The 461,373-nt window shown below is 68.1% G+C and carries 422 protein-coding genes, 6 tRNA genes, 1 other RNA gene, 2 pseudogenes and 2 riboswitches (2 of these 433 cut by a window edge); of the genes and pseudogenes, 171 read left to right on the forward strand and 260 right to left on the reverse strand.

From position 1 onward, the window contains the following. The 3 genes in view from BCM27_RS14625 to BCM27_RS14635 are tightly spaced (each overlapping or abutting the next) and all read left to right on the forward strand, a layout consistent with a single transcriptional unit that may run on beyond the window. On the forward strand, nt 1-476 hold the final stretch of the coding sequence (locus tag BCM27_RS14625) for a branched-chain amino acid ABC transporter permease (protein ID WP_004018885.1). It extends 514 nt beyond the left edge of the window; 476 of the gene's 990 nt are visible here — the last part of the coding sequence; its start codon lies off the left edge, out of view; it ends in the stop codon at nt 474-476. Further along, complete coding sequence (locus BCM27_RS14630; RefSeq protein WP_004018886.1) at nt 469-1,518, forward strand: ABC transporter ATP-binding protein; 1,050 nt, start codon at nt 469-471, stop codon at nt 1,516-1,518. The genes BCM27_RS14625 and BCM27_RS14630 overlap by 8 nt, the downstream gene beginning before the upstream one ends. Then, nucleotides 1,515-2,330 (forward strand): ABC transporter ATP-binding protein, encoded by an 816-nt coding sequence (locus BCM27_RS14635; RefSeq protein WP_004018887.1) that lies wholly within the window; start codon nt 1,515-1,517, stop codon nt 2,328-2,330. Before BCM27_RS14630 ends, BCM27_RS14635 begins: the two co-directional genes overlap by 4 nt. Before the next feature lie 123 nt (nt 2,331-2,453). On the opposite strand, the gene BCM27_RS14640 is transcribed toward BCM27_RS14635, so the two are convergent. Then, nucleotides 2,454-3,818 (reverse strand): ABC transporter substrate-binding protein, encoded by a 1,365-nt coding sequence (locus BCM27_RS14640; RefSeq protein ID WP_033205878.1) that lies wholly within the window; start codon nt 3,816-3,818, stop codon nt 2,454-2,456. Between the two features lie 194 nt (nt 3,819-4,012). Beyond that, nucleotides 4,013-4,636, reverse strand: a complete 624-nt coding sequence (locus BCM27_RS14645; protein ID WP_033205903.1) for an ANTAR domain-containing response regulator — start codon at nt 4,634-4,636, stop codon at nt 4,013-4,015. A gap of 112 nt (nt 4,637-4,748) precedes the next feature. Here BCM27_RS14645 and BCM27_RS14650 point away from each other — a divergent pair. The 7 genes from BCM27_RS14650 (at nt 4,749) to leuD (BCM27_RS14680) (ending at nt 11,850) form a co-directional block, all read left to right on the forward strand. After that, nucleotides 4,749-4,822 (forward strand) — tRNA-Leu (locus BCM27_RS14650). A 159-nt stretch (nt 4,823-4,981) separates the two neighbouring features. Beyond that, nucleotides 4,982-5,188, forward strand: a complete 207-nt coding sequence (locus BCM27_RS14655; RefSeq protein ID WP_239450603.1) for a nuclear transport factor 2-like protein — start codon at nt 4,982-4,984, stop codon at nt 5,186-5,188. Between the two features lie 226 nt (nt 5,189-5,414). After that, complete coding sequence (locus BCM27_RS14660) at nt 5,415-7,043, forward strand: sulfatase-like hydrolase/transferase (protein WP_004018893.1); 1,629 nt, start codon at nt 5,415-5,417, stop codon at nt 7,041-7,043. 10 nt (nt 7,044-7,053) lie between these two features. Then, nucleotides 7,054-8,025 carry a formylglycine-generating enzyme family protein gene (locus BCM27_RS14665; protein ID WP_081486957.1) on the forward strand — a complete coding sequence of 324 codons (972 nt, stop codon included), beginning with the start codon at nt 7,054-7,056 and terminating at the stop codon, nt 8,023-8,025. Nucleotides 8,026-8,422: 397 nt separating this feature from the next. Further along, nucleotides 8,423-9,772, forward strand: coding sequence for a 2-hydroxycarboxylate transporter family protein (locus BCM27_RS14670; RefSeq protein WP_004018896.1), 1,350 nt, complete (start codon nt 8,423-8,425; stop codon nt 9,770-9,772). Between the two features lie 59 nt (nt 9,773-9,831). Continuing rightward, nucleotides 9,832-11,229: a 3-isopropylmalate dehydratase large subunit gene (leuC, locus tag BCM27_RS14675; RefSeq protein ID WP_004018897.1), complete on the forward strand. Its 1,398-nt coding sequence runs from the start codon at nt 9,832-9,834 to the stop codon at nt 11,227-11,229. A 21-nt stretch (nt 11,230-11,250) separates the two neighbouring features. After that, nucleotides 11,251-11,850: a 3-isopropylmalate dehydratase small subunit gene (gene leuD, locus BCM27_RS14680; RefSeq protein WP_004018898.1), complete on the forward strand. Its 600-nt coding sequence runs from the start codon at nt 11,251-11,253 to the stop codon at nt 11,848-11,850. A gap of 32 nt (nt 11,851-11,882) precedes the next feature. Here leuD (BCM27_RS14680) and BCM27_RS14685 read toward each other — a convergent pair whose 3' ends face one another. The 4 genes from BCM27_RS14685 to BCM27_RS14700 all read right to left on the reverse strand — a co-directional run bounded on the left by BCM27_RS14685 (nt 11,883) and on the right by BCM27_RS14700 (nt 17,650). Further along, nucleotides 11,883-12,362, reverse strand: coding sequence for an Lrp/AsnC family transcriptional regulator (locus BCM27_RS14685; protein WP_004018899.1), 480 nt, complete (start codon nt 12,360-12,362; stop codon nt 11,883-11,885). 140 nt (nt 12,363-12,502) lie between these two features. Further along, a complete protein-coding gene (locus tag BCM27_RS14690) occupies nt 12,503-13,225 on the reverse strand; it encodes an RraA family protein (protein ID WP_004018900.1) in 723 nt (240 codons plus the stop codon). 12 nt (nt 13,226-13,237) lie between these two features. Then, nucleotides 13,238-16,717, reverse strand: coding sequence for an indolepyruvate ferredoxin oxidoreductase family protein (locus BCM27_RS14695; RefSeq protein WP_004018901.1), 3,480 nt, complete (start codon nt 16,715-16,717; stop codon nt 13,238-13,240). 174 nt (nt 16,718-16,891) lie between these two features. Further along, complete coding sequence (locus BCM27_RS14700) at nt 16,892-17,650, reverse strand: IclR family transcriptional regulator (protein ID WP_004018902.1); 759 nt, start codon at nt 17,648-17,650, stop codon at nt 16,892-16,894. A gap of 82 nt (nt 17,651-17,732) precedes the next feature. Between BCM27_RS14700 and BCM27_RS14705 the strand changes: the two genes are divergently transcribed. The 6 genes from BCM27_RS14705 (at nt 17,733) to BCM27_RS14730 (ending at nt 25,023) form a co-directional block, all read left to right on the forward strand. Then, complete coding sequence (locus BCM27_RS14705) at nt 17,733-18,980, forward strand: CaiB/BaiF CoA transferase family protein (protein ID WP_004018903.1); 1,248 nt, start codon at nt 17,733-17,735, stop codon at nt 18,978-18,980. Further along, on the forward strand, nt 18,977-20,098 hold the full coding sequence (locus tag BCM27_RS14710; protein ID WP_004018904.1) for an ABC transporter ATP-binding protein: 1,122 nt from the start codon (nt 18,977-18,979) through the stop codon (nt 20,096-20,098). Before BCM27_RS14705 ends, BCM27_RS14710 begins: the two co-directional genes overlap by 4 nt. Before the next feature lie 20 nt (nt 20,099-20,118). Further along, nucleotides 20,119-21,225: an ABC transporter substrate-binding protein gene (locus BCM27_RS14715; protein ID WP_004018905.1), complete on the forward strand. Its 1,107-nt coding sequence runs from the start codon at nt 20,119-20,121 to the stop codon at nt 21,223-21,225. Next, nucleotides 21,225-22,943: an ABC transporter permease gene (locus tag BCM27_RS14720; RefSeq protein ID WP_004018906.1), complete on the forward strand. Its 1,719-nt coding sequence runs from the start codon at nt 21,225-21,227 to the stop codon at nt 22,941-22,943. Before BCM27_RS14715 ends, BCM27_RS14720 begins: the two co-directional genes overlap by 1 nt. Nucleotides 22,944-23,005: 62 nt before the next feature. After that, nucleotides 23,006-23,812 carry an enoyl-CoA hydratase/isomerase family protein gene (locus tag BCM27_RS14725; RefSeq protein ID WP_004018907.1) on the forward strand — a complete coding sequence of 269 codons (807 nt, stop codon included), beginning with the start codon at nt 23,006-23,008 and terminating at the stop codon, nt 23,810-23,812. After that, on the forward strand, nt 23,809-25,023 hold the full coding sequence (locus BCM27_RS14730; protein ID WP_004018908.1) for a CaiB/BaiF CoA transferase family protein: 1,215 nt from the start codon (nt 23,809-23,811) through the stop codon (nt 25,021-25,023). The genes BCM27_RS14725 and BCM27_RS14730 overlap by 4 nt, the downstream gene beginning before the upstream one ends. Before the next feature lie 916 nt (nt 25,024-25,939). On the opposite strand, the gene BCM27_RS14735 is transcribed toward BCM27_RS14730, so the two are convergent. Next, on the reverse strand, nt 25,940-26,332 hold the full coding sequence (locus BCM27_RS14735) for a hypothetical protein (protein WP_004018909.1): 393 nt from the start codon (nt 26,330-26,332) through the stop codon (nt 25,940-25,942). A 695-nt stretch (nt 26,333-27,027) separates the two neighbouring features. After that, nucleotides 27,028-27,984, reverse strand: coding sequence for an adenylate/guanylate cyclase domain-containing protein (locus tag BCM27_RS14740; RefSeq protein WP_039865734.1), 957 nt, complete (start codon nt 27,982-27,984; stop codon nt 27,028-27,030). A 1,532-nt stretch (nt 27,985-29,516) separates the two neighbouring features. Between BCM27_RS14740 and BCM27_RS14745 the strand changes: the two genes are divergently transcribed. The 5 genes from BCM27_RS14745 to BCM27_RS14765 all read left to right on the forward strand — a co-directional run bounded on the left by BCM27_RS14745 (nt 29,517) and on the right by BCM27_RS14765 (nt 33,800). Beyond that, on the forward strand, nt 29,517-30,578 hold the full coding sequence (locus tag BCM27_RS14745) for an SAVED domain-containing protein (protein WP_157781281.1): 1,062 nt from the start codon (nt 29,517-29,519) through the stop codon (nt 30,576-30,578). Nucleotides 30,579-30,623: 45 nt separating this feature from the next. Continuing rightward, nucleotides 30,624-31,775 (forward strand): nucleotidyltransferase domain-containing protein, encoded by a 1,152-nt coding sequence (locus tag BCM27_RS14750; RefSeq protein WP_004018914.1) that lies wholly within the window; start codon nt 30,624-30,626, stop codon nt 31,773-31,775. Then, on the forward strand, nt 31,756-32,181 hold the full coding sequence (locus BCM27_RS14755) for a type II CBASS E2 protein (RefSeq protein ID WP_004018915.1): 426 nt from the start codon (nt 31,756-31,758) through the stop codon (nt 32,179-32,181). The genes BCM27_RS14750 and BCM27_RS14755 overlap by 20 nt, the downstream gene beginning before the upstream one ends. 345 nt (nt 32,182-32,526) lie before the next feature. Beyond that, nucleotides 32,527-33,195, forward strand: a complete 669-nt coding sequence (locus BCM27_RS14760; RefSeq protein WP_033206656.1) for a type IV toxin-antitoxin system AbiEi family antitoxin domain-containing protein — start codon at nt 32,527-32,529, stop codon at nt 33,193-33,195. Beyond that, nucleotides 33,195-33,800 (forward strand): nucleotidyl transferase AbiEii/AbiGii toxin family protein, encoded by a 606-nt coding sequence (locus BCM27_RS14765; RefSeq protein WP_004018917.1) that lies wholly within the window; start codon nt 33,195-33,197, stop codon nt 33,798-33,800. The genes BCM27_RS14760 and BCM27_RS14765 overlap by 1 nt, the downstream gene beginning before the upstream one ends. A 242-nt stretch (nt 33,801-34,042) precedes the next feature. Here the strand turns inward: BCM27_RS14765 and BCM27_RS25470 are convergent, their stop codons facing one another. The 17 genes from BCM27_RS25470 to BCM27_RS14840 all read right to left on the reverse strand — a co-directional run bounded on the left by BCM27_RS25470 (nt 34,043) and on the right by BCM27_RS14840 (nt 52,023). Then, nucleotides 34,043-34,444, reverse strand: coding sequence for a tyrosine-type recombinase/integrase (locus BCM27_RS25470; RefSeq protein WP_081486958.1), 402 nt, complete (start codon nt 34,442-34,444; stop codon nt 34,043-34,045). 39 nt (nt 34,445-34,483) lie between these two features. Then, a complete protein-coding gene (locus BCM27_RS14770; protein WP_014928678.1) occupies nt 34,484-35,800 on the reverse strand; it encodes an IS256 family transposase in 1,317 nt (438 codons plus the stop codon). Next, a complete protein-coding gene (locus BCM27_RS26365; RefSeq protein ID WP_476729721.1) occupies nt 35,766-36,452 on the reverse strand; it encodes a phage integrase SAM-like domain-containing protein in 687 nt (228 codons plus the stop codon). The genes BCM27_RS14770 and BCM27_RS26365 overlap by 35 nt, the downstream gene beginning before the upstream one ends. Nucleotides 36,453-36,694: 242 nt before the next feature. Then, on the reverse strand, nt 36,695-38,080 hold the full coding sequence (locus BCM27_RS14775; protein WP_004019896.1) for a glycosyltransferase: 1,386 nt from the start codon (nt 38,078-38,080) through the stop codon (nt 36,695-36,697). Next, on the reverse strand, nt 38,077-39,087 hold the full coding sequence (locus tag BCM27_RS14780; protein ID WP_004019895.1) for a glycosyltransferase family protein: 1,011 nt from the start codon (nt 39,085-39,087) through the stop codon (nt 38,077-38,079). Before BCM27_RS14780 ends, BCM27_RS14775 begins: the two co-directional genes overlap by 4 nt. After that, on the reverse strand, nt 39,084-40,028 hold the full coding sequence (locus BCM27_RS14785) for a WcbI family polysaccharide biosynthesis putative acetyltransferase (RefSeq protein WP_004019894.1): 945 nt from the start codon (nt 40,026-40,028) through the stop codon (nt 39,084-39,086). Before BCM27_RS14785 ends, BCM27_RS14780 begins: the two co-directional genes overlap by 4 nt. Before the next feature lie 217 nt (nt 40,029-40,245). Next, entirely contained in the window at nt 40,246-41,388 is a 1,143-nt protein-coding gene (locus BCM27_RS14790) for an acyl-CoA dehydrogenase family protein (protein ID WP_004019893.1), read from the reverse strand. A 93-nt stretch (nt 41,389-41,481) separates the two neighbouring features. After that, the gene (locus BCM27_RS14795; protein ID WP_004019892.1) at nt 41,482-43,092 is read right to left on the reverse strand and encodes an AMP-binding protein; all 1,611 of its coding nucleotides are present in this window, start codon (nt 43,090-43,092) and stop codon (nt 41,482-41,484) included. Further along, nucleotides 43,082-44,209 carry a glycerol dehydrogenase gene (locus tag BCM27_RS14800; RefSeq protein WP_004019891.1) on the reverse strand — a complete coding sequence of 376 codons (1,128 nt, stop codon included), beginning with the start codon at nt 44,207-44,209 and terminating at the stop codon, nt 43,082-43,084. The genes BCM27_RS14795 and BCM27_RS14800 overlap by 11 nt, the downstream gene beginning before the upstream one ends. Continuing rightward, nucleotides 44,206-45,195 carry a transketolase family protein gene (locus BCM27_RS14805; RefSeq protein ID WP_004019890.1) on the reverse strand — a complete coding sequence of 330 codons (990 nt, stop codon included), beginning with the start codon at nt 45,193-45,195 and terminating at the stop codon, nt 44,206-44,208. The genes BCM27_RS14800 and BCM27_RS14805 overlap by 4 nt, the downstream gene beginning before the upstream one ends. Further along, the gene (locus tag BCM27_RS14810; protein ID WP_004019889.1) at nt 45,188-46,030 is read right to left on the reverse strand and encodes a transketolase; all 843 of its coding nucleotides are present in this window, start codon (nt 46,028-46,030) and stop codon (nt 45,188-45,190) included. Before BCM27_RS14810 ends, BCM27_RS14805 begins: the two co-directional genes overlap by 8 nt. 3 nt (nt 46,031-46,033) lie before the next feature. Further along, complete coding sequence (locus BCM27_RS14815; protein ID WP_004019888.1) at nt 46,034-46,831, reverse strand: SDR family NAD(P)-dependent oxidoreductase; 798 nt, start codon at nt 46,829-46,831, stop codon at nt 46,034-46,036. Next, entirely contained in the window at nt 46,828-48,264 is a 1,437-nt protein-coding gene (locus tag BCM27_RS14820) for an MFS transporter (protein ID WP_004019887.1), read from the reverse strand. The genes BCM27_RS14815 and BCM27_RS14820 overlap by 4 nt, the downstream gene beginning before the upstream one ends. 138 nt (nt 48,265-48,402) lie before the next feature. After that, nucleotides 48,403-49,089 carry an HAD family hydrolase gene (locus tag BCM27_RS14825; RefSeq protein WP_004019886.1) on the reverse strand — a complete coding sequence of 229 codons (687 nt, stop codon included), beginning with the start codon at nt 49,087-49,089 and terminating at the stop codon, nt 48,403-48,405. Further along, a complete protein-coding gene (locus BCM27_RS14830) occupies nt 49,086-50,009 on the reverse strand; it encodes a phosphotriesterase family protein (protein WP_004019885.1) in 924 nt (307 codons plus the stop codon). The genes BCM27_RS14825 and BCM27_RS14830 overlap by 4 nt, the downstream gene beginning before the upstream one ends. A gap of 41 nt (nt 50,010-50,050) precedes the next feature. Then, nucleotides 50,051-51,598 carry an FGGY-family carbohydrate kinase gene (locus tag BCM27_RS14835; RefSeq protein WP_004019884.1) on the reverse strand — a complete coding sequence of 516 codons (1,548 nt, stop codon included), beginning with the start codon at nt 51,596-51,598 and terminating at the stop codon, nt 50,051-50,053. Continuing rightward, nucleotides 51,595-52,023 (reverse strand): hypothetical protein, encoded by a 429-nt coding sequence (locus tag BCM27_RS14840; protein ID WP_141638818.1) that lies wholly within the window; start codon nt 52,021-52,023, stop codon nt 51,595-51,597. The genes BCM27_RS14835 and BCM27_RS14840 overlap by 4 nt, the downstream gene beginning before the upstream one ends. Nucleotides 52,024-52,349: 326 nt before the next feature. Here BCM27_RS14840 and BCM27_RS14845 point away from each other — a divergent pair, with 326 nt between their 5' ends. Then, the gene (locus tag BCM27_RS14845) at nt 52,350-53,138 is read left to right on the forward strand and encodes an IclR family transcriptional regulator (protein ID WP_004019882.1); all 789 of its coding nucleotides are present in this window, start codon (nt 52,350-52,352) and stop codon (nt 53,136-53,138) included. 24 nt (nt 53,139-53,162) lie between these two features. Here BCM27_RS14845 and BCM27_RS14850 read toward each other — a convergent pair whose 3' ends face one another. Genes BCM27_RS14850 through BCM27_RS14865 form a run of 4 tightly spaced genes read right to left on the reverse strand, consistent with a single transcriptional unit; the run spans nt 53,163 to nt 57,030 of the window. After that, nucleotides 53,163-53,912 carry a succinate dehydrogenase/fumarate reductase iron-sulfur subunit gene (locus BCM27_RS14850; RefSeq protein WP_004019881.1) on the reverse strand — a complete coding sequence of 250 codons (750 nt, stop codon included), beginning with the start codon at nt 53,910-53,912 and terminating at the stop codon, nt 53,163-53,165. Nucleotide 53,913: 1 nt separating this feature from the next. Further along, nucleotides 53,914-55,857: a fumarate reductase/succinate dehydrogenase flavoprotein subunit gene (locus tag BCM27_RS14855; protein WP_004019880.1), complete on the reverse strand. Its 1,944-nt coding sequence runs from the start codon at nt 55,855-55,857 to the stop codon at nt 53,914-53,916. A gap of 58 nt (nt 55,858-55,915) precedes the next feature. After that, nucleotides 55,916-56,740 carry a hypothetical protein gene (locus BCM27_RS14860; RefSeq protein WP_004019879.1) on the reverse strand — a complete coding sequence of 275 codons (825 nt, stop codon included), beginning with the start codon at nt 56,738-56,740 and terminating at the stop codon, nt 55,916-55,918. Continuing rightward, complete coding sequence (locus BCM27_RS14865; protein WP_004019878.1) at nt 56,737-57,030, reverse strand: hypothetical protein; 294 nt, start codon at nt 57,028-57,030, stop codon at nt 56,737-56,739. Before BCM27_RS14865 ends, BCM27_RS14860 begins: the two co-directional genes overlap by 4 nt. A 109-nt stretch (nt 57,031-57,139) precedes the next feature. Between BCM27_RS14865 and BCM27_RS14870 the strand changes: the two genes are divergently transcribed. The 3 genes from BCM27_RS14870 to aqpZ all read left to right on the forward strand — a co-directional run bounded on the left by BCM27_RS14870 (nt 57,140) and on the right by aqpZ (nt 59,596). Then, nucleotides 57,140-57,814 carry a DUF1345 domain-containing protein gene (locus tag BCM27_RS14870; protein ID WP_004019877.1) on the forward strand — a complete coding sequence of 225 codons (675 nt, stop codon included), beginning with the start codon at nt 57,140-57,142 and terminating at the stop codon, nt 57,812-57,814. A gap of 82 nt (nt 57,815-57,896) precedes the next feature. Then, nucleotides 57,897-58,658, forward strand: coding sequence for a pirin family protein (locus tag BCM27_RS14875; protein WP_004019876.1), 762 nt, complete (start codon nt 57,897-57,899; stop codon nt 58,656-58,658). Nucleotides 58,659-58,816: 158 nt separating this feature from the next. Further along, nucleotides 58,817-59,596: an aquaporin Z gene (gene aqpZ, locus BCM27_RS14880; protein WP_004019875.1), complete on the forward strand. Its 780-nt coding sequence runs from the start codon at nt 58,817-58,819 to the stop codon at nt 59,594-59,596. A 10-nt stretch (nt 59,597-59,606) separates the two neighbouring features. Here the strand turns inward: aqpZ and BCM27_RS14885 are convergent, their stop codons facing one another. From BCM27_RS14885 to BCM27_RS14925, 9 genes are all read right to left on the reverse strand, one after another. After that, the gene (locus BCM27_RS14885) at nt 59,607-60,578 is read right to left on the reverse strand and encodes a DUF1214 domain-containing protein (protein ID WP_004019874.1); all 972 of its coding nucleotides are present in this window, start codon (nt 60,576-60,578) and stop codon (nt 59,607-59,609) included. 223 nt (nt 60,579-60,801) lie between these two features. Further along, complete coding sequence (locus BCM27_RS14890) at nt 60,802-61,809, reverse strand: 2-hydroxyacid dehydrogenase (RefSeq protein ID WP_004019873.1); 1,008 nt, start codon at nt 61,807-61,809, stop codon at nt 60,802-60,804. Nucleotides 61,810-61,813: 4 nt separating this feature from the next. Further along, entirely contained in the window at nt 61,814-63,172 is a 1,359-nt protein-coding gene (locus BCM27_RS14895) for an enolase C-terminal domain-like protein (protein WP_004019872.1), read from the reverse strand. Between the two features lie 19 nt (nt 63,173-63,191). Next, nucleotides 63,192-63,911 carry a sulfite exporter TauE/SafE family protein gene (locus BCM27_RS14900; RefSeq protein WP_004019871.1) on the reverse strand — a complete coding sequence of 240 codons (720 nt, stop codon included), beginning with the start codon at nt 63,909-63,911 and terminating at the stop codon, nt 63,192-63,194. Between the two features lie 31 nt (nt 63,912-63,942). Continuing rightward, complete coding sequence (locus tag BCM27_RS14905) at nt 63,943-65,025, reverse strand: ABC transporter ATP-binding protein (RefSeq protein WP_004019870.1); 1,083 nt, start codon at nt 65,023-65,025, stop codon at nt 63,943-63,945. Further along, the gene (locus BCM27_RS14910) at nt 65,018-66,037 is read right to left on the reverse strand and encodes an ABC transporter ATP-binding protein (RefSeq protein WP_004019869.1); all 1,020 of its coding nucleotides are present in this window, start codon (nt 66,035-66,037) and stop codon (nt 65,018-65,020) included. The genes BCM27_RS14905 and BCM27_RS14910 overlap by 8 nt, the downstream gene beginning before the upstream one ends. Then, a complete protein-coding gene (locus tag BCM27_RS14915) occupies nt 66,034-67,032 on the reverse strand; it encodes an ABC transporter permease (RefSeq protein WP_004019868.1) in 999 nt (332 codons plus the stop codon). Before BCM27_RS14915 ends, BCM27_RS14910 begins: the two co-directional genes overlap by 4 nt. A gap of 31 nt (nt 67,033-67,063) precedes the next feature. Beyond that, nucleotides 67,064-67,990 carry an ABC transporter permease gene (locus BCM27_RS14920; protein ID WP_004019867.1) on the reverse strand — a complete coding sequence of 309 codons (927 nt, stop codon included), beginning with the start codon at nt 67,988-67,990 and terminating at the stop codon, nt 67,064-67,066. Nucleotides 67,991-68,007: 17 nt separating this feature from the next. Then, nucleotides 68,008-69,579: an ABC transporter substrate-binding protein gene (locus BCM27_RS14925; RefSeq protein WP_004019866.1), complete on the reverse strand. Its 1,572-nt coding sequence runs from the start codon at nt 69,577-69,579 to the stop codon at nt 68,008-68,010. Between the two features lie 437 nt (nt 69,580-70,016). Here BCM27_RS14925 and BCM27_RS14930 point away from each other — a divergent pair, with 437 nt between their 5' ends. Then, nucleotides 70,017-70,991, forward strand: coding sequence for a 2-hydroxyacid dehydrogenase (locus tag BCM27_RS14930; protein WP_004019863.1), 975 nt, complete (start codon nt 70,017-70,019; stop codon nt 70,989-70,991). Beyond that, entirely contained in the window at nt 70,991-71,386 is a 396-nt protein-coding gene (locus BCM27_RS14935) for a universal stress protein (RefSeq protein WP_004019862.1), read from the forward strand. Before BCM27_RS14930 ends, BCM27_RS14935 begins: the two co-directional genes overlap by 1 nt. 81 nt (nt 71,387-71,467) lie before the next feature. Here the strand turns inward: BCM27_RS14935 and BCM27_RS14940 are convergent, their stop codons facing one another. From BCM27_RS14940 to BCM27_RS14955, 4 genes are all read right to left on the reverse strand, one after another. After that, entirely contained in the window at nt 71,468-72,361 is an 894-nt protein-coding gene (locus BCM27_RS14940) for a LysR family transcriptional regulator (protein ID WP_004019861.1), read from the reverse strand. An 85-nt stretch (nt 72,362-72,446) separates the two neighbouring features. Next, on the reverse strand, nt 72,447-73,784 hold the full coding sequence (locus BCM27_RS14945) for a glucarate dehydratase family protein (protein ID WP_004019860.1): 1,338 nt from the start codon (nt 73,782-73,784) through the stop codon (nt 72,447-72,449). Nucleotides 73,785-73,790: 6 nt separating this feature from the next. After that, nucleotides 73,791-74,723 (reverse strand): 5-dehydro-4-deoxyglucarate dehydratase, encoded by a 933-nt coding sequence (locus tag BCM27_RS14950; RefSeq protein ID WP_004019859.1) that lies wholly within the window; start codon nt 74,721-74,723, stop codon nt 73,791-73,793. A gap of 25 nt (nt 74,724-74,748) precedes the next feature. Continuing rightward, nucleotides 74,749-76,359 carry an aldehyde dehydrogenase (NADP(+)) gene (locus BCM27_RS14955; protein WP_004019858.1) on the reverse strand — a complete coding sequence of 537 codons (1,611 nt, stop codon included), beginning with the start codon at nt 76,357-76,359 and terminating at the stop codon, nt 74,749-74,751. 415 nt (nt 76,360-76,774) lie between these two features. Here BCM27_RS14955 and BCM27_RS14960 point away from each other — a divergent pair, with 415 nt between their 5' ends. The 6 genes from BCM27_RS14960 (at nt 76,775) to BCM27_RS14985 (ending at nt 81,017) form a co-directional block, all read left to right on the forward strand. Continuing rightward, nucleotides 76,775-77,374: a DUF8020 domain-containing protein gene (locus BCM27_RS14960; protein ID WP_004019857.1), complete on the forward strand. Its 600-nt coding sequence runs from the start codon at nt 76,775-76,777 to the stop codon at nt 77,372-77,374. Nucleotides 77,375-77,637: 263 nt separating this feature from the next. Continuing rightward, entirely contained in the window at nt 77,638-78,873 is a 1,236-nt protein-coding gene (locus BCM27_RS14965; protein WP_004019855.1) for an alkane 1-monooxygenase, read from the forward strand. After that, nucleotides 78,870-79,040, forward strand: coding sequence for a rubredoxin (locus BCM27_RS14970; protein WP_004019854.1), 171 nt, complete (start codon nt 78,870-78,872; stop codon nt 79,038-79,040). Before BCM27_RS14965 ends, BCM27_RS14970 begins: the two co-directional genes overlap by 4 nt. Beyond that, on the forward strand, nt 79,037-79,216 hold the full coding sequence (locus BCM27_RS14975; protein ID WP_004019853.1) for a rubredoxin: 180 nt from the start codon (nt 79,037-79,039) through the stop codon (nt 79,214-79,216). Before BCM27_RS14970 ends, BCM27_RS14975 begins: the two co-directional genes overlap by 4 nt. Next, nucleotides 79,213-80,418 (forward strand): NAD(P)/FAD-dependent oxidoreductase, encoded by a 1,206-nt coding sequence (locus BCM27_RS14980; RefSeq protein WP_004019852.1) that lies wholly within the window; start codon nt 79,213-79,215, stop codon nt 80,416-80,418. The genes BCM27_RS14975 and BCM27_RS14980 overlap by 4 nt, the downstream gene beginning before the upstream one ends. Next, entirely contained in the window at nt 80,415-81,017 is a 603-nt protein-coding gene (locus tag BCM27_RS14985) for a TetR family transcriptional regulator (RefSeq protein WP_004019851.1), read from the forward strand. Before BCM27_RS14980 ends, BCM27_RS14985 begins: the two co-directional genes overlap by 4 nt. 3 nt (nt 81,018-81,020) lie before the next feature. On the opposite strand, the gene BCM27_RS14990 is transcribed toward BCM27_RS14985, so the two are convergent. After that, nucleotides 81,021-82,505, reverse strand: coding sequence for a phospholipase D-like domain-containing protein (locus BCM27_RS14990; RefSeq protein WP_004019850.1), 1,485 nt, complete (start codon nt 82,503-82,505; stop codon nt 81,021-81,023). Nucleotides 82,506-82,706: 201 nt separating this feature from the next. Between BCM27_RS14990 and BCM27_RS14995 the strand changes: the two genes are divergently transcribed. From BCM27_RS14995 to BCM27_RS15025, 7 genes are all read left to right on the forward strand, one after another. Beyond that, nucleotides 82,707-83,270 (forward strand): CHAP domain-containing protein, encoded by a 564-nt coding sequence (locus tag BCM27_RS14995; RefSeq protein WP_004019849.1) that lies wholly within the window; start codon nt 82,707-82,709, stop codon nt 83,268-83,270. Nucleotides 83,271-83,275: 5 nt separating this feature from the next. Then, entirely contained in the window at nt 83,276-83,908 is a 633-nt protein-coding gene (locus BCM27_RS15000; RefSeq protein ID WP_033204007.1) for a DUF2461 domain-containing protein, read from the forward strand. A 165-nt stretch (nt 83,909-84,073) separates the two neighbouring features. Then, nucleotides 84,074-85,489 (forward strand): FAD-binding oxidoreductase, encoded by a 1,416-nt coding sequence (locus BCM27_RS15005; protein WP_033204010.1) that lies wholly within the window; start codon nt 84,074-84,076, stop codon nt 85,487-85,489. Nucleotides 85,490-85,523: 34 nt separating this feature from the next. Further along, nucleotides 85,524-86,519, forward strand: a complete 996-nt coding sequence (locus BCM27_RS15010) for an antibiotic biosynthesis monooxygenase (RefSeq protein WP_004019846.1) — start codon at nt 85,524-85,526, stop codon at nt 86,517-86,519. Between the two features lie 10 nt (nt 86,520-86,529). Continuing rightward, entirely contained in the window at nt 86,530-87,783 is a 1,254-nt protein-coding gene (locus tag BCM27_RS15015; RefSeq protein WP_004019845.1) for a multidrug effflux MFS transporter, read from the forward strand. Nucleotides 87,784-87,827: 44 nt separating this feature from the next. Further along, nucleotides 87,828-89,225 carry an amidohydrolase family protein gene (locus BCM27_RS15020; protein ID WP_004019844.1) on the forward strand — a complete coding sequence of 466 codons (1,398 nt, stop codon included), beginning with the start codon at nt 87,828-87,830 and terminating at the stop codon, nt 89,223-89,225. A gap of 86 nt (nt 89,226-89,311) precedes the next feature. Beyond that, on the forward strand, nt 89,312-90,244 hold the full coding sequence (locus BCM27_RS15025; protein WP_004019843.1) for a putative antibiotic biosynthesis monooxygenase: 933 nt from the start codon (nt 89,312-89,314) through the stop codon (nt 90,242-90,244). Nucleotides 90,245-90,251: 7 nt separating this feature from the next. Here the strand turns inward: BCM27_RS15025 and BCM27_RS15030 are convergent, their stop codons facing one another. Beyond that, nucleotides 90,252-90,659: a YchJ family protein gene (locus BCM27_RS15030; protein WP_004019842.1), complete on the reverse strand. Its 408-nt coding sequence runs from the start codon at nt 90,657-90,659 to the stop codon at nt 90,252-90,254. A gap of 95 nt (nt 90,660-90,754) precedes the next feature. Here BCM27_RS15030 and BCM27_RS15035 point away from each other — a divergent pair, with 95 nt between their 5' ends. From BCM27_RS15035 to eutC, 3 genes are all read left to right on the forward strand, one after another. After that, on the forward strand, nt 90,755-90,982 hold the full coding sequence (locus BCM27_RS15035) for a dodecin (RefSeq protein WP_033203881.1): 228 nt from the start codon (nt 90,755-90,757) through the stop codon (nt 90,980-90,982). A gap of 212 nt (nt 90,983-91,194) precedes the next feature. Continuing rightward, a complete protein-coding gene (locus BCM27_RS15040) occupies nt 91,195-92,604 on the forward strand; it encodes an ethanolamine ammonia-lyase subunit EutB (protein ID WP_004019840.1) in 1,410 nt (469 codons plus the stop codon). Then, nucleotides 92,601-93,410 (forward strand): ethanolamine ammonia-lyase subunit EutC, encoded by an 810-nt coding sequence (eutC, locus tag BCM27_RS15045; protein ID WP_004019839.1) that lies wholly within the window; start codon nt 92,601-92,603, stop codon nt 93,408-93,410. The genes BCM27_RS15040 and eutC overlap by 4 nt, the downstream gene beginning before the upstream one ends. A 50-nt stretch (nt 93,411-93,460) precedes the next feature. On the opposite strand, the gene BCM27_RS15050 is transcribed toward eutC, so the two are convergent. From BCM27_RS15050 to hisD, 25 genes are all read right to left on the reverse strand, one after another. Next, entirely contained in the window at nt 93,461-93,766 is a 306-nt protein-coding gene (locus BCM27_RS15050) for an SHOCT domain-containing protein (RefSeq protein ID WP_004019838.1), read from the reverse strand. A gap of 42 nt (nt 93,767-93,808) precedes the next feature. Next, nucleotides 93,809-94,279 carry a DUF6325 family protein gene (locus BCM27_RS15055; protein ID WP_004019837.1) on the reverse strand — a complete coding sequence of 157 codons (471 nt, stop codon included), beginning with the start codon at nt 94,277-94,279 and terminating at the stop codon, nt 93,809-93,811. A 49-nt stretch (nt 94,280-94,328) separates the two neighbouring features. Beyond that, nucleotides 94,329-96,158, reverse strand: coding sequence for an AMP-dependent synthetase/ligase (locus tag BCM27_RS15060; RefSeq protein ID WP_004019836.1), 1,830 nt, complete (start codon nt 96,156-96,158; stop codon nt 94,329-94,331). Between the two features lie 108 nt (nt 96,159-96,266). Further along, entirely contained in the window at nt 96,267-98,252 is a 1,986-nt protein-coding gene (locus BCM27_RS15065; RefSeq protein ID WP_004019835.1) for an ABC transporter ATP-binding protein/permease, read from the reverse strand. A gap of 220 nt (nt 98,253-98,472) precedes the next feature. Next, nucleotides 98,473-98,979, reverse strand: coding sequence for a hypothetical protein (locus BCM27_RS15070; protein WP_004019834.1), 507 nt, complete (start codon nt 98,977-98,979; stop codon nt 98,473-98,475). Between the two features lie 24 nt (nt 98,980-99,003). Next, nucleotides 99,004-99,882 carry an acyl-CoA thioesterase gene (locus BCM27_RS15075; protein WP_004019833.1) on the reverse strand — a complete coding sequence of 293 codons (879 nt, stop codon included), beginning with the start codon at nt 99,880-99,882 and terminating at the stop codon, nt 99,004-99,006. Between the two features lie 76 nt (nt 99,883-99,958). After that, nucleotides 99,959-101,383 (reverse strand): pyruvate kinase, encoded by a 1,425-nt coding sequence (pyk, locus tag BCM27_RS15080; RefSeq protein ID WP_004019832.1) that lies wholly within the window; start codon nt 101,381-101,383, stop codon nt 99,959-99,961. A 169-nt stretch (nt 101,384-101,552) separates the two neighbouring features. After that, entirely contained in the window at nt 101,553-103,058 is a 1,506-nt protein-coding gene (locus BCM27_RS15085) for a glutamate synthase subunit beta (RefSeq protein ID WP_004019831.1), read from the reverse strand. Continuing rightward, a complete protein-coding gene (gene gltB, locus BCM27_RS15090; RefSeq protein WP_004019830.1) occupies nt 103,051-107,622 on the reverse strand; it encodes a glutamate synthase large subunit in 4,572 nt (1,523 codons plus the stop codon). The genes BCM27_RS15085 and gltB overlap by 8 nt, the downstream gene beginning before the upstream one ends. 294 nt (nt 107,623-107,916) lie before the next feature. Continuing rightward, nucleotides 107,917-109,539: a prolipoprotein diacylglyceryl transferase gene (gene lgt, locus BCM27_RS15095; protein ID WP_004019829.1), complete on the reverse strand. Its 1,623-nt coding sequence runs from the start codon at nt 109,537-109,539 to the stop codon at nt 107,917-107,919. Between the two features lie 79 nt (nt 109,540-109,618). Beyond that, nucleotides 109,619-110,428 carry a tryptophan synthase subunit alpha gene (trpA, locus tag BCM27_RS15100; protein ID WP_004019828.1) on the reverse strand — a complete coding sequence of 270 codons (810 nt, stop codon included), beginning with the start codon at nt 110,426-110,428 and terminating at the stop codon, nt 109,619-109,621. Next, nucleotides 110,425-111,771 carry a tryptophan synthase subunit beta gene (gene trpB / locus BCM27_RS15105; protein ID WP_004019827.1) on the reverse strand — a complete coding sequence of 449 codons (1,347 nt, stop codon included), beginning with the start codon at nt 111,769-111,771 and terminating at the stop codon, nt 110,425-110,427. The genes trpA and trpB overlap by 4 nt, the downstream gene beginning before the upstream one ends. Before the next feature lie 61 nt (nt 111,772-111,832). After that, on the reverse strand, nt 111,833-112,651 hold the full coding sequence (trpC, locus tag BCM27_RS15110) for an indole-3-glycerol phosphate synthase TrpC (RefSeq protein WP_004019826.1): 819 nt from the start codon (nt 112,649-112,651) through the stop codon (nt 111,833-111,835). A gap of 164 nt (nt 112,652-112,815) precedes the next feature. Next, nucleotides 112,816-113,619 (reverse strand): TIGR02234 family membrane protein, encoded by an 804-nt coding sequence (locus BCM27_RS15115; RefSeq protein ID WP_004019825.1) that lies wholly within the window; start codon nt 113,617-113,619, stop codon nt 112,816-112,818. After that, nucleotides 113,616-115,190: an anthranilate synthase component I gene (locus tag BCM27_RS15120; protein ID WP_033203885.1), complete on the reverse strand. Its 1,575-nt coding sequence runs from the start codon at nt 115,188-115,190 to the stop codon at nt 113,616-113,618. The genes BCM27_RS15115 and BCM27_RS15120 overlap by 4 nt, the downstream gene beginning before the upstream one ends. Continuing rightward, nucleotides 115,187-115,366 carry a tautomerase family protein gene (locus BCM27_RS15125; protein ID WP_004021167.1) on the reverse strand — a complete coding sequence of 60 codons (180 nt, stop codon included), beginning with the start codon at nt 115,364-115,366 and terminating at the stop codon, nt 115,187-115,189. The genes BCM27_RS15120 and BCM27_RS15125 overlap by 4 nt, the downstream gene beginning before the upstream one ends. A 76-nt stretch (nt 115,367-115,442) precedes the next feature. Further along, nucleotides 115,443-115,844 (reverse strand): phosphoribosyl-AMP cyclohydrolase, encoded by a 402-nt coding sequence (gene hisI / locus BCM27_RS15130; protein ID WP_004021168.1) that lies wholly within the window; start codon nt 115,842-115,844, stop codon nt 115,443-115,445. A gap of 40 nt (nt 115,845-115,884) precedes the next feature. Then, nucleotides 115,885-116,658, reverse strand: a complete 774-nt coding sequence (hisF, locus tag BCM27_RS15135; protein ID WP_004021169.1) for an imidazole glycerol phosphate synthase subunit HisF — start codon at nt 116,656-116,658, stop codon at nt 115,885-115,887. Further along, on the reverse strand, nt 116,655-117,566 hold the full coding sequence (locus BCM27_RS15140; RefSeq protein WP_004021170.1) for an inositol monophosphatase family protein: 912 nt from the start codon (nt 117,564-117,566) through the stop codon (nt 116,655-116,657). Before BCM27_RS15140 ends, hisF begins: the two co-directional genes overlap by 4 nt. After that, a complete protein-coding gene (gene priA / locus BCM27_RS15145) occupies nt 117,566-118,309 on the reverse strand; it encodes a bifunctional 1-(5-phosphoribosyl)-5-((5-phosphoribosylamino)methylideneamino)imidazole-4-carboxamide isomerase/phosphoribosylanthranilate isomerase PriA (protein WP_004021171.1) in 744 nt (247 codons plus the stop codon). Before priA ends, BCM27_RS15140 begins: the two co-directional genes overlap by 1 nt. 66 nt (nt 118,310-118,375) lie before the next feature. Next, nucleotides 118,376-118,714, reverse strand: a complete 339-nt coding sequence (locus BCM27_RS15150) for a hypothetical protein (RefSeq protein WP_004021172.1) — start codon at nt 118,712-118,714, stop codon at nt 118,376-118,378. Further along, nucleotides 118,711-119,352 carry an imidazole glycerol phosphate synthase subunit HisH gene (hisH, locus tag BCM27_RS15155; protein WP_004021173.1) on the reverse strand — a complete coding sequence of 214 codons (642 nt, stop codon included), beginning with the start codon at nt 119,350-119,352 and terminating at the stop codon, nt 118,711-118,713. The genes BCM27_RS15150 and hisH overlap by 4 nt, the downstream gene beginning before the upstream one ends. Next, nucleotides 119,349-119,987, reverse strand: coding sequence for an imidazoleglycerol-phosphate dehydratase HisB (gene hisB / locus BCM27_RS15160; RefSeq protein WP_004021174.1), 639 nt, complete (start codon nt 119,985-119,987; stop codon nt 119,349-119,351). Before hisB ends, hisH begins: the two co-directional genes overlap by 4 nt. Further along, the gene (locus BCM27_RS15165; RefSeq protein WP_004021175.1) at nt 119,984-121,135 is read right to left on the reverse strand and encodes a histidinol-phosphate transaminase; all 1,152 of its coding nucleotides are present in this window, start codon (nt 121,133-121,135) and stop codon (nt 119,984-119,986) included. Before BCM27_RS15165 ends, hisB begins: the two co-directional genes overlap by 4 nt. After that, a complete protein-coding gene (gene hisD, locus BCM27_RS15170; protein WP_004021176.1) occupies nt 121,132-122,475 on the reverse strand; it encodes a histidinol dehydrogenase in 1,344 nt (447 codons plus the stop codon). Before hisD ends, BCM27_RS15165 begins: the two co-directional genes overlap by 4 nt. A gap of 158 nt (nt 122,476-122,633) precedes the next feature. Between hisD and BCM27_RS15175 the strand changes: the two genes are divergently transcribed. From BCM27_RS15175 to BCM27_RS15185, 4 genes and pseudogenes are all read left to right on the forward strand, one after another. Continuing rightward, the gene (locus BCM27_RS15175) at nt 122,634-123,089 is read left to right on the forward strand and encodes a hemerythrin domain-containing protein (RefSeq protein ID WP_033203887.1); all 456 of its coding nucleotides are present in this window, start codon (nt 122,634-122,636) and stop codon (nt 123,087-123,089) included. A 206-nt stretch (nt 123,090-123,295) separates the two neighbouring features. After that, nucleotides 123,296-124,936, forward strand: a complete 1,641-nt coding sequence (locus BCM27_RS15180) for an HNH endonuclease signature motif containing protein (protein ID WP_004021178.1) — start codon at nt 123,296-123,298, stop codon at nt 124,934-124,936. A gap of 104 nt (nt 124,937-125,040) precedes the next feature. Further along, nucleotides 125,041-125,148 (forward strand): annotated as a pseudogene (locus BCM27_RS26370) (hypothetical protein); the annotation flags it as partial. Nucleotides 125,149-125,259: 111 nt separating this feature from the next. Next, nucleotides 125,260-125,580: a hypothetical protein gene (locus BCM27_RS15185; RefSeq protein ID WP_033204015.1), complete on the forward strand. Its 321-nt coding sequence runs from the start codon at nt 125,260-125,262 to the stop codon at nt 125,578-125,580. A gap of 4 nt (nt 125,581-125,584) precedes the next feature. Here the strand turns inward: BCM27_RS15185 and nadC are convergent, their stop codons facing one another. From nadC to BCM27_RS15205, 4 genes are all read right to left on the reverse strand, one after another. Beyond that, the gene (gene nadC / locus BCM27_RS15190) at nt 125,585-126,496 is read right to left on the reverse strand and encodes a carboxylating nicotinate-nucleotide diphosphorylase (protein ID WP_033203890.1); all 912 of its coding nucleotides are present in this window, start codon (nt 126,494-126,496) and stop codon (nt 125,585-125,587) included. Then, on the reverse strand, nt 126,493-127,560 hold the full coding sequence (gene nadA / locus BCM27_RS15195; RefSeq protein WP_004021181.1) for a quinolinate synthase NadA: 1,068 nt from the start codon (nt 127,558-127,560) through the stop codon (nt 126,493-126,495). The genes nadC and nadA overlap by 4 nt, the downstream gene beginning before the upstream one ends. 193 nt (nt 127,561-127,753) lie before the next feature. Beyond that, entirely contained in the window at nt 127,754-128,260 is a 507-nt protein-coding gene (locus tag BCM27_RS15200; protein WP_004021182.1) for a DUF1990 family protein, read from the reverse strand. After that, nucleotides 128,257-128,517, reverse strand: coding sequence for a helix-turn-helix domain-containing protein (locus BCM27_RS15205; protein WP_004021183.1), 261 nt, complete (start codon nt 128,515-128,517; stop codon nt 128,257-128,259). Before BCM27_RS15205 ends, BCM27_RS15200 begins: the two co-directional genes overlap by 4 nt. Before the next feature lie 82 nt (nt 128,518-128,599). On the opposite strand from BCM27_RS15205, the gene map reads away from it, so the two are divergent. Together map and BCM27_RS15215 are read left to right on the forward strand one after the other, a co-directional pair. Then, nucleotides 128,600-129,373, forward strand: a complete 774-nt coding sequence (gene map / locus BCM27_RS15210) for a type I methionyl aminopeptidase (protein WP_004021184.1) — start codon at nt 128,600-128,602, stop codon at nt 129,371-129,373. 103 nt (nt 129,374-129,476) lie between these two features. Next, complete coding sequence (locus BCM27_RS15215) at nt 129,477-130,208, forward strand: NUDIX hydrolase (RefSeq protein WP_004021185.1); 732 nt, start codon at nt 129,477-129,479, stop codon at nt 130,206-130,208. Here the strand turns inward: BCM27_RS15215 and BCM27_RS15220 are convergent. From BCM27_RS15220 to BCM27_RS15245, 6 genes are read right to left on the reverse strand one after another with little or no spacing between them, the layout of a single operon-like run. Continuing rightward, nucleotides 130,171-130,767, reverse strand: a complete 597-nt coding sequence (locus BCM27_RS15220; RefSeq protein ID WP_004021186.1) for a DUF2567 domain-containing protein — start codon at nt 130,765-130,767, stop codon at nt 130,171-130,173. The genes BCM27_RS15215 and BCM27_RS15220 overlap by 38 nt on opposite strands. Continuing rightward, the gene (gene bsaP / locus BCM27_RS15225) at nt 130,764-131,003 is read right to left on the reverse strand and encodes a biotin synthase auxiliary protein BsaP (protein WP_004021187.1); all 240 of its coding nucleotides are present in this window, start codon (nt 131,001-131,003) and stop codon (nt 130,764-130,766) included. The genes BCM27_RS15220 and bsaP overlap by 4 nt, the downstream gene beginning before the upstream one ends. 34 nt (nt 131,004-131,037) lie before the next feature. Further along, the gene (gene bioB / locus BCM27_RS15230; RefSeq protein WP_004021188.1) at nt 131,038-132,075 is read right to left on the reverse strand and encodes a biotin synthase BioB; all 1,038 of its coding nucleotides are present in this window, start codon (nt 132,073-132,075) and stop codon (nt 131,038-131,040) included. 41 nt (nt 132,076-132,116) lie between these two features. Continuing rightward, complete coding sequence (gene bioD / locus BCM27_RS15235; protein ID WP_004021189.1) at nt 132,117-132,857, reverse strand: dethiobiotin synthase; 741 nt, start codon at nt 132,855-132,857, stop codon at nt 132,117-132,119. Beyond that, nucleotides 132,854-134,035, reverse strand: a complete 1,182-nt coding sequence (locus BCM27_RS15240) for an 8-amino-7-oxononanoate synthase (protein WP_004021190.1) — start codon at nt 134,033-134,035, stop codon at nt 132,854-132,856. The genes bioD and BCM27_RS15240 overlap by 4 nt, the downstream gene beginning before the upstream one ends. Then, a complete protein-coding gene (locus tag BCM27_RS15245; RefSeq protein WP_004021191.1) occupies nt 134,032-135,354 on the reverse strand; it encodes an adenosylmethionine--8-amino-7-oxononanoate transaminase in 1,323 nt (440 codons plus the stop codon). Before BCM27_RS15245 ends, BCM27_RS15240 begins: the two co-directional genes overlap by 4 nt. Nucleotides 135,355-135,532: 178 nt before the next feature. Here BCM27_RS15245 and BCM27_RS15250 point away from each other — a divergent pair, with 178 nt between their 5' ends. The 4 genes from BCM27_RS15250 to treY all read left to right on the forward strand — a co-directional run bounded on the left by BCM27_RS15250 (nt 135,533) and on the right by treY (nt 143,500). Continuing rightward, nucleotides 135,533-136,090 (forward strand): TetR family transcriptional regulator, encoded by a 558-nt coding sequence (locus BCM27_RS15250; RefSeq protein WP_033203892.1) that lies wholly within the window; start codon nt 135,533-135,535, stop codon nt 136,088-136,090. A gap of 169 nt (nt 136,091-136,259) precedes the next feature. Next, a complete protein-coding gene (locus BCM27_RS15255) occupies nt 136,260-138,437 on the forward strand; it encodes an acyltransferase family protein (protein ID WP_033203894.1) in 2,178 nt (725 codons plus the stop codon). 133 nt (nt 138,438-138,570) lie between these two features. Next, nucleotides 138,571-141,180, forward strand: a complete 2,610-nt coding sequence (gene glgX / locus BCM27_RS15260; protein ID WP_033203896.1) for a glycogen debranching protein GlgX — start codon at nt 138,571-138,573, stop codon at nt 141,178-141,180. Between the two features lie 4 nt (nt 141,181-141,184). Further along, nucleotides 141,185-143,500, forward strand: a complete 2,316-nt coding sequence (treY, locus tag BCM27_RS15265) for a malto-oligosyltrehalose synthase (protein ID WP_004021195.1) — start codon at nt 141,185-141,187, stop codon at nt 143,498-143,500. 10 nt (nt 143,501-143,510) lie between these two features. Here treY and BCM27_RS15270 read toward each other — a convergent pair whose 3' ends face one another. Genes BCM27_RS15270 through BCM27_RS15310 form a run of 9 tightly spaced genes read right to left on the reverse strand, consistent with a single transcriptional unit; the run spans nt 143,511 to nt 153,049 of the window. Further along, nucleotides 143,511-144,422, reverse strand: coding sequence for a hypothetical protein (locus BCM27_RS15270; RefSeq protein ID WP_004021196.1), 912 nt, complete (start codon nt 144,420-144,422; stop codon nt 143,511-143,513). 59 nt (nt 144,423-144,481) lie between these two features. Beyond that, on the reverse strand, nt 144,482-145,654 hold the full coding sequence (locus BCM27_RS15275) for an MlaD family protein (RefSeq protein ID WP_004021197.1): 1,173 nt from the start codon (nt 145,652-145,654) through the stop codon (nt 144,482-144,484). Further along, nucleotides 145,651-146,838: an MlaD family protein gene (locus BCM27_RS15280; protein ID WP_373278286.1), complete on the reverse strand. Its 1,188-nt coding sequence runs from the start codon at nt 146,836-146,838 to the stop codon at nt 145,651-145,653. Before BCM27_RS15280 ends, BCM27_RS15275 begins: the two co-directional genes overlap by 4 nt. After that, entirely contained in the window at nt 146,835-147,935 is a 1,101-nt protein-coding gene (locus tag BCM27_RS15285) for an MCE family protein (RefSeq protein ID WP_004021199.1), read from the reverse strand. The genes BCM27_RS15280 and BCM27_RS15285 overlap by 4 nt, the downstream gene beginning before the upstream one ends. Nucleotides 147,936-147,961: 26 nt before the next feature. Then, nucleotides 147,962-148,951, reverse strand: coding sequence for an MCE family protein (locus tag BCM27_RS15290; RefSeq protein WP_004021200.1), 990 nt, complete (start codon nt 148,949-148,951; stop codon nt 147,962-147,964). Further along, nucleotides 148,948-149,982, reverse strand: a complete 1,035-nt coding sequence (locus BCM27_RS15295; protein WP_004021201.1) for an MCE family protein — start codon at nt 149,980-149,982, stop codon at nt 148,948-148,950. The genes BCM27_RS15290 and BCM27_RS15295 overlap by 4 nt, the downstream gene beginning before the upstream one ends. Next, nucleotides 149,979-151,313 carry an MlaD family protein gene (locus tag BCM27_RS15300; RefSeq protein ID WP_004021202.1) on the reverse strand — a complete coding sequence of 445 codons (1,335 nt, stop codon included), beginning with the start codon at nt 151,311-151,313 and terminating at the stop codon, nt 149,979-149,981. Before BCM27_RS15300 ends, BCM27_RS15295 begins: the two co-directional genes overlap by 4 nt. Nucleotides 151,314-151,323: 10 nt before the next feature. Next, the gene (locus tag BCM27_RS15305) at nt 151,324-152,190 is read right to left on the reverse strand and encodes an MlaE family ABC transporter permease (protein WP_004021203.1); all 867 of its coding nucleotides are present in this window, start codon (nt 152,188-152,190) and stop codon (nt 151,324-151,326) included. 1 nt (nt 152,191) lies between these two features. Then, nucleotides 152,192-153,049, reverse strand: coding sequence for an MlaE family ABC transporter permease (locus BCM27_RS15310; protein ID WP_004021204.1), 858 nt, complete (start codon nt 153,047-153,049; stop codon nt 152,192-152,194). Nucleotides 153,050-153,389: 340 nt separating this feature from the next. Here BCM27_RS15310 and treZ point away from each other — a divergent pair, with 340 nt between their 5' ends. After that, complete coding sequence (gene treZ, locus BCM27_RS15315; RefSeq protein WP_085944162.1) at nt 153,390-155,150, forward strand: malto-oligosyltrehalose trehalohydrolase; 1,761 nt, start codon at nt 153,390-153,392, stop codon at nt 155,148-155,150. 49 nt (nt 155,151-155,199) lie between these two features. On the opposite strand, the gene BCM27_RS15320 is transcribed toward treZ, so the two are convergent. After that, a complete protein-coding gene (locus tag BCM27_RS15320; RefSeq protein ID WP_004021206.1) occupies nt 155,200-155,526 on the reverse strand; it encodes a hypothetical protein in 327 nt (108 codons plus the stop codon). 165 nt (nt 155,527-155,691) lie between these two features. Beyond that, nucleotides 155,692-157,068 (reverse strand): threonine ammonia-lyase IlvA, encoded by a 1,377-nt coding sequence (gene ilvA, locus BCM27_RS15325; protein ID WP_033203900.1) that lies wholly within the window; start codon nt 157,066-157,068, stop codon nt 155,692-155,694. A gap of 222 nt (nt 157,069-157,290) precedes the next feature. Between ilvA and BCM27_RS15330 the strand changes: the two genes are divergently transcribed. After that, nucleotides 157,291-158,277: an SMP-30/gluconolactonase/LRE family protein gene (locus BCM27_RS15330; RefSeq protein ID WP_004021208.1), complete on the forward strand. Its 987-nt coding sequence runs from the start codon at nt 157,291-157,293 to the stop codon at nt 158,275-158,277. On the opposite strand, the gene BCM27_RS15335 is transcribed toward BCM27_RS15330, so the two are convergent. From BCM27_RS15335 to lspA, 5 genes are all read right to left on the reverse strand, one after another. Further along, entirely contained in the window at nt 158,220-158,489 is a 270-nt protein-coding gene (locus BCM27_RS15335) for a hypothetical protein (RefSeq protein WP_004021209.1), read from the reverse strand. The two genes, BCM27_RS15330 and BCM27_RS15335, sit on opposite strands and share 58 nt — an antisense overlap. A 424-nt stretch (nt 158,490-158,913) precedes the next feature. Continuing rightward, nucleotides 158,914-162,456: a DNA polymerase III subunit alpha gene (gene dnaE, locus BCM27_RS15340; protein ID WP_004021210.1), complete on the reverse strand. Its 3,543-nt coding sequence runs from the start codon at nt 162,454-162,456 to the stop codon at nt 158,914-158,916. Between the two features lie 239 nt (nt 162,457-162,695). Next, a complete protein-coding gene (locus BCM27_RS15345; protein WP_004021211.1) occupies nt 162,696-164,252 on the reverse strand; it encodes a serine/threonine-protein kinase in 1,557 nt (518 codons plus the stop codon). 63 nt (nt 164,253-164,315) lie between these two features. After that, nucleotides 164,316-165,242, reverse strand: coding sequence for an RluA family pseudouridine synthase (locus BCM27_RS15350; RefSeq protein ID WP_004021212.1), 927 nt, complete (start codon nt 165,240-165,242; stop codon nt 164,316-164,318). Further along, the gene (gene lspA, locus BCM27_RS15355; RefSeq protein ID WP_110117422.1) at nt 165,235-165,900 is read right to left on the reverse strand and encodes a signal peptidase II; all 666 of its coding nucleotides are present in this window, start codon (nt 165,898-165,900) and stop codon (nt 165,235-165,237) included. The genes BCM27_RS15350 and lspA overlap by 8 nt, the downstream gene beginning before the upstream one ends. A gap of 40 nt (nt 165,901-165,940) precedes the next feature. On the opposite strand from lspA, the gene BCM27_RS15360 reads away from it, so the two are divergent. Beyond that, the gene (locus BCM27_RS15360) at nt 165,941-166,888 is read left to right on the forward strand and encodes a hypothetical protein (protein WP_004021214.1); all 948 of its coding nucleotides are present in this window, start codon (nt 165,941-165,943) and stop codon (nt 166,886-166,888) included. A 125-nt stretch (nt 166,889-167,013) separates the two neighbouring features. Here BCM27_RS15360 and BCM27_RS15365 read toward each other — a convergent pair whose 3' ends face one another. Beyond that, complete coding sequence (locus BCM27_RS15365) at nt 167,014-167,541, reverse strand: WKL family lipoprotein (protein WP_476729722.1); 528 nt, start codon at nt 167,539-167,541, stop codon at nt 167,014-167,016. A gap of 60 nt (nt 167,542-167,601) precedes the next feature. On the opposite strand from BCM27_RS15365, the gene BCM27_RS15370 reads away from it, so the two are divergent. Both BCM27_RS15370 and BCM27_RS15375 read left to right on the forward strand, forming a co-directional pair. Then, the gene (locus BCM27_RS15370; protein WP_004021216.1) at nt 167,602-167,787 is read left to right on the forward strand and encodes a hypothetical protein; all 186 of its coding nucleotides are present in this window, start codon (nt 167,602-167,604) and stop codon (nt 167,785-167,787) included. A gap of 12 nt (nt 167,788-167,799) precedes the next feature. After that, nucleotides 167,800-168,783, forward strand: a complete 984-nt coding sequence (locus BCM27_RS15375) for an asparaginase (protein ID WP_033203904.1) — start codon at nt 167,800-167,802, stop codon at nt 168,781-168,783. A 56-nt stretch (nt 168,784-168,839) separates the two neighbouring features. Here the strand turns inward: BCM27_RS15375 and BCM27_RS15380 are convergent, their stop codons facing one another. Together BCM27_RS15380 and BCM27_RS15385 are read right to left on the reverse strand one after the other, a co-directional pair. Continuing rightward, a complete protein-coding gene (locus BCM27_RS15380) occupies nt 168,840-170,309 on the reverse strand; it encodes a DNA polymerase IV (protein WP_231896040.1) in 1,470 nt (489 codons plus the stop codon). Nucleotides 170,310-170,424: 115 nt separating this feature from the next. Then, nucleotides 170,425-170,880: a nitroreductase/quinone reductase family protein gene (locus BCM27_RS15385; RefSeq protein WP_004021219.1), complete on the reverse strand. Its 456-nt coding sequence runs from the start codon at nt 170,878-170,880 to the stop codon at nt 170,425-170,427. Nucleotides 170,881-170,995: 115 nt separating this feature from the next. On the opposite strand from BCM27_RS15385, the gene BCM27_RS15390 reads away from it, so the two are divergent. Continuing rightward, nucleotides 170,996-171,688 carry a TetR/AcrR family transcriptional regulator gene (locus tag BCM27_RS15390; protein ID WP_004021220.1) on the forward strand — a complete coding sequence of 231 codons (693 nt, stop codon included), beginning with the start codon at nt 170,996-170,998 and terminating at the stop codon, nt 171,686-171,688. Between the two features lie 27 nt (nt 171,689-171,715). Here the strand turns inward: BCM27_RS15390 and BCM27_RS15395 are convergent, their stop codons facing one another. From BCM27_RS15395 to BCM27_RS15505, 23 genes are all read right to left on the reverse strand, one after another. After that, entirely contained in the window at nt 171,716-172,621 is a 906-nt protein-coding gene (locus BCM27_RS15395; RefSeq protein WP_004021221.1) for a sigma-70 family RNA polymerase sigma factor family protein, read from the reverse strand. A 198-nt stretch (nt 172,622-172,819) separates the two neighbouring features. Next, a complete protein-coding gene (gene ileS, locus BCM27_RS15400) occupies nt 172,820-175,963 on the reverse strand; it encodes an isoleucine--tRNA ligase (protein WP_269450258.1) in 3,144 nt (1,047 codons plus the stop codon). Between the two features lie 356 nt (nt 175,964-176,319). Beyond that, nucleotides 176,320-177,180: a hypothetical protein gene (locus BCM27_RS15405; protein ID WP_004021223.1), complete on the reverse strand. Its 861-nt coding sequence runs from the start codon at nt 177,178-177,180 to the stop codon at nt 176,320-176,322. 33 nt (nt 177,181-177,213) lie between these two features. Beyond that, nucleotides 177,214-178,029 carry a DivIVA-like cell division protein Wag31 gene (gene wag31 / locus BCM27_RS15410; protein WP_004021224.1) on the reverse strand — a complete coding sequence of 272 codons (816 nt, stop codon included), beginning with the start codon at nt 178,027-178,029 and terminating at the stop codon, nt 177,214-177,216. A 322-nt stretch (nt 178,030-178,351) separates the two neighbouring features. Further along, nucleotides 178,352-178,693, reverse strand: coding sequence for a YggT family protein (locus BCM27_RS15415; protein WP_004021225.1), 342 nt, complete (start codon nt 178,691-178,693; stop codon nt 178,352-178,354). 56 nt (nt 178,694-178,749) lie between these two features. Then, nucleotides 178,750-179,469 carry a cell division protein SepF gene (locus tag BCM27_RS15420; protein WP_004021226.1) on the reverse strand — a complete coding sequence of 240 codons (720 nt, stop codon included), beginning with the start codon at nt 179,467-179,469 and terminating at the stop codon, nt 178,750-178,752. 113 nt (nt 179,470-179,582) lie between these two features. Further along, nucleotides 179,583-180,350 (reverse strand): YggS family pyridoxal phosphate-dependent enzyme, encoded by a 768-nt coding sequence (locus BCM27_RS15425; protein ID WP_004021227.1) that lies wholly within the window; start codon nt 180,348-180,350, stop codon nt 179,583-179,585. Nucleotides 180,351-180,375: 25 nt separating this feature from the next. After that, nucleotides 180,376-181,137: a peptidoglycan editing factor PgeF gene (pgeF, locus tag BCM27_RS15430; protein ID WP_004021228.1), complete on the reverse strand. Its 762-nt coding sequence runs from the start codon at nt 181,135-181,137 to the stop codon at nt 180,376-180,378. A gap of 8 nt (nt 181,138-181,145) precedes the next feature. Continuing rightward, nucleotides 181,146-182,312, reverse strand: coding sequence for a cell division protein FtsZ (gene ftsZ / locus BCM27_RS15435; protein ID WP_004021229.1), 1,167 nt, complete (start codon nt 182,310-182,312; stop codon nt 181,146-181,148). Nucleotides 182,313-182,642: 330 nt separating this feature from the next. Next, the gene (locus tag BCM27_RS15440) at nt 182,643-183,344 is read right to left on the reverse strand and encodes a cell division protein FtsQ/DivIB (RefSeq protein WP_004021230.1); all 702 of its coding nucleotides are present in this window, start codon (nt 183,342-183,344) and stop codon (nt 182,643-182,645) included. Continuing rightward, complete coding sequence (gene murC, locus BCM27_RS15445) at nt 183,341-184,903, reverse strand: UDP-N-acetylmuramate--L-alanine ligase (RefSeq protein ID WP_051987085.1); 1,563 nt, start codon at nt 184,901-184,903, stop codon at nt 183,341-183,343. Before murC ends, BCM27_RS15440 begins: the two co-directional genes overlap by 4 nt. Before the next feature lie 124 nt (nt 184,904-185,027). Further along, nucleotides 185,028-186,215 carry an undecaprenyldiphospho-muramoylpentapeptide beta-N-acetylglucosaminyltransferase gene (murG, locus tag BCM27_RS15450; protein ID WP_275425826.1) on the reverse strand — a complete coding sequence of 396 codons (1,188 nt, stop codon included), beginning with the start codon at nt 186,213-186,215 and terminating at the stop codon, nt 185,028-185,030. Nucleotides 186,216-186,315: 100 nt separating this feature from the next. Next, nucleotides 186,316-188,289, reverse strand: a complete 1,974-nt coding sequence (gene ftsW / locus BCM27_RS15455; RefSeq protein WP_004021233.1) for a putative lipid II flippase FtsW — start codon at nt 188,287-188,289, stop codon at nt 186,316-186,318. Between the two features lie 5 nt (nt 188,290-188,294). Beyond that, nucleotides 188,295-189,860, reverse strand: coding sequence for a UDP-N-acetylmuramoyl-L-alanine--D-glutamate ligase (gene murD, locus BCM27_RS15460; RefSeq protein WP_239450606.1), 1,566 nt, complete (start codon nt 189,858-189,860; stop codon nt 188,295-188,297). Nucleotides 189,861-189,885: 25 nt separating this feature from the next. Beyond that, the gene (mraY, locus tag BCM27_RS15465) at nt 189,886-190,983 is read right to left on the reverse strand and encodes a phospho-N-acetylmuramoyl-pentapeptide-transferase (RefSeq protein WP_004022875.1); all 1,098 of its coding nucleotides are present in this window, start codon (nt 190,981-190,983) and stop codon (nt 189,886-189,888) included. A 124-nt stretch (nt 190,984-191,107) separates the two neighbouring features. Beyond that, complete coding sequence (locus BCM27_RS15470) at nt 191,108-191,593, reverse strand: UDP-N-acetylmuramoyl-tripeptide--D-alanyl-D-alanine ligase (protein ID WP_004022876.1); 486 nt, start codon at nt 191,591-191,593, stop codon at nt 191,108-191,110. Further along, the gene (locus BCM27_RS15475) at nt 191,590-193,263 is read right to left on the reverse strand and encodes a UDP-N-acetylmuramoyl-L-alanyl-D-glutamate--2,6-diaminopimelate ligase (protein ID WP_033203909.1); all 1,674 of its coding nucleotides are present in this window, start codon (nt 193,261-193,263) and stop codon (nt 191,590-191,592) included. Before BCM27_RS15475 ends, BCM27_RS15470 begins: the two co-directional genes overlap by 4 nt. A gap of 286 nt (nt 193,264-193,549) precedes the next feature. Beyond that, nucleotides 193,550-195,475 carry a peptidoglycan D,D-transpeptidase FtsI family protein gene (locus BCM27_RS15480; RefSeq protein ID WP_004022878.1) on the reverse strand — a complete coding sequence of 642 codons (1,926 nt, stop codon included), beginning with the start codon at nt 195,473-195,475 and terminating at the stop codon, nt 193,550-193,552. Between the two features lie 108 nt (nt 195,476-195,583). Beyond that, nucleotides 195,584-196,453, reverse strand: a complete 870-nt coding sequence (gene ftsL, locus BCM27_RS15485; RefSeq protein ID WP_004022879.1) for a cell division protein FtsL — start codon at nt 196,451-196,453, stop codon at nt 195,584-195,586. Between the two features lie 2 nt (nt 196,454-196,455). Continuing rightward, nucleotides 196,456-197,442 (reverse strand): 16S rRNA (cytosine(1402)-N(4))-methyltransferase RsmH, encoded by a 987-nt coding sequence (gene rsmH, locus BCM27_RS15490; protein ID WP_033203911.1) that lies wholly within the window; start codon nt 197,440-197,442, stop codon nt 196,456-196,458. 246 nt (nt 197,443-197,688) lie between these two features. Further along, nucleotides 197,689-198,129, reverse strand: coding sequence for a division/cell wall cluster transcriptional repressor MraZ (mraZ, locus tag BCM27_RS15495; RefSeq protein WP_004022881.1), 441 nt, complete (start codon nt 198,127-198,129; stop codon nt 197,689-197,691). Between the two features lie 541 nt (nt 198,130-198,670). Further along, entirely contained in the window at nt 198,671-199,075 is a 405-nt protein-coding gene (locus BCM27_RS15500) for a DUF3040 domain-containing protein (RefSeq protein ID WP_004022882.1), read from the reverse strand. Between the two features lie 166 nt (nt 199,076-199,241). Next, on the reverse strand, nt 199,242-199,721 hold the full coding sequence (locus tag BCM27_RS15505) for an SAV_6107 family HEPN domain-containing protein (protein WP_033204021.1): 480 nt from the start codon (nt 199,719-199,721) through the stop codon (nt 199,242-199,244). A 386-nt stretch (nt 199,722-200,107) separates the two neighbouring features. Between BCM27_RS15505 and BCM27_RS15510 the strand changes: the two genes are divergently transcribed. The 3 genes from BCM27_RS15510 to BCM27_RS15520 all read left to right on the forward strand — a co-directional run bounded on the left by BCM27_RS15510 (nt 200,108) and on the right by BCM27_RS15520 (nt 203,561). Continuing rightward, nucleotides 200,108-200,782: a GNAT family N-acetyltransferase gene (locus tag BCM27_RS15510; RefSeq protein ID WP_033204023.1), complete on the forward strand. Its 675-nt coding sequence runs from the start codon at nt 200,108-200,110 to the stop codon at nt 200,780-200,782. A 1-nt stretch (nt 200,783) separates the two neighbouring features. Further along, on the forward strand, nt 200,784-202,403 hold the full coding sequence (locus BCM27_RS15515) for a phytoene desaturase family protein (protein WP_004022885.1): 1,620 nt from the start codon (nt 200,784-200,786) through the stop codon (nt 202,401-202,403). 183 nt (nt 202,404-202,586) lie between these two features. Next, complete coding sequence (locus BCM27_RS15520; RefSeq protein ID WP_004022886.1) at nt 202,587-203,561, forward strand: LppM family (lipo)protein; 975 nt, start codon at nt 202,587-202,589, stop codon at nt 203,559-203,561. Nucleotides 203,562-203,613: 52 nt separating this feature from the next. Here BCM27_RS15520 and BCM27_RS15525 read toward each other — a convergent pair whose 3' ends face one another. Further along, nucleotides 203,614-204,591: a methylenetetrahydrofolate reductase gene (locus BCM27_RS15525; protein WP_033203915.1), complete on the reverse strand. Its 978-nt coding sequence runs from the start codon at nt 204,589-204,591 to the stop codon at nt 203,614-203,616. Between the two features lie 11 nt (nt 204,592-204,602). Between BCM27_RS15525 and BCM27_RS15530 the strand changes: the two genes are divergently transcribed. Together BCM27_RS15530 and BCM27_RS15535 are read left to right on the forward strand one after the other, a co-directional pair. After that, nucleotides 204,603-205,793: a polyprenyl synthetase family protein gene (locus tag BCM27_RS15530; RefSeq protein ID WP_004022888.1), complete on the forward strand. Its 1,191-nt coding sequence runs from the start codon at nt 204,603-204,605 to the stop codon at nt 205,791-205,793. A gap of 8 nt (nt 205,794-205,801) precedes the next feature. After that, nucleotides 205,802-207,436 (forward strand): alpha-(1->6)-mannopyranosyltransferase A, encoded by a 1,635-nt coding sequence (locus BCM27_RS15535; protein ID WP_231895915.1) that lies wholly within the window; start codon nt 205,802-205,804, stop codon nt 207,434-207,436. Here BCM27_RS15535 and BCM27_RS15540 read toward each other — a convergent pair. Further along, on the reverse strand, nt 207,405-207,770 hold the full coding sequence (locus BCM27_RS15540; RefSeq protein WP_004022890.1) for an Rv2175c family DNA-binding protein: 366 nt from the start codon (nt 207,768-207,770) through the stop codon (nt 207,405-207,407). The genes BCM27_RS15535 and BCM27_RS15540 overlap by 32 nt on opposite strands. 153 nt (nt 207,771-207,923) lie before the next feature. On the opposite strand from BCM27_RS15540, the gene BCM27_RS15545 reads away from it, so the two are divergent. Continuing rightward, a complete protein-coding gene (locus tag BCM27_RS15545) occupies nt 207,924-209,138 on the forward strand; it encodes a protein kinase domain-containing protein (RefSeq protein ID WP_004022891.1) in 1,215 nt (404 codons plus the stop codon). Between the two features lie 54 nt (nt 209,139-209,192). Here the strand turns inward: BCM27_RS15545 and BCM27_RS15550 are convergent, their stop codons facing one another. Both BCM27_RS15550 and BCM27_RS15555 read right to left on the reverse strand, forming a co-directional pair. Further along, nucleotides 209,193-210,584, reverse strand: coding sequence for a class II 3-deoxy-7-phosphoheptulonate synthase (locus tag BCM27_RS15550; protein WP_033203917.1), 1,392 nt, complete (start codon nt 210,582-210,584; stop codon nt 209,193-209,195). Nucleotides 210,585-210,627: 43 nt separating this feature from the next. Then, complete coding sequence (locus tag BCM27_RS15555; RefSeq protein ID WP_004022893.1) at nt 210,628-211,110, reverse strand: polyadenylate-specific 3'-exoribonuclease AS; 483 nt, start codon at nt 211,108-211,110, stop codon at nt 210,628-210,630. A 103-nt stretch (nt 211,111-211,213) separates the two neighbouring features. On the opposite strand from BCM27_RS15555, the gene BCM27_RS15560 reads away from it, so the two are divergent. Continuing rightward, entirely contained in the window at nt 211,214-212,785 is a 1,572-nt protein-coding gene (locus tag BCM27_RS15560; protein WP_033203919.1) for a mannosyltransferase, read from the forward strand. Nucleotides 212,786-212,789: 4 nt separating this feature from the next. On the opposite strand, the gene BCM27_RS15565 is transcribed toward BCM27_RS15560, so the two are convergent. The 6 genes from BCM27_RS15565 to BCM27_RS15590 all read right to left on the reverse strand — a co-directional run bounded on the left by BCM27_RS15565 (nt 212,790) and on the right by BCM27_RS15590 (nt 217,533). Then, entirely contained in the window at nt 212,790-213,497 is a 708-nt protein-coding gene (locus BCM27_RS15565) for a lysophospholipid acyltransferase family protein (RefSeq protein ID WP_004022895.1), read from the reverse strand. Nucleotides 213,498-213,649: 152 nt separating this feature from the next. Then, nucleotides 213,650-214,657: an ROK family protein gene (locus BCM27_RS15570; protein ID WP_004022896.1), complete on the reverse strand. Its 1,008-nt coding sequence runs from the start codon at nt 214,655-214,657 to the stop codon at nt 213,650-213,652. Further along, entirely contained in the window at nt 214,657-215,190 is a 534-nt protein-coding gene (locus BCM27_RS15575; RefSeq protein WP_004022897.1) for a hypothetical protein, read from the reverse strand. Before BCM27_RS15575 ends, BCM27_RS15570 begins: the two co-directional genes overlap by 1 nt. A 206-nt stretch (nt 215,191-215,396) precedes the next feature. After that, on the reverse strand, nt 215,397-216,620 hold the full coding sequence (locus BCM27_RS15580) for an ArsA family ATPase (protein WP_004022898.1): 1,224 nt from the start codon (nt 216,618-216,620) through the stop codon (nt 215,397-215,399). A 20-nt stretch (nt 216,621-216,640) separates the two neighbouring features. Then, nucleotides 216,641-217,078 (reverse strand): SRPBCC family protein, encoded by a 438-nt coding sequence (locus BCM27_RS15585; protein WP_004022899.1) that lies wholly within the window; start codon nt 217,076-217,078, stop codon nt 216,641-216,643. Then, complete coding sequence (locus BCM27_RS15590) at nt 217,078-217,533, reverse strand: hypothetical protein (protein ID WP_004022900.1); 456 nt, start codon at nt 217,531-217,533, stop codon at nt 217,078-217,080. Before BCM27_RS15590 ends, BCM27_RS15585 begins: the two co-directional genes overlap by 1 nt. A 108-nt stretch (nt 217,534-217,641) precedes the next feature. Here BCM27_RS15590 and BCM27_RS15595 point away from each other — a divergent pair, with 108 nt between their 5' ends. Then, nucleotides 217,642-219,450, forward strand: a complete 1,809-nt coding sequence (locus tag BCM27_RS15595) for an AMP-dependent synthetase/ligase (RefSeq protein ID WP_004022901.1) — start codon at nt 217,642-217,644, stop codon at nt 219,448-219,450. A 37-nt stretch (nt 219,451-219,487) separates the two neighbouring features. Here BCM27_RS15595 and BCM27_RS15600 read toward each other — a convergent pair whose 3' ends face one another. The 4 genes from BCM27_RS15600 to BCM27_RS15615 all read right to left on the reverse strand — a co-directional run bounded on the left by BCM27_RS15600 (nt 219,488) and on the right by BCM27_RS15615 (nt 223,966). Continuing rightward, complete coding sequence (locus BCM27_RS15600) at nt 219,488-220,612, reverse strand: glycosyltransferase family 4 protein (protein WP_033203921.1); 1,125 nt, start codon at nt 220,610-220,612, stop codon at nt 219,488-219,490. Further along, nucleotides 220,612-222,006 carry a hypothetical protein gene (locus BCM27_RS15605; RefSeq protein ID WP_004022903.1) on the reverse strand — a complete coding sequence of 465 codons (1,395 nt, stop codon included), beginning with the start codon at nt 222,004-222,006 and terminating at the stop codon, nt 220,612-220,614. Before BCM27_RS15605 ends, BCM27_RS15600 begins: the two co-directional genes overlap by 1 nt. 6 nt (nt 222,007-222,012) lie before the next feature. After that, nucleotides 222,013-223,050 carry an NlpC/P60 family protein gene (locus BCM27_RS15610; protein WP_004022904.1) on the reverse strand — a complete coding sequence of 346 codons (1,038 nt, stop codon included), beginning with the start codon at nt 223,048-223,050 and terminating at the stop codon, nt 222,013-222,015. A gap of 232 nt (nt 223,051-223,282) precedes the next feature. Beyond that, nucleotides 223,283-223,966, reverse strand: coding sequence for a C40 family peptidase (locus BCM27_RS15615; protein ID WP_004022905.1), 684 nt, complete (start codon nt 223,964-223,966; stop codon nt 223,283-223,285). A 16-nt stretch (nt 223,967-223,982) separates the two neighbouring features. Next, a riboswitch (cyclic di-AMP (ydaO/yuaA leader) is annotated at nt 223,983-224,214 on the reverse strand. A 612-nt stretch (nt 224,215-224,826) separates the two neighbouring features. Here BCM27_RS15615 and BCM27_RS15620 point away from each other — a divergent pair. Together BCM27_RS15620 and BCM27_RS15625 are read left to right on the forward strand one after the other, a co-directional pair. Further along, entirely contained in the window at nt 224,827-226,629 is a 1,803-nt protein-coding gene (locus BCM27_RS15620; RefSeq protein ID WP_033203923.1) for a DEDD exonuclease domain-containing protein, read from the forward strand. Nucleotides 226,630-226,655: 26 nt separating this feature from the next. After that, nucleotides 226,656-226,934 (forward strand): Lrp/AsnC family transcriptional regulator, encoded by a 279-nt coding sequence (locus BCM27_RS15625; protein ID WP_004022908.1) that lies wholly within the window; start codon nt 226,656-226,658, stop codon nt 226,932-226,934. Nucleotides 226,935-226,971: 37 nt separating this feature from the next. On the opposite strand, the gene trpD is transcribed toward BCM27_RS15625, so the two are convergent. Beyond that, on the reverse strand, nt 226,972-228,042 hold the full coding sequence (gene trpD, locus BCM27_RS15630; protein WP_004022909.1) for an anthranilate phosphoribosyltransferase: 1,071 nt from the start codon (nt 228,040-228,042) through the stop codon (nt 226,972-226,974). A gap of 22 nt (nt 228,043-228,064) precedes the next feature. Continuing rightward, nucleotides 228,065-228,550 (reverse strand): hypothetical protein, encoded by a 486-nt coding sequence (locus BCM27_RS15635; protein ID WP_033203925.1) that lies wholly within the window; start codon nt 228,548-228,550, stop codon nt 228,065-228,067. A 153-nt stretch (nt 228,551-228,703) separates the two neighbouring features. On the opposite strand from BCM27_RS15635, the gene ctaE reads away from it, so the two are divergent. The 5 genes from ctaE (at nt 228,704) to BCM27_RS15660 (ending at nt 234,684) form a co-directional block, all read left to right on the forward strand. Continuing rightward, on the forward strand, nt 228,704-229,315 hold the full coding sequence (ctaE, locus tag BCM27_RS15640) for an aa3-type cytochrome oxidase subunit III (RefSeq protein WP_081487040.1): 612 nt from the start codon (nt 228,704-228,706) through the stop codon (nt 229,313-229,315). Nucleotides 229,316-229,370: 55 nt separating this feature from the next. Continuing rightward, the gene (qcrC, locus tag BCM27_RS15645) at nt 229,371-230,267 is read left to right on the forward strand and encodes a cytochrome bc1 complex diheme cytochrome c subunit (RefSeq protein WP_004022912.1); all 897 of its coding nucleotides are present in this window, start codon (nt 229,371-229,373) and stop codon (nt 230,265-230,267) included. Beyond that, nucleotides 230,264-231,421 (forward strand): cytochrome bc1 complex Rieske iron-sulfur subunit, encoded by a 1,158-nt coding sequence (gene qcrA / locus BCM27_RS15650; protein ID WP_004022913.1) that lies wholly within the window; start codon nt 230,264-230,266, stop codon nt 231,419-231,421. Before qcrC ends, qcrA begins: the two co-directional genes overlap by 4 nt. Continuing rightward, nucleotides 231,418-233,040, forward strand: coding sequence for a cytochrome bc1 complex cytochrome b subunit (qcrB, locus tag BCM27_RS15655; protein ID WP_004022914.1), 1,623 nt, complete (start codon nt 231,418-231,420; stop codon nt 233,038-233,040). The genes qcrA and qcrB overlap by 4 nt, the downstream gene beginning before the upstream one ends. Before the next feature lie 147 nt (nt 233,041-233,187). Next, nucleotides 233,188-234,684 (forward strand): bifunctional phosphatase PAP2/diacylglycerol kinase family protein, encoded by a 1,497-nt coding sequence (locus BCM27_RS15660; protein ID WP_239450608.1) that lies wholly within the window; start codon nt 233,188-233,190, stop codon nt 234,682-234,684. 126 nt (nt 234,685-234,810) lie between these two features. Here the strand turns inward: BCM27_RS15660 and BCM27_RS15665 are convergent, their stop codons facing one another. Together BCM27_RS15665 and ctaC are read right to left on the reverse strand one after the other, a co-directional pair. After that, entirely contained in the window at nt 234,811-235,227 is a 417-nt protein-coding gene (locus BCM27_RS15665) for a cytochrome c oxidase subunit 4 (protein WP_004022916.1), read from the reverse strand. 2 nt (nt 235,228-235,229) lie between these two features. Continuing rightward, nucleotides 235,230-236,327: an aa3-type cytochrome oxidase subunit II gene (gene ctaC, locus BCM27_RS15670; protein ID WP_004022917.1), complete on the reverse strand. Its 1,098-nt coding sequence runs from the start codon at nt 236,325-236,327 to the stop codon at nt 235,230-235,232. A gap of 404 nt (nt 236,328-236,731) precedes the next feature. Here ctaC and asnB point away from each other — a divergent pair, with 404 nt between their 5' ends. Further along, complete coding sequence (gene asnB, locus BCM27_RS15675; protein ID WP_004022918.1) at nt 236,732-238,657, forward strand: asparagine synthase (glutamine-hydrolyzing); 1,926 nt, start codon at nt 236,732-236,734, stop codon at nt 238,655-238,657. A gap of 127 nt (nt 238,658-238,784) precedes the next feature. Here the strand turns inward: asnB and BCM27_RS15680 are convergent, their stop codons facing one another. From BCM27_RS15680 to BCM27_RS15695, 4 genes are all read right to left on the reverse strand, one after another. Then, on the reverse strand, nt 238,785-239,099 hold the full coding sequence (locus BCM27_RS15680; protein WP_004022919.1) for a DMT family transporter: 315 nt from the start codon (nt 239,097-239,099) through the stop codon (nt 238,785-238,787). Nucleotides 239,100-239,109: 10 nt separating this feature from the next. Beyond that, nucleotides 239,110-239,176, reverse strand: a riboswitch (guanidine-III (ykkC-III) riboswitch). A 67-nt stretch (nt 239,177-239,243) separates the two neighbouring features. After that, on the reverse strand, nt 239,244-240,221 hold the full coding sequence (locus BCM27_RS15685; RefSeq protein WP_197505607.1) for a carbohydrate kinase family protein: 978 nt from the start codon (nt 240,219-240,221) through the stop codon (nt 239,244-239,246). 204 nt (nt 240,222-240,425) lie between these two features. After that, entirely contained in the window at nt 240,426-240,785 is a 360-nt protein-coding gene (locus tag BCM27_RS15690; protein ID WP_004022921.1) for a HesB/IscA family protein, read from the reverse strand. Nucleotides 240,786-241,004: 219 nt separating this feature from the next. Continuing rightward, on the reverse strand, nt 241,005-242,081 hold the full coding sequence (locus BCM27_RS15695) for a glycerate kinase family protein (protein WP_004022922.1): 1,077 nt from the start codon (nt 242,079-242,081) through the stop codon (nt 241,005-241,007). Nucleotides 242,082-242,298: 217 nt separating this feature from the next. Here BCM27_RS15695 and BCM27_RS15700 point away from each other — a divergent pair, with 217 nt between their 5' ends. From BCM27_RS15700 to BCM27_RS15710, 3 genes are read left to right on the forward strand one after another with little or no spacing between them, the layout of a single operon-like run. After that, nucleotides 242,299-242,988, forward strand: a complete 690-nt coding sequence (locus tag BCM27_RS15700; protein WP_004022923.1) for a DUF3043 domain-containing protein — start codon at nt 242,299-242,301, stop codon at nt 242,986-242,988. Between the two features lie 3 nt (nt 242,989-242,991). Beyond that, a complete protein-coding gene (gene cobT, locus BCM27_RS15705) occupies nt 242,992-244,845 on the forward strand; it encodes a nicotinate-nucleotide--dimethylbenzimidazole phosphoribosyltransferase (protein ID WP_033203927.1) in 1,854 nt (617 codons plus the stop codon). Nucleotides 244,846-244,862: 17 nt separating this feature from the next. Then, complete coding sequence (locus BCM27_RS15710; RefSeq protein WP_004022925.1) at nt 244,863-245,660, forward strand: adenosylcobinamide-GDP ribazoletransferase; 798 nt, start codon at nt 244,863-244,865, stop codon at nt 245,658-245,660. A 12-nt stretch (nt 245,661-245,672) separates the two neighbouring features. Here BCM27_RS15710 and BCM27_RS15715 read toward each other — a convergent pair whose 3' ends face one another. Next, complete coding sequence (locus BCM27_RS15715) at nt 245,673-246,779, reverse strand: branched-chain amino acid aminotransferase (protein WP_004022926.1); 1,107 nt, start codon at nt 246,777-246,779, stop codon at nt 245,673-245,675. A 91-nt stretch (nt 246,780-246,870) separates the two neighbouring features. Next, on the reverse strand, nt 246,871-247,989 hold the full coding sequence (gcvT, locus tag BCM27_RS15720; RefSeq protein WP_004022927.1) for a glycine cleavage system aminomethyltransferase GcvT: 1,119 nt from the start codon (nt 247,987-247,989) through the stop codon (nt 246,871-246,873). Nucleotides 247,990-248,102: 113 nt separating this feature from the next. On the opposite strand from gcvT, the gene BCM27_RS15725 reads away from it, so the two are divergent. From BCM27_RS15725 to BCM27_RS15750, 6 genes are all read left to right on the forward strand, one after another. Continuing rightward, nucleotides 248,103-249,647, forward strand: a complete 1,545-nt coding sequence (locus BCM27_RS15725) for a leucyl aminopeptidase (protein WP_033203929.1) — start codon at nt 248,103-248,105, stop codon at nt 249,645-249,647. 241 nt (nt 249,648-249,888) lie between these two features. Next, nucleotides 249,889-251,697 carry a 2-oxoglutarate dehydrogenase, E2 component, dihydrolipoamide succinyltransferase gene (gene sucB, locus BCM27_RS15730; protein ID WP_004022929.1) on the forward strand — a complete coding sequence of 603 codons (1,809 nt, stop codon included), beginning with the start codon at nt 249,889-249,891 and terminating at the stop codon, nt 251,695-251,697. A gap of 36 nt (nt 251,698-251,733) precedes the next feature. Beyond that, on the forward strand, nt 251,734-252,633 hold the full coding sequence (locus BCM27_RS15735) for a TIGR01777 family oxidoreductase (protein WP_004022930.1): 900 nt from the start codon (nt 251,734-251,736) through the stop codon (nt 252,631-252,633). Then, a complete protein-coding gene (gene lipB / locus BCM27_RS15740; RefSeq protein WP_004022931.1) occupies nt 252,626-253,363 on the forward strand; it encodes a lipoyl(octanoyl) transferase LipB in 738 nt (245 codons plus the stop codon). Before BCM27_RS15735 ends, lipB begins: the two co-directional genes overlap by 8 nt. After that, nucleotides 253,360-254,448: a lipoyl synthase gene (lipA, locus tag BCM27_RS15745; RefSeq protein WP_004022932.1), complete on the forward strand. Its 1,089-nt coding sequence runs from the start codon at nt 253,360-253,362 to the stop codon at nt 254,446-254,448. Before lipB ends, lipA begins: the two co-directional genes overlap by 4 nt. 30 nt (nt 254,449-254,478) lie before the next feature. After that, entirely contained in the window at nt 254,479-255,219 is a 741-nt protein-coding gene (locus BCM27_RS15750) for a DUF4191 domain-containing protein (protein WP_004022933.1), read from the forward strand. Between the two features lie 174 nt (nt 255,220-255,393). Here BCM27_RS15750 and BCM27_RS15755 read toward each other — a convergent pair whose 3' ends face one another. Further along, complete coding sequence (locus tag BCM27_RS15755) at nt 255,394-255,897, reverse strand: RDD family protein (RefSeq protein ID WP_004022934.1); 504 nt, start codon at nt 255,895-255,897, stop codon at nt 255,394-255,396. A gap of 323 nt (nt 255,898-256,220) precedes the next feature. Between BCM27_RS15755 and glnA (BCM27_RS15760) the strand changes: the two genes are divergently transcribed. After that, the gene (gene glnA, locus BCM27_RS15760; RefSeq protein ID WP_004022935.1) at nt 256,221-257,654 is read left to right on the forward strand and encodes a type I glutamate--ammonia ligase; all 1,434 of its coding nucleotides are present in this window, start codon (nt 256,221-256,223) and stop codon (nt 257,652-257,654) included. A 136-nt stretch (nt 257,655-257,790) separates the two neighbouring features. Next, entirely contained in the window at nt 257,791-258,048 is a 258-nt protein-coding gene (locus BCM27_RS15765) for a hypothetical protein (protein ID WP_004022936.1), read from the forward strand. Nucleotides 258,049-258,094: 46 nt separating this feature from the next. On the opposite strand, the gene BCM27_RS15770 is transcribed toward BCM27_RS15765, so the two are convergent. Next, a complete protein-coding gene (locus BCM27_RS15770) occupies nt 258,095-259,153 on the reverse strand; it encodes a zinc-binding dehydrogenase (protein WP_004022937.1) in 1,059 nt (352 codons plus the stop codon). A 233-nt stretch (nt 259,154-259,386) separates the two neighbouring features. On the opposite strand from BCM27_RS15770, the gene BCM27_RS15775 reads away from it, so the two are divergent. Next, nucleotides 259,387-259,572 (forward strand): hypothetical protein, encoded by a 186-nt coding sequence (locus tag BCM27_RS15775; protein ID WP_004022938.1) that lies wholly within the window; start codon nt 259,387-259,389, stop codon nt 259,570-259,572. Between the two features lie 43 nt (nt 259,573-259,615). On the opposite strand, the gene BCM27_RS15780 is transcribed toward BCM27_RS15775, so the two are convergent. From BCM27_RS15780 to glnA (BCM27_RS15795), 4 genes are all read right to left on the reverse strand, one after another. Continuing rightward, complete coding sequence (locus BCM27_RS15780; RefSeq protein ID WP_004022939.1) at nt 259,616-260,299, reverse strand: biliverdin-producing heme oxygenase; 684 nt, start codon at nt 260,297-260,299, stop codon at nt 259,616-259,618. Beyond that, the gene (locus tag BCM27_RS15785) at nt 260,296-261,246 is read right to left on the reverse strand and encodes an endonuclease/exonuclease/phosphatase family protein (RefSeq protein ID WP_004022940.1); all 951 of its coding nucleotides are present in this window, start codon (nt 261,244-261,246) and stop codon (nt 260,296-260,298) included. The genes BCM27_RS15780 and BCM27_RS15785 overlap by 4 nt, the downstream gene beginning before the upstream one ends. Before the next feature lie 75 nt (nt 261,247-261,321). Continuing rightward, complete coding sequence (locus tag BCM27_RS15790; RefSeq protein WP_081487044.1) at nt 261,322-264,351, reverse strand: bifunctional [glutamine synthetase] adenylyltransferase/[glutamine synthetase]-adenylyl-L-tyrosine phosphorylase; 3,030 nt, start codon at nt 264,349-264,351, stop codon at nt 261,322-261,324. Nucleotides 264,352-264,418: 67 nt separating this feature from the next. Beyond that, nucleotides 264,419-265,759, reverse strand: coding sequence for a type I glutamate--ammonia ligase (gene glnA / locus BCM27_RS15795; RefSeq protein WP_004022942.1), 1,341 nt, complete (start codon nt 265,757-265,759; stop codon nt 264,419-264,421). A gap of 326 nt (nt 265,760-266,085) precedes the next feature. On the opposite strand from glnA (BCM27_RS15795), the gene panB reads away from it, so the two are divergent. The 3 genes from panB to BCM27_RS15810 all read left to right on the forward strand — a co-directional run bounded on the left by panB (nt 266,086) and on the right by BCM27_RS15810 (nt 269,565). Next, nucleotides 266,086-266,931, forward strand: a complete 846-nt coding sequence (panB, locus tag BCM27_RS15800; RefSeq protein WP_004022943.1) for a 3-methyl-2-oxobutanoate hydroxymethyltransferase — start codon at nt 266,086-266,088, stop codon at nt 266,929-266,931. Between the two features lie 87 nt (nt 266,932-267,018). Beyond that, entirely contained in the window at nt 267,019-268,002 is a 984-nt protein-coding gene (gene pip, locus BCM27_RS15805) for a prolyl aminopeptidase (RefSeq protein ID WP_004022944.1), read from the forward strand. A gap of 69 nt (nt 268,003-268,071) precedes the next feature. After that, nucleotides 268,072-269,565, forward strand: a complete 1,494-nt coding sequence (locus tag BCM27_RS15810) for a CYTH and CHAD domain-containing protein (RefSeq protein WP_004022945.1) — start codon at nt 268,072-268,074, stop codon at nt 269,563-269,565. 65 nt (nt 269,566-269,630) lie between these two features. On the opposite strand, the gene BCM27_RS15815 is transcribed toward BCM27_RS15810, so the two are convergent. The 6 genes from BCM27_RS15815 to cobC all read right to left on the reverse strand — a co-directional run bounded on the left by BCM27_RS15815 (nt 269,631) and on the right by cobC (nt 275,466). After that, a complete protein-coding gene (locus tag BCM27_RS15815; RefSeq protein WP_033203932.1) occupies nt 269,631-271,079 on the reverse strand; it encodes an RNB domain-containing ribonuclease in 1,449 nt (482 codons plus the stop codon). 72 nt (nt 271,080-271,151) lie between these two features. Next, an RNA gene (gene rnpB, locus BCM27_RS15820) (RNase P RNA component class A) lies at nt 271,152-271,568 on the reverse strand. A gap of 71 nt (nt 271,569-271,639) precedes the next feature. Continuing rightward, complete coding sequence (locus tag BCM27_RS15825; RefSeq protein WP_033203934.1) at nt 271,640-272,332, reverse strand: histidine phosphatase family protein; 693 nt, start codon at nt 272,330-272,332, stop codon at nt 271,640-271,642. A 4-nt stretch (nt 272,333-272,336) separates the two neighbouring features. Beyond that, nucleotides 272,337-273,074 (reverse strand): zinc ribbon domain-containing protein, encoded by a 738-nt coding sequence (locus tag BCM27_RS15830; RefSeq protein WP_004022948.1) that lies wholly within the window; start codon nt 273,072-273,074, stop codon nt 272,337-272,339. An 81-nt stretch (nt 273,075-273,155) separates the two neighbouring features. Next, a complete protein-coding gene (locus tag BCM27_RS15835; protein ID WP_004022949.1) occupies nt 273,156-274,292 on the reverse strand; it encodes a Nif3-like dinuclear metal center hexameric protein in 1,137 nt (378 codons plus the stop codon). Next, complete coding sequence (gene cobC / locus BCM27_RS15840) at nt 274,270-275,466, reverse strand: Rv2231c family histidinol phosphate aminotransferase CobC (RefSeq protein WP_004022950.1); 1,197 nt, start codon at nt 275,464-275,466, stop codon at nt 274,270-274,272. Before cobC ends, BCM27_RS15835 begins: the two co-directional genes overlap by 23 nt. A gap of 30 nt (nt 275,467-275,496) precedes the next feature. On the opposite strand from cobC, the gene BCM27_RS15845 reads away from it, so the two are divergent. Further along, entirely contained in the window at nt 275,497-276,183 is a 687-nt protein-coding gene (locus BCM27_RS15845) for an HAD hydrolase-like protein (RefSeq protein ID WP_004022951.1), read from the forward strand. A 45-nt stretch (nt 276,184-276,228) separates the two neighbouring features. Next, entirely contained in the window at nt 276,229-276,708 is a 480-nt protein-coding gene (locus BCM27_RS15850; RefSeq protein ID WP_033203936.1) for a low molecular weight protein-tyrosine-phosphatase, read from the forward strand. 17 nt (nt 276,709-276,725) lie between these two features. Here BCM27_RS15850 and BCM27_RS15855 read toward each other — a convergent pair whose 3' ends face one another. Continuing rightward, nucleotides 276,726-277,730, reverse strand: a complete 1,005-nt coding sequence (locus BCM27_RS15855) for a zinc-binding metallopeptidase family protein (RefSeq protein ID WP_004022953.1) — start codon at nt 277,728-277,730, stop codon at nt 276,726-276,728. A 37-nt stretch (nt 277,731-277,767) separates the two neighbouring features. On the opposite strand from BCM27_RS15855, the gene BCM27_RS15860 reads away from it, so the two are divergent. Beyond that, nucleotides 277,768-278,763 carry an SURF1 family cytochrome oxidase biogenesis protein gene (locus BCM27_RS15860; protein ID WP_172622062.1) on the forward strand — a complete coding sequence of 332 codons (996 nt, stop codon included), beginning with the start codon at nt 277,768-277,770 and terminating at the stop codon, nt 278,761-278,763. On the opposite strand, the gene BCM27_RS15865 is transcribed toward BCM27_RS15860, so the two are convergent. Beyond that, the gene (locus BCM27_RS15865; RefSeq protein WP_051987148.1) at nt 278,741-279,745 is read right to left on the reverse strand and encodes a cobalamin biosynthesis protein; all 1,005 of its coding nucleotides are present in this window, start codon (nt 279,743-279,745) and stop codon (nt 278,741-278,743) included. The two genes, BCM27_RS15860 and BCM27_RS15865, sit on opposite strands and share 23 nt — an antisense overlap. Nucleotides 279,746-279,787: 42 nt before the next feature. On the opposite strand from BCM27_RS15865, the gene BCM27_RS15870 reads away from it, so the two are divergent. The 3 genes from BCM27_RS15870 (at nt 279,788) to BCM27_RS15880 (ending at nt 283,725) form a co-directional block, all read left to right on the forward strand. Next, entirely contained in the window at nt 279,788-280,600 is an 813-nt protein-coding gene (locus BCM27_RS15870; RefSeq protein ID WP_033203938.1) for a spermidine synthase, read from the forward strand. 87 nt (nt 280,601-280,687) lie between these two features. Continuing rightward, nucleotides 280,688-282,676 (forward strand): protein kinase domain-containing protein, encoded by a 1,989-nt coding sequence (locus tag BCM27_RS15875; RefSeq protein ID WP_004022957.1) that lies wholly within the window; start codon nt 280,688-280,690, stop codon nt 282,674-282,676. A gap of 161 nt (nt 282,677-282,837) precedes the next feature. After that, nucleotides 282,838-283,725 carry a type IV toxin-antitoxin system AbiEi family antitoxin domain-containing protein gene (locus BCM27_RS15880; RefSeq protein ID WP_033204027.1) on the forward strand — a complete coding sequence of 296 codons (888 nt, stop codon included), beginning with the start codon at nt 282,838-282,840 and terminating at the stop codon, nt 283,723-283,725. A gap of 63 nt (nt 283,726-283,788) precedes the next feature. On the opposite strand, the gene BCM27_RS15885 is transcribed toward BCM27_RS15880, so the two are convergent. Beyond that, nucleotides 283,789-284,613, reverse strand: coding sequence for a maleylpyruvate isomerase family mycothiol-dependent enzyme (locus BCM27_RS15885; RefSeq protein ID WP_004022959.1), 825 nt, complete (start codon nt 284,611-284,613; stop codon nt 283,789-283,791). A 107-nt stretch (nt 284,614-284,720) separates the two neighbouring features. Between BCM27_RS15885 and BCM27_RS15890 the strand changes: the two genes are divergently transcribed. The 5 genes from BCM27_RS15890 (at nt 284,721) to BCM27_RS15910 (ending at nt 289,762) form a co-directional block, all read left to right on the forward strand. Continuing rightward, entirely contained in the window at nt 284,721-286,325 is a 1,605-nt protein-coding gene (locus BCM27_RS15890) for a serine/threonine-protein kinase (RefSeq protein ID WP_004022960.1), read from the forward strand. 74 nt (nt 286,326-286,399) lie between these two features. Next, complete coding sequence (locus BCM27_RS15895; RefSeq protein ID WP_004022961.1) at nt 286,400-287,383, forward strand: helix-turn-helix transcriptional regulator; 984 nt, start codon at nt 286,400-286,402, stop codon at nt 287,381-287,383. Between the two features lie 102 nt (nt 287,384-287,485). Continuing rightward, nucleotides 287,486-288,577, forward strand: a complete 1,092-nt coding sequence (locus tag BCM27_RS15900; protein WP_004022962.1) for an NAD(P)H-binding protein — start codon at nt 287,486-287,488, stop codon at nt 288,575-288,577. A 50-nt stretch (nt 288,578-288,627) separates the two neighbouring features. Then, a complete protein-coding gene (locus BCM27_RS15905; RefSeq protein WP_004022963.1) occupies nt 288,628-289,335 on the forward strand; it encodes a CPBP family intramembrane glutamic endopeptidase in 708 nt (235 codons plus the stop codon). A gap of 352 nt (nt 289,336-289,687) precedes the next feature. Then, nucleotides 289,688-289,762: transfer RNA gene (locus tag BCM27_RS15910), tRNA-Val, on the forward strand. A 53-nt stretch (nt 289,763-289,815) separates the two neighbouring features. Here the strand turns inward: BCM27_RS15910 and BCM27_RS15915 are convergent. Both BCM27_RS15915 and BCM27_RS15920 read right to left on the reverse strand, forming a co-directional pair. Then, nucleotides 289,816-290,292 carry a hypothetical protein gene (locus BCM27_RS15915; protein WP_004022964.1) on the reverse strand — a complete coding sequence of 159 codons (477 nt, stop codon included), beginning with the start codon at nt 290,290-290,292 and terminating at the stop codon, nt 289,816-289,818. Next, nucleotides 290,285-290,938, reverse strand: a complete 654-nt coding sequence (locus BCM27_RS15920) for an RNA polymerase sigma factor (protein WP_004022965.1) — start codon at nt 290,936-290,938, stop codon at nt 290,285-290,287. The genes BCM27_RS15915 and BCM27_RS15920 overlap by 8 nt, the downstream gene beginning before the upstream one ends. A gap of 124 nt (nt 290,939-291,062) precedes the next feature. Between BCM27_RS15920 and BCM27_RS15925 the strand changes: the two genes are divergently transcribed. The 7 genes from BCM27_RS15925 to BCM27_RS15955 all read left to right on the forward strand — a co-directional run bounded on the left by BCM27_RS15925 (nt 291,063) and on the right by BCM27_RS15955 (nt 294,031). Next, a complete protein-coding gene (locus tag BCM27_RS15925) occupies nt 291,063-291,560 on the forward strand; it encodes an Asp23/Gls24 family envelope stress response protein (protein WP_004022966.1) in 498 nt (165 codons plus the stop codon). Continuing rightward, the gene (locus BCM27_RS15930) at nt 291,560-291,898 is read left to right on the forward strand and encodes a hypothetical protein (RefSeq protein WP_004022967.1); all 339 of its coding nucleotides are present in this window, start codon (nt 291,560-291,562) and stop codon (nt 291,896-291,898) included. The genes BCM27_RS15925 and BCM27_RS15930 overlap by 1 nt, the downstream gene beginning before the upstream one ends. Further along, the gene (locus BCM27_RS15935) at nt 291,895-292,074 is read left to right on the forward strand and encodes a hypothetical protein (protein ID WP_004022968.1); all 180 of its coding nucleotides are present in this window, start codon (nt 291,895-291,897) and stop codon (nt 292,072-292,074) included. Before BCM27_RS15930 ends, BCM27_RS15935 begins: the two co-directional genes overlap by 4 nt. After that, nucleotides 292,067-292,621 carry an Asp23/Gls24 family envelope stress response protein gene (locus BCM27_RS15940; RefSeq protein ID WP_004022969.1) on the forward strand — a complete coding sequence of 185 codons (555 nt, stop codon included), beginning with the start codon at nt 292,067-292,069 and terminating at the stop codon, nt 292,619-292,621. The genes BCM27_RS15935 and BCM27_RS15940 overlap by 8 nt, the downstream gene beginning before the upstream one ends. Then, entirely contained in the window at nt 292,618-293,217 is a 600-nt protein-coding gene (locus BCM27_RS15945; RefSeq protein WP_004022970.1) for an Asp23/Gls24 family envelope stress response protein, read from the forward strand. Before BCM27_RS15940 ends, BCM27_RS15945 begins: the two co-directional genes overlap by 4 nt. After that, nucleotides 293,214-293,762: an Asp23/Gls24 family envelope stress response protein gene (locus tag BCM27_RS15950; RefSeq protein ID WP_004022971.1), complete on the forward strand. Its 549-nt coding sequence runs from the start codon at nt 293,214-293,216 to the stop codon at nt 293,760-293,762. Before BCM27_RS15945 ends, BCM27_RS15950 begins: the two co-directional genes overlap by 4 nt. A 71-nt stretch (nt 293,763-293,833) precedes the next feature. Beyond that, entirely contained in the window at nt 293,834-294,031 is a 198-nt protein-coding gene (locus BCM27_RS15955; protein WP_004022972.1) for a CsbD family protein, read from the forward strand. A gap of 105 nt (nt 294,032-294,136) precedes the next feature. Here the strand turns inward: BCM27_RS15955 and BCM27_RS15960 are convergent, their stop codons facing one another. Then, on the reverse strand, nt 294,137-295,342 hold the full coding sequence (locus tag BCM27_RS15960) for an RtcB family protein (protein WP_004022973.1): 1,206 nt from the start codon (nt 295,340-295,342) through the stop codon (nt 294,137-294,139). 229 nt (nt 295,343-295,571) lie between these two features. On the opposite strand from BCM27_RS15960, the pseudogene BCM27_RS26330 reads away from it, so the two are divergent. Next, nucleotides 295,572-297,109 (forward strand): annotated as a pseudogene (locus BCM27_RS26330) (ABC transporter ATP-binding protein); the annotation flags it as partial. A gap of 264 nt (nt 297,110-297,373) precedes the next feature. After that, nucleotides 297,374-297,988 (forward strand): serine/threonine-protein kinase, encoded by a 615-nt coding sequence (locus BCM27_RS26105; protein WP_141638835.1) that lies wholly within the window; start codon nt 297,374-297,376, stop codon nt 297,986-297,988. Here the strand turns inward: BCM27_RS26105 and BCM27_RS15975 are convergent. The 3 genes from BCM27_RS15975 to BCM27_RS15985 all read right to left on the reverse strand — a co-directional run bounded on the left by BCM27_RS15975 (nt 297,978) and on the right by BCM27_RS15985 (nt 299,684). Next, nucleotides 297,978-298,460, reverse strand: a complete 483-nt coding sequence (locus BCM27_RS15975) for a peroxiredoxin (RefSeq protein WP_004022978.1) — start codon at nt 298,458-298,460, stop codon at nt 297,978-297,980. The genes BCM27_RS26105 and BCM27_RS15975 overlap by 11 nt on opposite strands. Then, nucleotides 298,457-298,879, reverse strand: coding sequence for a DUF3052 domain-containing protein (locus BCM27_RS15980; RefSeq protein ID WP_004022979.1), 423 nt, complete (start codon nt 298,877-298,879; stop codon nt 298,457-298,459). The genes BCM27_RS15975 and BCM27_RS15980 overlap by 4 nt, the downstream gene beginning before the upstream one ends. A 187-nt stretch (nt 298,880-299,066) precedes the next feature. Continuing rightward, nucleotides 299,067-299,684 (reverse strand): hypothetical protein, encoded by a 618-nt coding sequence (locus BCM27_RS15985; protein WP_068884398.1) that lies wholly within the window; start codon nt 299,682-299,684, stop codon nt 299,067-299,069. 152 nt (nt 299,685-299,836) lie between these two features. On the opposite strand from BCM27_RS15985, the gene aceE reads away from it, so the two are divergent. The 6 genes from aceE (at nt 299,837) to BCM27_RS16015 (ending at nt 308,364) form a co-directional block, all read left to right on the forward strand. After that, nucleotides 299,837-302,719: a pyruvate dehydrogenase (acetyl-transferring), homodimeric type gene (gene aceE / locus BCM27_RS15990; protein ID WP_373278305.1), complete on the forward strand. Its 2,883-nt coding sequence runs from the start codon at nt 299,837-299,839 to the stop codon at nt 302,717-302,719. A 77-nt stretch (nt 302,720-302,796) separates the two neighbouring features. Continuing rightward, nucleotides 302,797-304,068 carry a PucR family transcriptional regulator gene (locus BCM27_RS15995; protein ID WP_004022982.1) on the forward strand — a complete coding sequence of 424 codons (1,272 nt, stop codon included), beginning with the start codon at nt 302,797-302,799 and terminating at the stop codon, nt 304,066-304,068. Nucleotides 304,069-304,263: 195 nt separating this feature from the next. Continuing rightward, complete coding sequence (locus BCM27_RS16000) at nt 304,264-305,172, forward strand: ACP S-malonyltransferase (RefSeq protein ID WP_033203943.1); 909 nt, start codon at nt 304,264-304,266, stop codon at nt 305,170-305,172. Between the two features lie 132 nt (nt 305,173-305,304). Then, nucleotides 305,305-305,607: a meromycolate extension acyl carrier protein AcpM gene (gene acpM, locus BCM27_RS16005; protein ID WP_004022984.1), complete on the forward strand. Its 303-nt coding sequence runs from the start codon at nt 305,305-305,307 to the stop codon at nt 305,605-305,607. Further along, nucleotides 305,607-306,875, forward strand: coding sequence for a KasA/KasB family beta-ketoacyl-ACP synthase (locus BCM27_RS16010; RefSeq protein ID WP_004022985.1), 1,269 nt, complete (start codon nt 305,607-305,609; stop codon nt 306,873-306,875). Before acpM ends, BCM27_RS16010 begins: the two co-directional genes overlap by 1 nt. A gap of 37 nt (nt 306,876-306,912) precedes the next feature. Next, nucleotides 306,913-308,364 (forward strand): acyl-CoA carboxylase subunit beta, encoded by a 1,452-nt coding sequence (locus BCM27_RS16015; protein WP_004022986.1) that lies wholly within the window; start codon nt 306,913-306,915, stop codon nt 308,362-308,364. Nucleotides 308,365-308,440: 76 nt separating this feature from the next. Here the strand turns inward: BCM27_RS16015 and BCM27_RS16020 are convergent, their stop codons facing one another. The 5 genes from BCM27_RS16020 to BCM27_RS16040 form a co-directional block, all read right to left on the reverse strand. Then, nucleotides 308,441-308,959, reverse strand: coding sequence for a DUF3145 domain-containing protein (locus tag BCM27_RS16020; RefSeq protein ID WP_004022987.1), 519 nt, complete (start codon nt 308,957-308,959; stop codon nt 308,441-308,443). 128 nt (nt 308,960-309,087) lie between these two features. Continuing rightward, the gene (locus BCM27_RS16025; RefSeq protein ID WP_004022988.1) at nt 309,088-309,906 is read right to left on the reverse strand and encodes a serine hydrolase domain-containing protein; all 819 of its coding nucleotides are present in this window, start codon (nt 309,904-309,906) and stop codon (nt 309,088-309,090) included. A gap of 23 nt (nt 309,907-309,929) precedes the next feature. Then, on the reverse strand, nt 309,930-311,060 hold the full coding sequence (locus tag BCM27_RS16030) for an NDMA-dependent alcohol dehydrogenase (RefSeq protein WP_004022989.1): 1,131 nt from the start codon (nt 311,058-311,060) through the stop codon (nt 309,930-309,932). A 230-nt stretch (nt 311,061-311,290) separates the two neighbouring features. Further along, on the reverse strand, nt 311,291-312,895 hold the full coding sequence (gene fadD5 / locus BCM27_RS16035; RefSeq protein ID WP_004022990.1) for a fatty-acid--CoA ligase FadD5: 1,605 nt from the start codon (nt 312,893-312,895) through the stop codon (nt 311,291-311,293). Nucleotides 312,896-312,974: 79 nt separating this feature from the next. Continuing rightward, on the reverse strand, nt 312,975-313,781 hold the full coding sequence (locus tag BCM27_RS16040) for an enoyl-CoA hydratase-related protein (RefSeq protein ID WP_004022991.1): 807 nt from the start codon (nt 313,779-313,781) through the stop codon (nt 312,975-312,977). Nucleotides 313,782-313,981: 200 nt separating this feature from the next. Between BCM27_RS16040 and BCM27_RS16045 the strand changes: the two genes are divergently transcribed. After that, complete coding sequence (locus BCM27_RS16045; protein WP_033203945.1) at nt 313,982-315,169, forward strand: TetR/AcrR family transcriptional regulator; 1,188 nt, start codon at nt 313,982-313,984, stop codon at nt 315,167-315,169. 6 nt (nt 315,170-315,175) lie between these two features. Here the strand turns inward: BCM27_RS16045 and BCM27_RS16050 are convergent, their stop codons facing one another. The 5 genes from BCM27_RS16050 to BCM27_RS16070 form a co-directional block, all read right to left on the reverse strand. Further along, the gene (locus tag BCM27_RS16050; protein ID WP_004022993.1) at nt 315,176-316,117 is read right to left on the reverse strand and encodes a hypothetical protein; all 942 of its coding nucleotides are present in this window, start codon (nt 316,115-316,117) and stop codon (nt 315,176-315,178) included. A 62-nt stretch (nt 316,118-316,179) separates the two neighbouring features. Continuing rightward, nucleotides 316,180-316,605 (reverse strand): pyridoxamine 5'-phosphate oxidase family protein, encoded by a 426-nt coding sequence (locus BCM27_RS16055; RefSeq protein WP_004022994.1) that lies wholly within the window; start codon nt 316,603-316,605, stop codon nt 316,180-316,182. 67 nt (nt 316,606-316,672) lie between these two features. Beyond that, nucleotides 316,673-317,425 (reverse strand): isocitrate lyase/PEP mutase family protein, encoded by a 753-nt coding sequence (locus BCM27_RS16060; protein ID WP_004022995.1) that lies wholly within the window; start codon nt 317,423-317,425, stop codon nt 316,673-316,675. A gap of 119 nt (nt 317,426-317,544) precedes the next feature. Continuing rightward, nucleotides 317,545-318,192: a dihydrofolate reductase family protein gene (locus tag BCM27_RS16065; protein WP_033203947.1), complete on the reverse strand. Its 648-nt coding sequence runs from the start codon at nt 318,190-318,192 to the stop codon at nt 317,545-317,547. A 122-nt stretch (nt 318,193-318,314) separates the two neighbouring features. Next, nucleotides 318,315-319,175 carry an SDR family oxidoreductase gene (locus tag BCM27_RS16070; RefSeq protein WP_004022997.1) on the reverse strand — a complete coding sequence of 287 codons (861 nt, stop codon included), beginning with the start codon at nt 319,173-319,175 and terminating at the stop codon, nt 318,315-318,317. A 106-nt stretch (nt 319,176-319,281) separates the two neighbouring features. Between BCM27_RS16070 and BCM27_RS16075 the strand changes: the two genes are divergently transcribed. The 4 genes from BCM27_RS16075 (at nt 319,282) to BCM27_RS16090 (ending at nt 320,321) form a co-directional block, all read left to right on the forward strand. Continuing rightward, a complete protein-coding gene (locus BCM27_RS16075) occupies nt 319,282-319,674 on the forward strand; it encodes a winged helix-turn-helix transcriptional regulator (RefSeq protein ID WP_004022998.1) in 393 nt (130 codons plus the stop codon). Between the two features lie 59 nt (nt 319,675-319,733). After that, the gene (locus tag BCM27_RS16080) at nt 319,734-319,922 is read left to right on the forward strand and encodes a hypothetical protein (protein WP_004022999.1); all 189 of its coding nucleotides are present in this window, start codon (nt 319,734-319,736) and stop codon (nt 319,920-319,922) included. Between the two features lie 128 nt (nt 319,923-320,050). After that, a tRNA-Asn gene (locus BCM27_RS16085) sits at nt 320,051-320,123 on the forward strand. A gap of 124 nt (nt 320,124-320,247) precedes the next feature. Then, nucleotides 320,248-320,321: transfer RNA gene (locus tag BCM27_RS16090), tRNA-Ile, on the forward strand. An 86-nt stretch (nt 320,322-320,407) separates the two neighbouring features. Here the strand turns inward: BCM27_RS16090 and BCM27_RS16095 are convergent. The 5 genes from BCM27_RS16095 to BCM27_RS16115 form a co-directional block, all read right to left on the reverse strand. Beyond that, a complete protein-coding gene (locus BCM27_RS16095; protein WP_033203949.1) occupies nt 320,408-320,965 on the reverse strand; it encodes a dihydrofolate reductase family protein in 558 nt (185 codons plus the stop codon). Between the two features lie 128 nt (nt 320,966-321,093). Then, entirely contained in the window at nt 321,094-323,016 is a 1,923-nt protein-coding gene (dnaG, locus tag BCM27_RS16100) for a DNA primase (RefSeq protein ID WP_004023001.1), read from the reverse strand. Between the two features lie 66 nt (nt 323,017-323,082). Next, on the reverse strand, nt 323,083-324,399 hold the full coding sequence (locus BCM27_RS16105; protein WP_004023002.1) for a deoxyguanosinetriphosphate triphosphohydrolase: 1,317 nt from the start codon (nt 324,397-324,399) through the stop codon (nt 323,083-323,085). Next, the gene (locus BCM27_RS16110) at nt 324,392-324,877 is read right to left on the reverse strand and encodes a cold-shock protein (RefSeq protein ID WP_004023003.1); all 486 of its coding nucleotides are present in this window, start codon (nt 324,875-324,877) and stop codon (nt 324,392-324,394) included. Before BCM27_RS16110 ends, BCM27_RS16105 begins: the two co-directional genes overlap by 8 nt. Before the next feature lie 136 nt (nt 324,878-325,013). After that, on the reverse strand, nt 325,014-326,399 hold the full coding sequence (locus tag BCM27_RS16115) for a glycine--tRNA ligase (RefSeq protein WP_004023004.1): 1,386 nt from the start codon (nt 326,397-326,399) through the stop codon (nt 325,014-325,016). A gap of 204 nt (nt 326,400-326,603) precedes the next feature. On the opposite strand from BCM27_RS16115, the gene BCM27_RS16120 reads away from it, so the two are divergent. The 3 genes from BCM27_RS16120 to BCM27_RS16130 all read left to right on the forward strand — a co-directional run bounded on the left by BCM27_RS16120 (nt 326,604) and on the right by BCM27_RS16130 (nt 329,021). Further along, complete coding sequence (locus tag BCM27_RS16120) at nt 326,604-328,136, forward strand: M28 family metallopeptidase (protein ID WP_033203952.1); 1,533 nt, start codon at nt 326,604-326,606, stop codon at nt 328,134-328,136. Between the two features lie 85 nt (nt 328,137-328,221). Next, nucleotides 328,222-328,596 (forward strand): ArsR/SmtB family transcription factor, encoded by a 375-nt coding sequence (locus tag BCM27_RS16125; protein WP_004023006.1) that lies wholly within the window; start codon nt 328,222-328,224, stop codon nt 328,594-328,596. Next, complete coding sequence (locus tag BCM27_RS16130; protein ID WP_004023007.1) at nt 328,593-329,021, forward strand: Fur family transcriptional regulator; 429 nt, start codon at nt 328,593-328,595, stop codon at nt 329,019-329,021. The genes BCM27_RS16125 and BCM27_RS16130 overlap by 4 nt, the downstream gene beginning before the upstream one ends. Before the next feature lie 24 nt (nt 329,022-329,045). Here the strand turns inward: BCM27_RS16130 and BCM27_RS16135 are convergent, their stop codons facing one another. The 14 genes from BCM27_RS16135 to hrcA all read right to left on the reverse strand — a co-directional run bounded on the left by BCM27_RS16135 (nt 329,046) and on the right by hrcA (nt 342,980). Then, on the reverse strand, nt 329,046-329,456 hold the full coding sequence (locus BCM27_RS16135; RefSeq protein ID WP_004023008.1) for a hypothetical protein: 411 nt from the start codon (nt 329,454-329,456) through the stop codon (nt 329,046-329,048). Beyond that, nucleotides 329,453-330,274: an isoprenyl transferase gene (locus BCM27_RS16140; RefSeq protein ID WP_004023009.1), complete on the reverse strand. Its 822-nt coding sequence runs from the start codon at nt 330,272-330,274 to the stop codon at nt 329,453-329,455. The genes BCM27_RS16135 and BCM27_RS16140 overlap by 4 nt, the downstream gene beginning before the upstream one ends. After that, a complete protein-coding gene (recO, locus tag BCM27_RS16145; RefSeq protein WP_004023010.1) occupies nt 330,255-331,058 on the reverse strand; it encodes a DNA repair protein RecO in 804 nt (267 codons plus the stop codon). Before recO ends, BCM27_RS16140 begins: the two co-directional genes overlap by 20 nt. A 76-nt stretch (nt 331,059-331,134) precedes the next feature. Then, complete coding sequence (locus BCM27_RS16150; protein ID WP_004023012.1) at nt 331,135-333,018, reverse strand: pyruvate kinase; 1,884 nt, start codon at nt 333,016-333,018, stop codon at nt 331,135-331,137. A 51-nt stretch (nt 333,019-333,069) separates the two neighbouring features. Beyond that, the gene (locus tag BCM27_RS16155; RefSeq protein WP_004023014.1) at nt 333,070-334,482 is read right to left on the reverse strand and encodes a YhgE/Pip domain-containing protein; all 1,413 of its coding nucleotides are present in this window, start codon (nt 334,480-334,482) and stop codon (nt 333,070-333,072) included. Nucleotides 334,483-334,538: 56 nt separating this feature from the next. Further along, nucleotides 334,539-335,450 (reverse strand): GTPase Era, encoded by a 912-nt coding sequence (gene era, locus BCM27_RS16160; protein ID WP_004023015.1) that lies wholly within the window; start codon nt 335,448-335,450, stop codon nt 334,539-334,541. Then, entirely contained in the window at nt 335,443-335,787 is a 345-nt protein-coding gene (locus tag BCM27_RS16165) for a cytidine/deoxycytidylate deaminase family protein (protein WP_004023017.1), read from the reverse strand. Before BCM27_RS16165 ends, era begins: the two co-directional genes overlap by 8 nt. Beyond that, on the reverse strand, nt 335,784-337,253 hold the full coding sequence (locus BCM27_RS16170) for a hemolysin family protein (RefSeq protein WP_004023018.1): 1,470 nt from the start codon (nt 337,251-337,253) through the stop codon (nt 335,784-335,786). The genes BCM27_RS16165 and BCM27_RS16170 overlap by 4 nt, the downstream gene beginning before the upstream one ends. Next, nucleotides 337,250-337,837 (reverse strand): rRNA maturation RNase YbeY, encoded by a 588-nt coding sequence (ybeY, locus tag BCM27_RS16175; protein ID WP_004023019.1) that lies wholly within the window; start codon nt 337,835-337,837, stop codon nt 337,250-337,252. Before ybeY ends, BCM27_RS16170 begins: the two co-directional genes overlap by 4 nt. After that, on the reverse strand, nt 337,834-338,916 hold the full coding sequence (locus tag BCM27_RS16180; RefSeq protein WP_004023020.1) for a PhoH family protein: 1,083 nt from the start codon (nt 338,914-338,916) through the stop codon (nt 337,834-337,836). Before BCM27_RS16180 ends, ybeY begins: the two co-directional genes overlap by 4 nt. 135 nt (nt 338,917-339,051) lie before the next feature. Continuing rightward, nucleotides 339,052-339,831, reverse strand: coding sequence for an alpha/beta hydrolase family protein (locus BCM27_RS16185; protein ID WP_004023022.1), 780 nt, complete (start codon nt 339,829-339,831; stop codon nt 339,052-339,054). After that, complete coding sequence (locus tag BCM27_RS16190; protein WP_033203953.1) at nt 339,828-340,577, reverse strand: 16S rRNA (uracil(1498)-N(3))-methyltransferase; 750 nt, start codon at nt 340,575-340,577, stop codon at nt 339,828-339,830. The genes BCM27_RS16185 and BCM27_RS16190 overlap by 4 nt, the downstream gene beginning before the upstream one ends. 63 nt (nt 340,578-340,640) lie before the next feature. Next, nucleotides 340,641-341,807, reverse strand: a complete 1,167-nt coding sequence (dnaJ, locus tag BCM27_RS16195; protein ID WP_004023024.1) for a molecular chaperone DnaJ — start codon at nt 341,805-341,807, stop codon at nt 340,641-340,643. A 138-nt stretch (nt 341,808-341,945) separates the two neighbouring features. Beyond that, nucleotides 341,946-342,980, reverse strand: coding sequence for a heat-inducible transcriptional repressor HrcA (hrcA, locus tag BCM27_RS16200; RefSeq protein WP_068884466.1), 1,035 nt, complete (start codon nt 342,978-342,980; stop codon nt 341,946-341,948). A gap of 162 nt (nt 342,981-343,142) precedes the next feature. On the opposite strand from hrcA, the gene BCM27_RS16205 reads away from it, so the two are divergent. Beyond that, on the forward strand, nt 343,143-343,601 hold the full coding sequence (locus tag BCM27_RS16205) for a type II toxin-antitoxin system VapB family antitoxin (protein ID WP_004023027.1): 459 nt from the start codon (nt 343,143-343,145) through the stop codon (nt 343,599-343,601). Between the two features lie 18 nt (nt 343,602-343,619). Here BCM27_RS16205 and hemW read toward each other — a convergent pair whose 3' ends face one another. Continuing rightward, nucleotides 343,620-344,786: a radical SAM family heme chaperone HemW gene (gene hemW, locus BCM27_RS16210; protein ID WP_051987151.1), complete on the reverse strand. Its 1,167-nt coding sequence runs from the start codon at nt 344,784-344,786 to the stop codon at nt 343,620-343,622. Between the two features lie 400 nt (nt 344,787-345,186). Between hemW and BCM27_RS16215 the strand changes: the two genes are divergently transcribed. The 5 genes from BCM27_RS16215 to BCM27_RS16235 are packed head-to-tail and all read left to right on the forward strand — an operon-like array spanning nt 345,187 to nt 350,696. Continuing rightward, nucleotides 345,187-346,962 (forward strand): nitrite/sulfite reductase, encoded by a 1,776-nt coding sequence (locus BCM27_RS16215; RefSeq protein WP_004023029.1) that lies wholly within the window; start codon nt 345,187-345,189, stop codon nt 346,960-346,962. Beyond that, a complete protein-coding gene (locus tag BCM27_RS16220) occupies nt 346,959-347,708 on the forward strand; it encodes a phosphoadenylyl-sulfate reductase (RefSeq protein ID WP_004023031.1) in 750 nt (249 codons plus the stop codon). The genes BCM27_RS16215 and BCM27_RS16220 overlap by 4 nt, the downstream gene beginning before the upstream one ends. Beyond that, nucleotides 347,690-348,676, forward strand: coding sequence for a sulfate adenylyltransferase subunit CysD (gene cysD / locus BCM27_RS16225; protein WP_004023032.1), 987 nt, complete (start codon nt 347,690-347,692; stop codon nt 348,674-348,676). The genes BCM27_RS16220 and cysD overlap by 19 nt, the downstream gene beginning before the upstream one ends. Next, nucleotides 348,676-349,971, forward strand: a complete 1,296-nt coding sequence (locus tag BCM27_RS16230) for a sulfate adenylyltransferase subunit 1 (protein WP_004023033.1) — start codon at nt 348,676-348,678, stop codon at nt 349,969-349,971. The genes cysD and BCM27_RS16230 overlap by 1 nt, the downstream gene beginning before the upstream one ends. Next, nucleotides 349,968-350,696, forward strand: coding sequence for a sirohydrochlorin chelatase (locus BCM27_RS16235; RefSeq protein ID WP_004023034.1), 729 nt, complete (start codon nt 349,968-349,970; stop codon nt 350,694-350,696). The genes BCM27_RS16230 and BCM27_RS16235 overlap by 4 nt, the downstream gene beginning before the upstream one ends. Before the next feature lie 377 nt (nt 350,697-351,073). On the opposite strand, the gene BCM27_RS16240 is transcribed toward BCM27_RS16235, so the two are convergent. Then, nucleotides 351,074-351,274 (reverse strand): hypothetical protein, encoded by a 201-nt coding sequence (locus BCM27_RS16240; protein ID WP_004023035.1) that lies wholly within the window; start codon nt 351,272-351,274, stop codon nt 351,074-351,076. Between the two features lie 147 nt (nt 351,275-351,421). On the opposite strand from BCM27_RS16240, the gene BCM27_RS16245 reads away from it, so the two are divergent. After that, on the forward strand, nt 351,422-353,428 hold the full coding sequence (locus BCM27_RS16245; protein ID WP_004023036.1) for a glycoside hydrolase family 15 protein: 2,007 nt from the start codon (nt 351,422-351,424) through the stop codon (nt 353,426-353,428). Nucleotides 353,429-353,495: 67 nt separating this feature from the next. Here the strand turns inward: BCM27_RS16245 and BCM27_RS16250 are convergent, their stop codons facing one another. From BCM27_RS16250 to BCM27_RS16275, 6 genes are all read right to left on the reverse strand, one after another. Next, on the reverse strand, nt 353,496-354,314 hold the full coding sequence (locus BCM27_RS16250; protein ID WP_004023037.1) for an SDR family NAD(P)-dependent oxidoreductase: 819 nt from the start codon (nt 354,312-354,314) through the stop codon (nt 353,496-353,498). Nucleotides 354,315-354,383: 69 nt separating this feature from the next. Then, nucleotides 354,384-355,319, reverse strand: coding sequence for an alpha/beta hydrolase (locus BCM27_RS16255; RefSeq protein WP_004023039.1), 936 nt, complete (start codon nt 355,317-355,319; stop codon nt 354,384-354,386). Further along, nucleotides 355,316-355,840 carry a flavin reductase family protein gene (locus BCM27_RS16260; RefSeq protein ID WP_004023040.1) on the reverse strand — a complete coding sequence of 175 codons (525 nt, stop codon included), beginning with the start codon at nt 355,838-355,840 and terminating at the stop codon, nt 355,316-355,318. The genes BCM27_RS16255 and BCM27_RS16260 overlap by 4 nt, the downstream gene beginning before the upstream one ends. Nucleotides 355,841-355,868: 28 nt before the next feature. Further along, nucleotides 355,869-356,765: an alpha/beta hydrolase gene (locus BCM27_RS16265; RefSeq protein ID WP_004023041.1), complete on the reverse strand. Its 897-nt coding sequence runs from the start codon at nt 356,763-356,765 to the stop codon at nt 355,869-355,871. 71 nt (nt 356,766-356,836) lie between these two features. Continuing rightward, the gene (locus tag BCM27_RS16270) at nt 356,837-358,702 is read right to left on the reverse strand and encodes an acyl-CoA dehydrogenase (protein ID WP_004023042.1); all 1,866 of its coding nucleotides are present in this window, start codon (nt 358,700-358,702) and stop codon (nt 356,837-356,839) included. Between the two features lie 75 nt (nt 358,703-358,777). After that, nucleotides 358,778-359,980, reverse strand: coding sequence for an acyl-CoA dehydrogenase family protein (locus BCM27_RS16275; RefSeq protein ID WP_033204030.1), 1,203 nt, complete (start codon nt 359,978-359,980; stop codon nt 358,778-358,780). A 299-nt stretch (nt 359,981-360,279) separates the two neighbouring features. On the opposite strand from BCM27_RS16275, the gene BCM27_RS16280 reads away from it, so the two are divergent. Further along, nucleotides 360,280-361,320, forward strand: coding sequence for an LLM class F420-dependent oxidoreductase (locus tag BCM27_RS16280; protein ID WP_004023045.1), 1,041 nt, complete (start codon nt 360,280-360,282; stop codon nt 361,318-361,320). Nucleotides 361,321-361,344: 24 nt separating this feature from the next. Continuing rightward, nucleotides 361,345-363,273 carry a flavin-containing monooxygenase gene (locus BCM27_RS16285; RefSeq protein WP_004023046.1) on the forward strand — a complete coding sequence of 643 codons (1,929 nt, stop codon included), beginning with the start codon at nt 361,345-361,347 and terminating at the stop codon, nt 363,271-363,273. 141 nt (nt 363,274-363,414) lie between these two features. Here the strand turns inward: BCM27_RS16285 and BCM27_RS16290 are convergent, their stop codons facing one another. The 7 genes from BCM27_RS16290 to BCM27_RS16320 form a co-directional block, all read right to left on the reverse strand. After that, a complete protein-coding gene (locus tag BCM27_RS16290; protein WP_004023047.1) occupies nt 363,415-363,822 on the reverse strand; it encodes a hypothetical protein in 408 nt (135 codons plus the stop codon). A gap of 3 nt (nt 363,823-363,825) precedes the next feature. Continuing rightward, nucleotides 363,826-364,872, reverse strand: a complete 1,047-nt coding sequence (locus tag BCM27_RS16295) for a phosphotransferase family protein (RefSeq protein ID WP_004023048.1) — start codon at nt 364,870-364,872, stop codon at nt 363,826-363,828. Next, complete coding sequence (locus tag BCM27_RS16300) at nt 364,872-365,330, reverse strand: SDR family NAD(P)-dependent oxidoreductase (protein ID WP_004023049.1); 459 nt, start codon at nt 365,328-365,330, stop codon at nt 364,872-364,874. The genes BCM27_RS16295 and BCM27_RS16300 overlap by 1 nt, the downstream gene beginning before the upstream one ends. A gap of 115 nt (nt 365,331-365,445) precedes the next feature. Next, complete coding sequence (locus BCM27_RS16305; RefSeq protein ID WP_004023050.1) at nt 365,446-367,005, reverse strand: AMP-binding protein; 1,560 nt, start codon at nt 367,003-367,005, stop codon at nt 365,446-365,448. Nucleotides 367,006-367,016: 11 nt separating this feature from the next. Then, complete coding sequence (locus BCM27_RS16310) at nt 367,017-368,006, reverse strand: DUF7065 domain-containing protein (RefSeq protein ID WP_004023051.1); 990 nt, start codon at nt 368,004-368,006, stop codon at nt 367,017-367,019. Nucleotides 368,007-368,033: 27 nt separating this feature from the next. Next, on the reverse strand, nt 368,034-368,873 hold the full coding sequence (locus BCM27_RS16315; RefSeq protein ID WP_033203958.1) for an enoyl-CoA hydratase-related protein: 840 nt from the start codon (nt 368,871-368,873) through the stop codon (nt 368,034-368,036). A gap of 26 nt (nt 368,874-368,899) precedes the next feature. Continuing rightward, nucleotides 368,900-369,724 (reverse strand): SDR family NAD(P)-dependent oxidoreductase, encoded by an 825-nt coding sequence (locus tag BCM27_RS16320; RefSeq protein ID WP_004023053.1) that lies wholly within the window; start codon nt 369,722-369,724, stop codon nt 368,900-368,902. Nucleotides 369,725-369,950: 226 nt separating this feature from the next. Here BCM27_RS16320 and BCM27_RS16325 point away from each other — a divergent pair, with 226 nt between their 5' ends. From BCM27_RS16325 to BCM27_RS16345, 5 genes are read left to right on the forward strand one after another with little or no spacing between them, the layout of a single operon-like run. Next, nucleotides 369,951-371,135: a lipid-transfer protein gene (locus tag BCM27_RS16325; RefSeq protein ID WP_004023054.1), complete on the forward strand. Its 1,185-nt coding sequence runs from the start codon at nt 369,951-369,953 to the stop codon at nt 371,133-371,135. After that, nucleotides 371,135-371,590 (forward strand): MaoC family dehydratase N-terminal domain-containing protein, encoded by a 456-nt coding sequence (locus BCM27_RS16330; protein WP_004023055.1) that lies wholly within the window; start codon nt 371,135-371,137, stop codon nt 371,588-371,590. Before BCM27_RS16325 ends, BCM27_RS16330 begins: the two co-directional genes overlap by 1 nt. Beyond that, on the forward strand, nt 371,587-372,027 hold the full coding sequence (locus tag BCM27_RS16335) for a MaoC/PaaZ C-terminal domain-containing protein (RefSeq protein WP_004023056.1): 441 nt from the start codon (nt 371,587-371,589) through the stop codon (nt 372,025-372,027). Before BCM27_RS16330 ends, BCM27_RS16335 begins: the two co-directional genes overlap by 4 nt. After that, nucleotides 372,024-373,241, forward strand: a complete 1,218-nt coding sequence (locus BCM27_RS16340; protein ID WP_004023057.1) for a TetR/AcrR family transcriptional regulator — start codon at nt 372,024-372,026, stop codon at nt 373,239-373,241. The genes BCM27_RS16335 and BCM27_RS16340 overlap by 4 nt, the downstream gene beginning before the upstream one ends. 28 nt (nt 373,242-373,269) lie before the next feature. Beyond that, nucleotides 373,270-374,046, forward strand: a complete 777-nt coding sequence (locus BCM27_RS16345) for an SDR family NAD(P)-dependent oxidoreductase (protein ID WP_004023058.1) — start codon at nt 373,270-373,272, stop codon at nt 374,044-374,046. Between the two features lie 17 nt (nt 374,047-374,063). On the opposite strand, the gene BCM27_RS16350 is transcribed toward BCM27_RS16345, so the two are convergent. The 3 genes from BCM27_RS16350 to lepA are packed head-to-tail and all read right to left on the reverse strand — an operon-like array spanning nt 374,064 to nt 378,969. After that, the gene (locus BCM27_RS16350) at nt 374,064-374,978 is read right to left on the reverse strand and encodes a cation diffusion facilitator family transporter (protein ID WP_004023059.1); all 915 of its coding nucleotides are present in this window, start codon (nt 374,976-374,978) and stop codon (nt 374,064-374,066) included. An 8-nt stretch (nt 374,979-374,986) separates the two neighbouring features. Next, nucleotides 374,987-377,062: a M3 family metallopeptidase gene (locus BCM27_RS16355; protein WP_004023060.1), complete on the reverse strand. Its 2,076-nt coding sequence runs from the start codon at nt 377,060-377,062 to the stop codon at nt 374,987-374,989. Next, nucleotides 377,062-378,969, reverse strand: a complete 1,908-nt coding sequence (lepA, locus tag BCM27_RS16360) for a translation elongation factor 4 (protein WP_275425840.1) — start codon at nt 378,967-378,969, stop codon at nt 377,062-377,064. The genes BCM27_RS16355 and lepA overlap by 1 nt, the downstream gene beginning before the upstream one ends. Nucleotides 378,970-379,056: 87 nt before the next feature. Here lepA and BCM27_RS16365 point away from each other — a divergent pair, with 87 nt between their 5' ends. Together BCM27_RS16365 and BCM27_RS16370 are read left to right on the forward strand one after the other, a co-directional pair. Continuing rightward, nucleotides 379,057-379,746, forward strand: coding sequence for an alpha/beta hydrolase family protein (locus BCM27_RS16365; RefSeq protein WP_004023062.1), 690 nt, complete (start codon nt 379,057-379,059; stop codon nt 379,744-379,746). Next, a complete protein-coding gene (locus BCM27_RS16370) occupies nt 379,743-380,168 on the forward strand; it encodes a type II toxin-antitoxin system PemK/MazF family toxin (RefSeq protein WP_004023065.1) in 426 nt (141 codons plus the stop codon). The genes BCM27_RS16365 and BCM27_RS16370 overlap by 4 nt, the downstream gene beginning before the upstream one ends. A gap of 13 nt (nt 380,169-380,181) precedes the next feature. On the opposite strand, the gene BCM27_RS16375 is transcribed toward BCM27_RS16370, so the two are convergent. The 4 genes from BCM27_RS16375 to BCM27_RS16390 form a co-directional block, all read right to left on the reverse strand. Next, the gene (locus BCM27_RS16375) at nt 380,182-381,030 is read right to left on the reverse strand and encodes a transglutaminase family protein (RefSeq protein ID WP_004023066.1); all 849 of its coding nucleotides are present in this window, start codon (nt 381,028-381,030) and stop codon (nt 380,182-380,184) included. Then, nucleotides 381,027-382,004, reverse strand: a complete 978-nt coding sequence (locus BCM27_RS16380; RefSeq protein ID WP_004023068.1) for an alpha-E domain-containing protein — start codon at nt 382,002-382,004, stop codon at nt 381,027-381,029. The genes BCM27_RS16375 and BCM27_RS16380 overlap by 4 nt, the downstream gene beginning before the upstream one ends. After that, complete coding sequence (locus BCM27_RS16385) at nt 382,001-383,863, reverse strand: circularly permuted type 2 ATP-grasp protein (RefSeq protein WP_004023070.1); 1,863 nt, start codon at nt 383,861-383,863, stop codon at nt 382,001-382,003. Before BCM27_RS16385 ends, BCM27_RS16380 begins: the two co-directional genes overlap by 4 nt. Before the next feature lie 92 nt (nt 383,864-383,955). Next, nucleotides 383,956-385,113: a hypothetical protein gene (locus BCM27_RS16390; protein WP_004023071.1), complete on the reverse strand. Its 1,158-nt coding sequence runs from the start codon at nt 385,111-385,113 to the stop codon at nt 383,956-383,958. A 239-nt stretch (nt 385,114-385,352) separates the two neighbouring features. Between BCM27_RS16390 and rpsT the strand changes: the two genes are divergently transcribed. Further along, nucleotides 385,353-385,613 carry a 30S ribosomal protein S20 gene (gene rpsT / locus BCM27_RS16395; protein WP_004023072.1) on the forward strand — a complete coding sequence of 87 codons (261 nt, stop codon included), beginning with the start codon at nt 385,353-385,355 and terminating at the stop codon, nt 385,611-385,613. 247 nt (nt 385,614-385,860) lie between these two features. Here the strand turns inward: rpsT and holA are convergent, their stop codons facing one another. Next, entirely contained in the window at nt 385,861-386,829 is a 969-nt protein-coding gene (holA, locus tag BCM27_RS16400) for a DNA polymerase III subunit delta (RefSeq protein WP_033203961.1), read from the reverse strand. 164 nt (nt 386,830-386,993) lie between these two features. Between holA and BCM27_RS16405 the strand changes: the two genes are divergently transcribed. Beyond that, on the forward strand, nt 386,994-388,406 hold the full coding sequence (locus BCM27_RS16405) for an amino acid permease (RefSeq protein ID WP_004023074.1): 1,413 nt from the start codon (nt 386,994-386,996) through the stop codon (nt 388,404-388,406). Nucleotides 388,407-388,418: 12 nt separating this feature from the next. On the opposite strand, the gene BCM27_RS16410 is transcribed toward BCM27_RS16405, so the two are convergent. The 11 genes from BCM27_RS16410 to BCM27_RS16460 all read right to left on the reverse strand — a co-directional run bounded on the left by BCM27_RS16410 (nt 388,419) and on the right by BCM27_RS16460 (nt 398,580). Next, nucleotides 388,419-389,816: a ComEC/Rec2 family competence protein gene (locus BCM27_RS16410; protein WP_004023075.1), complete on the reverse strand. Its 1,398-nt coding sequence runs from the start codon at nt 389,814-389,816 to the stop codon at nt 388,419-388,421. Nucleotides 389,817-389,819: 3 nt separating this feature from the next. Continuing rightward, entirely contained in the window at nt 389,820-390,806 is a 987-nt protein-coding gene (locus BCM27_RS16415) for a ComEA family DNA-binding protein (RefSeq protein ID WP_004023076.1), read from the reverse strand. Between the two features lie 118 nt (nt 390,807-390,924). Continuing rightward, nucleotides 390,925-391,785 (reverse strand): DegV family protein, encoded by an 861-nt coding sequence (locus tag BCM27_RS16420; RefSeq protein ID WP_004023077.1) that lies wholly within the window; start codon nt 391,783-391,785, stop codon nt 390,925-390,927. A 31-nt stretch (nt 391,786-391,816) separates the two neighbouring features. Continuing rightward, on the reverse strand, nt 391,817-392,623 hold the full coding sequence (octT, locus tag BCM27_RS16425; RefSeq protein ID WP_004023078.1) for a diglucosylglycerate octanoyltransferase: 807 nt from the start codon (nt 392,621-392,623) through the stop codon (nt 391,817-391,819). A gap of 13 nt (nt 392,624-392,636) precedes the next feature. Further along, nucleotides 392,637-393,350 (reverse strand): histidine phosphatase family protein, encoded by a 714-nt coding sequence (locus BCM27_RS16430; RefSeq protein ID WP_004023079.1) that lies wholly within the window; start codon nt 393,348-393,350, stop codon nt 392,637-392,639. After that, entirely contained in the window at nt 393,347-393,709 is a 363-nt protein-coding gene (rsfS, locus tag BCM27_RS16435) for a ribosome silencing factor (RefSeq protein ID WP_004023080.1), read from the reverse strand. The genes BCM27_RS16430 and rsfS overlap by 4 nt, the downstream gene beginning before the upstream one ends. A 10-nt stretch (nt 393,710-393,719) precedes the next feature. Continuing rightward, the gene (gene nadD, locus BCM27_RS16440; protein WP_004023081.1) at nt 393,720-394,499 is read right to left on the reverse strand and encodes a nicotinate-nucleotide adenylyltransferase; all 780 of its coding nucleotides are present in this window, start codon (nt 394,497-394,499) and stop codon (nt 393,720-393,722) included. 48 nt (nt 394,500-394,547) lie between these two features. After that, nucleotides 394,548-395,945: a vWA domain-containing protein gene (locus BCM27_RS16445; RefSeq protein WP_004023082.1), complete on the reverse strand. Its 1,398-nt coding sequence runs from the start codon at nt 395,943-395,945 to the stop codon at nt 394,548-394,550. After that, entirely contained in the window at nt 395,945-396,889 is a 945-nt protein-coding gene (locus BCM27_RS16450; RefSeq protein WP_051987154.1) for an AAA family ATPase, read from the reverse strand. The genes BCM27_RS16445 and BCM27_RS16450 overlap by 1 nt, the downstream gene beginning before the upstream one ends. Continuing rightward, a complete protein-coding gene (locus tag BCM27_RS16455) occupies nt 396,889-398,202 on the reverse strand; it encodes a glutamate-5-semialdehyde dehydrogenase (protein WP_004023084.1) in 1,314 nt (437 codons plus the stop codon). The genes BCM27_RS16450 and BCM27_RS16455 overlap by 1 nt, the downstream gene beginning before the upstream one ends. 111 nt (nt 398,203-398,313) lie before the next feature. Beyond that, the gene (locus BCM27_RS16460) at nt 398,314-398,580 is read right to left on the reverse strand and encodes a metal-sensitive transcriptional regulator (RefSeq protein WP_010841296.1); all 267 of its coding nucleotides are present in this window, start codon (nt 398,578-398,580) and stop codon (nt 398,314-398,316) included. Nucleotides 398,581-398,730: 150 nt separating this feature from the next. Between BCM27_RS16460 and BCM27_RS16465 the strand changes: the two genes are divergently transcribed. From BCM27_RS16465 to BCM27_RS16475, 3 genes are read left to right on the forward strand one after another with little or no spacing between them, the layout of a single operon-like run. Continuing rightward, a complete protein-coding gene (locus BCM27_RS16465) occupies nt 398,731-400,890 on the forward strand; it encodes an MMPL family transporter (protein WP_004023086.1) in 2,160 nt (719 codons plus the stop codon). Nucleotides 400,891-400,947: 57 nt separating this feature from the next. Continuing rightward, nucleotides 400,948-401,352, forward strand: coding sequence for a DUF302 domain-containing protein (locus BCM27_RS16470; protein WP_004023087.1), 405 nt, complete (start codon nt 400,948-400,950; stop codon nt 401,350-401,352). A gap of 34 nt (nt 401,353-401,386) precedes the next feature. Continuing rightward, a complete protein-coding gene (locus tag BCM27_RS16475) occupies nt 401,387-401,992 on the forward strand; it encodes a mycothiol-dependent nitroreductase Rv2466c family protein (protein ID WP_004023088.1) in 606 nt (201 codons plus the stop codon). 35 nt (nt 401,993-402,027) lie between these two features. Here the strand turns inward: BCM27_RS16475 and BCM27_RS16480 are convergent, their stop codons facing one another. The 3 genes from BCM27_RS16480 to BCM27_RS16490 all read right to left on the reverse strand — a co-directional run bounded on the left by BCM27_RS16480 (nt 402,028) and on the right by BCM27_RS16490 (nt 406,784). Then, on the reverse strand, nt 402,028-402,816 hold the full coding sequence (locus BCM27_RS16480; protein WP_033203965.1) for an HNH endonuclease family protein: 789 nt from the start codon (nt 402,814-402,816) through the stop codon (nt 402,028-402,030). 75 nt (nt 402,817-402,891) lie between these two features. Further along, nucleotides 402,892-405,138, reverse strand: a complete 2,247-nt coding sequence (gene recG / locus BCM27_RS16485) for an ATP-dependent DNA helicase RecG (protein ID WP_004023090.1) — start codon at nt 405,136-405,138, stop codon at nt 402,892-402,894. Continuing rightward, nucleotides 405,135-406,784, reverse strand: a complete 1,650-nt coding sequence (locus BCM27_RS16490; protein ID WP_004023091.1) for a DAK2 domain-containing protein — start codon at nt 406,782-406,784, stop codon at nt 405,135-405,137. Before BCM27_RS16490 ends, recG begins: the two co-directional genes overlap by 4 nt. A 283-nt stretch (nt 406,785-407,067) precedes the next feature. On the opposite strand from BCM27_RS16490, the gene rpmB reads away from it, so the two are divergent. After that, nucleotides 407,068-407,259, forward strand: coding sequence for a 50S ribosomal protein L28 (rpmB, locus tag BCM27_RS16495; RefSeq protein WP_004023092.1), 192 nt, complete (start codon nt 407,068-407,070; stop codon nt 407,257-407,259). Nucleotides 407,260-407,368: 109 nt separating this feature from the next. Beyond that, the gene (locus tag BCM27_RS16500) at nt 407,369-408,205 is read left to right on the forward strand and encodes an enoyl-CoA hydratase/isomerase family protein (RefSeq protein ID WP_004023093.1); all 837 of its coding nucleotides are present in this window, start codon (nt 407,369-407,371) and stop codon (nt 408,203-408,205) included. Between the two features lie 45 nt (nt 408,206-408,250). Here BCM27_RS16500 and BCM27_RS16505 read toward each other — a convergent pair whose 3' ends face one another. Genes BCM27_RS16505 through BCM27_RS16515 form a run of 3 tightly spaced genes read right to left on the reverse strand, consistent with a single transcriptional unit; the run spans nt 408,251 to nt 410,532 of the window. Beyond that, nucleotides 408,251-408,934 (reverse strand): uracil-DNA glycosylase, encoded by a 684-nt coding sequence (locus tag BCM27_RS16505; protein ID WP_004023094.1) that lies wholly within the window; start codon nt 408,932-408,934, stop codon nt 408,251-408,253. Between the two features lie 26 nt (nt 408,935-408,960). Beyond that, a complete protein-coding gene (locus BCM27_RS16510; protein WP_004023095.1) occupies nt 408,961-409,482 on the reverse strand; it encodes a gamma carbonic anhydrase family protein in 522 nt (173 codons plus the stop codon). Between the two features lie 9 nt (nt 409,483-409,491). Then, on the reverse strand, nt 409,492-410,532 hold the full coding sequence (locus BCM27_RS16515) for a thiamine-phosphate kinase (protein ID WP_004023096.1): 1,041 nt from the start codon (nt 410,530-410,532) through the stop codon (nt 409,492-409,494). A gap of 139 nt (nt 410,533-410,671) precedes the next feature. On the opposite strand from BCM27_RS16515, the gene BCM27_RS16520 reads away from it, so the two are divergent. Continuing rightward, nucleotides 410,672-410,917 (forward strand): Lrp/AsnC ligand binding domain-containing protein, encoded by a 246-nt coding sequence (locus BCM27_RS16520; protein ID WP_033203967.1) that lies wholly within the window; start codon nt 410,672-410,674, stop codon nt 410,915-410,917. An 80-nt stretch (nt 410,918-410,997) separates the two neighbouring features. Further along, nucleotides 410,998-411,606 (forward strand): DUF3515 domain-containing protein, encoded by a 609-nt coding sequence (locus tag BCM27_RS16525; RefSeq protein WP_004023098.1) that lies wholly within the window; start codon nt 410,998-411,000, stop codon nt 411,604-411,606. 14 nt (nt 411,607-411,620) lie between these two features. On the opposite strand, the gene BCM27_RS16530 is transcribed toward BCM27_RS16525, so the two are convergent. After that, complete coding sequence (locus BCM27_RS16530) at nt 411,621-412,628, reverse strand: NAD(P)H-dependent glycerol-3-phosphate dehydrogenase (RefSeq protein ID WP_004023099.1); 1,008 nt, start codon at nt 412,626-412,628, stop codon at nt 411,621-411,623. 142 nt (nt 412,629-412,770) lie between these two features. Here BCM27_RS16530 and cofC point away from each other — a divergent pair, with 142 nt between their 5' ends. The 3 genes from cofC to BCM27_RS16545 all read left to right on the forward strand — a co-directional run bounded on the left by cofC (nt 412,771) and on the right by BCM27_RS16545 (nt 416,780). After that, nucleotides 412,771-413,526, forward strand: a complete 756-nt coding sequence (gene cofC, locus BCM27_RS16535; RefSeq protein ID WP_004023100.1) for a 2-phospho-L-lactate guanylyltransferase — start codon at nt 412,771-412,773, stop codon at nt 413,524-413,526. A gap of 75 nt (nt 413,527-413,601) precedes the next feature. Next, nucleotides 413,602-415,803: an RNA degradosome polyphosphate kinase gene (locus BCM27_RS16540; protein ID WP_033203969.1), complete on the forward strand. Its 2,202-nt coding sequence runs from the start codon at nt 413,602-413,604 to the stop codon at nt 415,801-415,803. Between the two features lie 44 nt (nt 415,804-415,847). After that, nucleotides 415,848-416,780, forward strand: coding sequence for an NUDIX hydrolase (locus BCM27_RS16545; RefSeq protein WP_033203970.1), 933 nt, complete (start codon nt 415,848-415,850; stop codon nt 416,778-416,780). Nucleotides 416,781-416,886: 106 nt separating this feature from the next. On the opposite strand, the gene BCM27_RS16550 is transcribed toward BCM27_RS16545, so the two are convergent. From BCM27_RS16550 to leuC (BCM27_RS16560), 3 genes are all read right to left on the reverse strand, one after another. Continuing rightward, nucleotides 416,887-417,513, reverse strand: a complete 627-nt coding sequence (locus tag BCM27_RS16550; RefSeq protein WP_004023103.1) for an HU family DNA-binding protein — start codon at nt 417,511-417,513, stop codon at nt 416,887-416,889. 173 nt (nt 417,514-417,686) lie between these two features. Next, nucleotides 417,687-418,280, reverse strand: coding sequence for a 3-isopropylmalate dehydratase small subunit (gene leuD, locus BCM27_RS16555; protein ID WP_004023104.1), 594 nt, complete (start codon nt 418,278-418,280; stop codon nt 417,687-417,689). Nucleotides 418,281-418,332: 52 nt separating this feature from the next. Continuing rightward, nucleotides 418,333-419,796, reverse strand: coding sequence for a 3-isopropylmalate dehydratase large subunit (gene leuC, locus BCM27_RS16560; protein WP_004023105.1), 1,464 nt, complete (start codon nt 419,794-419,796; stop codon nt 418,333-418,335). 108 nt (nt 419,797-419,904) lie between these two features. Here leuC (BCM27_RS16560) and BCM27_RS16565 point away from each other — a divergent pair, with 108 nt between their 5' ends. Together BCM27_RS16565 and BCM27_RS16570 are read left to right on the forward strand one after the other, a co-directional pair. Beyond that, nucleotides 419,905-420,639 carry an IclR family transcriptional regulator gene (locus tag BCM27_RS16565; protein WP_004023106.1) on the forward strand — a complete coding sequence of 245 codons (735 nt, stop codon included), beginning with the start codon at nt 419,905-419,907 and terminating at the stop codon, nt 420,637-420,639. 61 nt (nt 420,640-420,700) lie between these two features. Next, nucleotides 420,701-421,198, forward strand: coding sequence for a PPOX class F420-dependent oxidoreductase (locus BCM27_RS16570; protein ID WP_004023107.1), 498 nt, complete (start codon nt 420,701-420,703; stop codon nt 421,196-421,198). A gap of 120 nt (nt 421,199-421,318) precedes the next feature. On the opposite strand, the gene BCM27_RS16575 is transcribed toward BCM27_RS16570, so the two are convergent. The 5 genes from BCM27_RS16575 to BCM27_RS16595 all read right to left on the reverse strand — a co-directional run bounded on the left by BCM27_RS16575 (nt 421,319) and on the right by BCM27_RS16595 (nt 424,720). After that, nucleotides 421,319-421,391 (reverse strand) — tRNA-Glu (locus BCM27_RS16575). A gap of 54 nt (nt 421,392-421,445) precedes the next feature. After that, a tRNA-Gln gene (locus BCM27_RS16580) sits at nt 421,446-421,517 on the reverse strand. 86 nt (nt 421,518-421,603) lie between these two features. Further along, nucleotides 421,604-423,082 carry a glutamate--tRNA ligase gene (gene gltX, locus BCM27_RS16585; protein WP_051987152.1) on the reverse strand — a complete coding sequence of 493 codons (1,479 nt, stop codon included), beginning with the start codon at nt 423,080-423,082 and terminating at the stop codon, nt 421,604-421,606. Between the two features lie 46 nt (nt 423,083-423,128). Further along, the gene (locus BCM27_RS16590) at nt 423,129-423,953 is read right to left on the reverse strand and encodes an alpha/beta fold hydrolase (protein WP_004023109.1); all 825 of its coding nucleotides are present in this window, start codon (nt 423,951-423,953) and stop codon (nt 423,129-423,131) included. Next, nucleotides 423,950-424,720, reverse strand: coding sequence for a fumarylacetoacetate hydrolase family protein (locus BCM27_RS16595; RefSeq protein ID WP_004023110.1), 771 nt, complete (start codon nt 424,718-424,720; stop codon nt 423,950-423,952). Before BCM27_RS16595 ends, BCM27_RS16590 begins: the two co-directional genes overlap by 4 nt. Nucleotides 424,721-424,869: 149 nt before the next feature. On the opposite strand from BCM27_RS16595, the gene BCM27_RS16600 reads away from it, so the two are divergent. Next, nucleotides 424,870-426,102 (forward strand): MFS transporter, encoded by a 1,233-nt coding sequence (locus BCM27_RS16600; protein ID WP_004023111.1) that lies wholly within the window; start codon nt 424,870-424,872, stop codon nt 426,100-426,102. Between the two features lie 100 nt (nt 426,103-426,202). Here BCM27_RS16600 and BCM27_RS16605 read toward each other — a convergent pair whose 3' ends face one another. Both BCM27_RS16605 and serA read right to left on the reverse strand, forming a co-directional pair. Beyond that, entirely contained in the window at nt 426,203-427,210 is a 1,008-nt protein-coding gene (locus BCM27_RS16605; RefSeq protein ID WP_004023112.1) for a 3-isopropylmalate dehydrogenase, read from the reverse strand. After that, on the reverse strand, nt 427,207-428,802 hold the full coding sequence (gene serA, locus BCM27_RS16610) for a phosphoglycerate dehydrogenase (RefSeq protein WP_004023113.1): 1,596 nt from the start codon (nt 428,800-428,802) through the stop codon (nt 427,207-427,209). The genes BCM27_RS16605 and serA overlap by 4 nt, the downstream gene beginning before the upstream one ends. Nucleotides 428,803-429,143: 341 nt before the next feature. Between serA and BCM27_RS16615 the strand changes: the two genes are divergently transcribed. Then, a complete protein-coding gene (locus BCM27_RS16615; protein WP_004023114.1) occupies nt 429,144-429,809 on the forward strand; it encodes a chymotrypsin family serine protease in 666 nt (221 codons plus the stop codon). A 95-nt stretch (nt 429,810-429,904) separates the two neighbouring features. Here BCM27_RS16615 and BCM27_RS16620 read toward each other — a convergent pair whose 3' ends face one another. Continuing rightward, nucleotides 429,905-430,927, reverse strand: a complete 1,023-nt coding sequence (locus BCM27_RS16620) for a LacI family DNA-binding transcriptional regulator (RefSeq protein WP_052369249.1) — start codon at nt 430,925-430,927, stop codon at nt 429,905-429,907. 246 nt (nt 430,928-431,173) lie between these two features. On the opposite strand from BCM27_RS16620, the gene BCM27_RS16625 reads away from it, so the two are divergent. The 6 genes from BCM27_RS16625 to BCM27_RS16650 all read left to right on the forward strand — a co-directional run bounded on the left by BCM27_RS16625 (nt 431,174) and on the right by BCM27_RS16650 (nt 436,404). Beyond that, on the forward strand, nt 431,174-432,271 hold the full coding sequence (locus BCM27_RS16625) for an asparaginase (RefSeq protein WP_004019316.1): 1,098 nt from the start codon (nt 431,174-431,176) through the stop codon (nt 432,269-432,271). Then, nucleotides 432,268-433,146, forward strand: a complete 879-nt coding sequence (locus BCM27_RS16630) for a polysaccharide deacetylase family protein (RefSeq protein WP_004019315.1) — start codon at nt 432,268-432,270, stop codon at nt 433,144-433,146. Before BCM27_RS16625 ends, BCM27_RS16630 begins: the two co-directional genes overlap by 4 nt. 90 nt (nt 433,147-433,236) lie before the next feature. Further along, complete coding sequence (locus tag BCM27_RS16635) at nt 433,237-434,610, forward strand: MFS transporter (protein WP_004019313.1); 1,374 nt, start codon at nt 433,237-433,239, stop codon at nt 434,608-434,610. Continuing rightward, nucleotides 434,607-435,371: an SDR family NAD(P)-dependent oxidoreductase gene (locus BCM27_RS16640; protein WP_004019312.1), complete on the forward strand. Its 765-nt coding sequence runs from the start codon at nt 434,607-434,609 to the stop codon at nt 435,369-435,371. Before BCM27_RS16635 ends, BCM27_RS16640 begins: the two co-directional genes overlap by 4 nt. A gap of 26 nt (nt 435,372-435,397) precedes the next feature. After that, nucleotides 435,398-436,135 carry an SDR family NAD(P)-dependent oxidoreductase gene (locus BCM27_RS16645; RefSeq protein WP_004019308.1) on the forward strand — a complete coding sequence of 246 codons (738 nt, stop codon included), beginning with the start codon at nt 435,398-435,400 and terminating at the stop codon, nt 436,133-436,135. A gap of 47 nt (nt 436,136-436,182) precedes the next feature. Next, nucleotides 436,183-436,404, forward strand: a complete 222-nt coding sequence (locus BCM27_RS16650; protein ID WP_239450610.1) for a hypothetical protein — start codon at nt 436,183-436,185, stop codon at nt 436,402-436,404. Between the two features lie 228 nt (nt 436,405-436,632). On the opposite strand, the gene ilvC is transcribed toward BCM27_RS16650, so the two are convergent. From ilvC to BCM27_RS16665, 3 genes are all read right to left on the reverse strand, one after another. Continuing rightward, the gene (gene ilvC, locus BCM27_RS16655) at nt 436,633-437,646 is read right to left on the reverse strand and encodes a ketol-acid reductoisomerase (RefSeq protein WP_004019306.1); all 1,014 of its coding nucleotides are present in this window, start codon (nt 437,644-437,646) and stop codon (nt 436,633-436,635) included. Nucleotides 437,647-437,762: 116 nt separating this feature from the next. Then, complete coding sequence (ilvN, locus tag BCM27_RS16660; protein ID WP_004019305.1) at nt 437,763-438,266, reverse strand: acetolactate synthase small subunit; 504 nt, start codon at nt 438,264-438,266, stop codon at nt 437,763-437,765. Further along, the gene (locus BCM27_RS16665) at nt 438,263-440,227 is read right to left on the reverse strand and encodes an acetolactate synthase large subunit (protein ID WP_004019304.1); all 1,965 of its coding nucleotides are present in this window, start codon (nt 440,225-440,227) and stop codon (nt 438,263-438,265) included. The genes ilvN and BCM27_RS16665 overlap by 4 nt, the downstream gene beginning before the upstream one ends. A 347-nt stretch (nt 440,228-440,574) precedes the next feature. Between BCM27_RS16665 and BCM27_RS16670 the strand changes: the two genes are divergently transcribed. The 3 genes from BCM27_RS16670 (at nt 440,575) to ilvD (ending at nt 444,564) form a co-directional block, all read left to right on the forward strand. Beyond that, entirely contained in the window at nt 440,575-441,033 is a 459-nt protein-coding gene (locus BCM27_RS16670) for a PH domain-containing protein (RefSeq protein WP_004019303.1), read from the forward strand. An 80-nt stretch (nt 441,034-441,113) separates the two neighbouring features. Beyond that, on the forward strand, nt 441,114-442,460 hold the full coding sequence (gene mgtE / locus BCM27_RS16675; RefSeq protein ID WP_004019302.1) for a magnesium transporter: 1,347 nt from the start codon (nt 441,114-441,116) through the stop codon (nt 442,458-442,460). Nucleotides 442,461-442,719: 259 nt separating this feature from the next. Further along, entirely contained in the window at nt 442,720-444,564 is a 1,845-nt protein-coding gene (gene ilvD, locus BCM27_RS16680) for a dihydroxy-acid dehydratase (RefSeq protein WP_004019301.1), read from the forward strand. Nucleotides 444,565-444,631: 67 nt separating this feature from the next. On the opposite strand, the gene BCM27_RS16685 is transcribed toward ilvD, so the two are convergent. Further along, entirely contained in the window at nt 444,632-445,867 is a 1,236-nt protein-coding gene (locus BCM27_RS16685) for a DoxX family protein (RefSeq protein WP_004019300.1), read from the reverse strand. Nucleotides 445,868-445,974: 107 nt separating this feature from the next. Between BCM27_RS16685 and BCM27_RS16690 the strand changes: the two genes are divergently transcribed. Beyond that, the gene (locus BCM27_RS16690; protein WP_239450611.1) at nt 445,975-447,171 is read left to right on the forward strand and encodes a PQQ-dependent sugar dehydrogenase; all 1,197 of its coding nucleotides are present in this window, start codon (nt 445,975-445,977) and stop codon (nt 447,169-447,171) included. 254 nt (nt 447,172-447,425) lie between these two features. Here BCM27_RS16690 and gatB read toward each other — a convergent pair whose 3' ends face one another. After that, nucleotides 447,426-448,919 carry an Asp-tRNA(Asn)/Glu-tRNA(Gln) amidotransferase subunit GatB gene (gatB, locus tag BCM27_RS16695; RefSeq protein ID WP_004019298.1) on the reverse strand — a complete coding sequence of 498 codons (1,494 nt, stop codon included), beginning with the start codon at nt 448,917-448,919 and terminating at the stop codon, nt 447,426-447,428. 133 nt (nt 448,920-449,052) lie between these two features. On the opposite strand from gatB, the gene BCM27_RS16700 reads away from it, so the two are divergent. Then, entirely contained in the window at nt 449,053-449,286 is a 234-nt protein-coding gene (locus BCM27_RS16700) for a PspC domain-containing protein (RefSeq protein ID WP_033204042.1), read from the forward strand. 13 nt (nt 449,287-449,299) lie between these two features. On the opposite strand, the gene BCM27_RS16705 is transcribed toward BCM27_RS16700, so the two are convergent. From BCM27_RS16705 to BCM27_RS16715, 3 genes are all read right to left on the reverse strand, one after another. Then, nucleotides 449,300-450,334, reverse strand: a complete 1,035-nt coding sequence (locus BCM27_RS16705; RefSeq protein WP_004019296.1) for a 6-phosphofructokinase — start codon at nt 450,332-450,334, stop codon at nt 449,300-449,302. Nucleotides 450,335-450,425: 91 nt separating this feature from the next. After that, nucleotides 450,426-451,076, reverse strand: a complete 651-nt coding sequence (locus tag BCM27_RS16710; RefSeq protein WP_033203972.1) for a response regulator — start codon at nt 451,074-451,076, stop codon at nt 450,426-450,428. Nucleotides 451,077-451,085: 9 nt separating this feature from the next. Further along, a complete protein-coding gene (locus tag BCM27_RS16715; protein WP_004019294.1) occupies nt 451,086-452,378 on the reverse strand; it encodes a sensor histidine kinase in 1,293 nt (430 codons plus the stop codon). Nucleotides 452,379-452,543: 165 nt separating this feature from the next. Between BCM27_RS16715 and BCM27_RS16720 the strand changes: the two genes are divergently transcribed. Both BCM27_RS16720 and BCM27_RS16725 read left to right on the forward strand, forming a co-directional pair. Next, nucleotides 452,544-453,242, forward strand: coding sequence for a hypothetical protein (locus BCM27_RS16720; protein ID WP_239450612.1), 699 nt, complete (start codon nt 452,544-452,546; stop codon nt 453,240-453,242). Continuing rightward, a complete protein-coding gene (locus BCM27_RS16725; RefSeq protein ID WP_004019292.1) occupies nt 453,239-454,483 on the forward strand; it encodes an alpha/beta-hydrolase family protein in 1,245 nt (414 codons plus the stop codon). Before BCM27_RS16720 ends, BCM27_RS16725 begins: the two co-directional genes overlap by 4 nt. Nucleotides 454,484-454,516: 33 nt before the next feature. On the opposite strand, the gene gatA is transcribed toward BCM27_RS16725, so the two are convergent. Together gatA and gatC are read right to left on the reverse strand one after the other, a co-directional pair. Next, a complete protein-coding gene (gene gatA / locus BCM27_RS16730; RefSeq protein WP_004019291.1) occupies nt 454,517-456,037 on the reverse strand; it encodes an Asp-tRNA(Asn)/Glu-tRNA(Gln) amidotransferase subunit GatA in 1,521 nt (506 codons plus the stop codon). Beyond that, nucleotides 456,034-456,345 (reverse strand): Asp-tRNA(Asn)/Glu-tRNA(Gln) amidotransferase subunit GatC, encoded by a 312-nt coding sequence (gatC, locus tag BCM27_RS16735; protein ID WP_004019290.1) that lies wholly within the window; start codon nt 456,343-456,345, stop codon nt 456,034-456,036. Before gatC ends, gatA begins: the two co-directional genes overlap by 4 nt. Nucleotides 456,346-456,515: 170 nt before the next feature. Between gatC and BCM27_RS16740 the strand changes: the two genes are divergently transcribed. Together BCM27_RS16740 and BCM27_RS16745 are read left to right on the forward strand one after the other, a co-directional pair. Next, on the forward strand, nt 456,516-457,184 hold the full coding sequence (locus BCM27_RS16740; protein ID WP_004019289.1) for an ACT domain-containing protein: 669 nt from the start codon (nt 456,516-456,518) through the stop codon (nt 457,182-457,184). A 41-nt stretch (nt 457,185-457,225) separates the two neighbouring features. After that, complete coding sequence (locus BCM27_RS16745) at nt 457,226-457,741, forward strand: O-acetyl-ADP-ribose deacetylase (RefSeq protein ID WP_033203976.1); 516 nt, start codon at nt 457,226-457,228, stop codon at nt 457,739-457,741. A 4-nt stretch (nt 457,742-457,745) separates the two neighbouring features. On the opposite strand, the gene ligA is transcribed toward BCM27_RS16745, so the two are convergent. The 3 genes from ligA to BCM27_RS16760 form a co-directional block, all read right to left on the reverse strand. Continuing rightward, nucleotides 457,746-459,836: an NAD-dependent DNA ligase LigA gene (gene ligA / locus BCM27_RS16750; protein WP_004019287.1), complete on the reverse strand. Its 2,091-nt coding sequence runs from the start codon at nt 459,834-459,836 to the stop codon at nt 457,746-457,748. Nucleotides 459,837-459,973: 137 nt separating this feature from the next. Continuing rightward, a complete protein-coding gene (locus BCM27_RS16755) occupies nt 459,974-460,360 on the reverse strand; it encodes an MmcQ/YjbR family DNA-binding protein (protein ID WP_004019286.1) in 387 nt (128 codons plus the stop codon). Between the two features lie 42 nt (nt 460,361-460,402). Then, nucleotides 460,403-461,373, reverse strand: the 3' portion of a protein-coding gene (locus tag BCM27_RS16760) for a uroporphyrinogen decarboxylase/cobalamine-independent methonine synthase family protein (RefSeq protein WP_004019285.1). 46 nt of this gene lie beyond the right edge of the window; 971 of the gene's 1,017 nt are visible here — the last part of the coding sequence; its start codon lies off the right edge, out of view; it ends in the stop codon at nt 460,403-460,405.

Here is a 461,373-nt window from a genome sequence, read left to right on the forward strand (position 1 = left end):
TGGTCTATCTCCTCGTCCGCAGTCCGTGGGGACGCGTGCTCAAGGCGGTCCGGGAGGACGAGGACGCCGCGCGGTCGCTCGGCAAGAACGCCTACTTCTACAAGATGCAGGCCCTGGTGCTCGGCGGCTGTATCGGTGGGCTGGCGGGAGTGTTCAACGCATTCGCCACCCAATCGATCAATCCCGACTTCTACTCGACGGCACAGACGTTCTTCGCCTACGGCGCACTGATCCTCGGCGGTGCGGCGACGGTGTTCGGCCCGGTGCTCGGCGCGATGTTGTTCTGGTTCCTGCTCGCGATTCCCGACGCGCTGTTGCGTCAGGCCACATCCGGCGACGACCCACTGCTGAATCTGTCGGCGCAGCAGGTCGGCGCATTCCGCTACGTGCTGCTCGGTCTGGCGATCATCCTGATGATGGTGTTCAGACCCCAGGGACTGCTCGGCAACAAGAGGGAGGTGCAGCTCGATGCCTGACGACTCCACGGGTTCGGCTCCCGTCCGGGCGACCCGCCGGGACCTCTCCACGCTCCCGGCCGCGGAGCGGTCTCGGTTGTTCGCCGGGGTCACCGCCGAGCCGGGCTCACCCAAACCCGATCCGATCATCGTGGTGGACAACATCTCTCGGACCTTCGGCGGCATCAAGGCCGTTCAGGTCGATCACCTGGAGGTGCAGCGCGGCGCCATCACCGGTCTCATCGGCCCCAACGGAGCGGGCAAGACCACCTTCTTCAACCTGATCACCGGATTCGACAAGCCCGACTCGGGCACATGGTCACTGAACGGCGACTCCCTGGGCCGGATGGTTCCCCACCAGGTGGCCCGTCGCGGCATGGTGCGCACCTTCCAGCTCACCAAGGCGCTCGCGAAACTCACCGTGCTCGACAACGTCCGGCTCGGGGCCACCGGGCAGCGGGGCGAGCACTTCCTCGCCGCGCTCGCGCCCTGGGTGTGGCGCAAGCAAGAAGCCGAGATCACCGACCGCGCACACGAACTGCTCCGGCGCTTCAAGCTCGACGCCAAGGCCGGCGACTTCGCCGGCTCGCTGTCGGGCGGACAGCGCAAGCTGCTGGAGATGGCACGAGCGTTGATGACCGACCCCGAGATCGTCATGCTCGACGAGCCGATGGCCGGCGTCAACCCGGCGCTGACCCAGAGCCTGCTCGAACACATCAAATCGCTGCGGGACGAAGGGGTCACGGTCGTCTTCGTCGAACACGACATGGACGTCATCCGCGACATCAGCGACTGGGTGGTCGTGATGGCCCAGGGCCAGGTCATCGCCGAATCCCTCCCCGACCGACTGGGCGACAACGAGGCCGTCGTCGACGCGTACCTCGGGGGTCATCACGATCAGGCACTGGAGTTCGACGACCAGGGTCGTCCGGTCGGGGCCACCGCGGTGCTCGCGGAGAAGGTCGAGGCAGCCATCGAGGCGACGCTGGAGGAGGGCGGGGACCTCTCGGAGGTCACCGAACTGCCGCCGTCGGCGCCGGAGACGAAGGAGGGCGGACGATGAGCACCGAGCCCGAACCCGGGCAGTTGACGCCGGCGCAGCTCGCGGCCACTGCCGAGGAGCATCGCAAACTCGCGGGAAACGCACTGATGCGCGCCGACGACATCACCGCCGGTTATCTCCCCGGCATCAACATCCTCGAGGAGTGCAACTTCTACCTCGGTGACGGTGAGATCGTCGGGATCATCGGCCCCAACGGCGCCGGCAAGTCGACTCTGCTGAAGACGCTGTTCGGACTGATTCCCGTGCGCGAGGGTTCGGTCACGCTCCGTGGCGACGACATCACCTCAGCGAAGGCGCACGTCCTCGTCGACAAGGGTGTCGGCTACGTTCCGCAGACACAGAACGTCTTCCCCGCCTTGACGATCGAAGAGAATCTGGAGATGGGCGTCTACCTGCGGCCCAAGACCTTCGCCACGAGGTTCGAGTTCGTCTCGGAGCTCTTCCCGCTGCTCTCCGAGAGGCGAAAGGTGAAGGCGGGCGCACTCTCCGGTGGTGAGCGGCAGATGGTCGCCATGGGACGCGCCCTGATGATGGACCCGGCGGTGCTACTGCTCGACGAGCCGTCGGCGGGCCTGTCCCCGATGTTCCAGGACGAGGTGTTCATCCGCTGCAAGGCGATCAACGCCACCGGTGTCTCGATCATCATGGTCGAGCAGAACGCCCGCCGCTGCCTGCAGATCTGCGACCGCGGCTATGTGCTCGATCAGGGCCGCAACGCCTACACCGACACGGGCCGCAACCTCGCCAACGACCCCAAGATCATCGAGCTCTACCTCGGCACGCTCGCGGGCAGTTCGGAGAAGAAGGCGTGAGCCGTCGGCCTGTGCCGTGACCGCTGCCGCCGACGCGTTGGGCGACAACGGGATACGAGATCAGGACCGCTGACACGACGAGACCCCCGGCCGGAACCGGGGGTCTCGTCGTGTGCGGGGGTTCTACTGCGCTGCGACCGAGACGTATTTGCGCGTCGGGGTGAGCAGGGCGTTGTTGTCGTCGAACTCGAGTACACCGTAGGAGCCGACGCTCGGCTCCCCGGCGGCGTTGAAGGCCAGGTTGCCGGTCTTGCCGACGTAGGCGATCGTCTTGCCGCCGTTCAGCAGTTCCAGGCAGGCCTGGTACGAGTCGCAGTTCTCGTCACCGTTGGTCACGCCGATGATGTTGGCCGCGATCGTCCTACCGTCGGTCGACTTGGCTGCGGTGGCCGCGAGTGCGCTCAGCACGGCGGCGTCGTAGCTCTCGCCCGAGTAGTTGAAGTCGATGAGTTCGCTGTCGAGCTCCTTCAGTGCCGCCTGGAACTCCCCGCTGGTCTGGGTCAGCGGGGTCGTTCCCTTCATGCCCTTGAGGAGACCCGGTCCCACCGATTCACCCAACGCGTTGCCCATGTTGCCGTCGACGCCGTAGACGAGCTTGCCGTCGCTCGGACCGATTCCGACCTCGTGCATGCGCGTGATGATCTTGGCGCTTTCCTCGAATCCGATGACCGCGATGCCGTCCGGGTCGAAGTTCTTCACTTGATCGACCTCGGCGTTGAACGACTGTGCGTTCGGGTCGTAGATGATCTTCTGGATCTGGTCGGCCGGGACGCCGGCCGCCTCGAGATCCCGAACGGTGTTGTCGGCCAGTCCCGTTCCGTACGGATCGTTGAGCGCGAGGATCGACACGCGCTGCACCCCGTCCTCGGCCATGGTCTGCGAGAGCGCCTGCGCCTGGAGGACATCGGCGGGTGCGGTGCGGAAGTACTGACCCTTGTCCTGGTAACAGGTGAACTCGTCGGAGGTGTTCGCCGGCGAGAACATGACCGCGCCCGCGTTTGCGACCTTGTCGATGACCTTCAGCGACACCGAGGACGACGCGGCGCCGATGATGACCTGGGTGCCGGCACTGAGTTCGCGGTCCACGGTGGCGTTGGCGGTGTCGGTGGTGGTATCCCCCGAGTCACCGGTGACGAGCTCGACCGGCTGGTCGAGGACCCCGCCCGCGGCGTTGATGTCCTTGACCGCGAGGTTCACACCCGCTTCCATGGGCGGCCCCAGGAAGGCCAGCGATCCGGTCGCCGGGAGCAGGGTGCCGATCTTCAGCGCGGCGGTGCTGGCCGGGCCTGGGGTGGCCTTCGGCGGGTTGCACGCCAGCTTCTGCGCGAGGCCAAGACCCGGAGGTGCGGGCGTGGACTCCACTGCGGCGCTCGACGACGCCTCGGAACCTCCGTCAGAACCCGAATCAGAGCTGCTGCAGCCGGCGACCACCAGCGCTGCCGCCGCGGTCACGACCACTGCCCCGCTCCTCAAAAAGCGTAAGGACATCGATGCTCTCCTTGCGTCTGGCCTGCGCGTTCGGCGTTCGGCCTGTGCGTTCGGCATTTGTGACGAGGACGGCACCTCTGAGTACAGCGGACCGCGCCTCGCTGGAGAAAAGCTAGCGCGATCTTGTTGCGGCTGCGTAAAGACAGTGAAACTGGCTTGCGCACAGACGCATTGCGTCGGCGAGGCGCTCGTGGTCAGTCGCTCCCGAGGGTCTCCACGACAACCTGCGCAACGGCTTTCATCGTGGTCCTGCGGTCCATCGCCGCGCGCTGGATCCATTTGAACGCGTCGGGCTCGGAGAGGGCCTGCTTCTTCATCAGCAACCCCTTCGCCCGCTCCACGAGCTTGCGGGTCTCCAGCCGCTCGTTCATGGTCGCGACCTCGCGCTCGAGCTGTTTGAGCTCCTGGTAACGGCTCACCGCCACCTCGATGGCCGGGACCAGGTCGGCCTTCGTGAACGGTTTGACCAGGTAGGCCATCGCGCCTGCGTCACGCGCCTTGTCGATGAAGTCCCGCTGACTGAACGCGGTCAGCATGACAACCGGCGCGAGACGCTTCTCGGCGATCTCGGTTGCCGCATCGATGCCGTCACGAACGGGCATCTTGATGTCCATGATGACGAGGTCGGGCGACAGCGACTCGGTCAGTTCCACCGCGACCTGCCCGTTCGGCGCTTCCCCGACGACGTCGTACCCCTCTTCGCGGAGCATCTCGATCAGGTCCATCCGGATCAAGGAATCGTCCTCGGCCACCAGAACCCGATGCGTTGTCGTGGTCTCACCGGCTGCTGTCGTCGCACTGTCGGTCACCGTCACCATCCCCTCCTTCACGTCGCTCACGCCGCGTCCGTGTGCACGCAGAGTACCGGTTGGCAGGCCGCTCGGCCGATCATCTAGAGTTGGACTCCGGCGCGGGGCGACCCGTGTACTGGCCCCCGTAGCCCAATTGGCAGAGGCAACGGATTCAAAACCCGTCCAGTGTCAGTTCGAGTCTGACCGGGGGCACGTAAAAAACCTGCTTGCAGGGTGGTTTGTTCTCTGTTGGCCGTGTCATGCACGTATGACGCATGGCAATTGCATGACAATTGGCCCCCCGCACCTAGTTTCTACCCCGTCGGTCGCCACAGGTCCTGAGCGATCGCGACGATGTGCCACCCGGCCAGCGTGGCGGACGGCATGCGGCACGTGATCCTCGAGGAGTTCACCTCCGACAACGTCACCGCCCTCCGAGTGGAGGTCACCTACACGATGCAGAACGGTGAGCAATTCACCCTCCCGGCGGTCACCCGCACCAAGGTCGAGAACGGTGCGATCACGGAATACCTCATCTTCATGGATGTCAGCCCGGTGGTTGCCGCGACGTCGGGCTAGGGCATCCATCGAGGTTGAGCCGAGTGCCATCCCGCGCATCCCATTCGCGACTTCTCAACGACGAGAGAGTTTTCCTTTGCGACGCACTGTCAGTTCCAGATTGTCCGGTGGTTCCGCGCTGTGCGCGTCTCTGTGCGCTTCAGCGCTTCTAGCGGTTGTCGCCAGTGGCTGCTCGAGTTCGGACCCGACGCCGTCGGCTCAACCCGCCGACAAACCGAACATCCTCATGGTCTTGCTCGACGACCTCGGTTACACCGACCTCGGTCCCTACGGTGGTGATGCAGCGACCCCCAACATCGACTCGCTCGCCCAAGAATCGCTGCAGTTCACGAACTTCCACGCCTACCCGGTCTGCGCGCCCACCCGGGCCGCATTGATGACCGGCCAGGACCCCCACCGGGTCGGGCTGGGTTCGATGGAGGGGTTCACCGCGCCCGGCGTACCGACGACGACTCCGGGATACCAGGGAACACTGGAAGGCGAGTACACCGGTGTGGCCGAGGTCCTCGCAGGAACCGACTACTCGACCTTCCAGGTCGGCAAGTGGCACCTCGGCGAGGAGCCCGGGCAGACTCCTCGCGACCTCGGTTTCGAGCAGAACTTCACCATGTACGACGGGGCCGCTTCGCACTACGCCGACAAGTTGCGGCACGCTCCTCGCGACATACCACCGGTGGACACGGTTGTCTATGAACGCAACGGAGCGCCCATCGAAGAGTTGCCCGACGACTTCTACTCCACCCACGCGTACACCGATGAGATGCTGCGCATGATCGACCAGAACGAGGAGACGGACAAGCCGTTCTTCGGATATCTTGCCTACACCGCGGTCCACGATCCCCTCCACGTGCCCGACGAGGCGCTGATCCAGAAGTACCTCGACGAGTATCTGGACGACAACGACTTCCGAGCGATGCGCACCGAACGCATCAACCGACTCGCCGAACGGGGCCTCATCAACAAGAACGTCGCCACGCGTTGGCCGGTTCAGACACCCGAATGGGACAGTCTAAATCAAGGGCAACGCCGCGACCTCGCCTATCGAATGGCCGTGTACGCAGCCATGATCGACGACGTCGATCAGCAGATCGGACGTCTGACGGATCGTCTGCGCGAGACCGGGGAATACGACAACACCCTGATCGTCCTGACCAGCGACAACGGCGCCGCCAGCGCGTCGCGAACCGTCTACACCGCCAAACCGGGTGCCGCAGAATGGCAGGACGAGCACTATCAGCGCACCGGCGACGTCGAATCCTACGGTGCGCCAGGGTCGTACCCGACTCTCGGACTACCGAACGCACAAGTGTCATCGGGTCCGTATTTCCATTCCAAGACAACCGTTTTCGAAGGCGGTACGCGCGTGCCGACCCTCGTGAAGACACCAGGTGACAGTGGTTCGTCATCGGGTCCCCGCGTGATCGACACCTACACGCACGTGGTGGATCTGTACCCGACCTTCACCGAATACGCGGGCACGGAAACGGTTGCCGGTGAGCCGCTTCTCGGCGACTCGGCCAAGCCCCTGCTAGACGGGACGTCGGACAGTGTCGGCACCGACGAGTTCGGTATGGAGCTCTTCGGGCATCGCGTCTTCCGCGAAGGCGACTGGAAGCTCGTCTACGCACCAGCGGTGGCCGGCGGGACAGGTCGTAACGCGCTCTACGACCTCGCTGCCGACCCCGGTGAGACCGCCGACGTGTCGACCCAGAACCCAGAGGTCGTCCAACGACTCTCGACCAAGTGGGATCAGTACGCGCGCGACAACGGTGTTGTCCCAGCGCCGTTCGAGGCAGTCGAGGCGGCGGCACCCCGGGTCGCATCCCTGATGTACTCCATCGACTGGACGAACTAGGGCGCGCGGTATGAGCGGTGACAACGACACGCCCCCATGCTGTGCACCGTCCTCGGCCCCTTCCGGCCGGGGACGGTCGTCGGCGGTCGCCGCGCCGTCGAAGAGCGCACCGCGACAAGAGCGCTCACGGATACCTCTCCTCGACATCAGAGCGGGCCGCTTCGCCATGGGTGACCACTTCGCGGAGGGATACCCTCAGGACGGCGAGGGGCCGGTCCACGAAGTCGACCTGCCCGCTTTCCGCCTCGCGGCGACGCCCGTGACGAACGCCCAGTTTGCAACCTTCGTCAAGGAGACCGGTCACGTCACCACCGCCGAGCAGTTCGGGGTGTCCGCCGTGTTCCACCTCGCGTTCGCCGGCGACAGCTCGGCGATTCTCCACCGGCTGGAGCAGACCCCCTGGTGGCTCGCGGTAAAAGGCGCCGACTGGAAACACCCGCATGGACCCGGCACGAACATCTCCGACCGACAGAATCACCCCGTCGTGCACGTGTCATGGGCCGATGCGACGGCCTACTGCGACTGGGCGGGCACCCGCCTACCGACCGAGGCCGAGTGGGAGTACGCGGCACGCGGCGGCACGGACGGGCGTCGGTACCCGTGGGGAGATGAGCTCACGCCCCACGGTCAGTGGAGATGCAACATCTGGCAGGGCAGCTTCCCCGTCGAGAACACCGAGGACGACGGCCACCTCACCACCGCGCCGGTCAAGAGCTACCGCTCGAACGGATTCGGCCTCTACCAGATGGCCGGCAACGTCTGGGAGTGGTGCCAGGACTGGTTCGACAACACGTACTACGAACGCTCACAAAGAGTGTCACCAACCGGCCCCACCGATGGTGAGCGTCGGGTCATGCGCGGCGGCTCATACCTCTGCCACGACTCGTACTGCAACCGCTATCGGATCTCCGCACGGTCGTCGAACACTCCCGAGTCGACGGCCGCGAACATCGGTTTCCGGTGTGCACGGTCAGCCCTCTAGTCGCGCTTACGAACCACTTGGTACTTGGGCTGCGCGTGTGAGCCTTCAGCGATTGTGGGTACACCCGTGCCGTCGGCGGAGGTCAATGCGCTTCCCCACCCCATGAAGCTGCTTCCCCACCCCACGAAGCTCTTGTAGGTGCCCATAGTCGTCCTCGCCTGCGCGCCAGGGCGGCGCGCGAACGCTGCGAGCGCTTGCCGAGACGAGGGCGCTTCAGACAGGGCCTCGTACCCCATCGTCCCGCAACAGCCGGGATGAATAGACCATTGGTACCATTATTCACTCATATGTGGATCTTTCGGCAATTGGGGCGCTAGCGTCGCTGACCAGTGATCGGCGTCACTTCCAGACCCACCAGGTGACGCCCGCCCCAGGCCACCGATCCAGGAGAAGAATCGTGACGACCAAAGAACCAACGCACGACGCGCCGCCGGAAACGGGTTCCACCGACGAACCCGGCCGCGCGCGCATCCTCGGCCTGCCCTGGCCGTGGTACGCCGCACTGGCGGTGATCGGGCTCGCGGCCGTCTACACGGGAACGCTGCCGGACAACATCTTCGGCGGTCTCGCGATCAGCATGATCATCGGGTGTGGGCTGTTCGCCATCGGTGATCGCACGCCGGCACTCTCGGCCATCGGCGGTGGACCGCTCCTCTGTGTCTTCGGTCCCGCGCTGGCGGTGTACTTCGGTCTCGTACCCGACAGCTTCTCGACGATCATCAAGGACTGGTTCAGTGGCTACGGGTTCGTCGAGATCCTCGTGGCGTCCATCATCGCGGGCAGCATCCTCGGCATGGACCGCCGGTTCCTCATCAAGGCCGGCGGCCGCTTCTGCGCCGTCATCGTCATCGCGTTCGCAGTCGTCGTCGCCATCATCGGCGGAATCGCGGCCGCCACCGGATTCGGGTTCCGCACCGCGATTTTGGAGGTCACCACGCCCATCATGGCTGGCGGCATCTCCGGAGGCGCGATCCCGCTCTCCCAGATGTACGCCGACGCCATGGGCGGTAGCGCCGAGCACTACATGTCGACGATCGTCCCGCCGATCATCTGCGCCAATCTCCTGTGCATCTGCCTGGCCTCGATGTACGCCGCGCTGACCCGGCGCCGCACCCAGCTCTTCGTCGGATTCAACGGGCACGGACAGATGCTGCGCATCCGGGCGACCAAGGAAGAGGTCGCGGCCGTCACCCGCAAACGCCCGATGACGGTCAGCACCCTGGGCACCGGCCTGTTGTTCACCGGTGCGATCTATCTGACCGGGGCGATGCTCGAGGCGGCCGTTCCGTCCATCCATCTGTACGCCTGGGTGATCGTGCTGACCGCGGCGCTCAAGCTCAGCAGCATCGTGCCCGCGGAGGTCGAGGAGAGCACGACCCAGTGGTATGAGTTCGTCGTCAAGCTGTGGGTTCCGGCCGCCCTCGTCGGCATCGGTGTCTCGTTGATCGACATCGACAAGATCGCCGAACTGGCCTCGCGACCGTCGTTCCTCGCCTTCACCGTCGCCACCGTGCTGGTCACGGCCGTCGTCGCCGGGACCGTGGGCTGGCTCCTCAAGCTGTACTTCGTCGAATCGTCGATCACCGCGGGTCTGTGCATGACCGACCTCGGTGGTTCCGGCGACATCGCGACTCTCGGAACGACCCGCCGTATGCATCTGCTGCCGTTCGCCCAGATCACCTCGCGCCTCGGCGGCGGAATGGTGCTCCTCGCGGCGTCGGGCTTCCTCGCCTTCTTCTACGGATGACACGCCGATTCAACTCGGATCACCCCAGACCACCCCAGGAAAAGGAAACGAACGAACACATGTGCAAGACACTGGCCGACAAGGTGTGGGATGCGCACGTCGTGCGGCGACGCGCGGGTGAACCCGACCTGCTCTACATCGACATGCACCTCCTCCACGAGGTCAACACCCCGCAGGCGTTCGACGGCCTCCGGGCCGCGGGCCGCACCGTGCGTCGTCCCGATCTGACCCTGGGCACCGAGGACCACAACACCCCCACCGTGGCGGTCGACAAGGAGATCGTCGATCCGGCTGCGCGCGAGCAAGTCTCGCTCATGCGCAAGAACTGCGCGGAGTTCGGGATCGAGCTCTACCGGCTCGGTGAGGACCATCAGGGCATCGTCCACGTCATCGGGCCGGAGCTCGGCCTGTCGCATCCGGGTTCGACGATCGTCTGCTGCGATTCGCACACCGCGACCCAGGGCGCGTTCGGTGCGTTGGCCTTCGGCATCGGCACCAGTCAGGTCGAACATGCCCTGGCGACCCAGACGCTGCCGATGAACCCGCTCAAGAACATGTCCGTCACCGTCGACGGATCGCTACCCCCGGGCGTGACCGCGAAAGACGTGATCCTGGCGATCATCTCGAAGGTCGGCACCGCGGGCGGCCAGGGCCACATCATCGAGTACCGGGGTCAGGCCATCCGGGAGATGTCGATGGAAGGCCGGATGACGGTGTGCAACATGTCCGTCGAAGCCGGTTCGCGGGCCGGGATGATCGCGCCCGACGAGAAGACCTTCGAGTACCTCCGCGGCCGGCCCGCCGCCCCGACCGGCGCGGCGTGGGATCGGGAGGTCGGATACTGGAAGACGCTGCACACCGACGCCGACGCCCGGTTCGACAAAGAGGTGCGCATCGACGGCTTCACGCTCTCGCCGTTCGTCTCCTGGGGTACGACGCCGGCACAGTGCGCGCCGCTCGGCGACCCCATCCCGCTGCCCGAGCACTTCGACGACCCGGTCGAGCGGGCCGCGGTCGAGCGCGCGCAGGCCTACATGGACGTCGCGCCGGGCCGACCGGTACGGGGGCTGCCGATCGACGTCGTCTTCGTCGGTTCCTGCACCAACAGCCGAATCGAGGACCTCCGTGAGGTCGCCACCGTGCTCGACGGCCGCCGGGTCGCGCCCGGTGTCGAGCTGATGATCGTCCCCGGCTCGATGAAGGTGCGCCAGCAGGCCATCGACGAAGGTCTGGACGATGTCTTCCGTGCCGCCGGAGCCGGTCTGCGTTTCGCCGGATGCTCCATGTGTGCCGCGCTCAACGAGGACCGGCTCCGTCCGGGCCAGCGCGCGGCGTCGACCAACAACCGCAACTTCGAGGGCAGGCAGGGCAAGGGTTCGCGGACCCACATCGTGTCCCCGGCCGTGGCTGCGGCGACCGCCGTCGCCGGACGGCTCGTCGCCCCCGCCGACCTCTGATCACCCCGACTGGAGCCTCCCATGGAACCGTTCACCGTCCACTCCGGCGTTGCGATGCCGTTGCGTCGCACCGATGTCGACACCGACCAGATCATCCCCGTGCGCTTCTTGACGCACAGTTCACGAACCGGCTTCGCGGACAAGCTCTTCCATGACTGGCGTGAAGAGTCCGACTTCGTCTTCAACGACCCGGCGTATGCCGGCGCGACCGTGTTGGTGGCCGGCCGCGACTTCGGCACCGGGTCGTCCCGTGAGTACGCCGTGTGGGCCCTGCAGAACTACGGTTTCCGCGCGGTGCTCGCGCCCCGGTTCGGCGACATCTTTCGCGGCAACGCCCTCACCAACGGGTTGGTGGCGGTGACCCTGCCGGCACCGGACATCGAGACCATCTGGGCTCTCGTCGAGGAGGAGCAGGCGCGGACGGTGACCGTCGACCTCGTCGCCCGCCAGGTACGGGTGGCCGACCTGACGGTGCCGTTCGATCTCGACGAGAACACCCGCTGGCGGCTCCTGGAGGGGCTTGACCACATCGATCTCACGCTGCGGGAACAGGATCTGATCGCCGGGTACGAGAGCGAACGACGTGACGCTCTGCCCGCGATCAGCCGACTGAATCTCTGACCCGTCCGATCCACCCGGTCCGGGGTCCGCACCTAGCGGACCTCGGACCTCTTCTTTTCCAGCAGCGGCACGATCCGCGGCGCGATCCGGCGGCTGAGGACGAGTTCCGAACGCGACCGCAGGACTCCCTCGGTCGCGATCATCGCCTGCAGGATCCGTTCGAAGTCCGCGTGGTCGACCGCCACGACACGGCAGAGCAGGTCGCCCTCGCCGGCCACCGAATTGACCTCCAGCACTTCGGGAATGGTCGCCAGGTGCGCGACCGTGGCGTCCATGATCGATTGCGCGATGTGCAGATGGACGAAGGCGAGGATGGAGTAGCCGAGTGCCGTGGGCTGCATCTGCGGCCGGTAGCTCGTGATCACGCCGTCGCGCGCGAACTTGTCGAGGCGTGCCTGGACGGTTCCACGTGCCACGTTCAGCCGCCGCGCGTACTCGCGGACACCCGCCTTCGGTTCCTCGACGATCAGTTTGAGGATGTCGAGATCGAGTTTGTCGAGCCGTTCGGACATCTGGGGATCACCTCCGCATCGGGTCAGTCGAAGCACGCGGTAGTCGTGCAGGCGAAGTTGCGCACCGGGATCGGACCGTTGGCCGTCGCGAGGGGCAATTTATCAGACCGATGGACCGAGGATGTCTGATCGGCGGGGAGTCACCTGTCGATGCTCGACGCGTCGGCGCCCGCACGGGCGAGCCGAGCGTGCAGATCTGCCGGCGAGTCACTCTCGGCCATCGTGCGCAGGAGGGTGCGTTCGACGGCGTCGGCGCGCACGCAGAGGTCGACGACCTCGGCGAGCGCCGCCGGCGGCACCACGCAGAGGCCGTCGTCATCGGCGATCACGATGTCGCCGGGCGTGACCAGCATCCCGCCGATCCGCACCGGGACCCCGGTCGCATCGGTCGTGTACCGGTGGCGGGCCGCGCGGGCGACGCGGGCCGAGCTCCACACCGGCAGACCGCTGTCGATGATCGACGCGGAGTCCCGGATCGCACCGTCGACGATGCATCCCGCGACCCCCGCGAGGCGGGCCCATCGTGCCGAGATCGCCCCCACGACAGCGGTGTCCGCGGGTGGAGGGCATTCGAATACGGCCACGGCACCAGGCCGAGCGGACTCATAGAGGTCACGGTCTCCCAGTACACCGAGTCCGTCCCGCCGACTGTCGGCCACCGACCCGTCCAGTCGTCGATACCGCAGGGTGATCGCGGGACCGCAGATCCGGGTGCCGGGGGTCAGCGGCACGAGGATCCTCGTCCCTGTGCTGTCTCCACAGCCGAGATGATCCAGCGCATCCGCGACCGCGGACGACACATCGGGGATGCGGTACAGAACGGACAACGCTGTGTCCGCGGCCGCCTGCTGGGTGGGGTGCACGTCGGGTACCTCTCAGTTCGTCAGGATGCCGGCGGTGTCGATGCCGAGGCTCCGGAGTCGGCCCAGGTACTGATCGACGTTGCGCAACTTGACATCCTCGTAGCCACGCACCAGGTCGGCGGCCTCGGCGACCGCGAGCGCGGTGGCGTGGGTGTCGGCGGTGAGGTCCGCGATCAGCCGACGCACCGTCGCCTCGAAGTGCTCCACCAGGCGACGTTCGATGCGCCGCACCTTGGTGTACCCGAAGGGGTCGAAGCGGGTCCCCCGCAGCCGCTTCCCCTTCGCCAGCAGACGCAGCGCGCCGTGCGAGCGGGGACCGAGCCCGATCTTCTCCGACCGCCCCAGCGCCTTCAGGGTCGGCGGGTGCAGCTTGTAGGTGAGGTTGCCCGCGCCGGGTACCTCGGCCCGCAGTGCGTCGAGGAAGGCGGGATCGACCAGCATCCGGGCCACCTCGTACTCGTCCTTGTAGGCGAGCAGCTTGTGGTGGGCGTGGGCGACCGCCGTCGTGAGCTCATCTCCGTCGCCCAGGGCCTGCTCGGCCACCCACGTCGCCTGCACGAGGTCGAGGTACCGTGCCGCGAGCTCGTTCCCCTGGTACGAGATCAGCTGCGACGCGCGGCGTTCCACCATCTCGCGGCAGTCACCTCCGACGGTGAGGCCGGCGAGCAGGTCAGACGGCACCGGAAGGTCGTCACTCCGATGGCTCCGTGTCCCCGCGGTCGTGGCGGCGCGGAAGACATCCGGCTGATCCACCGCGACCCGGCCCCAGGTGAAGGCCGCCTGATTCACCGAGACCGCCACGCCGTTCAGCTCGATCGCGGCATGGATCGCGTCGGCGTCGATGGGTAGGGCGCCCGCCTGATACGCGGCCCCGACCAGGAGGAAGTTCGCGGCCGCGGTCGTGCCGAACAACATCTCGGCCGCCGACATTGCGTCGAAGCTGACGAACTGCTTGCTCCGTGCCTCGAGTCGTCCGGTCAGATCGGCGTCGTCGGGGTAGGCGACCGAGGCGTCGTAGACCATGTCGCCGGTCGGCGTTTTGCTGGTGGAGGCGACGGTGACCGTGCGGTCGCTGCTGCCGTAGCCTGCGTTGCGGCTGTCCGCAGCGGTGAGCATGTCGAACGCGAGGATGCAATCGGCGGTGGCCGGGGTGATGCGGTTGGACCGTTCGGCCGGGTCACGACTGAGCCGCAGATGCGAGGTCACCGGCCCCGCCTTTTGGCTCAGGCCCGTCTGGTCGAGCCCTTCGACGTGCAGGCCGGCCCGTAGGGCAGCGACCCCCAGCACCTGGTTGACCGTGACGATGCCCGTTCCGCCGACACCCGCGAGGAAGACGTTGTGGGTGCCCGACAGCTCGACCGTCGCCGGTGTACCGACGGCCGGCGGCGTCGGGGTCTCGCGCCGGCTGCGCTCCGGATTCTCCGGGAGTTCGACGGTGACGAAGGACGGGCACTCGCCGTCGAGGCAGGTGTAGTCGGTGTTGCAGCTCGTCTGGTCGATGCGCGTCTTCCGGCCGAACTCGGTCTCGACGGGTTGCACCGACAGACAGTTCGACTTGACGCCACAGTCGCCGCAGCCCTCGCAGACCGCCTCGTTGATGACGACCCGGGTGCGCCGGGTGGGCAGGGTGCCCCGCTTGCGCTTTCGTCGAGCCTCGGCGGCACATTGCTGGTCGTAGATGAGGACGGTGACCCCGGGGGTGTCCCGCAGGAGGCGTTGGGCCTCGTCGAGCCGACTCCGGTCCCAGACCGAGACACCGGCCGCGAAGTCCGCGCCGCGGTGCCGCTCGGGTTCCTCCGCGCAGACGATGATCGTGCCGACGCCCTCGGCGGCGAGCTTGTGGGTCAACTGCGGCACCGTCAGCGCGGCCTCCGCGTCCTGGGCCCCGGTCATCGCGACCGCCGAGTTGTAGAGGATCTTGTAGGTGATGTTGACACCCGCTGCGACGCATGCCTGCACAGCGAGCTGACCCGAGTGGAAATACGTTCCGTCGCCGACATTCTGGAAGATGTGATCGACATCGGTGAAGGGCGCCTGGCCGATCCACTGGGCACCCTCCCCACCCATCTGGGTGAGTCCGGTGACCTGGGAGTCGGTGCGCGAGGACATCGTCACCAGTGTGTGGCAGCCGATGCCGCCACCGGCGAGCGAACCGTCGGGTACCGCGGTGGACCGATTGTGCGGGCAACCGGAGCAGAAGTACGCGGTGCGCTTGGTCGGCAGCACCGTCAGCTGCAACTGCGGTGGCGGCGGCGCCGGTAGATCGATGTGTCCGCGCAACACCTTTCGCAGCGGCGCCGTCAACCGCGCCGCGGTGAGCTCACCATCGGCCGGCACGAGTGGGCGCCGGTCCGCGTCCAGCTTGCCGACGATCGTCGGTGCATTCGCGGTGCTGTAGAGCGCGTCGACGACCTGTGACTCGACGAAGCCGGTCTTGTCCTCCACCACCAGCACCGTCTCGACGCCGCGCGCGAGGCTGCGCACGCGACCTTCGTCGAGCGGATAGGGCATTCCGACCCGCAGGATGCGGATCCCGCTGCGCTCCAGGTCGGCATCGGAGATCTCGAGATCCCGAAGTGATTGGCGCAGTGAGTCATACGCCGTGCCGACGGCGACGATACCGAGCCAGGCCCGTGCGGGGTCGACCTCGATCTCGTCGATGGGGTTGGCAGAACCGAAGGCGCGTACCATCGCCCACCGCGGTCCGTACAGGTCGGCTTCGGCCAGCACGCTGTCCGGCGGCGCGGCGAGCACCCGCTGGCGGTAGGTCCACGGTCGTCCCTCCCACTCGATACTCGGCGTGACGATCTCGAAGTCGCCGAAGTCGCGGTCGAGCGTCCACAACCCGTCGGCGACGTCGGCGACGAGTTTCAGAGCCGGCCAACAACCCGACAGGCGCGACAGTGCGATGCCGTACATGCCGAAGGCCACGATCTCTTCGGCGTTGCGCGGGAACAGGATCGGCATGGACAGCGCGGCCAGGGAGCGCTCGCTGGCGGCGGGCACCGAGGAGGACTTCGCGGCGGGGTCGTCGCCGACGAGCGCGAGCGCACCACCCGCGGGATGCGCCCCGTACATCGCGGCGTGCCGCAGTGCGTCGCTGGCCCGGTCGAGTCCCGGGCCCTTGCCGTACCACATGCCGATCACACCGTCGTGGGTACGAGCGCCCTTGGGGAGTTCGAGCTGACTGCCCCACACCGCGGTCGCGGCCAGCTCCTCGTTCATCCCCGGGACGAGCCGCACATCGTGATCGCCCGCGAGCTCCGGGATTCCCGCCAGCAGGGTGTCGAGTCCGGCCAGCGGGCTCCCCTGGTACCCGGAGACGAAGGTGGCGACACGTCGGCCACTCCGAACCTCCCGGGTGTGCTGTTCGACCATCATGCGGGCGATCGCCTGGACACCGGTCATCAGAACCGGCCCCGACGACGGCCGATACCGGTCGGCGAGGTCGCCTGCGGTCGAAGTGCGCTCTGTTCGCTGCACGTGAGTCATGGTTCGCCTCCTGGTCCACCGGGCTGGGTGGACGAGTATGGACACTTGGACCACTGATTTTTCGTACAGATAAGCCGTTGATCAATAGAACGCCAGATTTAGGCACCATTGGCACAACTGTGATCTGGAGCACTCACAAGGGTTGGGCCGATGGGTCAGCATCGGCCGCTTTCGTCAGGTTGCTCGTTCGTAGTTGTACACCCCTGAACAGCGACGGGCCGCCTTGCGGACCTGCTCGCCCACCTCGGCGTGCACCGACTCCGGCAGGCGTGCCGACGGCGCCGAGACGCTGATCGCGGCGAACGGGTCACCGCCCCGGTCGAGGACGGCCGCGCCGATCGCCGAGATCCCCTCGTGGCGGGTGCCCTCGGTCACCGCGTATCCCGACGTACGAGCCGTGGCCACCCGCTGCTCGATCGACGCGAGGTCAGTCGGCGTCGCCGCGGTGAGCTGCTCGAGCGGCTGACCCGCGTCCAACGACTCCCGGATCGCCGAGGCGCGCATGTCGGCCAGCATCGCGATACCGGATGCCGTGGCGTGCAGTGGAAATCGGTCACCGATACGCGTGTGGGTACGCACCGGCGCGGTCGTCTCCAGCAGCTCCACGACAACGAGGTGGCGCCCGTCCAGGATCGACAGGTGGACGGTCTCGCCGAACGCGTCGAAGAGTTCGCCCATCGCCGTCCGGGTCAGCTCACGAACACTGGTCGCCCCGGCGTGCCGGCTGCCGAGCGCGAAGGCCTTGGTGGTGATGACCCATTTCGTCGAGTCGTTGTGGGAGGGCTCTATCCAGCCCTCGTCGGCCAGGGCGCGCAGTGCCCGCTGAGTGGTGGATTTGCTCATGACCAGGGACGACGCGACGGCTGATACGCCGATCGGCTGCCACTGCGCCACCGCCTCGAACACGCGAAATGCATGCGAAACCGCACTCACAGTTGACCTCCATTGTGATTGGTGCCATAGTTCCGTATCGGAATACGAACTACCGTACCGTATAACGGCACAGGAGGCAAGCATGAACGCTCCAGAAGGAGCCCTATCCGGGGTCCGGGTCCTCGACGTCACACAGGTCATGGCGGGCGCCTACTGCTCGCTCCTCCTCGCCGACATGGGCGCGGACGTCATCAAGATCGAGCGCCCCGTGACCGGCGACGACACCCGCCGGATGTCGGCGTCCACCGACGTCGAGGCATCCCCGGCGTTCGTGGCGATGAACCGGAACAAGCGCGGACTCGCCCTCGACCTCAAGTCGGCGGAGGGCGCCGACGTGCTGCGGCGACTGGTCGCCGACGCCGACATCCTGGTGGAGAACTTCCGGCCGGGCGCGATGGACCGGCTCGGACTCGGCTACGACGACCTCAAGAAGATCAACCCCGCGCTGGTGTACTGCTCCATCTCCGGCTTCGGCGCGACCGGCCCGTACCGCGACCTCGGTGGCTTCGACCTGGTGGCCCAGGCGATGTCCGGGCTGTTGAGCGTCACCGGCACCGCCGCCGGGGACCCGGTCAAGGTCGGCGTACCGATCTGCGACCTCAACGCCGGCCTCTTCGGCGCCTTCGGTGTACTCAACGCCTACATCCACCGGTTGACCACCGGGCAGGGACAGCACGTCGACACCTCGCTTCTCGAGGCCGGTGTCGCGGCCACGGTCTGGGAGTCCAACGAGTACTTCACCTCCGGCCGGGCACCGCAGCCGACCGGTTCGTCGCATCGCCTGTGCGCCCCCTACCAGGCGCTGCCCACCGCGGACGGCCACATCGCGGTCGGCGCCGCGAACCAGCGGGTCTGGGAGAAGCTGTGCACCGCCATCGGCCGCACCGACCTGCTCGACGTCGACCGGTACTCGAGCAACGCGAAGCGGATGCTCAATCAGCACGACCTCGCCGAGGAACTGGGCAGGCACCTGAGCACCCGGACCACGGCCGAGTGGGTCGAATTGATGCGATCCGAGGGCGTCCCCTGCGGCCCCATCTACGACATGGCCCAGGTGCATTCCGACCCCCACATGGCCGAGCGCGGGATCACCGTGCGCACCGAACACCCGGTCCTCGGCGAGGTCGCGCACCTCACCGTTCCCGTGCGGATGTCCGAAACACCCACCCGCGTCGCCCGCACCGCCCCCCTTCTCGGACAGCATAGCCGGGAAGTGCTGGCGGACAACGGATTCGACGACACCGAAATCGAAACCCTTTTCACCGCCGGCATCGTCGGCGAAACCGTGACCACCGATGACCACACCGACTCAGTGAGGGCTGCACTATGACACACCTCGTACTCGACGACATCCAGAAGACCTACGGGTCCGTCACCGTCGTCAACGGGATCAACCTGTCGATCGACCAGGGGGAGTCCATCGTCCTCCTCGGTCCCTCGGGATGCGGGAAGACCACCTGCCTACGTATGGTCGCCGGTTTCGAGCGTCCCGACCACGGTGAGATCCGGCTCGGCGACCGGGTTCTCGCCGGCTCGTCGACCTTCGTGTCCACCGAGAAGCGGAAGATGTCCGTGGTCTTCCAGAGCTATGCCCTCTGGCCGCATATGAGCGTCTTCGACAACGTCGCCTACGGACCGCGGACCGCGCGGGCCAAACGTCCCGACGTGCAACGACGCGTCGGCGAGGCGCTCGAGATGGTGCAGCTTCCCCATATCGCCGACCGGTTCATCCATCAGCTCTCCGGCGGCCAGCAGCAACGCGTCGCGTTGGCACGAGCACTCGTCAACGAGCCCAGCGTGCTGCTGCTCGACGAGCCGCTGTCGAACCTGGACACGCGCCTGCGCGAGGAGATGCGGACCGAGATCAAGAAGATCCAGCGGTCCCTCGGGGTCACGATGATCTACGTCACCCACGATCAGGCCGAGGCGCTGTCGCTGGCCGACCGGGTCGTGGTGATGAACGCCGGGAAGATCGAGCAGATCGACACCCCCGAGAACGTGTACCGGCGTCCCGTCTCGAGTTATGTGGCCAAGGCCCTCGGTGGCACCAACATCCTCGACGCCGAGGTGCTCGATGCCCGCGGAAGTCTGGCGACCCTGCGGCTGTTCGGTGACGTCATCACGACCGGTCAGGCACCCTCCCCCGACGCCGTCACCGCAGGAACCGCGGTCCGGGTGTCGATCCGGCCCGCGCAACTCAACGTCTGCGCCGAGGGAACCGAACCGTTCAACGCCGTCGTCGTCGAAGCCGCGTTCTTCGGTGATCACATCGCCTACGTCGTCGCGCCCGACACCGGCGGCGACGCGATCAAGGTCATCGGGACACCGGACGCGCGACTGTCGGCGGGGCAACGCTGCCGCCTGTCGGTGCACGACGGCGACACCGCCATCCTCACCGACGCACCGACGAGCAGGGCCGGCTCCGACCGGCTCCTCAAGACGGCCTGACGAGCGAACAGGGTCAGCAGATGTCGCACTCATCAGAGGATCTACCCACCGTCCCGGAAGCCCGGGCCCGCCTGGTGGGCAGAGCCGTCACCCTCCTGGTCACCGTCGCGATGTTCGCGATGCTCGCCGGATGCGCCAAGTCGGTCACCCCGAGCGCGGGTACCGAACCGATCCCCGGGATCAGCCCGGACCTGATCGCCGCCGCACAGCGCGAAGGCCAGGTGGTCCTGGCCGGGGGCGGACACACCCGGACGCAACTCGAACAGCTCAAGGTCAACTTCGAGGAACGCTTCGGGGTCGAATTGTCCTACGTGCGAGCCGATTCCGGTAGCACCGTCAACGCCGTCAACTCCGAACTCGCGAGCGGCCGGGTGAACTCCGACGTCGTGAGTCTCGCCGACCCGATCTCGATGAAGAAGTGGGACGACGAGGGGATCCTGAAGCCGGTCGCCATCAGCAATCAGGACCAGATCATCGACGGACTCGACGCCCCGGACTCGGCGGCCGTCCCGTTCGCCGTCGTCCCCATGGGCATCATGTACAACGAGGCGGCCATACCCGGCGCCGACGTACCGGTCACTTGGGAACAGTTCGTCCAACCCTCCGACCGTCTGACGATCAGCGCCGACCCGCGCGCATCCGGATCAGCACTCGCCTTCTACACCGCTATGGTCGCCGATCACGGGCAGCAGTGGCTCAGATCGTTCGGCGCCACGCACCCCCTCGTCACCGACAGCACCCTCGGGCTCAACCAGCTCGTACTCACCGGCGAAGCCGACTACGGCATACCGGCATTGGAGTCCGGGGTGCTGACCTCCGCCAAGGAGGGCGAGCCGTTGCGGATCGCGTACCCGGACGGTCCGATCCCCGCGACGACGCTGATCATGTCCGCACTGGCCGCCGCCCCGCATCCCGCCGCCGCCGAACTGCTCATGCGGTACAGCCTCAGCGACGAGTTCCAGGGAATCCTCGGCGACGGCGGCACGCGCGGCGTCCTCCGGGATCTGCCGCCACCCCCGAACGCACCCCAGATCGACCCCGCGCGACTGCGTCCGGTGACCGTCGACGAACTCGCCGACGCCGCGCAACCCGTCCGCGCCGAATTCCGTCAGGAGGTGGCTGAGTAATGGCCACGACACTTCAACCGGCACCGCCGGATCGTCCCGCCGCCGCTAAGCGCCGCCCCTTCCGGGACGTCACCGGACCGGCCACCGTGTCGCGCTGGGTCTGGGCGGCCCTGATGATCGCCCTGGTCGGCTACCCGGTCGTCCGCATCATCTGGGAGAGCCTGCGGACCGACGGCGGACTCGGACTGTCGAACTACTCGATCCTGTTCGAGGACAGTCTCATCGGCGAGGCGATCTTCAACTCACTGTGGGTTGCGATCGGCTCGTCCGTGGGTTCCCTGCTGATCGCCCTGCCGATGGCCTGGCTGCTCGTCCGCACCGACGTACCAGGGCGGCGGATCTTCCGTAGCGTCGCCGTCCTCACCTTCGCCGCACCGAGCTTCATCGCCGCTCTCGGCTGGGTTCTGCTCCTCGGACCGCGCAATGGTGTGCTGAACAACGCCATCGCCGGCCTGTTCGGCCTCGAGTCCAACCCCTTCGACATCTTCGGGCCGTGGGGCATCATCTTCGTGCTCTCACTGTTCCTGTACCCGCTGATCCTGATGCCGGTCTCCGCGGCGCTCGAGGGAATCGATCCCGCGCTCGAGCATGCGGCGTCCAGCCTGGGCGGTGGACGCGCGAGGGTGCTCCGGACCATCACCTTCCCGATCGTGATGCCCTCGGTGGTCGCCGGCACGATCCTCGTGTTCGTCACCTCGGTGGTCGTCTTCGGACCTGTTGCGGTACTGGGCAGTCCGGCCGGATTCGACACCATCCCGACCGTGCTGTTGCAGTTGCTCAAGTTCCCCCCGCGCATCGAGCTCGCAGCGGTCATCGCCGTCCCGATCGTCGTCATGATCGCCGGTCTGCTGTTGATCCAGCGCCGGATCGTCGGGTCCAAGAAGTTCGTCGTCATCGGCGGGAAGCCGGGCCGGCAGGCGCCGATGCGACTGGGGCTGTGGAAGCTTCCCGCGTTCGCCTTCGCCATGCTCGTGGCGACGCTGAGCCTGATCCTGCCTTTCGGGATGCTGCTCGTGATGAGCTTCCGCAAGGCGGTGGGCATACCGATCGGCGGCGACAACTGGACCTGGACCGGGAACTACGAGAAGATCTTCTCCTCGCCGGGCATCGTCTCCGCCTTCTTCAACAGCATCTTCCTCGCGTTGACGGCGACCGTTGCGGCCATGGTCGTCGCGGTCCTGGCCGCCTGGCTCCGGCACCGCACCACCAACAAGAGCAACGGGATCATCCCGGGCGTCATGGCCTCGCCGCTGGCCTTCCCCGGTGCGATCTTCGCCATCGGCATCATCATCGCGTACGCCGGTGTCCCATTCGGGCTCGCCGGCACCCTGATGATCCTCGGGATCGCCTACACCGCACACGCACTCCCGATGACGTTCTCATATGTCGATGCGGGAATGGGACAGATCGGCGCCGAGATGGAGGAGGCGTCGCGGAGTCTGGGCGCCGGGTGGTTCAAGACGGTCGGCCGGGTGACGATTCCGCTCCTCAAGCCGTCGCTGCTGGCCGCCGGACTGCTCAACTTCGTCATCCTGCTCCGTGAGCTGGAGATGTCGATCTTCTTGTACACGGGCTCCAACCCCACGATCGCCACCACTCTGTACGGCCTCGCCAACGACTCTCTCTACCAACAGGTCGGCGCCCTGTCCGTCGTCGTGCTCGCCATCAACCTCGTCGTCGCGCTCCTCGCCCTGCGGATGATGCGGCAACGCGACTGACCGACCCCACCGCCGTTGAGAAACCGATCCCCTCACCCAGATCCGACAACACAGGAGTACACGTGAGCATCAACACCGAACCGTCCGTCGTCAACACCGTCGCGGCACCGGTCGCGACCCTGGCCAAGGACGGACCGCACGTCGCCGTCATCACGATGAACAATCCACCGGCGAATGTGCTGACTGTCGACCTCCGCCGGGCCCTCCACGAGATCTTCGACGAACTCGAGCGGGATCTCGACGTCCGTGCCGTGGTCATCGCGAGTGACCAACCGCAGTACACCGCGGGCGGCGACCTCAAGGAGGACCAGTCGCTCACCAACGACGATGTGCGGCACTACATCGAGGAGTTCTTCTCCGTCCTCGAGCGCATCGAACGGTTCCGGACACCGGTGATCGCCGCCATCAACGGGGGTTCGATCGGTGGCGGGCTCGAGTTCGTCCTCGCCTGCGACGTGCGGATCGCCTCCACCGAGGCGTTCTTCGTCGCCGCCGGGGTTAACGTGGGCCTCATCGTCTCCTTCTGGCGCCTGCCCCGGGTCGTCGGACTCGGTGCGGCGAAGGAGATCCTGCTGACGGGGTCCCGGTACACAGCGGCACAGGCACTCAACTGGGGCCTGGTGACCGAGGTCCACGAACCCGATGCGCTGCTGGGCGCCGCGCTGGCGAAGGCGCATCGGATCGCGAGTCGCGCACCGTTGTCGGTGGAGCTGACGAAGAAGTCGGCCTCCGAAGCCCTCGACCTCACCGCACAGCAGGGCGACGAGTTGCAGATCGAGCGGTTCCTGCAGATGTTCCGGACCCGCGACCACCAGGAAGCCCTCGATGCGTTCTTCGGTCGACGTGAAGGGAACTACGAGCGCCGATGAATCCCGCGTCCATCCCCACCCCGCAGAGCGGGCTCCTCGACGGAGTCCTCGTCGTGGACCTGACCCGCGCCTTGGCGGGCCCCCACGCGACGATGATGCTGGCCGACCTCGGGGCACGAGTCGTCAAGGTCGAACCGCCGAACGGTGACGAAAGCCGGAGCTGGGGACCACCGTTCGTCGGTGACGAGCAGATCTCCACCTACTTCCTCTCCTGCAATCGCAACAAGGAGTCGGTCACCGCCGACCTCAAGACGGACGAGGGCACCGACTTCCTCGCGGACCTCATCGCCGTCGCCGATGTGTTGGTCGAGAACTTCCGGCCGGGGGTCCTGGCCCGCCTGGGCTTCGACGACGAGCGCCTGCGCGCCCTGAACCCCCGCCTGGTGGTGTGCTCGCTAAGCGGATTCGGACACGACGGTCCGGAAGCACAGCGGCCCGGTTACGACCAGATCGTCCAGGGCGAGGCCGGACTCATGAGCATCACCGGCCCGGACGAGGCACACCCCACGAAGGTGGGCGTGCCGATCGCCGACCTCCTCACCGGGATGAACGGGGCCTTCGCCATCGTCGCGGCCCTGTTCGACGTCCGGCGCAACCCTCGAGGACCCGGCCGGACCGTTCGGACGAGTCTGCTGGCAGGCGTGGTCGGCATCCACGCCTACCAAGGGACCCGCTACACGGTCGGCGGTGAAACCCCGGTCGCGCAGGGAAATCGGCACCCATCGATCGCACCGTACGGCATGTTCCACGCCGCCGACGGAGCTGTGCAGATCTCCGTGGGCAACGAAGCCACGTGGCGGAGGTTCGCGAATGCGCTCGGACTCGATGCCGAGGTGGAGCGGTTCCGGACCAATCGCGATCGGGTCGGGCATCGTGCCGAGCTGGAGGCGGAGATCAATTCCGTTCTCGGCGAGTCGAATACCGAACACTGGCTCCGCGCTCTGACCGCCGCCGGCGTACCGGCCGGACGGGTCCGCGATCTCGAGCAGGTCTACTCATGGGACCAGACACGCTCGCAGGGTCTCGTCGTCGAGGTCGACCACCCGGACCTCGGCACGGTCGAGTTGCCCGGCCCGCCCATTCGAGTCGATGATCGCGAGTACGCCGGAACCCGGGAGACACACCGTCCTCCTCCGCGTCTCGGCGAACACGACGAATCGGTCCGGGCGTGGCTACGAGAGCAGGCACGCCCCACCGCTGCCGCGATGTGATGCGGCACCCCGGCACCCCGCACGCCCGACGCTCACCCGGGCGTGCGGGGTGCCGTCGGTGTGGCAAGTGCGCTAGATGAACGACTGAGGTCGCAGGGTGCGCAGGTCGGGTCTTGAACCAGGGTGTCTAAGTCCCATGAGTCAGCTGAGTGTGTGGGCACGAGTGGTCTGTACATGACAGCTACAGCACGATCAGCCCAGCACACCGCGAACAGCGTCCCACTGGGACTCACCCGCCTATGCATACCGCTGGGTGACGAGGACTGAGGAGCGCCCTGTGAACTTCGAAGAGGTCCAGCGGGACACCATTCTGGACAAGCCGACTCGCGTAGCTGTGTCATAGATCGTGGGGTCTTACATTGCCAACACGCTTGCGGTTGACACCTGTACCAGTGGTGCCCTTCGCGGCCGCTGTCGGCCCGCCGGCGAATGAAGTCCCGTTCGGGGGCGCACCCCGCGGTGGTGCGTAAGACAACAGGGTAAAAAGAGGTCGTGAACCGCCCCGATAGTCAACCTTCGGGGGCTCACCAAGTCCGTACCGACCTAGCCGTTCGCGCAGGTGAGCTGTGAGCTTGTCCCGATGGGAACGACCCTTATTCGACCCGTCTTTGGCGCCTTAGAGTAGTCCCACGACCTCACCAAACGGATTCGAAACCCGCCTAGTGTCGGTTCGAGTCTGACCAGGGCCACATAAACTAGATGCTAACCGGTGGTTCTCGGTTGTAGTTCTGCCATACACCCCTGGACGCATGGCAATTGCATGACATCGCATCTTCCCGCTCGGCATTTCTCCTGCTCCCCCGGCGTCCACTTTCACGGATTCGGCGCGTACTCGACCCGAAAGATGGGCTGGCGGTCTGGATGCTGGTGGTGATCAGGCCGTGCGGGGTGCCGATCGTCGACGTGCGGGGTGGGTTCATCCCACCGCGGCGAACTGGCGGGCAGCGTTGAGTACCTGGGGGCCGACGTCGGCGAGCTCGCCGTCGCGCAACAGCAACGCCGGCGCCCGGTCGTCGAGGACCGGGTTGAGGCCCTGGAACCACGCTTGTGCGACGGCGGGGGTGTCGCGTTCGGTGATCAGGCGGGCGGCGCGGTAGGCGATCCGGAGCCGTTCGACGTCGTCGGGGTTGGCGATGGTGCGGGTGCCCTCCGCCCACTGCCGCACCGCCCGGGTCTCGCTCACCCGCCCCAGGTAGGCCACGAGTTTCGCGCCGAGCAGATCACGCAACGCGGCCACGAGTTCGGGCTGCGACATTCGTGCCGCTTCGGCGTAGGCGGCCAGATCGGGCCGGGGATGCGCTGCTCTCATCGCGATCACCTCTCGATCACCCCTTGACCACAGCATAGATCCCTGGCTCGATGACGCCTAGACACCAAAACGGGGCGACGGCACCAACCTTCACAGTTATGACCGAGAAGCGTCCGTGTGGGTGGTCGACCGGTCGCAGCAGCGCGCACACTATGACGGCCAGAATAGGATCCGCTTCAACGGCATCCGCCCAACCCATGCCAAGACGGCCCTCACCCGAGGTCATTCGACGACGAAGACTTCGACACCGCACTCACCGCATCATCCCTCAAGCGGTGGGGCGAGGTCGACGACCTCTCCAGACTCGGCATCTTTCTCGCATCCGATGACCCGAGCTACATCTACGGCGACCTGACCGGGATCGACGACGGCGAAACGCTCTGCCGCTATTCCGCGTATCACCAGCTGGCCGGGTGGCGATGCCCCAAATATCCGCCATCCAGCCAGCTCTCACGCTTTCTACACGCAGTTCCATAGTGAGTTGGCCATCGGTGTTTCTCTTCGCGTCGTGATCCCGAAGCCGTCGGGTTCCGAAACAGGCTTCTGGGAGAGATTACCAGCGATAATTCCATACTATCTATTGTCGGCACCTCGATGAGGCTGGGGGAGAACGGTTCTCGGCGCTGTCTGACGTAAGGCTTGCTGGTCGCGATCTAAGGATTCGACTGTCGGACCTTCATGAGGTCGGGGATCGATCAGTCGGAGTAGCGGGGTACGACGGCGAACACCTCGATGTCGCGCGGTACCCCCTTGGCGCGGAATCGCCGGCGACGAGTGGCGTACCGATCGGCGCCGGCGGCCTCGACCGTCGCTCCGCTGACCAACAGCTCACCGGCTCCCGCGGCTGCCGCGACCCGAGCGGCGACGTTCACATCGACACCGAGGAAATCGTCACCGACCGCCCGCGGTTCACCGGTGTGGAGACCGGCTCGCAGCTGTGGCCGGTAGTCCCCGATCGTCAGGGCACTCACGGCGACGATCACCGCGTGACCGGCCTCGATCGCCTCGACACCGTCGATGAACACGGCCATCGTCCCGTCGCCGAGATGTTTGACGATGCGTCCGCCGCGGCTGCGCACGATGTTCTCGGTGACGTCGTTGACGTCGCGCAGGAGTTGGAGGACCTGGTCGTCTCCGGCATGCAGGGCCCACGTCGAGAATCCGACGAGATCGGTGAACAAGATGGTGGCGGGGACTGGGGTGCGATCGGATCGACGACGTCGTGTGGTCACCAACGCCTGCCACACCTGGATCGATGCGAGGCCGAGCTCTCGTATGGCACTGGGTTTCTCGGGCCGGGACTCGCTGATGAGGCGTGCCACGCGGTCGGATGCACGCGGCCCGGTGATCGGGTTCTCGTTGTGCGGGATCAGATCTCGTGCGGCGCGAGCCGCCTTGACGACCCCGGCGCTGGAGTCGGTGCGGGCCAGCAGGTCGGCCATCCGGCGCCCGGGTCCGGGACGGTCGGGATCGTCGCGTCGGACGGGAAGCCGGTCGCCCCGACGACGGGTCGACCCACCGGTCCTATCGTTCGCTGCGGAGGGTTCGTCCGGGCCGTCCGCGGCGGATGTCGCATCGTCGTCGGTCGGGCCGGGAACATCCGGGAGACCGTCGCGGTCGCGGTCACGTGTCGAGTCGTCGGCTCCGGTCACGCGTCGAGTTTAGTGGCCCCGCTCATCGCGAGACCGACACCGCGGCGTCCTCGGTGACACCGTTCCGCAAACGCTGATGTACGGCCTTTGTACCGTGCTGTCATCGGCAAGACGCTCGCCCGAACGGTGTTCGTACTTCACGCCTGGCCGAGTATGTTGTCACCCCTGTGCCTACGACAGCCATGACCAGCCCACGTCAGGGTCCAGTACCACAACAGTGACGTGACAGCGGTGGTGATCGCCGCAGTGTTCCGCGAGTCAAGCATGGTTGTACGGGAGTTGGTGTTCCGGGCACAAAGCCGCCGACCGCTGGTGGGTCGAACGCAACGGCGACGTCGTGCATGTCTCAGCGACCACCGCCGAGGACGTGCCGGTGGCCCGGATCGACGGTCAAATGGTCTATCAGCGCGCCGCGACGTTGCAACCTGCATCTTGAGCTAGAAGAAACAACGACGGCGGCCGAGAGCACTCCGCGCATTCGGCCGACGTTGACCAATGTCGGCGACAGAGTGTGCCATAACATCGCGGACGACTACCCGAGTGTGTACATCTGGGATCTCGACAGCAACGTAGACCCCATCGCAAGTTCTGCTTACAGACTCTGGACTCCGCCAGCTCACACGTTGCCGGACCTGCAGCCCGGGGAGACTATTGAGCTTGATGACATCGAATCATCACCGACCCTATGATCGAGACGTTCACGGAGGGCACCTACCAGGTCGTCGGGGTGCTACAGGACATCGAACTGCGTTCTGAACCCGGCATACTCCATGTCAGGTAGACCAAGTCGGGGCCGCGCTGCCTTGGCCCGCCGAGGTGAACGTCGCTTTTGGCACGAGCAGGACAATCCTGTTGTGGGGTGCGCAGTAGGGGTGTGACGACGCGGACGATCCGTGGGGACGAAAGCCTGAGACGCTCGTCGTCGCCGGCGAGACTTTCGTGGTGCGACCGAGACCAGACGGTGGGTACGCCTACGACTGGACCACCGGGCCGAACCCTGGCTACGGGTTTAGCGTAAGCCGGCGGTCCGTCGCCGGCGATGACAGAGAAGCAGTCGCCGCCGCTGATGCCGCCGAACGTGCTTCACCGACACCGAAAACGACCGAAGAGCATCTGCATTCGATCAGGGAGTTCTTAGAAGACGTCGACCCGGATACGGGCTACATCGAGTAAGTCCTCCGGACCTAGTCGGCGGCCGCTGCCCTCGAGACCCACGAAGAAGACGGTTCGTGTCGTTCTTCTCGATGTCGAGCCCCGTGGCCTGTCGGGGGTCGCAGGTATGATAATGACAGCTGTGTAAGACACATGGCCGTCGGCCCCAGGTCCGACCCACCCAGTACGCGCACACGTCTTCTAGGACCCTTTCGATGCCCACGACCGCGACGCACGAGCCAAGCTCGACCGACCCTGTGGATCGACCCGAACTGATTGGTGCTTTCGACCGCCGGGGTAGGCGTGTGAACGTCAATGACCTCGACGCCAGGAGGGTGTGGGTCGCCGCTGGTGGGCGGTGCACGTTCTGTAAGGAGTTCTTGGCCGAGGATGAAACGACCGGTCAGGCGGTTTTCACGGGACAGCTGGCCCACATCGTCGGCGCTACCACCGAGAAGGGATCGCCGCGGGGCGAGAGCGCAATGCCGCTGCCGCAGCGAGCCCTGCCGCAGAACCTGATGTTGCTCTGCCCAGGTGAGCACAAGGTCATCGACACATTCGAGCACTGGCACACCTACGGCGCGGATGAGCTACGTGCGTTCAAAGAGCAGCACGAGCGGGACATCCGCGAGCTGACCGGGCTGCTGCGCAAACCAAAGAGCACCGTCATCCGCGTGGCGGGCGATGTACGCGGGCGCGCAGTCGATTTCAGTAAGCAGGCCGTGATCCGGGCTCTGCTGGAGGAACAGCGATTCCCCGACTTCAGCCTGCATGACGACAGCCGAAACTGCGAGGTTGATCTTCGATCCTACGAAGGGGAGGACGACAGCGACCCCACCTACTGGGAGGCAACTTCCCTCGCCCTCAAGCGACGTCTTCGGCCTCTGAGTAACCACCTCAAGACCAAGCAGATCGACCACATCTCGGTTTTCGCGCTCGCGCGGATTCCGATTCTCGTGCAGCTCGGCGTGCTGCTCGACGACGTCACCAACGTGACCGTCCACAACCGTCGACGCGGCACCAGCGAGGGCTGGGGCTGGTACTCCCACTCCCGTAGCGACAACTTGCAGTTCCGTGTGACCGCCGTGGCGGGTTCCGGAGATCCGGTTGTGACGGTCAGCGTCAGCGGGCCGGTCGACCTCGAAGCGCTTCCCGACGCCCTGCGCGGAGCACCGCGCTATGACATTCGCGCAGAGGGTGTTCCGTTGAGTCCCACGATCCTGCAAAGCCCCGAGGATCTACAGGCGCTCATCGACACCTGGCGCGAAGTCCTCGCGACACTCGAGGCCGACCACCGCAATCAACCCATCAGTCTCGTACTCGCGGTGCCCGCTGCCGCCGCGGTCGAGATCGGTCGCGCGCACATGGCCGCAGCTCACGCTCAGCTCCGCGTGTTCGACCGCATAGACAACACCTACGTCCTCGCGCTGGAAACAAGCTGACGACCCCCTCACGTCCACTATCACCACCACCGGAAGCAATCAAGCATGACAATTCTCGCCGACACCAAAGAAGAACAGATCTCTCAGCTCCTCGGAGCCACCATTGCTCAGCTCGACATCAACGAGGCGGCTTTCCGGACCGCCGAATCCTGCTACCAAGATCTTGGTTACCACCTCTCGGAAGCTGGCGCGCAGGTGTACGTCCAAGGCAGCTTCATGCTCGGCACAGTCGTACGTCCTTATCATCGCGCCGGCGAATACGACCTCGACCTGGTGTCCCTCCTTGACATCGCGAAAACGTCCATCACCCAGGAAGAGCTCAAGAAACGAGTTGGACGACTGCTCGCGGACTACAACCGCGATCACAACAGCACCGCCTGTGAAAGCCCCGGCCACGTGTCCGAGGGCCGGCGTTCCTGGTGCCTGCACTACGAGCACTTTCACATGGACGTGCTGCCGGCCATTCCCGACGCCGAGTCACCATCGGCGACCGCAATTGAACTCACCGACCTCAACCTGCGGAACTGGCAGAAGTCCGACCCACTGGCCTACGTCGAATGGTTCCGCAGCCAGTGCGCCACACAGTTCGACTCGGAGCGGGCAGCGCTCGCCAAGTCTTACGGCTCAGTCGACGCCGTGCCCAAGCACCGAGTTCGCACGCCGCTTCATCGCGTGGTCCAGATCCTCAAGCGACACCGAGACATCTTCTTCGCCAACGACCTCGACGACCGGCCGCCGTCCAGCCTCATCACGACACTCGCCGGCCTGGCGTACCAGGGTGAGACCGATCTCATCGACGCGACCGTCAGCGCCGTGCAGCGCATGCACGATCACATCGAAAACCGCGGTGGACGCTACTGGGTAGAAAATCCGGCGTGCAAGGGCGAGAACTTCGCGGACAAGTGGAACGACTACGAGATCCGCCGACTGAAGTTCGACCAGTGGCGCGCAGCGGTCGAGCACGATCTCACCAGTTTCGTCCTGGAAACTTCCGGCACAACCGCACTGCATCGGCGAGTCGCGAGTGCCTTCGGCAGTGATCCGGTTGAGAAAGCCCTGCAACAGATCGGCGCAACCACCAACCGCGCCCGGGTGGGCGGACAAGTTAACCTCACACCCGGCGGGCGCCTCACGACCTCTACGACCGCCACCACAGTCGCTGCTCACAGGTTCTACGGTGGCCAGACCACGCGGTAAGCAGCTAACCGTCATCCAGCAAGCCGTCGGCCTCCAACAACGATTCCCCGAAGAGCGAAGGCCGTTGGTCAAGGCGGGCTTGCTGATCTGGTCTGTCACTCTGCAACCAACACCGATGAGCGTTCTCTACAAGGTGGGCATTCGCTACGTGCACCGGCGGCGGCCCAACGTGACCGTGTTGACCCCGACTCTCGAGACACGCCCCCACGAACCGCTACCCCACGTATACCCGGGCAATGAGCTCTGCCTGTATTACGGCAACGAGTTTGACGGATCTAAGCACTTCATCGCGACCACCATCGTTCCCTGGGCCAGTGAGTGGCTCTACTTCTACGAACATTGGATATCCACCGGACAATGGCTCGGGAGCGAAGCGCCACACCCGCCGGGCTTTGAAAAGGGCTGAGCCGCGGACTCACGTACCTCAGCTGTCGAGCAAGTGTGCTGAGTCGGGATGATGCTGAAATCGGCCGACGGCATGTGGGCCGAACACGACGCGCACGCCGGCCAAGACGTCGCCCGGGACGATCCCGGGATTGGCGGCACCGCGAATGGACGGGTTCGATTGCGCGGGCCCGTCGAAAGATCCCACTCGCTACCTTCACGACGCCAACTGGCATCGGACGTGGTCAACCGGTGATGGCATGACCAGCACATCGAGTGCTCGTTGTCCGTGGGCGTGGTTGTCTTCTGGCGGCTTCGTGGTGCTCTCGTGCAGATCACCCACCACACCGATTGCTATTATTGCTGCATGATCGACGCTGGCCGGTGGGCCGCGATCCGCGACCTGGCGGATCGCCAGTTCGGCCTGTTCACCACCGCCCAAGCCCGCCACCTCGGCATCGCACCCTACGCACTGGCCCGGCTCGCCGAGCGCGAGGCCATCGTCCGGGTGCACCACGGCGTCTACGAACTCCCCGAATCCTCGGCCTGGACCACGGTCGGCGACTGGGCGGCGCAGTGGTTGGCGCTACACCCCACCGCCGACATCGACGACCGCCGCGCCCACCCCGACAGCGTGGTGAGCCACGCCGCCGCCGCCCAAGTGCTGCGGCTGGGCACGATCACCGCCTCCGGGCTCGAACTGAGCAGCCCGCACCGGATCAACGTTCGTGATCCCTCGGTGCGCACCTGGCGCCGGCCGATCGGTACCCGCGGCCTTGATTGGGATCTCGTCGACGGACTGCCGGTGACCACACCCGCCCGTACCGTGGCTGATCTGCTGTTCACCCACGGCGACGGCGGACACATCGGGACCGCGCTGCACACCTGCCTGAGCGAGTCACTGGTCGACGCCGACGAACTGATCGCAGTCTGTGACCGGGCCGCGCCGCGCTGGAACTACGCCTCGGGCGCCAAGCTGTTCGCCTCGCTGCTCGATCAGGCCCAGATGCCGGCCGAACCGGCGCTGGTCGGCTGATGCCGTATGCGTCCGAAGAGGCCTTCCGCGCCGGACTGAGAGCCCGCCTGTCCGCCGAAGCTCGCACGAACAGGTTCAGCCGCGACGAGCTCGCCCAAACCGTCACCCTCCAGTTGTTCCTGGCCCGGCTGTTCCGCTCCCCCGACGCCGACCAATGGATCCTCACCGGCGGCACCGCCCTGCACTTCCGGGCACCGACCCAAGCCCGCCCGACCGCCGACGCCGACCTGGCCACCCGCCTCGACGCCGAACACATGCAACGATCGCTGCGCCAGGCCGCCCAACCCGGCCCCGGCGACTTCGGCGAGTTCGACGTCAGGATCACCACGACCCGTAACCCAGGCTTGTTCGCCGGACGTATCCACTACAACATTGCCGGGCAACGGTTCTCCAACGCCAAACTCGACATCGCCACCCACCGGGAGATGCTGCTACCGCCCGAGACGGTGAGCCCGCACCCCGTGCTCGCGCTCGACGAACTCGACCCCATGCCCGTGATCCGGATGCAAGCCGCCGCCGAAGCGGTCGCCGACAAGGTCGCCGCGCTCTACGAGCTACACGGCACCCACGGCGACACCCCCTCAACCCGCGCCCATTACGTCTGACTTAAGAGATCGTCGCGCTGCGGCGCAGCTTTATTGTGCTCACGCGATCAGTGGACGCTGGCCGGTGACAGAGAAAATTCGACCTGAGTGCAACCTGGTCTCCGTCGCTAACCCGGAGGTGGTCCCCGAGCGACCGGCCCTTGTTGACCTGATCTCGCCGCCAAATGTGCCGCGGCAAGCACAGTGCATCGGCCTGGGGGACCGCTACCGATTCTCGTCTCGCCCCAACAGCTAAAGCACGATCAGCCCAGCACACCTCGAACCGCATCCCACTGAGACTCACCCGCCGATGCGTACCGCTGGGTGACGAGGACTGACGAATGCCCCATCAGCTTCGAAACCGTGTCCAGCGGAACACCACTCTGGACGAGCCGACTCGCGTAGCTATGTCGCAGATCGTGGGGTCTCACATTGCCAACACGCTTTCGGTTGACGCCTGTACCAGTGAATGCCGCGTTGCCGGCCGCTGTCAGCCCGTGGGCAAATGAAGTCCCATTCGGGGGCGTACCCGCGTTGGTGCGTAAGACAACACCGTAGAGAGGTCGTGAACCGCCCCGATAGTCCACTCTTGGGGGCTCACCAAGTCCATCCCGATCCAGCCGTTCGGTCAATAAAGCTACGAGCTTTTCACCGATGGGGACGATCCGGGAGTATCAGATTAACGGTGTAAGTGGCGTTTTCGGTTAGTTGTCCTCGCTGGCCGGCATGCGGTCGGCGAAGGTGATGGCGAATGCGTTGAGTGCTGGTTTCCACCGCATTGTCCATCGTTTCTGTCCGGTGCCGGTCGGGTCGAGCGACCGGGTCACCAGGTACAGGCACTTTAGCGCCGATTGCTCGTTCGGGAAATGCCCACGAGCCCGCACTGCGCGCCGGTAGCGGGCGTTGAGTGACTCGATCGCATTTGTCGAGCAGATCACCTTACGGACCTCGATGTCGTAGTCGAGAAACGGTATGAATTCTTGCCATGCGTTGCGCCACAACCGGATAGCTGCCGGGTACCGGTGCCCCCACTCGGCGTCGAACGCATCCAGCGCCTCGGCCGCGGCTGCAGCGGTGGGGGCGGTGTAGATCGGTTTGATCGCCTTGGCGATAGCATCGCGGTGCTGGCGGCCGGCATAGCGGAATGTGCCCCGGATCAGATGGATGACACACGTCTGCACCACCGTGTCGGGAAAGACCGCCCCGACCGATTGCGGCAGGCCTTTTAGCCCGTCGCAGACGAGGAAGAAGATGTCGGCTACACCCCGGTTCTTCAGCTCGGTAAGCACCGCCAGCCAGTACTTTGCCGACTCACCATCGCCTTCACCTGCCCACATCCCGAGCACGTCACGATGCCCGGCCAGATCCACCCCGATCGCGGCGTAGATCGGCCGGGGCCCTACCTGCCCATCGCGGATTTTGACATGGATGGCGTCGATGAACACCGCGGCGTAGACGCGTTCGAGCGGACGGGCATGCCAGGTGGCCATCTCTTCGAGCACCCGGTCGGTGATCCGGCTGATCGTGTCTTTGGAGACCGCAGCACCGTAGATGTCGGCGAAATGGGCGCTGATTTCACCGGTGGTGAGCCCACGGGCATACAGCGACAGCACCACCTCATCCACATCAGTCAAGCGGCGTTGGCGCTTCTTCACGATCTGCGGCTCGAAGGTGCCCGCCCGGTCCCGGGGGACATCGATCTCGACCTGCCCACACGCATCAGTCAGCACGGTCTTCGACCGAGACCCGTTGCGCGAGTTGCCACTCCCACGACCACGCTGGTCGTGCTTGTCGTAACCGAGATGCTCAGACATCTCTTCATCGAGCGCCGTCTCGAGCACCGTTTTGGTCATCGCTTTGAGCAACCCATCCGGACCGGTCAGGCGGACCCCGGCCTCCCGGGCCTGGCGGACCAGCTCGCGGGCTACCTCAAGTTCATCGACGCTGCGGTCCGCAGGCACCTCGACGATCCCGTCATCGTGTTCATCAGATGGCTCCACAGCCACCAGAGTGTCGGTCATGATGCGACCTTCCTGCCCCCGACACACCGAGGGCGGTAAGGCCACTTACACCGTTCTCACGACAGTCCCGGACGTCTCGGAGAGCGCCTGTCTCTGCGGTTGAGAGCCAACGTTCTGGCGATGGTGGGATTGCTGGGTATTCCAGTGTGGTGCAGGGGTTTGCGTCAATCAAACCCTCGCGCATCGCAGCCTTCAAAGACGCGGAGAAGACACCTACCGTCTTGCGGACGGTGGACGGCGACAGGCCGGCCCCGCCCTCAGACTTGGGACGTGAGAGGTGTCGTACCCACGCTTGAACCGCTGGCCGGGCGATGTCGTCCAGCCTGGTCGCGTCCCATTGAGGGGCTACGTGTTTGGTGATCCGTATGTTGTCTCGACTAATGGTGGAAGCTTCGACGTTGCGTGTCTTGACCCACCGCTGGCGCCATTCAGCCCAGGTAAGGGATTTTCGGGGTTTGCGGGTTCGGGCGTCGTCCTCGGCTGCCTGTGCCTTCCCCAGGGCGATCTTCTCCCGGTCGAAGGTTCCGGCGCTGCGACGTCTGCCGTATTCGTCTCTGAACATGCCCCTGTAAGTGCCCGAACGATTCTGCTCAGTCCACGCCACGGCGCCCGACCCCCTCCAAAGTTCCGGTCCGAGACTCACGAGACGCATGACAACCGTCAGTACGTTGCGTGGCAGCGCATGGCAAAATGAGCCCACTCCTGTCACCTAGTGGGGTCCCAGATACCCGTCCGAACAAGCCTCGGCACCCTCACCAGCATAAACCGCCCTCTTGACCTGCGCATAATCCGCGTGATAGCGGGTCTAGGGAAATGGTTTCAAAACCCGTCCAGTGTCAGTTCGAGTCTGACCGGGGGCACTCGCGCCACATGACCTGATAGGGTTCTCGACACTTACCAGGACAGCGAGGGTTCGCTGCCGAGCACCGCGATCCCGACATCGCTGTGGTCCACCGTCCGAAACCCGAACAGCCGGTCGAGAAGCTCGTCGGCCGCCAGGTCGGTGTGCGCCTCCCAGCGTCGGACCCGGTGGCGTGCGCGCGACGACGCCATCGTCACCGACGATGATGCGCCGAAGTGCACCGTAACCTGGCCGCACTCCCCCGGTGCAACCTGCGCTGTGAGCAGGGCCAGCGAATGATCCGAGAAGACCACCGGCCCGGTGATCTCGAGGACTAATCTGCACCGCGACAGCGTCGACGCGTCCGGGCTGCCGGTCCGGATTCGCGAATCGTGCACGCCCAGTTGGGCGAGCAGAGTGTCGGCACGTGCGCCGACGAGCCAGATGGCCGCATCCACGCTGCGACCGTCCGCCCCACGCAGCACGCTGCCGACCGTTCGCATCAGCGATGCCGCGGTGTGTCCCTCGACCGACAGCGCCACGACGATGTCGGGGATGCAATACAAGAGCCCGGCGGTCCGGGCCGCCGGATCGGTGACGAGTGGCGCGAGCGCCAGGGCTTCGGCGTTCTTCTCCGAGATCCGTTCTGACACCGGACGCTCGGCCCAGTCGGGACCGTCGTGCCACGCGACCGCTTCGGGTTCGTGCGCGAACACCGCGCCCATCATGAACGCCCGGTTCGCGAACTCCCAGTCCTCTCCCCCGTACCGGACGAACGACGGATCGAACCCACCGATGTCGTCGAACAGCTCACGGCTGCAGGTCATCACCGCGCTGATCATGTACTTGTAACCATCCCAGCCAGGGGCCAGGAGATCGGCCGTGCGATCGTACGCGTCGACCAGCCACCCGGGTTCGTACTCATGCGAACGTTCGAGATGCCCCTGTGCGCACAACCATTCGTGCACCCCATCCGGGCTGACCTCGCCGAGATCAGCATGTTTGCGCCGACCGACGACGAGCGCGTCGGGTGCCGCGGCCGGCAACCTGACCGCGTGGCGGATGTATCCGGTTGTCGGAATCGTGTCCGCGTCGAGGAAACACAGGATCGTGCCGTTCGATGCCGCGACTCCCAGGTTGCGGGCGGCCGCCGCCCGAAAGCCCTTGTCCTCCTGCGACACCACCGTGATCGTCAACCGGGACTTCCACGCGCTGACGTCCGGCGAACTAGACGAACCGTCGTCGGCCACGACCACCTCCAGGCGATCAGCCGGGTAGGTCTGGGCCGTCAACGCCTCCAGGGCCAGCGCCAGTTGACGAGGTTGGTTGTAGTACGGGATGACGACACTCACCAGGGGCGTCGGCGCGGCATCGCCGATCAGGTCCCACCGGTTGTCGGGCACGACGGTCCGACCATCACCGAGCCCGACGACCGTCACGCGCTCCACCGCCGCAGCAGTCGCTCGTGCTCCAGCCCGACATCGACGGCCGAGGGCGACGGAACCACGGACGGATCGATCCAGGTGTCTGCAGGATGCGCGAACGCATGCTCGATGGCGGCCTGCAGCGCATCGTCGTCGTTCGCGTGCATCGTCAGCACGCCCGGGGACCGCGCGGCGAGCTCCTCGGTGTAGGTGGTGCGCGGGACCAGTGGCCTGCGCCCGGCGGAGATCCAGGAGTTGATCGAGCCGGATGCCGACATGTGCCGGTGATAGGCGACGGGGACCGTGACCTCGGCCGACGCCCGCCGGAGTTCGTCGTCGGTCAGGTAGCCGGTGATCTCACACCGCCTACCCATGTCCGCCGCCAGCTTGGCCAGGTCGTCGGCCAGATCGTCGTGTCCGGGTGACGGGGTGCCGAGTGCCACGAAGCCGATCGACGGATCGAGACCGGACATCGCCCGGAGGGTCTCGAGATGCCCCTTCCCGGGATACAGGTAGCCGAGCACGCCCACCGTCGATTCCGCTGTCGCCGAGGGTTTGTCGACGCGTCGGGAGTCGATCATCAGCGGAACGACCTCGACATCGATCGTCGGGTCGACGAATTCGGAGAACAGCGACGCCTCGTGACGGCTCGACACGATCACGCCGGTCGCCGATCGGGCCACCGACCGGAAGAACTCGATGCGTGCCTGCATCGACCGCCCGTCCGATGGCTGGGGCAGGTCGTGCAGCGTCACCGAGACCGGTCGGTGCATACCCGCGATCATCGCGAGCAGATTGTCGCGCGCCTGCAGGGGCGTGCGCCCGAACAGACGATCAGTCACATGCAGGTGCACGAGCGCACAGTCGGCCAGTCCCGCCGGCAGGCCGGCGCAGAGTGTGCGCATATGCGCCAACCGATGATGGCCGCCCCCGGCGGTCACCGCGTCGTACACCGACTGCGCATACCGCACCACACCGTGCGACCGGGGCCCGACGAGGAGGTGTCCCAGGGGTCTCGTCATGCCAACCCCAGGATGTCGATGAGCTCGACGTAGCGGTCCAGCACGGCATCGATGAACTCGGGATGATCGGCGTACCACTGCATCTGGCTACGGTGGACGACCTCCTCGGTCATCACCGCACCGTCGACGTCCCAGGCGATCCGCGCGGAGGCGTCGATACCGAGCGCATCGATCACGCGTTGTTCCAGCGGCGCGCGAATGTTGCCGAGCAGCTCCCGCGTCGGTGGGATCGGCGCCGACGCCCCGAGTGCATCGAGGATTCGACGACCGAGCGTCACCAGCACCCGGTTGCCGGGATGGTTGATCGTGTGGGCGGCGTCCGCCCCGGCGTCGAGCAGGATGTCGGAAATCGCGATGTCGCACTGGCGGCGTTCGCGCATCGCGAGCTGTTCCACACTCCAGCGCGCCGCTTCTCGGAGGTGTTCGCCCGTGACGTCGACATCCCGCTCGGCGAACGATCTACGTCCGTCCCGCACCGCCAGGACCGTTCGCAGATCGTGATACGGCACAGCAGCGGGTACCGCGGACGGCTGCGCGGGATGTCGCGCGATGACCTGAAACGGATACAACCCGCCATAGCGGACGACCGGCCACACGATGACCGTCGCCGACGGCGCCAGGTCGACCAGGTCCGGTCCACCGATCGGGAGTCCCCGGTAACCGGCGCGCACCGGCTGGGAGACGATCACCGCTGCTCGACGGACGAGGCGTTCGACGTGGTCGACGTCGGAGGACTCGAGTTCGTGCACCGGTGGGACGCGAACGGTGCGGAACTGGAGGTCCGCGGAACTGGACAGCACTATCCGCAACGCTTCGGCCTGGCAGTTCCCCCACACCAGCAGTAGCTGCCTGTCGTTGGCCAGCGGGGTCTCGGTGACGCCGTAGAAGTCGCCGTAGTGCCTGGTTCGACCGTCGACCGGCACGTCGTCATGCGGAGTCATGGTTGCTCTGAAGTGGTCGAGAGACGCGATGGTCGCTGTGACATCGTCAGTTCTGGCTCCCCTCTGGAAACGCTTCGGCCGTACCCAAGGCTCCCCGTATAACCGTTCAGCCCGCTAATGAATCATCGACTTGATCACTCCAGGGGCCACCGGGACGGCGACGGCCCCGGTGAGCGGGGTCACCGGGGCCGTCGCCGAGTCGGGAATCGTCACATCGTCACAGTGTCCGCGCGATGATCTCCTTCATGATCTCGTTGGTGCCGGCGTAGATCTTCTGCACACGATTGTCGGCCCACAGGCGAGCGATCGGGTATTCGTTCATGTAGCCGTAGCCGCCGAACAGCTGGAGGCATTCGTCGGCGACCACCATGGCGCGGTCGCTGGTCCACCACTTGGCCATCGCGACGGTCGGGATGTCGAGTTCGCCCTTGATGTGCTTGGTGATGCAGTCGTCGACGAAAACCCGGCCGATCCGGGTCTCGGTGGCTGCCTCCGCGAGTTTGAACTTGGTGTTCTGGAAGCTGAAGATCGGCCGCCCGAAGGCCGTGCGGTCCTTGGTGTAGGCGATGGTCTCCGAGACCGCCTTCTCCATTCCCGCCACCGACGCGACGGCGATGATCAGACGTTCCTGCGGGAGCTGCTGCATCAGCTGGATGAAGCCCTGCCCCTCCTCGGTGCCGAGCAGGTTCGAGGTGGGAACACGCACACCGTCGAAGAACAGCTCCGAGGTGTCCTGCCCGCGCTGGCCGACCTTGTCGAGCACCCGGCCACGACGGAAGCCCTCACGGTCCGCCTCGACGAGGATGAGCGAGATGCCCTTCGCGCCCTCGGACACGTCGGTCTTGGCGACGACGATGATGATGTCGGCCTGACTTCCGTTGGTGATGAACGTCTTCGAGCCGTCGATGACGTACTCGTCACCCTGCTTGATCGCCTTGGTCTTGACGCTCTGCAGGTCCGATCCCGTACCGGGCTCGGTCATCGCGATGGCGCCGACGGCCTCGCCGCTGGCCATCTTGGGCAGCCACGTGGTCTTCTGCTCCTCCGAGCCGTACTCGAGGATGTAATGCGCGACGATGCCGTTGTGCAGGCTGACGCCCCACGAGCTGTCGGCGACGCGCGCCTGCTCCTCGATCAAGACGGCCTCGTGCGCAAAGTTGCCGCCCCCGCCCCCGTACTCCTCCGGGATCGACATGCAGAGAAGACCCAGCTCGCCGGCCTTGTTCCACAGGTCGCGGTCGACGTGGTGCTGCTCGATGAACTTATCGGCGTTCGGCTTGATCTCCTTCTCGCAGAAGCTGCGAGCCAGATCGCGCAGGGCGCTGAGATCGTCGTTTTCCCAAGAAGACCGTTCGGCCATGGTGCGAGTACCTATCCACGATTGACAATGTCAATGGCGAGCGTAACAGTGCTCGTTGGCAACGTTACGTTGGGATGACCGGAACGCTTTGTGTCAGCCGGACGCCCCACCACCGCGGAGCACGTTCTTCTGGATCTTGCCCGTCGACGTCTTCGGCAGTTCCGCGAACACGACTTCTTTCGGCACCTTGAACCGGGCGAGCGTCTTGCGTGCGAACTCAACGAGACCCTCAGCGGTCAGGCTCGCCCCGGCGCGCACGCTGACATAGGCGATCGGCACCTCGCCCCATCGTTCATCCGGACGGCCGACGACCGCCGATTCGACGACGTCGGGATGGCTGTCGAGCACCCGCTCCACCTCGACCGACGCGATGTTCTCGCCGCCGGAGATGATGACGTCCTTGCTGCGGTCCCGGATCTCGACGTACCCGTCCGGATGCATCACCGCGAGATCACCGGTCCGCAGCCAACCATCCAGGGTTGCCGCGGCAGTGGCATCGGGATCGCGGTAGTAGCCGAGCATGACGTTGTTGCCGCGCACCACCAGCTCGCCGATCGTCGCCGAATCGGGTGGCACGTCGACACCATCGGCCGTCACCACACGAACCCGGCCGGCCGCGATGTTCCCGATGCCCTGTCGCGCTTTGCGTTCGGCTCGCTCGGCATCGGTGGCGTCGTCCCATTCCGGTTGCCATTCGTTGACGACGATCGGACCGAACGTCTCGGTCATGCCGTACAGATGCGTCACCTCGATGCCCAGGCGAGCCATCCGGGCGAGCAAAGCTGGTGACGGGGGCGCCCCGCCGGTTCCGGCCTGCACCGTCGTCGAGAGCCGGGTGGCGGCCGGGTCCTCGGCGATCATCGTGAGCACCGTCGGCGCTGCACTGAAGTGAGTGACACCGTCAGCCACGAGGTGATGCCAGATCTGAGCGGTGTCGATGCCCCGAAGGCACACACTCGTGCCACCGGCGGCGATGACCGCCCACGTGAAACACCAACCGTCGCAATGGAACATCGGCAGTGTCCACAGGTACTTCGAGCCCGGTCCGAGGCCGGAGTGGTACGCCATCGCCACCGACTGCAGATACGCGCCCCGATGGTGGTACATCACGCCTTTCGGGCGACCGGTGGTGCCCGAGGTGTAGTTGATCGCGAGCAGTCCACGCTCGTCGGTGTCCCGACGAACCGGGGCGCCCGCGTCTGCGAGCAGTCGCTCGTACTCGTCCGAGCCGTCCGCCGACCCACCGATCACCACCCGGAGTCCGACCGCTTCGCCGACTGCTCGCGCGCGGCCGGCGAACTCGACCGTCGAGACGAGAACCGACGCGCCACTGTGTTCGAGGATGTAGGTCAGCTCCGGTTCGGAGAGCCGGACGTTCAGCGGCACGAGTACAGATCCGTGAGCGGGCGCAGCACTGTGTAGTTCGAGCATCACGTGCGAGTTCGCACACAACGCGGCGACACGGTCACCGGGGCCGACACCGAGCTGTTCGATCACCGCGGTCAACCGCTGGACCCGATCGTGGAACTCGGTGTAGGTGAAGCGACGTGACCCGTCGATCACCGCGATCCGTCCGGCGAATGCCGCAGCGGCTCGATCCAGGAACGTTGCCGGACTGAGCGCGGAGAAGGTGAACTCGGCCGCGGGCGGCACCGGACTCCGGGCGCTGTCGATGTCCGGGTCCGGGCCGTGTTCAGTCACCATCGATCGCCGCCTCTTTCTCCACCTGTTCGATGGCCGCGATGATACTGGGGACCGATGCGTCGACCCAGGTGTTGGCCACGTGCGGTGCCGACGCGGCGGCGACTGCCAGTGCCTCGATCTCGGCGTTCGACGGTTCGCCCATATCCAGATCGGCCAGTGAGGTCGGGAGACCGAGGGCACGGAGGAAGCTGCGGATCTCGTCGCGGTCGACCTCGGGATCGTCCTCGAGCGCCAGATGGACGAGCAACCCGTAGGCGACGTGGTAGCCGTGCAGGTGCGCCGACGACCCACGACCGACCTGCAGTCCTCGCGTCATACAGTGCGCGATCGACAGGCCGCCGTTCTCGTAACCGATGCCCGACAACAGGATCACCGCCTCGACGACCGCCTCCAGCTCGGGGGTGACCTGGTGCGCGAGCGCATCGCGCACTGCAGCCTCACTGTCGCGCAACAGGATTCGAGAACATCCGTCGGCGACCACCTCGCCGATGATCAGCGGACGGGTGCCCTGCGTGGTGACACCGCGCCCCCGCGCACACGAGTGGGCCTCGTATTTCTTGGCGAGCGCGTCCCCGATGCCCGATACCAGAAATCGGATCGGCGCCTTCGCGATCACCTCGGTGTCGACGACAACCGCAGCCGGATTCGCGGGCAGACGACCGAGTTCGGACAGCCGTCCGAACTCGTCGTAGAGCGCGAACACACTGGCGGTGGGGCCGTCGTTCGACGCGACCGTGGGGACCGAGACCATCGGCCGTCCGACGGCCTCGGCCACACCCTTGGCGATGTCGATCGCCTTGCCTCCCCCGATGCCGACCACCACGTCGCCCTGCCCGGCTGACACACGCGTCAGGGTGTCGGCGATGACGCCGCGCGTCACCGGTCCGGTCACCGGGATCACCTGGGCCCGTAGTTCGGCGGCGGCGAGCGACGCCTCGATACGCGCCCCGAACAGTTCCGAGATGTCGACGTCGATGACGACGATCGGCGCTCCCCCGATCTCGGCCACCACCCCACCGACGTCATCGAGAACCCCTGGGCCCTGCAGATACTGTTGCGGTGCCGCGAACCGACGGGCGGCTCGGGCGACACCGATCCCGTCCAGCAGCGCGCTCATGCGTGCGGCCAGTTCCCGGTGATCACCGCGCGCGTGATCGCCGGCTCGTCGAGCCCGAACAGCGCCTCGTTGTAGCCCTGAGAACCGCAGGGGTGAAAGCGATCCCCGAGACCGATCCTGGTGACCGGTAGCGAGATCCCGCGATCGGCGAGGGTCTCCACAACCGCGGTGCCGAGACCGCCGGCGCGCAGCCCGTTCTCGACGGTCACGATCCGACCGACGTCTGCGGCGACGGCGGCGATCGCGTCGGTGTCGAGGGGCTTGATGGTCGGGACGTGCAAGACCGCCGCCGACACCCCGGCCGCTTCGGCGGCCTCGGCGGCCTTCAGCGCCCGCGCCGTCATGAATCCGGTGCCGATCACCGCGACGTCGAAGCCCGGCCGCAGCATCCGTGCGCGGCCGATCTCGAACTCGAAGTCGTCCTCGTCGAACACGACGGGCACCTTGCCGCGCAAGTTGCGGATGTAGAAGGTACCCGGCGTGGCCGCGGCAGCGCGGATGACGTGACGGAGTTCCACCGCATCGCACGGATCGATGACCGTCAGATCGGGGATGGACCGCATCACGACCAGGTCCTCGAGGGACTGGTGTGTTGCTCCATAGGGATTTACGAGCCCCGGCGAACCGGCGACGATCTTCACGTCGGCCTTGCTGTGTGCGCATGACACGGCGATGAAGTCGAGGGCCCGGCGGGTGAGGAATGCCGCGTAGGTCGCGCAGAAAGCGATCTTGCCGACCTTCGCCAATCCCGCGGCCATCATCACCGCGTTCTGCTCGGCCATGCCGGCGTTGAAGTAGCGCTCCGGGAAGCGATCCCGGAACGGGATGATGTCGGAATACTTCGACATGTCGGCACTCAGTCCGACGATCCGCTCGTCGCGGGCACCGAGTTCGGCGAGTTCGGTACCGAAAGGCGCCCGCTCGTAGGGTCCCTCGACGTCGGCGATCTCACCCATGCCGCCGGCACGGTTCTTGAGCTCAGCCACGATTCTCCTCCAGTTCGGCGATGAGTCCGGTCCACTCGGTGTCGTGGACGCGGACGAAATGTGCCCGTTCCCGCGCGACCAGCGTGGGCACGCCGGTGCCGGGAGTCGTTCGGGCGATCAGCACGCGCGGGACGTCTGCCGGGGCGGCTGCCAGCGCGTCGAACGCCCGGACGAGGGCCTCGATGTCGTTGCCGTCGACCTCCTCGACCGCCCACCCGAAGGCGGCCCATTTGGCCGCGATCGGTTCCATGTCGAGCACGATCGGACCGTCGGCCTGGATTCCGTTGCAGTCCACCACCGCGGTGAGGGAGCCGAGACCGAAGCTGGCGGCCGACATCGCCGACTCCCAGGTCGACCCCTCCTGCAGCTCACCGTCGGAGAGTTCGACGATGATCTTCTGATCCCCACCGTCGAGGCGGAGCCCGAGCGCCATCCCTACGCCCTGCCCGAGACCGTGTCCCAGTGAGCCACCGGTGATCTCGACCCCGGGCGTCTCGTCGAAGGTGCTCATGGGCAGCTCGCTGCCGTTGAGCCCGTAGTCGGCGATCTGCTCCTCGGTCAGGATGCCCAGCTCGGCGAGCACCGCATAGAGCGCGATCGAGTAGTGCCCGGTCGACATGAGGAACCGGTCACGGGAGGGCGAGTCCGGGTCAGTGGCGTCGAAACGCAACTGCCGGAGGTAGATGACCGCGAGCAGGTCGGCGATCCCGAGCCCCTGAGCGATGTATCCCTCGCCTTTGTCCGCTGCCATTCGCATCATCGCCGACCTCAGCCGGAACGCGGTGTCGGCCAGTTGCGCGGTCGACGGGCGATCGATGTCGTTGTCTACGAGCATGTGTCAGGTGCCCTCTCTGGTCATCTCGGCGTCGGCCGAGTGGAATGTGCCGTCGATGGTGATCCCGCCGTCGACCCGGAGCACGGTGCCGGTGACGAACGACGCGTCCGTCGACGCGAGGAAGGAGGTGGCTGCAGCCACCTCGTCGGGAGAACCGAACCGGCGCATCGGTGTTCGATCTATCAGTCGCTTCTCATCGAGGGTTCCGGTGTCGAGACCCGTTCGCATCATCCCGGTGTCGATGTATCCGGGGGCCACCGCGTTGACCCGGATCCCGTGCGGTCCCCATTCGGCCGCGAGTGTGCGTGTGACACCCAGGACGCCGGACTTCGCTGCGGTGTACGCCAATCGTCCGGGTAGACCGAATGTCGAACCCACCGAGGCGAGATTGATGATCGACGCGTTGGGCGCCTCGCGGAGGAGGACGAAGGCCTCCCGGCTGCACCGCATGGTGCCGCCGAGGTGGACGTCGAGTTCGGCCTGCCACCGGCCGGAATCGATTGCCTCGGCCTGGGTCCGCGAGATGATTCCCGCATTGTTGATCAGGGCGTCGAGCCGTCCGAACCGTTCTCGCACGGCCTCGATCGCGCGGCTGACCGACTCGTCGTCGGTGACGTCGACGACCAACGCGGACCCGCTGACGTCGGCGGCCGCCTGATCAGCACGTCCGGCGTCGATGTCGGCGATCACCACCTGGTGTCCGTCGGCTCGCAACCGTCGCGCCATGGCAAGGCCCAGACCCTGCCCGCCACCGGTGATCAGCGCCACCGAGCCGGGGATCGTCACACGTGACCCGGTCATCGTCCGTACACCTCCCGGACCGCCATGTCGCCCTCGGCGGCGGCGATCTCGTTGGCGTCGTGAGTGGTGTCGAACGGCTCCCAGCGGATCAGCATGCAGATGGCCGCACCGATCAACGGCACCGCGACGAAGATCGTGATGGTCGTCGACAACCCGAGCGCCTCCGACATCCGCGGGAACGCATACAGACCGACGATGCCGCCGATGCTCTGGGAAATGGTGGCCAGCTGTCCGCCGCGACCGCGCAGATCCGACGGGTACGCCATCGCCGCCATGGTCAGACCGGATGCGCCGGGTCCGGCGGAGTGGAAGAAGATGAACATGGCCGGGACGATGAACGCCAGGAGGATCGGGAGCGAGTCGAAGAAGACGCCGAGGACCAGGATCATCGCGGCGACCGCCAGGAATCCGTACTTCGCAGCGCCGTTCGCACCGAGTTTGGATGCCACCCAGATCGAGGCGACACCGCCGACGATGCCGAAGACGTTGAACACGATGGAGCCGAAGGTCGCCTCGCCGAAGTTCTCACCGAACAGGCTCAGCGCGATGACCGGCAGGTAGTACGCCACGGCGTAGTACTGCAGGGCCTGCATCATGGTGACGACGTTGGCCAGGATCGTCCGCGCACGGAAGCGGACGCTGAAGAGTTCGGTGAAACGGCGCTCCTTCCGTGGTTCCTCGATGGCCGCGTCGAGATGCCCGGTGGGATATGTGGCGTCGATTCCGTACATGGCTTTTAGCGACTTGGTCAGCTCGGGGAGCCTGCCCTTCTTCGCAAGCCAGCGCGGGCTGTCGGGCATCAGGGCCCACTGTGCGACTGCGACGACGAAGGCGAAGATCGCGGCGGTGACGAGGCCCCAGCGCCAGATGCTCAGTCCCACGTCGAGGTGGTAGAGACCCAGGACGATCGCCAGGGCGACGACCGTGGAGATGTACCACTGTGCCTGCCAGAAGTTGAGCAGGTACTGGCGCTTCTTCGGCAGGTTCTCCGACAGGTATGCCATCGCAACGCCGAGGTCGACGCCGTAGGCCGCGCCCGCGATGCACCGGGCCAAGACGAGCATCGCGAAACTCGGTGCGGCGGCCATCATCAGGGCGGCGATCACCGCCACGATCTTGGCGACGACCATGATCTTCACCCGACCGTATCGGTCGGCGAGCAGGCCGCAGGTCGCCGCGGCTATCAGGGTGGCGACGTAGCCGTATGCGCTGACCAGCCCGACGCCGTTCGCGTCGAGGTTGAGCTGTTCGCTCATCGGGGCCGTGCCCGAACTCAAGACCGCCAGGAAGTACGCCTCGAAGGCGATGCCGGCGAGACCGAGAACAAGCATGAGTTTGTGCCTGCGGGTCCTTATGTCCTCGGAGTCGACGAGGTCATCGACCTCGGCGACAGTGGTCAGCGCCCGATTTCGGGCAGGGAGTAGTTGGGTCATGACGACATCCGTTCGTGAGAGTGCCCACTCTCCAGGGGTGGGCGAATCGATGGAAGGTTCTGCGCCGGAGGAAGCTCGGGGCAGCGAGTGGTACCGCGCCACCGGGTGTGGTGCGGGACCGTATGTGTGGTCGGTTCGCTAGATGTGGTGCAGGAGTTCGCTCAGCGTGTCGAGGAGATGGTCGGGGCGGTGACCGGCGAGGGTGTCGGTTCCGTAGTAGCCGTAGGCGGCGCCCATCGTGCGGGTGCCGGCGGCGGCGCCGGAGCGGATGTCCTGCGGGCCGTCCCCGACGTACCAGGTACGCGCCGGGTCGAGTCCGGCCCGCTCGAGTCCGAGCAGCACCGGGGCGGGGTGCGGTTTGCGTTCGGTGGTGTCGTCGGCGGTCACGATGGTCGCGAACGACTTCTCGTCGATGCCGAGATGGTGGAAATCTTTGTGCACGCGGCTCATTCGCTTGTTGGTGACGATGCCCACGGTGATGCCGCGCTCGGTGAGAGCGGCGAGGGTCTCACGCAGCTCCGGGTAGGCCGCCACGCGGCGGAAGGCGCCCGAGGTGTAATGCGTGCCGTACGCGCGTTCGAGTTCCAGCGGATCGCGGTCAGAGAATCGCGCGAAGATCTCGGGGGGCCGGGGTGCCATGATGGCGCTCGGATCCTCGAGTTCGTCGGGCAGCGGTTGTCCGAGTTCGTTCTCGAATGTTGCGCGGTAGGCCTCGATGATGGCGTACCGGGAGTCGATGAGGGTCCCGTCCAGGTCGAAGAGCACGCCGTGTGTCGTCACCGGGGCTTCGACGCCGCCCGCGGAAGCCGGTGCGGTGGAGGTCATGCCACCCCCTCGCGCGGTGTGAACGCGAAGAACGTCCGCGGGTTCTGCACGAAGACACGCTCGGCGATGTCGGCGGGGAGCCGGTCGCGAATCTGCTTGAGCAGTCCCGCGAAGCCCGGCGTGCCGCCATGGTGGGGTTGATACGACGGCCGGCCCAGATCACCGGACACCATGATCTTGGTGAAGCCCTCGTCGGCCAGGCGCCGGATGTGGTCGACCCGGAGGTCGTCGGACGGGTATTTGGGTTTGGTCCAATGGTCGAATCCGAGCCACACCCCGGTCTTCGCGACCTTGCGGAGGTAGTCGTAGTCGAGGTTGCGGTCGAGGTGACCGATCAGGACGTGATCGGGATCGACGCCGAGGTCGGCGAAACCGTTCGCCTGCAGGTCACCCAGCGTTCCGGCCTGACAGTGGGTGGAAATCGGCGCGCCTGTCTCGAGATGTGCTCGCGCAACGGCCTTCTGGACCTTGCGCTCGTCCGCGCGGATCTCATCGGTGCGACAGGTCCCGAACTTGATCACGCCGGCCCGCGCCGACGTGCCGTCGACACCGGCCGTCACGTCGGCCGCGAACCGGGCGGCGATCTCCTCCACCGACTCGGTGGCGACCGACTCGGGATAGTAGATGCCCTTCTGATAGCCGCTGGCGCTGATGATGTGGACGGGCGTCGCCCGGGCGACGGCCAGCAGGCCGTCGCCGCGTCGTCCGTAGTCGGCGGTGGTCATCTCGACGAGTGCGCCCCCGCCCAGGCTGTCGAAGTCGGTCACCTCACCGATCGCCGCGTCGACACGGTCGAGCACCATGTCGGGGTCCTTGTCCTGCGCCCACTTCGGCGGGTTGGTGAAGAGGTGCTCATGACACAGGGTCACTCCCAGGCTTTCGGGGGCGATATCGCCGAGCACGGTTCTGATGACGGGCACGAGTTCTCCGTTTCGCGTGTGTCGTGCGGTGGGTCGGCCGGTCAGGCCGTGATGAGGCGCTCGGTCTCGGCCGTCGCGGCCCAGACGTCACGCAGGGGTTCGAGGACTGCCCGGTAGATGGCGAAGGCCTCGTCGTAGGTACTCGCTGTCTCGGGGTCGGGTTCGTGGACGCGCCCCGGCCGTACCAGTTGCGCGGTTGCGGCGTCGAGGTCGGCGTACTGCCCGGTGGCAACCGCGGCGAGCATCGCCGCCCCCAGCGCCCCCGACTCGGGGACATCGGGTGCCACGATGGTCTTCTGCAGCACATCGGCGATGATCTGGCTCCACTCGACACTGCGGGCCCCACCGCCGGTCAGGCGGATCTCGTCGATGCGTACGGGCATGGCGTCGTAACAGTCCCGCACCGAGAGCGCCGTGCCCTCCATGACGGCCCGGACGAGTTCTGCCGACGACGTGTCCGGGCGGAAGTCGACAAAGCTGCCGCGCGCGTTGACATCGAGGAACGGAGCTGTCGCGCCCGCGGTGTTGAGATACGGATGAAACACGAGCCCACCACTTCCCGGCTCGGTCTGGCGGGCGAAGCCGCGCACCACATCGCCGAGCGTGGTGGCGCCGCGCGCCATGCGCTCCACCTCTGCCGGACAGAAGGTGTTGATCACCCAGTCGAGGCACAGGGTTCCGCCGCCGGAATTGGTGATCTGACGCTGCCAGCGGTTCTCCGGCATGAGGAAGCCGAATCCGACTCCTGCCGGCTCGAGAAGCGGGTGGTCGGTGGACGTCCCGTTCATCAGGCTCGTGCCGATGGTCGTGACTGCTTGACCGTCGTGAGCGGCACCGATGCCGATCATGTTGGCCGTCGCATCTCCGGTGCCCGCAGACACCGGGGTCCCCACCGGGAGCCCGGTCTCGGCCGACGCCGCGGCGGTCACGGTCCCCAGGAGGTCGGTGCTGACGCCGACCTCGGGCAGTCGCGGAGACATCTCCTCGATGCCGAATGCGGTGAAGAACTCCTCCGCCTTGCGGCGATTGCGGAAGTCGCAGGGTGCGAACGACAGGTCGGATTCCTCGGTCGCCACGACTCCGGTGAGCCGGTAGTTCACGTAGTCCTTGGCCATGAAGAAGTGCCGAATCCTCGCGTACCGTTCCGGCTCGGCGCGCTTCATCCACGCCAGCAAGGGGTATGGCGTTCCCGGAATGAGAGCGTTCCCGCTGATCTCGAACAAGGCGTCGAGGTGGCCGCGGTCGTGTACTGCGTCGAGAACGCCGGTCGCGCGGGCGTCGGGCCAGCAGATCGCGTGGCCGACGGGCGCGCCGTCATGGCCGACGGTCCATAGTCCACCCATATGACCGGTCACCCCGACGCCTGCGATGGACGTCCCCACGCCGAGCGCGTCGACGACCGCCCGGATCGTGCCTGCGACTGTCGCCCAGGTCTGTTCGGGGTCCTCCTCGTGCCGGCCCGCGGTCGGGTAGACGCTCGGGGTCCGAGCACCGCACTCCGCGACAAGCTCTCCGGTGGCGAGGTCGACGGCGATCGTCTTGAGCGAACTGGTCCCTTTGTCGATACCGATCACCACCGAACGGGTCACCGGGACACCTCCCGTGCGGTGTCCGCAACGGCGCGGACGAGTGCGTCGATGCGCACCCGGTCTTCCGCGTCGACGGGTGTGCGGACGCCCTGGACACGAACTCCCAAGCGACTCAGGCGGTCGGCCAATACGTCGGCGCCCGGATGACCCGACTCGAGCCGGACCGGGCCGTCGACACCGTTGTCTCGCAGCGTGCGCGCGAGCGACACACACAATCCGCGCCAGACAGCGGCGAGCACTTCTTCCGGCGAGGTCTGATAGGACAGCCCGACCAAGACATCTCGGCCCCCGACGACGCCGTAGGTGACCCTGGTGGGGTTGGCTTCCCACTCGGCAATTGTCGCGGCGAACCGGGTGGACAGGTCGACCGAGACATCAGGGGCGAATCGATCGACGAAAGTCCGTAGGACGTCCCACCCCGGCATCTCGAAAGTCGACTCCGGGCCTCCGCCTACACACAGGACCCGGGCCGGGCCGTCCATCGGCATGATCACCCGTGCGACAGAGGAAGCGGGGTCGGTGCCCGCGAGTTTCGGGGCTTGACCCGGTGTCCGGAATCCGGATAACGTGTGCGCCATACGGAACGATTGCATGTCCGGTGATCTGTGTCAACCATCACATCATGGCCTCAGTGTGTTCGGACACCCAGATCGAAGACATGCACCGGGTTGGCGTGAACCGTCCGGCGGACATGTCGTTCTGGAGTGAGATATCAAGGCTTGCAACGAATCACAGAAGGAGACCGGCAGCCATGACACCCGCGCGATCGATAGAGCTCGACCCGAAGAACCACATCGCGTCGATCGTGAAGGCGATCGATGTCCTCGAAGCTTTCAAAGGCGATCGCGCCGAGCTGTCCCTGGCGGAGCTGATGACGAAGTGCGGGCACAGTCGCACAACGATGTACCGGATTCTCAACACCCTCGAGGTCGCCGGCTGGGTCGAGCGCACCCGCTCCGCCGACTACCGACTCACGTTGCGCGTCTTCGAGCTCGCTTCCGCCGTGCTGGGCAGCTTCGACCTGCGCACCGAGGCCAGTCACGTGATGTCCGAACTCGCAGCCCGATTCGATGAGCACGTGTATCTGCTGGTCCCGGACGGCGCGCGGGCGGTCTGCCTCGACATGATCGAGAGCAGCCAACCCATCCGGGTGATGGTTCTCTCGGTCGGGCGGTCGTTACCGCTCTATCTCGGCGGAGCACCGGTGGCCCTGTTGGCCGAACTCGAGGAGACCGCCCTCCCCCAGGTTCTCGAGTCGCGACCGATGCTCACCCCGGCCGGCGACGAGATCACCGAAGAGGAGTTGCGGGCGACGCTCGCCGAAACACGCAGACGCGGCTACTCCATCAGTGTCGGCGACGTGACACCCGGTGTCGCCGCACTGGGCGCGTGCATCCGAGACCGCAAGGGAAATGTGGTGGCGGCGTTGAGCATCGGCGGGTTGTCTGCGGATCTGTCCGATGAACGCCAGGACGAGATGGCCGCCGCGCTGGTGGATGGCGCGCTCACCGTATCCCGTCGCCTGGGGTACGCCGGCTGAGGCGCACAACGTCCCGGCGCACAGTCAGTGCCGTCGAAACAGCTTGTTACCCAACCACACCAGCGGATCATAGTGTCGGTCGGCGACGCGTTCCTTCATCGGGATCAGCGCGTTGTCGGTGATCTTGATCTGCTCGGGACAGACATCGGTGCAGCATTTGGTGATGTTGCAGAGGCCCAGTCCGTGCTCGGTTCGGGCCGTGTCGCGGCGCTCGGCGACGTCGAGGGGATGCATGTCGAGTTCGGCGACGCGCATGAGGAAGCGCGGACCGGCGAAGTTCTGCTTGTTCTCCTCGTGATCGCGCACGACGTGGCAGGTGTCCTGACACAGGAAACACTCGATGCACTTGCGGAACTCCTGCGAGCGCTGCACGTCGACCTGCTTCATCCGATACTCCCCCGGCCCGAGACCCTCAGGGGGCGTGAACGACTGGATCTCCCGCGCTTTCGCGTAGTTGAACGAGACATCGGTGACCAGGTCGCGGATGACGGGGAAGGTCCGCATCGGGGTCACCGTGACGACCTCGTCTTCGGTGAAGGTGGACATCCGGGTCATACACAGCAACTTCGGGCGACCGTTGACCTCGGCCGAGCACGAACCGCATTTGCCCGCTTTGCAGTTCCACCGCACCGCCAGGTCGGGTGCCTGCGTCGCCTGCAGTCGATGGATGATGTCGAGCACCACCTCACCCTCGTTGACAACCACCGTGTAGTCCTCGAGACCACCGGCGTCGGTGTCCCCGCGCCAGATCCGGAACTTCGCGTCGTATCCCATGTCAGTCCTCCGAGTGCCCTTCGGCTCGCTCGCCCCCGGCGCCGGGGTGCCCGGCGATCTCGGCTGCGGTGTAGTACTTCTCTATCTCCGGGAACTCGAACAGCTCCAACAGGTCCGGACGCATGGGGGTCTGTTCCGTCCGCACCACGCTCACCTCCGGCACCGGGCCGTCCCCGTCGAGCTCGGCGGTGCAGACCAACAGAGCGTTACGCCAGTTCGAGTCCATCGACGGGTGATCGTCGCGGGTGTGCCCGCCACGGCTCTCCGTGCGCATGAGCGCGGCCTTAGCGACGCATTCACAGACCAGCAGCATGTTGCGCAGGTCGATGGCGAGATGCCAGCCCGGGTTGAACTGCCGGTGCCCTTCGACCTGCATGCCGCCCAGTCGGTTTCGCAGATCTGCCAGGACGTCGAGCGCCTCCTGCATCTCGGCCTCCTTCCGGATGATCCCGACCAGATCGTTCATGGCCTGTTGGAGGTCGGTGTGCAGGGTGTACGGGTTCTCCGGTTTGCCCTCGGCCGGCGGATCGAAGGGCGCCAGAGCCGATGTCGCCGCCCGCTCGATGTCGGCAGCGGAGACGGTGGGCCGCGTCGTCAGCGATTCGACGTACGCCGCCGCACCGAGTCCGGCCCGTCGCCCGAAGACCAGCAGGTCGGAGAGTGAGTTGCCGCCCAATCGGTTGGAGCCGTGCATCCCTCCCGAGCACTCACCCGCCGCGAACAGCCCCGGGACCCGCGAGGCGGCCGTGTCCGGGTCGACCTCGATTCCGCCCATCACGTAGTGACACGTGGGCCCGACCTCCATCGGCTCGGCCGTGATGTCGACGTCGGCGAGTTCTTTGAACTGATGATGCATCGACGGCAGCCGGCGCATGATCTCCTCGGCGGGCATCCGCGACGCGATGTCGAGGTAGACACCGCCGTGTTCGGTGCCGCGTCCGGCCTTGACCTCCTCGTTGATCGCCCGGGCGACCTCGTCGCGGGGCAACAGGTCCGGGGTCCGACGCGCACTGTCGTTGTCGGCCAGCCACTCGTCGGCCTCCTCCTCGGTCTCGGCGTACTGACCTTTGAAAACCGGTGGGATGTAGTCGAACATGAAACGCTTGCCGTCGGTGTTCTTGAGGACGCCGCCATCGCCGCGGACACCCTCGGTCACCAGGATGCCCTTGACGCTGGGCGGCCAGACCATCCCGGTCGGATGGAACTGGACGAACTCCATGTTGATCAGGCTCGCTCCGGCCCGGAGGGCGAGCGCGTGGCCGTCGCCGGTGTACTCCCACGAATTGGAGGTCACTTTGAACGACTTGCCGATGCCTCCCGTCGCCACGACCACCGCAGGCGCCTCGAACAGGATGAAGCGACCGGACTCACGCCAGTACCCGAACGCGCCGGCGATGGCGTCGCCGTCCTTCAGCAGATCGGTGATGGTGCATTCGGCGAATACCTTGATGCGTGACTCGTAGTCGCCGGTGGCGGCGAAGTCCTCCTGCTGAAGCGAGACGATCTTCTGTTGCATCGTCCGGATCAGTTCCAACCCGGTGCGGTCGCCGACATGCGCGAGCCGCGGATAGGTGTGACCGCCGAAGTTTCGCTGCGATATCCGGCCGTCCTCGGTGCGATCGAACAGGGCGCCGTAGGTTTCGAGTTCCCAGACCCGATCCGGGGCCTCCTTCGCATGCAACTCGGCCATACGCCAGTTGTTCAGGAACTTGCCGCCACGCATGGTGTCCTGAAAATGCGTCTGCCAGTTGTCCTTCGAGTTGGCGTTGCCCATCGACGCGGCGCACCCACCCTCCGCCATGACCGTGTGGGCCTTGCCGAAGAGTGACTTGCACACCACGGCGACCGAGTAACCCCGTTCGCGGGCCTCGATGACCGCACGCAACCCGGCACCGCCCGCACCGATGACAACGACGTCGTACTCGTAGCGTTCCGGCTCGGTCATCTAGCGCGACTCCCAACGTTGAAAACGGCTGCACAACAGACGTTGTGCCGTCAAACGGTCAACCCACGAACCTCAGATCCGAGATGGTGTTGCTGGCAACGAGCATGATGTAGAAGTCGGTGAGCACCAACGTACCGAGCGTGATCCAGGCGAATTGCATGTGCCGGGTGTTCAGCTTCGAGACCCGGGTCCAGATCCAGTACCGCACCGGATGCTTCGAGAAGTGCTTGAGACGGCCGCCGGTCACGTGGCGACACGAGTGGCACGACACCGTGTACGTCCAGAGCAGCAGCACGTTCACGACGAGGATGACATTGCCCAGGCCGAAGCCGAAACCACCGTCGGCGCCGTGGAACGCGATGACGGCGTCGTAGGTGTTGATCACCGAGATGATCACGGCTGCATAGAAGAAGTACCGGTGCGAATTCTGGATGATGAGCGGCAGTCGCGTCTCGCCGGTGTACCTGCTGTGCGGTTCGGCGACAGCGCACGCCGGCGGCGACAACCACACCGACCGGTAGTAGGCCTTGCGGTAGTAGTAGCAGGTCAACCGGAACCCGAGCAGAAACGGTAGCGACAAGAACGCCAGCGGAATCCACATCGGGAGTTCGGGGAAGGGCGTACCGAAGTGACTCGCACCGGGCACACACGACTCACTGAGACACGGCGAGTAGAACGGTGACAGGTAGTGATACTCGGTCGAGTAATAGGCGGTCCTCACAAAGGACCGCACGGTCGCATAGATGACGAAGGCCGCGAGACCGATGACGGTCAGCAGGGGCGACAGCCACCACCTGTCCTGACGGAGTGTGCGCGCCAGGATCCGCGCGCGACCGGGAGAGAAGACCCCGACTGCGTCCCGCTCAGTCGCGGGGGCGCTCACTTCGTGCGCTCACGCGAATGAAAGCCCAGCCCTTCGTCTTGCGCGCCCAGCCAGGCAGATTCGTCTGACTTGCTGTCGGGCACATAGATCACCTGGTCTCGTCCGAGCTTCGCCTGCAGAAGCGGCGGCGGCGCGTGCTCGAAGTCATGGAGGTCGATCTCCAGACGGTCCAGGTCGTTGGACATCCGCCGAACGGCGTCGACATCGCCGTACTGTGTCTGCAGCGTCGTCATGTGATGGCGTAAGGCCCCGATGCTGCGATGCAGATCCCTGATCTCGGTCGGTATCATGGCACATCCCTTCCTGCCTATGTGATGAAGAACACAGTACCGGCCGGGCACGCCGAGTCAACGGTCTTGACCGAACGTGTCGGGGCCCCGGACCGGAGGAGGCCGCCGGATGAACGACGACGACCACCGCCCGGGAGAGAACCTGCCCCGCGCCGAGCAGCGATGGACCGCATCGGCGTTCGTGCTGGTCGCGATGGCGATCCCGTTCCTGCTCCCGGCGCGTTACGCCGCCGGGACCGCATGGTTGCTGCCCGCGATCGAGGGGATGGTGCTGCTGACGCTCGTCGTCGTGGATCCCGGCCGGATCGACCGCCCCGGCCGGTGGGTCCGCGCCCTCTCCGTGTGTCTCGTCGTCGCCATCGCGGCCGGAGCAGCATGGGGTGCGGGACGACTCGTATGGGATCTTCTCCATGGCAATCCGCAGACCGAGGCGGCGAACCAGTTGCTGGTCGCCGGCGCCCTCGTCTGGCTACAGACCGTCATCGCCTTCGCGTTTCTCTACTGGGAACTCGACGGCGGCGGGCCGGTGAACCGGCACCTGCACCCCGCCGAGCACCCGGATCTCGCGTTTCCCCAGCAACTCGAGCCGCGGTTGGCAGCCTCCGGTTGGCGACCGGTGTTCTTCGACTACCTCTACCTGGCCCTGACCAATGCGACGGCCTTCAGTCCGACCGATGTGATGCCGCTGGCGCGGCGCGCGAAACTCGCGATGGCCTCGCAGTCATTGCTGTCGATCGTCATCCTGAGCCTGGTGGTGGCCAACGCGGTGAACCTGCTGGACTAGCGAGGCGCCGCCACGGACCGGAATAGCGCCTGTGCGGCGACGGTTGAGTCGGCCGAGTTCCCGGACCAGATCGGAGTCGACGATGAGCGAAGCACGAGCCGCGGCCGTCACCACACGGCAGGTCATCCGAGCCGCCGGCCGACATGGCTTCCGGAGCGAGTGGCTCGATTCCCGCCAGTCCTTCCCGGTCACCGGCAACTTCGATCTGACCGCGAACGCCCACGGGGTCCTGCTCGTGCACAACGATGATCGCGTCGACGCGGGCGAAGGCTTCGACGCACATTTTCACCGCGACGCCGAGATCATCACGTGGGTGCTCGAAGGAGCTGTCGCTCATCGTGATTCGTTCGGCAACACGGGCGTGATCACCCCCGGCGTCGCGCAGCGGATGAGCGCGGGCCGCGGTATCACCCATACCGAGGCGAATGCTTCTCGACGGAGCGAGGACCGGGACCTTCGCGTCATCCAGATGTGGGTTGCGCCCGAACACGCCGGAGGTGAACCCGGCTATGCCGAGCGCGATTTCACCACCGACCTCGCAGCCGGCGGCCTGGTCACCGTCGCCTCCGGAATGCCCGAGCACACCGACACCACGGCGATCTCGATCAAGAATCCCCATGCGGCACTGCATGTCGCGCGTCTCGGGTCCGGGCAGTCGGTCATTCTCCCCCCGGCGCCCTTCGGACACCTGTACGTGGCGCGGGGCGGTGTCGAGTTGGACGACGGCATACAGCTCGCCGAGGGTGATGCCCTGCGCACCACCGATCACGGCGACGTCACCGTCTCCGCGACGATGGACACCGAGATTCTGTTCTGGGAGATGCACTCGACGTTTCGCCGTTGATCCCAAGGGACAACTCTCGTCCACCCCATCTTCACTGACGTGTACAGGATTTGCCGTAACGCTGCCGATTCACGGTGGCACCGCTACTGTGTGAGCCATTCGAAGGATGAGGCACTTCGCGCGCCTCGACGGTCAGGTCACCGAGCGAAAGGACGTCCATGCCTTCCCCGTCACCCGCAGCACGACTCGCCGCTGAGTTCTTCGGCACATTCTGGTTGGTCTTCGGCGGATGCGGCAGCGCGATCTACGCCGCCAAGCAGATAGCGCAATCCGACGACGGTCAGGACACCTTCCAGGTGGGGATCGGATTCCTCGGCGTCTCGCTGGCTTTCGGCCTCACCGTGGTGACCATGGCCTACGCGGTCGGACACGTCTCGGGAGCACACTTCAATCCCGCGATCACGTTGGGCGCCGCCATCAGCGGACGGATGTCCTGGAAGGAGCTGCCCACCTACTGGATCGCACAGGTCGTGGGTGGCCTGCTGGCCGGCCTGATGCTCTTCCTCATCGCGAAGGGTCGACCCGGGTTCGTGGCGGAGGGCAACATGGCTGCCAACGGATACGGCGAACACTCCCCCGGCAACTACTCCCTCACCGCGGTTCTCATCGCAGAGGTCCTGTTGACGGCGTTCTTCCTCATCGTGGTCCTGGGCGCGACCGACGGGCGCGCCCCCGCGGGCTTCGGGCCGCTGGCGATCGGTTTGTGCCTCACCCTCATCCATCTGATCTCGATCCCGATCAGCAACACCTCGGTCAACCCGGCCCGCTCGACCGCGGTCGCCTTCTTCAACGGCAACGGCGCGCCCGGTCAGCTGTGGGCCTTCTGGCTCGCCCCGTTGATCGGTGGTCTCATCGGCGGTCTCCTCTACCCGTTGCTGTTCCAGAACGGGAAGCGTGCAGCGCCCGAGCCGGCCCGAACCGAGACCGCCGACGCCTGAGCGGGTCCGGTCAGGCGTCGGATCGCTCCATCAGTTCCGGCGGAGTCCAGGTGCCGTCAAGAATTTCCGGACGCGGACGATAGAGCCGGATGAGATAGTTCCATCCGCGCGGTGTGACGATCGCATTTGCCGGAAGCTCCCCGTCCGCGGTGGGCACGAAACGCACGGTGACCGAACCGTCTTCGTTCCGCTCGCCGGTGACGCTGTTGACCGTGTACAGGTTCCTCGCATTCGGTTCGAAGAACCCCGCGGCGTTGTACACCGACACCGACCAGAAGGCGTCGACCGGGACCTCGTCGAAAGTCAGCTCGTACAAACCCGGCTCACGTTCCGGGTCGACCCCGATGTACGTCGCCTCGGAGGTGGGGAGGCCACCCCAGCCCGCCGCGCAGCCGATCAGGTGGCGAACTGGATCGACGTCGCCGCGCGTTCCGAAGGTTCGGTCGAACGACTCCAGCCCTCTGGCCAGGGCGAGCAGGGCTGCTCGGGTGTCGTCGAGAGTCGCAGTGTCGTAGTCCGGCGATACGAACGGTTCCGACGAACCGGGTTCGACGGACACCTGGTCCTGCAGGGTGACGACCTTCGCGACGTCGTCGGGGTCCACAGGGTCGACGAGGATACGTACGGCAACGAGGACGTACCGCGAACCGAACCGCTCTGCGGTGAGTTCGTGACGGCCCTCCGCATGCAGAACCCCGCCCACGTAATGGTCCTCGTTCACTATCATCGCCGAGACGTAGCGTCCCTGCGCGTCAGGCAGCGTCAGGACAGCCGGCCGGGCGAGGTCGACCACCGCGAAGCTGTACAGCGTGTCCCGGTTGAGCCGGATGACCGTCTGTTCCTCGATCGAGGCGGGTTCCCGGTTGTGACGGAAAACGCCTACTCCTCCTGCCGCCCGCTGGATGTCGGCGAACATCCGGTGCGTCTCCGCACGGACGAAGTTGTCGGCGTTCACGCGAACAGGCTCTTGCTGAACCGGCATCTGTCGCTCCCTCTCGATGGTCGCGGAAATTCTAACCGGACCCTTCGAGGCTCGTCGCTAACGCTCCTCGCACCTCAGGGAGCAGGATGGGACTGTCGCTTTCGCTCCTCACACCTCAGGGAGCAGGGTGGGACCGTCGCCAACGCTCCTCGCACCTCAGTATCTGCGGCCTGGCGGCCGTCGTTGCCTACGAAAGAACACCGGCGCTGCCGCTCAGCATGTATCAGGACGGAGTGACGACGCGCAGGATGTCCCGTCCCGCGAGCAGCCGGGAGATGTTGTCGGTGATGTCGTGAACCCGGCCGACGAAGGTGTCGCGGGTGACCCCCGAGATGTGCGGGGTCATCAGGACATTGGGCAGCTCGGCGAACGGCAGGTCCGACGGAGCCGCCTCGTCACCGGCCGTCGGATAGCGATACCAGACATCGACCGCGGCCCCGCCGATCACCCCGTCCTGCAACGCCTCGAACAGATCCTGCTCGACCACGAGCGGACCGCGGCCCACGTTCACCAGCACACCCGAGGGCCCGAGCCGGCGGAGATGCGCGGCATCGATCATCCCGGTGGTACTCGAGGTCAGCGGTGCGGAGACGACCACGACGTCGGATTCCGTCATCAGTCGGCCGAGATCGGTGGTGTCGCCGTGCCACTCGAGTCCGGAATCGTCGGCGACCCGGCCGGACCCCGTCACCGCGCAGGCCCGCGCGCCGAAAGCACCCAGCAGATCCGCGGTTCGCCGCCCGATGTGGCCGAAGCCGACGTAACCGACCATGGCCCCGCGGAGGGTCTGCGGTTGCGGCACACCGTCTCGATAGACCGCCGACGCCCAGACACCCTGCCGAAGCGCCGCATCCTGGACGAGCAGGTCTCGGCGCACGGTCACCGCCGCGGCGGCGATGTATTCGGCGATCGAGTCCTCGTGGTGAAACGTGTTGGCCACCAGAGTGTGCGCGGGAAGGTCGTCGAAACTCACCTTGTCGGTGCCGGCACCGCCGGTGAGCACCAGCCGCAGCCGCGAACCCGCGCGAGCCATCGACGGAGTCACCCGGCCGCCGATATAGACATCGGCATCGGCCAGATCCGTCACGAGCGCCGCCTCGTCGAAGGCCGCGTGCCAGGAGGTGTCCACCCCGACGGGCAGCAAACTCTCGAACAGGTCGCGGTGTGGCGCGAAGTTCCGTTCGCCCACCACGACTTTGAGACCACCACCACCGCTGTGCGATTCCGCCACGACGTCAGCTCCGCACGAGAGCGGGCCGTTTGCTGTCGAAGGTCCAGTCCGGGATCAGGAACTGCATCCCGATCGAGTCGTCCCGGGCGCCGAGCCCTTCGGTGAGATACAGATGGTGGGCGGCGTCCACCTGTTCCATGTCGAGTTCGACACCGAGTCCCGGGCGGTCGGGAACCGTGAGGTGACCGTCGACGATCTCGTACGGCTCGGTGGTGAGGCGCTGTCCGTCCTGCCAGATCCAATGCGTGTCGATCGCGGTGATCTCACCGGGTGCGGCGGCGGCCACATGCGTGAACATGGCCAGCGACACGTCGAAGTGATTGTTGGAGTGCGAACCCCAGGTCAGCCCCCACGCATCACACAGTTGCGCGACGCGGACCGAGCCGGCCATGGTCCAGAAATGCGGGTCCGCCAGAGGGATGTCGACCGCATTCGTCCGGATCGTGTGCCCCAACTCGCGCCAGTCGGTGGCGATCATGTTGGTCGCCGTCGGCAGTCCGGTCGCGCGTTTGAACTCGGCCATCACCTCACGGCCGGAGAACCGGCCCTCCGGCCCCACCGGGTCCTCGGCGTAGGCGACCACGTCGCGGAGACGACCACCGATTCGGATCGCCTCCTCGAGCAGCCAGCCACCGTTGGGGTCGAGGGTCACCCGCGCCGCCGGGAAGCGTTCGGCGAGTGCGGTGACGACATCGGCCTCCTCCTCGGGCGACAGGACCCCGCCCTTCAACTTGAAATCGGCGAAGCCGTAGCGCTTCTGGGCTGCCTCGGCGAGGGCGACCACACCGTCGGCGTCGAGAGCCTCCTGATGGCGCAGGCGCATCCACTCGTCGGTCTCGTCGGCACCGTCGGCGTAGTCCAGCGTTGTCTTGGTGCGGTCCCCCACGAAGAACAGGTAGCCGAGCGCCGCGACCCGGTCGCGTTGCTGTCCCTCGCCGAGCAGCGCCGCCACCGGAACACGGAGGTGCTGGCCGAGGAGATCCAACAGAGCTGATTCGACGGCGGTCACCGCGTGAATCGTGATGCGCTGGTCGAAGGTCTGATCTCCCCGTCCGCCCCGGTCGCGGTCGGCGAAAGTTCGCCGGATGTCCTGCAGGACGGCGTTGTACTCCCCGATCCCGCGCCCTTCGACGATCGGCCGGGCGTCGTCGAGCGTGGTGCGGATCGGTTCGCCACCCGGGACCTCGCCGACACCCTGGTTGCCCTCGGAGTCGGTGAGGACCACCAGATTGCGCGTGAAGAACGGAGCGTGCGCGCCGGAGAGGTTGAGCAGCATGCTGTCCCGGCCGGCGACGGGGATCACCCGCATCTCGGTGACGACCGGGGTCGTCGTGGCGGCCGGCGTCGGAGTCGCTGTCGTCATGGTTGGTCCTTTCGAGAATTCAGAAGAAGAGCTGCTGGCCGATGAGCAGGACCGCGCCGATGCCCGACACCGTGATCGACACCATGCGCAACCGGTTCCGGTCGAGCAGCCGGTTGACGAGACGGGACGCGACGAAGCCGAGGACGACGACCGGTGTCAGTGCGACGAATGCCCAGAGGATCTCTGCGCGCAGGCTGCCGGTCGCGGCCAGGGCGGCCAGCGACATCAGACTGCCGGCGAGGAAGAACGCACTCATGTTGCTGCGAACATGTGCGCTCTCCTTGCCGGAGTACACCAGGGCCATGGGTGGGCCGCCGATCGACGTTGCCGTGCCCAGCAGTCCGGAGGCGGCTCCCGCGGTCGCCAGGTTGCGGCGCCCGGGGGCGGGCCGCCACCCGACCGATGCGACCGCCACCCCGCCGAGGACGACCGCGGCCAGCAGCAGCGACAGCCCGCGGGTCGGTAACCACACCAGCAGCAGGGCGCCGGCGATGGTTCCGGGCACTCGACCGATCAGCGCCCACCCGGTACCGCGCAGGTCCAGGCTCCCCCGCTCGCGGATCACGACCAGCAACGTCACGGTCGTCGCGGACGCGATCAGCATGCCGGGGAGCAGCGTCGGCGCCACCAGGGCGACCACCGGAGCGGCGAGCATGCCCATCCCGAACCCGATCGACGCCTGCATGCAGGACGCCAGGAACACGGCGACGGCGATGATCACGCATGCCACGACACTCACGTGGGCTGGGCATTCGTGCTGTCCGGCGCGGTCATGCTGCCGGCGCGGGCATACCCAGTCCGACCCGCCCGCGGGGGTGGTAGCACTCGGCGACGTGCCCGATCTCGCCGTGATCGGTGACGGCCGGCGGGAGCGCGGTCGCACAGAGGTCGGTGGCATGGGCACAGCGCGTGCGGAACCGGCACCCTGACGGCGGGTTGAGCGGCGAGGGCACCTCACCGCTGAGAAGGATTCGCTCACGACGGTTCTCGGCGTCGAGCGTGGGTGCCGCAGACATCAGCGCCTCGGTGTATGGATGCGCGGGATGGTCGAACACGGCCTCGGTGCTGCCCGTCTCGACGATCCGACCGAGGTACATCACCGCGACCCGGTCGGCCACGTGGCGGACCACGGACAGATCGTGCGAGATGAAGATGTAGGAGATGTCGAGTTCCTGCTGGAGTTCGTTGAGCAGATTCAACACCTGCGCCTGGACCGAGAGATCCAACGCGGAGACCGGTTCATCACAGATGATCACCTCGGGATCGAGAGCGAGCGCCCGGGCGATCCCCAGCCGCTGGCGCTGACCGCCGGAGAACTCCTGCGGACTGCGGTGTTCGTCGCTCGGTCGCAGCCCGACGAGGTGCAGCAACTCGCGCACCCGAGCGGCCCGATCTCGCTTGCGCGGGTACAGATCCCGGTGGGTGCGCCACGGTTCGCCGATGATCTCGGCCGCCGTCATGCGGTTGTTCAGCGAGGCGTAGGGATCCTGGAACACCATCTGCACCTTACGACGCAGAGCGAGCAGGTCCTTGCCCTTGAGCCGGTAGGGATCGGTACCGTCCCAGCGCACGGTGCCGGTGTCGGGGCGCTCGAGCATCATCAGCGTGCGCGCGAGAGTGGATTTGCCACAACCGGATTCGCCGACGAGTCCGAGCGTCTCACCGCGACGGAGCTCGAGGTCGATACCGTCGAGCGCCCGCAGTTGCTTGCGGCCGCCCTTCCCGGACACGGCGAACGTCTTGCCGACGTCGCGCACCTCGAGGACCCGGCTGGTGCCGTGTGACGTCTCGCCGCGCGGTGCACCGCCGTCCGCGGTCGAGGCCTTGGCGAACCTCGTCGTCGTCTCAGACATTGTCGATCTCCTCCGAGAAGTGGCAGGCGGCGGCACGGTTGGTGCCGGTTGCGGTCAGCGTCGGACGTTCCTGGACGCACTGCGCCCGAGCCAGCGGGCACCGCGCCTGATACACGCACCCCGTCGGGATGGAGTGCAGGTCGGGCGGGGTTCCACCGATCGACTTGAGGTCGGCGCCGCGTTCGGCACTGACGGGCACCGAATCGAGAAGTCCCTTGGTGTACGGGTGTTTCGGACTTCCGAAGACCTCGGCCACCGGTCCGGTCTCGACGACGTTGCCGGCGTACATGATCGCGACACGGTCGGCTTGTTCGGCGACGAGCGCGAGATCGTGGGTGATCAGGACGACCGCCATGTCGTGCTCGGCACGGAGCCGGCCCAGCAGGGCCATGATCTGGGCCTGCACGGTCACGTCGAGCGCGGTGGTCGGCTCGTCGGCGAGCAGCACCTTGGGGCTCAGCGCGACCGCCATCGCGATCAGCAGACGCTGGCGCATGCCGCCCGAGAACTGGTGGGGGTAGGAGTCGACCCGGGACTCCGGTTCCGGGATGCCCACGTGACGCATCAGCTCGATCGCCTCGAGACGGGCCTTCTTCTTCGACATCCGACGATGGATCCGGAACGGTTCGGCGAGTTGGGTGCCGACCGGATACACGGGGTTGAGGGCGGTCAGCGCGTCCTGGAACACGATGGCGAGCTCGGTGCCGGCCACGTCACGCCGCTTCGACGGCGACGCGGAGACGAGATCGACGGAATCGAGCGTGATCGACCCGTCGGAGACCGAGGCGATCGGGTCGAGCAGGCCGACGAGCGCCTGAGCGGTCATCGACTTGCCGCACCCCGATTCGCCGAGAAGCGCCAGGGTCTCGCCGCGACGGGCACGGAAGGAGACGTGATCGACGGCGCGGACAGTGCCGGTGGGGGTCCGCAGATCGACGGTCAGGTCGACGACGTCGAGTGCGACCCGGTCGTCGGTGCCGGCATCAGGCCGGTCGAGGGCGGGAGCACTCATCGCAGCGCCTTTCGTGAGGAGAAGAACCGCTTGCGCGCGTTCGGGGTGGTCAGTCGCCACCGCTGACCGGGGTCGGTCGCGATGCGCGCCCATGCCGCCAGCATCGTGGCCGACACGGTCGTGATGACGATCGCCAGACCCGGGAAGAACGACAGCCACCATGCCGTCTGCAGATAGGTCCGACCCTGCGACACCATCAATCCCCAGCTGATGTCGGGCGGCTGGATGCCGATGCCGAGGAACGACAGCGACGACTCGGCGAGCATCACGTAACAGAAGTCGAGAGTGGCGACCGTGAGCAGCGTCGGGAGCAGGATCGGCAACACGTGACCGCGGAGGATCGCACCGCTGCTCGCACCGAATGTCCGTGCCGCGTCGACGAACACACGGCTCTGCAGTTCGGCGGATTCGGCGCGTGCCGTACGCAGGTAGATCGGGATGCGGGTGATCGCGAGCACCGCGATGATGTTGGCGGCGCTCGGCGAGAACACATACAGGATCACGACGGCGAGCAGCAGGGACGGGAAGCTCATGATGACATCGGCGATGCGCATCGCGGTGGTCTCCCGCCAGCCGCGGTGGTAACCCGCCCACATGCCGATCGCCGATCCGACGACGCACGAGATGATCACGGCAGGCAGGGAGACCATCAGTGTGGTCTGACACGCGACGATGAGCCGGGCGAGCATGCTGCGGCCGAGCGGGTCGGTGCCCAGGATGTTCATCCAGCCCGTGTCCAGGTTGAACGGCGGGAGATTCGACTCGTCGAGGTTCTGGTCGGTGGCGGCGTCGCCGACGAGCCACGGACCGAAGACCGCGGTGAGCAGGACGAGGGTCAGGATGCCTGCCGCGACGGTCGCGAACTTGTCGCGGAACAGCAACCGCCACAACGGCAACTGCCCGGCGGGCACCTTCTTGGTGGCGACGGAGTCGCCGGTGATGTCGGTCGAGGCGACGGGACTCGTCGAGTCGACGGGATCGGTGACGATGGACATGGTGTCAGTACTCCTCGATGGTCGCCGGCGACTAGACCGTGGCCTTGTCACGAACGCGTGGGTCCAGCAGCGCGAGGCCCGCGTCGATGACGATGTTCAGGATGAAGATGCTGATGGCGGTGAGGAGCACCGCTGCCTGCAGGACTGCGAAGTCACGCTGCAGGATCGAGTCGATCATCAGCTTGCCGATGCCGGGCCATCCGAAGATGGCCTCGACGATGACCGCACCGTTGATGAGGCCGACCGCGAGATCGCCTGCCACGGTGAGGGCGGGGGCAGCCGCATTGCGGAGGGCATGGTGGGTGACGATCCGCAGATCCCCGGCCCCCTTGCTCCGCGCCACCTTGACGTAGGGAGCCGACAGCGCGGAGACCATGGCGCCGCGCACGACCTGGGTGAGCACGCCGAGTGGCCGGATCATCAGGGTCGCGATGGGTAGGACCCAGGCCAGCATCCCGCCGGTGCCCGACGTCGGCAGCCAGCCGGCGACGACCGCGAAGATCCAGATCCCGGTGATCGCGAACCAGAAGTCGGGGACGCTGGCCGCGGTCATCGACAGCAGGCTGGAGAACCGGTCGGCCAGCGAGTTCGGGCGGTAGGCCGCCCAGCAGCCGATGATGATCGAGCCGAGGATCGACAGCACCAACGTGACGAATGCGAGCTGCAGCGTGGCCGGGAAAGCCCGCAGGGCCATGCCTGCCGCCTCCTGGCCCGTCTTGAGTGATTCACCGAAATCGAGGTGGACGACACCGGCGAGGTAGTCGGTCATCTGTTGCCAGACCGGCTTGTCGAGACCGTTCGCCGCCGCGAACTCGGCACGCTGGTCGGGGGTCGCGGAGACGGGCAGGTAGAGATTGGTGGGGTCGCCGGTCAGCCGAGCCATGAAGAACACGCCGAACAAGACGATGATCAGCGGGATCAGGCTGGTGAACATCCGGCGCCGGAGGAAGGTGAGCATCGGTCATCGCCTCTGTTTCAGTCGTTCTGGGCTGGCGCGTGGGTCATCTCGGCGAGACGCATTTCGTCGCCGGTTGCCGAATTGGGCTGGTAGGCAACACGGCTCGACTTCGCGAGGACGGCCTGCATGTGTGCGATGTAGGCGTACTGGCGGATCTCGCGTGGCTCGGCGGCCAGGACGTCGGCGAGCGCGTTCTGGCGTGCGGCTCCGGTCAGGGCCTCGGCCGCGCGGATCTGCTCGTCGTAGGCCGGAGTGCCGTATGTGCTCTGGTAACCGTCGGACAGCATGTACTGGTCCAGGGTGAACTGGGTGTCACCAGCCTGGTTGCCGTGCATGATCATCAGCAGCACCGGACCGGAGCCGGGAACGAAAGGCCTTGTCTGATATTGCATCTGACCGGAGGTGTCCATCATCTCGATCTTGACGTCCAGGCCGATCTCGCTGAGCGTGAACTGGAGGTTCTCGATGGTCTCGTTGATCTTGGGGAACTGGCCGGTGCGTCCGATGAGCCGGATGGTCCGGTCCACCGGTACCCCGTCCGCACGAGCTTCGTCGACCAGTTCTCGCGCCCGGTCGAGGTCGTAGGGCGTCGGGGTGAGCCGATCGTTGTATCCGACGATGCCCTTGCCGACCAGCTGGGCCGCGGGGATGCCCAGGCCCTGGAACAGCGCGTCGACGATGCCGTCGCGATTGATGGAGTGGTCGATGGCCTCGCGCACCCGATAGTCGTTCAGCGGCGCGTCGGTGGCTTGCATACGCAGGGCCGTCGTCTCGTTGTTGGTGTAGGCGATCCCGAGGTCACCGGCTCCGTCTTCGGGGCCGAGCGATGTGGCGACGTCCGCCTCGTCGTTGGTGACCATCGCGGCACGGACGCTGCCCTCGCTGCGCCACTGATACACCGCGCGGGTGAACTCGGGCGCCTCGCCGTGGTAGTTCGGGTTCGCCTTGAGCGCGACCCGCTGACCGGAGTCCCAGAAGTCGACCATGTAGGGACCGGTCCCGATCGGGACCCGCACCTTGTCATCGGCGACGGTGGTGCGCGGGACAATCTCGATGAAGGACAGGCGCAGCGGGAGGATCGGGTCGGGGGTCGCCGTGCGGACCTCGACGGTGTTCGGGTCGACCACGGTCACCTCACGGGTGCTGTCGTCGAAGACGTAGCCGTTGACGTCGCAGCCGATCGCCCCGTTGAACGTGCGGCGGATGGAGAATGCGGCATCCTCGGCGTCGAATGGTTGCCCGTTGCTGAATCGGATGCCCGACGCCGTGGTGAAGCGCCAGACATTCGGTTCCACCTGGGTCCACTCGGTCGCGAGACTCGGCTCGAGCGCACCGCTGTTCGGGTCTCGTTCGATCAGCGGCTCGGTGATGTTGGACCGGACGACGACGCCGGTCGCCGTGAGCGAGGCGTCGCAGGGCTCCAGGGTGGGCGGCTCCTGGGGCAGGACGATGCGCAGGGTGTCCGGGGAAGCGCTCTCGCCGGCGGTCGTGTTGGCGACGCTGCAGCCGGTGGCCGCGAGCACGGCCACCGCGGACAGGGCCAGCAGCCCGGCGGGGCGCTTCCGGGATCGCAGGACTGCGATCTGCATGGGGACCTCCGTTGAAAGAAAGACTGCGAGTGATCTCGCGGTGGGCTCGACCGCGTTTGTGACGGTAGACACACGCTATGAGCGTCGGATTGACGGCGTCAACAGCACAAAAGCCCAGGAAACGGGCGTTTCGGTGGGTTTTGGCCGCCCCCGGAAAGCGCCCGAGCCGACGTCCGGATCGCCAGAAAAGGCCGCTGACCTGACAGTTCTCCGCTAAGGCGTTCCGCCTTCCGAATCGACGGCGTCACATCTATACAGTTTCAGTATCGATCCATGTTATTTGCGTGTTGGACAGGTATCCGTGAGCGCTTCTAGCGTGGAACGCATCCACCGAAGGACCGGTCTGTGTCCTGCACTCCTGGAGGTCAAGCATGACGAGCAGTTCGGCCGGCACCACAACAGCCTCGGAAACCGTTGCCACGAACGGTTTCTCACCCATGCACGGCACGATTCTGCGAGTGGGCCCCCTCAAGCCCTCCCTGGAAGAGCGTCTCGCCGAGACCTACGGCGCCGAGCGGCTGCCGGACGATGACGAGGAGCGGACCTCTTTCCTCGCGCGGAACGCCGACGCGGTGACCGCGGTCGTGACCTCGGGACGGACCGGGGTGGACGCCGGCCTGATGGCCGCGCTGCCGAACCTCGGCGCCATCGTCCACTTCGGCGTCGGATACGACACCACCGACGTCGATCGAGCCACCGAGCTCGGTATCGGGGTCAGCAACACCCCCGACGTCCTCACCGACTGTGTCGCCGACACCGCTGTCGGGCTGCTGCTCGACACGATGCGCGGGCTCTCGGCGGCCGACCGCTTCGTCCGCGCCGGACGCTGGCCCGACGAGGGCAACGTTCCCCTCACGCGGAAGGTCTCCGGCACCGACGTCGGCATCCTCGGCCTGGGCCGCATCGGCTCCGCCATCGCTCACCGTCTCGATGCCTTCGGCTGCCGCATCGCCTATCACAATCGCCACCGCGTGGCCGACTCCCCGTACCGCTACGCGGCCTCGCCGGCCGAGCTCGCCGCGCAGGTAGACGTGCTGATCGTGGCCGCCGCCGGTGGCGCGAACACACGTCATCTCGTCGACCGGCACGTCCTCGAGGCGCTGCGCCCCGACGGTTTCCTGATCAACGTGGCCCGCGGCAGCGTCGTCGACGAGACCGCGCTCGTCGACCTGCTGCAGCACGGACGACTGGCGGGCGCCGGCCTGGACGTGTTCGCGCACGAGCCGGAGGTGCCCGAAGCGTTGCTCTCCATGGACAACGTCGTGCTGCTCCCCCATCTCGCGAGCGGCACCGTCGAGACACGCGCCGCCATGGAAGAACTCACCCTTGCCAACCTCGACTCGTTCCTGCGGACCGGCGACCTGTCGACCCCGGTTGTCGCACCGAATCCCGCACTGCGAAAGGACATCTGATGTCTGTCGTGCTCAGCTATCTTCCGACACCCGAAGGTCGCGGCGCCCTTCCGTTCGGCTTCGCCGAGGCTCGCATGCGCGGTACCGACGTCGTGGTCGTGGCGGATGGCGACAACGCCTCGTCGCCGGAGTTCCTGGTCGACCTCGAGAACGCGCGTGACCTGGCCCAGGCCGGCGAGGTGGATTACCGTGTCGCCGAGAACGATCCCGGTCTGTCGCATGCCGATCAGCTCATCGACGCGTCGTACGACGACGCGGCCGAACTCCTGGTGATCGGTCAGCGCAGGCGTTCGCCGGTCGGCAAACTGCTGACCGGCAGTGTGGTCCAGCGCGTCCTGCTCGACGCGCAGTGTCCGGTGGTCGCGGTCAAGCCACCCGTACGCGCCGCAGTCTGACCGGGTTCTCCCCCGCGCCTACTGCCGGTCGAGCAGCGTCGAACGAGCGAAGCGAATCCGCCGCGTCCGTCGAGGCCGCCGTCAGATCCACTCTCGTTCGGGGAGAACGTCTCTCATCAACCGGGCGAGAGCCGGGTTGGAGTTGTCGGCCCGCCACGCGATGTTCATCTGTACCGGACGATCGCGGATCGCGGTCACCTCTTTGAACACCACCCCATCGGGGTGCATGGTCATCGCCGATTCGGGCACCAGGGCCATCCCCAGCCCGGAATGCACCAGTACGAGCATCGTGTGCACCTGGGTGACGTACTGGACATAGCGGGGTGAGGCCCCCACCGCGGTGAAGGTGCTGATCAACAGCTCGTTGAAGTACCGCGCGTCCGTGGGCGAGTACATGATGACCGCCTGACCGTCGAAGTCCTCGATCGCCAGGTGCTCGACATCGGCGAACTCGTGGTCGGCGGGGAGCGCGGCGACCAGCCGTTCATGGTGCAGCGGACGAGAATTCACACCCGGTCGAGAAATCGGCGGACGAACGATGCCGAGGTCCAGATCCCCGCGGACCAGGGCCTCGACCTGCGCGACGGTCACCATCTCGCGCAGCACCAACCGCACATCCGGCAGCTTCTCGCGCGCCGTCTGCATGAGCCGGGGCAACACCGCCCGTGCCGAGGCCCCGGTGAAACCGATGTTCACGGTCCCCAGATCGCCGGCCGGCACCCGTCGGACGGTCAGGGCCGCACCCTCGGCGAGCGCGACGATCCGCCGCGCGTCGGGCAGAAAGGCCGCGCCGGCCGCGGTGAGCGACACGGCCCGGCTGCTGCGTTCGATCAACTGGACGCCGAGTTCGTGCTCCAGCTGTTGGATCTGCCTGCTGAGCGGGGGCTGCGTCATGTGCAACCGCTCGGCCGCCCGGCCGAAATGCAGCTCCTCGGCGACCGCGATGAAGCAGGACAGGCGCGACAGAGAGAACATCGATCCACTTTCGGCATCGTCAGCCCGCAATCTGCGGGCCGGTGTGGATGACGCTAGCCCACCGCGGCGACGCTCGTGGGCGCGTTCACCACCGCGGGCTCGAGTTGACGAAGCCCGGATCGATGGACTGCATGTAACCGGTGTCGTCCCGATCCCGGATCCCGCAGTCGAGGTACTGCTGGTGCAGCGCCTCCAGCGACTCCTCGTCGAGTTCGACACCCAGCCCCGGACCGGTCGGGACGGGCACCGCGCCGTCGACGATGCGGAGGGCACCCGGCTTGACCACGTCCTCGGTCTTCCACGGCCAGTGGGTGTCACAGGCGTAGGTGAGGTTGGGCGTCGCAGACGCGAGATGCACCATCGCGGCCAGGCTGATGCCCAGGTGCGAGTTCGAGTGCATCGACAGACCGAGTCCGAAGGTCTCGCAGATACCGCCGAGGAGGCGTGACCGCTGTAGACCACCCCAGTAGTGATGGTCGGACAGCACGACGGACACCGACCGCTTGCGCACCGCGGGTTCGAGGTGATCGAAGGCGACGACGCACATGTTGGTCGCGAGCGGCATGGTCGCCTGCTCGGCGACCCGGGCCATCCCCTCGAGTCCGGGGGTCGGATCCTCCAGATACTCGACGATGCCGTCCAGCTCGGCCGCGACGCGCAACGAGGTCTCCACGGTCCACGCCGCATTGGGGTCCAGGCGCAGGGGCACACCGGGGAACTCGGCGTGCAGCGCCTTGATCGCGGCGATCTCCTCGTCGGGGTCGAACACCCCGCCCTTGAGTTTGATCGCGGTGAACCCGTAGCGGTCGATCATCCGGTGCGCCTGCCGGATCAGGCCGCTCGGGTCGATCGCCTCGCCCCATTCGTCCGGGAGACCGTTGGTGCCGGCGGCACCGGGATGCGCCGCCCACTTGTAGAACAGATACGCGCTGAACGGCACCTGGTCCCGGACACGCCCACCCAGCAAGTCGCTCACCGGACGTCCGAGGGTCTTGCCCTGGATGTCCAGACACGCGACCTCGAACGGCGAGAACACGCGGTCGGTGGTGCTGGCCGTGGTGATCATCCCGGCCACCCCGTCGCCACCGGTGACCGCCAGCGTCGAGACCCGGGCGTCGATCGCGTCCCGGAGACGGTGCAGCGCGAAGGCGTCGAGGCCGGTGATCGCGTCGGCAGCGGCCTCCATCCGGGTGAGATGTGCGGTGTCCGCGTATGTCTCGCCGAGTCCGCGCACGCCGCCCGCCGTCTCGATCACGATGATCGCCCGGAGTGCGTAGGGCTGGTGGACACCCACCGTGTTGAGCAACGGCGGGTCGACGAAGGCGACCGGGGTGACGGTCACCTTCGTGATCGTGGTGTCCGTCCGCGGACCGGTGAGGGGGCTCAGCGCGACCGCGGCCGCGTCGATCGTGTTCGTCGACATGGCTTCCTAGACCGCGGCCGGGGTGGCGAGAGCGGTCGCCAGCACCGCCCGGCCGGCGGCGGTGATCCGCTCGAGCTCGGCCTTGTGCTCGGGAGTCGGCTGGACCAGCGGCGCACGGACGGGACCCGCCTCGATACCTTCCATCGTCACGCCGTGCTTCACGAGTGCGACGGCGTACCCGGGGACGGTGTTGCGCAGCCGGACCAGGGGGTGGAAGAACTCGCGCAGCAACGCCTCGGTCAACTCGACGTCGCCGGTCTCCAGCGAGTTGTAGAAGGCCAGGGCGAGCTCCGGCGCGAAGGCAAACGTCGCCGACGAGTACAGGGTGACCCCGATCGCGCGGTAGGCCTGCTGCGTGATCTCGGCGGTGGGCAGGCCGTTGAAGAACAGGAACTCCTTCGTGTCGCCCAACGCCTCCTTGACCGCGATCACGATGCGCGACACATTGTCGAGATCACCCGTGCCGTCCTTGAACCCGATGACCGTGGGCAGCTGGGCGACCTCGATCGCCGACGCCTCGTCGAACACGGCGTTGCCGCGGTTGTAGACGATCAGCGGCAGATCGGTGGCCGCGGCGACAGCTCGCGTGTACTCCGCGAGGCCGGCGGGCGGCATCGTCACCAGGTACGGCGGAAGCAGCAGGATGCCGTCGGCGCCATTGGCTTTCGCACTCACCGCGAACTCCTTGGACTGGACGAGCGAGCCGCCGGCGCCGGCGAACACCGGGACGCGCCCGGCGACGGTCTCGACCGCGCACCGGACGATCCGGCCGAACTCCTCGAGACCGAGCGCGTGGAACTCGCCGGTGCCGCAGGCGACGAACACGCCCCCGGGGCCGGCCGCCACCCCGCGGTCGATGTGTTCGGCGAGGCGGCGGTAGTCCACCTCACCACTGCTGTCGAAAGGTGTGACGGGAAAGAACAGGACGCCGTTGAGCATTGGGACTCCTTGGATGGGGTGTGGTTCAGTCGCGGATGAGTTCGCCGTCGACACGGCGCCAGATGTGTTCGGGGTTGCCGTCGGCGATCGGCCGCGGCAGCAGTGACGCCGGCACGTCCTGATAGGCCACCGGTCGCAGGAATCGCTCGATGGCGAGCGATCCGACGCTGGTGGTTCGGCTGTCGGAGGTGGATGGATACGGTCCGCCGTGCACCATCGCGTGTCCGACCTCGACACCGGTCGGCCATCCGTTGAACAGGATCCGGCCGGCCTTGAGTTCCAGCGCCTCGAGCAGGTCGCGGGCATCCTCGTGGTCGGAGTCCGCGGCGTGGACGGTCGCGGTGAGCTGACCTTCGAGCTCCGCGGCCACCTCCCGCACCTGCTGCAGGTCTCGACAGCGCACAACGAGGCTCGACGACCCGAAGATCTCCTGCTGCAACGTCGTCGACGCGAGGAAGGTCTCGGCGTCGGTGCCGAAGAGCGCGGCCCGACAGGTGTTCGGCCCGGTCGACTCCTCGGACCGGGCGAGAACGTCTGCGGCGGAGACGAACTCGTCAACTCCGGACGCATAGCTCGCGGCGATGCCCGGGGTCAGCATCGGCGTCGGCGTCGACGACGAGATCGCTTCGGCGGCCGCGGCGACGAAGGCGTCGAGGCCGGGGCCGTCCACGGCGATCACGAGACCGGGGTTGGTGCAGAACTGTCCCGATCCCATCGTCAGCGAAGCCACGAACGCACGGCCCAGGCCCGCCGCGTCGTCGCGCAATGCACCGTCGAGCGGGAAGACGGGGTTGATCGAACTCATCTCCGCATACACCGGGATGGGTTCGGGGCGCGAGGCGGCAGCGGCGACGAGAGCCGTTCCGCCCGAACGTGATCCGGTGAAGCCCACCGCCTTGATGTGCGGGTCGGTGACGAGTGCGATACCGAGTTCACGGCCGGTGCCGTACAGCAGCGAGAACGTGCCCGCGGGCATACCGGTGGCGGCAACCGCATCGGTGATCAACCGTCCGACCAGTTCCGAGGTACCGGGGTGGGCATCGTGCGCCTTGACCACGACCGGACATCCGGCCGCGAGCGCCGACGCGGTGTCGCCGCCGGCGACCGAGAACGCCAGCGGGAAGTTGCTGGCGCCGAACACCGCCACGGGACCGAGCGGGATCTTCCGCTGCCGGATGTCCGCACGCGGCAGCGGCGTGCGGTCCGGTTGCGCGGGGTCGATCCGCGCGCCGTGCCAGCTGCCCTCCCGCAGCACCGAGGCGAACAGACGCAGCTGACCCGACGTGCGTCCGACCTCGCCGGTGATCCGCGCCGGCGGGAGGCCGGTCTCGGCGACGGCGCGCTCGACCAGGACCTCGGACGCGGCGTCGAGGTTGTCGGCGATCGTCGAGAGGAAGTGCGCCCGTTCCTCGGAGGAGGTGGCCCGATACGGCCCGAAGGCATCCGCCGCGGCTGCGGTGGCCCGAGCGACGTCGGCCTCGGTGCCGTGTGCGTACGCCGGCAACAATCGCCCATCGGTGGCCGGGTCGATGCCATGGACGGCGCTCCCGGAGCCGGTCACCCGCTCACCGGCGATGATGAGCTGACCGGTCAGGTCGTGCGTGGTCAACGGTGCGGGTCGGTGCGCAATGGTCATCGTGGTCCCATCCCTTGTGAGTTGGCGTCTGCCGAGATCGCCGCGCCGTGGTCACGCCCCGAGCGATGTCGTCTGCTCTCGATCGGCCGCCGCGGTCGGCGTCGGCCTCGCCCTGAGTTCGGCCTTGTCACGACCGTAGGTCCGGCCATTCATTCATGTCCAAGTCAATTACTGACGCCATCAATGCGGGTGGTGCATCGATCCAGGTGAGTGATTCACGAGGGGACGAGACGATGCGCATCTTCGGTGTCATCCGGCCGGCCCACGCCGGGGCTCAAGCCCGCCCTGCGACGACGGGCAATGAGACAATCACAGCGCCGAACCCGACATAACGCACATGCGCCGAGCCACGGCGGATGTGCCGATCATCGGACCGGGCACACCACCCACTCGACGAAAGCGGAATCCAGAACCGATGAAGCGCATTCGCCTCCTCGCCATCATGGCCCTGGCCATCGCGGCACTGACCATCTCCTTCGGCACCGCCAACGGCGCCCCCGCGCCTGCCGCGCCGTCCCACCACTCGAGCGCCTCCGCCGACGGAACCTCCATCATTTCCCAGCTGCGCAACGCGACGTTCGTCGCGGGCGAGCAGGAACTCCGGGTCGTCGACGCCCGCGGACAGACCATCGAACGGATCGGACTCGTGCTGCCGTTCGACGGGGCCGCGGTCCCGATGCGCGCGCAGGTCTCCGCCGATCGCACCCAGGCGACGGTCACGCCGATCCTCTCCCCCGAGGCGCGTGCGGCCATCGCGGCCGGCGTCCACCCGGCATCCGCCAAGAAGGACCGGGCCTACCAGCAGATGATCTGGCACATCACCAACGGCTGGAATCGCGGCGGCAACGTCACCACCGCGATCGGCGCGCTCGCCGGACTCGTCATCGGCTGCATCGTCATCGTCGGCTGCGTCTGGGGCGCGGGCGTCGGCGCTGCCATCGGCGCGGTCATCGGCATCAACAACGGCGACCCGCGTGCGGGACAGTCGATCCTGAACTGGATCAACACCCCGTAGCAGCACCGAAGCCCGACACGCGTGGGCATCGACACGAATCCTCGACCCTGATCTCCAGGGTCGGGGATTTCTCTTCTGGCCCGGTCCCATCGGCAGCGATCCGCGCACAGTCAACGCATATCGACGCACAGTCGACGGGAGCTGCGACTCCGGAACCCTCCCGGCGTTTGCTTTACAAATTGCCCCGATTGTCTAGACAACGGACATTGTCTCGGTTAATGTCCAGTGCTGTACATCACAGCCCCGTCCAGACAGGAGTGCGCATGAGTACCGCACCGACCCCGCCCACCGCGGACGACTCGCCCGTCGAGTGGAAGGACCGGAAGCGCCATCTGTGGCTTCTCGGCCTGATCCCACCGACATCGGTCTTTCTCGCGATGCTTCTCGTCGCCGGGTTCAATGCCATCGGCCACGGCCTCGATGTCGTGTCACCGGTGTGGTGGTGGATCGGGCCGATACTGGTCTACGTCCTGCTCCCCATCCTCGACGTGTTCTTCGGGCCCGACGGTTCGAACCCGCCCGAGGAGCTGATGGAGCAGCTGGAGAACGACAAGTACTACCGCTACTGCACCTACATCTACATCCCGTTCCAGATCGCGAGCCTCGTGATGGCCTGCTACCTGTGGACGGCCGACGACCTCGGCTGGCTCGGCATCGACGGCGGATTGGGCCTGGCGTCGAAGATCGGGTTGGCCCTGTCGATCGGCGCGATGGGCGGGATCGGGATCAACACCGCCCACGAACTGGGCCACAAGAAAGACGACCTCGAGCGCTGGCTGTCGAAGATCACGCTCGCCCAGACCTTTTACGGTCACTTCTTCATCGAGCACAACCGCGGCCACCACGTGCGGGTCGCGACGCCCGAGGACCCGGCCAGCTCGCGGTTCGGAGAATCGTTCTGGCGCTTCCTTCCCCGCAGCGTCTGGGGAAGTCTGAAGTCCTCGGTCGAACTCGAACGCAAGCGACTCGAGCGTGCGGACAAGCCGTTCTGGCACCCGAGCAACGACGTCCTCAACGCCTGGGCGATGTCGATCGTGTTGTGGGGTGCGCTCACGGCGATCTTCGGCTGGGAGATCCTGCCGTTCCTGGTGATCCAGGCCGTGTACGGCTTCTCGCTGCTGGAGACCGTGAACTATCTCGAGCACTACGGTCTGCTCCGCCAGAAGACCGCGACCGGTCGCTACGAACGATGCACTCCGGAGCACAGCTGGAATTCCGATCACATCTGCACGAACATCTTCCTGTACCACCTCCAACGGCACAGCGATCATCACGCGAATCCCACCCGGCGGTACCAGACCCTGCGCAGCTTCGACGGTGCCCCGAACCTGCCGAGCGGGTACGCGAGCATGATCACGCTCGCCTACTTCCCCCCGGTCTGGCGGCGCGTGATGGATCGGCGGGTGCTCGACCATTACGACGGTGACGTCGAACGCGTCAACATCGCACCGCACCGCCGCGAACGCGTCCTCGCCGAGCACGGGGTGTCGCCGCGATGAGCACATTCCGTTGTCCGGTCTGCGATTACGTCTACGACGAGGCCGCCGGCGCGCCCCGTGAGGGCTTCCCGCCCGGCACCGCGTGGGCCACCATCCCCGACGAGTGGCCCTGCCCCGACTGCGGGGTTCGCGAGAAGATCGACTTCGAAGGAGTGGCGGTACGATGAATTTCAAGCTTTTCCGTTGCGAGGTATGCGGTTTCGAGTACGACGAGGAACTCGGCTGGCCGGAGGACGGCATCGAACCCGGCACACGCTGGGCCGACATCCCCGACGACTGGAGCTGCCCGGACTGCGGGGCGGCGAAGACCGACTTCGAGATGGTCGAAGTGGCGCGTCCATGAGCGCCGTTCGCGTCGGTGACTCCGGGAGAGACGTGTCGGTGGTGATCGTCGGCACCGGTGTCGCCGGCATCACCGCCGCGGAGACACTGCGTGGCAACGGTTTCGACGGGACGATCACCGTCTTCGGGGAGGAGCCACATCTCCCCTATCGTCGAACGGCGTTGAGCAAGAACCTCGTCGTCGGCGACCTGTCGGACGCCAAGATCACGCTTCGTCCGCCCGGGTACTGGTCGGAGCGGAGCATCGACATCGTGACCTCGACGCGAGTCGTCGACGTCGACACCTCGTCCCGCCTGGTCCGCCTCGCCGACGCCACCGAGGCCGGTTATGACGCGCTGGTCCTGGCCACCGGCGGACGTGCCCGGCAATTGCCCGGCGGGTCGTCGTCCCCATTTTCGTTGCGCACCCGGCGCGACGCGGAGGGACTGCGGGAGGCGATCGCGGACGGACCGGTGGTCATCGTCGGCGGCGGACTGATCGGTCTGGAGATCGCCGCGGCCGTGGCGACCGCGGGTGAGGGGTCGCAGGTGACCGTGGTCGAGCGCGGATCGTCGTTGCTGTCCCGGGTCGTCCCGGCGTCGGTGGCCGAGGCGGTGGCGACCCTGCACCGTGAACGCGGTGTACGGATCCTCACCGGCGCGGAGCCCATCGCACTCGGCGCACAGACGGTGACACTCGCCGACGGGCAGACGCTGACGGGGACGGTGATCAGTGCGGTCGGAATGGAACCCGAGCTCGACTTGGCGCGCAGTGCCGGACTTTTCGTCGATTCGGCCGGTGTCGTCGTCGACGATGCGCTCCGCACGGGGGTGCCCGGTGTCTATGCGGCCGGAGATGTCGCGGCGCGTCCGCATCCGTTGACGGGGGCACCCATGCGTGCCGAGCAGTGGCTCACGGCGACCGAGCACGGCAGACTGGTCGCCATGACGATCGCCGCCGACCTCGGATCGGGCGCCGACACCTCGGTTCCGGTGCCGCGAGTGCCACTGGCCTGGACGATGCAGTACTCCACCAACATCCAGGTCGTCGGGTGGCCGACCTCCGGGGACCGAGTCGACGTCGAACTCGTCGACTCCAGCTCGGTCGTCCGGACCTTCGCGGGTGATCGACTGGTCGGGGCGGTCTGTATCGGACGGGGCGCGTCCGGGCGCGCCCTGCGCGCCGAGATCGAGTCCTCGCTCCAGCCGGCCGGCGTCGGATGACGACACGCAACTTCGCCCAGGACAGCAGGGCCCTCCTCCGCAACTCCCTGCTCGACGGGCTACACGACCTGCTGCTGGACCGGGATTGGGCGGCGGTGCGCATGTCCGACGTCGCCGCCGCCACCGGAGTCAGTCGTCAGACCGTCTACAACGAGTTCGGGTCACGCTATGGCCTCGCCCAGGGCTACGCGGTCCGGTTGGCCGGTCGTTTCGCCGGCCACGTCGCGGACTCGCTGGCCGGTTCCGTCGACGACGTCACCGAAGCCCTGCACAAGGGTTTCGGTGAGTTCTTCGCCGGGGTCGCCACCGATCCGCTGATCGCGTCGCTGCTGTCCGGCGAGGCCAAACCCGATCTGATGAAGCTGATCACCACCGATGCCGCACCGATCATCACCACCGCGGCCGACCGGCTGGCCGATGCCTTCCGCCAGTCCACCTGGCTGACGATGGCGGAGTCCGACGTCGTGCGTATCTCACGCGCGATCACCAGGATGGCCCTGAGCTACATCGCCATGCCGCCGGAGGGCGATCGGGATGTCGCCTCCGACCTCGCCGCCATCATCGCCCCGGCCATCGAGGTGGCCCGCGCACGGGTCTGACGGTCAGCCGCGCAGGAGGCTCCGCGTGCCGCGCCGGATGACCGCGCGATAGATCCGGTCGATGGTGCCGACCCGTGCGTCCTCGGGGTCCACGAGTTCGTTTTCCGCGATGACCGATTCTTCGCCGTCGATCGTCTCGCGATCGAAGGCCTCGAGTGTCCGGCCGGGGCCGGTCAGCCCGTCGATCGCCCTCACGAGCGAATCCGCCTGAGCCACGGCGTCGTCGAATACCCGGTGCTCGACGCCCAGATGCTCGGACAGCAAGCGCGTACGCATGGACAGGATCGTCGACCGCAGGGTCCGGTCCGCCGGATCACGCGGATCGGCTTCGATCGCGACGTCACATTCACTGTCGAATCCCAACGACCGGTTGTTGAGGTTCGACGACCCGATGCGCAGGAGGACGTCGTCGACGATCAGCACCTTGGCGTGCACGTAGATCGGGTCGCCGTCGGCGGTGACCGGATAGTAGGCGCGGAATCGGTCGTACTTGTCGGCGCGCCACAGCAGTTGCAGGAGTTTGTGCCGCGCACCATCCATCGCGAGTCGCTCGACCGGGCTGTCCGCATGCCGAGGCAGCACCACGACGATCTCGGGACCGTCGGGCTCGGCGAGGCGTTCGGCCAGCGCATCCGCGACCTCCCGGGCCGCCAGGTACTGACTCTCCACGTAGATGGTCCGTTGCGCCGCGGCGAAGGCCGCGCGATAGAGGCGACGGATCTCCTCGACCTGGGGCCGCGCGTCGTACTGCGGAATCGTCCGCGCCACCGCGACGTCGCAGTCGGTGAACGTGACGTCGAGATCCGCCGGCCAGATGTCGGGGCCGTCGGTGTCGACCAGGGGCTTGAGACACTCGCCGGTGGCTGCTTCCCAGCGGTCGAGGGCGACGGACGCGACCACGCGCGCGGCGTCGCCGTCGAGCGCAACGGTGACGTCGTGCCACGGCCCGTGCGGCCGGCCGTCGGGATCTCGGCGAAAGTCGTTCTGCGACAGATGCTCCGAGGTATCCCAGCGGTCCACGGTCATGTCGATGCCGCCACAGAAGGCGAACTGGTCGTCGATCACCGCGATCTTCTGGTGGTGGGCGGCCGAGACCGGGTGCGCGGCGTCGATCCGGTAGTGCAGACGACGACCGGTGAGCAGGTCCTGGACGAACGGCGGTGCGACCCCGCGCAGGATTCCGGTGAACGCTCCGGTGCTCCAGCGCAGGACGTGGATCTCCAGCTCCGGACGGGTGTCGATCAGCCACCGCAAGAAGTCGCCGAGCACATCGGGGACCTCATCGTCGGTGGTCGTCGGGTCGAGTCTGATGCGGGTGTCCACATCCCACCCGATGAGCACGATTCGTCGCCGGGCCTGCAACAACGCCGACTTCGCATGCAGAAAGTAGTCCGCCGCATCGACGATGCAGGCCACGCGGTCCGCGGTCGCGATCTCGCGGCACGTGTCCCCGGCACGCAGGATCGGCTCGTGAGCTGACTCGTCCACCGCGTTCACTCCTCGCATCGCCTCGGGCCCCGACCGGCGCCCATTGTGCCAAGGCACCGTAGCGCCCGCGAGGGCGAGGCGGGTCGCCGCCGGGCTGCGCGTCGGATGCCTACACTCGTCGAGGTGACCGCCGACCCGACTGCCGATCGACCAGAGGACGCTGCCGAGCGCGCGCGCCCGACGCGTCAGAGCGGCCGGCGCATGGCGATCGCCGCGGCGCTGGTCGTGGTCGTTCTCGCCGGCGTCGGCCTCGTCGCCTGGCGGACCGTGCCCGAGCGGTGGTTGCCCTGGGACACCGCCGAGTTCCCCGAGGTCGACGCATCCGAGCTCACGCCGGGGCAGGTGCGGGTCGTCGAAGCGGTGCGGCGCGAACACGCCGCCCAGCGCCCGGGGACGTTCTTCTCCGAGGGCGCCGACGAGCCGTGGTGCGCGAACTTCGTCAGCTGGATCATGCGGGCGGCGGGCAGTCCGCTGGCCAACCCGCATTCCGGCCACTGGCGCATCCCCGGCGTGTACACGCTCCAGGAGTACTACGCGGCCGAGAACCGGTTCGAGGCCGTCGGCGGTTACGTACCCCGGGTCGGGGACGTCGTACTGTACGACCGGTCGTCGGGATTCGGTCAGCACACCAACATCGTCGTGGCGGTCGACGGTGAGACCGCCGTCACGGTGGGCGGCAACGAGATGGGGCGCATCCGGATTCACTCGCTGGACTGGCGGTCCGACGGTGGTGTCGTCGGTTTCGGACGTGGCCTCCCCGGATGACGGCGATGGACTTCACCGGTTTCCCCGAGGCCGCACTCGACTTCTACGACGACCTGGAGATAGACAACTCCAAGGTGTTCTGGGAGGACCACAAGGACGTCTACCGCTCGGCGGTCGCCGAGCCCATGAGGGCCCTGACCGACGCGTTGGCCGACGAGTTCGGTCCGGCCAAGATCTTCCGGCCACATCGCGATGTCCGATTCTCGAAGGACAAGACACCGTTCAAGACCCATCAGGGCGCGTTCGTCGCCGTGGCCCCGGCCACCGGGTACTACGTCCAGATCGGTGCTCCGGGTGTCCGGGTCGGCGCCGGCTTCTACGAGGCGTCCCCGGCCCGGCTCGCCGAGCTGCGGAAGTCCATCGACCACGACCGCAGCGGACCGGAGCTCGAGAGGATTCTCCGGCGGCTCACGAAGGACGGCTGGGAGATCGCCGGGGACCGGCTCAAGACCGCGCCACGTGGATACGACGTCTCCCATCCGCGGATCGAACTGCTTCGCCACCGGTCGTTGTCGGTCGGCCGGGACTACGGATTCGACGAGATCATCCACTCGCCGGAACTCGTGGATCGCATACGCCGTGACTGGCGGGCGACTGTCCCCTTCGTCGAGTGGACAGCGATCCGCATGAACAGCTGACGCCGTACCGCTCGGGCGGTTCGTGCTGGTCCACCCGGACCAATTCACGACGAGTTCTCCGGTTTGGCGCGCGCATGCGGATGCGGCGGGGTGATACTTGCGCCGACCGCGTCCGAGATCACACCCAGCGTCTCGGACGATCACGAGTACCGGGGCGGACGGCCGATGACGACCCTTTCCGACGGCATCGCCGCCGAGCTCGACGCCGCGCTGGCGGGGCGCGTGCATCGACCCGGGTCCGCCGGATATCGAGAGTCACTGTCGCGCATCTTCTTTCCCGACGCGTCCCGACGCACTCCGCCATGTGTGGTGCACCCCCGGGACACCTCGGACGTGGCCACGGCCATGCGGATCGTCTCGGCCGGCGGTGGTCGCGTCACCGCCCGTGGGGGCGGACTCAGCTCCACCTGCGTCGACGACTCCGCCGTGCTGATGGACCTGTCGGTTCATCTCACCCGGATCGACGCCCACGACGGCCGCGTCCGGGTCCAGGGCGGCGCCACCGTCGGCGCGGTGCTCGAGGCACTGACCGGGTCCGGGCGGGTCATCCCGGTGGGCATCGTCGGTCTGGCCGGGTTCGGCCTCGCCACGCGCGGCGGCATCGGATACCTCACGCGGAGCGCCGGACTCACCCTCGACCATCTCGTCGAGGTCGAACTCGTCCGGCCCGACGGCGAGGTGGTCCGGCTCGACGCGGACAGCACGGGCACCGAGGCCGACCTGTGGTGGGCGGTGCGCGGATGTGCCCCGAGCTTCGGCGTGGTCACCGCGGCGGAACTGCGCACGGTGGCGCAGGGCCCGGTGCACATCGACCGTGCGGTGGTCGAACTCGATGCGCTGGCCGACTACTTCGCGGTCGCGCCCACACTCCCCCGACACACGACGATGGGCGCGGTCCTCGGGTACGGCGCCGACGACGACGAGCCCGCGCTTCTGGTCTACACCGCGTGCCGTGGTTCCCGGGCGGCCGACCTCGCCGAGGCACGCGAAGCCACCGACGCCGTCGTGGCCGGTTCCACCCGTCCGCCCCGCTTCCGGTCGCAGACCACGGGTCGCTATCTGAGCGGGTTGCCCGAATTCGCGCACCCCGGTCCGGGCGGCACCGACCCGCCGCCCATCCGGGCACCCGGCCCCGGCACGTCGTCGGAACGCGGGCACTTCTTCGGGAAGTCGGTGTTCGTCGGCCCGACGCTCGGGGACGACGTCGCCGACGGATTGCGGAACGCGATCACCGCCGCCCCGACCCGGGCGTGCCGTATCGATTTCCAGCACACCGGCGGCGCCCTCACCGACGTCGACGACGCGAGCACCGCCTTCTGGGGCCGTGGCGCCGAGTGGAACGTCCCGCTGAACGCCATCTGGTCCGACGACGCCGCCACCGATCGGTGCGAGGCCTGGGCCCGCGCCGCCCTCGATGTGCTGGCCGCGGACACCATCGGCGTCTACAGCGTCGAGCTCCGGCCCGGATTCGCCGAGACCGAGCGGGAGACCGAAGCGGCATTCGGCGGCAATCTCGCGCGACTCCGACGACTGCGGGACCACATCGACCCCGGTCGGGCACTGGGGGTTCTGCCGCTCTGATCGCCCACCCGCCCGAGACCACGCCGGAGGACCCATGACCAACGAGATCTCCCGCCCCGAGACGGGGCGGAAGTCCGGAGCCCCCGAGGGCGCCGCGACCCTCATCATCGGCCAACGCGTCCATCCGGGTATGGATGATCGCTACCGGGAGTGGTTCGGGAAGATCGAGACCGCGGCGGCCCGGTTTCCCGGCTTCGTCGGCTCGAAGCTGCGGGCGCCGGATCCCAGCCAACCGGACTGGACGGCGATCTACGGATTCGACTCGGTCGGCCACCTCCAGGACTGGCTCAACAGCGCCACCCGGCTCGACCTCGTCGACGAGGGCAAACCCCTCTTCGACGGTCCGGCCACCGCCCAGGTCCTGGCGCCGGGCACCGCCGAGCCGGAGACCCTCGTCACCGTCGTGGTGTCGCACCGGGTCGCCGAGTCCAAGGTCGACGACTTCCTGACGTGGCAGCGACAGGTCGACGCCGCCGAGCACCGATTCCCCGGCTTCCGCGGCACGGAATTGTTCCGGCCGATCCCCGGCGTTCAAGAGGACTGGACGATCTCGTACCGCTTCGACACCGCCGAGCACCTCGACGCCTGGCTGACATCCGGAGAGCGTGCCCAACTCCTCGCCGAGGCCGAGTACTTCGGCGACTTCACCCTTCGCCGGATCGACCACTCCTTCGGCAACTGGTTCTCCCACGGCGGGGATGACGCTCCACCACCGTCGAATGTCAAGACCTCCGTGGCGGTCTGGGTCGGCCTCTACCCCACGGTGGTGTTCCTCACCCTGATGACGGCGCCGCTGGGAATGCCGTTGTGGCTGGGCATGTTGATCGGAAACCTGTTGTCCAGCTTCGCGATGAGTTATCTCACGATGCCGTACTACGTGAACCGGGTGCTCGGCTGGTGGCTGCAACCGAAGTCGACGGCGCCTCAACCCCGGACCAACCTCCGGGGCGCGTTGCTCATCATCGCACTGAACGCGGCCTGGGTCGCGATCTTCTACCTGATCACGGTCCAGTTCTGGACACTCCCGTGAGTGCGTCGCCGTGACAACCGGTGTCGCCGGGCCTCGCCCCGGTCGGATCGTGGGCATCCTCCTGTGCGTTGTCCCGCTCAGCCAGATCCCCCTCGACATCTACACGCCGGCGATGCCCGACATGGTGACCGACCTGTCGTCCACCTCGACGGCAGTCCAGGCCACCGTCACCGCCTACATGGTCGGTCTCGCAGTGGGTTTCGTACCCGTCGGGGTGCTGGCCGACACGTGGGGACGGAAGCGGGTTCTGACAGCCTGCATGGGCGTGACGATCGTCGCCGGCCTCGTCTGTGCGGCGGCGACGACAGTGCCGATGCTGCTCGGTGCCCGCTTCGTCCAAGGGCTGGGCGCATGCGCGTGCATGGTCCTGGGTTACGCCGTTGCCGCCGACTGTTTCCGCGGCAGGAAACTGACCTCGGTCGCCGGATTGCTGGGTGCCGCCTGGGGTCTCGCACCGGTCGTCGCGCCAGCCGTCGGCGGTGTGCTGGCCCAGTTCCTGACCTGGCGACTCATCTTCGTCCTGACCGCGGCGATGACCCTCCTGGTCGGCATCGTGGTCGTGATGGCCCTGCCCGAGACGCTCGCCCCGGGCGACCGTGTCCCCGTCGATGTGCGCGCCACGTCCCGGACCTCCGTCTCGATCATCACCCACCCCGTCTTCGCCTGCTTCGTCGTCGTTTTCGGGTTGATGGCGGCGGCCCAACTCGCCTTCGGCGTCGCGGGCCCGTTCCTCTATCAGTCCGAGCTCGGATTCACGCCGGCCGCATACGGTCTGATCGCCCTGTGTGTGGGCGCGGCGAATCTCGTCGGCGAACTGGGGTGCAGCTACTTCGCCACCCGGACGTCGACGCGTCGGCTCGCGTACGGCGCCTTCGCCCTGTTCGGCGCCGGCACCGCGGTGATCCTGACATCGGCACTCACCGTCGGTTCCGATGCGTGGGCCCTGACGATCGGCGCCGCGCTCGCCCTGGCCGGATGCGGCATACTGTGCCCGCAGATGTACGGCCTCGCTCTGGGACTGTTCACCAGGAACCTGGGGCTGGTCGGCGGGATCGCCACCGCCGCCTCGTATCTGATCGTCTCGGCGGCGCTGACCCTCGTGGGCGTCCTCCCTGAGACCTCTCCCGCTCCGCTGGGCTGGCTGTACGCCGGCTGCGGACTGGCCGGGGTCCTCCTCCTCGGGTGGGCGACGTCGGCCCGACACCGAACCGAACACCCTACCTTCCCTCAGACGCCGAGACTCACCGACCCACAACGCCTCTGACCTCCCGAACGCAACGACCGCACCACATCAACCGAGGAGCACCGATGACCGACACCGTCCACTACGGGCACATCTTCCATCTGGCCGGCAGTCCTGCCGTCACCGAGGCGGTCGACGCACTCGTCTCGATACCCGACGGGGCGCTGGTCGTCGGCGACGACGGCACGGTCAAGTTCGCCGGCGAGAAAGCCGATGTCCCGGACGAATTCGCATCGGCGGAGTCCCACGACCACCCCGGCGGGTACCTCATCCCGGGTTTCGTCGACACCCACATCCACTTCCCGCAGACCTACGCCGGCGACTCCTACGGCGGCGGGCAGCTGCTCGAATGGCTCAATCTCTGCATCTTCCCGTCCGAATCCAAGTTCGCCGACCCTGAATTCGCCCAGGCCGCCGCGGTCGAGTTCACCAGCCGTCGGGTCGCCGCGGGGACGACCGCCATGATGGTGTTCGGTTCCGCCTTCCCCCACGCCCAGGACTCCCTGTTCACCGAGACCCAGAAGGCCGGACTGCGTATCGTGGCCGGCCGCGGAATCCAGACCGTCGGTGGTGACACCGCCAAGCCGCTGCTGACCTCGGAGGAAGAGGCGATCCGCCTCACCAGGGCCGAGATCGACAAGTGGCACGCCGCCGACACCGGCGACTACCGCACCGCGTTGCTGCACGTCGCGATCGTGCCGCGGTTCTCCCTGTCGGTGACCACCGAGACGCTGAAGAACCTCGGCGACCTGTACGACGAATACCGGGACCGAGGCGTCTACGTCCACAGCCACCTCAACGAGAACAACCGACCCGGAACCGGGGAGGTCGACACCACCAAGGAGGTCTACCAGGTCGACTCCTACCTCGACACCTACGACGGCAAGTTCCTGCCCGGATCGCAGGTCGGCGGCAAGAGCCTGCTCGGTCCGCGGACCATCCTCGCGCACTGCGTGCACTGCCAGGATGCGGAGCTGGCGCGCATGGCCGAGACCGGCACCTCGATCTCGCACTGTCCGGTGTCCCAGTTGTTCCTCGGGTCGGGCACGATGCCGTGGAAGCGCACGGTTGCGGCGGGTGTGAACATCTCCGCCGGAACCGATTTCGGCGGCGGCGACGAATGGCTGATCCCGCGCGTCCTCGGCGACGCGTTCAAGCAGCACATCACCGAACCCGGAGACGCCGGGGTGTCGATGCACCCGGCCGAGATGCTGTTCATCGGAACCGTCGGGGGCGCCCGCGCGCTCGACATGGAGGACCGCTTCGGCAACTTCGATCAGGGCAAGGAGGCCGATTTCCTCGTCATCGAACCCGTGGACGCCCTGAAGTCGACGCTGGACAACGCCGTCCGTTCCGACGATGCCGATCTCGCTCGCGACCAGACCCTGTTCGGCCTGTTGATGGGCCTCCGCGAATCATCCATCGCCGAGGTCTACGTCCAGGGGCGTCGGGTCACCGTCTGACCGGCCACCGGAACACTCGCCGGCAGGAGACGATCGTCACCACACACGACGCCACCGACACCGCAGGCACCACCGCGATCATCGCGGTGTCGGTCTTCCACGCCGGCACCAACGGCGATTTCGCGGAGTGGGCCGCGACGCTGGCCGCCTCGGCAACCGATTCCGCCGGCTGCCTGGGCGTCGCGATATCGGCGGTGACCGACGGACATTTCGATCCGGCGGTCGCGGCCACGTTCGTCGACGAGGACGCCTTGGACCGGTGGCTCGCCGGTCCGGGACACCGGTCTGCGCTCGAGGCCGGACGAGCGCGCGGTTGGCTACCGGCGACGCCCGTCCTCGAGCTCGTCGACGGACAGTCGCCGCCGCCCGGAGTCGGCGCGTTCCGGCACGACATCGTCGCCGGCGCGGTCGGCGACTTCGTCGCGGCGCAACACGTGTTGACCGATGCGGCAAGCGGCTTCGGCGGCTACGAGGGCACCGCCCTGTTCGTCGACGACGAACGCGAGACGTCGCTGTCGGTGTTGCGGTTTCGCACGGACCGTCAGCTGGCGGCCTGGGTGTCGTCGAGCCGACGCAGCGAAGCCCTCGCCGGGCTGCGTTCGAGTCTCACCCACGATTTCGAGACGATGGCCAGCACGACGGCCTTCGGCACCACCGTGCGCACCGACCGCGGCCGGATACTGCAGACGCCGAACTGGAAGTCGGCGATGATGGTGCTGCTGGTGCTGTACCCGACGGTGATGACACTCTCGAGGTTCCTCGGCCCGACCCTCGATCGCCTCGGCGCGGAACCGTGGCTGGCGCTGTGGCTGAGTCAGGTGGTCAGCGTCTCGCTCATGCAGTGGTGGCTGATGCCGTGGGCGTCCCGCCCCTTCCGGCGGTTCCTCGATCCGGTCGACGGGAACAACTGGCGCAGCAACATCGCCGGAGCGGGCACGATCCTGGCGCTCTACCTGATATGCCTGACGGTCTTCGCCAGCGTGACGTGGCTGCAGTTCTGGGATTTCGCCGACGCCTGAGTGTTCGTCAGTCGACGATCCCGTCCAGGTAGACCCATCGACCATCGAGTCGCGTGAAACGACTGCGCTCGTGCAGCGATCCCGGTTCCGGTCCTCGTCGGTAATACGCGGTGAAGGTCACCTCGCCCTCGACGTCGAAGGGTGATCCGGCAGCTGTCGACTCGATGTCGAGGCGATACCAGCGCGTCGACTCGTCCAGATCCAGCGTGTCGGGGCGGGTGTCGGGATGCCAGCTGACCAGCAGATGGTTCCGATCTCCGAGCGCGAAAGCGGTGAAACGCGAACGCATCAAGGCCTCGGCGGTCGGTGCGGGGCGCTCACCGGCGAGAACGGGTCCGCAACAGTCGCCGAGGACCAGACCCGACAGACACGGGCACCTCGCGGAGACGTTCCGGTTTACCGATTCACTGGTCACCTCTCGATCTTAGGGGTAGACAGGAGGAGCGGCCGTCCGCGCTGCGGACCCACCGCACCCCACGCCCGAAGGTTCTCATGATTGGAGCGGTTCCCTTGTCGGACAACGTGTATCGAGTCATCGAAGTCGTCGGGTCCTCGGCCTCCGGCACCGATGACGCCATCCGGAATGCGATCACCCGCGCCTCGTCGACCGTCAACCATCTCGATTGGTTCGAGGTCACCGAGACCCGCGGCCACATCGAAGACGGTCAGATCGCCCACTTCCAGGTGACGCTGAAGGTCGGCTTCAAGATCGAAGGCTCCGGCGACGCGACACCGTGATCGCCACGGCGCGTTCCACACGGCGGATCTCACAGCGTGAGGAACGCGCCGGGCCCGGAGGCCAACCGGTCCGTCATCGCCGTCCCCGACCCGCTGCGGCGGTCGAGGCGCGCCGACGGCCCCGTCCGCGTTCGGCGTGCGCCTCTTCGACACCGAACCTAGACTTCGGGGACCATGATGCGCGACCACGTCCCTGGGGGCCGGAGTATTCGATGAGGTACCACCAGACCATCGCCGGCACCACCCATGAGTTCGACGGCCTCGTCGAGCTGATGGCGAAGGCGACGCCGCGCCGGTCGGGAGACGAGCTCGCCGGTTGCGCCGCGGAGTCCGATGCCGAACGAGCAGCTGCCGCATGGCAACTCGCTGACGTACCGCTGAGCCGGTTCCTTGACGAACCCCTGGTGCCGTATGAATCCGACGAGGTGACCCGACTCATCGTGGACACCCATGACCGGGCCGCGTTCGCCGAGATCGCCCACCTGACTGTCGGCGGGTTCCGGGACTGGCTGTTGGAGATCGCCCCACGCGCCGACGCCGCCGATCGGCTCTCCCGGATCGCCCCCGGACTGACGCCGGAGATGGTCGCAGCAGCGTCGAAGATCATGCGGAACCAGGACCTGATCCTGGTGGCCGCCGCGGCGAGGGTGACGTCGGCCTTCCGCACCACCATCGGACTGCCCGGCCGGATCGCCACGCGCCTGCAACCCAACCACCCCACCGACGATCCCCGGGGTATCGCCGCGGCCACCCTCGACGGGCTCTTGATGGGATGTGGCGACGCGGTCATCGGGATCAACCCGGCGTCGGACTCACCGCGAGCGACCGCGGACCTGCTCCACATGCTCGACGACATCCGGCAGCGTTTCGAGATCCCGATGCAATCGTGTGTGCTCTCCCATGTCACGACCACCGTCGACCTCATCGAGCAGGGTGTACCCGTCGACCTCGTGTTCCAGTCGATCGCGGGTACCGAGGGCGCCAACAAGGGATTCGGGGTGACGCTGGACATCCTGCGCGACGCCGACGAGGCGGCACGGTCACTGCGTCGCGGAACCGTGGGCGACAACGTGATGTACCTGGAAACCGGTCAGGGATCGGCACTCTCGGCCGGCGCGCACCTCGGCGTCGGCGGCAAACCGGTCGACCAGCAGACCCTGGAGAGCCGCGCGTACGCGGTGGCGCGCGTGCTGAAACCACTGCTGATCAACACCGTCGTCGGGTTCATCGGTCCCGAATACCTGTACGACGGCAAACAGATCATCCGTGCCGGACTCGAAGATCACTTCTGCGGCAAGCTGCTCGGGCTCCCGATGGGCGTCGACGTCTGCTACACCAACCATGCCGAAGCCGACCAGGACGACATGGACACGCTCCTCACGTTGCTCGGCGTCGCCGGGGCCGCGTTCGTCATCGCCGTGCCCGGGGCGGATGATGTGATGCTCGGCTATCAGAGCCTGTCGTTTCACGACGCTCTCTACGTGCGTGAGGCACTGCACCTTCGGCCCGCTCCCGAGTTCGAGTCGTGGCTGGCCCGACTCGGCATGACCGATGGCGACGGTCGGGTTCTACCGGTGGACCCCGGCGAGTCTCCCCTGCTACCACTGACGGCCGGGCGATGACCGCGGACCGGCCCGCATCCGCCGACGAGGCGCAGCACCCCGACCCGTGGGCCGAGCTGCGCCGGACGACCCAAGCTCGTATCGGACTCGGCCGCGCGGGCAATTCGCTTCCGTCGCGGCGGGTCCTCGAATTCCAGGCCGCCCATGCACTTGCGCGCGACGCCGTGCACGAACCGCTCGACGTCGACGAGTTCGCCCGTGGCATCGGCGAACTCGATCTCGATCTCGATGCCCCGATCGTGGTCACCAGTCGGGCGGCGACACGCAGCGAGTACCTGCGCCGGCCGGATCTGGGCCGGGTACCCGACGACCTCTCGCAGGTGCCGCGCGCCGACACCGAGATCGGGATCGTGCTGGCCGACGGACTGTCGCCGCGGGCTCTCGCCGACCACGGCCACGGCCTCGTCGCGGCCCTGCTGCGACAGTTCGACGGCCGCTACTCCATCGCGCCGCCGGTCATCGCGACCGAGGCACGCGTCGCCCTCGGCGACCACATCGGCGAGGCCCTCGGCGTCACCACCCTCATCGTGATCATCGGCGAACGTCCCGGCCTGTCGGTCGCTGACAGCCTGGGAATCTACCTCACCCATCTCCCCCGGCCGGGGCGGGCCGACTCGGATCGCAACTGCATCTCCAACATCCACCCACCCGACGGCCTGCAGTACGACGTCGCCGCACGGACGACGGCCGCACTCATCGACGGCGCCCGCCGACTCGGACGATCCGGGGTCGCACTGAAAGACATGTCGCGCACGGACGCCCTCGAGCAGATCGACGACGCGGAGGCACTCACGCACGAGTCGTGAGTGCCCCTGCGGTGGCCGCGAACCTGCTTCCCACTGGGCAGCGGCGAACTTCAGGTCCCCAGGATCTTCGCCTTCTGCGCGGCGAACTCGGCCTCGGTGAGGATGCCCTGCTGGTAGAGCGCGCCGAGCTCCTTGAGCGCCGAGATCGTGTCCGTCGGGCTCGGCGTGGGCGCTTGCTGGGGCGGTTGTTGAGGCGGCTGGGAGTACTGGGGCTGGGCATACTGCTGCTGCGGGTCCTGTGCGGCACCTTGTTGTGCCCACCGGCTGGCCTGGCGACGGGACACCCGGTTGCTCACCGCTGTCGCGGTGCCGGAGATGACCGCGGTGCGGGCGACACCGCGAAGAAGTCCTGGCATGTTCTGTCCTCTCGAGATTCAGGTCGGTTGTCGAGGTGGCGGCTACGCGGTCGGCGCGGCCGGGGTCGCCGCGTCGGCGGCATCGAGTTGGGCGAGCAAGGCGTTCACCGGTATCCGTCCCGAAGCGACGAGCTGTCCACCCCCTTTTCGGACGGCCGTGGCGAACGGAGCAGCCCATGCGTTCTCCCACACGAGGACCGCCGCGCTCGACCCCGGATCGATCACCGTGGCCGCCTCCGCGAGGTCGGAATCGTCGAGCAAGGAGGTCGCCGCGCCGTCGAAGATCGCGAAATCCGCGCCGAGGGAGTTGATCTCGAGCCGGGCGACTGTTCCGTCGGCGTCCTTGGTGATGAAGACGATGTCGATCAGCCGCACGATCCCGCGGTCGATCAGATCGATCAGATGTGGAAGTGCCTCACCAGTCGGCTGCTTGCCCGTCCACTCGACCACGATGTAGTCGATGGGTCCGAGTTCGCGATCGGCCGTCTGGTCGACACCTGCTTGGTCGTCCAATTCCTTCTCCCTGTCTCATGCCGGCGATGTGACCTCATCGAGGCCCCGATCACGACCGCAGGTCGACCACCGACCGTCCGGGTTGCACCTGATACAGCTCACCGATCTCGTTCGCGTACTTTATCGCAATCGGCTTGCGGCGCAACTTCATCGTCGGGGTGAGCTCGTCGCCGCCGGGGTCCCAGGCGGTCGGCACGATCGTAAAACGCTTGACCTGCTCCACGCGGGACAGTGACTGATTCCCGGCACGAATTGCCACCGCAACCTCGTCCACCACCTCAGGATGTGAGGACAACTCGGTCAGATCGGCGCCGGAGAGATCGAGCTTCTTGGCACGCGCGGCGGCGGCATCCGGATCGAGCACCACGAGTGCCGACACATAGGGCCGGGCGTCGCCGATCGCGGCCACCTGACCGATGAGCGACGACGCCGCCTTCATCGCGTTCTCGATATTGGTGGGCGACATGTTCTTTCCGGACTCGTTGATCATGAGTTCTTTCTTGCGGTCCACGATGGTGACATTCCCGTCGTCGTCGATCGTCGCGATGTCACCCGTCGACAGCCATCCGTCGGCATCGATGGTCTCGGCGGTCTTGTCGGGCTGTTTGCGATAACCGCGCATCACCACCGGCCCCCGGACGAGGAGTTCACCGTCGTCGGCGAGTTTCACCTCCATGCCGCGTACCGGAGTGCCCACGGTACCGATCCGGAGATTGTCGCTGGTCGTCATCGTCGAGACGCCGGTTGTCTCCGACATCCCCCAGACCTCGAGCACCGGGATACCGAGTCCCAGGAAGAATTTCAGGACCTCGGGCGGAATCGCGGCGGCACCCGAGCCGGCGAAGGAGACCTGATCCAGCCCCAGTGCCGTGCGGACCTTGTGCAACACCAGACGGTCCGCGAGGCCGTGCGCGAGGCCACCCGATTTCTTGCCCTCGACCCGAGCCTGCGCCGTCGACGCCCCGACTCCGAACGCCCAGCCCGCGAGCGCCTTCTTCACCGGACTGGACTCCTCGGCCAGCTTGGCCTCGATGCCCGCGCGGATCTTCTGCCACACCCTCGGCACGCCGAAGAAGAAGGTCGGGTGAACGTCGGGAAGTGCGGCGGCGATCTCGCGGGGATCGGGCACAGTGGTGATCTGGATACCGCGCATCATGTTGGCCGCGTGCGACGACACGCGGTCGGCGATGTGCGCCGCGGGCAGGTACGAGATGGCACGGTCGTCGAAACCCGCCTGCACGATCTCGGCGAGCGCAGCCATCTCGGCGACGATGTTGCGATGGGTGATCTCGACACCCTTGGGCGGACCTGTGGTACCCGAGGTGTAGATCAGGGTGGCCAGGTCGTCGGGCTGCACCGCCTGCCACGACGCGGTGAAGTCGAAACCCTCCGGCGCCGGCGTCTGTTCGACGTCGGCGAGTGAGACGGCACCCGTGGCCACTCCGTCGACGACGACCGTCCTGGACACCGCGGTGTTCGCTGCGGTGAGCACTGGGAGGAACACCTGCTCGGTGACGACGACGGAGTTCTCCGCGTTCCCGAAGAGATACTCGATCTGTTCCGGCGAACTCGTGTTGTAGATCGAGAACGGAATCGCGCCGAGGTGGAGCGCGGCGGCGTCCACCAGATGGAACTCCGGACGGTTGGTCAGCATGATCCCGACGGTGTCGCCGCGCTTGACGCCCAACGCCGCGAGACCCCCGGCGATGGCCTCCACCCGGCGCGCGTACTCGGCCCAGGTGATCTCCTGCGACCCGCCGACGGTGCGGAGCGCGATGGCGTCGGGGCGCACGGTGATCGTCTGCTGGAACGCGGCGGGAAGCGTCGCGACGGCGACGCCGGTCTGGTGGGGAAACGTGATGGTCTCTGCAGCGGTCATGAGAGTCCTCGACTTGCCGGAGTGATGTGTCGTACGTCACAGTAGCGAGTGAGGACGGGTGTCACGACCGGTTCCGCCGAACGGTAACCGGTTGGCAAAAATCCCAGATCAGAACTGTTTGTCGAGCGAAGGACCGTGTGTCAGCGACTCGAGGTTCCAGCCTCCGCCGCCAGTCAGTTCGAGCAGGTCCGTGTGATGCTGATCGGTCGTGCTGCGGTGACTGACCGAGACCAGAATCGTCTCCGGCAGCTCCGTGCGGATCAGCGAGTACAGCGAGAACTCCAGACCCTCGTCGACCGCCGAGGTCGCCTCGTCCATGAACACGGCCTGCGGACGGGTGAGGAGGATACGAGCGAACGCTACGCGCTGCTGCTCGCCCGGCGAGAGCACCTTGACCCAGTCCTCCTCATCGTGGAGCCGGCCGACGAGGTGCGGGAGGAACACCTTCTCCAGCGCCGCCTTGATGGCCTCGTCCCCGACGTCGTCGGGTAGCGCCGGGTAGGCGACCGCGGTCCGCAGGTCCCCCAGCGGGATGTAGGGCATCTGCGACAGGAACAGGGTGTGTTCGCCTGGCGGCCGGGCGAACTCGCCATCGATGAACGGCCACAATCCGGCCAGGCCGCGAAGCAACGTGGTCTTGCCCGACCCCGACCGTCCCTTGACGACGAGGGCTGCGCCGGGAGCGAGTGACAGGGTGAGCGCACTGATGAGATCGTCGCCCGTCGGAGTCTTGACGTCGATGTCCGACAACGCTACGGCGCGTTCCCGATCCACGGTCGTCACCTCGGGCAGGTCACGCGAGCGCGAATCGGCGTCGGCGAGTCCGTCGAGACGGATGATCGACGCGCGCAGGACAGTGAAATCGTCATAGGCGTTCCGGAAGAACGAGAGCGCGTCGTGCATCTCGGCGAAAGCCGACGACGTCTGCGATACGTCGCCGAGTTTGATCTGCCCGTCGAAGAAGCGCGGCGCCTGCACAAGGTACGGGAAGACAACCGACAGTTGGGTGATACTGAAGTTCCAGCCGACAAAGGCCAGCTGGACGTAGATGATCTGCCAGAAGTTTTTGACGACGGCACGAAAGCGGGTCATCAAGTTGTTGTGTTCGACGCGCTCGCCACTGTAGAAGGCGACGTTCTCGGCGCCATCGCGAACCCGGACCAGTGCGTAACGGAAGTTCGCGGTCAGGCGTTCGCGCCAGAAATTCAGTCGGATCAGCGGTCGGCCGATCGCGAAGGCGACCACGCTGGCGATGAGAACGTAGACCAGCACAAGCCACATCATCATTCGCGGGATCTCGACACCGAAAACTGTCAGCGGGCCGGACAGGCCCCAGAGCACGATCGCAAACGACACGATCGACGCACACGCCGGAAGGACACCGTTTGTCGACGACCCACCACCGCCCCAGAACAACGACGAACCCGATGACACAACAGTGGTGATGTCGGCCTCGATACGTTGGTCGGGGTTGTCCACACCCGGGTGGATGTCGACCGACTTGCGATGCGGATCAGATTTTCCACGCCCGAACCGCCTGCGGCGCAGCAACCCTGCGCTCAGGTCCACGAAACGATTCCGGTAGAACGCGCGGCCTGCCATCCAGTCCGCGGTGGCTCCTTCGGTGAGCCAGTAGCGTAACCGGATCTCGAACGCAGCACCGACGTAGATCTCGACCATCGTGCGAACCACATGGATGGTCGCGAGAATGCCGAACACAGCCATCGAATGCCAAAAGGCCTGCTCCCCTACCTCGAGCATCTCTGCCCCTTGGGGCCCGCCGGCGGCTAAACCCTCACCTGCTGTCTGGAGAGAGGTGAACAAATCGTTGCTGAAGTACGAGAACAACACTGTGACACGCACACCGAGCAGTGCCAGCAGAGTGAGCACGACGGCGAGACCCCAGGCCGCAACCCGCGTATCGCGTCCGGTGAAGAACCCGCCTATGACCCGCCACAGCGGGCGACCCCATCTGCTGAACCGGACCAGCAGATAACCGATCACGAGGACCGCCACGGCGGAGATCGCGAACGCGATGGCCAACCATTTCAGACTGGCCCACACCTCGTTGCCCCAGTCGATGCTGTACTCCACGCACTCTCCTCGCTACGGACGCCACGACGGGCATCCCGGTTCACCATCGCCGATCGGTGTCATCGAGGTTCCGGCCGCCGCAACGGGTTCGGGAACTCCGATGATGATCCGGCGCAGTTTAACCCGCCGTTCACCCGGTGTCCGGACAACCGCACGGGCGTCTCGCGGAGCGGTGTCGGCGGACGCGTGGATTGTCGGGTTTCGTCCGCGATCCGGTGTCTCAGCCCAGTGGCCGGAGGACCGCGCCCTGCTGGAGGGCGGCGGTCGAGATCGATTCCGAGAAACGATCGTCGGCGTCCCCGACGGTCACCACATAACCGGCGTCGGTGTACTCGACACCGCTCACCTCGAAGGTGAGCCGGCAACCGTCGTCGGCCCGGAGGAACACCGACAGCGTGGTCGTGGCCACCTGGCCGCCGGCGGCGTCGTAGAGGAGGACCGGCGCGCCGCGGGCCAGCGTGCCCCCACCCGGCACCGCGGCGACCTCGGTCGAACAGTCCGCGACCACCCCGCCCTTGGCCGTGAACACCGGCGTCGTCAGGAGGCCGGCGATGACTGCGACTCCCACGATGACCGCGAAGACGATCATCGCGATCGAGGTCGTGACGATGACCGGAACCCGCGTGCGCCGCTGCCACGTCCGCCGCGGCAGCGCCGGACCGGGGTCGAGCCACATCTCGTGGGCGGCTCGGTGTGGCGGTTCGGCGGTGGTTCTCCCCTGGTCCATCAGCTCCCCCTCAGACCTGCAGGGTCACTTCTTGGGCGGGAAGTACTTGATGAGCGCCTCCTGCACGACCGATGTCGCGAGAGTGCCGTCGCGCATCCAGAATCGACCCGAGCCCATTCCGCGTGACCCGGTGGCGACCGGCGACCGGGTCGCGTAGAGCAGCCAGTCGTCGAACCGGAACTCGCGGTGGAACCACATCGAGTGATTGACGGTCGCGGCGAACAACCGATCCATGCCCCAGGAGAGGCCGTGGGTGGTGATGATCGAGTCGAGCACCGTGGTGTCCGAGGCGTAACACATTGCGGCGACGTGCATCACGGGGTCGTCGGGCATCGTGCCGTCGGCCTTCATCCACACCCGGTTGTCGGTCAGCTTCTCCCCCGCGTCCTTCGCCTTCCAGCTCGGATCGTTCGCGAAGCGGATGTCGATGGGGTGCAACGCATTCACAAAGGTGGCGATGCGGTCTTCGTAACCCTTGAAATGCTCACCGAGAGTGGGCAATTCCTCCGGGTAGGGCACGTTCGGGATCTCCACCGCGTGTTCGAGCCCGGACGTGTTGTCCTGGAAGGCGACCAGCATCGTGAAGATCTCTTCGCCGTCCTGCTTCGCCGTCACCTGGCGATTGGCGAACGACCTCCCGTCGCGGAACCGATCAACGTGATACTCCATCGGTTTGGTGACGTCACCGCCGCGGATGAAGTGCGCGTGCAGGGCGTGGATGGGCGGGTTGCCGCGGCTCAGGCTGCGCGCCGCCGCGACAACCCCCTGTCCGAGCAACTGCCCGCCGAACGTCCTGGCGGTGACCTGTTCGGGATGGTGCCCGATGAACAGGTCCTCGCCCTGACGTTCGACGTCGAGCAACGCGAGCAGCTTGCCGAGATCGCCGGCCTGTTCCACGGTCATGCCTCACACCCTAATGGTGTGTCTCGAACCCGGCCGCGACGGCGTCGTGCACCGCCCCGAGCCGGAGCGGACGACCTCAGTGGTCCTGCTCGCCGATCCGGTGCACGTGGATGAGGTTGGTCGAACCGACCGTCCCGGGCGGTGCGCCGGCGACGATCACCACGACGTCGCCCTCGCTGAGGCGGCCGATACGCAGCAGCTGATGGTCGACCTGGTCGATCATGTGGTCGGTCGTGTCGACGTGGTCGACGATGAACGTCTCGGTGCCCCAGCTCAGGGCGAGCTGGCTGCGTACCGCCTGTGTGGGGGTGAATGCCAGCAGCGGCAGTCGCGAGTGCAGACGTGCCAGCCGGCGAACGGTGTCGCCGGACTGCGTGAACGCCACCAGCGCCTTCACCTCGAGGCGTTCGCCGATGTCGCGCGCAGCGTAGGAGATGACGCCGCGCTTGGTGCGCGGCACGTGGGACAGCGGCGGAACGTCGCGGGGGCCGGTCTCGACCGCGCGGCAGATGCGGTCCATGGTGCGCACCGTCTCGAGCGGATGCTTGCCCACCGAGGTCTCCCCCGACAGCATGACCGCGTCGGCGCCGTCGAGGACCGCGTTGGCGACGTCGGATGCCTCGGCGCGGGTCGGGCGCGAGTTCTCGATCATGGAGTCGAGCATCTGCGTGGCGACGATGACCGGCTTGGCGTTCTCGCGGGCCATCTGGATGGCCCGCTTCTGCACCAGCGGTACCTGCTCGAGCGGTAGCTCGACGCCCAGGTCGCCACGGGCGACCATGATCGCGTCGAAGGCGAGGACGATGGCCTCGAGGTTCTCGATGGCCTCGGGCTTCTCGAGTTTCGCGATGACCGGGACCCGGCGGCCCACGCGATCCATCACCTCGTGGACCAGTTCGATGTCGGACGGACTGCGCACGAAGGACAGCGCGACCATGTCCACGCCGAGCCCAAGCGCGAATTCGAGGTCGGCGATGTCCTTCTCCGACATCGCGGGCACCGAGACACTCATCCCGGGAAGCGAGAGTCCCTTGTTGTTGCTGACCGGTCCACCCTCGGTCACGGTGCACACGACGTCGTTGCCCTCGACCGCGGACACCGCGAGGCCGACCTTGCCGTCGTCGACGAGCAGCCGATCTCCGGGGCTCGCGTCCTCGGCGAGTTGTTTGTAGGTGGTCGAGACCCGATCGTGGTCACCCACGACGTCGTCGATGGTGATGCGTACCTGTTCGCCGGTCTCCCAGACGGTCGAGCCGTCGCAGCCGTCGAAACGGCCGAGCCGGATCTTGGGTCCCTGGAGATCGGCGAGGACGCCGACGGCCTTCTCGGTGGTGTCCGACGCCTTGCGGACGCGCGCATAGACGGCCGCATGGTCCTCATGCGTACCGTGGCTGAAGTTCATTCGGGCCACGTCCATGCCGCTTTCGACGAGCTCTTTCAGACGCTCGTCGCTCGCGGTGGCCGGGCCCAGGGTGCAAACGATCTTGGTTCGGCGTGTCACAAGAACACCTTAGTCCTCCTCGAGGGTGCATCTCCATGTCGCCGTCGACTCCTCATCGGCCCGCCACCAACTGTTACCGCTGGTGGCGGGCCGCTACCGCCGAGTATGAAATTTACTTAACTTGTTGCGGCCGCGCGTGTTCGGCGGAGACCGCGGGGCGCCAGGGCGATCAGCGGACGGACAGCGGCAGGGATGCCGGCCGGACCGGTGAGGGCAGATCCGATTCGCCGACGAGGAACTCGTCCACCGCACGCGCGGTCGACCGGCCCTCCGCGATCGCCCACACCACCAGCGAGGCGCCGCGGTGGGCGTCACCGCAGACGAAGACGCCCGGTGCGTCGGTCTGCCAGTCACTCCCGCACGAGATGACGCCGCGACGGTTCGGTTCGATCTCCAGTCCGGTCAGCAGCGGGCCGCCGCGCACGCCGGCGAAGCCGATCGCGAACAACGCCAGCTCACAAGGGATCTCGAATTCCTCACTCACCGGCGTGATCTCCCGGCGACCGTCGGCGTCCCGGATCACCTCCACCTCGGCGAGCACCATGGTCGTGACGTTGCCTGCGTCGTCACCCTCGAACCGTTGCACCGCGACCTGGTGCAACCGATCTCCGCCCTCGTCGTGCGCGCTGGAGGTCCGCATGATGAGCGGCCACGTAGGCCACGGCGACCGTTCGTCGTCGCGCTCCCCGGGCAGTTCTGGGTTGTAATCGAGTTGCACGACCGAGGCCGCACCCTGGCGGTGCGCCGTACCCAGACAGTCGGCTCCGGTGTCGCCGCCGCCGATGATCACGACGTGCTTGCCCGCCGCGGTGATGGCCGCCGGGCCGTCGCCCTCGCACTCCTTGTTGGCGGGCACGAGATGCTCCATGGCGAGGTGGATGCCGTTCAGTTCCCGACCCGGCACCGGGTTGTCGCGCGCCTCCATCGCACCGATGGCCAGCACCACCGCGTCGTGGGTCGCGCGCAGGTCGGCGACCGACAGGTCCGTCCCCACGTCGCAGTTGGTCACGAACGTCGTTCCCTCCGCGCGCATCTGGGCGATGCGCCGGTCGATGTCGGACTTCTGCAGCTTGTACTCCGGGATGCCGTAACGCAGCAACCCACCGAGACGGTCGTCGCGCTCGTAGACGGTGACATCGTGGCCGGCCCGGGTGAGCTGTTGTGCCGCAGCGAGTCCCGCCGGGCCGGACCCGACGACCCCCACCGACTTGCCGGTGGTGGACTCGGGACGCTCGGGCCCGATAATGCCCTCGGCCCACGATTCGTAGGCGATCGTCTTCTCGATGCGCTTGATGGTCACGCTGCCGCCGGTGGCCGGTTCGGAGATCGACAGCACGCATGCGGCCTCGCACGGCGCGGGGCACACCATCCCGGTGAACTCCGGGAAGTTGTTGGTCGCGTGGAGCCTGCTGCTCGCCGCATCCCACCGGCCGCGCCGGACCAGGTCGTTCCACTCCGGGATGAGGTTGCCGAGCGGGCACCCGGCGGTGCCGGAGTGGCAGAACGGGATACCGCAGTCCATACAGCGGCGGGCCTGCCCGCTGACCTCGTCGAGAACCTTGATCGGGTTGTCGGCGTGCTCGTAGACGTCGTCCCAGTCGTGGACCCGTTCGGCGACGGGCCGGTACTTCGCCTCTTTCTTCGGGACTTCCAGGAATCCGCGCGGATCAGCCACGTGCCGCCTCCATGATCGCTGAATCGACGTCGCGTCCTTCGGCTTCGGCCATCCGGGCCGCGTCGAGGACACGCTTGTAATCGGTGGGCATCACCTTGGTGAACGCGAGGCAGCGTCGGGGCCAGTCGGCCAGGATCGACGCGCCGATCGCGGAACCGGTCAGTTCGGTGTGCGTCGCGACGGTGCGCTTGAGCCAGGCCAGGTCCTCCGGGTCGGGACGCAGGAGTTCGACCATGGCCATGTTCACCTTCGCCTGATCGAGATCGTGCACGAACGCGATACCACCGGACATGCCCGCCGCGAGGTTCCGTCCGGTCGGCCCGAGGACGACCACCCGGCCGCCGGTCATGTACTCGCAGGCGTGATCGCCCACCCCTTCGACGATGGCCGTCGCGCCGGAGTTGCGTACCGAGAACCGTTCACCCACACGGCCTCTGAGATACACCTCACCCGATGTCGCGCCGTAGAGGATCGTGTTGCCGGCGATGACCTGGTCTTCGGCGACGAACAGCGCATCGGGGTTGGGGGCGACGATGATCTTGCCGCCGCACAGCCCCTTTCCGACGTAGTCGTTGGTGTCACCGGTCAACCGGATCGTGACGCCGGGCGGCAGGAATGCACCCAGCGACTGTCCGGCCGAGCCATGGAGCCGAACCGTGATCGTGTCATCGGCGAGGCCGTCGGCCCCGTACCGACGCGTCACCTCCGAACCGAGGAGCGTGCCGACCGTCCGGTTCACGTTGCGCACCGGTAGTTCCAGGGTCACCGGGTGCGCGTCCTCGAGTGCGCCCTCGGCGAGCTGGATCAGGGTTTGGTCGAGCGCACGGTCGAGGCCGTGTTCCTGGCCCCGCACCCGGCGACTCGGGCCCTTGTCCGCCACCTTGCGGAAGATCGGGCTCAAGTCGAGGCCCGCGGACTTCCAATGCGCCACCGCGGTGTCGGTATGCAGTCGCTGTGACTGCCCGATCGCATCGTCGAGAGTGCGATAGCCCAACCGCGCCAGGTACTCCCGGACGTCTTCGGCGATGAACCGGAAAAAGTTCACCAGGTGGTCCACCTGTCCGGTGAACCGCGACCGGAGCTGCGGATTCTGTGTCGCGACGCCGACGGGGCACGTGTCCAGGTGGCACACACGCATCATGATGCACCCCGCGACGATCAGGGGCGCGGTGGAGAAGCCGTACTCCTCGGCTCCGAGCAGGGCCGCGGTGATGACGTCGCGGCCGGTGCGCAGCGCACCGTCGCACTGCACCGTGATGCGGTCGCGCAGGCCGTTGAGCATCAACGTCTGCTGGGCGTCGGCGAGGCCGATCTCCCACGGCGTACCGGCGTGCTTCAGGGAGGTGAGGGGCGATGCGCCGGTCCCGCCGTCGTGCCCGGAGATCAGGACCACGTCGGCGTGCGCCTTCGACACCCCGGTCGCGACCGTCCCCACACCGACCGCGCTGACGAGCTTCACGTGGATGCGCGCCTGCGAGTTCGCGTTCTTCAGGTCGTGGATCAGTTGTGCGAGATCCTCGATCGAGTAGATGTCGTGGTGCGGCGGTGGCGAGATCAACGCCACACCCGGCGTCGAGTGCCGGGTCTTGGCGATCCACGGATACACCTTGTAGGCCGGGAGTTGGCCGCCTTCACCGGGTTTGGCTCCCTGCGCCATCTTGATCTGGATGTCGGTGGCGTTGATCAGATAGTCACTCGTCACGCCGAACCGGCCGGATGCGACCTGTTTGACCGCACTGCGTCGTTCGGGATCGTAGAGACGATCCACGTCCTCGCCGCCCTCCCCCGAGTTCGAGCGGCCGCCGATCCTGTTCATCGCCATCGCGATGGTCTCGTGCGCCTCCGCGGAGATCGAACCGTAGCTCATCGCGCCGGTGTTGAAGCGCTTCATGATCTCCTCGACCGGTTCCACCTCGTCGAGCGGGATCGGTTCGCGCGCATCGAGATCGAACTCGAACAGTCCGCGGAGGGTGCCACCCTCGCGCGAGAGCCGGTCGACCTCGTCGGAGTACTTCCGGAAGATCTCGGCCCGGCCGGTCTTGGTGGCGTGCTGCAGCAGGAAGATGGTCTCGGGCGAGAAGAGGTGGAGCTCGCCCTCACGGCGGTACTGGTATTCGCCGCCGACCTCCAGCCGACGGTAGACCTGCTCGGTGGGATTCTCCGGGAAGGCCCGGTGGTGGCGGATACGCACCTCCTCGGCCAGTTCGTCGAGTCCGACGCCCTCGATGCGCGAGACCGTCCGGGTGAAGTACTCCCGCACCACCTCCGACGACAATCCCACGGCCTCGAAAGCCTGTGCGGCGGTGTAGGAGCTGATGGTGGAGATGCCCATCTTGCTCATCACCTTCAACACTCCCTTGCCGAGCGCCTCGAGATAGTTGCCGATCGCCTTGGCGCGTGTCACGCCGGTCAGCTCGCCCTCGGCGATCAGGTCCTCGATCGTCTCCAGCGCGAGGTAGGGGTTGACCGCGGCCGCACCGAACCCGATGAGGGTGGCGATGTGGTGGACCTCGCGGGCGTCGCCCGACTCCACCACCAGCGCGACCCTGGTCCGCTCCTTGGTACGCACCAGGTGGTGGTGCACGGCCGAGGTGGCCAGCAGCGACGGGATGGGGGCGTGCTCGGAGTCGGTCAGCCGATCCGAGATCACCAGGGTCGTGTGTCCCTCGGCGATCGCCTGACTGGCCCGCCGGCGCAGATCCTCGAGGGCCGCCGCGAGACCCGCGCCTCCTTCGGACACCTCGTACAGTGCGCGGAGCACCTTCGCCGACAGACCGGGATTGTCGCCGTCGTCGTCGATGTGCACGAGCTTGGCCAGTTCGGCGTTGTCCAGCACCGGCCAGTGCACCATGATCTGGCGGCACGACGCCGCGGTCGGCCGGAGCAGGTTCTGCTCCGGACCCATGACGCGACTCATCGACGTGACGATCTCCTCGCGGATCGCATCCAGCGGCGGGTTGGTGACCTGGGCGAACAGCTCGACGAAGTAGTCGTAGAGCAGCCGGGACCGCTGCGACAGGACCGCGACCGGGGTGTCGGTGCCCATCGACCCGAGCGGTTCGTAACCCGACGCCGCCATCGGGGTCAGGAGCACGCGCAGGTCTTCCTCGGTGTAGCCGAAGGAGATCTGACGGCGGACGACGGTGTCGTGGTTGGGCTGGAAGACGGGCCGATCGGGCAGCGTCGCGATGTCGAGGAGCCCGGCGTGCAACCACTCGTCGTAGGCCTCGGCGTTCATCAGCTCACTCTTGAGCTCCTCATCGGGGATGATCCGGCCCTGCGCGGTGTCGACGAGGAACATGCGACCGGGTTCGAGGCGGCCCTTGCTGATCACCTCGTCCACCGGGACGTCCAGGACACCGGATTCGGACGCGAGGATGACGCGGCCGTCGCGTGTCTGCCACCACCGGCCGGGGCGCAGGCCGTTGCGGTCGAGCACCGCGCCGACGACCGTGCCGTCGGTGAAGGTGACGCACGCCGGTCCGTCCCACGCCTCCATCAGCGATGCGTTGAACTGCAGGAACGCCCGACGACGGGGGTCCATGTCCGGCACATTCTCCCACGCTTCGGGAACCATCATCATCACCGCGTGGTGGACGTCGCGGCCGCCGAGGTGCAGCAGTTCCAGGACCTCGTCCAACGATGCCGAGTCGGAGGCCTCGGGGGTGCAGATCGGGAACGCGCGCTTGAGATCTCCCGGGATCAGATCGGTCTCGAGGAGGGCCTCGCGGGCCCGCATCCGGTTCCGGTTGCCGCGCACGGTGTTGATCTCGCCGTTGTGCGCCACGAACCGGAAGGGATGCGCGAGCGGCCACGACGGGAAGGTGTTGGTGGAGAAACGCGAGTGGACGATGGCGATCGCGCTGAGGCAGCGGTCATCTCGCAGATCCTCGTAATACAGCGGCAGCTGCATCGTGGTGAGCATGCCCTTGTAGACCATCGTGCGACTCGACAGCGACGGGAAGTACAGGCCGGTACCCGCCTCCTCGATGTCCGCGGTCACCCGTTCGGCCTGCTTGCGGAACGGGTAGATGTATCGATCGAGGGCCAGCCCGGCGATCCGTTCGGCACCGGGGGCCGGGTCGACGGTGACGAACAGCTGCATCATGTACGGCATGCATGCGACGGCGGTCCCGCCGACGTCGGCGTGTTCGTGGTCCACGGGGAGATCACGCCAGCCCAGGACGGTGATGCCCTCGTCGGCGGCGAGGGTCTCGACCCGATCGATCGCGGCCCGGCGGAGGTCGGGGTCCATCGGCAGGAAGCACGTTCCCGCGGCGTAGGCGTTCGACCCGTCCGCGGCGGGCTCGGGGAGGTCGAAGTCGACGGTGGCGCGCAGCAGCTCGTCGGGAAGCTGGATCAGGATTCCCGCACCGTCACCGCTGTTGGTCTCCGCCCCGGCGGCACCGCGGTGCTCGAGGTTCTCCAGTGCGAGCAGACCATCGGCGACGATCGAATGCGAACGGCGACCGTGGATGTCGGTGACCATGGCGACGCCACACGAGTCGACCTCGGCCTCCGGGTCGTACAAACCCTGCTTGGCCGGGAGCGCAGAAAACAGCATCACTACCTCCACTCGAACCGGAGATCGGTTCGCTGCTGAGTGTCCATTGGGACAGCACTGGCCCGTGGAGCATTGCGCGGCGTACGAACGACCGTGCCGAGATCGGTACCGGGCTGAGTCAGAACCGTTGAGCTGATCGCGTGCTCTGGAACGGTCGGTACCGGGCGGAGGGATCGCGCACCGTGAGATTCCGATCCTAGCCGAACACCCCGGGAGGAGTCGTCGGCCGAGACCTGTGATGAAGGCGACCACGGCCACGAGGTCCCCGGATCGGACCGTGGCAGGGTCCAGGGTTCAGGACCTGCCCCCGCCGGTGGTGCCGGGATCCGCGTCGTCCCAGGGGTCCACCGGGTCGACGGAATCCGGACCGTCCGGCACGTTCGTGTCGGAGTCGGCGCCGGCCTCGTCGACGGTGTCGGGCTCCGGGGCCGGCGTGTCATCGCCGACCGGGTCGTCATCGCCGGCCGGGTCATCGTCGCCGGCCGGGTCGTCATCGCTTGCCGGGTCGTCGGCCACGGCGGCGTCGGTGGCGGTGTTGTCGGGTGCGTCGGCGTTGTCGGTGGCGGTGTTGTCGGGCGCGTCGGCGTTGTCGGTGGCGTCGTCGTCGGTGGCGGTGGCCTCGGCAGCATCGGATCCATCGGTATCCGATTCGTCCACCGCGGTATCCGGCGAGGTCGCGGTGTCCGACACCTCGGTCTCCGGCTCCGCTGCGTCCGCAGCCGGTGCGGATTCCTCGGGCTCCGACTCGGTCGCGCCCGGCCCTGCCGCATCGGACGCGGCTTCAGCGGACACGGTGTCATCGCTGTCGTCGCTGCCGTCGGCGGTGCCGCCCGCGACGGCCTCGTCGTCGACCACCGGGGTTCCGGCGGATCGGTCCGGACCGTCGGCCTCGAACAGCGACGACCCCGACGCACTCGTCGCGACCCCGCCGGCAACGACCGTCGACGTGGTCTCCGGTTCGGCGTCCTCGTCGTACCAGTCGTCGACGTAGCCGGCCACGCCCTGTTCCGCGAGTTCGGCGGCACGGTCGTCGTGGTACATCTCCAGTCCCTGTTCGCGTCCCTTGGGCGCGACCACGAAGTAGATGACGGCGGCGAGGAACACCAGCGCCGCGGTGAACAGGTTCGGCCGGATGCCCGCGATGTCGTTGGCGACGGCGGCTCGGTCGTCGCGGAGCAGTTCCACGAAGAACCGGCCGAGGCAGTAGCCCGCGACGTACAGCGCGAACAGCCGGCCGTGTCCGATGCGGAAGTATCGGTCGACGACCACGAGGAGGACGACGATGAGAACGTTCCACAGCAGCTCGTAGAGGAAGGTCGGGTGGACGACGGCGACCACGACCCCGTTGGAGACGCCGTCGATCAGCCCGGGGTCGGAGTACCCGGCGGCGTTCTGACGTTCGTAGATCTCGAGACCCCACGGCAGGGTGGTCTCGCGACCGTAGAGCTCCTGATTGAAGTAGTTGCCGACTCGACCGATGGCCTGCGCCAACAGGATCGGCGGTGCGATGGCGTCGCCGAAGGCGGGCAGGCGGATTCCGCGTCGACGAGCGCCGATCCACGCACCGACCGCACCGAGCGCGACCGCGCCCCAGATACCGAGACCGCCGTCCCAGATCTTCAGGGCGTCGATCGGTTCCTTGAGGGCGTCGGCGCCGAAATACGTCTTCCAGTCGGTGATGAGGTGATAGAGCCGGCCACCGACGAGACCGAACGGCACGGCCCAGATCGCGACGTCGAGAACCTCGCCGTCCTGGCCACCGCGCGCCATCCACCGGCGGTTGCCCCACCAGACCGCGACGACGATGCCGACGATGATGCAGAGCGCATACGCGCGGAGCGGAAAGGGGCCGATGTCCCACACGCCCTGGGGCGGACTGGGGAGGTAGGCCAGCATCGTCGAGGTCGGCGCGATCACGCTGCCACCCTAGCCGACCGGCAGCACCGCTCCCCTCGTCGACCGGACCCGCCGGGCCGATCAGGAACGAGAGCTCGGATCAGACCGTCGCGCGACGCGAGCGGACGCCCTCGGCCAGCTCGGCGACCAGGGAGGCCAGCCGGTCCTGGCCGGCGTTCGCCGCGGTCACCAACGCCGACCCGACGATCACACCGTCGGCGTAGGATGCGATCTGCGCCGCCTGCTCACGGTTGCGCACGCCGAGTCCGACGCCGATCGGGATGTCGGAGTACTCGCGAACCCGGGCACACAGCTCGGGGGCCATGTCCGACACCGCATCCCGCGCGCCGGTCACGCCCATCGTGGACGCCGCGTAGACGAAACCGCGAGATGCGTCGACGGTGAGGGCGATGCGCTCGGTCGTCGACGACGGCGCGACCAGATAGATGCGATCGAGACCGTGCCGATCGGCGGCCTCGTGCCACTGCGCACCCTCTTCGGGGATCAGGTTCGGGGTGATCAGCCCCGCGCCGCCGGCCGCTGCCAGATCGCGGGCGAAGTTCTCGACGCCATACTTGAGGACCGGGTTCCAGTAGCTCATCACCACTGCGTTGCCACCTGCGGAGGTGATGGCCTCGACCGCGGTGAACACGTCGCGGACGCGCACGCCGTTGGTCAGCGCCTGGTCGGCGGCATCCTGGATGGTCGGGCCGTCCATCACCGGGTCGGAGTAGGGCACCCCGACCTCGATGATGTCGCAACCGGCGTCGACCATGGTCCGGAACGAGATCAGCGACTCCTCGACCGTCGGGAAACCGACCGGGAGATAGCCGATCAGCGCACTGCGACCCTCCTCGCGGCATCGGTCGAACACGGGGCCGAGCTTCGACGGGATCGACTGGGTGCTCATGCCTGCTCTCCGGGTTTCTGGACGTCCGACGACTCCGACAGGGTGGCCTCGTCCTGCGACGGCGGGGCGTCGAACAATCCGAACCAGCGTGCGGCGGTGTCCACGTCCTTGTCGCCGCGGCCGGAGAGGCTGACGACGATGATCGCGCCCTCCCCCAGCTCCTGCCCGAGTTTCAGTGCGCCGGCGACCGCATGGGCCGATTCCACCGCGGGGATGATGCCCTCGCGGCGGCTGAGCAGCGCGAGCGCGTCCATCGCCTCGGTGTCGGTGATCGGCCGGTACTCCGCGCGTCCGGTGTCCTTGAGGTAAGCGTGCTCCGGACCGACGCCCGGATAGTCCAGACCCGCCGAGATCGAATGGGATTCGATGGTCTGTCCGTCCTCGTCCTGCAACAGATACGAGTAGGCGCCCTGGAAAGCGCCGGGGGTTCCGCCGGTGAATGTCGCAGCGTGACGGCCGGTCTCGACGCCGTCGCCGGCCGCCTCGAAACCGACGAGCCGGACACTCTGGTCGTCGATGAACGGATGGAAGATGCCGATCGCGTTGGAACCGCCACCGACACAAGCGGTCACCGCGTCGGGCAGGCGTCCGGCCTTCTCCAGGATCTGAACACGGGCCTCGAGCCCGACGATGCGCTGCAGATCGCGCACCATGACCGGGAACGGGTGCGGCCCGGCTGCGGTGCCGAAGCAGTAATACGTGTTGTGCGCGTTGGTGACCCAGTCACGCATGGCCTCGTTGATCGCGTCCTTCAGGGTCGCCGAGCCGTTGTCGACGGCGATCACCTCGGCGCCGAGGAGACGCATGCGGGCGACGTTGAGCGCCTGCCGGTCCGTGTCGACCCGGCCCATGTAGATCACGCACTCGAGGCCGAGGAGCGCGCACGCGGTGGCGGTGGCGACCCCGTGCTGGCCCGCACCGGTCTCGGCGATGATGCGGTGTTTGCCCATCCGCTGGGCCAGGAGTGCTTGTCCGAGAACGTTGTTGATCTTGTGTGAACCGGTGTGGTTCAGGTCCTCGCGCTTGAGGAAGATGCGCGCCCCGCCCGCGAACTCGGACAACCGCTGCGCCTCGTACAGCGGAGACGGACGTCCGGCGTAATCGCGCTGCAAACGGTCGAGTTCGGCGAGGAAATCGTCGTCGGCGCGGACCTTCTGGAACGTGGTGGTGACCTCGTCGATGACGGCCATCAACGCCTCGGGGACATGGCGACCGCCGTACACACCGAAGTGCCCGTGCTCGTCGGGTTCGATGGAGCTCCGGGTCGTCAGTCCCACGCTCGCGGTGGGCAGCGGCGCGGCCCCGGCGGCATCGGTACGGGCGGAATCAGGATGAGCGGTCACTTCAACTCACAGACGATCGGGCCGACAGATCACGCGGACCGACTTCGGCCCGGACGAATTGTCAGCGAACAGGTTTCGGGCACGAGGGGTGAGTGCCCGCGGTGACGAGCTCACGGACCGCGGCACGCGGGTCACCACTCGTGACGAGACCTTCACCGACGAGTACCGCATCCGCGCCGGCACCGGCGTACGCCAGCAGATCGGCGGTGCCGCGCACACCCGACTCGGCGATGCGGATGGTCTCGGTCGGCAGACCGGGCGCGATACGCGAGAACGTGTCGCGCTCGACCTGCAGGGTCTTGAGATTGCGGGCATTGACGCCGACGACCGAGGCCCCGGCTTCGAGAGCACGGCTGGCCTCTTCCTCGGTGTGCACCTCGACGAGTGCGGTCATACCCAGGCTCTCGGTGCGGTCGAGGAGCGAGGCGAGCACGTTCTGCTCGAGGGCGGCGACGATCAGCAGGATGACATCGGCTCCGTGGGCGCGGGCCTCGTGGATCTGATAGGTGCCGACGATGAAGTCCTTGCGCAGGACCGGGATGTCCACGGCCGCACGAACCGCGTCGAGGTCGGCGAGCGAACCGCGGAACCGGCGCTCCTCGGTGAGCACGCTGATGATGCGTGCACCACCCTCTTCGTATGCGCGGGCGAGTTCGGCTGGGTCGCCGATGCTGGCGAGCTCGCCCTTCGACGGGCTCGCGCGCTTGACCTCGGCGATGACGCCGATGCCGGGCTGGCGCAGCGCCGCCAGCGCATCCTTGGGTGCGGGAGCCTTGGCCGAGGCCGCCTTGACCGACGCGAAGTCGACCACGGCCTCACGAGCCGCGACGTCGGCTTTCACTCCCTCGATGATCGATTCGAGAACGTTGGGCACGCTCACAGCGACTTGCTCCCTTCTCTCTCGACGTGTGATCTCAGGGTAGACGGGCGGTCCGGGCCGGGTGCGGCCGGGTTGGCCCATCTGTGACCTCGCCCCGCCGGTGGGTACTCCGCCGGCCCCGGTGTCGGAGGAGTGATCCCGCGCACCCGGTCTCCGGGCACGGGTCAGCGACGGTCGGGATCGGTGGGGTCGGTCGGATCGATTCCGGTGTCGAGCGCGTCCCACATCATGCGTTCGTTGGCGCCCGGCGGCGTCGGATCCGCCGTCGGTTCCGCCGAGTCGGCGTCGTCCCCGGACCCCGGTTTCCCGGACCCGGCGGCTCCGGTCCCGGCCGTCCCGGTCGGCGTCGTCCCGGAGTGTGCCTCGGTGGCCTTGCGACGCTCGTAGTCGGCGAAGATCTCGGTCTCGATCTCCTCGCGCCGCGCGGCCGGGGTGGTGTACTTCGACGATCGGGTGGCGCCCTTCGCGACACGCATCAGGGCCACCGCCGCGCCGACGGCACAGAGGGTGCCGGCGAGGACGAGGAGGGCCGCCAGGGTGTTGGTGTCGACGTAGAGCACCACGTAGCGATCGGGAATGCTGCCCGCGTCCGCCGCATAGTCCGAGTCGGCGCCGCCGGTGATCAGCGAGATCGCCGGGAAGGCGGCCAGGACGCCGCCCACCGCGACCAGGATCGCGACGACTCGAAGGGCCCACCCGCGCACCGACAGCGCCGCGAGGATGCCCGCCAGGTAGACCAGTGCCAGCGGGGTGAGCCAGGGACTCCAGTCCCCGCCGTTGACCTCGAACGCGCGCTGCGGGGACAACCCGTCCTCGGCCGAGACGGTGGCCCAGGTCATCCGGCTCGCCCCCCAGAAGGCGGCCGCGGCGGCCGCCATCAGCAGCGCCGCGATGACCTGCAGGCGGCGGACGGACCTGCGGCGCGTCGTCTCGGCGTCGGGCCCGGTTCCTGGTTCGGCAGAGGTCATGAGGTCTCACCCACCCGTCGCATCGTCGAGGCGGCGGCGACGGCGTTGAGCACCGCGGTCGCCTTGTTACGCGCCTCGTTGTATTCGTACTCGGGCTCACTGTCGGCGACCACGCCGCCGCCGGCCTGCACGAACGCCTTGCCGCGTGCGAGCAGCGCGGTGCGGATCGCGATGGCGGTGTCGGCGTTGCCGGCGAAGTCGATGTAGCCCACGATCCCGCCGTACAGACCCCGGCGGGTCATCTCGTGTTCGTCGATGAGTTCCATCGCCCGCACCTTCGGGGCCCCGGTGAGCGTTCCGGCCGGGAAACAGGCCGTCACGGCGTCGAGGGCGTGCTTGTCGTCGCGGAGGGTTCCCGACACGGTCGAGACGAGATGCATGACGTGGCTGTAGCGCTCGATGTGCCGGTAGTCGCTGACCTTGACCGTGCCGGGCACGCACACGCGGCCGAGGTCGTTGCGGCCGAGGTCGACCAGCATCAGGTGTTCGGCGTTCTCCTTCTCGTCCTCGATCAGCCCCTTGCCGAGCAGGTGGTCTTCTTCCTCGGTCGCGCCGCGCCAGCGTGTACCCGCGATCGGATGCGTGGTCGCGACCCCGTCGGCCACGGTGACGAGTGCCTCGGGGCTGCTGCCGACGATGGTGAACGGCTTGCGCGCGATCGCGTCGGGCGAGCCGGTGTCGCTGTGCTCCTCGGTGCCGGGCATCCGCAGCAGATACATGTACGGACTCGGGTTCGAGGCGCGCAGTACCCGGTACACGTCGAGGGGGTCGGCGTCGGAGTCCATCTCGAAGCGCATCGACGGCACGACCTGGAAGGCCTCGCCCGCCTCGATCTCACCGACCAGGTCGGTGACGATCTCGCTGTACTCCGCGAGGGAGCGTTGCGCGGTGAACTCGGGCCGCGGGCGGTCGAAGGTCGACACCGTCGACGGCGCTGGTGCGGCGAGCGCCTCGGTCATCCGATCGAGCCGGGCGAGGGCGTCGGCGTAGGCGTGCTCCACCCGGTCGTCGGAGCCGTCCCAGTTCACCGCGTTCGCGATGAGCGTGATCGTGCCCTCGTGATGGTCGACCGCGGCGAGGTCGGTGGCCAGGACCATCATCATGTCGGGGAGGCCGAGGTCGTCGACCGTGGTCTCGGGCAGACGTTCCAGCCTGCGGACCATGTCGTAGGCCATGAAGCCGACGAATCCTCCGGTCAGCGGCGGCATCCCGGGCAGCGGGTCGGTCTGCAGGACGCGCAGCGACTCCGCCAGCACCTCGAGCGCGTCACCGCCCTCGGGTGCGCCGACCGGCACCGACCCCCACCAGTGCGCCTGCCCGTCGACGACGGTCAGGGCCGACGGCGCACCGGCGCCGATGAACGACCACCGGGACCAGGATCGCCCGTTCTCGGCGGATTCCAGCAGGAAGGTCCCCGGACGGTCACCCGCGAGCTTCCGGTACGCCGACAGCGGCGTCTCGGAGTCGGCGAGGACCTTGCGCGTCACCGGCACCACGCGGTGATCGCGCGCGAGATCCAGGAACTCCGCGAGAGTCGTCGTGGCGGCCGCTGCGCCGGTACCGGACGTCATCCGAGCGGCTCGCCGCCGACGCCCCACTGATTACGCGGAACCTCCGTGATCGTCACCCAGACCGAATCGGGGTTCTTGCCGGTCGCCTTGGCGTAGGCCTCGGTGACCGCGGCGATCGTCTCGCGTTTCACGCGATCGGACAGTCCCGGCGTCTGCGAGATCTGGATGAGGGGCATGGACGCACCGCCTTTCGAAGGTCTCGAGTTGTGACGAGTTCCCGGGCGGTCTGTCCCGGGACTCGTGTCTGGGGCTCTATTCTGCTGGGTCCGGCGAGCCCGGCCCGGCGTCGGCCCCGGAATCGGGTCCCGCGTCGATCCCGAACGTCAGCGACTCGGTGTCGAAGCAACTGTGATTGCCGGTGTGGCAGGCCGCGCCGACCTGGTCGACGACCAGCAGCACGGTGTCCCCGTCGCAGTCGATCCGGGCGTCGTGCACGTACTGCGTGTGCCCGCTGGTCTCCCCCTTGACCCAGTACTCCTGGCGCGACCGCGAGTAGTAGGTGCCCTTCCGCGTGGCCAGCGTGCGCTCGAGCGCGACGTCGTCCATCCAGGCGACCATCAGCACCGTCCCGGTGCTGCGTTCCTGGGCCACCGCGGTGAACAGGCCGTCGGAGTTTCGTTTCAGGCGTGCGGCGAGATCGGGATCGAGGGCCATCAGCGTCCTTCCTGGTCGGTTCGGGAGCACATGGGACTCCTCATCGGACGGTGATCCCGGCGTCGCGCATGGCCGTCTTCACCTCGGCCACGGTGAGTTCACCGAAGTGGAAGACCGAGGCCGCGAGAACGGCGTCGGCGCCCGCCTCCACGGCCGGTGCGAAGTCCTCGATGCGGCCGGCGCCGCCGCTGGCGATGACCGGCACCGACACCGCGGCGCGCACGGCCGTCAGCATGCGCAGATCGAAGCCCTGCTTGGTGCCGTCGGCGTCCATCGAGTTCAGCAGGATCTCCCCCACGCCGAGATCTTGGCCGCGGCGTGCCCATTCGACGGCGTCGATTCCGGTGCCCTTGCGGCCGCCGTGGGTCGTGACCTCCCAGCCCGACGGCGTGGGCTCCGACCCCGCCGGCACGGTCCGCGCATCCACCGACAACACGATGCACTGCGAGCCGAAACGACGGCTCATCTCGGCGAGCACATCGGGCCGGGCGATGGCCGCCGTATTGACGCTGACCTTGTCGGCCCCGGCGCGCAGCATGGTGTCGACGTCGTCGACGGTCCGGATGCCGCCGCCGACGGTGAGCGGGATGAAGACCTGATCGGCAGTGCGCTTGACGACGTCGATCATCGTCGACCGTCCCGAGCTCGACGCGGTGACGTCGAGGAAGGTCAGCTCGTCCGCACCCTCGCGGTCGTAGCGCTCGGCCAGTTCGACCGGGTCGCCTGCATCGCGCAGGTTGGCGAAGTTGACGCCCTTGACCACACGGCCGTCGTCGACGTCGAGGCACGGGATGACCCGGGTCGCCAGCGTCATCGTCGGGTCTCCTTCGGGGTGGTGAAATCTGGGTTGATGGAGTCTGGGGTGATGGAGTCTGGGGTGATGGGGTCTGGGGTGATGGAGTTTGGGGCCCATTCCGGGACCGTCTCGGCGATGACACCCATCAGCTCGGCGTGCACGGTCGGTGTGCCCGCGACCAGGGACGGCGAGGCCACCGTCCACGGCCGGCCGGCGATGTCGGTCGCCACGCCGCCTGCGGCACGGACCAGTGCGGCGCCCGCGGCGTTGTCCCAGGGGTGCCGGCCGAAGGCGATCGCCCCGCCGAACACGCCGGCTGCGGTGAAGGCCATGTCGACCCCCGTCGACCCGGTCATGCGGATCCGGGCGGCACGCGTGCTCAGTTCGCGCAGGAGGTCGGCGCGGCGCGAGCCGGGGTACCTGCCGCCACCGCGGGCATCGAAGGGTCCGAAGGCGATGGCCGCCTCGGCGAGGACGGGGTCGGGGGCCGGCGGAGCGGGCTCGCCGTCGATGAGCAGCGGGCCGTCGACGTGTGCGGCATACCGGCGCCCCACGAGCGGGAGCCAGGTCATCCCGAGGGTGGCCTCGCCGTCGACCACGAGACCGAGCAGGATTCCGGTGAGCGGCAGCCCCGCCGAGTAGTTGAACGTGCCGTCGATCGGGTCGAGCACCCACACCGGCCCGTCGACGACGTCGGCACCGCCGAACTCCTCACCGTGCACCGGGATCTGCGTGCGATCGGCGAGCTCGGCCCCGATGTGCCGTTCGAGATCCAGGTCGATCTGCGTGGCGAAGTCGGTGCCGCCCTTGTTGATCGCGCTCGGTGCGCCCTGCCCGTCGACGAATCGGTCGACCGCGGCGTCGAGGATCGACCCGGCGGTGTCGAGCAACCGGGGCAGGTCGAGAGAGGTGTCGGACGAGCTCATCAGACCCCGGCGACCGCGCTCAGCGCCTCCGGCAACGTGAAGCGGCCCGCGTAGAGCGCCTTGCCGACGATGGCGCCCTCGACACCCTGTCCGGTGAGGCCGGCGATCGCGACCAGATCCTCGATGGCCGAGACTCCGCCCGAGGCCACGATCGGGGCGTCGGTGGCCGCCGCGACCTCGGCGAGCAGGTCGAGGTTCGGACCCTGCAGGGTGCCGTCCTTCGACACGTCGGTGACCACGTAGCGGGCGCATCCGTCGCGGTTGAGCCGCTCAAGGACCTCCCACAGATCGCCACCGTCGGTCACCCAGCCACGACCGCGAAGGCGGTAGGAGTCACCGTCACGGATCACGTCGAGACCGACCGCGATGCGGTCGCCGTGTTCGGCGATCGCGCGGGCACACCATTCCGGGTTCTCCAGCGCGGCGGTGCCGAGGTTCACGCGGGTGCAGCCGGTCGCGAGGGCGGCCGCCAGCGAATCGTCGTCGCGGATGCCGCCGGACAACTCGACCTTCACGTCGAGTTCGCCGACGACGCCGGCCAGCAGGTCGCGGTTGTCGCCCCGGCCGAAAGCCGCGTCGAGGTCGACGAGGTGGATCCACTCCGCGCCGTCCCGCTGCCACGCCAGCGCGGCATCGCGCGGCGAGCCGTAGGAGGTCTCGGTGCCGGCCGCGCCCTGGACGAGGCGGACCGCCTGCCCGTCGGCGACGTCGACGGCGGGAAGGAGTTCGAGGGTGCTACCCATGGGTGAATCTGTCCTGTCTGTTCTGGATCGAGGGATTCGGCTGTCGGGACGTGCTCGGGTGTCGGGTCAGGCCGGGTGGTGACCGTCGCGCGCCGCGATCAGGTCCGCCCGGGCGCGGTCGACCATGCGGTTGGCAACGGTACCGATCGCGGCGATCATCGCCGCCACCGCCACCAGCGCGGCGACGAGTCCGGCGACCGGCGACCAGCGCGCACAGAGCGCGATGATCGGGATGGAGACGATCAGGACCAGCACACCCGCACCGAGAGCGTAGAAGGCGAGTTTCGCGATCGAGAAACCGGCGGGCGCCGATGCGGCGTCGGCCGGCCCGGACTCGATCGGTGAGCCGCGGTGTCCGTCGCCGTGCCCGGGGTCGTCGTCCGGGCGCGGCGTGCCGCCGGTCACGAGAGTCCCCGAACCCAGTTCTCCAGCAGGTGGGCGCCGGCGTCACCGGATTTCTCGGGGTGGAACTGGGTGGCCGACAGCGGCCCGTTCTCGACCGCGGCGAGGAAGCGCCCGCCGTGTTCGGCCCAGGTCAGTCTGGGTGCACGCAGCCGAGAGCCGTCGCTGTCCATCTCCCACGCCTGTGCGGCGTAGGAGTGCACGAAGTAGAAGCGGGTGTCGGCGTCGAGCCCGTCGAACAGGACCGACCCCTCGGGCGCGTCGACCGTGTTCCACCCCATGTGCGGCAACACCGGCGCGGGCAGCTGCGTCACGCTGCCCGGCCACTCCCCGCACCCGTCCGCCTCGACGCCGAACTCGACGCCGCGTTCGAAGAGGATCTGCATGCCGACGCAGATGCCCAGGACCGGCCGGCCCCCGGCGAGCCGGCGACCGACGATCCGGTCGCCCTTCACGGCGCGCAGACCTTCCATGCAGGCGGCGAAGGCGCCGACGCCGGGCACGACGAGGCCGGTGGCGTTCAGGGCGGTGTCGAAGTCGGAGGTGACGGTCACCTGTGCCCCGGTGCGTTCCAGCGCGCGCTGCGCCGACCGCAGGTTGCCCGACCCGTAGTCGAGGATGGTGACATCGACGGCGCTCACAGCGCACCCTTCGTCGAGGGCACACCCGTGACGCGCGCGTCGTATTCGGTGGCGGCGCGCAGCGCACGGGCCACGGCCTTGAACTCGGCTTCGGTGATGTGGTGCTGGTCGCGGCCGTAGAGCACACGGACGTGCAGGGCGATCCGAGCGTTGAGAGCGATCGATTCGAAGACGTGCCGGTTGATGACCGTCGAATACGGCACGCCGGGGTAGCCGCCGATCACCGCGGTCAGCATGTGCTCGGGCTCCCCGGTGTGCACGCAGTACGGACGGCCGGAGACGTCGACCACCGCCTGGGCGAGGGTCTCGTCCATCGGGATCCACGAGTCGCCGAAGCGGCGGATGCCCTTCTTGTCGCCCAGCGCCTGACCCAGCGCCTGGCCGAGCACGATCGCGGTGTCCTCGATGGTGTGGTGGCCTTCGACCTCGATGTCGCCCTTCGCCTCGACGGTCAGGTCGAAGCTGCCGTGCTGACCGAACGCGGTGAGCATGTGGTCGAAGAAGGCGATGCCCGTCGAGATGTTCGTCACGCCGGTGCCGTCGAGGTTCAGTTCGACGGTGATCGAGGACTCCCGGGTGGCCCGTTCTACCTTCGCGATGCGGGGTGCCCGGCTCTCGGATGCGGGGTTGGTCACTGGGTGTTCTCCAGATCTGTGGTGGCAAGGGTGCGGCTGACGTCGAGGAAGGCGTCGTTCTCGTGGGCGAGTCCGACGGTCACCCGCAGGTGGCCGGCGATCCCGACGTCGCGGATGAGGACGCCCTGGTCGAGGTAACGCTGCCACGACGTCGCTGCATCCCGGAAACCGCCGAAGAGCACGAAGTTGGAATCGGAGTCGACGACGCGATATCCGAGACCGCTCAGTTCCGCGACCACACGGTCGCGTTCGGTGATGATCGCCGCGACACCGGCGAGGGTGTCGTCGCTGTGCCGAAGGGCCGCGCGCGCCGCAGCCTGGGTCAGCACGGACAGGTGGTACGGCAGCCGGACGAGCTGGATCGCGTCGACGACGGCCGGTGCCGCCGCGAGATACCCGAGGCGCCCGCCGGCGAAGGCGAACGCCTTGCTCATGGTGCGGCTGACGACGACCTTCGCCGGGAACTCGTCGATGAGCTCGACAGCGCTCGGCGCCGCGGAGAACTCCGCGTACGCCTCGTCGACGATCACGATGCCCGGTGCGGCCTCGACGATCCGGCGGAGATCGGCGAGCGGGATGGAACCGCCGGTCGGGTTGTTGGGCGAGGTCACGAAGACGACGTCGGGTTCGCGGTTGGCGACTTCGGCGACGGCGTACTCGGTGTCGAGGGAGAAGTCGCCTGCGCGCGCGGCGACCAGCCAGGTGGTGTCCGTGCCGTCGGCGATGATCGGGTGCATCGAGTACGACGGGACGAAGCCCAGCGCGCTGCGGCCCGGTCCGCCGAAGGCCTGCAGCAGCTGCTGCAGGACCTCGTTCGAACCGTTTGCCGCCCAGAGGTTCTCGACGCCCAGCCGGACACCGGTGGCCCGGGTCAGGTAAGCGGCGAGGTCGGTACGAAGGGCGACGGCATCGCGGTCGGGATAGCGGTGCAGCTCGGCGGCCGCTTCGCGCACCGACGCGGTGACGTCGTCGATCAGGGCCGCTGACGGCGCGTGCGGGTTCTCGTTGGTGTTCAGGATCACCGGAACCTTGAGTTGCGGTGCGCCGTAGGCACTCTTGCCGCGGAGGTTGGCGCGCAGCGGCAGGTCGTCGACGCTGATCGAGCCACCCGGCACGACTGCACCCACCACCGCATCGGACGCGGTCACCGGGCGGCACTCTTCACGAAGCGCTGCTTGACCGCGTCGCCGTGACCGGGCAGGTCCTCGGCGTCGGCCAGGGTCACCACCTTGTCGGCGACCTCACGCAGCGCGGCTTCGTCGTAGTCGATGACGTGGACGCCCTTGAGGAACGTCTGCACCGAGAGACCCGAGGCGAAGCGCGCCGAACCCGACGTCGGCAGAACATGATTGGAGCCGGCGCAGTAGTCACCGAGACTCACCGGGGCATACGGGCCGACGAAGATCGCGCCCGCGTTGTGCACGCGGTCGGCGACCGCGGCGGCATCGCGCGTCTGGATCTCGAGGTGTTCGGCCGCATAGGCGTCCACGACCGCGAGCCCGGCGTCGAGGTCGTCGACGAGAACGACGCCCGACTGCTCCCCCGACAGTGCGGTGAGCACACGCTCACGGTGTTTGGTGGCCGCGACCTGGGTGTCGAGCGCGGCGTCGACGGCGTCGGCGAGTTCGGCGCTGTCCGTAACGAGCACCGAGGCCGCCAGCACGTCGTGTTCGGCCTGGCTGATGAGGTCCGAGGCGAGGATGCCGGGATCGGCCGAGTCGTCGGCGAGGATCGCGATCTCGGTCGGTCCGGCTTCGGAGTCGATGCCCACCACGCTGCGGCACAGTCGCTTGGCCGCGGTGACGTAGATGTTGCCCGGGCCGGTGATGAGGTCGACCGGGTCGAGGACGGAGTTCGGCGCGTCGGCGGCGTCGGTGTCGTGACCGCCGTAGGCGAGCAGGGCCACCCCCTGGGCACCACCGACGGCCCACACCTCGTCGACGTCGAGGAGCGCGCAGGCGGCGAGGATCGTCGGGTGCGGCCAGCCGCCGAAGTCCTTCTGCGGCGGCGAGGCGACGACCAGCGAGCCGACCCCGGCCTCCTGGGCGGGCACGACGTTCATGATGACCGACGACGGGTACACGGCGTTGCCGCCGGGAACGTACAGACCGACGCGACGGACCGGGATCCACTTCTCGCTCACGACGCCGCCGTCGACGACCTGCGTGCGCGTGGTCTCGCGACGCTGGTCGGCGTGGACCGTGCGCGCGCGCCGGATGGATTCGCGCAACGCGTCGGCGATCTGCGGGTCGAGTTCGGCGAGGGCGTCGGCGATGACCTGGGCGGGCACCCGGACCGATGCGGGGCGGACGCCGTCGAACTTCTCGCCGAAGTCGAGTGCGGACTCGGTGCCGTTCTCGGCCACCGCATGCACCACCGGCGTCACCGTGTCGAGGACGGCATTGACATCGGTACCCCCGCGGGGCAGAGCACGACGCAACTCGGCGAGTGTCGGCGTGCTACCGCGCAGGTCAATTCGGGCGAGCATGATCTCTCCTGGTGGCTGCGGATTTACCCGACAAGGATACGTGTCGGATGCCAGTGGGTTTCTGGTGCGGGTGGTGCGACGGTTCTTCTACGGTGGACAACGGAATCGCCCACGACCGTGAGGACGCGAAAGTGTGCCAATACTGCGGGTGCCGGGACATGCCGTTGCTCCGCGACTACACCGCCGAACACGAACGGGCCGTGAACCTCGGCGGCGACGCGGTGCGGGCGCTCGATGCCGACGACCGCGACACCGCCCGCCGGCTCGCGGACCGGCTCGTGATCGAACTGCGGTCACACTGGCGCGGCGAGGAAGACGGATTGTTCGCCCAGTTGCTCGACACCGACCGGGACCTCTTCGCCGGGTACATCGACCCGCTCATCGCCGAGCACCGGGAGCTCAATGCGTTCCTGACGTCGATGGACCTGTCCGATCCCGCCGACCGCGACCGGTTCCGACGCGAGGTCGACGGGCTGCACCGGCACATCGCGAAAGAGGAGGACGCACTGTTCCCCGCGTCGGTGACGACTCTCGACGGGGATCAGTGGGATGCCGCGATCGCCGCCTGGGAGCACGCGCATCCCGGGGAGAAGCTGCTCGACCACGGCGTGTAGGCGTCGGGAGGGTGCCCACACGCCTGCCTGAGCTGGGTCGCCGGGCTGACCAGATGGCGCCTACCACACGACACCGACAGTTCCCACCGCCCGCAGATTGCATCAATAGGTTTGCGCGACAACATATCTCGAATCCTCCGCTGCCCGATTCTCGTGTACACTCGAACGTACATTCGCATCAACGGTTCTCGGGGGAGGTGACCGTCATGGCCGACACCACACACGTCGACGACGATTCGGCTGCGCCCCAACCGCGTGCCGTCGAGCTGGTGGCCGAGCTGCATGCGATCCTCGACGAACTGCAGACCGTCAATCTGTCTCCGTGCACCGACGAAGAATTGATCGAGGTCGCCGCCGCGACCGAACGCGCCATTGCCCGAACCACGTACGCCGGTGACCGGCAAGTCGCCGAAGTCGAGGGTCGTGACCTGCCACGCAAGACCGGGTACCGCACCCTCATCCAGTTCATGAACCACCGACTCCGCGTCTCCAACCCGGTTCGGCGGCGCAAGCACCTCAACGCCACCGCCACGCTCACGTGCCTCAGCGGCGACCGCCTCGAACCGGAACACCCCACCCTGGCCGCAGCATTCGCCGCAGGAACGGTCGGGACCGCCCACGTCCAGGCCGCCCTCGATGTCCTCGACCAGATCCCCCACGCTGTCGACCACGATGTGAAAGTCGCTGCGGAACGGCAGATGGCCGAGATCGCCGCCGATTGCACGCCTGCCGACATCACGCAACTCGGTGCGCGGTTGCTCGCCCACCTCGACCCCGACGGCACCCTGGCCCACGACACCGACCAGAAACGACGCCGCGGCCTGTGGATCGGACGCCAACGAGCCGACGGTACCGCCACCATCTCCGGCACCCTCACTCCCGCACTCCACGCCCGGTTGACGATGATGTTCGCCGTCTGGGGCAAACCCGGACTCAACAACCCCGACGACCCCGCCTCACCCCAGGGTCCGGCCGGCACCGCCGACCCCGACGCCCTCGCGCTCGCAGCCGATCGTGACGGCCGCACCCTCGCCCAGACGAATCACGATGCGCTCGACGCCGCACTCACCGCTGGCTTCGCCGACGGGATTCTCGGAACGTCGCACCGCGGCCTGCCCGCCCATCTGATCATCAAAGCCGATCTGGGCGACCTGATCCGCGAAGCCGGGCTCGCCACCACCGCCACCGGCACCCTGCTGCCCATCCCCGACCTGATCGCGATGGCCGGCGACTTTCAACCATGGTTGGCAGTATTCAAGGACGCCACCGCGGTGCCGCTGCATTTCGGTAGGGGGAAGCGTCTGGCCACCCGCGAACAACGCCTCGTCTCCTTCGCCCGCCCCGACGGCGAGGTGTGCTCGGCTCCCGGCTGCAATCAACCCGCCACCCAGGTCGAACTCCATCACGCCCAGAAGGATTGGGCCAAGGGCGGTCTCACCAATATCGGCGACCTCGCCCCGGCCTGCCCACGACACAACCGAATGGTCGGCGACCAGCCCGGCCAGTACACCACCCACATTGTCCGCTCCGGACCCGACGAAGGCCGCTGCGTCTGGCGACTCAACGCCGAACCCGGAGCACCACCCAACCCCGAACACATCAACCGCCGACCCGACATACCCCGGCGGTTCACCCACCACCTGAAAACAGTGCGCAACGAGATCCACGGACCACCAACCCGGCCTGGCGATCAAGCACGCCCCGAGGCGCCACACTTCCACGACGTGCGCCGGTCATGGTTGAACATCAGCCACGTCATCGACGTCCGACCACCCCGACCCGGACCACCCCCACCCCGGCCCTCCCTCGTCGAAGCACACCTCGTGGAGCTCCTCGCCACCCACTGACCGCGCCCGAGAGGTCGCAAACCTGCTGGCAGAGGATTCCCGACGCTCTCGGGTTCGTCGACCACAGGGTCCGGGACCGGTCAGGTGGCACCATCAACAGCGCCATGGGAACAGTTCCTGACGTTGCCGCCGACTTCTTCTCGGGCTCGCCGACGGGCCTGGCGATCTTCCTCGCCACCGAGCGGGCGGTCCGGACCCTTGGTGATGACGTGACCATTCGAGTCACGAAGAGCCAGATCACTTTCCGGCGAAGGTCCAGATTCGCGTATGTCTGGCGTCCAGGCCGCTACGTGCGATCCGAGGTGCATCGATATCCTCCGGTCGTGCCCAACCCGCGATCGCCGCTACACCTCTGCTGCCTGCTCTGGGCGCACGACGACGCGGCCGGTGACCTCACCCGATACGAGGACACCGTCCTCGATCTGCTCCCTGAGCACGGCGGTGCGGTGCTCAACCGGGTGGTCGGCGACGGACAGGGCGGTACGCCGCATGAGGTGCAGATCCTGCGTCTCGCCGACCGCAGTGCACTCGACGCCTATCTCGCCGATCCGCGCCGCACGGCGCTCGCCGACGAACGGGACCGGGTCATCGCCCGTACCGAGGTGTTCGAGGTCGATGTTCGGACCGGCGACCCGGGCAACTGATCCCTCAGGGCGCGGGGATGTCCAACCCGAGGTCGAGCACGGTGACCGAATGGGTCAGCGCACCGACCGCGAGATAGTCGACGCCGGTGCGGGCGTAGTCGATGGCGACGTCGAGCGACAGACCACCGGAGCTCTCCAATTTCGTCTCCGGCGAGCGCGTGTTGCGTCGCTGGACGGCCATCTGCGTTTCCCACGGCTCGAAATTGTCCAGCAGGACGAGCTGCGGCCTCAGTTCGAGGACCTCGTCGAGCTGCGCCAGCGAGTCCACCTCCACCTCGACCGGCAGCCCGGGAGCCGCGTCCCGCACCGCTCGCAGTGCGGCCGCGACCGAACCGGCTGCGGCGACGTGGTTGTCCTTGATGAGTGCCGCATCGCCGAGACCCATGCGATGGTTGACTCCCCCGCCGGCCCGCACCGCGTACTTCTGCAGGTGGCGCATTCCGGGCAGAGTCTTGCGGGAATCCCGGATCTTCGCGCCCGTCTCCTCGACGGCCGAGACCCAGGCCTCGGTGGCCGTCGCGATCCCCGACATGTGCGAGATCAGGTTCAGCGCAGTGCGTTCCGCGGTCAGCAGCGCGCGCGTCGGGGCGTGCACCGACAATACGACGGTGCCCGGTTCGACGCGGCTGCCGTCCTCGACCCGGGCTCCTATCGTGTACTCGCCCGCGCCGATCACCTCGTCGAAGACCGCCTCGACCACGGGCACACCGGCGATGACGCCGTGCGCGCGACTGACGATCGCCGCGTCGACGACCGCGTCGGCGGGCACCGTGGACGCGGTCGTGACGTCGGGTCCGTACCGCAGATCCTCGTCGAGGGCGGTCCGGATCAACGCGCGGACCTCGTCGGTGACCGCGACGCCGAGTTCGCCGCCCGCGGCCTGACCGACGAAATCGTCGCTCACGCCAGCGCTCATTCGCCCGATCCGGGGTTGCCGATCGCGATCATCCGCTCGACACTCTTGCGCGCCTTCTCGGCGACATCGGCGTCGACGAACACCTCGTCGCGACCCTCCCGCAGGCACCGGAGCATGGCGGCGGGCGTGATCATCTTCATGTAGGGGCACGAGGCGCGGTCGTTGACGGCCTGGAAGTCGACACCCGGGGCGGCCTTGCGCAACTGGTGCAGCATCCCGACCTCGGTGGCGACCAGGACCTGCTTCGCACCCGTCTCGCGGGCCGCGTCGAGCATCCCTCCGGTCGAGAGGATCTTCACCTTCTCCTCGGGCACGAAGCCCTCGCCCGCCAGGTACAGCGCCGACGTCGCGCACCCGCATTCGGGGTGGATGAACAGGTCGGCATCGGGGTGCGCGTTCGCCTGCGCGGTCAGCTCGTCACCGTTGATGCCGGCGTGGACGTGGCATTCGCCCGCCCAGATGTGGATGTTGTCGCGGCCGGTCTCACGCTTGACGTGTGCGCCGAGGAACTGGTCGGGCAGGAACAGCACGTCCCGGTCGGGATCGATCGAGGCCACCACGTCGACGGCGTTCGACGACGTGCAGCAGATGTCGGTCAGACCCTTCACCTCGGCGGTCGTGTTGACGTAGGACACCACGAGCGCGTCGGGGAACTCGGCCTTCCAGGCACGCAGTTCGTCGGCGGTGATCGAGTCGGCCAGCGAACACCCGGCGCGCTCGTCGGGGATCAGGACCCGCTTCTCCGGGCTCAGGATCTTGGCCGTCTCGGCCATGAAGTGGACGCCGCAGAAGATGATCTCGTCGGAGTCGACCTCGGCGGCGATCCGCGACAGGGCCAGCGAGTCGCCGACATGGTCGGCGACGTCCTGGATGGCCGGGAGCTGGTAATTGTGTGCGAGCAGGGTCGCGTTGCGCGCCTTGGCGAGACGGCGGACCTCGTCTGCCCATTCCTGGGTCGGCTCGATACCGGTGTATCCGCCGGGCGCGTCGTACCACTGCGCATCGATGAGCGCCGACACTGCAGGCGCGGTCACGGCCGCGGGGCGATCGCTGGTGATGCTCATTGCCACTCCTCTGGCTGCCCGGCGACGAGTTCCGTCTCCGGGACGCTGGTTCCCCAGATCACGGGCCGTGTGTCCGAGGCAGGTTTTCGACTCATGGTCGAAAACGCTATGCATCGTAACATTCGCCACACCCGGAGCATTCCCGCGACCTGGCCGGGCCGTGGCGCCGGCCCCGGCCACGATCCGGTTCAGCTCATCGGCACATCAGAGCATCGAGATAGCGCTCGCTGATTCGCGACTGGGCGAGGCGCCCGACCGGCCCGCCCAGCCGGGTGAACCACCGCCCCGGGCGCGAGAAGGCGACGACATGCCCGACCACCGTGTCGTCGGCGAGCCATTCCACCCAGAAGCGTTCCTCGCCGACCTCTGGATGCCCGGGGAGCGTTCCATAGGCGAAACCCTGTTCACGAGGGGCGTCGAGCACCTCGACGACCCGGCACCGCGCGACGATCCCGAGTGGACCGACCCCGACCCGCAGGTCGACGTCAGCGCCGACCGTCGCCGCGGGGGTGGACGCGTCGACGCCGAAGCCGGCATGACGATGCATGTCCCAGTTCAGAATTCGCTGACCCGCCGTGGCGAAGCACGCAGCCCCCGAACCGATGACCCGCGACCGGCGTAAGTGGTGATAACCGGGCGGCAGCGTGCCCGATGTCGCGCCGACCTCCGGATAGGTGAGTGCCGATCGGTCGCCGCTCACCCCGCCCGCGCCACTTCGGCGTCGAGGACGAGAGCCAGATCGTCGAGCGAGGCGCCGAGCGCGCGGGCGAGCGCCGCGATGGTCGCGAAGGCGGGGGTCGGCATGCGTCCGGTCTCGATCTTGCGCAGGGTCTCCGGCGAGATGCCCGCGCCGAGCGCGACGTCGCCGAGCGGGCGGTCGCCGCGCAGCTCGCGGATACGAGCACCGAGACGACGACCTGCCGCGATCTGTTCCGGGGTCAGCGGGTTACGCACCATGAGGCGATAGTAGCGGCTCCGGTATACAAATACCGACGATGGTGGTATTTCTATACCGCACATCGAATTCGAGAGGACGAGAATGGTCGAACTGAAGTCACCCGCCGAGGTTGCCGCCATGGGGGTGACGGGCGCCTTCATCGCAGATCTGCTGGACGACGTCGCCGGCCGCGCCGACGTCGGGGTCAACCTCCTCGACCTCGAGGAGCGTGCGCGGGAACTCATCGCCGCGCGCGGCGCGCTGTCGTGCTACTGGGACTACTCGCCGTCGTTCGGCCGCGGGCCCTTCCGCAACGTGATCTGCCTGTCGGTGAACGATGCTGTGCTGCATGGCCTCCCGCATGACTACGTCCTCGCCGACGGCGACCTGCTGTCGATGGACATCGCCGTCGCGATCGACGGCTGGGTGGCCGACTCCGCGCGCAGTGTCATCGTCGGAACCCCGCGGGCCGAGGACCAGCGCCTCGTCGCGGCCACCGAAGAGGCACTGACAGCGGCCATCGACGCGGCACGCCCGGGCGGACGGATCGGTGACATCTCGGCGGCGATCGGCGCGGTCGCCGCCGCGCACGGATATCGGGTCAACACCGAGTTCGGCGGACACGGCCTCGGTCGAACCATGCACGAGGACCCGCACGTCGCGAATGTGGGCCGGGCCGGTCGGGGCATGAAGCTGCGCCCGGGACTCACCCTCGCGCTCGAGCCCTGGTTCACCCTCGGTTCCGAACGGATCAAGTTCGACGCCGACGGCTGGACCATCAGGTCTTTCGACGGTTCCCGCGGCGCCCACAGCGAGCACACGATCGCCGTCACCGAGGGCGAGGCGCTGATCCTGACCACGAACCGGGGCGGGTAGTCGAGGTCACCGGGTGGCTTCGACACGGCGCCTCGCTCGCGCTCGGAGCCGGCTCAACCAGCAGCGGTCACCGGCGGAGGGTACGCACCCTACAATCGTGCGCATGCCAGCCGCCGGGTCCGAGCCACCCATCGCCGACGGTACGACCCTCCGGGTGGAAGTCCTGACCGTGGTGTTCCAGATCCGGGTCGCGCCGGATTCCGGATCCGGTTCGGACATCGACAGCCCGTCGCTGTGCGTCCTGCTGTCGCGGTCGGTCGATGACGTCTGGACCCTCCCCGGCGGCGGGGTCGGTGCCGCGGAGACACTGTCGGCGAGCGCACGTCGACTCGTCGCGGATTCTCTCGACGTCCGGGAGATCGCACACCTGGAACAGCTGTCGGTCTTCTCCGATCCGCGCCGGGTGCCCGCGGTCCGCACCATCGCGTCGACCTACATGGGCCTCGTGCCCTCCGACGCGGCCGCGACGCCGCCCGAGGCCGCGGGTTGGTTCGCCGTCGACGCGCTCCCCCCGCTCGCGTTCGACCACACCGAGATCGTCGACGCCGCCCGGCATCGGCTCGCCGCGAAACTCTCGTACACCAACATCGCCTTCGCGCTGGCGCCGGCGCGGTTCCCGATGTCGGCGTTGTCGGAGATCTACTGCGCCGCACTGGGTTATCCAGTGGACACGACCAACCTGCTCCGCATCCTGAGCCGGCGCGCCGTGGTGGTCGCCACCGGTACCGTCGGCAAGACCGGCCGGAGCGGCGGACGCCCGCCCGCCCTCTACGCCTTCGCCGAGAAGGAGTTACGCGTCACGGATGAGTTCGCGACGCTGCGCCCGCCGATGTGAGCACCTCCGCTGACGAGGCGTCGTCCGCGAGGTCGCCGACGCCGAGATCAGCGGTCCGCGAAGACAACACGCACACCAGGTAGACGACTGCGAATGCGAACGGAGCGCAGATGAGGAGTGTCCACGGCTCGCTCGACCCCGACCGTGTGGCGCCGTCGAACCAGAGCTCCGGCGCGATCCGGTAGGTCGCGTCGACCGGCAGCGCGGTCGGATCGTCGTCGAATCGCAGTCCCGCGACCCACATCCCGACCGTCGCCGCGAGCGCCGAGCCGGCCGTGACAGCCAGTGCCGGCCACACGAAACCGCTGACACCCCGCCACGAACGGGCCGCGAACCACACCACGAGGACGGCGACGGCGCCGTAGCCGAACATCGTCACGGCGAAGGCCCCCACCCCGCCGAAATCGGCGGGGATGTCGTCGCGGCGGAGTCCGTCGAACACGACCCCGGTGGTGGGCGGGGTGAGAAGGGCCCAGATCACCCCGGCGACCGCACCCAGCAGAGCCACACCGACGGAGACGACGGCCAACCGGGGGACGGTGCGGACCGGCGGGTTCACCGGCGCCCCAGCTCCGTCGAGTCGACGGTGCCGTGCCGCGAGCAGCGCGCATCCCACCCGTCGGGTCGCACCTGGACCACCATCCGGCGTCCGCACTGCCCACAGAAGCGAGGGGGTTCGAGACCCAACCGAGCGGCGGGCGGAACGGCGTCGGGGGCCTGCAGTTCCACTTCGAGTCCGGTGAAGACGCCGAACCGGCACGGTTCGGCGAGTGGACCCGGGACGGTGTCGATCATGAGAACACGCTACCCATCGCTGCGGACGTACCCGTCAGATCGTGTCGTTCAGCGACTTGATCGGCATCGACAGGTCGCTGAGGAGGTCGAGGTCGTCCTCGGCGGGCCGACCGAGGGTCGTCAGGTAGTTACCGACGATGACGGCGTTGATGCCGCCGAGGATGCCCTGCTTGGCGCCGAGATCGCCGAGGGTGATCTCGCGCCCACCCGCGAAGCGCAGGATGGTGCGCGGCAGCGCGAGGCGGAAGGCGGCGACCGACTTCAGGGCCTCGGCGGCGGGCAGCACGTCGAGGTCGCCGAACGGGGTGCCGGGCCGCGGGTTCAGGAAGTTCAGCGGCACCTCGTCGGGCTCGAGGGTGGCCAGCTCGGCGGCGAACTCGGCCCGCTGTTCCAGGGACTCGCCCATGCCGAGGATGCCACCGCAGCAGACCTCCATACCCGCTTCGCGGACCATGCGCAGGGTGTCCCACCGCTCCTCCCAGGTGTGCGTCGTCACCACGTTCGGGAAGTGGCTCCGCGCGGTCTCGAGGTTGTGGTTGTAGCGGTGCACGCCCATGTCGCGCAGCTGGTCGACCTGGTCCTGGGTGAGCATGCCCAGGCTGCAGGCGATCTGGATGTCGACCTCGTTGCGGATCGCCTCGATACCCGCCGCGACCTGGCTGAGCAGGCGTTTGTCGGGACCGCGTACCGCGGCGACGATGCAGAACTCGGTCGCGCCGGTCTTGGCGGTCTGCTTGGCCGCCTCGACCAGCGAGGGGATGTCGATCCAGGCACTGCGCACCGGCGAGGCGAAAAGGCCGGACTGCGAACAGAAGTGGCAATCCTCCGGACACCCGCCGGTCTTCAGCGAGATGATCCCCTCGACCTCGACCTCCGGTCCGCACCAGCGCATCCGCACGTCGTGGGCGAGCTGCAGCAGTTCGGTGAGCCGATCGTCCGGCAGTCGCAGAACCTGCAGGACCTGCTCCTGATCGAGGGGCTCGCCGCGGTCGAGCACCTGCGTGCGGGCGATGGCGAGGATGTCGTCCGACGCCGGGGCCGAGGTGGCGGCGTCGACTGTTGCCTGGGTCACTGGTGATACTCCTTGGATGGATGTTCCGCTGCGGGAACGGTTCAGGGCGTCCGGACGAGCTGTTCCGGGCACGTGGGTGACAGAGTCGTGAGCCACTCGTCGTCGAACCAGGACGATGCGCGGCTCCGGAAGTCGGCGGGTGCGAGACTCGCCGCGCCCGCGGGCAGTACGCCGACCACCGGTACCCCGGTCACCCGCGGGAGATCGGTGCGGTTGCAGCGCATCGCGAGGTCGGGATCGTCCGGCCACCAACCGATCACGAGACCGGCCGGGCGCAGGCCGCGCGCCCGCACCGCGCCCACGGTGAGCTCGGCGTGATTGAGCGCGCCGAGTCCGGGCGCCACGACGATCAGAAGACCGTCGGCGGTGTCGGGAGCGAGTGTGGCCGCGGCGATGTCGAGGATCGTGGCCGACTCCCCCAGTCGCACGAGCACACCGCCCGCCCCTTCGACGAGGGTGAGGTCGTGTGACACCGCCAGATCGTCCACCCCCCGGACGATGACCGTCGGATCGGCCAGTGGCATCCCGGCGCGCCGCGCGGCGGTGTCGGGGGCGAGGGGCTCGGGATAGCGGTACAGCTCGACGGCCGTGACGTCGCCCGCGAGGCGTCGTACCTCGGCGAGGTCGCCGGGCTCGTCGTGGCCGATCCCGGTCTGGACCGGTTTGCAGACGGCCGTCGAACCGCGTGCAGCCGCGGCGAGTGCCGCTGTCGCGACGGTCTTCCCGACGTCGGTCGACGTCCCGGTGACGGCGAGGACGGTGCCTCGTGTTCTGGTGCTCACCGTGCACCGACTTCGCGCAGGGCCGCGTCGACGACGGCGGCCACCCGGTCGAGGGTGTCGGTGTCGAGATCCGCGCGCACGGTGATCCGTAGCCTCGAGGTCCCGACCGGAACCGAGGGCGGGCGAAAGCATCCGACGAGCACGCCGCGGTCGCGGCACGCCGTCGCGGCCGCCACCGCACGCTGCGGATCCCCGACGACGATCGAGATCACGGCGGCGGCCGGTTCGTCGACGCCGCAGGCGGATGCCAGCCGACGGGCGTTGGCGCGCAACCGGTCCGGCAGACCGGGTTCGGCGCGCAGGATCGTCAGGGCGGCATGCGCGGCACCCACCGCGGCCGGATTGAGGCCGGTGTCGAAGATGAAGGTGCGAGCGCAGTCGATCAGGTGCGACCGCAGCACCGCCGATCCGAGGACAACACCGCCCTGCGCCCCGAGCGACTTCGACAGCACGGTCGTGACGACGAGGTCGGGCGCCCCCGAAAGGCCCTGCTCGGCAACGAGTCCCCGTCCGCCCGGACCGCGCACACCGAGGGCGTGGGCCTCGTCGACGAGCAGGGCTGCGCCGTGCGCGCGGGCCGCGGCATACAGATCCGCGACCGGCGCCGGCTGACCGTCGATGCTGTACACCGAATCGGTGACCACCAGCGCGCGGCTCTCGGTGCGCTCGGCCAGCACCCGCCGCACGGCCTCGTGGTCGCCGCGATCGACGACCACGACTCGGGCGCGGGACAACCGGCAGCCGTCGATCAGTGATGCATGGGTACCGGTGTCACTGACGATGAGGTCGCCGCGTGTCGCGAGCGCGGTGACGGCGCCGACATTGGCGAGGTAACCCGACGAGAAGGTCAGCGCGGCCGAAAAGCCGAGGAAGTCGGCGAGATCGTCTTCGAGGTCGATGTGCGCCTGGGTGGTGCCGACCACCAGACGGGAGGCCGTCGATCCCCCGCCCCACCGATCCGCGGCGGCACGGGCCCCGGCGACGACCGCGGGGTGCGTCGACAACCCGAGGTAGTCGTTGGAGCCGAGGTTGATCTCCCCGGCACCGGCACGCCGGACATGCGGACGGCGATGCAATCCGGCGTCGGCGCGCCGCCGCGCGGCGCCGGCGAGCCACGCCAGCCCGACCTCCGCGCCGGTGACGACCGTCGAGTCCCGTTGTGCCTGAGCCGAGGTCATGACCGGACCCCGACCAGAGCGCGATCGCCCACCGTCGCGTGGACGGCCGCGGAGATCCCGCGGACGATCACCGCGATGTCCTCGGACGTGCTGATGAACGGTGGCATCGTGTAGACGAGGGTGCGGAACGGCCGCAGCCAGGCGCCCGCGTCGACCGCGGCGTCGGTCGCCGCGACCATGTCGACCGGTCGATCGAGTTCGACGACGCCGATCGCGCCGAGGACCCGCACATCGACGACGCCGTCGAGTTCCCGGAGCGGTTCCAGCCCCTCGGCGAGTCCGCGCTCGATCGCCGACACCCGCTCGGCCCAGGGCGTTTCCAGCAGGAGCTCGATCGCCGCGACCGCCACCGCACACGCCAGCGGGTTGGCCATGAAGGTCGGACCGTGTGCGAGGCCGCCCGCCTCCCCTGCGCTGATCACCTCGGCGATCTCCGTCGTACACAGGGTCGCGGCGAGGGTCAGGTAGCCGCCCGTCAGCGCCTTGCCGACACACATGATGTCCGGCGACACACCCGTCCCGCCGTCGGCAGCGGGAGCGGCGTCGGCCGCGAACAGCGTTCCGGTACGGCCGAATCCGGTGGCGATCTCGTCGAACACGAGCAGGACGTCGTGGCGGTCGCAGATCTCGCGGAGTGCACGTAGATACGCCGCATCGTGGAATCGCATTCCGCCTGCGCCCTGGACGACGGGTTCGACGATGATCGCGGCGAGTTCGTCGCGGTGCGCGAGCACGGTCCGCTCCAGTTCGGCGACATAGTCGGCCCGGAAGTCGGCCGGCGGCGCGTCGACGAAGATCTGCCGCGCGAGCACGCCCGACCACATCGCGTGCATGCCGCCGTCGGGATCACACACGCTCATCGGGGCGAAGGTGTCGCCGTGGTAGCCGCCGCGCCAGGTGAGCAGACGGGTACGCCCCGTCTGCCCGCGGCTGCGCCAGTACTGCAGCGCCATCTTGACCGCCACCTCGACCGACACCGATCCCGAATCGCAGAAGAACACCTTCTGCAGCCCCGCCGGGGTGATCTCGACGAGGAGTTCCGCCAGCCGGGCGGCCGGCTCGTGGGTGAGCCCGCCGAACATGACGTGTGACATCCGGCCGAGCTGCGCCGCGGCGGCGGCATCGAGGCGCGGGTGGCGATACCCGTGGATCGCCGCCCACCAGGAGCTCATGCCGTCGACCACCGAGCGCCCGTCGGCGAGTTCGAGGCGGACCCCGGACGCCGAGGTCACCACGAGCGGCCGAGTGGTCGCGGGCAGAGCGCCGTACGGATGCCAGATGTGGTCGGCGTCGACGCGACTGACGACTTCGGAATCCACGCTGTTCCTCCCCTGGTTGCCATGGCTCGATGTGATGTCCGTGGTGGCTGTGAGTGCGCCGGGCTGCGGCGGCCGTCCTGGACACCGTCCAGTATTCCTGAACACCGTACAGGCAGTCCTGAACGGTGTACAGGGGCGGGTCGGATGCCCGATTCGGGAGATCACTACGCTGACGCGGGTGAGCAACAGTCGCACCGACGTCCTGCGCGCCGCCCGCGACATCCTGGGCGAGCACAGCCTGGCCGACCTGTCGATGCGACGGCTCGCCACCGAGCTCGGCGTGCGCCCCAACGCGCTCTACTGGCATTTCCCCAACAAACAGACTCTGCTGGCCGCGCTCGCCGACGACATCCTGGACGCGGTCGCGATCCCCGACACCGGGCTGGCATGGGACGAACGCCTCGATCGGCTCGCGTCCGGGATGCGCGGCGCACTGCTCGCGGTGCCCGACAGCGCGGAGGTGGTGTCGTCGAGCTGGGCCAGCGGGCTGTCGTCGAAGGCGATCACCGCCGACATCATCGCCGCCGGGTCGGCCGGCGGGTTGTCGCTGCGCGACGCCGAGGCGGTCAGCACGGCTCTGTGCCAGCTCGTGATCGGCCTCACCATCGAAGAACAGACGCGCGCACAGATGGAGCGCCTCGGCGTCACCGGACCATCGGGACGGAACTTCGCCGGCGAGTTCCGCGACGGGCTGGCCATCATCCTCGACGGGGCCCGGACACGCGGCTCCCGGTGATCCCACCGCGACGGCCGATGCCCGGTTCCGCGCGAGTGTCACAGTTGCCGGAATCGGTATTTCACAGCTTCGGCGAGTACATTGCTAGCCGGTCATCGCGGCCCGGCCCTCGAGACCGATCTGTCCCCCACCGGAAAGAACACGCCCTGTGGCATCGACGACGCGAGTAGTGGCGCCGGAGTCGTCCCCCTCGACGCCGACGACGCCCGCATACCGCACCGACCTCGACGGCCTGCGCGGCATCGCGATCGCCCTCGTCGCCTGTTTCCACGTGTGGTTCGGGAAGGTCTCCGGCGGCGTCGACGTCTTCCTCACGCTCTCGGGGTACTTCTTCGTCGGGTCGCTGCTGCGCCACGCGATCTCCAGTCAGGCGCCGCATGTCACCTTCCGCGACACGCTGAACCCGTGGCCGCGGCTCAAGCGGCTCCTCAAACGCCTGCTGCCGGCACTGTTCACGGTGCTCATCGCGGTCACCGTGCTGACGCTGCTGATCCTGCCGCAGACCCGCTGGGCCAACGTCGGGCGTGAGGTCATCGCAAGCGCGCTGTATTACCAGAACTGGTATCTGGCACAGAACTCGCAGGACTACCTCGCCGCCAGCTCGGCGAACAGCCCGCTGCAGCACATCTGGTCGATGTCCGTGCAGGGCCAGTTCTTCGTCGTGACACTGCTCGTCGCCCTCGCGTTCGCGGCGCTTCTCAAACTCGGCGCCCGGATCGCGCGGCCGTTCGCCGATCCCCGGGTCATCAGGTTCCTGGTCGGCGGCGCGGTCTTCGCCGTCGCCCTCGTCTCCTTCTACTGGGCCCACCGCGGCCTGGCGATCAACCAGCCGTACAACTACTACGACACGCTGTCGCGGCTGTGGGAGCCGCTCGCCGGCGGCCTGCTGGCGATCTGGTTGCCGTCGCTCCGAGTCCCCAACTGGCTTCGCAACGTCGCGACCGTCGCCGCGTTGGCACTGATCGTCAGCTGCGGATTCTGGATCGACGGCGTGAACGCCTACCCCGGTCCGATGGCGCTCGTACCGGTCGGTGCGACGCTGCTGATCATCTGGGCGGGCGCGACCGCCCTGCAGAAGCCGCCGCGCGGCACCCATGCCGCCGCCACCGAGATGCCTGTCACCAACCGATGGCTGGCGAGCCGGTGGCCGGTGTGGCTCGGGACCATCGCGTACTCGCTCTATCTGTGGCACTGGCCACTGCTGATCTTCTACCTGACCTGGCGGGACAAGAACCACGCGAACTTCTTCGAGGGTGTGGTCATCCTCGGGGTGTCGGTCGGCCTCGCATGGCTCACCAAGCGCTACATCGAGGACCCACTGCGCGGAGGCGACCGGTCGGCACTGACCCGCGGCACCCGCGACGGACGTTCGCGGTGGCTGTCGTACACGTCGGTCGTGACGTCGATCCTGGTGGTCGGCACCCTCGTCACCGGCGTCGGCATCACCGTGTGGGAACGGCACGTCGCCAACATCGTCGTCGACACGAAGAATCTCGATCCGAGGTCGTATCCGGGCGCCCGCGCGCTGCTCGACGGCTGGCCGGTTCCCGCACTCGACCCGCAGCCGTCGGCCCTGGAGGTCATCAAGGACTTCCCCGAGACCTCGACCGACGGGTACATGAGCGACTTCACCGACAACGAGATCCACGTCGGCGTCTACGGTGACCCCACCGCGACGCGCACCATCGCGCTCGCGGGCGGTTCACACGCCGAGATGTGGATCTCGGCACTCGACACCCTCGGCAAGCGCAACGGCTTCAAGGTGAAGACCTACCTCAAGATGGGGTGCCCGCTGTCGACGAACAAGATCCCCAAGCAGCGCGGCGTGCCCTACCCGGAGTGCTACGACTGGGGGCAGCGCGTCATCGACCGCGTCATCGCGGACAAACCGGATGCCGTCCTGACGAACTCGACCCGACCGCGGGACTACGAACCCGGCGACTGGGTCCCGCCGGACTACGTGCCCATCTTCGATCGCTTCCTCGACGCGGGGGTACCGGTACTCGGCATGCGCGACACCCCGTGGCCGAAGAACGCGAAGGGGACCATCGACACGCCGATCTGCCTCGCCGACGGCGGCGACGCGGAGAGCTGCGGATCGAATCGCGCCGCCGTGCTCGAGCCCGAGGATCCCGCCGCAGCGTTGGCCTCGACGCGACCGGACTTCCACCCGCTCGACATGTCCGACGGCATCTGCACCCCCGACCGCTGCCCGGCCATCGTCGGCAACATCACGGTCTACAAGGATCCCCATCACCTGAGTGCGACCTACGTCCGCAGCCTGACCGACGAACTCGGCCGACAGATGGCGGAACAGCTGCCGTGGACCGGCCCCGGGGTCCCGTGACGACGCCGGCCGACGCCGACTGATCGCCCGCTGCCCGGGGTCGGCGACCGCCCACCGGTGGGACATCCCACATCCGGGCCGACCGACCGCGTCCGGAGATGACCACCCGCGACAACGCGACTAGGGTCGACCCATGACGTCGCCGAAGGCGGGTAAGACCGAACCGCCAGCCCCCGGTGCCCAGCCGGGCGATCCCGGCTCCACCGCCGATCCTCACTCTTCTGCCGATCCCAGCTCTTCCGGTGGGCCCCGCGAACCAGGTCTCGACACCACCTCGACGACAGCAGCGCCACCGAGCGGCGACCTCACCTCCGAGCCGGTTCCGATGCCGTCCGACCCTATCCAGGCCGAGGCGCTCGTCCACCCCGAGCCGGCGCCGATCCCGGTGTGGCCCGGTACCCCGTACCCCCTCGGCGCCACGTACGACGGTGTGGGAACGAACTTCTCGCTGTTCTCGGAGGTCGCCGAAGCCGTCGAGCTGTGCCTGATCGACCGCGAGGGCCACGAACGCCGCATCCGGCTCGAAGAGGTCGACGGATACTGCTGGCACTGCTATCTGCCCAACGTCGGTCCGGGACAGTTCTACGGCTTCCGCGTCTACGGACCCTATGACCCGTCGCAGGGACTGCGTTGCGACCCGAGCAAGTTGCTGCTCGACCCGTACGGCAAGGCGTTCCACGGCGACTTCGACGGCGACGCATCGCTGTTCTCCTACCCGCTCCCGTCGCCTCCCGAGGCCGACGACGAACCCGCGGCCGACGGCAGCGGCGACGAGGCTTCCGCCACCGTGACCGACGCGGCCGGTGACACCGGGCCCGAGGCGGACGGCGCCGGCGACGCGGACGCATCCGCGCCCGACGATGCGGCCGACCCCGACGCCGACAACACCGACGAGGCCCCACCCGCCGAGACCGGGCAGGACGACAACGGAGCCGCACCGAGCGCGGAGGACAACGCCCAGACCGCCGGCGCCGAACCGGTCAACGAGATGCCGCAACTGGACTCGCTCGGGCACACCATGGTCTCGGTGGTGATCAACCCCTACTTCGACTGGCAGAACGATCGGTCGCCCAATCGCCCGTATCACCAGACGGTGATCTACGAAGCGCACGTCAAGGGTATGACCGCGACCCACCCCGACATCCCGGAATACCTTCGCGGTACCTATGCGGGGCTGTGCCATCCGGTGATCATCGACCATCTCAAGGAACTGGGGATCACGGCCATCGAGCTGATGCCCGTCCACCAGTTCATGCAGGACTTCGTGCTGCGCGATCAGGGTCTCCGGAACTACTGGGGCTACAACACCTTCGGCTTCCTGGCGCCGCACATCGAGTACTCGTCGAACCCCGACCAGCCGGCCAGCGCGGTGACCGAGTTCAAGGCGATGGTCCGCGAATTCCACAACGCGGGCATCGAGGTCATCCTCGACGTCGTCTACAACCACACCGCCGAGGGCAATCATCTCGGTCCGACCGTGTCGTTCCGCGGCATCGACAACGCCGCCTACTACCGGCTCGTCGACGGCGAGCCCGAGATGTACATGGACTACACCGGAACCGGCAACAGTCTCAACGGCCGTCATCCGCACACGCTGCAGCTCATCATGGACTCGCTGCGCTACTGGATCCTCGAGATGCACGTCGACGGTTTCCGTTTCGACCTCGCGTCCACGCTGGCCCGCGAACTCCACGACGTGGACCGCCTGTCGGCGTTCTTCGATCTCGTGCAGCAAGACCCGGTCGTCAGCCAGGTGAAGCTCATCGCCGAACCGTGGGACATCGGCGAGGGCGGCTACCAGGTGGGCAACTTCCCACCGCTGTGGACCGAATGGAACGGCAAATACCGCGACACCGTGCGCGACTACTGGCGCGGCGAGCCATCCACCCTGGGCGAGTTCGCCTCCCGGTTGACCGGGTCCTCGGATCTGTACGAGGCGACCGGCCGACGCCCGCTGGCGAGCATCAACTTCGTCATCGCCCACGACGGTTTCACGCTGCGGGACCTGGTGTCCTACAACGAGAAACACAACATGGCCAACGGCGAGGACAATCGCGACGGCGAGAGCCACAACCGATCGTGGAACTGCGGCGTCGAAGGTCCGACCGACGATCCCGAGATCAACGCACTGCGCGCACGGCAGCAGCGGAACATCCTGGCCACGCTGTTCCTGTCGCAGGGCACGCCGATGCTCGCGCACGGCGACGAGATCGGACGCACCCAGCAGGGCAACAACAACGTCTACTGCCAGGACTCCGAATTGTCCTGGATGGACTGGACACTCGCCGAGGAGAACGCCGACCTGCTGGAGTTCACCCGCAAGGCCATCGCCTTGCGCACCCGACATCCGGTGTTCCGGCGTCGGAAGTTCTTCGGCGGGAAGCCGATCCGATGGGGTGACCAGGCGCTCGACATCGCCTGGCTCACACCCGCCGGCCAGGAGATGACCGCCGAGGACTGGGACAGCGGGTTCGGCAAGAGCCTTGCCGTGTTCCTCAACGGAAACGGCCTGGGCGAGAAGGACGAACGCGGCGAACTGGTGGTCGACGACTCGTTCTTCATCTGCTTCAACGCACACTACGAGGACCTGGACTACACTCTTCCGCCGAACTGGTACGGCAACGAGTGGGTCGGTGAACTGGACACGACCCACCCCGTCGGGGAGACCGAACTGACGGCCGCTTCCGGCGAGTCGGTGACGGTCGGCGCCCGCTCGGTCCTGGTCCTGCGGAAGACCGCCTGAACCCATGAGCAATCGTCCGACCCCGCACGCGACGTATCGGCTCCAGCTGCACGGCGACTTCGGGTTCGCCGACGCCGCAAGCATCCTCGACCACCTCGTCGAGTTGGGGATCAGTCACGTCTACCTCTCCCCGATCGGCACGGCGTCGGCCGGCTCGACGCACGGCTACGACTGGCTACCGCCACCGGCGGTGGCGGATGTGCTCGGCGGTCTCGAGGGTCTGCGCGCATTACGTTCGGCGGCAGCCGAACGCGGGCTGGGTCTGATCATCGACATCGTCCCGAACCACACCGGGGTGGCCGACGCGCTCGCCAATCCATGGTTCGCCGACCTGCTCCGCCACGGGTCGGGGTCGGCGTACGCGAGCTATTTCGATGCCGACTTCGGAGTCGACAACGGGGCCGACGGGAAGCTGGCGCTGCCGATCGTCGCCGCCGACGGCGACCTGAGTCCACTCGAGATCGACGAGCACGGAAACCTGCGGTACTACGATCATGCATTCCCGATCGCCCCCGGCACCGGCGACGGAGCTCCGGGTGAGGTCCACTCCCGCCAGCACTATCGGCTCGTCCCCTGGAACAGCGGGCTCATCGGGTACCGGCGGTTCTTCACCGTCGACGAGCTCGCCGGTCTGCGCCAGGAGGATCCCGAGGTCTACGACGCCACGCACCAGTGGCTGCGTGAGTTGCTCGACGCCGACCTCATCGACGGTGTGCGCGTGGATCATCCCGACGGCCTGTGGGATCCGCAGGACTACCTGCGTCGCCTCCGCGCCGACGTGGGCGACGATCGGTTGCTCTACATCGAGAAGATCCTGGCTCCCGACGAGCCGCTCGAGCCGACCCTGCCGGTCGAGGGCACCACCGGGTACGACCACATGCGCGTCATCGACGCGGTGTTCGTGGCACCGGCCGGGGTCGCCCAGCTCACCGAAGTGCACGAACGGATCACCGGCGAGACGGGAGACGCACGGTGGGTGGAGACCGCCGAGCACGATCGGAAACTCCGCACGCTGCGCGAGTCCTTCCCGGCCGAGCTGCGACGCCTCGTGCGCGCGATCAACGCCGTCGGCGGCGGTGCGCCCGCCGCCGACACGGACCTCATCGCCGCTGCCTGTGCCGAACTCATCGCCGCTCTCGGGGTCTATCGGGCCGACTACCCGTCGCTGCGTCCACGCCTCCTCGCGGTGGCCGCCGGCATCGGCGACGCGAAGCCGGAACTGCGTCCGGCACTCGAGGTCATCGTGCGCGAGACGGCGGAGCCCGGCGAGGTGACGTCGCGACTGGCCCAGACCTGCGGCGCGGTGACCGCGAAGAGCGTCGAGGACAGCCTGTTCTACCGCACGGCCAGGCTCGTGTCCGCCCAGGAGGTCGGCGGCGACCCCGCGAACCCGGTGTTGTCGCTCACCGAGTTCCACCGGCACAACGCCGAGCGTGCGACGACCTGGCCGCTGGCGATGACGGCGACATCGACGCACGACACCAAACGCGGCGAGGACGTGCGCGCACGCATCGCGGTGCTCGCCCAGGTCCCCGCCCGCTGGTCCCAGCTGGTCGACAGAGTCTGGCGTGACACCGACGTGCCGGATGACCTGACCGGATACTTCCTGCTGCAGAACATCTTCGGAGTCTGGCCGATCGACGGCCGGATCACCGACGAGCTACGCGAGCGACTGATCGAGTACGCCCGGAAGGCGACTCGGGAGGCTGGACTCCGCACCACGTGGACGGAGATCGACGAGGAGTTCGAGGCGGCAGTCGAGGCCTGGATCGGCCAGGTCACCACCGGCGACATCGCGGCCGCGGTCACCGAACTCGTCGACCGGATCGCATCGGCGTGGGAGCAGGAAGCACTCGCCCGCAAGGCGATTGCGATCCTGGGCCCCGGGGTGCCCGACATCTACCAGGGCACCGAATGGTGGGAGGACTCGCTCGTCGACCCCGACAATCGGCGACCTGTCGACTTCGGCCGCTCGACCGAGCATCCCAAGACCGAACTCGTACGGGATGCCCTGCGGGCCCGGGCCCGTCACGCCGATGCGTTCGGTGCGTCCGGTACCTACCAGCGGTTGACCGCCGACGGGCCGGCCGCCGATCACACCATCGCGTTCGCGCGCGGTACCGACGACGGCCCCTCGGTCGTCGTAGTCACCGCGCGGTTCACCCACAGCCTCGACGACGAGGCGGCGGCCGCCACGTCGATCACATTGCCCCCGGGGTCGCGATGGCGTGACGAGCGGACGGGCACCGTGCACGACGGGGCGGTCGATCTCCGCACCGCGCGCAGCCGGCACCCGGTGGCGATTCTCGTGCGGGACTGACCGCTTCGGGTCAGCCTGCGGGCGCGGGAGCCGGGGCCGCCGGTTGCGGGGATGGCTGCGGTGCCGGTGCTCCGCCCGCGCCCGGCAGCGACTGCGACGGGTCGATCTGGCCGCTCGGGCTGCCCGGCGGGCCGTCGACCTTCGACACCAGCCACTTGCCGTCTTCCTTGCTCAGATCAAGACGGAAGACCATCAGGCTGGTGCCGCCGTTGGGCAGCTTCACGCTTCGGCCGGTCACCTCCGCCATCACCACCGTCTGCGCGGAGTCGGCGTCGACGGTCTCGACGGCCACCACGTTGATCGTGGAGGACACCTCGATGTTCAGCGACTCCACGTTCGCCTCGGTGTCGGCGCGCTCCTGCTCGAGGCGCGTGCGCAGCTCACCGGTCGACAGCGGACCGAGCAGTTCCTTCGAATTGCCGGCATTGGCCGCGTTGAGGGTGGTGACGAGCTTGGTCACGAAGTCCGCCGAGGCCGTCTTGGAGTCGGCGAAGGCGTCGGCCTCTCGCTGGAGGTCGTAGGCACGCCAGCCCAGGAACGCGACGAGTGCGACGAGGGCGACCGCCACGACGGCGGCGAGGACCTTCTTGATCCCACCGCCCGTCACCGTGAAGGAGATCTCCCGCCGGTCCGACGAGTCCTTCGCGGACTCGGTCGGAGAGTCGGCCGTTTCGGTCGTCGGGGTCGCTGCCGTGCCCGGCTTCGACGGCGTCGCCGACGAGCCGCCGCGGCGGGCGGACTTCCCTCGCGGCGCCGACGCCGTGGCGGGCGTCGTCGTCTCGGTCGTCGTCTCGGTCGCCGACTCCTCGTCGTGCGTCACCGCATCGGTGCCGGCGGGTTCGACCGCGTCGGCCTCTGGTGAGGCGGCGCCCGCCTCGTTCTCGGTCTCCGGGGTCACGTCGGGGTCATTCCGGTCAGTCATCTACAGGTCACGCAACTTGTCTGTCGTCGTCGAGTGGCCGTCAGTCGTCGAGCGGCCCATCACTTGTCGAGCGGAACGGTACGGGCGTTCGGGTCGTAACCCGGCGGCGGTCCCGCGGTGTCATCGCCCGGCGGCCGCGGCGCGTTGGCCGAGCCTCGGATCTGCTGACGCGGATCCTCGGTCACACAGTACAGATTGGTCGGGATGGTCAGCTCGAGGATCTGCGTCGGCCGACGTGGGGTCACCGGGTAGTTGCAACTCGGGCGCGGATAGACCGAGCCGAAGGCCCACCAGGCTCCGTCGTGGAACATGGTGAGGCTCTTGACACTGGCGTCCCGGATGGCGGGGAACAGCGTCGCCAGAGCCGGCGCCCGCAGCGCACCCTGTTCGGCGATGTCGACGAACTGCTTCGTCACGTCAGTGATCGGATCGGTCAGCTGATTGATCGAACCGGCCAGACTCGTGAACTGCGATGGACCCCGATCGAGGAGCTCACGGAGTTCCTTGTCGGAGGACGCCGCCGCGTTCACCAGCGAACTGAGTCCGGCCACCGTCGTGCCGAAGTCGGGCTGGATCTGCGCGGTCGTCTTGAAGATGGTGCCCGCGTTCTGGATGAACTTGGTCGTCTCCGGCAACGCCGTGTACAGCTTCGCGAAGATGGTGCCGCCCGAGTCGAAGATCACCGACAGGTCGTTCGGGCCGTCCTCGTCGTACAGCGCGATCTTCAGATTGTCCACGGCGGAACGGAGTTTCGCGGGGTCGATCTGGTTGATCAGTTCCAGCGAGGACTCGAGCAGCTGCGAGAACGGAACGGTGACCTCGGTCTGGTCTGCCCGGATGACATCGCCGTCCTCGAGATAGGGCCCGTCGGAGGTGGCCGGCTGGAAGTCGACGTACTGCTCACCCGCCGCCGACAGTCCCAGCGCCGCGACCTTGGAATCGCGGTTGATCTTGTACCGGTCGTCCACAGTGACCACGACCTCGACCGAATCCGGTTGCACCCGAACGGTGTCCACATCACCGATGCTGGCACCTCGCAGCGTGACCCCCGAGGTCTCCTGCAGACCGCCGGAGATGGGGAACTCGATTGTGAGCGAGTACTTGTCGGCGAGGGGTTGCCACCGCAGGACCCCCAGGGTGAGGTAGCCGAGTCCGACGACCATCACGAGCACCAGGGCGATGTTGCCCACGAGTACCGAATTCCGGCGCAGGACTCCGAACACGCCGCTCATCCGCAACACCCCTTGGTCCCGGTGATCCGCGCCAGCAGGCGGGTCAGTGTCTGCTGCAGCGCAGCCGAACCCTCGTCGACGTCCTCGATCTCGGGCAGCCTGCTCGCCGCGTCGAATCCGACACCAGGGCTGAGCCAGTAGACCTTCGATGACACCGCGGCCGCGCTGCCCGGCGTGGACTTGACCCACTTCGGAGTCAGCGTGTGCAGGTTGTCGGCCAGCGATCCGAGCGGGCCGGCGGCCTGCCGGAGGCCGGCCAGCACCGTCGACAGATGGCCGAGCATCTCGACGAGGTTGTCCTGGTCGGTGTCGAGGAAGTCGTTGGTCGCCGCGGTGACCTGCTGGGTCTTGTCCAGCGTGGTCAGGATCGTGGCGATCTGCCCGTTCAGCGACTCGAGCGCCGGACCCAGCTTGTTGATCGACGCCATGATCTGTGCGCGCCCGTCCGCGAGTTGCCCGGTCAGGACGCGTGTGGTGGCCAGCGACCGGTCGACCGCCGCAGAACTCTGGTTCAGCTTCCGGATACCGGTCGTCAGGCCGCGGATGGCGCCGTTGAGGTCCGTCGGGTTCGTCGCGACGGCGCTGCTCAGTTCGGTGAGAATGACGGTCAGCGAGTTGAGGGACCCGCTGTCCACGACCCCGCTCATGCTGATCAGGAGATCCTCGACCGTCGCCGCGGCCGACGTCGGACCGGTGAGGGTGTCCCCGTCGACCATGAGCCCGTCACGCGCCTCGATCGGCGGCAGCAGCGCGACGAACACATCGCCCAGCGGCGTGGCCTGGCGCAGCTCGGCGCCGGTGCCCACCGGGAGTTTGGTCTTCTTGCTGACCTCCATGGTCACGAGGGCGGTGTAGTCCTTGGCGACGAGGTCGGTGACCTGCCCGACGTCGGTTCCGTTGAGCTTCACCTTCGCCCGCGCCGGCAGGTTCAGCGCGTTGTCGAACTTCGCGTTCAGCGTGATCGAGTCCCCGATACCACCCGGTGCCGGCAGCGGGATCTGCTCGACCGTGAGACTCGGGAGCAGACCGCACCCGGTCAGTCCCATCAGCGCGGCGAGCAACACCGCGAGCACGCCACCTCGGCGAAGCCCGTTCCGGCGATCGGGCCAGCGGCGTGACCGCGCCGGTGACGGACGTCCGCCCGGCCCCGGACGGTCCAGCGAGTCCATTGTCGCCGTTCTCATTTCGTCAGCTCCAGCATCGCCGAGTAGATCCCGAGATCGGGACCGAAGTCCTTGAGCTTGCCCGTCCGGCAACCGTCCTTCTGCAGGTTGATCGCCTCACAGAACTTGGCGAGCAGTTCGTTGTCGACGAGGGACTTGTCGAGGAGCACCTGTGCGCGCCACGCGCCCTGTTCGGCCGAGATGGAGTTGCTCAGATTCTGGAAGAGCAGCGGTCCGACGTCGATGGTCTCCACCACCTGCCGCGAGTAGTCGCTGAGGTTGGCGGTCAACGCGGCGAGCCGGTCGAACGACACCGACATCGTGTTGGTGTTGTTCTGCAGGAACACGGTCGTGTTCTGCAAGGTCTGGTTCAGGTTCCCGAGCGTCGCGAGCAGACCCGGCGCCTGGTCGCCCAACAGCTCCGACACTTCGTTGACCGACTTCGAGAAGGCCGTCATCTTCGGATAGTTCTGTACCAGGGTGGTAGTCAGTCCCTCGATGGTCTCGATGATGTCGACGAGGGCATCGCTGTTGCCCGCCACCACATCTGACGCCCCGCCGAGTTCGTCGAGTGCCGCGCGGATCTCCTCGCCGTTGCCGGTCGCGATGCCGGAGGTGATGTCGATCATCTCCGCGAGCGGCCCGGGGCCTCGACCTTCGCCCTTGAGTGCGACGACCAGACCGTCAATGGCGTCGAACAATTCGCCGACCGAGACCGGCGCCTTCGTCTCCTTCAGGACCGATCCGTCCTGGAGCTTCGGTCCGCCGTCGTAGGCCGGTGAGAGCTCGACGTGCCGGGTGGTGACGATCGAGGTGTTGACGATCGCCGCGGTCGCGTCGGCGGGGACCGGGACGTCGTTGTCGATCGTCATGGTCACCTTCACCCGGTCACCCTGTGGCTCGACCGCGGTGACCTGACCGACCGGCATGCCGAGGACGGCGACGTCGTTGCTGACGTACAGCCCGGCGACGTTGTCGAAGTAGGCGGTGACCTCGATGGCCTGTCCGACCGCCGCTTTCCAGCTCCCGGGGATCATCGAGCAGCCCGAGAGCCCGAGGATGCCCAGCAGCGCGATCCCGATCAGCAGGATCGGGCGGCGGGATCGGTTGGCGTGCATCGTCGTACCTGTCGTCCTGTCCGTGGTCAGCATCCGTCCACCACCCGCGCCAGGCACAGCCAGTTGTCCGGGAAGATGCCCCACGGCAGGTAGCCGTTGGCGTAGGGCCCGTCACCGATGACGTTGTTGGTCAGGCGCGCGGTGACCGGCAGGATCTCCAGCAGCTTGCGGAGGTTGTTGCGGTTCTTCTCCAGCCCCTGCGTGATCGTGTTCAGGTTCGCCATGATCGGCGCGAACTGGTTGGCGTTCTCGCCGGCCACCGCGGTCGCCTGCTCGGTGAGTTCGGCGATGCCGTCGAGCATGCGGGTGACCAGTTCCTCACGCGCGACGATCTTCTGGGTGAGATCGCGTCCCTGCCCGACGATCACGGCGAGCTGGGCCTGATTGTCGTTGACGATGGTCGTGATCGTCTTGGTGTCGGCGATCAGCTGATTGATCTGGTCCTTGCGGTTGGTGATGACCTTCGACATCTGGGTGAGCGCCTCGAAGGTCGGCTCGGTGATCGCCGGCACGCCGGCGAGCTGCCGGTTGAGGGTCCGGATGCTCTCGGAGAGCGTCTTGTCGTCGATACCGGTCAGGATCGGCGCCCCCGCCTCGATGGTGCGCTGCAGGTCGTAGGGCACCGCGGTCTTCGCGATGTGTCCATCGGGCGCGTCCTCGGGCGAATCCCCTAGCGACACATCGATGTAGCGCTGACCGAGCAGCGTCGACATCTTGATCTCCGCCGAGCCGTTGGACGTCACCCGGACGTCGTTGTCGACCTTCATGGTGATCGCCACGTGCTGCCCGGCGAGTTCGGTCTCGGTGACCTCGCCGACGTCGATGCCTGCGACGCGGACCTTGTCCCCCGGCCGGATACCGCCGGCCTGAGCGAAGTCGCCGGTGAGCGTCTGCTTGCCCAGATGCGCGGTGGCGAGGGCCGTCACGCCCAGCAGGAGGGCGACGATGACCACGGCACCGATCACACCGGCCCACACCCGCCGGTTGTTGCGGAAACTCTTACGGAACCAGCTCATCGGCACACCACCGAGTGATTCGTGCCGCCGATCTTGTTGAAGATGCCGGGCGGCAGCAGGACGTCACCGATCGCGACGTCGAGATCGCACGCATAGATGTTCAAGTAGGCGCCCTCACCGAGCACGAGCGGGAAATGACCGAGGAAGACCGGGGCGTCGACCGCCATCCGATCGAGTTTGGCGCCGTTGCTGATCAGCGTGTTGGTCGCGATTCGACCGTCCGTCGCGGCGTTCGCCAGACTCTGCCGGCTCTCGCTCAGCACATCGGCGAAACCGCTTGCGGTACGGCCGATGTCGGTGACCGCGCTACCGAAGGCCGCCGAGTTGGAGTTGAGATTGGCGATCAGCGCCGACATCGACTCGATGACGGTGCCCAGCTGGCCGCCCTGCCGCGACAGGTCACGCATCACCACGCTCAGGTTGTTGATGATCGCCCCGAGCACGACGTCGCGGTTGGCGGTGTCCTCCGCGAGCCGACCGACCTCGGCGACCGTGTAGCTCAGCGACACCGAATTGCCCTGGAACGCTTGGATCAACCCTTCGGACAGGGCATTGACCTGCTCCGGGGTGAGGGTTTCGAAGACCGGCTGGAACCCGGCCAGCAGCGTGGTGACGTCGAACGAGTCCTCGGAGGGCAGCTCGAGCGTCGACCCCGGGTCGAGTGGCCGGCTGTCCCGATCGGGGACGAGGGTCAGGTTCAGATACCGCTGGCCGATGAGGTTCTGGTAGCGGATCGCCGCACGGGTGTTGGTGTACACCTGCTGGTTGTTCTGCACCTCGAAGGTGACCCGCGCGCGGCCGTCGGCGAGTTCGATCTGGTCCACCCGGCCGACGCGGACGCCGGCCATGCGGACGTCGTCGCCCGTGGCGAGACCCGACGCGTCCTTGAAGTAGGTGGTGTAACTGTTGGTCGTGCCCGGCACCGAACGTTCCAGCGTCGAGAAGATCACGTAGGTGACCAGCAACGCGGCGATGCCGAAGATCGTGAACCCGATCAGCGGTTTGCGGATCGACTCCGAGGCCGCGCTCATCGTCCTCCTCCTTGGCCGTCGCCGCCCGCGGGACCGGTGGCGTTCCGCACGTCGAGCGACTGGACCAGTGGTCCGAGCATGATCGTGTCGGCCGCCGACGGGGTGCGGCGCAACACGGTGCCGAGGGTCTTGTTGTCGGCGTCGGTGGTCACGTTGCCCACCGGCTTGTTCCGGCGCATGCCGTCGGAGGGGTAGATCGACAGCGGACCGGACATGGTCGGCCCCGTCCCCGTTCCGGGCCCGACACAACCCGGGCCGCGCAGGGTGCCGTACGGACCGCCGTCGTAGACCGGACAGTTCTGCCGGGTGTAGCGCTGGAAGGCACCGAAGCTGACGCCGATGTTGAGCTGGACGTGCCCGTTCGTGCCGGTGAACACCGTCAGCACCCGGGCAGCGAGATTGTTCAGTGCGATCACGCCCTGGGGCAACGAGTTCGGTTCCAGGACCAGCGCACCCAGCATCCGGTTCAGATCGGTCACGAGGCGCTGACCGCCGTCGCCGTTGCGCGCGAACAGCAACTGGGTCTGATCGAGCAGCCCCTGGCTGGCCGTCAGCACCGCGGTCAGGTCGCGCTGCTTCTCCGCGATCGTCACCGCCGGGATCACGCTGCGTCCCAGGGTGTCGAGAAGCTGCGGCGCCGACTGCGACAGTCCGGTGAGCGCGGCGTCGAAGTTGTCGAAACCGGGCGGGGCTCCCGGCGGGAACTGGGCGTTGATCGAGTCGAAGTAGGTCCGCAGCACGCCGACGAACGACCCGAACACCGATCCGCCGCCCTTGAGGGCGTCGGCGATGGTGCCGAGCACCTGCGCGAGTTCCTCGGGCGGAACGGCGTCGAGGATCTGCTTCAGCTCGTTCTGGGCGTCCTGCAGTTTGATCGTCTCGAGTGACTTGTCGGCCGGGATCACGGCACCGGCGGCCAGCCGGTCGCCGCCCACCTCGGCGGGCGGGACCAACTCGACGGAGTTGACGCCGAAGAGGTTCGACGGAACCGTCCGCGCGGTCACCGACGCGGGGATCCCCTCGGCCTGGGCCGGCTCGATGTCGATGCCGACGTTCTTGATCAGCCGGGCGGCATCGGTCTGCGAGTCGTCGTCGACGGCGATGGACTTGACCGTGCCGACGATCAGCCCGTTGTACCGGACGTCGGCGCCGTTGGAGAGGCCGTCACCGACATCGACGAGGTCGGCGGTCACGGCCACCGTCTTGCTGAACGTCCCCTGGTAGCGCATGAAGAGCAGCACGAAGATGACCAGCAGGACGAGCAGGAAGGCGACGCCGCGCAGTACGTACTGCAGCAGGGAGGGATTGCGCCCGTCGGTCGCGATGTTCACGGTCTCCCCCTCAACCCGAGATCTTGATTCCGGGCGAGGTGCCCCAGAACACGAGTGTCATGACCAGGTTCGCGAACACGATGACGATGATCGCGAGGCGGATGGCATGTCCGGCAGCAACTCCCACTCCTTCGGGTCCCCCTGAGGCGAAGTAGCCGTAGTAGCACTGGATGAAGGTTGTCAGCAGGACGAAGACGATCACCTTGATGAACGAGAACAACATGTCCCACGAGACGAGGAACTGGTTGAAGTAGTACAGGTAGGTGCCCCCGCCCTGACCGCTCTGCACCATGAACATGAACTGGCAGGCGAGGTAGTTCGCGGCCAGCGACACCGAGTAGAGCGGGACGATCGCGAGGACCGCCGCACACATTCGGGTGGTGACGAGGTACGGCAGCGGCCGGATCGCGATCGCCTCGAGGGCGTCGATCTCCTCCGCGATGCGCATCGAACCCAGCTGTGCAGTGAACCGGCAGCCCGACTGGGCGGTGAACGCGGTCGCGGCGAGCAGGGGCGCGATCTCACGGGTGGTCGCGAAGGCGGACAGACCGCCGGTCACCGGCGACATGCCGAGCAGATTGAGGGCGGTGTAGCCCTCGATCCCGACCGTCGCACCGCCCATGACCCCGAGGATCACCATGACGCCCACGGTTCCACCGCCGACCACGATGGCACCGTTGCCCCACGCCACATCGGCCAGGAGGCGCCACACCTCTTTGCTGTAGTGGCGGAACGCCAGTGGGACCGCACCGATGGACCGGACCAGGAACGTGATCAGGTGGCCCATGGCGGCGAGCGCATCGCGCGGACCGCGATACACCGCCTTGGCGGCCTCGAGCGGCCGCAGGGCCGGTGGCACGTACCGTGACGCGGTCATCTCACACCACCTTCGCCGGGAACAGGATCGTGAACAGCTGCGTCAGGATCACGTTCACCGTGAACAGCAGCAGGACCGAGTTGACGACGGCGGCGTTGACCGAGTTGGCCACGCCGGCGGGTCCGCCCTTCGTCGAGAGGCCGCGATCGCAGGCGACGATCGCCACGATCGCGCCGAATATGACGGCTTTTGCCAGGGCGAACATCAGGTCCGCGGTGGTCGCGAAGGACGCGAAGGTCCCGGTGTAGCTGCCCGGTGTGCCGCCCTGGAAGTAGACGTTGAAGACGTAACCCGTGATGAACCCGACGAAGCAGACGAACCCGCAGAGCAGGAAGCTGACCACCATGGTCGCGAGGAGTCGCGGTGAGATGAGCCGTTCGATCGGGTTGACACCCATGACGCGCATGGCGTCGATCTCGTCGCGGATCGTGCGCGAGCCGAGGTCGGCGGCGATGGCCGAGCCGACCGCGCCGGCCAGGAGCAACGACGTGACCAGCGGGGCGCCCTGCCGGATCACGCCCAGGCCCGTCGCGGCACCGGAGAACGAGGTCGCACCGACCTGACCGGCGATGTTGGACACCTGGATCGACACGATGACGCCGATCGGGATCGCGACCAGGAGCGTCGGGAAGACCGAGGTGCTGGCCATGAAGGCGCACTGTCGGACGAACTCGCCGAACGGGAACCGCCGCTTGAAGAGGTCGACGAAGAGGGTCCGGAACACCTCGACGAACATGCCGAGCTGACGTCCGAAGGTGTCGAACGAGGCGACGATGTGGCCGTCATACCACGACCGAACCGCCCCCGGCCTCTTGCGGCCCACCTCCTCGTCATCCGAGGTGACTGCGTTAGTGCTCAATCCCTACCCTTGCGTCTCGGCTTACCCGTTCACCGGCCGTCAGGTCGCGATCGCGTGCGTCGTGATGGACGCGCGTCCTCGTTTCCGCAGAACCTCTCCGCGTGCCCCCCGTGGGCAGAAGCGCCGCGGGTAACATACCTTATTCTCGTGGTCCGAATGTGTCCGGCCTCACAGTAGCCCGCGACTGCACCTGTCCGGGGTCCGACATACCTTGCATGATGTGACGAATCCCCCGACCGTTCCTGCTGTTGCCCAGAGCACAATAACTTGGTCGGCCGACCAACGGGAACAAAACCTACCACTTCGTTCCATTGGGGGCCCGTTCCGATCACCGAGGTCGCTGGACGAGATCCGTGTCTGGGCGCCGAACGCGCAGGTCGTCGACCTCGTGACGACGAGCGCGACCGGTTCGACGCAGGTGCGCACGCCCATGTCGACCGCGGCGGACGGTTGGTGGCAGGTCGACGCCGTCCCGGCCGGCGGCACCGATGGCGATCTCCGCTACGGCTTCTCGATCGACGGCGGACCACCGCGTCCGGACCCGCGCGCCGTCCGTCTGCCGGGCGGGGTGCACGAACTCTCCGCGCTGTTCACCGTCGACGCCGAGGCCTGGACCGACGACGCGTGGGCCGGCCGGGACATCCGGGGTGCGGTGGTCTACGAGCTACATCTGGGGACGTTCACACCCGAGGGCACGCTCGACTCCGCGGTCGACCGACTCGATCATCTCGTCGAGTTGGGAGTCGACTTCGTCGAGCTGATGCCGGTCAACGCGTTCAACGGTGAGCACAACTGGGGTTACGACGGCGTCGGCTGGTACGCGGTCCAGGAGAGTTATGGCGGGCCCGCGGCGCTGGCCCGGTTCGTGGACGCCTGTCACGCGGCGGGACTGGGCGTCGTCCTCGACGTCGTGTACAACCACCTCGGCCCCTCCGGCAACTACCTACCCGACTTCGGGCCCTACCTCAGCGCGGGGACCACATCGTGGGGGTCGTCGGTCAATCTGTCCGATCCGGACTCCGACGAGGTGCGCGCGTTCATCCTCGGCACCGCGCTGCGGTGGTTCCGCGAGTTCCACGTGGACGCGCTGCGTCTCGACGCCGTGCACGCGCTGACCGATCACCGCGCCGTTCACCTCCTGGAGGAGCTCGCCGCCGCCACCGACGACCTCGCCGCCCGACTCGGGCGCCCACTGTCGCTGATCGCCGAGAGCGATCTCAACGATCCCCGGATGATCCTGCCGCGCACGGTCAACGGACTCGGGCTCGCGGCACAGTGGGACGACGACATCCACCACGCGATCCACACGCTGGTGTCCGGCGAACGGCAGGGCTACTACGGCGACTTCGGCAGCTACGAGTGCCTGGCGAAGGTCCTCACCGGCGGCTTCTTCCACGACGGCACCTATTCGTCGTTCCGCAGGCGGCACCACGGACGGCCGATCCCGACCGATACCGTGCCCGCATCGGCGCTGCTCGCCTACACCTGCAACCACGACCAGATCGGCAACCGGGCGATCGGCGACCGTCCGAGCGCCTATCTCGACGGCGGGCAATTGGCGATCAAGGCGGCGTTGGTCCTGCTGTCCCCCTTCACCCCGATGCTGTTCATGGGTGAGGAATGGGCTGCCGCGACGCCATTCCAGTTCTTCACCTCTCACCCGGAACCCGAACTGGGCCGAGCCACCGCCGAGGGGCGTAAGGCGGAGTTCGCCGAACACGGCTGGGACAGCGACGATGTGCCGGACCCGCAGGATCCGGCGACGTTCGAGCGGTCGAAGCTGGATTGGACCGAACTCGACGATCCCGACCACGCCCGCATGCTCGACTTCTACCGAACGCTGATCGCGTTACGGAAAGCCGAAGCGGCGCTGCACGATCCGACCTTCGCGTCGGTGTCCGTCGACTTCGACGAGGCGTCCGGATGGTTCGCGATGCACCGCGGGGACTGGTCCGTGGTGTGCGTGCCCGGGGACGAACCGGTCACCGTGCCCCTCGTACTCGACGTCGAGATGGCATGGGAGCCGGCCCGTTCCGACAGCGCCGGGTTCACCTCGCCGGGCCACAACGTGATCATCGGCCGCCGCGGCAACGTCTCCTAGCCCGAAGCCGCGTGTACCGCAGCTTCGGGCCATGGATCGGAAGGTGGGGTCAGACGGCGTCGCCGCCGTCGATGCTGCCGAAGTCGCCGACCTCGACGTTGCCCTCGTCGTCGACGGCGGTGTCGAAGGTGCCGTCACCGTCGGTGTCGGCCACCGCGATGTCGGTGAGACCGTCGGCGTCGGTGTCGGCTTCGATGACGTCGATCTCGCCGTCGGCATCGGTGTCGTAGGCGATGGAGTCGGCCTGGCCATCGCCGTCGGTGTCGAGGATGGCGTCGGTGGTGCCGTCACCGTCGACATCGGTGAGTGCGGCGTCGACGGCCCCGTCGCCATCGGTGTCGATCAGAACGGCGTCGGCGGGGATCTCGGTGCTCATGGTGGGTCCTTCCAAGTGGTGACGCGCTGGTGTGGAGTGCTTCTGGGCGGTTCAAGTACTTGGAGGCGACCCAGGTCGGGAATGTTCCCGGATTGTCGGGAGTCGTTCGCGTGTCGGACATCGGGGCTCCGGGAATGCGCATCGGCCCACGAAGCACCCGACGTCCTAGGTGAGATAGGCGTACGCCGGGGAACCCGGTTCGAGCCGCTCACAGTGCAACCGCGAGCGGTCCATCCGGTCCATGAGGCCGCCGAGTCCGTCGCGGTGCCCGAGCTCGATGCCCACGAGCGCGGCACCGGTCTCGCGGTTGTTGCGCTTGACGTATTCGAACATCGTGACGTCGTCGTCGGGCCCGAGGACCTCGTCGAGAAAGCGGCGCAACGCACCGGGCTCCTGCGGGAAGTCGACCAGAAAGTAGTGCTTGAGCCCCCGGTGGACCAGCGAGCGTTCGATGATCTCGCCGTATCGGGACACGTCGTTGTTGCCGCCGGACACGAGGCACACCACGGCGGCGTCCGCCGGCAGCTGCAATTTGTCGAGGATCGCGACCGCGAGCGCCCCCGCGGGTTCGGCGATGATGCCCTCGTTCTGGTAGAGCTCGAGCATCGCCGAACAGATGGCACCCTCATCGACATGAGTGACGTGCGCGGTTCCCGGCGCAGGCGCGAAACGCTCGTCGGGCATCACCCGCACGGCCGGTGTCGCGGTGATCTGGGCGAGCACCGGATGATCGGTGACCGTCGCACCGAGCTCCGACAGCACCCGGTGCCCGATCGCGCCGATGCGCTTGACCGCCGCGCCGTCGACGAACGGATCGATCTCGGCGAGCGTCACCGGTCCCCCGTTGACGAGGGCGGCACTCAACGACACCGCACCGGTCGGCTCGACGCCGACGATCGTCACGTCATCGGACAGACCCCGGAAGTACGTCGCCATCCCGGCCAGACATCCCCCGCCGCCGACCGGTGCGATGACGACGTCGGGTACACGACCGAGCTGCTCGACGATCTCGTGGGCGATGGTCCCCTGCCCCGCGGCGGTCCGCGGGTCGTCGAACGCGTGGATCCACGCCGACCCGGTGCGCATCACATCGTCCTGGGCGGCCGCCGCAGCGGCGTCGTAGGTTTCCCCGACGGCCCGGAGTTCCACGAAGTCCCCACCGTGCCAACGGATTCGGTCCCGCTTCTGTTTGGGCGTGGTGGTCGGGACGTAGATCCGACCGGGCACCCCCATGCTGCGGCACGCGAACGCCACACCCTGGGCGTGGTTGCCGGCACTGGCCGCGACGACACCGCGTGACAGCTCGTCGGCCGACAACTGCGCCATCACGTTGTAGGCGCCGCGCAACTTGTAGGAGCGGACGGCCTGCAGGTCCTCCCGCTTGAGGTAGATCTCGGCCCCGGCGTCGGCCGACAGGCGCGGACAGGGCTCGAGCGGGGTACGCGCCACCGCGTCGGCGATGCGAATCGACGCGGCTTCGATCGCGTCTACCGACAAAGCCTGCTGATGGACCGGGACGTGGTGCGTACTCACGACAGCCATGTTCTCACTGTCGATGGGTGATCCGGTCCTGCGGGTTCCGGTCCTGCCGGTTGCGGCTTCGCCGTCTCGACACCCGCCCGAATCGCGATCACGGCACATTCGCCCGCACGGTGGCGTAACACTGGACGGTGGGTGTGAGAGCCGGCCGGGCGGGGAACCTCCCCATGGCCGCCTCATCGTGACCACCGACGGTGACCCAGCCCCACCCACCAGGGAGCAGCCATGACCGTTCGTCGAACCTTCCCATCCCGCGCTCGTCGTCTGTCGCGGCTGGCCGCTCTCGGTGCGGCTGCCGCGCTGGCCCTCGGACTCGGCGCAGCGGTCGAACCGGCGCAAGCTGTCGCCGCGCCGGTGTGCGCCGGAGCCGGCCAGCCTGCTCGACTCGTCGGCGCGGTACCGGGCGCGGCGCTCGAGGGCCTGACCGTCGACGCCGGCGGTCGCCTCTACACCACCGATCTGATCACGGGTCGCGTGTATCGCCTCGCCGGACCGGGCGCACCGGCTGTTCCGATCGCACGCGTGCCGGGCGGGAGCGGCGCGGGCGCGCTGGCCTGGACCCCCGATGGCACCTTGCTGGTCGGATACGGTGCCGATCCTCGTGTGTTCGTCGGCGACGCGCTGCGACATGCGTCCATCGCGCGCCTCGATGTCACCACCCGCGCGCTGCGCCCCTGGGTGTCGGGACTCTCGGCGGCCAACGGGATGGACGTGTCCGCGCGCGGAAATGTGTACGCCACCAACGATTTCGGCAATCTCATCGGCCGGGTGGGTCCCACCGGTGCCGTGCAGGCGGCCTGGGGAGCGCTGCCTAGCGCCAACGGGGCAGTACTCGGACGCGGCGACGGGTGGCTCTACGTGTCGCGGACGTTCGTGAACCCCGGCGTCAGCCGGATCTCCACCGCGAATCCGCGAGTCGTACAGAATCTGCTCAACGTGGGCGCGCCGTCGACTCCCGACGGATTGACGCTGGATTCGCGCGACCGACCGATCGTGCCGTTCAACGCAACCGGTGAGATCGTGCGGGTCACCACGCCGGGCAGCTACTGCGTGCTGGCAACAGGTCTGCCGACCTCGAGCGTGGTGTCGTACGGACGCGGGAACCGCGGATTCTCGGCAGGACGACTGTTCCGTGCCGGGTTCGACGGCCGGATCTACGAGATCCCGGGCGGATTCGACGCCGGGGCGTCGGCGGCGGTCCCCGGCAGGTAACGCTCGCCCCACCACACCGCGAGAAGGGCCAGTCCGCTCACCCAGGCCGTGATCTCGAGCGACCCGACGAGCAGGAGGCTCACCAGCGCGACCGCCGCGGCCGCCACGACTGCGTGGATCTTGTGCGCAGGCCACTGCACACCGAAGACGTCGACGGTGCGGGCCGCCCGTGGCTCTCGATGGCTCGGGTCGACGTCGATCAGTGTCGTCATCTCGAATCACTCCCTCGCTGCCGCATGCACCAGACGTGTCGTCGAGTGTAGCGGAAGGCGAAGGAAAATGTTCGGCGACCCGAAACCTTGCTGATGGGCTACCTGCGAACGCTTTGTCGGGTGGCCCGACACGACTGGTCGTCGTTTCCGACCAGGGGTCGGAGGTGAGCGCCCATTCTGCTGGCCGAGCAGCGACGACCGAGCGAAGCGAGGCCGCCGCCCATTCTGCTGGCCGAGCAGCGACGACCGAGCGAAGCGAGGCCGCCGCGTGTCGAGGTCACCAAGTGGCTTCGACACGGTTCCTCGCTGCGCTCGTCACCTGCTCAACCAGCGGAGGGGGCCAACTCTCACTGCGCTCGTCACCTGGTCAACCAGCGGAGAGGAACGGCTCAACAACAGGGCGACGGCTCGACCGGCAGGACAGTCAGCTCAGACAGCTGGGCCCGAGTAGCGCCTTGAGGTCACCCATCAACGCCGAACTGGGTGCCACCCGGAGCGACTCGGTCAGTTTCAGTTGGGTCTGACGCTTGTCGCTGACCAGGGTGACGTGCACGTCGGCCATACCGGGATGCCGGGTCAGCACCTGCTTGAGCGCGGCGACGCGGTCGGGGGTGCACAACCGGGCCGAGAGCGTCAACGCAACGGGTTTCGTCGCGCCGGCTGTCTCCAGGTCCGGTACTGCGAGGTCGTTCGCGCTGATCATCATGCTGTCGTCTCGCAGGTTCACCCGCGCCTTGATCAGGACGATGTTGTCGGCGACGATGTCCATCCCGTACGCGACATAGGCCCGCGGGAAGAAGTAGACCTCGACACCACCGACCATGTCCTCGAGCGTGACCGCGGCCCAGGGCTCACCCTTCTTGTTCACCCGCCGGGTCACCGAGGAGATGATGCCGCCGATCGTGATCTGGGCGCCGTCGGCGACGTTCCCCTCGAGGAGCGTCGTGATGGAGGTGTCGGTGTGCGCGGCGATCGCGTGTTCGACACCGCTCAGCGGGTGGCCGGACACGTAGAGCCCCAGCATCTCTCGTTCGATGGCGAGCTTGTGCTTGGTGTCCCACTCTTCTTCGGGCACCTTGACCGCGAACACCTCGGCCATCGAGTCGTCGGCACCGCCGGCGTCGCCGAAGAGGTCGAACTGGCCGATCGCCTCGGCCTTCTTGGTACCGATGACCGATTCGACGGCCTCCCCGTGCACGAGGAACAGGCCCTTGCGCGGGTGACCCAGTGAGTCGAACGCCCCGGCCTTGATCAGTGACTCGGTCACCTTCTTGCTGCACGCGGTGACGTCGATCTTGCCGAGGTAGTCGGAGAAGTTGGTGAACTTCCCCTTCTCCTCACGCGCCGAGATGATCGACCCGACGACCCCGGACCCGACGTTGCGGATCGCGGCCAGGCCGAACCGGATGTCCTTGCCGACCGCGGCGAAGTTCCGCTGGGATTCGTTGACATCGGGCGGTAGCACGGTGATACCGAGCTTGCGACAGTCGGCCAGGTAGATCGCGGCCTTGTCCTTGTCGTCGCCGACCGAGGTCAGCAGACCGGCCATGTACTCGGCGGGATAGTTCGCTTTGAGGTAGGCGGTCCAGAAGGACACCAGTCCGTAGCCCGCGGCGTGCGACTTGTTGAACGCGTACCCGGCGAACGGCAGGACGGTGTCCCACAGTGCGGTGATCGCGGCCTGGGAGAACCCGTTGTTGCGCATGCCCTCCGCGAAGCCGTCATAGGCCTCGTCGAGGATCTCCTTCTTCTTCTTGCCCATCGCGCGTCGGAGCAGGTCGGCCTGTCCGAGCGAGTACCCGGCGACCTTCTGCGCGATCTGCATGATCTGCTCTTGGTAGACGATCAGGCCGTAGGTCTCCGACAGGATCTCCTTGAGCGGCTCCTCCAGCTCCGGATGGATCGGCCGGATGTCCTGCAGACCGTTCTTCCGCTTGGCGTAGTCGGTGTGCGCGTTCACACCCATGGGACCCGGCCGGTACAGCGCGAGGACGGCGACGATGTCCTCGAACCCGGTGGGCTGCATCATCTTCAGGAGTTCACGCATCGCCGCGCCGTCGAGCTGGAACACGCCGAGGGTGTCGCCGCGGGCGAGGAGCTCGTAGGTCTTGGGATCTTCGAGGGGCAGCGCGTCGAGGTCGAGGTCGATGCCCCGGTTCAGCTTGATGTTCTCGAGGGCGTCACCGATGACGGTGAGGTTGCGCAGCCCGAGGAAGTCCATCTTCAGCAGGCCGATGGCCTCACATGACGGATAGTCCCATCCGGTGATGATCGCGCCGTCCTGTGCGCGCTTCCACACCGGGATGGCATCGGTCAGCGGCTCCGACGACATGATGACCGCGCAGGCGTGCACGCCCGCGTTGCGGATCAGGCCTTCCAGACCGATGGCGGTGTCGTAGATCTTCTTGACGTCCGGGTCGGTCTCGATGAGCGTGCGGACCTCGGTGGCCTCGTTGTACCGCTCGTGCTCGGGGTTGGTGATGCCCCAGACCGGGATGTCCTTGGCCATGATGGGTGGCGGCAGCGCCTTGGTGATGCGGTCGGCGATGGCGAAACCCGGCTGACCGAACTGGACGCGGGCCGAGTCCTTGATCGCGGCCTTCGTCTTGATGGTGCCGAAGGTGATGACCTGGGCCACCTTGTCGCTGCCCCACCGGTCGGTCGCGTACCGCACCATCTCGCCTCGACGACGGTCGTCGAAGTCGATGTCGATGTCGGGCATCGACACACGCTCGGGGTTGAGGAATCGCTCGAAGAGCAGTCCGTGCGGGATGGGGTCGATGTTTGTGATGCCCAAGGCCCAGGCCACCAGGGAGCCGGCCGCCGAGCCACGACCCGGACCCACCCGGATGCCGACCTCGAGAGCGTGCCGGATGAGGTCGCCGACGACCAGGAAGTACGCCGGGAACCCCATCTGGATGATGACGTCGAGTTCGTAGTTGGCGCGCTGCAGGTACTCCTCGGGCACCTCGGTGCCGGCGAACCGACGCTCGGCGAGTCCCTTGGCGACCTCCTTGCGGAGGAAGGTCTGCTGCGTCTCGCCGTCGGGCACCGGGAAGACCGGCATGCGGTCGCGATGGGTGAAGACCTCTTTGTAGGACTCGACGCGTTCGCCGATCTCGAGGGTGTTGTCGCAGGCGCCCGGGACGATCGAATCCCACTGCTCGCGCATCTCGGCCGCGGACTTCAGGTAGTACCCGTCGCCGTCGAACTTGAACCGGGTCGGATCGGAGAGGGTCTTGCCGGTCTGCACACAGAGCAGCGCCTCGTGCGCCGCGGCGTGCTCCTTGGTGACGTAGTGGCAGTCGTTGGTGACGATGGGCTTGATGCCGAGCTTGCGACCGATCTCGAGCAGACCGTCGCGCACGCGCCGCTCGATCTCGAGGCCGTGCTCCATCAACTCGAGGTAGAAGTTGTCCTTGCCGAAGATCTCCTGCCACTTCGCCGCGGCCTCGAGAGCCTCGCGATCGTGACCGAGCCGGAGCCGCGTCTGCACCTCACCGGACGGGCAGCCCGTGGTGGCGATGATCCCCTCGGCGTGCGCGGCGATCAGATCCTCGTCCATCCGCGACCACTTGCCGAGCTGTCCCTCGATGGATGCCAGCGACGACAGCTTGAACAGGTTGCGCAGGCCGGCCGCGTTCTCGGCGACCATGGTCATGTGCGTGTACGCACCCGAGCCGGAGACGTCGTCGCTCTTCTGCTCGCGGGTGCCCCATTGGATGCGTTTGGTGTCGAACCGCGATCCGGGGGCGATGTAGGCCTCGATGCCGATGATCGGCTTGATGTCGTTCTTGACCGCGGTGTTGTAGAACTCGCTGGCGCCGAACATGTTTCCGTGGTCGGTCATACCGATCGCGGTCATCCCCAGCCGCTTGGCCTCGGCGAACAACGGGGACACCTTCGCCGCACCGTCGAGCATGGAGTACTCGGTGTGGTTGTGCAGGTGTACAAACGAGTCCGTCACGGCGCCTCTTCTGTCCAGATCGGTCGGTAGATGTCGGTTCAGTCGTCAGATGTCGGTTCGATCGGCGTGTGTCGGCGCCCGAGAGTGCCCCCGATGGCGCTCGGTGTGCCGGGTCCGATTCCGGGTCCACTCTAGGCGCGTGTACCGACACCTCCGGGGTGCCACTCCGGGGCGTGACGCATGGGACAACTGTGGTACCACGGCGGCGCCGGCCACCGGGTAGACGACGCTCCTGCCCCTCACAGGGCGAGGAACACCACGACGATCGCGATCAGCAACAGACCGGCGACGATCGCGAGGACGACGGGCAGCCGGTTGGGCCCGGCGGGCCGTACCGATCCGGACGACACGGCAGGATTCCGCGGCGCCGGGCCACGTCCGACACCCGGCGGGCCGGCACGGAGCGGATCATGCGGCGGACCGGCGTGGTCGGGCCGCGAGCCGTCGGGTCGTAGGTGGTCGTTGCTCTGGCGGAAGGGGTTCGACGGCGGGTGCTGCCACACCGCCGGATCGGCGCCGGTCGTCGGCCTCGAACCCTCTCCCGGACGGGCCACCGGGCGCGGCCGGTGAACCGGTCGAGGCCCCGCATCCCGTCGCGGTCCCGCATCCGGGCGATGCGTACGGGCCGGCCCCCGCTCGGGCGGCCGGTTGGCTTCGCGTGCCCCGCCCGCCCGCTGCGTCGCCTCCAGGGCCGGGTCCGGAGGCGCGGGGTGTCCGGGCCGGGGCGGGCGACGATCCGTGGGCATCCGGTCGGCGGCCGGGGGACGCCCGGCAGGCGGCGGTGTCGGTCGCCCGGGGCGTACCGGCATCTCCGGCGGCGGGGCGGCCGCGGCGCGGCCGACCGGGTGAACGCCGGGGACCCCGCGGATCGTTTCCGCATCGAGGTCGGCGACAGATCTCGGCCGGACATTCCGCAGGCTCGTGGCCAGGGCGTCGGCGAACTCCCGGCAACTGGCGAATCGGTCGCCGGGCGTCTTCGCCATCGCCCGGGCGAGGACGGTGTCTGCCTCGGGCGTGAGGCCGGGTACGAGTTCGGACACCCGCGGCACCGGCTCTTTCAGATGCGCTCCGATGACCGCGCCGTTGTCGCGATCGTCGAAGGGCACGCGTCCGGTGAGCAGGTGGAAGGTGGTGGCCGCCAGCGAGTACTGATCGGTCCGGCCGTCGAGTCGGCCGCCCGTCAACTGTTCGGGTGAGGCATAGGACAGGGTGGCCAGGACCGTACCGACCGAGGTGAGCGCCTCGGTCTCGTCGGACAGTTTGGCGACCCCGAAGTCCGTCAGCAGGACCCGCTGCTCGTCGAACGACGAGTCCTCGTCGACCTCGGCGAGCAGGATGTTGGCGGGTTTCACGTCGCGATGGAGCAGCCCGCGCCGGTTGGCGTGATCGATCCCCCGGGCCACCTCCGAGACGATGTGCACCACGCGCCGCGGGGCGAACCGGCCGCGGGCGGCGAGTTCCCGCGCACAGTCGGTTCCGGGAACGTACTGCATGGCGATCCACAGCAAGTCGGCCTCGGCCGATCTGTCCGGTCTCGACGCCACTGGCACACTCGCGCGTCCGCGGTTGAAGACGGTGACGATGTTGGGGTGGTCGAGCGTGGCCGCGACCTCGGCCTCGCGTAGGAACCGGCGTCGGAAATTGCTGTCGGTGAGTCCGGCCGAGTCCTTGAGTACCTTCAGGGCGTCGTATCGCGGCAGTTCAGGATGCCGGGCGAGGAAGACCGCACCCATGCCTCCGCTCCCGAGTACCCGGTCGACGCGGTACCCGGCGACGAGGGTTCCCGGCTCGAGCACCCCCTCAATCTAGCCGTGCCAGGCGGGGATGTCGCCCACAAGCCGTCGATCGAACGCCCCCGGTCAGGTCGCCCGCAGGACGTCGAGCGCGTGCTGCAGGTCGTCCGGATACGACGAGGTGAACTCCACCTGCCGACCGTCGGCGGGATGGGCGAATCCCAACGACCGCGCGTGCAGCCATTGGCGTTCGAGACCCAGCTTCTTCGCCAGGACCGGGTCGGCGCCGTAGGTCGGATCACCGCAACACGGATGATGCAGGGCCGAGAAGTGAACGCGGATCTGATGTGTACGACCGGTTTCGAGGTGCACGTCGAGCAGCGACGCCGCCGCGAACATCTCCAGGGTGTCGTAGTGGGTGACGCTCGGTTTGCCGTTCGCGGTGACCGCGAATTTCCAGTCGTTGCCCCGATGACGACCGATGGGAGCATCGATGGTCCCCGAGGGCGGATCCAGGTGGCCCTGGACGAGGGCGTGGTACCCTTTGTGCACGGTCCGCTGCTTGAAGGCCCGTTTCAGCAGCGTGTACGCGCGCTCGGAGACGGCGACCACCATGACCCCGGAAGTACCGACGTCGAGACGGTGAACGATTCCCTGACGCTCGTGCGCGCCCGAGGTCGAGATCCGGAAACCAGCGGCGGCCAGGGCCCCGATGACAGTGGGTCCGCTCCAGCCGACGGACGGATGCGCGGCCACTCCCACCGGCTTGTCGACGACCACGATGTCGGAATCGTGATAGATGACCTCGAGGTCCTCGACCGGCGTCGGTTCGACGCGCAGCGGTTCCTCGGGTTCGGGCAGGGTCACGTGCAGCATGGTGCCGGCGGCGAGTTTGTGGGACTTCCCCACCGCCACCCCGTCGACGACCACGTCGCCGTCTTCGGCGAGGGTGGCGACAACGGTGCGCGAGAGCCCGAGCATCCGCGAGACGCCGGCGTCCACGCGCATCCCGTCCAGGCCGTCGGGCACCGGCAGGAATCGCGACTCACGCATGGGCGCCGCCCTCGGTACCCGCGGTGTCCTGCTCGTCGCGCCGGTCGCGCCGCGCCGCCCAGCCCGTGCGGGTGCCGTCGTAGTCGAAGCCGAGCGCCGACAGGACGACCAGCAGGATCGCGCCGCACACGACGGCGGAGTCGGCGACGTTGAACACCGGCCACCATCCCACCGACACGAAGTCGACCACGTGACCCTGAAGTGGTTGCGGTGACCGGAAGATCCGGTCCATCAGGTTCCCGATGGCCCCACCGAGCACGAGCGCCAGACCGGCCACCCACCACCACGACCGCAGACGGCTGCTGTAGCGGATGATCACCAGGACGACCACCAGGGCGATGATCGAGAGCACCCAGGTGTATCCGGTCGCGAGCGAGAAGGCCGCCCCGCTGTTGCGGATGAGACGCAGGGTCACGAAGTCGCCGATGATCTCCACCGGGCGTGCCGGATCCAACGTGGCGACCGCGATCGTCTTCGTCAGCTGATCGAGGCCGAGGATGACCAGTGCGACACCGAGCACCGCGAGGGTGACCTTCGGGAGCCGGCGGCCGCGCTCGCGTACGGACGTGTCGGTGTCGTCGGGTCCGCGGTCGGCCCCGGGTTCGACACTTCCGTGCGGGTCCACGTGCTCTCGATCCGTCAGGGGTTGGTCATCCACAGCATCATTGTCCACGACCCGTCGAATACCCTGGCTACCCGTGTCCCCGCATCCCCGTCGCCTCCGGTCCGTCGTCTCGTCGATCGCAGCGGCGACCGCGCTGTCGGTCCTGGTCGCGGGATGCTCGTCGGATGCCGACGAGACGTCCGGCGATGCGCGGCCGAGCACGTCGGCGGGCTGCAGCGCGGACTCACCGTCCCGTGCCGCCGGTGCGGCACCGGTGCCGATCGCACCGGCGACGGTGACGATCGTCGACCCGGGCAACGGCGAGCGCCGCGTGCCCACCACCGCACCGGATGTCGCGACCGCCCAGTCGGTGACCCTCGTGACGACGTCGGAGGTCGCGTCGCCGGGCAGCGCGGACGCCCAGACCGTCGAGATGCCCCTCACGGCACGCTTCGGCTGTGCCGATCTCGCCGACCTCGAACTCGACCTCGGCTCGGTCACGTCCCCCGACACCACGTTGAACGACGCGATGGCGGCGATGGCCGGTGCGACGGCCGGGCTCACCCTCGGTCCGGGATACGCGCCGGTGTCGCTGCGTATCGCGCCGCCGAAGCAGGCGGGCGGCGAGGCGCGGCTCGCGGTCGAGCAGGCGCTGGTCTCGGCGTTCAACACCGCCGTGGTACTGCCGACCGAACCCGTCGCGGTCGGCGCGACGTGGCGCAGCGAACGGGTCATCGCGGCGGCCGCGACCGTCACCCAGACCATCGAGGCGCGACTCACCTCCTGGGACGGCAACCGGCTGACCATCGACTACACGGCCGACGAGACCCCGGTGAACTCGGTGTTCGCGATCCCCGGCGGTGGTGACAGCCTCACCATCAGCCGCTACAGCTACGCCGGCGAGGGCACGGTCACCGTCGATCTGACGCGCGGGCTCCCGGTCTCCGGTGAGGCCACCTATCGCGGGGCCCGAGAGCTGGTCGGCGCGGACCCGGGCCGCCCGCTGCTCCAGCAGACCGGCCTGTCCGTCACCTGGCGCTGAATGCCGACGGCCCCGGCTCGCCGACATTGGTCGGCGATCCGGGGCCGCGGATCATTGTCGGCGAGAGACGCGCCGGAAGGCACCGTCGGGGACGCCACCCCACTCGGTGGCGAGGCGGACGGAAGTCAGCTCGCGGGGGCGCACATGGCGCTCTCGACCTGATAGAGGCCGAGGAGGTTGCACACGGTCTCGTTCGAGAGCTTCCAGCGTCCGTCGTCGAAGACGATGGTCGACTCGGCGTTGGTCGGCGGGTTGCCTGCGGTCTCGATCCGGACCTTGACGCGGGCCTTGTTGGGGCCGGCGCTGATCACGGGGTTGACGAGCACCCAGTCGACGTCGGAGTTCTCGGCACGCGCCTTGACCAGCTCGTCGAAGATCGCCGGGTCCTTCTCCGATCCCTCGACGAGCTCGACCTTCTCGGCGCGCGGGATGTCCGGGTCGACCGCCTTGTCGACCAGCTCGTTGAGGGCCGCGATCGACGGCGGGTTGCTGCCGTCGGTGATCTCGGAGCCATCGCCGCCGGCGGCTGCGGTGTCGGTGCTGGTGAGCGTCGGTGCTGGTGGTGCGTCGGCGTCGTCACTCCCGCAGGCCGCGACGGTGGTCATCAACGCTGCCGCGATCATGGTCGCGCCCAGAAATTTCCGATACTTCAACGATCTCCCTCACTGTGTTCTCGGGCATGGGGTGCGCCGGTGGGCGCTACTCGTACCGCGATGCCGGACGTGTCTGCCGGGTACGACCCGGCCGATCATCGTGCCGGGTACGACCCGGCGGGCCCACACCACTATGCCAAACGACGAGCACTGTGGGTCCCCGGTACCGACGACACCCCCGACGATCCGGCAGTCCGGGGCGGCGCCGAGCAGGCAACGCTTGACGGGCCGGTCGGGTTCCGGTGACCCTTGGGCACCATGACAGGCACCCGTCCCACCGGCACCCCCGCGATCGTGCTGATCAGCACCGGAGGCACCATCGCCGCCCACCGCACCGCCGACGGCGCGGTCCCCGCCCTCGGTTCCGCCGAACTCCTGTCCGTCACCGGCACAACCGACACGGGACCCGCGATCCGCACCGTCGATCTGATGTCGGTGGACAGCTCGGCGATGACGGTCGCCGACCAGTTCGCGGTGGTCCGCGCGATCGCCGACGCGCTCACCGACCCGGCGGTCCGCGGTGTGGTGGTCACACACGGAACCGACACGATGGAGGAGACGGCGTTCCTCGCCGACCTGTATGCCGCCGACGACCGGCCGGTCGTGTTCACCGGCGCGATGCTGCCGTCCGACTCCCCGGAGGCCGACGGTCCGGCGAACCTCGGCGCCGCGCTGGCCGCGGTCGTCGATCCGGCCGCGCGCGGTCGGGGCGTCCTCGTGGCCCTGGGCGGTCGGCTGCTACCCGCACGCGGTCTGTTCAAGGTGTCCACCACCGCCCTCGCTGCCTTCGACACCGTGCAGGCCGCCGGTCCTGCGAACGACCCGCCGCTCCCGCGACGGGTGCTGACGGAACCGGTGCCGGTGGGGCGGACGGCGCGGGTCGACGCCTTCACCCTCTACCCGGGCGTGTCGCCGGGTCTGATCGCCGCGTCCGTCGCCCAGAACGCCGCGGGGCTGGTCCTGGCGGCCACCGGGGCGGGCAACACCCACCCGGACATCACCGCGGAGGTGGCCCTCGCCGTGCAGCGCGGGGTGATCGTCGTCGTGACGAGCCGGGTCCCCTACGGCGAGGTGTCGGCGACCTACGGCGGGGGCGGCGGTGCCGTCGATCTGTGTCGGGCCGGCGCGATCGTGTCGCCATGGTTGCGCGCCCCGCAGGCTCGCATGGCCCTGATCGCCCTGGTGACCGCGGGCCACGATCGCGATGCGATCGCGGATTTCTTCGTCGGCCGACACCCCTGAGGAGCGCCGCCGGCATCGGTTCACAGCGGGTGCCACCCGTCGCCCGTACGCGCGGGTCAGTCGTCGTGCGGGAGATCCCACTCGAGGCTGTCGAGTGGGTTCGCCGGACGGAGCTCGGGGTCGTCGACGCCGAAGGTGCGGGTGCGTCCCGGCCCGCTCGTCCGCGTCTCGAACCGCACGGTGACGACTCCGTGTCCACTGCCCTGGACCCAGCCGTGTCCATGATCGGGATGGGTCACATCGGCGCCCGGCCCGAATCGTCCGACCGGCATCGAACTGCCACCCGGCGCGAATCGTGTGGGTGCGGACAGCGAGTCCGTCACCGGTGCGGCGAGCGCCGCGCCGACACCGTCGACCACCGGGTCGGCCGTCTCGGCGCCGACCTCCGGCAGAGGCACTGCAATCCGGTCCGCATCCGCGGCGTCGCCCTCGGCCGTGTCGTGGTGGGTGGTCTCGACATCGCCCGCCCCCTCCGCGAACACATCGTCGAACAAGGCATACTGCTGGACCGCGGTGAGGCCCGAGAAGCTCACGCCGACAAGACGAATGGCGCCGACCGACCGGGGGTCGAGGGCGAGTCGCTGCGCCGAGCGCTCGAGATCGTCGAAGTCGGTGGTGGCCGTGGCGGTGGTCGCCGAGCGCGTCAGTATCGACATGTCGGATCTCTTGAGCTTCAGCACCACGGTGCGCGCGCCCCGTCCGTCGGCGCGCAATCGGCGGTGTGCGTCGACGGCGGCCTTGCGGATGGCGGGACGGAGCGCATCCAGTTCGACGATGTCCTCGGCAAAGGTCGACTCGGCGCTGATCTGTTTCGCGGACGCACGTTCGGCGACGGGCCGGTCGTCGATGCCGTGCGCGAGACGATGCAGGGCGGGCCCGACGGTACCGCCGAGGACGGAGGCGACCTCGACCGGCGACATCGCCGCGAGGTCCCCGATGGTCACGATGCCCAGGCGCGCCAGGCGATCACCCGACACCGGCCCGATGCCCCACAACTTGCGCACCGGGAGCGAATGCAGGAAGTCGAGCTGCCCCGACGGCGGGATCACCATCACCCCATCGGGTTTGGCCATACCCGAGGCGATCTTCGCCAGCTGCTTGCCACTCCCGAGTCCGACCGACGCGGCGAGTCCCACCTCGGACCGGATCCGGGCCCGGAGCAACTCGGCGAAATCGCGGGCCTCGTCGACCGTCGCCCCCACGAGCTCGGCCGGCTCGCCGAACGCCTCGTCGAACGACAATGTCTCGATGATCGGAACCGCTTCGCGCACAATGCCGAAGACCCGTTTGCTGACCGTGCTGTACACCGAGCCGCGCGGCGGGATGACCACACCGGTCGGACCGATGAGCCGACGCGCCTGGTGCATCGGCATCGCCGACCCGGCACCGAACACGCGGGCCTCGTAGCTGGCCCCGGCGACCACCCCGCGTCCGCCGGACCCGCCGACGAGGACCGGCCGGCCGCGCAGAGTCGGCCGGGTGAGCTGTTCGACGGAGGCGAAGAACGCGTCCATGTCGAGGTGCATCACCCAGCGCGAGCTGCGTTCGGCCCCCTGTCCGCCCGCCCGGGTCCCGGGGTGCTCCGACACCACACCGCGCCGTTGTGGCGGTTCGGACTCGGGACGTGACACCTCACCGAGTCTAGTGAGCAGCGATGACGGTGAAGACGGGGATCAGTTCGGCGTGCGCGGCCAGTTCGTCGTCCGACGACGAGACCTCGAGACCCGCGGGCAGGAAGCGCGCGACCTCCCACCCCCAGCGCCGCAGATAGTCACGGATGACCGGCGGACGGAGCGCGGGGTCGACTTCGGTGAGGGCCACGACGGTCCGCTGCCGGCCGCGGCGCAGTTCGGCGGTCCCGGCCGCCCGCGCATTCCGCACCCACTGGGTGTCGCCGCGGACCGCGACCAGGTACTCCGCCCCGTCGAGTCGCAGCACGTTGACGGGCACCCGCTGCGGCGTGCCGGTTCGCCGGCCGACGACGGTGAGCGTCTGCGCCCCGGCCAGATCGACCCCGCGGTCGGCGAGCCAGCGGACAGCGCGGTTGACGACGGCGTCGAAGCCGCTCGGGGCCTTGTAGTGGGCAGTCGCGGTCATGTTCGGCCTTTCGTCGAGGTGTCAGGTTTCGAGAGCAGTGCTCTCGCTTTCAGTATGCAGACGCCACGCCCACAAATCAAGAGCACCGCTCTCGATTTGTGGCAGGATCATCGCCATGGCCACCGGACGAAGCCGCGCGGAGAACCGCGCGATGATGACCGACGAGATCCGTCGGTTGGGACGCGAACACCTGACCACCTACGGGGCCGCCGGGCTCTCCTTGCGCGCCATCGCCCGCGACATGGGCGTCGTCTCCTCCGCGGTGTACCGGTACGTCCCTAGCCGCGACGAGTTGCTGACCATGCTGCTGGTCGAGGCGTACACCGACGTCGCCGACGCGGTCGATGCCGCGGCCGACTCCGTCGATGCCGCCGACCGGCGCGCACGGCTCGCGGCCGCGGCCGCGGCGGCGAGAAGGTGGGCGCTCGCCGACCCCGCCCGATGGGCGCTGATCTACGGAAGTCCGGTGCCCGGTTACTCCGCCCCCGGTGATCAGACCATCGGTCCGGGTACTCGAATCCCCGTCCGGCTTCTCCGCGAGTGCGTCGCCGCCCATCACGAAGGCCTACTGCGTCCCGACCTTCCTTCTCCGACAACAGACATCGCTGCCGACATGGACGCCATCCGCGACGAGTTCGACCTCGACACGCCGGCCGCGGTCCTGGCCGCGGCCACCACGCTGTGGGCGGTGCTCGTCGGCGCGATCAGCCTCGAGACGTTCGGCCAGTACGGAGCCGACACCTTCGCACACCCCGAACAGCTGTTCCGGTTCCAGATCGAGCAGACGCTGTCCGGACTGTTCGCCTGACGTGTCATTCCTCGAGCCGACGGAAGGTCACCGGGTCACGGACCGAGGATGCTCGACCCCACCGAGCTTGTCGGGGTTGCGCATCACGTAGATGTCGGCGATCAGACCGTCGACGACGCGGAGGGTCAGGACGGTCTGCAACCGGCCGTCGAAGTGCAGGATCATCCCCGGCTGACTGTTGAACATCGCGAACTCCGCGCGATAGTCGTCGAGCACCGCACCGATCCGGGCGAATCCGGACAGGACCTGCATGACCGCGGGCGCACCACACATGGGCCGGCGGACCGCCGTGGTCTTGCCGTCGCTGTCCGAGGTGAGCACCACGTCGGGTGTCATGAGGGTCAACAGGGTCTCGGCGTCACCAGATTCAGCCGCCGACAGGAATGCATCGACGATCTCCGCGGCGCGGGCACGGTCCACCGGATCGAACCGGGGGCGCCGACGTTCGACGAGGGATCGGGCCCGTTCCGCGATCCGCCCCACGTCCCCCACCGTCGGGGACAGGATCGTGGCGATCGCGTCGGCGCCGAATCCGAACACCTCGCCCAGGACGTACACCGCGCGGGCCTCGGGCTCGAGTTCTTCGAGGACCACGAGCAGCGCGGTCGACACCGCCTCGGCGAGGACCCCATCGGCCATGGGGTCATCGTCCAACCGGATGGGCTCGGGCAGCCACGGCCCGACGTAGCCGTCCGCGGCGCGTCGACGGACAGCCAGCGCCTCCACCGCTCGCGGCACGACCAGCGCGGTGACATGCGTCCGGGCGTCCCCGGACCCGACCTCCCCCGGGCCGGGCGGGCTCTGACACAAGCATTGCCGCACAACGTGTTCCGCATCGACGGCCGAGCCGAGGATCTCGTAGGCCACGGTGAACAGCAGCGGTCCGAGCGCAGCGTGGTGCGTCGTGCGGGGATCCACATCTGTGCCGGTCATCGTGTCGGCCCTCCTGCATGGGTCGAGCGGTGACGTCGGAAGGAGGTTCCGATGCCGCCGGGTCCGCGCCTTCCCCGGCCGCGGAAGTGACCACACGGTACGTGACGTTGCACCCCCTCGAAGGAAGTGCAGCAATCCCGTCCCGGATCACTCCGGCCGCCGGACCGAATCCAGCGGGCGCGGTTCACCCGGCTCGCATCAACCCGCCTTCGCCACGTCGGCGGTCACGCCGTCACCGAGCTCGATGCTGCCTGCGTCGCCGTCGCCCGTGACGTCGAACCGCACCGCGAGCACTTCGCCCGCGATCAGATCGGCATGCGTCCGCGCCCAGTCCAGTCGCTCGGCGGGCACGACGAGCCGCACGGTGATCCGGTCGGAGACGTCGAGACCCAGGGTGCGCCGGGCATCCTGCAACTCGCGGACGCGGTCCTTCGCCCATCCCTCGGCCTCGAGTTCGGGCGTGACGGCGGTGTCCAGGACGACCAGACCGTTCCCGCCCGGCAGCTCCGCGGTCGAATCGGGCTCGACGGCCACGAGCCGGCGGCTGAACTCGCCCTCGCGCAGTTCGATGCCGTCGGCGACGACCACCTCGGAGCCGTCGGCACCCTCACTCACCGTCCAGTTGCCCGACTTCACCGCCTTGATCGCGCGCTGGACGTCCTTGCCCAGACGCGGACCCGCGGCCCGGGCGTTCACCGCGATCTCGTACCGGCCGTATGCGCTGGCATCGGTGGCGAGCGTGACCGTCTTGACGTTCATCTCGTCCTTGATCAGGTCGACGAACGGTTCGAGTGCTTCCGCGGTGGACGAGGCCACCGTGAGTCCCGACAGCGGCAGGCGGACACGCAGTTTGTTGGCCTTGCGCACACTCGACGCCGTCGAACACACCGCCTGGACCTGATCCATCGCCGTCACCAGGTCGGCGTCGGCCGGGAGTTCGTCGCCCGTCGGCCAATCCGTCAGGTGCACCGACCGCTCGCCGGTGAGACCCCGCCAGATCGCCTCGGTGGCCAGCGGGAGCAGCGGCGAGGCGAGCCGGCAGGCCACCTCGAGCACGGTGTAGAGCGTGTCGAAGGCGTCGGTGTCCTCGTCCTGGCCCGCCCAGAAGCGTGCACGGGACCGCCGCACGTACCAGTTGGTGAGCGACTCGACGAACTCGCGGAACGCATCACACGCCCCCGCGATGTCGTAGATGTCGAGGGCCTCGGTCATCGAGTCGCGGGTCGTCGCCAGCTTCGCGAGGATGTAGCGGTCCAGGACATGCTGTGAGTCCGTGCGCCACACCGCGGGTCGCTCGGCATAGAGCTGCAGGAAGCTGTAGGCGTTCCACAGTGGCAGCAGAGCCTGCCGGACGCCCTCGCGGATTCCCCGCTCCGTGACGACGAGGTTGCCGCCGCGCAGGATCGGTGAGGCCATCAGGAACCACCGCATCGCATCCGAGCCGTCGCGGTCGAAGACCTCGTTCACGTCGGGATAGTTGCGCTTCGACTTCGACATCTTCTGGCCGTCGTCCCCGAGCACGATCCCGTGCGCGGCAACCGTCTTGAACGCCGGGCGGTCGAACAGGGCGGTGGCCAGCACGTGGAGCGTGTAGAACCAGCCGCGGGTCTGGCCGTTGTACTCGACGATGAAGTCGCCCGGATTGTGTGCCGGCGCATTCGCGGAATCACCACCGTCGAACCAGTCCCGGTTCTCGAACGGGTAGTGCACCTGCGCGAAGGGCATCGAGCCCGACTCGAACCAGCAGTCGAGGACCTCGGGCACCCGCCGCATCGTCGACTTCCCGCTCGGGTCATCGGGATTCGGGCGCGTGAGGTCGTCGATGAACGGACGGTGCAGATTGTCCGGCCGCACCCCGAAGTCGCGTTCGAGGTCGTCGAGCGAACCGTAGACGTCGATCCGCGGGAACTCGGCGTCGTCGGACACCCAGACCGGTAGTGGCGCACCCCAATACCGGTTGCGGCTGATGTTCCAGTCGCGAGCACCCTCGAGCCACTTGCCGAACTGGCCGTCTCGGATGTGTTCGGGCACCCACGTGATCTGCTTGTTCAGCTCCACCATTCGGTCGCGGAACTGCGTGACCGCCACGAACCACGAGGGCACCGCCATGTAGATGAGCGGCTGCCCCGACCGCCACGAGTGCGGGTAGGAGTGCTCGATGGTCTCGTGCCGCAGGATCCGCCCGGTGGACTTGAGGTCCTTGATGATCACCGGGTTGGCGTCGAACACCATGAGGCCCTCGTACGGCGGGACCTGCGAGGTGAAACGGCCACCTGGGTCGAGAGGCTGGACCACCTCGATGCCGTTGGCCGTCGCGAGGTCCATGTCCTCCTCACCGAACGCCGGGGCGAGATGCACGACGCCGGTACCGCTCTCGGTGGTGACGTAGTCGCCGAGCAACACCCGATGCGCATTCGGATGCCCGGCGAAGAAGTCGAACGGCGGTGTGTACGAAAGGTTCTCGAGTTCGGCCCCCCGATGCGTACCGACCACCTCGGGATCGGCCAGCTCTTTCCCGTACGCACCGAGCAACGCCTCAGCGAGCAGGTACTCCTGACCATCCGCGGCCCGGACGTGCACATAGGTGACATCGGGATTGACCGCGATCGCCAGGTTCGACGGCAGCGTCCACGGCGTCGTCGTCCAGATCAGCGCATTGACACCGTCGAGCGACGCGAGCGGACCGTCGGGTACCGAGAGCGGCATCGTGACGGTGACCGCCGGGTCCTGCCGCATGCGGTAGGCGTCGTCGAGCTTGGACTCCTGGTTCGACAGCGGCGTCTGCTCGTACCAGCTGTACGGCAGCACGCGGTAGCCCTGGTAGATGAGCCCCTTGTCGTAGAGGGCCTTGAATGCCCACATCACCGACTCCATGAAGTCGAGATCGAGGGTCTTGTAGTCGTTGTCGAAGTCGACCCAGCGCGCCTGGCGGGTCACGTAGTCCCGCCACTCCCCCGTGTAGCGCAGCACCGAGTCGCGGCAGTACTCGTTGAACTTGGCCATGCCCATCTTCTCGATCTCCGACTTGTCGGTGATCCCGAGCTGGCGTTCGGCTTCGAGTTCGGCGGGCAGACCGTGTGTGTCCCAGCCGAATCGGCGGTCCACCTTCTTGCCGCGCATGGTCTGGTACCGCGGTACCAGATCCTTGACGTAACCCGTCAGCAGGTGGCCGTAGTGAGGCAGCCCGTTGGCGAAGGGCGGACCGTCGTAGAAGACGAACTCCTCGGCGTCGGCTCGATTGTCGATCGACGCGGCGAAGGTGGAATCGGTGTCCCAGTACTGCAGCACCCGCTCTTCCACGAACGGGAAGTCCGGGGCGCTGCGCCCGGTGCCCCCGGTCATGTCGACCTTCGGGTACACCCGAGCGTTCTGGGCGGGGTCGGTCGCGTCGCTCACGGCTGGTCTCCTCGTGCCTGGTGATGTCTCATCGGCACGGGGACGCATTCCGGAGGTCTGCGCGGTACCACCCCGCTTGCACCGGGGACCCGGCGCCACTCGTCGAACCGCCACGGCGAGTCGCCGGGGTGATCCTGCGGCTGTGACGGGCCACACCCGCCCGGTTCTACTGAGGACCCGAGGGTCCTGTTCTTCCGGGTGCTCCCCGGTGATGGCCGGATCGACGCGAGACCCAGTGTAGCGACGACCTGCACGGTCGGGCCAACGGGTTCGACGGCATCCGCTACGCGCCCGCCACCGGGTCAGTCAGCAGGCGGATGCCAGTTCGGATCGAGCGGGTCGAAATCCGGGCGCCGACGGCGAGACGCCGAATCGTCGGGGCGTTCGGGAGGCGTCGACGAGTCGTCCGGTCCGGCGGTGTCGCCGCCCGGCACGTTGTCGGGGACCCACCCCGACTGCGCTGGATCCAACGGCCGCCGGCCCGATGGAGGTGACGTCGGGGGGCGCCCCCATCCCTGCGGCTGCCCGGGCTGAGGAGGCGATTGCGGTGGCGCGGACGGCGGCGGTCCGAACCGACCGGACTGCTGGGCAGGCGAGACCGTGCCCGGAGGCGGCGACGCGTAGCGCGGTGGAGCCGGCGGCCGCTGGAGGCCAGGAGATCCCCCCGCGGCGCGCGCGTCGTCGGGTGCTGCGCTCGGTACGGGATTGTCCGCGCTCGGCGCGTCGGCGCCGACCGACCGCAGGTAGTCCGCCAGATTTCCCTCGCGACGTTCCGGCGCGGGGCGACCGGGGGGCACGGAACCCTCCGGAGCGGCCATCCCGGGTTCGAACGACCCCGGCCGGTAGGCGTCCGGACCGTCATCGACCGAATCCACGGCACCGGACACGGGATACCGACGGGTGGGCGCATCCGCGGCCACATCGTCTGTCGGCTCGCGCTCGACATCGGAGTCGGCCGGGTCGCGACCAGCACCCGGGACCATGTCCTCGAGCGACCGACCCGCCTCGCCCTCGCGGCCGGCGAACACGTCCACCAGCAGGAATCCGAGGCCGACGAGACAGACCACGATGCAGGCCACGGCCAGCCACACGGTCCCGGTGATGAGGCCGAGGATGAGCAGCACGAACCCGAGAAGGGTCGCGGCCAGGGCCAAGGTCAGCACATCACCAGCCTAGTGCGCACCGAATGGTCCAGATCAGCTGGGCGAGTAGCTGCTGAATCCACCGTTACCCGGATCGTTCGAGAACGACTGATCGGGCCGACCACCCTCGACGGGAGCCGCACTGCCACGCTGCTGGAGTTCCTCGAGCTGCGATTCCAGGTAGGTCTTGAGACGCGTCCGGTACTCGCGCTCGAAGGTCTTGAGCTGTTCGATCCGACCCTCGAGAACACCGCGCTGCTGGTTGATCGTGCCCATGATCTCGCTGTGCTTGCGCTCGGCATCGCTCTGCAGCGCGTCCGCACGCTCCTGCGCCTGGCGCAGCTGCGCCTCCGATCGCGTCTGCGCGTCGGCCAGGATGGCCTCCGACCGCTGGCGGGCGTCGGCGAGCATGGCGTCGGACTTCGTCTGCGCCTCGGACACCATTGTGTCGGCCCGTGTCTGGGCGTCGGACAGCATCGCGTCGGCATCCGCGCGAGCGCTCCCGGTCAGACGGTCCGCGGTGTCCTGGGCCAGTGCGAGCACGCGGGCGGCGCGCACGTTGGCGTCGTCGTTGGTCGCCTGCGGGGCCGGCGTCGGCGCCGGGGCGGGAGGCTCGGGAGCCGCAGCGGGCTTGGCGAACATCTGGGTCCGGTCGTCTGCCGAGGAGCCGGCACCGGAGCGGGCATCGGCGAGCTCTCCCTCGAGCTCCTCGACGCGCTGCTTCAGGTCGGTGTTCTCCTCGATCAGCCGGGCGAGCTCGGCTTCGACGAAGTCGAGAAACTGATCGACCTCATCCTCGTTGTAACCGCGCTTACCGATGGGCGGTTTGCTGAACGCGACGTTGTGCACATCAGCTGGAGTCAGCCGCATGTCGGTTCCCCTCGTGTCTGGTGGTGAACTTGTGTTCAGTTGGCGGGCCGTCCAACCCGGGTCGCGCGACGATGGGTCGTTCGACCAATCCAGGTTGTCACTAACTATTCATACCAGTCAAAAATCGTAACTGGCGTCCAATCCTGTCACACGCGAACCGTTGGTCGCATCTCTTCGATGCACTGTCGAAATGAAACAGTCATCCGAAGATGACTTACAACGGTAGACCATTCCCCTATCGCGGGGTACCCGCGCGTCGCGGCGCGCGTGTCGACGAATGACGCTCCGCCGGGTGCGCGCCCGTTCGCGGGCGGGGCGGAGATCACGGACGGACGAGATGAGCGGCGATCGCCAGCGAGTCGGCCAGGGCGTCGGCACGCAGACCGTTCACGATGTTCATTCCGATGATCACGACGAGCATGACGATCATGAGCGACAGGTCGAGCCGGATGGGGCCGAGCGGGATCGGCGGGAGGACACGTCGCAGGGCCTTGATCGGGGGGTCGGTCACGGTGAAGACCATCTCGATCACGACCACCGCGACGCCGGTCGGACGCCACTCGCGGGCGAAGGTTCGGACCAGTTCGACGACCAGGCGGCCCAAGAGGAGCAACCAGAAGATCAGCAGGATGTAATACAAGACGCTCAACAGAATCGCAGCCACGCGTCAAGAGTGCCTGAACATGGCGCGCGGCGACGAACCGAGGTCCCCGACGCCGGTCAGGAGTGGTTGTAGAAACCCGTCTCGGCGATCTTGCGGCGGTCCTCCGGCGACACGTCGACGTCGGCGGGCGACAGCAGGAACACCTTCGTCGCGACCTTGTCGAACGACCCGCGGAGGGCGAACGCGAGACCCGCGGCGAAATCAACGAGTCGCTTGGCGTCGTCGTTGCTCATGTCGACGAGGTCCATGATGACCGGGTTGCCGTCACGGAACCGCTCACCGATGGTGCGCGCCTCGCTGTAGTCCGACGGCCGCAGGGTGGTGATCTTCTGCAGCGGGCTGTCGGCGAAGACGCGTTCCAGTTCGACGCGCGGGTCCGCGCCCATCGACCGCGGTGCAGCGGCGGCGCGCAGCGCGGCGCTCGACGAGCGCTGGAGGGGTTCGAGGCGCGCCGGCGCCCGCATCGGGCCGTCGCCGGATGCGCGGGGCGCGGCGTAGGCGAACTCCGCCGCATATTCCGGGGCGAGTTCGTAGCCGGCGTCGTAATGGCGGTCGGCCAGTTCGTCCCGGTAGGCCATCTCCTCGCGGTAACCCGCATCGCGGAACGAGGGCTCGTATCCGGGGTCGAAAGACGAGTCGCCGTAGTAGTCGTCACGGTAGGCACGCTCACGCGACCGCTCACGCAGCGGCGGGGCCGACTCCTCGAGGTAGTCGTCCTCGTACTCGCTGGGCGGCACCATGCCGAAGTAAGCCTTGAACTTCTGCATCGTGGTCATTGACGGCCTCTCTGGTAGTGCGACGCCGGTTGCTGCCGTGCCGGGTGGTGCATCTGTTGTCAGTGAGTTCTTTGCGCTTCTTGTGTCACTTGGTTCTGGTGTTACCAATGTGATTACTGAGAGACTAGCGGCCGCTCACCCATGATCGCGGTTCCGACACGCACGCATGTCGAGCCCGCGGCAACCGCCGCTTCCATGTCTCCGGACATGCCTGCCGACAGTTCCGCGGCGTCGTCGAACCGCACCCGGAACGCCTCGTGGACACGTGCCGTCTCGGCCATCCAGTGCGCGGGGTCGCCATGCAGCGGAGCGATGACCATCAGCCCGCGCAAGCGCAGCGAGTGCGCGGCGACGACCTGCTCGGCCAGACTCGTCAGGTCGGCTTCGACGACACCGCCGCGCTGCGGATCGCCGTCGAGGCTGACCTGGAGCAGGATGCCGAGTCGGTCGGCGCGTTCGCCGTCGTCGAGCGCCGCGGCAGCGGCACGTTCGAGTGCGTCGACGACCTTCGGACGGTCGACGGAGTGCACCGCGCGCGCCCACCGTGCGACCGAGCGCGCCTTCTTGGACTGCACCGAGCCGATCATGTCGAACACCGGGACGTCGTCGGGGTCGGGCGACTCCCAGTCGCCCAGCTCCCAGTCCCGGAGCACACTGGCGACCTTCCGTCCGGCTTCGGGTTCGCGCGACTCCCCGAACGCACGCTCGCCCAGCTGCAACAACCTGCGGACGTCGTCCGCCGGAAAGAACTTCGTCACCACGAGCAGTTCGCACGAGCCCGCCGGGCGACCGGCGGACTCCACCGCCGCGTCGAGGCGACGACGCACTGCCGCCAGCCGGTCCCCCAGTTCGACGGTGCGCGCATCAGATGACCCGGTCATGTCCCCATCCTTCTCGCCACCGGGTTCATTCCCCGAGCGGCCCGCCGGCTCCGCTCCCGGGAGTCTCGTGGGTCTCGTCGGTGTCCGGGTCCATCCAGATGACCGAGGCGAGCCGTCCTGTGGGCGCCCCGCGTCGGTGGCTGAACAGGCTCGGATCGGAGATCGTGCATCGCGGATCGACCGCGACACCGGCCACTCCCGCGTCCAACAACTGCCGCCGGAGACCGGCGCGCAGATCGAGGCCCGCGGTGCCCTTCTTGGTGCGCACGGCGCTGCCCGGCAGGTGCTTCTCGACATCGGCCTGCATCGCGGCGGGCACCTCGTAGTGGTCGCCGCTCGCGGCCGGACCGAGAAAAGCACCGATCGACCCGATCCGGGCCCCGAGGTCGACCATGGCACGCAGCGTGGCCGGCACGATGCCGATCCGGGCGCCGACACGTCCCGCGTGGACCCCCGCGATCACACCGGCCTCGTCGTCGCTCAGGAGTACCGGGACGCAGTCGGCGGACAGCACCGCGAGGGCGAGCCCGGGTGTGGTGGTGACCAGCGCGTCGGTGACCGGCACCGGCTCAGTGACCGGTCCGTCGACCACGTTGACGTTGCGGCTGTGGATCTGCTCCATCCACACCACCGACCCGGCCGGGACGCCGATCTGCTCGGCCAGCCGGATCCTGTTGGCCGCCACCGCTTCCGGATCGTCCCCTACGTGATCACCGAGATTGAACGAATCGTACGGAGACACCGAGACCCCGCCGGCACGGGTGGTGATGACACGACGCACCCGCATCCGGGGGCTCAGCGCTTCATGAACGACGGCACATCGACGTCGTCGTCATCGAGCCGCACGGTGTTCCGACGAGGCGGTTCCTGCTCCTGCTCGAACGGATCACCCGCACCCTTCGGCATGTCGCCGAACAGCGGATCGTTCTTCGGCGGCGAGTTCACGGCACCGGCCTGGCCCTGACCGACCGCGGAGCGTCCCGCGGCGGCGGGCACGTCGGCCCGCTTCTTCGGCGAACCGCCGTCGAAGCCGGCCGCGATGACCGTGACCCGCACCTCGTCGCCGAGGTTGTCGTCGATCACCGTGCCGAAGATGATGTTGGCGTCCTCGTGCGCAGCCTCCTGCACCTGGGTCGCGGCGTTGTGGATCTCGAACAGACCCAGGTCGCTGCCACCTGCGATCGAGATCAGCACACCACGGGCGCCCTCCATCGAGGCCTCGAGCAGCGGTGAGTTGATCGCGGACTCCGCGGCCTTGCGCGCCCGCTCCTCGCCACGAGCCGAACCGATGCCCATCAGCGCACTGCCGGCATCGCTCATGACGCCCTTGACGTCGGCGAAGTCGACGTTGATCAGGCCCGGCGTCGTGATGAGGTCGGTGATGCCCTGCACACCGTTGAGGAGTACCTCGTCGGCGCTGCGGAACGCGTCCATCAGGCTGACCTGCGCGTCGCCGAGCTGCAGCAGACGGTCGTTCGGGATGACGATGAGGGTGTCGCAGGACTCGCGCAGGGCGGTGATGCCCGCCTCGGCCTGTCCGCCGCGACGCTTGCCCTCGAAGGCGAACGGGCGGGTGACCACACCGACGGTGAGCGCGCCGAGCTTGCGCGCGATCGATGCGACCACGGGTGCGCCACCGGTGCCGGTGCCGCCTCCCTCGCCCGCGGTCACGAAGACCATGTCGGCGCCCTTGAGGAGTTCCTCGATCTCGTCGCGTGCATCCTCGGCGGCACGGCGACCGACCTCGGGGTCGGCGCCCGCGCCGAGACCTCGGGTCGAGTCACGCCCGACGTCGAGCTTGACGTCGGCGTCGCTCATCAACAGCGCCTGGGCGTCGGTGTTGATCGCGATGAACTCGACTCCCTTGAGTCCCTGCTCGATCATCCGGTTGACGGCATTCACGCCGCCACCGCCGATGCCGACGACCTTGATGACGGCCAGGTAGTTGTGCGGTGGCGTCATGCGCTCGCCTTCCTTGTGTGGATCGACCTCGTGGTGAGTCGCGATCTCGTCGTGATGTGTCTGTGTGGACCGGCCGGTCCGCGTCCCGCTGGCGACAAACCCTAAACCTGAACCATAGATTTAGAGTTATGTCAAGTAACTCGTTGTGGTCATGACGCTAGGCATCGAGGGCGCCGGTATCCAGATCCGCCCTCGGCGTGTCGGGAAGTCGCACCCGAATTGCCCCGGAATCCGCGGCTTTTCACTCGTGCTCGGGGGTGACCGCGCCGTCAGCGGCGGGTTCGCACGGCCACGCCGGCGAACCCGGGAACGCCCGGACCCGCCGGGCGGTCACCGATAGGCCGGGAATTCGGGGCTCGCCACGTTGTACATCGTCGCCTTGCGGGTGAGCAGGTGCGTGAGCGTGCGGGCCTTCTCGGCGCCCCGGTCGCTGTCACCCCACACGACGGTGCGCTTCTCGGACAGGGTGAACTCGATGTCGACGGGTGAGGTCGCGGTCACCCGGATGACCTGCCGCGCCAGCGATTCGGGCAGTCCCGCCACCGCCGCGATGGTCTCCCGGGTGGTCGGGTCCGCCGGTCCCGGATTGGGGGTGACGAGTACCGGGAGCTTGAGCACCTCGGGCGGGACCCCCTGCGTGCGGTCGTAGTCGAGGAACGCGACGCCGGATTTGTCGAGGACGTGGACGTCGTCGCCGTTGTTCACGATCACGACCGGCACCCGCTCGACGACGGTGATGGTCAGCGACGACGGATAGCTCCGTTGCACCCGTGCCGACTCGACCGACGGGATCGTGGCGACGCGCTGCGCCACCGCCCGGGTGTCGACCTGCAGCAGCGGGGTGCCCGACGGCACCGCGGCGACCCGCAAGATCTCGTCCGCGGGAATCGATCCGTTGTCCCGGACATCGGTGCCGCGCACCGACATCAGCGGGGTGAGATAGGCGATCAAGACCAGGCCGACCCCCATCGCGACGACCATGAGCGTGCCGAGCAGCACGCGGGACCGGCGGCGCTCCGGCCACCGGATCACGACACCCGCCCCGTCCGGTCGCCGGACTCCCCGGGTGCGTCGGCCGGAGATCCGGCCGGATCCGCGCCGTTGGCGGCGTCGCCGGTCGTCGACGCCGAGGCGAGCGCGGCGAGGATCTCCGGCCCCTGCATGGTGATGTCGCCCGCTCCCAGGGTGAGGACGACGTCGCCGGACCGCGCCAGCCGGGCGACCTGCGCGGCCAGCCGAGAGAGGTCCGGGGCGAAGATGCCCGGCACCGTCAGCTTGTCCGAGATCGTGCGCCCGCTGACCCCGGGAATCGGGGCCTCGCGGGCCCCGTACACGTCGGCAACCACGACCGTGTCGGCGAGGTCCAGGGCGGCGGCGAAGTCGTCGGCGAATTCGACGGTGCGCGAATAGAGATGCGGCTGGAACACGGCGATGACCCGACCGCGCTCCGCGCCCGGCCCGCCGCGTGCGGAGACCATGTCCTGTGCCGCCGACAGCACGGCACGCACCTCGGTCGGATGATGGGCGTAGTCGTCGATGACCTCGACGCCGCCGCGCTGTCCCCGGAACTCGAAGCGCCGGTGGACGCCACCGAACGAACCGATCCCGGCCACGATGCCGTCGAACCGGTCCGAGATGTCGGTGGCCACCGCGCCGGCCGGCGTGCCGGTCCGAGCCGCACCGATGACCGCGGCGATCGCGTTGAGCGCCATGTGCTCTCCGGGGAGCGGAAGGATCAGCTGACGGTCCTCCACGTCCGGGCACAACGGTGCGGTGAACCGGACCGTGGCCGCTCCGCCGACGCCGCGCGGCTCCCACGACAGCATGGTGGCGACGTTCGGGACGGTCGGCGCCAGCGCGGCGTGCGTCCCGCGTCCGTACCCGAGGACCTCGACCCCCCGCGCGGTGAGCGGCTCGGCGACGCGGCCGGCCAGCGCTGCCGACCCCGGGTCGTCGAGACACACGACGAGTGACCCGCCGGTCGTGATCCGCGCGGCGAACCGGTCGAACACCTCGACATAGGCCTCGATCGAACCGAAGAAGTCGAGATGGTCGGCGTCGATGTTGGTGACCACGACGACGTCGGGTGTGTACTCCAGCAACGAGCCGTCACTCTCGTCGGCCTCGGCGACGAAGATGGGGTCGCCGCCGTGGTGTGCGTTCGTCCCCGACTCGTTCAGCTCGCCGCCGATCGCGAACGACGGGTCGGTTCCGGCATGTTGCAGTGCAACGACGGCCATCGAGGTCGTCGACGTCTTGCCATGGGTCCCCGCGATCAGCAGGCTGCGATAGCCCGCCATCAGCTGGGCCAGCACACGAGGGCGCAGGAGCACGGGGATGCCGCGTGAGCGTGCCGCGACGAGTTCGGGGTTGGTCTTGGGAATGGCGGCGTGGGTGGTCACCACGACCGACGGGCCGCCGGGGATCTGGTCGAGCGCTGACGGATCGTGCCCGACCTGGACGCGGGCGCCACGGGTGCGGAGTTCGAGGATGCCACGGCTGTTCTTGGCGTCCGACCCGGAGACCTGACCACCGCGGGCCAGCAGGATCCGAGCGAGTCCCGACATCCCGGCGCCGCCGATGCCGACCATGTGCACGCGACTCAACTGGTCGGGCAGCGCCCCCTGGGCCGACGCCGACACGTCGCTCTCCGTCGTGTGGTCCACCGTCTCGTCGCTCACCGTCTCGTGGCTCACCGTCTCGTGGCTCACCGTCTCATCGCTCACGCCGTGACCTCCCGCCCCGGCGCCCGGCACGGAATTCCTGCGCGAGTTCGATCGCCGCGGTGGCCACCGCCGAGGCGGCGTCCCGGTGTCCGGTGCCCGCTGCGGCGACCGACATCTCGTTCAGCCGCACCGAATCCGTCAGCAATGCCGGCACTTCGCGGGCAACCCACTCGGCGTCGACCGTCGAATCATCGACGAGCAGTCCCCCGCCCGCCTCCACGACGGGCAAGGCGTTCAACCGCTGCTCGCCGTTTCCGTGCGGCAACGGGACGTAGATCGCGGGTAGTCCGGTCGCCGACACCTCGGCGACGGTCATCGCACCCGAGCGGCACATCACCAGATCGGCGGCCGCGTACGCGAGATCCATTCGCTTGAGGTATCCGACCGCACGGTACGGCGGCGCGCCGTCGACGACGGCGGGATCGATCGAGTTCTTGGGGCCGTAGGCATGCAACACGCCGATACCGGACCTGCCCAACGTCTCCGCCGCGCCCGACACCGCGTCGTTGAGTCGCTGCGCACCCTGCGAGCCGCCGAAGACGAGCAGCGTCGGCGCGTCGTCGTCGAGTCCGAAGTAGTGGCGCGCCTTCGCTCGCAGGGCCGGACGGTCGAGTTCGGCGAGCACACCGCGGACGGGGATGCCGACGACCGTCGCGTCGAGCCCGGAGCCGTCGACGGCCGCCAGGACGCGGTCGGCGAACCGGGCACCGACCTTGTTGGCGATGCCCGCCGAGGCATTGGCCTCGTGGATGACGATCGGGATCCTGTTGCGCCGCCGCAGGTGCATCTGTGCCGCCAGGTATGCGGGCACCGACACGTACCCACCGAAGCCGATGACCACGTCGGCATCCACGTCGTCGAGCACCCTGCGGGTGGCGGCCACCGAACCGAGCAGACGACCGGGGGTACGCGCCAGATCGAGGCCGGGCTTGCGCGGCAACGGCACCGGCGGGATCAGCTGCAGGTCGTATCCGCGTTCCGGGACCAGATCGACCTCGAGGCCCCGCCTGGTGCCCAGGGCGGTGATGCGGGCGGTCGGATCGATGCGGCTGACCGCGTCGGCGACGGCGAGGGCGGGCTCGATGTGACCGGCCGTACCGCCACCGGCGACGACCACCGACAACGGACGGCCCGTCGGCCGCCCGGTCGAATCAGCGTGTACTGCACCCGAACTCACCGGCGTCGTCACTCCATTTCAGCGTCTGGTCATGTCAGCCGGGCACCCATGCCCGACGGGTCGGGGCGGTCGCACTCCGGCACCTCGGGGACCCCACCGGTCACCGGCGACCCGCGCCACGGGCATTCGCTCCGCTCCCCGCGCCGCGCACATACGGTCCGCTCGCTCCGCCCCCGGCGCCGCGCGGATGTGGCCCGCTCGCTCCGCTCCCGGCGCCGCGGACATACGGCCCGCTCGCTCCGCTCCCGGCGCCGCGGACATTCGGCCCGCTCGCTCCGCTCCCGGCGCCGCGCGCACTCCGCCCGCTCCCCCGATACCCGACACCGTAGTCGACGCCGCCGCGCGGAGTCGGCCCAGGTCGGGCCCGCCCCGTCGGACCGCCGGCACGGCCGGTGGCCGTCGATCGGGCGCCCCAGGTCGTCGTGCCGCCTCGAGGAGCCGACCGGCGCGCTCGCCCATCGTCATGCGGGGCCTGCGTCGTCGTCGCGGCGCGCTTCCACGGCAGCGGGAACCGCCGGCGGGCTCGACCCGCGTCGGCCGACGGCGCACGTCCACTCGGCGGCCGGCGACGCGACGCCGGCCCTCGACCACCGTGGGCCGCGGCGGCCACGCGCGGCCCCCCGGCGCGACGCTGGTCCAGTCGGTCGCGCAGCGATTCAGCCCGCGTCTGCCGGTAGGCCACCGGCGTCGGGAGTCGCAACCACCGCGCGACGCGGCTCGGCGATCCGCCGGTGAGCGTCGCCACCGCTTCGGGTTCGTGTCTGGCCGCGTTGGCGAGCAACCCCAGCATCGCGAGCACGGTCAGTGTCGACGTGCCGCCCGCCGAGACCAGCGGCAACTGGATTCCGGTCACCGGCAGCAGTCCGATGACGTAGCCGATGTTGATGAAGGCCTGCGCGATGATCAGCACCGTGATGGTCGCCGACATCAGGCGCAGGAACGGATCGGTCGAACGGTGCGCGATCCGGAACCCGATGTAGGCGAGGACGACGAAGAGGAACACGACCATGAGGCCGCCGAGAAGCCCGAGCTCTTCGCCGATGATCGCGAAGATGAAGTCGTTGTGTGCGTTCGGCAGATAGTTCCACTTGGCGCTGGACTGGCCGAGACCCACGCCGAAGACCCCGCCGTTAGCCAGTGCGTAGGTCGCCTGGCGGGCCTGGTAGCCGGCGCCCTGCGGGTCGTCGACGTTGCCGAGGAAGCTCATCACACGCTGGGACCGGTACCCCTCGGCGAGGGCGAGGATCACGGCCAGCACGATGCCGGACACCGCGAACGAGGCGAAGACCTTGATCGGCAGACCCGCGAACCACAGCAGCGCACCGACGATGATCGCGATGGTGATGGTCGTCGAGAGGTTCGGTTCGAGGATGATCAGCAGGCAGACGACCATGGCCACCGGGACGAGCGGCACCAGCAGCTCGCGCAGCGAGGCGTTGTCGCGCCGGCGCGAGGCGAGCAGATGCGCGCCCCAGATGCACAGCGCGACCTTGACCAGCTCGGACGGCTGCACCGACAGGCCGTAGATGACGAACCAGCGTCGTGCGCCCTGACTGAGCGTGCCGACGCCGGGAATGAGGACCAGCGCCAGCAGCACGACCGCGACGAACATCGCGGGGGCGGCGAACCGGCGGAGCAGCCGTACCGGCACGCGCAGCATCAGATAGAACACCACGAGGCCGAGCAGGGCGAAGATCACCTGGGTGGTGAACAGTCCATACGCCGACCCCTCTTTGGAGTAGCCCTCGACCGACGATGCCGAGAGAACCATCACCAGTCCGAATGCGGTGAGCAGGAACGACATCGTGAGGATGAGCTGATACGACGCGAGAGGCCGGGCCAGCAGGTTGCGGATAGCGTCGAGGACGATAGCCGGGATCGACGCGGCGGTCGCGGCCGCCGCACCCGTGGACCGGCCCCGCGCCCCGCTCGTCGCCGAACTGCTGCCTGCCGCGCGCCCGGTACCCGGTCGATCGGCCTTGTCACCCGTGCCGGGGTCGACGTCCTCGACGCCGGCGGCACCGGATGTGTCGTCGGCGGGTTCGTCGTCCGGGGCCGGGGTCCGGCTGCCCATCGGACTCACCGTCCGGCGCGGGGCGAGCCGGCGATCCGGCGTGCGGCAGCGGCGAAGGCGTCCCCGCGCGCACCGTAACCGGCGAACATGTCCAACGAGGCCGCCGCGGGGGCGAGCAGCACGGCGTCGGGGGCGGGTGAGCTCGCGACGGCGAACGCCCAGGCCTCCTCGACGGCCCGGTCCATGACCGCGACCGACGCCGAGGAGCCCGAACCCGGGCGATCGGATGCTGAGGCTTGGGGACCAGCCTGTCCCGGACGATGCACGTTCACCGTGTCATCGTCTCCTGTGAATACTGTGACTGTTGGGACTTCTGGGGCGTGTCGCGCGATCGCCTCGATCACAAGGTCGCGGTCGCGCCCGATCGCGACCACGCCGACGAGCCGAGCTCGCACCGCGGTCAGCATCTCGTCCATCGACGCGCCCTTGAGCAGACCGCCCGCGATCAGCACGACTCGCTCGAAGGCGGCCACCGCGGCCTGCGCGGCATGCGGATTGGTCGCCTTCGAGTCGTCGACGAAGGCCACCCCGTCCCGGGACGCGACGACCTCACCGCGATGACCGGCCGGACGGAACGCCGCCAGCCCGGCCCGGATCGCGTCGGGTCCGATGCCGGCCGCGAGCGCCAGGGCCGAGGCGGCCAGAGCGTCGGCAACACCCGACGGCCCGGCCGGTCGCACCGCGTCGGCGTCGAACAGCCGGCCGGCGTCGAAGGCGCGATCGGTCAACCGGCCGTTCTCGACACCGAGCTGCCCGGGCTGCGGCTCGGACAGGGTGAAGCCGATGCGCCGGCCCGCGGCGGGCAGCCCGGACGCGACCGGATCGTCGAGGCCGACGACACCCACCGCACCGCGCAGGGCTCCCGCCTTGGCGAGCGCGTACGCGTCGAATGTTCCGTGCCAGTCGAGGTGGTCGTCGGCGACGTTGAGCACCACCCCGGCATCCGGACGGACCGAGGGCGCCCAGTGCAGCTGGAACGACGACAACTCGGCGCAGAGCACATCCACTCGCGGATCGGCCTGCATCGCATCGAGCACCGGGAGACCGATGTTGCCGCAGGCAGCGCCCGCGCGACCCGCGGCCTCGACGATCCCGGCGAGCATCGAGGTGGTCGTCGTCTTGCCGTTTGTGCCGGTCACCACGAGCCAGGTGCGAGGTTCGCCGAGGAGTCCTGCCGCGTCGACGCGCCAGGCGAGTTCGACCTCGCCCCAGACCGGTACGCCGCTGTCGGTCGCCGCCCGCACCAGATGGTGGGTGGGCGCGAAGCCGGGCGAGACGATGACCACCGCGGCGGTCGCCATCCGTGCGGGGTCGGCGAGCAGATCCGCGACGGCAATCGGCTCGACCCCCCGCGAGGCCAGTTCCGCGACCCCGGGGACCGCACCGGCCGCGGTCTCTCGATCGGCCGGGGACGCATCGCGGCCGGCGAAGCGATCGTCGGCCAGAAGCACATCGGCGCCGAGCGTGACGAGGAATCGGGTGGCGGACAGACCGGCGGTCCCCGCGCCGCCGACCACCACGATCCGGCCGGCCAGCTCGCGCGGGTCGGGTCCCGAAGGCTCCGAGCTCATCGGTTCCGGATCCCGCACCGGGCGATCAGCCATTGGTGGTGAGGAACTCGCCGTAGAACAGCGACAGACCGAGGGCGCACGCGATGGCGGTGAGCAACCAGAACCTGATGATCACCGTGGTCTCGGCCCAGCCGCCGAGTTCGAAGTGATGGTGGAAGGGCGCCATCCGGAACACGCGTCGTCCGGTCGTCCGGAAGAAGGCGATCTGGATCACCACCGACATGATCTCGGCTACGAACAGTGCGCCGATGACGACCGCGAGCAGCTCGGTCCGCGTGGTGATGGACAGGCCGGCGAGCATTCCGCCGAGGGCCAGCGAGCCGGTGTCCCCCATGAAGATCTTGGCCGGAGCCGCGTTCCACCAGAGGAAGCCCAGGCATGCGCCGCCGCCGGCCACCGCGATCAGCGCGAGGTCCAGCGGGTCGCGCACCTGGTAGCACCCCGTGGGGATCTCGCTGGGCGGCTTGGCGCCACCCGCACAGGCGTTGACGAACTGGAAGAACGTGACCAGGACGTAGGAGCCCAGGACCATCGCCATCGAGCCGGCCGCCAGGCCGTCGAGTCCGTCGGTGAAGTTCACCGCGTTCGACCACGCCGCGACGACGAGCCAGCAGAAGACCACGAACACCACCGAACCGAGCGTGATCGCGTCGATGTCGCGGACGTAGGACAGGTTCGTGCTCGCCGGCGTGTACCCGTAGTCGTTGCGGAACTGCAGCACCAGGATGCCGAAGAGGATGGCGGCGATGAACTGGCCGATCGACTTCGCGGTCTTGTTCAGACCGAGGTTGCGATGCTTGCGGATCTTGATGATGTCGTCGAGGAACCCGACGACGCCCAGCGCGGTCGCCAGGCCGAGGACGAGCAGGCCGGACGCGGTGGGCCCGTTCCCGGCGTCGGTGAACACCCCGATGAGATGGGCACCGAAGTAACCCGCCCACAGCGCGGCGAGGATCGCGACACCACCCATCGACGGGGTACCGCGTTTGGTCTGGTGACTCTGCGGACCCTCGACCCGGATCTCCTGCCCGAATCCCTGCCGGGAGAAGACCTTGATCAGGATCGGCGTCAACAGGATCGACACCGCGATCGCGATCGCGCCCGCGAGGAGTATCTGTGTCACCGCGTTGCCCCCGCATCCTCTCCGTACCCGACCGGAATTCTGTCCTCGACCACGATCGTTCCCCCGAACCCGTCCTGTGCCCCGCGCCGGTACGGCATCGCCGTCCCGATGGTTGTCCCGCCGTTCATGGCGCCGACTCCTCGCCGGTCGCCGCAACGACGACCTGCCATCCCCCGTGCTCCGACCACGCGGAGACCACCGCGTCGAGATCGGCGGTGGCCGTCGCCAGCAGGATCACGTCGCCGGCGGCGGGACGCCAGTCCGGGTCGGTGTCGGCAAGACCGGCGGCCTCGTCGGCCGATGCGACGATGCGGGCCTCGTCGCCCCAGGAACCCTCCATGACAGCGCCCTGATGCAGTGCGTGCACGGACCGCGAGTCGCCTACGCAGAGAGTCTTGTCGACGGCCAGCCGGACCGCCAGACGACCCAGCAGATCGTGTTCGACGACGCGCTGGTTCTCGGTCAGCCCCGCCGGCGAGGCGAGTTCGGCGATCACCGCCCAGGTGCGGCCCGCCCCGGCGGATTCGGCGAGGCGCCGGAGCAGCAGACGGGCGTCGTCGACCGACACCGGCGGGTTCCCACGGATCACCGTGACCGACGGCGTCGTCATGACCGGTCCCCGGTTGCCGAATCCGGGGTCCCGGGGGTCGACTCCTGTGCCCGGGACTCCTGCACACGGGACTCCAACGCATGGGCGACGACCTCGCGGTCGTCGAAGGGATGCTTCACGCCGTCGATCTCCTGACCTGCCTCGTGTCCCTTGCCCGCGACCAGCACGATGTCACCGGGCTTCGCCCAGCCGATCGCCGCCTCGATCGCCGCGGCCCGGTCGCCGATCTCCCGGATCGGTTCGGCACCCCGGGGGCGTTGCGTCTCCGGCACCGCGCGGGCCCCGGCGAGCACCTCGGCGCGGATCGCACCGGGGTCCTCGGTACGCGGGTTGTCGTCGGTGACGACGACGAGCTCGGCGCCGCGCGCGGCGGCCTCCCCCATCAGCGGACGCTTCCCGGTGTCGCGGTCGCCGCCGGCGCCGATGACGATGGCGACCCGTCCGGTCGACTGGCCGCGCAGGGTTGTCAGCACGGCATCGACCGCGCCCGGTTTGTGGGCATAGTCGACGAGCGCCAGGAAGGGCTGCCCGCGGTCGATGCGCTGCAGGCGTCCCGGCACGCTCACCGACGCGACCGCCTCGAGCGCGGTCGGCACCGGCACCCCCGCGGCGTGCGCGACGGCGACGGCGAGGAGCCCGTTGGCCACGTTGTACCGGCCGGGCAGCGGGATGCGGAGCTCGTGGTCGCCGTCCGGCTCGGCGAACGGTGTACGCGACGAACCGTCGGCCTCGAGCGACGACTCACCCGCGTGCCAGTGGGCCGGCGTCGGCCCGGTGGACACCAGGACCGGCTGCAGATGGGCGGCCTCGCCCGGCCGCCGGGCGAGCTCGGCCATCCGCCGACCCCACTCGTCGTCGACGCACACGACCGCCCGGACCGCATGGGTCGGGGCGGACGGGACGAACAGCTGCGCCTTCGCATCGAAGTAGGCGCGCATCGTCTGGTGGAAATCGAGGTGGTCCTGCGAGAGGTTGGTGAAGGCGCCGATCGCGAAATGCGCACCGTCGACGCGACCGAGGGCCAGCGCGTGACTCGACACCTCCATCACCACGATGTCGACGCCGTCCTCGAGCATCGCCGCGAGCAGGGCCTGGAGGGTCGGTGCCTCCGGCGTGGTCAGCGAACTCGGTTGTGCGATGCCGTTCACCCGCGTCTCGACGGTGCCGATCAGGCCGACGGAGTGGCCGGCGGCCAGCAGGGCGGCTTCGATCAGGTAGGACGTCGTGGTCTTGCCCGACGTGCCGGTGATGCCGATCAGCTTGAGCCGTTGTGACGGGTTGCCGTAGACGCGCGCACTGACATTGCCGAGGACCGTGCGCGGAGTGGGATGGATGAGGACCGCCACGGCGGTCTCCGGCGGCAGCACGCGAGCGAGTTCGGCCCGGCCGGCCGGATCGGTGAGGATCGCCGACGCACCGGCCGCCACGGCCTGGTCGGCGAACCGGGCGCCATGGGTGCTCGACCCGGGCAGCGCGGCGAACAGATCACCGGGCCGCACCTCCTGTGCACGCAGGGTGACGCCGGTGACGTCCGTCTCGGCGTCTGCGCCACCGACGAGGTCGAGTCTGGCGCCGGTGGCGGTGGACAGCACCGACACGGGTGTCGGTGTGACCTGCCGGGGACGGATCGGTCCACCACTGCGGTCCGGTGATCGTCGACGAGACGCCATCGGTGCTCCTCGCCTCCTCGGTCTTCTCTCGGGGTTTCTGGTCTCGGGGTTTCTGGTCTCGGGCGGGCGGTCCGCCTGCGCGGGCAAGTACTGGTCGTGCGGGGCGGATCCGTGCGGGGTCGGATCGGACGTCGGATCGGGGCGGGCCGCTGGGCGCGTCGACCCCTCTCCGGGCGGCGCAGAATCGCACTCACGATACCGGCCCGCCCGGACAGGTCCGGCACACGGTGCGCCACGGCGACACCTGCCGGATCGAGCGACCGGCCGGCGGGCGACGCCGTACGGCCTACCGCGCGGTCAGGGTCAGTCGCGGCGTCGGAGCCGACAGCGGCACCTGGGCGCGCTGGAGCATCCACGAGGTGATGGTCGAGAACAGCGGTGCCGCCGACTGACCGCCCGATCCGTCAGAACTGCGACGCGGGTTGTCGAGCATGATCCCGACGACGTAGCGCGGGTTGTCGGCGGGCGCGATCCCCGCGAAGGTGATGTTGTACCGCGAGTTCGAGTAGCACCCACACGCCGGATCGACCTGCTGGGCGGTGCCGGTCTTCCCGCTCACCTGATAGCCGTCGACCGCCGCCTTGGTCCCGGTGCCCTGCTGTTCACCCGTCGGATCGTCCTGGACCACCGACCGGAACATGTCCCGGACGGTGCGGGCGGTCGACTCGCTCACGACGCGGACCGGCTGGGGTCGCGCCCGGTCGTCGGGTGCCGACCCGTCGCGCTGTTCGGAGGACAGAATCCGTGGCGGGATGCGCAGTCCGTCGTTGGCGATCGCCTGGTACATCGCGGTCATCTGCAACAGGGACATCGAAAGCCCCTGTCCGATGGGCAGGTTGGCGAACGAGCCACCCGACCACTGGCTCAGCGCGGGCACCTCGCCCGCGCTCTCCGCGGGCAGGCCCACCCCGGTTCGCTGACCGAGACCGAACTTCTTCACCATGTCGGCGAAGCGCTCCTCGCCGATGCGCTGCGCGAGCATCAGGGTGCCGACGTTCGAGGACTTACCGAAGATGCCGGTGGTGGTGTACGGCTCGACACCGTGTGGCCACGCATCACGCACGGTCACGCCGGCCATCCGGATGCTCCCGGGAACCTGGTGGACGGTGTCGGGCTTGGTGATCCCATACTCGACGGCGGCCGCGGCCGCGATGAGCTTGTTGACCGAACCCGGCTCGAACGGCGAGGTGACGGCCGGGTTGCCCAGGTCGGCGTCCGGCTGCTCGGACAGCGGGACCGACGCGTTGAAGGTCCCGTCGTTCGCCATCGCCAGCACCTCGCCGGTCCGCGCGTCCAGCACGACCGCGGAGGCCCCCTGCGCGCCGGAAGCCTGCTTGGCCTTCATGATCTGGCTCTGGACGAACCACTGGATGTCGGAGTCGAGGGTGAGGCGCACCGTGGCGCCGTTGAGCGCCGGGTGCACGTTGCGCATGCTGCCGGGGATGACCGCGCCGTCCGACCCGCGGTCATAGGTCCGCGAACCGTCGGTTCCGGACAGGATCGAGTCCAGCGACGCCTCCAGTCCGATGAGGCCGTTGCCGTCGTAGTTGACGTCGCCGACCACGTTCGCGGCCAGTGACCCGCCCGGGTAGAGGCGGATGCTCTGCGGGTCGGCGCCGACCTCGGGGAACTCCTCGGTGATCCGCGACGCGACGTCGGGGCTCACCGACCGGGCGAGGTACACGAAGGTGTCCTCGCCGGTGACCTTGGCGAGCAGATCCTCTTCGCTGATCGAACCGCCGAGGGCCACCGACACGCCCTTGGCGATCTCCTTCAGCCTCGTGTCGACGTCGGGCAGGGCCGGATTCTTGCGATGCTCCTCGTCGATCGTCTTGCGAACGGCCTTGGGCAAGAACGTCAACGACCTGGCTTCGTCGGTGTAGGCGAGCGGGCGCCCGTTGCGATCGAGGATCGCTCCGCGCTTGGCGGTCAGGACCTGGGTGTACTCGCGCTGCTGCGCGGCCTCGGCGGAGATCGACCCCGCCTGCACCGTGTGCACGACGATCATCTTGACCGCGACGGCGAGAACGACGAGCAGCACCAGCACGCCGGCCGCGCGCGCACGGAAGACGAAGCTCTGCGGGCCCCGGCCGTTCCGCTTGCCGGTCCCCGGCCGCTTCGGCCCTCCCGACCCCGCGGCCGGCCCTCCACCGGGGCGACGTCCCGGTCGTGACGGCCCGGCGCCGAGCCGCTCGAAGGTCGCACGTGTCATGGTCGTCAATTGTTCACCGCTTCAACGTCGTTACACCGGATTTGATCCCGGCGGGTTGGAGATGACGCCGGAGACCCAGCCCACGTTGTGGGCCGGGACACCGATGACTCACGGGCTTGGCACCACATTCGGCGCCGGGGTCGGTGTCGACGGTGCGGCCGGCGGAACCGCACTCGTTCCGGACGGCACCGGATTCGTCCCGGACGGCAGCGGATTCGCACCCGGCGGGGCGGTCTGCGACGGGGCGGATTGCGAGGGTGTGGATTGCGAGGGTGTGGTCGGTTGACCGGCAGCCGATGGCGACGGAGTGGGCTGGGGGGTGGTCGTGCGGTCCGCCTCGGAGCCCGCCGACCCCGACCGCCCACCCAGCCCGATCGAGTCGTCGACCTGGCTCGGGTCGACCGAGTCCGCGGGATCCGGTGCGGTGTCCGGATTCAGACTCCCCATCGGACGGCCGGAGGCAGGCTCCGGCTTGCCCACCACTCGGGGACGACGCGGGTCGTCGACGATCATGCGAGCCGGGTTGTCGGCCGGGATCATACCGAGACGTGCTGCCTTGTCGGACAATTCGGGCGCCGAGTTGCCGGATTCGTAGGCGCGCTTGAGTGCGTCCCGCTGATCGATGAGGGACTGGTTCTGTGTCCGCTCGATGCCCAGCTTGTAGGAATCCTGTGCCGCTTTGGTCGACAGCCACAGGCTGAGCCCCAGCCCGAGTACCAGCAGCGCGATGACCGGCACGACGAACGGGGTGTGCTGCAATCGTTCTCGCAGGGACACCCCGGTCATCGACAGTCCACCGCCGGTGCGACGCGTCGGCGCGGCACGACCTGCTGCGGTCCGGCGATGGCGCCGGTCGAGTGCGCGCTGGGCGGCGCGCGACCGTGTCGCCCGTTCGGACTCGATGCGGGTCCGGCGGGACCGTCGAGAGTCGCGGTCGTCGTCGGCGGCACGCGACGGGGCCTCGTGCAGGATGGTCATGCTCAGCCCTTCTTCTCGACTCGTTCGATCGCGCGGACACGAACCGGCGCCGAGCGCGGGTTGGTGGCCAGTTCGGTGTCGTCCGGACGCTCGGCCCCGCGGGTGATGAGACGGAAATCCGGTGCAGTGCCGGGCAATTCGACGGGAAGCCCGGGAGGCGAGGTCGACGTCGTGCGCGTGGCGAACTCGCGCTTGACGATCCGGTCCTCCAACGATTGATAACTCATCACCGCGACCCGGCCACCGACCACGAGTGACTCCAGCGCCGCGGGCAATGCCTCACGCAGGACGTCCAATTCGTGATTGACCTCGATGCGCAGCGCCTGAAAGGTCCGCTTCGCCGGGTGCCCGCCGGTCCGCCTGGTGGCCGCGGGGATCGCGTCGTAAAGCAGTTCGACGAGACGTGCGCTGGTCGTGAACGGCTGCTTGTCCCGCTCGCGGAGAACCGCCGACGCGATCCGCCCGGCGAATCGTTCCTCACCGTAATCGGAGAGCACGCGGGCCAGTTCACCGTGCGAGTACGTGTTGAGCACGTCAGCGGCGGTGAGCGGATCGTCGGCATTCATCCGCATGTCCAGCGGCGCGTCCACCGCGTAGGCGAACCCGCGCCCCGCCTGATCCAGCTGCATCGAGGACACACCGAGATCGAACAGCGCGGCGTCGAGCGCCGATTCGCCCGCCGCGTCCATCACCTCACGGATCTGGTGAAACGTGGCCTGGTGCAGGGAGATCCGGTCGGCGTACGAAGCCAGGCGTGCGCGGGCGATCTCGAGGGCGGACGCATCTCGATCGATGCCGACCACCCTGGCGTTCGGGAACGACTCGAGGATGAGTTGGCTGTGCCCGCCGGCGCCGAGCGTGGCGTCGAGGAAGACCCGTGGTTCATCGGAATCCAGTGCGGGGGCGAGTAGTTCGACGATCCGAGCACCCATCACCGGTACGTGTCCGTACTCGCCGGAACGGCGAGGTTCGTCACCTGCATCGACCATGATGAAGACCCCCCATCGGCATGTGTGCGGTATCGGCGGTGGGCGGTTGCTTCGGGTCGGCGAGAGCAGGCGGTCGGATGGAGCGGGGTCCCGACCCGATCACGCACCTGGCGTTGGGGAAGTACGCCAGGGTCGCGACCGGGCCGAGGCCTCGTGCCACCCGAAGCCTCTGGGCACCGAACTCGCCCATCGGTTGCTGTCTCTTCGGTCTGTCTCTTGGTCGGTCGCCGGGTCTGGGTGGCCCGGCTACAGCACCGCGTTCAGGGCCGCGGAGTTGGCGGCCGAGAAGTTCTCCTCGTGGCTGGTCTGGTACTCGTTCCACGCGGCCGAGTCCCAGATCTCGAGGTGGTCGAAACTGCCGAACACCACGCACTCTTTCGTCAGCCCCGCGTAGACACGATGGTCGACGGACAGGCTGATCCTGCCCTGACCATCTGGTCGTTGTTCTTCCGAACCGGCGAAGAAGGTTCGCTGAAAGGCACGCAGATCGGGATCGTTTCGGGATGCCTCGACGATCCGAGCGGCGATCGCATCGAACTCCTCGGTCCGGTACACCGACAAGCTGTGATCTTGGCCTTTGGTGACCACTACCCCTCCTGCCAGTGCGTCGCGGAACTTGGCGGGCAGCGTGAGCCGCCCCTTGTCGTCCAACTTGGGCGTGTAGGTACCGACGAATCGCACGGACACGTCGACACCTCCTGCCCACCGGATTCCGCGCCGTCCTGCGCCTCACCCGGTGATGCCACAGTACCCCACTTTCCACCACTTTCCACCCCACACGCCCCCTGATTCACCCCACCTCAGCAAATATGCAGTTCAGAGACGTTGATTCGAGTGTGGCGAAGCCTGCCTCGGCGCGTCGCGAGAAGAAATCTCGACGCGAGCGGCGTGACAAGAGGTGCTTTGTGTTGCCAGAGAGGCTTGAATGACCGGGCGAAACCGATGGGTGGGGCGTAGTGGGGCGCCCAGGTGGGGGGAAGTGGGGATCGCCGGTGGGGTGAAGTGGGGACACCGTCGACTGGGCGTCCAATCTCGTCGACTGGGCGTCCGATCCCGTCGACCGTGCGTCCGATCCCGTCGACTGTGCGTCACGCAGTGTTTCAGAACTCACAGGAGGCGAACGGCAGCACGAAAAGAGCCGCGTGCCCGAAGGCACGCGGCTCTCTCTATGCAGTTGTGTCGCGGGGTCGGTCAGCCGATCGACGAACGCGGGGTCGCGATCAGCAGATCACTCTTGCTCGAACCGCCGATTGAATCGCTCCTCCATACGTTCGGACAGCTTGCGCTTGCCGCCGGACGACCCGGATTGCTTCTTGCCGGCCCTGGGGGCCGACGAACCGGACTCGGCGGTGCCGCTGCTGTCTCCCCAGAGAGCGAAGAGACCGGCCCCGAACATCACCAGGAAGCCCAGCAGGCTCACTATCGGGAATCCGCCGATGCTGATGTCGACGATGAGTCCGCCGACCAGCATCACCAGGCCGACGACGAAGATCGCCGCCGCCTGCAAGCGACGACGACCGCTCGACCTCCCCAGACGTCGACGCTTGACACTGGACGCAAACTTGGGGTCTTCCGCGTACAGCGCGCTCTCGATTTGTTCGAGCATGCGTTGCTCGTGCTCCGAAAGTGGCACCGACCCTCCTTCTCACTGATCCGCGACGCCGACGAAGGTCACCCGCGACCGGAAAGGCGTCTGCGCCTATATCGTCCCATGATACGAGGTGAAACCGACCGCGACCACCATTACTCGCCGTTGCGGATGACCGGCCGGTGCGAGATACGGCAAAGTGTGGCCCGATTCACGCTGTCGCGCCGATCTGCGGGGCCTCGAAACCGAGTTTTCCTTGCTCGTAGGCGATGACCATCGTCTCGACCTGGCGCAGGAAGTCGAGGACGAGCAGACGCATTCCGGCCACGCTGTCGGGGTCGACCGTGCGGATGATGCCGGACTCGATCTTCATCCGCACCGGCGAGAGCGCCGCGAACCGGGCTGCGATCGGCGCCAGCTCAGGTGCGACCATGCCGATGCGCGTCCACGCGTTCGATGTCGACGTCCTGCGCCGGACCGTGCCGATCGGCTCGTGGACGGCCAGGGCCGCACCCGATGCGCGGAGGGCGACCAGATACAGCTGACGAAAACGTTCGGCACCGTCGTCGACGCCGTCAGCGTTGTCGAGGAGCAGGTGTGCGCGCTCGAGGAGATCGCGGGCGCGGCCGACCATCACCGGATCGACGGGTGCCCCGTGGGTGAGAGCTGTGGCGCTGCGACTCCTGGCCATGCCGTCCTCCTCCTCGTGCGTGTGGTCGTTGTGTCCGGCGGCAGACGCTTCCCTCGTCCGCCGCCGGACCGTGTCGTGGATGAACGCGAACAGCTTGCGGAGGCACATTCATCGAACATCCGTTCGACACGTTCAATATAGCTAGCCCGGCGTCGGTGTTCAAGACATCTGTGACCCGAAAACACCGCCGGCCTGTACAACGCCACCACCCGCGACCCGATTCCTGCCGAGTGTGCATCATCGATAGGACAATTCCCGGAAGTGTCCGGCGCCGGTATCCACCCCAGAGGGCGGTGCCCGTCGGTGATGCCGGGCGACTCATACGCGCCGACGACGACGCAGAGACCGACGACGTTGAGAACGACGACGAGGAGAACGGGAGTCCGTTGACGATCCGCCTGGTGAGCCTGACCGGCCAGGACGCCCGGGCCTGGCTCGAGCCCGCATTGGAGATCTACGTGACCGCGATGAACTATCCGCGCGGTACCGAGATCCACCGCGCCGGGCTCTGGCGTGAGCACATCGGCCGGCCCGGATGGCGCGCGGTGGGTGCGGTCGAGACCGTGAGTCCCCACGAGGCGCGGACCATGCCTGCCGCGCGCCGTCGGGTGGGTCCGCCGGTCGGCATCGGGCCCGACGACCTGCTGGTCGGCATCGCCTACGGATACACCGGCGCGACCGACCAGTGGTGGAATCAGCAGCTGCGACTCGGACTCCGTCAGACCGGCCGCCGGCCCGGGACGATCGAGGCGATCGCCCGCGACTACTTCGAACTCACCGAATTGCACGTGCACCCCACCGCCCAGGGACGAGGAATCGGCCAGTGGCTGCTCGCGCGACTCCTCGCCGACCGGCCCGAACGTCACGTACTCCTCTCGACCCCGGAGATCCCTGCCGAGGACAACCGGGCGTGGTCGTTGTACCGGCGGATGGGCTTCACCGACGTCCTGCGTCATTTCACCTTCACCGGCGACCCCCGTCCGTTCGCCTTCCTCGGACGGCCGCTCCCCCTCGAACTACAACCGCCGACCACGGCCCGGCGCGCCGAAGCCGGGAGCTGACGTGAACGGAACCCGGCGCGACGCCGTCATCATCGGCGGGGGCCACAACGGGCTGATCGCCGCGGCCTATCTGGCACAGGCCGGACGGGAGGTGGAGGTCCTCGAGCGGGACGAGATCCCCGGCGGCGCCGTCTCGACCGTCGAACGGTTCCCCGGGCACCGGGTCGACCGCGGGTCGTCGTCGCACCTGATGATCCGTCACTCCCCCGTCCTCGACGACCTCGAGCTGGCCGCACACGGTCTGCGGTACGTCGACTGCGATCCGTGGGCGTTCGTCCCGGCGACCGAGACGGCCCCGCCGATCGTCTTCCGCACCGACCTCGACGCGACCTGCACGTCGATCGAAAATGCCTGTGGTGCAGCCGATGCCGCCGCCTACCGCCGATTCGTCGCCACGTGGACACCACGTGCCCGCGCGGTCATGGACGCGTTCTACCAACCCGCGACGATGGCTCGGTTCGGCCGGGCCTTCGGCGGGCTCGGCGACACCGCGACCACGGCGCGCACCGGATTCCTCGGCCGGCGGGGCGGCCGGGTGCTGAACCTCACCGCCGAGTTGATGGCCTCGGGCGACTCGCTTCTCGACGAGTACTTCGACTCCGAACAGCTCAAGGCCGGACTCGCGTGGTTCGGCGCGCAGTCCGGGCCGCCGATGAGTGCACCGGGGACCGCACCGATGATCGGCTTCGCCGCACTCATGCACCGGATTCCACCCGGCCGCGCGATCGGGGGCAGCGGTGCCCTCACCGACGCACTCGTACACCGGATCGCCCACGACGGCGGCATCGTCTCGTGCGGCGACCCCGCGGTCTCCATCGCGCGCTGCGGCGACCACTGGCAAGTACTCACCCGCAGCGGCGAAACACGCTGTGCCGGCACCATCATCAGCGCCTGCCACGTGCTGACGACGCTGGATCTCCTTGCCGCCGGCGGCTACGACGCCGGCACCATCGACCGGTGGCGACGCGCCATCGTCGTCGGCAGCGGGATCGGTATGGCGGTACGGCTGGGGACGACGAGCCTGCCCGCCTACCGGGATCTGCCGGACGACCTGCCCGAGCACGGTGTCCATTCGGCTCTCGGACTGCTCGTCACCGACCGCGCCCACCTCACCCGGGCCCACGCCGCGGCGTCGGTGGGCGAGCTCCCGCCGCGTCCCGCGGTGGTCGCGATGAGCTACTCGGCGATCGATCCGACACTCGCTCCGCCGGGCCGTTCCGTCATCAACCTGTGGGCGCAGTGGCATCCGTACCGGCTGGCCGAGGGCGACTGGCCCGCCGCGGCCGACCGGGCCGCGAAGGCCGTCTGCGACGAGGTCGACCGCCATGCACCCGGATTCGCCGAGTCGATCGCACACCGGTACATCCAGACACCGCGGGATCTCGCCGACGAGCTGGGCCTGATCGGCGGCAACATCATGCACGTCGAGATGTCCATCGACCAGATGTTCATGTGGCGCCCGACCCCCGACCTCGCGGGTCACCGGGTGCCCGGCGCCGACGGGCTGCTCCTCGCCGGCGCGTCGACACACCCCGGTGGGGGTGTCACCGGCGCCAGCGGGTACATCGCCGCCCAGTCGGCTCTGCGGCGCGGGCGCCGGGGGTTCGGCCGCCGATCCTGACTCGCCGACCGTCCGACCCGAGAAGCGCCCTGGACAAGGACCCTCGAGCGACCGCCGCCCGCGATCTGCCGCTGGGCCGCGGTGGGCGGTGTCCGGGCCGGGTGGTTCGACATCGGGGTGGCCGGGAGACCCGACGCGGCGCGGCACGATGGGTGCCCCGCGCTTCCGCCGAGGTCTGGCACGATGAGCACCGTGCGTTCGTCGAATCCCGTACCGGGTGCGCCCGAGTCCCGCCGAGCCCGGCGCCTGCTGCCGTCCGCGGTGGCCGTCGCCCTCGTCGCCCTGTCCCCGTTGATGGCCGGTTGTCTCGAGCGGTCGACGACGGTCGGTGATCGCTACTCGGGGAGCGTGGTCGTCGCGACCACCCCGGACAATCCGCGCGGGACACCGCAGTTCGATCTCCCCGAGTCGATGGCCGGACAGGTCTCGGTGACCGACTACCGACAGGTGCCCGAGCGACCCGACGCGCCGTCGGCGACTCCCGGCGCCGGACCCGAGAGCCCGGCCGAATCCGAATCCTCTTCCCCCTCCGAGACCGCCGGGAACGATGACGCGGGTGCGGAGGGGAATCCCGACGAGGACGATCCCGCCACCCGGGTGGGCTCGCGAGCGACGTTCAGTGATCTGACGGCAGGTCAGTTCGCCCAACTCGGCGACATCGTGGCCGACGCCTACGGCGACACCTCGCTGACGATGGACCTCACCGCCAAGCGCAGCGGCGAGGTCGTGCGATTCCGCGGTGACACCGACCTGACCGAGCTCGTCCCGGAACGCGACTACGTCCAGCTGACCGTCACCTTCGGCGGTCCGGTGACGGCGACGAACGGTGAACAGGTCGGGGAATCGACCGTGACCTGGACGCCCGCACCCGGTGAACCATCGGACTTCAGCGCCGACGCCACCTACCCGGACCCGGCGACCGCCGCGGTCAGCAGCTGGTCGTGGTTCGTCGCCCTGCTGTGCGTCGTGGTGGTCCTGGTGATCGTCCGGATCGCCTACAGCAAGCGATACCGCGGACCACGCCCCGGACGGCCGGCACCGACGAAGTCCGCACCGTCGACGATCTCGGGCGAGGGACTCGCCGCAGCCGCCGATCCCGCGGCAGGTGCGTCACCGGCACCGCCCGCCACGGACCGGAAGCCCTCCGCCGGGACGTGATTCGGCAGCCGGTCCGGCGTCGAAACCGGTCCGGCGTACCGGGTCTCCCCGCTCAGGCCGGAACGTGCAGCGCGGCGTCGACGTCCACGCCGAGACGGCCCAGGACCTCGGTCGTGGCCTTGGCGAAGTTGAGGCTGCAGAAATGCAGGCACGGCGCGCCCTCGGCGACGAGGCGCTGCGCCATCTCGGTGGCGAAGTCGATGCCGACGGCACGGACCGACGCGCGATCCTCCTCGGCACCGTTGCCGGCCGCCTTGGCGAAGCGTTCCTCGACGTCGGGCGGGATCACCGAACCCGACAGCTCGACCATCCGCCGTGCGGTGGCCAGTGAGGTCACCGGCATGATGCCCGGGATGATCGGTTTGAGTCCCTGCTCGGGGTCGGCGGCGGCGACCCGATCGCGCAGCCGCAGGTAGTGCTCGACGTCGAAGAACATCTGGGTGATGGAGTACTCGGCACCGGCGCGCAACTTGTCGACCAGCGTGCGGGTGTCGTGATCGATGTCGGGCGACCGGTGATGGGTCTCCGGGAACGACGCCACTCCCACGTGGAAGTCGCCCAGGGTGTCGATGAGCCGGACCAGTTGTTCGGCGTACTCGACCCCGTCGGGATGGGCGACCCACTCGCCGAGCGGATCGCCCGGCGGATCGCCGCGCAGCGCGAGGATGTTGGTGATGCCCTGGTCGGCGTAGGCGCCGACCAGTGCCCGCAGTTCCGCGACGCTGTGGTTGACCGCGGTCAGGTGGGCCACCGGCAACAGTGTGGTCTGTGCGGCCAGCTCGCCGGTGATGCGCACGGTGCGGTCCCGGGTGGAACCGCCGGCGCCGTAGGTCATCGAGACGAATGCCGGGGACAACCGCTCGAAGATGCGCACCGCCCGCCAGAGCCGGGACTCGGCCTCGGCGTCACGCGGTGGGAAGAACTCGACGGAGAACGGGACCGGGCCGCGGTGCGGAGCGGCCAGACGTTCGACGATCGAGGGTGCGGGAGCGGTTGGGGTCACTCGCACAGTGTACGGAGCTGGTCGCATAGCCTGGCAGGGTGACCTCCACGATCCCCACGCCCACCTCGCTCGATGCGGTCCCGGGCGCCGTCGAGGCCGAGTTGCGGGCCTTCTTCGCCGACGCGGTGCCCGCCACCGCCGCGATCGCGCCGGTGGTCGGCGAGGCCGCCGAACTGATCCGGGATTTCGTCCTGCGGGGCGGCAAGCGCATCCGGCCGGTCTTCGCCTTTGCCGGCTGGCGCTGCGGGACATCGTCGTCGGACCGCACGGTCGCGGGAGACGACGCACCCGGCCCGCGGGACGCACTGCGGGTCTGCGCCGCACTCGAGCTCGTGCAGGCCTGCGCCCTCATCCACGACGACATCATCGATCGGTCCGACACCCGTCGCGGGTTTCCGACGGTGCATCGCGAATTCGAGTCGCGCCACGAGAGCGCGAAGTGGGCCGGGGACCCCGGCGCGCACGGTGTCGCCGCTGCGATCCTCGCCGGCGACTTCGCGCTCGCCTGGGCAGACGACCTGGTTCACGGTCATCGGCCGGGGGTTTCGACAAGCTCAACCGGCAGCAGGGTCGGCTCAACCGGCAGGGACGGATCGACCGTCGAGGACGGCGGCCGCCCATTGCCCGCCGCGGTGGGCGCGACGTGGGCGGCGATGCGGACCGAGGTCCTCGGCGGGCAGTTCCTCGACATCGTCAACGAGGCCGGCGGCGACGACTCGACCGAGGCCGCTTACCGCGTCATGGAGTTCAAGACCGCCGCCTACACCGTGGCGCGGCCCCTCGAACTGGGCGCGCGGCTGGCCGGTGCGTCCGACGATCTCGTGTCGGGCCTGCGGTCCATCGGCCACGATCTCGGCGTCGCATTCCAGCTCCGCGATGACCTGCTCGGTGTGTTCGGTGATCCGGAACGGACCGGGAAGCCGTCGGGTGACGATCTGGTCTCCGGTAAACGCACGGCACTGCTCGCGATCGCCCTGCAACGAGCCGACGCGGCCGACCCGGCGCTCGGCGCGCGTCTGCGCTCCCACCTCGGGCGCGCCCTGGACGATGACGAGTTGAACTCCGCGCGTGGCATTTTCGTCGAGGTGGGCGCGGTGGCCGAAGTCGAGAACTCGATCGACGAGCTGCTGGGGTCGGCGCTGGCCGCACTCGACGCCGCCGACATCGGCGCCGACATCCGCACCGAGCTGATCGCGGTCGCACATCGCGTCGCGCACCGCGAGGCGTGAACGCTCCCGTGACACGGGCCGCGCGCGGCTCGACCGGCCGGTTCGATCTGATCCTCGGCGCCATCGGTTCCGTGCTCGTCTGCCTCGGCAGCTTCGGGGTCGGCGACCCGCCGCGGAACTCGACCGTCCTGTCCGATCTGGGTCTGAGCTGGATCACCTACGGACACGGGAAGAACGTCTTCGGCACGCTGTTCTGGCTGGGCGTTTTCCTCATGGTGTTCGGCTGGGTCCGACTGGGGCGTCGGATCTTCTCCGGCTCTGCTCACACCCCATCGACCCGGACGTTGAGTCGGTGGGTACTGGTGTGGGCCGCCCCACTCCTCGTGGCGGTGCCGGTGTACTCCCGCGACGTCTACGCCTACCTGGCGCAGGGCGCCGTGTTCGGCGCAGGCTTCGATCCGTACGCGGACGGTCCCGCCCACCTACCGGGCCCACTCGTGGACAGCATGGCGCAGGTGTGGGCGACCACGACGGCTCCCTACGGCCCCTTCTTCATGGGCATGCTGCGCGTGGTCACCGAGATCACCGGCGATCACGCGATCATCGGCGTGCTGGCCATCCGGCTCGTGCTGTTGCCCGGACTGTTTCTGGCGCTCTGGGCGATCCCGCGGCTGGCCGAACGGTTCGGGGCCTCACCCCAGGCCGGGCTGTGGCTGGCCCTGTTCAATCCGATGGTCCTGATCCACCTCGTGGCGGGCCCGCACGTCGAGTTGCTCATGATGGGCGTGCTCGTGACCGGGATCGTCCTGGTGGTCGACGGCCGGCATGTGTGGGGTACGTCGGTCCTGGCGCTTGCCGTGTCGATCAAGATCACCGCCGGGATCGCGCTGCCGTTCGTCTTGTGGATCTGGTTGTCGCACATCCGATCTCGTCGACCGGTGACATCCCGCGACGTGGTGACGGTGTTCGCGTCGATCGTCGGCATCGCGGTCGCGGTGTTCGGGGTGTGGACCCTGGCGATCGGTCTGGGACTCGGTTGGCTCACCGGTCTGGGGTGGGCCGACGTCATCATCAACTGGTTCACCGTCCCCACCCTCGCCGCCCATCTCGTCACCCTGATCGCGGCGCCCTTCGTCGCGCTCAACCTGCAACCGGTCCTGGAGGTCACCCGGGCGATCGGTTCGGTCGTTCTCGCGGTGACACTCGTCGCGGTGTGGTGGCGACATCGACACGACGCACGGGATGCGGTGGCCGGGATGGCCTGGGCGATGCTGGCCGTGCTGCTGCTCGAACCGTCGACGCTGCCCTGGTACTACACCTGGGTGCTGGTGATCGCGGTCGCCTTCGACCTGCCGATGTGGGTGCGGGCGACGGTCGTCGGCGCGTCGACCTTCCTGCTGATCGTCTTCCAGCCCGACGACGCGATCGTCTTCTACAAGCCCGTCGAGGTGGCGCTGGCCGCGGCACTCGCGGGCCTGGCGGCGTGGTCGCTGTCCCATCGGGACCCGTTGCGGCTGGGCCGGTTCGGGAGGTGGGCGTGGGGTGCGACCCCGGCCGGCGAGAGCGCTCCTGCGTCGGATGCCATCGCGGAGTCCGGGGTCGAGAAGTCGGCGCGCGCCGACGCCGAACCCGGGGAATTCGGGGCCGGGGAATTCGGGGCCGGGGCGCCGGTCAGAAAGCCTGGGCCTGCGCCCGGCGGATGATCTCGCGGGCGAAATCCGTGTGCAACGCAGCTGCCGGGTGGAGACCGAGATCTTCCTGCTCGGTGAACAGCCACTCCATCACTTCGTCGCGCGTGTAACCGCCGTCGATCAGGACCGCCACGAGTCCGTAGAAATGCTTGGCGACGCCGTCCTCGTCCACGAACAGTGCCGGAATCGCCGGGTGGCCATCGTGGCTGACCGCGAGCAGATGATGGTCACGGATGAGTGTGCGCACTCGGTTGGTCGACACCCCGAGACGGTCGGCGACATCGTCGATCGACAGGAACTCGGTGTCGGACGGCAGAGTGTCAGGCGACAACGGTAGGGAACCCACGTCGAAAGGGTAACCGGTCGTCGGAAGCGGGAGAAACCGTCGGGTCGAGACAACCGGCCGAACGAGACCCGCGAAGGCCCGGCGGCAACACAGTCGGTCTCGGCATCGTGCCGATGCTCTCGACCGGCCCGGGCGGCAGGTAGATTCGGCAGCGTGAACTCCCCCGTCGACACGATGCTCGGGACCGTCCTGGAGGACCGATACCGGATCGACGCGCCCATCGCGCGCGGCGGGATGTCGGCGGTGTATCTCGCGGTCGACCTGCGGCTGGGGCGCGACGTCGCGGTGAAGGTGATGGACTCCCGCTATTCCGGTGACCCACAGTTCCTGCGCCGCTTCGAGTTCGAGGCGCGTGCGGTCGCCGGCCTGAAGCACCCCGGGCTGGTCGCCGTCTACGACCAGGGCATCGACAACGGCATCGCCTTCCTGGTGATGGAACTGGTCGACGGGGGCAGTCTGCGAGAACTGTTGCGCGAACGCGGCCCGATGCCGCCCCATGCCGTCGTCGCGGTGGCCGCGCCGGTACTGGGCGGACTCGGCACCGCACATGCCGCGGGCCTGGTCCATCGCGATGTGAAACCCGAGAACGTGCTCATCTCGGACGAGGGCGAGGTCAAGGTCGCCGACTTCGGGCTCGTGCGCGCCGTCGCCGAGGCGGGGGTGACCTCGGCGAGCGTGATCCTCGGGACCGCCGCCTACCTCTCCCCCGAGCAGGTCGAGTCCACCCACGCCGATGCGCGCAGCGACGTCTATTCCATGGGTGTGATGATGTTCGAACTCCTCACGGGCAGAACACCTTTCTCCGGCGACTCGCCCCTCGCGCTCGCCTATCAGCGACTCAGCTTCGATGTGCCGGCGCCCGGTGACGTGATCGCGGGGGTGCCCGAGGAGTTCGACGAGATCGTGCTGCGCGCGACCGAACGCAACCCCGCCGACCGGTATGTGGACGGCTTCGACATGCAGCGGGCGCTCCTCGGCGTCGCCGACGAACTCGATCTCCCGCCGTTCACGGTGCCGGCGCCCCGCCGGTCGGCCGAGCGACAGACGGTGTCCCGCTACCGGAGTCCGGATCCCGGCGGGCACGGCACGCGGGTGCAGTCGGTGCCGGGTCCGCACACCCCGGCGTCCGAGCCGGTACGGCAGGCGAACGACACCCCGGTCGAGCAACCGGCGGCCGAACGCGAGGACCTCGCACCGTCGCCGCGTCCCGTGACCCGCCGCACGGCTCGGCCCGAGGCCGTGGAGCCCGAACTCATCGGCGGCAGCCGCCTGGGCGCCCTGATGTGGATCGTCGTCGTGCTGCTGCTCACCGCGGGACTCGGCGCCCTCGGCTTCTGGGTCGGCAGCACGTTCCTCGCGATCGGCTGACTCCCTCCCCCGAAGGTGCGAGCGCAGCACCCTCCGGGGGCAGGGAGCAGAGTGTCAGCCGCGCAGCATCTCCGCGACGAGGAAGGCGAGCTCGAGCGACTGCTGGGTGTTGAGACGAGGATCGCAGGCGGTCTCGTAGCGCCCGCCGAGATCGAGGTCCGAGATCTCCTGTGCGCCACCGAGACACTCGGTGACGTCCTCACCGGTCAGTTCGACGTGGACGCCGCCGGGATGGCTGCCCAGCGCGCGATGGACCTCGAAGAAGCCCTGCACCTCGTCGACGATGCGATCGAAGTGCCGGGTCTTGAAACCGGTCGACGCCTCGTGGGTGTTGCCGTGCATCGGATCGCACTGCCAGATGACCTTGTGTCCGGTCGCCTCGACGGCGCCGACGATCGCCGGCAGCACGTCGCGGACCTTGCCGTTGCCCATCCGCGCGACGAGCGTGAGCCGCCCCGGCACGTTGTGCGGATCGAGCCGCTCGACGTATTCGACGGCCTGCTCCGGGGTCGTCGTGGGCCCGATCTTCACCCCGATCGGGTTGTTCACGAGTTCGGCGAAGGCGATGTGCGCACCGTCGAGCTGGCGGGTCCGCTCGCCGATCCACAGGAAGTGGGCCGACAGGTCGTAGAGGACCTTGCCCGGCCCGTCGGGGTCGTCGGCGAGACGCAGCATGGCGCGCTCGTAGTCGAGGACGAGCGCTTCGTGCGACGCGAAGATGGAGGCGGAGTTCAGATTCGAGTCGGTGACGCCACATGCGTCCATGAACCGCAGACCGCGGTCGATCTCCGACGCGAGCGCCTCGTAGCGCGCGCCGGCCGGTGACGTGCGGACGAACTCACGGTTCCAGTCGTGCACCCGCGTCAGGTCCGCCTCGGCCTGCGTGAGAGCCCGGACGAGGTTCATCGCGGCGGCCGCGTTGGCGTACGCCCGCACCAGACGGGACGGATCGTGTGCCCGCACCGCCGCGTCGGCGGGGAACCCGTTGACCATGTCGCCGCGGTAGGAGGGCAGACCCAGGGCGTCGGTGTCGGACGATCGCGGTTTGGCGTACTGGCCCGCGATCCGCGCGACCTTCACGACCGGCATGCTGGCGCCGTAGGTCAGCACGACGGCCATCTGCAGCAGCGTGCGGATGTTGCCCTTGATGTGCGGTTCGGTGTTGTCGGCGAAGGTCTCCGCGCAGTCGCCGCCCTGAAGCAGGAACGCGCGCCCCTCGGCGACGTCGGCCAGTTGCGCGGCGAGCGTCTGGACCTCGGCGGGCATGCAGATCGGCGGAACCGACTCGAGGACGGTACGCATCTTGCGCGCCTCGTCGGCCGGCCAGCTCGGCTGTTGCACGGCCGGGCGGCTGAGCGCGTCGTCGAAACGCGTCTGGAGATCACCCGGTAGCGGAGGGAGCTCGGGGAGCTCGTCGATCGGCACGTCTACGGTCCAGTTCACCACCCGTCCAGGGTAAAGGAGACGCGGCCGACGACCCGTCCGCGGGTCAGACGCGAGCCTTCTCGATGGCCTCCCAGCGGCGCAGGTTGTGGCGGGCGTCGCTCAGCGCGTCGTGCGCATCCGACGGTGTGGGCGGAAGCGCCGGACGACCAGCGGCCTCCCAGTGCTGTCGCAACTCGCGGGTGAAGCGCGGGATCTCCCGCGGCAGCGCGGTCATCGGACCCCACAGCTGGCAGAGCACCACGTGGTCGTAGGCACCCACCCAGGCCCACAGCTCGATGTCGGTGCCGTCCGCGGTGAGGAACTCGAGCAGATCCTCGCGGATGCGGCGGCGGTCCCGCCATGCGGAGGACGACGGCGACGGCAGCTTCGGCAACACGTTGGCCCGCACCCAGTCCCCCGCCCGGCCGGGATCGAAATCGGTCGACACCGCATAGAACTCGCGGCCGTCCTCACCGACGACCCCGATCGAGACCAACTCGATGGTGGTGCCGTCCTCGATGAACTCCGAGTCGTAGAAGAAGCGCATGGGTCAAGTATTCACACACCCGCGCACCGACCCGCGCACCACGCACCGTTTCGCCATACCGCCCTCTGCCTGTCTACCCTGGTATTTCGTGCGCTCCAGGTCTGTGCTGGCGACCGCTCTCCTGGCGGCGTCGATCATCGCGCGGCTCGTCTGGGACACGCTGACCGTGAACGGCAGGAACTTCGTGGACCTGCACGTTTACCGCGACGGTTCGGCGGGTCTCGCCGACGGGTCGCTCTATGTCTTCACCTACGCCGGTGAGACCGACTTCGCGCTGCCCTTCACCTATCCGCCGTTCGCGGCCGTCGTGCTGTACCCGCTGTCCCTCGTACCGTGGGATCTGGTGGCGATCGGCTGGCAGCTGGCGACCTTCGGCGCGTTGTATGCGTGCGTGGTACTCGCCCTGCGCCTGTGCGGGTCGACCACCGACGTCTACGCCGTGGCCGCCCTGTGGACCGCGCCCGCGATCTGGTGTGAGCCCGTGCGGGTCACCCTCGACTACGGCCAGATCAACGTCTTCCTGATGCTGGGCACCCTGCTGGCGGTGACCTGGGCGCGCAGCGACCGGGGGGTACTGGCCGGCGGTGCGCTCATCGGTCTGATGGCGGGTATCAAGCTGACCCCGGCCATCTCGGGTCTCTGGTATCTGGCAGCCCGCAAGCCCCTGGGTGCGGTGGCCGCCGCGGCTGCCTTCGTGTTCACGGTCCTCGGCTGCCTGCTGCTCTTCCCGGACGTCACCCGGACCTACTACGGCACCCTGTTCGGCGACGCCGAGCGCATCGGCCCGGTCGAGGCGGTGATCAACCAGAGCCTGCGTGGCACCCTGTCCCGCTTCGTCGGCTTCGACGTCGGGACGGGCTGGATCTGGATGATCGGCGTCCTGGTCGCGGTCCTGGTGGCCGTCTTCGCCTGGCGGGCGGTCTGCGACGCACTGGGCATCCTCCTCGTGGTGCAGTTCTTCGGGCTCCTGATCTCGCCGATCTCGTGGGTCCATCACTGGGTGTGGGTCATCCCGCTGGCGATCTGGCTCGTCCACGGCGCCGGGTCAAGGCGTCGGGGCGCACGAGTCGTACTCGCGATGTGGGTGGCGGTCGCCGGGCTCGGCATCCCGTGGCTTCTGCGGATCACCATCGAGTACGGTCCCGAGCCCCCGGCGGCACTCGAGGCGATCTTCGGAGCCGCGTGGCCGGTCGCCACCTTCGTCACCTTCGCCTGGATGATCGCGACCCGCGCCGCACGCGACGACCCCCGCGACTCCCGACCGCCCGATGTGGTCGCCGCCGCAATCATCGTCGACGGTCGGTTGCTTCTCGCCCAGCGGTCACGTCCGGCCGAACTCGCCGGCCGGTGGGAACTGCCCGGTGGCCGCGTCGAATCCGGGGAAACGCATGCGGCCGCGCTGGTCCGGGAGATCCGCGAGGAACTCGGCGCCGAGGTCGAACCGCTGGGGGCCGTGGGCTCCCCCGTCGCGCTGCCGGGTGGATTGACCCTGCACGCCTACCTCGCCCGCCTGCGGTCCGGGACCCCGACCGCACTCGAGCACCTGGACGTGCGATGGTTCTCCGCCGACGAACTACGGCTCTTCGACACCGCCGAGATCGTGCCGGCGGATCGCGACTGGATTCCCGACCTGTGCGCCGTCCTCGACGGCACCCGGGTGGGCGACGCCGGCTGAGCAGTCAGGCGGCGTCGGCAGCGGGCGGCTCGACCGACGGCGCCTGGTTCTTGAGACTCGCGGCGTAGACGTCGACGTACTGCTGACCCGAGAGCTGCATCAGCTCGTACATGATCTCGTCGGTGACCGCGCGTTCGATGTAGCGGTTGCCCTCCATGCCCTCGTAGCGCGAGAAGTCCAAGGGCTTGCCGATGCGCACCGCGACCCGGGTCGGCCGCGGGAGAATGCTGCCGGGCGGGTTGAACTTGTGGGTGTCGATCATCGCGACGGGGATCACCGGCACCCCGGTGTCCATGGCCAGCCGGGCGAGGCCGGTCTTTCCCTTGTAGAGGCGTCCATCCGGCGACCGGGTGCCCTCGGGGTACATCCCCATCAGCTTGCCCTTGTCGAGCTGGCGGCGCGCGGCGGTGAGTGCGCCCTCCGCCGCCTGGGCGCCGGACCGGTCGATGGGGATCTGACCGACGGCGGTGAAGAACCAGCGCTGGAATCCGCCCTTGAGGCCGGTGCCCGTGAAGTACTCGCTCTTGGCGAGGAAGTAGATCCGGCGGTCCACCATCAGTGGCAGGAAGAAGCTGTCCATCACCGCGAGGTGGTTGCTGGCCAGGATCGCCGGGCCGTCGGTCGGGATGTTCTCGTGACCTTCGATGGTCGGCCGGCCGAGGACCCGCAGGATCGGGCCGAGAAAGATGTACTTGAATGCCCAGTACCACATGAGATTCTCCTCGCCGCGCACACCGACCCGATGATTTCCCGCCGGCCGATCGCCCCGCGGAGACCGCGGAACGCACCGGGTGCCCCGACGCCAAGACCTTACCCGCGTCGAACTCTACCGTCCGGCCAGGATCGGCAGGCCGTGCGAAGCACTCAGAGTCCGGAGGCCGGACGCGACTCGGGCCCGGGTTCGGTCAGGGTGCGGTCGGTCGATCGGATCGCCTGGCGCGCAACCTCTGCCGCGCCGACGACGCCTGCGGTCTCGCCGAGTTGGGTACCGCGGATGCGAGCGAGCTGGCGGTGTCCGGCGCCGGTGACCTGCCGGGCATAGTGTTCCCGGGCCTCGTCGAGGAACAGGCCCGACGCCGCGCCGACGCCGCCGGCCAGCACGATGAGGTCGGGGTCGAAGATGTCGGCGATCATCGCGAGCCCCTGGCCCAGCGACGTCGCGAACCGCCCGAACGCCGCCAACGCCACGGCGTCACCGTCCGCGGCGGCGCGGGCGACGCGACGGCCGGTCAACGACCCGGGATCGGCCGCGACGTCGGCCGCCAGCTGGCTTCGTCCCCAGTCGCCGTCGGCGAGCAACTCCACGACGGTGTCCACCAGGGCGGTGCCGCTGCAGTACCGCTCCCAGCAGCCGCGCTTGCCGCAGGCGCAGGCACGCCCGTCCGGGACGATCGTGAGATGTCCGAGTTCCGGTGCGACACCGTAACTTCCGCGGTAGATCTCCCCATCGATGACGAATCCCGCGCCGATTCCGGTACCGATCGCCAGCACGACGGTGTTGTGTCCGCGCGCGGCGGCCCCGAACCGCCATTCGGCCACCGCCGCGGCGTTGGCGTCGTGTTCGGCGAAGACCGGGATGCCGACGCGCCTGGTCATCTCCTCGGCCACCGGCGCCTCACGCCAGGGCAGGTGCGGCGCGAACCGGACGATCCGGCGGTCGGTGGTGAGGAAACCGGCGATCGCGAGCCCGACGGCCTTGGCGTCCCACCGCGATGTCAACTCGCCGACGAGCCGGTCCAGGCAGTGCTCGAGCGCGTCCGCGGTGGGCGGGGTCTGCGCGCGGAGCGTGTCGAGCATCGTCCCCCGGTCGTCGACGACCGACGCACGCACGCTGGTGCCGCCGATGTCGATGCCGATCGTCAAGTCGCCCATCAGATCTCCTGCCCGGGGCCGGATGCGGGGGGCGGTGCGGTCGGGCGCGGTGCGGTCGGGCGCGGTGCGGTCGGGCGCGGTGCGGTCGGGCGCGGCGACCCGGCGTCGCGATCGGTTGCCGCCACGTTGACCCGCACCGCGATCGGCTCGTACTGGCGCGGGGTCGCGGATGAGGTCGGCGAGGAGCGCAGCGCCTCGGCGATGGCCTCGAGCACGGCGATGACGGCCGCTATCAGCCGGGCGACGAGGTCACCGATCTCCGCGAGCAGCGAGGTGATCTCCCCCGATGCCCCGGAGAGCGCATGTCCGAGCGGACCACCGTCGACGAGGGCCGCGAACCCCGGCCGGGCGCCTCCCACATCCCCACCATCGGGAGTGGCCGACTGCGGAGCCGGCGCGAAGAGAGCGGCCAGGTGGTCGATCTGGGCGGCCAGCCCGAGCAGCAGGTCACGGACCGGGTCGGCGGGCCCGTCTCGACGCTCGTGCGCGGACCCGTCACCGGCCTGCCGGAACGTCTCGTCGTCCGTGCCCATCGCGAACTCACCCCTTCTCCTGGCCCCGCGCGTACACCCACCCGCGTGTCTGTCGTCGGGGTCATCGGCACCGTACCCTGCCGGGTCGAACAGTGCGGTCTCCGAACGTACCCCGAGCGGGTCGGATCATTCCACCATCGCCGTTCCCGCTGGTCGTCGGAGCGACTCGCGGTGTCGACGATGCATGCGGGCTGATCGGATCGGTTCTACGACCGGGGCCAGACCGACGGATCGGGGACGAACCCGATCCCCAGCCTCGCTCCGTCCCAGTCGGCGTCGACCACCGTGCATCGCCGCAGGACCGAGGGCAACCGCACCGGATGACGGAATCCCGCGATCGTCACCAGCAGGTCGTCTCCGCTGCGCCCCAGGGCCAGCGAGTCCGGATCCGGCAGGCGCTGCGGCCAGGACAACCGGTACACCGGGCCCGCCGGCCTCCCGTCCACGCGGCCCTGACCCGCCTCGACCTCGGCCGCGGCAGACCCCCGCGGGACGCCGTGCGGCTCGGGCAACGTCACCGACAGCTTGCGCAGCCGGGCCATGCGATCGATCGTGTCGGCCGATTTCTCGACCACCTGGACGTGCACGGATCGGGAGCCGACGGCGTCCGCGAGTTCGGCCTGCACCATGTCGGCGATCTCGGCCGCCGACTCGGCACCGACACCCGCGTTGACCTGGACCGAGGCCAACGGCAATCCCATGAGGTCGGCGGCGGCGAGGTGATACCCGGTCAGCCGCCGGCTCCGGTCGTCGGCGGCGAGCACGAGATGTACCGCGACCGCGTGTGGGTCGGCGAACAGCTCGGCGATGTCGAGGCAGTCCCGGTCGATGGCGTCGACCGCGGCCGTCAGCTGGGCGGCCATCGGACGTTCGGCGGCCATCGCGAGACGCCGGTGCCGAGGCCAGAACCGGTTGAGCGCCTGGCTGAGAACCGCTCCGCCACGCAGGAATTGGAGCGGGTCACCACACCCGGAGCAGTCGACGACGATCCGCTGCCACCGGCCGCTGACCGCCTCGTCGCGGATACGCCGCAGGAGCAGGAAGTCGTCGATCCCGGGCAGTGCGGTGAGCTCGGCGGCATCGATGCCCGCGAGTACGCCGACCCCGGGAAGCATCGTCTTGCTGCGGCTCACCGTCTGCTCGAGCACCTCCGCGAACGCCGACCACGTGCGTTCGGTGAGGTCCAGCCGATCGAGGCTCAGCAGGTGCAGGTACTTGGACACCACGATGGGTTCACCCGGCCGGCGATACACCCGCGCCCAGTCGTGCACCGGCGACCAGCGGTCGACGGTGATGAGAAGCGTGTCGGGTTCGGCGACGGCGAGGCCCGATCGGGGCGTCGCGCGGGCCGCCCGGTTGGCGGCGGGACGCCGGGTCGCGCCGGCGGCTGCGATCGCGGAGACACCAGAACCCCCCGGACCGAGCACCACGTGGATGGGTGTGAGATCGATCAGCCTTCGACCCTCTTCTTGAGGTCGTTCAGTGCGGCGTCGGTGATGGCCTTCTCGGCGCGTCGCTTCAGCTGTCCGATCATCGGCACCTGGAGATCGACCATGAGTTCATAGGTCACCTTCGTCGATCCCGGAACCTGCTGGGTGAGTATGTAGCGGCCGCGTTGATCCTTCTGCAGATCACTCGACACGAGGCGCCAGGAGACCGATGTGGTGTTCGGATCCCATTCGTAGGCAAGCACATACGTGTCCTGCAGGACACCGGCGTCGAGGACGAAGCGAACCTCCAGGGCGCGGCCGGACTCATCGGCGCGCAGCACCTCGACCTCGCGGGCGGCGGTCACCCACTCGGGGTAGTGCTCGAAGTCGGCGATGACGGCGAGGATGGCGTCGGCATCGGCGCCGATCACGATGTCGCGTTCGGTGTGGTCGGCCATCACCGTGCCCCCGTCGCGGTCGTGTGCGGTCCGGGAGCCCGGTCGTGGCCCGCAGCGGGGCCGCCGACGACACGGCCGTCCTCGAGTAGTCGTTTGACCTCGAAGGAGACCTCTTTGCCCGTCACCCGACGCTGCTTGTTGGCCTCGGCCAGCACGTCGGCCCGGGCTCGCGGATCCTCGGGCAGCGGGGCGGTGGGCTCGGCATGGAGGAAGTAGTGCAGCACGAAGCCGTCGAGCACCGCCTCGTTCCAGATCTCCATCGTCCCCGACACCGGACCCTCGACCCGCCAGCGCACGCCCTGCTCGCCCCGGTCCTCGGTGACCGCCAGCCGGAGGTCCGGCCACCACTTGCGCCAGTTGGCGGGGTCGCCGATCACGGCGGCTGCCGACGGCGGTGCCGCGGCGACGAAGACCTCGTCGGCCACCTGGATGCTCGTCACGCCCACTAGCTTCACATACTCGCGTCGGCGCAGGGTAGTGCACCCGAAACCGACGTCGCGATCAGTCCGATTCAGCAGCGGGGATACGATTCGGTGACTGATGTCTACTGGAGGGTAACCACGATGGGTGAGTACAGCGTGCCCGCGAAGTTCTCGATCGCCGACGACGAGAACTGCACGAACATCATCTTCGGCCTGGCGGAGCGATCACCGCAGCACATCGTGTTCCGCCACAAGCAGGACGACCGGTGGGAGCCGGTCACCGCCGCCGACGCCGCGTCCCGGATCTCCGCGATCGCCAAGGGCCTGATCGCCTCCGGCGTCAATCCCGGCGACCGCGTGGCACTGCTGTCGCGCACCCGCCTCGAATGGAACCTCTTCGACTTCGCGATCTGGTCGGCCGGCGCGATCACCGTCCCGATCTACGATTCGTCCTCCGCAGGTCAGATCGAGTGGATCATGCAGGATTCCGGCGCGGTGGCGATCGTCCTCGAAGACGACGGTCATCGCGCCGAGTTCGAGTCCATCGACTCCCTCGCCACGCCGGTCACCGTCTTCCAGATCGACCGCACCGACGCGCCGGGTGCCGTCGACGAACTCGTCGCGGCGGGCGCCGACGTCCACGACGACGAGGTCGCAGCCCGCCGGGCCACCGTCAAGGCCGCCGATCCGGCGACCCTGATCTACACCTCGGGGACCACCGGACGCCCGAAGGGTTGTGAACTGACCCACGCCAACATGCTCTCCGAGGTGCGGGCGGTCCTCGCCGGCGACATCCTCGACAAGGTCATCGCGCGCGACGAGAAGCGTCTGCTGATGTTCCTCCCCCTCGCCCACGTGCTCGCCCGCGCCATCACGCTCGTCGCCATCGAGGCCGGCGCGGAGGTCGGACACACCAGCGACATCCCGAACCTGGTCGACGAATTCGCCGTCTTCAAACCGTCACTCATCCTGTCGGTGCCGCGCGTGTTCGAAAAGGTCTACAACACCGCCCGGCAGAAGGCGCACGACGGCGGCAAGGGCAAGATCTTCGACGCCGCGTCCGACACCGCGATCGCCTACTCGCAGGCGACGGAGAAGGGGCAGGTCGGTCTGGCGCTGAAGGTCAAGCACGGCGTCTTCGACGCCCTCGTCTACAAGAAGCTCCGCGCCGCTCTCGGCGGCGAGTGTCAGATGGCGATCTCCGGCGGCGCTCCGCTCGGCGCCCGCCTGGGACACTTCTTCTCCGGCGTCGGCGTGCCCGTCTTCGAGGGGTACGGCCTGACCGAGACCACCGCCGCCTTCAGCGTGAACACCCCGTCGGCGTCGAAGATCGGCAGTGTCGGGAAGCCGTTGTCGGGCAACGCTGTCCGAATCGGCGACGACGGTGAGGTGCTGCTGCGCGGCGGTGTCGTCTTCACCGAGTACTGGCAGAACCCGGAAGCCACCGCGTCCGCGGTGGTCGACGGCTGGTTCCACACCGGCGACCTCGGCACCGTGGATGCCGACGGATTCATCACGATCACCGGGCGCAAGAAGGAACTGATCGTGACCGCCGGCGGCAAGAACGTCTCCCCCGCCGGACTCGAGGACGTCATCCGCGCGAACGCCCTGATCTCGCAGGCAACCGTCGTCGGTGACGCGAAACCTTTTGTGGCCGCACTGATCACGATCGATCCCGAGGCGTTCCCGGCGTGGAAGGAACGCACCGGGAAGCCCGCGTCCGCGACGGTCGCCGATCTCGCCGACGACGCCGACCTGCGCGCCGAGGTCCAGTCGGCCGTCGACCTCGCCAACAAGACGGTGTCGCATTCCGAGGCCATCAAGAAGTTCCGGATCCTGCCGACCGATTTCACCGAGGAGACCGGCGAGATGACACCGACCCTCAAGGTCAAGCGCAACGTCGTCGTGGAGAAGTTCGCCGGCGACATCGAGGCGATCTACCAGCGGTGAGCTCGCCGCCGGCGTGGTCCGCCGGCGCCGGTTGCCCTCAGAGCAACTGGCGCAGGCGGGCCGCCATCTGGCTCCACTGCCAGTTCTCGACGACGTAACGCCGTCCGGCCCGGCCCATCTCGGCCGCCGCCGCACGATCGGAGAGGATCGACAGGATGGCCAGGGCGACGGCGTCGACGTCGGTGCCGTCGACGGCGGTCCCGGTGACCCCCTCGTCGATGGTCTCCGGCGCACCACCGGACAGACCCGCGACCACGGGCACGCCGGACGCCGACGCCTCCAGGTAGACGATGCCCAGCCCCTCGACGTCCAGTCCACGACCCCGCGTCCGGGACGGCATCGCGAACACATCGGCGATGTTGTGGTAGGCCGCGAGTTCGTCGGCGGGCACCGAACCGGTGAAGACGACATCACCCGCCACCCCCGTGTCGGCGGCGAGGTCGCGCAGGGTCTTCGCGTAGGGACCTCCACCGACGATGACGAGCGCGGCGTCGGGAATCGTGCGCCGGATCAGCGGCAACGCACGGATCAGGACGTCCTGTCCCTTGCGTGGCACGAGACGCGACAGACAGAGGATCGTCGGTCGCTCCCCCAGATCGAGACGGTCGCGAAACTGCTGACGCAGCACCGGGTCCGGGGCGAAGCGCTCGGTGTCGACACCCGGGGGCAGATGTTCCAGCGCCGCCCGCGCACCGAAGGCCGACGCGAACCGGCCGCGGGTGTAGCGGCTGACGAAGGTGATCACGTCGGAGTGGCGACCGATGTGACCGAGAACCTGGCGCGCGCCCGGGAGCATCGACCACCCGACCTCGTGGCCGTGCGTGCTCGCGATGATCCGCTGCGCGCCCGCACGGCGCATCGCCGGCGCCAGCACGGCCAGCGGCGCGGCCGCCCCGAACCACACCGTCGAGATCTGTTCCCGGCGCACGATCTCGGCGGCGCGGCGGGCGACGAACGGCGTGGGCAACATGAGGGTCGTCGGGTGCCGGTACACCCGGTAGGCCGCGGCTGCATCGAACTTCTCGTGCGAGTCGCCCCGCCAGCGAGGCGCATAGACGACGACGTCCTCCGGCGGCAGCAGATCCACCAGGTTCTGCAGGTAGGACTGTATACCACCGGGCCGGGGCGGAAAATCGTTGGTGAGCAACAACGTCCGGGTCATCAGCCGACCTGCCGGACGAGCCAGCGCTGCCAGCCGGTGATCAGTTCGGCGCGCGTCAGCCCGAGGGTCGAGGTGATCGCCGCGTCTTGGGCCGCGGGCACGGCCGACGCCGCGACACCCATGTACATCTTCTTCAGGTGGGCCTCGTCGAATCGATCGGCGACGTAGGCGGCCAACGACCACGCACTCTGATAAGCCACCAGTGAAGTCTGCCCGTCCATCGCGAAGTCGGCATCGGCGGGTGTGCCCGCCGGGAGCGCACCGGTGCGCACGGCCGCAGTCAGATCGGGCGCGGCGTCGGCGAACCGCGTGTATGTGCCCTTGCGGCCGACGTATTCGGCGACGCCCTCGGTGATCCACAACGGCGCGTCGAGAGCGGTGGAGGTGCGGGCGGCGACGTGCGTCAGCTCGTGCCGGAGCACGACGGCGAGAGTGGGAGGCGCGAGCTCCCGCGCCGTCGGGGTCAGGATGATCCGCTGACCGGTCGCGGTGCGCTGCACCAGGTCCACGGTGCTGTGCACCGTGGCGGCGGCTGCCGCGCCGGTGGCCGCGCGCCCGTCGGGCACCAGGGCGGTGAACTGGTCGTCGGTCGCGGTCGCCACGACGACGGCACGACGATCCCAGGACTCACCCCAGAACGCGGTGACGGCGTCGACCGCCCCGGGCAGTTCACGTCGCAGCGTCGCCACCGTCGGCGCTGTCCGGAGGTACGACGCGACCACCGATGTACCGCCGGCCGTGGCGGTGTCGGCGACCTGGAGTCCGGGCAGCTCCCACATCTGCGTCGGGGGCGGCTCGCGCCCCAGGGCCTCGGCGTCGCCGACGAGGCGCCACTCGTCGCCGTGACGGGCGACCACGAACTGCGTACCGACCACCACCTCGGACTCCGCGATACCCGGGGCGGTCTCGCCGCCGAGCGCGTAGCGCAGCTCCACCGGCGCCACCCAGGAGTCCGAACTGCCCGCGGCGTCGAGGAGCTCCTGGAGCTCGCCGGGGACGAGCACCTCCGCCTCTTCGGTGGGCGCCAGCTGATACGTGAACGTGGCGAACCGCAGGATCCCGGAACGACCGTCCCGCGGCATGAACCGGCGGGGCGCGAATGTGCCGGTCGCGGTGACGAATCTGTTCCGGAACGCCGGCGTCGCGGCGGTGTCGAACAGGGCGCCGATCGCCCGGACATCGCCGGAGCGCACGGTCTCGGTGAGCGAGTCGAGCAGTCGGGTCACCCCCGCGGCACGATCACGCTCGTAGACGTTGACCTCGGTGGTCGACGACGCGGGTGCGGTGGACGAGCCCCCTCCCGGAATTCCGACCGTGCCGCATCCGGTGGCCACGACAACGGTCAGGACGACGGCGGCAAAGGCCGGGCCGGCACGTCTGCGCCGTGGGGTCACCGGGGACTAGAACCGGCGGGCGGAGTTGTACGGGCCGGCCTCGTCGATCGGCACCACCTTCACCGGGACGCCGAAGGTCGACGCATGGATGACATAGCCGTCGCCGACGTACATGCCGACGTGGTGCGCGTCGGGGTAGTAGATGATCAGGTCACCCGGCTTGAGATCGTTGCGGCCGACGGATTGCCCGCCACCCATCTGCGCCTCGCTCGAGCGCGGGATGGTCTTGCCCGCCTGCTTGAACGCCCAGACCATGAGACCCGAGCAGTCGAACGAGTTGGGTCCGGTGGCGCCCCACACGTACGGATCACCGATCCGGGTCAGGGCGGCCTGGACCGCGACGAGTCCGGCAGCGGTGCCCCTGGGCACCAGGCGCGGATCGAAGTCGAAGGTGGGTCCGCGGAGCGCGGCGAGCTGCTTGCCGGTCATGGACTTGTAGATCGCCCGGATCTGGATCGCCTGGAGCTGCAGGTCGGCCTGCTTCGTCTGCAGATCACCGCGCACGCGCTCGGCGCGGGAGACCGCCTCGGAGGCCGCCACTGCCGTCTGCTCGGCGTCTTTCTTTGCGACCGCCGTCTGAGCACGGACCTTCTTGATGGCGGTGAGATCCGCCGACGCCTGACGGGAGATCATGTCCAGGCCCGACATCTGGTCGAGCAATGCCTGGGGGGAGTCGCTGATCATCACCGCGTAGAGGCCGCTCACGCGGGCACCCTGGTAGCTGGCGCGCACGATCGCGTCGACCCGGTTCTGATGCACCGCGAGCTGGGCACGGCTCGTGTCGAGCTTCTGCTGCGCCTCTGCCGCCGCTGTCTTGGCCGCCGTCACGATGCCGCGCTGCTTGTCGTACTCGATCTTCGCGTTGTGCATCGCCTCGGTGGTCTTCTCCGCGTCGACGCCGAGCTGCTTGTAACGGTCGAGCAGTTGATCCGCCGAACGTGCGGGCACCGCGCGGGCGGCACCGCCCCCGCCACCGACCGTCGGTACGAGCACGGCGAGCGCCGACAGGACGCAGACCGCAAGCATCAGCGGACCCGAACGCATACGTGGCCGCGTTGCGCGAGCCCGTCCCTCCCCGATCAGCACGGTCCTACTCACTCCCTCGTGTGTGCTCGTCGCTCCCTGAGCAACCCGGGTCGTCGTCACCCGTGCCCCACGTCCCGTCGACCACCCTAGGCCGCCGACAGGCCCCCGGGACTGGTTCGGGCGGATCGCGATCCACGCGACCCGCCCGTCCAGAGACCCTCGTGCTCAGTCTGTTCGTGTTCGGTTGTGGTCAGTACCGACGGATGCCCGTCAGCGTCCATTCCTTGACGGCGTCGCGCTTGACCGGCGTGCCGTAGTTGGACGAGTGGACGAACTGGCCGTTGCCGACGTAGATGCCGGCGTGGCCGCCACCGTTGAAGATCATCACGTCGCCGGGCTTGGCGTCGGAGTAGGACACCGCGCGTCCGCCACCGAGCTGGCCGTAGCTGTCACGCGGGATGTTCTTGCCGGCCTGCTTGTAGGACCAGTAGACGAGGCCCGAGCAGTCGAAGGCGTTGGGGCCGGCGGAGCCGTAGGAGTACGGGGAGCCGATCTTGCTCTCCGCGGCCTTGACGGCCTTCTCACCTGCGGTCAGCTGCGGCTGGCCCAGCGGGGCGCCGCCCTGCGGGCGGAACTGCTGCGGAATCTGGTCCGGCGCGATACCCGGCACGGTGAACTGTCCCAGGTTGGGGATCTCGACCGTGGCCGCGGGCGACTTCTTCACGGGTGTGGCCTGAGGTGCGGGCTTGGCCTCCGGGGCCTTCGCACCGGGCAGAGCCGGGATCTCGAAAGTGCCCAGCGGGGTGTGGACCGGGGCGGCGAGAGCAGGGCCTGCGGCGGCGGCGAGCGAACCGAGCGTGATCGATCCGGCGATCACCGCCTTCTTGGCGACCGTGCTGCCACGATTGGGCTGTTCCAAACGATGTTTGGCCACGAAGCGAGTTCTCCTTCAGATCTTCCTGTACCGCCGACCGAGTTAGCTGTCGGGTTCGGGCCGGAAGAGTGGCCCTACGCGTGTTTCGCGCATGAGGTATCCACTGGACACTCATGCGTGGCAACGCGATTCACCCCGATTCGGAACGGTTTCGCGAGAAGCGCATCGATGGTGATGCGCTCCGACGAGCCCGCCCGAAGGTTGTGGTTCCCCGGTTCGCCGCGAGGGCGATTGAGCGGTGACTACTGCGGACCACTTCTGTTGAAGCGGGACGCTCCGCAAGGTCTCAGAAAGGTTACGAAATCGGATGCGCCCTGTCCACTAGGCGACGGACAGCCAAACCTGGGCCGATTCTCAGCCCGCCCTGAGGACCGTCACAGAGGCGTGCCGATCTGGCCCCTGAACTGCTTCTTTGGCGGATCTTGCAGATCGTGCAGCACCACTCGTCACCATTGCAGCAGCCTGCAGAACGTCGATGGCGAGGTCGATCTCGGCGTCCGCCTCGACCGTTGCCACCGTTACCGAAACTCCACCTTGGTCCGCCATATCGTCCCAGCTCGGACCGCCAAACAGCACCGTCATCATGCACCCGTCACAGGCGACGGGACGGGCGGGGCAGCGCGCGCAGTCGACGTACATAGTGTGATCTCCATCTCATCCGGTGAGGCGGGGCCGTGTCGGCCCTCGTAGGGGTCGTGGTCGCCGTGAGAGCACCGCATTTCTCACGTCCAGGTGGAGAGTAGGAGCGACCACCGACAAGTCCGTCGAACAGCGATCGACACAGCAGTCACAGCAGTCACATGAGCGACGCTCGGTGCGCCGCCGCCGCGCTGTCGGTGGATCGAACTAGTGTTCGCCGGGTGACGCAGACCAGCGTGGCCGGCTCCCCCGCCGGGCAGCTCACCTTCGCCGACCTGGAGGCCGCCGATCAGGTGGCCACGGGTGACTCGTCGAACGAGTTCAGCGACCGCTCCCTCTTCGACACGACTCTCGTCGTGGTCGACCTGGAGACCACCGGCTCCGATCCGGCACGCGACCGGATCACCGAGATCGGCGCGGTCAAGATCCGCGGCGGCGAGATCATCGGCGAGTTCGCCACCCTCGTCGATCCCGGCCGGCCCATCCCGCCGCAGATCGTCACCCTGACCGGCATCACCACGGCCATGCTGACCGACGCACCGCGGATCGAGTCGGTCCTGCCCTCGTTTTTCGAGTTCGCCCGCGGCTCCATCCTGGTGGCGCACAACGCTCGATTCGACATGGGCTTCCTGCGCCAGAACGCGATCCGGCTCCAGCTCCCGTGGACGTTCGGCCTGACCCTGTGCACGGTGACCATGGCCCGGCGCATCCTCACCCGCGACGAGGCACCGACCGTCAAGCTCAGCGCCCTCGCCGACCTGTTCGACGTCGCGGTGCGACCCACCCACCGGGCACTCGACGACGCGCGCGCCACGGTGGAGGTCTTCCACCGACTCCTCGAACGCGTCGGCAACCAGGGCATCGCGACCGTCGGTGACCTGACGTCCTACCTTCCACGGACCGACCCGCGGCTACGGGCCAAGCGCACGCTGGCCGACCACGTTCCCTCCCGTCCCGGTGTCTACCTCTTCCGCGGACCGTCGGACGAGGTCCTCTATGTGGGTACCGCGGTGGACCTCCGCCGTCGGGTCCGGTCGTATTTCAGCGGGAGCGACCCGCGTCGCCGCATCGCCGAGATGGTGCTCCTCGCCCAACGGGTCGACTTCGTGGAGTGCTCCCATCCCCTGGAGGCCGCGGTTCGCGAACTACGGCTGCTGGGCGCACACGCACCCGCGTACAACCGTCGTTCGACGCAGCCGCACAAGGGATGGTGGGTGACCCTGACCGAAGAACGCTTCCCGCGCCTGAAGGTCAGTCGCACGCCCACCGACGAATCCGTCGGCCCGGTCGGCAACCGCACCAACGCGGCGACCGTCGCCGATGTGATCTCGGCGGCCGCGGGCCTGCGGACGTGCACCCAGCGGCTCGGCGCCAACGGCTACCACTGGTGCCCCGACGCCGACGGGCACCGACGCCCGGGCTCGTGCCGGGCCGCCACCACGCAACCACAGACGGTCCCCGACTACTCCCCGCGCGTCACCGCGGCTCGACGGCTCATGCGGGGTGAGGCCGACGAACTCCTCGACGGCCTCACCGCACGCCTCGCCGACCTCGCGCAGGCCCACATGTTCGAGACCGCGGCGCGACACCGGGACCGGCTCGCGCTGACAATAGACACCCTCGCCCGCTGTCAGCGGCTGGCGGCGCTCTGCGCGATCGCCGAGATCGTCGTCGCGCGACCCGACGGCGAACGGGGATGGCAGCTCGCGGTGATCCGGCACGGACGCCTCGCGGCAGCCGGACGGGCACGACGCGGCGTCTCCCCCATGCCCGTCGTCGACGCGCTGGTCGCCGCGGCCGAGACCGTGCTGCCCGGCGACGGACCGCTGCGCGGCGCGCCGGCCGAGGAGGTCGGTCTCGTCTACCGCTGGATGACCGAGCCGGGCGCGCGCATCGTCTCGACGAGCGAGCCGGTCGCACTACCGGCCGGCTCCGCCGAACGCCGGCTCGGCTGGTCGCAGTCGGCGCACGACGCACGTGCGGCCAGGCCCGTCACCGACCCTCGCGTGCGGCGGGCGAGCTGACCGGGACACACCACTAGGCTGACGGCATGATCACTGCCATCGTCCTCATCCAGGCCGACATCCACCGCATCCCGGAGACGGCACAGGCCGTCGCCGACATCCCCGGGGTCGAAGAGGTGTACTCCTGCGCGGGCGACGTCGACCTCATCGCGAAGATCCGGGTGCGCGACCACGAGCAGATCGCGACGGTCGTCACCGGCGAGATCAACCGGCTCCCGGGCGTGCTCAAGAGCGCCACCCACATCGCCTTCCGCAGCTACTCCAGCTCCGACGTCGAGGGCGGATTCTCCATCGGCGAGAACTGACTCACCAGGACGTCAAGTGATGAGGGCCCTGTAGTCGTCAGGCGTGTGCCGCGAGCTGACCGCTGAGATCGGCCCACCGCTGCAGCAGGTCCGCGGCGGCACCGTTGTCGATCGCCTCCGCGGCGCGGCCCTTCGCCGCGCCCAGCGCGTCGGTCAGTTCCGCCGAGGTCATGGGTGCGTCTTGTTCGAAGGCGACGATGGCCCCGGCCGAATTCAGCAGCACCGCGTCGCGGACCGGACCGGTGGTCCCGGCCAGGAGCTCGCGCGCGATCGCGGCATTGACCGTCGCGTCACCGCCCTGCAGAGACGACAGCTCAACGCGCGCGATGCCCAGATCGGTGGGATCCACGCTGAGTTCGTTGACCTGCCCCGCGATGACCTGCCACACCGTCGACGTGGTGGTGGTCGTCAGTTCGTCGAGACCGTCGTCGCCGCGGACCACCAGCGCGGAGCCGCCACGCTCGGCGAAGGCCCGGGCCAGGACCGGGGCCAGGTCGGCGAATGCGCATCCGATGAGCCCGCGCGACGGTGTCGCGGGGTTGGTCAGCGGCCCCAGCACGTTGAAGACGGTCGGGATGCCGATCTCCTTGCGCGGGGGGCCGGTGAACCGGAACGCGGGATGGAACACGGGCGCGAAGCAGAACCCGATCCCCAGTTCGTCGACGCATCGGGCGACCGCCGCGGCGTCGAGGGAGATGTTCACGCCCAGCGCCTCGAGCACGTCGGCACCGCCGCTCTTCGACGACGCCGCCCGGTTGCCGTGCTTGACCACAGCGACCCCCGAGGCGGCGATGACGATCGACGTCATCGTCGAGATGTTCACCGTGTGCGACCGGTCACCGCCGGTGCCGACCACGTCGACCGCCGGCCGGCTGACGTCCACGAGCGTGGCGTGATCGAGCATCGCCCGCGACAATCCGAGGAGCTCCGCGGGCGCCGCCCCCTTCATCTTCACGCCGACGCCGAAGGCGGCGACCTGAGCGCCGGTCGCGCTGTCGGTCATGATCTCGTTCATCGCCCACGCGGCCTCGTCCGCGCTCAGGTCGAGGCGATCGACGATCTTGCCGAGGATCTGCGGCCAGCTGAAGTCGGACTGTGCGGTACTCACGAGGAGAAAGCCTAGTGTCTGCTCAGCCGGACGGACGCTGGAGGACGGCCCACTCGCGCACGAATCCGCCGTGCCGCGAGCCGAGGCTGGCCATGCGGGATCGTTCTTGCGACAGATGCATGGCGTCGAGCAACTGGACCCGCGCCAGGACAAGGACGACCAGTCCGTCCTCGCGCGCCGCCGGTCTCGGTCCCCAGCGCTCGTCCTCGACCGACTCGTAGCCGTCTAAGGCGGCGACGGCCGCCGCCTCGGACCGCCGCTCGGGCGGCACCTCGACGTGATGGCGCAGGATGACCTCCTCGGCCGCCCGCCACGACGACGCGTCGAGGGCGACCGAACTCGCGATCGCATCGTCATCGGAACTCGCCACCACCTCCACCCGTTGGTCCAGTGTCAGCGGTCCCGCCTCGGCACGCGGGCGAAGGCGCGCACGGAGACGGGCCAAGCGGCTCTGCTCGACCACACGGCCGTTGAGATCGCGGGGGCCGGGTGAGGCCGAACTCGACATGAACACACGGTAGCGAGCCGGGCCCGCGCCAGGCGCCTCCAGGACACGCCGACGGCCGGCCGATACCGGCGCGGACCTGCACCGGGAGAATTACTCGGAGGCAATTTCCGACCCGGGTGGCCACCGCTTACTACGAACCGTCATACTTCACTTGTGACAAGCGCTGTAGGTACCTCAGGAACAGCCATCACCTCGCGCGTGCACTCGCTGAACCGGCCCAACATGGTCAGCGTCGGCACGATTGTGTGGCTGTCCAGTGAGCTCATGTTCTTCGCTGGCCTCTTCGCGATGTATTTCGTCGCCCGTGCCAACTCGGCGGTCGGCTGGCCGCCGCCGCCGACCGAGCTGAATCTCGCCCTCGCCATCCCGGTGACGACGGTGCTGATCCTCTCCTCGGTGACCTGCCAGATGGGCGTCTTCGCTGCCGAACGCGGTGACGTCTTCGGCCTCCGCCGCTGGTACGTCATCACCCTGGCAATGGGCACGTTCTTCGTCTGCGGTCAGGCGTACGAGTACTACCACCTGGTCGAGCACGGCACGACCCTCGCGTCAGACGCCTATGGCTCGGTCTTCTACATGACGACCGGCTTCCACGGCCTCCACGTCATCGGTGGTCTGATCGCGTTCGTCTACCTGCTCATCCGGACCAAGCTGTCGAAGTTCACGCCGGCGCAGGCAACCGCCGCAATCGTTGTCTCTTACTACTGGCACTTCGTCGACATCGTGTGGATCGGACTCTTCGTCACGATCTACTTCATCCGATGACATCGGCGACCTCGCTCTAGAACAACAGCCCGTCCCGCTTAGTAGAGAGTCACAGATGAGTTCATCTCCACCGCGTCCGTCGGATAGCGGCACCGAGGTCGGACCCGATGCCTCGGCCCGACGCTCCTCTGCACGCGACGCCGGCCGCCGCGCCAAGACACGACGCAAGCTCCGTCGGCGCGCCACCGGCACCATCGTGCTGCTGGCCGGTCTCGTCATGGCAGGCGTCCTCGCCTCGGTCCTGACCCCCGACCCCCAGGTCGCGGTCGCCGACGAGAGCAACGCCGCGATGATCGACGACGGTCAGAAGCTCTACGAGACCTCGTGCATCACCTGCCACGGCGCCAACCTCCAGGGTGTGCCCGATCGTGGTCCCGCGCTGCTCGGCGTCGGTGACGCCGCCGTCTACTTCCAGGTCTCGACCGGACGTATGCCAGCGGCTCGCGGCGAGGCGCAGGCCCAGCGCAAGCCCGCGAAGTTCACGACCGAGCAGATCGACCAGCTCGGCGCCTTCATCCAGGCCGAGGGCGGCGGTCCGCAGGTCCCGCGCAACGCCGACGGCTCGGTCGCGCAGGAGTCCCTGCGCGGCGACAGCATCGGCCGGGGCAGCGAACTGTTCCGCCTGAACTGCGCGTCGTGCCACAACTTCACCGGGCGCGGCGGAGCGCTGTCCTCGGGCAAGTTCGCACCGAACCTCGACGGGGTCAACGAGGCACAGATCTACACCGCGATGCTGACCGGTCCGCAGAACATGCCCAAGTTCTCGAACCGTCAGTTGGATCCGGAAGAGAAAAGGGACGTGATCGCCTACGTCAAGTATGCGACCGAGGCGAAGCCCAGCGGTGGACTCGGACTCGGCGGTTTCGGCCCGGTCAGTGAAGGCATGGTCATGTGGTTCGTCGGCGTCATCGCCATCGTCGCAGGCGCCATGTGGATGGGATCTCGAGCATGAGCGCGAACGACAAGGATGTCCCGTCGCGGGACGAACTCGACCAGATGAGCACCGACGAGCTCGTCAAACTCGGCACCAATCTCGACGGCGTCGAGATCATCCACCGGTCCGAGCGGTACACCGTGCCCGGCACCCGGGTCGAGAAGCGCGCCGAGCGTCAGGTGGCCATCTGGTTCACCATCGCCGGCGTCTCCGCCCTGGCCTGCCTCGGCATCTTCCTGTTCAACCACTGGGAGTTCGCGCTCCCCGATGACCCGAACTACTGGTGGTACACGTTCAACACGCCGCTCCTCGGTGTGACGTTCGGCCTCTCGGTGTTCGCCATCGGCGTCGCGATGATCCTCATCACCAAGAAGTTCATCCCGGCGGAGATCTCGGTCCAGGACCGTCACGACGGTGGATCGGCCGAGGTCGACAAGAAGACGATCGTCGGCCTGCTGCAGGACACCGGCACCACCTCGACCCTCGGTCGCCGCAAGATGATCATCGGCTCGGCCGGGTTCGGTCTCGGTGCGTTCGCGCTCACCGGACTGGTCGCCTTCCTCGGCGGATTCATCAAGAACCCGTGGGCCGAGGGTGCCGACTCGCCGCTGTGGCACTCGGGATGGTCGCCGATCTACAACCCGCCGGAAGCTCCCAACGAGACCATCTACCTGCGGCGCGACACCGGCAACCCGTTCCAGGTCGCCCTGGTCCGGCCGGAAGATCTCGACGCAGGCGGTATGGAGACCGTGTTCCCCTGGCGTCGTTCGGACGGGTTCGGCGAGTCCGAGCACTCCCGCCACCTGCTGGAGGAGGGCCTGCACCAGGTCCGCAACCCCGTCATGCTCATCCGTCTGCGTCCCGAGGACGCGGCCCGTGCCGTCAAGCGCAAGGGTCAGGAGAGCTTCAACTACGGTGACTACTTCGCCTACACCAAGGTGTGCAGCCACCTCGGCTGCCCCGCCTCGCTCTACGAGCAGCGGAGCAACCGCATCCTGTGTCCCTGCCATCAGTCGCAGTTCGACGCACTCGAGTACGCCAAGCCCATCTTCGGACCGGCCGCCCGTGCCCTGGCACAGCTGCCGATCACGGTGAACAATGAGGGTTACCTCGTTGCCGCAGGCGACTTCATCGAGCCCGTAGGACCGGCATTCTGGGAGCGTAAGTCATGAGCATCGCCGAACGCCTCGGCACTCAAGCCGAAGAAGTCGACTCGCGGTATCACCTGGCCGCGGGTATGCGTCGCCAGATCAACAAGGTCTTCCCCACCCACTGGTCGTTCATGCTGGGTGAGATCGCGCTGTACAGCTTCATCATCCTGCTGGTCTCCGGCGTCTACCTGTCGCTGTTCTTCGATCCGTCGATGACGCGCGTGGTCTACGACGGCGCCTACCAGCCGCTCAACGGCGTGATGATGACCAAGGCGTACGAGACCACGCTGAACATCTCGTTCGAGGTGCGCGGTGGCCTGTTCGTCCGTCAGATCCACCACTGGGCCGCACTGCTGTTCGCGGCGTCGATCATCGTGCACATGCTGCGCATCTTCTTCACCGGTGCGTTCCGCCGTCCGCGTGAGGCCAACTGGATCATCGGCTGCCTCCTGCTGATCCTGGCGATGTTCGAGGGCTTCTTCGGCTACTCGCTCCCCGACGACCTGCTCTCGGGCACCGGCGTCCGCGCCGCGATGAGTGGCATCGTCCTCGGTATCCCGGTGGTCGGCACCTGGATTCACTGGGCGCTGTTCGGCGGCGACTTCCCCGGCGTGATCATCATCCCGCGCCTCTACGTGCTGCACATCCTGCTCTTCCCGGGCATCATCCTGGCGCTGATCGGTGCGCACCTCGCGCTCGTCTGGTACCAGAAGCACACGCAGTTCCCCGGTCCCGGCCGCACCGAGAAGAACGTCGTCGGTGTCCGCATCATGCCGGTGTTCGCGGCCAAGGCCGGCGCGATGTTCGCCTTCGTCACCGGCGTGCTCGCGATCATGTCGGGCATCTTCCAGATCAACCCGGTCTGGAACATCGGTCCGTACAACCCGGCACAGGTCTCCGCGGGTTCGCAGCCCGACATCTACATGATGTGGACCGACGGCCTGATACGTCTGTTCCCGGCGTGGGAGCTCTACCTGGGCAATTACACGGTGCCGATGTCGAACTGGGTCGTGCTGATCATGACGATCATCTTCGGCCTGATGTTCGCCTACCCGTGGATCGAGAAGAAGCTCACCGGCGACGATGCGCACCACAACCTGCTGCAGCGTCCTCGTGACGCACCGGTGCGGACTGCGATCGGCGCCATGGCGGTCTCGTTCTACATCCTGCTGACGATCGCGTGTATGAACGACATCATCGCGTTCAAGTTCCACATCTCGCTCAACGCGACGACCTGGATCGGACGCATCGGCCTGATCATCCTGCCGCCGCTGGTGTACTTCATCACCTACCGTTGGGCGCTCTCGTTGCAGCGCAGCGACCGCGAGGTCCTGGCACACGGCATCGAGACCGGCATCATCAAGCGTCTCCCGCAGGGTGAGTACATCGAGGTCCACCAGCCGCTCGGCCCGGTCGACAGCCACGGACACCCGATCCCGCTCCCCTACGAGGGTGCGGCGCTGCCGAAGCGGATGAACAAGCTCGGTTCCGCGGGCGCACCGGGTACCGGTTCGATCCTCACGGCCGATCCGCTGGAGGAGCAGCTGCGCAACGTCGAACTCGAGCACGAGATCGAGGCAGGCGAACGCAAGGCTCTCCGCGAGCTACAGGCCAAGGGCGGCAACCCCTTCGGCGAGTAGCCACGCGAGAAGTCCTACGCACGACCCACCGCGGGCCGTCGAGCACCATCGGGTGCACGACGGCCCGCGCTGCGTTTCCGGGTCGAACCACTCCCCTCCCCCGCGTCAGGGCCCGGCACCGTTCGCCGGTGTGGCACGGTGGACCCCATGCACCGACCGCCCCGAAGTTCCGGTCTGTCCCAGATCACCCGTGGGATGGGCACTCTCGACGCCGAGATCTACGATTCGATCGCCCGCTCACCGAGCCCACTGCTCGACGTGACGATGCCGGCGCTCACCCGGGCGGCCGACCACTCCAAGCTGTGGATGGCCATCGCGGCCGGGCTCGCCGTGTCCGGACGTCCGTCGCTGCAGCGCGGTGCCGCGCGCGGCATCGTCTCGCTCGCCGTGACAAGCCTGGTGACCAACCAGGGCGCCAAACGTGTGCGTCGCCGCTCGCGTCCGGCCCACGGGCTCATCCCGGTGCCACGACGCGGCCGCCGGCGCACGACGTCGAATTCCCTGCCCTCGGGTCACTCGGCCAGCGCTGCGGCGTTCGCCGTCGGCGTTGCCGTCGAGAACCCGCCGGCGGGTCTCCTGCTGTCCGCACTGGCCGGGCTGGTCGGCTTGTCCCGGGTGGCCACCGGGGCCCACTACCCCGGTGATGTGGTCGCCGGGCTCGGCATCGGCGCCGCGATCGCGACCATCGGTGCGCGCGTCGTACCGCCCATCACCGAACCGTCGCTGTCCCTGGCCGCCCCGTCGGTCGTCGACGCGGACCGCAACCCGGACGGCGTGGGTCTGGTCGTCGTCGTGAATCCGGGTTCCGCGGATGGCCGTGGGCGTCGGGTCCTCGAGGAGATCCGCCGCCGACTGCCGGCCGCCGAGATCATCGAGCTCGGAGAGACCGACGACATGGCGGCCGTGTTCGCCGACGTCGCGACGCGCGCGACGATCCTCGGGGTGGCCGGTGGCGACGGCACCGTGGCGTGCGCCGCCGGGCCGGCACTCGCCGCCGACATCGCCCTCGCGGTGTTCCCCGCGGGCACCTTCAACCACTTCGCCCGCGACATCGGTTGCGGCACGGTGGAGGCCACCATCGAGGCGATCCGTTCCGGGTCGGCGTCACGTGTCGATGCGGTGTGGCTCAACGATTCCCGACTGATCCTGAACACGGCGAGCATCGGCGCGCACCCCGACTTCGTCCGGGTCCGCCGGCGCCTACAGCGTCGGATCAGCCGTCCTCTCGCGACCGCGGCCGCCGTACTCCATGTCCTCCGCAAGGATCCGCACGTACGCATCGAGGTGGAGGGACGGGTGCTCGACGCGTCCCTGTTCCTCGTCGGCAACTCCATCTACCAGCCGACCGGATTCCTGCCTACCCGTCGTGTCCGACTCGACGACGGTCTCCTCGACGTGCGCATCCTCGAGACCGGTCACCGCTGGGCGACCCTACGGCTGCTCGGCTCACTCGCCGTCGGACGCCTCGAACGTTCGCACCTCTACCACGAGATGCAGGTGCCCGAGTTCCGGTTCACCGCGGTCGACGGTCCCGTCGCCGTGTCGCATGACGGCGAGGTCGAGGATTCGTACTCCCACGCCGACTTCCGGGTCGACTACCGCGCCCTCAAGGTGTTCCGGCCCGTAGCCCCCAGGCGGCTCTGAGCCCCGATCCGGGTGGCCCGCCCGAGCGTTGCGGGGGACGGGACATACCGGCGACACGAGAGCGCCCCACCGGAATCCGGTGGGGCGCTCACGTACGTGTTCGTCGACCGCGTATACCGCGGCGGCTCAGTGCTTCTCGGGACCGACGTGGTACTCGAAGACGAGTCCGGCAGCCGTACCCATGATGACCACCGCCGCGAAGATCGACAGCCAGAAGTTGCCGGTGGCGAAGCCGACCGCGAAGGTCGAGGCGCCGAGCGCGATGAGGATGGGCCACCACGAGTGCGGGCTGAAGAAGCCCAGCTCGCCGGCGCCGTCCTCGATCTCGGCGTCTTCGTAGTCCTCCGGGCGGATCTCGACGCGTCGGGCGACGAAGCGGAAGAAGGTGCCCGCGATGAGCGTCAGGCCGGCCGCGAAGAACAGGCCGACGACGCCGACCCACTCGATGCCCTTGCTGGTGAAAGCGGTGAACAGGGTGTACGCGACGCCCGTCAGAAAGAAGAAGGCGGTCAGCATCTCGAAGAGGCGTGCCTCGATCTTCATCGTCAGCTCACTTTCTTGGTGCAGTTGGCGAGGGTCGGGTTGTCCGGGTCACCGGTTGCGCCGACGGTTCCGTCGGTGGCCCGGCGGGTGTCGAACGGCACCGTGGTGACCGATTCCGGGGCCTGGCAGATCGCTGCGAGAGCCTCGGCGTTGGTGGCACCGGGATTCGCCTCACGGAAGCGGATGTAGCTGTCGAAGTCCTCGGGGGCGACCGCGCGGACCTCGAAGTTCATCATCGAGTGGTACGTGCCGCACATCTCGGCGCAGCGGCCGACGAAGGCGCCGGTCCGGTCGATCGACTTGATCTGGAAGACCGGGTCGGTCGCGTTCTGCTCCGGGAACGGGAAGACGTCGCGCTTGAACAGGAACTCCGGCACCCAGAACGAGTGGATGACGTCGGCCGAGGCGATGTTGAACTCGATGCGCTTACCGGTCGGCAGGACCAGCACCGGGATCTCCGACGACGAGCCGACCGTCTCGATCTTGTCGAACTTCAGGTAATCGCGGATGTCGTCGTCACGGCCACCGGCGGGACCCGGGAGCTCGCCGTGCTCGCCACCCTCGTCGCTGCCGGCGTGTTCGGTCTCGGCGCCACTACCGGTCTGGGCCTGGACCTCGAACGGGTTGCCGTTCTGCTCGAAACCGTTGTAGGTCGTGCCGTCGGAGAACTCGACCTGGTTGTAGCCGAACTTCCAGTTCCACTGGAACGCGGTCACATCGACGACGACCTTCGAGTCGTCGTTCTTGCTCTCGACGTTGTTCTGCACGATGACCGTGAAGTAGAAGAGCACCGCGATGATGACGAACGGGATCGCCGTGTAGGTGAGCTCGAGCGGCACGTTGTACGCGGTCTGGCGCGGGAACACGCCCTTCTTCGCGTCGTTCGCACGGTGGAAGGTGATCGTCCAGAAGATCAGCGCCCACACCAGGATGCCCATGACGAGCGCTGCGATGACCGACCAGGTCCACAGATCGACCATCTCTTTGCCGTCGGGCGTGACGCCCTCGGGCCAACCGAAACGCATCGCCTCACTGGCGTCGCAACCCGACATCAGCAGTGCGCCGAGGCCGAGAGTGGCGACGAATGCCAGTCGCTTCATCGTCCGCGACGCTGATGAGACACGCCTCGCTCGGGGCCGTCCACCGTGTGCCAATTTCACGCCTTCCTGCTCGCTCACCGGCGCCCTCGCGCCGAGGTGAGTGCATGCCACATGACCTGCACGGGGCAAGGTCTTGCCGTGGACACACAGCAATTCTTGCACCTAGTACTACGCAGCGTAGACCAACCCGCGGAAGCTGTCGGAATCGGGGCGCGATCCGGTCGTGTCCCCGTGGTTTCCGCCTCGTACCGATGTCGGCGACCGGGTGGCGACGTCCCCGCCACGCGCGTCACCCGACCCCGCCGTGTCGGAACACGACCGGCCGCTTCAGGCATACTCGGACGCGGTCCGACGCCGCGTCGGAACCCGCGCCTGGACTGGCTACCGAATGGAGAGAACGAGACGTGTGTGGTCTGCTCGGCCTGCTGACATCCGACGGAACGGCCGCCGAGGTCGTCGATCCGGTGGCGGTGGCCTCGCACTGCATGCGGCATCGCGGACCCGATGAACCCGGCACCTGGCACGACGACGACATCGTGTTCGGCTTCAACCGGCTCTCGATCATCGACATCGAGCACTCGCATCAGCCCCTGCGCTGGGGTCCGCCGGAGAATCCCGATCGGTATGCGCTGGTGTTCAACGGGGAGATCTACAACTACCTCGAGATCCGGGCCGAGCTCGCCCGGGACGAGGGCGCGCTGTTCCGCACCGAGGGCGACAGCGAGGCGATCGTCGCGGCCTTCCATCACTGGGGACCCGACGCGGTCCGGCGGCTGCGCGGCATGTTCGCGTTCGCGATCTGGGACACCGAGAACCGCTCGCTCTTCCTCGCCCGTGACCCCTTCGGCATCAAGCCTCTGTTCGTGGCATCGGGCCCCGGCGGGCTCGTCTTCGGCAGCGAGAAGAAGAGTCTGCTCGAACTGATCGAACGCATCGGGTTGTCGACGGAACTCGATCCCCGCGCGATCGAGCACTACACGGTGCTGCAGTACGTCCCGGAACCCGAGACGATCCACGCCTCGATCCGGCGACTGGAGTCGGGCTGCCATGCCACCGCGACACCGGGCAGTCCCCTGTCGATCCGGCGCTATTTCACTCCCCAGTTCGGCGTCCGCCCGGTCACCGACGCCACCCGGCAGAAGCGCTACGACGAGATCGCCGACGTACTCGCCGACTCGGTCGCCAAGCACATGCGGGCCGATGTGACGGTCGGGTCGTTCCTGTCCGGCGGTATCGACTCGACGGCGATCGCCGCGCTGGCGATCCGGCACAACCCAGACCTCATCACCTTCACCACCGGCTTCGAGCGCGAGGGTTATTCGGAGGTCGACGTCGCCGCCGAGTCGGCGGCGGCGATCGGCGCTCGCCACGTGGTGAAGGTCGTCGGACCGTCGGAGTTCATCGAGGCGATCCCCTCGATCGTCTGGTACCTCGACGACCCGGTCGCCGACCCCGCGCTCGTCCCGCTGTACTTCGTGGCAGCCGAGGCACGTAAGCACGTCAAGGTCGTGCTCTCCGGCGAGGGCGCCGACGAATTGTTCGGCGGATACACGATCTACAAGGAGCCGTTGTCCCTGGCCGCCTTCGATCGGCTGCCGCGGCCGCTGCGTCGCGCGGCGGGGAAGATCTCCGACCGGATCCCGGAGGGAACGCGCGGCAAGAGCCTGCTGCACCGCGGTTCGCTCACACTCGAGGAGCGCTATTACGGCAACGCCCGCAGCTTCGACGACGCGCGACTACGCGCGGTCCTGCGCGACTACCGCCCCGAATGGACCCACACCGACGTCACCGCCCCGATCTACGCGATGAGCGAGGGGTGGGATCCGGTGGCCCGCATGCAGCATCTGGATCTGTTCACCTGGCTGCGCGGCGACATCCTCGTCAAGGCGGACAAGATCACGATGGCCAACTCCCTCGAGTTGCGGGTGCCGTTCCTCGACCCGGAGGTGTTCGCGATCGCCGAGGGCCTCCCCCATGACGAGAAGATCGCCCACGGCACAACGAAATACGCGCTGCGCAAGGCACTGGAGCAGATCGTCCCGGCGCATGTCCTGCACCGCAAGAAGCTCGGCTTCCCGGTTCCGATCCGGCATTGGCTTGCCGGCACCGAGATGTACGACTGGGCGCACGAGACCATCACGCACTCCCAGACCGATCACATCTTCGCCAAGGACGCGGTGATCGCGATGCTCGACGAGCATCGAGAAGGCGTGGTGGACAACAGCCGTCGGCTCTGGACGGTCCTGATGTTCATGGTCTGGCACGGCATCTTCGTCGAGGGCACGATCGTCCCGGAGATCATCGACCACACCTATCCGGTGCGGGTCTAGTCCGAGAGTCGTTCTCCGGCAACACAACCCGCCCCGGAAATCGCCGGCCACAGCGCAGTCGACCACGATACGTCACCGACTTCGCCACGCAGGGCCCATTTCCGGGGCGGCTTCGACGGTCGTGCACTCAGTTCGCGAGCTTCAGACCGATGACCCCGCCGACGATCATCAGCAGGAAAAACACCCGCAACACCGACACCGGCTGCCCACCGGTGAGCATGGCGTAGACCACGGTGAGCGAAGCCCCGATGCCCACCCACACGGCGTAGGCGGTGCCCACGGGCAAGTCGCGCATCGCATAGGCCAGTCCGGCCATGCTGATGGCGAGCGCGACGAGGAACAAGCCCGTCGGCCCCGGTTTCGTGAAGCCCTCCGACCGACCCAACGCGGTGGCCCACACTGCTTCGAACACACCCGACACGACGAGAACGAGCCATGACATGACGACCTCCCACGGGCCGTCTTGTCGCACACCGGGTACAGCACCCCTCGTCCGGGAGTCCTCGATCGGGACTCCGTTCCAACGTCTCACGCCGGGGCGGGGGTGGCAACGTCAGACGCGTCACCACCCCGGGCAGACAGGACTTCAGCCGGCGAACGCCGCCTTGATCTCCGCGGCGGCCTCGGCGCCGTACGCGCCTTCGATCCGGGCGAGAGCCGAGTCCGAGTCCCAGGCCCAGTCCTGTGTCGAGACGGTCTCGAGCACGAGCACCGCGACCATCGACCCGACCTGCGCGGCGCGCTCGAAACCGAGTCCCTTGGACAGCGCGGACAGGAACCCGGCCCGGAATCCGTCGCCGACGCCGGTCGGGTCGACCTTCGCGGTCTCCGGCACGACGGACACATGGATGCGGGTGCCGTCGCGGTCGACGATCTCCACGCCGTCCTTGCCGAGCGTCGTGACCCGGACCCCGACCATCTCGGCGACCTGCGCCTCGGACAACCCGGCCTTCTGACGGAGGAGACCCCACTCGTATTCGTTGGTGAACAGGTAGGCGGCGCCGTCGATGAGGGTGCGCGTCTGCTCGCCGTCGAGGCGGGCCAGCTGCTGCGACGGGTCCGCGGCGAACGGGATACCCGCTGTTCGGCACTCCTCGGTGTGGCGGATCATCCCGGCCGGGTCGTCGGCACCGATGAGGACGAGGTCGGGCGTGCCGACCTCGGCGATCACCTCGGCGAGGGCGATGTCGCGGCTCTCGCTCATCGCACCGGCGTAGAAGGTGGCCAGCTGGGCCATCGTCTCGTCGGTCGTGCACATGAACCGCGCGGTGTGATGGGACTCCGACACGCGGACACCGCGGCAGTCGACTCCGTTGGACTCGAGCCACTGGCGATACTCGGTGAAGTCGGACCCGACGGCCCCGACCAGGACCGGGGCGCCGCCGAGCTGACCCATCGCGTAGCAGATGTTGCCGCCGACCCCACCGCGCCGGACGACGAGGTCCTCCACGAGGAAGCTGAGGGAGATGTGTTCGAGGTGGTCGCCGAGCAGCTGCTCGGAGAACTTGCCCGGGAACTTCATCAGATGATCGGTTGCGATGGAGCCGCACACAACGATTGCCACTGGAGATCTCAGCCCTTCATGTGGTTGCCCGACAGATAGTGCCCAGCAGGTGGTGACCGCCAGGTGATGACCCGAATGGGTGATGACCCGGGTAGGTGATGACACAGACAGGTGTCCACGCTACTCACCCCACGACATACGACACCGGCCGCACCCCCATGGGATGCGGCCGGTGCCGGAAAGCGTCTGACGTGTGTCGACGTGTCAGTTGAACGAGTCGCCGCAGGCACAGCTGCCGGTGGCGTTCGGGTTGTCGATGGTGAAACCCTGCTTCTCGATGGTGTCGACGAAGTCGATGGTCGCGCCCTGCACGTAGGGCGCGCTCATCCGGTCGACGGCCAGTGTGACGCCGCCGAAGTCGGTGGTGATGTCACCGTCGAGGGTGCGATCGTCGAAGAAGAGCTGGTACCGCAGGCCCGCGCAACCACCCGGCTGGACGGCGATACGCAGCGCGAGGTCGTCGCGGCCCTCTTGGTCGAGCAGCGCCTTGGCCTTGGACGCGGCAGCGTCGCTGAGGACGACGCCGGTGCTCGTGGCTGTGCTCGTTTCGTTCTGCACGGTCATGGATGCTCCTGTAAGTGGTGTGGTCCCGGTGGAATGTGGCCCGATGCCGTCGTGGTGGGTTGCGCCCCGCACGGTCGTTCGGGATTCACCCCGCTCGCCGAGAGGTCGACCGGTTGTGCCCGTGCGTACAACCGTACTCCTCCCCGTGGTATTCCCGTCCAGTCGGACGGGCGTTTCCCCGAGGTCCGGCCGGGTTCTCGGCTCGACACATCGGCGCGATCAGCGGTGCGCGTCATCGAGATCGGACGCCACCGTTTCGGCGAGCGCGACGAGCTGGTTCTCCGCATCGGCCATCGCGACCTCGACCGAGCCCGCGACGTCGACGATCGCGTGCGCTGCCGCCACACCGGCCTCGGCGATCTCGTCGGGGCTCAGGGCGACCTGTCCCGCGAGGACGATCGTCGCCGCTCCGGCACCGTGAGCGCCGAGCGACGAGGCAGCGGAGTGCAGTGCGGAGACGACCTTGCCGCGGAGCGTCTGCGCATCGAACCTGCCCTCCCCGGTGACGACGACGTCGGCCGCGGCGACCTCGGCAGCCAGGCCGGTCGCGTCGGCGACGACGGTGGCGCCGGAGACGCGGACGCCTCCGAGCGCGAGGAGCGCCGCACCCAGACCACCTGCGGCACCGGCACCCGGCTCGTCGGCGATGTCCCGACCTGCGAGGTCACCGAGGACGCGCGAGAAGTCGTCGAGCCGCCTGGCGAGCAGGGCGACGGTGTCCGGGTCGGCGCCCTTCTGCGGACCGAACACCGCCGCCGCGCCCAGCGGGCCCAGGAGCGGGTTCTCCACATCGGATGCCGCGATCAGCTCCACGCCGCGAAGTCGCCGCCGGGCGTGATCGCCGCCGCCCAGGGCCTCCAGCAGGCCGGCACCGCCGTCGGTCGTCGCACTGCCGCCGAGTCCGATCACGATCCGGTCCACCCCGCGCGCCAGTGCCGCCACGACGAGCTCACCGACACCTCGGGTGTCGGCCCCCACCGCCGTGCGCGGCGTCGGCGTACCGCCCAGCTGATGTAGACCGCACGCCTGCGCGCACTCGATGTAGGCGGTCGACGGTTCGTCGAGAAGCCACCGGGCACTCACGCCCGCGCCGAGCGGGCCGGACACCGATTCGGTGATCACGGTCCCGAATCGCGACGCCAGGACGTCGACGAAGCCCGGTCCGCCGTCGGACTGCGGGGCCACGACGAGTTCGTCATCCGGCCGCGCGGCAGTCCACCCGCGGGCGATCGCGTGCGCGGCGACCACCGCGGACATGGTGTCGCCGAACGAGTCCGGCGCGATCAGGATGCGCACCGGAATCCCGTCGCCGGTCCCGTGGGTGCCGCACCGCGCGTCGCATCGTTCCCGGTCATGAGCACGGAGTATAGGGAGCGGACCCGATCCCGGCAGTGCGACTCCGGACGCCGCGTCCGCGATGGGCACGCCCCTCGGGACGACATCGGGCGACGACCACCGAATAGCGACGACCGCGCGTTTGTCTCGCAACACCGATCACCTAGGCTCTACAGGCGTGAAGCTGCCATGGAAGAAGGACGACACCCAGGCGGATTCCGGCGACAGCTCGGTCTCCACCTACACCGCCGACGACGAGTCCGGCACCGACGTCGCGCCCTCCGCCAAGGGCAGCAAATACACTCCGGGCAAGGGGCGTCCGACGCCGTCTCGCCGCCAGGCCGAGAACCGGCGGCGCGGTCCCGTCGCGCCACCCCCGACGAACCGTTCCGAGGCGCGCGCCCGCAAGAAGGAGCTCAAGTCCACGCTCTCCAAGGAGGAGAAGCGCGCACTCTCCACCGAGCGACGCGAGAAGCGGCTCCAGCAGCGGGAACGGATGATGGCCGGCGACGAGGCCTATCTGATGCCGCGCGACAAGGGCCCCGCGCGGCGCTACACCCGCGACATCGTCGACGCCCGGCGCAATTTCGCCGGGCTATTCATGCCGTTCGCCATCCTGCTGATCGTCCTGATGTTCCTGGTCCCGCAGGCCGCCGCGCTGACGAACCTCATCCTGGTCGCGTTCGTCGTACTGATGGCCGTCGACGGTGTGATCCTCGGCCGCATGGTCAACCGCCGCGTCGCCGAACGTTTCCCGGAGTCCGGCGACGGGGGCTTCAAGCTCGGCTGGTACGCGTTCACCCGCGCGATGCAGCTGCGCAAGATGCGGGCCCCCAAGCCGATGGTCTCGCCGGGCGACGAAGTCTGATCGATGACCGATCGCGCAGTGCGCACCCTTGTCCTCGGAGGCGTGCGCTCGGGTAAGTCCGCGCACGGCGAGTCCCTGCTCGGCGAGCACCGGCAGATCCGATACCTGGCCACCGGCCCGCTCACGTCCTCCGACGGCGACTGGATGGACCGCGTGCGGATCCACCGCGAACGCCGCGACGCCCGGTACACGACGATCGAGACGACCGACCTCGGGCACGCCCTGCGCTCCGCACCGGACATCCCGGCCCTCGTCGACGATCTGGGCAACTGGCTCACCGCGCAGATCGACGCCGTCCACGGTTGGACCTCGGGGTCGGAGATCGATCTCGACGGTCCGATCGACGACCTCTGCGACGCGTTGGGCGCCATGACCGCCGATGTGGTGGTCATCAGCCCGGAAGCCGGGCTCTCGCTCGTACCTCCCACCCCCGCCGGACGGGTCTTCCAGGACCTGCTCGGCACCCTCAACGCCCGGGTGGCGCAGGTGTGCGAGCGTGTCGACCTCGTCGTCGCCGGGCGGGTCCTCAACCTTCCCGCCACGCCGGGATCGCCGATCACCCGGACGACAACCGGCAGTGCGGATTCGGCGTCGGACACTCCGCTGCCCTCGGCGACGTCCTCCGATCACGACGAGCCTGCTCCGAAGACGTCGGTCGCCACCGCGACCCCCACGCCCGACTCCTCCGCGCCCGACTCCTCCGCGCCCGAACCGATTGCGGGCGTGGGATTCTCCACGGGCCCCCGGCCCGACCCCACCGATGCCGAGGTGTTCGCGCCGATCACGCCGCCGGACGAGGCGATCGCCCAGGACGCCCGCAAGCGGCAGGCGACCCTCACCAAGCCACCGGGGTCGCTGGGCCGCGTCGAGGAGATCGGCGTCTGGATCGCCGCCTGCCAGGGCCAGTGCCCGCCCGCACCTCTCACCTCCCCCACCGTCGTCGTCTTCGCCGGCGACCACGGCGTCGCCCGCGGTGGGGTCTCGGCGTTCCCGCCCGAGGTGACCGCACAGATGGTCGCCAACATCTCCGCGGGCGGCGCGGCGGTGAACGTCATGGCGGGCCGCGTCGGCGCGACGGTGAAGGTCGTCGACATGTCCGTCGACGCCGACACCGCTCCGGAGCTGTCGCGGTACAAGGTCCGGCGCAGCAGCGACGACCTGCGCACCACCGACGCGATCACTCTCGCCGAGGCGCGCGAGGCACTCGCCGCCGGCCGCGCCATCGCCGACGACCTCGTCGACTCGGGCACCGATCTGCTGATCGCCGGCGAGATGGGTATCGGCAACACCACCCCGGCCACCGTCCTCATCGGCGCGCTGACCCGGCGCGAACCGGTCGAGATCGTCGGCCGGGGAACCGGCGTCGACGACGCCGGGTGGATGCGCAAGACCGCCGCGATCCGCGACGGTATGCGCCGCGCGCGCAAGGTGATCCACGACCCGCTCGCGTTGCTCGCCGCCGTCGGCGGGGCCGACCTGGCCGCCACCGTCGGTTTCCTCGCCCAGGCGGCCCTGCGCCGGACGCCGGTCATCCTCGACGGCGTGGTGATCACCGCTGCGGCGATGGTCGCCAACGAGCTCGCGCCGGGGGCGATGCGCTGGTGGATCGCCGGTCACCGGTCGGTCGAACCCGCCCACCAGATCGCCCTCGAGCACCTCGACCTGGTTCCGGTTCTCGATCTCTCGATGCGGCTCGGCGAGGGCAGCGGAGCCGTCCTGGCCCTGCCGATCGTGCAGTCGGCCGCCGATCTGCTCGTGTCCATGGCCACCTTCGACGAGGCCGGGGTGACCGACAACAGCACCCCAGATGGGGACCCCGCAGACGGGACCATCGCCGCCGACGCCGAGACATCCTGACGCCGAACGGATTCGCCGTGATTCCGCCGACCCGGGCGCTCCGTACCGCGTTCAGTTGGATGACGATCGCGCCCGTCGGAGGTCACGAGGCGTCAGCCGCGCCGGATCGATCGCTGGGGGCGGCGGTGATGGCGTCGGTCCCGGTGGTGGGCGCGGTACTGGGTGCCGGATCGGCGATCGCGGCCCTCGGACTCTCGCACACCGGACTCCCGACGCTGCTGATCGGTGTTCTCGTCGTCGTCCTGCTCGCCACGCTGACCCGTGGCATGCATCTCGACGGGCTCGCCGACACCGCCGACGGACTCGGGTGTTACGGCGCGCCCGAACGCGTCACCGAGGTGATGCGCAGCGGCACCGTCGGACCGTTCGGCGTGGCGACGCTGGTCTTGGTCCTGGCGGTGCAGTCGACCGGATTCGCCGCACTGGCCGATGAGTCCCGATGGTACGACCTCGCGTTCGCCATCGCGCTCGGCCGGCTCGGCGCGGTCATCGGCACCCGGCGATCACTGGATCCGGCCCACCGCAACGGCTTCGGCGCGCTCGTCGCGGGCACCCAGCACACCTCCATCGCGGTCTGGCTGCTTGTCGCGCTCATCGCGACCGTCCCACTCGGATTGTCTGCCAACGGATTCGACGGCGGCCACCTCGAGGTGGCCGCCGTCGTCCGGGGATTTGCGGTCGTGCTCGGCGTCGCGGCCGTGGCCTGGTGGTTCACCCGGCACTGCGCGCGGCGGATGGGCGGGATGACCGGCGACGTGCTGGGCGCGACCATCGAACTCGGGGTCGCACTCGCCGTCGTCGGCCTCTTGCTCTGACCGCGGCGCCGGTCAGCGGCGGTAGAGCTCGGTCATCCAGCCGTGGGTGTCGGCGAACGTCCCGCGCTGGATGCCGGTGAGGGTGTCCCGCAACGCCTGGGTCACCTCGCCGGTCTCGCCGTTGTTGATGGTGTAGTCCTCGCCCTCACCCTTGACCCGGCCGACCGGGGTGATGACGGCGGCGGTGCCGCAGGCGAACACCTCGGTGATGTCGCCCGACGCCACGCCCTTGCGCAGCTCCTCGGTGGTGATCTTGCGTTCCTCGACCTCGAAGCCGGCATCGGTGGCCAGCGTCAGCAACGACGAACGGGTGATCCCCGGCAGCAGCGACCCGGACAGTTCGGGGGTCACCAGGCGGGCGTCGGCACCGGAGCCGAACACGAAGAACAGGTTCATGCCGCCCATCTCCTCGATGAACCGGCGCTCGATCGCGTCGAGCCACACGACCTGGTCGCACCCCTGCTCGGTCGCCTGCCGTTGCGCGAGGAACGCGGCGGCATAATTGCCACCGCACTTGGCGAACCCGGTACCGCCCGGTGCTGCGCGAACGTATTCGGTGGAGAGCCAGACGCTCACCGGCTTGATGCCGCCGGCGAAGTAGGCGCCGGCCGGCGACGCGATGACCGAGTAGATGTACTTCGTGGACGGGGCGTTCACGCCGAGACTCGCCTGCGAGGCGAACATGAACGGGCGCAGATACAGCGACTCCTCGCCGCCGGCGGCAGGCACCCACTCGTTGTCCGCATCCAGCAGTGCCTTGAGGGAGGCGATGAAATCCTCGACCGGCAGTGCCGGCATGGCGAGTCGTTCGGCACTGCGCTGCAGCCGGGCCGCGTTGGCCTCGGGCCGGAACGCGGCAATCGAACCGTCGGGCTGGCGATAGGCCTTCAGCCCCTCGAACACCTCTTGGCCGTAGTGCAGAACCGTGGCCGCCGGGTCCAGCGCGATCGGACCGTACGGCTTCACCGTGGCGCTGTGCCAACCCACCTCGGCGTCGTAGTCGATCATCACCATGTTGTCGGTGAAATGGCGCCCGAATCCCGGGGCGGACAGGATCTCCGCGCGCCGGCCCTCAGACACCGGATGCGGGTGCTCGGTACGGTTGAACTCCAAGGTCATGGCGCCATCGTACCGCCGGGTCCAAAAGCATTTCCGCGCCCGGTGGGGTCACCCCCGGGCCCCGGTGCGGCCCCATGCGAGTGCTCGCAGGTCACACGTGCGACGGCACGAACGGCGGGATCACGACCTCACACGTCAGGTCGCGGCCGCGGACATCGACGACGACCTCGTCACCCTTGCGCACCCCCGACGCCGTGTCCAGCAGCGCGAGTGCGATGCCCTGTTTGAGCGTGGGCGAGAACGTGCCCGACGTACAGGTCCCGATCGCCGCTCCGCCCGCTGCGTCGCCTGCCTGCCGAACCGCGCAGCCGGCCCGCGGGACTCCGCGTCCGGTCGCCCGCAACCCGTAAAGGCGACGCGCCGGCCCAGCCTCTTTCTCGGCCAGCAGGGCGTCGCGCCCGAAGAACGACGGCTTGTCCCAACCGACCGCCCAGCTCGACCGCGCCTGCACCGGCGAGATGTCCGGGCCGAGTTCGTGTCCGTGCAGCGCGTAGCCCATCTCGGTGCGCAGGGTGTCCCGCGCACCCAGGCCGGCGGGCAACCCGCCGGCCGCGGTGATCGCCTCGAGCAGGGCGTCGAAGACCGCACCGGCGTCGTCCCAGCGCGGCACGATCTCGTAACCCCGTTCGCCGGTGTATCCGGTCCGGCAGACCCGCACGCGAGCCGTCCCGCCCGCCGTCGGGAGCTCGGCGTCGCCGAAGGCCATGTACTCCATGTCGGCGGGGAGTCCGAGTCCGGTCAGGATGTCGGGAGACCTCGGCCCCTGCACCGCCAGGACGGCCAGGTCACGATGCTGGTCGATGATCGAAATGCCTTCCGGCGCAACCGCTTGCAGTCGGGCCACGACGTCCGCGGTGTTCGCCGCGTTGGGCACCAGGAAGACCTCGTCGTCACCGACGAGATAGGCGATCAGGTCATCGACGACACCGCCGGACTCATTGCAGCACAACGTGTACTGCGCCTTGCCGGGCACGATCTTGCCGAGGTCGTTGGTGAGCGTCGAGTTGACGAACGCCGCCGCGCCCGCCCCGGACACCAGCGCCTTGCCGAGGTGACTGACGTCGAAGATGCCCACGTTGTCCCGCACCGCGGCGTGCTCGGCCACCGTGCCCGAGTACGACACCGGCATGTTCCATCCGCCGAACTCGGCGAAGGTGGCCCCCAGTGCGGCGTGACGGTCGGCGATCGGCCCGGCGAGGAGTTCACTCATGCCGTCCACGCTATCGGGCGACCCGCGCCGCCGGGCGCACCCGTGGCGGCACGCCCGGCGGGATGGGCGTTCGCGGCAGCCCGCCGCGGCGCCGCTGTGGCAGAGTTGAGCGGGTGAGCAAGAACGACACCGTCGACCGCGCACGCGGCCCCGAACTCGAACTGTCCACCTCGATCGGCAAGGGTGATTCCGCCCTGGTCATCGGCCTGATCAGCGCGTCGTCGTCCGACGGCGATGCCGACGGCCCCGGCGCCGAGCCGACCCTCGCCATCGGTGACGGCATCCTCGACGACGCTCAGGCCGCCGCCATCAGCGCCGCCCTCACGGCACTCGGGGCCACCGGCTCGCACGGCGAGGTCACCCGGACCGCGGCTCCGGAGTCCCTGCCGGTCGGTGTCGTCGTCGCGGTCGGTCTCGGCGACGCCGACAACCTCGACGACGCCGACCAGGTCCGGCAGGCCGCCGGGATCGTCGCGCGCGAGCTCGACGGGCACGAGTCGGTGGCCACCACGCTCGCCGCGATCGATCTTCTCGCCGCGGCCGAAGGGCTGTTCCTCGGCGCGTACCGGTTCGACGAGTTCCGCTCGTCCAGTTCGAAGCCGAAGAAGACTCCGCCGCAACGCATCACACTGCTCGTCGAATCGAAGTCCAAGGAGGCCAAGGCCGGCCTGGAGCGGGCGGTCGCGATCGCCGACTCCGTCGCCATCGCCCGTGACTTCGTCAACACCCCGCCGAGTCACCTCTATCCCGAGGAGTTCGCGGCCCGCGCCCGCACGCTCGGGAGCAAGGCCGGGCTCAAGGTCGAGATCCTCGACGACAAGCAGCTCGAGGCGCAGGGCTACGGAGGGATCATCGGCGTCGGCAAGGGTTCCTCGCGACTGCCGCGCCTCGTCCGGCTGACCCACACCGCGAAGAAGTCCCCCACGACGGTCGCTCTCGTCGGCAAGGGCATCACCTTCGACACCGGCGGCATCTCCATCAAGCCCGCCGCGAACATGGACGCGATGACCTCGGACATGGGCGGCGCCGCCGCCGTCATCGCCGCGACCATCCTGGCCGCCCGCCTCGACATCGACGTCACGGTCACCGCGACCGTGCCGATGGCCGAGAACATGCCCTCGTCGACCGCCCAGCGCCCCGGCGACGTGCTCACCCAGTACGGCGGACGCACGGTCGAGGTCCTCAACACCGACGCCGAGGGCCGTCTCATCCTCGCCGATGCGATCGTGCGGGCCTGCGAGGACGATCCCGACTACCTCATCGACACCGCAACGCTGACCGGTGCGCAGATGGTGGCGCTCGGCACCCGCACACCCGGCGTCATGGGTACCGACGAGTTCCGCGACCGCGTTGCGGCCCGCTCGGCTGATGTCGGCGAGAACGCCTGGGCCATGCCGCTGCCCGCGGAACTCCGCGCCGACCTGAAGTCCCGCGTCGCGGACCTGGCGAACGTGACCCCGCACCGCTGGGGCGGGATGCTCGCCGCCGGCATCTTCCTGAAGGAGTTCGTACCGGAGGATGTGCAGTGGGCCCACATCGACATCGCCGGACCCGCCTTCAACACCGGCAGCCCGTGGGGTTACACCACGAAAGGCGGTACGGGCGTACCCGTCCGGACCATCGCCGCGGTGCTCGAGGACATCGCTGCGAACGGCTGAGAAGACAGCCGACCGACAGCCGCCGACACCCGCGTGCCGCACCGATGAGAATCGTTACCGACGAGTACGAGCCGAACCGAGTCGGCGGCGCACCGTGCGGGTAGGGTTGGCCGCGGGGATGAGCGGCTGATCCGCCACTCATCTGCGCGGTCGTCGTACCGCCCCCGACCCCGTGCCCACGGCGCACACACCATTGGGCATCACCTACAGACCACCACGTCGAGTTCAGGAGTTCACAACGATGGCCTTCTCCGTCCAGATGCCCGCCCTTGGTGAAAGTGTCACCGAGGGGACAGTCACCCGGTGGCTGAAGGAGGAGGGCGACACCGTCGAGGCCGACGAGCCCTTGCTCGAGGTGTCGACCGACAAGGTGGACACCGAGATCCCGGCGCCCACTTCGGGTGTGCTGACCAAGATCATCGCGCAGGAGGACGACGTCGTCGAGGTCGGCGGCGACCTCGCCCTGATCGGTGACGCCGACGAGGCCGACTCCGGTTCCGACGACTCCGGTTCCGACGACTCCGGTTCGGAGTCCGCCGGAGGCGACGAGCCCACCGAGGCTGCCCCCGAGCCCGAGCCCGAGCAGGCGGCCGAGGAGCCCTCCACCGAGGAGGACGCCCCCGCCGAGAAGCCCACGGCCGACACCGGTTCCGGCTCGGCCGAGGGCACCGATGTGCTCATGCCCGAGCTCGGTGAGTCGGTCACCGAGGGCACGGTCACCAACTGGCTGAAGTCCGTGGGCGACGAGGTGGCGGCCGACGAACCGCTGCTCGAGGTCTCGACCGACAAGGTCGACACCGAGATCCCCTCCCCGGTCGCGGGCACGCTCCTCGAGATCCTCGCGCAAGAGGACGACGTGATCGAGGTCGGCGGCAAGCTCGCCGTCATCGGTGACGCGTCGGCGGCTCCGTCGAAGAAGGAGCCCGAGCCGGAACCCGAACCCGAGCAGAAGTCGGAGCCCGAACAGAAGTCTGAGCCCGAACAGAAGCCCGAACCCGAGCAGGCACCCGCTCCCGAGGAGGAGCAGAAGCCGCAGCCCAAGGCCGAGTCCAAGGCCCCCGAGAAGTCCGACCCGCCGACCGTCGAGTCGACGCCGTACGTCACCCCGCTGGTGCGCAAACTGGCCGCGGAGAACAACATCGACCTCAACGCGATCAAGGGCACCGGTGTCGGCGGCCGGATCCGTAAGCAGGACGTGCTCGCGGCGGCCGAGGAGGCCAAGGCGCCCGCTCCCGAGCAGAAGCCCGCGGCGGCTGCTGCTCCGTCGGCACCCGCGGCATCGGCCGGGAAGTCCGCATCGCCGGAGATCCGTCCCGAGCTGGCCGAGCTGCGCGGCACCACCCAGAAGATCAACCGCATCCGGCAGATCACGGCGAAGAAGACCCGCGAGTCCCTGCAGCAGAGCGCCCAGCTGACGCAGGTCTTCGAGGTCGACATGACCCGCATCGCCGGACTGCGCAAGGCCGCCAAGGAGAGCTTCAAGGCGTCCGAGGGCGTCAACCTCACGTTCCTGCCGTTCATCGCGAAGGCCGTCGTCGAGGCGCTGAAGGCGCACCCGAACGTCAACGCGTCGATCGACGAGGACAAGAAGGAGATCACCTACTACGACAAGGTGCATCTGGGGATCGCCGTCGACACCCCGCAGGGTCTGCTGTCGCCGGTCATCCACAACGCGGACGACCTGTCGATCGCCGGCCTCGCCCGGGCCATCGCCGACATCGCGTCGCGCGCTCGGTCCAACGGCCTGAAGCCCGACGAGCTCGCCGGCGGCACCTTCACCATCACCAACATCGGCAGCCAGGGCGCCCTGTTCGACACCCCGATCCTGGTCCCGCCGCAGGCGGCGATGCTCGGTACCGGTGCCATCGTCAAGCGTCCGGTCGTCATCACCGGCGAGGACGGCTCGGAATCGATCGCGGTGCGCTCGATGTCCTACCTGCCGCTGACCTACGATCACCGTCTCATCGACGGCGCCGACGCCGGCCGCTTCCTCACCACGGTGAAGAAGCGTCTCGAAGAGGCTGCCTTCGCCGCGGACCTGGGCCTCTAGCCCGGATTCCCGGAGACGGCACACCGAGGACACGCGATGCGGATCGCCGTCGCAGGGTCACAGGGGCTGATCGGCAACGCCCTGGTCAACTCGCTGCGCGCGGCGGGCCACACGGTCACACGTCTGGTCCGCCGCGAGGCACGCGCCGATGACGAGTTCAGTTGGGATCCCGAGACCATCGGCGTCCCGCCCGAGAGCCTCGACGGCGTCGAGGCGGTGGTGTCACTCGGTGGTGTCGGCGTCGGCAACGGCCGGTGGACCGGCCGGTTCAAACAGGAATTGCGGGACTCGCGGATCACCCCGACCGAGATCCTCGCCGAGGCGGTCCGGGATCTCGGTATCCCGACCTTCGTCAGTGCGAGCGCGACGGGCTACTACGGCGACACCGGTTCACGCCCGGCGACGGAGTCCGACGGTCCGGGCGAGGGTTTTCTCGCCGACCTGGTCGTGGACTGGGAACGCGCGGCAACCGCCAACGCGGGAGACGGCACCCGTCTCGTCCTGCTGCGCACCGCGCCCGTCCTGAGTGCGCAGGGTGGTCTGCTCGGGAAGCTCCGTCCGCTGTTCAAGCTGGGGCTCGGCGGGCCCATCGGCGACGGGAAGCAGTACTTCTCCTGGATCAGCCTCATCGACGAGGTGCGGGCCATCGAGTTCCTCCTCGCCTCCGACGTGTCGGGACCGGTGAACCTGAGCGCACCGGGCGCCGTTCCGTTCGGCGAGTTCGCGTCGGCTCTGGGCCGTGCCGTACACCGTCCGACCGTGCTGCAGGTCCCCGCTTTCGCGGCACGCCGGGTCGGCGGCGAGATGGCCGAGGAAATGATTCTGTTCAGTCAACGCGTTGCACCTGAGGTGCTGACCGATCACGGATTCACCTTCACCCATCCCGGTGTCGACGAGGCCCTGGCCTACGCCACCGGTTCCCGACGCCATGACTGATCGACCGATCCGCGCGAGTACAGATCCGGTCGAGATCCGCCGGCTCGGAGTCCTCGACTATCAGTCGGCCTACGACATGCAGCACGGGCTGGCCACCGACCGCGCGGACGGCATCCTCGACCACGACGTACTGCTGTTGCTGGAACACCCCTCCGTCTACACCGCGGGCAAACGCACCGAGGACTCCGACCGGCCCACGAACGGCGCGCCTGTAGTCGATGTCGACCGCGGCGGTCGGATCACCTGGCACGGCCCGGGGCAGCTCGTCGGCTACCCGATCGTGAAGCTCGCCGAGCCGCTGGACGTCGTCGAGTACGTGCGTCGCCTCGAGGCGGCGCTGATCACGGTCTGCGCTGGGCTCGGCGTATCCACAGGCCGTGTCGACGGCCGATCAGGCGTGTGGATCACCGACGACGCCGGGGAACGCAAACTCGGACAGATCGGTATCCGCGTCGCACGCGGGGTGGCGTTGCACGGCTTCGCGCTCAACGTGGACCCCGACATGTCGGCGTTCGAGGCGATCGTCCCCTGCGGAATCGCCGACGCCGGGGTGACCTCCCTCGCCCGCGAACTGAACCGCCCACTCTCGGTGGAGTCGATGCTCGACGACACCGTCGACGCGGTGTGCTCCGCGCTCGACGCCCCCGACTTCGACCCCACCGCCAACCCGGTGCCTGCCACCACACAGTCCGAAACACCCACTAGTGCAAGCGTAGGATCGATTCAGTGACCGCGTCCCCCCTCACCCCCGGACCCGGTGCCCCCGACGCCACACCCACGGCATCGGCACCCGCACCCCAGACTCCGAGCCCCGCCCCCGAAGGCCGCAAACTCCTGCGCCTCGAGGTGCGCAACGCCCAGACCCCCATCGAACGCAAACCGGAGTGGATCCGGACCCGCGCGACGATGGGCCCGGAGTTCACCGAACTCAAGGGCCTGGTCAAGCGTGAAGGCCTGCACACCGTCTGCGAAGAAGCCGGCTGCCCCAACATCTACGAGTGCTGGGAAGACCGCGAGGCGACCTTCCTCATCGGCGGCGAGCAGTGCACCCGCCGCTGCGACTTCTGCCAGATCGACACCGGCAAGCCGTCGGCCCTCGACCGCGACGAACCCCGTCGTGTCGCCGAGAGCGTGCAGGCGATGGGTCTGCGCTACTCCACCATCACCGGCGTCGCCCGCGACGACCTGCCCGACGAGGGCGCCTGGCTCTATGCCGAGACCGTCCGCGCGATCCACCGCCTCAACCCCGGCACCGGTGTGGAGAACCTGATCCCGGACTTCCACGCCAAGCCCGACCTGCTGGCGGAGGTCTTCGACGCCCGCCCCGAGGTGCTCGCGCACAACCTCGAGACCGTGCCGCGCATCTTCAAGCGCATCCGGCCGGCGTTCCGCTACGAGCGGTCTCTCGAAGTGCTCACCGCTGCACGCGATTTCGGTCTGGTGACGAAATCGAACCTCATCCTGGGCATGGGCGAGACCCCGCAGGAGGTGCAGTCGGCGATCGTGGATCTGCACGAGGCCGGCTGCGACATCCTGACCATCACGCAGTACCTACGGCCCTCGCCGCGGCATCATCCGGTCGAGCGCTGGGTCAAGCCCGAGGAGTTCGTCGACCACTCGGAGTTCGCGCAGGAAGTCGGTTTCGCCGGCGTCATGGCGGGTCCGCTGGTGCGTTCGTCGTACCGGGCCGGGCGTCTGTACGCGCAGGCGATGGCCCACCACGGCCGCGAGATCTCGCCGGCACTGGCCCACCTGGCAGCCGAGGGATCGGCCAGCCAGGAGGCCTCCAGCCTGATGGCCCGCCTCGCCCGCTGACTCCTCGGCGCGCGGACGTAAACTGGGCTCATGGCAAAGGCGCAGGTGAGCAAAGAGGTCAAGGCCGAGAAGAAGAAGGCCCGTAAGGCGGCATCGAAGGAACGGCGCCAACAGCTGTGGCAGGCCTTCCAGATGCAGCGCAAGGAAGACAAACGACTCATCCCCTACATGGTGGGCGTGATCGTCCTGTCGATCGCTGTCTTCACCGCGCTCGGGTTCGTCCTTGGCTCGCCGTGGCTGCTGATCCCGCTCGGCGTGGTGCTGGGCATATTGGGTGCGTTCATCCTGTTCGGCCGCCGGGTCCAGAAGAACGTCTACACCAAGGCCGAGGGACAGCCGGGCGCCGCGGGGTGGGCCCTGGGTAACATGCGCGGGCAGTGGCGGGTCAAGCAGGCCGTCGCCGGGACGTCTCAGCTCGACGCCGTGCACCGCGTCATCGGCAAGCCGGGTGTGATCCTCGTCGGCGAGGGCTCGCCCACGCGCATCAAGTCGCTGCTCGGCCAGGAGAAGAAGAAGGTCGCGCGCGTCGTCGGCGACACCCCGATCTACGAGATCATGGTGGGCAACGACGACGGTCAGATCCCGCTGTCGAAGCTCGAACGGCATCTCAACAAGCTGCCCAGCAACATCGACCGCAAGCGGATGGAGACCCTCGAGGGTCGGCTGTCCGCCCTCGGCAGCAAGGCTCCCGGCCCCGGCATGCCGAAGGGGCCGCTCCCCGCGAACGCCAAGATGCGCAGCATGCAACGGACGGCGCGCCGCCGCGGCTGACGCTTCCGCCCCACCCCGTCGACTGTGCACCGAATTGCGTCGACTGTGCACCCGATTCCGCCGACTGTGCGCCGGGGTGAGTTCGACGGGCGACGACCTACGACAAAACCCACCACCGATTCGATTCGGTGGTGGGTTTGTCGATGAGTGGCTCGTGCGGCGGATGGTCCGCCGTCAGCGGGTCCGGACGAGCGCGGTTCCGGTGGCGCGGTCGTGCAGGGCGCGCCCGTTGTAGTCGTTGATCAGCGCCGGCACCAGGAAGATCATCAGCAGCTGACGGAAGAAGGCGCGGACGATCCCGACCGCCGCCGGGCTCTGCTCGCCGGCCGCCTCGGCGGTGTTGCGCTCGGAACCGAAATCCACTCGCGCGACCCGCATCCCGATGACGAGTTGGCCCGGGGTGAACCCGAACAGAGTCACCGCGAAGATGCCCATCACGAACCACACGCCGAGCTGTGTGGTGGCGAGGTGCGGCGAGTAGAACCCGACGAACAGCAGCGCGAGTCCGGCGGCTATCAGCCAGTCGACGAGCAGACCCGCGACGCGCGGCCAGCCGGTCGCCAGCGACCCGGGCCCGTTCTCCGGGAGGCCCAGATCTTGCCCTCGGTACTCGTTCTCCACGCCGGACGCGGGACCGATCTGCGGTCCCGACAGCCAGGAACCCGTGACTCGTCCCATCGGTGATGACTCCTCTCACGCGACCGCGCGACCACCTCGGTCCGCGTCGCCGCCGCACTCGTGAACCATCGTAGTCGCTGGTTGTCGCGACCCGTCCCGCCCATTCGGGCCTGCCGCTAGGGTTGGGGTGCGCCGAGTGCGTCGCGCCCCGAACACGCTGTGTAGCGAACACCACTGCGCGTGTAACACGGGGGAAACACGGACTTAGCGCATGGGCAACTTCGCCTCCATACGGTTGCCGCTGAGATCCGCTGCTGTTTCTCAGTGGCGGATGTGGCGTGTCCCCATACACGGACCACCGATCACGAAGGAGTCACCGCACGGTGTACAGCAGTAAAGAAGAACTACTCGAGGGCATCAAGAAGGAAGGTGTCGAGTACGTCGACATCCGATTCTGCGACCTGCCCGGTGTCATGCAGCACTTCTCGATCCCCGCGTCGGCCTTCGACGAGGACGTCTTCGAGGAGGGTCTGGCATTCGACGGCTCGTCGGTGCGTGGCTTCCAGTCGATCAACGAGTCGGACATGATGCTGCTGCCCGACCCGGCCACCGCGCGGATCGATCCGTTCCGCAAGGCCAAGACGATGAACCTCAGCTTCTTCGTCCACGACCCGTTCACGCGCGAGGCCTACAGCCGCGACCCGCGCAACGTCGCCCGCAAGGCCGAGGACTACCTCGCCTCGACCGGCGTCGCCGACACCTGCTTCTTCGGCGCCGAGGCCGAGTTCTACATCTTCGACTCGGTGTCCTTCGGCTCCGAGATGAACGGCACCTTCTACGAGGTCGAGTCCGAGTCCGGCTGGTGGAACACCGCCTCGCCGACCGACCCGGACGGCAGCCCGAACCTCGGCTACAAGGTCCGCCCGAAGGGTGGCTACTTCCCCGTCGCACCGTACGACCACTACGTCGACCTGCGCGACGAGATGTCGACTAACCTGACCAACTCGGGCTTCGAGCTCGAGCGCGGCCACCACGAGGTCGGCACCGCGGGCCAGGCCGAGATCAACTACAAGTTCAACACGCTGCTCCACGCAGCCGATGACGTGCAGCTGTTCAAGTACATCATCAAGAACACCGCGTGGCAGAACGGCAAGTCGGTCACCTTCATGCCGAAGCCGCTCTTCGGTGACAACGGCTCGGGCATGCACGCCCACCAGTCCCTGTGGAAGGACGGCAAGCCGCTGTTCCACGACGAGGCCGGCTACGCGGGCCTGTCGGACCTGGCGCGCTACTACATCGGCGGCATCCTGCACCACGCGCCGTCGCTGCTGGCCTTCACCAACCCGACGGTCAACTCCTACAAGCGTCTGGTGCCGGGCTACGAGGCCCCGATCAACCTGGTCTACAGCCAGCGCAACCGGTCGGCCTGCGTGCGTATCCCGATCACCGGCAACAACCCGAAGGCCAAGCGCCTCGAGTTCCGTTGCCCGGACAGCTCGGGCAACCCGTACCTGGCGTTCGCCGCGATGATGATGGCCGGCCTGGACGGCATCAAGAACAAGATCGAGCCGCACGAGCCCGTCGACAAGGACCTCTACGAGCTCCCGCCGGAGGAGGCGAAGAGCATCCCGCAGGCTCCGACCTCGCTGGCCGCGGTCATCGACCGCCTCGAAGAGGATCACGAATACCTCACCGCCGGTGGCGTGTTCACCGAGGACCTCATCGAGACCTGGATCGCGCTCAAGCGCGAGAACGAGATCGAGCCGGTGCAGATCCGTCCGCACCCGTACGAGTTCTCGCTGTACTACGACTGCTGAGCCACGCTCCAGCCGACTCGGCCCGCTCCGCGATCGTTCTCCGATCGCCGAGCGGGCCGTTTCGTTGCCGGGCTACCAGCACGCAATCCGCGCGAGGCGCCCTACCCGCCCGTCCCATCGTGCGACGATGAGCCGCATGGGCACACTCCTGACGTCCGACGAGTTCGAGATCCGGCTGCTGTTCGCGGAGTCCGTCCCGGAGGTGATGCAGTTCGTCCGCGACATGGTCCGGCAACGCGAACCGATCGCCCTCGAACTGGAGGGGTCCGCGCACATCGTGAACCTCGCCAACGTCCGGCACTTCTCGCTGGTCGACCACACGGCCGACGACGAGACGCTGGACTCCGACGAGCGCACCACGGTCGTGCTGTCCATCGCCGAGGCCAGAGAGTAGCGACGCCACGCAGATCGGGGCGTACGTCGCCGTGAGGGGGCGTCCCTCAGTCGCCGGCGGCGATGATCACCTTGAGCGCGTGCTCGTCGGCAGCGTTGCCGAACGTGTCGTACGCTTCGTCGAATTGATCGAACGTGAACCGGTGGGTGATGAACTTCTCCGGGGCGATGTCGCCGCGTTCGATGCTCTCCAGGAGTTCGGGCGCCGTGGTGGCATTGACCAGGCCCGTGGTGATCGTGAGGTTGTTGATCCAGTCCCGCTCGATCGGGAACGTCACGCTCTCGCCGTGCACGCCCACGTTGGCGACGTGACCGCCGGGACGCACCGAGTCGAGCGCGACGCCGAACGTCGCGGGTACTCCGACAGCTTCGATCGCGACGTCCACACCGAGTCCGCCCCGGCTGAGTTCTCGGAGCTGGGCGACGACGTCGCCGCCGGCATTCACGTCGATGGTGTCGGTCGCGCCGAACTCCCGGGACTGCTCGAGCCGGAACTTGTTGCCGTCCACGGCGATCACCTTGGAGGCACCGGCGGCCGAGGCCGTCATCACGGCGGCCAGACCCACCGGCCCCACCCCGACGACGGCGACGACGTCGCCCTCCGCGACCGCGCCGTAGAGCACCCCGATCTCGTAACCCGTCGGCAGGATGTCACTGAGCATCGTCCCCTGCTCCGGCGTCACCTTCTCCGGAAGCGGGATGAGTCCGTTGTCGGCGAACGGAACCCGGACGAATTCGGCCTGCGTCCCGTCGATGAGGTGGCCGAAGATCCAGCCGATGCCACCCACCGTCTGGCAATGCGACGTCAGACCCGCTCGGCAGAACTCGCACGTACCGCACTTGCTCACGCACGACACGATCACGCGATCCCCGACCCGAACCCGTTCGCAGCCCGGACCGACCTCGGTGACCACGCCGACGCCTTCGTGACCGAGAATCCGACCCGGCGTGACCGCCGGTACGTCGCCCTTGAGTATGTGCAGATCCGTCCCGCAGATGGTGGTCACCTCCATCCGGACGATCGCATCCGTCGGTTCCTGCAGAACAGGATTCGGAACGTCCTCCCAGGATTTGCGGCCGGGACCGTGATACACGAGAGCTTTCATCGACGACTCCTCACGTCTGCGGGTCTCGCCCGCAGCGTAAGCACGGACCGGTGAGCGGTTCGTCTCAGATTGAGACGCCCCGGCTCCCTTGTCGAGAGACCGTCCACCTCGTCACCCGGCCACCGCCCGATCCCGCAATTCGTGGACCAGGAGGCCGGGGCGGTCTGTGATCCGTACCACTTTCGGGACTTGTTACCCTGCCGACTCACCAGGTACGACCGTAGTTTGGACGAATGACCCGCGATGTATATGTCGAAGACCTCGTACCCGGCGACCGGATCAGCCTCGAAGGCACTCCTCGCGTCGTTCGCACCACCAGCCGACTCGACGGCAATCAGCTACGGATCGAGCTCGTGAAGGGTCATGACGACCTGAGCGAGGTCGTGCTGGACCGGACGGTCAAGCTGCAGGTCAACTGAGCCGGAGCTCGCCAGATCCCGACCGCGCGGACGGACCTATGGGTCAGGCCGCCCGGGCGCCGTCGAGTTCGCCGAACACCGCTTGGTTGTGATCGAATGCCGCGATCGCCTCGTCGACGAGGCGATCGATTCCGTCCGCGTCGAGGGGTAGTGCGTCGAGCCGTGCCCGGTAGGCGTCCTTGTAGCGCTTGAGCTTGTCGATCTCGTCGAACGAGTAGAAGCTCAGTGCCGCGTCGTCGACGCCGTAGTGCTCCCGCATGCGGTGGGCCACCACCTGACCGCCGCTGAGGTCGCCGAGATAGCGCGTGTAGTGGTGGGCCACATACCGCGCCGGGTCGGTGCGGGTGGACTCGATCGCGGCCACATACCGCGCCACCGCGGGCAACGGCGTCGTGTCGGACGGGTCGATGCCGAAGGACGCGAGATCGGCACCGAGTCGTTGCAGGCGCAGCAATCTCGGGTCGAGCACGGCATCGGCGACGGGATCTCCCGCCAGGTCGGCTCCGACACGTTCGAGGGCCTCGTAGACGAAGTAGAGCTGGATCGCGAGGCGCTGGTACTCGCCGGTGTCCAGCCGGCCCGACATCAGGTCGTCGATGAACGGAGCGTGTTCGGCGCGCTCGTGCGCCACCGCGGTCGCCGACCGCAATCGCTCGGAGATACTCCGACGCTCCGGCGCACTCGGGCGGTCGGCGTCCTGGGGCCCGGCGTTCTGCAGATCCGTCATGATGCCACCAGTGATACCACCAGAGTCCGGTGATCGGAACCCGGCAGGTAGTGGGTGTCCATCGACGTCGCCACGAAGCCGCGCAGGATGACGCGGTCGATGGCGACCAGCGGCCGGTTACCGATCTGCTTGTCGGTGGGATAGCTGGGCAGGAACCCGGCACCCGCCACATCGGTGCCGTCGACGAGCCCGTTGGTCAACAGACTGCGGTATTTCGCGTGATTCCACGTGGAGTTGTAGTCCCCGATCGCGATCACCCGGCCTGGCGGGAGCTGCTCGAAATGCTCGGCGAGGGTGTCCATGTCGGCGAGCCAGTCCCAGTTGCGGCCCCACAACGGTGCGGCCGGATGGATGGCCAGCACCTGGGTGCCCGCCGCCCCCGGCAGGTCGGTCCGGGCCTGCAGGTTGTGCAGCACGGTCCCCGGGATGTTGTAGCGCTCGTCGAGCGGCATCTTGCTGAACATCGCGGTACCGGCCGCGTAGCTGTACGGGATCGCGAACTCGTGCGGCAGCGCGCGCCCGATCTCGCTGCGCCGCAGGCGTTCCAGCGCCTCGGGGGTGACCTCCTGCAGGGACACGAGGTCGGGATCGGCGTCGGCCACGATCTTCTCGAGCGCAGCGATGTCACCACCGCCGAAGAGCAGGTTCGCCGAGACCACGGTGAACCGCTTGCCGGCGGGCGCGGCCTCGGCGACGACGAGAGGCACCTGGGTGTAGGCCAGAGCGCCGGCCGCCACGACGGCGAGCGCCAGCATGAACCAGCGTCGCAGAACCCCGAAGACGATGATCGCGATCAACCCCGGGATGAGCGCGAACTGGACCGCGCTCGTGAGGTACAGCGTGACGTCACCGCGTGACGGGTAGTAGTGCAGGAACACACCCAGCACCACACCGGCGAGCATCGCCCACCCCAGGACGTACGCAGCCGCCCACAGAAATCTCGTCATCGCTCCCCCATGTGACCCGGTGTTCCCCCGCCGGATTCATCTGTGCCCTCGGGCCTCGTCTGTACCGCCGGTGTGTCAGGCCCCGAAGACCTTCAGCACCACGGCCTTCGCTCGACGCGTCACCCGGAGATAGTTCTCCAGGAACTCGTTGGCCTGATCCTCCGGCCACCCCGCGGCGAACGCGATCTGGCGCAGTTGCGCGCCCGGTCCGGGCAGCTGGTCGATCGGTTTGCCGCGGACCAGGACCAGCGCATTGCGCGCCTTCGTCGCGGTCGTCCAGGCGTCCTTCAGCAGCGTGACGTCGTTCTCCGACAGCAACTCCGCGGCGCCGATGGCATCCAGCGAGTCGAGCGTCGACGTGTTGTGCAGGCTGCGGTAGCGGTGCGCGTACTTGAGCTGGAGCAGTTGCACCGTCCACTCGATGTCGGCGAGGCCGCCGCGACCGAGTTTGGTGTGGGTGGCCGGATCGGCACCGCGCGGCAGGCGTTCGGCATCGACCCGGGCCTTGATCCGGCGGATCTCCTTCACGGCGTCGTTGCTGACCCCACCGGCCGGGTACCGCACATGATCGATCATGTGCAGGAAGTCGATGCCGAGGGCTTCGTCGCCGGCGACCTGGTGCGCGCGCAGCAGGGCCTGGACCTCCCACGGTTGCGCCCATTGCGCGTAGTAGGCGGCATAGGACGCCAGGGTCCGCACGATGGGGCCGTTCCGGCCCTCCGGGCGCAATCCGGTGTCGACCTCCAGCGGCGGGTCCGCGCTGGGGCTGCCCAGCATCGACCGCACGTTCTCGGCGATCGTCTGCGCCCACTTGAGCGCCTCGGACTCCTCGGCGGCCCGGTCGGGCTGACACACGAACATCACGTCGGCATCCGAGCCGTAGCCGAGTTCGCCGCCGCCGAGCCGACCCATTCCGATCACCGCGATTCGGGCCGGCGCACGGCTCCCCCGCTCGCGCTCGGAGATGTTGATCGCCACGGTCAGCGCGGCATTCAGCACCGCCGCCCACACACCGGACAGCGCCTTGCAGACGGCCGGCACGTCCAGCAGCCCCAGGACGTCGGCGGACGCGATGCGTACCAACTCCGCACGCCGATGCGAACGCGCAACGGCCACGGCTCGTTTCATGTCCTGCTGGCGAACGGTCGACGCGATGAGCCCCTTGGCCACGTCCTCGGGCCGGACGTTGCACAGCTTGGGACCGTCCGGTCCGTCGGAGTACTGGTGGATCACCTCGGGTGAGCGCATCAGCATGTTCGCGATGTACTCCGACGTCCCGAGGACCTTCATCAGCCGCGCCGCGACGACGCCGTCGTCGCGCAACAGACGCAGGAACCAGTCGGTGTCCTCCATGACATCGCAGAGGCGGCGGTAGTTCAGCAGACCCGCGTCGGGGTCGGGGGTGTCCCCGATGTGCTCGAGCAGCTGGGGCAGGATGAGGAGCTGGATCTGGCCGCGTCGTCCCGGCGCGTTCGACAGGGCACGGATGTGGCTCAGCGCGCGGTCGGGTTTCGCGTAACCCAGTGCGGCCAGCCGTCTTTCGGCCGAGGTGTCGGTCAGGGTCAGCTCGTCGGTCTTGAAGCGGGTGACCGCCTCGAGCAGCGGCCGGTAGAACAGCTTCTGGTGCAGGCGCCGAACCCGCAGACTCTGGTGACGGATCTGTTCGCGCAGCACCCCTGTCGCGTCGAGTTCGCCCTCACGACGGATGTGTGCGGCGCGGGCGAGCCAGCGCAGTGCCTCGTGGTCGTCGGGCTGGGGCAGGAGGTGCGTCCGCGACATCCGCTGCATCTGCAGACGGTGTTCCAGCAACCGCAAGAACTGGTATGACGCACTGAGATTGGCGGCGTCGTCGCGTCCGACGTAGCCGCCCGCGGTGAGCGCGGCCAGCGCGTCGACGGTCGGCATGACACGCAGCTTCTCGTCGACCCGGCCGTGCACCATCTGCAGGAGCTGGACCGCGAACTCGACGTCACGCAGACTGCCGCGTCCGAGCTTGAGGTTGCGTTCCCGCTCGTCCTCGGGGAGCAAGGATTCGACGCGGCGCCGCATCTTCTGCACCTCGGGCACGAAGTCGGGTCGCTCGGCGGCCTTCCACACCATCGGTTTGACGGCGGCGATGTACTCGTCGGCGAGCTGCATGTCGCCGGTCATCGCCCGTGCCTTGAGGAGTGCCTGGAACTCCCAGGTCTTGGCCCACCGCTCGTAATAGGCCACATGCGATTCGAGTGTCCGCGTCAACGCGCCGGACTTGCCCTCGGGCCGGAGTGCGGCGTCGACCTCGAAGAACGCGAGCGAACCGATGCGCATCATCTCGCCTGCGATGCGGGCCGCGGTGCCGTCGGCCGGGTCGCTGACGAAGATGACGTCAACGTCGCTGACGTAATTGAGCTCGCGCGCACCGCATTTGCCCATCGCGACGACGGCGATCCGCACCGCGATGGGATCGTCGCCGCACACCTCGGTGAACGCGACGGCGAGCGCCGCGGTCAGGGCGGCGTCGGCCAGGTCGGACAGGTACGCGCCGACCTCGGGCAGCCACATCACCGGCTCGTCCTCGACGGTCGAGGCGACATCGTGCGCGGCGAGTTGCAGGATCAGGTTGCGGTAGGCCAGGCGCAGCGCGACGACGGCCTTCGGGCCGGCCAGTCGGGCCCGGTAGACCCGATTGCCCTTCTCGACCTCACCCGGCACGGCCTGCGCGTCGACGGCGGCGAGCATCAGACGGTCGACCTCGGCGCGGTCGGGCAGCTCGTCGGCGAGCAGCAATCGCCAGCTCGAGGGTTCGGCGACGAGGTGATCGGCGAGTGCGTCCGAGGAGCCGATGACCGCGAACAGGCGGCCGCGGAACGAGCGCTCCGCCCGTACCAGGGCGTCGATCTCGGACCACTCGTCACCGACGGCTCCGCGCAGCCGCACGAGGGTTCGCAGCGCGAGGTCGGCGTCGGGTGATCGCGACAGCGCCCACAACACATCGACCGATTCGGGCGTGTTCCAGCCGAGGTCGGCCAGGTTCCGGGGTGCGGAGTCGTCGAGGAGACCCAGGCGTCCCGCGCTGGGGACCGTGCTGCGTCCGGCTCGCCCAGCGGGTCCCGATCGTGTTGTCACATCACAAAAGTAGCGACCGAGTCCGCCGAACACGACATCGCGGTGCCGGACCGGGTCGGACCGGGCTCTACAGCGGCAGGTAGTTCTGCAGCTCGAACGGGGTCACGAGGCTGCGGTAGTTCGTCCATTCCGTCCACTTGTTGCGGAGGAAGTAGTCGAAAACGTGCTCGCCGAGCGCCTCGGCGACCAGCTCCGAGTTCTCCATCTCCTTCAACGCGTCGGCCAGGCTGCCGGGGAGTTCCTTGTAGCCCATCGCACGACGCTCGGCGGAGGTGAGGGCCCAGACGTCGTCCTCGGCCTCGTCGGGCAGCTCGTAATCTTCGTTGATGCCCTTGAGGCCCGCGGCCAGCAGTACCGCGAAGGTGAGATACGGGTTGCAGGCCGAGTCTGGGCTGCGCACCTCGACGCGCCGCGAGGACGCCTTGTTCGGCGTGTAGAGCGGGAGCCGGATCAGCGCAGAACGATTCGCGCCACCCCAGGTCGCCGCAGTGGGCGCCTCGCCGCCGTGGATGAGCCGCTTGTAGCTGTTGACCCACTGGTTGGTGACCGCACTGATCTCCGAGGCGTGGTGCAGGATGCCGGCGATGAACTTCTTGCCCGTTGCGGAGAGCTGCATCGGGTCGTCGGGGTTGTGGAAGGCGTTGATGTCGCCCTCGAAGAGACTCAGGTGGGTGTGCATCGCCGACCCGGGATGCTCGCTGAACGGCTTGGGCATGAAGGTCGCCCAGACGCCCTCGTTGATCGCCACCTCCTTGATGAGGTAGCGGAAGGTCATGACGTTGTCGGCCATCGACAGCGCGTCGGCGTAGCGCAGGTCGATCTCCTGCTGCCCGGGCGCACCCTCGTGGTGGGAGAACTCGACCGAGATCCCCATCGACTCGAGCGCCTCGATGGCGTGCCGCCGGAAGTTCGGTGCGGCGTCGTGGACGGCTTGGTCGAAGTAGCCGCCGGAGTCCGCCGGGGTCGGCACCGATCCGTCGAGCGGCGCCTCCTTCAGCAGGAAGAACTCGATCTCGGGATGGACGTAGCAGCTGAAGCCGAGGTCGGCGGCCTTGTTCAGCTGCCGGCGCAGGACGTGGCGCGAGTCGGCCCAGCTGGGGGTGCCGTCGGGCATCGCGATGTCGCAGAACATGCGGGCCGAGTGGTGCCGGCCGGCCGAGGTGGTCCACGGCAGCACCTGGAAAGTCGACGGATCGGGTTTCGCGACCGTGTCGGCTTCCGAGACCCGTGAGAAGCCCTCGATGGCCGAGCCGTCGAAGCCGATCCCCTCCGCGAACGCGCCTTCGAGTTCGGCCGGGGCGATCGCCACGGATTTCAGATAACCGAGGACGTCGGTGAACCACAGACGTACGAAACGGATGTCGCGCTCTTCGAGGGTCCGCAGCACGAATTCCTTTTGGCGATCCATGGTCGCCGACCTTAGAAGTACGCTGTTAAATCCGTGTTACACGCGCGAATCCAACTCGCTGTGCAGCGGTTTTGCAGCCGTCATCCCACATCGTGGGAAGCTGCGGCGAGCACCCGGGACGCGAGACGTGTCGTCGTCGCGGGCCGGCCGGTCTCCAGGGTCCCACATCGCCCGAGCCCGATCGGTCGGCGCGTGTGATCAATCGCATACAGACGGCCGGTCACAACGGGCCGCGCCGGTGAAACAATGGGCTACGTCCGTGTTCAACCCGGGTACCCGCCGCGCCGCTCCGGCCAGTCGGGACTCGAGGCAGAAAAGAGACAACGATGTCCGATTCCTCGGTATACGGCGCGTCCGCCTCCGGTCAGTCCGCCAAGCGGCGCGTGACCCGCATCCACCACCTGGCCCAGATGAAGGCCGAAGGCGAGAAGTGGTCGATGCTCACCGCGTACGACTATTCCTCCGCCCGCATCTTCGACGCTGCAGAGATCCCGGTCCTCCTCGTCGGCGACTCCGCCGCGAACGTGGTCCTGGGCTACGACACCACCATCCCGGTCACCGTCGACGAGATGATCCCGCTCATCCGCGCCGTCGTTCGCGGCGCACCGCACGCGTTGGTCGTCGCCGACATGCCGTTCGGCAGTTATGAGATCGGGCCGCAGCACGCCCTCGAGAACGCGTTCCGGATCTTCAAGGAGACCGGCGCACACGCGGTCAAGCTCGAGGGTGGCGAGCGCGTGGCACCGCAGATCGCCGCTCTGTCCGCCGCCGGCGTCCCCGTCATGGCGCACATCGGTTTCACCCCGCAGAGCGTCAACGGGCTGGGCGGGTTCCGCGTCCAGGGTCGCGGCGACGGTGCCGATCAGCTCATCGCCGACGCCATCGCCGTCCAGGAGGCGGGTGCCTTCGCCGTGGTGATGGAGATGGTCCCGGCAGACCTCGCCGGCCAGATCACGCGCAAGCTCACCATCCCGACCGTCGGCATCGGCGCGGGCAACGAGACCGACGCCCAGGTCCTCGTCTGGCAGGACATGGCCGGCCTCACCCACGGCAAGACCGCCCGATTCGTCAAGCGCTTCGCCGATGTCGGGGGCGAGTTGCGTTCGGCCGCCGAACAATACGCCGACGAGGTACGCCGCGGGATCTTCCCGGGCCCCGAGCACAGCTACTGACCCGCGGGTCCGCCGTCCCGGCGCAGCACGCCTGTCGCCGGGACGTCCCACCGGCCGAGCGTGGCGCAGACGCCTACGCTGACGTCCATGCGGAACTTCTACCCGGAGATCGAGCCCTACGCCGCCGGCCACCTCGATGTCGGTGACGCCCAGCAGATCTACTGGGAGACGTCGGGCAACCCGGACGGGAAGCCCGCGGTGTTCGTACACGGCGGACCCGGGGGCGGGACCGCTCCGACGCAACGCCGGTTCTTCGACCCGGCGAAGTACCGCATCGTGCTGTTCGACCAGCGCGGCTGCGGCCGGTCGCGTCCGCACATCGCCGACGGCGCCGACCTGAGCGTCAACACCACGCCACACCTCATCGCCGACATGGAGCGACTCCGTGCCCATCTCGGCATCGAACGCTGGCAGGTCTTTGGCGGCTCCTGGGGTTCGACACTGGGCCTCGCCTACGCGCAGGCCCATCCCGATCGGGTCACCGAACTCGTGCTCCGCGGCATCTTCCTGCTGCGACGCAGCGAGATCGACTGGTACTACAACGGCGGCGCCGCCCACATCTACCCCGATCTGTGGGAGAGCTACCTCGAACCCATACCGGTCGACGAGCGCGACGGTGACCTGGTCGAGGCGTATCACCGGTTGCTCACCTCCGACGACGCCGAGACAGCTCGCGCCGCCGCCCGCGCCTGGACGGGCTGGGAACAGGCGACCAGCTATCTCCTCCCCCGCCCCGAGGAGGACACGGCCGACGCATCGGAGGACACACCGCACGGCACGGACGCCGACCGGTTCGACCTCGCCTTCGCGTCGATCGAGAACCACTACTTCGTCAACCACGGATTCCTCCGCGACGGCCAGCTCCTCGAGAACATCGACGCGATCGCCTCCATCCCCGGCGTGATCGTCCAGGGCCGTTACGACGTGGTGTGCCCGACGCGCAGTGCGTGGGACCTGCACCGCGCATGGCCGGCGGCCGATCTGCACATCGTCGCCGACGCCGGGCACGCATCCTACGAACCGGGCATCCGGCATCACCTCATCGAGGCGACCGACCGGTTCGCGCGGTAGCCGACGCCGCGCGCCGAGGCACACCACTAAACTCGACGGACAGCCGTCGACGACTTCAGGAGGATCCAGGTGGCCGCATCCGAGCAGGTCGAGGTGGAGCTCAAATTCGATGTGGACGCCGGTCACGTGGCCCCCGACCTGCGAGCCTTGCCGGGCGTCGTCTCGGCGACGCCCCCGGAGACCTTCTCCCTCGACGCCACCTACTTCGACACCGAGAATCTCGACCTCGCGGGCAACAAGATCACCATGCGCCGGCGTACCGGCGGAACCGACGAGGGCTGGCATCTCAAGCGTCCCAGCCACATTCCCGGCGCGCGGCGTGAACTGCAGGTGGGATTCGACGAGGCACCCGCCGACGGTGAGGTGCCGGAGGCGCTGTCGGCCCCGGTCCTGGCCCACATCCGCGCACGCACACTCATCCCGGTCGCGGTGATCTCGACGACGCGCACCGTCACCCGACTGCTCGGTGCCGACGAGGAGCCGCTCGCCGAGCTCGCCGAGGATCTGGTGACGGCACAGTCGCTCCTGCCGGGCGGCCACTGCCAGCAGTGGGCGGAGTGGGAGTTCGAACTGCTCTCCGGCGGCACGACCAAGCTGCTCAAGGCCGCCGACAAGGCGTTGCGCGCCGGGGGCGGCCGAGAGGCGTCGAGCGCGTCGAAGCTCGCCCGTGCGATCGGTGCGACGCCGACGGTCCACGAGCCGCGACTCTCCAAGCGACCCACCGCACTCGAACTCGTCGTGACCGACATCGCGCTACACCGCAATTCGCTGGTCGCCTACGACCCGCTCGTGCGTGTCGACGCCCCCGACGCCGTACACCAGATGCGGGTGGCCTGCCGCCGTCTGCGCAGCGTGCTGTCGGGCTTTCCCACCGTCCTCGATGCCGAGCGCACCGCACACATCGGCGCCGAGCTGAAGCTGCTGGCTCAGATCCTCGGCGACGCCCGCGATTCCGAGGTGCAGCTCGAGCTGAGCGAATCACTTCTGCGTGGCGAGAACGCCTCGCCCGAGCTGCGCGCCGAACTCGCCGGCACCGAGGTCACCGTGCATGACCGCGCACTGCGAGCGGCGCACGCCGCGATGTCGTCGAAGCGGTATTTCACCCTGCTCGACAGCATCGACGGCCTGATCGCCTCACCGCCTCCGGGTCCCGACGCCGACCTCCCGGCGACGACGGTCGTCGACAAGGCGATCGCCCGCAGCCGCAAGCACATTCATCGAGCCCAGGCCCGCCTGGCGAGCTTCGCCGAGGGGTCGGACGAATGGGAGGAGCAGATGCACACCGTCCGCAAGCGCGCGAAGCGTCTGCGCTACAGCATCGACGCGACCGAACCGCTCGGCAAGAAGAAGTACCGTGCCGTCGGCTCGGCCGCCAAGAAGATCCAGTCCGCGCTCGGCGATTTCAACGACACCCGGATCAACCGGACGCGACTCGCGCAGATTGCGTCGGCCGGAAACCTCGGTGGCCCCGACATGTTCGTCCTCGGCCGGATCGACGCCCGGCTCGAGGCCGACGGTCATCGCGCGATCGCCGCATACCGCAGGGTCGCCAAGGACCTCTGACACCGCTGCTGGTCGAGCCACCCACCGCCGGCGAGCCGAGTCGAAACCACCTCCCCCGCCACGACTCAGACCCGGCGGAACTCCACCGTCCGGCTCATCTCGTCGGCCTTGGTGAGTTCGACGACCACGCGGTCGCCGGGGCGCAGATCACCCGTGCTGCGCGCGATCACCGGCGGATCGGACAGGAAGATCTGCGCCGGACGACGTTCGGTGGCGGCAGACATCACCACGGCGTCGAACCGCTCGCCCACCCGCTCGCGCAGGATGACGGCTTCCGCGAGGTCGATGCTCGCGCGATCCGCGGTGGCTCCGAGCGTGTCGGCCGACCGCAGGATCTTCGGCAGCGTCGGCAACGCCCGCTGCACCCAGTCGGGTACCGGCGTACCGGCGGTGACCGCGAGGCACACCTCGGTGGCGAAGCGATCGCCGAGCCGACGCAGCGGCGCGGTGACATGGGCGTAGAGCCCGCCGATCGCCGAATGCCGCATCCGTGCGTCGTCGACGGCCTCGGTCTCGTCGCCCCCGGGAAGCGCGAGATAGTTGGCGCCGCGCATCAGACCGCCCGCGGCTGACTGCAACGCCAGGGTGCTCGGCTCGTCCCCCGGCAGACCCGCCAGGAACCGTCCCACCGACACTCCGTCCGGCCAGTCCACGCCGAGCGCCCGGGCCGCGGCGCGCAGATCCTCGACCGCATCCTCCTCAGCCGGCGGCAGCGTGCGCAGCAACCCCACACCGGCCTCGGCCATGAGCGTGCCCGCGCACGTCCCGGCGAGCAGCGACACCTGGGAGTTCCACATGTCGGCGGGTGTGTGCGCCTCGAGGTCGAGCCGCCACCCGCCGTCTGTGCGGACGACCGTTTGATCGGGCAGGTCGAGTTCGACCGCACCGCGCGCCAACGCGACCTCGCGCCGGAGCTCGCCGAACGCGGGCAGAGCCGCGATGGACGGGTGCAACCGACCGGTGGCCGCGTCCGCCGAGACACCGGCGTAGTCGAGGCGGGCGACGGAAGAGATGCGGGATCGTCGCACTCGTACATCGGTCACCGACCCGTCTCCGGCCACGCGGATGGTCCACAGCACGCAGAGTCTGACCTGTTCGGGCAGAAGGGAACCCGCGCCCTCGGACAGCTCGCGAGGGTGCAGCGGAACCGAGCCGTCCGGGAAGTACACGGTGGTGCCGCGTCGACGGCTCTCCTGGTCGAGGGCGCCCTCCGGGGTGATCAGGGCCGCGACATCGGCGATCGCGTAGTCGACGACGAACCCGTCACCGTCGGCCGCGATGTGTACCGCCTGGTCGAGATCGCGGGAGGTCGGTGGGTCGATGGTGACGAAGGGGACGCCGGTGTGGTCCTCGCGGACCTCGGCGTACAGATCTGCACCCGGGGCGTCGGACTCGATCCGTTCCGCGGTGGCCCGTGCCTCGGCGAGCGCGTCCGCGCCGTACTCCTCGTCGACGCCCAGTTCGGTGCGTATACCGGCGAAGTCGATGTCCGGGGCCGAGAGAATGCGTTTCACTCCCCCAACCCTAGAGAGCACGCGGGCCCCTACGGCGCACGACGCGCGATCGCGGCGTCGATCGAGAAAGGGCGAACGAGTCGGCACATAAGCCGGATCCTGTACCCGCACGGTCAGTGAGACCGGTGCGGGTGGCGACCATCCATCTGGGCACACCGTCGCCGGGTACCTCGAGCGGCCCACCCGCGGGCTGGGGCGAGCAGCCCTCGTGACGCCCGCGCACACGCACCGTGAGGTGCGTGCTTCGGCCTTGCTCCGGGTGGGGTTTACCGAGCCGGCACGGTCACCCGTGCCGCTGGTGCGCTCTTACCGCACCGTTTCACCCTTACCGACCTCGCGGCCGGCGGTCTGTTCTCTGTGGCACTGTCCCGCGGGTCACCCCGGGTTGCCGTTGACAACCACCCTGCTCTGCGGAGTCCGGACTTTCCTCGATGCGCGGCGTGGCGGGAGACCGCCCGTTCCGCGTACCGCGGCCGCCCGGCCGACTCGTTCGCGCACCCAGGATACGCAGGCAACCGCGCACGTCGACAGCCGGGCGGCGACCGGGATCGCCGAACGCGTCAGTCGCGCCAGTGCGCCGCGTCGTTGACGAGCCGGACCACGGAGCCGCCGTCGTCGAAGAACTCGGCGATCGACACCGACGCGAGGTCGAGGTGCAGCCGGAACAACAGCTCGGGTCCGACGCCGAGTGCGCCCTGTAACAGCGTCTTGATCGGCGTGACATGCGAGACCAGCACCACGGTCTGACCCGAATACTTATCCAGCAGTTCGGCTTTCGTCTCCGCGATGCGCTCGGCGACCTGCGCGAAGCTCTCCCCGCCCGGCGCCGGCACGGTGATGTCGGACAGCCAGGTGCGGTGCAGCTCCGGGTCGCGCATGGACGCCTCGGTGAACGTCAGGCCCTCCCAGTCGCCGAAGTCGTTCTCGATCAACCCGGGGTGTTCGATGACGTCGATTCCGGTCAGCGCACCGACCTCCTCGGCCGTCGCTCGTGCACGACGCAGCGGCGAGGTCACGATTGCGGTGATCCCGTCCTCGCGGACGACGCGCTGCGCGGCCGCGCGTGCCTGGCGCCGGCCCTCGTCGGTGAGTTCGGGATTGCCACGGCCGGAATAGCGCCGCTCCACCGACAGCGCGGTCTGTCCGTGCCGGAGCAGGATGAACCGGGTCGGTTCGCCCCGCCGGCCCTGCCACGACGGCGCCTTCGTCGTCGAATCGCCCTCGGGCGCGGACTCTTCGGCAGTGGCCGTCACGAATCTAGATCCCGGATTCGGCGGTACGCACGAGGACTGCACCGCACTCCTCGCATCGGATCACCTCGTCGGACTGCGCCGCACTGATGGTTGCGATCGTCCCGCGGTCGAGTTCCATCCGGCATGCTCCGCAGCGGCGGGCGCGCAGCAGGCCGGCACCGATACGTCCGCCGGCCCGCTGCTTGTCGTACACCGCGAGCAGCGGCGCATCGATCTCGGCCTCCACGGACTCCCGGCGCTCTCGCGCACGCGACAGGTCCTCGTCGATGGTCGCCAGCGACTTGTCCCGCCGGACCTGCGCCTCGGCGACCTTCTCCTCGAGGTGGCTGATGGTTGCCGCGGCACGGGTGCGTTCGGATTCGACGGCCTCCTGCTGCTCCATCAACGACAGCATCTCGTCCTCGAGCACGGCGCGCCGACGACCCAACCCGGCCAGCTCATGTTGCAACTCCGACAACGCCTTCGGCGCCAGACCACCGGCGGTCAGCAGGGCCGAGTCCTTGGCCTCGCGGTTGGCCATACCGGTCACCTCGGAGTCGATCCGACGGTACTCGCGACCCAGGTCCTCCGCGGCGATCTCCGCGCGCACCAGATCGTCACGCGCAGCATCGATCGCGGAGTTGTGTTCGGCGATCTCGGCGTCCTCCGGCAGGGTCTTGCGGCGATGGACGAGACGGTTGATCTCGGCATCGGAGTCCGCGAGATCGAGCAGCAGTCGCTGCACGGCGGCGTCGACTTTCATTGCGGTCTCCTCTTCGGCGAAAGTCCCCCCACCGTACGCGGGAGGTGTCCACGAGCCGGCGGCGGCTCGGTTTCTCCGGACTCAGCCCGCGCTGTGCAGCGCGAACGGATCGGTCGGCGCGTCGAAGACTCGCACCGGCGCCCCCAGTTCGGTCTCCAGCAGCGTCCCGACCTGCGCACACCACGGGAACTCGGTCGCCCAGTGTCCGGCGTCGACCAGAGCCGGCCCCCCATCGCGCAGACTCTCGTCGACCGGATGATGACGGAGATCACCGGTCAGATAGACGTCGACGCCGAGACCGCGGACACGATCGAGCAGGGAGTCCCCGGCCCCGCCGCACACCGCGACGGTCTGCACGAGCGCGTCCGGGTCACCCGCGGCGCGAACGCCGGTCGGGGTGCGCAGCACCCGGGCGGCCTCGGTGACGAAGTCGCGCAGTGTCATCGGCTCGGCGAGGGACCCGACCCGACCGAGTCCGACCTCGCTGCCCAGGTCGGCCAGCTCGAACACGTCGAAGGCCGGTTCCTCGTAGGGATGGGCGTTGCGCAGAGCACGCAGGATCCCGGCGCGCAGGCCACGGGTGGCGACCATCTCGACCCGCGCCTCGTCGACGTGGGTGCGCATCCCGATCTCGCCGATGGTCGGCGACGCGTCCTCGCCGGCCTCGAACTGTCCCGTTCCGACGACGGTCCAGGAGCAGTCCCGGTAGTCACCGATCGCTCCCGCGCCCGCGGCAAACATGGCCTCGCTCACCTGCTCGACGTTGCCCTCCGGCACCATCACGACCCATTTGTCCATGGCTGCAATCGGTTTCGGATCGATCGGAACCGTGCCGCGGAGTCCGAGCACAGAGGCGAGCGCGTCGGAGACACCGGGCCGGGCACTGTCGGCGTTGGTGTGTGCGCACAGCAGTGCGATCCCGCTGCGGATGAGCCGATGCACGATCCGTCCTTTGGGGGTGTCGGCGGCCACCGAGGTGACGCCCCGCAGCAGCAGCGGATGGTGGGCGACGACGATCCCGGCGCCGGCCTCGACCGCGGCGTCGACCACCGCGTCGGTCACGTCCACACACACCAGGACGTCGCGCGCGGAATCGGCCGGGTCGCCGCACACCAGACCGACCGCATCCCACGATTCGGCGAGGACGGGCGGATAGGCACGTTCGACCACGGCGACGACGTCACCGACCGTCACCTCAGAACGGGTCTCCGACGTCACGGCCGATCTCCTCTCGTACCAACTCGATCGCGCGCGTGAGCGCCCGAACCTGCGGAAGTCCACGGACGGCGAGACGAAGGTGCGAGTCGCCGAGGCCGACGAAGTTCGCGCAGCTCCGCACCGCGAAACCGTGGCGGACCAGACGCTGTTTCACCTCGGTGGCGTCGGGCATCTCGACCAGGACGAAGGGCGCGGCGGGAGCGGCCGCCACCCGGAGTCCGACGCGCGTGAGTTCGTCGACCATGTCGGCACGCTCCGCGGCGACCAGGTGCGCGGTCTCGGCGCAGTAGCGCTGCCCCTGCTCCTCGACGCAGGCGGTCAGCGCTGCGAGGGCGGGGGTCGACACCGCCCACGGCCGACGCCCCGCCCGCAACCGGTCGAGCAGGTCCGCCGGTCCGAGCAGGTACCCCGCACGCAGGCCTGCGAGACCGAACGTCTTTGTCACACTGCGGATCACGAGGAGGTCATGCCAGTCGGCGGAGGCGAGTGACTGCGGTTCGGGCGATCCGTCGGCGCCGAGGGTGAGGTCGGCGAAGGCCTCGTCGACCACGAGAATCCGCCCCGGCCGGCGCAGCGCGGCGATGGCCTCGACCGGGTGCAGCACCGAGGTCGGATTGGTGGGGTTGCCCAGGATGACGAGGTCGGCATCGTCCGGCACCGTGGCGGTGGTCTCGACGCCGGCCGGCGCGGCCAGGTTCCAGGGCGCCCTCAGCGTGACGTGGGTGATCGGGATGCCGGCGGCCCGGAGCACGATCTCGGGTTCGGTGAACGACGGCTGGATCAGGGCCGCATGCCGGGCACCCAGTCGTGGGAGCATCTCGAATCCATCGGCGGCGCCGGAGAGCAGCAGCACCTCCTCGGGGCGACGATCGTGTGCCGCGGCGATGGCGTCGACGGCGCGTCGCTCCTGCGCTCCGGTCGGATACCGCGCGAGATCGTCGAGTCCCGCCCGGATCGCGTCGAGCACGAATGCGGGCGGCGTGCCGCGGACGTTGACCGCGAAGTCGACGAGCCCTGGGACGGCGTCCTGGTCGCCATGGCGTTCCGGGTCGGTGAGATCGGCGCGCGGCGGCTGCGTCTCGGTGATCCCCGTGCCGGTGCGGGCCCGCGCAGGAGACACGGACGGACGCGAGGGCCCGGTCTCGACATCGAGCGCGTCGTACCCAGCTGTCATGTGTTCAGACCTTACGTGCACGATGGAGACGTGACGACGACGCCGGATCCCCGCCATCCCGAGACCGTCCTACTCGTCGACCTCGACGGCACGGTCACCGACAGTTTCGCAGGTATCGAGAACAGCTTTCGGCATGCTCTCGCCGTGGTCGGGGCGCCCGACCCCGACCCGCGCATCGTGGCCGGCATCGCCGGACCGCCGATGATCGACACGCTCAACGCACTGGGACTCTCGCCCGAGGTGGCCGAGAAGGCGATGCGCGCGTATCGAGAGCGGTACACCGAGGTCGGCTGGTTGGAGAACTCGGTCTTCGACGGCATGGGCGAGCTGCTCGCCGATCTGGCCGCCGGGGGACGAACCGTGGCGATCGCGACGTCGAAGAACCAGACCACCGCCCGCCGGATTCTCGACCATTTCGGTCTCGCCGATCACTTCCGCTTCATCGCCGGGGCGAGCGACGACGGCACCCGCCGCGAGAAGGCCGATGTGATCGCCTCCGCGCTCGACGAGCTCGGGATCGCCACCGACCCGCAGACCGGGCACGTCACCAGTCCGGTCGTGATGATCGGCGACCGCAGCCACGATGTGCAGGGCGCAGCGGCCTTCGGCATCCCGGCGATCCTCGTGCGTTGGGGTTACGCTCTGGGCGGGGAGGAACAGGGCGCGACCTGGGCGGTCGGGTCCGTGGCCGAACTGCGCGACGTGCTGGGTGTGTGACCCCCACCCCGACAGCGGACGGCGAATCGACTTGTTGAGGTAGCAGTGGCTGACGAACTTCACATCTGCTTCGTGTGTACGGGCAACATCTGCCGGTCACCGATGGCGCAGAACATCTTCCGGACCGCACTCGACGACGCCGGCCTCGGCGGCAAGGTGCGGGTGTCGAGCTGCGGGACGAGCGGCTACCACGTCGGCGAACCGGCGGACAATCGCGCGCGGACCGAACTGGTTGCGCACGGTTACTCCGACGCCCACGTCGCCGCTCTGCTCGGACCCGAGCACTTCGACGCCGACCTCCTGCTCGCGATGGACGAGGGCCACGTCCGCGAACTCGAACGCAAGCGTCTCGGCGACCGCACGCGGCTGCTGCGCTCGTTCGATCCCGCGGCCCCGGCCGACGATCTCGACCTCGCCGACCCGTACTACGGCACCCCCGACGACTTCGTACTGACGCGCGAGCAGATCGAGGGCTCGATGCCGGGGCTCATCGACTGGGTACGAGCCGAGCTCGGGGTGTCCTGAGCTCGACCGGCGCGAACTCAGGCCGCCGGGGCCACGAGGTTGTGCACGAAGCGGATCTTGGTCAGGACCTTCTCGGGCAGCACGAACGGATAGAGGTCGGGGTGCCCCATCGACCGGTTGATCTGGTTGAGCGCCCAGGTCAGCGGTAACCACTCGCCGAGGATTCGATCGAAGCCGACATCACCGGGCGGGACCCCTTCGAAGGTCGAGCCGGCGGGCGCCATCGCGAACGCCGCCGCGGTGTCGAGGGTGTCGCGAATGTGCAGGTAGTGCGCAAATGTCTCGGCGAAATCCTCGGCCGGATGCATCGTCGCGTACGACGACACGAAGTCCTGCTGCCAGCCCTCCGGCGCGCCCTCGCTGTAGTGGCGGTCCAGTGCTGCCTGGTAGTCCTCGTCGGGATCGCCGAACAATTCCTCGAAGCCCGGGCGTCGATCGTCGGTGATGAGGACGAGCTGGTAGTAGTGCCCGATCTCGTGTCGGAAGTGGCCGAGGACGGTCCGATACGGCTCGGCGAGCTCGACGCGCATCTGTTCGCGGTGAACGTCGTCCCCCTCGGCCAGGTCGAGCGTGATGACCCCGTTCGCATGACCGGTGATGACCGACTGCTGCGCGCTGGAAAGTAGGTCGAAGGCGAGACCGGACTGCGGATTCTCCTCCCGCGTCTCGATCGGCAGCTTGAGTTCGTCGAGTTCCAGGATGAGGCGCCGCTTGGCGGTCTCGGTCTGTCCGAAGATGACCAACGCCTCGGTGTCATCGTCGCCGGGCCGGGTGCGAGTGAGCCGACACGACTCGCACATCGTCGGCTTGCCACTCCACTTCACCAGCCAGTTGCATTGCGCGACTTTGGTGTTGGCGCAACGTTCGAGCAGCACGCCGTCGACCTCCGCGCGCGCCTTGTCGTCGAGGACATGGATCGACCGGGTCTTCAGCCAGAAGCCGAGCGGGCTCCGGCAGTTGAGGCACAGACTGTTTTCGAAGGAGAGACGCTGACCGCACTTCAAGCAGAGGAAGTCTCGCATTTCGATCAGGCTACCCCCGCTCGGTAGCCTGGGCGGTGTGCACGTACTGCGAACGATCCTCCGGCCCGGGTGGATTGCGCTCGGTCTCGTGGTCGCGGCGTTCGCGGTGGCCTGCTTCACCCTGCTCGCACCCTGGCAGCTGGGCAAGAACTCCGACACCGAACGCCGCAACGACCTGATCCGTACCGCCACGTCGATCGAGACGGCCCCGCTGGCCGAGGTCGCGCCGTCGTCGGCCTTCGTGCCGTCCTCGGAGTGGCGGTCCGTCGCGGTGACCGGCCGTTATCTGACGGACCGGCAGGCCCTGGTCCGGCTCCGCAACATCGACCAGCGACCCGCCGTGGAGGTGCTCACCCCGTTCGCGGTCACCGGGTCGGACCGGGTGATCCTCGTCAACCGCGGGTACGTACGGCCGGTCGAGGGTGCAGTACCCGACATCCCCGCACCACCGGCGGGCGAACAGACCGTCGACGGCCGGATCCGGGCAGCCGAGAGCGTGAGTACCGAGCGCGGCACGCGCGTCGAGAACGGCGCGCTGACCGTCGCGACGATCAACCCGGGCCTGGTGTCCGCCGCGACCTCGACCCCGATGGACGACTTCTACCTGCAGCTCTCCCCTGACCAGCCGGGTTCACTCGGTGAGATCTCGCTGCCGCAGCTCGACACCGGACCGTACCTGTCCTACGGCCTGCAATGGCTGGCGTTCGGTGTGATGGCCCCCCTGGGCGTCGGCTACTTCCTGTACTCCGAGATCCGCGCCCGACGCCGGGCCGCCGCCGAGGCGTCGGCGGCGGCGCAACCGGCCGCGGCCACCCCGGCCGGACCCGACTCCGAGGCCTCGTCCGAACCGGACGCGACTCCCGGTCCGGCGGCCGAGTCGCGCGCCCAGCGGCGGCAGCACCGTCGTGACGAGCTCCGGGCGGCCGCCGGAACCACGATGACCCATCAGGTCGGCGACATCGGCCACGGCCGGCGGAACGTCGACGAGTCGCGCGACGTCCGCGACAAGCTCACCCGGCGATACGGCGGCTGAGCCAGCGCGCCGCGGCCGTGGCGCCCGGACGCGCGACGGCGACGGCCGCACAGGTCAGGACCGTCGCGCGCTGCACGCGTCGGGACAGCGCCACGGCGGCACGGAGATCCGCCGGTCCCGGCGCCGGTCCGGAGCCGAGGGTCGGACGCACCTCGACTCCGTGCGGGTAGACCGTCCGTCCGCCGAGTTGCACGCCCAGCGCACCCGCGAACCCGGCTTCGACGACCCCGGCATTCGGGCTCGGATGGGCGCCGCTGTCCCGCCGCCAGGCCTCGACGGTCCGACGCGGCGCGCCGCCGAGCACCACCAGCAACGAACCGGCGAGCCGCGCCGGCAGCAGGTTGGCGAGGTCGTCCAGGCGCGCGGCCGCCCAACCGAAGTCCTGGTAGCGCGGATTCCGGTAGCCGACCATCGCATCGAGCGTGTTCACGGCCCGGTACCCCAGCACGCCGGGGACACCGGCGACGGCGCCCCACACCAGCGGCCCGACCGTCGCATCCGACGTGTTCTCCGCGATCGACTCGAGGGCGGCGCGGCACAGTCCGGCCTCGTCGAGCGACTCCGGGTCCCGGCCGCACAGGCTCGGGATGAGCGCCCGCGCGGCGTCGATGTCGTGCGTCTCCAGTGCCTCCGCCACCGCGTCGCCGACCCGGCACAGCGAGGTGCCGCCCAGGGCGATCCACGTCGACGCGGCGGTCATCGCGACACCGGCGATGCCCGTCGCGCGTCGATCCGCCGCAACCGCCAGGACCACCGTCGATCCCACCATCACCCCGACCAGACCCACACCCGCACGCCGCGAATCCCGGTAGATGCGACGCTCCACGGCGCCGGTCAGCCGGCCGAACCCGGCCACCGGGTGGCCGCGTGCCGGATCGCCGAACAGATCGTCGAGCACGAAACCGACCAGCATCCCGGCCGCGGTGACGGCACCCCGTCGACGATCGGGGTGGGGACGGTGAACGCGAGGCGGTCTGGGCACCGCGCGATCGTATCGACCCGTGCCGTGCCAGACTTGGCCCCCGTGGCCCGGACAACCGCACACCCGACGCCCGGTCGGTACGACATCGACACCGGCGTTGCCGAGCTGAGCCCGGACACGATCGCGGGCGGGTGGCTGCTCACGATCAACGGAGCCCACAGCTCGCACATCCACCCCGACGACCCCACTGCGCTCGACTTCGAATACCTGCGCCAGATGGCCGCCGTCATCGACGAGCGTCACCCCGACACCACCGATCGCCTCCGGGTTCTGCACCTCGGCGGCGCAGCCTGCGCACTGGCACGTCACCTCGACCACCGCTACCCGGACGCCCGTCAAGTGGCCGTCGAGATCGACGCCGAACTCGCACGCCTCGTCCGGGAATGGTTCGACCTCCCCCGCGCGCCGAAGCTGCGTATCCGCGTCGGCGATGCACGGCAGGTCGTCGAGTCGCTCCTGCCCGGCACGCGCGATGTGGTCGTGCGCGACGCCTTTGCCGGCGACCGCACCCCGCGGCATCTGACGACCACCCAGTTCACCGAGCGTGTGCGCGATGTCCTCACCCCCGGTGGCCTGTACCTGGCCAACTGCGGCGACAGCCGCGACCTCGCCGGCGCCCGGGCCGAAGCCGCGACCGTCGGAGCCGCGTTCGACCATCTGGCGCTCATCGCCGATGCCGCGATGTTCAAGGGCAGGCGCACCGGCAACATCGTGATCGCAGGCAGCGACGCACCGCTCGAACCCTCGGCGACACTCATCCGCACTCTGCTCAGTGACCCACTACCGGCTCAGATCCTCTCCGGGGACCGCGCTCGGGAGTTCGCCCGCGGTGAGGCCCTCACCGACAAGGCGTGACGATGGCGTCACGAAGCACGCTGCACGTCGATCACGGTCGATTGGATAGGGTTGTCTCGATTCCGACGCCGAGGAACCGAGGATGACGTGAGCGATCCATCGTCGCGTGCGGGTACGACGCTGGGCCCGTACCGCATCGACAGACTTCTGGGTCGTGGCGGCATGGGTGAGGTGTACGAGGCCTACGACACCGTGCGCGAACGCCGGGTCGCGTTGAAACTCCTGCCCCCACATCTCGTACACGACAAGGACTTCCGCGAGCGATTCGAGCGTGAGTCGAAGACCGCGGCGAAGCTCTCCGACCCGCACGTCATCCCGATCCACGACTGGGGCGAGAAGGACGGCGTGCTGTTCATCGACATGCGGCTCGTCGACGGGCAGGACCTGCGCAAGCTCCTCGCCGATGGCCCGCTGCCGGCCGCCCGGGCCGTGGCGATCCTCGGCCAGGTCGCGTCCGCACTCGACGCCGCGCACCGTGGCGGCCTGGTGCATCGCGACATCAAGCCGGACAACATCCTCGTCGACGCCGACGACTTCGCCTACCTCGTCGACTTCGGGATCGCCCAGGGCACCGCGGACAGCCGGCTCACCCAGATCGGAACCGCCCTCGGGACGCTCGCGTACATGGCGCCGGAGCGCTTCGGCGACGACCCAGCCGGGCCCAGCTCGGACAACTACGCACTCGCCTGCGTGCTCTACGAATGCGTCACGGGTCAGACGCCGTACCCGGCGAAGACCGACCAGGGTCTGATGACCGCGCACATCACGAAGGAGCCACCGACCATGGGTGGCCCGCTCGACCCGGTGATCGCACGCGGACTCGCCAAGGATCCGGCACACCGCTATCCGACGGCCCGAGAACTGCTCCGCGCGGCGTCGACCGCGCTCACCGACCCTCCCCCGTCGTCGGCGCCGCCGACGGTGACACCCCGCATCGTGACACCACCCCCGATGGCCCCACCCCCGACGGCCCCACCCACGTACGCACCGGGCGGGAGCGGCTCGGACGCGTTCGGAAAGCCCGGCGGACCGGTTCCGTCGGATCGCACCATCATCTCGCCCGGCACGCCCCCGGCCGGCCAGCCCGGCGCGCGCGGGTTCGCTTCTCCCCCTGAGCATTCCGGCCCGCAGAGACACTCGTCGCACTCGGGTCCCCCGCAGCATTCGGGCCCTCGGCAGCACTCCGGTTCCCAGCGGTTCTCGGGTCCCCAGCAGTACTCCGGTCCCCAGCAGTTCTCGGGTCCCCAGCAAAACTCCGGTCCCCAGCAGTTCTCCGGCCCGACCCAGTGGGGCGGCGCACCGACGCCTGCGCCGCGGAAGTCGAACACCGGGCGGAACGTCGCCATCGCGGTGGGAGTCGGGCTGGTGGTCATCGCGCTGGCGGTGACCGGCATCGTGGTCGTCCTGTCGGGCTCCGGCGGCGACGATTCCCCCACGCCGAGCACGTCGACGAGTGCGATCCCGGCGGGCACCGTGACGTGCGACTACCCTCAGCGCACAGCAGTCGGCGGCATCACCGAGCCCGCACCGGCCGCGAGCCAGCCGAACACCGGAACGGTGGAGGCGCAGATCCCGATCGCGGGCCAGGGCACGATCGATCTGACGCTCGACCGCGCGGAGGCGCCCTGCAACGTCGGGGCGATGGTGTCGCTGATCAAGTCCGGCTTCTACGACAACAGCAAGTGTCACCGCGCGTCGCGGCAGTACCTCATCTGCGGTTCGTCGGGTGGCCGGGAGGGCACCAATCCGGGCTGGACCAGCCCGGACGAGCTCCCCGAGAACCTGCCGTCGGCGGGCACCGACGACGGGGTACCGCAGGTCACCTATCCCCGCGGCACCGTCGGCATCCTCGACCTGCCCGACGACGAGGGCGCGACCGGATCGACCACGTTCTTCCTGCTCGCCGACGACACCCGACTCCCGCTGACCTACTCGATCGCCGGCACCATCGACCCATCCGGACTGGCCGTCCTCGACAAGGTCCTGGCCGGCGGGTTCACCCCGACCCGCCCCGGGGCGGCGTCGGGTCCGCCGAATCAGAACCTGCTGATCCAGAAGGCCACCGTCAGCGAGTAGGGCGACGAGTCCCCCGGATCCGGTTACTCACTCCGCTCCCTGAGGAGCGCCCGGAGCTTGCGGAGGGCGCGTCACGAAGGGTCCCGGCTTCCGGGACAAACCGCAACCGGAACCTCAGGCTTGTTGGTTGCTACCCCGGCATGCAACCGGAACGGCCGCTGATGCGTCCAAAGCCCGTGGACGATCTTCATCAACTGATCAGCAGGCAGGACGGCGTGGTCTCGGCATCGCAGGCGATCGCAACCGGGTTGAGCCGATCCGCGATCGGCCGACGACGCGCCTCCGGTGAATGGGTGGCAGTCGCTCGAGCGGTGTACCTCGTGGCCGGCCATCACCGATCGGCGCGCGCTCAAGCGCGCATCGCCGTGCTCTCGGTGGGCACCGATGCTGCACTCGGAGGGCTCGCCGCCGCGTGGTGGCTCGGTCTGCATCCCACCGAGCCACGAAAACACCTCGTCTTCACAGCTTCTCGCGGAGCCCATGGACGGTCGTCGGCGACCGCGGTGATCCGGCACCGACACCTCGACGAGGTCGACGTCACCACGCACGCCGACCTACGTGTCACTGCGACAGCGCTCACCGTCCTCGACGCCGCCGCCGAACTGGGAATCGCTGTTCTCGATTCGGCACTCCTGTCCGGCACCGTGAAGCTCGCCGACCTCGAGGCCGCACACTCCCGGTACCCCAGGCGGCACGGTTCCCCGACCATCACCCGCTACTTGCGGCTCCTCGGCGATGGCGCGCGGTCGGAGGCCGAGCGGATCGTGGCCACGCTGTTTCACGAGTCGGGCACGGTGGGCTGGACACCGAACATGAGTGCCGAGGGGTATGTCATCGACGTGGCCTTCACCCGCGAGAAGCTGGCCGTGGAAATCGACGGTTTCGCCCATCACCGCGACGTCACGACATTTCAGCGGGATCGGACCAAACGCAATGCGTTGATCGCCGCGGGCTGGACAGTGCTGAATTTCACCTGGGCCGACATCGTCGAACGGGGCGATCAGGTGGTGACCACGGTGCGCGGTGCCTTGAGCCGCTCGGTCGCCTGATCCGGTTGCGTTTTGTCCCGGCTTCCGGGACAAAACGCAACCGGAACGCGACCGCCCGGCCGATCAGATCACGTAGTTCATCCGCTTCAGGATCGCTTGTCCCAGAGCATGATCGCCATGCAACTCCACCGCGGACGGATCCGCGTCACGCCGCCCTCCGGCGAACCGCGCCAAGTTGGTGGCGTCCAGCCGGATGCGTACGTCGGCAGCATCGTCACCGCCGTCGAACTCGTCGACGATGCCCGCCCGGTCCCCGACCGCGATCCGCACGGTTCGCGGGGACACCCCGGTGATGTCGAACAGCACGGTACTGCCCTTGGGCGCGTCGGCCCGCTTGCCGACGACGAACGGGAGCGACGCACCGATCTCATCGAGGGCCAGGGACGCCGGGCCGGGCTCCGCGACCGCGGAACGGTCGGTGCCGTCACGCAGGTCGATCTCGTGCACCCAGCAGTCGAAGATGCGGATCCGCATGAATCGGCCGTAGGTGTCGGGCCCGGCGGGCGTCATCGCCTCGGCGTCGAAGTCGGCCTGCGACATGGCTTTCAGCGCCGCGGTGCGGACGCCGATGATCTCGTCGAGGGCGGCGACCACCTCGGCACGCGGCTTCGGCCGGTAGTGGTCGACCCACTTCTCGTTGAGTTCACCGATCGGATTGCGGACGTGATCGAGGGCGCTGATCGTGCGGGTGGCCTCGACGTCGCGACCGTCGAGCATGCTCTCGGTGCCGACGACATGGGCGACGATGTCGGCGTTGGTCCAGCCGGGGAGAACCGACGGAGCCGACCACGCGTCGTCGTCGAGCGTCCGGGCCAGCTCACCGATCACGCCCCACTGGGCGATCAGCGCCTCGGTCACCTCGTCGATCGGCAGGATCGTCGTCGCCATCGTCACTCCCTCGGGTCGGTGCCGGTGTCGGGGTCGCCGGCGGATCACTCGGGTCAACCGTATCGAGGACCGTTCCGTGAATCCCGGGACCCGCCGAACGGGCGACAATGCGTGGTGTCGACGTCCGCAGACGACTATGGCCCCCTACTCTTGTCCGCGTGTCAGAATCCGTACGCCCCGGCGATCGACTCGGCCCCTACCTCATCGAGGGGTTGATCGGCCGGGGCGGGATGGGCGAGGTCTACCGCGCCACCGACACCCGCAAGGATCGGGTCGTCGCCCTGAAGGTGCTCGGACCGCAGGTCGCCGACGATCCTGCGTTCCGTGACCGGTTCCACCGCGAGTCGCGCGTCGCCGCCCGCCTCAACGACCCGCACGTCATCCCGATCCACGACTGGGGCGAGATCGACGGTCGCCTGTTCATCGACATGCGTCTCGTCGATGGCCGTGACCTGCGTACCCTGCTCCTCGAAGACGGGCCCCTGCCGCCCGACCGCGCGCTGCGGATCATCGGCCAGATCGGCGACGCGCTCGATGCGGCGCATCGTTCCGGGCTCGTACACCGCGACGTCAAGCCCGACAACATCCTCGTCGACGATCGCGACTTCGCATACCTCGTGGATTTCGGTCTCGCGCAGGCGGACACGGATACGCGGTTCACGAGCACCGGCACCGCGGTCGGTTCCTTCGGTTACATGGCGCCCGAACGGTTCGGGGACGACGCCGTCGGACCGCCCGCAGACGTCTACGCGCTGGCGTGCGTGCTCTTCGAATGTCTCGCCGGCACACACCCGTTCGCTTCGGCGACGACAATCGAACGGCTGATCGCCGCTCACCTGACCGCCCCGCCGCCGCGCCTGGGTGCCGCCGTCGATCACGTCATCGCCCGCGGGATGGCGAAAGATCCGGCGCAGCGTCAGCATTCGTCCGCCGAATTGGTCGCCGACGCCGGGGCGGCCCTGCGCTCGGAGCCTCTCGGTGGCACCCCTACGATCATTCCGGCCGGCCCGCCGACCGTCGTGCCCGCGACTCGATACGCGTCCGGTCCGAACGGCACCCCTGGTCCGGTCGGACCATGGGACGCCACCCGGGCCGCGGCCTGGACTTCGCCGACGCGCCGCCGTTCGCCTCTGGTCCCGATCATCGTCGCCACGGTCGTCGTGCTGCTCCTCTGCGCCGGGATCGTCGCCTGGGCCATCGTCACCACCCAGCGGGACAGCCCCGCGACGGCGGGTGACCTCTCGGCGCCACCGACCACCGTGACCACGCCTTCATCGACTTCGGCGCCGACGGCGCCCGGACCGACATCACAACCGGGCCCCACCTCCCGGCCAGGTCCATCGTCGCTGCCCTCGACGAGTTCACCGCGCGCAATCGTCCCGGGCGACCTCGGTCTCACCGTGCCGATGACCCGACCGGCGTGCGACGGCACGGGAATCGTCGTGGTTGCCAACGCGATCGCGCCCGGCAATTACCCCGGAGAAGTGCAGTCATATCTGAATCAGTTCCCGGGAGCGAGCTACCTGCGCACCGATCAGTCGTGTCCGTCGCTGAAACAGGTGAGCCGGGTGGGCACTCCGATCTACGCGGTCTACTACGTTGCCGGCCGAACTCTGGGTGACATCTGCTCGATGCGCAACCAGATCGGCGGACCGTCGTACGGCCGATGGCTCGACTACACCAGCGACCCGGAATCGCAGATCACCTGCTGACCCCCGCCGACAGAATGTGACGTCGCACCGAACAAGGACCGAATCTGTCCGCGTCATCGGGCACGATGAGACGCATGTTGGAAACCTCGGCTCGGTTGCTGGCGCTGTTGTCGCTGCTGCAGACACGACGCGAGTGGTCGGGTCGAGAGCTCGCCGAACGCCTCGACATCACCACTCGCACCGTACGTCGCGATGTCGACAAGCTGCGCGAGTTGGGTTATCCGGTGGATGCCAACGTCGGCTCGCGTGGTGGCTACCGGCTGGGCGCGGGCGCCGAGATGCCGCCGCTGCTGCTCGACGACCAGGAGGTCCTCGCGGTCGCCCTGGGACTCGACGCGGTGACCACCGGCGCGGTCGCCGACATGGCGGAGGCGTCGGCGGGCGCACTGGCGAAGCTGCGTCAGGTCATGCCGTCGAGACTGCGCCACCGGCTCGATGCACTGCGGATCGAGGCCGTGCCCCGCACGGCACCGGCGAGCGCCGTGTCGGCCGACCGGCTCACCGAGATCGCAACCGCATGCCACCGGAACGAGCGCCTGCGATTCGACTACCGGCGCAACGACGGCGAGGAGAGTCGGCGCGAGATCGAGCCCTATCGTCTCGTCCGCAACGGGAACCGCTGGTATCTGGTCGGTTTCGACATCCAGCGGATGGACTGGCGGTCGTTTCGCGTCGACCGGATGGAACCGAAAGTGCCGACCGGGCCGCGGTTCACCCCGCGCGAGCCACCCGAGGGCGGCGCGGCGGCGTTCGTGCTGCGCGGCCTCGGTTCGGTCTATCGGCGCGCGACCGCGCGAGTACGCATCCACGCCTCGCTCGATGAGGTCTCGGCGATGGTTCACGAATCCTGGGGGGCGCTCGAGTCCGGCGACGAGCACAGTTGCGAGGTCACCCTGTACAGCACGTCGCTGGCATCGATAGCGCGCTGGATGTACGCGTTCGGAGCGGACTTCACCATCATCGAACCAGCCGAACTTCGCGCCGAGATGGCGGCGGCGGCGGAGTACCACGACCAGGTCGCAGAGCGGTACCGCAGAGCGGTCGACGCCCAACCGTGATCGCCGTCACGGCTGTTATCTCGCCGTGACATCGGCACCGTGTCCGTCACACCCCGGGCGCGAGCCCGACCGACTCCGCCGAATGTCTCTACCGTCGGTGTCATGCGACTTCTCATCACTGGCGCCACGGGGTACGTCGGGTCCCGATTGGTGTGCGCACTGCTCAAACAGGGACACGACGTGGTCGTCACGTCGCGGGACACGCGAAAGCTCGCCAAATTCGGCTGGTCGTCGCAGGTCAGCATGGTGACCATGGATGCCGATGACCCGGCTTCGGTGACGAAGGCGATGTCGGACGCGGGTCAGATCGACGCGATCTACTACCTCGTCCATGCGATCGGCCAGGCCGACTTCGCCAACGGCGACCGGGATGCTGCGCGCAACGTCGCCGAGGCCGCCCGCGACAGCGGAGTCGATCGCATCATCTACCTCGGCGGTTTCGTGCCATCGGACGACAAGCTGTCCACCCACCTGCAGAGCCGCGCCGACGTGGCCGAGGGTCTCGCGATCGACGGCGGGCCAGAACTCGTGTGGCTACGCGCAGCAGTGGTCATCGGCGCCGGTTCGACGTCGTTCGAGATCATCCGGTACATGGCCGATCGGCTGCCGGTGATCCCCGAGCCCGACTGGATCACCAACGAGATGGATCCCATCTCCATCCGCGACGCGGTTCACTACCTGGCTGCGGCGTGCGACTCGTCGGTCCTGCCCGCAGGGCACTACGACATCTCCGGCCCCGACAGCGCACGCTACATCTCGATCCTGCACGAATACGTGTCGGCGATCCGGATGCCGAGACTGCGGCTGCCGGTCTTCGGGATCTCGACCCGGCTCGCGGGGCGGGTCGGCGGCATGCTCGTGCCGGTGCCGGCGTCTCTCACCGAAGAACTCGTCACCTCGCTCGACCATCCGATGACGGCGTCCGAGCACCGCATCCGCGATCTCGTCCCGCCACCGGAAGGCGGTCTGACGCCGATGCGCGAGGCCGTCCATGCCTCGGTGCGGTCGCCGTACCCCCGCTCGGTGTGCGATCTCGACGACCTGCATCATCTCGCCGACACCGATCCGGCCTGGGCCGGCGGTGACTGGCTCCGTGTGAAGCGGAGTGTCGTCGAGACGATCGGCACGTCCATCGGGGTCGCGTCGAAGGTCGTCGGAGTTCTCCGTCCCACACGCACCGATGTAGCGTCGTGACCGTAACCGTTGATCGACCGATTCTCTGACCGATCGAACGAGGTGGTGATGTGCTGGTGACCTCACTGGCGCGCGACCTGTACGACTCCGTCGCCGCGGACCGTGACCCCGACCCCGGCGCCCACTACATCCGACGACGCTGGCTGGTCGGCGTCTTCCTCGTCATCGGCGCAGTGGTTCTCGGCGTCTCCCTGCGGGTGGAGCCGGGAGATGCGGCCTTCTATCCGCTGACCATCGGTCTGGCTGCGGTGTGGATCGTCGGCGCATTCGTCTCCGGACCGCTGCGGCTCGGTGCCTTCAGCCCCACCCCGTCACGCCCACCCGACCGCATCGGCGCCATCGGACTCGGCGTCGTCGTCGGCCTGGCGGTGGGCGGCGCGTTCGTGGTCGGCGGCCTGGTCGCACGGATGATCCCGGGCGTCAGCGACCTCGCCAACCAGGTGCTCGCCTTCGCCGACTTCGGCAGCCTCGCCGTGGTCACCGCGATCACCATGGTCAACGGCCTCGCCGAAGAGTTGTTCTTCCGCGGCTCGGTTTATTCGGCGGCGCGCCCGCACAACCCGATCCTCGTGTCGACGGTGATCTATGTGCTGGTCACCATGGCCAGCGGCAATGTGATGCTCGGCTTCGCCGGCGCCGTCCTCGGCACCGTCTGCGCGATCCTCCGTCGCAGCACCGCCGGCGTCCTCGCACCCGCGATCACCCACGTGATCTGGGGCGCCGTCATGGTCCTGGCGCTACCGCCCGTCTTCGCCTGACAGCCAGACCTCGACTCGACTGCCAGACTTCGATCGAAGTCTGGCAGTCGAGTTGAAGTCTGCCGGTCCCGCTCCCTACTCTCCGGGGCATCGACACCCTTCGCCCCTGCGCTGAGAGGAGCGCAAGCACCCCTCTGATCCCTGAGGTGCGAGGAGCGCAAGCACCCCTCTGATCCCTGAGGTGCGAGGAGCGCAAGCACCCCTCTGATCCCTGAGGTGCGAGGAGCGATAGCGACGAGCCTCGAAGGGCCGGCGACCCGACCACTCAGCCCCCCGGTCAGACCCGGTTTGGGCGACAGGCATCGGAGCGACTAAATTCGTGTGCGCAGCGCCACGTATGTGGCTGCGGCGCGCGCGTATAGCTCAGCGGTAGAGCTCTGGTCTTACACACCAGCGGTCAGGGGTTCGAATCCCTTTGCGCGCACCACCCCGATCCCACAGCCCCCAACACTTGCCGCGCGGCGTCGGGCTGTCACATCGCTAGCGAGTCAGCCACTCTCGCGTGTACACATCCTGCCAGCGCACCGAGATGTTTCGGCGGGCGACGGCACTGCTGTCGCCGCCGAGGGTCTCGACCAGAACCTCGTCGACGATGTCGCGCACGTCGTCGGAGAGTGCGGGCAGGTCGTCGGCGTAGCGGGCGATGAGACCGACACGTACGCCGTCGACGGTCTCGCCGTCGCCGTCGACCGACACGAAGACGGTCAGACGGCCGAGTTCGCGTCGGGTCCGGATCGCGATCAATTGTTTGACGACGCGGTCGCTGGTGTTGATGCGCAGGCCGTCGGTCGCCAGCGTTCGCGCGGGACGCCGGATCCGCTGCAGGCTCCCCGAGATCGAGGAGATCAACCGGTCGACGTCGCTCGCGGGTTCGTCGGCGATCTGCCGCGTGGCCTCGACCAGCCAGGCGTCGGCGACGTCGGTGGCGTCGGAGTCGCGCGCGTGGTTGTCAGGCACCGACCTCGCCTCCCTCCGCGTCGTCGACGCTCGTCGTGGCCGTCGGTGTGGTTCTCGGTTTACCAGGGTTCCAGGGCTCCAAACGGGTCAACAGGAACTTCCGGCTGCGCTGGAGATGACCGCGCACCGACCCGGTTGTGATGCGTAACACCTGTCCGATTTCCTCGAGCGTAAGCCCCTCGACCTCCTTGAGCCACCACGCGGCGCGCGAATTGGCGGGGAGATTGTCCAGTTCGGCGCGCAGGGCATCGATGAGCAGACTCCGCTCGGCCATGTCGGCCGGCAGCGGTCCGGCCGCTTCGAGCTCGGCGAACCGCTCGTCGTCGAACGGTACATCGCGTCGGCGACGGTGGTAGTCGACTGCCTTCCGGTGCGCGATGGTGAACATCCAGGTGCGGAAGCTGCTCCGGAACGCGAAGTCGGGCAACCCTTTCCATGCATCCAGCAAGGTCTCCTGGGTGAGGTCCTCGGCGGTCTGCCTGCCGTCGACCATCCGCGACATGTACCGCAGCAGACCGGGTGTCACGCGTCGGACGAGCACGTCGAATGCCTCGGTGTCGCCGACCGACGCGGCGCCCGCGAGCTCGTCGTCGCCGAGCTCGGACAGGTCGAGCGATTGCCTGTGAGCCGAATCACTGGGTTTCATCCGTGCAACTCCCCCCGTCCGTCCCGACAGACCTTACAGACGGATCGTGAACAGCCTTTGCGATAACGCATCATCCGAACGCGGTCCGTCTACGAAGAAGACACGACGACCGAAGGAGTTCGACATGTCCGCAAGCGCCACCACCACCAAGGACGCCACACACGAGGACGCCGCTGTCGACGCGTCGCGTACCGACGCTGCTGCAGGGCGTGCACTCGCCCGCCGTGAGTCGACCGGCGACCGCGGACGCACCTCCATCGCCGACATCGTCGTCGCGAAGGTCGCCGGGATCGCAGCTCGGGAGATCGACGGGGTCCACGACCTGGGCGGCACCACCGAGCGCGTGGTCGGCCGGGTCCGCGACGTCCTGCCGGGCACGACGGTGAGCACAACCCAGGGAATCGAGGTCGAGGTCGGTGAGCGTCAGGCCGCCGTCGACGTCTCGATCGTGGCCGAGTACGGCGTGGCGATCCATCAGCTCGCAGCAGCCATCCGACGCAACGTGATCAGCGCGATCGAGCAGATGACCGGCCTCGAGGTGACCGAGGTCAACGTGACCGTCCACGACATCGCGTTCGGCGACGACGAGCAGGAGTCGAACACCACCCCGCGGGTCCAGTGATGACGTCGGACCTCCCGGACGCGCGGACGGAGGAGGGCGGCGCACTGGCAGATCGCCTCGCTGCCGCCGTACTCGCGGTCCCGGGTGTGCACGACCTACACAGTGGACTGTTCGGCGAGATCGCCACTTATCTTCCCGGACATCGGGTCCCGGGTGTGTCCCTGGCCGAGGACAGCGGTGAGGTCCACATCGTCGTCGATGCGGCGCACGACCTCCAGAGCGTGGCCGCGAAGGTGCGCGACACCGCCGAGACGGTTGCTGCGAGACCGGTCTCGGTGACCGTGGCGGACATCAGCGTGAGCTCGAAGCCGAGTCCGAACGAAGGGGAAGCGGAATGAACAACGCAGTCGTGGGCCTGTTCGTGGGGCTCCTCCTGGCTCTGGCCGCCGTCGCCGGTGGGTTGGCGGGCTTCCTGCTGGCCGTCGTGCTCGGAGCCGCGGGACTGGTGCTGGGTCTCAACCGGGACGGCGCCATCGACCTGGGTGCGCTCCTGCGGAGCCGGGGTCGTGGCTGAGCAGCACACCGGCGGGCCCGTGCCGGGCGGCGGCCCGTCCGGGGACGTCTCGCCACCCGGGACGCTCACCATCGCCGACCGCGTCCTGGAAAAGGTCGCGGCCCGTGCGGCTCTCGACATCCCGGGCGTCGTCCGCCATCGCGGCGGAGTCGGCTCGGTCCTGGGGCCGGTCGGCGAGCGGTCCACCCTGCCCACGGCGAGCATTCATGCCGGCGGCACCCGGATCACGCTCTCCCTCGCACTCGAGTGGCCGTGCGCAGTAGCCGAGGTGTCGCGCCGCACCCGCGATCACGTCGCCGCCGAGGTCGAGCGCCTCACCGGGGTCGTCCCACTGCGCGTCGACGTGACGGTGTCCAAGTTCGAGCCACGGCAGGCCATCCGACGCCGGCAACGGGGGTACGTCGACCTGCCGCCGGTCCGCGAGGACACGCAGCCCGATGTGCCGCAGGCGAACCCGCCGTCGGACGCACCGGACGCGGCAGATCCGCCGCACGACACCGCGGCCTTCACTCCGACCATCAGCACCGAGACGGGGGCACGACGATGACAACTCACGCCGAAGTCGCACCCGATCGCGCCACGCTCGACAGCGAGCGGACCGGCGAACCCGGGCACGTCTTTCCGCCCGCGGCCCTGCCCGGCGCCGCGATCGCCGGCGCCGCACTGGGGCTCGCGTTCATCGCACTGGGCGCGGTGGCCGTGCGAGACATCGCCGTCAACGCCAACTGGCTGGACGGTCGCGCGTGGTCGGTCACCGCCGCCGAGTGGATCGCCGACCTGCAGTGGCAGAACTGGATGTGGCCCGCCGCCGTCGGGGCCATCCTCCTGGGCCTGATCCTGGTGTGGATCGCGATCAAGCCACGACGCCGGACACATCTCGAACTCGCCGGCGGAGACGGGATGTGGACGCGTCCCGGTGATGTCGCGAGACGGTGCAGCGCCGCTGTCTCCGACCTTCCCGGCGTACTCGACGCCGACACGGTGGTGACCCGTCGCAAGATGACCTGCACGGTCGGCGTGCGGACACAGGTCGCCGACCGCGCACTCATCGAGACCACGGCCGACTCGGTGGCCGCTGATCTGCAATCGCCGCCGCGAGTCGTCGTACGCCTGCGTGAGCGCGGAACGAGGAGCGTCCGATGAACCGTCTTCCCGCAACCGCACACCGACTGTCGGTCGGGCTCGTCGCCCTGCTGCTCATCGTCGTCGGCGCCGGGGCCGTGGCCTGGCGGGTCGACGCCGAGCCGGTGGCCGGGTGGGTCGACCGTCTCGACGAGCGCGCCGCTCTCGATGCAACCCAGGCGTCCTGGTGGATCTGGGTGCTGGTCGGGGTCACCGTGATCACCCTCGGCTGGGGTCTGCTGTTGCTGGCCACCAACATACGACCCCGAGCGGTCGACGACGCCCTGCTCGACGGCTCCGACCAGACCGGAACCCTCACCGTCGCACCGAAGCTGATCGCCAACGCGGCCGCAGAGGAACTCGCAGGCAACCCGTTGTTCCAGAAGGTGACAGCAAAGGCGATCGACGACCGGTCACGCAGCATCATCCGACTCGAGGTCTCGGCGAAGCCCAACCGGGGCTTCGACGAGGTCACCGCACCCGTCGCCGACGCCGTCGCCGCGATCCGGAGGGCTCTCGGCGAGTCCGGCGTGCACGTCCAGGCTTTCGTCCATCTCGATCGGTGACCCTGGACCCGCGAACTCGACGGACGGCTCATCGGGGGCCGCCGTCTCAAATGAGAAGAAGGAGCATAGAAATGGGATTCAGCGACAAGGTCGGCAACAAGGCCGAAGATCTCTCGGGCAAGGCCAAGGAGGCAGCGGGGGACGTCACCGGTGACGAGCAGCTCAAGAGCGAGGGCAAGGGCGATCAGCTCTCCGCTGCTGTCAAGGACGGCGTGGAGAACGTGAAGGACGCCGCGTCGAACATCAAGGACAAGCTGACCGGCAAGTGAGCAACACCGCCGGCCACCGAACCTCCTCGCCGGCGGTGTCAGGCGAATCCCGAAGGCGCTCGGCGCCTTCGGGATTCGTCCTGTTCGTGGTCCGGCGCCGGCCGGTCACGTCCCCTTGACGTTGAGGATCTGCCGCAGGGTGTGCTCGATGTCCACGAGATCGGCGGCGTCGGCCATCACCTGATCGATGTCCTTGTACGCATCGGGGATCTCGTCGACCCACTCGTCACCGTGCCGGTACTCGATCCCCGCCATCCGGGTGGCGAGATCGTCGGCGGTGAAACGCCGTCGCGCCTCACTCCGAGAGTACCGGCGGCCGGCACCGTGCGGCGCCGAGCACAACCCGGCCGGATTGCCCTTGCCCCGCACCACATACGATCGGGTTCCCATCGAACCCGGGATGACACCACGGACGCCCTCGTGGGCGTCGATCGCTCCCTTCCGGGTGAGCCACACGTCCTTGCCCGCGTGCGTTTCCCGCACGGTGTAGTTGTGGTGGCAGTTGATCCGGTCCACCTCCAGCGACTCAGACCGGTCGTCGAGTCCACCGGAGACGTTGTCGCCGAACCACTCCGCGAACACCGCGACGAAACGATCCATCATCTCGGCCCGATTCTCGAACGCGAACCGCTGGGCCCAGGACAGATCCCGCAGGTACGCCGTCAGTTCCGGGGCCCCCTGCGGCAGGTAGGCGAGGTCGGCGTTCGGCAGCTTGATCCACCACTGGCGGCACAACCGCTGAGCGATCTTGATGTGCTTCTGCGCGATCTTGTTGCCGACACCCCGGGAACCCGAATGCAGGAACAGCCACACCACGTCCCCCTCGTCGAGGCACGTTTCGATGAAGTGGTTGCCTCCGCCGAGCGAGCCCAGCTGTTCCCGCCACTTCGGCGAATGCGACAGGTCCACACCGTCGTTCGTCGCCTGCTCGTCGAGCGAGTCGATCCGTGCCCGGGTGAACGCGAAACGGTCGATCCCACGGTTGTAGTTGCCGGGCGACAGTGGGATCGCGTCCTCGATCTTCGCCCGCAGTCGGCCGAGATCCATCCCGTCGATGTCCTCGGCGCGCAGTCGCGTCTGCACCGCGATCATTCCGCAGCCGATGTCGACGCCGACGGCGGCCGGGATCACCGCACCGGTCGTCGGGATGACCGTGCCCACCGCAGAACCCTTCCCGAAGTGTGCGTCGGGCATCAGGGCGATGTGCGGATGTACGAACGGCATCCGGGCGGTCTGGGCCGCCTGGGTCAGGGTGTTGTCGTCCACGTGCGATGCGTAATTGAGCACCTTGGGCGACGCCATGGTCGGCATGGGGTTTCCTTTCGTGAGCGCCCGGGTCGCGGGCTCTCACATCAAAGCGTCGAATGCTCACGGCGGCAACCGGGTTTCCGCCTCCACGATGCCACTCGACATTCCCGGACGACACCCACAGACGTCGATGAAAGATCTCTCATGTGCTGCTCACGGAGACCTCATCGACGCCCATGAGAGTGAGAACCGTTCCGCTCGGGACCACCGGCGGAACGGTCACGACACACGGATGGATGTCTCCCGTCATGGCCTCGCGACCATCGCTCTCCGCGCTGTTGCGCCCCCGCACCATGACCGACCGCTCGTGGAACACTCCGCGACTCTGACTGTGCTGCAAGTCTTTCGCACGTTCGCGCCACGGCTTCGTCCCGTCCGGTGGTGGCTGCTCGCCGGCCTCACGCTGTCGGTGATCCCCGCGCTGATCGCCGTCGCCAAGATCGCACTGTTCGAGAGACTCGTCGACGATGTGCTGGTGCCGGCCGATCTCGGCCCATTCGCCTCCATCGCGGGGATCTACATCGCGCTCAACCTGCTGGCCGCGGTGATCGACGGAGCCGACGACTATCTGGGCACCTGGATCTCCCAGCGGTTTCTCACCACACTCCGGCGCGATGCATTCGCACATGTGCTGGCGCTGCCCTCCCACCGCCTCGACCATCTGCGCCTCGGCGATGTGATGAGTCGTCTCACCTCTGACATCGGTACGGTCGAGTCGTTCATGGTCCGTCACCTGACGTGGGGTTTCCGACAATCGGCCACGCTTGTCGTCTATGTCATCGCCCTCATGTGGATGGATCTGTGGCTGGCGCTGGCATCCATGGTCGTCGTGCCGCTGTTCTCCTGGGCGGCAATTCGATTCGCCGACTTCACCAAGTCCGCGTCGCGCGAGCGGCGGCGGGCCGGGTCACTCGGCGCGATCACCGAGGAGCACCTCGCCAATGCCGCCCTCGTGCAGGGCCTCAACCAGGAGCCGACCGCGATCGAGCGGTACGAGCGACAGAATCTCGCGATCATGGACGCCGAGCTGGTGGCCAGTCGGGTCCGCGCTTTGTTCCTGCCGTTGGTGGGCCTGTTCGAACTCCTCGGTGTGCTCGTGGTCATCGGTCTCGGTGTGTGGGCGCTCGCCGCCGGGCGCATGACCCTGGGCGAGGTGCTTGCGTTCCTCGCGCTCCTGGGGAGTTGCTTTCGGCCGGTACGCGATCTCGGGAATCTGCTGCCCTCGCTGTTCGCCGCCACCGCAGGCATCGAACGGGTACAGGAACTGCTGGACGAGCCCGCCCTGACCGACCCGCCTCATGCGCTGGACCTCCCGGCGGACGCCGCGGGGGCCTCCCTCCGCCAGGTCCACGCGCGGTACCCCGGCCGGGACTCCGACGCCGTGCGTGATCTGGAACTCACAATCGCACCCGGCGAACGCGTCGCAGTCACCGGCGGCAGCGGTGCGGGCAAGACGACGCTCACCCGCCTGCTGGACGGCTCGCTACAACCGCGCTCGGATCAGTTCTGTTGGACGACAACGATCTTGCCTTCGCCACACGCCGCTCCGTCCGCGCCGCGGTCACCGTCGTCGCCCAGGAGATGTTGCTGTCCGACGCGACCGTCGCGGAGAACATCGCGTTCGCCAGACCCGACGCCACCGCGGCCGAGATCGCCGAAGCCGCTCGACGCGCCGATGCCCACGACTTCATCAGTCGGCTCCCGGACGGTTACGACACACGCATCGGACAGCGTGGCCGCACCCTCTCCGGTGGACAACGCCAACGACTCAACGTGGCCCGTGGACTCCTCCGCGGCGGCGGGCTCCTCATCCTCGACGAGCCGACCACCGGCCTCGACCGAACCTCTCGCCCCGCTGGCGTTCGGCAAGCGGACCGCCACCTGGGACGCCTTCGACACCGGACGTCGCACACGGTGCATCCTCAAGGTCATCCGCAGGCATCGGTGTCACGACGAGGAGGTCGCGGAGTCCGTCCGTCGCGAGGGACACGTGCTCGCCGATCTCGCTCACCGCATCTGGTGCGCGGCTACGGGATGCTGCCGCCGGACAAATCGAGCCTGGTGGGTTTCACGATGCAGACCATCCCCGGCGCCACCCTCGACGCAGCGATCGAGAACGGTCCGCTCAGCACCCACGATGTGCTGCAGTTGGGTGTGCAGTTGTCGGCGGCACTTCACCATCTGCACAGTCACAACTGGATCCACCTGGATGTGAAACCGTCGAACGTCATCATCCACGGCGGGCAGGCGATCCTGATCGACCTCGGGATCCTCGGCCGCCCCGGCGAGCGACGGGACGGCTCCGGAACGCGCGGGTATCTACCGCCCGAGCAGGCCGTCGGCGTCGCTCTGGGTCCCGCCGCGGACGTCTTCGCCCTCGGCGTCACGCTCTTCGAGGTGTTGACGTCGCGGCGACCGTACGGCGCGATCCCGCCGTGGTCGGAGCGGGGCATCGGGCGACTCCGCACTCGCGGTCGCCCGACGTCGATCAGACCGATGTCGCCCGGTGTCGGTGCGCGCGGCCATGTGCCCGACGAACTCGTCGAGTTGCTCGGTCACATGCTCGATCTCGATCCCGACAGACGACCGGAGATGGGGGCCGTCTGGCAACGGCTCGCGTGGATGACCGAGGGCCCGGTCAGGCGATGACGCCGAGAGCCTTGTCCCAGACGGCGTTCTCGCGCACCTCGCCCGGACCGACCATGTCGGCGAAGACGATCACGCCGTCTCGGTCGACGAGAAAGGTTCCACGATTGGCGTAACCACGATCCTCGTTGAAGACGCCGTAGGCACGCGCGGTGTCACCGTGCGGCCAGAAGTCCGACAGCAGCGGGAACAGGAATCCCTGCGCTGCGGACCACACCTTGTGGGTGGGCGAGGGACCGACCGACACCGTCACCGTCGTCACGTCGTCGTTCTCGAAGCGCGGTTGCTGGTCGCGAATGTAGCCCAACTCGCCCTGGCAGGTGCCGGTGAACGCGAGCGGGAAGAACACCACGAGCACATTGCGTTCGGCTCGCAGTGCCGAGAGCGACACGAGCTGATTGTTCTGGTCGCGAAGGGCGAAGTCCGGTGCCCGGTCGCCGACGGTCAGGGGCGCAGAAGGCAGAGCACCGCTCATGCTTTCTTGCCCGCGCGGGCCTTGGGCTGGACCAACCGGGCCGCCGACCAGTCGCCGAGACTGATGGCCGAGGTCTGCGTGAGCCCCGCGGTCGGGGCCGCTTCGGCGATCTCGCTCGGATCGACGTAGCCGGGTTGGCCCGTCTTCGGCGAGAGCACCCACACGAAACCGTCTTCGGCGAGCGGACCGATGGCGTCCATCAGGGCGTCGACGAGGTCACCGTCGCCGTCGCGCCACCAGAGGACCACGACGTCGACCACGTCGTCGGCATCCTCGTCGACCATCTCGGCGTCGATCGCGTCCTCGATGTCAGCGCGCAGTTCGTCGTCGGTGTCCTCGTCCCAGCCGAGTTCCTGCACGACCAAGCCTGCGGTCAAGCCCAGTTTCTGGGCGTTGCTACCGTCTGTGGCGGCTACCACCGCGCGTGACCTCCTGAAGATGTGTGGATCGTTGTGTGTGTCGTCTGTGCCGAATCCGCGTACGCTTCCGCACGCCGTTCGCCTGTCAGCATAGGCAACAGCCTAAAGCCTCACATTGCAAGCCGAACGCCGTCAGGGATTTCGGGCGTTTCGCGATCGGCCTGTGCCTACCCCGAGCGGGGCGACGCTAACCGCCCGGGCGAGCCGACGTCGTCGAGGGGGCGGACGAGCGCGGGGTGGCCGACGATGTTGCCGGCAGCGGCGTGTAGCCGCCGCACACGTCGAGCAGCCGCTGCTTGTCACGGGACCACTGCCCCGACACCGGATTCAGGCCGGCACTCAGTTCACGACGGATGGCATTCTCCAGCTTCGCGGTCGACTCGAGGAAGGTCCGCGCCGGCGTCGAGACGTCGACCGGGGCGGTCGCGGTGATCTTGGGTCGGATCTGATCGGCACCGGCGATCAGACTGGCCCGTGCCTTCTCGTCGAGGTCGCCGACGCCGGGATACGACTGTGCGACGTTCAGCCGGGCGACGAAGGCGTTGAACCCGCGGACCATCACGACCATCGACGCCATCGATTCGCGGCACAGCTCGACCCCCTCGGCCCGCACCTCGGCGGCCGCCGAGGCCGACAGCTCGGACCGGTAGCCGGCGACCTCGCCCGGTGCAGGGGTGCCCGCGCCGCCGACCGTGGTGGCGCATGCACCCGTCAGCGCGGCCCCGAGGGCGATGGTGGCTGCGATCGTCGACCGGACGACACGGCCGCGGTGGCTCGCGGCCGCCACCGCTCCTCGATCCGGCATTCACTCCCCCTACTGGTCAGTAACCGTTTCTGGACGCTACCGCATCCCGGCGATCGCGACACCCGACAAGGATCCACCCGGTGCCAAGCCACCCCACATGGGGCACGATGAAGGGAGGCACCGCACAACATCGGAGCGCGGTGCCCGACGCCATGCAGTCGGACCACCACCCCGAGTCCGGCCTGTCAGAGGGAGTAGGCATCACCGTGACCAACCAGATGGACCATGCGACACAGGACGTCCCGCCGAGCGAACAAGCCGGGAACACCGGCCCCCGCTCGAACGGACGCGCCGCCGGACAACGAGTCCGGGTCATCCGCGAAGGAGTCGCGTCCTATCTGCCCGACATCGATCCCGACGAGACCGACGAATGGCTCGACTCGTTCGACGCGCTCCTCGATGCCGCCGGCCCCGGTCGCGCCCGGTACCTGATGCTGCGACTCCTCGAACGCGCCGGCGAGAAGCGCGTGTCGATCCCCGCGCTCACCTCCACCGACTACGTCAACACCATTCCCACCGAGGCCGAGCCCTGGTTCCCCGGCGACGAGGACGTCGAGCGCCGATTCCGCCAGATGATCCGCTGGAACGCCGCGATCATGGTGCACCGGGCGCAGCGCCCGGGCGTCGGCGTCGGCGGTCACATCTCCACCTACGCCTCGTCGGCATCGCTGTACGAGGTCGGCTTCAACCACTTCTTCCGCGGCAAGGATCACTCCGGCGGCGGCGACCACATCTTCATCCAGGGCCACGCCTCCCCGGGCATCTACGCCCGCGCCTACCTCGAAGGCCGGATCGACGAGGCCCGCATGGACGGCTTCCGGCAGGAACACAGCCACGCGGGTGAGGGCGGCGGCCTGCCGTCGTACCCCCACCCGCGCCTGATGCCCGACTTCTGGGAGTTCCCCACTGTCTCCATGGGCCTCGGCCCGATGAACGCGGTCTACCAGGCACGTTTCAACCATTACCTGCATGACCGCGGCATCAAGGACACCTCCGACCAGCACGTGTGGGCATTCCTCGGCGACGGCGAGATGGACGAGCCGGAATCGCGCGGCTTCGCCAGCTTCGCGGCCACCGAGGGCCTCGACAACCTGACCTTCGTCATCAACTGCAACCTGCAGCGTCTCGATGGTCCGGTGCGCGGCAACGGCAAGATCATCCAGGAACTCGAATCCTTCTTCCGCGGTGCCGGATGGAACGTCATCAAGGTCATCTGGGGACGTGAGTGGGACTCGCTGCTGCACGCCGACCGCGATGGTGCGCTGGTCAATCTGATGAACACCACCCCCGACGGCGATTTCCAGACCTACAAGGCCAACGACGGAGCCTTCGTCCGCGAGCACTTCTTCAACCGTGACCCGCGCACCAAGGAACTCGTCAAGGACCTCTCCGACGCCGACATCTGGAACCTCAAGCGCGGCGGTCACGACTACCGCAAGATCCACGCGGCCTACGCCTCGGCGATGACCCACAAGGGCCAACCGACGGTGATCCTGGCCCACACCATCAAGGGCTACACGCTGGGCAAGCACTTCGAGGGTCGCAACGCGACGCACCAGATGAAGAAGCTGACGCTCGATGACCTGAAGGCCTTCCGCGACAGCACGCGAATCCCGATCACCGACGAGCAGCTCGAGAAGGATCCGTATCTGCCGCCGTACTACAACCCCGGCAAGGACTCACCGGAACTCCAGTACATGCTCGACCGGCGCAAGACCCTCGGCGGCTTCCTGCCGAGCCGGCGCACGAAGTCCAAAGTCCTGAAGGCGGACATGAGTTCGGCGCTGAAGGCCACCTCGAAGGGCTCGGGCAAGCAGCAGGTCGCCACCACCATGGCGCTCGTACGTGTCTTCAAGGATCTGTTGCGCGACAAGGAGATCGGCAAGCGCATCGTCCCGATCATCCCCGACGAGGCGCGCACGTTCGGGATGGACTCGTGGTTCCCGACCCTCAAGATCTACAACCGCAACGGGCAGCTCTACACCTCGGTCGATGCCGAACTGATGCTCGCCTACAAGGAGAGCTCGGAGGGCCAGATCCTCCACGAGGGCATCAACGAGGCCGGGTCGGCCGCCAGCTTCGCCGCGGTCGGCACGTCGTACTCGACCCACGACGAGCCGATGATCCCGCTGTACATCTTCTACTCCATGTTCGGCTTCCAGCGCACCGGCGACAGCTTCTGGGCGGCGGCCGATCAGATGGCGCGCGGCTTCGTCATCGGCGCGACCGCGGGCCGCACCACGCTGACCGGCGAGGGACTCCAGCACGCCGACGGGCACTCCCCGCTGCTGGCGGCCACCAATCCTGCCGTCGTCGCCTACGATCCGGCCTTCGCCTACGAGCTCGGCCACATCGTCGAGCGCGGCATCGAGCGCATGTACGGCGACGACCCGGAGAACGTCTTCTACTACCTGACCGTCTACAACGAGCCGATAAGTCAACCGGCCAAGCCCGAGGGGCTCGATCCGGCCGGCATCGTCAAGGGCGCGTACCGGTTCCAGAAGGCTGCCGAGGGCAAGCAGCATCCGGCCAACATCCTCGTCTCCGGCGTGACCATGCCCGACGCGCTGCGCGCCGCCGACCTGCTCGCGGAGGAATGGAACGTCGGCGCCGACGTCTACTCGGTCACCTCGTGGAGCGAACTCGCCCGCGACGGCATCCGCGCCGACCGCGAGGCGGTGCGCGATCCGGGGGCCGAACCGGCCCCGGCCTACCTGACCGAGTTGCTCGCCGACGCCGCCGGCCCGTTCGTCGGTGTCAGCGACTACATGCGTGGCGTGCAAGAGCAGATCCGCGCCTACCTCCCGGGCACCTACCTCACGCTCGGCACGGACGGCTTCGGGTTCTCCGACACCCGTCCGGCGGCGCGCCGGTTCTTCAACGTCGACGCCGAGTCGATCGTGGTCGCCGTGCTCGTCGCGCTCGCCCGGGACGGCAACATCGAGATGTCGGTCGCCAAGCAGGCCGCCGACAAGTACCGGATCGACGATGTCTCGGCCGCACCCGAGCAGACCAGCGATCCGGGCGTCGCCTGAGCATCGCGTCGACAGACGCGGCCTCGTCTCGCCCACGGCCGGGGACTCCTCCCGACCCGAAGGTCTAGATTGAGGTCGTGTCCGATGCCCGCGTGAACAGGAAGTCACCACCCGCGGACGTGTTCGGTGAGCGGGGTGCCCATGTACCGGCCCCCGCCACCGTGCACGACGCGCTCCCCGACACGCTGCTGCGGCGGGTCAAGCAGTACAGCGGCCGCCTCGCCACCGAGGCGGTCCACTCCATGCAGGACCAGCTGCCGTATTTCTCCGATCTCGATGCCGCACAGCGCGCGAGCGTGCAGCTCGTCGTACAGACCGCGGTGGTGAACTTCGTCGAGTGGATTCAGGACCCCGAGGGCAACGTGAAGTTCACGGTTCAGGCCTTCCAGGTCGTTCCCCAGGATCTCGCCCGCCGGATCACCCTCCTGCAGACCGTCGAGATGGTCCGCGTGGCGATGGAGTTCTTCGAGAAGTGGCTCCCGCTCCTGGCCCGCAACGATGCCCAGCTCCGCGCGCTCACCGAGTCGGTGCTGCGGTACGGACGGGAGATCGGCTTCGCCGCGGCATCCATCTACGCCTCGGCCGCGGAGTCGCGGGGTGCGTGGGATTCCCGGCTCGAGGCCCTGGTCGTCGACGCGGTCGTCCGCGGGGACACCGGAGCCCAGTTGCTGTCTCGCGCAGCAGCACTCAACTGGGAATCGGATGCACCCGCCACGGTCATCGTCGGGACCCCGCCGCCGGAACAGAACGTCTCGGTGCCGCTGGCGATCCACAACACGGCCAAGTCCTTCGACCGGTCTGCCCTCTCGGTGGTGCAGGGTTCGGTACTGGTGGCCATCGTGAGCGGTCCGGCCCGTCCGACCGAGAAGTTCGTCGGCGCGCTGCTGTCCCACTTCGCCGATGCCCCGGTCGTCATCGGACCGACGATGCCGAACCTCGGCAGTGCGCACACGAGTGCGACCGAGGCGATGGCCGGAATAGAGGCGGTGGCGGGCTGGCCGAATGCCCCGCGCCCGGTCCACAGCCTCGAACTGCTCCCCGAACGCGCGCTCAACGGCGACGAGTCAGCGATGACCGCTTTGGTGGAATCCCTTGTCCTACCGCTGGCCGAGGGCGGCTCGACGTTGACGACGACGCTCGACGCCTACCTCGACTCCGGCGGCTCGGTAGAATCGTGCGCTCGGATTCTGTACATACATCCAAATACGGTCCGCTACCGGTTGAAGAAAATTTCGGAAATCACAGGACGTGACCCAACTAACCCTCGCGACGCTTACGTTCTGAGGGTCGCGTCGACGGTGGGTCGACTGACACACTTCCGGCACAAATCGCATTCATCAGCCACATGAGTCACACCGGTTTCATGTCCGATTCACCGTTTGTGCTGATAGAAGCCTTAAGAACACGGTTCGGTAACAAATCTCGGACTGGTGACGAACCAGGTGACCTGTAGGTCACCTTTGTGGGAACCCCACAAAAGGCGGCGACAAGGTTCATGCTTCTCCACACCCACATCCCACGGGCAAAGGGTGTTCTCTGGTCACGTGCTTTCGATGCTTGCCCCCGGACAGGGCTCACAGACACCCGGAATGCTCGTGCCCTGGCTCGAACTGCCGGGCGCGCGTGACCAGCTCGCCACCTGGTCCAAGCTCATCCAGCTGGACCTCGAAGGACTCGGCACCACCGCCACGGCGGAGGAGATCACCGACACCGCGGTGACCCAACCGCTCGTCGTGGTCGCGGCGCTGCTGGCCTACGACGAGGTCCGCAAGAACGGCGAGCTTGCTGCCGACGCCGTCGTGGCCGGACATTCGGTGGGTGAACTGGCCGCTGCGGCCATCACCGGTGTGATCTCGGCCGACGAAGCGGTCACGCTCGCCGCGATCCGAGGTGCCGAGATGGCCAAGGCCTGCGCGCTCGAGCCCACGACCATGGCTGCCGTTCTCGGTGGCGACGAGGCCGCGGTGCTCGCGCGCCTCGACGAACTCGACCTCGTCCCCGCCAATCGCAACGCGGCGGGTCAGATCGTCGCCGCCGGCGCGGTCGCCCAGATCGACGAACTCATCGCGTCGCCGCCGGAGAAGGCTCGCATCCGCAAGCTCGCCGTCGCCGGCGCGTTCCACACGCACTTCATGGCTCCGGCCCAGGAGGCCGTCGCCGCTGCCGCAGCACAGATCACCCCGTCCGACCCCGTCCGCACACTGCTGTCGAACTCCGACGGCCAGCCTGTAACGAACGGCGCCGATGCGCTGACAAAACTGGTGGGACAGGTGACCAAGCCGGTCCGCTGGGATCTCTGCTCGGCGTACCTGCGGGACCACTCGGCCGACGCCGTGGTGGAACTGCCCCCGGCGGGGACGCTGGTGGGTATCGCCAAGCGCGAACTCAAGGGCACTCCCGCGCTGGCGCTCAAGGAGCCCGGCGACATCACGAAGATCACCGAACTTGGATAGCGGTCGCGGGTAGTCCGCGACCCCCGGAACGCCGGCTCTGATGCCGGCGTGTCCAAGCGCGCGGACCGCTCGGTCCGTGCTGCGCTCCGGAAATCTCACATCCACGTAGGAAAACGGAAAGGGAACCACACAGTGGCTGCCACCCAGGAACAACTCATTGCCGGCATCGCCGAGATCATCGAGGAAGTCACCGGCATCGAGCCGTCCGAGGTGACCCTCGAGAAGTCGTTCGTCGACGACCTCGACATCGACTCGCTGTCCATGGTCGAGATCGCGGTGCAGACCGAGGACAAGTACGGCGTGAAGATCCCCGATGAGGATCTGGCCGGCCTGCGCACCGTCGGCGACGCGGTCGCCTACATCCAGAAGCTCGAGAACGAGAACCCCGAGGCCGCAGCTGCCATCAAGGCGCAGGTCGAGGCAGACGAGGCCTGATGACCCCCTCTTCCCTCCGCGAGTACTCCACGCTGGGTGGGAACTTCCCGAGTGTGGTGGTCACCTCCATGGTGGCCACCACCTCGTTGGGTGGGGATCTCGACTCGACCTGGAAGAACCTGCTGGCCGGCGAATCGGGCATCCGTGAGCTGACCGACGACTTCATCACCAAGTACAACCTCCCGGTGCGCATCGGCGGTCGTCTGCTCCAGGATCCCGCCGAAGAGGTCACGCGCATCGAATCCCGGCGGATGGCCTACGTCGAGCGCATCTCCCACGTCATGAGCAAGCGCCTCTGGGCGCAGGCCGGTGAACCCGACGTCGACAAGGACCGCCTCGCGGTCGTCATCGGCACCGGCCAGGGCGGCGCCGACGCAATGGTCGACGCGGTCCAGGCCATGGAGGGCACCGGCAATTACCGCAAGGTCTCCCCCCTCGCCGTCTCGATGGCGATGCCGAACGGACCGGCGGCCGTCGCGGGACTCAACGTCGGCGCACGCGCCGGCGTGATCACCCCGGTCTCGGCCTGCTCGTCCGGTGCCGAGGCCATCGCGCACGCCTGGCGCCACATCGTCATGGGTGACGCCGACATGGTCGTCACCGGCGGCGTCGAGGGACACATCGACGCGGTGCCGATCGCCGCGTTCTCGATGATGCGTGCGATGAGCACGCGCAACGAGGACCCCGCGGCCGCCTCGCGACCGTTCGACAAGGATCGCGACGGCTTCGTCTTCGGTGAGGGTTCGGCGATGCTGATCCTCGAACGCGAAGAACACGCTCGAGCACGCGGTGCACACATCCACGCCCGCCTGCTGGGCACGGGCATCACCTCCGACGGTTTCCACCTGGTCGCTCCCGACCCGAGTGGACAGGGCAACGCGCGGGCCATGACCCGGGCATTGCAGACAGCCGGTCTGCAGCGCTCCGACATCAGCCACATCAACGCACACGCGACGTCGACCCCCATCGGCGACACCGCCGAGGCAGCGGGCATCCTCGCCGCCATCGGCCAGCACGCCGCGGTGTACGCGCCAAAGTCCGCCCTCGGACACTCCATCGGTGCCGTCGGCGCGCTCGAATCGGTCCTGACCATCAAGAGCATCGAGGAAGGCGTCATCCCGCCGACCCTCAACCTCGAGAACCTGGACCCGGAATGCGACATCGACGTCGTGCACGGTGAACCCCGCTACGGGCAGATCGACTACGCGATCAACAACTCGTTCGGTTTCGGTGGGCACAACGTGGCGCTCGCCTTCGGTCGCTACTGAGCACTCCCGCCACACCCCCGACACCCAGGAGACATCGATGACGACCTTGGCTCCCGTTGCCGGCCGCGAAGAAGCTGCCGATCCCCGCGACCCCCTGTTGCGGCTCACCAACTTCTTCGACGAAGGCACGATGTCGCTGCTCCATCCGCGCGACAAGTCGGGCGTCCAGGCCGCCGTCGGTCTGGTCCACGGGGTCCGAACGGTCTCCTATTGCACCGACGGCACCGTCATGGGCGGCGCCATGGGTGTCGTGGGGTGTGCGCACATCGTCAACGCCATCGACACCGCCATCACCGAGCAGGCGCCGGTCATCGGCATCTGGCACTCGGGTGGCGCTCGCCTCGCCGAGGGTGTCGAGGCGTTGCACGCTGTCGGCCAGGTCTTCGAGGCCATGGTGCGCGCCTCCGGCTACATCCCGCAGATCTCGGTTGTCGTGGGTTTCGCCGCAGGCGGCGCCGCCTACGGACCGGCCCTGACCGATGTCGTGATCATGGCGCCGGCCGGCCGGGTCTTCGTGACCGGGCCCGACGTCGTCAAGAGCGTCACCGGCGAAGAGGTCGACATGGAGTCGCTGGGCGGGCCGAACACCCACGGCAAGAAGTCCGGCGTCTGTCACATCGTCGCCGACTCCGAGCCCGACGCCCTGTGGCGCGCACGGCGTCTCGTGTCGACGTTCACCCAGCAGGGACACTTCGACCGCGAACACGCCCAGGCCGGTGACACCGACCTCAAGGCCCTGCTGCCCGAGTCGAATCGGCGCGCCTACGACGTCCACCCCGTCGTCGAGCAGTTGCTCGACTCGGGCGTGGCTGCCGACGGCGAGACCGAGATCTCGAGTTTCGAAGAGCTGCAAGCCAAGTGGGCGCCGAACATCGTCGTCGGTTTCGGTCGCCTGTCCGGCCGCAGCGTAGGCGTCATCGCGAACAACCCGCTGCGCATGGGCGGTTGCCTCAACTCGGAGAGTGCCGAGAAGGCCTCCCGGTTCGTGCGCCTCTGCGACGCCTTCGGCATCCCGCTCATCGTCATCACCGACGTGCCGGGCTACCTGCCCGGTGTCGGCCAGGAGTGGAACGGCGTCGTCCGACGCGGCGCCAAGCTCCTCCACGCGTTCGCCGAGTGCTCGGTCCCCCGGGTCACCCTCGTGACACGAAAGATCTACGGCGGCGCCTACATCGCGATGAACTCGCGCGCGCTCGGCGCCACCGCTGTGTTCGCCTGGCCCGGTTCCGAGGTGGCCGTGATGGGCGCCAAGGCCGCGGTGGGCATCCTGCACAAGAAGGCGCTCGCGGCGGCACCCGACGACGAGCGTGAGGCTCTGCACGATCGCCTCGCCGCCGAGCACGAGGCGATCGCCGGCGGTGTCGGCCGGGCCCAGTCCATCGGCGTCGTCGACGAGATCATCGACCCGGCGCAGACACGCAGCATCATCGCCGAAGCGCTCGCGGCCGCACCCGCACGTCGCGGACGCCACAAGAACATCCCCCTCTGACGCATCGTCGCAGACGACGAGAAGTGCCCCGGTCCACGAGGACCGGGGCACTTCTCGTCGTCTTGTCTGCTCTCCGCTAGCCCACCCGCTGCTGCAGCCAGGTCACCTCGGCGCCCGCACCGCCCATGCGGTACTGCTCGAGCGCGTTGTCCCATGCGGTTCCGAGTGCGCCTTCGAGCTCGCCGGCGAGACCGGCGCTGTCAGGCTGTGATTCGATCATCGAGCGCAACTGGTTCTCGCCGATGATGACGTCACCGTTGGCGCTCGTGGAGCCGCGCCAGAGGCCGAGACCCGGGACGTAGCAGAACCGTTCGCCGTCGACGCCCTCGCTCGCGTTCTCGGTCACCTCGAAGCGAAGCGCCGACCACTCACGCAGAGCCGTCACCAGACGTGCCGCGGTGCCGACCGGCCCTGCCCAGTCGACAGTGGCGCGCTGCATGCCCGGCTCGGCATCCTGTGCCGACCATTTCAGGTTGGCGCGCGCATTCAGGGTCGACGACAGAGCCCACTCCACATGCGGGCACAGCGCCACCGGCGCCGAGTGGATGTACACCACTCCTGTTGTCATGTCCGCAAACTGATTCAGATTGCGCACCTTGTTCACCTCCGTTGTCGACGAGGAACGTCTTCCCCAACACACCTCGCGACAGCGGATATCACATTCGTAAGCTCGATTGTGCCCCATGATGCACGTGTTGCGCTAGTTTCTGGTGCGAGAAAAATTCAGTTCTGTGACGAGAGTTCATCAACGACACGATCGTTGAACTCGCTCCACAGCGGCTTGGCCCACGCCCCGAAGGCCCGATCGGTCAACACCACGCACGCCGCGTCGAGCGCCGGGTCCACCCAGAGAAACGTCCCGGCCTGTCCGAAGTGCCCGAACGTGCGCGGAGAATTTCTCGTCCCGGTCCAGTGCGGCGACTTCTCCGAACGGATCTCGAAGCCGATACCCCAGTCGTTGGGGCGATGCTTGCCGTAGCCCGGTACGAAACCGTCGAGCCCGGGAAACTGCACCGACGTCACGGCCGAGAACGTCTCCGGAGCCAGCAGACGGGCGTTCATGAGCTCCCCGGCGAATGCGCTCAGATCCGCGACGCTCGACCGGGCCGCGTGCCCGGCCGAGCCCTGCAGAGTCGTCGACGACATCCCCAGCGGCGCGCACACGGCTTCCGAGAGGTATCGGTCGAACTGTATGCCGGTGGCCTCGGCCACCGCGTCTGCGGCGACCTCGAAGCCCGAACTCGAGTAGATCCGCTGCTCCCCTGCCGGCGCCTGGACCTCATGGGTGTCGTAGGCGAGACCGGAGGCGTGTGACAGGAGATGGGCGAGCGTGGACCCGGGCGGGCCGACGGGATCGTCGAGCTCGACGGCCCCCTCCTCGACGGCCACGAGAACCGCGTAGGCCACCAGCGGCTTGGTGACCGAGGCGAGTTCGTAGACACGACCGGGGTCGCCGAACTGCTCGGCGACCCCGTCGCGGGTGATGATCGCCGCCGACACGTGGTCGACGGGCCATTCCGTCAGAGAATCAAGGACAGACACATCGGGTCACGTTACCCGGGTGCTCACCAGTCCTCTTCGGTGTAGCGGATGACACCGCGGATGTTCTTGCCGTCCAACATGTCCTGGTAACCCTCGTTGATCTGGTCCAGGCGGTACTGCCGGGTGATCATGTCGGCGATGTTGAGCTTCCCGATCTTGTACATCGACAGCAGCTGCGGGATGTCGAGCTTCGGGTTGGCACCACCGAAGATGGACCCCTGCAGGTTCTTCTGCAGCAGGGTCAGCATCGCGAGGTTGAGGTTCACGTCGCTCTCGAGCATGTTGCCCATACCCGTCAGCACACAGGTGCCACCCTTGGCGGTGATCCCCATCCACAGGTCGACATCCTTGCCGTGGACCTCGCCGACGGTGACGATCACCTTCTGGCACATGCCGCCGTGCGTGGTCTCCGCGATGGCCATGGCGGCCTCCTCGACCGACGCGAACGCCGCCGTGGCCCCGAACTTGAGCGCCTGCTCGCGCTTCCACTCGACCGGGTCGATCGCGAACAGGTTGCGGGCGCCGGAGATCACCGCGCCCTGGAGCGCCGCGGTACCGACGCCGCCGACACCGACGATGGCGACATCTTCACCCGGCCGGACGTCGCCGCTGCGGGTCGACGAGCCGTAACCGGTGGGGATGCCGCACCCACACAGTGCGGCGACCTCGAACGGGATGTCCTTGTCGATCTTCACCGCCGACGCCTCGTGCACCACCATGTAGGGCGAGAACGTACCGAGCAGCGTCATCGGGTAGACGTTCTCGCCGTCCGCGGTGTGGATGCGGAAGGTGTTGTCCGAGACGGCTTCGCCCTGCAGCAGCATGGCGCCGAAGTCGCACAGGTTGGCCATGCCCGACTGACACGACGGACACTTGCCGCACGACGGGATGAACGACAGCACGACGTGGTCGCCGACCTCGAAGTCGGTGACCCCCTCGCCGATTTCGGCGACGACGCCGGCACCCTCGTGGCCACCCAGGATCGGGAACCCGGCCATCGGGATGCCACCGGTCATCAGGTGATGATCGGAGTGGCACATGCCCGCGGCTTCCATCTTGATCTTGATCTCGTGGGCCTTGGGATCGCCGATCTCGATCTCTTCGATCGCCCACGGCTTGTTGTGCTCCCGCAGCAGCGCACCTTTTGTCTTCACTGAACTCCTCCGTTCGAACCCGGCGACGTCTCACACCGGGAGGACCTACTCACTCCGACGGTTGCCGCCATGACGTGACAGTAGTCACTCAACCACAAAATTGGAACGTGTTCTAGTGGGTGTTTCTTGCTCCCGTGAATGTCCGACGCGTCGCGCACCGACCAGCACACAACGACCTGGGCGCGAGTGCTCGCGCCCAGGTCGGAGGGTGTTGCCGTCGGGAAGACGCGTCAGTCGGCCAGGCCGGCGTCCTTGCTGCCGTAGCTCTGGCGAAGAGTCGGCTTGACGACCTTGCCACCGGCGTTGCGCGGCAGTTCGTCGACGATGACGAGGTCCTTCGGGTGCTTGAAGCGCGCGAGGTTCTCGTTGAGGTACGGCTCGAGGTCGGCGAGGGTCAGATCCTCCACACCTTCGGCGAGAACGACGACCGCGACGGGCACCTCGCCCCACTTCTCGTGTGCGCGACCGATGATCGCCGCCTCGGTGATGCTCGGGTGACCGAAGAGCGCGTTCTCCACCTCGGCGCAGTAGATGTTCTCGCCACCCGAGATGATCATGTCCTTGGCGCGGTCGACGACATAGAGGAAGCCCTCCTCGTCCGCGCGGACCAGGTCGCCGGAGTGGAACCAGCCACCCGCGAACGCATCCGCCGTGCCCTGCTCGTTCTGCCAGTACCCCTTCATCATGTTCGGGCCCCGGTAGACGATCTCGCCGACCTCACCCTGCGCGACGTCGTTCCCCTCGGGATCGACGATGCGCGCGGTGACCGCGGGGACGACCTTGCCGATGGAGCCGATCTTGCGCAGGGCGTCCTTGCCCTCGAGCACACAGGTGATGGGCGACATCTCGCTCTGCCCGAAGACGGCGACGTTCAGGGCGTCGGGGAAGGTCTCGTTCATCGCATTCAGGACGGTGTCCGACGCCGGGGCGGCACCCCAGCTGATCACCCGGAGCTTGAGGTCGCGCGGTTTGGCCTGCTGCGCGGCGCAGACGGCCTGCCACTGCGCGGGTACCAGGAAGATCGAGGTGGTGCCCTCTTTCTCGATGGTGTCGAGCATGTCGTTGGGGTCGAACGCACCGAGCGGATGGATCACCGAGAGCGCACCCATGTAGAACAGCGGCGCCATCGCGCCGAGGCCGGCGATGTGGAACATGGGCGCGACGCAGGAGCCGATGTCGTCGGACCGCGTCTGCAGAGCCTGCAGACAGGTGACGGCCTGCGCCTGCATGTTCGTGTGGGTGAGCATGGCGCCCTTGGGCTTTCCGGTCGTGCCCGAGGTGTACATGATCAGCGCGACGGTCTCCTCGGGAACGTCGATCTCCTCGAGATCCGAGGAGTCCTCGGCAACGAGCGACTCGTAGTCGAGGTGGTTCTCCTTGTCCGACCCACCGACCACGATGGTGTGCTCGATCGCGCCGGTGGAGGCGGCCGCGGCGTCGGCCAGCGGTGCCAGCAGGGTCTCGGTGACGATCACCTTGGCACCGCTGTCGTCGACGAGGAAGGCGACCTCGGCCGGGCTCATCCGGATGTTCACCGGCACCGGGATGGCGCCGATCAGGTTGGCGCCGAGGACCGCTTCGACGTACTCCGAACGATTGAGCAGGACGATCAGGACGCGATCGCCGAACTGCACACCGCGCCGGCTCAGTGCGGCGGCGAAGGCCCGGCTGCGCTCGTCGAGTTCCTTCCAGGTGGTGACATTGCCCAAGAACTTCAGGGCCGGCTTGTCCGGGGTCATGAAGGCGTGCCGGCGGATCTGGTTGTTCCAGTGGTTGCGGCGCGAGCGCAGTGGCTCGGTGGCCAGGTCGCTGAAGGTGTCGACGGTCGCGGTCATACGATCGGTCTCCTCGTTGTCTTTCTGATGGTGGGGTCGGGAACGGTTGTGGTGCAGTGCGTCCGGTGCGACGCAGCGCTCACTTGGAGGCGCCGGCGAACGCGGTGATCGCCGCCTGGAACTCCGGGGACTGGAGCAGTTCGGTCTGGCCGTCGAGTTCTCGCTCGATCGCGGCGTCGAACCCGGCCATCGTGTGGGCATCGAGCGCGGCTTTCGTGAGCCGTAGCGCGGCGGGGCTCTTGCTCGCAAGCTTGTGCGCCACCGTGCCGACCACCTCGTCGAGCGCGGCGCGGTCGTCGACGACCCCGTTGACGAGTCCGGCGTCGAGAGCCTCCGACGCTCGGAGCTTCTCGCCGAGCAGCGCCAACTCGTTGGCACGTACTCGACCGACCGCCGTGGCGAACGACATCGACGCGGCGCCGTCGGGCATCAGACCGATGTTGACGAAGGCGAGCAGGAAGTACGACCGTGCCGTCGTGTAGATGAGATCGGCACCGAGCGCGAGCGATGCGCCGATTCCGGCGGCTGCGCCGTCGACGGAGGCGATCACCGGGACCGGGACCGATCGCACGGCGCGCAGGAGATCGGAGCCCCCGGAGATGATCTGCCGGGCCTGGTCGCGGGTGAACCCGGACGCGCCGCCCTCGGTCGACCTCTCGGCGAAGCCCCGGACGTCGGCACCGGCGCTGAAACTGCCGCCCGCGCCGTCGATCACGACCACGCGGACGTCGTCCCGAGACGACCACTCCGCCAACGTGTCCTCGATCGCCTGATGTGCCACGCCGTCGAGGGCGTTCATCCGTTCGGGTCGCGAGATCGTCAGCCGCCCGATCCCGGAATCGTCCACGGACGTCACCACTCCGCCGTGCGTGCTCTCGTCGCTCACTACCTCTCCCCACTCATGCCGGTTTCGATAGACACAGCTCCCCACATCTGTGCCATCGCTAAGATTACTATCACAGTGCGACGCAGATCACGAGAATTCTCGTTAACTTATCAGCTGCGCTTGAGCGCTTCTACTGCTGTTTTGGTCCGAGCGGCCGAAATGTGTCACGAGAACGTGGTCTCCGGTTAGGCTGTGTCGTCATGACCGCCCGCCCGCAGACGTCGCGTCCCGAATCGGACGCCCGGCGTCGCCGTCCAGCCGATCGGCGACGCATGATCGTCGACTCTGCGGCGAAGGCGTTCAGCGACGGCGGATATCACGCGGTGCGTCTCGACGACATCGCCGAGGCCGTCGGCATCTCCACGCCTGCGCTGTACCGGCACTTCCCGAACAAATACGCACTGTTCGCCGAGACCACCGCCGAACTCGCCACCGGTCTGCGCGACGTCCTCGACACCGTTCCCGAGGGGACGCCGGAGGAGTTGCACGCGCTCCTCGAGGCGATCACCGCCACGTCGTTCGACAACCGGCGCCGCGGGGGGCTGTATCGCTGGGAATCGCGGTATCTCGAACCGGCCGACGCCGCGATCGTCCGCGACGTCGTCGTCCATCAGCACCGACGCGTACGCGCGGCCGCCCGTCGGCTGCGGCCGTCGCTCGGCGAGGTCGACGCCAACCTCATGGCGGCCGCGATGATCAGCGTCGCGGCGAGTCCGACGACGCACCGCGCCGCATTGCCGGCCCGCGACGCGACGGCACTGATGAGCTGCGCCGCGGCCGGCCTGCTCGACGTCGACCTCCCCGAGTCCACCGAACCGGAGCCGCCGACGGTCGCCGGCCTCGCGCCCGCAGCCAAGCGCGAGGTCATCCTCACCGAGGCGATCGAACTCTTCGCCGCTCGCGGGTTCCGGGACGTGACGATCGAGGACATCGCGCATGCGGCCGAGTTGCCCGCTTCGGGTGTGTATCGCTACTTCCCCAGCAAGGTCGCAATCCTCGAGGCATCGTTCTGGCGCGCCACCGACCGGGTCACGTCGGCGATCGCCGACGCCCTCGCCGCGTCGACGACGCCCCGGGAGGCGATCGTCGCAATCCTCGCCGCCTACATCCGGTTGAGTTCCAGCACAACAGATCTGATCGCGATCTACGAAACCGAGATCGGGCACACGACCCCGGAGGTACGCGCGGAACTCCGCAACCAGCAGCGGATCACCGTCGACGAGTTCGCCACCTGGCTCACCCGCGACCGCGACGAACTGTCGCTCTCCCAGGCCCGGTTCCTCGTGCATGCGGCGCTCAACGTGGTCACCGACCTGTCCCGCCAGTCCCCACCGCCCTCACCGGAGCGGATCGAGGCACTCGCGATGCGCATCCTGCTGCACGGCTGAGCTCCCTCACAGCACGGCGAAGTCGTCCATCAGCCACCGGCCGTCCTGCTCGACGAGAGTGACCTTGACCCGTGACTGGTACGGGAATCCGTCGGGGAACTCCTGGGCGGTCTGCGGGGACTTCAGGGTCTGGTCGAGCGTCACCAGCACCACCGCCTTGCCGTCGTCCAATGACATGATGCCCGCGTTGTCGGCCTGTGCCGTCGAGACCGATTCCGCCGCAGTCGATCCGCGTCGGGCGTCCTGCGAGGACTCGATGTACGTCTGGGTGAAGGCGGGCGTCGAGATCTCTCGGATTCGCCGATCGAGGTCGGCATAGTCGGCGGAGTTGTAGGTGGAGATCTCGGCCGCGTACCGACGCGCGGTCTCGAGAAGCGATGTGGAGGCGCCGGCCGACGCGCTGGTCCCGGCCCGCTCGTCGGCGTCGACATAGGCCACCGCGAGTACTGCGGTCGACGCCGCGAGGACGACGACAGCCACGATCAGCCCGATCACGGCCCAGGGCCGGGCACCGACCGCCGCTGTCCATCCGGTCCACCGCGAGCCACGGCGGCGGTCCGCGGCGGGATCGATCTTGCGTGGGGTCCGGTCCGCGACGGGCTCGGCGGACGGCGACGCCGCGTCCGGGCTCGGGACCTCCGAGTCCGTCAGACCCGTGCCGGTCGAGTCGGGTGCCGAGTCGCCGCCGGAACCGGAACCTGTTGTGCCACTCCTACGCTCGGCCTTTCGGGCTGCTTTCGCCGCCTTGGCCTCGGCCTCCGCGCGGTACTTGTCGCGGTTGCTGCGGTTGGCCTCGAGGAACTCGTTGCCGTCGAGGGGGGTCACCTCCTCGACGTCGCTAGATGACGTCGCCTGCCGCGATCCGGCGTCGACGGGCTGATCGGACTCGACGCCGGATTCGGCGGACGCGGGGTCGGGCTGATCGGACGTGGAACGCGACTTCGGCATGCGTTCAATGTAGCGAGACGTTCGCGGCCGGTTCGTCTCGCTGCCGGATCAGCCACCCTCGGTCACAGGCTGCCGAGGTCCAGCGACACCCACTGCGTCGGCTCGAGGAACAGTTTCGTCTGCGGACCGTGGTCCTTCTCGGCCATCTCCACGTAGGGTTCGACCGCCTGGGGCGGAAGATAGCGCGACGCCATCTCCTGCAGGTCGACGCGGGTGCCGGCGACCAGGTCGACCGCATCCCCCGACACCGCCACGTACATCAGCCGCGGCGACACCTCGTCGACCATGAGCGTGAACCGCCCGGCCGCCCGGATGAGCTGCAGTTTGCGCGACTCGGTTCCGGTGAGCAGCCAGGGCCGACCGCCCGGCTCGTAGTGGTACCAGATCGGGACGGTCAGGGGCGCCCGGCCGGGCTCGGCCTCCACCGACAGCGCCGCGACGTGGGGTTCGGACAGAAACGCTTCTCGTTCGGATCTCGTGAGTGCCATGTGCCGACGGTAGACCGGACCGCCGACATCCCGTCCGGGTTCGACGACCCCGGACGGGATGCCCTCGCTACTTCCAGGGCTCGAGGACCTCGGCGGCGCGTTCGGCGAGCACCATCTGGAAGATCGGCCCGAAACTGACGCGAGCGACGCCGAGTTCAGCGAATGCCGACTTCGAGTTCTTGGTCGGATGTCCGATCGCGTTGACCGGCAACGGCAGCTCCGCGGTGAGTCGCTTCTGTGTGGCGTCGTCGTGGAAACCGACCGGGTACAGCACGTCCGCACCGGCTCGGGCGGCCAGCTTCAGTCGCTCGATGGCGCGCTCGACGCGGTCGGATTCGTCCCCGACCTGCTTCACGAAGAGGTCGGTGCGCGCGTTGATCACCACGTGCACGTCGGTGGCGTCGGACGCCGCCCGCAACGCGCCCACGAAGTCGGCGTGCTCCTGGGCCTCGCGAAGCCGTCCGCCCTCGCTGTGCACGGTGTCCTCGATGTTCAGACCGACGGCACCCGCCGCGATCAGTCCGTCGATGAGCGTCTTCGGGTCTTCCCCGTATCCGGATTCGATGTCGACGGAGATCGGGACGTCGACGGCGGCAGTGATCTGCCGGATGCGGGTGGTCAGTTCGTCGAACGTGATGCCCTCGTTGTCGGGCTTGCCGATGGAATCCGACACCGGATGACTGCCGACCGTCAGCGCCGTGAATCCCGCCGAGACCGCGAGGTTCGCCGACCAGGCATCCCACACGGTGGGCAGGATGACCGGGTTACCGGGCTGGTGGAGTTCGAGCAGAGTCGTGGCCTTGCTGGAGAGTTCCGTCATGGTCCCTACAACTACGCCGATCGGCGGGCGCATTCCACCGACGCCGCGATCCGGTTGTGGTTTGTCCCGGCTACCGGGACAAACCGCAACCGGATCGAGGTGCGGTCGACGGGCCGGCGCTACTTGCGCCAGAACAGGTGATGCGTGACCCCGCTGGAGCTGGGGACCGACTCGTGATGGTACCGGTCGTCGAGTTCCTCGGGCGTCTCCCAGAGCTTCAGCCCGGTTCCGATCGTGACGGGCGCGACCGCGATGTGCAGGGTATCGATCAGACCGGCGTCGAGGAATTCCCGCACGGTGCTGACACCCCCGCCGACGCGAACATCGCGACCGTCGGCCGCGGCCTTCGCCTGCTCGGCGGCCTCGGCCGGTGTGGCGTCGAGAAAGTGGAATGTGGTGTCGCTCAGTGTGAACGACGGTCGCACATGGTGCGTCAGCACGAAGACGGGTGTGTGAAAAGGCGGTTCGTCGCCCCACCACCCCTGCCACTCATGGTCCGTCCACGGACCGCGTTGGTAGCCGAACTTGTTGCGGCCCATGATCTCCGCGCCGATGTTGTGGGCGAAGTCGCGAGTGAAGTAGTCGTCGAGGCCGCGGGTGCCACCCGGGTCGGTCCGGTTGGGCCAGCTCGCGGTGGCACCCGCCCACGACATCAGTTCCCACGGCTCGACCCGGTCACCGAAGGGGCGGTCGAACGTCTGGTTCTCCCCCGCCCCCACCCCGTCCTGCGAGATGGAGAAGTTCTGGACTCTCAGTAGCTGCGGCATGGTTTTCCGTTCCCGTCGTCTGTCGGCACGAGCAATCTATGCGGACAGACCCGGTGGCGCCGGAAAACTCATCGTTGCGACTCGGACCGGACCACATCGGGCGACCATCGTGAGACGGAGGTTCAGCCGAGCGCCTGCGCGATGACGTCCGCGACGGGAGTCGACGACCGGCCGGTGAGCGACTTGAGATCGCCGGAGTCGGTGTCCAGCTCTCCGCGGCTGATACCGGCGTCGGAGCTCGCCAGCATCGTGGCGACCGGTTCGGGCAGACCTGCGCTGACGAGGGTGGCCTGGTACTCGGCTTCGGGGAGGTCGCGGTACTCGACTGTCGCACCGGAGGCCGCACCGATCGCGCGGGCGAACTCGCCGTAGGTCAGCCGCTCGTCACCGCCGAGCTCGTAGACCTTGCCTGCCTGATCGGAACCGGCGGTGAGTACGGCTGCGGCCGCGGCCGCGTAATCGGCGCGTGCCGCAGCCGCGAGGCGTCCGTCGCCGGCAGCACCGAAAAGCACCCCGGTCGACACCGCCTGCGGAATGGCCCCCAGGTAGTTCTCCCAGTACCAGCCGTTGCGCAGGATCACGGCGGGAACCGACGACTCGCGCAGCCTGGCTTCGGTGGCGACGTGCTCGGGAGCCAGACTCAGACCGCTCGTATCCGCGTGTAGCAGGCTGGTGTACGCGATGAGCGCGACGCCGTTGGCCTCGGCGGCCTCGATCACGTTGGTGTGCTGGGCGAGACGTCGCCCGACCTCCGACCCGGAGATCAGCAGCAACTTGTCGACTCCGGCGAGCGCGTTCCGCAGCGAGTCCGGATCGTCGTAGTCGGCGACCCGGACCGTGATGCCCTGTGACGCGAGTTTCGACGCCTTCGACTCATCGCGGACGATCGCGACGATGTCGCCGGCGACGACGCCGCGACCGAGCAACTCCTCGATCACCAGGCCGCCAAGATGTCCTGTCGCGCCGGTCACTGCTGTGGTCATTGTGTCCTCTTCTCTTCGGGGTTGGTGACCACAGTATGCACTAACTTTTCGTAAGTGCAATACTAACTGTTAGCAAGATCTCGACCCTTGGGCTACCGTTGAACCCGTGACCGAGATCAGCGACCAGTCCCTCGAGGCGGACGTCTTCGCCCGGGACTGCTCGTCGCGGACGACGCTGCAGACCGTCACCGGACGCTGGGGCAGCCTCGTGCTGATCGCCTTGGGCGAGAGCAACTATCGGTTTAGCGCGCTCCGTCGGCGGGTCGACGGCGTGAGTGAGCGGATGCTGTCGCAGACCCTGCAGAACCTCGAGCGCGACGGCATGATCGTCCGCACCGTCCTCGAGGCCATCCCGCCGAAGGTCGAGTATCACCTCACCCCGCTGGGCCGGCAGGTGGCCGACCAGCTGAGCGGGCTGATCGAACTCGTGCAGGACAACATGCCCGTCGTCCGGGACGCCCAGGCCCGCTATGAGGAGCGACGCGGCGTCGGAGACTGAAATCCACCTCGTCGGGTACACGTGGATACGTAGGAGTTCGACGACGAGAGGAGCGACCGATGACGTCACCGGAAACCGACCTGCCGATCGAGGCCAGCGAGGCCGATGCGATCGAGCAAGCCCAGCCGACGGACCCCGAACCCGGCTCCGGACCGGCCCCGACGGTGCCATTCGACGCCGATGAGGCGGATGTCGCCGAGCAGCACACCGAGGTCGAGGCCGAGTCCGAGGATTATCCCCGCGAGTAGCGACGCGGCGTCGGACCGACGACCGCGTGCGGCTGACCGCGCGTTTTGTCGTCCGGCGCGACCATGCGCTAAAGTCTGTCCTCGGTCCTGGTGACGCACTCGATGAGCGCCGAACAGGTCCGAGGCAGTCCCCCATAGCTCAATTGGCAGAGCATTCGACTGTTAATCGAACGGTTACTGGTTCGAGTCCAGTTGGGGGAGCAGATGAGCCCGTCACCCGCTCCGGCAGGTGACGGGCTTTCTTCTGTTCGGCGGCCCTGTCGGTCCGCATTCATACCGCAGTCGACGTTGCGGTAATGTCCTGCACCGGGCTTTCGGGCCCCACGGGGCGGTAGCTCAGTCGGTTAGAGCCGCGGACTCATAATCCGTAGGTCGCGGGTTCGAGCCCCGCCCGCCCCACCGAAGTGGCTGTGCCGCAGCGCGATCCGCAACGCTGTCGGCTTTCTACCCGCGTTCCCGACGGACCGGGACACTCCGGTCGGAGGTCATCTCTCCACACGACACCAGTACTCGGTCTCACCCGGGATCGGTGTCAGCCGGACCTCACCCCCATCGGGCCGGTCGAACAACCGCACACCCCCGCCGAGGAACACCGGGACGAAGAACACCAGCACCTCGTCGAGCACGCCGACGTCGATCATCTGGCGCGCGACATCGGCACCGATCACGGTGACATAGGCATCTCCCGCGATCGCGCCGGCGACCTCGACCGCTTCGTGCAGATCGGAGACGAACGTGACCCCCTCGACGGCGTCGGTGGGCGGGTTGTGCGTGAGAACCACCGCGGCTCCGTCGTATTCACCGCCGAACGCACCTTCCCGGTCGGTGCCCTTGTTGGGATCATCGCCGCGGAACGAGCGATTGCCGACCAGCAGCGCGCCAGTGCCGCGCATCAACCGGGCGGCGGCGTCGTCGGCTGCGGTGGACGTGGGGTGCCCGCCGGTCGGGGCGTCGAAGAACCGGGTCAGCCAGGACATGTCACCACCAGGTCCGGCGATGAATCCGTCGAGTGATGCCGTCGCCGAATAGATCGTGGTCGCCATGGGTTCCTGCCTTCGTCGGTCATCGCGGGGGTGCCGACGGGGTAGACCTCGGCGGGGGCGGGAACTCATCGCCGCGGGGGCTGCGCTCGTCGCCGGGTCGACCCGCGAGGACGGCTCCACCTGCGGGATCAGCCCGCGCCGACGATGGGGTCGACGGCCTGTTCCAGCAGGCTCCGACGATAGGCCTCGAGAGCGACGAGATCGCCGAAGACCGCGTTGTAGCCGTCGGGATCGTCGCTGGGCGCCATCCGGCGCAGTCGCGACTTGATGTCGGCGATCTGCGTGCCCACCCACACCTCCTGCAGCCGCGCCAGCACGCTGGAGATGTAGCGGGCGATGTTGTCCTCGTCGACCGGCATCGATTCGACGGCGAGCTCGGTCACGAGCGGGTCGATGATCGGATCGTCCACGGCATTGCGAACGGCGTCGACCCACGCGGCGCCACCGAGACCGGCCGATGTCCCGCCGAGGCCGGTCATCGCCTGGCGGATGATCGCGTACGCCGGCTCGTTGAAGCACTCGACGGGCAGCGAGTCGAACACCGTGCCGGCGATCGCCGGATACTGCAGCGCCGCCTTCAGCGCCTCCCGCTGCGGCCACAGCCGCGGGTCATTGGGCTGGGGGCGGGCCGACGTCGGCGCGGACTCCGCCTCCGGCCGGTTGCGAGCACCGCGACCGCTCCCCCGACTGCTGGAGTTGCTGACGCCCTGCGCCTTCCGGATTCTGGCGCCCTCCTCGCGCACGCGCCCGAGAACCTGGGAGACCTCTTCCCACCCGACCCAGCCCGCGAGCTGCCGCGCGTACTCGTCGCGCAGTGCGATGTCCTTGATCCGGGCGACCACCGGCACGGTGTCGCGCAAGGCGTGCACGCGACCTTCGGCGGTGTCGAGGTCATGTCCGGCGAGCAGCGCCTTGATCGCGAACTCGAACATCGGCACCCGGCGCGCGATCAGGTCGCGGACGGCCGCGTCCCCCTTCTCCTGGCGCAGTTCGCAGGGGTCCATGCCGTCGGGTGCGATCGCCACGAAGGTCTGTCCCGAGATCGACTGTTCCCCCTCGAATGCCTTGAGGGCAGCCGCTTTTCCGGCGTCGTCGCCGTCGAAGGTGTAGATGACCTCGCCGCGGAAGTACGAGTCGTCCATCATCAGACGCCGGATCAGTGCCAGGTGATCCTCACCGAAGGCGGTGCCGCACGACGCGACCGCGGTGGTCACGCCGGCCAGATGCATCGCCATCACGTCGGTGTAGCCCTCGACGACCACGACCTGATGCCCCTTGGCGATGCTCTTCTTCGCGTGATCGAGACCGAACAGCACCTGAGACTTCTTGTACAGCATGGTCTCCGGCGTGTTCATGTACTTGCCGAGGTTGTCGTCGTCGAAGAGCTTGCGGGCACCGAAGCCGATGATGTCGCCGGCGAGATTGCGGATCGGCCACAGCAGGCGGCGGTGGAACCGGTCGATCGGACCCTTGCGTCCCTGCTTCGACAGCCCGGCCGCCTCGAGCTCGCTGAACTCGAACCCCTGCGACAGCAGCGCCTTGGTCATCGTGTCCCAGCCGGCAGGCGCGTAGCCACAACCGAATTGGACGGCCGCCACCGCGTCGAAGTCGCGTTCCTTCAGATAGTCGCGCGCCGGTTGCGCCTCCGGTGACTGCAGCGCGGCGGCATAGAACTTCGCGGCAGCCGCGTTGGCCGCCACCAGACGGGCGCGTGTCCCGCGGTCGCGCTTGATGGCGGTGCCGCCGCCCTCGTAGTTGATCTGGTAACCGATCCGGTCGGCGAGCTGCTCGACCGCCTCCACGAAGCTGATGTGTTCCTGCTTCTGCAAGAAGCTGTAGACGTCGCCGCCCTCACCGCAGCCGAAGCAGTGGAAGTGGCCGTGGTTGGGCCGGACGTGGAACGACGGCGATTTCTCGTCGTGGAACGGACACAGCCCCTTGAGGCTGTCGGCACCGGCCCGACGCAGCGCGACGTAATCGCCGACGATGTCCTCGATCCTCGTCTGCTCACGGATCGCCGTGATGTCGCGATCGGGAATTCGGCCTGCCACGCGACCAGTGTAGTGACGCCGGAGAGGCCGCCCGGCCGGGTGCTTCGACGACCCGCTCCCCCGGCGCTAACCCAGGTGCGCTTGCGCCCCCGAATTGTGCTTGTCGGTGCGCTCGAGCCGGCCTTCGGTCATCGACGCGATCTGGTCGACGATGACGCGCATGCGGGCGGCGTCGTCGGACGCGGCGTTCCACCACGGCACGAAAATCGGGTCCAGACCCCCGGGCGCCGCCTCGACGAACCAGTTCGCCACGCGGTGGATGCGTTCCCGCTGACGACGTTGGGTCGCCTTGTGGCGCTCGTTGGAGAAGATGAACCGCAGTGCCAGGGTCTTGAGCATCGACACCTCGGCGGCGATGAGTTCCGGTACCTCGAGGTCGGCGTCGTAGCGCGACACCGGCCGGCCCCCGACCACCTCGCGGGTCCCGGTGATCGCCGCCGACGCGAAGCGCCCGATGAATTCACTGGTCAACCGTTTGAGTGCGACATAGGAGTCGAGAGTTCCGTCGAAGACACCCACCGAACGCACGATGTCCATCCGGTGCAACCGCGCGGCGGCGTCGACGAGCGCCTCGGGATCGAGACCGGGGAACTCCTTGGCGCCGATGTCGGCCAGCGCCCGCTGATCCTGCGGGTCACCGAGCGTCCGCAGATCGATGCGGCCGCCGATCACGCCGTCCTCGAGGTCGTGCACGGAGTACGCGACGTCGTCGGACCAGTCCATGATCTGGGCTTCGACGCATTGCCGGGTCCCGGGCGCATCCCGACGGATCCAGGCGAGCATCCCGGCATCGTCGTCGTAGGCCCCGAACTTCCCGCCCGGGGTACGCCGGGTCCACGGATACTTCAGGGTCGCGTCCAACGAGGCACGGGTGAGATTCAGGCCGGCACTGTGCCCGTCGGCGTCGAGCAGCTTGGGTTCCAGCCTCGTCAGGATTCGGAGGTTCTGGGCGTTGCCCTCGAAACCACCGTGATCCGCGGCCACCTCGTCGAGCGCGCGTTCGCCGTTGTGTCCGTACGGCGGATGCCCGATGTCGTGGGCGAGTCCGGCGAGTTCGACGAGGTCGGGTTCGGCGCCGAGGCCGATGGCGATGCCCCGGCCGATCTGCCCGACCTCGAGCGAATGCGTGAGCCGGGTGCGGGGCGTGTCACCTTCTCGCGGACCGACGACCTGTGTCTTGTCGGCCAGCCGGCGAAGCGCCGCGGAGTGCAGGACCCGCGCCCGATCTCGGGCGAAGTCGCTCCGATGATCGGTCCGCGTGCCGGGCAGGCTCGCGACCTTGGCTCCCTCGGGAACGAATCGCTCGACGGCTTCGTCGCCGTACGCGGCCACCGCCGGGAGAACATGACCGACGGTCTCGGGCCCCTGGCGGGTGTCAGTCAAGCACCCAGCCCCGGGCGACGGCGAAGTCGGTGACGCGCTGCCGGATCGCCACGATCTGGCGTGCGGTGAGGGCGCCGTCGGCGTCGAGCAGCAGTTCGGTCAGCTCCTCGGTGAACGCGGCGGAGTCCAGCGAGCCGCCACCGCGCGGCCGACGGCTGCCGCGGTCGTCGTGGCGTCCGCGGTCGCCCCGATCACCGCGGTCGCCCCGATCTCGGCCGTGATGCTCGTCTCGGCGGTGAGCCCGGGCGCCCGCGGCGTCGTCGGCGGGTGCGGCCTCGGTCACCGCGACGTTGATCGCCTTGGAACCCCGATCGGTCTCCTCGACGTCGAAAGACACCTTCGCGCCGGGCTTCAACGAGTTCTCATCGATGTCGATGTCGTTGATGTGGAGGAACACATCGGCGCCGCCCGACTCCGGCGCCAAGAACCCGAATCCCCGATTCGCGTCGTAATGAACGACTTTCCCGCTGACAGACACGACTCCACTCACTCTCTCGTCACGCGCACGACGGACCCCATGCCCTACTCCACGCGACAACTCGCCATCAAGTGTGACAGACATCCGCAGGTCAGGCGGAATCGTGGGCGTACGTCCCGAGGCGCCGCGACAGTTCTCAGGCGCCGAGCAGCTTGCCACCGAGATACTCGGCGACCTTGTCGAGCGCGACCCGCTCCTGACTCATGGTGTCCCGTTCGCGCACCGTGACGGCCTGGTCGTCGAGGGTGTCGAAGTCGACGGTCACGCAGAACGGGGTGCCGATCTCGTCCTGTCGGCGGTAGCGCTTGCCGATGCCCTGCGCGTCGTCGAACTCGACGTTCCAGTGCTTGCGGAGTTCGGCGGCGAGGTCGCGGGCCTTCGGCGAGAGCTTCTCGTTGCGCGACAGCGGCAGCACGGCGACCTTGATCGGTGCCAGCCGCCGGTCGAGCCGCAGGACGGTGCGAGTGTCGGTGCCGCCCTTCGCGTTCGGCACCTCTTCCTCGGTGTAGGCGTCGCACAGGAACGCCATCAGCGAGCGGGTCAGGCCGGCAGCCGGTTCGATGACGAACGGGGTGTAGCGCTCGCCCGATGCCTGATCGAAGAACGACAGGTCCTCGCCCGAGTGCTTGCTGTGCGTCGACAGGTCGTAGTCGGTGCGGTTGGCGACACCTTCGAGTTCGCCCCACGGGTTACCGGTGAAGCCGAACTTGTACTCGACGTCCACGGTCCGCTTGGAGTAGTGCGACAACTTCTCCTTGGGGTGGTCGTAGAGCCGCAGGTTCTCCGGATCGATGCCCAGGTTCACGTACCAGTCGAACCGCTGGTCGATCCAGTACTGGTGCCATTCCTCGTCCTCGCCCGGCTTGACGAAGAACTCCATCTCCATCTGCTCGAACTCGCGGGTCCGGAAGATGAAGTTGCCGGGGGTGATCTCGTTGCGGAAGCTCTTGCCGATCTGCGCGATGCCGAACGGCGGCTTCTTGCGCGCGGTGGTCATCACGTTCTTGAAGTTCACGAAGATGCCCTGGGCGGTTTCGGGACGCAGGTAGTGCAGGCCCTCCTCGTCGTCGACGGGACCGAGGAACGTCTTCATCAGACCGCTGAAGGCCTTGGGCTCGGTCCAGTTGCCGGGCTGCCCGGTCTCCGGGTCGTTGATGTCGGCCAGGCCGTTGGCCGGCGGATGCCCGTGCTTGGCCTCGTAGGCCTCGATGAGGTGGTCGGCGCGGTAGCGCTTGTGGGTGTGCAGCGACTCGACGAGGGGGTCGGTGAACACCTCGACGTGGCCGGAGGCCTCCCAGACCTGGCGCGGCAGGATGACCGACGAATCGAGACCCACGACGTCCTCGCGGCTGATAACCATCGTGCGCCACCACTGCCGCTTGATGTTCTCCTTGAGTTCGACGCCGAGCGGGCCGTAATCCCAGGCCGACTTGGTACCGCCGTAGATCTCACCGCACTGGTAGACCAGGCCCCGACGCTTGGCGAGGTTGACGACGGATTCCACATTGGACTGGGCGGCCACGGTTAACTGCTCTCCACGGGTTGAGGTGTTCGGCTGGGACGGTCGTGCTGATGCTCGGTGCTCGGCGTGCATCCACGAGATGCAGGCGGCAACCCGTACAGACTACCGAGCAGGTGTCCTGTTTCCCGAAAGCACCGGCAACTCCGGTCGTCGCCGCGAACCGTTGGGCGCACGCCGGCGTTCCGGAACTGCCACAGTGGCAGGGTGATCGTTCGAGTACGACGACGCGTCGGCGTCCCTGTTCCGGCGCGGCATGGCCGGCCGACGTTCCTGGCAGCGGCACTGGCACTGGTACTCGTCGCGGGGTGCGCGGACGAACAGCCCACAGAGGTCGATCGGCCCTCCTCGGCGCCGGTGTCGACCCCCTCGCCCGCACCCCCGGTCGCCGAGGTCACCCCGAACGCGCTGGGCGAGGCGGTCACCATCGAGAACGTGATGGCCCACGTCCGCGCCTTCCAGCAGATCGCCGACAACAACGGCGGCAACCGCGCAGCCGGCACATCCGGGTATGACGCATCGCTCGACTACGTCGCCGGGCTGCTCCACACGGCGGGCTTCGACGTGACCACGACGCCGGTCGACTACGAGCGCTTCGACGCCGGGCCGGTGAGCCTGACGGCCGACGACCTGAAGGTCGCGACGCGCATCGTCGAGTACTCGGCAGGCACGGGTGACACCCCGGTCACCGCCGCGCCCGTGACCGTCGACGGGCTCGGATGCGCGAGCACCGACTTCCCGGGGGCGGTGCGCGGGTCGGTCGCCGTGATCTCGCGCGGCACCTGCACCTTCGCCGACAAGGCACGTAACGCGCAGTCCGCCGGTGCGGTCGGGGCGATCATGGTCAACAACGAACCCGGCCCGCTCACGGGCGCCACGCTCGGGCCGGATGACCGCCCCACGATCCCCGTCCTCGGCGTCTCCGCCGACGACGCCGAGCGGGTGCGGTCGGCTGGATCGGTGACGCTCTCGGTCGAGGCGGAGACCACCGGCATCCGCACGCGCAACCTGATCGCCGAGACCCGGACGGGCACCGCCGACGACGTCGTGATGGCCGGCGCGCACCTCGACAGCGTCGTCGAAGGGCCCGGCATCAACGACAACGCGAGCGGCAGCGCGGCTGTCCTCGAGACCGCGCTGCGGCTCGGCTCGTCCCCACGCGTTGCGCACCGGGTGCGGTTCGCGTTCTGGGGCGCCGAAGAGGACGGCCTGGTGGGTTCCTCGGAGTACGTCCGGGGACTCGACCCGGCCGGCCGCGCGGCGGTCGCCCTGTACTTGAACTTCGACATGCTCGCGTCGCCCAACGGCGGTTACTTCACCTACGACGGGGACGATTCCGAACGCGAGGGAGCCGGCCCCGGCCCGGACGGCTCCGGGGGCATCGAGCGGACCTTCGAGAAGTTCTACGCCGATCGGGGCATCCCCCTCGCACCCGACGACTTCGACGGCCGCTCCGACTACGGTCCGTTCATCGCGGTGGGCATCCCCTCCGGCGGGGTGTTCACCGGCGCGGAGACCGAGAAGAACGAGGCGCAGGCCGAGCTGTGGGGCGGCCGCGCGGGAGAGCCCTTCGACCCCGACTATCACACGGCGCGCGACACCCTCGACAACATCGACACCGACCTCCTGGCCGTCAACTCCTCCGCGGTCGCGTTCGCGGTGGCGACGTACGCGCTGTCGACCGCGGGCGCGGACGGGGTTCCCCCCGTCGCCGACCGCCGTCGCGCGAACGGCGGCTGACCAGCCACGCGACCCGGGCATGGATTGAAAACCATTTCCGTTAGAATGGTCGGATCAGTGGCGCGAGCCAGGCGAGAGGAGCGCGATGTCGACCCAACCGTTGGACGGGCCCGACCCCGTCGAGGCGGCCGATGCCGCGGCCCGGGAAGCCGCCGCCGACCTCCTGCGTGCCCTCGCCTCCCCCACCCGCGTCGCGATCGTGCTGTCCCTGCGCGAGCGGGTGCAGTGCGTCCATGAACTCGTCGGGCACCTGGGTCTGAGTCAGCCGCTGGTCAGTCAGCACCTGCGTGTCCTCAAGGACGCCGGCGTGGTCCGCGGCCAGCGCAACGGCCGCGAGATCACCTACGAACTGCTCGACGATCACGTCGCCCACATCGTCGGCGACGCCCTGATCCACGCGAACGAGACCCACGACGGCCGCGCAGTGCCGACCGACGCCTCCCGGGCGGTGAACGAATGAGCGGGGTCGCCTCCGGACCGCAGCCGGTCACCGGCATCCGGTCGACGCGCCAGCGGGCCGCGATCGCCGACGCCCTGGCCGGCACCGAGGACTTCTGTTCCGCCCAGGAGTTGCACGAGATACTCAAGGCCCGCGGTGAATCGATCGGCCTGACGACGGTCTACCGCAATCTCCAGGCGCTGAGCCAGGCCGGCCAGATCGATGTGCTGTGGGACGGTTCCGGTGAGACGCGCTACCGCCATTGTTCGTCGGGACACCACCATCACCTCGTGTGCCGCGAATGCGGAACCACCGTCGAGGTCCAGGCCGAGCCGGTCGAGCGATGGGCCGCGAAGATCGCTGCGCAGCACGGCTTCACCGACATCAACCACACCGTCGAGGTCTTCGGCCGCTGCGGTGATTGCCGGGTCGCCGAGAGCGACTGAGCAGGGAGCGGAGGGGCGGTCGCGTCAGGCGGAAGCCGGACCCATCAGCCGCTCGGCGGCGTCGACCCCGGCGGCGAGCACGATGTGCAACACCGTCAGCAGTGGTACGTCGTCGAGCTGGCTTGCCGGAAACGTGTAGTACTGCAACACATCCGTGGTGACCCCGGCACGATCGGAGCGTCGGAGGCTGCCGAAACTGAGCTGGGCTGCGCACGCCTCGACATCGTCGCGCAGGCTCGGCGTGTTGGGCAGGTCCATCGCGACCATCTGAGTCATGGCCAGCACGTCGAGGCCGTCGGCCAGCGTGAGTACGCGGATCGATGCGCGCGTCGGACCGACCTGTACCACCAGCGAATCGGCGTCGGGACGGTCGACGGGCCCGAGTTCGGCGACGATCTCGGCCGTCCGGTCGAGGAGCGTGGCGGCATCGGTCACGACGGCTTCACCCCGCCGAAACGCCGGTCGCGCGAAGCATATTCGAGGCAGGCGGCCCACAGGTCACGGCGGTCGAAGTCCGGAAAGAGCTTCTCCTGGTAGACCATCTCCGCGTACGCCGACTGCCACAGCAGGAAATTCGAGATGCGCTGCTCCCCCGAGGGACGCAGGAAGAGGTCGACGTCGGGCATGTCCGGCTCGTCGAGGTATCGCGCGAACGTCGACTCCGAGATCCGCTCGGGATCGATCTCTCCCCGGGCCGCCCGGCGGGCGATCTCCCGTGCGGCGTCGGCGATCTCGGCGCGGCCGCCGTAGTTGACGCACATCGTCAGCGTCATCGCGGTGTTGTCCCTGGTCATCTCCTCGGCGATCTCGAGTTCACGGATCACGCTGCGCCACAAGCGCGGCCGGCGTCCGGCCCACCGCACGCGGACACCCATCTCGTGCATCTCGTCGCGCCGCCGACGGATGACGTCGCGATTGAAGCCCATGAGGAACCGCACCTCGTCGGGGCTGCGGGACCAGTTCTCGGTGGAGAAGGCGTAGGCCGACAACCAGCCCACACCCAATTCGATACAGCCGCACACGGTGTCCATCAGCACGGCCTCGCCGCGCTTGTGTCCTTCGGTGCGCGGGAGTCCGCGATCGGTGGCCCAGCGGCCGTTGCCGTCCATCACCAGTGCCACGTGCTTGGGTACGAACTCGGCGGGGATGGCCGGCGGGCGCGCGCCGCTCGGGTGCGGGTCGGGCGGCCGAACGTCGCCACGGGGGCTCGCGGACTTCCGCCCTCTCGCGGAACTACCCGGCCGCAACGCCATCGTCGACTCTCCTCACACCCACGTCCACACCTGTGTCCATCAGCCTATGAGGCGCGGTGCGCTCGATCAGAGGCAGGGTTCGGAGCTGCCGTTCGAGATGCCACTGCAGGTGCGCGGCGGTGAGCCCGCTGGCCTGACGGCGCAGCGACGGCGTCGAGTCGGTCACGTGATCCCACTGACCGCGGAACAACGCGTCCATGAGGTCGAGCACGCCGGGCGACGGTGTCGCCGAACCCGGCGGGCGACAGGGCAGGCACACTGCACCACCCGCGGCGACGTGGAAGGCGCGATGCGGCCCCGGCGTCGCGCATCGTGCGCACTCCTCCAGGGCCGGCATCCAGCCCGCGCTGTACATGGCGCGCAGCAGATAGGCATCGAGGATCAGTTCACGCGGTCGTCGGTCGTCGGCCAGCGCCTCCAGCGCCCCCACCGTCAGCCGGTGCAGCTGGCGGGTGGGAGCGCGCTCTTCGCCCGCCAGACGCTCCGCGGTCTCGAGGACCGCGCAGGCCGTCGTGTAGCGCCCGTAATCGGCGACGATGCGATCGGCGAAGGCGTGCAGGCTGTGCACCTGGGTGACCACGTCGAGGCTGCGCCCCGGATACAGATGTACATCGATGTGGGCGAAGGGTTCGAGCCGGGCGCCGAACTTCGAGCGGGTCCGCCGGACGCCCTTGGCGACCGCGCGCACGAGGCCGTGTTCGGCGGTGAGCAGCGTGATGATGCGGTCGGCTTCGCCCAGCTTGTGCTGGCGCAACACGACGGCCTCATCCCGGTAGAACCTCACCCGGGCATTCTCCCACCGGGCACCGACACGCGCGCCCCCGACATGCCACAAACAGATGGTCGAGGAGACTGCAGTCCTACCCCGGATCGATGTCGAAGGAGTTCAGCGGCCGGAGCAGCGACCGCTTCTTCTCCACGTGACCGCCCATCCGGTCCAGGATGGACGTCAGTGCCTCGATCGCCTCGACGATGTACGGCCCCTTGTTGAGCATCACGCCCTCCGCGCGGCGGCTCATCGCCGCATCGGTGACCTCCGCACGAGACGGAACGCCCGTCTTCGCCAGCCCGTCGAGCACCTGCGTCGCCCAGATGACCGGGACATGTGCGGCCTCGCACAGCCACAGGATCTCCTCCTGTACCTCGGCGAGCCGACCGAACCCGACCTCGACGGCCAGGTCGCCGCGGGCGATCATCACCCCGACCGCATCCCAGCGCATCGCCTCGAGCAGCATCTGCGGCAGCGACTCGAAGGCCGCCCGGGTCTCGATCTTCAGCACGATCCCCACGTCCGGTGCGCCCCGACGACCCAGCTCGTCGATCAGGTCGGCCACGTCCTCCGGCGACCGGACAAAGGAGCAGTTCACCATGTCGGCGCGCGCTGCCACGAACTCCAGGTCTCGCCGGTCGGCCGCCGTGAGCGCCGGGATGTGCAGCGTCGTGTCCGGTAGGTTGATCCCCTTCTCGGCCCGGAGTTTGGTTCCACCCGGACCGGCGCGCTCGACGTCGACCACGATCTCGTCGCCGAGCTTCTCCCGGACGCGCCCGGCGATCTTGCCGTCGTCGAACAGCACCCGATGGCCCGGCATCACATCGTCGAAGGCCTCCCCGAGTTCGCAACCGATCCGATGGGGCCCGGTGCGAGTCGCCGGAGCCGGGGTGAGGTCGCGCTGTAACCGGATCTCGTCGCCGGTGCGCACCAGCAGGTGCTGGCGCTTCTCCGGCAGTTCGTCGACGACGAGACTGCGCCGGGAGCGGGCCGCATCCCGACTGGCGTCCTCGGAACCCGCCACGCCGATCGGCATGCCCGTCTCGTAGTAGACGGTCCGATCGGTCTCTGCGTCGATACCCGCCTCGGAGACCGAGACCACCTCGAGACGTCGCCGGCGACCGCGGGCGTCACGCAGGACCAGCTGGTCTCTCTGGACGGCGTCGACGAGTGCGCGCACCGGGATGACCGCGTCGATCCCGTCGGGCAATCGTGCCCCGGGGTCGAGCGGCGTCGTACCGAGCCGCACCCGTGACCGTCGTTCGACCGTGCCGTTGTCGGCGCGGACGGGTTTCACCTTGATCACCTTCGGCCCCGGTTCGAGCGGTCCGGTGCGCAATTTCGGTCCGGCGAGGTCCATGGCCACCCGCACCCGGCCCGGCAGGGACCGGACGGACTCGATCATCCGTGACCACTCGGTCGGACCGTCGTGCGCGCAGTTCACCCGCGCGACGTCCATCCCGGCTGCACCCATGGCGCGGACCAGGTCCGGATCGTCGGCGGCCTGGGTCGGCATCGTGACCATCACGCGGGTGGCCCGCTCGCCGTGCTCGTCCCGGGGTCCGTCGGCGGTCGCGTCGTCGCCACCACCGGGGTGTACGCGCCCGAGGAGCCGATCGCGATTGCGGGTCAGGGTTCGCACACCCCCGGCGAGATCACCCCAGATCGGATGCCGGGTACGGCCCTCGGCGAGCGCGTCCACGGTCTCGATGACCGTCTCGATCCACGAGTAGACGATCGACTCCATCCGGCCGAGACTCGACAGACCGTGCGCGGACATCGATTCCTGCAGCGGACGAAGGTCGCGGCGTCGGACCGCGACGTAGTGCACGAGGTTGCGGGCGCTGTGCCGGTGCTGATCGGCCACGGCGGCGATGAGCGACTCGGCCTGTAGCTCCGCGCGGTCGAGGTCGTCCCGCAGCTCGTGCAGAGCCGTGGACAGTTCGGGGATCGACATGACGACGGGGATACCCATCCCGCCACGGTGTCAGACCCAGGTGAACGGTCGGGGCGGCGCGACCACGTCTCAGCCGGCGTTGACGATCTTGTCGAGCTTCGGCGGGAGAGTCATCCCACCCGGATACCGGTGCCAGCCCTTCCGGTCGTAGTACTTGGTGCCGAGCAGACCGAGAAGCACACCGACGAGCAGACCGATGAAACACTGGATGATCGACCGGCCGAGGCCTGCCGACAAGTCGGCGTCGAAGTACAAGACCGCGCGCACACCCAGATAGATCACATGCATCGGCTCGATCGCGGCGACCCATTCGAAGAATCGCGGACTCGCCTCGAGTGGGAGGGTGCCGCCGGACGACGGCAATCCGAACACCACGAAGAACAGCAGGTTGAACAGCAGACCGGCGTTGCCGAACACCGCCATCATCGCGCTCGCACTCACCCCGACCGCGAAGATGCCGAGCACCGACAGCATCCAGAGCACGAATCCGTTCGGAATCGATGTCCCGACCATCGCGCCGACGGCGATGAACAATGTCGACAGCACCACCGCGACGAGGAACATGATCGTCCACTTCGCCGCGAGGGTCGCCCACCGGCTGATCGCGAGCCGCTCGCGCAGCTGATAGAACGGCCCGTATTCGACGGGCGTCTGGCCGAGCATGCCGTCGACGACGATGCTGACCATCATCGCCCCGGTGAACCCCGCCAGGACGAGGAGCAGGGTCAGATAGAACGCCGACAGACCGTTGCCCGCGCCGTTGGGAAGCGGCGTCGGTTCGGAGACCTCGACGGCCACCGGGCTCGCGAGCGCGAGCTGTGCCGCACCGGTGAAGGTGATGTCGTTGCGGTCGAGCTGGGTGCGGACCTGCTCGGTCAGCTGTGCACCGACCTGATCGTTGACGCGCGTCCGCACCTGGTCGGCGAGGGTCGTGGTGATCGACGACGCGAACGCACCGGAACCCCGGTTGATGAAGATGTCGATGGTCGGTTTCGCCGGTTCGGCGGTGAGGACCGTGGACCGGCCCAGTGCGACAGCCCGATTGGTGAAGTTCGACCCGACGACGATGACGCCGTAGACCTTGCCGCTGTTCAGCTCGGAGAGGGCGGTCGACCGGTCGGTTCGGCGCACGACGATCCCGTTCTCCGCCGCCGAGGAGATGATGCCCTCGGCGACCTGCTCGCCGAAGTTCTGCTTCGTGGACTGTCCGTCGGCATCCTGCACCTCACCGCCGGCGTCCTCCTGCACCAGCGCGACCGGGAAGTCGTGGAGGTGGCGCTGCGGATCGACGACCGCCGCCATGTACAGCGCGGCCATCAGCGAGAACATCACCGCCACCAGCGCGAGCGGTGCGAGCCAGAATCGGGGCGACCCGAGCACTCCCGCGATCGTGCGTCCCGTCGGCTGGTCGGCATCCGGCGCTTCGTGCGCGCCCTTGCCGAGTGCGTCTCCCGGCTGCTCCGGCGACTCGTGCGTTCCCATCGGCGTACCTCCCCGCAGGCCGCCCCCGTCGGCGTCAGGCCGCCGGGAACACGCTGCTAGAAACCCAATCGACGCAGCTGTTTGGGGTCGCGTTGCCAGTCCTTGGCGACCTTCACATGCAGATCCAGGTACACCTTGGTCCCCAGCAGCCGCTCGATCTGTGCGCGGGCAACTGTACCCACCTCTTTCAGACGCGCGCCCTTGCGTCCGATGATGATGCCCTTCTGGCTGTCACGCTCGACGAACAGCACGGCGTGGACGTCGACCATCGGCGGCAGCTCGGGATCCCGGTCCTCCCGGTCGATGACCTCTTCGATAACGACGGCCAGCGAGTGCGGCAGCTCGTCGTGCACCCCCTCGAGTGCGGCTTCGCGGATGAACTCCGCCATCAGCACCTGCTCGGGTTCGTCGGTGAGTTCACCGTCCGGATAGAAGGCGGGCCCCTCCTCCATGAGGCCGACGAGCACGTCGGACAGCACGTCGAGCTGCTTGCCCGACTTCGCCGACACCGGGACCACCTCCGACTCCGGTCCGAGGACCTCGGAGAGCGCGAGAAGCTGTTTGGCCACCTGCTCCGGACCGACCCGGTCGATCTTGGTGACCACGCCGACGATCGTCGTGCGGGGTGCCATCTCACGGACCTGCGAGATGATCCAGCGGTCGCCCGGCCCGATCGCCTCGTCGGCGGGAATGCAGACACCGATCACGTCGACCTCGGAGTAGGTGTCGCGGACGAGGTCGTTCAGTCGCTGACCCAGCAGCGTGCGCGGTCGGTGCAGACCCGGGGTGTCGACGAGGATCAACTGGGCGTCCGGCCGGTTGACGATCCCGCGGATGGTGTGGCGGGTGGTCTGCGGACGATTCGAGGTGATCGCGATCTTCTCGCCGACGAGGGCATTGGTGAGCGTGGACTTACCGGTGTTGGGCCGGCCGACGAAACAGACGAAGCCCGAACGGAACTCAGGCATCCGCGCGCCCGATGCGCCGTTGCGGTGCACCCGCGGTGTCGGTCAGGACCGCGTACGCCTCGGGGCTGAGCTCGTGCAGGGTCGCCAGGCCCGGGTCGTCGGACTCACCGTTCACGACGACCGCCGCCTCGAAGGAGCGGGCCCCACTCGAGATCGCGGACGCCACCGCAACCTGCAGCCCGGTGAGGGTCAGGGTGCGGGTGCGCACATCGGCTCCGGCATAGGTGCGGCCGTCGCCGTCCCGGACCGCGGCACCCGACGGCGCCTCGGCGCGCGCCAGCGCGCCCCGGGCGAGCACCACGAGCTTGCGATCCTCGTCGGTGAGGGTCTCGGTCACTGATTCATCCTTGCTCTCGGGTCGTCTGCACTGTCGCGATCGGCGGCGTCGCCCTCCGGGGCGTCGTCGCCGGTGTCTCTCGCCGCTCGCTCGGCCCGCCGTTCGTCCTCGTGGTCACGGCCCGCGGCCCGTTCAGAACGCCCCGCCGAGCGGCTCGAGTGGCCGCGGTGCTCGTCGCGCCGAGACTCCTCCTCCGCGCCGGGGACCCGGGTGACCAGCACCGTGATGATGCGTTGGCGGCCTTGGCGATTGGGTCCGCCCTCGGCCACCAGCTGCAGTCCGTGCGATTCGACCCGGGCGCCCGGCAACGGCACACGGCCCAATTCCAGGCCGACGAGTCCGCCGACCGTCTCGACCTCCTCCTCGGCGATCTCGACGTCGAACAGCTCGCCGAGGTCTTCGACGGGCAGTCGTGCCGACACCCGATAGGACCCGTCGCCGAGGTCGTCGACCGGGGCGAGCTCGTCGGTGTCGTACTCATCGGTGATCTCGCCGACGATCTCCTCGAGAACGTCCTCGATGGTCACCAATCCGGCGATGCCGCCGTACTCGTCGACGAGCATCGCCATGTGGTTGCGCTCGCGCTGCATGTCGGCGAGGACCCGGTCGAGCGGTTTGGAATCGGGGATGAACTCGGCGTCACGCATCACGTCCACGACTCGGAGCGTCGAGGGGTCGATGCGCTGGGCGACCGTACGGGCCACCAGGTCCTTGAGATACACGATGCCCAGGACGTCGTCGGTGTTCTCACCGATCACCGGGATCCGCGAATGTCCGGACCGCGTCGCGAGACTCGTGGCCTGCAGCGCAGTCTTGTCGGCCTCGATCCACACCATCTCCGGGCGCGGGACCATCACCTCGCGGGCGCTGGTGTCACCGAGGTCGAACACCGACTGGATCATGCGGCGCTCGTCGGCAGCGACCACACCCGACGCCTCGGCGAGGTCGACGACCTCACGCAGCTCGACCTCGGTCGCGAACGGACCGTTGCGGAACCCGCGACCCGGGGTCAGGGCGTTGCCGATCAGGATCAGCAGACGGGTCAGCGGTTTGAGCAGCACTCCCAGCGCGAACAGCAGGTACGACGATGCCAGCGCGATCGTGTAGGCGTGTTGCCGGCCCAGGGTGCGGGGGCCGACGCCGACCGCGACATACGAGACGACGGTCATCGCGGCGATGGCGACCGCCAATCCTCCGCCGACGCCGATGAGTTGGGTCGCGGCGACCGCGACGAGCGCGACGGCCGCGGTCTCGCAGACCACGCGGAGCAGCACCACGAGGCCGAGATAGGTCGCGCGTGCGCCCAAGATGTCCGCCAGGCGGCGCGCACCCGCGCGCCCCTCGCGGACCATGTCGTCGACCCGGGCGTTCGACACGGTCGACACCGCGGTGTCCACCGCCGCGAAGATCCCACCGACCCCGATCAACACGACTGCGGCCACGATGAACCAGTAGTCAGAGGTCACCCTCGGTCCTCCTCGGACCGCGTCGGGGCACCGGGGGCCGGCGTTCCGCCCTCGACACCGGTGAATCCGATGTTCGACAGCAGCCGCGAATCACGGTCGGTCTGTCGTTGCTCCTGCGCGCGGCGGTGACGTTCGGCGTAGAACGCGTCGAGGATGCGGTTCTGCAGCCCGAACATCTCGCGCTCCTCCTCCGGTTCGGCGTGGTCGTAGCCGAGCAGGTGGAGTACACCGTGGATGGTCAGCATCGCCAGCTCGTGCTCGAAGGACCGTTTCGCCTCGCGCGCCTGCTTCCGGGCGAAGTCGGGACACAGCACGATGTCACCCAGGATCGCCGGACCCGGGTCGGTGGCGTCCGGCCGTCCGCCGGGCACGAGTTCGTCCATCGGGAAACTCATCACGTCGGTCGGACCGGGCAGGTCCATCCACTGCACGTGCATGTCCGCCATGGTGTCCTCGTCGACGCACAGCACCGACAGCAGCGCCGCGGGATTGACGTCCATCGCGTTCACCGCGAAGCGCGCGGCGTCGATGATCAGCTCGGCGGGAACCTCCACCCCGGATTCGTTCGCGAGTTCGATGCTCATGAGCGACGTCCCTGAGACGCGGCCCGCCGCGCGGCGCGGTTGCCGCCGAGCGCGGTGTTGGGCAGACCTCGCTGCGCCTCCTCGGCCCGTCCGTAGGCGTCGACGATGTCGGCGACCAACCGGTGCCGGACCACGTCCTGGCTGGTGAGCCGCGCGAAGTGGATGTCGTCGATGCCCTCGAGGATCTCCGTCGCCGCCAGCAGCCCGCTCCGGGCACCGCCGGGCAGGTCCATCTGGGTGACGTCGCCGGTGACGACGACCTTGGAACCGAAGCCGAGCCGGGTCAGGAACATCTTCATCTGTTCGCTCGTCGTGTTCTGGGCCTCGTCGAGGATGATGAACGCGTCATTCAGGGTGCGGCCGCGCATGTAGGCCAACGGTGCCACCTCGATGACCCCGGCGGCCATCAGCTTCGGGATCGCGTCCGGGTCCATCATGTCGTGCAGCGCGTCGTACAGCGGACGCAGATACGGGTCGATCTTCTCGCTCAGCGTGCCGGGCAGGAAGCCGAGGCGCTCGCCCGCCTCGACCGCAGGCCGCGTCAAGATGATGCGGTTGACCGACTTGGACTGCAGCGCCTGGACGGCCTTGGCCATCGCGAGGTAGGTCTTGCCGGTACCGGCCGGGCCGACACCGAACACGATGGTGTGGTCGTCGATGGCATCGACGTAGTGCTTCTGGTTGAGCGTCTTCGGCCGGATCGTCTTACCGCGTCGCGACAGGATGTCGAGCGACAGCACGTCGGCAGGCGATTCCTCGGTGCCGTCGGACAACATGGACACGCTGTGCCGGACGAGATCGGGTGTCAGCGGGGTACCCCGGCCGACGAGGTCGACGAGTTCGGCTATGACGCGCTCGGACGCCGCGACCTCGGCGGGTTCACCGGTGAGCGTGACCTGATTGCCGCGAACGTGGATGTCGGCGGGCAGCAGCTGCTCGAGCGTACGCAGGTTGACGTCACTGGCGCCGAGCAGCCCGAACACGACTCCGGGAGAGACTTCGACAGTGGATGTGACCCCAGACCGGCGCGGCTGCGTACGGCTGGATTGCCCGCTCTGGTCGGGGTTGTCGTCACTCACGTATGAAATCACTCCTGGTGTTCTGTTCTGGATGCTGTTCTGTTCTGGCTCGACCCCGGCCCACCGCTACCGCGGCCCGCAGAGGTGTGGTCAGTCTATCGCGGTGCAACAGCCGATCAGCAGGCAATATTTCCGTCAGATCCCCAGCACCCGGATCGTCTGCCGCGTGCACGCGCTTCGCGGGTCGACGAAGGCGTCGTGCCCTTCGCCGGGGACCGCGACGAACTCCGCGGACTGTCCGCGGGCGATCGCGGCGTCGACGTACCGGCGGCTGGACTCGATCGGGATGAGATCGTCGGTGTCGCCGTGTATCGCCACGACGTGGGCGTCGACGACCGGCGCCAGCAGGGGCGAGGCATCTGCGTACCGCCGCGGCGACTCACTGAACGGCCGACCCATGAACGCCCGCACCGACTCTCGGTCGGCGGCTTCGACGGTGTCGAGTACGGCCGCCTGCGCGACGACCGTGGTGATGGTGGTCGTGGCGGTACGTGCGCCGAGTTGTCCGACCGCCCAGACTGCGAGCTGGCCACCGGCCGAGTGCCCGACGACCGCCGTCGAGGAGAAGTCGACGCCGCCCGCCGGGAGCAGGTCACGGACGGACCCGTCGAGGGCGCCGAGTGCATCGATGACATCCCGGCCGGTGTTCGGCCATCCGCCGCCCTCTTCACCGACCCGGCGGTACTCGATGTTCCACACCGCCGCCCCGCGCTCGGCGAGCATGCGGGCGATCGCGGTCTGCGTCGTCGAGCCGAATTCGACCGACCAGGAGCCGCCGTGCACCAAGACCACGAGCCGCGCGGGCGCCGCGGCGTCGAAACCGTCGGCGGGCACGTACAGGTGCCCGAACTGCGAGGGCGCGGAGCCGTATTCGACCTTCGTACGACGCACCGAGCGGCGTCCGACGACACTCATCGCGTCCACCGGCGGGTGAGCACCCCGATCGCGCCGAGCGCCACCGCGGCCGCCGTCGACGTGCGCAGGACCTCGGGACCGAGCACGACCGACTGCGCCCCGAGCGCGGTCAGATCGGCGACCTCACCGGCGTCGAGACCACCCTCCGGCCCGACCACGAGCAGGATCTCGGTGGCGTCGGCGAGTGGCAGCTGCGCGAGTGGCTGCGCGGCCTCCTCGTGCAAGACGGCGACGACCCCGCCCGCGGCCACGACGTCCGCGCAGCGGGCACGGACGTCGATGGTGGTCGCGAGGTCGGTGACCTCCGGGATCCACGGACGCCGGCTCTGCTTCGCGGCCGCCGACGCCGCGGCCCGCCATTTGCCGACGCCCTTGTCCGCCTTGCCCGTCCATCGCGACACGCACCGCAGTGCCTGCCAGGGCACGATGACATCGACGCCTGCCTCGGTGGCGAGGTCGACCGCGAGCTCGGACCGTTCGGATTTCGGCAACGCCTGCACCAGGGTCACCTGCGGGGTGGGGCGCGCCTCGAACGAGAGGTCGTGGACGGTCGCCACCAGCGTGTCCTTGGCGGTGATCTCCCGGATCTCGCAACCGCCCACCGAACCGGCGCCGTCACCGACCAGGATCCGCTCGCCCACACCGAGCCTGGCGACGGTGACCGCGTGCCGGCCCTCGGGCCCACTCAGGGTCACCTCGGCCCCGGGTGCGGGCACGGAGTCCGCCCAGAACAGCGGTGGACTCACCGCGCACCCGCCGCCCGGGAGGGGCACACCCGCCGAGACCTCATCGCCACGGACACGCCGGGTCTACTTCCCGGCGAACGCGTTGCGCAGCCGCGAGAAGAGGCCACCCGGCGCCGCGGCGGCCGAGGTGTTGACCACCTCGATCTCGTCGGCGGCGACCTTGCGGTACTTCTTGAGCGCCTCGGTCTGCGCCGCGTCGAGTCGGGTAGGTACGACGACGTCGAGGTGGACGTGCATGGTGCCGCGCACTCCGGAACTGACGTGCGGCATGCCCTGACCCCGCAGCTTCACGATCTGCCCGGGTTGGGTTCCGGGTGCGACCGTCACCGTGACCGGGTCCCCGAGAATGGTCTCCACCTCGAACTCGGCGCCGAGCGCCGCGTCGGCCATCGGGACCTTGACCGTGCAGTGCAGGTCGTCCTTGTCGCGCAGGAACACCTCGTGGGGACGCTCGGAGACCTCGACGTACAGGTCGCCCGCGGGACCACCGCCCAGACCGACCTCGCCCTGACCGGTGAGACGCACGCGCATGCCGTTCTCGATTCCGGCCGGGATGCGCACGGTCATCGTGCGGCGCGAACGGTAGCGTCCGTCGCCGCCGCACTTGTGGCACGGGTCCGGGATGACCTCGCCGACGCCGTGGCAGGTCGGGCACTCCCGGACGGTCATGACCTGACCGAGGAACGAGCGCTGCACCGACTGGATCTCGCCGGCGCCCTTACAGATGTCGCAGGTCACCGGCTTGCTGTCACCGTTGGTGCCCGAGCCGGTACACACATCGCACAGGATCGCCGTGTCGACGGTGATCTCCTTGGCGACGCCCTTCGCACATTCGGCGAGGTCGAGGGTGAGGTTCACCAGAGCGGGCTCACCCGGCTGCACCCGCGACTTGGGCCCGCGACCCGAACCGAAGCCGCCACCACCGCCGAAGGCGCCGCCGTTGCCGAAGAACGCCTCGAAGACGTCGCCGAATCCCCCGCCACCGCCGCCGAAACCGCCGAAGCCGCCGGCACCCGCGCCGGCCAGCGGGTCGCCGCCGGCGTCGACGATGCGTCGCTTCTCCGGATCGGTCAGCACCTCGTAGGCCGTGCTGACCTCTTTGAACTCGTCTTCCTTGCCCGGGTTGACGTCCGGGTGCAGTTCGCGGGCCTTCTTGCGGTAGGCGCGCTTGAGCTCCTGGTCGCTGGCGCCCTTGGCCACACCCAGGATTTGGTAGTAGTCACGTGCCACGGTCGTAGTGATCCTTCGGTCTCAGTTGGTGCCGGGCGGTGTGCGCTCGCACGACCGCGCAGTACGCGTATGGGGAACCATTCCGCACCGCCGACGACCGGCCGGGTCCTTGCGAGGCCGGCGTCGTCGACGCGGGCGTCATCGTTCGGCGAGCACCTCACCGATGTACTTGGCAACGGCTGCGACCGATGCAATGGTTCCCGGATAGTCCATCCGTGTGGGGCCGAGCACACCGACGCCGCCGAACACGGTTCCCGATGCACCGTACCCCGTCGACACCACCGAGGTACCACGCAGGTTCTCCGTCCGGGTCTCCTCGCCGATCTGCACCGTGACCTGGCCCATGTCCTGCGTCGTCGCGAGGATCTTGAGCACCACCACCTGCTCCTCCAGGGCCTCCAGGACGGTGTCCATGCCGCCGACGACCGGGGTGAAGTCGGCTGCCGAGCGCGCGAGATTCGACGTTCCGCCCAGCACCAGTCGGTCGTCACCGCGTTCGACGAGGGTCTCGACCAAGACGGTCGCGATGTTGAGGACCGCCCCGCGCAGATCCTCGGGCGCAGAGTTGGCGAGTTCGGCGACCGCCGCCGAGGCGGCTTCGAGCCGTTTGCCGTGGAGAGCGGCGGAGAACAGATCGCGCAACCGGGCGATCTCGTCCTCGTCGTGGTCCTCGTTCAGTGCCACCATGCGCTGTTCGACCCGGCCGTTGTCGACGATGACGACCAGCAGCAGACGCGACGGCGAGAGGGTGACGACCTCGAGGTGACGCACGGTCGCGGCCGAGAGCACCGGGTACTGGATGACCGCGACCTGCCGGGTCAGCTGGGCGAGGAGTCGGACCGACCGCCGCAGCACGTCGTCGAGGTCGACGCCGGAGTCGAGCACCGACAGGATGGCGCGACGCTCGGCGGCCGACAGCGGCTTGATCTCGCTGATCCGGTCGACGAACATCCGGTAACCCTTGTCGGTGGGCACCCGGCCGGAGCTGGTGTGCGGCTGGGTGATGTAGCCCTCCGCCTCCAACACCGCCATGTCGTTGCGGACGGTGGCGCTCGACACTCCCAGCTGGTGGCGCTCGACGAGCGCCTTCGAGCCGGTCGGTTCCTGCGTGTCGACGTAGTCGGTCACGATCGCACGCAAGATCTCGAAGCGACGATCATCGGTGGTAGACACGCGGTACACCTCCTGACTCGGATCCCTGCCATACAGTTGGGTGCGTTCCATAGTACGAAATGGGATCGCGATCACCGTGCCACGGCGTGGTGTCGTGCACTGACGGTCGACGCATCGTCGAAGGGCAGCAATCGTCGAGGCAGAGGCGTCGGAGGAGTTCGCATGATCTTCAAAGGGGTGCGGGAGGGCAAGCCCTACCCCGACCACGGGTTGTCGACGCGCGGCTGGGCCAAGATCCCGCCGCGACAGTTGCGGCTCGACCAGTTGACGCCGATCACCAAGGTCCTCGCCCTGGACAAACTCCTCAGCGAGGACTCCACGTTCTACGGCGACCTCTTCGCCCACGTCGTGCGGTGGGAGGGCGAGCTCTACCTGGAGGACGGACTGCATCGCGCCGTTCGCTCGGCGTTGCGCAACCGCCACATCATCCACGCGCGCACCCTCGACCTCGACGCCCTGGACCTGGCCGACACGGCCAAGCCGTTGGACGAGCAGCTCGAGGACACCGCCGAGATCCCCGCGCGTCGGCCCCCGAGCGCACCCGACGGGGCGGGCGCGCACCGTCGTGGTCCGCGATCGACGGGCTGGACGAGTCCGCCCCGCCCCGACCAGACCTGGTGACAATCGGCGTGATCCGGGTCAGCCCCAGAGCACGCGACGGATCACCCCGTCGGCGAGCAGCCTTCCCGCATCGGTGAGCACGTAGGCCCCGCTGGTGGCGGTCAACAGACCGTCCGCGCAGAGCTGTTCGGCGTTCGCGGTCTCGGCCTCGTCGAGGAGGTCGCGCGGCAGTCCGCTGCGGCACCTGGTGGTCAACATGACGGCCTCGAGGTGTCGGTCCGCGGGACTCAACTGCTCGGCCGATGCGATCGGCAACACCCCGTCCGCCAACGACTTCGAGTAGCGCGCAGGGTGTTTGGCATTCAGCCAGCGAACGCCGGCGGCGTGGGAATGCGCGCCCGGACCGATGCCCCACCAGTCGTGACTGTGCCAGTAGGCGATGTTGTGGCGGCACACCGAATCGTCGCCGCGCGCCCAGTTGGACACCTCGTACCAGTCGAGGCCGTCGGCACGCAGGCGCTGGTCGAGGATCTGATACCGGTCGGCGAGGACGTCGTCGTCGGGCGCCGGCATCTCCCCGCGGCGGATTCGACGCGCGAGCGCGGTGCCGTCCTCGACGATCAGCGCGTAGGCCGACACGTGGTCCACCCCGGCCTCCAGGACGGCGTCGACGGTGGCGTGCAGGTCCGCATCGGTCTCGCCGGGCGTGCCGTAGATCAGGTCGAGGTTGACGTGGTCGAATCCGGCGGCCCGTGCCTCCCGGGCGGCAGCGACGGCCCGGCCCGGGGTGTGGGTGCGGTCGAGCAGCCTCAGCACGTGCTCGGCCGCCGACTGCATGCCGAGCGAGATCCGGGTGAATCCGGCTGACCGGAGGTCCGCGAAGAACCCGGGCGAGGTCGACTCCGGGTTCGACTCGGTGGTGATCTCCACATCGTCGGCCAGGTCGAAGTTCGTCCGCACGGAATCGAGGAGCCGCGTGAGACCGGCGCCGCCGAGGAGCGACGGCGTGCCTCCGCCGACGAAGATCGTCGAGACCGGGCGGGCCGGCGTCAGCAATCGTGCCGCGACCTCCAGTTCGCGGGCGACCGCCTCCTGCCACGAGTCCGGCGAGGACGAGGAACCCAGTTCGCCCGCGGTGTAGGTGTTGAAGTCGCAGTAGCCGCACCGGGTCGCGCAGAACGGGACGTGCAGGTAGAGCGCGAGGGGCACGTCGGGGTCGACGCCGCGGCAGGCATCCGCGACCATCCCGGCCGCGGGCGTTGCTGTCTCGACGTTCACCCCTCCATCATGCCGATCGTGGCGGCAAGGGCGGAAATCGTCGACCCCGCCGGGAACAGCGTCGTCGTCCTCGGCGTTGTGCCGCGCAGGCGAGGACCTCCCCCGCCCGGTTTTCATCATCATGATGGAAAATAACCCCAAGTAGACGAGCCGATGCGGAGCGTGGCACTATGGACCGCGTGATTTTCCCCGGGGTGTGGCTCGCCGCTCGACGCCACATTGATCTCAAGCGCGTCAACAGCGCTTTCTGTCGCATCTAGCGACGTCTCGGCCCCGATTTGTCCCCATTTCTCGGGGGATGCCGGCACGTTTCAGCCCGCAATTCGTGCAACGAACGCCGGCCCTGTGTGCCGGCACAGGAGAGTTCATGACGTCCACCACCGACGCCCCCGCCGCTTCCGCCTCGGGTGCACCGAACGACGCTGCCGCCGAATCGGCCACCGCAGCACCGGCCGCCGAGAAGCCCGCGCGGCCGGCTCGCAAGGCCCGTCCGACCAAGCGCCGCGCCGAAGGACAGTGGAAGCTCGGTTACCGTGAGCCGCTGAACCCGAACGAGCAGGTCAAGAAGGACGACAACCCGCTCAACGTCCGCGCCCGCATCGAGAACATCTACTCCAAGCAGGGCTTCGACTCGATCGACAAGCAGGATCTGCGCGGCCGGATGCGCTGGTGGGGTCTCTACACCCAGCGCGCCGAGGGGTACGACGGCACGTGGACCGGCGACGAGAACATCGACATCCTCGAAGACAGCCACTTCATGATGCGCGTGCGCTGCGACGCCGGCGCGCTCAACGTCGAGCAGCTGCGCACCCTCGGTGAGATCTCCACCGAGTTCGCCCGCGACACCGCGGACCTCTCCGACCGTGAGAACGTCCAGTACCACTGGATCCGCATCGAGGACGTCCCGACGATCTGGGAGCGCCTCGAAGGTGTCGGACTCAAGACCACCGAGGCCTGCGGCGACTGCCCGCGCGTCGTGCTCGGCTCGCCGCTCGCCGGCGAATCCCTCGACGAGGTCCTCGACCCCACCCCCGCCATCGACGAGATCGTCCGCCGCTACATCGGCGACCCGAAGTACTCGAACCTGCCGCGCAAGTTCAAGACCGCGATCTCGGGCCAGCAGGACGTGGTGCACGAGATCAACGACGTCGCCTTCGTCGGCGTCGTCCATCCCGAGCACGGCCCCGGCCTCGACCTCTGGGTCGGCGGCGGACTCTCCACAAACCCGATGCTCGCCCAGCGCGTGGGCGCCTGGGTCCCGCTCGACGAGGTGCCCGACGTGTGGGAGGCCGTGGTCTCGATCTTCCGCGACTACGGCTACCGACGGCTGCGCGCCAAGGCCCGGCTGAAGTTCCTCATCAAGGACTGGGGCATCGAGAAGTTCCGTCAGGTACTCGAGGACGAGTACCTGGGCCGCAAGCTGATCGACGGCCCGGCCCCGGAGCAGCCCGAGCGGCCGATCGACCACATCGGTGTGCAGAAGCTGCGCAACGGACTCAACGCGATCGGCTTCTCCCCCATCGCCGGACGCGTCTCGGGCACGGTCCTGACCAAGGCCGCGGCGGCCGTCGCGGCGGCGGGGTCCGACCGCGTCCGGTTCACCCCGTACCAGAAGCTCATCGTCCTCGACGTCCCCGACGACAAGGTCGACTGGCTGATCGACGAGCTCAAGCCGCTCGGCCTGCACGGCCGGCCCACGCGGTGGCGCCGGAATCTCCTGGCGTGCAGTGGTATCGAGTTCTGCAAGCTCTCGTTCACCGAGACCCGCAAGCGGTCGCAGGTCCTCGCGCCGGAGCTCGACGAGCGGCTCGCGGACATCAACTCGAAGCTCGACGTGCCGATCACGGTGAACATCAACGGGTGCCCCAACTCGTGCGGACGGTCCCAGATCGCCGACATCGGTTTCAAGGGACAGCTCGTCGAGGACGCCGACGGCAATCAGACCGACGGCTTCCAGGTCCACCTGGGCGGCAGCCTCGGACTGGATTCGGGTTTCGGTCGCAAGTTGCGCCAGCACAAGGTGCTGGGCACCGAATTGGGCGATTACATCGAGCGCGTGGTCCGCAACTTCGTCGACCAGCGCACCGAAGGTGAACGGTTCGCGCAGTGGGCCGTTCGTGCCGACGAGGAGGCACTGCGATGACCATCGAGACGACCCCCCGGACCGGGCGGCGCTTCAGCGAGGAACAACTGCGCGACATCGCCGAGAAGGGCGCCGCGGACCTCGGTTCCGACGCCACTCCCGAAGAGCTGATCCGCTGGACCGCGCAGACCTTCGGCACCAATTTCGTCGTCGCGTCGAACATGCAGGACGCGGCGCTCGTCGATCTCTCGGTGAAGCACATCGATCGCGATCTCCTCGACGGCGACCCGGTCAAGGTGCTGTTCCTCGACACCGGATATCACTTCGCCGAGACCATCGGCACCCGTGACGCCGTCGAGCAGGTGTACGGCGTGGAGATGGTGAACCTGACTCCCGAGCACAGCGTTGCCGAGCAGGATGAGCTGTTGGGGCGCAATCTCTTCGCGCGCGACCCGGGCGAATGCTGCCGGCTGCGGAAGGTCGTGCCGCTCAAGGCCGGACTCGCCGGCTACGACGCGTGGATCACGGGCATCCGTCGCGTGGAGGCACCGACACGGGCGAACGCCCCGCTCATCTCCTTCGACGAGGGCTTCGGGCTGGTCAAGATCAATCCGATCGCGGCCTGGTCCGACGAGACGATGCAGGACTACATCGACACCAACGGCGTGCTCGTGAATCCGCTCGTCGACGAGGGCTACCCCTCCATCGGGTGCGCACCGTGCACCGCCAAACCCGAACCCGGATCCGATCCGCGCAGCGGCCGCTGGGCCGGACGCGCCAAGACAGAATGTGGGCTGCACGCATGACCGTGACCGAAACACCGTCCGTTCCGGAGACGCCCGGCGTCGCCGCGGCCCAGACGAGCGGCGCCGCAGAGGCCGACGAGTTCACCACACTCGACGCCCTGGAGTCCGAGGCGATCCACATCTTCCGGGAGGTCGCGGGCGAGTTCGAACGTCCGGTGATCCTGTTCTCCGGCGGCAAGGACTCCACCGTCCTCCTGCACGTCGCACTGAAGGCGTTCTGGCCTGCGCCGCTGCCCTTCTCGCTGCTGCATGTCGACACCGGGCACAACCTGCCCGAGGTGCTCGAGTTCCGCGATCAGGTCGTCGAGCGGCACAACCTGCGGCTGCACGTTGCCAAGGTCGAGGACTACCTGGCCGACGGCCGCCTCACCGAGCGTCCCGACGGTGTGCGCAACCCGCTGCAGACCATTCCCCTGCTCGACGCCATCACCGAGAACCGTTTCGACGCGGTGTTCGGCGGCGGTCGCCGCGACGAGGAGCGGTCGCGCGCCAAGGAGCGGATCTTCTCGCTGCGCAATGCCTTCGGCCAGTGGGACCCGAAGCGTCAGCGTCCCGAGCTGTGGAACCTCTACAACGGTCGCCACGCCCCGGGCGAACACGTGCGGGTGTTCCCGCTGTCGAACTGGACCGAACTCGACATCTGGCGCTACATCGCCCGCGAGCAGGTCCTCCTCCCGTCGATCTACTACGCACACGAGCGCGAGGTCTACCAGCGTGACGGCATGTGGATGACCTCGGGAGTCTGGGGCGGCCCGCGCGAAGGTGAAGAGCTCCAACGCCTGTCGGTGCGCTACCGCACCGTCGGGGACGGCTCGTCGACCGGTGCGGTGCTCTCCGACGCCGCCGACAACGAGGCCGTACTCGCCGAGGTCGCCGCATCGCGGCTGACCGAGCGCGGCGCCACCCGTGGCGACGACCGGGTCTCCGAGGCCGCCATGGAAGACCGTAAGCGCGAAGGATATTTCTGATGAAACACGCCCCTGATCTCCTCCGCATCGCGACCGCGGGCAGCGTCGACGACGGCAAGTCGACGCTTGTCGGCCGACTGCTGTACGACACCAAATCCGTTCTGGCCGACCAGATCGACGCGGTCACCAAGGCCTCGGTGGACCGCGGACTCGACACCCCCGACCTGTCGCTGCTCGTCGACGGGCTGCGCGCCGAGCGCGAGCAGGGCATCACCATCGATGTCGCCTACCGCTACTTCGCCACGCCCGCGCGCTCGTTCGTGCTCGCCGACACCCCGGGCCATGTGCAGTACACCCGCAACACCGTGTCCGGGGCCTCCACCGCGCAGCTGGTGATCCTGCTCGTCGACGCCCGCACCGGCGTCGTCGCCCAGACCCGCCGCCACGCCGCGGTGATGGCTCTCCTCGGTGTCCCGCAGCTGGTGCTGGCCGTGAACAAGATCGATCTCGTCGCCGATCAGGCGTCGGTGTTCGCCGAGATCTCCGCCGAGTTCGCCGAACTCACCCGGTCGCTGGGCTGGTCGGACGAGCAGGTCACCGCGATCCCGGTGTCGGCGTTGCACGGCGACAACGTCGCGAACCGTTCCGAGACCACCAGCTTCTACGACGGGCCGACCCTCATCGAGCACCTCGAGACCGTGCCCAACCTGGTGGAGCGCAACGAGGTGGGCCTGCGCTTCCCCGTGCAGTACGTCATCCGTCCGCGCACGCCGGAGCACCCCGACTATCGCGGCTACGCGGGCCAGATCGCCGCCGGCCGGGTCTCCGTCGGCGACGAGGTGGTCGTCCTGCCGTCGGGGCAGCGGACCACCGTCAGCCAGATCGACACCGCCGACGGCGAACTGCCCACCGCACACACCGGACGCAGCGTCACGATCCTGCTGGCAGACGACGTCGACATCTCCCGCGGCGATGTGATCGCAGCCGCCGCCGATGCCCCGGAACCGTTGCAACAGTTCACCGCAACGGTGTGCTGGCTCGCCGAGAAGCCGTTGCGTCCGGGCGCGCGCCTGCTCCTCAAGCACGGCACCAAGACCACCCAGGCCATCGTCGGCGCACTCGACGCGCTGTTCGACGAGCAGAACCTGGCCCTGGTGGAGGCTCCGGAATCGGTGGAGCTGAACCAGATCGTGCGGATCTCGGTGCAGACCGCCGAGCCGATCCCGGCCGACGACTACCAGGTGAACCGCGAGTCGGGGAGCTTCCTGCTCATCGACCCGCAGGGCGGCAACACGCTGGCCGCCGGGCTCGTCGGCGACGCATTGGCTCCGTTGCATCTCAAAGAGCTGGTGTGACACCGAGTCTCGTCCTCGTCGCACACGGCAGTCGCGACCCGCGCTTCGGCGCGACCGCGCGCCGTGTGCGCGACGCCGTCGCCTCGAGCCTGCCCGGCGTCGACGTGGTGCTCTCCTACCTCGACCTCGACGAGCCACCGGTCGGGGATGTGCTCAGCCACATTGCCGCCGATCCGGTCGTCGTGCCGATGCTGCTCGCGGCGGGATACCACCACAAGGTCGACCTCCCGTCGATCATCGCGTCGTGCCGCCCGACGGCGCGACAGACCGACGTCATGGGCACCCGCTCGTTGACGGGCGCGCTGACCGATCGTCTGCTCGAGGCCGGCCTGGGACCGCGCGACGGGGTCATCCTGTCCGCGGTCGGGTCGTCTGACCCCGACGCCGATCGGTCGGTGCGTCTGCGCGCGATCGAGCTCTCGACACGACTGCACCGGCCCGTCGAGGTGGTCTTCGCGACCAAACTGGGCGCGGGACAGCGTGCGGTGTCCACGGCTGTGCGACGGTTGCGCGCCGGCGGCGCCGACCGAATCGCCCTCAGTCCGTATTTTCTGTCGGCCGGACTGCTCACCGAGCGGGTCGAGTCGGCGCTCGACGCACTGGTCGACGACTCACTCGTCGCCGGCCCGCTCGGCACTCACCCAGAAGTCGTCGACGCGATCAGCTCGCTCTACCGCGCGGCCGTCGACCGACGCGCGGTGCCCGCCGGTCACGCGGCTTCCTGACTCGGCGATCACCGCTCTGCCCCCTGGTCCGAAAGAACCGCATAACCCCTGGTCCCTAATCCGAGAACGCATAACCCCTGGTCCCTAATCCGAAAGAACCGCATAACCCCTGCTCCCTGAGGTGCGAGGAGCGCAAGCGACGAGCCTCGAAGGGCCTGGTGAGACACGTTCGAAACCCTTCGAGGCTCGCTTCGCTCGCACCTCAGGGAGCAGAGGGGGTCTTTCGTGGTCCACGACGGCCGCCAGGCCGCAGATACTGAGGTCCGGCGAGGTAGGTTGCAGGCCCGGCGAGGATCAGCCCGTGATGAGCCAGGCGATCACGACGAGGATCAGCAATGCCAGCAGCGCGAAGGTGACCGGCGAACGCAGTATCTTCTTCACAATCCGGTCCCATCGTCGTCGGCGAAGCGGCGTCGGTCAACCAGCGTGGCAGCGGCGTCGACCAGCAGGCTGAGTACATAGGCGATGAGGATCGCCACCGGGATGACGACGGCGACCGTCACGAGCAACTGGGGCACGAAGGACAGGCCTGTGAGCCATTCCTCCACGCTGTCCCACCAGGCGAAGAACGCCGACACCTCATCACCCCGTCATCCGAGTTCTCGATCGCGAACAGCAATCCGCCTGCCCGCTGCGCTGCGGTTTCGCGGTCCGTGATCACTGCCACCGCCCGGCTGCCGTGAGCCGAGTGGCGTCGGCGATCGCCCGTCGCAATGATAGGACCCATGTCTGTCGCAGATGACTCCACCGTAACGTCCCTGCCGACCGCGTCGCCGCGGGCATCCGGCACTGCGGCCGACGCCCACGTCACGCCGGCGACTCCCCCGACGCCGTCGCACACGAGCGCGTTCCCACCCATCGGCGACTACGCGTTCCTCTCCGACACCGAGACGAACTGTCTCATCGCCCGCAACGGCTCGGTGGAGTGGATGTGCGTTCCCCGTCCCGATTCGCCCAGCGTCTTCGGTGCGATCCTCGACCGCAGCGCAGGTCACTTCCGCCTCGCGCCCTACGGGGTGAACGTCCCGGTGGATCGGCGCTATCTGCCCGGCAGCCTGATGGTCGAGACGACCTGGCAGACCGACACCGGTTGGATCATCATCCGTGACGCGTTGGTCATGGGTCCGTGGCACGACAACGAACGTCGCTCGAAGACGCACCGCCGGACGCCCACCGATTGGGACGCCGAGCACATCCTGTTGCGCACCGTGCGCTGCGTGTCCGGCACCGTCGAACTGCACATGAGTTGCGAACCGGCCTTCGACTACCACCGTGGGACCACGAAGTGGGAGTACTCCGGCCCGGCCTACGGCGAGGCGATCGCGACCGCCAAGGACACCGATGCCGACACGCCCACCCTCAAACTCACCACGGACCTCCGCCTGGGTCTGGAGGGTCGCGAAGCGCGGGCACGCACCCGGCTCGTCGAGGGCGACAACCGCTTCGTCGCGCTCAGCTGGTCCCGGCAGCCGGCGCCGCGGAACTTCGAAGAAGCCGCCCAGAAGATGTGGGCGACAAGCGAGTCGTGGCGCCAATGGATCAACATCGGCAGCTTCCCCGATCACCCGTGGCGCTCCCATCTGCAGCGTTCGGCGCTCACGCTGAAGGGACTCACCTACTCCCCGACCGGCGCGCTGCTGGCCGCCGCGACCACGTCGCTGCCGGAAACGCCTCAGGGCGAACGCAACTGGGACTACCGCTACGCGTGGGTGCGCGACTCCACCTTCGCCTTGTGGGGCTTGTACACGCTCGGCCTCGATCGGGAGGCCGACGACTTCTTCTCGTTCATCGCCGACGTCTCGGGCATCACCAACGGCGAACGCCATCCGCTGCAGGTGATGTACGGCGTCGGCGGCGAGCGCACCCTCGAAGAGGAAGAGCTGACCCATCTCTCCGGATACGACGGCGCCCGGCCGGTCCGCATCGGCAACGGCGCGTATAACCAGGCGCAGCATGACATCTGGGGCACGATGCTCGACTCGGTGTACCTGAACATCAAGTCACACGAGGCGGTGCCGGAGACGCTGTGGCCGGTGTTGAAGGCACAGGTCGAGGAGGCCATCGAGCACTGGAAGGAACCCGACCGCGGAATCTGGGAGGTGCGCGGGGAGCCGCAGCACTTCACGTCGTCGAAGGTGATGTGCTGGGTCGCCCTCGATCGCGGGTCGCGTCTGGCGACCATGCACGGCGAGCAGGCCCACGCGAATAAGTGGGCGGCGATCGCGGAGGAGATCCGTGCCGACATCCTCGAACACGGCGTCAACGAACGCGGGGTGTTCACCCAGCGCTACGGCGACGACGCGCTCGACGCCTCGTTGCTGCTCGTCCCGCTCCTGCGGTTCCTCCCGCCTGACGACCATCGGGTGCGCGCAACGGTTCTCGCGATCGCCGACGAACTGACCGAGAACGAACTGGTGTTGCGCTACCGGGTCGAGGAGACCGACGACGGTCTCAGCGGCGAGGAGGGCACGTTCACGATCTGTTCGTTCTGGCTGGTCTCGGCGCTCGTCGAGATCGGCGAACTCCCACGGGCGAAGACGCTGTGCGAGCGCCTGCTCTCCTACTCGAGTCCGCTGAAGTTGTACGCCGAGGAGATCGACGCAAAGACGGGACAACACCTGGGCAACTTCCCCCAGGCGTTCACCCACCTCGCACTGATCAATGCGGTGATGCACGTGATCCGCGCCGAGGAGGCGGCCCACCAGGCCACCTTCCAGCCGGCGAATCACTGAACGAGGCCACGTTCCGTCGTCCTGTCGGCTCGAGCCGGCAGGGACGTCTGTGCTTCGGTTGCCCAAGTCAGACTGTCGTGGCGCCCAATGCGAGCATGTCGGCGACCATGGGCTGATGGGACAGCAGGCCCGCGTCGACCTTGACCTCCTGGCCGTTGATGCCGGCGGCGTCATCGGAGGCGAGGAATGCGAATACCTTCGCCTGTTGCTCAGGGGTGGGCATCTCGGGGTTCAGGTTCTGACGGCGGAAGATGTTCTTGATCGCCTCGGGAAGCTGCTGGGCAGGGGGTGAGGACGTGGTTCCCGGGCTGACTGCGTTGCAGCGCACGCCTTCTCGGCCGTACTGGGTGGCGAGGAACTTGGTGAGCGCGATGACACCGGCCTTCGAGGCACCATATCCGCTGAGACTCGTGTCGCCTGCAGACCCGTGCGTGGATGCCGTGTTGACAATCGCTCCACCGGCTTTGCGCAGGTACGGCAGGGTGTGCTTGCTCAACAGCATCACACTTCGCAGATTCACGGCGAGGACGTCGTCCCAGGCTTCCACCGTCATCGTGGCGACGTCGCCGTCCTCAGCCGGAAAGATGCCCGCGATGTTGATGACGATCGTGGGTTCGCCGAGCTGCTCGACAGTGGCATCCACCAACCGCTTGACCTGTGATTCGTGGCGCACATCGGTTTCGATCGCGATTGCCACCTGCCTCCCGTGGCGTTGATTGAGCTGGTCGGCCAGCGCCTGCGCCCCGGCGATGTTGATGTCGGCCAGCGCGACGAGTGCTCCCCCTGCGGCCAGTTCGGTGGCTGTCGCGCCACCGATGTTGAGGCCGCCGGGCTCGACAGTCGTCGCGCCGGTCACGATGGCCACTTTGTTCTCGAAGTCGGGCATCTCTGTGTCTTCCTTTTTCAGATCATCATCGGGTTGGTCGCAGTGTCGTCTTGTCAACGTGCCGTCGGCTCACGGCGGCCGCGATGTCGAAGGCGCCGCTTCCGCGCGCCGCAGCACGTCGCCGATGAACACCCCGATCTCGGCCACCCCTTCGCGAGCGCGCGGCAGGATGTCGGTGGAGAGCGTCCAGGCGTGGAAGGTCTCGGAGTACATCGAGAGCACGCTGGACCCGTTGCTCGCCTGTACATTTCGATGAAGGCGCACCGCGTCGTCGAGCAGGATCTCGGATTCGCTGGCGAGGACGAGGATCGGTGGTAACCCCCGCAAGTCGGCGAATACCGGAGAGGCAAGCGGGTTCTCGGCGTCGGCGTCACGGAGGTACGCGGCCCTCAGGTCGCGCAGCGAACGCTCGGTGATGACCGGGTCGGTGTGTCTGTTGCTCGCGATGCTCTCGCCGGAGGCGGTGAAATCGGCGAGCGGGGACACGACCGCGGCCGCCGCCGGCAGTTCGGCACCGCGATCCCGCGCGTGGATCAGCACCGCCACCGTGAGTCCACCGCCCGCCGAATCGCCACCGATCACCGTCCGCTCGGCGCCGAACTCGGCGATCACCGCATCGACGACCGACGCCGCATCGTCGACCGCGGCGGGAAACGGGTGTTCGGGCGCAAGTCGATAGTCGGGGACGACGACCGGCGCCCCGGTCGACCTCGACAGCGCCGCGGCGACGTGCTGATACCCACGCGCACTGCCCATCACGTATCCGCCACCGTGGAACCACACGAGCACACGGTTGTCGGCCACAGCCCCGGCTCGCACCCGCACTGCCGGCACGCCGCCGACGATGACGTCGGTCACCGAGACATCGTCATCCAGAACGGCGTCGAGCATCATCGTGTCGAGGTCGCGCCGCAGATCGTCGAGTCGAGCCCGCCGGTTTCCCAGCACCGCGGCCAGGCGATCGCGGGCTCGGACGAGAAGGTCGTCGTCCCCTGCCCCGGTCATGCGCGCTTGACGCCGTTCGTCGTACCGGCCGGCGGCAAGGCCGCGTGGGTACCGAAACTGCGCGCGTGATAGGTCAGCGGTGCGATCGTCTCGCTGGCCACGTCGACGACCCGGCCGAACACGACGATGTGGTCGGCGACCTCCGCTGTGTGCATGACCTCGGCGGCAAGCCAATGCGGCACGTCGGCGATGCGCGGTACGCCCGCATCGACTCGCCACGACACCCCGTCGAACTTGTCCGCGCCCTTCCGGGCGAACTGTCCGGCGAGCCTCGACTGCGTGCTGCCCAGGACGTTCATCCCGAAGACCCCGGCGTCCAGCACCAGACCGAGCAGTTCAGACCCTCGATCGAGTGAGACCAGAAGCGACGGAGGCGTCATCGACAACGATGCGAAGGCACTCACTGTCGTGCCGTGTGGACGCTGTCCGTCCATGGCCGTCACCACCGCCACCGGCGTACACACCGTGGCCATGGCGTCGCGGAATCTGGCGGTCAGGTCATCGACCTGCTGAGCGATCATCCCTGGGTCCTTTCTCGTCGTGCAGCGGTCACACCGAGAGGTTCTTCCGAAGGAACGCGCCGGCTTCGTCAGCTGCCTGGATTCCTTCGGGCAGAATCGACGAGAAGAGGGGCCACACGTGAACCATGTCGTCGTACAGCGACACCGACGCCGATCCACCGGCTTCGACGATCTTTGCCGCCGCTCGGCGCGAATCATCGCGCAGAACCTCACCTGATCCGACCATGAACAAGGCCGGGGGCAGGTCCTTCAGCTCCGCGAACAGCGGAGATGCCTGCGGGTCGGCGGGATCGTGACCCTGCAGATACGCCGCGCTCACATTGCCGATCGAACCCCGGGACACAGCGATGTCCTTGCCGTCGAATTCGTCGATACTGTCGCCGCTTGCTGTCAGGTCGAGCAGCGGCGAGATGAACACCGCAGCGGCGGGCAGGTTTTCACCCTTGTCACGGAGGGCGACCAGCGCGCCGAGCACCAGCCCGCCGCCGGCCGAATCGCCGCCGACCGCGACATTGTGCGCACCATGACGTTCGACGAGCGCGCTGATCACCGCAACCGTGTCGTCCGAGGCTGCCGGGAACGGATGCTCGGGCGCCCGCCGGAAGTCGGCGAGTATCGCCGTCACCCCCGAGGCCCGCGACAGGTTGTGTCCGAGCTCCTGGAAGCCGCGGGCGCTGCCCATGATGTTGCCGCCACCATGGAACCAGACGAGGACCTTGTCCTCCGCCGCCCCCTCCGCCGCGACGCGCAGCACGGGAACTCCGCCGACCTCGTCCTCGGACGGTTCGACACCCTCGGGCAGTGCGAATTGCAGGAACAGTCGATCGTAGGCCTCGCGTAGGTCGTCGACCGTCGCTGTCGCGGGGTCGGGGAAGCCCTCGAGGTACATCTTCTCAACGCGTTCGAGCGCAGGTGTCCTGGCCATGATTCCTCCGAATGAAATTGGTTCCGAATGAGATTGGGTCCGAATGAGATTGGTTGACATCGCGGCGGGGGTCACAAGGCGTCGACGGAGAGGTCCATCACCGAATCGTCGACGTCGCGGGCGATTGCGGATTCGGCGATCACCACGGGCAACACGTTGCGAGCGAAGAACTCGGCGGCGGCCACCTTGCCCTCGTAGAACGCGCGGTCTCGGCTGCGCCCCGCCTGCGCCGTCGCGAGTGCATCTCGCGCGACGTCGGCGCCGCGGAGAAGCAACCAGGCCACCACGAGGTCACCGAGCATGAACATGAGGGGCGTGGCATTCAATCCGACGCGGTAGACGTTGGTCGCGCGGCCACCTTCGGACCGCGGATCAGAGGCCGTCAGGTCGGCGACCATTCCGATCACCACGTCGCGGACGGCCCGGGCAGCCTCCGCCAGCAAGGCGCTCTCCCCCGCCGGCCCCTGTTGTCCGTCCCGACCGGCGAAGCTGCTGATCTCGCCGAAAAGATGATCGACGGCGACACACTTGTTCCTCGCGATCTTGCGGAAGAACAGGTCTTGCGCCTGCATCGCCGTCGTGCCCTCGTACAGGGTGTCGATCTTCGCGTCGCGCACGTATTGCTCGATCGGGTGGTCCTGCAGGTAACCCGAACCTCCCAGGGTTTGCAGCGATTCGGTACCGAGGACTGTCCACGACCGTTCGGAGCCATAGCCCTTGACGATCGGGAGAAGGAGATCGTTCACCGCCTCGGCCAGTCGGGTGTCGGAGCCGTCGGCGGCACCGATCGCGATCTCGTCCTGCCACGAAGCCGCGTACAGAACCAATGACCTGAGACCCTCGGCATAGGCCTTCTGCGTGAGCAGGGAGCGTCGGATGTCCGGATGGGCGGTGATGGGAACCCGTGGGGCGCCGGGATTCGAACCCTGAGCGAGGTCTGCACCCTGCACCCTGTCCTTGGCGTACTCCAGGGCGTTGAGGTATCCCGTCGAGAGTGTCGCAATCGCTTTGCAGCCCACCATCATCCGTGTGTCCTCGAGTACGTCGAACATCTGGTTGATCCCGTCATGGACCTCACCGAGGAGCCACCCGCGCGCCGGCCCGTCCGCGCCGAGCGTCATCTCGCAGGTCGCCGACACCTTGACCCCCATCTTCTTCTCGATCCTGGTCGCATACACCCCATTGCGCTCACCCGTGAGTTCGCCGGTCGCGACGTCGAAGTGATACTTCGGCACCAGGAACAGGCTGAGGCCCTTGGTTCCGGGTCCACCCGCTCCCTCGACCCCGACCGGACGGGCGAGCACGAGGTGGAGGATGTTGTCGGCCAGATCGTGCTCGCCGGCGGTGATGAACCGCTTCACCCCGACGAGGCTCCACGTACCGTCGTCGTTGCGCGTTGCGGTTGTCTTCCCGGCGCCGACGTCCGAACCCGCATCCGGTTCGGTGAGCATCATGGTCACACCCCAGTGTCGCGAGGCGACGATCTCCGCGATCCGCTTGTCGCGCTCCGTTCCGCGTCGCCAGACCACCCGGCTCCCGGTCGGGAAGGCCAGGTAGGTCCAGAGGGTCGGATGAGCCCCGAGGACGAACTCCGCCAGCGCCCAGTTGAGCGAACTCGGTGCGGCGGTGCCGCCGAGCTCGGGAAGCACGCGAAACCGCCACCACTCGGCGTCGAGCCACGTCTTGTAGGTGGACGCGTAGGACGCCGGTACCGCAACTGTTCCCGCGGCGGGATCGAAAGTGGTCTCCGCGCGGTCGGAGTCGGCAAAGGAGTCGGCGAGGCGCTCTCGTGCCAGCTGCTCCACTTCCCGCAGAGCCATCCGCGCGGTCTCACCGTCGACTTCCCGGAACGGTCCGACGCCGAAAACCTGGTCGCGACCGAACAACTCGAACAAATTGAACTCGACGTCGCGCAAGTTACTCCGGTAGTGCCCCACTGTCGATCACCTCTCCCTCCACCGACGCGCTCACCGGGATTCCCGTGTCAGCGGCGCCGACGCCCTCTGGTTCTGTCAGTCCTCGGCCCGTGCGTAGATCGGCAGGAGTACCGCCGCGGAGTCGACGAGCATCTTGGGATCGACCAGCAGGTGCTGTGTCGCGACGTGCATGTCCCGCACGTAGCGGCCGAGTGTGCTGGTGGAACCGATGCTCTTGCTCCCACCCCAGCGATGGGCGAACTCCACCGCGTCCAGGGCGACCTCGTGCACCCACGACAGCATCTGGGTGACGCGGGCGACGTGCTCGGGAGTGATCGGCTCACCCGCGGCCACAGTATTCTCTGCCGTCGTCGTGACGTCGTAGACGTAGAGTCGGGCAGCGCGGAGATTGGCTTCCTTCCGGGCGAAGTCGATTCGGAAGAAGTCGGCTTCGCCCACTGGGATCGTGTAGTTGGGACGCATCTTTCCCGTCGTCAGGTCGGCGACCAGTTCCAGTGCACGAGTGGCGATGCCGAGTGCGATCGAGGCGTGCGGCAGTCCACCGGCCAGTTCGTTGGTCAGTTGGTACATGACATCCGGCCGCGTCGCCGTGCCGCCGAAGGTCGGTGTCGTGTACTCGGCCGGTACGAACTGTTTGGTCACCCGGTAGTCATGGCTGCCGGTGCCCGCGAGACCCCAGACGTCCCAGTTCTTCGTGAACTCGACCTGGTCTTTGGGCATCAGAGCGATGCGTGCCTGTGGCTGACCGTTCTCACCCAGAATCGGAGCACCGTTCTCGTCGGCGACGATGAAGCCGGCTCCGATCCAGGTCGCATGGTCCGAACCGCTGGCGAAGGAATAGTCGCCGTCGATGATGTAGCCGCCGTCGACCTGGATGCCCATGTGCCGGGGCAGGAGCTGACCGGCCGCGATGAAGGGACGATCGGCGCTGAACACGGTCGCCGCGACCTCCGGTGCAAGGTAGCCCACGACGCCGGCAGTACCCCACTCGCTGGCCATCCAGGCCCAGCCCACCGAGGCGTCGGCCTTGGTCACCTCCTCGAAGACGCGCATACCCTCGCTGGGCAGCAGACCCCCACCCCCCAGGTCCTCGGGGATCAACATTCCGTGCAAACCCAACTCGACCAATGCATCGGCCACGGGCTTGGTGATGGTGCGCTCCCGTTCGATCGCCTCGGCCTCGTCGCGGATCAGCGACGCGATCGAGCGAGCACGCTCGAGGTAGTCCGCCTCCCTCGAGGACGCTTGGGTGGCTTCGGGGCTCAGAACTTCGGTCATGACGATGCCTTCCGTGCAGAGATGTCCGTCCGCCGTGGCCGCTTCGATCCAGCGGGACACGACCGGCGTCGGGTGAACTCTCGGTGTTCGACGTTCCCCCGCCGAATCACCGGATGTGAGTAAGCTAACATAGTAAGTACTAATGTCAATACCTGATTTTGCAGGTAGCACGGTTGTTGACCATCCGCACCAGGCATAGTAATCATTAACCAACGTTCCCAGCCTCGCGGCGAACCGAGTTTCACGGCCGCACCGAATTCGCGGTCGGGCGAATACATCGAGGAAGCAGGATTCCCGCCATGCGCATCGGCACAGTTCTCGGCCACGGCCGAGATTTCGATCAGATCGCCTCCGAGACAGTGGATTACGAGTCAGTCGGGCTCGATTCGGCAACTCTCGGCGAGGCCTACACCTTCGACGCGGTGTCCCAGCTCGGATTCCTGGCCGCGCGGACCACGTCGATCGAGCTCGCCACGGGGATTCTCGCGCTCGACGCACGAACTCCCGCAACGCTGGCGATGACCGCGGCCGGGCTCGACTACGTGTCGAAGGGGCGGTTCCGGCTCGGGATCGGCGCCTCGGGACCCCAGGTCGTGGAAGGATTCCACGGCGTCGCGTTCGAGCACGCCGTCGGGAAGACCCGCGAGACCATCGAGATCTGCCGCACGGTGTGGCGACGGGAACCGCTGCGCCACCAGGGCCGCCGATTCCAGATCCCCGTTCCGCCCGATCGTGGAACCGGTGTGGGCATACCCCTCAAACTGATCAATCATCCGGTGCGGCCGGATATCCCCATCTCCGTGGCCGCACTTGGTGAGACCATGGTCGCGCTGAGCGCCGAACTGGCACAGGGGTGGGAACCGATCTTCTTCTATCCCGGGAAGATGCAGGATGTCTGGGGCGATGCCCTGCGTCGCGGCAAGGCCAGACGCGATCCGGCCCTGGGAGATCTCGACATCATCGTCCGGTTGCCGTTCGCCATCGTCGACGATGATTCCGCGTGGCTGGATCGTGCCCGCCCCCAGCTGGCGCTCTACATCGGAGGAATGGGGTCGCGCGAGAAGAATTTCTACAACTCGTTGGCGCGACGGTACGGGTTCGACGCGGAAGCCGCCTCGATCCAAGACCTGTTCCTGTCGGGCCGTCACGCGGAAGCTGCGGCGGCGGTACCCGATGAACTGGTTCGCGCCACATCGCTGATCGGGTCGGCCTCCTACGTTGCCGAACGTGTAGCCATGCTCGCCGAACTCGGCGTCGGGTTGCTCAACGTCGTTCCGATGGCCGACACCCACACCGAACGCCTTGCCGCCGTCGAGTCGCTTCGAGCACTCGTCGACTGACCACACCCCCGGAAAGCAGGAGTTATGACCCCCACGCCGAAACCCAACCCGCACCTCGACCGCGAGACTGTGCACCGCGCAGTCTCCGCGGGCAACGTCGGCTGCCTGCTGCCGGTTCTCTATCAGCTGACCGGCGAGGAGAAGTGGCTGTCGGCCCCGTACACCCCGAAGTCGCCCAGGGGTTTCGAGGAGCTGAACGACGGCGGTCTGCCGCCGGAGATCCTCGCCGAGATCCACGACGCGGTGACCGACGCGGTCCTGGACTGGTGCCACGGGAAGCCGCCGGCCGGCCCCACCCCTGCCGGTGCTGAACTCGCCCGGCTGATGAGCGTCTCCATGGGTGAGCCGATCGGGGAGGATCACGCGCCGATGATCGCCGAGCAACTCGGCTTCGCCCCGTACCAGCCATCCGGCATCAGGGGCCGTATCCGGGACTCCCGCACCGACTTCGGTGTCGTGATCGTCGGTGCCGGGATCTCCGGTCTGCTGTGCGCGATCAATCTCGAGAAGGCCGGCGTCCCGTACACCGTCTTCGACCGCAATGCCCATCTCGGTGGCACTTGGTGGGCCAATCGGTACCCCGGCGCTCGTGTTGACATCCCGAGTGATCTCTACTCGTTCTCGTTCCACCCCAAGAACTGGTCGGAGTACTTCGCACGACGCGACGAGATCTTCGAGTACGTGTCGGACGTGGCGCGCACGCACGGGATCATCGAGCGAATCTGCCTGCAGCACAGCGTCGACTCAGCGGTGTGGGACGACGCGGACCAGCGGTGGGTTCTCGCGGTCACCGGACCCGACGGCACCCAGCAGGAGATCAGCGCGACGGCGTTGGTGACCGCCGCTGGTCTCCACAGCACGCCGAACATCCCCGCATATCCCGGTACCGCGGAATTCACCGGGCAGATCGTCCATTCCGCGGAATGGCCCGCCGATCTGGACCTGACCGGCAAACGGGTCGCCGTGGTCGGTAGCGGAGCGAGTGCGATGCAGCTCGTCGTGGCCATCTCCGAGCAGGTCGAGTCGATGGCGATCGTTCAGCGACAACCGCAGTGGATCACACCGAACGAGCATTACTTCGCACCGTCGGATCCGATCAAGCACTGGTTGTTCGACAACATCCCGTTCTACCGCGGCTGGTACCGATTCCGTCTCTACTGGCTCTACACCGAACGTACCTTCGCCGCGCTGCCCGTCGATCCGGACCGCGCCGCGAAGGGCAAGCTGGTCAGCTCGCTGAACGACGCGTTTCGCGCACACTTCACGGCCTACCTCGAGCGGCAACTCGACGGCAACGCCGATCTGATCCGCCGCACGACACCCGACTACCCACCGTTCGGCAAGCGTTTGCTCATCGACAACGGCTGGTTCGCCACCCTGCGCAAGGACCATGTCGAGCTGCTCACCGACCGCGTCGACCGGCTCACCGCGACCGGGATCGTGACCGCCGACGGCGAGGCACGGGAGATCGACGTGCTGATCCTGTGCACCGGGTTCCAACAACAGCGGTTCCTGTTCCCGATGGAGATCCGTGGCCGTGAGGAAACGTTGTTGCGCGACAGTTGGTCCGACGACGACGGCCGGGCCTACCTGGGTATCACGACGCCGGGCTTCCCGAATCTGTTCTTCCTGTACGGCCCCAACACCAATCCGCCCGGGGGCAGCTACATCACCATTGCCGAGGCCCAGGTCCGTTATGTCGTGGAGTCGATTTCGCGGTTGGTCACCGAAGACCTGGCCTCGATCGAATGCCGGCCGGAACCGTATGAGCGGTACAACCAGGAACTTGATGCGGCCAACGATGCGATGGTCTACGCCATGGACGGGGTCGACAGTTACTATCGCAACACCAGCGGCCGCGTGGTGACCAACTCGCCGTGGCCGGTCCACGAATACTGGTCCCGCACAGCATATCCGGACCCGATCGACTTCGTGACCACCGCGCGCACCTGATCCGGCAGATCGCCTGTCCAGGCAATTCGCCACCTCACCCCGCAGACGCGCCGGCCACTGCGCGCGTCTGCGGGGTGAGGTGGCAGGTTGGTGAAATACGACCGACTCCCCTGCTCGACCGTTCTGCGACGGTCGACGAGGTCAGTCCGGCAAACCGTTTCGCAAGGCGGTCGAGATCTGCTCGCGGACATCGACTTCGGTGAATCGGAGCACGGCGTCGACCGTCTTCGCCGATGCGCCGTCGTTCCGATAGGTCGACGCGAGCGCGGTCGAGATCGCACGACGCCGCTGCCGCAGGCCCTCGACCCCGGCTCCTGACACATCATGACCGAGTCCCAATTGCCGGGCCAGGTCGTTCGTCTCGGCGATGCACCGCGACAGCCGTTCGGTATCCCAATCGATGCGATCGGCAAGGTTGTCGAGGGCCTCGATGACCGCGGCCAGCTCGAGCCGTGCGGTCGTGTCGGTCAGGTGGCCGGCAACGCGGTGTACCAGAGTGTCCCGGATCGTGGCGAAGAGCTGCCCCGGCTCGGTGGAGTAGACGGTCATGGCTCAGTATCCCCATTCTCTGTCCCGCAGCATCTTCGACAGCCAGCCGATGCTGTAGTAGACGCTGTGCGCCATGTTCGAGTAGCGCAGTTCATCGCGCTCACCGCACGAGTAGATGTCGACCGCCTGCAGGCATCCGACGGCCGTCTTGGTCAGCGACTGCACGGCCCACCAGGTGAGCGCTTCGGGTTGTGGGCGCCAGCCTCCCGCCGTCTCGTACTCGTCGAGGAAGGGCTCGAGATCGATCAGCTTGCACAGCAACGGCGAGCGCCCCCTCGAAGTCCGCTGCGCGAACCAGGCGATGTCGGCGGTCGGATCGGAGAAGTGGGCGGTCTCCCAGTCGAGCACACCGGTGATGGCGCCGTCGGCGATCACCACATTGCCGACACGGAAGTCGTTGTGGACGAGCGAGACCCGTCCCGACACCGCGTCTCGGCGATGATCGAGCCAGGCGAAGGCGAGATCAAGAATCGGAATGGGGATGTCGACGACGTCGCGATAGACCTGCGCCCACTTGTCGTTCTCGTCTTTCCCGGTGTCTTCCGGCGCCGGGACCGGACCGAGCACGGTCAACCCCAGGGTCTGCGGATCGGCGGCATGGAGACGCGCCATCTCGCGGGCGACATCGCGACCGAGTTGTTCCCGCTCCGCCGGGTCCGGGACCATCCGAGAGATCGTGGGTGGCATCGGGATCTGCCCGTGCACCTTCTCCATCGCGAACCATCCGCGCGCCCCGGCGGTGGGGACAACGGAGGCGACCACCTTCGGGACGCGCATACCGATGGCGCCGGCGGCACCGAGCAGCGCGACCTCGCGGGACACGTCGTAGTCACCGGCGATGCCGCTGACGGGTTGCCGCTTCACGGCATAGGTGTCCCCCTCCGGACCTCTCGGACCATCCCATGCGACGGTCACGAGGTAGGTCTCCCACGAGTTGCCCTCCCCACGCTTGTCGACATCGGTGAGGCGCAGGGTCCCGGCCGCGTCGAGCGCGCGATCGAGTTCGGCGGTCAGCTCGCCGAGAAAGCTCTCGGCGGTGGTGGTGGCCATCAGAAGATCGCCGCCTTCGGCCCGCCACCGTCGACCACGAGACGTTGTCCTGTCATGTATTCCGAGTCGGCCGACACCAGGAAGGCCACGGCACCGGCGACGTCCTCCGGCCGACACACCCGCCCGGACGGCGACGAGGCGTCGAGGTCGTCGATGTCGGTACCGCGGCTGGCCGAACCGGCGTTGCTGACCAGCAGATCGACGGCGCCGAGATCGCTCGCGATGGTGTCCACCATCGACTCGACGGCCCTCACGTCGTCGATCGACACCTGATAGGCCCGAGCTCTTCCGCCGAAGGCGCCGATCTCGTCGACGACCTCGGCGGCGGCTTGGGCCTCACGGCGGTAGGTGATCGCGACGGTTGCGCCGTCCCGGGCAAGTCTCGACGCGACCGATCGGCCGACTCCTCGCGATCCGCCGGTGACGAGAGCGACGCGACCGGTCAATGGCCCCGTCACGTTGTCCCCTCGACACGGCCGGCGGGATCGTTCATCACTTCGTTCGCTCCTTCGTAGGTCTGCGGGTCCGCCTCACGCCGGATGGAGTGGGCGACACATCGCGGATCGCCGCTGCTCACGCGTGCGCGCCCGCGCGAGTCGGCCAGTACGCGTCCCGTAGCGGCTTCTTGTAGAGCTTTCCGGTCGGCAGCCGTGGCATCTCGGCAATGAAATCGAACGACCTCGGGCACTTGAACTTCGCCAGTTCCGCACGGCAGAACTCGGCCAGACGGAGCGCGAGCAGACCTTGATCGGCGTCGGGGTCGACCGGTTGGATCACTGCCTTGACCGCCTCGCCGAAGTCCTCGTCGGGCACGCCGAAGACCGCGGCATCGAGCACCTCGGGATGGGTGACGAGGAGATTTTCCACCTCCTGCGGGTAGATGTTCACCCCGCCGGAGATGATGACAAACGCCTGACGGTCGGTGAGGTACAGGAATCCGTCCTCGTCCAGGTAGCCGATGTCCCCGATCTTCGACATCGTGCCGTCGGCGTCCCGAGCTTCGGCGGTCTTGCCCGGATCGTTGAAGTACTCGAACGTTGCACCGACGCCCCGGAACCAGATGGTTCCTGGTACTCGCGGCGGGCATGGGTTCCCGTCATCGTCGAGGATCACCGGCTCACCCATGAACGGACGGCCGACGGTTCCCTTGTGCGCCAGCCACTCCTCGGGTGTACAGCCGCAGATGCCGTTCGCCTCGGTGCCGCCGTAGTACTCGTAGATGACCGGGCCGAACCAGTCGATCATCGCCTCCTTCACCGCCACCGGGCACGGTGCGGCACCGTGCACCACCACCTCCAACGACGAGAGGTCCTGCTGCCGTTCTCCTTCCGGGAGTTTGAGCATGCGCGAGAACATGGTGGGAACAACCATGGAATGCGTGATCCGGTGTTCCTCGATGAGGTCGAGGTAGTCACGGGCATCGAACCGCTTCATCACGACGATCGTCGCGCCGAGACGGATGCCGATGGCCACCGACGACTGAGGCCCGGAGTGATACAGCGGAGCGGGCGAGAGAAAACGCATGCCCTCCCGGAGGTGGAAGACCTTCCGACCGAAGTCCTCGATGTCCAGGATCTGTCCCGGGTGCGCGTCGGGCAGATTGCGCTTGATGGCCTTGGGCCGGCCGGTGGTGCCCGACGAGTAGAACATCGGAGTTCCCAGTCGCTCGTTCTCGCCTGGGGCGTCGCCGAACCCGGCGACAGCCTCGGCGAACGACTCGAATGGTCCGGGCAAGGATGCGAGCTGGTCGGCGTCGACGAGGAGCCAACGACCCACCGCTGGGCACAACTGCGGTAAGTCTTGTGCAACAACGAGTTTCGCCACTGTTGTGATGACCAGCTTCGACTGCGAGTCGTTGATGATGTACGCGGCCTCGCCGGCCGACAGAAACGAGTTGACCGGCGTGTAGAACAGTCCGCTGCGTTCGGCTGCGGACATCGCCACGATCATCTCGACGTGATTCTCCATGAACAGGGCGATGTGGTCGCCCGGCTCACATCCGTTCGCACGGAAGAGCGCGGCGAGTCTGTTGGCGCGCGAGTCGAGGTCCCCATAGGTGAGAATCGCATCGCTGCCCGCCATGATCACGGCCGGGCGGTCGGGGTGTTCGGCGGCGTGACGTCCGGGATACATGGGAACTCCTTCTACGGGCGGATCGGTCGCAGGAACTCGGCGACGGCCCAGCCGCCGACGCCTTCGGCGAGATCGACGGTCATCTGCCCCATCCGCACCGCGCGGTCCTCGGTGCGCTGGGTGACCGGGACGAAGTGGCGGATCGTCCCGTCGACCACGATCGTCGGCAACCCCTCTGCCTGGACGACGCCGACGTGGCGCCCTGAGTAGGTGGATTCGCCGGCGTAATCGGTGAGGACGCGGTAGTCGGTGATCGGGTGGGCGACTCCGTCGGTGGTCAGCACGGCCCCAGCCGACACCCTGATCCCTGACTTCTCGTATTCGCCGTAGGCACTGAATGCGGTCCCGTCGGCGAGCCAGCCGGCCACCCATTCCCCGGTGTAGGAATCCCATTCACGCGGACCCCACGAATGGTCCCGAAACGACGTCACCTTCTCGAGCACCCAGGTCCGCGTCCCGACCCGGATGGTCCCCGAGAGATGACCGAACTGCTCGTAATGGTCGCTGGCGAAGGTCGACTCGCCGGGCGTGCAGTCGCCGCCACCGTCGCTGTTGATCACGAACATCGGACTCGATGCCTCGTAGGTGAGCGAGATCTCGCAGTCCTCGGCGGGCGCGTTCTTGAGAGCGATTCGTCCGTTCTCTGCCATCAGGGACGGATGCGTCACGCGCGCAACCGAGTTGCGGTAGGTGATCGTCGCCTTTCGAGTGGGCTCGGTGAACACGATCTCGAGGCCTTGACCGGCGAACCCGTCGTTGGTGTCCCGGGGTGTCCGACCCGCACGAAATGCGATCGCGCCGCCCGGCAGCGTCAGTTGCACCGAAGTCTCGCTGTAGCCGAGATTCGGACGGTTGCCGATGCGCACGAGACCGCCCAATTGCGAGACGGGGTCGACGAAGTTGAAGTAGACGCTTTCGTTGAAGTTGTGGACGTCGGCGGGGTCGTGCGTCCCTTCGGCGTCGGCGCCGTACTTGCACACGGTGAACGGCTGGTTGGTCATTGTGCTCCTCTGTCTGCGGCGATCAGCTCAGAAACGCTGCGCCGGCGAAGGATCGAGTGGGGGGAAGACAGCAGGTCGGCGCTCCAGAAAGGACATGACGCCCTCCCGAGCATCATCGGAGTCGACTCGACCGGCGTAGATTCGGGACTCCTGGGCCGCAGCCGGACCCGGGTGGGAGTGGAGCCACGCGCTCGAGAGCAACCTCTTGGACAATGCCACGGACGTAGGCGAGGTGTCCCGGGCGAACAATCGCGCGTACTCATGGGCGACCGACATCACCTGATCGGCTGGGACCACCTTCGTGAGGAAGCCCGCTTCGTAAGCCTCAGCTGCATCGAAGACTCGGCCCGTCAGCAACCAATCGGCAGCACGACCCAACCCGACCAGTCGCGGGAGGAACCAGGACGACGCACCTTCGGGGACGACACCCCGCTGAGTGAACACGAACCCGAACCGGGCGTTCTCACTCGCGATGCGGATGTCCATCGCTGCGGCGATCGTCGCCCCGCCGCCGATGGCATGCCCGTTCAACGCTGCGATGACCGGCTTGCACATCGAGAACAACCGCTCGCTGATCCGGCCCGCCGGCTCACGGTAACCCGTCGGGGTGTGACCGTCGACGTCCTCGACCAGCGCTCGCGACAGCGTCTCGGGCCCGTCGAGATCGGCTCCCACGGAGAAGGATTCGCCGGCTCCGGTGACGATCACCGCGCGGACATCAGGATCGCGGTCGGCACGATCCAAGGCATGGAGGGCATCCACGAGCATCTGGACCCGCATGCCGTTGCGGCGCTGCGGAGCATCGAGTGTGATGACGGCGACGCCATCCGCGATCTCGTAATCCACCTCGTCGTACGATCTGTTCACAGCGCGTTGTGCTGCAGACGAACCCGTCACAGCCCGCCACCGCAGACCAGGACCTGTCCGGTGATGTAACTCGACTCCGGGCTGCACAACAGATAGACGGCCCCGGCCGCCTCCTCGACCGTTCCGGCACGTCCGAGGGCGATCCCCTTCGTCGCCGCTTCCATCACCGCCGGATCCATCCCGACCCTGATGTCGCGGTCCTCGACCTTGATCGTCTTCGCCTCAGTGGTCACCGACGTCAGACGCGTGCTGATCACGCCGTAGGCCACCGCGTTGGAGGTCACGTTGTAGCGTCCCCACTCCTTGGCGATGGTCTTGGTGAGGCCGACCATTCCGGCTTTGGCCGACGAATAGTTCGCCTGGCCGGGGTTGCCGAGCAGACCCGAGGTCGAGGAGATGTTGACGACCTTGCGGCAGGGAACCGAACCCTGCTCGCGCTCCCGTTTGACCGCTGCGCTGATGACCGGTTGAGCGGCGCGCAGGATTCGGAACGGCGCGGTCAGATGCACATCGAGGATGTCGGCCCACTGCTTGTCGGTCATCTTCTGGATCACACTGTCCCAGGTGTAGCCGGCGTTGTTCACGATGATGTCGACACCGCCGAAGTTGTCCACCGCGGTCGTCACGAAACGGTCGGCGAATTCGGGGTCGGTGACGCTGCCGATGCAGGCGACCGCCTGCCCTCCTGCTGACTCGATCTCGGCCACAACCTCTTTCGCCGGCTCTGGATCGAGGTCGTTGACCACCACCCGAGCTCCCTCGGAAGCGAGCTTCACGGCAACCGCACGGCCGATTCCTCGGCCCGAACCCGATACCAGCGCGACTTTGTCCTGCAGTTTCTGCACGCTCACGTGCTGCCTCCCAAGGCGTCTCGGCGTTCGTGGGGTCCGCGCGATTGCCGCGCCGCCCCACCGGTGTGGAATCTTGTGATCGTAGTCACTGGGGTGAATGCTAACTTCGGCCTATATGAAGAGTCAATAGCCCACTGACTGGTGAAATGAGCGTGTTGTTAGTGACGACTTTATGTGATTTGGTGATGTCACCAGCCTCGAGAACACACCGAACGAAAGATGGACCATGACGAATGTCTGCATCAGCGGTGTAGGGATAATGCCCTTCACCAAGCCGGGCAAGAGCCAGACCTATGACCAGATGGGCGCAACCGCCGCGCGCGCGGCGCTCGCCGACGCGGGACTGGACTACTCCGACGTGCAACAGGCCTATGTGGGCTATGTCTACGGCGATTCGACATCCGGGCAGAACGCGCTGTACGAGATCGGCATGAGCGGCATCCCGGTCGTCAACGTCAACAACAACTGCTCGACCGGTTCGAGCGCCCTGTGGTTGGCTCGCCAGGCCGTCGCCGCCGGCACCGCCGACTGCGTGCTCGCTCTGGGGTTCGAGCAGATGCAGCCCGGAGCGCTGGTCAACGCCTACGGCGATCGCCCCAGCCCCACCGAGCGTGGCGAGAAGATCGCGCAGTCGCGGCCCGACGGCGACGCGCCCGCACCCATGGCTGCCAAGATGTTCGGTGGCGCAGGCATCGAGTACATGGACCGTCACGGAGTCACGGCAGAGGTCTTCGGCCGTGTCTCGGTGAAGGCACGGACCCACGCCGGCCGGAATCCGCTGGCGGTGTTCCGCGATCCGATCGACCTCGACACTGTGATGACGTCGAAGCAGATCTGGGGACCCTTGACCCTGCTGATGTGCTGCCCGCCGACCAACGGCGCAGCCGCAGCCATCGTCTGCAGCGAGGAGTTCGCCCGCGCCCGGGGCATCGACGCCAGCGTCCGCCTCCGCGCGCAATCGATGGTGACCGACGTCCCCGGGACCTTCGACACCACCGACATGATGCGTGTAGCCGGCTACGACATGACCGCCAAAGCTGCGGCCGAAGTCTACGAGCTGTCCGGCGTCGATCCGCTCGACATCCCCGTCGTCGAACTGCACGACTGCTTCTCCACCAATGAGGTCATCACCTACGAAGGTCTCGGACTCACCCCAGAGGGCACCGCGGAGAAGTTCGTCCTCGACGGCGACAACACCTACGGCGGTCGCGTCGTGACCAACCCGTCCGGCGGCCTGTTGTCCAAGGGGCATCCACTCGGAGCCACGGGCCTCGCCCAGTGCGCCGAGTTGGTGTGGCAGTTGCGCGGCCAGGCCGGCGATCGCCAGGTCGAGGGCGCTCGTCTCGCCCTGCAGCACAATCTCGGACTGGGCGGTGCATGCGTCGTGAGTCTGTACGAGAAGGTGTCATGATGCCTCTCGACCGAGCGATTCTCGACGTCGAGTCCCCTACCGTCGTCGCCGACATAGAACGCGGCCGTATCCGCCAGTTCGCCACCGCCATCGGCGAATGCGATCCGATCCATCACGACCGTGACGCCGCGGTCGCCGCCGGCCATCCCGACGTCCTCGCGCCGCCGACCTTCCTCTTCGGTCTCGAGCTGGAGAACTCCGACGTATTCGGCGACCTCGCGGCACACGGGGTCGACCTGGGTACGGTTCTCCACGGCGAACAGCGGTTCAGATACTTCGCCGACGTGCACGCAGGCGACACCGTCGGCTTCGCCACCCGTTACGTCGACGCCTACTCGAAAGCCGGGGGCGCCCTGGACTTCCTGGTGCGACGTACGACGGTGAGCCGCGGCGACGAGGTGGTCGCAGAACTCGAGAGCGTCAGCGTGATCAGAAATCCACAGGAACCGACATGAGCGCACCAGCCCCCGGCGACGTGGTCGCCGAATTGAGACCCGGCGCGGTGACCCGCACCACGCTCGCGCTCTTCGCCGGAGCATCAGGCGATCACAACCCCATCCACATCGACATCGATTCGGCCCGCGCCTCGGGCATGGACGACGTGTTCGCCCACGGGATGCTGTCCATGGCTTACCTGGGACGCCTGTTGACCCAGCGCTTTCCGCAGAGCAGTATCCGGGAGCTGTCGACGCGATTCACCGCGATCACACCGGTCCTCGCCGAGCCGGTCCTCACCGCCACCGTGAAAGAGCTGGTGAGCGTCGACGACGAGCAGCGCGTCGTGCTCGATCTCGACGTCCGGCTGGCGGATGGCACCCGAACGCTTGCCGGCACCGCCGTCGTGGCTTGGTCCGGTCCTGATCGGGACGCGAATGCGACACTTGCTCCATGACCGACACCACCCACGTCGCGCCCACCTCCCTCACCCGGGGTGAACATCGAGCCGAACAGATCGTGCGAGCCGCGACCCTACTGTTCCAGGATCTGGGATATCAGAACGTCAGCATCGACCAGATCGGCTCGGCGGTCGGCCTCACCGGCCCGGCCATGTACCGGCATTTCAAAGGGAAGTACGCAATCCTGGTGCAGGCGTTGCGCAGCCAGGTCGCCCTGGTCGAAAACCTGACCGACCGGGCGGATCGACAAGGCACGACCCCGCAGGAGCGTCTCGATCTGTTTCTCGACGGCCTTTCCGACATCACCGCCAACGGCGACGAAGCCACCCTGTGGCGTCGAGAACAGCGACACCTGCGCGACGCCGATCGGGCCGAGTTCGAGGACGACTTCCGCAAGAACCGCGACCGCATCGCATCGAAGATCGCCGCAGTCAGACCGGAGACCCGCAAGCAGGACCGAGAATTGCTCGGGTTCGCGGTGTTGACCATGTACTCCAACACCCCCAGTGTTCGAGGCAATCTGACGCCCGAACGCCTGATCAGCGTCCAGCAGGCGATCGCTCGAGAAATCATCAACTGCCGACTCCCCGCTGTCGACACCGACGTCGTCACGGCCCCCACGCCGGCACTTCGTCGGCCCGCCGGTCGCCGGGAGCGAATCCTCACGGCCTCGACCGCCTTGTTCGACGAGCGAGGCTTCTACGACGTGCGTATCGATGACATCGCGAAGGCGTCGGAGATGTCGGTGGCGACTCTGTATCAGCATGTGACCGGCAAGACCCAGGTGCTGAGCGCGATCCTGGAGCGTGGTGCCGAAGGTCTGCTCTACGTCACCGCCGAAGCCCTGGCACACGCGACGACGCCGGCGGAAGTTCTCCGGACGCTCATCGACACCTATGTTCGCCAGGCACTCGGCGTTCATGGACGCATCATGCACATTCTCGCCGCGGACCTTCTCTATCTCTCCGACGACGAACAGCTCCGCCTGCGCGAAACCCAGCGCGAATACATCGCCGAGTGGATGGAGGCGATCTCCGCGCTGTCCGACGAGGTGACCGGCGACGACGCGCGCGCACTCGCGCAGGCGGCGATCGCCGTCATCACCGACGTCTGCCAGAACCCCGAACTCAAGTCCCGTCCGGGCCTCGCCGAGCAACTGTCGGCGCTCGCACACGCAATGGTCATTCCCAGGGGTCTCGAACCCTCGTGATGTCCCACATTCCGAAGGAACGCACGCCATGTCCTCTTCCGAACCCCGCAGCGCCGTCGTCATAGGAGGTGCCTCCGGAATCGGAGCCGCGATCGCACGCGCGCTGGCCGCCGACGGAGCGGTGGTCACCGTCGCCGACCGCAATCTCGACCTCGCCGAATCCATTGCCGCCGAGCTGGGTTCGCCGCATGATGCCGCAGCGGTCGACGTCGTCGACGAAGACTCGGTCCGCGAACTGTTCCACTCCGTTCGAGCGCACCGCGGGCACGTGGACGTCGTCGTGAACAGCGCCGGACTCAGCGTCGCCGGAGCGGTCACGGACTTGGCCATCGAGAAGTTCCGCCGCGTTGTCGATGTCTGTCTCACCGGAGCGTTCGCGGTCATCAAGCAGGCGGCGCGGGCAATGGACGACGGCGGGGTCATCATCTCGCTGTCGTCGCTGAACGCGCGGCAGCCGGGAACCGGGATGAGCGCCTACTGCTCGGCGAAGGCCGGCCTGGCCATGCTCACCCAGGTGGCCGCACTCGAGCTCGCCGAGCGGAAGATCCGCGTCAATGCGATCGCGCCCGGAATCGTGATGACTCCCCTCACGACACCGTCGATGTCGGTGCCGGGCCTCGAGGAGGACTACCTGGCCAACACCCCGCTGGGGCGGTCGGGAACTCCCGAGGAGGTCGCCGAAGCCGCCGTCTACATGACGCACGCGTCATGGCTCACCGGAGAGAGCCTCGACCTCAACGGCGGCGCACACCTGGCCCGCTACCCGGATCTGCTGGGCCACTTCCAGCGCGCCTCGGCCGGGTGACCGACGCCTGACGCCACTCAGTCGAGCCGCCAGTCCTCGTACGCGCGTGGGTCGTTGATCGGTTCGACGTGCATCGTCACGTTCAGTCCGTCGACCGCGCTGCGCAGTTCGTCCTCGACCCGCTCGGCGAGGTCGTGTGCGCGCTGCACCGACCAGTCGCCGGGCACCAGCATGTGCATCTGCACGAATCGCTCATGACCCGCCTCGCGCGTGCGGATGTCGTGGAAGTCGATTCGATCGGCGCGGTGCGCGGCGAGGACCCGGTCGATGGTGGCCCGCTCGTCGTCGGGCAGTGCCGCGTCCATCAGCCCCGCACCGGATCGCCACACCAGCCGGCCGCCCACGACCAGGATGTTGACCGCCACCGCGATGGCGATCAGGGGATCGAGCGGCAGCCAGCCCGTGGCGGCCACCAGGAAGACGCCGACGACCACCCCGATGGTCGTCCACACGTCGGTCATGAGGTGTTTGCCGTCGGCTTCGAGTGTCAGTGACCGATGGCGGCGCCCGGCTCGGATGAGCACCCAGCCGACGACCGCATTGACGGCGGTCGCACCGATCGAGATCGCCAGTCCGACACCGACTTCCTCGAGCTCCTGCGGATGGAACAGACGGTCGGCGGCCGTGACGATGATGACGACCGCCGCGACGACGATCATCACGCCCTCGAACACCGCCGAGAAGTACTCGGCCTTCGTGTGTCCGAAGTTGTGACTCCGGTCGGCAGGCTTCGCCGCCACCCGCAGAGCGACGAAGGCTCCCACCGCCGCAACGAGATTGACCACCGACTCCAGCGCGTCGGAGAGCAGACCGACCGAACCGGTGATCCGCCACGCGATCAGCTTGAGACCGATCACGACGATCGCGGTCGCGATGCTCAGTACCGCGAACGCCGACAGATCACGGCGTGGGGTGCGCGTCGTCACGGCCATGCCCCCGGTCAGGCCGCGAGCCCCCGGCGCCGCAGCAACGGGTCTATCCGCGGTCGGCGACCGATCAGGCCTTCGTGCGCGACAAGCGGATCGACGCTGTCGCCGCGGGACAGAGTGGCGTCGGCGAATCGCCGGCCGTTCTCGCGCTGCAGCCCGCCCTCGGCGAGGAACCACTGCTCGGTCTCGGCGTCGAGCACCTCCGACCAGATGTAGCTGTAGTACCCGGCGGAGTAGCCGCCGCCGAAGATGTGGTTGAAGTACGCACTCCGGTAGCGCGGCGGGATCAGCTCGGTGTGGAGTCCCGCGTCGGCGAGCGCCTGCGACTCGAAGGTCTCGACATCGGCGATCGCCTCGGCCTCCGACACGGACAGCCGATGCCAGGCGAGGTCCAGGGAGGACGCGGCGAGGTATTCGATGGTCCCGTGTGCAGATTCGGTTCCGGCCGATTCCCGTGCCGCCTCGGCCAGTTCGGCCGGGATGGGCTCGCCGGTCTCGTGGTGCCGGGCGTAGTTGGCCAGCACTTCGGGGTGCAGCGCCCACATCTCGTTCACCTGCGACGGAAACTCGACGAAGTCCCGCGGGACCGACGTACCGGACTGCGACGGGTACTCGACCGACGACAACAGCCCGTGCAGCGCGTGTCCGAACTCGTGGAAGAGGGTGGTGAGCTGATCCATCGTGAGCAGACACGGCTGTCCGGCATCGGGCTTGGTCAGGTTCAGCACGTTCACGATGATCGGATGGGTCTGCAGCACCGACGACTGGTCGACGATGTTGTTCATCCATGCGCCACCGCGTTTCGACGGTCGGGCATAGAAGTCGCCGAGGAACAGGCCGATGCCGACGCCCGTGTCGTCGCGCACCTCCCACGCGCGTACGTCCGGGTGATACAGCGGCAGATCGGTCAGCTCGACGAAGCGCAGTCCGTACAACGTGTTCGCGGCGTGGAAGACGCCCCGGGTCAGCACCGTGTCGAGTTCGCAGTAGTCCGCGAACCCGTCGAGTGGCACCGACGCCTGCGACCGCTTCTCGCGGTCGAGCCAGTACGTGAGATCGGCGGGACCGATCGGCACATCGCCCGCGAATTCGGTGAGACGGGTGAGTTCGCGGCCGCCGGCACGCATGGCCGACGCGTTGAGTTCCCGGAGCATGTCGTCGACCGCCGCCGGGTTCGGTGCGGTCTGCTCGGCGATGACGAACTCGGCATGGTCGCGGTAACCGAGCAATTCGGCGCGCCGCGCCCGCAAGCGGACGATCTCGAGGACCAGGTCGCGGGTGTCGTGCTCGTTGCCTCGAGCGCACCGGTTCACCGATGCTTCGAACACCCGTTGCCGCACATCGGCGTTCGCCAGTTCGGTCAGCACCGACTGGCTCGTCGGCAACTCGAGCGTGATGAGGTGCCCGTTCTCGTGTCCCGCCTCGATCGCGGCGCGTCGCGCGGCCGCGATCTGCCCGGCGGACAGGCCGTCGAGGTCGGTTGCGTCGCCGACGAGAACCGCCGATTCGTTGGTGTCGTCGAGGATCTTCTGGGAGAACGTCGTAGTGAGATAGGCCAGCCGGGAGGCGATCTCGCGCATCTCCTGCTGCGCGTCGGCCGGGAGTCCGGCGCCGGCGCGAACGGATTCCCGGTACCGCTTGTCGAGCAGCCGACGCTGCGGCTCGGTGAGGCCGAGATCGTCGGCGCGCGCGTGGAGGTCGGAGATGCGCTCGAACAGAACCTGATTCATCGCGATCGTGTTCGCGTGATCGGTGAGGAGCGTCGAGAGCTCCTGGGAGATCTCGTTCCGCTTCGGGTTCGTGTCCGGTCCCACGAGGTTGAAGAAGATGCCCGACGCCCGGGCCAGATCGCGACCCGAGAGCTCGAGCGCCTCGATCGTGTTGACGAACGTGGGCGCTGCGACCTCGGCCGCGATCGCTTCCACCTCGGCGACATGTGACGCCATGGCCGAGGTGAACGCCGGCAGGAAGTCGTCGTCGGAGATCGACCTGAAGTCGGGGAGATCGTAGGGCAGACCGCTGTGTACCAGTACCGGATTCACGCTCGTGGCGCCCTGCCCTGCAGCCATCGTCTCCCCTTCGGTCATCACTTCCCCTTCGGCTTGTCACCCACCGCGTCGGTGGAGAGCGCGGCCACGAACGCCTCCTGCGGGACGTCGACCCGGCCGATGGTCTTCATCCGCTTCTTGCCCTCTTTCTGCTTCTCGAGCAGCTTGCGCTTACGGCTGATGTCGCCGCCGTAACACTTCGCGAGCACGTCTTTGCGGATGGCGCGGATGTTCTCGCGCGCGATGATCTTGGAGCCGACCGCAGCCTGCACGGGGACTTCGAACTGCTGACGCGGGATGAGCTCCTTGAGCTTGATCGCCATCCGGTTGCCGTACGCGTAGGCGGCATCCTTGTGCACGATCGCACTGAACGCGTCCACGGCCTCGCCCTGCAGGAGGATGTCGACCTTCACCAGGTCGGCCTCCTGTTCGCCCGCCTCCTCGTAGTCGAGGCTGGCGTAGCCACGCGTGCGGGACTTCAGCGCGTCGAAGAAGTCGAAGATGATCTCCGCCATCGGCAGCGTGTACCGCAGTTCCACGCGCGTCTCCGACAGGTAGTCCATGCCGCCGAGCTCGCCGCGGCGGGACTGACACAGCTCCATGATCGCGCCGATGAACTCGCTCGGCGCGATGACCGTCGTCTTGACGATCGGCTCGTAGATGTGCCGGGTCTTGCCCTCCGGCCAGTCCGACGGGTTGGTGACCACGTGCTCGGAACCGTCTTCCATCTCCACGCGGTAGACGACATTGGGGGCGGTCGAGATCAGGTCGAGGTTGAACTCGCGCTCGAGTCGTTCGCGGGTGATCTCCATGTGCAGCAGGCCGAGGAAGCCGCAGCGGAACCCGAAGCCGAGCGCGACCGAGGTCTCCGGCTCGAAGGTCAGTGCGGCGTCGTTGAGTTGCAGCTTCTCGAGTGCCTCACGCAACACCGGGTAGTCGGAGCCGTCGAGCGGATACAGACCCGAGTAGACCATCGGCTGCGGCTCCCGGTACCCGGTGAGCGCCTGCTCGGCGCCGTGCCGGGCGGTGGTGACGGTGTCACCGACCTTCGACTGCCGCACGTCCTTCACACCGGTGATCAGGTAACCGACCTCGCCGACACCCAGACCCTTGGTCGGCTTCGGCTCCGGGGACACGATGCCCACCTCGAGCAACTCGTGCGTGGTCCCGGTCGACATCATCAGGATCTTCTCCCGCGGCACGACCTTGCCGTCGACGACACGGACGTAGGTGACCACGCCGCGGTAGGTGTCGTAGACCGAGTCGAAGATCATCGCCCGCGCCGGGGCATCGGGGTCGCCCACCGGGGCGGGCACCGAGCGGATGACCTCGTCGAGCAGTTCGGTCACGCCGACACCGGTCTTGCCCGACACCCGCAGCACGTCCTCGGGTTCGCATCCCACGATGTGCGCGAGCTCGGCGGCGTAGCGCTCGGGGTCGGCCGCGGGCAGATCGATCTTGTTCAGCACCGGGATGATGGTGAGGTCGTTCTCCATCGCCAGATACAGGTTGGCGAGCGTCTGCGCCTCGATGCCCTGCGCGGCGTCGACGAGGAGCACCGCGCCCTCACACGCCTCGAGCGCGCGCGAGACCTCATAGGTGAAGTCGACGTGCCCGGGGGTGTCGATGAGATGCAGGACGTAGTCCTCGTCGCCCGCCGCGGACTTCACCGTCCAGGGCAGACGCACGTTCTGCGCCTTGATGGTGATGCCGCGCTCGCGCTCGATGTCCATCCGGTCGAGATATTGCGCCCGCATCTGCCGCTCTTCGACGACGCCGGTGAGCTGCAGCATCCGGTCCGCCAGCGTCGACTTGCCGTGGTCGATGTGGGCGATGATGCAGAAGTTCCGGATACGTGCCGGATCGGTGAAGGTGGTGTCGGCGAAGTTGGGAATGGGAACTACTCCTCGAACGAGAACTGCGGTAGAGAACGGATGCGGATACAGGTTGTGGTCCAGTTTCTCATGACCGGCCGACGCACCGCGCCCGGCCACGTTTCCATCAGGCCCGCGAACACGCGGCGAGGCGCTACCGTGGCAGCCGTGTCCGCGTCCACCGTCACCACCATCGAGTCCGACGACGTCGCCGCCGAGGTCCACCGTCCGGGCACCCCGGGTCGGGCCACGTTCGTCCTCGCGCACGGCGCGGGCGGTAATCGCGACGCCGTGATCCTCCGCGCCCTGGCCGACGAGCTGTGCGACCGCGGGTTCGTCGTCGCCCGCATCGACCTGCCGTACCGGCGACGTCGCCCCAAGGGACCGCCCAGCCCGTCGACCTCACCCGCCGACCGGGACGGGATCCGTGCGGCGTGTGCCACGTTCCGCGGCGAGTCCGACGGGCCGCTGTTCGTCGGCGGACACTCCTATGGTGGCCGGCAGGCCTCGATGGCCGTCGCCGACGACGGGCGGGCCCTGGCCGACGGTCTGCTGCTGACGTCCTATCCGCTGCATCCCCCCGGCAAACCCGACCGGCTGCGCACCGAGCACCTGCCGTCGATCACCGTGCCCACGCTCGTGGTCCACGGCAGCACCGACCCGTTCGGCACCACCGACGAGATGAGCCGGGCCATCGCTCTCATCGATGCGCCGACGCACATCGTCGAACTGGAGAAGGTCGGACACGACCTCAATCCGAAGCGGAAGCCGACCGCGTCTCTCACCGCCGACGCGGTACGCGACTTCCTGTTGCCCCTGTTCCCGGATACCGAGGAGACACACCAGTGACCAGCCGCGACGTCCGGCCCGATCTCAGGCCGACCGGCGACCTCGCCCGCACCATCAGCTACTCCCCCGACCTCGACGGCGACGCCGATCCGGGCGAGATCGTGTGGACCTGGGTCGCCTACGAGGACGATCCGAGCCAGGGGAAGGACCGGCCGGTACTGGTCGTCGGCCGCGACGCCCGTGCCGAACAGGCCGACACCGTGCTCGGCCTCATGCTGTCGAGCAAGGACCACCGGTCCGACGGCAATTGGCTTCCCGTGGGATCGGGCCCATGGGACTCCCAGGGCCGGCCCAGCTTCGTCCGCCTCGACCGCGTGCTCGTCGTCGACGATGACGGAATCCGCCGGGAGGGAGCGATTCTCGGTCGTCCGACGTTCGACGCCATCGCGAACGAACTGCGCGAACACCACGGCTGGCGGTGACCGGCGTGAATCCTCAGGCGAGCCTGGTGATCTCGACGATGACGTCAAGATCGGTGGCACCCCCGCCGGTGTAGATGCCTTTCAGCGGCGACACGTCGGCGTAGTCACGGCCCACCCCGACCGACACATGCTGTTCGGTGATCGGTGTGTCGTTGGTGGGGTCGTAACCCCACCAGCCACCGGTCCACGCCTCGATCCAGGCGTGGCTCTGCCCCTGCACCGTCTTGTCGATCTCGGCGTCGGGTTCGGGATGGAGATAGCCGGATACGTACCGAGCAGGGATGCCGAGACCGCGGAGCATCAACAGGGTCAGGTGCGCATAGTCCTGACACACGCCTTTACGATCGGTCCACGCATCGACGGCCGTCGTGTGCACCCCGGTGGTCCCCGGCACGTACTCCATCTCGGTGTGGACGAACCGGCTCACCTCTTCGACCGCCTCCTGCGGCGTCAGGCCCTTGGTCACTCTCTTGGCTGTCGACAACAGCTGCCTGTTTCTCGCCACGAATTCTGTGTACGAGAGCATTTCGTCGTACCGGTCTTTCACGGCGTCGCCGTTGATGTCATCCCACGAGGCCTCGTCGTCCTCGGACGGACGATGTCCGCGCTCGGTCTCGACGACCGACAGTCCCGAGACCTCGAGTTCGTGGTGCGGGGCATGCAGATCGAATGCGGTGACCGCCGTGCCCCAGTAATCCGTGTAGCGGTAGGACCTCGTCGCGGGGATGGTCTCGACGCGGTTCACGATGACGTTCTGCCTGGTGTCACTGCGGGGAGTGAGCCGGGCTTCGTTGTACGACGAGGTGACCGGGCTGTGGTAGGCGAAACCGGTGGAATGGACGACACGCAGGCGCCAGCTCACAGTTCACTCTCCTCGATGACGTGCGAGTCGCTGACCCGGGCGTCGGCCCACGAGACATAGGGCGACACATGGAAATACTGTTTCGTGACGGCTTCGTTCACGGCCTGGCAGGTGTCCTGCAGGTCGACGAGGCGGTCCTGCAGATCGTCGAGCAACTTCCCCGGCTCGAGGAACTCCAGCGAACTGCGCGCACGACCGAGGAGCAGTTGCGCCTCCGCCTGGGCGCCGACCCTGCTGGGCCCCTTCTCGAGCTGGCCCAGATTGTGCTCGGCGACGCTGAGCGCGTGGAAGATCGACCGCGGGAACAGTCGGTCGAGGAGCATGAACTCGACGATGTTCTCCGCGTCCAGGACACCGCGGTAGGTGCGCAGGTAGGTGTCGTGCCCGCCGGCGGACACGAGCACGTTGACCCATGCCGGCGACGACGTCCGATCACCGGCGCGGGACAACAACATCCGGATCGTCATGTCGACCCGCTCCACCGACCGGCCCAGCAACAGGTACCGGTAGCCGTCGTCGTGGCTGAGGGTCGCATCGGCGAGGCCGGCGAACATCGCCGCCCGGTTCTTCACATACGACAGGAACTCGTGCGGACCGAGACGACGTGACCGACGCTCGGCGGCGTCGAGCCCGTTGTAGGTGGTGTTCAAGCACTCCCACAACTCGCTCGAGGTGACCTCGCGCGCGCCGCGGGCATTCTCCCGCGCCGCGCGGATGAGGTCGACGATCGATCCCACCGCATCGGCGTCGTAGGCGACGCGCTCGGTCAGCGACCAGACATCGAGTTCGTCGTCGTCCTCCGGCGCCGTGAGACCGAGCACCTGGATGATCAGTCGCGCCTGCCGGTCGACGTCGACCGTGGTGTCCTCGAGGATCTGGTGGATCGCGACGTCGAGGATTCGCGCCATGTCATCGGCGCGCTCGACGTACCTGCCGATCCAGTACAGCGACTCCGCGTTCCGGGCCAGCATCATCGGACGTCACCGCCCTGCCGCTGCGACATCGTGCCGGACCGGGTTGCCCTGCCGGGCAGAGACATCGAATCCAGTTGCTGCGTCATGTCACCCAGCTGCTGGGTCATCGAACCCTGCTGTTGCTGCTGGGTCTGCGTGTGTACCGGATCGGGGGCGCTCTCGGCGGGGCGGGCGGCGGCGACGCCGCTCGTCGTGACGACTTTCGCACCCGACAGCTCGCGATCCCCCTCCGAGGTGCGCGAGGCGAGCACCCAGGTGTCCTTGGAACCGCCGCCCTGGCTCGAGTTCACGACCAGCGATCCCTCGGGGAGCGCGACCCGGGTGAGACCGCCGGGCAGGACCCACACGGACTCACCGTCGTTGACCGCGAACGGACGCAGGTCGACGTGGCGCGGACGGATGTCGTCGCCGATCTTGGTCGGCACCGTCGACAGCTGCACCACCGGCTGCGCGATCCACCCGCGCGGGTCGTTGCGGACCTTGCGCGCCAGGGCGTCCAATTCGGCCCCGGTCGCGTCGGGTCCGAAGACGATGCCGTATCCACCCGACCCCTCAACGGGTTTGACGACGAGTTCGTCGATGCGGTCGAGCACCTCCTCGCACTCGTCGGGCAGCCAGCAGCGCAACGTGTCCACGTTCTGCAGGCTCGGCTTCTCGCCGAGGTAGTACTGGATGATCTCCGGGACGTAGGTGTAGATCAGCTTGTCGTCGCCGACGCCGTTGCCGACGGCGCTGGAGATCACGACGTTGCCCGCGCGGGCCGCGTTGAGCAGGCCGGCCACACCGAGCATCGAATCCGGGCGGAACTGCATGGGGTCGAGGTAGTCGTCGTCGATGCGTCGGTAGATGACGTCGACCCGCTGCTCGCCCTCGGTGGTGCGCATGTACACGACGTTGTCGCGGCAGAAGAGGTCTCGACCCTCCACCAGCTCGACGCCCATCAGCCGCGCCAGCAGCGAGTGCTCGAAGTAAGCGGAGTTCGCCACACCGGGGGTGAGCACGACGATGTTCGGGTCGGCCTCGTTGAACGCTGCCGATGCACGCAGGGCGCGGAGCAGGTGACTCGGATAGTCGGCGACCGCGCGGACCTTGTGCTTGGAGAACAGGTCTGGGAACACGCGCGCCATGGCCCGCCGGTTCTCGAGCACATAGGACACGCCCGACGGCGACCGCAGGTTGTCCTCGAGGACGCGGAAGTCACCGTTCTCGTCGCGGATGAGGTCGATACCCGCGACGTGGATGCGAACACCGTTGGGCGGGCGGATGTTTGCGGCCTGCCGGTGAAAGTGCTCGCAGGAGTGGACGAGCCGCTTGGGCAACACCCCGTCGCGCAGGATCTCCTGCTCGCCGTAGATGTCGTCGAGGAAGAGTTCGAGGGCCTGCACGCGCTGGGTGATGCCGGCCTCGAGCTTGTTCCATTCCGCCGCCGAGATCACCCGCGGCACAACATCCAACGGGAACGGACGCTCCTTGCCCGAGAGCGAGAACGTCACCCCCTGGTCGAGGTAGGCGCGCCCGAGTGCTTCCACCCGGGCCTCGACGAGGTCGGACTGATCCTCGTCGGCCATCGCCTTGTAGATGCCGCGGTAGGGCGTGCGCACCTCGCCGGCGGCGTCGAACATCTCGTCATAAGCCTTGCCGTACGGGCCTTTTGCGTACCCGCCGAAGTTGCCGGTGAAGTTGTCCCCGGACGCGTTGTCGCCCGCACCCTTCGACGATCGGCCGCCGGAACCAGAACCCTTGGTCGAGCCGGATCGTCCGGCGGCCGGCCGCCCGGACGAGGTGGACGACGCCGCTTTCGCGGCTGCGGACTTACGCGCCGCCTTCTTGGCTGGCGCACTTGTCGATGCGGGGGTCATAAACTGCCATGGTGCTACAGAATGTCGAAATCGGCAGGACGTCGACCGGCCGTGTCACCGTCGAAGCCGGACCGCCGTCCGGCGCGCGTCGATCACGATGATCGACGCGCGGCGATCACCCGCCGCTTGACCCTGCGCAACACATTCGCCGCTCGCGTCCGCGCACGCGGACCCACCTTGGGCAGCGGCGCCGCCAACACCATCGCCGCGATGGTGTCGAGCGCGACGTCGAGCACCTCGCCGTCCGAGGGCGACGGTACGTCGCCGGCGTCGTGCTGGGGCGACACCACCAGATCGTCGAGATCGCCGGCGACGTCGTAGCCGGCCGCACGGACCGCCGTGACCATCCGCCGCGACTCCCCCGCCGCCCATTCCCGACTCTTGTCCGAGAGCCCCTGCGGCGGACCGGAGGGCGCCTCGAACAGGATCTCCCCGATCAGCTGTCCCTTGATGATCCGCTCGTACCGGCGCCATTCGATGGTCTCGGGCTGCAGGCGGCGGTTGAGGCCGCGCAGGAACTCGGCCTGCGGTGCGGACAGCGAACTGTTCAGGCTGGGGACGGGAATGCGTAGCGGGGTGGGGTCGATGTCCATCACCCGCAGGAACCGATCCCACAACGTGTCACCCCGCGCGGCCCCACGCCCCGGCACGGTGACGACGTGTACGCGCTCGGGTCCGACGAATCGCGACCAGCGTTCCAGGATGCCGATGTAGTCCTGGAACTCCCAGAACGGTTCCTCGTCCATGTCGACGGCCGGGGATTCGAGCGCGACGGCCCCATCGTTGCGGCGCCCCTCGGATGCGAACGCCACCGAGTCGACGAACTCGTCGAACGACGCCCGACGCTGGTTCTTGACGTTCTCCTGCCAGACCGACGGGAGCTGACGGCCCAGGTCCCGCACGGTCGCGATCACATGCACCTCGTCGGCGAAGGACAGATCGGCCAGCAGCCGCTCGATCTGCTCGACGGTCGCGGTGCTGTAGAGCTCGTGCGAGAGCAGCGACGCCTGCGGCCAGGCCCGGATCTGACCGAGCAGCTTCGGCCAGGTGCCCGCGAACGCGGGATCGACCCAGTCGAGGTAGCGGTCCGGCTGCAGGTGCACTGCGGCATGGAAGTGATCGGAGATCACGTTGCCCGGATACAACAGCCCGGACGACTGCAATGCCAGGTCTCGGTTTCGCCAGAGGCGATCCTGGAGGTGGGTGGTCCCGGTCTTGGGAAGGCCGATGTGCACATAAACGACGGACATGATGAGTCCACCGTAGACTTGAACTCACGATGATTCTTATTGCCCGGCGTGGCGGCCGGGTGTGTCTGCGGCGCGGATTTTGGCGGGCCGAACCCGACTGGTAATGTTGTGCGCTGTTGCGGTGACGCCGCGGAGATCCTCCGCGCGCCGACGCCGCCAGGTGCGAGTTCGGCCCCCGCGGCCGACCGCCCGACCCGAACAGACAGACATATCCACCAGCAACGACAGAGGTAACACGCGTGGCAAACATCAAGTCTCAGATCAAGCGCAATCGCACCAACGAAGCGAACCGCCAGCGCAACCAGTCGGTGAAGTCGGCCCTTCGTACCGCGATCCGCAGCTTCCGTGAGGCTGTCGAGTCCGGCGACAAGGCGAAGGCTGCCGAGCTCGGCCAGACCGCCAGCCGCAAGCTCGACAAGGCTGCCAGCAAGGGTGTCATCCACGCCAACCAGGCCGCCAACAAGAAGTCGGCCATCGCCCTCGCGGTCAACAAGCTCTGATCTGACACCGACCCCGGTCGGTCCGACGGTTCGTCCGTCGCCACATCTTCATACCTTCGCTCACCCCGGCAGCATCCACGCGGTTGCCGGGGTGAGCGGCGTTTCTCAACCCTTAACGAGTGAGCCAGCCCTTGCTGGTCGAGGCGCCCACGTCGCCCCACTGCTGGTTGAGCCGGCCCCGAGCGGAGCGAGGCGCCGAGTCGAAGCCACTCCCCGCGCCCACCTCTCGGAGTCGACCGAACGACGCTCAGCTCCGTCGGCGCCCGTCGGGCCGGAGTTCCGCGACGGTCGCGACCGCATGGGTCAAGCTGTAATCGGGGTCGGCCGCCTGCCCCTTCACATCGGCGTTGAGCGCGGCGACCACGCCGACCGCCCGGGCGATCGACTCCGAATCCCACGCCTTGGCCTTCGCCTGGACGTTCTTGACCCGGTTGGGCGGCATGCCGAGCTCTCGGGCCGCATCGAAGTGGTTGATCGATCCCATCGGCCGGATGCGGGCGATCGCGTGCACGGCCTCGGCGAGTGCGTCGGCGAGCAGCACCCTCGGCACCCCGTGGTGCAGAGCCCAGGCCAGCGACTCCAGCGCACCCGCCCGATCGCCCGTCACCGCGCGGTCGGCCACCTCGAAACCGGTCACCTCGGGACGGCCCTGGTAGTACAGCCGCACGGTCTCGCGGTCCACCTTTCCGCCGGTGTCGGCGACGAGTTGCGCACACGCGGCCGCCAGTTCACGCAGTTCCGAGCCGACGCCTTCGACGACCTGCTCGACGACGTCCGCGCCGACCTTGACACCCAGCGAACGGAATTCGTTGCGCACGAACGTCATCCGCTCCGACGGCCACTTTGGGGCCGTGGTCTCGTGCTCGACGGCGCCGGCCTTCTTGAGCGCCGGGACCATCGACTTTGCCCGCCCGCCGCCGTGGTGCACGACCATCAGCGTGATGCCCTCGGGCAGTGACGACGCCGTGGCGGCGATCAGTGCGGCCGGCTCCTTGCCCGCCTCGGCGGCCGCCTCGACGACGACGATCCGCTCCTCGGCGAACAGCGACGGGCTGAGCAGTTCGGCGAGTTCGTGTTCGCTGACATCGCCGGCACGCACCCGCGTCACCGGGACAGGCGTTCCCGCCGCCTTCGACGCCGCGTCGGCCACCGCCGAGATCACCCGGCCGGTGAGGAAGTCGTCGTCTCCGAGCAACAGGTGCAGGCGTTCGGTCACGGCGACAATGGTGCCAGACGAACACGACACGGTCGCCGGACCGCCGCCCGGTCAATCGAATACGACAAAGTGGACAGGGCCTGTGGGCGAGTGAATCGGGTTGATCGCGGGTCGTTACGGTGAGCTTCTGCCAGAGGTCCACCGACAATCCAGGAGTCGCACGCGTGACTGTCGAGCACCCCGGCACCCACACGGGTGCCGACACCGACGAGGGATACCAACGCGGACTCACCGCCCGCACCGTGCAGATGATCGCCATCGGCGGAGCGATCGGCACCGGACTGTTCTACGGAGCGGGTGGTGCCATCGAGAAGGCGGGACCGGCACTCATCCTGGCGTACGCGCTCGCGGGACTCGCGATCTTCATCGTGATGCGCGCTCTCGGCGAACTCCTCATCTACCGGCCGATCTCCGGGGGCATCAGTGAGTACGCCGACGAGTTCCTCGGCCGCTTCGCCGGGTTCAGCCAGGGTTGGACCTACTGGGCCGTGTGGACGACGACGTGCATGGCCGAGATCACCGTGGCGGGCAAGTACATCAACTACTGGTGGCCCTCGGTTCCGGTGTGGGTCACCGCGCTCATCGCGCTCATCGTGCTGTTCGGCGCGAACCTGATCTCCGTCGGGGTGTTCGGTCGCGCGGAATTCTGGTTCTCCGCCATCAAGGTCACCGCCATCCTCGGCATGATCATCGTCGGCATCGGTGTGCTGCTCCCGATCGCGGGGCTCGGACCCGAGACCGGGCCGTCGGTGACGAATCTGTGGAACGACGGCGGGTTCTTCGCGACCGGCTTCAGCAATGCGCTGCTGAGCCTGCAGATCGTCATGTTCGCCTATGTCGGCGTCGAGCTCGTCGGCGTGACCGCCGGCGAGGCGCAGAACCCGCGCGTCACCCTGCGCAAGGCCATCAACACCGTGCCGTTCCGGATCGGCATCTTCTACGTCGGCTCGCTGCTGGTGATCCTCTCGGTCCGCAGCTGGAAGGACTTCCAGGCCGGCGAGAGCCCCTTCGTCTCGGTGTTCTCCTACATCGGCATCCCGGGCGCGGCAGGCATCGTCAACTTCATCCTGCTCACCGCCGCCCTCTCGTCGTGCAACTCCGGCATCTACTCCACCGGACGCATGCTGCGCTCCCTCGCCCACACCGGCGACGCCCCGCGTCAGCTGACCCGGCTGTCCAACCGCAAGGTCCCCGCCGCGGGCATCACGTTGAGCGCCGCGGTCATGGCGATCGGCGTCGTGGTGAACGTCATCGATCCCGTGCACGCCTTCGCCTACATCACCGCGGTGTCGACGGTCGGCATCATCGTGATCTGGTCGACGATCCTGATCTGCCAGATGGTCTACCGCCGCAAGGTCGCGCGCGGCGAACTGCCTCGCTCGGACTACCGGGTCCCCGGCGCGCCGGTGACCACCTGGCTCGCACTCGCCTTCCTCGTGCTCGTGTTCGTCCTGCTGTTCTTCGACCGCGACGGTCGGATCGCGCTCATCGTCGGGGCGGTCTGGTTCAGCGCCGTCGGCATCGGCTACCTGGTGTGGAACCGCACCGCGGGCGAGCTCGCCGACCGCGAGGTCTGACGGCGACCCGGCTCACGCGAACGGGGACCATACGTCCACACTCGCCCAGCTCACCCCGCCGAGGGTGCGGGCACAGGAGACCATCCACCACAGCTCGGGCGCGAGGGCACGCGCCAGCAGTTCACCCGTGAACGCGCCGGGTCCGTCGGGCGGTCCGATCGCCCCGATGAGTGCGGCGAGGGTTCCGACCACGCTGATCACCGCGACGACCGGCGCGACGAGAAGGTTCGCCACGATCCCCACCACCGAGAACGTGCCGGTCACCGCGACCACGATCGGAGCCGTGACCACCTGCGCGGTCACCGCCATCGCGACGACCTCGGCGACGCCGGTCGGGCACCGCCACTCGCGTAGCCGGTCACGGAGCCGCGGGGCCCACAGCACGATGGCGCCGGTGGCGGCCACCGACAGCGCGAACCCCGGCTGCAACGCCAGTTCGGGCCACCACAACAGGCCGCCGATGACCGCCGCACCCAACGCCGGGACGGCTTGTGCCCGACGAGAGGCGGCGAGCGCCAGTATCCCGACGGCACCCATCAGGGCGGCCCGCAGCACACTCGGCGACGGACGCACGAGCACCACGAACCCGAGAATCACCAACAGCCCGATGATCGCGGCCGCCCGTGGCGGCACGCCCACACTGCGGACCACGAGAAGCGCTGCGCCGCAGACGATCGCGAAATTGCTGCCACTCACCGCGGTGAGGTGACTGAGTCCCGCGGCGCGGAAGTCGTCACGCAGGCCGTCGTCGAGGGAACTCTCGTCGCCGAGCACGAGCCCGGGCAGGAGTCCGGCCGCATCCTCGTCGAGTCCCCGCGCAGCCAGCGTCTGCAGCCGCTCGCGGATCGCGCCGGCCACCTGCTGATACCCGGGCGGCGAGCCCACCGGACGCGGCCCCTGCGCCGTCAGCGTCGCGACGAGGAGGGAGTGTGCGGGCGGGGGACGTACCCAGACGATCGCGACGACCCGTTGGCCGGGCAGCAGTCCCGACCATTCGTCGACATCACCCATCAGGTCGGCGGCGGCCGCCCGAACGCGGGTGGATGCGATCTGCTCCACCTCCACCCGGACCCGGACCCGTCCGGCGGACGGTTGTCCGACGACGGTGGGGTCGCCGCGCACGGCCAGCACGACCGTCGCCTTGCCGGTCGTCGTCGCAAGCGGATGATCGGCGCGGGCCTCTTGACGGAGCGTCAGCGACGTCGCGCACACGGCCGCGAGTCCGGCGACCACGACGACGAGACCGATCACATTCCAACCGATCCGGCCGGTGAGACAGACCAGGGTGCCGACGAGAGCAACCGCGCCCGAACAGATCGCGAACCCGAGCGTGTACCCGGTCGGCACCACCAGTCCGAGCGCCGTCACCGACCACACCGCCGCCGCCGGCACCAGCAGGCGGTAGTCCACCGGTCAGACCGTCACGAGGTCGCGCAGCCTGGCCAGCCGCGCCGGCCCGATCCCGTCGACCTCGGCGAGTTGGTCGACGGAGGTGAAGCGTCCGTTCCGTTCCCGCCACGCCAGGATGGCCTTCGCGGTCACCGGTCCGACCCCGGGCAGCTCGTCCAGATCGGCCTCGGTGGCGGTGTTGAGGTTCACCAGCCCACCCGAGGCCGGCGGATTTCCCGAACCACCGGCGGGCGGACCGGGCCCCGTCGGCGCTGCACCGGCGGGCGGCGATGGCGCACCGGCGGCCCCGACGACGGCACTGCGCAACGACATCTGCCCCTCCCCGCCCGCGTAGCCGACGAGGATCTGATCACCGTCCCGGAGCACCTGTGCGAGGTTCAGCGAGAGCAGATCGGCGTCCTTGCGCACCCCACCCGCACGGTCGATCGCCTCGGCGACCCGCGCCCCCGGGGCAAGACGGACCAGCCCCGGTTGGTGCACGAGCCCTACGACACTCACGATCATCTGCGTCGGAGTCGGCGCGGTCGGCGCGGCCGGCGGTGACGAATCCGGTGCCCGCGAGCTGCCCGCCACCGCACCGAAATCCACGACCGGTGCCGACTCGGCCCCGCGGAACAACCCGAAGGCCGCCACCGCGCAGGCGACGACACCGACCGCTATCAGCGCGAGAGCGGCCGGTGGTGCAACGGCGAAGCGGCGTCGAGGGAACGGATCGTCATCGTCCTCGTCGTCGTCGTCGGTGCCGACGACGTCATCGGGTTCCGTCCGCCGGCGCGGCGTCCGCACCGGCGGGGTGTCGAGCCAGGTCGGCATCCCGCCGATCCCCCACCCGGGATGATCGGATTCCTCGGCCTGCCCGACCGGGTCATCGGTCCCCGACGCGCGCGAGGGGGAATCCGGCACGATTTCTGCTGTGCCGCTTCGGCGGTCCGGCAGCTCGGCAACCGGCGCCAGCCGGTCCAGCGGGTTCGGCCGTCCTGATGCGCTCATGAGGCCACACGCTAGGTCCTCTCATCACCACTGCTACGCGTGTGGAGACGCCGGCACCGCGATCTGTGGACGGACACGCCGAGTTGTGGATGGCGCGACCACCACGGGCCGGCCGATCTCAGTGTTCCTCGAGGCCCTCGATCGGATCGAGATGCGCGGCGAGCACGACGCCCACCGCGCCGGGGCCGACGTGCGTGCCGAGGATGGGGCCGAGGTCGACGATCAGCTCGGAGGTGACCACCCTCAGCTTGGCGTGGACGGCGGCCCGGAGTTCCTCGGCGACATCGGGACTCTGACAGTGCTGGATGCCGACCGTGACGGCGCGGCCACCGGCCGAGTCGGCGGCGGCGTCGACCATCTTGTCGAGCGCCTTGGAGAACGTACGATGCCGCTCTTTGAGCGTCAGGGTGCCGTCCACCATGTGCAGGATCGGTTTGATCGACAGCGCCGACCCGAACAGCTTGCCCGCGGCGCTGATGCGGCCGCTGGCCCGCAGGTTGTCGAGTTGCTGCACACACAACAGCGAGTCGACCGTCGCGGCCTGCCGGATCGCGGACTCGTACACCCGGTCGCGGTCGGCGCCGTCCGCGGCCGCCTGGGCGGCCGCGATGGCAGTGAAACCGACTGCGAGACCGACAGATCGGGAGTCGACGACGCGCACCTGTCCGGAGAACTTCTCCGCGGCCAACCGAGCCGAACTCCAGGTCCCCGACAGTCGGCGGGACATGTGGACGGCGACGACCCCGGCGCCCTCACTCGCCTCGAGCGCGGCGTCGAAGTGCTCGGACAAGTCGTTGGGGTTCGCGCCGGAGGTGGTCACACCCGGCGTCGTCACGATGTCGGCGGGAATGTCGTCCACGCCCTCGCGGTAGTCCTTGTCGTCGACCGTGATGTGCAGCGGGACCTGCCGGATCCCGTAGTTCTCGGTCACCGACCGCGGCAGTCGGGACGAGGAGTCTGTGACGACGACGACAGGCACGCGTCTACGTTAACGGGTTCACGCACCGAGCTCACACGGGCGTCGGTGTCGACCCCCCGGCGTCACGGTCGGCGCGCTGCCGGACCGCCTCGACGACCGGGGCGACCAGGTCGGCGATCCCACGGTGGCACGCGAAACCCCAGTGGATTCCGTCCGGGTTCATCTCGACGGCCGGGTCGTCGAACGAATCCCGGGTGACCGGGTAGAAATCGACGCACGACAGACCGTGACTCGACGCCCACCGGGACATCGCCGCGGTCGTCGGGATCCGGCCGGCGTGGACGTTGCCGTAGTACGGGCTCCGGTGGGTGGGTGGCAGGCACACCACGATCGGCAGATCCGGACGCAGCTGGGAGAGAGCCGCCCGGATCTTCTCGAGGTACTCGATCGTGACGCGCGGCGGCAACGCGAGCGGCCAGCCGAGGTGCGAGCCCCGCGGCTGGATCCAGCCGTAGGCCGCACGGATCCGCTGCCGCAGCCCATTCGGACGGATGTACCGGATCTGCTCCCGAAACGCCGTGGGCAGGGGCGACGGCAAGGTGTCCATCCCGCCGAATGCGAGGACCACGACCTCGGCGCGGGGCACGGTGGCCCAGATGTTCGGATCCTGGGTGAGCGCCCACCAGACGTCCCGACTCGTCCACCCGATCCGGCCGAACAGCCGGACCGGCGCACCGGTCGCCGCCCCCACGAGGGTCGGCCAGATACGGGGGTCGTCGGCCGGCAGGCCGCCCTGCGGACCGTAGTAGGCCAGCGAGTCGGACAGAACCAGCACGCACCGCTGACCCGTGTCGGCAGGGGCCGACGGAGCCGGACCACCGGCGGTCGTCCCGCTCATCGCAGGACCCCGTTCACTGCACCGCCGGGTCGGAGTCCTCGGCGGACGCGTTCCACACATCCAGTCGCCACCGCGGCAGTTCACCCGGCATGCCGTGACCCGACAGCTGCACCCAACTGGTGTTCGCGAGACCCCCGAATGCGGGCCAGTTCTCGACCGGCAGACCGAGGAGTGCCGCCGTCATCGCGGCGATGACGCCGCCGTGGGCCACCAGCACCACCGGCGCTTCCGGATTGTCGCCGACACCCCACTCCGGCAGCTGCTCGATCAGCTCGTCGACCAGCGGGGTGGATCGTCGGGCGACGTCGACGCGACTCTCCCCGCCCGGCGGTGTCCAGGTCGCGTCGTCACGCCAGATCGCCCGGGCCCCCGGCATCACGGCATCGACGTCCAGATGGGTCAGACCCTGCCACTCGCCCAGATGTGTCTCGCGCAGCCGGACATCGGTGGTCACCGGCAACCCGGTCCGCTGTGCCAGCGCCTCGGCGGTGTCACGCGCCCGCCGCAGATCCGACGACCAGATCACCACGGGCTGCCGCATGGCGAGCTCCACCGCCGCCGAATTGGCCTGCCGCACACCGAGATCGGACAGATCGGTGTCGAGCTGACCCTGCATCCGACTGGCCGCGTTGTATTCGGTCTGCCCGTGCCGCAACAGGATCAGGCGTCGGACCACCGGGGTGAGACGCTCGACCGCGGTGTCGTGTGAATCCGGACCGCCACTCACGACAGCCCGTCCACCTCGACCACCGGACAGTCCTTCCAGAGGCTCTCGAGCGCATAGAAGCGCCGCTCGTCGGTGTGCTGGATGTGCACCACGATGTCGGCGTAGTCGAGAAGTGCCCACCGACCCTCGCGCGTGCCCTCACGCCGCAGCGGCTTGTGACCGGCCTCCCGCAGTTTCTCCTCGACCTCGTCGACGATGGAATTCACCTGGCGCTCGTTGTCCGCGGACGCGATGACGAAGGCGTCGGTGATCACCAACTGCTCCGACACGTCGATCACGGTCACCTCGTGGGCGAGCTTCTCGGCCGCGGCCAGAGCGGCCACCTTGGCCATCTCCAACGCTTCAGCTGACGCAGTCACACTTGTCTCCTCATTCGCTCACGGCCTGTTCGCCCACGGCCCGGTCGGATTCATCGGCATCGTCCGTCGACTCTCCTGGCCGGGATGTGCCGGCCGGGACCTTCTCGGGGCGGTTGGCCCCCGGCAGGGCCGGGGCGGACACGCCGGGCGACGACGCCCGAGGCGCACGATACAGCTTTCGCTTGGCGATGTACTGGACGACGCCGTCGGGCACCAGGTACCAGACGGGCCGCCCCAGCGATGCGCGCGTCCGACATTCGGTGGACGAGATGGCCAGAGCCGGGATCTCGAGCAGGTGGAGGGTGTCGGCGGGCATGGCCTCGAGATGGTGCGCCAGATGGGTGGCATCGAGTTCGTAACCCGGTCGGCTGACTCCCACGAAGCGGGCCAGCCCGAACAATTCCTCCCAGTCCTGCCACGACAGGATCGATTCGAGCGCATCGGCACCGGTGATGAAGAACAGCTCGGCGTCCGGGAGCAGCGCCCGCAGGTCACGGAGGGTGTCCACGGTGTAGGTGTCCCCGTCGCGATCGATGTCGACGCGACTGACGCTGAACTGGGGATTCGACGCGGTGGCGATGACCGTCATGAGGTACCGGTCCTCCGGGGGACTCACCGTCTCCTGCTCGCCGATCTTCTGCCACGGACGGCCGGTCGGGACGAAGATGACCTCGTCCAGCGAGAACCGGTGGGCGACCTCACTGGCCGCGACCAGGTGCCCGTTGTGGATCGGGTCGAACGTGCCGCCCATCACGCCGATGCGGCGCGCACGTGGGCGGTCGGGTGACATGGACGGTCAGTCTACGCGTCGGGTGCTGATCGGAGACGGCGGCGCCGGTCAGATCGGCAGCAGATCGGCGATGACCGAGCCCAATTGCGTGGCGTTGCGGCATTCGAACATGTCGATGACATCGGCGTAGTCGGTCGCGGCCGAGTCCCCCGTGCCCCAGTGCTGCTTGGCCTCCGGATTCAGCCAATAGGCGTGTCTGGCACGGTCGACCAGCTCGGCCAGCGCATCGGCATGCGGGTCGTGATAATTGTTCCGGCCGTCCCCGAGGATGAGCAGCGCACCCCGGTGGGTCAGCGAATCGCCGTAGTCGGCGACGAATCCGGCCAGCATGTTGCCGTAATCGGAGTGCCCGTCGCGGGTGGAGATCCGCGCGGTGGAGATCATGTGGTGCATCGCCGCGCCGAAGTCCTCCTCGCCGTGGTCGAAATAGTCCGTCACCTCGTCGACGGTGTCGACGAACGCGAACACCCGGACCTTCGAGAACTGTTGGCGCAGTGCGTACACCAGCCGCAGCGTGAACTGACTGAATCCGGCGACCGATCCCGACACGTCGCAGATGATGATGAGTTCGGGGCGCCCGGGCCGCGGCTTGCGGTGACTGAGTTCGATGGGCACGCCGCCGGTGGACATCGACGCGCGCAACGTCTTCCGGACATCGACCGCACCCCGATGGGCCCGACGACGCCGGGTCTCGAGCTTCGCGGCCAGCAACCTGGCCAACGGTTCGATGGTCTTGCGGATCTCGACCTGCTCCTTGGCGCCCGCCGAGAGGAAGTTGACGTTCTCCGGCAGCGGCGGCACCGCGTAGGCGCCGACCTTCTCGCGGCCGTTGCGGTCGGCCATACGCCGCTGGGTCTCCCGCTCGATCGCCGCACGCAGGTCACTGGCCTTCTGGCGGGCCGCCTGCCGGTACAGCGGCTCGGTGCCGGCTCGCCCGCCGTCGTCGCCGCCCGAATCACCGGCCATCGCGGCGGCGATCTTGGCGATCAGCGTCTGCGGACTGACGGCCGTGATGGCCTGATAGGCCGAGAACGCCTCGCCCCGAGTCGATCCGTACCGACCCAGCTCGTCGACGATCATCGCGATGGCCTGGTCCAGCCGGCCGTCGTTGGCCGAGGCGTCGTCGGCGAGCATCTCCGCCAGCGCGTCCCGGACCGCGTCGACGTCGAGTTCGCCGTCGGGCGTACGCGGGAGATCCTCGATGACGGTGCGCATTCCGGCACCGACCGGGAACCACAGGTCGAAGACCCGGTCGAACACCCCGCGATGAGCATGGTCGACGAGCAGTGTCGTCGCCAGACCCTCCCGCAGTCGAGGGCGTTCGAGGAGATCGAGGACCTCCAACGCACTCGCCGCGTCGATCAGCGCCGACGGCCCGACCACGATCCCGCGTCGGCGAAGCTCATCGACGAAATCGGTGAGGTGCGCGACGAGCGGAGCCGTCATCAGCCCAGCTTGAGTTCTTTGAGGGCCGTCTTGAGGTCCGGGCGGTGCTTGAGCACCACTCCCAGTGTTCGAGCGATGAGCCCGTCGTCGAATCCGCCGCCGCTCTTGGCCGTCGCCTTCTCGCCCGCCCCCAGAGCCAGCAGCGTGTTGGCCCAGTCGATGGTCTCGGCCACCGACGGCTTCTTGCGGATGTCCAGAGTGCGCAGGACGCCGACGATGCGCACCAGCTCGGCGCTGAGCGAGTCCGACAGGTTCGGCACGCGCGAGGCGAGGATCTCCTTCTCGCGCTCGGCATCCGGGAAGTCGATGTAGAGGTAGAGGCAGCGGCGCTTGAGCGCCTCGGACAGCTCGCGGGTCGCGTTGGACGTGAGCAACACGATCGGACGCCGTTGCGCAGCAACGGTTCCCATCTCGGGAATGGTGATGGCGAAGTCGCTGAGCACTTCCAGCAACAGGCCTTCCATGTCGACGTCGGCCTTGTCGACCTCGTCGATGAGGAGCACGGTTGCGCCCTCCCGCGAGATCGCCTTCAGAAGCGGCCGCGGCAGCAGGAACTCGTCGGAGAAGATGTCGGCCTTGGCCTCATCCCACGCACGGTCACCGGTCGCCTGGATGTGCAGGATCTGCTTGGCGTGGTTCCACTCGTACAGGGCTCGGGCCTCGTCGATGCCCTCGTAGCACTGCAACCGGATGAGTTCGGCATCCGTCGCCGCGGCGATGGACCGGGCCAATTCGGTCTTGCCGACACCCGCGGGGCCTTCGACCAGCAGCGGCTTGCCCAGCCGATCGGCCAGGAACGTCGACGTCGCGGTGGCGTCGTCGGCGAGATAACCCGTGGCCCGCAGACGTCCGACGACGTCGTCGACCCCCTCGAACGACGGCACGACGGCCGGTCCCGAACCCGTGTACTGAGCGGTCCCCGTACCCGGGGTATCGGCGCTCATCAGGCGGGCCGCACGTGGCCGTTGCCCCAGACCACCCATTTGGTCGAGGTCAATTCCGGGAGACCCATCGGGCCCCGGGCGTGGAGTTTCTGAGTGGAGATGCCGATCTCGGCACCGAAGCCGAACTGCTCGCCGTCGGTGAAGGCCGTGGAGGCGTTCACCATCACTGCAGCGGCGTCCACGCGTCGCGTGAACTCGTCGGCGGCCGACAGGTCCGTGGTGATGATCGCCTCGGTGTGGCCGGTCCCGTAGGTGTCGATGTGGGCGACCGCGGCGTCCAGGTCGTCGACGACCTTCATCGCGATGTCCATCGACAGGTACTCCATGGACCAGTCGTCCTCGGTGGCCGGCTCCATACCCGGCTCGTCGCCGTGGATGACCACCCCCTGCGTCTGTAGCACCGAGGTGATGCGCGGAAGCGCCTCGGCGGCAACGGCCTTGTCGATGAGCACGGTCTCGGCGGTGTTGCAGACACTGGGCCTGCGGGTCTTGGAGTTGAGAATGACCCGCGCCGCGACGTCGAGGTCGGCGAGCGCATGGACGTAGACATGGCAGTTGCCGACGCCGGTCTCGATCGTCGGCACGGTCGCGTTGGACACCACGGCGTCGATGAGTCCGGCACCCCCGCGTGGAATCACCACGTCGACGAGTCCGCGCGCCCGGATGAGCGCGGTGACACTGGCGCGATCCTCGCTGGGCAGCAGCGACACCGCGTCCGCGCTGACCCCCTTGGACGACAGGGTCTCCCGCAGCACGCGAACGAGTTCGGCATTCGACGACGCCGCCGACGACGAGCCGCGCAGGAGTACCGCGTTACCGGATTTGAAGGAAATCCCGAAGGCGTCGACGGTGACATTGGGCCGCGCCTCGTAGACGATTCCCACGACGCCGAGGGGGACTCTGAGCTGGCGGAGCTGAAGACCGTTGGGCAGGGTCTTGCCCGCCACCACCTCGCCGATCGGGTCCGGGAGCACGGCGACCTGTCGCAGTCCGTCGGCGATGCCCGCCACGCGGGACTCGTCGAGCCGCAGGCGGTCGAGCAGGCTCACCTCGATGTCGGCTTCTTCGGCACGGGCGATGTCCTCGGCGTTGGCGGCGAGGATGGTCTCCGTCGCCGCCTCGACGGCGTCGGCCGCCGCGAGGAGGACCTCGTTCTTGGCGGCGGTCGTCAGACCACCCAGCGAGCGGGACGCCGACTTGGCGGCCCGGGCGAGCCCGAGGACGGCTTTCTCGATGTCCGACTTCTCGCCGGCGGCCTTCTCGGTGCCGGGCCCGCGTCCGGCGACGGACTGTTCTGCGGTGGGTGCGCTCATCAACATCCTCGACTTCGCGGTGGTTCACGGGCCGGGACGCCCGGGAAAGTGCCGTCCTCAGAGTAGCCCCGACGGTCGGGGGACCCGACGAGTGAGGCCCGCACTGCGTCCTCAGGCCAGGGCGAGAAACAGCTTCTCGAGTTCGGCCTCGGTCAACGGCGGTTGCTCACCGTCAACGGTCTCGATGCACTGGCGCATTCCCGACGCCACGATCTTGAAGCCGGCGCGGTCGAGCGCCCGCGACACCGCGGCGAGCTGCGTGACGACATCCTTGCAGTCACGGCCCGCCTCGATCATCGCGATCACGCCTGCGAGCTGCCCCTGGGCTCGTCGCAGCCGGTTGAGCACTGCGCTCATCGCTTCTTCGCCGACAGCCATGTGCGGCTTCTCGTCAACGGCCATGGAGGCTCCCTCCGGGTTCGGGCACGACCGGTGTCCGGTCGTGCAGATTTCTTGACGGACGATACCCCCTTGGGTATGTTTGCCGCCAGAGACGATACCCCCAGGGGTATACAAGAAAGGAACATCATGGCTTCGACCAGCGCCTCGTCAGACGAGGCGGTTGTCACTGATCCGGCGACTTCCCCCGGCCCGCTCGGCCGGTGGGGCGCGGCGATGGCCGGGCACGCGCGGTGGGTGTTCGGTGTGTGGCTCCTCCTGCTGGTGATCCTCGGAGCGGCGGCACCGTCGGTGTTCTCCTCGCTCGCCGGGGCGGGCTGGCAGGCAAACGGATCGGAGTCCGTGCAGGTCCGCGAGCTGGCCCAGCAGCACTTCGGCGGAAACTCCTCGGCTGCGGTGCAGGTGGTCGTCCACTCCGAGCGCGACACGGTCGACAGTCCCGCGGTTGACGAGGTGGTCGCGAAGGTCAGCGCGATCGCCGCCTCGGATGACCGCTTCGCGCAGGTCCTCCCGCCACAGCCGGGAATGTCGATCAGCCCCGACGGCCACACCGGAATCGTCATCTTGGGTGCCGCCGCCGACACCAACGAGATGGTGCGCGCCGTCGACGAGCACAAAGAGGAGCTGACCGACCTGTCCGATGACGGCGTCGAGGTCTATCCGACCGGGGCGTCGGCGTTGTGGAGCGACTTCAACAAGGCCAACCACGACGCGATGATCAAGGCCGAACTGTTCTCCTGGCCGGTCACGTTGACGATCATGGTTCTCGCGTTCGGGTCGCTCGTCGCGGCCGGGCTCCCCCTGCTGCTGACCATCGCCGGGCTCGTCGCGTCCGCGGGCGGACTCGTCCTGCTCAACCAGGTCACCCCGATCTCGGTGTGGGCGATCAACTTCGCCATGATGTTCGCCCTCGCCCTGGGCATCGACTACGCACTGTTCATCGTGTCGCGCTTCCGCGACGCCATCCGCGGCCGCGGCGACAACATGCGTGCCGCGGTCGCCGAGACCATGGACACCTCAGGAAAAGCAGTGTTGCTCTCCGGCATCACCGTCTTGGTGAGCCTGTCGGCCGTGCTGCTGGTTCCCGCACCCGCGGTGCGAACGATGGCCGTGGGCATCATGCTCGCCGTCGTGTTCGTCCTGGCCGCCACCCTGACACTGCTGCCCGCCGCACTGGGCAAGCTCGGCGATGGGGTCAACGCGGTCTCGATGCCATACGCGCGCCGCCAGCAGCACCGATCTCCGTTGTTCGCCCGCTGGGGCGGCTTCCTGCACCGCCACCCGTGGACGATTGCCGCAGGCTCTCTGGGCGTGCTCATCGCTCTCGCGATCCCGGTCTTCGGGCTGAAGGTCGCGATGCCCTCCATCAATGTCGTCCCGGCCGATGCCCCCGTCCGCCAGGGCTACGAACTCGTGCAGTCGCAGATGGGCGAGGGCGCACCGGGGATGTTGCAGATCGTCGCACCCGTCGACGAGGCGCAGCAGACCGCCGCGGTCGCGGCACAGTCCCCGGGCATCGAGATGGTCACTCCCCCGATGTCGGCCGCGGATGGCTCGGGATACGTTCTCATGCAGGCTCTTCCGACGGTTGATCCGTCCGGTGAGCAGTTGGCCACGATCGTCGGCGACCTGCGTGACGCATTGCCCGGAGGCGCTCTGGTCGGCGGCGCCCCCACCGAGAACCTCGACCTACAGCAGGCGCTGAACGACTACCTCCCTCTCGTCGTCTCCGTCATCCTCGTCCTCGGTTTCCTCCTGCTCCTGGTGTCACTGCAAGCACCGCTGATCGCACTCATCGGCACCGTGGTGAGCCTGCTGTCCACCGCTGCGGCGTTCGGCGTCGCGAAACTGGTCTTCCAGGACGGCCACCTCGCCGACCTGCTGGGTTTCACCCCGCAGGGCTTCCTCGACGGATGGGGCCCGGTGTTCTTCTTCGCCATGATCTTCGCGATCGCGATGGACTACACCGTCTTCCTGCTCGCCACGGCCAAGGAGCATTACGAGCGCTCCGACGACCCGGCGCAGGCCCAGATCGACGGGATGGCCCATTCCGGCCGCATCATCTTCGCGGCGGCCGCGGTCATGGTGGCGGTGTTCTTCACCTTCGCTCTGGCCGAACCGCTCCCCCCGAAGGAGATGGGGATCATCCTGGGCGTGGCGGTCCTGCTCGACGCCATCCTGATCCGGCTCACGCTCCTGCCGGCGCTGTTACGCATCACGGGCCGGGCGGCGTGGTGGACGCCGTCCTGGTTGCGTCGAGTCCTGCCCGCCATCGCCTTCTCGCATTGACTTCGCCCGAAACGGGTACACATCGACCCGAAATGGTCGACAACGAAAGGAATCACAATGTCACTCGCATTGGCCACGACGCTGCAGCTCCCGTTCGAGGAGGCCGTCGCGCGCACCCGCGCCGCCCTCGCCGACCAGGGGTTCGGCGTCCTCACCGAGATCGACGTCAAGGCGACGCTCAAGACGAAACTCGACGAAGACATGGAGCCGTATCTCATCCTGGGCGCCTGCAATCCGCCGCTCGCACACCGCGCGCTCGGCGTCCAGCGGCAGATCGGGTTGTTGTTGCCCTGCAACGTCGTCGTCCGGTCCGATCCCGACGATCCGAACCAGACCCTCGTCGAGGCGATGAACCCCGACCTCATGGTGCAGGTCTCGGACGAACCGGACCTCGAGCCGGTCGCGCGCGACGCCGCGGAGAAGTTGGGCGCCGCGATCGATGCCCTGTCATCGCAGCGGTGAGCACACCGTCCGACTTCGAGATCCTGGAGTCCTCATGACCCACTTCGACTTTCACTTCGACCCCGTGTGCCCCTTCGCCTGGGCGGCCTCCAGGTGGCTCATCGACCGGGCCGACGCGCACCATGCCTCCATCACCTGGCACGTGATGAGCCTGGCAATCCTGAACGAGGATCAGGAGCCGGACTCCGCCGAGCAGCGCCTGCAACTCGACACCTCACGGCGACTCGGACGTGTGCTGACCGCCGCCGCCGAGGAGTCCGGTGCCGAGGTGCTCGAGCCCCTGTACTCGGCGATCGGCCGACGACTCCACCACCGCGGCGACCAGATGACCCCCGCGGTCGTCGCCGAGACCCTGTCCGAGGTGGGGCTTGGTCCGGGGCCGGCCGAGGCCATGGATGACGCATCGTTCGACGAGGCGCTGCGCGCATCGCATCAGCGCGGCCAGGATGCGTTGGGCGAGGCCGGCGGCAGCCCCATCACCGGCATCGACGGGCACCACTTCTTCGGTCCCGTACTCACTGCCGTCCCGGCCGGCGACGAGGCCGAGGACCTCTTCACCGCACTCGTCACACTCGGCGGCACATCGACCTTCGCGCAGTTCAAGCGTCCGACCGGGGCGCCGCCGACCTTCTCGTCGTGAGGCTCGGTGGCCGCGGGCGGGAGAGCGGTCACCCACTATCCCCCGCACCGCAAAGCCTCCGAGAGGACGCGCCGCGACGGTTCGTCGATGGCCAATCCGTAGGCTGCTGTGACCATCACGAACTGGATCGCGTACTGACACCAGAATCCGGTCGCGGGCGGCATCCAGCGGGCCGGTTCGGAGTCGCTCTTGTCCTGATTCGAGTGCCCGTCGACCGCAACGAGATTGGCCGGATCATTGGCGAAGTCCAGCCTCCTGGCGGCTGTCCACGACCACGCGCCCATGTCCCAGGCATAGGACAGCGGGACGATGTGGTCGATCTGCACCGCGGCCGCGCTCCGGTCCCGTCGGAAGACGACGAAGTCACCGGTGTACGGACTCCGCAGTTCGCCGGCGAGAACCGCACGTGGGCAACTCGACACCGGACCGGCGCTGACATCGCGCAGATCGCGCGCGAGTACGTCGTTGCGCGTATCGCATCCGTTGCCGCTCCCGGGTACGGACGCGGCGTCGGACCAGGCACTGCCGAACGCCGACCGGTCGTAGTCCTCGCGATCGGTGCGTTCGGCCGAGACCGGTATCGCCGCCAGCGATACCGCCGCCTCGCCGGCCATCGTCCGTATCCCCGGGCCGATGGCGGGGCCGGCCCGGTGTCCGTCGACGCCGACCGCGACCGCCACTGCCGTGACGACGGCAGCGATGAGCATCGCCCACCGGCGCGCAGGCCAGGACGGTGTGTCCCGCGGGGTCCAGAGCATCCATCGCAACCGCATGCACATACGCCGGAGAGTCGGCGAACGCCGCCGAGCATCGCGCACCACCATGCATTCTCAGACGCATACGGCGACCATCCGGTTCCGCGACGAACCCGGTACCGCGCGAATGCCGCAGAACGTCGGTCAGGACTTGTCGAGATACGCGATCTTGTGCGGGACGAGGATGCCGTCGACGACGTCGGCGAGCGGCCGGTGTTCGAGCAGGGTGATGTCCTCGCCCACGACGTCTTCCGCGAGTTCGCGAGCATCCTCGATGACCTCGACGTCCTCGAGCAGGGAGAGGAACCGCAACGAGGTGTTCACGCCGGACTGGAGAGACCCGAGCAGATCGCCTTCCCGTCGCTGTTCGAGATCTACTCGCGCGAGCTCGAATCCGTCGTTGGAGCCCGCGACGGCGCGGAGGCGATCCATCGACGGGGACGTGTCACGGGCGTTCGTCATGAGCAGGCACAGTCCGGCGTGCCGACCGCGGCCCACGCGACCACGCAACTGATGCAGCTGGCTCACGCCGAAGCGATCGGCGTCGACGATGACCATCGTGGTCGCGTTCGGCACGTCCACACCCACCTCGATGACGGTGGTCGACACCAGGACGTCGACCTCGCCCCGGCCGAAAGCGTCCATGACGGCGTTCTTCTCGTCTGCGGGTAACCGGCCGTGCAACAGCTCGACTCGGCGATGCGCGAACGGACCGGAGACCAGGGCCTCGTACTGCTCGATCACCGACGTCGTCTTCGGGCCCTTCTCGTCGTCCCCGTCGGGTTCGGGCTCGGGACCGTCGCCGATCCGCGAACACACGACGTAGACCTGGCGACCCGCCTCGATCTCCTCATTGGCCCGCGACCAGACGCGGTCGACCCACGAGGCCCGGCTCGTGGGCACCACGGAGGTGGTGATCGGCTGACGGCCGCGCGGCAGCTCGCGGAGCACCGACGTCTCCAGATCGCCGAACGCGGTCATGGCGACGGTTCGCGGGATCGGCGTCGCGGTCATCACGAGGAAGTGCGGGATGCGTCCGTTGCGTCCCTTGCCGCGCAACACGTCTCGCTGCTCCACACCGAATCGGTGCTGCTCGTCGATCACGACGAGTCCGAGGTCGAAGAACTCGACCTTGTCCTCGAGGAGCGCGTGCGTCCCGATCACGATGCCCGCCTGTCCGGTGACCACGTCGAGCAGCGTCTCGCGCCGACCCTTCGTCTTCATCGACCCTGTCAGCAGCGCGATCCGCGTCGCACCTTCGGCCGCGGTCAGCTCGCCCGCCTCGGCGAGGTCGCCCAGCATCGTCCTCATGGTCCGATAGTGCTGCGCGGCAAGAACTTCCGTCGGTGCCAGGATCGCGCACTGGAACCCGTTGTCGACGACCCGGAGCATCGCCAGCAACGACACGAGAGTCTTCCCGGACCCGACCTCACCCTGCAGCAGCCGCGACATCGGCTGCGCGCGGGCCAGATCCTCGGCGAGCTCCTCGCCCACCTCGACCTGACCGTCGGTCAGCGTGAACGGGAGCCGGTCACGCAACTTGTCCTCGAGACCGCCGGGCACCCGCGGGCACGGTGGCGCCGAATCATTTCGGCCCGCCAGTCGACGCTGCGCCAGCACGGTCTGGATGGCCAGCGCCTCGTCGAACTTCAGCCGATGGGACGCGACCTTCACGTCGTCCTCGGAATCGGGCAGGTGGATCTTGCGAATTGCCTCGTCGGTGCTCACGAGTCCCCGCGCCCGCCGTTGCGCCTCGGTCAGGGCATCAGGAATCGGTGCGCTCTCGCTCAACACCCGACGGAGGGCGCCGACGATGTCCCAGGTCTGGATGTTCTTGTTGGCCGGGTACATCGGCAGGATGTCCCGGTCGAACATCGTGACCAGCGGGTGCTCGCCCCGCTCGCCCGTGACCTGCTCCTCGATCGCGTACATCTCGGTCAGCATCTTGGAGCCGACGACGTCCTCGATCTCCGGGTCGCCGTCGGGCAGGATCATCCATTCGGGATGGGACAACTGGATCTGGTCGCGGAAGTACTTGACCGCGCCGGCCATCATCACCCGCGCGCCGGGCCGCAACAATCCCTTGATCCGGTACGCGTTGAAGAAGCTGGCCTCGTAGACGTCGTTGTCGTCGGTCACCTTCACCTTGAGGAAAGACCCTTTGCGGCTTCTCATCTTGATGAGATCGGACTTGGTGATCCGCCCGACGATCGTCAGCCACTCACCGGGCTCGGGTCGTTCCTGGTCGGCCACGTGGCCGCGTCGGATGTACCGACGCGGCGTGTACCGCAACAGTTCGCCGACCGTGTGCACGCCCACAGTGGCCAGCTGTTCGGCGGGCTTGACCCCCAAGACGTCGGCCAGCGAATCCGACAGCACCAGCTCGGTCACTCCACACCCACCTGGATGAGATCGGCGCGCTGCCCGGTGCGATACACCGCCAGTTCGATACCCGGGTAACTGCGCCGCATCTGCTCGCCCACGGCCTCGAGGGCGGCCTCGTCGACGTCGACACCGGCGAGCACTGTCACGAGTTCACCTCCGGTGGAGAGCATGAGGTCGACGAGGGCGGTGCACGCCGACGTCTGATCCGGCGCGACCACGAGAACGTCGTCGCCGATCAGTCCCAGCACGTCGCCGACATCGCTCATCCCGGCCAGCGTCATCATCCTCGTCGTCGCCGACTGCAGCGATCCCCAGCGCGCACCGGCAGCCGCCTCGGCCATCGCGTAGGCGTCGACGTCGGGCACCTCACTCGGATCGTGCACGGCGAGGGCCGCCAGACACTGGGTCATCGACGAGGTCGGCAGCATGAGCACCGAACGCTGGTTGGACCGCACCTCGGTGGCCACCGTGACGAGGTCCTGCGAGGTCAGCGCTCCGTTGGCCATCACGACGACATGCCCACTGTCGGTGTCGCGGATCGCCTGCCCCAATTCGTGCGCGGAGAGACCGTCGTCGGCGCGCAGCACGACAGCACCGGCCTCGCCGAACAGTTCGGCCGCGCCGTCACCGGACACGACGACCACGACAGCACGCTTGTGCCGGGGCGGCGGTTCCGCCGAATCCGCCTGCGCTCGAATGGCATCGAGGGCGAAGCAGCTGATCCGGATGTCCGAGAGCTGCCCGATGCCCGCGCCGGCCTCCACCGCCGCACCCGGCTCGCAGGTGTGCACGTGCACCGAGAACCGTTCGCCCTCACCGCTGGAACTGTCACCGACGATCACCACCGCGTCGCCGAGGTCGTCGAGTCGTGCGCGGAGTTCGGCGATCTGCTCGCCGGCCGCCCCGTCGAGGAGGTACATGACCTCGAAGTCCTGGTCGCTGCCGTCGACGCAGCTGTCGTCCGGCCCGTGTCCGAGGGTGGTGCTGTCGGTGAGGATGCCCCGGTAACGGCGCCGACGGTGAGAGACGCCGGTGATCACCTTGACCATGGCGTCGACGATCGCGAGGAATCCGCGTCCGCCCGCGTCCACCACGCCGGCGTTAGCGAGCACCGACAGCTGTTCCGGAGTGCGTTCGAGTGCCTCGGCGCAGTCGTCGGCGACCGCGCGCACCTGGTCGGCAGGCGACTCGTTCTCGTGTGCCGCGGCCGCCTCGGCTGCCACCCGTACCAGGGTGAGGACCGTGCCCTCGCGCGGTTCGCTCACCGCGCGGGTCGCCGCGAGCGAACCGAGGCGGAGTCCCAGCGTCGACAGTTCGGCGAAGGTCAGCGCATCCGTGTCGCCGAGGATCTCGGCACCGTCCGCGAGCCCGACGAGGACCTGGGAGAGGATGATCCCCGAGTTGCCGCGCGCCTGCGCGACCGCACCGTCGGCCATCGCGCGCGCCACCTCGGGCAGGGATGCGTCGGGCGGGGTCCTCTCGACCGCCTCGGCCGCCGCACGCATCGTGAAGAGCATGTTGCTGCCGGTGTCCGAATCCGGGATCGGGAAGACGTTGAGGTCGTTGATCTCGCCGCGCAGCGATTCGAGCTGCTCGACCGAGGTACGGGCCCAGTCGCGCAGCAACTGCGGGTTGACGGTGCGGGCGATCACACGGGAACTCTTTCTCGCAGACGCGGCGCGCGACGGGCAGTGCTCTCGCGGGCGACGTGACCGGCTGGTGAGGTTGTGTGCAAGGTTACTCGGGGTGTCCGACCGTGCGGCGCGACCGATCGGGTCCGCGTGCGGCGAGTCGGCCCGGATTTGGTCACGTACCCACGACCTGGTTATCCTTGCAGGGTTGCCTTTCGCCTCGGCCGCGCACACCTTCCGGTGGTGCCGATCGGTTCGAGAGGCTGACCACCAGACCATGATCATCTACCAAGGGAGTTCGACGATGGCTGCCGTCTGCGATATTTGCGGCAAGGGCCCGGGCTTCGGCAAGTCGGTTTCTCACTCGCACCGCCGTACCAACCGACGCTGGAACCCGAACATCCAGTCCGTTCGCGTGGAGGTCGCCCCCGGCAACCGCAAGCGCAAGAACGTCTGCACCTCCTGCCTGAAGGCCGGCAAGACCGCAGCTGTCTGATCTTCCGCACCCGTCCGCGGGTGAGGTGTCCGAGAGCACGAGACCCGATGCCACGAGCGCAAGCTCCCCGGCGTCGGGTCTTTGTCGTGTGCGCGATAGGGTTTCGCGCATGGCCTCACCGAACCCCGCCACCCCCGCCGCCGACTCCGCCGCCGGGGAGAACTCCGATGCCCTGGTGACCGAGAACAACGGCGTCCTCACCGTCGCGGTCTCGACCGCGGGTGCAGGCAACTCACTCGACGACGACGCGCTCGCCGCCGGCACGCAGGCTCTCCGTGAGGTCGCGCGCGGCCGTCGGGACGTCGGAGCCGTACTGCTCGTCGGGCTGGGCAAGAACTTCTGCGCAGGCGGGAACGTGCGTGCCTTCGCCGGCGCGGACGACCGCCCGACCTATCTCCGCGAGATCGCGGACAACTTCCATCAGCTCGTCGGCGCCCTCCACGAGGCCGACCGCCCCGTCGTCGTCGCCGCCAAGGGTTGGGCCGCCGGTGCAGGCATGTCGCTGGTCCTGCACGCCGACGTGGCCATCGGCGGCCCGTCCACGAGACTCCGGCCCGCCTACCGCGGCATCGGTCTGACGCCCGACGGTGGACTCACCTGGACACTCCCGCGCGCGGTCGGCGCCGCTCGCGCCCGACAGATCATCCTGACCGACCGCGTCATCACCGCGGAGGAGGCCCTGCAGTGGGGGCTGCTGTCGGAGATCGTCGCCGACGACGAGGTCGAGACGGCCGCGCGGACGGCAGCCGAGACCATCGCGTCCGGCCCTCGTGGCGCCGACGCCGCCACGAGGCATCTGCTCGCCGTCTCCGCGGACACCACGCTGGTCGAGCACCTCGCCCTCGAAGCCCGCTCGATCTCCGAACGGTCGGGGCTGCCCGAGGGCATCGAAGGTGTCGACGCCTTCGTCGGCAAGCGCGCACCGGACTTCACGCGCACCCGCTGAGCCGACACCGCTCCCTGAGGTGCGAGCGAAGCGAGCCTCGAAGGGTCAGGGCAGGCGCCACTCCACCGGCTCGGCACCGAGATCGAGCAATTCCTCGTTGGCCCGGCTGAAGGGTCGTGAGCCGAAGAACCCGCGCGAGGCGGACAGCGGCGAGGGGTGCGCCGACATGATGGTCGGTACGTCGGGAAGCCACTTCTCCAGACCCGCGGCGTCCCGGCCCCACAGGATCGCGACGAGTGGTTCGTCGCGAGCCGCGAGTGCCTTGATGGCGCACTCGGTCACCTCCTCCCAGCCCTTGCCGCGGTGCGAGGCAGGCTCCCCCGGGGCCACCGTGAGCACACGGTTGAGCAGGAGCACGCCGTTGTCCGCCCAGGGCGTGAGATCACCGGTGGTCGGTGTCGGATAGCCCAGATCCGCGCAGTACTCGGTGTAGATGTTCGTCAGCGAGCGCGGGATCGGACGCACGTCGGGAGCCACCGAAAAGCTCAGCCCGACTGCGTGTCCGGGCGTCGGATACGGATCCTGCCCGACGATGAGGACGCGTACGTCCTCGAGCGGACGGGTGAACGCCCGCAGGACATGTTGTCCCGCAGGAAGATAGCGGCGTCCCTCAGCGATCTCCGTACGCAGGAACCGGCCCATCTCGGTGATGATGGGCTCCACCGGGGCCAACGCCTGCGCCCAGCCCGGGTCGATCAGTTCGGCGAGCGGTTTGGGTGGTGCGGTCACTCGATTGCCTCCGTCGTGCGCGGTCGTCAGTCCAGTCGTTTGAGCGCGGTGCGGTAATGCTGCGCGTTCTGGAAGTACATCTCACAGTTCAGGTCGGTGTGCCCCTCGGGAACCTCGTAGCCGTCACGGAGCCGTGCCGGCACACCGAGCGCCATCCGTCGCGGCGGCACGTCGAACTTGAAGGGCACCACCGCGCCGGCGCCCACGATCGCGCCGTCACCGACGGTCGACCCGTTCAGGACCACCGATCCCGAGGCGATGAGGCAATCGTCACCGATCGTCGCACCCTCGATGTGCGCGTTGTGACCGACGACGCATCGCTCGCCGATCACCGTCGGTTCGAGGACCGTGCAGTGGATGACGGTGCCGTCCTGGATGTTGCTGCGCGCGCCCACGGTGATGGTCCCGTAGTCACCCCGCAGGACCGCGCCCGGCCACACCGACACGCCATCGCCCAGGGTGACCGCACCGATCACGACCGCATCCGGGTGCACGTAGGTGTCCTGTCCCAGGACCGGTTCTCGATCGTCGAGTGCGTAGATCGCCATGAGGCGACTCTAGTGGGGTGTCGGATCGGCGAAGGACTGCCACCCGTGCAGGTCCGGTCCGTCGGGCCCGCCGACGCGCCGGTCGTCGACCCAGACCTCGGGAGCCGATGACGACGCCGGACCGACCGAGCCGATGACGGTCCAGCCCGGGGGCACCGCCGCCGCCTCGAACGAGGCGAGAAGATGATGGTCCTCGCCCCCGGCGAGGAGCCACCGCGCGACGTCCACCCCGAGCGCACCGGCCGCATCGACCAGATCGGGGCGTCGCGGCACGGCACCGGACTCCACGGTCATCGCGAGCCCCGCGGCCCTCGACATCGTGAGCAGTTCTTCGACGAGACCGTCGGAGATGTCGGTCATGGCGTGCGCGCCCGCAGCCGCGGCGACCGGCCCCTGGCCGAGGTCGGGAGCCGGCACGCGATGCAGCGCAACGAGTTCCGGCCAATCGCTCTCGGCCGCACGCGGATCGGACAACACCGCGAGCCCCGCCGCACTGGCCCCGAGCGGACCACTCACCGCGAGGACGTCACCCGTTCGAGCGCCACCGAGTGACACCGGACGACGACCCTCCAGGGCACCGACCGCGGTGACACTCACCACCACCTGCCCGGCCGCGACGAGATCGCCGCCCAGCACTCGCGCACCCAGTTCGTGCGCAGCGTGCACCACCCCGTCGTTGAGGTCGAGGACCACGCCGACCGGCGTCTCCGCCGGACACGCGATGGATACGACGAGACCCGTTGTGCGCCCGCCCATCGCGGCGACATCGGCCGAACTCTGCACCACCGCGCGGGCACCGACCTGGTCGGGCGTCGACCAGTCGAACCGAAAATGGCGGCCCTCGACGACGGTGTCGGTGCTGATCACCGCCGACCCGCCGATGTCGAGAACGGCTGCGTCGTCACCCGATCCGATCACGATGTCGTGGGCCGGCTCGCCGGTTGTCGCGGACGCGGTCAGCGCGGCGATCACCGCGCGCTCACCGATCGCACCGACCGTGTCGGTCCGGTCGATCGGGCGGTGGGGGCGACCGGTCTCCTCGAAGGTCACTCGTGGGCCTTTCCTCTTCCGGTCGCGCACGCACGGGGTTGTCGGTGACAATGTGTGCCACAGTGTATTGGGCCGCCGGGCGCGGCCGGTTCGCAGCAGACCCGGACTGCCCGGAGTCGAACACTGCCCGACGGAGAGGATGCCCGTGGTTCAGGCATACATACTGATCCAGACCGAGGTCGGCAGGGCCGCACTCGCGGCGGCGACGATCGCCGAGATCGCCGGCGTCGCCTCGTCGGAAGAGGTCAGTGGGCCGTATGACGTGATCGTCCGGGTCGATGCGGCCGATGCCACGCACCTGACCGACAACGTCGTTCCGCAGATCCAGAAGGTCGACGGCATCACCCGCACCCTGACCTGCCCGGTGGTCACGAAGACGCGCTGACCGGTCACCCGCCGGCCATCGGCGTCCGCGACAGGTCCCCGCGCGCGGGGCCGACCGGGGGGCTCTCCTACTGTTGTGGGGTGACGTCAGCAGGTTCGGATGACACCCCGCAGAGCCCCGTCGGCGACGATCCCGGCGACGACCCCGCTGCCGAGGACACCCCGCGGTACGGCGGTGGCGGCCGGCTCAGCCCGGCACTCGTCGCGACGCTGGTGGCCATCCCCGTGATGGTGATCGCCGGATTCATCGTGTTCGCCGCGTTGCGACCCGACCCGGTGACCCCGATCGAGTCCTACGACGCCGCCGGGCCGGTCTCGGAGGAGTGCACCCGTCTCCTCGCCGAAGCCCCGGACACCTTCGAGGGGTTCGGCACGAAAGAGGTCTCCGGAGATCGCGCGACGTGGCCTGCGACGGACTCCGGCGACGACATGACTTTGCGCTGTGGCGTGACCCGACCGGCGGAGCTGTCTCCCACGAGCAATCTGCAGGAGATCCACGCCGCCGACCAGGCCGGCGTCCAGTGGTTCATCACCGACACGGTCGCCGGGTCGGGGCAGGCCTACGTGTGCGTCGACCACCGGCCCTACGTCGCGATGTGGATCCCGGCGAACGCAGGCAACGGCCCCATCACCGACATCTCGGGCGTGATCGACCGCACCCTCGAACGGGGACCACTCGACTTCGGCTGATCCGGCGCGCGGGATCAGTCCCGATAGATCTCCGGCTTGGGGCTGCGGCCCAGCAGCGAGTTGACGGCGTCGGCCACCGACATGCCGTCGTGACACACCTGGTGGACCGCGTTCGTGAGCGGCATCGGCACCTGATGCCGTTCGGCCAGCGCGCGCACCGAGGAGCACGACTTGACTCCTTCGGCGACCTGCCCGTTGGTGGCCTCCTGAGCCTGCGCCATGGTGGCCCCTTCACCGAGCCGGGCACCGAACGTGCGGTTGCGCGACAACGGCGAGGAACACGTGGCGACGAGGTCGCCGATCCCGGCCAGCCCGGCCAGCGTCTCGATCTGCGCGCCCACCGCGACGCCCAGCCGGATCGTCTCCGCGAGCCCGCGGGTGATGATCGTCGCCAGGGTGTTCTGACCGAATCCGATCCCGCTCGCCATCCCACAGGCCAGCGCGATGACGTTCTTGGCCGAGCCGCCGATCTCGCATCCGACGACGTCGGTGTTGGTGTACGGCCGGAAGTACCGCGTGCTGAACGCGCTCTGCAGGGTCACCGCACGCGCCTCGTCGGCACAGGCGATGACCGTCGCCGCGGGCTGGCCCTCCGCGATCTCGCGGGCCAGGTTCGGGCCCGTCAGCACCGCGATCCGGTCGTCGTCGACGCCGGTCACCTCGGCGATGACCTCGCTCATCCGCAGCAGCGTGTTGGACTCGATGCCCTTGGCGAGCGACACCAGGGATGCGTCCGAACCGATGTAGGGGGTCCACTGCGTGAGATTGGGACGCAACGACTGCGACGGCACACCGCACACGACGATGTCGGCACCCATGAGGGCATCGACCGCCGAACTCGTCGCGGTCAGCGCGTCTGGCAGCGTGATGCCCGGTAGGTAGTCGGCGTTGACGTGCTCACTGTTGATCGCCTCCGCGAGTTCGGGGCGTCGAGCCCAGATCACGGTGTCCGTCCCGGCATCCACGAGGACCTTCGCCACCGAGGTTCCCCAGGAACCCGCTCCCATCACCGCCGCGCGCACCGCAACCTCCCACCGGGCAAGCCCAATTCCGCATTCAGACCGGCGGCCTTCTGGCCGTCCGACCCTGCTCACCCTATGCCCTCGCGGGTATGACCGACCCGGAATGTCACCGACCACCGGCGGGTGCATCATGATGGTCGGCATGGAACACAGCACTGTCGGCGCGGACGCCGACTCGACGATCGTCGACGCGGGGGGCACCGAGCCCGTCGCGACGTCGGTCGCGGCCGTGCTGGCGGTGAAGAGTCTGCATCGCGCGAAGTCGCGGTTGGCCGCGACCCTCTCCACCGCGTTCGAGGGCGATGACCCGGTCACCCGCGGTTCGCTCGTCCTCGCGATGTTCCTCGACACCGTCGAGGCTCTCCGCGGTGCGGGGATCTCCCGCATCGTCGTCGTCAGCCCCGACGACGAGGTCCTCGCCGCGGCCCGACGCTCGGGCATGCGCGGCCTCCGGGAGTCACCGCACGGGGATCCGACACAGGGGCCTCCCCCGTCCGACGCCGGGCTCAATGCCGCATTCGTCGACGGCGCGCGGTGGGCCGGTGACGCCTGGCCCGACTCGACGGGACTGATGTACGTCCAAGCGGACCTGCCCGCCGCGACGAGCACGTCGCTCACCGCCGTGCTGCGCGCGGCGCAGCAGCATCGTTCCAGCTTCCTCACCGACCGCGACGGCACCGGCACCGTCCTCCTACACGGAACCTTCGTCGACGCCACGACGCCCCGCTTCGGCCCCGGCTCGGCCGCGGCCCATCGATCGGCCGGCGCCGTCGAACTCGATCCCGCGGGTGTGAACTGGCCCGACCTGCGCACCGACGTCGACACCGCAACGGACCTCGCCGTCGCCCGCGAGCTGGGTCTGGGCCCGCACACCACCGCTGCGCTGCGTCATCTCTGATCCGTCACACCACACCGATCACCGTCTATCCGGCGGGCGTGTACGGCAAGCACGTCGATGGGTCATCATTGGGGGGTGAGCCCAGCCGACGACGACGCACCACCGCAGACCCCCACGGTCACGACCACACCGATCCCCCATGCCCCGCCGGCCGCCACCCTGGTGCCCGACGAATCCGCCGATCTACCCGAAGACCGCTACCTCAACCGGGAATTGAGCTGGCTGGACTTCAATTCCCGTGTGCTCGCGCTGGCCGAAGACACCTCGCTGCCGCTTCTGGATCGCGCGAAGTTCCTCGCGATCTTCGCTTCCAACCTCGACGAGTTCTTCATGGTTCGGGTGGCCGGGCTCAAGCGGCGTGACGAGACCGGCCTGTCCGTCCGGTCCGCGGACGGGCTCTCGCCGCGAGAGCAACTCATGCGGATCGCCGGCCGCGCCCAGACCATCGCCGACCGCCACGCCCGGGTGTTCCTGGATTCGGTCCGACCGGCGTTGGCCGACAACGACATCTACGTGGTGTCCTGGTCCGACCTGACCGCCGAGCAGCAGGCGCGGATGACGGACTACTTCCAGGACGAGGTGTTCCCCGTCCTGACGCCTCTGGCCGTCGACCCCGCTCACCCGTTCCCGTACATCAGCGGGCTGTCGCTGAACCTCGCCGTGACCGTCCGCGACGTCAACGAGAGTGGCGAGCATTTCGCGCGGGTCAAGGTACCGGACAACGTGAACCGCTTCATCCGGGTCGACCGGTTGTCGCCGTACCGGGGCCCCGCGGACGACAAGGCCGCCAAACGCGCGGTGTACCTACCGATGGAGAGCCTGATCGCGGCCAACCTCGGCAACCTGTTCCCGGGCATGGAAATCGTTGAGCACCATGTTTTCCGGATCACCCGCAACGCCGACTTCGAAGTCGAGGAGGACCGCGACGAGGATCTGCTGCAGGCGTTGGAGCGCGAGCTCGCGCGGCGCCGGTTCGGTTCCCCGGTGCGACTCGAGGTCGCCGACGACATGAGCGAGCACATGCTCGAGTTGTTGCTGCGCGAGCTCGAGGTCGATCCCGCCGACGTCATCCAGGTGCCCGGACTCCTCGATCTGTCTTCGCTTTTCGAGATCTACGCACTCGACCGCCCGCACCTCAAGGACCGCCCGTTCGTCCCCGCCACTCATCCCGCGTTCGGAGAGCGGGAGACGCCCAAGAGCGTCTTCTCGACGTTGCGCGACGGAGACGTGCTCGTCCACCATCCATACGACTCGTTCTCCACCAGCGTGCAGCGGTTCATCGAGCAGGCCGCGGCCGACCCCCAGGTCCTCGCCATCAAGCAGACGCTGTACCGGACCTCCGGCGACTCCCCGATCGTGAACGCGCTCATCGACGCAGCCGAGGCCGGCAAACAGGTCGTCGCGCTCGTCGAGATCAAGGCACGGTTCGACGAGCAGGCGAACATCAAGTGGGCCCGCAAACTCGAGCAGGCCGGCGTCCACGTCGTCTACGGCCTCGTGGGACTCAAGACCCACTGCAAGACCTGTCTCGTGGTGCGGCGTGAGGGCTCGACGATCAAGCGGTACTGCCACATCGGCACCGGAAACTACAACCCGAAGACGGCGCGGCTCTACGAGGACGTGGGCCTGCTGACCGCCGCACCCGACATCGGCGCCGACCTCACCGACCTGTTCAACACCTTGACCGGCTACTCACGCAAACAGGAGTACCGCAACATTCTCGTTGCGCCGCACGGTATCCGGGCCGGGATCATCAAGCGGATCCAGCGTGAGATCGAGCTCTTCCGGGAGGGTGACACACGCGCACGGATCCAGCTCAAGGCGAATGCACTCGTCGACGAGCAGGTGATCGATGCGCTCTATCGGGCCTCCCAGAGCGGGGTGCCCGTCGATGTCGTCGTCCGGGGTATCAGCGCCCTGCGGCCCGGGGTCGAGGGGTACAGCGACAACATCCACGTGCGTTCCATCCTGGGCCAGTTCCTCGAGCACTCGCGGATTCTGTACTTCGGTGCGCAGAACCAGTACTGGTTCGGCAGCGCGGACATGATGCACCGCAATCTGGACCGCCGCGTCGAGGTCATGGTGAACGTTCGTGACGAGCGACTGGCCGGCGAACTCGGCGACATCTTCGCCTCGGCGCTCGATCCGCGGACCCGCTGTTGGGTCCTGCATCCCGATGGAAGTTGGGTCGCGTCACCCGCCGAAGGCGAGGAGGTCCGCGACCACCAGCGACAGATGATGCGGCGCAATCGACGTCGGCCGGAGACAAGTTCGTGACCGGCACCGGCCCGTAACCTTCGACCTCTACCATCACCACCGATATGGCGAAGAAGACGAATGAGGTGTGGGCCGCGGGCGGCGTGGTCTGGCGGCCGAAGGGCTCCGGTTCCGCCGGGGCCGACGCTGTCGGGAACGGCGATCTCGAGATCGCGGTCGTCCACCGCCCGAAGTACGACGACTGGACGCTGCCCAAGGGAAAAGCCGAGTCGGGTGAGACGCTCATCGACACCGCGGTGCGCGAGATCGCCGAGGAGACCGGACAACACGTCATCCTCGGCCGGCACCTCGACGACGTCCACTACGACTTGGGCAGTACGCGCAAGCATGTGCGCTACTGGTCGGCCCGGGCGCTCGACGGGGAGTTCGTCGCCGGCAGCGAGGTCGACGAACTGCGTTGGCTCTCGGTCGACAAGGCCCGGGAGACGCTGAGTTACCCGCTCGACCGGGCGATCCTGGAAGAGTTCGTACGACTCCCCGCGGACCTGCATACGTTTCTCCTGGTCCGGCACGCCAAGGCCGGCCGGCGCTCGACGTACAAGGGCGACGACCGGCTGCGGCCGTTGGACAAGCTGGGCCGCGCGCAGGCAGACGCCCTGGCCCCGCTGCTGGTGGCGTTCGGGGCGAGGCGAGTTCACTCGGCTGATCGCGTGCGTTGCGAGCAGACCCTGGAACCGCTACGCGAGCGCCTCGGCGTCGAGTTGCACAGCGAGCCGGATCTGTCGGAGGAGACGTACCGGACGAATCCGGTGGCGGCGCAACGTCGGATACTCCAGCTCGCGACCGACGCGACGTCGACGCCGGCGGTCTGCAGTCAGGGGAAGGTGATCCCGCCCCTCATGGACTGGTGGGCCGACCGGGACGCGATCGCGCTTCCCAAGGCGTCCAATCGCAAGGGAAGCGTGTGGGTTCTGTCGCTCCACGACGGCAGGTTGGTGGCGGCCGATCACATCGCCGGGCCACTCCCCACAGCCTGACGCCGGACAACACCGACGTAGACCCATGGCCCGAACACAGTTCAGCCCCCGGCGGGGGAAGTACGCCGGGGGCTGAACTGTGGTTGTCGACCGCGGTTTCCGCGGTTCAGCGACGAGTGGTCTTCTTTGCCGCGGTCTTCTTTGCGGCGGTCTTCTTGGCCGGAGCCTTCTTCGCGGCCGTGGCCTTCTTGGCCGGCGCGGCCTTCTTGGCCGGAGCCTTCTTCGCGGCGGTCGTGGTCTTCTTGGCCGCGGTGGTCTTGGCCGGAGCCTTCTTGGCCGCCGTGGTCTTCTTGGCCGCGGTGGTCTTGGCCGGAGCCTTCTTGGCCGCCGTGGTCTTCTTGGCCGCGGTGGTGGCCTTCTTGGCTGCGGTCTTCTTTGCCGGGGCAGCCTTCTTGGCAGCCGTGGCGGTGGTTCCGCTGCCGCGCTTCACAGCCGGGCCGGTGGCGGACAGCTTCTGCTTGCCGGCGACGACGGCCTTGAACTGAGCGCCCGGACGGAATGCCGGAACCGATGTCGCGCGGACCTTCACGGTCTCGCCGGTGCGCGGGTTGCGGGCGACGCGCGGTGCGCGCTTCCGCTTCTCGAATACGCCGAAGCCGGTGATCGTCACGCTCTCGCCCTTGTTGACAGCGCGCACGATCGTGTCGACGACGAGCTCGACGGCTTCAGTCGCAGTCTTGCGATCCGCGTCGAGCTTCTTGGTCAGCTCATCAATGAGCTCCGCCTTGTTCATGAGTACCTCCGCAAGCTGATCTGACCGAGTTTCGGCCAGCTACCAACACACGGTAAACGTCGGATGTGAAAACGTCCATCTTCCACGCCAATTAGGATGCCGTGTTGCGAAATCGTATGGCAGCTCACGAGGGTGCCGCCGCGGCGAGATGACCCCGCCGCGGCGACGGGAGATCAGTCCGCGAGGGTCCGCGGCTTGAACGCCGGACGCGTCGACTCGAACGCGGAAATCGCGTCTACCTGGCGCAACGTGAGTCCGATGTCGTCGAGACCCTCCATCAGGCGCCACCGGGTGTAGTCATCAATTGCCAACGGCACCACGAGGTCTCCGGCGGTGACCGTCTTATCGACAAGGCTCACGGTCACTTCGAGTCCCGGATTCTCCTCGAGCCGCTTCCAGAGCAGTTCGACGTCGGACTGCTCGACCTGGGCGGCCACCAGGCCCGCCTTGCCCGAGTTGCCGCGGAAGATGTCGGCGAAGCGGGACGAGATCACCACGCGGAAACCGAAATCGGACAGGGCCCAGACCGCGTGCTCGCGCGAGGAGCCGGTGCCGAAGTCGGGACCGGCGACCAGGACCGACCCGCGGCTCCAGGGCTCGTTGTTGAGGATGAAGTCGGGATCGGTCCGCCAGCCGGCGAACAGACCGTCCTCAAAGCCGGTGCGTGTCACCCGCTTCAGATAGACGGCCGGGATGATCTGGTCGGTGTCGACATTGCTGCGCCGCAGCGGGACGCCGATGCCGGTGTGTTCGGTGAACGGTTCCATCAGGAAAGCCCCTGTTCGAATGATGTGGCTGGGATGTGGTTCGGACCGTGACTCAACCGAGATCGGCGGGCGCCGACAGTGAGTCGAGATCGGCGGGCGCCGACAGGGTGCCGCGCAGCGCGGTGGCCGCGGCCACTCCCGGCGACACGAGGTGGGTTCGACCACCCTTGCCCTGGCGCCCTTCGAAATTCCGGTTCGACGTCGATGCGCATCGCTCACCCGGGGCGAGTTGATCCGGGTTCATGCCGAGACACATCGAGCATCCGGCCTGCCGCCACTCGGCGCCCGCCGCGACGAAGATCTCGCCGAGCCCTTCGTCCTCGGCCTGCGCGCGCACGCGCATCGAGCCGGGGACGATCAGCATCCGCATGCCGTCCGCGACCTTGCGACCCTTGAGGATGCCCGCGACCTCGCGCAGATCCTCGATCCGGCCGTTCGTGCACGAGCCCACGAAGACCGTGTCCACCTTGATGTCACGCAGCGGCGTTCCGGGCTCGAGGCCCATGTACTCCAGCGCCTTCGCCGCGGCGCCGGCCTTGACCTCGTCGCCGTAGTCGGCCGGGTCCGGCACCGCGGCGCCGAGCGGCGCACCCTGGCCCGGGTTGGTTCCCCACGTGACAAAGGGGGTCAGCGTGGTGGCGTCGATGTGCACCTCGGCGTCGAAAGTGGCGTCGGGATCGGTGCGCAGACTGTCCCAATAGGCAACAGCGGCATCCCAATCGGCACCGGCCGGAGCGTGCGGACGACCCTTGAGGAACTCATAGGTGGTCTCGTCGGGCGCGATCATCCCGGCCCGGGCCCCCGCCTCGATCGACATGTTGCACACCGTCATCCGGGCTTCCATGGACAGCTTGCGGATCGCCTCGCCGCGGTACTCCAACACGTAGCCCTGGCCACCGCCGGTGCCGATCTTCGCGATGATCGCGAGGATCAGGTCCTTGCTCGTCACACCCGGCGGCAGCTCGCCGTCGACGTTGATGGCCATCGTCTTGAACGGGCGCAACGACAGTGTCTGGGTGGCGAGGACGTGCTCGACCTCGCTGGTGCCGATTCCCATCGCGATCGCACCGAAGGCACCATGTGTCGACGTGTGACTGTCGCCGCACACCACGGTCATGCCGGGCTGGGTGAGGCCCAGCTGCGGCCCGACGACATGGACGATGCCCTGCTCGGCATCTCCCATGGGATGCAGACGGACGCCGAACTCTTCGCAGTTGCTGCGGAGGGTATCGACCTGGGTGCGCGAGACCGGGTCGGCGATGGGCTTGTCGATGTCCACCGTCGGGACATTGTGATCCTCGGTCGCGATCGTCAGGTCGGGTCGCCGAACCGGACGTCCGGCGAGGCGCAGGCCCTCGAAGGCCTGCGGACTGGTGACCTCGTGCACGAGGTGGAGGTCGATGTAGATCAGGTCGGGATTGGTGTTGCCGGACGCGTCGACGTCACCGGGGACCACGACGTGGTCGCGCCACACCTTCTCGGCGAGAGTTAGCGGCTGGGCTGGGCTGTTGCTCATGGCTGCACTCGTTATCTGTCTCGGGTTCTTCGGACTCTGCACGCGATGTTGGCGAACTGGCTGGCTTTCGAGCGTGCATCTCACTATTTGGACAGCTAGTATCGTCCTATGGGAAAGGATACCGCATCTGCGGTCAGCAGCGGAATCGGTGTGCTCGACAAGTCGGTGGCGGTGCTGCACGCGATCGCCGAGGCCCCGTGCAATCTGTCGGAGCTCTGCGATCGGACCGGACTGCCCCGGGCGACGGCACACCGGCTCGCGGTCGGGCTCGAGACCCACCGCTTCCTCATCAGGGACGTCACCGGACGCTGGCAACCCGGCCCCGTCCTCGGCGAACTCGCCTCCTCGGCACACGATCCCGTCACCGAGTCGGCGCTCATGGTCCTCCCCCGGCTTCGTGACATCACCGGCGAATCGGTCCAGGTCTATCGCCGCGAAGGAGCCGAACGCGTCTGCGTCGCGGCGATGGAACCACCGACCGGCCTGCGGGACACCGTCCCGGTGGGCACCCGCTTCCCGATGAGCGCGGGGTCGGCGGCGAAGGTCCTCCTCGCCTGGGCGGACCCAGCAACCCAGCGGGCGCTCGTGCCGGACAGTGTCTTCAGCGAGCGGGCGCTGCACGAGATCCGCCGCCGCGGGTGGGCGCAGAGCGCCGGTGAACGAGCCGCCGGGGTGGCGAGTGTGTCGGCTCCGGTACGCGACGGCAACGGTGACGTCGTCGCGGCGATATCGGTGTCCGGGCCCATCGACCGGATGGGGCGCCGGCCCGGTGCGCGCTGGGCGGCCGACCTGCTCGCCGCCGCGGACGCGATCCACAAACGTCTTCAGGCCGCTCGTCCCTGAGCCCAGAGCCGTTGCACCCGGAGCCGTTCCGATGCAACGGCCGGTGGGCTAGCGTCAGGGCATGGGAGTCAATCAACGTAGTCAGATCGTCATGTCCGAGGACGAGATCGCGGAGTTCGTCGCGCGCAGCCGGACCGCGACCCTCGCCACCACCGGACCCGACGGGAGCATCCACCTGGTGGCGATGTGGTACGGGATCGTCGACGGCGACATCTGGTTCGAGACGAAATCCAAGTCCCAGAAGGCGGTCAACATCCGCCGCAACAGCCGGTGTTCGGTGATGATCGAGGACGGCGACACCTACGACACCCTCCGAGGCGTCACCTTCGAGGGGGTCGCCGAGATCCTCGACGACCCGGACTCATGTCTGAAGGTGGGCATCAGCGTCTGGGAGCGCTACACCGCGCCCTACACCGAAGAATCGCGGCCGTTCGTGGAGCAGATGATGAACAAGCGCGTCGCCGTGCGGATCAGACCGTCTCGCACACGTTCCTGGGACCACCGCAAGCTCGGCATCCCCGAGATGCCGGCCTCCGGAAGCACCGCCGAATTCCTGTGACCCGACGCCGATGACGGCCGCCGTCCGTGTCTCGATGTGATCATCGCGACACGGACGAGATGGCCTGCCACACAATGAAAAACACCCTCCCCCTGCAGTGCAGAGGGAGGGTGTTTCTCGTAGCCCCGACGGGATTCGAACCCGCGCTACCGCCTTGAGAGGGCGGCGTCCTAGGCCGCTAGACGACGGGGCCATGGGAACTTCCGGCGATCAAGACCTTAGCACGGTCTCGATCTCTTTCTGTCCGCTGGGGTACCAGGACTCGAACCTAGAATGGCGGTACCAGAAACCGCTGTGTTGCCAATTACACCATACCCCATTGGCTTGGTTCTCCTTGCGGAAAACTGCCGAGAAAGAGAGTATCAAAGGGTTGCCGGAAGTCCGCAAACGTGCAGCTCAGAGGCCTTATTTGGCCGCAATCTCCCGAGCCGAGGACAGGCGCGCGAGCGTCTTGTCGCGACCCAGGATCTCCATCGACTCGAACAGCGGAGGACTGACCTGGGAGCCGGTCACGGCCACCCGCACCGGACCGAACGCCTTGCGCGGTTTGAGCCCGAGATCGTCCACCAGCGCGGCGTTCAGCGCATCCTGCAGCGCAGCCGTCGTGAAGGAATCCAGCGACTCGATCGCGGCGATGGTGGCGTCCAGAACCGCCACGGCGTCGGCGCCCAGGTTCTTGCTCGCGGCCTTCTCGTCGATCGTGAACTCGGCGTCCGAGACGTAGACGAACGAGATGAGATCCCAGGCATCCCCCAGGACCTGGATACGCGTCTGCACCAGCTCGGCCAGAGCTGCGAAGGTCTCGCCATCGGCGGTCTCGGTGAGCTTGCCCTGCGCGACGAGGTACGACTTGAGCCGAGCGGTGAAGTCACCGAGGTCCAGCCGGCGGATGTGCTCGGCATTGATGGCGTCGGCCTTCTTCTGGTCGAATCGCGCAGGGTTGGAATTGACCTGTCGCACATCGAAAGCCGTGATCATCTCGTCCAGGCTGAAGACATCGACATCACTCTTGTAGCCCCAGCCGAGCAGCGCGAGGTAGTTGAGCAGACCCTCCGGGATGAATCCGCGATCCCGATGATGGAAGAGATTCGACTGCGGGTCGCGCTTGGAGAGCTTCTTGTTGCCCTCCCCCATCACGAACGGAAGGTGGCCGAAGGCCGGGACCGCGTCGGCTACGCCGATGCGGATCAGCGCGTCGTAGAGCGCCAGCTGACGCGGGGTGGAGGAGAAGAGGTCCTCCCCGCGCAGGACGTGGGTGATCTTCATCATGGCGTCGTCGACCGGATTGACCAAGGTGTAGAGCGGATCGCCCGAGGCGCGCGTGAGGGCGAAATCCGGCACGGTACCCGCCTTGATCGTCGTGGTTCCGCGCACGAGATCGTCCCACGAGATGTCGGTGTCCGGCATACGAAGGCGGACAACGGGTTTGCGCCCTTCGTCCACATACGCCGCGCGCTGCTCGGCGGTCAGGTCACGGTCGAAGTTGTCGTAACCCAGCTTCGGGTCACGGCCGGCGGCGCGGTGACGGGCCTCGACCTCCTCGGGGGTGGAGAAGGCCTCGTAGGCCTCGCCCGCCGCGAGCAACCGCGCGACGACTTCGGCATGGAGGTCTCGACGCTCGGACTGCCGGTAGGGTCCGTACGGGCCGCCGACCTCGGGCCCCTCGTCCCAGTCGAGCCCGAGCCACCGGAGCGCGTCGAGGATGGCCGCGTAGGACTCCTCGCTGTCGCGCGCGGCATCGGTGTCCTCGATGCGGAAGACGAAGGTGCCCCCGTCGTGGCGGGCCTGGACGAAGTTGAAGAGCGCGGTTCGCACGAGCCCCACGTGCGGCGTCCCCGTCGGAGACGGACAGAATCGGACGCGCACACCCTCAGTACTGGTCATGGGCTCAGGGTATCGAAGCGGTGCTGCGCTCCCGACACGCCCGCCGTCAGGCCCGGTGCCGCTCGCAGAACTCGACGAGGACCCGATTCACCTCGGCCGGCTGTTCGAGATAGCCGAAATGCCCGGCCCGTTCGATCTCGACGTACTGCGCGCCCGGAATGGCCTCGGCCACTTCGCGCGCCAGCTTCGCCGGCAACGTCCGATCGTCGGCGAAACCGACGACCAGCGCCGGCCGGTCGATTCCGCGGTAGGCGGCGAGGCGGTCGGACTCCTTGTTGTGCAGTTCGAGCTGCGCGCGGACCCCCGGGGTGATCGTCTGCGGTGAGAACCCGATGATGTCGAGCCAGTCACGCGCCGTGCGGTCGTCGTCGAGCGTGTGCGGCGACAGGTTCAGATGGGCGGTGATGGCGGCCTCGTACTCCGGCGGCAGCTTTATCTTGTTGTCGTACAGCGCGCGCTCGCCGGCCGAGATCGCCTCCTGCAGTGGGGTGTTGCGGCCATACGTCGCGACCATCACCGCAGCTTTCACCACATCTGGCCGCGCCAGCGCCAACTCCTGGGTGATCCGGGCGCCCAGCGAGGTGCCGATCACGATCGCCGGGCCTCGTCCGAGATGCTCGATCAGCGCAGCCGTGTCGGCGACCATGTCATCGAGCGTGAAGCCCTCGGCACACTCCGAAGACGGCGCCACACCACGGTTGTCGAAGGTCACCACGGTGAATCCGGCCTTCACCAGAGCCGGTTCCTGGTGGGCCTTCCACACCCGTCCGGGACTGCCGGTCCCCATCACCATGACGACCAGCGGGCCGGAACCGGCCACGCTGTAGGAGATGTCGATGCCGTTGACTCGAGCCGTGCTGGGAGCTGTCACTTGTCCACCACCGGGTTGGAGAGCGTACCGATACCTTCGACGGTCACCGAGACGCGCTGGCCGGCGACCATGGGGCCCACGCCTTCCGGGGTGCCCGTGAGGATCACGTCGCCCGGCAGCAGGGTCATGACGCGCGAGATCCACTCGACGATCTCGCCGACGTCGTGGAGCATCAGCGACGTGCGGGTCCGCTGCTTGACCTCGCCATCGAGTTCCGTCACGAGCTCGACGTCGGACGGGTCGAATGCGGTATCGATCCATGGACCGAGCGGACAGAAGGTGTCGTAACCCTTCCCGCGGGTCCACTGCCCGTCGGCCTGCTGGTGATCGCGGGCGGTCACGTCGTTGGCGACCGTGTAACCGAGGATCACGTCTTTGGCCTGTGCCGCCTTCACGTCCTTGCACGCCCGTCCGATGACGATCGCGAGTTCGCCTTCGTAGTCCACACGTTCCGACGACGGTGGGCGCACGATGGGCAGCTCGGGACCGATGATCGACGTGTTCGGCTTGAGGAAGATCACCGGGTCGGCGGGCGCTTCACCACCCATCTCCGCGGCGTGCGCGGCGTAGTTCTTGCCGATGCAGATCACCTTGCTGGCCAGGATCGGGGCCAGGACCCGCACATCTGCCGCCTTCCACGAGCGACCGGTGAACGTCGGCGTGCCGAAGGGGTGCTCGGCGATCTCCTTCATGACGGCATCGCCACCGTCGCCCTCGACGGACACGAATGCCACGCCGTCAGGACTCGCAATTCGACCTAAGCGCATGTCCAGACCCTATCGCACCGCCGATCCCAGACGTTGGGAGCCGAGTTGGCCGACCGAGGCGGTAGTTCTACAATGTGGGCATATTATTTCACATATTGAGATTGATGAGTGGCGACCTTCGCCCGAGCAGACAGCGAGGTGAGTGACACATGACCGATGTCGACGACATCACCACTGCCAGAAGGTGGATCATCCTCGGCTGTTCGCTCCTCGCCGCACTCACCACGACGTGCGTGGTCAGCGGTGTGGCCTATCTGATCCCTGCTTTGCACACCGACGCCGGACTCTCGCTGGCCGAGGCCTCGACGCTCGCCGCGATCCCGACCATCGGCTTGATGGCCGCGACGATCCCGTGGGGGATCCTGTTGGACCGCTACGGCGAACGCCGCATCCTGCTGCTGTCGCTGTCCATCTCGCTCAGTGGAGCGATCGCGGCCGCGGTCGCCGCGTCGGCCGATGCGTCGTATCTCGTCGTGGGCGCCGCGCTGCTGGTGGGCGGTCTCGGTTCCGGTGCCGCGAACGGGGCCAGCGGCCGGATCGTCGTCGGCTGGTTTCCCGCCCATCAGCGCGGGACCGCGATGGGCATCCGCCAGATGGCTCAACCGCTGGGCATCGGCGTCTGCGCACTCACGATGCCGGTCGTCGCGGCGAGCTCGGGACCTGCTGCCGCGCTAGCGATCCCCGCCGTGGTGACCGCCGCGGGACTCGTCGCTGTGATCGTCGGCATCACCGACCCGCCGCGCCGCACGGCTCCCACCACAGAGGCCGTCGACAATCCTGTGCAGCCCGCGAACCCCTACCGCGGCAACTCTTTCCTCGCGCGCATCCACATCGTCAGCATGCTGCTCGTCATCCCGCAGTCGATGCTGTGGACGTTCGTGCCCACCTGGCTGATCGTCGCCCACGGATGGTCGCCGGCCGGCGCCGGCATCTTGATCACGGTCACCCAGGTCGTGGGTGCGCTGGGACGGATAGTCGCCGGACGATGGTCGGATGCGTGGATGTCGCGGATGCGACCCGTCCGGGTGATCGCGGTCGCCGGTGTCGCCGCGATGTTCGCGCTCGCGATCGCCGACTGGTTCGACAGCCCACTGGCACCCGCACTCATGGCGGTCGCGAGCATCATCTCGGTCGCCGACAACGGTCTGGCGTTCACCGCCATCGCCGAATACGTCGGCCCGGAATGGAGCGGTCGCGGCCTGGCCGTGCAGAACACCGGACAGTATCTGGTGACCGCTGCGACCACACCGCTTCTCGGAGCACTGATCGCCGCGGTCGGCTTCCCACTCGCGTTCGCCGCGACCGCCCTCGCACCGCTCGTCGCCACACCGCTGGTCCCCCGCGACCGGACTCGGGAGCCCGACGAACTGGTGGACGCGTAAACCCGCCACTCACGGACAGAGCCCGCCACCGATCCGGTGGCGGGCTCGTCCGTCCATGGCGGGTGTGCTTGCCGCGAGGGAGTCGTGGGTCGCGGGGGAACTACAGCCGCTCGCGGATGCGCGTCCCGATCTCCGAGGTGCTGAACGTGCCACTGCGGTCGGCGAGGTCGTCGGCGACGGCCTTCTCGATCCGCGCGGCGGCGTCGTCCTCACCGAGATGCCGGAGCAGGAGGGCGACCGACAGGATCGCGGCCGTCGGATCGGCCTTGCCCTGACCGGCGATGTCGGGAGCCGACCCGTGGACGGGCTCGAACATCGACGGGTTGGCACCGGTGGCGTCGATGTTGCCCGAGGCGGCCAGTCCGATACCGCCGCTCACCGCGGCCGCGATGTCGGTGATGATGTCGCCGAACAGGTTGTCGGTGACGATGACGTCGAAGCGGCCGGGATCGGTGACCAGGTAGATGGTCGCGGCGTCCACATGGCAGTAGTCGGTCGTGACGTCGGGGAACTCGGCGCCGACCTCGTCGACCGCACGGCTCCACATGGACCCGGCGAACGTGAGGACGTTGGTCTTGTGCACCAGCGTGAGCTTCTTACGACGCTGCTGCGCGCGCTGAAAGGCATTACGCACCACGCGCTCCACGCCGAAACGCGTGTTGACGCTCACCTCGGTGGCGACCTCGTTCGGGGTACCGACCCGAATCGCACCGCCGTTGCCGGTGTAGGGCCCCTCGGTGCCCTCTCGAACCACCACGAAGTCGATGTCGGGGTCACCGGCGAGCGGCGAGGAGACACCGGGGAACCGGCGCGACGGCCGTAGGTTGACGTGATGATCGAGGGCGAACCGCATGGTGAGGAGGAGGCCGCGTTCGAGCACACCCGAGGGCACCGACGGATCGCCGATCGCGCCCAGCAGGATGGCGTCGTGACGACGGAGCGACTCGAGGTCGTCCTCGGTCAGCAACTCGCCGTTGCGGTGGTAACGACGCGCGCCCAGGTCGAATTCGGTGGTGCTCACCGCCGGTACGACCGACTCGAGCACCCCCAGTGCCTCGGTGATGACCTCGGGACCGATGCCGTCACCGGCAATGACTGCGAGCTTCATGAGAGGTCGACCTGTTCGATCAGGGTCGCGCTGACCGCGTCACCGATCGCGGCGACGACGTCGTCGTCGAGAACGCTGCTCACGCGGAGCATCATCGTGGCCCCGCCGCCCTCGGCGTCCTGGGACAGACCGGCGGCCAGGATGTCGACACCCGCATTGCCGAGCAGGGTGCCGATCTTGCCCAGCGAACCCGGCTGATCGTCGTAGCTGACGATCAGGTTGTGGCCCTCGGCGCGGAGGTCGAAGTTACGGCCGTTGATGTTGACGATCTTCTCCACCAGCCGCGGACCCGAGAGGGTGCCCGACACGTTGTGGGTGGAACCGTCGGCGAAGACGGCCTTCACGTCGACCACGCTGCGGTGGTTGGGGCTCTCCGATGCGGTCGTGACCTCGCTGGTCACGCCGCGTCCCTCGGCGACCGCCGGGGCGTTGACGAAGGTGACCGGCTCGTCGAGCACCGCCGAGAACAGACCGCGCAGAGCCGAGAGGCCGAGGACGTCGACGTTGTTGGCGGCGAGTTCGCCACGTACGTCCACGACGAGCGAGGTCGGCGGCTCGTTGCTGATCGCGCCGACGAGAACGCCGGCCTTGCGGGCGACCTCGAGCCACGGTGCGACCTCTTCGTCGACGGCGCCACCGGTGATGTTGACCGCGTCGGGGACGAAGTGTCCGGCCAACGCCAGCCGCACGCTTTTGGCGACGTCGGTGCCGGCCCGGTCCTGAGCCTCGCTGGTCGAGGCACCGAGGTGCGGGGTCACGACGACCTGCGGGAGCTCGAACAGCGGCGAGTCGGTGCAGGGCTCGGTGGCGAAGACGTCGAGTCCCGCGGCCCGGACCTGACCGGAGGTGATCGCGTCGGCGAGGGCCTGCTCGTCGATGAGACCACCACGGGCGGCGTTGACGATGACCACGCCCTTCTTGGTCCGCGCGAGCTGCTCGGCGCCGATCAGACCCAGGGTCTCGGGCGTCTTCGGCAGGTGGACGGTGATGAAGTCGGCGCGCTCGAGCAATTCGTCGAGGCTGACCAGCTCGATCCCCAGCTGGGCCGCGCGGGCCGGCGACACATAGGGGTCGTAGGCGATGATGTGGGTCTCGAACGCGGCCAGCCGGGCGGCCACGAGCTGACCGATGCGGCCGAGGCCGACGACACCGACGGTCTTGTCGAAGATCTCGACACCGTTGAACGACGAACGCTTCCAGGTCTTCTCACGCAGGGTGGCGTCGGCGGCCGGGATCTGACGCGAGGCCGACATCAGCAGTGCGACAGCGTGTTCGGCCGCCGTGTGGATGTTGGAGGTCGGGGCGTTGACGACCATGACGCCGCGCTCGGTCGCCGCGGGGACGTCCACATTGTCCAGGCCGACACCGGCGCGGGCGATGATCTTCAGCTTCTTGCCCGCGTCGAGGACCTCGGCGTCCACGGTCGTCGCCGAGCGGACCAGGATGGCGTCGGCGTCGACGACCGCCTCGAGCAACTTGGGACGATCCGGACCGTCGACCCATCGCACCTCGACACCGTCACCGAGTGCTTCCACGGTGGACGGCGCCAGCTTGTCGGCGATGAGTACAACCGGGCGGCCAGCAGAGCTCACAGTCATTTCTCCAGGTTCGGGAGTGCGGTTTCACGATCGGCGGTGCGGAGTGTCGGTGACGACTCCGTACGACAGCTTAAAGGTGTGGTAGGTGCCGCCGAGCATGCGGTGTACCCCGAAACCGGAGACCTGTCCCTCGGCATGGGTAGAGTGTGACGCACATTACGGCTACCTTGCTGGGAGCATCACGGAAGTGTTGCAAACCGACCGCGGGTCGATCCCACGCAGACGTGAGCACCCGGGGGGACCGGTACGGTGTGCTTGCCGCCGGTTGCGAAGTCCCGACCGGTGGCCCGATGCCTGTGACCGAGAACCGGTTGGACACGAGAAGTGGAGTGCGGATGACGAAGAAGCTGACAGTGCTGTTGGCGGTTTTGGCTGCGACGGTGCTGGCCGGCTGGGGAGGGGGCGTCGCGGTCGCCGCACCGGCGAAGATCTTCATGGGGGGCGGCTCCGGCATCCTGGTCCTCAAGGGTGGCAACTCGGCGGCAGCCTGCACGCTGACGACCATCGGTCGCTCGAAGACGAACAAGCTCATCGGCGTCACCGCTGGCCACTGCGGCACCCCCGGCCAGAAGGTCTACTCCGAGACCTTCCAGGATCGCGGCCAGGCCGGCACCATCACCTACACCGCGCCCGATCTCGACATGGCGATCGTCGAATTCGACGCCTCGCGCGTCGTGCCGCTGCGCACCGTCCGCGGGGTCACCATCCGCTCGGTCGACCCGAAGCCCCTTGCCTTCCCGACCATCGCCTGCAAGGAAGGCCGGACCACCGGCAACACCTGCGGTATCGCCTGGTTCTCCGACGGTGATGTCCACGTGAGCCAGATGTGCGTGATCGAAGGTGACTCCGGCAGCCCCGTGGTCGTGGGCGATCGCCTCGTGGGGATGGTCAACGCCTACTACTTCCTCGGTTGCCTCGGCCCCGAGACCGGCACCAACATCCAGCCGATCCTCAAGCGGATCGGGTCTCTCGACGCCTACAAGGGATTCCGGGTCGCCTGACGACTGGATTCCCACCCCCACCGACGCCCCGGATGGTTTCCCTCCGGGGCGTCGTCGTGTCCGGGGTCAGCTCAGGCGGTGCGGGAGTCGGTTCGTCACGCCTCGATGGATGACGGACCGCCCGCCTGAACGGTCGCGGAGATGCTGCTCGAGCGGACGATCAGTTCGGGCTCGAGCACGATCGACTCGGGTGTCCGGCCGCCGATGACCTCGAGCAGCAAGCCGACAGCGCGCCTGCCCATTTCGTGCATCGGTGATCGAATCGTGGTCAGCGGGACGGCACCGCCCGCGGCGATCGGCGTGTCGTTGTAACCGACGAGGGCGACGTCGTCGGGTACGCGAATCCCACGATCGCGCAGAGCTCCGAACGCTCCGATCGCGGCGAAGTCGTTGGTCGCGAAAATGGCGTCGGGCACCGGGCCGGTCGCGAGCAGCTGCTCGACGGCGGCCCGACCGCCGGCCGGATCGAAGCCCGAATAGACGATACGGTCGTCCGGGATCTCGACGCCGTGCTCGGCGAACGTGGTCACGATGCCGTTGGTCCGGTCACGAGCGGTGGAGGCGAACTCCCAGCCGGCGAGTACCGCGACATCTCGTCGTCCCGTGTCGAGCAGGTGCGAACCGACCAGTCGTCCGCCCTTCACATCATCGACGGTCGCCGAGGGATAGTCCCCCGCCGTTCGGGATACGAGCGCGAATTTGATTCCCTGCGAATGGATCTCGTCCAGGAAGCGGTGGTCGAGGTGGGCGTCCCCGTAGATCAGGCCGTCGACCCGCCGGTCGATCATCATTCGAGTACGTGCCCGTTGGTTGTCCGGCTTGTCCAGCGAGTTGGTGACGAATGTCGACAGACCCGATTCGTAGGCCGCCTCTTCTATCCCCTCGTAGATGGTCGCGAGCACATAGTCCTGTAGTCGAGGGACGAGCACCCCGATCAATCCCGAGCGCCGTGTGCGCAGACTCGATGCCTGGGGATTCGGCGAGTAGTCGTGCTCGGCTGCAAACGCGCGGATCCGGGCGACCGTGTCAGACGAACCCCAGCGGAGCGCGGCGTCACCGGGCGTATTGAGCACTCGCGACACGGTCGACGGGCTGACCCCGAGCTCCGTCGCGATCATGCGGAGCGTCAGCGGTCCCCGCGCCGGCCCCTCTCCTGTCTTCCTCAACCCGGCCCTCTCTTGTCGGTGGCCCACAGCGTACCCAACCCGGTCTGTTACGTCGTGATTTACCCAAACGTTTGGCGGAAGTTACACAAACGATTGCGCCAAACGTTTGTCGTGTGTTTCACTTCACGTCATGCACGTCACAGTCAGCTCCATCGCCGCAGGTTTCCGGGGCCTCACGCCGTCGCGGGACCGTCGCCGATGACCCGGGTCGCAGTCATCGCGACGGGCGGCACCATCGCGTCCGAGGCGACCGACGCCGGGGTCGTGGCCACCCAGACCGCCGCGCGGCTGGTCGAGCGCGCCGGCCTCGACGACGTCGAGGTCGAGACCATCGATCTGATGACGGTCGGGTCCTATCGGCTCACGCTCGGACACCTGCGGCAGATCAGTGACGCGGTGGGCGCACTTCTCGCCCGGCCCACGGAACCCGTCGACGGCGTGGTCATCACGCACGGGACCGACACGATGGAGGAAACCGCGATCCTCCTCGACCTCGTCCACGACGATCCGCGTCCCGTCGTCCTGACGGGAGCCCAGCGGGCCGGCGACACCGCCGACGGTGACGGTCCGGGCAATCTCACCGACGCCGTCCGAGTCGCCGCGGCGCCGGCCGCCCGCGACCGTGGCGTCATGATCGTCTTCGCCGGGCAGATCATCCCCGCCCGCGGGGCACGCAAGATCCACACGATCGCACTCGACGCCTTCCGCTCCGTCGTCTCTCCCCCGTCGGGCTCAGTGACGAACGAGCAGGTCTGCTTCGGTCCCACGGCACCGCGACCCGACCCGCTGCCGCGCCCGGGCCCCGAATTCGACGACACCCGTGTCGATCTCGTCGACGTCTATCCCGGTGCGGACGACGCACTGCTACGCGCGGCCGCGAACTGCGGCGCCGCCGGAATCGTGCTGGCGGGCACCGGCATCGGCAACGGGAATCCCGCCATCGTCGACGCCGCGACCGATCTCGTCGACGACGGCCTCGCTCTCATCTTGTCCACCCGGGTACCGGCCGGACCTGTCCGCGGCGTCTACGGCAACGGCGGCGGCGCCGACCTGGTCGCCGCCGGAGTCCCACCTGTCTCCGGACTACCCGCCGCCCAGGCGCGAATTCTGTTGGCGCTGTTGCTGTCCACTGGTCTCGCCCTGGAGCAGCCGCTGGCAGAGCTGATCTCGACCTATGCCGACCTGACTCCGTCCGGCACCCCTGGGGCAACCCGGGAGTCATCCGGACCCGGAGCCGGGGACGACACAAAACTCCACACCACCGATCGCCACAACCAAGGAGGACTGAACAAATGACCAAGGATATCTTCGTAGCCTTCGGAATCGACGTCGACGCGGTCGGCGGCTGGCTGGGCTCCTATGGCGGCGAGAACTCGCCCGGGGACATCTCGCGCGGTGTGTTCGCCGGCGAGGTCGGAGTCCCCCGTCTCAACAATCTGCTCGCGAAATACGACCTCCCGGCGACCTGGTTCTGGCCGGGCCACTCCGTCGAGACGTTCCCCGAACAGTTCGATCAGGTCGTCGCCGCGGGACACGAGATCGGTCTGCACGGATACAGCCACGAGAACCCGATCGCGATGACACGTGAGCAGGAATCGGAGATCCTCGATCACTGCATCGATCTGATCAGCACTAGGACCGGCAAGCGACCCACCGGATATGTCGCGCCGTGGTGGGAGTTCAGCAAGGTCACCAACGAGCTTCTCGTCGAGCGCGGGATCACCTACGACCACTCGCTGATGCACCGTGACTTCGAGCCGTACTACGTCCGCGTCGGTGACTCATGGACGCCGATCGACTATGACAAGCCGGCCGCGGAATGGATGAAACCGCTTGTCCGCGGCGAGGAGACCGACCTCGTCGAGATCCCGGCCAGCTGGTACCTCGACGATCTGCCGCCGATGATGTTCATCAAGGGCAGCCCGAACAGCCACGGCTTCGTGAATCCGCGGCACATCGAAGAGATGTGGCGCGACCAGTTCGACTGGGTCTACCGCGAAAGCGACTACGCGGTCTTCACCTTCACCATCCACCCGGACGTCTCCGGCCGTCCGCAGGTACTGCTCATGCTCGAGCGACTGATCGAGCACATCAACTCGCACGACGGCGTCCGCTGGGCGAACTTCGACACCATCGCCGAGGACTTCAAGAAGCGGTCGCCGCGTAACTGACGCCTGTTCGCCACCTCCAACGCTTTCCCATCGCCGACCCGATCAAGAGCCGGCGAGCCCGCCAATCCCACTGAGCAAGAGAGCACAACCATGTCTCGACCCACCACCCCCACCCCGGGGTTGCGGCGTGTCACCGGCAAGGAGACCCGCCGCGCATCCGGAATCGCGTTCTTCGCCTGGACGATCGCGGTGTACGACTTCATCCTGTTCGGCACGCTGCTTCCGCGGATCGAGGAGTCGTTCGGCTGGACCACCAGTCATGCGCTCCTGGTCTCCACCCTCGTCAGCGTCGGCACCGCCATCGTGGTCCTCCTCGTGGGCCCCATGGTGGACAAGCTCGGTCGCCGTAAGGGAATGATCATCTCGGTCGGCGGCACGGCCGCGTCGTCGGCGGCCACTGCCGCGACCTTCGGCGCGACCTCGCTGATCGGAGTCCGCGCGATCAGCGGTCTGGGACTCGCCGAACAGTCGGTCAACGCCACATACCTCAACGAGCTCTACGAGCTGACCGAGGACGAGAAGATCAAGAAGCGCCGGGGTTTCGTCTACTCGATGGTCCAGACCGGCTGGCCGGCCGGCGCACTGCTCGCGGCCGGGTTCGTCGCCATCGTGACGGCGATCTTCGGCGCTGACTCCTGGCGGATCGCGTTCCTGCTGGCGACCATCCCGGCGGTCATCGTCGCTCTGGTGTGCCGCACCCTCAAGGAAAGCCCCCAGTTCGAGGCGCAACACGCCGTCAAGCAACTCCGCAAGGCCGGAAAGCACGACGAGGCAGCAGCACTGGCCGCCGCGACCGCGACGGTCGAGCAGACCTCGGCCCCCTTCAAGCGGATCTTCACCGGCAAGCATCTGCGCAACACCGTCGTGTTGTCCCTGGCGTGGCTGCTCAACTGGTTCGCCATCCAGACCTTCTCGGTCCTCGGCACCACGGTGCTGGAGAAGGGCAAGGGAATCGACGCCTCGAGCACCCTGATCCTCGTGGTCCTGTCCAACCTCGTCGCGGTCGCGGGCTACCTCGCCCACGGGTGGGCGGGCGACCGTTTCGGCCGCCGCAACACCATTGCCGTGGGCTGGTTGCTCTCGGGTCTGTTCTTCGGCGCGATGCTTCTCGGACCGTCGGATCAGATCTTCGTGCTCGTGACCTACATGATGGGGTTGTTCTTCCTCCTCGGCCCGTACGCCGCGATCATGTTCTTCCAGGCCGAGTGCTTCGACACCGATTGCCGCGCAACCGGAAGCGCGTTCATCGGCGCCATGTCCCAACCCGGTGCGATCATCTCGGGCTTCATCCTCACCGGCCTCACCGCCGCGTCGATCGGTTACTCGACGGCTGCTCTCTGGGTCGGCGCGCTCGGCGCCATCGCCTCGGCCGTGATCGTGCTCGGTGCCCGCAAGGTTGCCGACACCCCGCCCCAGGCGGGCGTTCCCGCGGGTCCCACGACGACGGCGGGAGCCCAGGCATGAGCGATCCGAGTGTCGCGATGATCACCGGCGCCGCATCGGGTATCGGCGCGGCCACGGCCTTGTGCCTCGCCGAACGCGGTGTGCGCGTGGGAATCGGAACCTTCCCGGGCGATCCGCACGACCCCGAATCAACCCTCCGGGACGTGCACGACGCCGGCGGCGAGGGGCGGATCGTCGAAGTGGATGTGCGTTCCACCGAGTCGGTGGATGCCTTCGCCGATGAACTCGTATCCGCCTGGGGCCGCGTCGACATCGCGGTGGCCAACGCGGGCATCCTGCGGGAGGCGTCGTTCGATTCGATCACCGACGACCAGTGGCACGACATGATGGATGTCGACCTGCACGGTGTCATGCGCACGGCGCGGGCCGGCCTGCGCCACATGGGCGACGGCGGCTCGGTGACGGTGATCTCGTCGATCGCGGGCGGCATCTACGGCTGGCAGAACCACGCCCACTATGCGACCGCCAAAGCCGGGGTCGTCGGCCTGGCGCGGAGTCTCGCCGTCGAGTACGGGCCCCGGGGCATCCGCGCCAACGCCATCATCCCCGGCCTGATCCGCACCCCCCAGTCCAGCGATGCGGTCAACTCCCTGGGACCGGAAGGTCTCGACCGGGCGGGCGGCTACATCCCGTGGGGCCGGGTCGGTCATCCGCGCGAGGTGGCCGAGGTCATCGCTTTCCTGTCGAGTCCTCAGGCGTCTTATGTCAGCGGTCAGGCGATCGTCGTCGACGGCGCCCTGACCACCGCCATGCGTGACTGAATGCACCATCCCGGAGAGGATCTGACATGACCGGACTGTTGGACGGACGACGGGCGCTGGTGACCGGCGCTGCGTCGGGTATCGGACGCGCGATCGCGGCGGCCTACGTCGCCGAGGGCGCCGTGGTGACGCTGGCCGACCGAGATACACGGGTCGAGGAGGTGGCGGACGAGGTCGGCGGGCGCCGCGGCGTCGTCCTCGACGCGACGATCGAAACCGAGGTCGATGAGCTGGTGAACCAGATCGTCGACCACGACGGTGGACTCGACATCCTCGTGTGCTCGCACGGCATCCTCACCCAGTCACCCACCGTGGACATGCCGACCGAGCTGTGGCGCGAGACCGTCGACATCGACCTCACGAGCGTCTTTCTGCTCAATCGTGCGGCGCTGCGGCCGATGCTGGCGCAGGGCAGCGGCCGCATCGTCAACGTGGCCTCTCAGTTGGCCATCAAAGGCGGTGTCTCACTGGCCCATTACGCCGCGGCGAAGGCGGGTGTGATCGCGATGTCGAAGTCGATCGCGCTCGAGACGGCCGCCCGGGGCGTCCTGGTGAACGCGATCGCACCCGGACCGATCGACACGCCGATGGTCGACGCCATCGACGACGAGTGGAAGCGCAGCAAGCGCGCGGAGCTGCCGCTGGGCCGATTCGGACGACCCGAGGAGATCGCCCCGGTGGCCGTCCTTCTCGCGTCCGACCCCGGTGGCAACCTGTTCGTCGGTCAGGTCCTCGGCCCCAACTCCGGCGACGTGATGCCCTGATGTGTGGGGGTTGCGCCGGAGCACCAGCGGACTGGGCCGCCGAATTCGTGAGCGGTCCGCGCCGACGCGCCGAGGTGGCGCGCCGGATGTCGGAGGTGCTGCGCCGGCACACGGTGCGCGCGATCCCGTCGGGGTGGGTCGTCGCCACCCTCACCGGATCGGCGGTCGTGTGCCGGACCTACGACGAACTCGTGGGAGCCGTCGCGGAACGTTCCGGGCTCGGCATCGCCTCCGTGCGGGAACAGGGCCTGCCGGCACACGCGGTGTGACAGAACGCTTCCGCCGCGCCGACCGGCAGGTCCGGTCCCGCGATACGTCCGCGAGGTCTCCGGCGGTCGAGAGGTGGCTCGCAGCGGTCACGTGACCCGTCGAGCCACACCCACCCTTTTTCGGCATTTCCTCCCCCTCGACCCCGGTGGGTTTGCCGAAAAGGGGTGGGTGTGCGGAAACGCAAGCGGGCCCGCACCTTTCGGTGCGGGCCCGCTTGCGGTTGTGACTCAGGCGGTCTCGGTGATCGGGCGATCGACCCAGCTCATGAGATCGCGCAGCTTCTTGCCGGTGACCTCGATCGGGTGCTCGGCGTTCGCCTTGCGCAGACCCTCGAGTTCCTTGTTGCCACCCTCGACGTTGGCGACGAGGCGCTTGACGAAGGTGCCGTCCTGGATGTCGGTGAGGATGGCGCGCATGCGCTCCTTGGTGTCGGCATCGATGACCCGCGGGCCCGACACGTAGCCACCGAACTCAGCGGTGTCGGACACCGAGTAGTTCATCCGCGCAATGCCACCCTCGTACATGAGGTCGACGATCAGCTTGAGCTCGTGCAGCACCTCGAAGTAGGCCATCTCGGGGGCGTAACCCGCCTCGACCATGACCTCGAAGCCGGTCTTGACCAGTTCCTCGGTACCGCCACACAGCACGGCCTGCTCACCGAAGAGGTCGGTCTCGGTCTCTTCCTTGAAGGTGGTCTTGATGATGCCGGCACGACCACCGCCGATGGCGCTGGCGTAGCTGAGCGCGAGCGCCTGGCCCTCGCCCTTCGGGTCCTGGTGGACGGCGATGAGCGCGGGAACGCCCTTGCCGTCGACGAACTGACGGCGCACGAGGTGGCCGGGGCCCTTCGGGGCGACCATCGCGACGGTCACGTTCTCCGGCGCCTTGATCAGACCGAAGTGGATGTTGAGACCGTGGCCGAAGAACAGCGCGTTGCCGTCCTGCAGGTTCGGCTCGATGTCCTCGGTGAAGATCGAGGCCTGCGAGGTGTCGGGTGCCAGCACCATGATGACGTCGGCCCATGCGGCGGCCTCGGACGCGGTCAGCACCTTGAGGCCCTGCTCCTCGGCCTTCGCCTTCGACTTCGAGCCCTCGCGCAGACCGATCACGACGTCGACGCCGGAATCGCGCAGCGACAGCGAATGCGCATGGCCCTGGCTGCCGTAGCCGATCACCGCGACCTTGCGACCCTGGATGATCGACAGATCTGCGTCGTCGTCGTAGAACAGTTCGATGGCCACTATGTTTCCCTTCGATATGTGGTGACCCCGGCGAACTCTCCGAACGCCCGGGCTTCGTAATTCTCTTGTCGCTGCCGTCCGCGCTCAGTGGCGCACGGCGACAACGGGATTCCCTGTCAGCGGTTGGCCGACATGCTCTTCGGTCCCCGACCGAGGGTCACCGCGCCGGATTGCGCGATCTCCCGGATTCCATACGGATCGAGCATCCGCAGAAGTGCTTCGAGTTTCTCCGACGTACCTGTCGCCTCGATCGTGAGCGACTCGGGCGAGACGTCGATGACCTTGGCGCGGAACAGGTTCACCACCTCGATGACCTCGGTGCGCACGGTGGAGTCCGAGCGGACCTTGACCATCATCAGCTCGCGCGACACCGAGCTCCCCGGGTCCTGCTCGACGATCTTGATCACGTTGATCAGCTTGTTGAGCTGCTTGGTGACCTGCTCGAGCGGGAAGTCCTCGACGGAGACCATGATCGTCATCCGCGAGATGCCCTTGAGCTCGGTGGGGCCGACGGCCAGCGACTCGATGTTGAAGCCACGTCGTGAGAACAGCGCGGAGATGCGCGCCAGGACGCCCGGACGGTCTTCGACCAGGACGCTGAGGGTATGGGTGGTGCTCACTGCTCGTCCTTCTCGGTTGCGCGGTCGGCCGGTGCGTTCTCGACCGTCTGATGGCCGTCCATCGTCTGGTGGATCTCCACCGGACCCGACGCCGACTCGTCGTCGTCGAACAACGGCCGGATGTCGCGGGCGGCCATGATCTCGTCGTTGCCGGTGCCCGCGGCGACCATCGGCCACACCTGGGCGTCCTTGCCGACGATGAAGTCGATGACCACCGGGCGGTCGTTGATCTCCCGCGCCTTCGCGATCACCTCGTCGACGTCTTCTTCGCGTTCGACGCGGAAGGCCACACAGCCCAGCGCCTCGGAGAGCTTGACGAAGTCCGGGATCATCCGCGAGTGGGTCGACAGGTCGGTGTTCGAGTACCGCTCCTCGTAGAACAGCGTCTGCCACTGACGAACCATGCCCAGGTTGCCGTTGTTGATCAGCGCCACCTTGATCGGGATGCCCTCGATCGCACAGGTGGCGAGTTCCTGGTTGGTCATCTGGAAACAACCGTCACCGTCGATCGCCCACACCTCGGCGTCGGGATCGGCGGCCTTGGCGCCCATGGCGGCGGGCACCGCGTAGCCCATGGTGCCGAGACCACCGGAGTTGAGCCAGGTGCGCGGCTTCTCGTAGGAGATGAACTGCGCGGCCCACATCTGGTGCTGGCCGACGCCCGCGCAGTACACCGCGTCCGGGCCGGCAGCCTTGCCGAGGGCCTGGATGACGAACTCAGGCGACATCGAACCGTCGGTCTGCCGGTCGTAGCTCAGCGGATAGGTCCGGCGCAGGTTGTCCAGGTAGGACCACCACTGCGAGATGTCGGGAGTAGAGCCGCTGGTCGCGCGCTCGTCGCGCAGGGCTTCGGTGAGCTCGGCGATGACCGCCTTGCAGTCACCGACGATCGGCACGTCGACCGGTCGGTTCTTGCCGATCTCGGCAGGATCGATGTCGGCGTGGATGACCTTCGCGTTCGGCGCGAACGACGACAGCTGCCCGGTGACCCGGTCGTCGAAGCGCGCACCGAGGGTGATCAGCAGGTCGCTGCGCTGCAGACCCGCGACCGCCGCCACCGTGCCGTGCATACCCGGCATACCCAGGTGCAGCTGGTGGCTGTCCGGGAACACGCCGCGCGCCATCAGGGTCGTGACCACGGGGATGCCGGTGAGTTCGGCCAGTTCCAGCAGTTCCGCAGCCGCGTTCGCCTTGATGACGCCGCCGCCGACATAGAGCACCGGGGACTTCGCGGCGTTGATGAGGCGGGCCGCCTCGCGAACCTGCTTGCCGTGCGGCTTGGTGACCGGCCGGTAGCCGGGCAGGTCGATCTGCGGCGGCCACGAGAAGGTGGTCTGCGCCTGCAGGATGTCCTTCGGGATGTCGACGAGAACCGCGCCCGGACGGCCGCTCTCGGCGATGTGGAACGCCTCCGCGATCGTCTTCGGGATGTCGATGGCCCGGCTGACCAGGAAGTTGTGCTTGGTGACGGGCATCGTGATGCCGGAGATGTCGGCTTCCTGGAATGCGTCGGTGCCGATGAGCGCCCGGCCGACCTGACCGGTGATCGCGACGACGGGCACGGAGTCCATCTGCGCATCGGCCAGCGGTGTCACCAGGTTGGTGGCACCGGGACCCGACGTCGCCATCATGACGCCGGCGCGACCGGCGACCTGGGCGTATCCGGTCGCGGCGTGGCCGGCACCCTGCTCGTGACGGACGAGAACGTGACGGACCTTCTGAGAATCCAGGAGCGGATCGTAGACCGGCAGGACCGCGCCGCCGGGAATGCCGAAGACGACCTCGACACCGAGTTCCTCGAGGGAACGAACCACGGACTGGGCGCCGCTGACACGCTCGGGCGCAACAGTGTGCTGGGTTACCGCACGGAGGTTGCCCGCCGCCGGAGACTGCTGCCGCAATCCTGCGTTACGCGTCGGCTCATTTCGGCCCGCGTCGGTGCGTGCTGTTGGTGCGCTCACTGCACGATCCTCATCTTGGTTGTGGAATCCGATATCCGTGATGGAAGTACCTGGCATGAAAAAACCCCCGACAGCTTCCGCTGTTCGAGGGTGGCGCGTCGATGCCGGTTGGGGGTCTGCGAGGTGACCGGTCAGGCGAAGACGCGCCAGCCGATTACTACGAGGATCCCGTTCTGCATCACGCGTTCACGGTAGGACTGTGTTCGGTTCAGAGTCAAACTCCGGACCAATGCGTCCCACCATCTGGGAAATCACTGGTCGAACCGGGCGCGATCGCACCGCGCTTCTGATATGGCGCGACGAACCCGTCGGCAGGGAGGCACGGGACCGGTTGGCACAATGGACGGGTGCCGACTGATTCCACCGACCCCGTAGACCCGAAGACCAGCACGACCTCTGCCGCCGACGACGTGACATTCGACTACCCGGTGACGTTCCGCATCAACCGGATCGCGTACTTCACGGTCCCGATGGTCGCCCTGGTGGTCGTGCTGCTGGTCGGCGCCTCCCCGTGGTTCGCCATCGCCCTGGTCATCCCCGTCGTGCTGTGGTTGTGGATCCACCGACTGCGGACCGTGGTCACCGAGGACGGCCTGCGCGCCGTCCGGATGTTCTCCACCACCGAGATCGCCTGGTCGGAGGTCGCGGGACTGCAGTTCCCGAAGTGGAGTTCGGTCCGCGCGGTGCTGACCGACGGCAGTCGGGTCCGATTGCCCGCCATCGGTTTCCGCGATCTCCCGGCGTTGTCGATCGTCAGCGGCGGCCGCATCCCGGACCCCTTCGAGGCGGCCCGTTCCGCCGAGTGATCGTCTGCCCGTGATTCCTGGCACGGATCAGGCTCCCCTCGGTCTCATCAACATCCCGCAGGCGGCGATAGAGTGCGGCCGTGGAGAACACCCGAACACTCGACGCCGGTGAACTCGACGAACTGATCTCGGCAGGTGGCCTCGCAGAGGTCGGCACGACGCTGTCCACGTTGCCTGCGGGCGACATCGCCGCTCTGCTCGACCGCCTCCCCCACAAGTCCCGCGGGATCGCGTTCCGTTTGCTGGCCAAGGACCTCGCGGTGGAGGTGTTCGACGATCTGTCGGCCGGCTCGCAGCGCCGACTCATCGACGACCTCGGCACCGCGGAGGTGGCCGCCGCGTTCGACCACCTCGACCCCGACGACCGCGCCGAACTGCTCGACGAGTTGCCCGCGGGAGTCGCGAAGTCGCTGATCCAGCAACTCACCCCGGCCGAGCGCGACATGACGGCGGTGGTCCTCGGCTACCCGCGAGGTTCGGTGGGACGTCGGATGAGTCCCGAGTTCGTCCACGCGCGCGAGGACGAATCGGCCGGCGACGCACTGGCCCGCGTTCGCGAACGCGGACACGCCGCGGAGACGATCTACACCGTGCCCGTCCTCGACGGCGCGCGCTCGCTGTGCGGTGTGGTCAGCCTGCGCGACCTCCTCCTCGCCGACCCGGCGGACACCGTCCGCGACCTGATGAACAAGCCGATGTTCGCCCATGCCGAGGACGACGCCGAGACCACCGCGCAGCGCTGTGTGGACCGCGGGATCCTCGCGATGCCCGTCGTCGACAACGACAGCCGACTGGTCGGCGTCCTGACGATCGACGATGCCGTCGAGGTCGTCGAGCAGGCCCGCGACACCGACGAGGCCCGCGCCGGCGCGCGCGAACCGCTCCGCGATCCCTATCTGCTGTCCTCCATCCTGTCGATCACGCGCGCCCGGATCGTATGGCTGTTCGTCCTCGCGGTGTCGGCGATTCTCACCGTCAACGTGCTGGAGATCTTCGAGGGCACCCTCGAGCAGCGGGTCGCACTGGCACTGTTCATCCCGCTGCTCACCGGGATCGGCGGCAACACCGGTTCGCAGGCGGCGACGACCGTGACCCGCGCACTCGCCACCGACGAGGTCGCCCCGCGCGACGTCGCCCGCGTCGCCGCCAAGGAGGTCCGGGTCGGGCTGACCATGGGGGCTCTGCTCGGCCTCGCCGGGTTCACCGTCGCCGCACTCGTCTACGGCCTCGACATCGGCGTGGTCATCGGGTTGACGATCCTGTCGGTGTGCACGCTCGCCGCGACCGTGGGCGGCGTGATGCCGTTGATCGCGAAGTCCATCCGTGTCGACCCCGCGGTGTTCTCCACACCGTTCATCTCGACGTTCTGCGACGCCACCGGCCTCCTCGTCTACTTCTCGATCGCCAAGGCGGTGCTGGGGATCTGACCCCGCACCGGCGAAGGCGTCCCCGAGACGCCGAATCGTTTTGTTACCCCTCGTCACAGCGGAGTAGCCTGGCTTCTCGGCGCTCCCCCACGCCCACCCTCAGCGAGGCGGCGCCCGTCAACACAGCCGCGCCCGGCCACAGCCCGTGGGAAACAACCCCGGGGTCGCGGTGTTGAGCCGAAGAGTCCGGCGCCGGTCTGTCACTGCACGTCCGATCGCGCCGGGCCCGCCCGAGCCACACGATCGATTCGAGGAACCCATGCCTGCTCTGAGGTCACGCACCACCACCGTCGGCCGCGAAGCCGCCGGCGCCCGCTCCCTGTGGCGCGCCACCGGGATGACCGACGACGATTTCGGCAAGCCGATCGTGGCGATCGCCAACTCCTACACCCAGTTCGTGCCGGGTCACGTGCATCTGAAGAACGTCGGCGACATCGTGGCCGACGCGGTGCGAGCCGCCGGAGGCGTGCCGCGCGAATTCCACACCATCGCCGTCGACGACGGCATCGCGATGGGTCACGGCGGCATGCTCTACTCGCTGCCCAGTCGCGAGATCATCGCCGACTCCGTCGAATACATGGTCAACGCCCATACCGCGGACGCACTGGTGTGTATCTCGAACTGCGACAAGATCACTCCGGGCATGCTCAATGCCGCGATGCGCCTGAACATCCCGACGGTGTTCGTCTCCGGCGGACCGATGGAGGCCGGGAAGGCCGTCGTCGTCGGCGATGTCGCACACCCGTCGTCGGATCTGATCACCACCATCTCCGCGTCGGCCAACAGCGAGGTCGACGATGCGGGCCTGAGTGAGGTCGAGGCGGCTGCGTGCCCCACCTGCGGTTCGTGTTCGGGCATGTTCACCGCCAACTCGATGAACTGCCTCACCGAAGCGCTCGGGCTCGCCCTGCCCGGCAACGGTTCGACCCTGGCCACCCACGAAGCGCGCCGCGCCCTGTTCACCAGGGCCGGCGAGGTCGTCGTCGACGCGGCGACCCGCTGGTACCGCGACGACGACGCGTCGGTGCTCCCGCGGAACATCGCCACGCCGACCGCATTCCGCAACGCGATGGCCCTCGACGTCGCGATGGGGGGCTCGACCAACACCGTTCTGCACATCCTCGCCGCGGCGCAGGAGGGCGAGGTCGCCGATTTCGACCTCACGGTCATCGACGAGATCAGCCGCAATGTGCCGTGCCTGTCGAAGGTCTCCCCCAACTCCGACTATCACATGGAGGACGTCCACCGGGCGGGCGGAATCCCGGCCATCCTCGGCGAACTGCGCCGCGCCGGTCTGCTCGACGACACCACGTCGACCGTCCACAGCGCCACCATGGCCCAGGCCCTCGACGACTGGGACATCCGCGGCGGCAAGGCCATCGACGAGGCCGTCGAACTGTTCCACGCCGCACCCGGCGGTGTTCGCACCACCACCCCGTTCTCGACCGCGAACCGGTGGAGTTCGCTCGACACCGACGCCGCGGGCGGCTGCATCCGCGACCTGGAGCACGCGTACACCGTCGAGGGCGGTCTGTGCGTGCTCCGCGGAAACCTCGCCCCGGACGGGGCGGTCCTGAAGACCGCGGGCATCGACGAGGATCTGTGGCACTTCGAGGGCCCGGCCCGCGTCGTCGAGAGCCAGGAGGACGCCGTCCAGGTCATCCTGTCCAAGACCATTCAGGCCGGCGAGGTCCTCGTGGTCCGGTACGAGGGTCCCGCAGGCGGGCCCGGCATGCAGGAAATGCTCCACCCGACCGCCTTCATGAAGGGCACCGGGATGGGCAAGAAGTGCGCCCTCATCACCGACGGCCGGTTCTCCGGTGGATCGTCGGGTCTGTCCGTCGGTCACATGTCTCCCGAAGCCGCGTCGGGTGGTGCCATCGGACTCGTCGAGGACGGCGACCCGATCCTCATCGATGTCAAGACCCGCCGACTCGAGGTCCTCGTCGACGACGACGTGCTCGCCGAGCGCCGCGCCAAGATGGAGGCCTCCGAGCGTCCCTGGCAGCCGAAGGACCGTGAGCGCACGGTCACGACTGCGCTGCGCGCCTACGCCAAGCTGGCGACGTCGGCGGACCGCGGCGCGGTGCGTCAGGTCGACTGACCGCCACTCGAAACCCAGAGTGCGGGGTACGTATCGGATTCCGATACGTACCCCGCACTCTTGTGTGTCAGACGAGTGGGTTGCTGCCGTTCGCGAGGATCCAGACCGCGACGGCAGCGGCCGCGCCGACGATGAGCCACAAGAACGAGCCGACAAACGGCCGTCGCGCCCATCCGCGGGGGTAGTCGAGCGAGTACAACCCCGGGCCGGTGAGGATGACGACCGCCGCGGCCACCGCCAGGAACAGTTCGAACTCGACCCCGCCGGCGGCAGCGAAGAACGTGAACCCGCCTGCCATCGACATCTTGAAGGCCGCCGCGACGAGCATCGTGCCCAGGATCGCCGACGCCCCGATCGGCGTCAGCAGGCCCAGGATCACCATCAGACCGCCGATCGTCTCCGACAGGGCGCCGACGATCGCGAGGACCTGCGCGTAGTCGGCGCTGAACCCGGCGTCGACGAGCATGGACTCGAATCCGCTGAGGCGCGGACCGTTCCACAGTCCGAACAGCTTCTGCAGCCCGTGCGCGCCGACGAGGCCGCCGAGCGCGATGCGCAGTACCAGCAGACCCAGATCGATCGTGCCGCGGCGCGACTTCGCGAGCGCGTCCTCGAGATCGTCGTCGGCCGGACTGTCACGACGGACGACGGTGTCGTCGTCGGTTCGTCGCCGGCCGAACCGGCGGCGGCCCCGCGGCTCGTCGTCGAGCACCTCGGTGTCCGTCGACTCGCCGCGGGCCCGGGCGCGGGACACGACATCGTCGTCGTCCTCGAGGAAGTCGTAGCGCGCGGTACCGACCGGCGGCAGCGCCGGCTCCGGCGTGGTGACCGCGTCGTCGGTGGGGCCGTCGATGGGCTGCGCGCGGGCGGGACCGGGATGCTTCGCGAACTGGACGGTCTCGAAATCGTCGTCCGCCGGACCTGCCGCCCCGGCCGCCGGTGGGGCGGGGGGCGCGGTCTGCGCGGCGGGTCGGGGTGGCTCGGCGATGGGCCGCGACGTCGTCGGAGTACCCGCGGCGGCGGGACGCGTCTCCACGTCGCCGGGATCGAGGTCGTCGAGGTCGTCCACCCGGGAGTAGGGGGCCGGCGACCGCCGGGCGTGCCGGTTGTAGAAGTCGTCACGGTCGGTCACTGCGGGCGGTGTCGGCGGGCCGGGCTCGGGCCGCGCGGCCGCCGGTCCGGGTCCGACACCGGGCACTCCACTCCCGGTACCCGGGACCGGGATCTGTCCGGTCGGTTCGTCGTAGGGACTCGTCGCCGGTGTGTCGCGCTCGCTGGTGCCCGACGTGTCGCGTTCGCTCACACGCCCGACTCTAGAGGCTCGCACTCCGCCGTCACCGCACCCCGGCGGGGTGAGTCGGGGCACCACGCTCGGGCACCACGGCCCGGGGCACCACTACTGTGGACGCCATGTGGAAGGGGCGCCCGACGGGCACGCGCGGTGATGCCGGCCGGACGAGTTCACCCGCCTCGGCGGATCGACGGATACGGGTTCGGTGGCGCACCCTGCTGACGGTGCTGACCGCGGTGGTCGTCCTGGTCGGTGGCTGTGCGGATTTCACCGCACAGGACAACCAGCGCGAGGCGGGCGCGTTCAGCCCCAACAACCGGCCGAGCGGTCAGCCCGAGCCGACTCCGCCGCCGGAGACCCCCCGCGAGACGCAGCCGCCACCGACCGGTCCGTGCGTCGACCCCGACCCCGCGGTCATCGCCACCTGCCTCGCATCGACGGGCGGTGTGATGCCCGGTGACGAGCAGGGCGAGGTCACCGTCGTCGCCGAACGCACGACCGGGAAGATCATCACCACCAAGCGCTACGGTCCCGCCCGCACCCTGGGCGAGACGCCCGTCGATGCATCCGGGGACGGCGGTCTGATCGATTTCGCCTTCTCCCCCACCTACTCCCAGGACCGGCTGATCTACGCCTACATCACGACCCCGGCGGACAATCGCATCGTCCGTCTGGCGCCGGGTGACGTGCCCAAACCGATCCTGACCGGTATCCCCAGGGGAGCCACCGGGAACATGGGCGCGATGTACTTCCGGTCACCGACCGAACTCGTGGTCGCCACCGGCAACGCCGGGAATCCCGCGGCCGCCGACGATCCGTCCTCACTCGCCGGCAAGGTGCTGCTGGTCACGTCGTTCACCTCGGGGGCGAGCCCGCGGCCGGCGATCCTCGCCTCCGGCTTCGGGTCCACGGTGTCGCTGTGCCCCAACGCTTCCACCGGAACCGTCTACGTCGCCGACCAGACAGCCACCGAAGACCGCGTGCAGGTGCTCGAGGAAGGCGGACCCAAGGTGTTGTGGACATGGCCCGACCGGCCGCAGATCGCCGGCTGCGGTGTCGCGGCCGGCAGCATCTTCGTCTCGACGACGCGCACCCAGCGCATCGAGGCCATCAACGAGCCCACCCGGGAGGAGCCGACGATCACCGCGCCGGCCGTCGTGCTGGAACGCCGCTACGGCGCGCTCGGCCGGATGGCCGCGCTACCCAACGGGTTGCTACAGGTGGCGACCGTCAACAAGGAGGTGGGTTCACCGAAGCCCACCGACGATCGCGTGTTCCGCTTCCTGCCGTCCGGCGGTGGCAACGACCGGACGTGATAGTGCTCCTGTCTTGGGAGCGACCTTGTGCTCCCTGATCCGAAAGAACCACAGAACCTCAGGTCCCAGTCACTTGCTCCCTAGTCCGAAAGAACCCCAAAACCGCAGGTCCCAGCCCCTTGCTCCCTGAGGTGCGAGGAGCGCAAGCGACGAGCCTCGAAGGGTCTTGGCGAGGCGAATTGCGAAGACCCTTCGTGACGTGCCCTCCGCAAGCTCCGGGCACTCCTCAGGGAGCACAGGGGGGCCTGTCGTCGTCAGGAACAGGCCGCGATGACCAGTTCCTTCACGCGCGCCGGGTCTGCCTGTCCGCGAGTGGCTTTCATGACGTCGCCGACGATCTTGCCGGCGGCCTGGACTTTTCCGCCGCGGATCTTCTCGGCGATGTCGGGGTTCGCGGCGAGTGCGTCGTCGACGGCCTTCTGGAGAGCCGAGTCGTCGCGCACCACTTCGAGACCGCGATCGGCGACGATCTGCGCGGGCTCACCCTCGCCGTCGAGGACGGCGGTCGCGACCTGTTGCGCGAGTTTGGTGGTGAGCTTGCCCTCGTCGACCAGCCCGATGATCTCGGCGACCTGCGCGGGTGTGATGGTCAGGTCGGCGAGTTCGACCCCGCGTGAGTTCGCCTGCTGCGCAAGGAAGGACACCCACCAGCCGCGCGCCGCCTCGGGTGCCGCCCCGGCGTCGACGGTGGCGATGATCAGATCGACCGCGCCGACGTTGACGAGGTCACGCATCACCTCGTCGGAGACTCCCCACTCCCCCTGGATGCGGGCCCGCCGCAGCCACGGCAATTCCGGCAGGGTTGCCCGGAGTTCCTCGATCCACGCCGAATCCGGCTGCACGGGCGGAAGATCGGGCTCCGGGAAGTAGCGGTAGTCCTCGGCGGTCTCCTTGCGGCGGCCGGCCGAGGTGGTGCCGTCGGTCTCGTGGAAGTGCCGCGTCTCCTGGACGATCTCGCCCCCGGCCTGGAGGATGGCCGCCTGGCGGCGCATCTCGTAGCGGACGGCCACCTCGACGCTCTTGAGCGAGTTGACGTTCTTGGTCTCGGTGCGCGTGCCGAACTCGGTGGCGTCCTTCGTCTTCAGCGACAGGTTGACGTCGCACCGCATCGACCCCTGGTCCATGCGCACATCGGAGACGTCGAGCGACTTGAGCAGGTCACGCAGTGCCGACACGTAGGCCCTGGCGACCTCGGGCGCACGTTCCCCGGCACCTTCGATGGGCCGCGTCACGATCTCGACGAGCGGCACGCCGGCGCGGTTGTAGTCGAGCAGCGAATGACTCGCACCGTGGATCCGGCCGGTGGCGCCGCCGATGTGGAGCGACTTGCCGGTGTCCTCCTCCATGTGGGCACGCTCGATCTCGACGCGCCAGGTGGTGCCGTCGGTGAGCAGGACATCGAGGTAACCGTCGTAGGACGTGGGCTCGTCGTACTGCGAGATCTGGTAGTTCTTCGGCTGATCCGGGTAGAAGTAGTTCTTCCGCGCGAAGACACTCGACGGCCGAATGGAGCAGTTCAGTGCCAGGCCGATGCGGATCGCGGACTCGATCGCTTTGGCGTTGGCGACCGGGAGCGAGCCGGGCAGTCCGATGCACACCGGGCACACCTGGGTGTTGGGGTCGGCACCGAACTCGGTGGGGCACCCGCAGAACATCTTGGTCGCGGTGCCCAGCTCGACGTGCACCTCGAGGCCCATCACCGGATCGAATGCGGCGAGCACCTCGTCGTAGTCCAACAGGTCAGTCATGGCAGTCAGTTTATGCGGCGATATCCCAGGGGCACGTTCAGGGTGATCACCGATGCCGAGAAAGTGCACCCGCTCGTAGCGTCGAAGACACCGGCGAACGACGTCGGGATACATGCCCACCCAGGAGGCCGACATGACCACCCCACAACCCGCCTACAGCGGCCCGCGCCTGATGCGTTCGCGCACGAACTCGTGGCTGGGCGGTGTGTGCGGCGGCATCGCCGAACGCTGGGGCTGGGACCCGACACTCATCCGCGTTCTGTTCATCCTGTCGATGCTGCTGCCCGGGCCCCAGGTGCTGATCTACCTGGCTCTCTGGATCATCATCCCGCGCGAGCCCGCCGCGACGATCACCCCCGCCGCCTGAGGCGCTCACGGGCTCAGCCGAAGATGACCCGGATCTCCTTGTACTGGTCCAGCGGCACGGTCTTGAGCTCGCCGAGCGCCTCGTCGAAGGTGATGCGCGCGATCTCGGTGCCGTGCAGGGCGACCATCTGCCCCCAGCCCTTCTCGGCGACGAGGTCGGCGGTCGCCATGCCCATGCGTGTCGCCAGCACCCGGTCATAGGCCGACGGCACCCCGCCGCGCTGGATGTGACCGAGGATGGTGGCCCGGGTCTCGATGCCGGTCCGCTCCTCGATGAGCGGCGCGAGCACCTCGGCCACGCCGCCGAGCCGGGGTCGGTTGAAGCCGTCGAGACCCTTGGTCGAGTGGGCCTCCGTCATCTCCGGGAGTGTGAACCCCTCGGCGACGACGACCATCGGCGACCGGCCACGCGACTTGACGCTGGTGACCCAGGCACAGATCTGGTCGAGGCTCTCGGGGTTCTCCGGGATGAGGATGACGTGGGCGCCGCCCGCGATCCCCGAGTGCAGGGCGATCCAGCCGGCGTGGCGGCCCATCACCTCGAGCACCATGCACCGCTTGTGCGAGTTGCCGGTGGTGCGGAGCCGGTCGATGGCCTCGGTCGCGATCTCCACCGCGGTGTTGAAGCCGAAGGTGTAATCGGTCGCCGCGATGTCGTTGTCGATGGTCTTGGGAACCCCGACGATGTTGATGCCGTCGTCGAACAGTCTCTTCGACGCCGCGGCGGTGCCCTCGCCGCCGATCGCGATCACGCCGTCGATCTCGAGATTTTTCAGCACTTTCTTGATGTTCTCGGGTCCGCCGTCGGGCTCGGAGTAGGGACCGAACCGGCTCGTGCCCAGGATGGTGCCGCCCTGGTTGGACAGGCCGCGGACCGTCGACCGGTTGAGTTCGACGATGTCGCCGTAGACGAGTCCGGCCCAGCCGTCCCGGAAGCCGACGAACTCGTGGCCGTAGACGGTCTCACCTTTGAGCACTGCGCCACGGATCACCGCGTTCAGTCCGGGGCAGTCTCCCCCGGACGTCAGAATGCCGAACCTCTTGGCCATCTGGTGAGACCACCCTCCCTGTCGTCATCGGTCGAACCTGCCCGAACATCCCCAATCTAGTGCCCCGGCGAGCCGGGCGCTGGCCGCGAAATCACTTGATGCCGTTCTCGTAGGCGAACACGACCGCCTGGGCTCGATCCCGGAGCCGGAGTTTGTTCAGCAGGCTGCTCACGTGTGTCTTGACCGTCTGCTCGGTGACGAACAGGTCGGCACCGATCTCGGCGTTGGACTTGCCGTCGGCCACCAGATCCAGCACCTCGCGTTCTCGCGGGGTCAGGGTGTCGAGTTTGTCGTCCCGCGACGGCCGGCGGCGGTTGGCGGTGACCTCGGTGATGAGTCGCCGGGTGATCGACGGTGCCAGCAAGGCCTCGCCTGCGGCCACGACGCGTACCGCGCGCACCAGCTCGTCGGCGGGTGCGTCCTTGAGCAGGAAGCCCGAGGCGCCGATTCGCAGGGCCTCGTAGACGTAGTCGTCGATGTCGAAGGTCGTGAGCATCAGCACACGCGTGGGCGGCTCGGCGGATGACGCGAGGATCTGTTCGGCCGCCCACAGCCCGTCCTTGCGCGGCATGCGCACATCCATCAGGACGACATCGGGGCGCACCCGGCGACACACCTCGACGGCTTCGACCCCGTCGGCGGCGTCGCCGAGGACCGAGAGATCGGGTTGCGCGGCGAGCAGAGCCGAAAAGCCCTGACGCACCATGGCCTGGTCATCTGCGATGACTACGGTGATCGGCACGCCGTCACGCTACCGTCGTCGCGGCTGCGGCTCACCGGTACCCGAGGAGGTCACGATCGGCTCGGGCACGACGACCTCACGTCGCGGCGCCGCCGGGATTCGAGCGCGGACGGCGAAGCCCCCGGTCGGTGTGGGCGCGGCGACCAGCGAACCACCCACCGCCTGAGCGCGATCGATCATCCCGGGGATGCCCACGCCGCTCCCCCCGATCTGCAACGGATCGGCGGTCGCGACCGTGTTGACCACGGCGACGTCGACGAGGTCGCCCTCACCGCGCGTCACCTCGACGTCCACGCGCCCACCGGGGGCGTGCCGGGTGGCATTGGCCAGCGACTCCTGCACGATCCGATAGATCACCAGCGCAGCCGATTCGCCGACGTCACCGGTGTCGACGTCCAGCTCCAGCACGACCTCGGCGCCGGCGCGGCGTGTCTCGGCGACCAGCGAATCGAGTTCGGCCAGGCCGGGATTGGGCGCCGCCGAAGCGGCCGCATCCTCGACGCGGAGGACCCCGAGCAACTGCCGGACCTCATCGAGGGACGTCCGGGCCGCATCGGCGATCGCGTCGAATTCCGCTGCGGCCGAGGGACTCACATCCGGCAGGCGATATCTCGCGGTCTGTGACATCACCACCACCATCGACATCCGGTGAGCGACCACGTCGTGCAGGTCGCGGGCGATGCGCGCCCGCTCCTGGAGCACGGCCGCCTCGGCTTCGGCGGCCTCGGTCTGCTCGGTGCGAACAGCCAGCTGCCGGCGCGAGGCCATCAGGCCCCGCAACAACGCGACCACCACCGCGAGCACGGAAATTCCGAAGACCCACCCGACCCGCGCCGTCGGCTGCACGGCGAAGGCGATGACGATCGAGGTCGAGACCCAGACCACCGGAATCCATCGCAGCGGGCACTTGAGGAAGGCCATGAAGGTGAGGACCAGCAGCTCGATGAGGTGGGTCACCTGGATGGTCAGCTCCCACGTGTCCCGTACCGGGACGACGATCCCGATGAGCTGGGCGGAGACCACCGAGATCGCCCACCCCAGCAGCGGGGCCGACCACGCAAGGGCGATCGGCAGAGCCGCGAAGGCCGCGACCACGGGGAGCACGAACACCGGCATGGAGTGCGTGATGGGCAGAGTCGGCCAGGCGACCGAGTACATGACGAGCGCCACGAACAGGAAGAACCAGTTGAGTCGCGACGAGAAGTAGTGCCGCACCGCGGGGTCCTGGGCAACCGGTGCGGTCGACGCCCATTCCAGTGAGGACGCCCCCACCGCGCGGAGCTTCTTGCGGTATCCGAACATGCCCTCACCCTAGGCCCGCCGACCACTCGCCGACCTCATACTTCCGAGGGAGACGACCCGATACCGGCGTACGGGTCCGGCGTCGTCGAACCGACCTGGGGACGACCGGGGACGGCTCCGGGGAGCGATGTGCCGGTGGGATTCCGACTCATAGCGTCGATGACCATGACCGGATCAGCACACATCCGAAACACCAGGCCGGACAACGACTTCCCCGACCCGAAGAGTTTCGCCGCACGCCGGAGACGGTCGCGGTGGTGGGCCGCGACCCTCACCCTCGCCGTTCTCTTGACCGGCCAATGGATCTCGACCGCGCACGCCGTCGCCGGCCCACTCCTCGCGCCGACGAGCACGACGGTCGCGGCACCTCCGGACGATGCCGACAATCCCTACGCGGCCGTGGTCGTCGCCCTGGTGGGACCGCGCCCGGCGACCGCGATGGCGTCCCTCCCGGCGTCCTTCGTCGCGGCGCAGGGGTACGTTCCCCAGGTCGTCGACGGATACCCGGTCGATCCGGACGGGGACTGCTCGTCGCCGGTTCCGTTGCCGCAACACTTCACTTCCCTGTGCCGCACCCATGACTTCGGTTATGACCTGTTGCGGGCGGCACAGCATGACGGCGCCCCGCTCGGAGCGTGGGCCCGGATCGCCCTCGACCGCATGCTGATCGACCGGATGTACGCGTCCTGCCGGACGCCTACGTGCACGACAGCCGCGCACGGCGCCCGGATCGGGCTGGCGTGGAACACGTGGCGTCAGTACGGCGGTCCCCCCACCCGGGGCGAGACGCTGCCGGCACTGGTGTACACGAGCTTCCAGCGCGCCCTGGTCGACCCGGACGAGTACGAGGTGCGGCAGCGATGACGTCGCATCGAGACCCGCGGCGGTTGCGCGACAGCACATTCGGGTCGTGGCCGCACCCGACCGTCAGTGTCGCGGTGATGCTCGGCCACCTCGCCGCGCTCTACCCGGGCACCCTGCCACGCGATACGACGACCACCGCGGTCCTGACCACTGTGTTCAGCGCGCTGGGGGCGTGCACCGGGATGGTCCTCGCACGGCGCAGCAAGCGCAGGCCGGATGACCAGGCGCGGCGCATCGTGTTCGGCTCTTGCCTGGTGATCCTCGGATGCGCGGTCGGCATGGCGGTCTGGTGGCAGAACCTCATCCGGTCCGCGGTCGACGTCGCACCCGCGGGTGTGGGGTGGTTCGCCGCGGCGACACTGCCGGCCGCCGTGGTCGTGGTGGCGATCGTGGCTGTCCCGCGGACCGCCGCGGTGGTCGCCGCCGGAGGCCTCGCACTCACGGCCGGACTGCTGGCACCCGCCGATGCCGGCGCCGACGAACAGCGGTTGCCGGTCTCGTCGTCGGCGCAGCACGACCCGGAAACGCTACTGCGGGGCGAGCTGAGGGTCGGTGAGTTCGACGCGGCCGCAGCCGATCTCACGCGCAGGTGGACCGCGTCGGGAGGACTCTCGGCGCGTGCGGTCGTGGTTGCGGTGCCGACCGGGTCGGGCTGGGTCGATTCCGCGGCCGTCGACGGATTCGACAGTCGTTTCGCCGGCGACGTCCGGATCCTCGCCCTCCCCTACGACCGGGTTCCGTCGTGGCAGGCCTTCGTGTCCGACCGGTCCGGATCCGCGGAGTCGGCGATCGCCATGGTGTCGGCGCTGGCGACCGTGCTCGACGGTGTCCCCGCGCACGAACGTCCGCGAGTGATTCTCCACGGGCAGAGCCTCGGAGCCGTGGGTGCCGACGCCGCGCGGGTGTGGCTGGAGAACGAGCACTCGTCGTTGCTGGCCGAGACCGTGCTGGTCGCCCCGCCGGCGGGAACCGTCACCCCGATCTCCCGCACCCCGCGAACGGTTCTCGCCAATTCCAGCGATCCCGTGGTGCGCTGGTCGCTCACCGAACTGTGGCGTCCGCACCGAGCGACCGACGACACCCATGTCCGTGGTCCGCGGGTACCCGACGCGCCGTGGTTGCCCGTGATCAGCTTCGTACAGACCAGCGTCGACCTGCTCGGCGCGCTCGACGGGGCGGCCGGCGTCGGTCATCGGTATGGATCGGAGCAGGCCGGACCGCCACACCCGTTGCGGAACTGAGGCTCCGCCGCGCCGGCGCGGCTCGAGGGTCCGTCAGACGATCGGGCCGCGAGCCGCTTCGTAGGAGGCGCCGACGCGGTACAGCCGGTCGTCGGCGAGGGCGGGGGCCATGATCTGCAACCCGACCGGCATCCCGTCGTCGACCGACAGCCCCGACGGCACCGACATCGACCCGATGCCGGCGAGATTCACCGGCAGCGTGCACAGGTCGAACAGGTACATCGCGAGCGGATCGTCGACCTTCTCCCCGATCGGAAACGCGGTGGTCGGAGTGGTCGGCGAGATCAGCACGTCGACCTTCTCGAAGGCGGTGGCGAAGTCGCGCGAGATCAGGGTGCGGACCTTCTGCGCCTGCCCGTAGTAGGCGTCGTAGTAGCCCGACGACAACGCATAGGTGCCGATCATGATGCGGCGCTTGACCTCTGGCCCGAAGCCCTGTTCGCGGGACAGCGCCATGACCTCGTCGGCCGAATGCGAGCCGTCGTCGCCGACGCGCAATCCGTAGCGCATCGCGTCGAAGCGCGCCAGGTTCGACGACACCTCCGACGGGAGGATCAGGTAGTAGGCGCCGAGCGCGTAGGTGAAGTGCGGGCAGCTGACCTCAACCACCTCGGCGCCGCGCTCCTCGAGGAGCTTGACCGCCTGGTGGAACGAGTCGAGCACGCCCGACTGGTAGCCCTCGCCCTGCAGTTCGGTGACCACACCGATCCGGACGCCCGTCAGATCCCGCTCGGCGCCCTCGCGGGCAGCCGAGACCACGTCGGGCACCGGCACGTCGATCGAGGTGGAGTCACGCGGATCGTGCCCGGCGATGATCTCGTGCAGCATCGCGGTGTCCAGGACGGTGCGGCCACACGGTCCGCCCTGGTCCAGGGACGAGGCGCATGCCACGAGTCCGTACCGCGAGACCGTGCCGTAGGTGGGTTTGACCCCGACGGTCGCGGTGACGGCGGCCGGCTGGCGGATCGAACCACCGGTGTCGGTGCCAATCGCCAGGGGCGCCTCGTACGACGCGAGCGCCGCTGCGCTGCCGCCGCCCGAGCCACCCGGGATCTTGGTGGGGTCCCACGGGTTCCGGGTCAGCTGATACGCCGAGTTCTCGGTCGAGCTGCCCATGGCGAACTCGTCCATGTTGGTCTTGCCCAGGATCGGGATACCCGCGGCACGAAGGCGTTCGGTGACCGTGGCGTCGTACGGCGGCACCCAGCCCTCGAGAATCCTGGAGCCGCACGTCGTGGGGGCGTCGACCGTGGTGAAGACGTCCTTGAGCGCGATGGGCACGCCCGCGAGAGCCGACGGGGTCTCACCGGCGGCGATCGCGTCGTCGGCAGCCTTGGCGGCAACCAGCGCTTCGGCGCCGCTCACGTGCAGGAACGCGCCGAGTTGGTCGTCGATCTCGGCGATGCGATCGAGGTGAGCCTGGGTGACCTCCACCGAGCTGACCTCGCGCGCACCGATCTTGGTGGCGAGTTCGGCGGCGGACAGTCCGGTCAGATCACCCGCGGGACGCGGCGCTGCGGCACTGGAACCGGGGGCGCTGGAATCGGGACTCACTGCTCTTCTCCCAGGATCTGCGGGACGGCGAACCGGTCCTGTTCGACCGCGGGCGCACCGGACAGCGCGGCGTCGGTCGTCAGGCCGGGAACGACGACGTCGGGACGCAGCACGTTCGCGAGCTCGGCCGGGTGGGCGGTGCCGGGCACATCGTGGGCGGCCACCTCCGACACCGACGCGACGTGGGTCAGGATCGAGTCCAGCTGCTCGGCGTAGACATCGAGTTCGTCCTCGCTCAGTGCCAGTCGCGACAGTCGCGCCAGATGCGCGACCTCGTCCCGCGATATGGACTTCGGTTCGCCAGCCACTGCAGCGTCCTTCCTCACATCATTGTTCGTGTCGTCCTCTGTGCCGCCCTCATCGCGTCGTGGACACGGTTCGCGCAACGTCTCCAGACTATGGGAACCCGCGACGCGGACTCACCCCAGCCACCCGTTGGGCCGCGGGCGCTGCGCGCACCACGCGCGTGGGTGCGAGAATGTCGCACGTGTCCTACCTGTTGCGGGTCTATCTCGAAGACCGGCCGGGCAGCCTCGGCGTGCTCGCCGTGCAGCTCGGCTCGGTCGGTGCAGACATCCTGTCCCTCGAGGTCGTCGAGCGCGGCAACGGCTACGCGGTGGACGATCTCGTCGTCGAGGTGGCCCCCGGCGCCCTGCCCGACAGCCTGATCACCGCGGCCGAGAAGGTCAACGGTGTCCGCGTCGACTCGATCCGGCCCTACTCCGGGGTCCTGGACACCCATCGCGAACTCGAGCTGGTCGACCAGGTGGCCACGGCCGGTCGTGACCGGCTGCAGGTCCTCGTGGACAACGCACCCCGGGTGCTACGCGTCTCGTGGGCGATGGTCATCACCCCCGCGAGTGGCGGCGTGTTGCAGCTCTTCGGCTCGTCCGGGGCTCCGGAGACACCGTTGACCAGGGCCGACTGGCTTCCTCTCGAGAGGGCCACCGAGCTGGATGCCAACGGCGACTGGGTACCGGGTGCGTGGCAGGACATGGACACCCGCCTCGCCGCGGCGCCGCTGGGCTCGGAGTCGAAGGCGATTCTCCTCGGACGTATCGGCGGACCGGACTTCCGGCCGTCCGAGGTCGCGCGGCTCGGTTACCTCGCGGGGATCGTCAGCACCGTGTTGCGCACCGAGAGCTGAGAGCCGGCCACATCGGGCCGTCCCGCGGGCATCATGGACTGATGACGTCCATCACTCTGGTTCAGGGCGACATCACGACGCAGTCGGTCGACGCGATCGTCAACGCCGCCAATTCGACGTTGCTCGGCGGTGGTGGGGTCGACGGCGCGATCCACCGGCGCGGCGGCCCGGCGATTCTCGCCGAGTGTCGGGAGCTCCGCGCGGGTCCCTACCGCCGCGGCCTGCCGGTCGGCGAGGCGGTGGCCACCACCGCGGGCGACATGGATGCGCGCTGGGTCATCCACACCGTCGGTCCGGTCCACTCCTACGACGAGGACCGCTCCGACCTCCTCGTCTCCTGCTACCGCGAATCAGTACGTGTCGCAACCGAACTGGGTGCCACCACGATCGCCTTCCCGGCGATCTCGACCGGCGTGTACGGCTGGCCGATGGACGACGGGGCCCGCAGGGCGGTCGAGACGGTACGCGCCGCGGTGCCGGACACGTCGATCGAAGAGGTCCGGTTCGTCCTGTTCGATCAGCGCGCCTACCGCGCGTTCGAGTCCGCGTTGGGCTGAACGATCACTCCGCTTCGCCGGTCTCCAACAGCCGCTTGAAGGCGTCCTCGTCGAGCACCGGCACGCCGAGCTGTTCGGCCTTGTCGGCCTTGGTCCCCGGCGAATCCCCCACCACCACGTAGTCGGTCTTCTTCGACACCGAACCCGACGCCTTGCCACCGCGCTGCAGGATCGCCTCCTTGGCCCCGTCACGGGAGAAGTCCACCAGCGAGCCCGTCACCACGATCGTCTTGCCCTCCAGCGTTCGGACGATCGACTCATCCCGTTCGTCCTCCATGGAAACGCCTGCAGCCCGCCACTTCTCGACGATGTCCCGGTGCCAGTCGACGGTGAACCAGTCATGGATGGACTGGGCCAGGGTCATCCCCAGCCCTTCGACCGCGGCGAGTCGTTCGATGTCGGCGGCCTCGATCGCCTCGAGCGAACCGAACTCGGTGGCCAGGGCGCGGGCGGCGGTGGGCCCGACGTGGCGGATGGACAGCCCGACCAGCACGCGCCACAGCGCCACGTCCTTGGCCTTGTCGAGGTTCGCCAGCAGTCTCTTGCCGTTGGCCGACAGCGCACCCGCCTTGGTGGTGAACAGGTCGGTGCGGACCAGATCGTCGGCGGTCAGCGAGAACAGGTCGCCCTCGTTGGTGAGGACCCCCGCCGACAGCAGGGCCGACGCAGCCTCGTAGCCGAGCGCCTCGATGTCGAAGGAACCGCGGCCGGCGAGATGAAAGAGCCGCTCGCGCAACTGAGCCGGGCAACTCTCCTGATTCGGGCAGCGAAGGTCGGCGTCGCTCTCCTTCTCCGGCCGCAGCGGTGTGCCGCATGCCGGGCATTTCTCCGGCATCTCGAACTCGACTTCGCTGCCGTCACGGAGGTCGACGACGGGTCCGAGGACCTCGGGAATCACGTCGCCCGCCTTGCGGATGGTCACGGTGTCGCCGATCAGCACGCCCTTGCGCTTGACCTCCGATCCGTTGTGCAAGGTCGCACGGGACACCGTCGAACCGGCGACGAGGACCGGCTCGAGGACCGCGAAGGGGGTGACGCGGCCGGTCCGTCCGACGTTGACCTGGATGTCGGAGAGCTTGGTGGTGGCTTCCTCGGGCGGGTACTTGTAGGCAATGGCCCACCGCGGCGCACGCGATGTGGACCCGAGGCGTCGTTGCACGGTGACGTCGTCGGCTTTGACCACGATGCCGTCGATCTCGTGCTCGACGTCGTGACGGTGTTCGCCCCAGTAGGTGATCTTGTCGAGGATCTCGTCGGCACCGGACACCTTGGTGGTGTGCGTCGACACCGGTAGACCCCAGGCGCCGAGCGCCAGGTAGGCATCGTGCAGGGACTCCGGCCGCCAGCCCTCGGTATGCCCGATGCCGTGGCAGATCATCCGCAGCCTGCGGCGGGCGGTGATCTGCGGGTTCTTCTGGCGCAGCGAGCCGGCGGCCGAGTTGCGCGGGTTCGCGAAGGGCGCCTTGCCCTCCGCCACGAGGGAGGCGTTCAGCGCCTCGAAGTCCTCCACCCGGAAGAAGACCTCGCCGCGCACCTCGAGGACCTCGGGAATCGGGTACTCCGCGGACTCGGCCAGGCGCATCGGGATGTCGTCGATCGTGCGTGCGTTCAGCGACACGTCCTCACCGGTGCGGCCGTCGCCGCGGGTGACGCCCCGTTCCAGGACCCCGTTCCGGTACACCAGCGCGAGGGCCACCCCGTCGATCTTGAGTTCGCAGAGGAAGTCCACCCGGGTGCCGGCGTCGGCGACCACGCGGTCGACCCAGGTGCGCATCTCGTCGTGGTCGAAGACGTTGTCCAGCGACATCATTCGCTCGAGATGGTCCGCCGGGGAGAATGCCGTGGAGAATCCACCACCGACGAGCTTGGTGGGTGAGTCCGCGATCGCGAGTTCCGGATGCGCTTCCTCGAGTGCCTGCAGACGCCGAAGGAGGAGATCGAACTCGCCGTCGGTGATGACCGGCGCGTCCTTCACGTAGTAGCGGAACTGGTGCTCGCGGATCTCCTCGGCGAGAGCCGTCCACTCCTCGCGAAGGTCTCCCTCCGGCCCCGACTGCTCGGTGACCGGCTGACCCGACTCCGTTGTATCTGCCACGCTCCGAGGGTATCGGAGCAGTCGGACAGACCCAGCTCGTCAACCGATGTCTCGTTCGCGCGGTACTGCTTCCCTCCCGCTGATGAGATCCGATCAGCGGGACGGAGACGGGACCGCGGGAGTTTCCGCGCCGACGATCACAACGGACCGAGCTTGGCCACCGACCGTTTGGGTGCGATCTGGCGGTAGCTGGTGTCGAGCAGTTCGCCGACCTCGTCCCAGTCTGTGTCGTCGTCGAGGATCAGACCCACCCAGCCTGCGGGGCCGAGATAGGCGGGTAGGAAGAACCGCGGATCGTCCAGCAGGGCGGGCCGTTCGGAGTCGTCGGCGAGGACCAGGATCGACTGGTCGTGGCGAACCTTGCTGCCTTTCACGCCACCGCCGTAATTGCCGAACATCTTGCCGCAGCGGAAGGTCGGCCGACCATGCGCGACGACCTCGGTGGCGTCGGGTAGCGCGAGCGCGATCTCGCGGATCCGGCCCAGATACGGGTCCGCGTCGTCGAACATGATCGGGTGCGGCATACCGACGAGGATAGGTCTGGCGCGTCGAACCCGCAGTGTTTTCTACAGCGCCGAGGGATCGCCGGCCAACAGCTGACCGGCTTCGGCGGTGATCGCCAGCGCCGACTTGGCCCAGCTTGCCGAGGCACCGGCGAGACCACAGGTAGGCGCCACGATGACATTGTCCGCCAACACTTTCCGGTTCAGTCCGATGCGGTCGGTCAGCGCGGCGAGTTCGGTGGCCACGCGTTCGGCCGCCAGCGGGCGGTCGGGCGCGGTCGAGGGCACGCGTCCGGCGACGAGCACGCCGCCGCGATCGACGAGGGCGCCGATGCCGTCGAGATCGGTCGCCGACGGCTTGGTGACATCGATCGAATACGCGACGCCGGGGAGGTGCTCGAGCAGGTCCCATCGTGGTCGGCCGCAATCGTGCAGGATCACCGGCGCACCGACGTGGTCGACGAGTTCGGTGAGTGCTCGCGCCACCTCGACCACCGGTACCGCCCGGATGGGGTCGAAGCGCGTCAGCGGCTTCACCGCGCCGTCGATGACCTGGCCGATCATCGGCTCGTCGAGCTGGACCACCACGCGCGCACCGAGCCGGCGTTCCACCTCGGCGACATGCTCACGCACACCCTCGGCCGTCGACTCGACGATGTCGCGGACCGCACCATGGTCCTTGAGGACTCGCTGCCCATTGGCCAGCTCGACCGACGCCGACGTGGTGAACGGACCGGCGACCTGCACCTTGAACGGGCGACCGGTGCCGACGAATCCCGCGGTCTCCCAGAGTTCCTCGACGACGTCGAGGTCCTCGGCGAGGAGATCTGCCGCCCGCCGGGCCAACCGGGAATGGCGTTGGGCGAGGCGGTATCCCCACGTCGCGGTGTCCATCGGCAGGTCAACGAGGATGGCTGCCATCCGGCCGATCAGATCCGAGCCGATGCCACGACCGGGGAGTTCGACGAGGTGCGTGAAGTCGAGCTCACCGTTGACCACCTCGGCGGCGGCACGCGCGTCGGTTCCGGGCATCG

The organism is Gordonia terrae, from assembly GCF_001698225.1.
Lineage (GTDB): Bacteria > Actinomycetota > Actinomycetes > Mycobacteriales > Mycobacteriaceae > Gordonia > Gordonia terrae.

Excerpts from the sequence above, each read along its gene's own strand:
- BCM27_RS14630 (WP_004018886.1), top strand. The coding sequence starts at position 469 with ATGCCTGACGACTCCACGGGTTCGGCTCCCGTCCGGGCGACCCGCCGG.
- BCM27_RS14635 (WP_004018887.1), top strand. The coding sequence starts at position 1,515 with ATGAGCACCGAGCCCGAACCCGGGCAGTTGACGCCGGCGCAGCTCGCG.
- BCM27_RS14640 (WP_033205878.1), bottom strand. The coding sequence starts at position 3,818 with ATGTCCTTACGCTTTTTGAGGAGCGGGGCAGTGGTCGTGACCGCGGCG.
- BCM27_RS14645 (WP_033205903.1), bottom strand. The coding sequence starts at position 4,636 with ATGGTGACGGTGACCGACAGTGCGACGACAGCAGCCGGTGAGACCACG.
- BCM27_RS14660 (WP_004018893.1), top strand. The coding sequence starts at position 5,415 with ATGGTCTTGCTCGACGACCTCGGTTACACCGACCTCGGTCCCTACGGT.
- BCM27_RS14665 (WP_081486957.1), top strand. The coding sequence starts at position 7,054 with ATGAGCGGTGACAACGACACGCCCCCATGCTGTGCACCGTCCTCGGCC.
- leuC (WP_004018897.1), top strand. The coding sequence starts at position 9,832 with ATGTGCAAGACACTGGCCGACAAGGTGTGGGATGCGCACGTCGTGCGG.
- leuD (WP_004018898.1), top strand. The coding sequence starts at position 11,251 with ATGGAACCGTTCACCGTCCACTCCGGCGTTGCGATGCCGTTGCGTCGC.
- BCM27_RS14685 (WP_004018899.1), bottom strand. The coding sequence starts at position 12,362 with ATGTCCGAACGGCTCGACAAACTCGATCTCGACATCCTCAAACTGATC.
- BCM27_RS14695 (WP_004018901.1), bottom strand. The coding sequence starts at position 16,717 with ATGACTCACGTGCAGCGAACAGAGCGCACTTCGACCGCAGGCGACCTC.
- BCM27_RS14705 (WP_004018903.1), top strand. The coding sequence starts at position 17,733 with ATGAACGCTCCAGAAGGAGCCCTATCCGGGGTCCGGGTCCTCGACGTC.
- BCM27_RS14710 (WP_004018904.1), top strand. The coding sequence starts at position 18,977 with ATGACACACCTCGTACTCGACGACATCCAGAAGACCTACGGGTCCGTC.
- BCM27_RS14715 (WP_004018905.1), top strand. The coding sequence starts at position 20,119 with ATGTCGCACTCATCAGAGGATCTACCCACCGTCCCGGAAGCCCGGGCC.
- BCM27_RS14720 (WP_004018906.1), top strand. The coding sequence starts at position 21,225 with ATGGCCACGACACTTCAACCGGCACCGCCGGATCGTCCCGCCGCCGCT.
- BCM27_RS14730 (WP_004018908.1), top strand. The coding sequence starts at position 23,809 with ATGAATCCCGCGTCCATCCCCACCCCGCAGAGCGGGCTCCTCGACGGA.
- BCM27_RS14735 (WP_004018909.1), bottom strand. The coding sequence starts at position 26,332 with ATGAGAGCAGCGCATCCCCGGCCCGATCTGGCCGCCTACGCCGAAGCG.
- BCM27_RS14750 (WP_004018914.1), top strand. The coding sequence starts at position 30,624 with ATGACAATTCTCGCCGACACCAAAGAAGAACAGATCTCTCAGCTCCTC.
- BCM27_RS14760 (WP_033206656.1), top strand. The coding sequence starts at position 32,527 with ATGATCGACGCTGGCCGGTGGGCCGCGATCCGCGACCTGGCGGATCGC.
- BCM27_RS14765 (WP_004018917.1), top strand. The coding sequence starts at position 33,195 with ATGCCGTATGCGTCCGAAGAGGCCTTCCGCGCCGGACTGAGAGCCCGC.
- BCM27_RS14770 (WP_014928678.1), bottom strand. The coding sequence starts at position 35,800 with ATGACCGACACTCTGGTGGCTGTGGAGCCATCTGATGAACACGATGAC.
- BCM27_RS26365 (WP_476729721.1), bottom strand. The coding sequence starts at position 36,452 with ATGCGTCTCGTGAGTCTCGGACCGGAACTTTGGAGGGGGTCGGGCGCC.
- BCM27_RS14780 (WP_004019895.1), bottom strand. The coding sequence starts at position 39,087 with ATGACGAGACCCCTGGGACACCTCCTCGTCGGGCCCCGGTCGCACGGT.
- BCM27_RS14785 (WP_004019894.1), bottom strand. The coding sequence starts at position 40,028 with ATGACTCCGCATGACGACGTGCCGGTCGACGGTCGAACCAGGCACTAC.
- BCM27_RS14790 (WP_004019893.1), bottom strand. The coding sequence starts at position 41,388 with ATGGCCGAACGGTCTTCTTGGGAAAACGACGATCTCAGCGCCCTGCGC.
- BCM27_RS14795 (WP_004019892.1), bottom strand. The coding sequence starts at position 43,092 with ATGGTGACTGAACACGGCCCGGACCCGGACATCGACAGCGCCCGGAGT.
- BCM27_RS14800 (WP_004019891.1), bottom strand. The coding sequence starts at position 44,209 with ATGAGCGCGCTGCTGGACGGGATCGGTGTCGCCCGAGCCGCCCGTCGG.
- BCM27_RS14810 (WP_004019889.1), bottom strand. The coding sequence starts at position 46,030 with ATGCTCGTAGACAACGACATCGATCGCCCGTCGACCGCGCAACTGGCC.
- BCM27_RS14815 (WP_004019888.1), bottom strand. The coding sequence starts at position 46,831 with ATGACCGGGTCACGTGTGACGATCCCCGGCTCGGTGGCGCTGATCACC.
- BCM27_RS14820 (WP_004019887.1), bottom strand. The coding sequence starts at position 48,264 with ATGACCCAACTACTCCCTGCCCGAAATCGGGCGCTGACCACTGTCGCC.
- BCM27_RS14825 (WP_004019886.1), bottom strand. The coding sequence starts at position 49,089 with ATGACCTCCACCGCACCGGCTTCCGCGGGCGGCGTCGAAGCCCCGGTG.
- BCM27_RS14840 (WP_141638818.1), bottom strand. The coding sequence starts at position 52,023 with ATGCCGGGGTGGGACGTCCTACGGACTTTCGTCGATCGATTCGCCCCT.
- BCM27_RS14845 (WP_004019882.1), top strand. The coding sequence starts at position 52,350 with ATGACACCCGCGCGATCGATAGAGCTCGACCCGAAGAACCACATCGCG.
- BCM27_RS14850 (WP_004019881.1), bottom strand. The coding sequence starts at position 53,912 with ATGGGATACGACGCGAAGTTCCGGATCTGGCGCGGGGACACCGACGCC.
- BCM27_RS14855 (WP_004019880.1), bottom strand. The coding sequence starts at position 55,857 with ATGACCGAGCCGGAACGCTACGAGTACGACGTCGTTGTCATCGGTGCG.
- BCM27_RS14865 (WP_004019878.1), bottom strand. The coding sequence starts at position 57,030 with ATGATACCGACCGAGATCAGGGATCTGCATCGCAGCATCGGGGCCTTA.
- BCM27_RS14870 (WP_004019877.1), top strand. The coding sequence starts at position 57,140 with ATGAACGACGACGACCACCGCCCGGGAGAGAACCTGCCCCGCGCCGAG.
- BCM27_RS14875 (WP_004019876.1), top strand. The coding sequence starts at position 57,897 with ATGAGCGAAGCACGAGCCGCGGCCGTCACCACACGGCAGGTCATCCGA.
- aqpZ (WP_004019875.1), top strand. The coding sequence starts at position 58,817 with ATGCCTTCCCCGTCACCCGCAGCACGACTCGCCGCTGAGTTCTTCGGC.
- BCM27_RS14885 (WP_004019874.1), bottom strand. The coding sequence starts at position 60,578 with ATGCCGGTTCAGCAAGAGCCTGTTCGCGTGAACGCCGACAACTTCGTC.
- BCM27_RS14895 (WP_004019872.1), bottom strand. The coding sequence starts at position 63,172 with ATGACGACAGCGACTCCGACGCCGGCCGCCACGACGACCCCGGTCGTC.
- BCM27_RS14905 (WP_004019870.1), bottom strand. The coding sequence starts at position 65,025 with ATGTCTGAGACGACGACGAGGTTCGCCAAGGCCTCGACCGCGGACGGC.
- BCM27_RS14910 (WP_004019869.1), bottom strand. The coding sequence starts at position 66,037 with ATGAGTGCTCCCGCCCTCGACCGGCCTGATGCCGGCACCGACGACCGG.
- BCM27_RS14915 (WP_004019868.1), bottom strand. The coding sequence starts at position 67,032 with ATGTCCATCGTCACCGATCCCGTCGACTCGACGAGTCCCGTCGCCTCG.
- BCM27_RS14920 (WP_004019867.1), bottom strand. The coding sequence starts at position 67,990 with ATGCTCACCTTCCTCCGGCGCCGGATGTTCACCAGCCTGATCCCGCTG.
- BCM27_RS14925 (WP_004019866.1), bottom strand. The coding sequence starts at position 69,579 with ATGCAGATCGCAGTCCTGCGATCCCGGAAGCGCCCCGCCGGGCTGCTG.
- BCM27_RS14930 (WP_004019863.1), top strand. The coding sequence starts at position 70,017 with ATGCACGGCACGATTCTGCGAGTGGGCCCCCTCAAGCCCTCCCTGGAA.
- BCM27_RS14935 (WP_004019862.1), top strand. The coding sequence starts at position 70,991 with ATGTCTGTCGTGCTCAGCTATCTTCCGACACCCGAAGGTCGCGGCGCC.
- BCM27_RS14940 (WP_004019861.1), bottom strand. The coding sequence starts at position 72,361 with ATGTTCTCTCTGTCGCGCCTGTCCTGCTTCATCGCGGTCGCCGAGGAG.
- BCM27_RS14945 (WP_004019860.1), bottom strand. The coding sequence starts at position 73,784 with ATGTCGACGAACACGATCGACGCGGCCGCGGTCGCGCTGAGCCCCCTC.
- BCM27_RS14950 (WP_004019859.1), bottom strand. The coding sequence starts at position 74,723 with ATGCTCAACGGCGTCCTGTTCTTTCCCGTCACACCTTTCGACAGCAGT.
- BCM27_RS14955 (WP_004019858.1), bottom strand. The coding sequence starts at position 76,359 with ATGACCATTGCGCACCGACCCGCACCGTTGACCACGCACGACCTGACC.
- BCM27_RS14960 (WP_004019857.1), top strand. The coding sequence starts at position 76,775 with ATGAAGCGCATTCGCCTCCTCGCCATCATGGCCCTGGCCATCGCGGCA.
- BCM27_RS14965 (WP_004019855.1), top strand. The coding sequence starts at position 77,638 with ATGAGTACCGCACCGACCCCGCCCACCGCGGACGACTCGCCCGTCGAG.
- BCM27_RS14970 (WP_004019854.1), top strand. The coding sequence starts at position 78,870 with ATGAGCACATTCCGTTGTCCGGTCTGCGATTACGTCTACGACGAGGCC.
- BCM27_RS14975 (WP_004019853.1), top strand. The coding sequence starts at position 79,037 with ATGAATTTCAAGCTTTTCCGTTGCGAGGTATGCGGTTTCGAGTACGAC.
- BCM27_RS14980 (WP_004019852.1), top strand. The coding sequence starts at position 79,213 with ATGAGCGCCGTTCGCGTCGGTGACTCCGGGAGAGACGTGTCGGTGGTG.
- BCM27_RS14985 (WP_004019851.1), top strand. The coding sequence starts at position 80,415 with ATGACGACACGCAACTTCGCCCAGGACAGCAGGGCCCTCCTCCGCAAC.
- BCM27_RS14995 (WP_004019849.1), top strand. The coding sequence starts at position 82,707 with ATGGCGATCGCCGCGGCGCTGGTCGTGGTCGTTCTCGCCGGCGTCGGC.
- BCM27_RS15000 (WP_033204007.1), top strand. The coding sequence starts at position 83,276 with ATGGACTTCACCGGTTTCCCCGAGGCCGCACTCGACTTCTACGACGAC.
- BCM27_RS15005 (WP_033204010.1), top strand. The coding sequence starts at position 84,074 with ATGACGACCCTTTCCGACGGCATCGCCGCCGAGCTCGACGCCGCGCTG.
- BCM27_RS15010 (WP_004019846.1), top strand. The coding sequence starts at position 85,524 with ATGACCAACGAGATCTCCCGCCCCGAGACGGGGCGGAAGTCCGGAGCC.
- BCM27_RS15020 (WP_004019844.1), top strand. The coding sequence starts at position 87,828 with ATGACCGACACCGTCCACTACGGGCACATCTTCCATCTGGCCGGCAGT.
- BCM27_RS15040 (WP_004019840.1), top strand. The coding sequence starts at position 91,195 with ATGAGGTACCACCAGACCATCGCCGGCACCACCCATGAGTTCGACGGC.
- eutC (WP_004019839.1), top strand. The coding sequence starts at position 92,601 with ATGACCGCGGACCGGCCCGCATCCGCCGACGAGGCGCAGCACCCCGAC.
- BCM27_RS15050 (WP_004019838.1), bottom strand. The coding sequence starts at position 93,766 with ATGCCAGGACTTCTTCGCGGTGTCGCCCGCACCGCGGTCATCTCCGGC.
- BCM27_RS15060 (WP_004019836.1), bottom strand. The coding sequence starts at position 96,158 with ATGACCGCTGCAGAGACCATCACGTTTCCCCACCAGACCGGCGTCGCC.
- BCM27_RS15070 (WP_004019834.1), bottom strand. The coding sequence starts at position 98,979 with ATGGACCAGGGGAGAACCACCGCCGAACCGCCACACCGAGCCGCCCAC.
- BCM27_RS15075 (WP_004019833.1), bottom strand. The coding sequence starts at position 99,882 with ATGACCGTGGAACAGGCCGGCGATCTCGGCAAGCTGCTCGCGTTGCTC.
- gltB (WP_004019830.1), bottom strand. The coding sequence starts at position 107,622 with ATGCTGTTTTCTGCGCTCCCGGCCAAGCAGGGTTTGTACGACCCGGAG.
- trpA (WP_004019828.1), bottom strand. The coding sequence starts at position 110,428 with ATGAGCACCCAGTCGATCCCGTCGAAGCTCGGCCCCGTGTTCGACCGA.
- BCM27_RS15115 (WP_004019825.1), bottom strand. The coding sequence starts at position 113,619 with ATGACCTCTGCCGAACCAGGAACCGGGCCCGACGCCGAGACGACGCGC.
- BCM27_RS15120 (WP_033203885.1), bottom strand. The coding sequence starts at position 115,190 with ATGACGTCCGGTACCGGCGCAGCGGCCGCCACGACGACTCTCGCGGAG.
- BCM27_RS15125 (WP_004021167.1), bottom strand. The coding sequence starts at position 115,366 with ATGCCCCTCATCCAGATCTCGCAGACGCCGGGACTGTCCGATCGCGTG.
- hisI (WP_004021168.1), bottom strand. The coding sequence starts at position 115,844 with ATGGCCCTCGATCCCGATCTCGCCGCACGCCTGAAACGAAACTCCGAC.
- hisF (WP_004021169.1), bottom strand. The coding sequence starts at position 116,658 with ATGACGCTGGCGACCCGGGTCATCCCGTGCCTCGACGTCGACGACGGC.
- BCM27_RS15140 (WP_004021170.1), bottom strand. The coding sequence starts at position 117,566 with ATGAGCTCGTCCGACACCTCTCTCGACCTGCCCCGGTTGCTCGACACC.
- priA (WP_004021171.1), bottom strand. The coding sequence starts at position 118,309 with ATGGGTAGCACCCTCGAACTCCTTCCCGCCGTCGACGTCGCCGACGGG.
- hisD (WP_004021176.1), bottom strand. The coding sequence starts at position 122,475 with ATGCTCGCCCGAATTGACCTGCGCGGTAGCACGCCGACACTCGCCGAG.
- BCM27_RS15175 (WP_033203887.1), top strand. The coding sequence starts at position 122,634 with ATGCCGTTGCTCCGCGACTACACCGCCGAACACGAACGGGCCGTGAAC.
- BCM27_RS15180 (WP_004021178.1), top strand. The coding sequence starts at position 123,296 with ATGGCCGACACCACACACGTCGACGACGATTCGGCTGCGCCCCAACCG.
- nadC (WP_033203890.1), bottom strand. The coding sequence starts at position 126,496 with ATGAGCGCTGGCGTGAGCGACGATTTCGTCGGTCAGGCCGCGGGCGGC.
- nadA (WP_004021181.1), bottom strand. The coding sequence starts at position 127,560 with ATGAGCATCACCAGCGATCGCCCCGCGGCCGTGACCGCGCCTGCAGTG.
- BCM27_RS15205 (WP_004021183.1), bottom strand. The coding sequence starts at position 128,517 with ATGGTGCGTAACCCGCTGACCCCGGAACAGATCGCGGCAGGTCGTCGT.
- map (WP_004021184.1), top strand. The coding sequence starts at position 128,600 with ATGGTCGAACTGAAGTCACCCGCCGAGGTTGCCGCCATGGGGGTGACG.
- BCM27_RS15215 (WP_004021185.1), top strand. The coding sequence starts at position 129,477 with ATGCCAGCCGCCGGGTCCGAGCCACCCATCGCCGACGGTACGACCCTC.
- bsaP (WP_004021187.1), bottom strand. The coding sequence starts at position 131,003 with ATGATCGACACCGTCCCGGGTCCACTCGCCGAACCGTGCCGGTTCGGC.
- BCM27_RS15240 (WP_004021190.1), bottom strand. The coding sequence starts at position 134,035 with ATGACCTCGGCTCAGGCACAACGGGACTCGACGGTCGTCACCGGCGCG.
- glgX (WP_033203896.1), top strand. The coding sequence starts at position 138,571 with ATGACGTCGCCGAAGGCGGGTAAGACCGAACCGCCAGCCCCCGGTGCC.
- treY (WP_004021195.1), top strand. The coding sequence starts at position 141,185 with ATGAGCAATCGTCCGACCCCGCACGCGACGTATCGGCTCCAGCTGCAC.
- BCM27_RS15270 (WP_004021196.1), bottom strand. The coding sequence starts at position 144,422 with ATGACTGACCGGAATGACCCCGACGTGACCCCGGAGACCGAGAACGAG.
- BCM27_RS15275 (WP_004021197.1), bottom strand. The coding sequence starts at position 145,654 with ATGAGCGGCGTGTTCGGAGTCCTGCGCCGGAATTCGGTACTCGTGGGC.
- BCM27_RS15280 (WP_373278286.1), bottom strand. The coding sequence starts at position 146,838 with ATGAGAACGGCGACAATGGACTCGCTGGACCGTCCGGGGCCGGGCGGA.
- BCM27_RS15285 (WP_004021199.1), bottom strand. The coding sequence starts at position 147,935 with ATGCACGCCAACCGATCCCGCCGCCCGATCCTGCTGATCGGGATCGCG.
- BCM27_RS15290 (WP_004021200.1), bottom strand. The coding sequence starts at position 148,951 with ATGAGCTGGTTCCGTAAGAGTTTCCGCAACAACCGGCGGGTGTGGGCC.
- BCM27_RS15295 (WP_004021201.1), bottom strand. The coding sequence starts at position 149,982 with ATGAGCGCGGCCTCGGAGTCGATCCGCAAACCGCTGATCGGGTTCACG.
- BCM27_RS15305 (WP_004021203.1), bottom strand. The coding sequence starts at position 152,190 with ATGACCGCGTCACGGTACGTGCCACCGGCCCTGCGGCCGCTCGAGGCC.
- BCM27_RS15320 (WP_004021206.1), bottom strand. The coding sequence starts at position 155,526 with ATGAGCACCGAGATCCCCGCCGACGCCGTTCTGATCGACACCGATGGC.
- ilvA (WP_033203900.1), bottom strand. The coding sequence starts at position 157,068 with ATGGCTGTCGTGAGTACGCACCACGTCCCGGTCCATCAGCAGGCTTTG.
- BCM27_RS15330 (WP_004021208.1), top strand. The coding sequence starts at position 157,291 with ATGACCGTTCGTCGAACCTTCCCATCCCGCGCTCGTCGTCTGTCGCGG.
- BCM27_RS15335 (WP_004021209.1), bottom strand. The coding sequence starts at position 158,489 with ATGACGACACTGATCGACGTCGACCCGAGCCATCGAGAGCCACGGGCG.
- BCM27_RS15350 (WP_004021212.1), bottom strand. The coding sequence starts at position 165,242 with ATGCGTGAGTCGCGATTCCTGCCGGTGCCCGACGGCCTGGACGGGATG.
- BCM27_RS15370 (WP_004021216.1), top strand. The coding sequence starts at position 167,602 with ATGCCGGACGTGTCTGCCGGGTACGACCCGGCCGATCATCGTGCCGGG.
- BCM27_RS15375 (WP_033203904.1), top strand. The coding sequence starts at position 167,800 with ATGACAGGCACCCGTCCCACCGGCACCCCCGCGATCGTGCTGATCAGC.
- BCM27_RS15380 (WP_231896040.1), bottom strand. The coding sequence starts at position 170,309 with ATGCACCTCGACATGGACGCGTTCTTCGCCTCCGTCGAACAGCTCACC.
- BCM27_RS15385 (WP_004021219.1), bottom strand. The coding sequence starts at position 170,880 with ATGACCGCGACTGCCCACTACAAGGCCCCGAGCGGCTTCGACGCCGTC.
- BCM27_RS15390 (WP_004021220.1), top strand. The coding sequence starts at position 170,996 with ATGGCCACCGGACGAAGCCGCGCGGAGAACCGCGCGATGATGACCGAC.
- BCM27_RS15395 (WP_004021221.1), bottom strand. The coding sequence starts at position 172,621 with ATGACCGGCACAGATGTGGATCCCCGCACGACGCACCACGCTGCGCTC.
- ileS (WP_269450258.1), bottom strand. The coding sequence starts at position 175,963 with ATGACCGGGGGCACCGGGCGCAGCGCCCCGGACTTCCCGTTCGTGGAA.
- wag31 (WP_004021224.1), bottom strand. The coding sequence starts at position 178,029 with ATGCGGCTGACTCCAGCTGATGTGCACAACGTCGCGTTCAGCAAACCG.
- BCM27_RS15420 (WP_004021226.1), bottom strand. The coding sequence starts at position 179,469 with ATGACCACGATGCAGAAGTTCAAGGCTTACTTCGGCATGGTGCCGCCC.
- BCM27_RS15425 (WP_004021227.1), bottom strand. The coding sequence starts at position 180,350 with ATGACCGGGTCATCTGATGCGCGCACCGTCGAACTGGGGGACCGGCTG.
- pgeF (WP_004021228.1), bottom strand. The coding sequence starts at position 181,137 with ATGCGGGTGCGTCGTGTCATCACCACCCGTGCCGGCGGGGTCTCGGTG.
- ftsZ (WP_004021229.1), bottom strand. The coding sequence starts at position 182,312 with ATGACGCCACCGCACAACTACCTGGCCGTCATCAAGGTCGTCGGCATC.
- murC (WP_051987085.1), bottom strand. The coding sequence starts at position 184,903 with ATGGTCGGCATCGGCGGCGCCGGGATGTCGGGACTCGCTCGGATCCTG.
- ftsW (WP_004021233.1), bottom strand. The coding sequence starts at position 188,289 with ATGGGCAGCCGGACCCCGGCCCCGGACGACGAACCCGCCGACGACACA.
- murD (WP_239450606.1), bottom strand. The coding sequence starts at position 189,860 with ATGAGCTCGGAGCCTTCGGGACCCGACCCGCGCGAGCTGGCCGGCCGG.
- BCM27_RS15470 (WP_004022876.1), bottom strand. The coding sequence starts at position 191,593 with ATGACGACGCCGTCGGTCACGGTGATCCGTGGGAACCCGCCGGTGTCG.
- BCM27_RS15475 (WP_033203909.1), bottom strand. The coding sequence starts at position 193,263 with ATGGCGTCTCGTCGACGATCACCGGACCGCAGTGGTGGACCGATCCGT.
- BCM27_RS15480 (WP_004022878.1), bottom strand. The coding sequence starts at position 195,475 with ATGACACGTGCGACCTTCGAGCGGCTCGGCGCCGGGCCGTCACGACCG.
- ftsL (WP_004022879.1), bottom strand. The coding sequence starts at position 196,453 with ATGACCATCCTGCACGAGGCCCCGTCGCGTGCCGCCGACGACGACCGC.
- rsmH (WP_033203911.1), bottom strand. The coding sequence starts at position 197,442 with ATGGTCGATGCAGGTGACGAACCTCGCCGTTCCGGCGAGTACGGACAC.
- BCM27_RS15505 (WP_033204021.1), bottom strand. The coding sequence starts at position 199,721 with ATGGCCAGGAGTCGCAGCGCCACAGCTCTCACCCACGGGGCACCCGTC.
- BCM27_RS15520 (WP_004022886.1), top strand. The coding sequence starts at position 202,587 with ATGAGCACCGTGCGTTCGTCGAATCCCGTACCGGGTGCGCCCGAGTCC.
- BCM27_RS15525 (WP_033203915.1), bottom strand. The coding sequence starts at position 204,591 with ATGCGACCAGCTCCGTACACTGTGCGAGTGACCCCAACCGCTCCCGCA.
- BCM27_RS15555 (WP_004022893.1), bottom strand. The coding sequence starts at position 211,110 with ATGCGCTTCTTCTACGACTCGGAGTTCATCGAGGACGGCACCACCATC.
- BCM27_RS15565 (WP_004022895.1), bottom strand. The coding sequence starts at position 213,497 with ATGTGGTACTGGGCATTCAAGTACATCTTTCTCGGCCCGATCCTGCGG.
- BCM27_RS15570 (WP_004022896.1), bottom strand. The coding sequence starts at position 214,657 with ATGGGCGACTTGACGATCGGCATCGACATCGGCGGCACCAGCGTGCGT.
- BCM27_RS15575 (WP_004022897.1), bottom strand. The coding sequence starts at position 215,190 with ATGGGCACGGACGACGAGACGTTCCGGCAGGCCGGTGACGGGTCCGCG.
- BCM27_RS15585 (WP_004022899.1), bottom strand. The coding sequence starts at position 217,078 with ATGGCCGACCACACCGAACGCGACATCGTGATCGGCGCCGATGCCGAC.
- BCM27_RS15595 (WP_004022901.1), top strand. The coding sequence starts at position 217,642 with ATGGGTGAGTACAGCGTGCCCGCGAAGTTCTCGATCGCCGACGACGAG.
- BCM27_RS15600 (WP_033203921.1), bottom strand. The coding sequence starts at position 220,612 with ATGACCCGGACGTTGTTGCTCACCAACGATTTTCCGCCCCGGCCCGGT.
- BCM27_RS15610 (WP_004022904.1), bottom strand. The coding sequence starts at position 223,050 with ATGCGTTCGGGTCCGCTGATGCTTGCGGTCTGCGTCCTGTCGGCGCTC.
- BCM27_RS15625 (WP_004022908.1), top strand. The coding sequence starts at position 226,656 with ATGATCACTGCCATCGTCCTCATCCAGGCCGACATCCACCGCATCCCG.
- BCM27_RS15635 (WP_033203925.1), bottom strand. The coding sequence starts at position 228,550 with ATGTCGAGTTCGGCCTCACCCGGCCCCCGCGATCTCAACGGCCGTGTG.
- qcrC (WP_004022912.1), top strand. The coding sequence starts at position 229,371 with ATGAGTTCATCTCCACCGCGTCCGTCGGATAGCGGCACCGAGGTCGGA.
- qcrA (WP_004022913.1), top strand. The coding sequence starts at position 230,264 with ATGAGCGCGAACGACAAGGATGTCCCGTCGCGGGACGAACTCGACCAG.
- qcrB (WP_004022914.1), top strand. The coding sequence starts at position 231,418 with ATGAGCATCGCCGAACGCCTCGGCACTCAAGCCGAAGAAGTCGACTCG.
- BCM27_RS15660 (WP_239450608.1), top strand. The coding sequence starts at position 233,188 with ATGCACCGACCGCCCCGAAGTTCCGGTCTGTCCCAGATCACCCGTGGG.
- BCM27_RS15665 (WP_004022916.1), bottom strand. The coding sequence starts at position 235,227 with ATGAAGATCGAGGCACGCCTCTTCGAGATGCTGACCGCCTTCTTCTTT.
- ctaC (WP_004022917.1), bottom strand. The coding sequence starts at position 236,327 with ATGAAGCGACTGGCATTCGTCGCCACTCTCGGCCTCGGCGCACTGCTG.
- BCM27_RS15680 (WP_004022919.1), bottom strand. The coding sequence starts at position 239,099 with ATGTCATGGCTCGTTCTCGTCGTGTCGGGTGTGTTCGAAGCAGTGTGG.
- BCM27_RS15690 (WP_004022921.1), bottom strand. The coding sequence starts at position 240,785 with ATGACCGTGCAGAACGAAACGAGCACAGCCACGAGCACCGGCGTCGTC.
- cobT (WP_033203927.1), top strand. The coding sequence starts at position 242,992 with ATGACCGATCGCGCAGTGCGCACCCTTGTCCTCGGAGGCGTGCGCTCG.
- BCM27_RS15715 (WP_004022926.1), bottom strand. The coding sequence starts at position 246,779 with ATGACCTTGGAGTTCAACCGTACCGAGCACCCGCATCCGGTGTCTGAG.
- gcvT (WP_004022927.1), bottom strand. The coding sequence starts at position 247,989 with ATGAGTGAACTCCTCGCCGGGCCGATCGCCGACCGTCACGCCGCACTG.
- sucB (WP_004022929.1), top strand. The coding sequence starts at position 249,889 with ATGGCCTTCTCCGTCCAGATGCCCGCCCTTGGTGAAAGTGTCACCGAG.
- BCM27_RS15735 (WP_004022930.1), top strand. The coding sequence starts at position 251,734 with ATGCGGATCGCCGTCGCAGGGTCACAGGGGCTGATCGGCAACGCCCTG.
- lipB (WP_004022931.1), top strand. The coding sequence starts at position 252,626 with ATGACTGATCGACCGATCCGCGCGAGTACAGATCCGGTCGAGATCCGC.
- BCM27_RS15750 (WP_004022933.1), top strand. The coding sequence starts at position 254,479 with ATGGCAAAGGCGCAGGTGAGCAAAGAGGTCAAGGCCGAGAAGAAGAAG.
- BCM27_RS15755 (WP_004022934.1), bottom strand. The coding sequence starts at position 255,897 with ATGGGACGAGTCACGGGTTCCTGGCTGTCGGGACCGCAGATCGGTCCC.
- BCM27_RS15765 (WP_004022936.1), top strand. The coding sequence starts at position 257,791 with ATGGGCACACTCCTGACGTCCGACGAGTTCGAGATCCGGCTGCTGTTC.
- BCM27_RS15770 (WP_004022937.1), bottom strand. The coding sequence starts at position 259,153 with ATGAAAGCTCTCGTGTATCACGGTCCCGGCCGCAAATCCTGGGAGGAC.
- BCM27_RS15775 (WP_004022938.1), top strand. The coding sequence starts at position 259,387 with ATGACCCGCGATGTATATGTCGAAGACCTCGTACCCGGCGACCGGATC.
- BCM27_RS15780 (WP_004022939.1), bottom strand. The coding sequence starts at position 260,299 with ATGACGGATCTGCAGAACGCCGGGCCCCAGGACGCCGACCGCCCGAGT.
- BCM27_RS15785 (WP_004022940.1), bottom strand. The coding sequence starts at position 261,246 with ATGACGAGATTTCTGTGGGCGGCTGCGTACGTCCTGGGGTGGGCGATG.
- glnA (WP_004022942.1), bottom strand. The coding sequence starts at position 265,759 with ATGGATCGCCAAAAGGAATTCGTGCTGCGGACCCTCGAAGAGCGCGAC.
- panB (WP_004022943.1), top strand. The coding sequence starts at position 266,086 with ATGTCCGATTCCTCGGTATACGGCGCGTCCGCCTCCGGTCAGTCCGCC.
- pip (WP_004022944.1), top strand. The coding sequence starts at position 267,019 with ATGCGGAACTTCTACCCGGAGATCGAGCCCTACGCCGCCGGCCACCTC.
- BCM27_RS15830 (WP_004022948.1), bottom strand. The coding sequence starts at position 273,074 with ATGAAAGTCGACGCCGCCGTGCAGCGACTGCTGCTCGATCTCGCGGAC.
- cobC (WP_004022950.1), bottom strand. The coding sequence starts at position 275,466 with ATGACAGCTGGGTACGACGCGCTCGATGTCGAGACCGGGCCCTCGCGT.
- BCM27_RS15855 (WP_004022953.1), bottom strand. The coding sequence starts at position 277,730 with ATGCGAGACTTCCTCTGCTTGAAGTGCGGTCAGCGTCTCTCCTTCGAA.
- BCM27_RS15880 (WP_033204027.1), top strand. The coding sequence starts at position 282,838 with ATGCGTCCAAAGCCCGTGGACGATCTTCATCAACTGATCAGCAGGCAG.
- BCM27_RS15885 (WP_004022959.1), bottom strand. The coding sequence starts at position 284,613 with ATGGCGACGACGATCCTGCCGATCGACGAGGTGACCGAGGCGCTGATC.
- BCM27_RS15890 (WP_004022960.1), top strand. The coding sequence starts at position 284,721 with ATGCGTGGTGTCGACGTCCGCAGACGACTATGGCCCCCTACTCTTGTC.
- BCM27_RS15895 (WP_004022961.1), top strand. The coding sequence starts at position 286,400 with ATGTTGGAAACCTCGGCTCGGTTGCTGGCGCTGTTGTCGCTGCTGCAG.
- BCM27_RS15900 (WP_004022962.1), top strand. The coding sequence starts at position 287,486 with ATGCGACTTCTCATCACTGGCGCCACGGGGTACGTCGGGTCCCGATTG.
- BCM27_RS15920 (WP_004022965.1), bottom strand. The coding sequence starts at position 290,938 with ATGAAACCCAGTGATTCGGCTCACAGGCAATCGCTCGACCTGTCCGAG.
- BCM27_RS15925 (WP_004022966.1), top strand. The coding sequence starts at position 291,063 with ATGTCCGCAAGCGCCACCACCACCAAGGACGCCACACACGAGGACGCC.
- BCM27_RS15930 (WP_004022967.1), top strand. The coding sequence starts at position 291,560 with ATGACGTCGGACCTCCCGGACGCGCGGACGGAGGAGGGCGGCGCACTG.
- BCM27_RS15935 (WP_004022968.1), top strand. The coding sequence starts at position 291,895 with ATGAACAACGCAGTCGTGGGCCTGTTCGTGGGGCTCCTCCTGGCTCTG.
- BCM27_RS15945 (WP_004022970.1), top strand. The coding sequence starts at position 292,618 with ATGACAACTCACGCCGAAGTCGCACCCGATCGCGCCACGCTCGACAGC.
- BCM27_RS15950 (WP_004022971.1), top strand. The coding sequence starts at position 293,214 with ATGAACCGTCTTCCCGCAACCGCACACCGACTGTCGGTCGGGCTCGTC.
- BCM27_RS15955 (WP_004022972.1), top strand. The coding sequence starts at position 293,834 with ATGGGATTCAGCGACAAGGTCGGCAACAAGGCCGAAGATCTCTCGGGC.
- BCM27_RS15960 (WP_004022973.1), bottom strand. The coding sequence starts at position 295,342 with ATGCCGACCATGGCGTCGCCCAAGGTGCTCAATTACGCATCGCACGTG.
- BCM27_RS26105 (WP_141638835.1), top strand. The coding sequence starts at position 297,374 with ATGCTGCCGCCGGACAAATCGAGCCTGGTGGGTTTCACGATGCAGACC.
- BCM27_RS15975 (WP_004022978.1), bottom strand. The coding sequence starts at position 298,460 with ATGAGCGGTGCTCTGCCTTCTGCGCCCCTGACCGTCGGCGACCGGGCA.
- BCM27_RS15985 (WP_068884398.1), bottom strand. The coding sequence starts at position 299,684 with ATGCCGGATCGAGGAGCGGTGGCGGCCGCGAGCCACCGCGGCCGTGTC.
- aceE (WP_373278305.1), top strand. The coding sequence starts at position 299,837 with ATGCAGTCGGACCACCACCCCGAGTCCGGCCTGTCAGAGGGAGTAGGC.
- BCM27_RS16010 (WP_004022985.1), top strand. The coding sequence starts at position 305,607 with ATGACCCCCTCTTCCCTCCGCGAGTACTCCACGCTGGGTGGGAACTTC.
- BCM27_RS16015 (WP_004022986.1), top strand. The coding sequence starts at position 306,913 with ATGACGACCTTGGCTCCCGTTGCCGGCCGCGAAGAAGCTGCCGATCCC.
- fadD5 (WP_004022990.1), bottom strand. The coding sequence starts at position 312,895 with ATGACCGCGACCGTCGACACCTTCAGCGACCTGGCCACCGAGCCACTG.
- BCM27_RS16045 (WP_033203945.1), top strand. The coding sequence starts at position 313,982 with ATGACCGCCCGCCCGCAGACGTCGCGTCCCGAATCGGACGCCCGGCGT.
- BCM27_RS16050 (WP_004022993.1), bottom strand. The coding sequence starts at position 316,117 with ATGCCGAAGTCGCGTTCCACGTCCGATCAGCCCGACCCCGCGTCCGCC.
- BCM27_RS16055 (WP_004022994.1), bottom strand. The coding sequence starts at position 316,605 with ATGGCACTCACGAGATCCGAACGAGAAGCGTTTCTGTCCGAACCCCAC.
- BCM27_RS16060 (WP_004022995.1), bottom strand. The coding sequence starts at position 317,425 with ATGACGGAACTCTCCAGCAAGGCCACGACTCTGCTCGAACTCCACCAG.
- BCM27_RS16065 (WP_033203947.1), bottom strand. The coding sequence starts at position 318,192 with ATGCCGCAGCTACTGAGAGTCCAGAACTTCTCCATCTCGCAGGACGGG.
- BCM27_RS16070 (WP_004022997.1), bottom strand. The coding sequence starts at position 319,175 with ATGACCACAGCAGTGACCGGCGCGACAGGACATCTTGGCGGCCTGGTG.
- BCM27_RS16080 (WP_004022999.1), top strand. The coding sequence starts at position 319,734 with ATGACGTCACCGGAAACCGACCTGCCGATCGAGGCCAGCGAGGCCGAT.
- BCM27_RS16095 (WP_033203949.1), bottom strand. The coding sequence starts at position 320,965 with ATGGCGACCACGATCTATTCGGCGACGGCATCACTCGACGGATTCATC.
- BCM27_RS16125 (WP_004023006.1), top strand. The coding sequence starts at position 328,222 with ATGTCGACCCAACCGTTGGACGGGCCCGACCCCGTCGAGGCGGCCGAT.
- BCM27_RS16130 (WP_004023007.1), top strand. The coding sequence starts at position 328,593 with ATGAGCGGGGTCGCCTCCGGACCGCAGCCGGTCACCGGCATCCGGTCG.
- BCM27_RS16140 (WP_004023009.1), bottom strand. The coding sequence starts at position 330,274 with ATGGCGTTGCGGCCGGGTAGTTCCGCGAGAGGGCGGAAGTCCGCGAGC.
- BCM27_RS16150 (WP_004023012.1), bottom strand. The coding sequence starts at position 333,018 with ATGGGTATCCCCGTCGTCATGTCGATCCCCGAACTGTCCACGGCTCTG.
- BCM27_RS16155 (WP_004023014.1), bottom strand. The coding sequence starts at position 334,482 with ATGGGAACGCACGAGTCGCCGGAGCAGCCGGGAGACGCACTCGGCAAG.
- era (WP_004023015.1), bottom strand. The coding sequence starts at position 335,450 with ATGCCTGAGTTCCGTTCGGGCTTCGTCTGTTTCGTCGGCCGGCCCAAC.
- ybeY (WP_004023019.1), bottom strand. The coding sequence starts at position 337,837 with ATGAGCATCGAACTCGCGAACGAATCCGGGGTGGAGGTTCCCGCCGAG.
- BCM27_RS16185 (WP_004023022.1), bottom strand. The coding sequence starts at position 339,831 with ATGAGTGTCGTCGGACGCCGCTCGGTGCGTCGTACGAAGGTCGAATAC.
- BCM27_RS16205 (WP_004023027.1), top strand. The coding sequence starts at position 343,143 with ATGATCTTCAAAGGGGTGCGGGAGGGCAAGCCCTACCCCGACCACGGG.
- hemW (WP_051987151.1), bottom strand. The coding sequence starts at position 344,786 with ATGGTCGCGGATGCCTGCCGCGGCGTCGACCCCGACGTGCCCCTCGCG.
- BCM27_RS16215 (WP_004023029.1), top strand. The coding sequence starts at position 345,187 with ATGACGTCCACCACCGACGCCCCCGCCGCTTCCGCCTCGGGTGCACCG.
- BCM27_RS16220 (WP_004023031.1), top strand. The coding sequence starts at position 346,959 with ATGACCATCGAGACGACCCCCCGGACCGGGCGGCGCTTCAGCGAGGAA.
- cysD (WP_004023032.1), top strand. The coding sequence starts at position 347,690 with ATGTGGGCTGCACGCATGACCGTGACCGAAACACCGTCCGTTCCGGAG.
- BCM27_RS16230 (WP_004023033.1), top strand. The coding sequence starts at position 348,676 with ATGAAACACGCCCCTGATCTCCTCCGCATCGCGACCGCGGGCAGCGTC.
- BCM27_RS16245 (WP_004023036.1), top strand. The coding sequence starts at position 351,422 with ATGTCTGTCGCAGATGACTCCACCGTAACGTCCCTGCCGACCGCGTCG.
- BCM27_RS16250 (WP_004023037.1), bottom strand. The coding sequence starts at position 354,314 with ATGCCCGACTTCGAGAACAAAGTGGCCATCGTGACCGGCGCGACGACT.
- BCM27_RS16255 (WP_004023039.1), bottom strand. The coding sequence starts at position 355,319 with ATGACCGGGGCAGGGGACGACGACCTTCTCGTCCGAGCCCGCGATCGC.
- BCM27_RS16260 (WP_004023040.1), bottom strand. The coding sequence starts at position 355,840 with ATGATCGCTCAGCAGGTCGATGACCTGACCGCCAGATTCCGCGACGCC.
- BCM27_RS16265 (WP_004023041.1), bottom strand. The coding sequence starts at position 356,765 with ATGGCCAGGACACCTGCGCTCGAACGCGTTGAGAAGATGTACCTCGAG.
- BCM27_RS16275 (WP_033204030.1), bottom strand. The coding sequence starts at position 359,980 with ATGACCGAAGTTCTGAGCCCCGAAGCCACCCAAGCGTCCTCGAGGGAG.
- BCM27_RS16280 (WP_004023045.1), top strand. The coding sequence starts at position 360,280 with ATGCGCATCGGCACAGTTCTCGGCCACGGCCGAGATTTCGATCAGATC.
- BCM27_RS16285 (WP_004023046.1), top strand. The coding sequence starts at position 361,345 with ATGACCCCCACGCCGAAACCCAACCCGCACCTCGACCGCGAGACTGTG.
- BCM27_RS16290 (WP_004023047.1), bottom strand. The coding sequence starts at position 363,822 with ATGACCGTCTACTCCACCGAGCCGGGGCAGCTCTTCGCCACGATCCGG.
- BCM27_RS16295 (WP_004023048.1), bottom strand. The coding sequence starts at position 364,872 with ATGGCCACCACCACCGCCGAGAGCTTTCTCGGCGAGCTGACCGCCGAA.
- BCM27_RS16305 (WP_004023050.1), bottom strand. The coding sequence starts at position 367,005 with ATGTATCCCGGACGTCACGCCGCCGAACACCCCGACCGCCCGGCCGTG.
- BCM27_RS16310 (WP_004023051.1), bottom strand. The coding sequence starts at position 368,006 with ATGACCAACCAGCCGTTCACCGTGTGCAAGTACGGCGCCGACGCCGAA.
- BCM27_RS16325 (WP_004023054.1), top strand. The coding sequence starts at position 369,951 with ATGACGAATGTCTGCATCAGCGGTGTAGGGATAATGCCCTTCACCAAG.
- BCM27_RS16330 (WP_004023055.1), top strand. The coding sequence starts at position 371,135 with ATGCCTCTCGACCGAGCGATTCTCGACGTCGAGTCCCCTACCGTCGTC.
- BCM27_RS16335 (WP_004023056.1), top strand. The coding sequence starts at position 371,587 with ATGAGCGCACCAGCCCCCGGCGACGTGGTCGCCGAATTGAGACCCGGC.
- BCM27_RS16340 (WP_004023057.1), top strand. The coding sequence starts at position 372,024 with ATGACCGACACCACCCACGTCGCGCCCACCTCCCTCACCCGGGGTGAA.
- BCM27_RS16345 (WP_004023058.1), top strand. The coding sequence starts at position 373,270 with ATGTCCTCTTCCGAACCCCGCAGCGCCGTCGTCATAGGAGGTGCCTCC.
- BCM27_RS16350 (WP_004023059.1), bottom strand. The coding sequence starts at position 374,978 with ATGGCCGTGACGACGCGCACCCCACGCCGTGATCTGTCGGCGTTCGCG.
- BCM27_RS16355 (WP_004023060.1), bottom strand. The coding sequence starts at position 377,062 with ATGACCGAAGGGGAGACGATGGCTGCAGGGCAGGGCGCCACGAGCGTG.
- BCM27_RS16380 (WP_004023068.1), bottom strand. The coding sequence starts at position 382,004 with ATGATGCTGGCCCGGAACGCGGAGTCGCTGTACTGGATCGGCAGGTAC.
- BCM27_RS16385 (WP_004023070.1), bottom strand. The coding sequence starts at position 383,863 with ATGACCCCCGCATCGACAAGTGCGCCAGCCAAGAAGGCGGCGCGTAAG.
- BCM27_RS16390 (WP_004023071.1), bottom strand. The coding sequence starts at position 385,113 with ATGTCCGTCGTTTATGTGCACATCGGCCTTCCCAAGACCGGGACCACC.
- BCM27_RS16415 (WP_004023076.1), bottom strand. The coding sequence starts at position 390,806 with ATGAGCGCATCAGGACGGCCGAACCCGCTGGACCGGCTGGCGCCGGTT.
- octT (WP_004023078.1), bottom strand. The coding sequence starts at position 392,623 with ATGAGCGGGACGACCGCCGGTGGTCCGGCTCCGTCGGCCCCTGCCGAC.
- nadD (WP_004023081.1), bottom strand. The coding sequence starts at position 394,499 with ATGTCACCCGACCGCCCACGTGCGCGCCGCATCGGCGTGATGGGCGGC.
- BCM27_RS16445 (WP_004023082.1), bottom strand. The coding sequence starts at position 395,945 with ATGACGGCTCCGCTCGTCGCGCACCTCACCGATTTCGTCGATGAGCTT.
- BCM27_RS16450 (WP_051987154.1), bottom strand. The coding sequence starts at position 396,889 with ATGAGCGCCGATACCCCGGGTACGGGGACCGCTCAGTACACGGGTTCG.
- BCM27_RS16455 (WP_004023084.1), bottom strand. The coding sequence starts at position 398,202 with ATGAGCGCACCCACCGCAGAACAGTCCGTCGCCGGACGCGGGCCCGGC.
- BCM27_RS16460 (WP_010841296.1), bottom strand. The coding sequence starts at position 398,580 with ATGGCTGTCGGCGAAGAAGCGATGAGCGCAGTGCTCAACCGGCTGCGA.
- BCM27_RS16465 (WP_004023086.1), top strand. The coding sequence starts at position 398,731 with ATGGCTTCGACCAGCGCCTCGTCAGACGAGGCGGTTGTCACTGATCCG.
- BCM27_RS16470 (WP_004023087.1), top strand. The coding sequence starts at position 400,948 with ATGTCACTCGCATTGGCCACGACGCTGCAGCTCCCGTTCGAGGAGGCC.
- BCM27_RS16475 (WP_004023088.1), top strand. The coding sequence starts at position 401,387 with ATGACCCACTTCGACTTTCACTTCGACCCCGTGTGCCCCTTCGCCTGG.
- BCM27_RS16480 (WP_033203965.1), bottom strand. The coding sequence starts at position 402,816 with ATGGTGGTGCGCGATGCTCGGCGGCGTTCGCCGACTCTCCGGCGTATG.
- rpmB (WP_004023092.1), top strand. The coding sequence starts at position 407,068 with ATGGCTGCCGTCTGCGATATTTGCGGCAAGGGCCCGGGCTTCGGCAAG.
- BCM27_RS16500 (WP_004023093.1), top strand. The coding sequence starts at position 407,369 with ATGGCCTCACCGAACCCCGCCACCCCCGCCGCCGACTCCGCCGCCGGG.
- BCM27_RS16510 (WP_004023095.1), bottom strand. The coding sequence starts at position 409,482 with ATGGCGATCTACGCACTCGACGATCGAGAACCGGTCCTGGGACAGGAC.
- BCM27_RS16520 (WP_033203967.1), top strand. The coding sequence starts at position 410,672 with ATGCCCGTGGTTCAGGCATACATACTGATCCAGACCGAGGTCGGCAGG.
- cofC (WP_004023100.1), top strand. The coding sequence starts at position 412,771 with ATGGAACACAGCACTGTCGGCGCGGACGCCGACTCGACGATCGTCGAC.
- BCM27_RS16545 (WP_033203970.1), top strand. The coding sequence starts at position 415,848 with ATGGCGAAGAAGACGAATGAGGTGTGGGCCGCGGGCGGCGTGGTCTGG.
- BCM27_RS16550 (WP_004023103.1), bottom strand. The coding sequence starts at position 417,513 with ATGAACAAGGCGGAGCTCATTGATGAGCTGACCAAGAAGCTCGACGCG.
- leuD (WP_004023104.1), bottom strand. The coding sequence starts at position 418,280 with ATGGAACCGTTCACCGAACACACCGGCATCGGCGTCCCGCTGCGGCGC.
- leuC (WP_004023105.1), bottom strand. The coding sequence starts at position 419,796 with ATGAGCAACAGCCCAGCCCAGCCGCTAACTCTCGCCGAGAAGGTGTGG.
- BCM27_RS16565 (WP_004023106.1), top strand. The coding sequence starts at position 419,905 with ATGGGAAAGGATACCGCATCTGCGGTCAGCAGCGGAATCGGTGTGCTC.
- BCM27_RS16570 (WP_004023107.1), top strand. The coding sequence starts at position 420,701 with ATGGGAGTCAATCAACGTAGTCAGATCGTCATGTCCGAGGACGAGATC.
- gltX (WP_051987152.1), bottom strand. The coding sequence starts at position 423,082 with ATGACCAGTACTGAGGGTGTGCGCGTCCGATTCTGTCCGTCTCCGACG.
- BCM27_RS16595 (WP_004023110.1), bottom strand. The coding sequence starts at position 424,720 with ATGCGCTTAGGTCGAATTGCGAGTCCTGACGGCGTGGCATTCGTGTCC.
- BCM27_RS16600 (WP_004023111.1), top strand. The coding sequence starts at position 424,870 with ATGACCGATGTCGACGACATCACCACTGCCAGAAGGTGGATCATCCTC.
- BCM27_RS16605 (WP_004023112.1), bottom strand. The coding sequence starts at position 427,210 with ATGAAGCTCGCAGTCATTGCCGGTGACGGCATCGGTCCCGAGGTCATC.
- BCM27_RS16615 (WP_004023114.1), top strand. The coding sequence starts at position 429,144 with ATGACGAAGAAGCTGACAGTGCTGTTGGCGGTTTTGGCTGCGACGGTG.
- BCM27_RS16620 (WP_052369249.1), bottom strand. The coding sequence starts at position 430,927 with ATGATCGCGACGGAGCTCGGGGTCAGCCCGTCGACCGTGTCGCGAGTG.
- BCM27_RS16625 (WP_004019316.1), top strand. The coding sequence starts at position 431,174 with ATGACCCGGGTCGCAGTCATCGCGACGGGCGGCACCATCGCGTCCGAG.
- BCM27_RS16630 (WP_004019315.1), top strand. The coding sequence starts at position 432,268 with ATGACCAAGGATATCTTCGTAGCCTTCGGAATCGACGTCGACGCGGTC.
- BCM27_RS16635 (WP_004019313.1), top strand. The coding sequence starts at position 433,237 with ATGTCTCGACCCACCACCCCCACCCCGGGGTTGCGGCGTGTCACCGGC.
- BCM27_RS16640 (WP_004019312.1), top strand. The coding sequence starts at position 434,607 with ATGAGCGATCCGAGTGTCGCGATGATCACCGGCGCCGCATCGGGTATC.
- BCM27_RS16645 (WP_004019308.1), top strand. The coding sequence starts at position 435,398 with ATGACCGGACTGTTGGACGGACGACGGGCGCTGGTGACCGGCGCTGCG.
- ilvD (WP_004019301.1), top strand. The coding sequence starts at position 442,720 with ATGCCTGCTCTGAGGTCACGCACCACCACCGTCGGCCGCGAAGCCGCC.
- BCM27_RS16690 (WP_239450611.1), top strand. The coding sequence starts at position 445,975 with ATGTGGAAGGGGCGCCCGACGGGCACGCGCGGTGATGCCGGCCGGACG.
- gatB (WP_004019298.1), bottom strand. The coding sequence starts at position 448,919 with ATGACTGACCTGTTGGACTACGACGAGGTGCTCGCCGCATTCGATCCG.
- BCM27_RS16700 (WP_033204042.1), top strand. The coding sequence starts at position 449,053 with ATGACCACCCCACAACCCGCCTACAGCGGCCCGCGCCTGATGCGTTCG.
- BCM27_RS16705 (WP_004019296.1), bottom strand. The coding sequence starts at position 450,334 with ATGGCCAAGAGGTTCGGCATTCTGACGTCCGGGGGAGACTGCCCCGGA.
- BCM27_RS16715 (WP_004019294.1), bottom strand. The coding sequence starts at position 452,378 with ATGTTCGGATACCGCAAGAAGCTCCGCGCGGTGGGGGCGTCCTCACTG.
- BCM27_RS16720 (WP_239450612.1), top strand. The coding sequence starts at position 452,544 with ATGACCGGATCAGCACACATCCGAAACACCAGGCCGGACAACGACTTC.
- BCM27_RS16725 (WP_004019292.1), top strand. The coding sequence starts at position 453,239 with ATGACGTCGCATCGAGACCCGCGGCGGTTGCGCGACAGCACATTCGGG.
- BCM27_RS16740 (WP_004019289.1), top strand. The coding sequence starts at position 456,516 with ATGTCGCACGTGTCCTACCTGTTGCGGGTCTATCTCGAAGACCGGCCG.
- BCM27_RS16745 (WP_033203976.1), top strand. The coding sequence starts at position 457,226 with ATGACGTCCATCACTCTGGTTCAGGGCGACATCACGACGCAGTCGGTC.
- BCM27_RS16755 (WP_004019286.1), bottom strand. The coding sequence starts at position 460,360 with ATGCCGCACCCGATCATGTTCGACGACGCGGACCCGTATCTGGGCCGG.